General features: G+C 46.4%; 372 protein-coding genes, 10 tRNA genes, 1 other RNA gene and 1 riboswitch (1 of these 384 cut by a window edge). Of the genes, 213 read left to right on the plus strand and 170 right to left on the minus strand.

The window, feature by feature from the left end; all coding sequences use genetic code 11:
* Nucleotides 1-45: the beginning of a single-stranded DNA-binding protein gene (locus tag J0M30_07080; protein MBN8667255.1), read on the minus strand. It extends 369 nt beyond the left edge of the window; the window shows 45 of its 414 coding nt (coding positions 1-45); the start codon lies at nt 43-45; the stop codon falls past the left edge of the window.
* A 265-nt stretch (nt 46-310) separates the two neighbouring features.
* Complete coding sequence (locus tag J0M30_07085; protein MBN8667256.1) at nt 311-2881, minus strand: zinc carboxypeptidase; 2571 nt, start codon at nt 2879-2881, stop codon at nt 311-313.
* A 284-nt stretch (nt 2882-3165) separates the two neighbouring features.
* On the opposite strand from J0M30_07085, the gene mnmA reads away from it, so the two are divergent.
* The 3 genes from mnmA (at nt 3166) to J0M30_07100 (ending at nt 7136) form a co-directional block, all read left to right on the plus strand.
* Nucleotides 3166-4269, plus strand: a complete 1104-nt coding sequence (gene mnmA / locus J0M30_07090; GenBank protein ID MBN8667257.1) for a tRNA 2-thiouridine(34) synthase MnmA — start codon at nt 3166-3168, stop codon at nt 4267-4269.
* Nucleotides 4270-4388: 119 nt separating this feature from the next.
* Nucleotides 4389-5147 (plus strand): hypothetical protein, encoded by a 759-nt coding sequence (locus J0M30_07095; protein MBN8667258.1) that lies wholly within the window; start codon nt 4389-4391, stop codon nt 5145-5147.
* A 27-nt stretch (nt 5148-5174) separates the two neighbouring features.
* Nucleotides 5175-7136 carry a S8 family peptidase gene (locus J0M30_07100; protein ID MBN8667259.1) on the plus strand — a complete coding sequence of 654 codons (1962 nt, stop codon included), beginning with the start codon at nt 5175-5177 and terminating at the stop codon, nt 7134-7136.
* Here the strand turns inward: J0M30_07100 and J0M30_07105 are convergent, their stop codons facing one another.
* Genes J0M30_07105 through J0M30_07120 form a run of 4 tightly spaced genes read right to left on the minus strand, consistent with a single transcriptional unit; the run spans nt 7137 to nt 13304 of the window.
* Nucleotides 7137-8366: an Fmu (Sun) domain-containing protein gene (locus J0M30_07105; protein MBN8667260.1), complete on the minus strand. Its 1230-nt coding sequence runs from the start codon at nt 8364-8366 to the stop codon at nt 7137-7139.
* 49 nt (nt 8367-8415) lie between these two features.
* Nucleotides 8416-9279 carry a hypothetical protein gene (locus J0M30_07110; protein MBN8667261.1) on the minus strand — a complete coding sequence of 288 codons (864 nt, stop codon included), beginning with the start codon at nt 9277-9279 and terminating at the stop codon, nt 8416-8418.
* An 11-nt stretch (nt 9280-9290) separates the two neighbouring features.
* Nucleotides 9291-10520 (minus strand): 2-oxoglutarate dehydrogenase complex dihydrolipoyllysine-residue succinyltransferase, encoded by a 1230-nt coding sequence (odhB, locus tag J0M30_07115; protein MBN8667262.1) that lies wholly within the window; start codon nt 10518-10520, stop codon nt 9291-9293.
* A 21-nt stretch (nt 10521-10541) separates the two neighbouring features.
* The gene (locus J0M30_07120; protein MBN8667263.1) at nt 10542-13304 is read right to left on the minus strand and encodes a 2-oxoglutarate dehydrogenase E1 component; all 2763 of its coding nucleotides are present in this window, start codon (nt 13302-13304) and stop codon (nt 10542-10544) included.
* A 239-nt stretch (nt 13305-13543) separates the two neighbouring features.
* Here J0M30_07120 and J0M30_07125 point away from each other — a divergent pair, with 239 nt between their 5' ends.
* Nucleotides 13544-13801: a 30S ribosomal protein S20 gene (locus tag J0M30_07125; GenBank protein ID MBN8667264.1), complete on the plus strand. Its 258-nt coding sequence runs from the start codon at nt 13544-13546 to the stop codon at nt 13799-13801.
* 70 nt (nt 13802-13871) lie between these two features.
* Complete coding sequence (locus J0M30_07130; protein MBN8667265.1) at nt 13872-15605, plus strand: M14 family metallopeptidase; 1734 nt, start codon at nt 13872-13874, stop codon at nt 15603-15605.
* A 95-nt stretch (nt 15606-15700) separates the two neighbouring features.
* On the opposite strand, the gene J0M30_07135 is transcribed toward J0M30_07130, so the two are convergent.
* Nucleotides 15701-16906, minus strand: coding sequence for an MFS transporter (locus J0M30_07135; protein MBN8667266.1), 1206 nt, complete (start codon nt 16904-16906; stop codon nt 15701-15703).
* Between the two features lie 178 nt (nt 16907-17084).
* Between J0M30_07135 and J0M30_07140 the strand changes: the two genes are divergently transcribed.
* The gene (locus J0M30_07140) at nt 17085-18401 is read left to right on the plus strand and encodes a Gfo/Idh/MocA family oxidoreductase (GenBank protein ID MBN8667267.1); all 1317 of its coding nucleotides are present in this window, start codon (nt 17085-17087) and stop codon (nt 18399-18401) included.
* Nucleotides 18402-18538: 137 nt separating this feature from the next.
* Here J0M30_07140 and J0M30_07145 read toward each other — a convergent pair whose 3' ends face one another.
* The 4 genes from J0M30_07145 to tnpA all read right to left on the minus strand — a co-directional run bounded on the left by J0M30_07145 (nt 18539) and on the right by tnpA (nt 22763).
* A complete protein-coding gene (locus J0M30_07145; protein ID MBN8667268.1) occupies nt 18539-19882 on the minus strand; it encodes a DUF1080 domain-containing protein in 1344 nt (447 codons plus the stop codon).
* A gap of 20 nt (nt 19883-19902) precedes the next feature.
* Nucleotides 19903-21102 (minus strand): Gfo/Idh/MocA family oxidoreductase, encoded by a 1200-nt coding sequence (locus J0M30_07150; GenBank protein MBN8667269.1) that lies wholly within the window; start codon nt 21100-21102, stop codon nt 19903-19905.
* A gap of 11 nt (nt 21103-21113) precedes the next feature.
* On the minus strand, nt 21114-22094 hold the full coding sequence (locus tag J0M30_07155; GenBank protein ID MBN8667270.1) for an FAD:protein FMN transferase: 981 nt from the start codon (nt 22092-22094) through the stop codon (nt 21114-21116).
* Nucleotides 22095-22301: 207 nt separating this feature from the next.
* Complete coding sequence (tnpA, locus tag J0M30_07160) at nt 22302-22763, minus strand: IS200/IS605 family transposase (GenBank protein MBN8667271.1); 462 nt, start codon at nt 22761-22763, stop codon at nt 22302-22304.
* 272 nt (nt 22764-23035) lie between these two features.
* Here tnpA and J0M30_07165 point away from each other — a divergent pair, with 272 nt between their 5' ends.
* On the plus strand, nt 23036-24130 hold the full coding sequence (locus J0M30_07165; GenBank protein MBN8667272.1) for an Ldh family oxidoreductase: 1095 nt from the start codon (nt 23036-23038) through the stop codon (nt 24128-24130).
* A 46-nt stretch (nt 24131-24176) separates the two neighbouring features.
* Nucleotides 24177-25499, plus strand: a complete 1323-nt coding sequence (locus tag J0M30_07170) for an aspartate kinase (protein ID MBN8667273.1) — start codon at nt 24177-24179, stop codon at nt 25497-25499.
* A gap of 49 nt (nt 25500-25548) precedes the next feature.
* Here J0M30_07170 and queA read toward each other — a convergent pair whose 3' ends face one another.
* Nucleotides 25549-26598 carry a tRNA preQ1(34) S-adenosylmethionine ribosyltransferase-isomerase QueA gene (gene queA / locus J0M30_07175; protein MBN8667274.1) on the minus strand — a complete coding sequence of 350 codons (1050 nt, stop codon included), beginning with the start codon at nt 26596-26598 and terminating at the stop codon, nt 25549-25551.
* A 279-nt stretch (nt 26599-26877) separates the two neighbouring features.
* On the opposite strand from queA, the gene J0M30_07180 reads away from it, so the two are divergent.
* The gene (locus J0M30_07180; GenBank protein ID MBN8667275.1) at nt 26878-30723 is read left to right on the plus strand and encodes a TraB/GumN family protein; all 3846 of its coding nucleotides are present in this window, start codon (nt 26878-26880) and stop codon (nt 30721-30723) included.
* A 36-nt stretch (nt 30724-30759) separates the two neighbouring features.
* Here J0M30_07180 and J0M30_07185 read toward each other — a convergent pair whose 3' ends face one another.
* The 8 genes from J0M30_07185 to J0M30_07220 all read right to left on the minus strand — a co-directional run bounded on the left by J0M30_07185 (nt 30760) and on the right by J0M30_07220 (nt 37868).
* Entirely contained in the window at nt 30760-32469 is a 1710-nt protein-coding gene (locus J0M30_07185; GenBank protein ID MBN8667276.1) for an ABC transporter ATP-binding protein, read from the minus strand.
* A 2-nt stretch (nt 32470-32471) separates the two neighbouring features.
* Nucleotides 32472-33242, minus strand: coding sequence for an AMP nucleosidase (locus J0M30_07190; protein ID MBN8667277.1), 771 nt, complete (start codon nt 33240-33242; stop codon nt 32472-32474).
* Between the two features lie 97 nt (nt 33243-33339).
* On the minus strand, nt 33340-33774 hold the full coding sequence (locus J0M30_07195) for a type I restriction enzyme HsdR N-terminal domain-containing protein (protein MBN8667278.1): 435 nt from the start codon (nt 33772-33774) through the stop codon (nt 33340-33342).
* A gap of 247 nt (nt 33775-34021) precedes the next feature.
* Nucleotides 34022-35443, minus strand: a complete 1422-nt coding sequence (locus J0M30_07200; GenBank protein MBN8667279.1) for a Glu/Leu/Phe/Val dehydrogenase — start codon at nt 35441-35443, stop codon at nt 34022-34024.
* 41 nt (nt 35444-35484) lie between these two features.
* Nucleotides 35485-35703 (minus strand): CcmD family protein, encoded by a 219-nt coding sequence (locus J0M30_07205; GenBank protein ID MBN8667280.1) that lies wholly within the window; start codon nt 35701-35703, stop codon nt 35485-35487.
* On the minus strand, nt 35700-36395 hold the full coding sequence (locus J0M30_07210; protein MBN8667281.1) for an ABC transporter permease: 696 nt from the start codon (nt 36393-36395) through the stop codon (nt 35700-35702). The genes J0M30_07205 and J0M30_07210 overlap by 4 nt, the downstream gene beginning before the upstream one ends.
* A 247-nt stretch (nt 36396-36642) precedes the next feature.
* Nucleotides 36643-37299, minus strand: a complete 657-nt coding sequence (locus J0M30_07215; protein ID MBN8667282.1) for a heme exporter protein CcmB — start codon at nt 37297-37299, stop codon at nt 36643-36645.
* Nucleotides 37299-37868: a thymidine kinase gene (locus J0M30_07220; protein MBN8667283.1), complete on the minus strand. Its 570-nt coding sequence runs from the start codon at nt 37866-37868 to the stop codon at nt 37299-37301. Before J0M30_07220 ends, J0M30_07215 begins: the two co-directional genes overlap by 1 nt.
* A gap of 92 nt (nt 37869-37960) precedes the next feature.
* On the opposite strand from J0M30_07220, the gene J0M30_07225 reads away from it, so the two are divergent.
* The gene (locus tag J0M30_07225) at nt 37961-38611 is read left to right on the plus strand and encodes a hypothetical protein (GenBank protein ID MBN8667284.1); all 651 of its coding nucleotides are present in this window, start codon (nt 37961-37963) and stop codon (nt 38609-38611) included.
* A 302-nt stretch (nt 38612-38913) separates the two neighbouring features.
* Here the strand turns inward: J0M30_07225 and J0M30_07230 are convergent, their stop codons facing one another.
* Nucleotides 38914-40155 carry a 3-deoxy-D-manno-octulosonic acid transferase gene (locus J0M30_07230; protein ID MBN8667285.1) on the minus strand — a complete coding sequence of 414 codons (1242 nt, stop codon included), beginning with the start codon at nt 40153-40155 and terminating at the stop codon, nt 38914-38916.
* A gap of 396 nt (nt 40156-40551) precedes the next feature.
* On the opposite strand from J0M30_07230, the gene J0M30_07235 reads away from it, so the two are divergent.
* From J0M30_07235 to rfbD, 6 genes are read left to right on the plus strand one after another with little or no spacing between them, the layout of a single operon-like run.
* A complete protein-coding gene (locus J0M30_07235) occupies nt 40552-41688 on the plus strand; it encodes a DegT/DnrJ/EryC1/StrS family aminotransferase (protein ID MBN8667286.1) in 1137 nt (378 codons plus the stop codon).
* Nucleotides 41689-41694: 6 nt separating this feature from the next.
* Nucleotides 41695-43005 carry a UDP-glucose/GDP-mannose dehydrogenase family protein gene (locus tag J0M30_07240; protein MBN8667287.1) on the plus strand — a complete coding sequence of 437 codons (1311 nt, stop codon included), beginning with the start codon at nt 41695-41697 and terminating at the stop codon, nt 43003-43005.
* A gap of 11 nt (nt 43006-43016) precedes the next feature.
* On the plus strand, nt 43017-44000 hold the full coding sequence (locus tag J0M30_07245) for an SDR family oxidoreductase (protein MBN8667288.1): 984 nt from the start codon (nt 43017-43019) through the stop codon (nt 43998-44000).
* Nucleotides 44001-44024: 24 nt separating this feature from the next.
* Complete coding sequence (locus J0M30_07250) at nt 44025-45314, plus strand: nucleotide sugar dehydrogenase (GenBank protein ID MBN8667289.1); 1290 nt, start codon at nt 44025-44027, stop codon at nt 45312-45314.
* Between the two features lies 1 nt (nt 45315).
* Nucleotides 45316-45870 (plus strand): dTDP-4-dehydrorhamnose 3,5-epimerase, encoded by a 555-nt coding sequence (rfbC, locus tag J0M30_07255; protein MBN8667290.1) that lies wholly within the window; start codon nt 45316-45318, stop codon nt 45868-45870.
* A gap of 11 nt (nt 45871-45881) precedes the next feature.
* Complete coding sequence (gene rfbD / locus J0M30_07260) at nt 45882-46769, plus strand: dTDP-4-dehydrorhamnose reductase (protein MBN8667291.1); 888 nt, start codon at nt 45882-45884, stop codon at nt 46767-46769.
* Between the two features lie 9 nt (nt 46770-46778).
* Here the strand turns inward: rfbD and J0M30_07265 are convergent, their stop codons facing one another.
* The 3 genes from J0M30_07265 to cphA form a co-directional block, all read right to left on the minus strand.
* Nucleotides 46779-47195 carry a hypothetical protein gene (locus tag J0M30_07265; protein ID MBN8667292.1) on the minus strand — a complete coding sequence of 139 codons (417 nt, stop codon included), beginning with the start codon at nt 47193-47195 and terminating at the stop codon, nt 46779-46781.
* 131 nt (nt 47196-47326) lie between these two features.
* Nucleotides 47327-47397, minus strand: a tRNA-Gln gene (locus J0M30_07270).
* A gap of 195 nt (nt 47398-47592) precedes the next feature.
* Nucleotides 47593-50217, minus strand: coding sequence for a cyanophycin synthetase (gene cphA / locus J0M30_07275; protein ID MBN8667293.1), 2625 nt, complete (start codon nt 50215-50217; stop codon nt 47593-47595).
* Nucleotides 50218-50345: 128 nt separating this feature from the next.
* On the opposite strand from cphA, the gene J0M30_07280 reads away from it, so the two are divergent.
* Nucleotides 50346-51629 (plus strand): aminotransferase class V-fold PLP-dependent enzyme, encoded by a 1284-nt coding sequence (locus J0M30_07280; GenBank protein ID MBN8667294.1) that lies wholly within the window; start codon nt 50346-50348, stop codon nt 51627-51629.
* A 96-nt stretch (nt 51630-51725) separates the two neighbouring features.
* Here the strand turns inward: J0M30_07280 and J0M30_07285 are convergent, their stop codons facing one another.
* Complete coding sequence (locus tag J0M30_07285; GenBank protein ID MBN8667295.1) at nt 51726-53210, minus strand: outer membrane protein transport protein; 1485 nt, start codon at nt 53208-53210, stop codon at nt 51726-51728.
* Between the two features lie 218 nt (nt 53211-53428).
* Here J0M30_07285 and J0M30_07290 point away from each other — a divergent pair, with 218 nt between their 5' ends.
* A complete protein-coding gene (locus J0M30_07290) occupies nt 53429-54301 on the plus strand; it encodes a cyanophycinase (protein MBN8667296.1) in 873 nt (290 codons plus the stop codon).
* 49 nt (nt 54302-54350) lie between these two features.
* Here the strand turns inward: J0M30_07290 and J0M30_07295 are convergent, their stop codons facing one another.
* On the minus strand, nt 54351-55628 hold the full coding sequence (locus J0M30_07295) for a tyrosine--tRNA ligase (GenBank protein MBN8667297.1): 1278 nt from the start codon (nt 55626-55628) through the stop codon (nt 54351-54353).
* A gap of 203 nt (nt 55629-55831) precedes the next feature.
* Here J0M30_07295 and J0M30_07300 point away from each other — a divergent pair, with 203 nt between their 5' ends.
* From J0M30_07300 to hscA, 3 genes are all read left to right on the plus strand, one after another.
* Entirely contained in the window at nt 55832-56941 is a 1110-nt protein-coding gene (locus J0M30_07300) for a PorV/PorQ family protein (protein MBN8667298.1), read from the plus strand.
* 26 nt (nt 56942-56967) lie between these two features.
* Complete coding sequence (locus tag J0M30_07305) at nt 56968-62034, plus strand: hypothetical protein (GenBank protein ID MBN8667299.1); 5067 nt, start codon at nt 56968-56970, stop codon at nt 62032-62034.
* Between the two features lie 82 nt (nt 62035-62116).
* Entirely contained in the window at nt 62117-63985 is a 1869-nt protein-coding gene (hscA, locus tag J0M30_07310) for a Fe-S protein assembly chaperone HscA (GenBank protein MBN8667300.1), read from the plus strand.
* A gap of 42 nt (nt 63986-64027) precedes the next feature.
* Here hscA and J0M30_07315 read toward each other — a convergent pair whose 3' ends face one another.
* The 11 genes from J0M30_07315 to J0M30_07365 form a co-directional block, all read right to left on the minus strand.
* Nucleotides 64028-65701, minus strand: coding sequence for a hypothetical protein (locus tag J0M30_07315; GenBank protein MBN8667301.1), 1674 nt, complete (start codon nt 65699-65701; stop codon nt 64028-64030).
* Between the two features lie 4 nt (nt 65702-65705).
* Nucleotides 65706-66497, minus strand: coding sequence for a class I SAM-dependent methyltransferase (locus J0M30_07320; GenBank protein ID MBN8667302.1), 792 nt, complete (start codon nt 66495-66497; stop codon nt 65706-65708).
* Nucleotides 66434-67150: a glycosyltransferase family 2 protein gene (locus tag J0M30_07325; protein ID MBN8667303.1), complete on the minus strand. Its 717-nt coding sequence runs from the start codon at nt 67148-67150 to the stop codon at nt 66434-66436. Before J0M30_07325 ends, J0M30_07320 begins: the two co-directional genes overlap by 64 nt.
* 49 nt (nt 67151-67199) lie before the next feature.
* Nucleotides 67200-68690, minus strand: a complete 1491-nt coding sequence (locus tag J0M30_07330) for a hypothetical protein (protein ID MBN8667304.1) — start codon at nt 68688-68690, stop codon at nt 67200-67202.
* A gap of 82 nt (nt 68691-68772) precedes the next feature.
* The gene (locus J0M30_07335; GenBank protein MBN8667305.1) at nt 68773-69480 is read right to left on the minus strand and encodes a class I SAM-dependent methyltransferase; all 708 of its coding nucleotides are present in this window, start codon (nt 69478-69480) and stop codon (nt 68773-68775) included.
* 2 nt (nt 69481-69482) lie between these two features.
* Complete coding sequence (locus tag J0M30_07340) at nt 69483-70418, minus strand: glycosyltransferase family 2 protein (protein MBN8667306.1); 936 nt, start codon at nt 70416-70418, stop codon at nt 69483-69485.
* A 32-nt stretch (nt 70419-70450) separates the two neighbouring features.
* Nucleotides 70451-71461, minus strand: coding sequence for a class I SAM-dependent methyltransferase (locus J0M30_07345; GenBank protein MBN8667307.1), 1011 nt, complete (start codon nt 71459-71461; stop codon nt 70451-70453).
* Entirely contained in the window at nt 71377-72345 is a 969-nt protein-coding gene (locus J0M30_07350) for a fatty acid desaturase (GenBank protein ID MBN8667308.1), read from the minus strand. Before J0M30_07350 ends, J0M30_07345 begins: the two co-directional genes overlap by 85 nt.
* Before the next feature lie 49 nt (nt 72346-72394).
* On the minus strand, nt 72395-73495 hold the full coding sequence (locus J0M30_07355; GenBank protein MBN8667309.1) for an acyltransferase: 1101 nt from the start codon (nt 73493-73495) through the stop codon (nt 72395-72397).
* 12 nt (nt 73496-73507) lie between these two features.
* The gene (locus tag J0M30_07360; protein ID MBN8667310.1) at nt 73508-74599 is read right to left on the minus strand and encodes an acyltransferase; all 1092 of its coding nucleotides are present in this window, start codon (nt 74597-74599) and stop codon (nt 73508-73510) included.
* Nucleotides 74592-75188, minus strand: a complete 597-nt coding sequence (locus tag J0M30_07365; protein MBN8667311.1) for a riboflavin synthase — start codon at nt 75186-75188, stop codon at nt 74592-74594. Before J0M30_07365 ends, J0M30_07360 begins: the two co-directional genes overlap by 8 nt.
* Before the next feature lie 268 nt (nt 75189-75456).
* Between J0M30_07365 and J0M30_07370 the strand changes: the two genes are divergently transcribed.
* The 15 genes from J0M30_07370 (at nt 75457) to rplL (ending at nt 82377) form a co-directional block, all read left to right on the plus strand.
* Nucleotides 75457-75654: a 30S ribosomal protein S21 gene (locus tag J0M30_07370; protein MBN8667312.1), complete on the plus strand. Its 198-nt coding sequence runs from the start codon at nt 75457-75459 to the stop codon at nt 75652-75654.
* A gap of 64 nt (nt 75655-75718) precedes the next feature.
* Complete coding sequence (locus tag J0M30_07375; protein MBN8667313.1) at nt 75719-76618, plus strand: tyrosine-type recombinase/integrase; 900 nt, start codon at nt 75719-75721, stop codon at nt 76616-76618.
* A 142-nt stretch (nt 76619-76760) separates the two neighbouring features.
* On the plus strand, nt 76761-77060 hold the full coding sequence (locus tag J0M30_07380; GenBank protein MBN8667314.1) for a ribosome-associated translation inhibitor RaiA: 300 nt from the start codon (nt 76761-76763) through the stop codon (nt 77058-77060).
* Between the two features lie 179 nt (nt 77061-77239).
* Nucleotides 77240-77312 (plus strand) — tRNA-Thr (locus tag J0M30_07385).
* Between the two features lie 9 nt (nt 77313-77321).
* A tRNA-Tyr gene (locus J0M30_07390) sits at nt 77322-77404 on the plus strand.
* Between the two features lie 10 nt (nt 77405-77414).
* A tRNA-Gly gene (locus J0M30_07395) sits at nt 77415-77487 on the plus strand.
* Between the two features lie 84 nt (nt 77488-77571).
* A tRNA-Thr gene (locus J0M30_07400) sits at nt 77572-77643 on the plus strand.
* 49 nt (nt 77644-77692) lie between these two features.
* Nucleotides 77693-78880 carry an elongation factor Tu gene (gene tuf, locus J0M30_07405; GenBank protein ID MBN8667315.1) on the plus strand — a complete coding sequence of 396 codons (1188 nt, stop codon included), beginning with the start codon at nt 77693-77695 and terminating at the stop codon, nt 78878-78880.
* Nucleotides 78881-78994: 114 nt separating this feature from the next.
* Nucleotides 78995-79065 (plus strand) — tRNA-Trp (locus J0M30_07410).
* Between the two features lie 24 nt (nt 79066-79089).
* Nucleotides 79090-79284 (plus strand): preprotein translocase subunit SecE, encoded by a 195-nt coding sequence (gene secE / locus J0M30_07415; protein ID MBN8667316.1) that lies wholly within the window; start codon nt 79090-79092, stop codon nt 79282-79284.
* Nucleotides 79284-79856, plus strand: coding sequence for a transcription termination/antitermination factor NusG (gene nusG / locus J0M30_07420; protein MBN8667317.1), 573 nt, complete (start codon nt 79284-79286; stop codon nt 79854-79856). Before secE ends, nusG begins: the two co-directional genes overlap by 1 nt.
* 150 nt (nt 79857-80006) lie before the next feature.
* Complete coding sequence (gene rplK / locus J0M30_07425; GenBank protein MBN8667318.1) at nt 80007-80450, plus strand: 50S ribosomal protein L11; 444 nt, start codon at nt 80007-80009, stop codon at nt 80448-80450.
* A gap of 86 nt (nt 80451-80536) precedes the next feature.
* The gene (locus tag J0M30_07430; protein ID MBN8667319.1) at nt 80537-81232 is read left to right on the plus strand and encodes a 50S ribosomal protein L1; all 696 of its coding nucleotides are present in this window, start codon (nt 80537-80539) and stop codon (nt 81230-81232) included.
* A gap of 44 nt (nt 81233-81276) precedes the next feature.
* Nucleotides 81277-81792, plus strand: coding sequence for a 50S ribosomal protein L10 (locus tag J0M30_07435; GenBank protein MBN8667320.1), 516 nt, complete (start codon nt 81277-81279; stop codon nt 81790-81792).
* 207 nt (nt 81793-81999) lie between these two features.
* Nucleotides 82000-82377 carry a 50S ribosomal protein L7/L12 gene (gene rplL / locus J0M30_07440; GenBank protein ID MBN8667321.1) on the plus strand — a complete coding sequence of 126 codons (378 nt, stop codon included), beginning with the start codon at nt 82000-82002 and terminating at the stop codon, nt 82375-82377.
* 115 nt (nt 82378-82492) lie between these two features.
* Here rplL and J0M30_07445 read toward each other — a convergent pair whose 3' ends face one another.
* Entirely contained in the window at nt 82493-83047 is a 555-nt protein-coding gene (locus J0M30_07445) for a transposase (GenBank protein ID MBN8667322.1), read from the minus strand.
* A gap of 138 nt (nt 83048-83185) precedes the next feature.
* The gene (locus J0M30_07450; protein ID MBN8667323.1) at nt 83186-84082 is read right to left on the minus strand and encodes a helix-hairpin-helix domain-containing protein; all 897 of its coding nucleotides are present in this window, start codon (nt 84080-84082) and stop codon (nt 83186-83188) included.
* A gap of 273 nt (nt 84083-84355) precedes the next feature.
* Here J0M30_07450 and rpoB point away from each other — a divergent pair, with 273 nt between their 5' ends.
* The 6 genes from rpoB (at nt 84356) to J0M30_07480 (ending at nt 95976) form a co-directional block, all read left to right on the plus strand.
* Nucleotides 84356-88159, plus strand: a complete 3804-nt coding sequence (gene rpoB, locus J0M30_07455) for a DNA-directed RNA polymerase subunit beta (protein MBN8667324.1) — start codon at nt 84356-84358, stop codon at nt 88157-88159.
* A gap of 62 nt (nt 88160-88221) precedes the next feature.
* The gene (gene rpoC / locus J0M30_07460; GenBank protein MBN8667325.1) at nt 88222-92511 is read left to right on the plus strand and encodes a DNA-directed RNA polymerase subunit beta'; all 4290 of its coding nucleotides are present in this window, start codon (nt 88222-88224) and stop codon (nt 92509-92511) included.
* Nucleotides 92512-92653: 142 nt separating this feature from the next.
* Entirely contained in the window at nt 92654-93268 is a 615-nt protein-coding gene (locus J0M30_07465) for an OmpH family outer membrane protein (GenBank protein MBN8667326.1), read from the plus strand.
* A gap of 1 nt (nt 93269) precedes the next feature.
* A complete protein-coding gene (locus J0M30_07470; protein ID MBN8667327.1) occupies nt 93270-94259 on the plus strand; it encodes a carbohydrate kinase in 990 nt (329 codons plus the stop codon).
* Nucleotides 94260-94297: 38 nt separating this feature from the next.
* The gene (locus J0M30_07475) at nt 94298-95245 is read left to right on the plus strand and encodes an isoaspartyl peptidase/L-asparaginase (protein MBN8667328.1); all 948 of its coding nucleotides are present in this window, start codon (nt 94298-94300) and stop codon (nt 95243-95245) included.
* A 65-nt stretch (nt 95246-95310) separates the two neighbouring features.
* Nucleotides 95311-95976: a 2-C-methyl-D-erythritol 4-phosphate cytidylyltransferase gene (locus J0M30_07480; protein MBN8667329.1), complete on the plus strand. Its 666-nt coding sequence runs from the start codon at nt 95311-95313 to the stop codon at nt 95974-95976.
* Between the two features lie 113 nt (nt 95977-96089).
* Here the strand turns inward: J0M30_07480 and J0M30_07485 are convergent, their stop codons facing one another.
* From J0M30_07485 to J0M30_07525, 9 genes are all read right to left on the minus strand, one after another.
* Nucleotides 96090-97031, minus strand: coding sequence for a GNAT family N-acetyltransferase (locus tag J0M30_07485; GenBank protein ID MBN8667330.1), 942 nt, complete (start codon nt 97029-97031; stop codon nt 96090-96092).
* Nucleotides 97032-97033: 2 nt separating this feature from the next.
* Nucleotides 97034-99901: a M1 family metallopeptidase gene (locus J0M30_07490; protein ID MBN8667331.1), complete on the minus strand. Its 2868-nt coding sequence runs from the start codon at nt 99899-99901 to the stop codon at nt 97034-97036.
* A gap of 33 nt (nt 99902-99934) precedes the next feature.
* Entirely contained in the window at nt 99935-101359 is a 1425-nt protein-coding gene (locus J0M30_07495; protein MBN8667332.1) for a sugar transferase, read from the minus strand.
* Nucleotides 101359-102336 carry a Gfo/Idh/MocA family oxidoreductase gene (locus tag J0M30_07500; protein ID MBN8667333.1) on the minus strand — a complete coding sequence of 326 codons (978 nt, stop codon included), beginning with the start codon at nt 102334-102336 and terminating at the stop codon, nt 101359-101361. Before J0M30_07500 ends, J0M30_07495 begins: the two co-directional genes overlap by 1 nt.
* A 140-nt stretch (nt 102337-102476) precedes the next feature.
* The gene (locus J0M30_07505) at nt 102477-103787 is read right to left on the minus strand and encodes a gluconate transporter (GenBank protein ID MBN8667334.1); all 1311 of its coding nucleotides are present in this window, start codon (nt 103785-103787) and stop codon (nt 102477-102479) included.
* A 121-nt stretch (nt 103788-103908) separates the two neighbouring features.
* Nucleotides 103909-104739 carry a fumarylacetoacetate hydrolase family protein gene (locus J0M30_07510; GenBank protein ID MBN8667335.1) on the minus strand — a complete coding sequence of 277 codons (831 nt, stop codon included), beginning with the start codon at nt 104737-104739 and terminating at the stop codon, nt 103909-103911.
* Nucleotides 104740-104751: 12 nt separating this feature from the next.
* Nucleotides 104752-105756, minus strand: coding sequence for an SMP-30/gluconolactonase/LRE family protein (locus J0M30_07515; GenBank protein ID MBN8667336.1), 1005 nt, complete (start codon nt 105754-105756; stop codon nt 104752-104754).
* A gap of 85 nt (nt 105757-105841) precedes the next feature.
* Nucleotides 105842-107560: a dihydroxy-acid dehydratase gene (locus tag J0M30_07520; GenBank protein ID MBN8667337.1), complete on the minus strand. Its 1719-nt coding sequence runs from the start codon at nt 107558-107560 to the stop codon at nt 105842-105844.
* A 297-nt stretch (nt 107561-107857) separates the two neighbouring features.
* Nucleotides 107858-108967 (minus strand): Gfo/Idh/MocA family oxidoreductase, encoded by a 1110-nt coding sequence (locus J0M30_07525; protein MBN8667338.1) that lies wholly within the window; start codon nt 108965-108967, stop codon nt 107858-107860.
* A gap of 157 nt (nt 108968-109124) precedes the next feature.
* On the opposite strand from J0M30_07525, the gene J0M30_07530 reads away from it, so the two are divergent.
* Entirely contained in the window at nt 109125-109988 is an 864-nt protein-coding gene (locus tag J0M30_07530) for a helix-turn-helix domain-containing protein (GenBank protein MBN8667339.1), read from the plus strand.
* Nucleotides 109989-110005: 17 nt separating this feature from the next.
* On the opposite strand, the gene J0M30_07535 is transcribed toward J0M30_07530, so the two are convergent.
* Nucleotides 110006-110674, minus strand: coding sequence for a DUF4386 domain-containing protein (locus tag J0M30_07535; GenBank protein ID MBN8667340.1), 669 nt, complete (start codon nt 110672-110674; stop codon nt 110006-110008).
* Nucleotides 110675-110877: 203 nt separating this feature from the next.
* Here J0M30_07535 and J0M30_07540 point away from each other — a divergent pair, with 203 nt between their 5' ends.
* From J0M30_07540 to J0M30_07555, 4 genes are all read left to right on the plus strand, one after another.
* The gene (locus J0M30_07540) at nt 110878-111066 is read left to right on the plus strand and encodes a hypothetical protein (GenBank protein MBN8667341.1); all 189 of its coding nucleotides are present in this window, start codon (nt 110878-110880) and stop codon (nt 111064-111066) included.
* Nucleotides 111067-111112: 46 nt separating this feature from the next.
* Nucleotides 111113-112036 (plus strand): NAD(P)/FAD-dependent oxidoreductase, encoded by a 924-nt coding sequence (locus J0M30_07545; GenBank protein MBN8667342.1) that lies wholly within the window; start codon nt 111113-111115, stop codon nt 112034-112036.
* A gap of 186 nt (nt 112037-112222) precedes the next feature.
* Nucleotides 112223-112810: a hypothetical protein gene (locus J0M30_07550; protein MBN8667343.1), complete on the plus strand. Its 588-nt coding sequence runs from the start codon at nt 112223-112225 to the stop codon at nt 112808-112810.
* On the plus strand, nt 112800-113756 hold the full coding sequence (locus J0M30_07555; protein MBN8667344.1) for a nucleotidyl transferase AbiEii/AbiGii toxin family protein: 957 nt from the start codon (nt 112800-112802) through the stop codon (nt 113754-113756). The genes J0M30_07550 and J0M30_07555 overlap by 11 nt, the downstream gene beginning before the upstream one ends.
* 189 nt (nt 113757-113945) lie before the next feature.
* Here the strand turns inward: J0M30_07555 and J0M30_07560 are convergent, their stop codons facing one another.
* Both J0M30_07560 and J0M30_07565 read right to left on the minus strand, forming a co-directional pair.
* Complete coding sequence (locus J0M30_07560; protein ID MBN8667345.1) at nt 113946-118778, minus strand: RHS repeat-associated core domain-containing protein; 4833 nt, start codon at nt 118776-118778, stop codon at nt 113946-113948.
* 107 nt (nt 118779-118885) lie between these two features.
* Nucleotides 118886-119281, minus strand: a complete 396-nt coding sequence (locus J0M30_07565) for a hypothetical protein (GenBank protein ID MBN8667346.1) — start codon at nt 119279-119281, stop codon at nt 118886-118888.
* Between the two features lie 701 nt (nt 119282-119982).
* Between J0M30_07565 and J0M30_07570 the strand changes: the two genes are divergently transcribed.
* Together J0M30_07570 and J0M30_07575 are read left to right on the plus strand one after the other, a co-directional pair.
* Nucleotides 119983-120627 (plus strand): hypothetical protein, encoded by a 645-nt coding sequence (locus J0M30_07570; GenBank protein MBN8667347.1) that lies wholly within the window; start codon nt 119983-119985, stop codon nt 120625-120627.
* A 40-nt stretch (nt 120628-120667) separates the two neighbouring features.
* On the plus strand, nt 120668-121795 hold the full coding sequence (locus tag J0M30_07575) for an ImmA/IrrE family metallo-endopeptidase (protein ID MBN8667348.1): 1128 nt from the start codon (nt 120668-120670) through the stop codon (nt 121793-121795).
* Nucleotides 121796-122072: 277 nt separating this feature from the next.
* Here J0M30_07575 and J0M30_07580 read toward each other — a convergent pair whose 3' ends face one another.
* The 12 genes from J0M30_07580 to J0M30_07635 form a co-directional block, all read right to left on the minus strand.
* On the minus strand, nt 122073-122732 hold the full coding sequence (locus J0M30_07580; GenBank protein ID MBN8667349.1) for a hypothetical protein: 660 nt from the start codon (nt 122730-122732) through the stop codon (nt 122073-122075).
* Nucleotide 122733: 1 nt separating this feature from the next.
* Nucleotides 122734-123327 carry a 7-cyano-7-deazaguanine synthase gene (locus tag J0M30_07585; protein ID MBN8667350.1) on the minus strand — a complete coding sequence of 198 codons (594 nt, stop codon included), beginning with the start codon at nt 123325-123327 and terminating at the stop codon, nt 122734-122736.
* Nucleotides 123320-124525: a nucleoside 2-deoxyribosyltransferase gene (locus J0M30_07590; GenBank protein ID MBN8667351.1), complete on the minus strand. Its 1206-nt coding sequence runs from the start codon at nt 124523-124525 to the stop codon at nt 123320-123322. Before J0M30_07590 ends, J0M30_07585 begins: the two co-directional genes overlap by 8 nt.
* A complete protein-coding gene (locus J0M30_07595; protein MBN8667352.1) occupies nt 124522-124854 on the minus strand; it encodes a hypothetical protein in 333 nt (110 codons plus the stop codon). The genes J0M30_07590 and J0M30_07595 overlap by 4 nt, the downstream gene beginning before the upstream one ends.
* Nucleotides 124855-124869: 15 nt before the next feature.
* Nucleotides 124870-125670, minus strand: coding sequence for a hypothetical protein (locus J0M30_07600; GenBank protein ID MBN8667353.1), 801 nt, complete (start codon nt 125668-125670; stop codon nt 124870-124872).
* An 80-nt stretch (nt 125671-125750) separates the two neighbouring features.
* Nucleotides 125751-126746, minus strand: coding sequence for a DUF4935 domain-containing protein (locus J0M30_07605; GenBank protein ID MBN8667354.1), 996 nt, complete (start codon nt 126744-126746; stop codon nt 125751-125753).
* 125 nt (nt 126747-126871) lie between these two features.
* A complete protein-coding gene (locus J0M30_07610; protein ID MBN8667355.1) occupies nt 126872-127450 on the minus strand; it encodes a hypothetical protein in 579 nt (192 codons plus the stop codon).
* A 91-nt stretch (nt 127451-127541) separates the two neighbouring features.
* Nucleotides 127542-128549: an AAA family ATPase gene (locus tag J0M30_07615; protein ID MBN8667356.1), complete on the minus strand. Its 1008-nt coding sequence runs from the start codon at nt 128547-128549 to the stop codon at nt 127542-127544.
* Nucleotides 128549-128854, minus strand: a complete 306-nt coding sequence (locus tag J0M30_07620) for a helix-turn-helix domain-containing protein (GenBank protein MBN8667357.1) — start codon at nt 128852-128854, stop codon at nt 128549-128551. Before J0M30_07620 ends, J0M30_07615 begins: the two co-directional genes overlap by 1 nt.
* A 198-nt stretch (nt 128855-129052) precedes the next feature.
* Entirely contained in the window at nt 129053-129529 is a 477-nt protein-coding gene (locus tag J0M30_07625) for a hypothetical protein (protein MBN8667358.1), read from the minus strand.
* A gap of 19 nt (nt 129530-129548) precedes the next feature.
* Entirely contained in the window at nt 129549-130760 is a 1212-nt protein-coding gene (locus J0M30_07630) for a site-specific integrase (protein MBN8667359.1), read from the minus strand.
* 141 nt (nt 130761-130901) lie between these two features.
* Nucleotides 130902-130975: transfer RNA gene (locus tag J0M30_07635), tRNA-Asp, on the minus strand.
* Nucleotides 130976-131207: 232 nt separating this feature from the next.
* On the opposite strand from J0M30_07635, the gene J0M30_07640 reads away from it, so the two are divergent.
* From J0M30_07640 to J0M30_07650, 3 genes are read left to right on the plus strand one after another with little or no spacing between them, the layout of a single operon-like run.
* A complete protein-coding gene (locus tag J0M30_07640) occupies nt 131208-132179 on the plus strand; it encodes an acetyl-CoA carboxylase carboxyltransferase subunit alpha (GenBank protein MBN8667360.1) in 972 nt (323 codons plus the stop codon).
* A gap of 59 nt (nt 132180-132238) precedes the next feature.
* Nucleotides 132239-133126, plus strand: a complete 888-nt coding sequence (locus tag J0M30_07645; GenBank protein ID MBN8667361.1) for a 4-hydroxy-tetrahydrodipicolinate synthase — start codon at nt 132239-132241, stop codon at nt 133124-133126.
* A gap of 19 nt (nt 133127-133145) precedes the next feature.
* Complete coding sequence (locus J0M30_07650; protein ID MBN8667362.1) at nt 133146-133997, plus strand: alpha/beta hydrolase; 852 nt, start codon at nt 133146-133148, stop codon at nt 133995-133997.
* A gap of 273 nt (nt 133998-134270) precedes the next feature.
* Here the strand turns inward: J0M30_07650 and J0M30_07655 are convergent, their stop codons facing one another.
* Both J0M30_07655 and J0M30_07660 read right to left on the minus strand, forming a co-directional pair.
* The gene (locus tag J0M30_07655; protein ID MBN8667363.1) at nt 134271-135173 is read right to left on the minus strand and encodes a ribonuclease Z; all 903 of its coding nucleotides are present in this window, start codon (nt 135171-135173) and stop codon (nt 134271-134273) included.
* A gap of 15 nt (nt 135174-135188) precedes the next feature.
* Entirely contained in the window at nt 135189-135557 is a 369-nt protein-coding gene (locus tag J0M30_07660) for an anti-sigma factor antagonist (protein MBN8667364.1), read from the minus strand.
* Nucleotides 135558-135650: 93 nt separating this feature from the next.
* Here J0M30_07660 and J0M30_07665 point away from each other — a divergent pair, with 93 nt between their 5' ends.
* From J0M30_07665 to J0M30_07675, 3 genes are all read left to right on the plus strand, one after another.
* Nucleotides 135651-138191 (plus strand): ATP-dependent Clp protease ATP-binding subunit, encoded by a 2541-nt coding sequence (locus tag J0M30_07665; protein ID MBN8667365.1) that lies wholly within the window; start codon nt 135651-135653, stop codon nt 138189-138191.
* A gap of 69 nt (nt 138192-138260) precedes the next feature.
* Complete coding sequence (locus J0M30_07670) at nt 138261-138953, plus strand: (d)CMP kinase (protein MBN8667366.1); 693 nt, start codon at nt 138261-138263, stop codon at nt 138951-138953.
* 5 nt (nt 138954-138958) lie between these two features.
* Nucleotides 138959-139969 (plus strand): potassium channel protein, encoded by a 1011-nt coding sequence (locus tag J0M30_07675; protein MBN8667367.1) that lies wholly within the window; start codon nt 138959-138961, stop codon nt 139967-139969.
* Between the two features lie 17 nt (nt 139970-139986).
* On the opposite strand, the gene J0M30_07680 is transcribed toward J0M30_07675, so the two are convergent.
* Both J0M30_07680 and J0M30_07685 read right to left on the minus strand, forming a co-directional pair.
* Nucleotides 139987-140718, minus strand: coding sequence for an FKBP-type peptidyl-prolyl cis-trans isomerase (locus J0M30_07680; protein MBN8667368.1), 732 nt, complete (start codon nt 140716-140718; stop codon nt 139987-139989).
* An 81-nt stretch (nt 140719-140799) separates the two neighbouring features.
* Nucleotides 140800-142164 (minus strand): GIY-YIG nuclease family protein, encoded by a 1365-nt coding sequence (locus tag J0M30_07685; protein ID MBN8667369.1) that lies wholly within the window; start codon nt 142162-142164, stop codon nt 140800-140802.
* A gap of 123 nt (nt 142165-142287) precedes the next feature.
* On the opposite strand from J0M30_07685, the gene J0M30_07690 reads away from it, so the two are divergent.
* A complete protein-coding gene (locus J0M30_07690) occupies nt 142288-143211 on the plus strand; it encodes a class I SAM-dependent methyltransferase (protein MBN8667370.1) in 924 nt (307 codons plus the stop codon).
* A 56-nt stretch (nt 143212-143267) separates the two neighbouring features.
* Here the strand turns inward: J0M30_07690 and J0M30_07695 are convergent, their stop codons facing one another.
* Nucleotides 143268-144368: a lipase family protein gene (locus J0M30_07695; GenBank protein MBN8667371.1), complete on the minus strand. Its 1101-nt coding sequence runs from the start codon at nt 144366-144368 to the stop codon at nt 143268-143270.
* 18 nt (nt 144369-144386) lie between these two features.
* Nucleotides 144387-145577, minus strand: a complete 1191-nt coding sequence (locus J0M30_07700; GenBank protein MBN8667372.1) for a pyridoxal phosphate-dependent aminotransferase — start codon at nt 145575-145577, stop codon at nt 144387-144389.
* A gap of 118 nt (nt 145578-145695) precedes the next feature.
* On the opposite strand from J0M30_07700, the gene J0M30_07705 reads away from it, so the two are divergent.
* From J0M30_07705 to J0M30_07720, 4 genes are all read left to right on the plus strand, one after another.
* Nucleotides 145696-146613 (plus strand): 1-phosphofructokinase family hexose kinase, encoded by a 918-nt coding sequence (locus J0M30_07705; GenBank protein ID MBN8667373.1) that lies wholly within the window; start codon nt 145696-145698, stop codon nt 146611-146613.
* Nucleotides 146614-146666: 53 nt separating this feature from the next.
* Entirely contained in the window at nt 146667-147806 is a 1140-nt protein-coding gene (locus tag J0M30_07710; protein ID MBN8667374.1) for a tetratricopeptide repeat protein, read from the plus strand.
* A gap of 177 nt (nt 147807-147983) precedes the next feature.
* Entirely contained in the window at nt 147984-148916 is a 933-nt protein-coding gene (locus tag J0M30_07715) for an aspartyl protease family protein (GenBank protein ID MBN8667375.1), read from the plus strand.
* A gap of 20 nt (nt 148917-148936) precedes the next feature.
* Nucleotides 148937-150349, plus strand: coding sequence for a hypothetical protein (locus J0M30_07720; protein MBN8667376.1), 1413 nt, complete (start codon nt 148937-148939; stop codon nt 150347-150349).
* 259 nt (nt 150350-150608) lie between these two features.
* On the opposite strand, the gene J0M30_07725 is transcribed toward J0M30_07720, so the two are convergent.
* Together J0M30_07725 and J0M30_07730 are read right to left on the minus strand one after the other, a co-directional pair.
* Nucleotides 150609-150995: a DUF1573 domain-containing protein gene (locus J0M30_07725; protein MBN8667377.1), complete on the minus strand. Its 387-nt coding sequence runs from the start codon at nt 150993-150995 to the stop codon at nt 150609-150611.
* Between the two features lie 2 nt (nt 150996-150997).
* A complete protein-coding gene (locus J0M30_07730) occupies nt 150998-151435 on the minus strand; it encodes a DUF1573 domain-containing protein (protein MBN8667378.1) in 438 nt (145 codons plus the stop codon).
* Nucleotides 151436-151556: 121 nt separating this feature from the next.
* On the opposite strand from J0M30_07730, the gene J0M30_07735 reads away from it, so the two are divergent.
* A complete protein-coding gene (locus tag J0M30_07735) occupies nt 151557-153953 on the plus strand; it encodes a transketolase (GenBank protein ID MBN8667379.1) in 2397 nt (798 codons plus the stop codon).
* A 205-nt stretch (nt 153954-154158) separates the two neighbouring features.
* Nucleotides 154159-154956 carry a PhzF family phenazine biosynthesis protein gene (locus J0M30_07740; protein ID MBN8667380.1) on the plus strand — a complete coding sequence of 266 codons (798 nt, stop codon included), beginning with the start codon at nt 154159-154161 and terminating at the stop codon, nt 154954-154956.
* A 259-nt stretch (nt 154957-155215) separates the two neighbouring features.
* Here J0M30_07740 and J0M30_07745 read toward each other — a convergent pair whose 3' ends face one another.
* Nucleotides 155216-155617 (minus strand): DUF393 domain-containing protein, encoded by a 402-nt coding sequence (locus J0M30_07745; protein ID MBN8667381.1) that lies wholly within the window; start codon nt 155615-155617, stop codon nt 155216-155218.
* Between the two features lie 51 nt (nt 155618-155668).
* On the opposite strand from J0M30_07745, the gene J0M30_07750 reads away from it, so the two are divergent.
* The 9 genes from J0M30_07750 to J0M30_07790 all read left to right on the plus strand — a co-directional run bounded on the left by J0M30_07750 (nt 155669) and on the right by J0M30_07790 (nt 165655).
* The gene (locus J0M30_07750) at nt 155669-157876 is read left to right on the plus strand and encodes a tetratricopeptide repeat protein (GenBank protein MBN8667382.1); all 2208 of its coding nucleotides are present in this window, start codon (nt 155669-155671) and stop codon (nt 157874-157876) included.
* 67 nt (nt 157877-157943) lie between these two features.
* Nucleotides 157944-158579 (plus strand): response regulator transcription factor, encoded by a 636-nt coding sequence (locus tag J0M30_07755; protein ID MBN8667383.1) that lies wholly within the window; start codon nt 157944-157946, stop codon nt 158577-158579.
* 81 nt (nt 158580-158660) lie between these two features.
* Entirely contained in the window at nt 158661-159746 is a 1086-nt protein-coding gene (locus tag J0M30_07760) for a hypothetical protein (protein MBN8667384.1), read from the plus strand.
* A gap of 42 nt (nt 159747-159788) precedes the next feature.
* Nucleotides 159789-160250 carry a hypothetical protein gene (locus J0M30_07765; GenBank protein MBN8667385.1) on the plus strand — a complete coding sequence of 154 codons (462 nt, stop codon included), beginning with the start codon at nt 159789-159791 and terminating at the stop codon, nt 160248-160250.
* A 124-nt stretch (nt 160251-160374) separates the two neighbouring features.
* Nucleotides 160375-161247, plus strand: a complete 873-nt coding sequence (locus tag J0M30_07770) for a hypothetical protein (GenBank protein MBN8667386.1) — start codon at nt 160375-160377, stop codon at nt 161245-161247.
* Nucleotides 161248-161264: 17 nt separating this feature from the next.
* Nucleotides 161265-162041: a hypothetical protein gene (locus J0M30_07775; protein MBN8667387.1), complete on the plus strand. Its 777-nt coding sequence runs from the start codon at nt 161265-161267 to the stop codon at nt 162039-162041.
* Nucleotides 162042-162066: 25 nt separating this feature from the next.
* Nucleotides 162067-163800: a thiol-activated cytolysin family protein gene (locus J0M30_07780; protein ID MBN8667388.1), complete on the plus strand. Its 1734-nt coding sequence runs from the start codon at nt 162067-162069 to the stop codon at nt 163798-163800.
* A 21-nt stretch (nt 163801-163821) separates the two neighbouring features.
* A complete protein-coding gene (locus tag J0M30_07785; protein ID MBN8667389.1) occupies nt 163822-164514 on the plus strand; it encodes a hypothetical protein in 693 nt (230 codons plus the stop codon).
* Between the two features lie 139 nt (nt 164515-164653).
* Nucleotides 164654-165655 carry a hypothetical protein gene (locus J0M30_07790; protein ID MBN8667390.1) on the plus strand — a complete coding sequence of 334 codons (1002 nt, stop codon included), beginning with the start codon at nt 164654-164656 and terminating at the stop codon, nt 165653-165655.
* A gap of 12 nt (nt 165656-165667) precedes the next feature.
* Here the strand turns inward: J0M30_07790 and J0M30_07795 are convergent, their stop codons facing one another.
* The 3 genes from J0M30_07795 to J0M30_07805 all read right to left on the minus strand — a co-directional run bounded on the left by J0M30_07795 (nt 165668) and on the right by J0M30_07805 (nt 169878).
* Nucleotides 165668-166390, minus strand: coding sequence for a YebC/PmpR family DNA-binding transcriptional regulator (locus J0M30_07795; GenBank protein MBN8667391.1), 723 nt, complete (start codon nt 166388-166390; stop codon nt 165668-165670).
* Nucleotides 166391-166729: 339 nt separating this feature from the next.
* Nucleotides 166730-168352: an amino acid permease gene (locus J0M30_07800; GenBank protein MBN8667392.1), complete on the minus strand. Its 1623-nt coding sequence runs from the start codon at nt 168350-168352 to the stop codon at nt 166730-166732.
* Nucleotides 168353-168396: 44 nt separating this feature from the next.
* Nucleotides 168397-169878 carry an amino acid permease gene (locus J0M30_07805; protein MBN8667393.1) on the minus strand — a complete coding sequence of 494 codons (1482 nt, stop codon included), beginning with the start codon at nt 169876-169878 and terminating at the stop codon, nt 168397-168399.
* Between the two features lie 154 nt (nt 169879-170032).
* On the opposite strand from J0M30_07805, the gene J0M30_07810 reads away from it, so the two are divergent.
* The 4 genes from J0M30_07810 to J0M30_07825 are packed head-to-tail and all read left to right on the plus strand — an operon-like array spanning nt 170033 to nt 174461.
* A complete protein-coding gene (locus J0M30_07810) occupies nt 170033-171421 on the plus strand; it encodes a cation:dicarboxylase symporter family transporter (GenBank protein MBN8667394.1) in 1389 nt (462 codons plus the stop codon).
* Nucleotides 171422-171442: 21 nt separating this feature from the next.
* Complete coding sequence (locus J0M30_07815; GenBank protein ID MBN8667395.1) at nt 171443-172174, plus strand: VTT domain-containing protein; 732 nt, start codon at nt 171443-171445, stop codon at nt 172172-172174.
* Between the two features lie 19 nt (nt 172175-172193).
* A complete protein-coding gene (locus J0M30_07820) occupies nt 172194-173456 on the plus strand; it encodes an MFS transporter (protein MBN8667396.1) in 1263 nt (420 codons plus the stop codon).
* Nucleotides 173457-173471: 15 nt separating this feature from the next.
* Nucleotides 173472-174461 carry a glycosyltransferase family 9 protein gene (locus J0M30_07825; protein ID MBN8667397.1) on the plus strand — a complete coding sequence of 330 codons (990 nt, stop codon included), beginning with the start codon at nt 173472-173474 and terminating at the stop codon, nt 174459-174461.
* 458 nt (nt 174462-174919) lie between these two features.
* On the opposite strand, the gene J0M30_07830 is transcribed toward J0M30_07825, so the two are convergent.
* Both J0M30_07830 and mdh read right to left on the minus strand, forming a co-directional pair.
* Nucleotides 174920-176818 carry an ABC-F family ATP-binding cassette domain-containing protein gene (locus J0M30_07830; GenBank protein MBN8667398.1) on the minus strand — a complete coding sequence of 633 codons (1899 nt, stop codon included), beginning with the start codon at nt 176816-176818 and terminating at the stop codon, nt 174920-174922.
* 128 nt (nt 176819-176946) lie between these two features.
* Nucleotides 176947-177876 carry a malate dehydrogenase gene (gene mdh, locus J0M30_07835; protein MBN8667399.1) on the minus strand — a complete coding sequence of 310 codons (930 nt, stop codon included), beginning with the start codon at nt 177874-177876 and terminating at the stop codon, nt 176947-176949.
* Nucleotides 177877-178100: 224 nt separating this feature from the next.
* On the opposite strand from mdh, the gene J0M30_07840 reads away from it, so the two are divergent.
* The 5 genes from J0M30_07840 to accC all read left to right on the plus strand — a co-directional run bounded on the left by J0M30_07840 (nt 178101) and on the right by accC (nt 182739).
* Nucleotides 178101-178460, plus strand: coding sequence for a BlaI/MecI/CopY family transcriptional regulator (locus J0M30_07840; GenBank protein MBN8667400.1), 360 nt, complete (start codon nt 178101-178103; stop codon nt 178458-178460).
* A 15-nt stretch (nt 178461-178475) separates the two neighbouring features.
* Complete coding sequence (locus tag J0M30_07845) at nt 178476-180023, plus strand: hypothetical protein (GenBank protein ID MBN8667401.1); 1548 nt, start codon at nt 178476-178478, stop codon at nt 180021-180023.
* Nucleotides 180024-180249: 226 nt separating this feature from the next.
* Nucleotides 180250-180816, plus strand: a complete 567-nt coding sequence (gene efp / locus J0M30_07850) for an elongation factor P (protein MBN8667402.1) — start codon at nt 180250-180252, stop codon at nt 180814-180816.
* 65 nt (nt 180817-180881) lie between these two features.
* The gene (accB, locus tag J0M30_07855; GenBank protein MBN8667403.1) at nt 180882-181361 is read left to right on the plus strand and encodes an acetyl-CoA carboxylase biotin carboxyl carrier protein; all 480 of its coding nucleotides are present in this window, start codon (nt 180882-180884) and stop codon (nt 181359-181361) included.
* A gap of 40 nt (nt 181362-181401) precedes the next feature.
* A complete protein-coding gene (gene accC / locus J0M30_07860; protein ID MBN8667404.1) occupies nt 181402-182739 on the plus strand; it encodes an acetyl-CoA carboxylase biotin carboxylase subunit in 1338 nt (445 codons plus the stop codon).
* Nucleotides 182740-183099: 360 nt separating this feature from the next.
* Here the strand turns inward: accC and J0M30_07865 are convergent, their stop codons facing one another.
* The 3 genes from J0M30_07865 to J0M30_07875 form a co-directional block, all read right to left on the minus strand.
* A complete protein-coding gene (locus tag J0M30_07865; GenBank protein MBN8667405.1) occupies nt 183100-185289 on the minus strand; it encodes a glutamine synthetase III in 2190 nt (729 codons plus the stop codon).
* A gap of 164 nt (nt 185290-185453) precedes the next feature.
* Entirely contained in the window at nt 185454-186494 is a 1041-nt protein-coding gene (locus tag J0M30_07870) for a glutamine synthetase beta-grasp domain-containing protein (protein ID MBN8667406.1), read from the minus strand.
* A gap of 176 nt (nt 186495-186670) precedes the next feature.
* Nucleotides 186671-187942, minus strand: coding sequence for a hypothetical protein (locus J0M30_07875; GenBank protein MBN8667407.1), 1272 nt, complete (start codon nt 187940-187942; stop codon nt 186671-186673).
* A 96-nt stretch (nt 187943-188038) separates the two neighbouring features.
* On the opposite strand from J0M30_07875, the gene purL reads away from it, so the two are divergent.
* From purL to proC, 3 genes are all read left to right on the plus strand, one after another.
* Entirely contained in the window at nt 188039-190264 is a 2226-nt protein-coding gene (gene purL / locus J0M30_07880; GenBank protein ID MBN8667408.1) for a phosphoribosylformylglycinamidine synthase subunit PurL, read from the plus strand.
* Entirely contained in the window at nt 190264-191244 is a 981-nt protein-coding gene (gene rfaD, locus J0M30_07885; protein ID MBN8667409.1) for an ADP-glyceromanno-heptose 6-epimerase, read from the plus strand. The genes purL and rfaD overlap by 1 nt, the downstream gene beginning before the upstream one ends.
* 91 nt (nt 191245-191335) lie before the next feature.
* Complete coding sequence (proC, locus tag J0M30_07890; protein MBN8667410.1) at nt 191336-192136, plus strand: pyrroline-5-carboxylate reductase; 801 nt, start codon at nt 191336-191338, stop codon at nt 192134-192136.
* A 74-nt stretch (nt 192137-192210) separates the two neighbouring features.
* Here proC and J0M30_07895 read toward each other — a convergent pair whose 3' ends face one another.
* On the minus strand, nt 192211-193488 hold the full coding sequence (locus tag J0M30_07895; GenBank protein MBN8667411.1) for an amidohydrolase family protein: 1278 nt from the start codon (nt 193486-193488) through the stop codon (nt 192211-192213).
* Between the two features lie 203 nt (nt 193489-193691).
* Between J0M30_07895 and J0M30_07900 the strand changes: the two genes are divergently transcribed.
* The 3 genes from J0M30_07900 (at nt 193692) to J0M30_07910 (ending at nt 198124) form a co-directional block, all read left to right on the plus strand.
* Nucleotides 193692-195341 carry a CTP synthase gene (locus J0M30_07900; GenBank protein MBN8667412.1) on the plus strand — a complete coding sequence of 550 codons (1650 nt, stop codon included), beginning with the start codon at nt 193692-193694 and terminating at the stop codon, nt 195339-195341.
* Between the two features lie 215 nt (nt 195342-195556).
* Complete coding sequence (yidC, locus tag J0M30_07905; protein ID MBN8667413.1) at nt 195557-197398, plus strand: membrane protein insertase YidC; 1842 nt, start codon at nt 195557-195559, stop codon at nt 197396-197398.
* 60 nt (nt 197399-197458) lie between these two features.
* A complete protein-coding gene (locus J0M30_07910; protein MBN8667414.1) occupies nt 197459-198124 on the plus strand; it encodes a hypothetical protein in 666 nt (221 codons plus the stop codon).
* A gap of 51 nt (nt 198125-198175) precedes the next feature.
* On the opposite strand, the gene J0M30_07915 is transcribed toward J0M30_07910, so the two are convergent.
* Nucleotides 198176-198529 carry a hypothetical protein gene (locus tag J0M30_07915; GenBank protein ID MBN8667415.1) on the minus strand — a complete coding sequence of 118 codons (354 nt, stop codon included), beginning with the start codon at nt 198527-198529 and terminating at the stop codon, nt 198176-198178.
* A 149-nt stretch (nt 198530-198678) separates the two neighbouring features.
* Here J0M30_07915 and J0M30_07920 point away from each other — a divergent pair, with 149 nt between their 5' ends.
* The 5 genes from J0M30_07920 to J0M30_07940 all read left to right on the plus strand — a co-directional run bounded on the left by J0M30_07920 (nt 198679) and on the right by J0M30_07940 (nt 203457).
* Nucleotides 198679-200097 (plus strand): tetratricopeptide repeat protein, encoded by a 1419-nt coding sequence (locus J0M30_07920; GenBank protein ID MBN8667416.1) that lies wholly within the window; start codon nt 198679-198681, stop codon nt 200095-200097.
* Between the two features lie 101 nt (nt 200098-200198).
* A complete protein-coding gene (locus J0M30_07925) occupies nt 200199-200969 on the plus strand; it encodes a phosphosulfolactate synthase (GenBank protein ID MBN8667417.1) in 771 nt (256 codons plus the stop codon).
* Nucleotides 200969-201706, plus strand: a complete 738-nt coding sequence (locus tag J0M30_07930) for a shikimate dehydrogenase (GenBank protein MBN8667418.1) — start codon at nt 200969-200971, stop codon at nt 201704-201706. The genes J0M30_07925 and J0M30_07930 overlap by 1 nt, the downstream gene beginning before the upstream one ends.
* A 15-nt stretch (nt 201707-201721) precedes the next feature.
* Complete coding sequence (locus J0M30_07935) at nt 201722-202549, plus strand: tetratricopeptide repeat protein (protein ID MBN8667419.1); 828 nt, start codon at nt 201722-201724, stop codon at nt 202547-202549.
* Nucleotides 202550-202569: 20 nt separating this feature from the next.
* Nucleotides 202570-203457, plus strand: coding sequence for a hypothetical protein (locus J0M30_07940; GenBank protein MBN8667420.1), 888 nt, complete (start codon nt 202570-202572; stop codon nt 203455-203457).
* 32 nt (nt 203458-203489) lie between these two features.
* Here J0M30_07940 and J0M30_07945 read toward each other — a convergent pair whose 3' ends face one another.
* From J0M30_07945 to J0M30_07965, 5 genes are all read right to left on the minus strand, one after another.
* A complete protein-coding gene (locus tag J0M30_07945) occupies nt 203490-203921 on the minus strand; it encodes an acyl-CoA thioesterase (protein MBN8667421.1) in 432 nt (143 codons plus the stop codon).
* A gap of 21 nt (nt 203922-203942) precedes the next feature.
* Nucleotides 203943-204779 (minus strand): anti-sigma factor, encoded by an 837-nt coding sequence (locus J0M30_07950; GenBank protein MBN8667422.1) that lies wholly within the window; start codon nt 204777-204779, stop codon nt 203943-203945.
* On the minus strand, nt 204772-205263 hold the full coding sequence (locus J0M30_07955) for a sigma-70 family RNA polymerase sigma factor (GenBank protein MBN8667423.1): 492 nt from the start codon (nt 205261-205263) through the stop codon (nt 204772-204774). Before J0M30_07955 ends, J0M30_07950 begins: the two co-directional genes overlap by 8 nt.
* A gap of 76 nt (nt 205264-205339) precedes the next feature.
* On the minus strand, nt 205340-205924 hold the full coding sequence (gene rdgB / locus J0M30_07960; protein MBN8667424.1) for an RdgB/HAM1 family non-canonical purine NTP pyrophosphatase: 585 nt from the start codon (nt 205922-205924) through the stop codon (nt 205340-205342).
* 4 nt (nt 205925-205928) lie between these two features.
* Entirely contained in the window at nt 205929-206426 is a 498-nt protein-coding gene (locus J0M30_07965; GenBank protein ID MBN8667425.1) for a hypothetical protein, read from the minus strand.
* 73 nt (nt 206427-206499) lie between these two features.
* Between J0M30_07965 and J0M30_07970 the strand changes: the two genes are divergently transcribed.
* From J0M30_07970 to rpsG, 3 genes are all read left to right on the plus strand, one after another.
* Nucleotides 206500-207564: a branched-chain amino acid aminotransferase gene (locus J0M30_07970; GenBank protein ID MBN8667426.1), complete on the plus strand. Its 1065-nt coding sequence runs from the start codon at nt 206500-206502 to the stop codon at nt 207562-207564.
* A 74-nt stretch (nt 207565-207638) separates the two neighbouring features.
* Nucleotides 207639-208019: a 30S ribosomal protein S12 gene (locus tag J0M30_07975; protein ID MBN8667427.1), complete on the plus strand. Its 381-nt coding sequence runs from the start codon at nt 207639-207641 to the stop codon at nt 208017-208019.
* 27 nt (nt 208020-208046) lie between these two features.
* Complete coding sequence (rpsG, locus tag J0M30_07980) at nt 208047-208514, plus strand: 30S ribosomal protein S7 (protein ID MBN8667428.1); 468 nt, start codon at nt 208047-208049, stop codon at nt 208512-208514.
* 104 nt (nt 208515-208618) lie between these two features.
* Here the strand turns inward: rpsG and J0M30_07985 are convergent, their stop codons facing one another.
* Nucleotides 208619-209065: a hypothetical protein gene (locus tag J0M30_07985; GenBank protein MBN8667429.1), complete on the minus strand. Its 447-nt coding sequence runs from the start codon at nt 209063-209065 to the stop codon at nt 208619-208621.
* 186 nt (nt 209066-209251) lie between these two features.
* On the opposite strand from J0M30_07985, the gene fusA reads away from it, so the two are divergent.
* From fusA to J0M30_08010, 5 genes are all read left to right on the plus strand, one after another.
* Nucleotides 209252-211396, plus strand: coding sequence for an elongation factor G (fusA, locus tag J0M30_07990; GenBank protein ID MBN8667430.1), 2145 nt, complete (start codon nt 209252-209254; stop codon nt 211394-211396).
* 62 nt (nt 211397-211458) lie between these two features.
* Entirely contained in the window at nt 211459-212298 is an 840-nt protein-coding gene (gene kdsA, locus J0M30_07995) for a 3-deoxy-8-phosphooctulonate synthase (GenBank protein MBN8667431.1), read from the plus strand.
* A 55-nt stretch (nt 212299-212353) separates the two neighbouring features.
* On the plus strand, nt 212354-213358 hold the full coding sequence (locus J0M30_08000) for a CBS domain-containing protein (GenBank protein MBN8667432.1): 1005 nt from the start codon (nt 212354-212356) through the stop codon (nt 213356-213358).
* A 14-nt stretch (nt 213359-213372) separates the two neighbouring features.
* The gene (locus J0M30_08005) at nt 213373-214044 is read left to right on the plus strand and encodes a hypothetical protein (protein ID MBN8667433.1); all 672 of its coding nucleotides are present in this window, start codon (nt 213373-213375) and stop codon (nt 214042-214044) included.
* A gap of 221 nt (nt 214045-214265) precedes the next feature.
* Entirely contained in the window at nt 214266-215222 is a 957-nt protein-coding gene (locus J0M30_08010) for an L-threonine 3-dehydrogenase (protein ID MBN8667434.1), read from the plus strand.
* A gap of 64 nt (nt 215223-215286) precedes the next feature.
* Here J0M30_08010 and J0M30_08015 read toward each other — a convergent pair whose 3' ends face one another.
* Both J0M30_08015 and J0M30_08020 read right to left on the minus strand, forming a co-directional pair.
* A complete protein-coding gene (locus J0M30_08015; protein MBN8667435.1) occupies nt 215287-217719 on the minus strand; it encodes a penicillin-binding protein in 2433 nt (810 codons plus the stop codon).
* A gap of 69 nt (nt 217720-217788) precedes the next feature.
* Nucleotides 217789-220743, minus strand: a complete 2955-nt coding sequence (locus tag J0M30_08020) for a tetratricopeptide repeat protein (GenBank protein MBN8667436.1) — start codon at nt 220741-220743, stop codon at nt 217789-217791.
* Between the two features lie 142 nt (nt 220744-220885).
* Between J0M30_08020 and J0M30_08025 the strand changes: the two genes are divergently transcribed.
* The 4 genes from J0M30_08025 to J0M30_08040 are packed head-to-tail and all read left to right on the plus strand — an operon-like array spanning nt 220886 to nt 222763.
* Complete coding sequence (locus J0M30_08025) at nt 220886-221275, plus strand: hypothetical protein (GenBank protein ID MBN8667437.1); 390 nt, start codon at nt 220886-220888, stop codon at nt 221273-221275.
* A gap of 12 nt (nt 221276-221287) precedes the next feature.
* Nucleotides 221288-221722, plus strand: a complete 435-nt coding sequence (locus J0M30_08030; GenBank protein ID MBN8667438.1) for a polymer-forming cytoskeletal protein — start codon at nt 221288-221290, stop codon at nt 221720-221722.
* 17 nt (nt 221723-221739) lie between these two features.
* Nucleotides 221740-222153, plus strand: coding sequence for a hypothetical protein (locus tag J0M30_08035; GenBank protein ID MBN8667439.1), 414 nt, complete (start codon nt 221740-221742; stop codon nt 222151-222153).
* Entirely contained in the window at nt 222146-222763 is a 618-nt protein-coding gene (locus J0M30_08040; protein MBN8667440.1) for a SprT-like domain-containing protein, read from the plus strand. The genes J0M30_08035 and J0M30_08040 overlap by 8 nt, the downstream gene beginning before the upstream one ends.
* Before the next feature lie 24 nt (nt 222764-222787).
* Here the strand turns inward: J0M30_08040 and J0M30_08045 are convergent, their stop codons facing one another.
* From J0M30_08045 to J0M30_08065, 5 genes are all read right to left on the minus strand, one after another.
* Nucleotides 222788-223279 (minus strand): GNAT family N-acetyltransferase, encoded by a 492-nt coding sequence (locus J0M30_08045; GenBank protein ID MBN8667441.1) that lies wholly within the window; start codon nt 223277-223279, stop codon nt 222788-222790.
* Between the two features lie 13 nt (nt 223280-223292).
* Nucleotides 223293-224345 carry a fatty acid desaturase gene (locus J0M30_08050; GenBank protein ID MBN8667442.1) on the minus strand — a complete coding sequence of 351 codons (1053 nt, stop codon included), beginning with the start codon at nt 224343-224345 and terminating at the stop codon, nt 223293-223295.
* 83 nt (nt 224346-224428) lie between these two features.
* Complete coding sequence (locus J0M30_08055; protein ID MBN8667443.1) at nt 224429-224902, minus strand: GAF domain-containing protein; 474 nt, start codon at nt 224900-224902, stop codon at nt 224429-224431.
* A gap of 12 nt (nt 224903-224914) precedes the next feature.
* Nucleotides 224915-226024 carry a carboxylate-amine ligase gene (locus tag J0M30_08060; GenBank protein MBN8667444.1) on the minus strand — a complete coding sequence of 370 codons (1110 nt, stop codon included), beginning with the start codon at nt 226022-226024 and terminating at the stop codon, nt 224915-224917.
* A 110-nt stretch (nt 226025-226134) separates the two neighbouring features.
* A complete protein-coding gene (locus J0M30_08065; GenBank protein ID MBN8667445.1) occupies nt 226135-227088 on the minus strand; it encodes a hypothetical protein in 954 nt (317 codons plus the stop codon).
* 119 nt (nt 227089-227207) lie between these two features.
* Between J0M30_08065 and J0M30_08070 the strand changes: the two genes are divergently transcribed.
* A complete protein-coding gene (locus tag J0M30_08070) occupies nt 227208-228029 on the plus strand; it encodes an esterase (GenBank protein ID MBN8667446.1) in 822 nt (273 codons plus the stop codon).
* A 264-nt stretch (nt 228030-228293) separates the two neighbouring features.
* Here the strand turns inward: J0M30_08070 and J0M30_08075 are convergent, their stop codons facing one another.
* Both J0M30_08075 and J0M30_08080 read right to left on the minus strand, forming a co-directional pair.
* Nucleotides 228294-231575, minus strand: coding sequence for a TonB-dependent receptor (locus J0M30_08075; protein ID MBN8667447.1), 3282 nt, complete (start codon nt 231573-231575; stop codon nt 228294-228296).
* 129 nt (nt 231576-231704) lie between these two features.
* Nucleotides 231705-234938: a TonB-dependent receptor gene (locus J0M30_08080; GenBank protein MBN8667448.1), complete on the minus strand. Its 3234-nt coding sequence runs from the start codon at nt 234936-234938 to the stop codon at nt 231705-231707.
* 186 nt (nt 234939-235124) lie between these two features.
* On the opposite strand from J0M30_08080, the gene J0M30_08085 reads away from it, so the two are divergent.
* Nucleotides 235125-236327 (plus strand): bifunctional 3,4-dihydroxy-2-butanone-4-phosphate synthase/GTP cyclohydrolase II, encoded by a 1203-nt coding sequence (locus J0M30_08085; GenBank protein MBN8667449.1) that lies wholly within the window; start codon nt 235125-235127, stop codon nt 236325-236327.
* Between the two features lie 29 nt (nt 236328-236356).
* Here the strand turns inward: J0M30_08085 and J0M30_08090 are convergent, their stop codons facing one another.
* The 7 genes from J0M30_08090 to J0M30_08120 form a co-directional block, all read right to left on the minus strand.
* Nucleotides 236357-236998 (minus strand): response regulator transcription factor, encoded by a 642-nt coding sequence (locus J0M30_08090; GenBank protein ID MBN8667450.1) that lies wholly within the window; start codon nt 236996-236998, stop codon nt 236357-236359.
* A 106-nt stretch (nt 236999-237104) separates the two neighbouring features.
* The gene (locus J0M30_08095; GenBank protein ID MBN8667451.1) at nt 237105-239009 is read right to left on the minus strand and encodes a sensor histidine kinase; all 1905 of its coding nucleotides are present in this window, start codon (nt 239007-239009) and stop codon (nt 237105-237107) included.
* Between the two features lie 16 nt (nt 239010-239025).
* Complete coding sequence (gene dapB / locus J0M30_08100) at nt 239026-239742, minus strand: 4-hydroxy-tetrahydrodipicolinate reductase (GenBank protein MBN8667452.1); 717 nt, start codon at nt 239740-239742, stop codon at nt 239026-239028.
* A 30-nt stretch (nt 239743-239772) separates the two neighbouring features.
* Nucleotides 239773-240387: a hypothetical protein gene (locus J0M30_08105; protein ID MBN8667453.1), complete on the minus strand. Its 615-nt coding sequence runs from the start codon at nt 240385-240387 to the stop codon at nt 239773-239775.
* Nucleotides 240388-240389: 2 nt separating this feature from the next.
* Complete coding sequence (locus J0M30_08110) at nt 240390-241307, minus strand: ParB/RepB/Spo0J family partition protein (protein MBN8667454.1); 918 nt, start codon at nt 241305-241307, stop codon at nt 240390-240392.
* Between the two features lie 24 nt (nt 241308-241331).
* Nucleotides 241332-242135, minus strand: coding sequence for a ParA family protein (locus J0M30_08115; GenBank protein ID MBN8667455.1), 804 nt, complete (start codon nt 242133-242135; stop codon nt 241332-241334).
* 24 nt (nt 242136-242159) lie between these two features.
* Nucleotides 242160-242840: a metal-dependent hydrolase gene (locus J0M30_08120; GenBank protein ID MBN8667456.1), complete on the minus strand. Its 681-nt coding sequence runs from the start codon at nt 242838-242840 to the stop codon at nt 242160-242162.
* A 132-nt stretch (nt 242841-242972) separates the two neighbouring features.
* Here J0M30_08120 and J0M30_08125 point away from each other — a divergent pair, with 132 nt between their 5' ends.
* The 14 genes from J0M30_08125 to J0M30_08190 all read left to right on the plus strand — a co-directional run bounded on the left by J0M30_08125 (nt 242973) and on the right by J0M30_08190 (nt 260791).
* Nucleotides 242973-244223, plus strand: coding sequence for a metallophosphoesterase (locus J0M30_08125; protein MBN8667457.1), 1251 nt, complete (start codon nt 242973-242975; stop codon nt 244221-244223).
* A gap of 104 nt (nt 244224-244327) precedes the next feature.
* Nucleotides 244328-245377 (plus strand): hypothetical protein, encoded by a 1050-nt coding sequence (locus J0M30_08130; protein ID MBN8667458.1) that lies wholly within the window; start codon nt 244328-244330, stop codon nt 245375-245377.
* Between the two features lie 163 nt (nt 245378-245540).
* Nucleotides 245541-246125 carry a PorT family protein gene (locus tag J0M30_08135; protein ID MBN8667459.1) on the plus strand — a complete coding sequence of 195 codons (585 nt, stop codon included), beginning with the start codon at nt 245541-245543 and terminating at the stop codon, nt 246123-246125.
* 191 nt (nt 246126-246316) lie between these two features.
* Entirely contained in the window at nt 246317-248722 is a 2406-nt protein-coding gene (lon, locus tag J0M30_08140) for an endopeptidase La (GenBank protein MBN8667460.1), read from the plus strand.
* A gap of 204 nt (nt 248723-248926) precedes the next feature.
* Nucleotides 248927-249985, plus strand: coding sequence for a type IX secretion system protein PorQ (gene porQ / locus J0M30_08145; GenBank protein ID MBN8667461.1), 1059 nt, complete (start codon nt 248927-248929; stop codon nt 249983-249985).
* Nucleotides 249986-250419: 434 nt separating this feature from the next.
* Nucleotides 250420-250941 (plus strand): ankyrin repeat domain-containing protein, encoded by a 522-nt coding sequence (locus J0M30_08150; protein MBN8667462.1) that lies wholly within the window; start codon nt 250420-250422, stop codon nt 250939-250941.
* A 532-nt stretch (nt 250942-251473) separates the two neighbouring features.
* A complete protein-coding gene (locus tag J0M30_08155; GenBank protein MBN8667463.1) occupies nt 251474-252943 on the plus strand; it encodes an RHS repeat-associated core domain-containing protein in 1470 nt (489 codons plus the stop codon).
* Nucleotides 252944-252950: 7 nt separating this feature from the next.
* Nucleotides 252951-253469: a hypothetical protein gene (locus tag J0M30_08160; protein ID MBN8667464.1), complete on the plus strand. Its 519-nt coding sequence runs from the start codon at nt 252951-252953 to the stop codon at nt 253467-253469.
* A gap of 422 nt (nt 253470-253891) precedes the next feature.
* On the plus strand, nt 253892-256426 hold the full coding sequence (locus tag J0M30_08165; protein MBN8667465.1) for an RHS repeat-associated core domain-containing protein: 2535 nt from the start codon (nt 253892-253894) through the stop codon (nt 256424-256426).
* Nucleotides 256427-256430: 4 nt separating this feature from the next.
* Entirely contained in the window at nt 256431-256658 is a 228-nt protein-coding gene (locus tag J0M30_08170) for a hypothetical protein (GenBank protein ID MBN8667466.1), read from the plus strand.
* Between the two features lie 877 nt (nt 256659-257535).
* Entirely contained in the window at nt 257536-257997 is a 462-nt protein-coding gene (locus tag J0M30_08175; protein ID MBN8667467.1) for a hypothetical protein, read from the plus strand.
* A gap of 933 nt (nt 257998-258930) precedes the next feature.
* Nucleotides 258931-259554 (plus strand): hypothetical protein, encoded by a 624-nt coding sequence (locus J0M30_08180; protein ID MBN8667468.1) that lies wholly within the window; start codon nt 258931-258933, stop codon nt 259552-259554.
* A 446-nt stretch (nt 259555-260000) separates the two neighbouring features.
* Nucleotides 260001-260390 carry a hypothetical protein gene (locus tag J0M30_08185; GenBank protein MBN8667469.1) on the plus strand — a complete coding sequence of 130 codons (390 nt, stop codon included), beginning with the start codon at nt 260001-260003 and terminating at the stop codon, nt 260388-260390.
* Nucleotides 260387-260791 (plus strand): hypothetical protein, encoded by a 405-nt coding sequence (locus tag J0M30_08190; GenBank protein ID MBN8667470.1) that lies wholly within the window; start codon nt 260387-260389, stop codon nt 260789-260791. The genes J0M30_08185 and J0M30_08190 overlap by 4 nt, the downstream gene beginning before the upstream one ends.
* Before the next feature lie 567 nt (nt 260792-261358).
* Here the strand turns inward: J0M30_08190 and bioB are convergent.
* From bioB to J0M30_08225, 7 genes are all read right to left on the minus strand, one after another.
* On the minus strand, nt 261359-262336 hold the full coding sequence (gene bioB / locus J0M30_08195) for a biotin synthase BioB (protein ID MBN8667471.1): 978 nt from the start codon (nt 262334-262336) through the stop codon (nt 261359-261361).
* A 6-nt stretch (nt 262337-262342) separates the two neighbouring features.
* Complete coding sequence (locus J0M30_08200) at nt 262343-263815, minus strand: sulfatase-like hydrolase/transferase (protein MBN8667472.1); 1473 nt, start codon at nt 263813-263815, stop codon at nt 262343-262345.
* Nucleotides 263812-265173, minus strand: coding sequence for a class I SAM-dependent methyltransferase (locus tag J0M30_08205; protein MBN8667473.1), 1362 nt, complete (start codon nt 265171-265173; stop codon nt 263812-263814). Before J0M30_08205 ends, J0M30_08200 begins: the two co-directional genes overlap by 4 nt.
* 5 nt (nt 265174-265178) lie before the next feature.
* On the minus strand, nt 265179-265343 hold the full coding sequence (locus J0M30_08210; GenBank protein MBN8667474.1) for a hypothetical protein: 165 nt from the start codon (nt 265341-265343) through the stop codon (nt 265179-265181).
* Nucleotides 265343-266446, minus strand: a complete 1104-nt coding sequence (locus tag J0M30_08215) for a M42 family metallopeptidase (protein ID MBN8667475.1) — start codon at nt 266444-266446, stop codon at nt 265343-265345. The genes J0M30_08210 and J0M30_08215 overlap by 1 nt, the downstream gene beginning before the upstream one ends.
* Nucleotides 266447-266505: 59 nt before the next feature.
* Nucleotides 266506-267291 (minus strand): UbiA family prenyltransferase, encoded by a 786-nt coding sequence (locus J0M30_08220; protein MBN8667476.1) that lies wholly within the window; start codon nt 267289-267291, stop codon nt 266506-266508.
* Nucleotides 267292-267366: 75 nt separating this feature from the next.
* Nucleotides 267367-267819 (minus strand): hypothetical protein, encoded by a 453-nt coding sequence (locus J0M30_08225; protein ID MBN8667477.1) that lies wholly within the window; start codon nt 267817-267819, stop codon nt 267367-267369.
* A gap of 56 nt (nt 267820-267875) precedes the next feature.
* Between J0M30_08225 and J0M30_08230 the strand changes: the two genes are divergently transcribed.
* From J0M30_08230 to J0M30_08270, 9 genes are all read left to right on the plus strand, one after another.
* Complete coding sequence (locus tag J0M30_08230) at nt 267876-268847, plus strand: acyl transferase (GenBank protein ID MBN8667478.1); 972 nt, start codon at nt 267876-267878, stop codon at nt 268845-268847.
* A gap of 47 nt (nt 268848-268894) precedes the next feature.
* Complete coding sequence (locus J0M30_08235) at nt 268895-269731, plus strand: amidohydrolase family protein (GenBank protein MBN8667479.1); 837 nt, start codon at nt 268895-268897, stop codon at nt 269729-269731.
* Nucleotides 269732-269774: 43 nt separating this feature from the next.
* The gene (locus J0M30_08240; GenBank protein MBN8667480.1) at nt 269775-271298 is read left to right on the plus strand and encodes a tagaturonate reductase; all 1524 of its coding nucleotides are present in this window, start codon (nt 269775-269777) and stop codon (nt 271296-271298) included.
* Nucleotides 271295-272950, plus strand: coding sequence for an altronate dehydratase (locus J0M30_08245; protein MBN8667481.1), 1656 nt, complete (start codon nt 271295-271297; stop codon nt 272948-272950). The genes J0M30_08240 and J0M30_08245 overlap by 4 nt, the downstream gene beginning before the upstream one ends.
* 11 nt (nt 272951-272961) lie before the next feature.
* Nucleotides 272962-274383 (plus strand): glucuronate isomerase, encoded by a 1422-nt coding sequence (gene uxaC, locus J0M30_08250; protein ID MBN8667482.1) that lies wholly within the window; start codon nt 272962-272964, stop codon nt 274381-274383.
* Nucleotides 274384-274446: 63 nt separating this feature from the next.
* On the plus strand, nt 274447-275472 hold the full coding sequence (locus tag J0M30_08255; GenBank protein MBN8667483.1) for a sugar kinase: 1026 nt from the start codon (nt 274447-274449) through the stop codon (nt 275470-275472).
* 21 nt (nt 275473-275493) lie between these two features.
* Complete coding sequence (locus tag J0M30_08260) at nt 275494-275943, plus strand: YhcH/YjgK/YiaL family protein (protein ID MBN8667484.1); 450 nt, start codon at nt 275494-275496, stop codon at nt 275941-275943.
* Nucleotides 275944-275960: 17 nt separating this feature from the next.
* The gene (locus J0M30_08265; GenBank protein ID MBN8667485.1) at nt 275961-276623 is read left to right on the plus strand and encodes a bifunctional 4-hydroxy-2-oxoglutarate aldolase/2-dehydro-3-deoxy-phosphogluconate aldolase; all 663 of its coding nucleotides are present in this window, start codon (nt 275961-275963) and stop codon (nt 276621-276623) included.
* A 12-nt stretch (nt 276624-276635) separates the two neighbouring features.
* On the plus strand, nt 276636-277985 hold the full coding sequence (locus J0M30_08270; GenBank protein MBN8667486.1) for an MFS transporter: 1350 nt from the start codon (nt 276636-276638) through the stop codon (nt 277983-277985).
* A gap of 280 nt (nt 277986-278265) precedes the next feature.
* Here the strand turns inward: J0M30_08270 and J0M30_08275 are convergent, their stop codons facing one another.
* Nucleotides 278266-279819, minus strand: coding sequence for a hypothetical protein (locus J0M30_08275; GenBank protein ID MBN8667487.1), 1554 nt, complete (start codon nt 279817-279819; stop codon nt 278266-278268).
* Between the two features lie 193 nt (nt 279820-280012).
* Between J0M30_08275 and J0M30_08280 the strand changes: the two genes are divergently transcribed.
* The 14 genes from J0M30_08280 (at nt 280013) to J0M30_08345 (ending at nt 300836) form a co-directional block, all read left to right on the plus strand.
* The gene (locus tag J0M30_08280; GenBank protein MBN8667488.1) at nt 280013-281185 is read left to right on the plus strand and encodes a 2-isopropylmalate synthase; all 1173 of its coding nucleotides are present in this window, start codon (nt 280013-280015) and stop codon (nt 281183-281185) included.
* A 7-nt stretch (nt 281186-281192) separates the two neighbouring features.
* On the plus strand, nt 281193-282611 hold the full coding sequence (leuC, locus tag J0M30_08285) for a 3-isopropylmalate dehydratase large subunit (GenBank protein ID MBN8667489.1): 1419 nt from the start codon (nt 281193-281195) through the stop codon (nt 282609-282611).
* A gap of 99 nt (nt 282612-282710) precedes the next feature.
* Entirely contained in the window at nt 282711-283307 is a 597-nt protein-coding gene (gene leuD, locus J0M30_08290; protein ID MBN8667490.1) for a 3-isopropylmalate dehydratase small subunit, read from the plus strand.
* Nucleotides 283308-283316: 9 nt separating this feature from the next.
* Nucleotides 283317-284432, plus strand: a complete 1116-nt coding sequence (leuB, locus tag J0M30_08295) for a 3-isopropylmalate dehydrogenase (GenBank protein MBN8667491.1) — start codon at nt 283317-283319, stop codon at nt 284430-284432.
* A 218-nt stretch (nt 284433-284650) separates the two neighbouring features.
* Nucleotides 284651-286336 carry a dihydroxy-acid dehydratase gene (gene ilvD / locus J0M30_08300; GenBank protein ID MBN8667492.1) on the plus strand — a complete coding sequence of 562 codons (1686 nt, stop codon included), beginning with the start codon at nt 284651-284653 and terminating at the stop codon, nt 286334-286336.
* A 93-nt stretch (nt 286337-286429) separates the two neighbouring features.
* Nucleotides 286430-286924, plus strand: a complete 495-nt coding sequence (locus J0M30_08305; GenBank protein MBN8667493.1) for a DinB family protein — start codon at nt 286430-286432, stop codon at nt 286922-286924.
* A 9-nt stretch (nt 286925-286933) separates the two neighbouring features.
* Entirely contained in the window at nt 286934-288682 is a 1749-nt protein-coding gene (ilvB, locus tag J0M30_08310) for a biosynthetic-type acetolactate synthase large subunit (GenBank protein ID MBN8667494.1), read from the plus strand.
* Between the two features lie 98 nt (nt 288683-288780).
* Nucleotides 288781-289371, plus strand: a complete 591-nt coding sequence (gene ilvN / locus J0M30_08315; GenBank protein ID MBN8667495.1) for an acetolactate synthase small subunit — start codon at nt 288781-288783, stop codon at nt 289369-289371.
* Nucleotides 289372-289424: 53 nt separating this feature from the next.
* Entirely contained in the window at nt 289425-290492 is a 1068-nt protein-coding gene (gene ilvC / locus J0M30_08320; GenBank protein MBN8667496.1) for a ketol-acid reductoisomerase, read from the plus strand.
* A gap of 193 nt (nt 290493-290685) precedes the next feature.
* The gene (gene ilvA, locus J0M30_08325) at nt 290686-291939 is read left to right on the plus strand and encodes a threonine ammonia-lyase (protein ID MBN8667497.1); all 1254 of its coding nucleotides are present in this window, start codon (nt 290686-290688) and stop codon (nt 291937-291939) included.
* 124 nt (nt 291940-292063) lie between these two features.
* Entirely contained in the window at nt 292064-296578 is a 4515-nt protein-coding gene (gene gltB / locus J0M30_08330) for a glutamate synthase large subunit (protein ID MBN8667498.1), read from the plus strand.
* Nucleotides 296579-296601: 23 nt separating this feature from the next.
* The gene (locus J0M30_08335) at nt 296602-298107 is read left to right on the plus strand and encodes a glutamate synthase subunit beta (protein MBN8667499.1); all 1506 of its coding nucleotides are present in this window, start codon (nt 296602-296604) and stop codon (nt 298105-298107) included.
* Nucleotides 298108-298287: 180 nt separating this feature from the next.
* Nucleotides 298288-299679 (plus strand): ammonium transporter, encoded by a 1392-nt coding sequence (locus J0M30_08340; GenBank protein ID MBN8667500.1) that lies wholly within the window; start codon nt 298288-298290, stop codon nt 299677-299679.
* A gap of 86 nt (nt 299680-299765) precedes the next feature.
* Nucleotides 299766-300836 carry a porin gene (locus J0M30_08345; GenBank protein MBN8667501.1) on the plus strand — a complete coding sequence of 357 codons (1071 nt, stop codon included), beginning with the start codon at nt 299766-299768 and terminating at the stop codon, nt 300834-300836.
* A gap of 450 nt (nt 300837-301286) precedes the next feature.
* On the opposite strand, the gene J0M30_08350 is transcribed toward J0M30_08345, so the two are convergent.
* Nucleotides 301287-303863 carry a phosphoenolpyruvate carboxylase gene (locus J0M30_08350; GenBank protein ID MBN8667502.1) on the minus strand — a complete coding sequence of 859 codons (2577 nt, stop codon included), beginning with the start codon at nt 303861-303863 and terminating at the stop codon, nt 301287-301289.
* Between the two features lie 365 nt (nt 303864-304228).
* Here J0M30_08350 and thrA point away from each other — a divergent pair, with 365 nt between their 5' ends.
* From thrA to thrC, 3 genes are all read left to right on the plus strand, one after another.
* Nucleotides 304229-306673 carry a bifunctional aspartate kinase/homoserine dehydrogenase I gene (thrA, locus tag J0M30_08355; GenBank protein MBN8667503.1) on the plus strand — a complete coding sequence of 815 codons (2445 nt, stop codon included), beginning with the start codon at nt 304229-304231 and terminating at the stop codon, nt 306671-306673.
* An 80-nt stretch (nt 306674-306753) separates the two neighbouring features.
* Nucleotides 306754-307677, plus strand: a complete 924-nt coding sequence (locus tag J0M30_08360; protein MBN8667504.1) for a homoserine kinase — start codon at nt 306754-306756, stop codon at nt 307675-307677.
* Between the two features lie 25 nt (nt 307678-307702).
* On the plus strand, nt 307703-309049 hold the full coding sequence (thrC, locus tag J0M30_08365; protein MBN8667505.1) for a threonine synthase: 1347 nt from the start codon (nt 307703-307705) through the stop codon (nt 309047-309049).
* Here thrC and J0M30_08370 read toward each other — a convergent pair.
* Entirely contained in the window at nt 309044-309430 is a 387-nt protein-coding gene (locus J0M30_08370) for a retroviral-like aspartic protease (protein MBN8667506.1), read from the minus strand. The genes thrC and J0M30_08370 overlap by 6 nt on opposite strands.
* 126 nt (nt 309431-309556) lie before the next feature.
* On the opposite strand from J0M30_08370, the gene galK reads away from it, so the two are divergent.
* On the plus strand, nt 309557-310702 hold the full coding sequence (gene galK, locus J0M30_08375) for a galactokinase (GenBank protein MBN8667507.1): 1146 nt from the start codon (nt 309557-309559) through the stop codon (nt 310700-310702).
* Here the strand turns inward: galK and J0M30_08380 are convergent.
* The 5 genes from J0M30_08380 to J0M30_08400 all read right to left on the minus strand — a co-directional run bounded on the left by J0M30_08380 (nt 310699) and on the right by J0M30_08400 (nt 316139).
* Nucleotides 310699-312213, minus strand: coding sequence for a DUF1800 family protein (locus J0M30_08380; protein MBN8667508.1), 1515 nt, complete (start codon nt 312211-312213; stop codon nt 310699-310701). The genes galK and J0M30_08380 overlap by 4 nt on opposite strands.
* Nucleotides 312214-312336: 123 nt before the next feature.
* Nucleotides 312337-313449: a DUF354 domain-containing protein gene (locus tag J0M30_08385; protein MBN8667509.1), complete on the minus strand. Its 1113-nt coding sequence runs from the start codon at nt 313447-313449 to the stop codon at nt 312337-312339.
* A complete protein-coding gene (locus tag J0M30_08390; GenBank protein MBN8667510.1) occupies nt 313446-314486 on the minus strand; it encodes a peptidoglycan bridge formation glycyltransferase FemA/FemB family protein in 1041 nt (346 codons plus the stop codon). The genes J0M30_08385 and J0M30_08390 overlap by 4 nt, the downstream gene beginning before the upstream one ends.
* Nucleotides 314443-315225, minus strand: coding sequence for a hypothetical protein (locus J0M30_08395; protein ID MBN8667511.1), 783 nt, complete (start codon nt 315223-315225; stop codon nt 314443-314445). Before J0M30_08395 ends, J0M30_08390 begins: the two co-directional genes overlap by 44 nt.
* Nucleotides 315222-316139 carry a glycosyltransferase gene (locus J0M30_08400; protein MBN8667512.1) on the minus strand — a complete coding sequence of 306 codons (918 nt, stop codon included), beginning with the start codon at nt 316137-316139 and terminating at the stop codon, nt 315222-315224. The genes J0M30_08395 and J0M30_08400 overlap by 4 nt, the downstream gene beginning before the upstream one ends.
* A gap of 143 nt (nt 316140-316282) precedes the next feature.
* Here J0M30_08400 and J0M30_08405 point away from each other — a divergent pair, with 143 nt between their 5' ends.
* From J0M30_08405 to J0M30_08435, 7 genes are all read left to right on the plus strand, one after another.
* Entirely contained in the window at nt 316283-317710 is a 1428-nt protein-coding gene (locus J0M30_08405) for a PDZ domain-containing protein (protein ID MBN8667513.1), read from the plus strand.
* A gap of 216 nt (nt 317711-317926) precedes the next feature.
* Nucleotides 317927-320842, plus strand: a complete 2916-nt coding sequence (locus J0M30_08410; GenBank protein MBN8667514.1) for a TonB-dependent receptor plug domain-containing protein — start codon at nt 317927-317929, stop codon at nt 320840-320842.
* A gap of 119 nt (nt 320843-320961) precedes the next feature.
* Nucleotides 320962-322422, plus strand: a complete 1461-nt coding sequence (locus J0M30_08415) for a hypothetical protein (protein MBN8667515.1) — start codon at nt 320962-320964, stop codon at nt 322420-322422.
* Between the two features lie 100 nt (nt 322423-322522).
* Complete coding sequence (locus tag J0M30_08420; GenBank protein MBN8667516.1) at nt 322523-323473, plus strand: hypothetical protein; 951 nt, start codon at nt 322523-322525, stop codon at nt 323471-323473.
* A 43-nt stretch (nt 323474-323516) separates the two neighbouring features.
* Nucleotides 323517-324104: an N-acetyltransferase gene (locus tag J0M30_08425; GenBank protein MBN8667517.1), complete on the plus strand. Its 588-nt coding sequence runs from the start codon at nt 323517-323519 to the stop codon at nt 324102-324104.
* Nucleotides 324101-325261 carry a Gfo/Idh/MocA family oxidoreductase gene (locus J0M30_08430; protein MBN8667518.1) on the plus strand — a complete coding sequence of 387 codons (1161 nt, stop codon included), beginning with the start codon at nt 324101-324103 and terminating at the stop codon, nt 325259-325261. Before J0M30_08425 ends, J0M30_08430 begins: the two co-directional genes overlap by 4 nt.
* A gap of 14 nt (nt 325262-325275) precedes the next feature.
* Nucleotides 325276-326010 (plus strand): methyltransferase domain-containing protein, encoded by a 735-nt coding sequence (locus J0M30_08435; GenBank protein MBN8667519.1) that lies wholly within the window; start codon nt 325276-325278, stop codon nt 326008-326010.
* Between the two features lie 16 nt (nt 326011-326026).
* Here J0M30_08435 and J0M30_08440 read toward each other — a convergent pair whose 3' ends face one another.
* From J0M30_08440 to J0M30_08470, 7 genes are all read right to left on the minus strand, one after another.
* Complete coding sequence (locus J0M30_08440; protein MBN8667520.1) at nt 326027-326698, minus strand: hypothetical protein; 672 nt, start codon at nt 326696-326698, stop codon at nt 326027-326029.
* 11 nt (nt 326699-326709) lie between these two features.
* The gene (locus tag J0M30_08445) at nt 326710-327693 is read right to left on the minus strand and encodes a PD40 domain-containing protein (GenBank protein MBN8667521.1); all 984 of its coding nucleotides are present in this window, start codon (nt 327691-327693) and stop codon (nt 326710-326712) included.
* A 106-nt stretch (nt 327694-327799) separates the two neighbouring features.
* The gene (locus tag J0M30_08450) at nt 327800-329221 is read right to left on the minus strand and encodes a glycosyltransferase family 39 protein (GenBank protein ID MBN8667522.1); all 1422 of its coding nucleotides are present in this window, start codon (nt 329219-329221) and stop codon (nt 327800-327802) included.
* The gene (locus J0M30_08455) at nt 329214-330713 is read right to left on the minus strand and encodes an MOP flippase family protein (GenBank protein MBN8667523.1); all 1500 of its coding nucleotides are present in this window, start codon (nt 330711-330713) and stop codon (nt 329214-329216) included. The genes J0M30_08450 and J0M30_08455 overlap by 8 nt, the downstream gene beginning before the upstream one ends.
* A gap of 3 nt (nt 330714-330716) precedes the next feature.
* A complete protein-coding gene (locus J0M30_08460) occupies nt 330717-332993 on the minus strand; it encodes an AAA family ATPase (protein MBN8667524.1) in 2277 nt (758 codons plus the stop codon).
* 15 nt (nt 332994-333008) lie between these two features.
* A complete protein-coding gene (locus J0M30_08465) occupies nt 333009-333773 on the minus strand; it encodes a polysaccharide export protein (GenBank protein MBN8667525.1) in 765 nt (254 codons plus the stop codon).
* 54 nt (nt 333774-333827) lie between these two features.
* Nucleotides 333828-334964, minus strand: coding sequence for a glycosyltransferase family 4 protein (locus J0M30_08470; protein ID MBN8667526.1), 1137 nt, complete (start codon nt 334962-334964; stop codon nt 333828-333830).
* 135 nt (nt 334965-335099) lie between these two features.
* Here J0M30_08470 and J0M30_08475 point away from each other — a divergent pair, with 135 nt between their 5' ends.
* The 4 genes from J0M30_08475 (at nt 335100) to J0M30_08490 (ending at nt 338726) form a co-directional block, all read left to right on the plus strand.
* A complete protein-coding gene (locus tag J0M30_08475) occupies nt 335100-336581 on the plus strand; it encodes a hypothetical protein (protein MBN8667527.1) in 1482 nt (493 codons plus the stop codon).
* Nucleotides 336582-336669: 88 nt separating this feature from the next.
* Complete coding sequence (locus J0M30_08480; protein ID MBN8667528.1) at nt 336670-337638, plus strand: sugar transferase; 969 nt, start codon at nt 336670-336672, stop codon at nt 337636-337638.
* A gap of 30 nt (nt 337639-337668) precedes the next feature.
* On the plus strand, nt 337669-337923 hold the full coding sequence (locus J0M30_08485; protein MBN8667529.1) for a hypothetical protein: 255 nt from the start codon (nt 337669-337671) through the stop codon (nt 337921-337923).
* Between the two features lie 5 nt (nt 337924-337928).
* Nucleotides 337929-338726 carry an SOS response-associated peptidase gene (locus J0M30_08490; GenBank protein MBN8667530.1) on the plus strand — a complete coding sequence of 266 codons (798 nt, stop codon included), beginning with the start codon at nt 337929-337931 and terminating at the stop codon, nt 338724-338726.
* 328 nt (nt 338727-339054) lie between these two features.
* Here the strand turns inward: J0M30_08490 and dinB are convergent, their stop codons facing one another.
* From dinB to hscB, 4 genes are all read right to left on the minus strand, one after another.
* Nucleotides 339055-340206, minus strand: a complete 1152-nt coding sequence (gene dinB / locus J0M30_08495; protein MBN8667531.1) for a DNA polymerase IV — start codon at nt 340204-340206, stop codon at nt 339055-339057.
* 4 nt (nt 340207-340210) lie between these two features.
* Nucleotides 340211-343153, minus strand: a complete 2943-nt coding sequence (locus tag J0M30_08500) for a DNA polymerase III subunit alpha (GenBank protein ID MBN8667532.1) — start codon at nt 343151-343153, stop codon at nt 340211-340213.
* Nucleotides 343154-343416: 263 nt separating this feature from the next.
* Nucleotides 343417-343500: transfer RNA gene (locus J0M30_08505), tRNA-Leu, on the minus strand.
* Between the two features lie 18 nt (nt 343501-343518).
* Nucleotides 343519-344019 carry a Fe-S protein assembly co-chaperone HscB gene (hscB, locus tag J0M30_08510; protein ID MBN8667533.1) on the minus strand — a complete coding sequence of 167 codons (501 nt, stop codon included), beginning with the start codon at nt 344017-344019 and terminating at the stop codon, nt 343519-343521.
* A 90-nt stretch (nt 344020-344109) separates the two neighbouring features.
* Here hscB and J0M30_08515 point away from each other — a divergent pair, with 90 nt between their 5' ends.
* The 4 genes from J0M30_08515 (at nt 344110) to J0M30_08530 (ending at nt 346858) form a co-directional block, all read left to right on the plus strand.
* Nucleotides 344110-344715, plus strand: a complete 606-nt coding sequence (locus tag J0M30_08515; GenBank protein MBN8667534.1) for a sigma-70 family RNA polymerase sigma factor — start codon at nt 344110-344112, stop codon at nt 344713-344715.
* On the plus strand, nt 344708-345472 hold the full coding sequence (locus J0M30_08520) for a hypothetical protein (GenBank protein MBN8667535.1): 765 nt from the start codon (nt 344708-344710) through the stop codon (nt 345470-345472). The genes J0M30_08515 and J0M30_08520 overlap by 8 nt, the downstream gene beginning before the upstream one ends.
* 140 nt (nt 345473-345612) lie before the next feature.
* On the plus strand, nt 345613-346026 hold the full coding sequence (locus J0M30_08525) for a hypothetical protein (protein MBN8667536.1): 414 nt from the start codon (nt 345613-345615) through the stop codon (nt 346024-346026).
* Between the two features lie 7 nt (nt 346027-346033).
* Entirely contained in the window at nt 346034-346858 is an 825-nt protein-coding gene (locus tag J0M30_08530; protein MBN8667537.1) for a DUF4382 domain-containing protein, read from the plus strand.
* 32 nt (nt 346859-346890) lie between these two features.
* On the opposite strand, the gene J0M30_08535 is transcribed toward J0M30_08530, so the two are convergent.
* The gene (locus tag J0M30_08535; protein ID MBN8667538.1) at nt 346891-349719 is read right to left on the minus strand and encodes a CHAT domain-containing protein; all 2829 of its coding nucleotides are present in this window, start codon (nt 349717-349719) and stop codon (nt 346891-346893) included.
* Between the two features lie 45 nt (nt 349720-349764).
* Nucleotides 349765-350541 (minus strand): hypothetical protein, encoded by a 777-nt coding sequence (locus tag J0M30_08540; GenBank protein ID MBN8667539.1) that lies wholly within the window; start codon nt 350539-350541, stop codon nt 349765-349767.
* A 163-nt stretch (nt 350542-350704) separates the two neighbouring features.
* On the opposite strand from J0M30_08540, the gene J0M30_08545 reads away from it, so the two are divergent.
* Nucleotides 350705-351907 (plus strand): alanine dehydrogenase, encoded by a 1203-nt coding sequence (locus tag J0M30_08545; GenBank protein MBN8667540.1) that lies wholly within the window; start codon nt 350705-350707, stop codon nt 351905-351907.
* Between the two features lie 36 nt (nt 351908-351943).
* Here J0M30_08545 and J0M30_08550 read toward each other — a convergent pair whose 3' ends face one another.
* From J0M30_08550 to J0M30_08560, 3 genes are all read right to left on the minus strand, one after another.
* The gene (locus tag J0M30_08550) at nt 351944-352663 is read right to left on the minus strand and encodes a methyltransferase (protein MBN8667541.1); all 720 of its coding nucleotides are present in this window, start codon (nt 352661-352663) and stop codon (nt 351944-351946) included.
* A gap of 5 nt (nt 352664-352668) precedes the next feature.
* The gene (gene tsaD / locus J0M30_08555) at nt 352669-353715 is read right to left on the minus strand and encodes a tRNA (adenosine(37)-N6)-threonylcarbamoyltransferase complex transferase subunit TsaD (GenBank protein ID MBN8667542.1); all 1047 of its coding nucleotides are present in this window, start codon (nt 353713-353715) and stop codon (nt 352669-352671) included.
* Nucleotides 353716-353842: 127 nt separating this feature from the next.
* The gene (locus J0M30_08560) at nt 353843-358594 is read right to left on the minus strand and encodes a translocation/assembly module TamB domain-containing protein (protein MBN8667543.1); all 4752 of its coding nucleotides are present in this window, start codon (nt 358592-358594) and stop codon (nt 353843-353845) included.
* Nucleotides 358595-358805: 211 nt separating this feature from the next.
* On the opposite strand from J0M30_08560, the gene J0M30_08565 reads away from it, so the two are divergent.
* Nucleotides 358806-359057 (plus strand): hypothetical protein, encoded by a 252-nt coding sequence (locus J0M30_08565; GenBank protein MBN8667544.1) that lies wholly within the window; start codon nt 358806-358808, stop codon nt 359055-359057.
* Here the strand turns inward: J0M30_08565 and J0M30_08570 are convergent, their stop codons facing one another.
* The 5 genes from J0M30_08570 to J0M30_08590 all read right to left on the minus strand — a co-directional run bounded on the left by J0M30_08570 (nt 359058) and on the right by J0M30_08590 (nt 368723).
* A complete protein-coding gene (locus J0M30_08570) occupies nt 359058-359486 on the minus strand; it encodes a GNAT family N-acetyltransferase (protein ID MBN8667545.1) in 429 nt (142 codons plus the stop codon). It abuts the gene before it with no gap.
* Nucleotides 359487-359501: 15 nt separating this feature from the next.
* On the minus strand, nt 359502-361142 hold the full coding sequence (locus J0M30_08575) for an ATP-binding cassette domain-containing protein (GenBank protein MBN8667546.1): 1641 nt from the start codon (nt 361140-361142) through the stop codon (nt 359502-359504).
* 130 nt (nt 361143-361272) lie between these two features.
* Nucleotides 361273-363321, minus strand: coding sequence for an OmpA family protein (locus J0M30_08580; protein ID MBN8667547.1), 2049 nt, complete (start codon nt 363319-363321; stop codon nt 361273-361275).
* A 16-nt stretch (nt 363322-363337) separates the two neighbouring features.
* Nucleotides 363338-364351 carry a PorP/SprF family type IX secretion system membrane protein gene (locus J0M30_08585; GenBank protein ID MBN8667548.1) on the minus strand — a complete coding sequence of 338 codons (1014 nt, stop codon included), beginning with the start codon at nt 364349-364351 and terminating at the stop codon, nt 363338-363340.
* 55 nt (nt 364352-364406) lie between these two features.
* Nucleotides 364407-368723 (minus strand): gliding motility-associated C-terminal domain-containing protein, encoded by a 4317-nt coding sequence (locus tag J0M30_08590; protein ID MBN8667549.1) that lies wholly within the window; start codon nt 368721-368723, stop codon nt 364407-364409.
* Nucleotides 368724-368920: 197 nt separating this feature from the next.
* On the opposite strand from J0M30_08590, the gene J0M30_08595 reads away from it, so the two are divergent.
* From J0M30_08595 to J0M30_08610, 4 genes are all read left to right on the plus strand, one after another.
* On the plus strand, nt 368921-369967 hold the full coding sequence (locus tag J0M30_08595; GenBank protein MBN8667550.1) for an aminoglycoside phosphotransferase family protein: 1047 nt from the start codon (nt 368921-368923) through the stop codon (nt 369965-369967).
* Nucleotides 369968-370175: 208 nt separating this feature from the next.
* Nucleotides 370176-371234, plus strand: a complete 1059-nt coding sequence (locus tag J0M30_08600) for an SMP-30/gluconolactonase/LRE family protein (GenBank protein ID MBN8667551.1) — start codon at nt 370176-370178, stop codon at nt 371232-371234.
* 161 nt (nt 371235-371395) lie between these two features.
* On the plus strand, nt 371396-372115 hold the full coding sequence (locus tag J0M30_08605; GenBank protein ID MBN8667552.1) for a hypothetical protein: 720 nt from the start codon (nt 371396-371398) through the stop codon (nt 372113-372115).
* 26 nt (nt 372116-372141) lie between these two features.
* Nucleotides 372142-372492 carry a hypothetical protein gene (locus tag J0M30_08610; GenBank protein MBN8667553.1) on the plus strand — a complete coding sequence of 117 codons (351 nt, stop codon included), beginning with the start codon at nt 372142-372144 and terminating at the stop codon, nt 372490-372492.
* A 162-nt stretch (nt 372493-372654) separates the two neighbouring features.
* Here the strand turns inward: J0M30_08610 and J0M30_08615 are convergent.
* The 3 genes from J0M30_08615 to J0M30_08625 all read right to left on the minus strand — a co-directional run bounded on the left by J0M30_08615 (nt 372655) and on the right by J0M30_08625 (nt 374526).
* Nucleotides 372655-372736: transfer RNA gene (locus J0M30_08615), tRNA-Leu, on the minus strand.
* 44 nt (nt 372737-372780) lie between these two features.
* A complete protein-coding gene (locus J0M30_08620) occupies nt 372781-373695 on the minus strand; it encodes a DMT family transporter (protein ID MBN8667554.1) in 915 nt (304 codons plus the stop codon).
* Between the two features lie 24 nt (nt 373696-373719).
* Nucleotides 373720-374526 (minus strand): 2,3,4,5-tetrahydropyridine-2,6-dicarboxylate N-succinyltransferase, encoded by an 807-nt coding sequence (locus J0M30_08625; GenBank protein MBN8667555.1) that lies wholly within the window; start codon nt 374524-374526, stop codon nt 373720-373722.
* Between the two features lie 209 nt (nt 374527-374735).
* On the opposite strand from J0M30_08625, the gene J0M30_08630 reads away from it, so the two are divergent.
* The 5 genes from J0M30_08630 (at nt 374736) to miaA (ending at nt 379452) form a co-directional block, all read left to right on the plus strand.
* Nucleotides 374736-375302: a threonylcarbamoyl-AMP synthase gene (locus tag J0M30_08630; protein MBN8667556.1), complete on the plus strand. Its 567-nt coding sequence runs from the start codon at nt 374736-374738 to the stop codon at nt 375300-375302.
* A gap of 114 nt (nt 375303-375416) precedes the next feature.
* A complete protein-coding gene (locus tag J0M30_08635; protein MBN8667557.1) occupies nt 375417-376415 on the plus strand; it encodes a glycosyltransferase family 9 protein in 999 nt (332 codons plus the stop codon).
* Between the two features lie 90 nt (nt 376416-376505).
* A complete protein-coding gene (locus J0M30_08640; protein MBN8667558.1) occupies nt 376506-377927 on the plus strand; it encodes an HD domain-containing protein in 1422 nt (473 codons plus the stop codon).
* A gap of 19 nt (nt 377928-377946) precedes the next feature.
* Nucleotides 377947-378519 carry a hypothetical protein gene (locus tag J0M30_08645; protein MBN8667559.1) on the plus strand — a complete coding sequence of 191 codons (573 nt, stop codon included), beginning with the start codon at nt 377947-377949 and terminating at the stop codon, nt 378517-378519.
* 78 nt (nt 378520-378597) lie between these two features.
* Nucleotides 378598-379452, plus strand: coding sequence for a tRNA (adenosine(37)-N6)-dimethylallyltransferase MiaA (miaA, locus tag J0M30_08650; GenBank protein ID MBN8667560.1), 855 nt, complete (start codon nt 378598-378600; stop codon nt 379450-379452).
* Nucleotides 379453-379514: 62 nt separating this feature from the next.
* On the opposite strand, the gene J0M30_08655 is transcribed toward miaA, so the two are convergent.
* Both J0M30_08655 and J0M30_08660 read right to left on the minus strand, forming a co-directional pair.
* Nucleotides 379515-381047 (minus strand): hypothetical protein, encoded by a 1533-nt coding sequence (locus J0M30_08655; GenBank protein ID MBN8667561.1) that lies wholly within the window; start codon nt 381045-381047, stop codon nt 379515-379517.
* A gap of 20 nt (nt 381048-381067) precedes the next feature.
* Nucleotides 381068-381832: a hypothetical protein gene (locus J0M30_08660; protein ID MBN8667562.1), complete on the minus strand. Its 765-nt coding sequence runs from the start codon at nt 381830-381832 to the stop codon at nt 381068-381070.
* A gap of 129 nt (nt 381833-381961) precedes the next feature.
* Between J0M30_08660 and J0M30_08665 the strand changes: the two genes are divergently transcribed.
* The gene (locus tag J0M30_08665) at nt 381962-383440 is read left to right on the plus strand and encodes a proline--tRNA ligase (protein MBN8667563.1); all 1479 of its coding nucleotides are present in this window, start codon (nt 381962-381964) and stop codon (nt 383438-383440) included.
* A 30-nt stretch (nt 383441-383470) separates the two neighbouring features.
* Here the strand turns inward: J0M30_08665 and J0M30_08670 are convergent, their stop codons facing one another.
* Nucleotides 383471-384286, minus strand: a complete 816-nt coding sequence (locus J0M30_08670; GenBank protein ID MBN8667564.1) for an RDD family protein — start codon at nt 384284-384286, stop codon at nt 383471-383473.
* Between the two features lie 96 nt (nt 384287-384382).
* On the opposite strand from J0M30_08670, the gene J0M30_08675 reads away from it, so the two are divergent.
* The 6 genes from J0M30_08675 (at nt 384383) to truB (ending at nt 390505) form a co-directional block, all read left to right on the plus strand.
* A complete protein-coding gene (locus tag J0M30_08675) occupies nt 384383-385351 on the plus strand; it encodes a stage II sporulation protein M (GenBank protein ID MBN8667565.1) in 969 nt (322 codons plus the stop codon).
* Nucleotides 385348-386157 (plus strand): DUF4129 domain-containing protein, encoded by an 810-nt coding sequence (locus J0M30_08680; protein ID MBN8667566.1) that lies wholly within the window; start codon nt 385348-385350, stop codon nt 386155-386157. Before J0M30_08675 ends, J0M30_08680 begins: the two co-directional genes overlap by 4 nt.
* On the plus strand, nt 386154-387371 hold the full coding sequence (locus tag J0M30_08685) for a hypothetical protein (protein ID MBN8667567.1): 1218 nt from the start codon (nt 386154-386156) through the stop codon (nt 387369-387371). The genes J0M30_08680 and J0M30_08685 overlap by 4 nt, the downstream gene beginning before the upstream one ends.
* A 1-nt stretch (nt 387372) precedes the next feature.
* Entirely contained in the window at nt 387373-388350 is a 978-nt protein-coding gene (locus J0M30_08690) for a MoxR family ATPase (GenBank protein MBN8667568.1), read from the plus strand.
* A gap of 21 nt (nt 388351-388371) precedes the next feature.
* Nucleotides 388372-389697 carry a DUF58 domain-containing protein gene (locus J0M30_08695; protein ID MBN8667569.1) on the plus strand — a complete coding sequence of 442 codons (1326 nt, stop codon included), beginning with the start codon at nt 388372-388374 and terminating at the stop codon, nt 389695-389697.
* Nucleotides 389698-389800: 103 nt separating this feature from the next.
* Nucleotides 389801-390505: a tRNA pseudouridine(55) synthase TruB gene (truB, locus tag J0M30_08700; protein ID MBN8667570.1), complete on the plus strand. Its 705-nt coding sequence runs from the start codon at nt 389801-389803 to the stop codon at nt 390503-390505.
* An 86-nt stretch (nt 390506-390591) separates the two neighbouring features.
* On the opposite strand, the gene J0M30_08705 is transcribed toward truB, so the two are convergent.
* On the minus strand, nt 390592-392898 hold the full coding sequence (locus tag J0M30_08705) for a BamA/TamA family outer membrane protein (GenBank protein MBN8667571.1): 2307 nt from the start codon (nt 392896-392898) through the stop codon (nt 390592-390594).
* Between the two features lie 82 nt (nt 392899-392980).
* Between J0M30_08705 and J0M30_08710 the strand changes: the two genes are divergently transcribed.
* Nucleotides 392981-393730, plus strand: a complete 750-nt coding sequence (locus J0M30_08710) for an RNA methyltransferase (protein MBN8667572.1) — start codon at nt 392981-392983, stop codon at nt 393728-393730.
* Here J0M30_08710 and J0M30_08715 read toward each other — a convergent pair.
* Complete coding sequence (locus tag J0M30_08715) at nt 393708-394943, minus strand: ABC transporter permease (protein MBN8667573.1); 1236 nt, start codon at nt 394941-394943, stop codon at nt 393708-393710. The genes J0M30_08710 and J0M30_08715 overlap by 23 nt on opposite strands.
* Nucleotides 394944-394997: 54 nt before the next feature.
* Between J0M30_08715 and J0M30_08720 the strand changes: the two genes are divergently transcribed.
* The 3 genes from J0M30_08720 (at nt 394998) to fsa (ending at nt 397101) form a co-directional block, all read left to right on the plus strand.
* Nucleotides 394998-396281 (plus strand): DUF5103 domain-containing protein, encoded by a 1284-nt coding sequence (locus tag J0M30_08720; protein MBN8667574.1) that lies wholly within the window; start codon nt 394998-395000, stop codon nt 396279-396281.
* Between the two features lie 51 nt (nt 396282-396332).
* Nucleotides 396333-396432: signal recognition particle sRNA small type (gene ffs, locus J0M30_08725), an RNA gene on the plus strand.
* A gap of 15 nt (nt 396433-396447) precedes the next feature.
* On the plus strand, nt 396448-397101 hold the full coding sequence (fsa, locus tag J0M30_08730; protein MBN8667575.1) for a fructose-6-phosphate aldolase: 654 nt from the start codon (nt 396448-396450) through the stop codon (nt 397099-397101).
* Between the two features lie 13 nt (nt 397102-397114).
* Here the strand turns inward: fsa and J0M30_08735 are convergent, their stop codons facing one another.
* From J0M30_08735 to J0M30_08755, 5 genes are all read right to left on the minus strand, one after another.
* Nucleotides 397115-397453 (minus strand): hypothetical protein, encoded by a 339-nt coding sequence (locus J0M30_08735; GenBank protein ID MBN8667576.1) that lies wholly within the window; start codon nt 397451-397453, stop codon nt 397115-397117.
* A gap of 124 nt (nt 397454-397577) precedes the next feature.
* On the minus strand, nt 397578-398132 hold the full coding sequence (locus tag J0M30_08740; GenBank protein ID MBN8667577.1) for a hypothetical protein: 555 nt from the start codon (nt 398130-398132) through the stop codon (nt 397578-397580).
* 14 nt (nt 398133-398146) lie between these two features.
* Nucleotides 398147-399358 (minus strand): ADP-forming succinate--CoA ligase subunit beta, encoded by a 1212-nt coding sequence (gene sucC, locus J0M30_08745; GenBank protein ID MBN8667578.1) that lies wholly within the window; start codon nt 399356-399358, stop codon nt 398147-398149.
* 68 nt (nt 399359-399426) lie between these two features.
* Nucleotides 399427-400716 carry a pyridoxal phosphate-dependent aminotransferase gene (locus J0M30_08750; protein ID MBN8667579.1) on the minus strand — a complete coding sequence of 430 codons (1290 nt, stop codon included), beginning with the start codon at nt 400714-400716 and terminating at the stop codon, nt 399427-399429.
* A gap of 34 nt (nt 400717-400750) precedes the next feature.
* Nucleotides 400751-402076 carry a hypothetical protein gene (locus J0M30_08755; protein MBN8667580.1) on the minus strand — a complete coding sequence of 442 codons (1326 nt, stop codon included), beginning with the start codon at nt 402074-402076 and terminating at the stop codon, nt 400751-400753.
* A 177-nt stretch (nt 402077-402253) separates the two neighbouring features.
* Between J0M30_08755 and J0M30_08760 the strand changes: the two genes are divergently transcribed.
* The 11 genes from J0M30_08760 (at nt 402254) to J0M30_08810 (ending at nt 420321) form a co-directional block, all read left to right on the plus strand.
* Nucleotides 402254-403075, plus strand: coding sequence for a purine-nucleoside phosphorylase (locus tag J0M30_08760; GenBank protein ID MBN8667581.1), 822 nt, complete (start codon nt 402254-402256; stop codon nt 403073-403075).
* 49 nt (nt 403076-403124) lie between these two features.
* Entirely contained in the window at nt 403125-405164 is a 2040-nt protein-coding gene (locus tag J0M30_08765; GenBank protein MBN8667582.1) for a hypothetical protein, read from the plus strand.
* An 80-nt stretch (nt 405165-405244) separates the two neighbouring features.
* A complete protein-coding gene (locus tag J0M30_08770; GenBank protein MBN8667583.1) occupies nt 405245-405631 on the plus strand; it encodes a hypothetical protein in 387 nt (128 codons plus the stop codon).
* A 96-nt stretch (nt 405632-405727) separates the two neighbouring features.
* Nucleotides 405728-406258, plus strand: a complete 531-nt coding sequence (locus tag J0M30_08775; GenBank protein ID MBN8667584.1) for a hypothetical protein — start codon at nt 405728-405730, stop codon at nt 406256-406258.
* Nucleotides 406259-406277: 19 nt separating this feature from the next.
* Nucleotides 406278-406766, plus strand: a complete 489-nt coding sequence (locus J0M30_08780) for a TlpA family protein disulfide reductase (GenBank protein ID MBN8667585.1) — start codon at nt 406278-406280, stop codon at nt 406764-406766.
* Nucleotides 406767-406791: 25 nt separating this feature from the next.
* A complete protein-coding gene (locus J0M30_08785; GenBank protein ID MBN8667586.1) occupies nt 406792-409329 on the plus strand; it encodes a carboxypeptidase-like regulatory domain-containing protein in 2538 nt (845 codons plus the stop codon).
* Nucleotides 409330-409588: 259 nt separating this feature from the next.
* Entirely contained in the window at nt 409589-411868 is a 2280-nt protein-coding gene (locus tag J0M30_08790; protein MBN8667587.1) for a TonB-dependent receptor, read from the plus strand.
* 55 nt (nt 411869-411923) lie between these two features.
* Nucleotides 411924-412307: a hypothetical protein gene (locus J0M30_08795; GenBank protein ID MBN8667588.1), complete on the plus strand. Its 384-nt coding sequence runs from the start codon at nt 411924-411926 to the stop codon at nt 412305-412307.
* Between the two features lie 72 nt (nt 412308-412379).
* A complete protein-coding gene (locus tag J0M30_08800; protein ID MBN8667589.1) occupies nt 412380-416744 on the plus strand; it encodes a CusA/CzcA family heavy metal efflux RND transporter in 4365 nt (1454 codons plus the stop codon).
* A 16-nt stretch (nt 416745-416760) separates the two neighbouring features.
* On the plus strand, nt 416761-417885 hold the full coding sequence (locus J0M30_08805; protein MBN8667590.1) for an efflux RND transporter periplasmic adaptor subunit: 1125 nt from the start codon (nt 416761-416763) through the stop codon (nt 417883-417885).
* A 183-nt stretch (nt 417886-418068) separates the two neighbouring features.
* The gene (locus tag J0M30_08810; GenBank protein ID MBN8667591.1) at nt 418069-420321 is read left to right on the plus strand and encodes an RNA-binding transcriptional accessory protein; all 2253 of its coding nucleotides are present in this window, start codon (nt 418069-418071) and stop codon (nt 420319-420321) included.
* A gap of 66 nt (nt 420322-420387) precedes the next feature.
* On the opposite strand, the gene J0M30_08815 is transcribed toward J0M30_08810, so the two are convergent.
* Nucleotides 420388-421584 carry a hypothetical protein gene (locus J0M30_08815; GenBank protein MBN8667592.1) on the minus strand — a complete coding sequence of 399 codons (1197 nt, stop codon included), beginning with the start codon at nt 421582-421584 and terminating at the stop codon, nt 420388-420390.
* A 52-nt stretch (nt 421585-421636) separates the two neighbouring features.
* Nucleotides 421637-422659 carry a proline iminopeptidase-family hydrolase gene (locus J0M30_08820; protein MBN8667593.1) on the minus strand — a complete coding sequence of 341 codons (1023 nt, stop codon included), beginning with the start codon at nt 422657-422659 and terminating at the stop codon, nt 421637-421639.
* Between the two features lie 51 nt (nt 422660-422710).
* Here J0M30_08820 and J0M30_08825 point away from each other — a divergent pair, with 51 nt between their 5' ends.
* The gene (locus tag J0M30_08825) at nt 422711-423541 is read left to right on the plus strand and encodes a homoserine O-succinyltransferase (protein ID MBN8667594.1); all 831 of its coding nucleotides are present in this window, start codon (nt 422711-422713) and stop codon (nt 423539-423541) included.
* A 41-nt stretch (nt 423542-423582) separates the two neighbouring features.
* On the opposite strand, the gene J0M30_08830 is transcribed toward J0M30_08825, so the two are convergent.
* Nucleotides 423583-423870 (minus strand): hypothetical protein, encoded by a 288-nt coding sequence (locus J0M30_08830; protein ID MBN8667595.1) that lies wholly within the window; start codon nt 423868-423870, stop codon nt 423583-423585.
* A gap of 241 nt (nt 423871-424111) precedes the next feature.
* A complete protein-coding gene (locus tag J0M30_08835) occupies nt 424112-426517 on the minus strand; it encodes a TonB-dependent receptor (protein MBN8667596.1) in 2406 nt (801 codons plus the stop codon).
* A 181-nt stretch (nt 426518-426698) separates the two neighbouring features.
* Here J0M30_08835 and J0M30_08840 point away from each other — a divergent pair, with 181 nt between their 5' ends.
* On the plus strand, nt 426699-427208 hold the full coding sequence (locus J0M30_08840) for a hypothetical protein (GenBank protein ID MBN8667597.1): 510 nt from the start codon (nt 426699-426701) through the stop codon (nt 427206-427208).
* 52 nt (nt 427209-427260) lie between these two features.
* Nucleotides 427261-429192, plus strand: coding sequence for a sialate O-acetylesterase (locus J0M30_08845; protein ID MBN8667598.1), 1932 nt, complete (start codon nt 427261-427263; stop codon nt 429190-429192).
* Between the two features lie 129 nt (nt 429193-429321).
* Here the strand turns inward: J0M30_08845 and J0M30_08850 are convergent, their stop codons facing one another.
* Entirely contained in the window at nt 429322-430647 is a 1326-nt protein-coding gene (locus J0M30_08850) for an adenosylhomocysteinase (protein ID MBN8667599.1), read from the minus strand.
* A 117-nt stretch (nt 430648-430764) separates the two neighbouring features.
* On the opposite strand from J0M30_08850, the gene J0M30_08855 reads away from it, so the two are divergent.
* Complete coding sequence (locus tag J0M30_08855) at nt 430765-431274, plus strand: Lrp/AsnC family transcriptional regulator (GenBank protein MBN8667600.1); 510 nt, start codon at nt 430765-430767, stop codon at nt 431272-431274.
* 27 nt (nt 431275-431301) lie between these two features.
* On the opposite strand, the gene J0M30_08860 is transcribed toward J0M30_08855, so the two are convergent.
* Together J0M30_08860 and J0M30_08865 are read right to left on the minus strand one after the other, a co-directional pair.
* Nucleotides 431302-431802 carry a GNAT family N-acetyltransferase gene (locus J0M30_08860; protein ID MBN8667601.1) on the minus strand — a complete coding sequence of 167 codons (501 nt, stop codon included), beginning with the start codon at nt 431800-431802 and terminating at the stop codon, nt 431302-431304.
* Nucleotides 431803-431892: 90 nt separating this feature from the next.
* On the minus strand, nt 431893-433125 hold the full coding sequence (locus J0M30_08865) for an isocitrate dehydrogenase (NADP(+)) (protein MBN8667602.1): 1233 nt from the start codon (nt 433123-433125) through the stop codon (nt 431893-431895).
* Between the two features lie 161 nt (nt 433126-433286).
* On the opposite strand from J0M30_08865, the gene J0M30_08870 reads away from it, so the two are divergent.
* Nucleotides 433287-433877, plus strand: coding sequence for a Crp/Fnr family transcriptional regulator (locus J0M30_08870; GenBank protein MBN8667603.1), 591 nt, complete (start codon nt 433287-433289; stop codon nt 433875-433877).
* A gap of 3 nt (nt 433878-433880) precedes the next feature.
* Here J0M30_08870 and J0M30_08875 read toward each other — a convergent pair whose 3' ends face one another.
* The gene (locus J0M30_08875) at nt 433881-434696 is read right to left on the minus strand and encodes a ZIP family metal transporter (GenBank protein MBN8667604.1); all 816 of its coding nucleotides are present in this window, start codon (nt 434694-434696) and stop codon (nt 433881-433883) included.
* Nucleotides 434697-434707: 11 nt separating this feature from the next.
* Entirely contained in the window at nt 434708-435364 is a 657-nt protein-coding gene (locus J0M30_08880) for a metal-dependent transcriptional regulator (protein ID MBN8667605.1), read from the minus strand.
* Between the two features lie 103 nt (nt 435365-435467).
* Here J0M30_08880 and J0M30_08885 point away from each other — a divergent pair, with 103 nt between their 5' ends.
* Both J0M30_08885 and glgP read left to right on the plus strand, forming a co-directional pair.
* Nucleotides 435468-436427 carry a hypothetical protein gene (locus J0M30_08885; GenBank protein ID MBN8667606.1) on the plus strand — a complete coding sequence of 320 codons (960 nt, stop codon included), beginning with the start codon at nt 435468-435470 and terminating at the stop codon, nt 436425-436427.
* Nucleotides 436428-436489: 62 nt separating this feature from the next.
* Nucleotides 436490-438145: an alpha-glucan family phosphorylase gene (glgP, locus tag J0M30_08890; GenBank protein ID MBN8667607.1), complete on the plus strand. Its 1656-nt coding sequence runs from the start codon at nt 436490-436492 to the stop codon at nt 438143-438145.
* A gap of 99 nt (nt 438146-438244) precedes the next feature.
* Here glgP and J0M30_08895 read toward each other — a convergent pair whose 3' ends face one another.
* A complete protein-coding gene (locus tag J0M30_08895) occupies nt 438245-439435 on the minus strand; it encodes a 4-hydroxy-3-methylbut-2-enyl diphosphate reductase (protein MBN8667608.1) in 1191 nt (396 codons plus the stop codon).
* A 77-nt stretch (nt 439436-439512) separates the two neighbouring features.
* On the opposite strand from J0M30_08895, the gene J0M30_08900 reads away from it, so the two are divergent.
* Nucleotides 439513-440802: a 1,4-alpha-glucan branching protein gene (locus J0M30_08900; protein ID MBN8667609.1), complete on the plus strand. Its 1290-nt coding sequence runs from the start codon at nt 439513-439515 to the stop codon at nt 440800-440802.
* Between the two features lie 91 nt (nt 440803-440893).
* Here the strand turns inward: J0M30_08900 and J0M30_08905 are convergent, their stop codons facing one another.
* A complete protein-coding gene (locus tag J0M30_08905) occupies nt 440894-442411 on the minus strand; it encodes a trypsin-like peptidase domain-containing protein (GenBank protein MBN8667610.1) in 1518 nt (505 codons plus the stop codon).
* A gap of 278 nt (nt 442412-442689) precedes the next feature.
* Nucleotides 442690-443688 carry an acyl-CoA reductase gene (locus tag J0M30_08910; GenBank protein MBN8667611.1) on the minus strand — a complete coding sequence of 333 codons (999 nt, stop codon included), beginning with the start codon at nt 443686-443688 and terminating at the stop codon, nt 442690-442692.
* 75 nt (nt 443689-443763) lie between these two features.
* On the opposite strand from J0M30_08910, the gene J0M30_08915 reads away from it, so the two are divergent.
* The 4 genes from J0M30_08915 (at nt 443764) to J0M30_08930 (ending at nt 446514) form a co-directional block, all read left to right on the plus strand.
* The gene (locus J0M30_08915) at nt 443764-444111 is read left to right on the plus strand and encodes a 4Fe-4S dicluster domain-containing protein (GenBank protein MBN8667612.1); all 348 of its coding nucleotides are present in this window, start codon (nt 443764-443766) and stop codon (nt 444109-444111) included.
* 278 nt (nt 444112-444389) lie between these two features.
* Nucleotides 444390-445370, plus strand: a complete 981-nt coding sequence (locus tag J0M30_08920) for a D-alanine--D-alanine ligase (protein ID MBN8667613.1) — start codon at nt 444390-444392, stop codon at nt 445368-445370.
* A gap of 35 nt (nt 445371-445405) precedes the next feature.
* On the plus strand, nt 445406-446200 hold the full coding sequence (locus J0M30_08925) for a PASTA domain-containing protein (protein ID MBN8667614.1): 795 nt from the start codon (nt 445406-445408) through the stop codon (nt 446198-446200).
* Nucleotides 446201-446205: 5 nt separating this feature from the next.
* Nucleotides 446206-446514 (plus strand): rhodanese-like domain-containing protein, encoded by a 309-nt coding sequence (locus J0M30_08930; GenBank protein MBN8667615.1) that lies wholly within the window; start codon nt 446206-446208, stop codon nt 446512-446514.
* 83 nt (nt 446515-446597) lie between these two features.
* On the opposite strand, the gene J0M30_08935 is transcribed toward J0M30_08930, so the two are convergent.
* Nucleotides 446598-448763 carry a TonB-dependent receptor plug domain-containing protein gene (locus J0M30_08935; GenBank protein ID MBN8667616.1) on the minus strand — a complete coding sequence of 722 codons (2166 nt, stop codon included), beginning with the start codon at nt 448761-448763 and terminating at the stop codon, nt 446598-446600.
* Nucleotides 448764-448817: 54 nt separating this feature from the next.
* A riboswitch (TPP riboswitch) is annotated at nt 448818-448922 on the minus strand.
* 88 nt (nt 448923-449010) lie between these two features.
* Here J0M30_08935 and J0M30_08940 point away from each other — a divergent pair.
* From J0M30_08940 to J0M30_08965, 6 genes are all read left to right on the plus strand, one after another.
* The gene (locus tag J0M30_08940) at nt 449011-449739 is read left to right on the plus strand and encodes a DUF2807 domain-containing protein (GenBank protein MBN8667617.1); all 729 of its coding nucleotides are present in this window, start codon (nt 449011-449013) and stop codon (nt 449737-449739) included.
* A gap of 169 nt (nt 449740-449908) precedes the next feature.
* Nucleotides 449909-449980 (plus strand) — tRNA-Met (locus J0M30_08945).
* 103 nt (nt 449981-450083) lie between these two features.
* The gene (era, locus tag J0M30_08950; protein ID MBN8667618.1) at nt 450084-450950 is read left to right on the plus strand and encodes a GTPase Era; all 867 of its coding nucleotides are present in this window, start codon (nt 450084-450086) and stop codon (nt 450948-450950) included.
* A gap of 66 nt (nt 450951-451016) precedes the next feature.
* Nucleotides 451017-452330: a ribosome biogenesis GTPase Der gene (gene der / locus J0M30_08955; GenBank protein MBN8667619.1), complete on the plus strand. Its 1314-nt coding sequence runs from the start codon at nt 451017-451019 to the stop codon at nt 452328-452330.
* Between the two features lie 36 nt (nt 452331-452366).
* Nucleotides 452367-452573: a hypothetical protein gene (locus J0M30_08960; GenBank protein MBN8667620.1), complete on the plus strand. Its 207-nt coding sequence runs from the start codon at nt 452367-452369 to the stop codon at nt 452571-452573.
* A 111-nt stretch (nt 452574-452684) separates the two neighbouring features.
* Complete coding sequence (locus tag J0M30_08965; GenBank protein ID MBN8667621.1) at nt 452685-454832, plus strand: hypothetical protein; 2148 nt, start codon at nt 452685-452687, stop codon at nt 454830-454832.
* Here the strand turns inward: J0M30_08965 and J0M30_08970 are convergent, their stop codons facing one another.
* The 3 genes from J0M30_08970 to mgtE all read right to left on the minus strand — a co-directional run bounded on the left by J0M30_08970 (nt 454833) and on the right by mgtE (nt 460279).
* Nucleotides 454833-456953, minus strand: coding sequence for a DUF4954 family protein (locus J0M30_08970; protein ID MBN8667622.1), 2121 nt, complete (start codon nt 456951-456953; stop codon nt 454833-454835).
* Between the two features lie 23 nt (nt 456954-456976).
* The gene (glmS, locus tag J0M30_08975; GenBank protein ID MBN8667623.1) at nt 456977-458812 is read right to left on the minus strand and encodes a glutamine--fructose-6-phosphate transaminase (isomerizing); all 1836 of its coding nucleotides are present in this window, start codon (nt 458810-458812) and stop codon (nt 456977-456979) included.
* Between the two features lie 72 nt (nt 458813-458884).
* Nucleotides 458885-460279, minus strand: coding sequence for a magnesium transporter (mgtE, locus tag J0M30_08980; protein ID MBN8667624.1), 1395 nt, complete (start codon nt 460277-460279; stop codon nt 458885-458887).
* 31 nt (nt 460280-460310) lie between these two features.
* Here mgtE and J0M30_08985 point away from each other — a divergent pair, with 31 nt between their 5' ends.
* The gene (locus J0M30_08985; GenBank protein ID MBN8667625.1) at nt 460311-460694 is read left to right on the plus strand and encodes an SET domain-containing protein-lysine N-methyltransferase; all 384 of its coding nucleotides are present in this window, start codon (nt 460311-460313) and stop codon (nt 460692-460694) included.
* A 60-nt stretch (nt 460695-460754) separates the two neighbouring features.
* Here the strand turns inward: J0M30_08985 and J0M30_08990 are convergent, their stop codons facing one another.
* Complete coding sequence (locus tag J0M30_08990) at nt 460755-461258, minus strand: CHRD domain-containing protein (protein MBN8667626.1); 504 nt, start codon at nt 461256-461258, stop codon at nt 460755-460757.
* Between the last annotated feature and the right edge of the window lie 115 nt (nt 461259-461373).

Consider the following 461373-nt stretch of genomic DNA (forward strand, 5'->3'; position numbering starts at 1 on the left):
AATACAGTCCTTACCGAGGTGGCCAATTACTTGCATTTTGATCATAGTGCTCAATTTTTAATCGTACGTAAAATAGTTAACAAGGCAAAATAAGGGGTTTCTGAATTCCTAAACAATCCGATTTACCCCCAAAAGGTGGGGTGTTTTCAAGACTCACCGCAGAGAACAAGAGAACACGGAGTTACGCAGAGACAGGTATTAGCCATTAGCATTTAGCTATTAGCACTTGGCGAATCTTTGTGTACGAGTGTCATAGCAGTCAAATTCTCTGCGTAACTCCGCGTTCTCCTGTTCTCTGCGGTGATAATTTTTATTCTTCCGACCTCGCTGAGCCACCCTCAATCAGTCTCCCGAAAAAGATCGCGTTCATCATCAACTTTGTCCCGCCCAGCCAAAAAGCCCTGAAATTGGGATTATCCGCAATATTGATCACCCGGCCACTACCCACAGCATTCACCACCACCGCGGCGGAATTCTTCATGGCCGCATAATTCTGTTGACTGAGCCAGCCACTCTGCAAGGGCGCCTTTCCATACTGAAAGGGGGCCGCATTGCGGTTGCGGGGGATCTCCAGAAATACATTGTTGGCTTTGAACAGGCTCACCGTTTTTCCGGGATATCCATAGGCGAGGGGATGGGTGGGGTCAAAATCGGCGCTGAAGATGGCCCCGCTCATTTGCTGGGCCCCACGCACCTGACCAAGATCGGTATAGGGGATCACCGTCGCGCTATCCGTGGCAGGACGGGTACGCTTGAATCCAACCGTACTGATTCCGGCCTGCTGGGCCCAGTTAATGGATTCCTCAGTGAGGATCAAGGTGCCACCAGCTTCTATCCATTGCCTGAGTTTCTCTTTGTCAATCGTTGTATATCGTCCGCCCACCATGATCAGGGTATTGTATTTGGTCAGATCGGCCTGGTTGAACAGGCCCTGCTCCAAATGAGTGGCCGGCATATTGAACCGCTGATCAAGCAGGTGCCAAACCTCTCCGGCATCGGTGGCATTGGCCCCGGTGCCCACGATCATGGCGATACGGGGCTTTTGGGTAACGGCAAAATTGCGGCTGCCCAGGTCACTTCCGGTAACCGATGCCCCGGTGGTAACAGGTAATATCTCGATCCCATTGGACGAGGCAATGCCCTTTAGGAGGGTAAATAATTTTTCGCTGTCCATGGACTGAAGACTCACCGGCACCATGATACTTCCGGGTTGGAATTTGCGTGTAGCTCCAGCCACCATCACCTCAAAGGACGTCGTAGCCACCTTGGTAAGGATACCGGCCTGTTGAAGCTCATACAAGGCCCGGGGGGCATAGAACTCGTTCCAGTCAAACAGATAGGCGTATTCACTCTTACCGGTTAAAGTGCCCGTCATAGCCCTTGGCTGAAGAATGCGTTTACCACCCGTCAGTGTGGCGGCCTGTGTGGCATTTGCCTCGGCATAACTGAGCCCATAGGCGAGGGGAAGTGTCCAGGCCGTGATATCATAAAACAAACTGTCTTTGTACTCCAGGGTTTTGGTGAAAATGGCCTGGATCAACCGGAACTGGGGCTGATCGGTCGGGACATAATAGGCATCTCCGGGCGTAAACTGGATGCCATTGATCGCCGTGGCCTTACCGGGTTCATATACCTGTATCTGGTGGCGCAGGAGCATTTCGGTGAAGATGGCAGATTTGGTCTTGTCCGTCTGGCTGCCAAATACATATCCTTTTACGGGAGAGGCGGCGGCCTCTTTGAGGGCTGTCGTATAAAAATCCTTTTGCCACTGGAGGAATTCGGTGCGTAATTGCCGGGCTCCTTCCAGCGTGGAAAGGGTAGTGGTAAACTGGTTGCGGATGGTAAACGGAAAGGTCAATAACCCGTTATCGGTTTCCTGTAAATGCCCGCGGGAGGAAGCCTGTTCAAACAGGATGCCGATGGCACCATTGACATCGGGATAGGTGGAACCTTTTCCATAATAGAAATCATCATAACTCTCTTTGGTAAAATACAGGGAACCGATCTTGTCGAGATAGGCGGCATGAAATTTTCCCAGTTTGGCGGTCAGTTCCTGGTTCTTAAGCGGGGTGATGGGATTGACCCGGGAAGGCACACCGGGTTGAAAAAAGAAAGTGGCGCTGCTGCCCTGTTCGTGGTGGTCGGTGAGGATATTGGGTTTCCAACGGTGAAACCATTCCAACCGGTTCTGACTTTCGCGGTGTACGGCCGGCAGCCAGTCACGGTTAAGGTCGAACCAATAGTGGTTGAAACGCCCACCGGGCCAAACCTCATTGAACTCGCGCGAGGAGGGATCACTTACCAGGTTCTTGCTCTTGTGCTGGTTGGCCCAGGTAGAGAACCGTTGCAATCCATCGGGATTGAAAGAGGGATCAAATAAAATGATGGTATTGTTCAACAATTCATCGATCTCTTTTCCCTGGGCTGCCGCCAGATAGTAGGCACTGAGCAAACTGGCATTGGCGCCACTGGCTTCGTTGCCATGAATGGAATGACCGATATACACCACTATGGGCATATTGGAAATATCCACGGAACCTGATTGGGCCGGATCAGTGAGTTTGATATGTTGCTGCCGGATCTCTTCCAACCGGGCGTGGTTGGCTGGTGAAGTGATGATCAGCAGCACCTGTGGCCGGCTTTCATACGATAAACCCATGGTCTCCAGGCTCACCCGGTCGGAGGCGGCATCGATCGCCTTCATGTAATTCACCAGCCGGTCATGGGTGATATGCCATTCCCCTACATGATGATAGATCACCTCCTCCGGCTTGGGGATACGCGGATCGTACTGGATATTTTGGGGGAGATAATAACTTAATTCCTGTGCGTTTGTTGTAATAGCAAATAGCAGAATAAACAGGTGAAATATTCTTTTCATTCGTTTTAGTTTGGGTGTGTGGAAGATACGGAGAAAATGGATGTTGGGTGGCGGATGGAGGATGTTGGATGTTGGATGGTGGATGACAGATGACAGATGACGGATGACCGACTTCTATCTTAAGATTCATATCTCCCTGGAACTCTGTCATCAGTCATCAGTCATCTGTCATCTGTCATCCGTCATCCGTCATCTGTCATCTGTTCTCTGTCATCCACCAACCAACATCCAATCCCCAAATCCCAAAATCCTGCTCTATCTTTGCCGCTTCGAATTGAATAACTATGAGTAGAAAAGGAAAAGTCCTGGTAGCCATGAGCGGCGGTATCGACAGTACCGTCACCGCCCTGATGCTGCATGACCAGGGATATGAGGTGGTGGGTATTACCATGAAGACCTGGGACTATGCCGCCAGTGGTGGGGGCAAAAAGGAAACAGGTTGTTGTAACCTCGACAGTTTTAATGATGCCCGTATGGCAGCGGTCCAGCACGGGTTCCCGCATTTTATCCTGGATATACGTGATGAGTTTGGTGATTTCGTGATCGAGAATTTTGTGGATGAATACCTGGCCGGCCGGACACCCAACCCATGTGTTTTATGCAATACACATATCAAGTGGAGGGCCTTGTTGAAAAGAGCGGATGCGCTTGACTGTGAGTATATCGCCACAGGGCATTATGCTAAGATCCGCCAGCATGATAATGGGCGGTTTGTGGTAAGCAAGGCCGTGGATTCCACCAAGGACCAGAGTTATGTATTGTGGGGTTTGCAACAAGACCTGCTGAGCCGCACCTTATTGCCCCTGGGCCCCTATAAAAAAACGGAGATCAGGCAGATGGCCTTTGATTATGGTTACCCTGAACTGGCCAAAAAGCTGGAGAGCTATGAGATCTGTTTTGTGCCGGATAATGATTACCGTGGGTTCCTGAAAAGAAAAGATCCTTCATTAGAGGCAAGAGTAGCCGGTGGCAATTTTGTGGATAAGGAAGGCCGGATTTTGGGCCAGCACCAGGGCTATCCCTTTTACACCATTGGGCAACGGAAGGGGTTGGGAATTACGTTTGGGAAACCAGTATTCGTTACGGGGATCGACCCGGATTCGAATTCGGTGGTGTTGGGGGATGAGGAAGACCTGGATAAAACGACCATGCAGGTGGCCCGGATCAATATGATCAAATACGATACAATCACCCCGGGTTTTGAGGCGGTGACAAAGATCCGCTACCGGGATGCCGGCACGCTTTCCCATTTATACCCTGATAATCAAGGGGTAAAAGTGGAATTTGCAGGCCCGGCCAAAGGGGTGGCACCCGGACAGAGCGCGGTGTTTTATGAGGACGATGACGTCATCGGCGGGGGTATCATACAAAGAGGGGAACTGATTTAGAATCAATGCAATAAAGGCGATTTTTGGACGTTTTTGATCAGAGTTTCCCGCCGCGCTCGCAGCGTATAACGCAGCGGCCGCCGCGAGAAACGAAAAAAAATAAAAGCCGATCCTTTTCAATGAAATACCAATCCATCAAACGACCTGTCCTGATCCTCCTTTTTCTTGCAGGCCTTATCTCCTGTGAAAAAAAGACTGAGGATTTTATCACCGAACCCCTTTCGGATTACATGCCCCTTGAAGTGGGCAAATACATCATTTATCGTTTGGATTCCACCGTCTTTACCAACCTGAATACGACCGTTGAGGTACACAAATACCAGGTAAAGCATGAGGTGGATGGAGCGACCACGGATGGGTTGGGACGGCCTTCATACCGCGTTGTCACCTACCTCCGTGATTCAGCGGGTAATAACCCCTGGGTCCCCAATGGCTCTTACCTCGTAACGGTAACAGATCAACAAGTGGAGGTCAATGAGAATAATCTCCGCTATATCAAAATGCACCTTCCGCTGAAAGCCAATTATACCTGGAAGGGCAATAGTTATTTTCCGGATGATTCCTATGAACCTTTTTGTCATTTCAACAGTTTTGATAATCTCTGGGAGGAGTCGGATTATTTCTATGATGGCGAAAGGGCCGATTCAGAGACCATCGAAGGAGAGACCTATACCGATGTATGGACCGTTCAACAGGAAGATATCACCGATGATTCACCGATCTATTCGGCGCGTATCTATGGGATTGATAAATATGCAAAAGGCCTCGGTCTTGTTTTTCGCGAACATATCCTCTGGGAATATCAACCACCCGGTTCACTTCCCACCGGTGTGTACTGTGGTTTTGGAATCAAGATGTGGATGATCAGTCATAATTGATCCCTAAATTTGGGGAACAATACGAACATGAGAATGAAGAGAATACTTGGTTTGCTGCAATTGTTCCTTGTTTCCGGGCTGGTCCAGGCCCAGTACGACCGTCATGTGGTAGCCTTTACCGATAAGGCCGGTACGCCTTACACGTTCAACAACCCTTCCGCTTATCTATCCACTCGTGCCATTGATCGCCGCACGCGCTATGGTATATCGATCGATAGTACCGATCTGCCTGTTACACCCCGTTATCTCGATAGCATTCGTTCCGTACCCAATGTACAGGTACTGAATGTTTCCAAATGGATGAACCAGGTGGCCATTCGCACGGATGATCCGGCGGCATTGGCGAAGATCCAGAGTTTTCCTTTTGTGAAAACGGTGAATGCCGTAGCGCCCAGGCTTCGACCCGATCTGCCTCCCACAAGAAATAAATTTGACCAGGAAACGGCTAACGGTCCTGCTTTTCCATTTGCCGCCCGCGAAAACGGAACAGATGTCAATTATGGACAGACCTTTAACCAGGTGCATATTCATAATGGAGAGTTTCTTCATGACAGAGGTTTTCAGGGGCAGGGTATGGTGATCGCCGTACTCGATGGCGGGTTCTCTACCTATAAAACCAATCCCGCATTTGACAGCATCCGGCTCAATGGTCAGGTACTGGGTGAATGGGATTTTGTACACAATGCCACAAACACCGATGGGTTCAGTGGACATGGCATGAACTGTTTGTCAACCATTGCGGCTAACCGACCGGGTACCATGGTGGGGACTTCCCCTCAATCCAAATTCTGGTTATTTGTTACGGAAGATGTATCCAGTGAATATCCGATTGAAGAACATTTCTGGGTATGTGGCGCTGAATATGCGGATAGTGTGGGATCGGATCTGATATCCTCCTCATTGGGATATCAGGATTTTGATGACCCTTCCTTTGATCACCTCTATGCCGAAAGGAATGGAAAGACCACCTTGATCACCCGTGCCGCCAACCTGGCTGCCAAAAAAGGAATGATCGTGATGAATAGCGCCGGGAACTATGGCGCACAAACATCACAGATCAAGTTTGTTTCCTGTCCCGCAGATGGGGACAGTGTGGTAGCTGTTGGAGCCGTAAACAGTGCAGGAAATATTGCCGGGTTCTCGAGTTGGGGACCTAATTCAGCAGGAAAGATCAAACCCAATGTGTCATCAGTCGGACAAGGAACCATCATTGCCAATGGGGCCGGTAATCCGGTGGGTGGAAATGGAACTTCCTTTGCCAATCCCAATATGGCCGGTTTAGTGAGTTGCCTCTGGCAGGCATTCCCCGAGTTCAATAACATGAAAGTGATTGACGCGCTGCAAAAGAGCGCACACAAATACACCACCCCAGATGACCGTTTTGGGTATGGCATACCCAACATGCGTACCGCCTATTATATCCTGAAAGCGGATAAGAGCCGGCTCCAGTTTGGGCCTACTGGTTGGTTTCGTGCCCAACCCGATCCCTTTACCGACCAGATCGACGCGGAGTTTATTTCCGAAATATCGGGTGAGGTAAGACTTTATTTGCGCAATGGATTGGGAACAAAATTGGACAGTGTGATACTGACTACCGATTCGCTCGATGTACGTCAGCATAGTTTCACCAACCTGGGAGGTTTACCCGGTGGCGTCTATTTTGTCAACTACAAAACTGCCACCAAAGACACCAGCATTTCCCTGACCAAGGAATCGACTCTTTTTGAAAATGACTGGTTGCGTGTATTCCCCAATCCTTTTGACCGTGACCTGTTTGTTACCTTCAAAGCACAGCTTACAGGGCAGGCACAGTTGATGTTGTATGATAGCCGCGGTCGCTTGGTAGCGGCAAATAAAAATCTATCTGTCCAAAAGGATGGAGTGTATACGGTTGATTTCCCAGTGATAAAGTCCATTGCAGCGGGGACCTATGTCCTGCGGTTTGATGATGGGGTGAATAAGCGGAGTGTGAAAGTGGTAAGGAAGTGATTAATGGATTTCAAAAAAAGCCGAATACAAGCTATCTGCTCTCTTTGTATAGCCTTCAATGCTTCCACTTCCGAGGCAGGTTAATGAGAAATTCTCTTCGAGCCATTTTACATTTCCTTCATTCTCTTCCTTAAATACCGAGCAGGTAATATACACCAACCGTCCTCCGGGTTTTAAATGAGGCAGGCTGTTCGTCAGTATCTGGCGCTGGAGCTGTACATATTCCCCGATCTTTTCCTGCTCAAAAAATACCAATTGCTCGGGTGTTCGTCCCCAGGTACCGCTACCCGTACAGGGCGCATCCACCACCATGAGATCGAATTTTTTATTCCCTTCAAAGGATACAGGTCGTGTAAGATCGGCGACAAATTTTTTGTATCCCTGGATACCCGCTTCTGAAAAACGGGTGGAGAGATTGGAGAGTATCGACGCGCGGGAGTCACTGACTGTAAGATCGAGGGGGCCGATCAGATCCCATAATAAAATGGATTTTCCTCCCGAGGCAGCACATACATCCCAGACCAGGATTTTGGGGATTTTTGGATTTTCAGGATTGATTTTTGGGATTGAATTCTTTAAATCAATATTGGAAGGTTCCCAATCCTCAATTTTATTTTCTTGCGGTGAATTCTTTAAATCAATCCTGAAAATCCACCAATCCCCCCAATCCTGGTCAAGACAATGTTGCGAGCTCAGATCCTGCACCACTACCTCTCTATTCACCTCCACCACCTCCTCCAATTTAATCCCATTCTGCACCTGTAATGTATGAGACCCGATAAGGGTATAGGGTATTTTGGCGGTGTTGAGTTTTTCGATCACTGCTTTTTCATGACCCGGACGGATACGAAGATAGAGATCGGGTTGGATCAGAAAGGAAAGTGAATAGGAGGGCCCTTCAATTCCGTGGCTCAGTTGATCTAGCCAGGGGAAAATTCCGGAAGGATCAAATGGTCGGTTAAGCCGATCGATTTTTTCTGCTTGTGTCAGATGTATCTGTTCATTCCATTCCGGTCGCAGGGAAGCTAAAAGATCGGATGGTTCCTGATGGGTTAAAAAATAGCCGGTTAATATTCGTTCTTCGGTGGACAGGGATAGCCCGGCTTTTCCGAGACGAAAAGCGGAATAGCAGAGGTCAGATATGACCTTACGGTCCCGGGAACCAAATTTCTTTTCTGTTTTAAACCAGGCTTTCAGAAAATGGGAAAAGGGCATTTCACCCTTATACATTTCCAGCAGTTGGCAGGCGGTATTGATATGTGAATGGTGGCGGCTCAGTTTATTGGTAATAAAATACGGTATTCGTAGTCACGCCCTGACGGGTTGATTGGGAAGTAGCGGGTTTGTTCTGTGAGTTATAGGTATAGGAAATAGTCATGTTGAAACTTCCTGCACCAGTAGCCAGATCCTGTAAGGCGATTGAGGTGGCATTGTTGGTGGAACTCCAATCAGCTTTTAGCATCGCGGCAGCTTCTGTGCTGGATAATTTTATCGGACTAACTTTTGTATCAAAGGTATTGTCAATAACAGCAATAAGGTCCCAACTACTTGTTGTTGCGTCATAAGAATACGATTGATTCTTGATGACATTTCCTTCGGCACTATAAGTGAACTCAAACTTAACATTCAACGCCATGGGTGCGCCAAGGGCAGGGCTGCCATTATAAGTATCTTGCCTTATTATTAGCCCGCTTGAGTTATAGGTGAAAACGGTGCTGTCCACACTGGTAAACCCACCCAATGTTAATTCGGTCGCACGGGCTGTATACCGACTACTTCCTGCATCATAATAGATTTTGGAAACCGCGCTATCGATACCCATGGCCTGGAATTGTGGGTTTTTTTGAATAACATGAGTGATGATGCCAGAAGCATTGCGAACGACCCGGATGTCGTTCTCAAAGTCCTGGCCATTGGATTTGCCTTTAATGAATTCCCGCATCAAACGTTTGGAAGCATCGTAGGTATAATTGGTTACCAGAGAATCAGCGCCAGTCTTGGCTACCGTTTTTATTAATAATTCTCCAACTGAGTTTCCATTTGTATTTCCGGTACCGCCACCATCTTCAGAACTGATCTCTTTTTGACATGCGGTCAATCCTGCCATCAGGGATATGGCAGCGAGGGTAATTCTTATTTTCATGTTTATGGTTTTTATAATTCCAATAAGGCTTTCACAGGGTCTTTTCCAAACAGCAGTTGCTGCGGATTTTCGAGTAATTCCTTTACACGCACCAAAAAGCTGACCGATTCCCGGCCATCAATGATCCGGTGATCATAGCTTAGCGCGAGGTACATCATCGGACGGATCACAACCTGTCCATTGAGGGCTATGGGACGCTCTTCGATCTTGTGCATACCCAGGATGGCGCTTTGAGGAATATTGATGATCGGCGTACTCAGCATGGAACCAAATACACCCCCATTGGTGATGGTAAAGGTTCCGCCTTGTAACTCTTCCATGGTGAGTTTATTGTCACGCGCCTTGCCAGCCAGTTCCACCACCTTTCTCTCCACATCGGCCATGCTCAGGCTTTCCACATTGCGCATAACCGGCACCGTTAATCCCCGTGGGGTGGAAACTGCGATAGAGATATCACAATAATCATGGTAGATGAGTTCTTCTCCGTCTATATAGGCGTTTACCGTTGGCCATTCCTGCAAGGCAAAGGCACAGGCTTTGGCAAAAAAGCTCATAAAGCCCAGGTTTACGCCATGTATCTCTTTGAATTTGTCTTTGTACTGCGCCCGAATGTCCATCACCGGTTGCATGTTCACCTCATTGAAGGTGGTGAGCATGGCCGTAGTATTCTTGGCTTCCACCAACCGGCGCGAAATGGTCTTGCGCAGGTTGCTCATCTTTTCTTTCCGCTGGTTACGGGAAAAAAGTTCCGCACCGGCCTTGGTACCCGGGTGGCTCAGCGCCGCGAGTACATCATCTTTCAATATTTTACCAGCCGATCCACTCGGGGTCACGGTCTTTGGATCGATCTTTTTATCAGCGATAATGGCAGCGGCCACCGGAGAAGCTTTAAGGGATCCATTTCCTGATGAAGCTGCGGCAGCAGTGGTGGTTTGGGTGGTGGTGGATGCAGTGGCGGGTGTGGCCGCGGCGGCGGGTGCAGCTGTTTCGGCTTTGGCGGGTTTAGCAGCTGTTTCGTCAATAGAGCCCAGGGCATCTCCGATCTTCAGGGTATCGCCTTCATTGGCGGCCCATTTCAATATACCGGCCTGTTCGGCATTGACTTCAAAAGTGGCTTTCTCACTTTCCAGTTCGGCGATCACTTCATCCCTTTCTACATAATCACCTTCTTTCTTTACCCATTTCAACAGGGTCACTTCGCTGATGGATTCGCCAACCGTTGGTACTTTAATGTTGATCATATATTCGCTGTTGCGCTGTATTTAAATTGAAAATGCAGTGTCGATGATCTCGCTTTGTTCCTGTGCATGTACTTTGGCAAAGCCGGTGGCCGTAGCGGCACTGGGTTGCCGGCTGATGACACCATAGTTGATGCTCTTCAGGTTCATTTGCAGGAAACTGGCCGCACCCATATTCAGTGGTTCTTCCTGAACCCAGAACCAGGTAGCCCGGCTGTATTTCTTGTACAGGGCTTCCAGTTGTTTTTCCGGTAAGGGGTACAATTGCTCCAGGCGTATAAGAGCGGTATTCCTGATATTCTCTTTTTGTTGTCTTTCTGCCAGGTCAAAGTAGATCTTGCCGCTGCAGAACAACACTTTGGTCACTTGTTGCGGATCGGTGATAAAGGCATCATCGATCACTTCCTGAAAACCTCCCGACATGAAGGCGGATTCAGGAGAATAAGAACCCGGGTGACGAAGATTGGCTTTTGGCGAAAAATTCACCAATGGCTTACGGAAGGGCCATGCAAGTTGACGGCGCAGGGCATGGAACAGGTTAGCGGCCGTAGTGATATTGGTGATCACCATATTCAATTCGGCACACATTTGGAGAAAACGTTCCATCCGCGCACTGGAGTGTTCGGGTCCCTGGCCTTCATATCCATGGGGCAGCAGCATGGTAACTCCATTCATCCGGTTCCATTTTTGCTCACCGGCAGAAATGAACTGGTCGATCATGGTTTGGGCTCCGTTGCTGAAATCGCCAAACTGGGCTTCCCACAGAACCAGGGCATGTGGATTGGCCATGGCGTATCCATATTCAAATCCCAATACACCATACTCACTCAGCAGGGAATTATATATCCTGAATTTACCGGTAGCGCCGGGTATGCGGCTCAACCGGAAATAAGCTTCATCCGTATTTTCATCGCGCAGGATGGCATGGCGATGGGAGAAGGTACCCCGACGTACATCCTGTCCGCTCATCCGGACATCATTGCCATCTAAGATGATACTTGCATAGGCCATGAGTTCTCCGGTGGCCCAGTCTATTTTCTTTTCGGTGAGATAAAGCTTGATCTTATCCTGCAGGATCTTTTCCACTTTCCGCAGGGGTTTGAACCCTTCGGGCCATTTCATGATGGCATCAAAAATAGTTTGAAACTGCTCGGCGGTGATGGCGGTAATGGGTGACTGGTCAAAGTCTTCATGGTTCGCACGACGCAGGCTCCTCCACCATTGTTCAGGTTGCTGGTAATGATAGGGAAGGGGATTTTGTTTTACCCCATCCAGTCGCGCCTGCAGGTCCTGCCAGAATTTGGCCTCCATGTTCTTTGCCAGGTCCTGCGCATCGGGTTCCCCATTCTCCATCAGGTATTGAGTATACACTTCCCGTGGGTTAGGGTGTTTATCGATCAGCGCATACAGATGTGGCTGGGTAAATTTGGGGTCATCGCCTTCATTGTGTCCATGTTTGCGATAGCAAACCATATCAATGAATACATCGCTGTTAAATTCCTGGCGATAGCGCGTAGCGATCTCCACACATTTCACCACGGCTTCGGGGTCATCGCCGTTCACGTGCATGACCGGGGCCTGGATCATAGCTGCCAGCGAGGTACAATAATCGGAACTGCGGGCATCATCAAAATCGGTAGTAAATCCGATCTGGTTATTGATCACAAAATGAATCGTTCCTCCGGTATGGTAGCCCTGAAGATTGCTCATTTGTAAAACTTCATATACGATACCCTGACCAGCTACAGAGGCATCTCCGTGTATCAGGATGGGAAGGATCTTGTCAAATTGCTCTTCGTACATCACATCCGCCTTGGCGCGGGCAAAGCCCACAACCACGGGGTCCACCGCCTCGAGGTGCGATGGGTTGGGCATGAGTTTCAGATAAACACGGCGGTTGTCTTCCGTGGTGATCTCACTACCGTAACCCATATGGTATTTCACATCGCCACTGCCCATGGTCTGGTCCATTTTGGCCGTGCCTTCAAATTCACTAAAGATCTGTTCATAGGTCTTGCCCATGATATTTGCCAGTACATTCAAGCGGCCACGGTGGGCCATCCCGATCACGACTTCCTGCACATCATATTGAGCGCCGGTATGGATGATCGCATCGAGGGCGGCAATTGTACTTTCTCCCCCTTCGAGGGAGAAACGTTTTTGTCCTACATATTTGGTGTGAAGGAATTTTTCAAAGATGACACCGTCATTTATTTTTTGCAGGATCCTTCTTCTTTTTTCCAGGGAAAGAGGACGCACAAAATCTTTTTCCATTTCCCGCGTGAGCCAGTCCACTTTTACCTGGTTGCTGATATACTTGAACTCGATACCGACCTTTCCGGCATAGCATTGTTGCAAATGATTCAATATCTGTCGAAGCGTGGCTGGTCCCAGTCCGATCAGGTTACCTGCCTGAAAGGTCCGGTCCATATCGTTCTCTGTCAGCCCAAAGAAATCGAGGTTAAGATTTGCTCCACGGTCTTTACGCTTACGAATGGGATTGGTATCCGCGATCAGGTGGGCCTTATTCCGGTAACCCAGGATCAACCGATAGGCACCTAATTCCTTGGCCCAGTCAAGGGAGGAAGGAGTGGAGGGCAGGGTTTCAGACGTTGATGTCGGGGATTTGCCGTTCAACGCAGGCTTAGCAGAACTGACAGCAAAATCGAATCCCTCAAAGAATTTACGGAATTCAGGGTCAACAGTTTCGGGGTTCCTGAGAAAATCCTGGTAAATCGTTTCAATATAAGCAGGGGACGAACTCGTTATGTAGGAAAAATCCTTCATCGACAAGGGGAATTTTTATTGGAGCACAAATATCGTTCAAAAAGTGCAGAGTTGATTGATCCGGCCTGGCCTTCTACTTCCTTGATAATCATTAGTACCTTGCGCCCTGGCGCCTTGGCACTCAGGCACTTTCCTCTTTTTTCCTTAAAATCCCTAAAAATCAAGGTCCTTTTTGGAAATATCTCCCATTCCCCCTACCTTTGCCTCCCTAAATTTTAGGACAAAAACTCTGAATTTATATGGCTAATCACAAGGCTACCAAGAAGGATGTTCGTCAGGCAACTAAGCGCCGGGAAAGAAATAAATATTACGGTAAAACCACCCGTAATGCCATTCGTGACCTGCGCTCTCAGGAGGAAAAAGCGGCAGCCGGAGAAGAATACCCCAAGGTAGCTTCCATGATCGATAAACTCGCTAAACGCGGTATCATCCACAAGAACAAAGCAGCCAACCTGAAAAGCAAGCTGGCCAAGAAGGTGAATACCCTCGCCAAGTAAGCTTTTAAATAATTTATAAAAAAAGGCATCCATACCGGGTGCCTTTTTTATTTTTAGCCAAATTATGCGCATGAGAAAGTCTTCCCCTCTTTTCCTCATCCTCCTGTTGATGGCATTCCGTTCACAGGCCCAGGTGCCGGTGACCCGCTTTGAAAAGACCATGGGAAAGGAAACACCGGTGTACACCGAAGTGATCGACTGGTGGCAAAAGCTGGATACGTATTCAGGGAAGGTCAAGATGCTCACCATGGGGATGACCGATGCAGGGTATCCACTCCATCTGGTGGTGATTGCCAACAATGGCGATCATAATTTTACCAATATCCGGAAGAACAATAAACGCGTTTTCCTGATCAATAATGGCATTCACCCGGGTGAGCCAGATGGTATTGATGCCACCATGCTCCTGGCCAAAGACATTGTACTGAATAAGATCAAGCTTCCTGATAATGTGGTGTTGGCGATCATTCCCGTGTATAATATCGGAGGCTGTCTTAACCGTAGCCCTTATTACCGGGTGGATCAGGATGGGCCCAATGAATTTGGTTTCCGGGGTAATTCGCAAAACCTTGACCTGAACCGTGACTTTATCAAAGCGGATTCCAAAGAAGCCCGATCATTTGCCGAGATATTTCATCTTACCCAACCCGATGTATTTCTGGATAACCACGTCAGCAACGGGGCCGATTATCAGCATGTGATGACGCTGATCGCCACGCAGCACAATAAACTGGGTGGAGAAACCGGGACCTATCTGAACAAACAAATGGAACCGGGTATCTATGCCTCGATGAAAAAAAAGGGGTATGACCTTATACCCTATGTAAACAGTTTTGGAGATACACCCGAAGAAGGCTGGCCTGAATTTTTTGAAGGCCCTCGGTATGGCAGCGGCTATGGCGCTTTATGGTCCACCTTTTCTTTTGTGGCCGAAACGCATATGCTAAAACCCTATCCTCAACGGGTAGAGTCTACGCTGGAGTTGATGAAGAGTTTTATTGATTTTATTTCTGCCAACAGTGAGGCCATTCGCATGGCCCGGGATAAAGACCGCAAAGCCGTGTTGAACCAGGTTGAATTTCCGCTGACATGGAAACTTGATAAGAGCCGGTACAGCGAGCGCTTATACAAAGGGTTTAAGTCGGGATATAAACCCAGCGAGATTTCGGGACAGAACCGGTTGTATTATGACCGGGCAAAACCCTATGAGACCACGGTCAGGTTTTATAATTTCTATGAGCCTGAACTGGTGGTGCGTAAACCAAAGGCCTATATCATTCCACAGGGATGGTGGCCGGTGATCGATCTGTTAAAGATCAATAAAGTGCAGATGCAGGTGTTGAAAAAAGATACCCTGATCGAAGTGGAAGTGTACCACATTGATGATTATAAATCTGCCACACGCCCTTATGAATCCCATCACATGAACACGGATGTGAAAACTTCGGTCACTAAAGAGATGGTGAAATTCAGAAAAGGGGATATCTATATTCCCATGAACCAGGTGGCCAATCGTTTTTTGATAGAAACGTTGGAGCCCCGAGCGCCGGATTCCTATTTTGCCTGGAATTATTTCGATGGTATACTCGGGCGAAAAGAAGGTTTCTCCGGCTATGTGTTCGAGGAAACAGCCGCGGAATATCTGAAAACCCATCCCGAACTAAAAACGAAATTGGAAGAGAAAAGAATGGCCGATAGCAATTTCGCGAAGAACGGGCGCGCGCAATTGAATTTTGTCTATGAAAATTCGGTGTTCTTCGAACCGGATTATTTAAGGTATCCGGTGTATAGGGTGGGGAATTAATTTTTTCTCGCTGCTGTGCGAAACCTCTGGTTTCGCACGTGTATCTTGTCGCCTCTGGCGACACGAGTAAAGTTCAATGCTATGCGCGTAAATATTTAATTTTTGTCGACCTTCTTAAAAATAAACCTTCCAATAACCATAGTGGTAAACAACACCGCAATACTCAAATACCCCACCCAATTGTAGTGCATTATTTTACCCGAGGCCTTATCGGTAAACACAATGGCTCCTGCGGCCAGGGAGGCGATCCCGCTTCCCAATTGCTGTACGCTTCCATTCACACTCATAAAACTTCCACGTTGTTCACTGGATACCACTTCACTGATCATGGCCTGTGCGGTAACCGCACGACCTGTGGCCAGCATGAACCAGAGTGCAAAGAAGCCCAGGATGATGGAGAAATGCACATTCGGCATGGCCGTGATGATCAGCACCATGAACAGCGAAAAAAAGACCGACCAGAGAAAGACCGGCAGTTTTCCCACTTTATCTGAATAACGTCCGAGGAAAATAGCCGCTACAAATGAAGCGATCCCCCCGGACAGATAGATCAGCGGGATATTGCCTTTGGAGAATCCTTTGTTGAATTCCAGATAGGGGTTGATAAAAGGGATGATGAGAAAATGCCCCATCATCAACAGACAGGAAAAGATCAGGGCCGTACGCTGGCTTTTATTTTCGACGACTGTTCGGATGGCATCGAATCGGATCTTTTGTTCTCCTTTCCGTATATGGGCAACCATCGAGGGAAGGTAAATGATCATAAAGGGGATGAGCACTGTACCTAATCCACCAATAACAAGAAAGGGCACATGCCAGTTGAATTTGAAAAGATTGGTAAGATAAAGGCTGATGGGTACGCCCAGGATGGAGGCTGCGGCAAATGCACTCATGACAGCTCCCATGGCGCGGCCTCTTCGTTCATAGGTAAAAAGATCGGCTACAATGGCCAGGGCCTGTGCACCGAGGATACCACCAAACAATCCAGCCAGAATACGGGCGGTCAATAAGAGGCCATAGCTGGGGGCCACCCCACATGCCAGGGTTCCGAGGATGAAACCAATATAGGCGACGATGAGTGCCTTCTTTCGGTCAAACCGGTCAATGACCATAGCCACAACGAGACCGGATATACAGGCACTGATGGAATAGGACGCTACGAGTATGCTGAACTGTTGGGCACCGATATGAAAGTAAGGCATCAGGTAGTTGCTCAGCGGCATCATGATCATGAAGTCGAGGATATGCGTAAAATTCAGTGCCGCGAGCAGAAAGAGGATGATTCGTTCGGTTTTTGTCATGTTTCGGAGGCAAATGTCGGGATATTTGTTGAATTCGTGCTATAACCACTGAGACACAGAGGCACAGAGGAATTAATGGAATTGATTTTTGCGTGGAAAATTTAGTTTATCAAATAACGCTGTGCCCTTGTGACTCTGTGGTAGTAATCCCTATCTTTAAGCTACAAATAAACCCGCTATGAATCGCCGAAAATTTCTCCGCGACAGTTCCCTCGCCACCGCCGGTATCACCATTCTGAACTTTCCTGTATTTGGAAAGAACGCCCCGAGTAACAAAGTATTGATCGCTGTAATGGGAGTGAATGGAAGAGGCGCCTATCTGGCAGATTGTTTTTCCCAACTACCCAATGTTGAGGTCGCGTATATCTGTGATGTGGAAGAAAAGGCCATTGCGAATGGCTTGCGTCCATTTGCCAATAAACCCCGTGCACCAATGGTGATAAAGGATATTCGTGACCTGGTAAAGATGAAAGATTTTGATGCCCTGGTCATTGCCGGACCGGATCATTGGCATGCACCGGCCACGATCATGGGAGTGAAGAATGGTAAACATGTGTATGTGGAGAAACCACTCAGTCATAACCCCTACGAAGGAGAATTAATGGTTGACCTGATGAAATTGTATCCCAACACCAAAATACAAATGGGTAACCAACGCCGCTCCATGCCCAATCTCATTGATGCGGTGAAACAGGTGCGGGAGGGTGCCATTGGCGAGGCTTATTTAGGAAAAGCCTGGTATGCGAATAACCGGAAATCCATTGGTACGGGAAAGAAAGTACCTGTACCGGGTACGCTTGATTTTGATCTCTGGCAAGGCCCCGCTCCGCGTCGTGATTACCAGGACAATTTGGTTCACTACAATTGGCATTGGTTCTGGCATTGGGGAACGGCGGAAACCTGTAATAACGGAACGCATGAAATTGATATGTGCCGCTGGATGCTGGGAGTCGATTTCCCCACCAAGGTAGCTTCCATTGGCGGACGTTACGCCTTTAAGGATGATTGGGAAATGCCGGATACCCAGGTGGCCAGTTTTGAATTTGGTACTGCCAAAAGCATCACCTGGGAAGGCCGTAGCTGTAATAAGTTTGAAGTGGAAGGAGGGGGACGTGGATTCATCATCTACGGCACCAATGGTACGCTGGTAAACCGGGGGAATGATGATTACGCGATCTATGATGCCAATAATAAACTGGTAAAAGAAATGAAGGCGGGTGCCTCCAATGCCGCCACCAATACGTTAAGCGCCAATGGTAACCTGGATTTTTTCCATTTGCATAATTTCATCAACAGCATTCGGGGTGAAGCTACCCTGAATTCTACCATGGATGAAGGACATAAGAGTGTATTACTCTGTCATCTTGCCAATATCGCCCAGCGAAGAGGTACTACCTTATTCTGCGATCCTTCCAATGGCCATATCACAAATGACTCGGAAGCGATGAAGTTGTGGAGAAGGGAATATGAGAAAGGGTGGGAGCCGGTGGTGTAGGTTGGATGTTAGATGTTGGATGACGGATGTTGGATGACAGATGACTGACTTCTATCCAAAATTTCATTCCATTTAAGAAACCTTTCATCTGACAACAGTCATCCGTCATCTGTCATCCACCATCCAACAACCCCCTCTCACAACCTCTTCAACTTAACACTCCGAAAGTTAACCGCATCACCATGGTCTTGTAATAAAATACGACCGGCGGGGGCTTCGCCAAAATTCTCCCAGACCTTGTACTTGCTGATCGCCACAAGATCGCGGTAGGCTTGAGAGCCACGCTGGTATTCCACTACTTTAATGCCATTGAGATAATGCTCCACGCGGTTATCGGGGTACACAACGATCCTACCCCGGTTCCATTCGCCGGGTTGACGAATAAAACGGGTTGTTTTTTGTGCTTTGATCAGATCATAAAGTGAAGCGAGCGTGCGATTGCCCTCGCGGCCCATTTTGGCATCGGGGTGCAGACTGTCATCGAGTAATTGATATTCCAACCCAATGGCCGATCCTGCACTCTTTTCATTCAGCGTGACAAAGTATTTAACACCGCTGTTGGCACCTTTGGTCAATTTAAAATCAAACGAAAGGTCAAAAGCACTAAAGGTTTCATTGGTCACAATGTCACCGCCGTTGGTGGATTCACCTCCATTGGAAGCCAGTACACGCAACTCGCCGTTTTCGATCTGCCAGCCTTTCTCGGGGAAATGGTCTTTGTGTGCGCCGGTCCAGCCGGTAGATGTTTTACCATCAAACAAAAGCGTCAATCCATTTTTCTTTTCCCAGGGGCTTAAGAAATTCGGGATCATATTGACAATATAAATTCCATTTGAAGGGCTGGCTTTGAGTTTGGAAGTTTTGATCCGGATATTTCTCCAGTAAACCTTGCGTCCTGCATGGTCGGGGTTTCCAATACCATGTACCTGTAAGGCAATAAATCCTGTGGCATCTACGGTATCGATCAGAAAGGCCGCTTCTTTTCCATTGATAAAAGTCCGTAAGGTATGACCGATCGCTTCGATACGGATCTTGTTGTATTCATTTAGCCTGAATGCATCCTGTACCCCTGGATTGAGTGTAAGGGGATAGAGCCATTCACGACGCGCCTCGTCATAAATGCCACCTGTCCAGCGACGTGATGAAGGATCTACTTCAAACTGATAACCATATACACGGCCTTTCCCGTTATTTGCTTGCGGATCAAAATGGCTGCGGAACTGTACGCCGGTATTGGAAGTGGTATCTTCTACCTTCATTTCCAGTTCCAGGATAAAATCACCGTATTCCTTTTCTGAAACCAGAAAGGTATTGGGTGAATTGGGAACACTGGTCCCTACAATAGCGCCATCGCGTACCTCGTATTCGCCGGTGCCCGCGACCTTCTTCCAACCGTTGAGGGTTTTTCCATCAAAAAGCGGTTGCCATTGGGCGTTTGCCTGAAGGGAATAAAGGGCAATAAGCAGAAATATCTTTTTCATGAATTAGTTTTTAAAAAGAATTAGACAATGTTCTCCCAGCGTTCGATACGCTTGTTGTAGGAGGATTGATTGATCATATCCACACAAATGGCGGAGGTGGCGCCGGTCTGCACATTACTGGTCGGCAAACCGCCTTCGGTCACTACCTTATGAAATTCCACCAGCGCATACCAGGTACCATCTTTCATTTTTTCTTTTACCAGCGGCATACCGCCTTCTTTGTTCCATTCTATTTTGGTGGCGCCGGAAACGCCATCAACCGTTTCAAGTTCTTTCCGGGTTTGTTTCTCGGGATAATAATAGCCTTCGTTCATCAATAATTCAATGGTGCCCCGGCTTCCTTTGAGTTTAAAGATATATCCTTCGCGTTCATTGGCACAGGTAGCGCCAAAATTGCCGATCATACCAGCTTTATTGTACCGCAAAACGGCTTGCAGGTTATCAAAGGTCTCCCGGCCATCGGGATAAAAGTCAATTCCACCGGTGGCATAGATCTCATCCGGATGGGTATCATAGGCCCAGTTGATAAAATCGATCTGATGCGAGAGGAGTTCGGCGGCCAATCCACCACTGTATTCTTTATACATTCGCCAGTTGATCTGGCGGTCGGTATAGCCGTCGGGTACCGGTCTTCTCCAGTCCCAGTTCCGGTCCCAGCGGCAATGGATCTGCGTCACTTTTCCCAGGGCTCCTCCTTCGATCATATCCCGGATGCGAAAATAGAGTGGGGTATATCTGTATTGGTGTCCTACCTGAAAGATCTGTTTGGGGTATTCTTTGCAAAGTCTGACCAGCTTACCTGCCTGTTTACGGTTATAGGTCATCGTTTTCTCCAGGTAAACATGTTTGCCGGCTTTTAAGGAAGCCACGGCCATTTCGTAATGGAGATGCAGGGGAGCGGCGATCCACACGGCTTCCACTTCTTTTTTATTGAGCAGATCCTGATAGTTATTGTAATAGGACCAATTCTTACCTGAAAAGTCTTTGCGAAGCGCATCCAATCGAAAAGCAAGGTTATCACATACGGCTACGACATCAAATTTTTCTGGTAGTTCGGTGGCGGTATCGATCAATCCTCTTCCTCTGTCACCACAGCCAATGACACCGATGCGTATCGGTCGGGAATCCTGCTTGGTGGAAAAGCTTTCCCACATCTGGCGATGAAGGAGAAGGCCACCAGTTAGCCAGGAAGATTGTTTGACAAAATCACGTCTTTTCATGGGCGGAAAAGTTAGTTCATTTTCATGATTATTTTTTTCAAAAACCCGCTACTCGCTGTATCCCTTACCTCACCCTGCGCATCGCGGTAAATAAAATAGGCAGCCATATCTTTTTTGGCTTCAATAAATTCGAGGGCGTTGGCCAGTCCCATCAGCATAAGGGCATTGTCATAGGCATCTGCGGTCATGGCATCGCGGGCCCAAACGGTTACGCTGATCAGGTCGTTCTTTACGGGATAACCCGTTTTGGGATGAATGATATGATTGGCTTTTGTTCCATTGCTCTCATAATAGTTGCGGTAGCTGCCGGAAGTTGTTACGGCTCCTTCGGGTACCCGAATTTGCCGTATAAGGATGGGTTGATCCCATTCATTGGTTTCAGGAGATTCGATCCCCACCTGGAACATTTCCCCCGAAGGTTGTTTTCGGCCTTTGATGCGAATTTCTCCGCCAAGTTCTACCAGGTAGTTCCTGATACCTGCCTGTTCCAGCAAACCAGCCATCATATCTACGCTGTATCCTTGCGCGATGCCATTCATATCGATCTGCAGACAGGGATTTTTTTTAGAAACCGTATGCCCGGTGATGATCAGTTTATCTGACCCTGTACATTCCAATAATTGGTATATGCTATCCTGCGTGGGGATGGTCATACCTTTTTTTACCCCAAAACCCCAGGCCTGAACCAGCGGTTTGACAGTGATGTCAAACAGGCCGTTCGTCTCTCTCCAGGTTTCAAGGGAAGCGGTTAGTACTTTTTCAAAATGCGCGTCCATGATCAATCCACCGGTCTCGTTATTAAAGCGGTTGATCAGCGAATAGGGTTTATACAGGGAAAGTGAACTATCAATGCCATCGAGCAGGTCATCCATCATTTTTATTGTAACCAGGCTATCATTGGCATAATAGAGGACGCGATAAGTTGTGCCCTGGGCTTTTCCTTCAAGGAGGTAGGATTTGTATTCATTTTCATGGGGATGTAATAGGAACAAGAATAGTGTAGATATAATAGAGACTATAGTCGGCGCAAGAGGCATATTAATAATTAGGGATTGTTTTACTTTTAGTCCTATGCAAATCTAACAACATTTCTTCCCTTATATTCATTTGCCTTCCATGGCCCTGAAAGGGCCTCCCGTTTGTAGAAAACCCCCAATTAATACGCCCGACCCTGAAGGGGTCGCCCAAAAAAATTCAAGTCAATCAATCGGTGAAAAAATATATCTGGAATCGTATTCGATGGCAAATTGTTCAAGAAGTTCAAGATATTCCTCCCGGAAAGTCCTTTTCCTATGATGAATTTCTTGATTTTTAACGTAGTTAATTACACGATCGATTTGGGAATGGGAATAGGAGAAAACGCCATATCCCGACTGCCATGCAAATGAGCCACGGACTATTCGGTTTGTGAGAATATATGCATGGGTAGCCAATTTGATTTCCTTTACAAAGTCGGAAATGAGTACCGAAGGTTGATAGCCTACAAATAGGTGTAAATGGTCAGGCATACAGTGAACGGCCAGTAGCTTTGCTTTGCGATACGAAACCAAACCTGATATATATTTATGTAGTTCTTCCTTTCTTTCCTTTGGAATTAAGGATTGACGGCCTTTTACGGCAAACACGAAATGCAGATAAAGTTTCGAATAGTTTCCTGCCATGGGGTTCGCTTTACTCTTTTTAAACAGTGTTAATAAAAACGGGAGACCCCTTCAGGGTCTGGGCGCATTTGGTTGTTGTTTGCTACAAACGGGGGGCCCTTTCAGGGCCATATCTAATAAACAAATGAAGGAGGTGTGTAAAATTGAATGAGATGCAGCACAAGAAATGGAAATCAATTTCGATGATTGTTCTTTTTATTGATTTCCCATTATTTTCAAAAATACTTTAATTGGGTTTGATTTCTTCTTAGTGATATATCTATTTTTACGGTATGGTTAACACGACATATTCCTACAGCTCTCTCTTCACTTTCTGTCAAACCATTCTTCAAAAAGCGGGTTGTTCTGAGGCGGATGCCTTATTGGCTACGCGGGTACTTTTATCGGCGGATCTGCGGGGTGTAGATTCACATGGGGTGGCCCGGCTGAGCGGGTATATCCGTTTATGGGAAGCAAAGCGGGTAAATACCGAGCCAAATATTCAGATCATTCATGAAACGCCTTCCACCGCGGTGGTGGATGGTGATAGTGGGCTTGGCTTAGTGGTGGCACCCAAAGCCATGCAAATAGCGATTGATAAGGCAAAGCAAGTGGGAACGGGTTGGGTAAGTGTACAAAACAGCAATCACTTTGGAATAGCAGGTTATCATGCCATGATGGCCCTGGAGCAAGATATGATCGGGATCGCATTGACCAATGCAAGCCCATTGGTATCGCCCACTTTTTCTACCGAACGTTTATTAGGCACCAATCCCATTTGTGTTGCGATCCCGGCAGGGGAAGAACCTCCTTTTGTGGCCGATCTTGCCACTACCACTGCAGCCAACGGGAAACTGGAGATCCTACAACGCAAAGGCGGTGTGGCACCATTGGGTTGGATCCAGGATAAAAAGGGCAAGCCCTCCACGGACCCGCACGAGCTAAAAGGCGGAGGTGCACTGCTTCCACTCGGTGGTGACCGCGAACATGGAAGTCATAAAGGTTATGCCCTGGGGGCCGTGGTGGATATTTTCTCAGCAATTCTCAGTGGGGCCAACTATGGTCCCTGGGTACCTCCGTTTCCAGCCTATGTGCCCATGCCCGATGAACAACCAGGAAAAGGGATCGGACATTTCTTTGGGGCCATGCGGATCGATGCCTTTCGAAAGAGTGAAGATTTCAAACTACATATGGATAAATGGATCCGTCGGTTCCGTACGGCCAAGACCGTTGAGGGACAGGACCGGGTCATCATCCCCGGCGATCCTGAGCGGGAAATGGAAACCCTCCGGATGAAAGAGGGGATACCTTTACTGGCCCCGGTGGTGGAGGATCTTAAGTTTTTAGGGGAGAAGTTTACGGTAGAATTAGAAGGAAATAGCAAATAAGGAACATTCCCTATTATCTTTGCCCTCGCAAAAAAATCAATTGTACATGAAGATCATGAAATTTGGCGGTACCAGTGTGGGCAGGCCCGAGCGCATGCACCAGGTAGCGCAGTTGATCACCCGGGACGAAGAACCCAAAATTGTCGTACTCAGTGCCCTCAGTGGTACCACCAACGCCCTGGTCGCCATTGGTGATTTCCTGTCCAAACGGGAACGTGAACAAGCCAGTCAGCAGATCGCCCAGTTGGAAGCGCATTACCAGCAATTCATTCGTGACCTGTTGAAAACTGAAAAGGCCCTGCAAGCCGCTCAGGCGATCGTGGCCGAGCATTTTGAATTTTTACAAATCATCCTGAAGATATCTTTTAGTGAAGCGCTCAGCAAGGACATACTCGCACAGGGCGAATTACTTTCTACCAAACTCTTTTCCGTTTACCTCGAAGAAGCAGGTATCGATCATAAGTTATTGCCGGCCCTTGAATTCATGAGCATTGATGGCAATGATGAACCACAGGTGGGAACGATCAAAGTAAAACTCACCCAATTGCTCAAACAATACCCGGATAAAAAATTATTTGTTACCCAGGGTTATATCTGTCGCAATGCCCGGGGCGAAGTCGATAACCTCAAGCGGGGAGGAAGTGACTATACCGCCTCTTTGGTAGCCGCAGCAATCCAGGCTTCTGTGTGTGAGATATGGACCGATATTGACGGGATGCACAACAACGATCCACGTATCGTGAAGAAGACACGCCCGGTGGAACAAATGAGTTTTGATGAAGCAGCGGAGTTGGCTTATTTCGGAGCTAAGATCCTGCACCCTGCTTCTATCTGGCCTGCCCAGCATTATAAGGTTCCTGTCAAACTCCTCAATACTATGGAGCCTTCGGCCAAAGGGACGCTCATTACTGAAGAAGCCGGTAGTGTGGGGGTAAAAGCTGTTGCCGCCAAGGACAATATCATTGCTATCCGGATCAAGAGCAGCCGCATGTTATTGGCCTATGGTTTTTTGCGTAAAATATTTGAGGTGTTTGAGAAATACCGCACACCCATTGATATGATCACGACTTCGGAGGTCGCTGTTTCGCTTACCATCGACAGCCGCGAACACCTGAAGGATATCCTGAAAGAACTTGAACCTTTTGGAACGGTAGAAGTAGACGAGAATCAGGCCATCATTTCAGTGGTGGGAAATGAGATCGCTCAAACGGAGGATATCATCAAGAAACTCTTTGGCTCTATTGTAAACATACCCGTGCGGATGGTATCCTATGGCGGCAGCCCGCATAATATCTCCCTGCTCGTTTCCGCGGAGAATAAAACAAGAATCCTGCAGCAGTTGAATAAGGGGATGTTTGGGCTTGATTAGCCAATAGCTAATAGCCAATAGCCAATAGCTATTAGCTATTAGCTATTGGCTAGATTACAAGCATCGCGTCTCCGTAACTAAAAAACCTGTATTTATCCTTGATCGCCTTTTTATACGCTTCCATCGCGAGGTCATAACCGGCGAAGGCGCAGGTCATGATCAGGAGGCTGGTTTTGGGTAAATGAAAATTGGTGATCAGGGCATCCGCGATATTGAAATCGTAAGGCGGATGGATAAAGATATTTGTCCAACCTTCAGAAGGTTTCATCAGTTTCTGTGCAGTAAAAGAGGACTCCAGGGCACGCATGGTGGTAGTACCTACGGAGCAGATCCGGTTACCGCCTTCTCGGGCCTTGTTGATGATCTTACAGGCCGCTTCATCCACGCGGTAGTATTCCGCATCCATTTTGTGTTTGCTCAGGTCTTCCACTTCAATGGGGCGGAACGTGCCTAACCCGGTATGCAGAGTGACTTCGGCAAAACGGATCCCTTTAATTTCAAGCCGTTTGATCAGTTCGCGGCTAAAGTGTAAACCGGCGGTTGGGGCAGCTACGGCACCTTCGTGCTTGGCATAAACGGTCTGGTACCGTTCCTTATCTTCCTCGTCGGGTTTACGTTTGATGTATTTGGGGAGTGGGGTTTCGCCCAGGATCTCCAGCATACCACGGAAGGACTCTTCGGAGTCTTCCCACAGAAAGCGGATGGTACGTCCCCGGCTGGTGGTATTGTCAATTACCTCAGCAACCAGCTCCTCATTGTCTCCAAAATAAAGTTTATTACCAACCCGGATCTTCCGGGCAGGATCCACGATCACATCCCAAAGCCGGTTGGCCTTGTTCAGCTCCCGGAGGAGGAACACCTCGATCTTGGCCCCGGTCTTTTCCTTACGCCCGTACATCCGGGCGGGGAAGACCTTGGTGTTATTGACTACAAATGCATCCTTATCATCAAAATAATCCAGGATATCACGGAAGTGCTTGTTCTCAATTTCCCCGGTATGGCGGTGGACCACCATCATACGGGCATCTTCACGTTTTTTGGCCGGATTCTGGGCAATAAGGTTCAAAGGAAGGTCGAATCGGAATTGCGAAAGCTTCATAAATTTTGTCTATGGATTTAAGCCGTTGGACACAAACCAGGAGGTAAGTGAGGGATAGCAGGGCCCACAGGGGGCGCTGACAAGTCCGGTCTTACGGCACCGGGCCTGGTCTTTGGGCTAACATAAAAACGTGCAAAATTAAAATATTTCGCCCGTATTTTCCGTTTTCTTTTACACATTCTTTCACCTTATTTTCCTGTTTTTCACCTTTTTTGCCGCTATTTTTATGCTATTTCGGCTTTGTTTTCATCATTAAACCTTGAAACCACAAAAGACATCATGAAACGAACCCTGGCACTGATCCCCCTTTTCTTTTTGCTTATAACTGCGACCGGGCAAACCACCCGGTTCAAACCCAATAAATACCCCAGTTTGTTTTGGGAGATCTCCGGCAATGGCCTCAAAAAGCCCTCCTATCTTTTTGGCACCATGCACGTGAGCAATAAGATGGCCTTCTTCCTTTCCGATTCGTTTTATATCGCCATCCGGAATGCGGATGTGGTGGCCCTGGAGAACAACCCCGAACTCTGGCAGAAGGAAATGGACGAATATGGTACTCCCGAAGAATCGGCTTACGGGGGATACCGGAAGGACTATGAATCACCGGATATGCCCTCCGGAAATATTACCGAAAAAACCCTCCAGTTTGACCGGTATGAAAAAAGATTGGAACAGGCGCTCTATGTTCAGCCCTTTATCCTGAACAGCCTGCTCTATCGGAATTCCTATATGCAGAGCATGGATTTTGAAGAAGACACCTACCTCGATCTCTATATATTTCAAACAGGTAAAAAGCTGGGTAAAAAAGTGGCCGGCGTGGAGCAATACCCGGAGAGTATGCGGTTGATGATGGAAGCCTCCATCGATGCGATGAATGAAAAGAATAAATTGGTAAAAAGCTATGACTTTGATCCCGACCTGGCCGAGATGAAATTACAGGAAGCTTATCGGGCAGGAAATCTCGACTGGCTCGACACTATTCACAAGGCCAACAGTGAATCCCCTGCCTTTGATGAGAAATTTATTTATAAGAGAAATGAGATACAGGCGAATTCCATCGATTCCATTCTAAAACGAAATACCCTTTTTGTGGGTGTCGGTGCTGCCCATTTACCCGGTGATCGGGGAGTGATCGCGTTGCTCCGCAAAATGGGTTACCGGCTTCGCCCGATCTATATGACCAAAAGAGATAACCAACATAAGGAGACGATCGATAAGATCAGAGTGCCGGTGAAATTCCAGTCAGAAAAGTCCCCGGATGGGTTTTTTCAGGTGGAGGTACCAGGTAAACTCTATTCGTATGACAAAGAGGATTTCTTTTCCCAGTCGCATTTTGCAGATATGGCAAATGGGAGTTATTACATGGTCACCCGTCTGCGTACCCACCATCGGATATGGGGCGATTCGGAAAAAGATGTTTTGCGCAAGACTGATAGTGTGATGTACGAGAATATTCCCGGAAAGATTTTAACCAAGACGCCGATCGAACGGAATGGATACAAGGGTTGGGATATTGTCAACCGCACCCGGAGCGGGGATGTACAGCGGTCGCAGATTTTCGTCACCCCCTTTGAATTGATCGTCTTTAAGATGAGTGGCCGTGGTGAATATATTCGCCAGGGAGAAGAGGCTAAAAAATTCTTTGAAAGCATTAAGTTAAAGGAATACATGGCAGGTTCGGGGGTCAATTGGAAACCTTCCTTTGGTGGTTTTAAAGCCGACTTTCCCCATGAACCTTATATGAGCATCAACGGGGATCGTTTCTTTGAAGCGGTGGATAAAACCAATGGGATGCAATTTTCCGTACAACATCTCAATCTGACCAATTTTGAACATGCCGGCGAGGATGCATTTGAACTGCAGTTATTAAATGAAAGTTTTGGCAGCGGCGAGTACATTGATACTCTGCTCCGAACCGAATATACCCATAGTGGCGGTTACCCTTCTCTGGATGCGGTGTACCGGCATAAGCAGGGGCACCTGGTTCGTACACGGTTTATCATTCGTGGCCCGCATGTGTATAGCCTGATTGTTCAGGAGCCAAATACAAATACCGGGGCAGACGCCAAAAACATACGGTTCTCACCCGCTTCCGATCGGTTTTTCCAGAGTTTTTCCTTCATTCCCTTTGAATATGGAGAGGTAAAGGAATTTCAGGATTCACTCATGAACTTCACAGTCAGATCCCCCTGGTTTCCTGCTAAAAAGAATACGATACAACTTACACCCGGATACGGGCGAAAAATAGATGATGAATGGTCCCTGAATGAATTTGCCCGGGATAATGGTCGGATTAAACGATATGCCAATGATTCCACCGGTGAATCGGTGTTTGTTGGATTTAATATCCTGCCCCGGTATAAAGAAGTAGAGGATAGTAGTTTCTCCGAGCTGAACGATCTGCCCTGGCTGGAGGATAGCGAGGATTCGGCGAGACAGGTTAGGTACACCCATGAGTTTACTGCAAAAGACAGTTCTAAAAACTGGATCTATCATCTCAGCGATTCGGGTAGTAGCCGGATGCTGCGAATGCACCTTCGGTATAAAAATGGCACCTATCTCGCTGTGTTTACACAGGGCGATACATTGTCCGCTCCCAGTACATTTGTTCGCTCCTTCTTTGAACAGTTGGTTCCAGCCGATACGGTAAAAGGATATGACCCTTTTATAAAAAAATCTACCGTCTTTTTTGCCGACATCGCCAGTGGAGATACACTGACCCGGCAAAAAGCCTTTAATGCGGTGGAGGATGTGGAATTTGATTCGACCGATCTTCAACAACTCATACGGACCATTGATGGATTGAGTTGGAAGGATAAAAAATACCTGGAAGTAAAATCAACCATGGTCCGGAAAATGGAAGAGATCACTTCAGCGGCTTCCTCCGATCACTTGCGCAAGATGTATTTTCAGGTAGGGGATACGTTAAGTCTGCAGCATACGATACTGAGTACCTTACTTTCGCAACAAACGGCCTATGCGTTTGAACAATTCCGTTCCATCATCCGTCGTGAACCGCCCATACTCGAAGCGGCCTCCGACGAAAATGAACGGTATGTTAGTTATGGATCCTATAATCGGAACAGGTATGATGATAATGATTTTCTCAGCACCCTGGAAGACAGCCTTCCCCTGACCAAGACCATCTTCCCCGATATTCTTCCCCTGGTAAACCTGGATGACTACCGCCTGCCGATCATGAGTTTGTTGGAAACATTGATCGATAGCAACCTCGTAAAAGAAAATGATTATAGCGGCTATTTTTCTAAATTCTTTTTGGAGGCCCGGCATTCCATTCGGAAACAAAAAGTGACGGAGAAACTCAAGTCGATTCAAAAGGCCGCAAGTGAGGACGATGAAGATGAAGGAGATTATGCACCATCTTACGGCAATAACCGAAATGGAAATACCGAATTATCCCGTTATGCCTCGATTCTTTTACCTGCCTATGATAATAATCCGGATGTCAGGGATTTCTTTGATCAATTGCTCTCGTCGGAAGATAAGAACCTTCGTTTCCGTACCATGGCAAAAATGATCCGTAAGGGTAAGAAGGTCCCGGATACATTGATGGCCTATTTTGCCCAGGAGGAGGATTTCAGTTACCGCTTATTTATTTTTCTGAAAACAATCAACAAGACGGATCTTTTTCCCAGCAAGAATATGGATCAGGAAAAAATGGCCCGAAGCCTTTTGCTACTGAACCAGTCAAATGGTAAACCCGATTCACTGGTGTTCCTGAAGAAACACTGGTTGGAAAGCCGTTTTGATACCGGGTATATTTATTTCTATAAATACAAGGCGAAGAAAGACGATGCCGGGTGGAAGCTTGCTTCCGTAGGTTTGATGGCAAAAGATTCGACAGAATTTGATATGGAACCGGACAGGAGCAAGGGTTTTTATTTTTCCCCGCAATCCTCATTTTACCGGAAGTATATTTTTAACAATCAATCCGGCCGCTATTACGAAAGTGACTACACAGATCTATGGGATACGCGATTGGAAGAAGATAAAACCCTGGATGAATTGATCCTGGACCGGATCAAGCGCATTTATTATAGCCAGCACCGGAATTCCGCACAGTATTTTCAAGATGAGCGAAATCCGTATGGGTATTTTAGGTAGGGGGTTGGATGTCGGATGACAGATGACAGATGACCGTCATCTGTCATCTGTCATCTTACCTGGTATCGACGCAATCAACCTCCTCGTATATTCTTCCTTAGGCCGGAGATATACTTCCTCGGCTTCGCCTGCTTCAATAATTTTTCCCTGGTGCATCACCAATATGCGGTCACTCAGGTAATGGACCACCGACAGGTCATGGGAGATAAATAAGATCGTAAATCCGTATTCTTTTTTCAGGTCATTTAATAAATTAAGCACTTGTGCTTGAACACTTACATCCAGCGCGGAAACGGATTCATCACAAACCACAAAAGAAGGATTGAGTATAAGCGCCCTTGCGATTACCACCCGTTGCCGTTGCCCCCCGGAGAATTGATGCGGATAATGATCAAAATGACCTGCTGTCAATCCGGTTTTTTCCAATAACTCCACCACCTGGTCTTTACGCTGACGGGCGTTATGTCCGGGCTGGTGGACTTTTAACGGTTCCATCAATGCATCTCCAATACGAAGGCGTGGGTTGAGTGATCCATAGGGGTCCTGGAATACCAATTGCATATCCTTTCGATAGGGAAGCAATTCCTTTCTTTTTAACTGCATCAGGTCCTTTCCCTGATAGATGATCTGTCCTGCGGTGGGTTCGATCAATCGCAACAGGGTCCTGCCCAGGGTTGTTTTCCCGCAACCGGATTCACCCACCAATCCCAAGGTTTCTCCTTTTCGCAGGTCAAAACTCACCCCGTCCACTGCTTTGATCGTTTTTTGTTTTTTGGTAAACAGACCACCACTTTGCCGGAAATGGACCTCCAGGTTTTTTACTTCAAGCAACAGATCGGTCGAAACAAAAGGAGCAGTTATTTGAGTGGGTGTTTCTGTGTTAAATGCTGAAAGACCAGAAAGAAAATCACTCACTACCGGCAATCGTTTTCCTTTGGGATGATTGACCGGCCGGCAGGCCAGTAGTCCCTTGGTATAAGGATGTTGGGGATCGGCGAACAGGGTAGCCGTCTTGTTTTCTTCAACGATCTTTCCTTTGTACATCACGAGACAACGATCCGCGATCTCTGCCACCACACCCAGGTCATGCGTAATAAAGATGACCGCCATTCCTGTCTCCTGCTGTAATTCCCGGATCAGGTCAAGTATGGCTTTCTGTACCGTCACATCCAGGGCTGTGGTAGGTTCATCACAGATCAGTAAAGAAGGATTGCCACACATGGCCATCGCGATCATGACCCGTTGTTTTTGACCCCCGCTCAATTCGTGCGGGTATCGATCATACAGCGACACAGGGTCGGGGAGTTTGACGCGTTCGAGCCAATGGATCGCTTTTTCTTTGGCTTCTTTATTTGAAACGTTGTAATGCGTTTGAATGGCTTCGGTGATCTGGTGTCCACAGGTAAAAACCGGATTGAGTGAACTCATCGGTTCCTGAAAGATCATTCCGATACGGCCACCCCGCACCGACCGCATGGTTTGCTTATCGGCGGTCAGGAGGTCAATGGATTCATGTTGATCAGGAGAAAAAATAATTTGCCCTTGTGTGATACGCGCCGGTGGTACAGGCAACAATCTAAGGATGGAAAGGGCCGTAACTGATTTTCCTGAACCCGATTCACCCACAATGGCCAATACTTCGCCCGGTGAAAGGACAAAGGAAATATCCTGTAAAACGGTCTTGTCACCGGTTTCTGTGGCAAAGGCCACAGCCAGGTTATTTACCTGAAGTACCGGTTGGCTCATGATCAGAATTTCAGGTGGCGAACGGTCAGTCCGTCATTGATCAATTGTTTCAGGGAATCGATCCCGATCTTGAGATGGGTCTCCACGTATTGTGCGGTGACATTCTTATCACTCTCCTCTGTTTTTACTCCTTCGGGGATCATGGGTTGATCACTCACCAGGAGAAGCGCACCCGTTGGGATTTTATTATAAAAACCAACGGTAAAGATCGTGGCGGTTTCCATGTCAATGGCATAAGCGCGGATCTGGGTCAGGTACATTTTAAATTTCTTATCGTGTTCCCATACCCGACGGTTGGTGGTATATACAGTACCTGTCCAATAGTCCACTTTATTATCCCGTATGGTGGTGGATACAGCTTTTTGCAGGGCGAAAGCAGGGAGGGCGGGTACTTCGGAAGGGAAATAGTCATTCGAGGTACCTTCACCACGTATCGCGGCGATGGGGAGTATGAGGTCGCCAAGTTTATTTCTTTTTTTCAACCCTCCGCATTTTCCTAAAAACAATACGGCACTGGGTTTGATCGCTGTGAGAAGATCCATGATGGTGGCGGCAGTGGGGCTTCCCATACCAAAGTTGATGATTGTGATACCATCGGCGGTGGCGCATTGCATAGGTCTGTCACGGCCGATTACTTCCACTTTGTGCCAATCGGCAAACATGGTAACATAGTTCCCGAAATTGGTCAGGAGGATGTATTTCCCAAAATTCTCCAGCTTTTCACCGGTGTAGCGGGGTAACCAGTTGTTGACAATGGCTTCTTTGGTCTTCATGTGTGGGAGGTTTATGCAAAGATTGGGAATTTATTTAAATATATCCGTTTCTCGCAGCGATCGCTGTGTTTTCCACTGCGGATGCGGCAAGTAACAATTAAAAAGAGGGGAGGGCAGATAATTCTACAAGTTCGGTTGTTTCCTTTCGCCAGGCGCGTGTATAATCGCCATTTGTGATGACGAGGTAGGTGACGGGAATAGAAACATGATAGCGGAGAATCTGGTCAAAGACCTTTTCGGCCAGGGGTTCTGTCTGGGCTTTGCATTCCACCATCATCCAGGGTTGATGGTCCTTATCGTACACGAGAATATCAAACCGCTTGTTCAATTCGCCAAGCTTCATTTGTTTTTCCACGGCGATCAATGCTTCGGGGAATTGCAGGGTTTGAACCAGGTATTGAATAAAATTCTGTCGGACCCACTCCTCCGGTGTGAGTACCACCCATTGTTTCCTCAGCGGATCAAAGAGTTGATCACGACCCTGTTCTTTGCGAATGCGAAAGTTTGGGGAAGGGAAAGAGATTTTGATCATATATTAAAATTTACCGCAAGGGCGCAAGGGCGCGAAGTTCACCGCAGAGAACAAGAGAACGCAGAGTTACGCAGAGTGATTAAAGATTCTTGACATGGTATTTAAATACCTGTGTTTACTTTGGAATTAGATTAATTATTAAAAAAACCAAAATAAATAAGAGAGTATCACTCTGCGTAACTCTGCGTTCTCTTGTTCTCTGCGGTGAACTTTGCGCCCTTGCGGTTAAACAACTTACACACAAATCTTAAGGGAAGATACCTAACTCCACATAACTCGTAGCCACCTTATTGATCGCAACAACGTAGGCGGCAGTACGCATATCCGGGATATCGTGATTTGCTTTCCAGGTATCCATTACTTCGCGGGTGGCGTTGATCATGGTTTCTTCCAGGCCGCTATGAACCAGGGAAACTTCATCAGGCCCATGCATGATAAACTCTCTTTCGCTGGGGGATACCTGTTTTCCGGTCAGCACTTCCATTTGGCTGAGGATATGGCTGTTGAGGTTTTCGGTAAAGCGTTTTTCCAGACGGCCATAGCGTACATGGCTCAGGTTCTTTAACCATTCAAAATAGGAAACGGTCACCCCGCCGGCATTGAGGAACATATCGGGAATGACAAGGGTTCCTTTTTTGATCAGCACTTCATCCGCTTCGGGAGTGATAGGTCCGTTGGCGGCTTCTCCAATGATCTTTGCCTTGATGCGGTCCGCATTGCTGGCATTGATCACATTCTCCAGGGCTGCGGGGATCAGGATATCACATTCCAGTTCCAGTGCTTCCAGGCTCTTCTCGATATTATTTGCGCCGGGATAGTTGAGAATCGACCCCGTCGTTTTTCTATGTTGAAATACAGCATCTACATCCAGACCATCTTCGTTGTGAATGGCCCCTTCATATTCGGCGATGGCGGTTACCTTGGCACCGGCCTTTTGAAAATAATAACCAGAATGGTAACCCACATTACCCAAACCCTGAACGATAACACGTTTTCCTAATAATCCTGTAGTCAGCCCCAGGTTCTTCATGACATCCTCCATACCACACACTTCACGCACGCCATAGAATACACCGAGGCCGGTGGCTTCACGGCGTCCACGCACCCCGCCTTGTGAAACTGGTTTACCTGTAACACAACCCAACCCATCGATCTCTCCGGGTTTCAAAGTGGTATAGGTATCTACGATCCAGGCCATTTCACGTTCGCCCGTTCCGTAATCAGGTGCAGGTACATCTGTACCGGGTCCGATAAAATTCTTTTTTACCAACTCGGAGGTATAACGACGGGTGATCTTTTCCAGTTCATAAGGAGAATACTTCCGGGGATTGATCTTGATACCGCCTTTACCACCTCCAAAAGGAACGTTAACGATAGCGCATTTATAGGTCATCAGCGAAGCAAGGGCCATCACCTCATCCTGGTTTACCTCGGCGGCAAAACGGATACCCCCTTTACAGGGCGCTTTGTGATGGGAGTGTTGTACCCGGTATGCTTCGATCACTTCTATCCGGCCATCATCCATCTTTACCGGAAATCGCATCCGGTAAACGGCATTACAGGCTTTGATCTGTTCCAGAATCCCTTTGTCCCATTTGGTGAACTTGGCTGCTTTGTCAAAACTTTTACATACGTCGCCGAAAAAACTGTAATCGGTATTTGCTGACATGTGTTGTGATTTTTAAATGATATGATATGGCAAGTGTTTGCTTATTTTTCTTTTTCCAGCCTGGAAATTTTCCGGTCGATACGCACCAGATAGAGGACAAGTCCGAGCAGGATGGTCAGGATCACGGCGACCACGACATATATTTTTCCATTGCTGCGCATCAGGTCAGCCATTTCGGCCTGGCCATTGGCATCGGTCTGTGCAAACAGACCGGTAGCAAGCAAGAAGGTCAGGAGTAAAGTGAGTATTCTGCGTATCATGGGTTCAAAATTGATTTGTCTTTAATATAACGTATCCGGATCTTGATAGTCGTGATCCAAACAGCCAGAAGGGTCCAACCCGCGATAGCCGGATAAAAGACCATGCGTAGCCTGGCATCAGCCGCTTTGAAATCAAGAGCAGGGTTTCCCTCGCTTCCGCCCGGGTGCAAACTGGGGAGAACCCTGGGGAGTATCCAAATGGAGGGAAACAACATGGCAAAAGCAAAAATGTTGTACACCGCGCTCACGCGGGCTTTTTTATCAATATCCTGAATGGAATCGCGAAGTACGAGATAAGCGAAATAGATCAGCAGGGCGATAGCGGCACCGATCAGTTTCGGTTCTTTGGCAATGATGCTAAACGTGATATTGGGGATATTGGGGTCGGCCCAGGTATAATTCATCCAGATGGCCCCGGTGGCATAACCCAGGATACCGAGAATGATTCCCACGACGGCATATTCCCGGCTGCAAATATCCGAGCGCAGATCACCCGTACGCAGGTATTTGATGGCGTGTACCACGGAAATGATGAAGAGTATCATCATGGCAAACCACATACAGACATGGAAATACAGATTGCGGATGGTTTCTTCCAATTGAGGGAGGCGGGGCACTTCTCCTAATATTCCAACCGTGAAGGTATAGACCAGGAGAAGTACACTAGCTATTTTCCACCAGGATCTTCGCATAAAGAAAAATTGGTAAAGGTCGACAATGCCGCGCGGGTTTTAGCGGTATTGGGCCTGCAATCGTTGCGCAAATTTAGGGTAATTAGGTTTTTTGGAGTAAGAATTCGTTTTTTTGGATGGTGGATGTTGGATGCTGGATGTTGGATGATGGATGTTGGAGGACTAATGACCAAAGTTGGAAAGCCGGACTTCGGACCCCGGTCCCCCGTCATCCAACATCCATCATCCAACATCCAACATCCCGCCCCTAATCCTTCCACAAAAACGGAAAAAGAATCACCGCCAGCACAATGATCAGCGCATCCAGTGCCAATAAAAGAAGGATGACATTAACGGGCATGGAACCGGTAAGTGTAAACACGGAGCGGGACAGTCGCATCAGCAGGATCAACTGGGGAATGATAATGGGGAAACCCAAAATGGCCATGATGGCCGCGTTTTGCTGGGCCTTGGCCGCTATCGCTGCCAAAAAAGTAAATACCAGCGACAGGCTCCAACTCCCGATCAATACCAGTCCGACAAAAGGCCCCATTTTTTGCACGGGATTATCCAGAAAAAGCACAAAAAGAAGCAGGCTGAGCAGGCTCATCAAAACCATCAGCAGGGTATTGAAGAAAAGTTTGGAAAGAACAAAGGCCGAAGGGGGTATAATGGAATAAAAATAGAGCATACGGCCCCGGCTTTCCTGCAAGAAACTCTTGGCCACCGCATTGATACAGATAAACAACTGTATCACCCAGAAAAGTCCGTTCCAGACCCGGCTTTCGGGGGTTTCCAACGCCATGTACAATACAAAAGTGGTGGAACCGATGTATAGTAAGATTCCATAAAAGCTATACTGTTGCCGGATCTCCAATAAGAGGTCCTTGCGAAAGAGGGTCCATATTTGTCGCAGGAGTGTCATTAGCGTTCCAGGCTATAACAATGACGGCAAAGGGGTTCGTACACATCCTTTTCACCCAGCATCACCTGGTCATCGTTGGGGATTTTGCGGTATGAGTAACTGGCGATATTGCCACAACGCATGCAGATAGCATGTAGTTTCGTCACGTAATCCGCCTTGGCCATCAGGAAAGGCATTTGCCCGAAGGGCTTACCCATATAATCCATGTCCAGTCCGGCTACGATCACCCGGATACCCCGGAAGGCCAACTCATCACAGACCTCAGCGATCTCGGGATCAAAGAACTGGGCTTCGTCAATACCCACCACATCTACGGTTTGGGCAAGTAGGAGTATTTTTTGAGAATTGTCAACAGGCGTGGAGAGAATGGCATTTTCATCATGCGAAACGATCTTTTCTTCATCATACCGGGTATCGATCCCGGGTTTGAAGATCTCCACTTTTTGGTTGGCGATGCGGGCCCTTTTCAGTCGGCGGATCAATTCCTCCGTCTTTCCCGAAAACATCGACCCGCAGATCACTTCGATCCAGCCTCTTTTTTCCCCATGAATGCGCGGTTCGATAAACATTGTTAATATTTTGGTACCAATGCCCCAATTATGGCGTCATTGGCAAACAGTTTGTAACTTTCAGCGAAACGCTCAAAAGTAAGGGAAATCTCATGGAAAGAATCAAGGCACTTATTGATAAATTGAAGCAACAGGCTGACCAGCAGGCTGATGCCGGCCAAATGCTCCTGACGGTACAGTCACTACAACAAGCCCTGCAACAGGTACAGGCCCAAAAGGGAAGAACCCTTGGTACCTCCAAAGTAGCAGTGGTTTATCCCGCCTCCGGTGCGCGCATGGCCATGGTACAGGTAGAAGAGGAAATTGTCATCGAAGAAAAAAAGATCGAAGCACCGGTAGCCCCGCCCGCTTATAGCTATGATCCCATACTGGAAATACCTACATTGACCCATCAAAAAACTTCCAGGGAGATCAATGAAGCCCTGGCAGAACAAAATACTTCCATCAACGACCGGTTGAGTGTACCAAAAAGCGAAGTGGGCGGTACCCTTATCGGCGACCCGGTACAGGACCTGCGCAAAGCCATTGGGATCAATGACCGGTTTACATTTATCAGTGAACTATTTCGGGGAGATGAGGCCATGTATGAAAGAAGCCTGAAGACCATCAATAATTTCGGGGTCCACTCCGAAGCCGAATATTGGATCAGCCGCGAATTGGAAATCAAACTCGGTTGGGATGCCGGCAGCGAAACCGTTATCCATTTTTATCAGTTGGTGAAGCGGAGGTTTGGGGGGAGGTAGGGGGCGGATGACTGATGACGGATGACGGATGTTGGATGGTGGATGACAGATGACAGATGACGGATGACGGATGTTGGATGTTGGATGTTGGATGATGGATGTTGGAGTCTTGCTGTGTGAGACCTCTGGTCTCGCACGATTGTCTTGTCGCCTCTGGCGACTCGATTTCAGATCATTTAAATTTATTCTTACTATTTATATGTCGCCAGAGGCGACGGGAGAAAAGTGCGAGACCGGAGGTCTCGCACAGCAAGATTCCAACATCCAACATCCAACATCCAACATCCGTCATCTGTCATCTGTCATCCTTCATCTGCCATCCCTGATCTCCACCCCCCCAATATCCCCTCCGTCGCGCCACGACCCATTTTTACATACTCCGAAGCCTGTTGCGCCGCAACTTTTCGCGCTTGTTCATCATTAAATAAGCCATCCAACACTTGCTTCATCTCCTCTTTATTTTTCACCACAAATCCTGCCCCGCATTTCACCAATTCCACTGCTTCCCGAAAGCGCTGATAATTTGGCCCAAATAAAACCGGCACTCCATACACCGCTGCTTCCAGTGTATTGTGGATGCCGCTCCCAAATCCCCCACCGATATAACTGACGGTGGCCACCCGGTACAAGGAAGATAACATGCCAATATTGTCAATGATCAGTACCCGGGCTGAAGTTCCTTCGGTGTACCGCGAATAGCGTATGGTAGAGGGGAGGAGATCTTCTAATTCGGTCAGGTGTTTATCACTGATCTCATGCGGGGCGATTACGCATTTTATTTCCGGGAAATGCGACAATGCATCACTCAGTACGGCTTCATCTGCGGGCCAGGTACTTCCGGCTACCAACACGGTGTGACCATCACTAAAAGCCTGAACGATCGCGGGTACTACAGATCCTTCTGCGATCTCCACCACCCGGTCAAACCGGGTATCACCTGCAATGGACACTGGCAATCCCGGGATATGTTTTTCCAACAGATCAAACGAGGCTTTGTCCTGAACAAACAGGCGCGTGAAAAATCCCAGCATTTGCCGGTGAAGACCGCCATACCATTTGAAAAATGGTTGGGCCGGACGAAAAATGGCGGAAAAAATATACAAGGGAATCTGCCGGTCATGGCAGCCCTTGAGATAATAAAACCAGTAATCGTATTTTACAAAGAAGACCTTTTCCGGCTTTACCAGATCGAGGAATCGCCTGGCATTGGCGGGTCCATCAAGCGGGAGATAGGTCACCAGGTCTGCCCCGGGATAATTTTTTCGCTGCTCATACCCGGAAGGAGAGAAGAAACTTAGCAGGAGGCGATGGTTCGGATATTGTTTTCTGAGTTGCTCCAATACCGGCCGCCCCTGTTCAAATTCTCCCAAGGAGGAGCAATGCATCCATATCCATTTGTCCTTCTCTCCAATGGCTTTTCCCAGTTTTTCCCAAATGCCTTTTCGGCCTTCCACCCATAACCGGGCCTTGGTATTAAAGGGCGCTACCAGACGGACAGCGGCCTGGTAAAGAAAAAGGGCGATATGGTAGAAAAACAGGGACAAAAAGGACGTTTTATATTGATGAAGTAACAAAAATAGGTTGGGGGATGGTATTTGGATCTCAAAACTTGTCTATTAATTGTTTTGAACCACAGAGACACAGAGGATTATTGGTTATTTAGTCTGGTTTTTTGCATAATTCCCCGATAACATAATCGGATAACCCCCCAGCCAATAACCAATGATTATAAATTATTAATCAATATTCCTCTGTGTCTCTGTAGTTAATTAATACCTGCCTCAGCATATTGCCTCCTTGTTAATTCCCGCCCTAAACATGAAAACCAGCCATATTTTACTATTTTTGCGCCAGTTTTAGAGTGGCTTTTGCTTTTTTATGTAATTATAAATCAAAGCTTACCTGCATGATTCGGGTAAAAGCCAATTAAATCCGACACTATGCGCCCGATACAAATGGTCGACCTGAAACAGCAGTACCACAAGATCAAATCTGAAGTGGATGCCGCTGTGATCGCTGTGCTGGAAAGTTCCGCCTTTATCAACGGTAAACCGGTACAGGATTTTGCCAGTCAACTGGCTGCCTACACCGGGGCCAGGCATGTGATTCCCTGCGCCAATGGGACCGATGCCCTCCAGATCGCCATGATGGCGCTTGACCTCAAACCCGGTGACGAGGTCATTACCCCTTCCTTTACTTACATCGCCACAACTGAGGTCATAGCCCTGTTGCGTTTGACACCCGTATTTGTGGAAGTCGACCCCAAGACCTTTTGCATGGATCCCGTTTCGCTGGAAAAGGCGATCACCCCACGCACCAAGGCCATTGTACCCGTTCACCTGTATGGACATGCGGCACCCATGGAAGAGATCCTGGCCATTGCTGAAAAATACAACCTGTATGTGATCGAAGACAATGCCCAGGCCATCGGGGGATCCTATACATTCTCTCATGGAGCGGTTAAAAAAACCGGTACCATCGGAGATATTGGCACCACCTCCTTTTTCCCCTCCAAAAACCTGGGTGGGTATGGAGACGGAGGCGCCATCTTTACCCATGATGATAAGCTTGCCGAACAAATGCGGATGATCGCCAATCATGGGCAGAGTAAACGTTATTATCATGACCGGGTTGGATGTAATAGCCGGCTGGATACGCTGCAAGCCGCCATTTTGAACATCAAATTGCAGCACCTTGACGAGTATATCCAGGCCCGCAGAGCGGCAGCCGATTGGTATGATAAAGCCTTTGCCGGTAATCCCCATATCACGGTGCCTTACCGGGCACCCTGGAGTGAACATGTCTTTCACCAATATACCCTGATCCTGGATGGCGTGGACCGCGATGGATTGAACCGCTACCTTGCGGAAAAGTCCATTCCCTCGATGATCTATTATCCGGTTCCCGGACATAAGCAAAAAATGTTTGATGCGTTCCATACTACAGGGGTGTCTTTGCCCGTTACTGACTGGCTTACGGAGAGGGTCATTTCCTTACCGATACACACCGAACTGGATGAAGAACAACTCACTTATATAACAACCACCGTACTTGAATACATTAACCAAAACCCCTGATCGTACATGAAAATCGCAGTTGTAGGCACCGGTTATGTCGGACTCGTGACCGGAACATGCTTTGCTGAAACTGGTAACACCGTTACCTGTGTTGACATCGACAAAGCCAAAGTGGAGAAACTTTCCAATGGACAGATCACCATCTATGAACCTGGTCTGGAAAAGCTCTTTATCCGTAACCTTCGTGAAGAACGCCTCCATTTTACCACCAACCTGGAGGAAGGGATCAAAGACGCACAGATCATTTTCCTTGCCCTGCCAACCCCTCCCGGAGAAGATGGCTCGGCCGACCTTAAATATATCTTGGGTGTAGCCAAAGATCTTGGTCATATACTGAAAGATTATAAAGTGATTGTGGACAAGAGCACGGTTCCTGTAGGAACGGCAGAAAAAGTGCATGCCGCGATCGCCGCCAATTGCAAGGTGGAATTTGATGTGGTATCCAACCCCGAGTTCTTACGTGAAGGGGTAGCCGTAGATGATTTCATGAAACCCGACCGTGTTGTGATCGGCACCAGCTCTGAACGGGCGAAAAAACTCATGGGTGAACTCTATGCGCCATTTGTGCGCCAGGGCAACCCCGTGATCTATATGGATGAACGTTCCGCCGAATTGACCAAATATGCCGCCAATTCATTCCTGGCCACCAAGATCTCTTTCATGAACGAGATCGCCCTGCTTTGCGAAAGGCTGGGTGCCGATGTGGACATGGTACGTTTGGGTATTGGTACAGACCTGCGTATCGGAAAACGCTTTCTCTTCCCGGGTATCGGGTATGGGGGTAGCTGTTTCCCTAAAGATGTTCAGGCCCTGGTGAAATCCTCCAAAGAAGTGGATTATGATTTCCGTATCCTGAATGCGGTAATGGATGTGAATGAGAAGCAGAAGCTTCACCTCATGCCAAAAGTAAAAGACTATTTCAAAGGCAATCTGAAAGGCAAACATTTTGCCTTGTGGGGATTGGCCTTCAAACCAAATACAGACGATATTCGCGAGGCTCCGGCTTTATACATGATCGATTACCTCCTCAATGAAGGAGCAACGGTCACTGCCTTTGACCCCGAAGCAATGAAGAATGTGAAGCAATTGCTGGGGGATAAGATCAATTTCGCCGAAAGCCAATATGAGTGTCTCGATGGTGCTGATGGCTTGATCATCGCCACAGAATGGAATGAATTCAGGACCCCTGATTTCCTGAAGATCGTTTCCAGTCTGAAGAACAAAGTGATCTTTGATGGCCGTAACCTCTTTGATGTAACGGCTATTAGTCAACTCGGTTTTCATTATGAGAGTGTGGGAAGAGGCGTATCCAAATAAACCAAAACAACATGGAAAGAAAAAGGGTATTAGTGACCGGCGCTGCCGGATTCCTCGGATCGCACCTTTGTGACCGCGCTATCAAAGAAGGCTATCATGTCATTGGCATGGATAACCTGATCACCGGTGATCTCCGGAATATAGAACACCTGTTTAAACTGGAGCAGTTTGAGTTTTACCATCATGATGTAACCAAATTCATTCATGTCCCCGGTAAACTCGATTATATCCTGCACTTTGCTTCACCCGCCAGTCCCATAGATTATTTAAAGATCCCCATCCAAACCCTGAAGGTTGGCGCCATGGGTACCCATAACTGTCTCGGTCTGGCAAAAGCCAAGGGCGCACGAATCCTGGTAGCCTCTACCAGTGAGGTATATGGCGACCCCCTGGTACACCCGCAAACCGAAGAGTATTGGGGTAATGTGAACCCTGTTGGCCCCAGAGGGGTGTACGATGAGGCCAAGCGTTATCTCGAATCGATCACCATGGCCTATCACACATTTCATGGGGTGGAGACCCGGATCATCCGGATCTTTAATACCTATGGACCCAGGATGCGGTTGAATGATGGTCGTGCGTTGCCTGCTTTTATCGGACAGGCCCTGCGTGGAGAAGACCTCACCGTTTTTGGTGATGGATCACAAACCCGTAGTTTCTGTTTTGTGGATGATCTCGTGGACGGAATTTACAAACTCCTGATGAGTGATTACGTGAAACCCGTGAACATTGGGAACCCTGATGAGATATCCCTGAAGGATTTTGCAGAGGAAGTACTGAAGCTTACCGGAAACAAAGTGAAGATCGTATATAAACCATTGCCGGTGGACGATCCCAAGCAGCGTAAACCCGATATCACCAAGGCCAGAGAGATACTCGGATGGTCACCCAAGGTCAATCGTTCCGAAGGATTGAAACTGACCTATGATTATTTCAAATCACTCCCACCCGAAGAGTGGGCCAAACAACCCAAAGAATTTACCAGTTCCAAATAGCCACACTTACCAACCAAAGCTACCATGTATCAGGAGTTACTCGACAAAAAGAATAAACTGGCCGTGATCGGATTGGGCTATGTCGGCCTGCCGATCGCTTTGGCCTTTGCCCGTCGTATTTCTGTAATCGGATTTGACATCAACCCTTCCCGCATCGACCTGATGAAAAAAGGGATCGACCCTTCCAATGAATTAAGTCCGGAGGAATTTGACGGATGTGATATTCAATTTACCAATAATCTGGATGATCTGCGTGAAGCCAGGTTCTTTGTTGTGGCCGTACCAACCCCTGTTGACGAACACAATGTACCTGACCTGACACCAGTAAAAAAAGCCTCTGAAACCATTGGCAAGGTGTTAAAGAAGGGTGATTATGTCGTTTTTGAATCCACTGTTTACCCCGGTTGTACAGAGGAGGATTGCCTGCCGGTGATCACCAAACTCTCGGGTCTTGAAATGGGTAAGGATTTCAAACTTGGTTATTCCCCCGAGCGGATCAACCCGGGTGATAAACAGCATACCCTGGCCAATGTGGTAAAAGTAGTGTCGGGTTGCGATAAGGAATCGCTGGATGAGATCGCTAAAGTATATGAGTTGGTTGTAAAGGCAGGGGTACACCGTGCCTCTTCGATCAAGGTGGCCGAAGCCGCCAAGATCATTGAGAATACCCAGCGCGACCTCAACATCGCCCTGATGAATGAACTCTCCATCATTTTTGATAAAATGGGGATCAATACTTACGAAGTACTCGAAGCAGCCGGCACCAAGTGGAACTTCCTGAAGTTCTATCCGGGACTGGTTGGTGGCCATTGTATCGGGGTGGATCCTTATTATCTTACCTATAAATCATCGGAACTCGGGTTCAATTCCCGGGTCATTCTGGCCGGGCGTCATACCAATGATGGCATGAGTGTCTACGTAGCACGGAAAGTGGTTCGTCATATCATTGAACATGTCAATGATGTAAAATCTGCCCGTGTATTGGTCATGGGCGCAACGTTTAAAGAGAATGTAAGCGATATACGGAATTCCAAGGTGGCTGATGTGGTTAAAGAACTGCAGTCATTTTTTGTGAATGTGGATGTTCATGATCCCCATGCTTCTTCCGACGAACTGCTGCATGAATACGGATTCGGGTTGGCCGATAAAAAAGGAAATGATTATGATGCGGTGATCGTGGCTGTTTCCCATTCCGAGTATTCCGATTATGATGATGCTTACTTTGCTTCGATCACCAAACCCCATGCGGTCATTTATGACCTGAAGGGAAATTATCGCAATAAAATCAGCAGCCGCCCATACCGGAGTTTATAATATGCCATTTGTAAAAACGGATTTTGAAGGATTGATCTTATTTGAACCGGAAGTCATGCAAGACAGCCGGGGCTGGTTCTTTGAGTCCTATAATCAACGAAAATTCCGTATGGCCGGTATATTCAACCGGTTTGTACAGGATAACCAATCCTTTTCCCGTTACGGGGTGATCCGCGGGCTGCATTATCAACTTCCTCCTTTTGCCCAGGCCAAATTGGTCAAGGTGATTCGCGGTGTTATTTATGATGTTGTGGTTGACATTCGGAAAGGTTCACCTACCTATCAACAGGTTTATGCCATTGAGTTGAGTGCCGACAATCGAAGGCAATTGTTCATTCCGGCCGGTTTTGCCCATGGCTTCTCTGTATTAAGTGAAGAAGCAGAGGTAATGTATAAATGTGACCATTTTTACAATAAACGGTCCGAAGCTGGTATTCTTTACAATGACCCAGCCCTGGGCATTGACTGGAAGATCCCCGCAGGAAAGGAGATCATTTCGGATAAAGACAAACAATTGCCGACCTTTGCGGTGTGCCGGAATGAGTTTCAATTTTAATTCTATCGGGAATGTCAAGCCTCCCCCACATACTAGTGACCGGGGCCAATGGCCAATTGGGTAAGGAATTACGGGCGATCGCCACTTCTTTTCCTGACTTTGAATTTGTATTTCTCTCCCGGGAGGATCTGCCCATTCATCATTTTCCCCTGGTTCGAAATTTCTTTCATACCCTTAAGCCCGCCTATTGCATTAATGCCGCTGCTTATACGGCCGTTGACCGTGCGGAGCAGGAAAAGGAACTGGCCTTTCAGGTCAATGCCGAAGCGGTAGGCGTATTAGCAGAGGTTTGCCGGGAATATAGCACCCACTTTATCCATATTTCCACGGATTATGTTTTCAATGGGAAAGGCAATAGCCCCTATCTTCCGGATGACCCCAACGATCCGCAAAGTGTATACGGTGCTTCCAAACAAAAAGGGGAGGAGCTGGCCATAAAAAATAATCCGGACTCCATCATTCTTCGGACCTCCTGGGTCTATTCTGAGTTTGGGAAGAATTTTGTTAAGACGATGATCCAACTCATGAAAGAACGGGAATCCATCTCTGTAGTGAGTGATCAAATTGGTTCACCTACCTATGCCGCTGATCTGGCGGAAGCCATGTTGAACATCATTCGGCAGACCGAAAGGAATAAAAAAAATTGGCACCCCGGTATTTATCATTTCAGTAATGAAGGCGTGCTCAGTTGGTATGATTTTGCCGTGGCGATACGCGATCATATTGGAAGCAACTGTAAGGTACAGCCTATACCTACCTCTGCCTATCCAACTCCTGCGGCAAGACCCGCCTATTCCGTACTGGATAAAACCTCTTTTGTGAAAGGGTTTGGAATTTCTTTAAAGCCCTGGAAGGAGAGTTTGAAGCAATGTTTGAATAATATAACAGCTAAAGGCTAAAAGCCTTTCCTACACCCGCAACACGGCTCCATCCGGATGAACCGGATTGATCAGCAGCTCCTGTCTTTTCGAGTCTATGATCACATCGAGTTCCTCCAAGGGAATAGCACCTAAAAGAGGCTCCGCTTCTCCGGGAAGAACAATTGCATTACAAATGGCCATCCGATTTTCAAAACGTACCTCGACTGGTCCGGCAATCGGTAATTTAACCCAGCGACCGTCTCCCAATTCCACCCACCTTTCCTCCAGAATGGGAAGGTCCAGTATCTCCCGTACAGATTCATTAATACACATTTGATAAGCGCCGGTATCAACAAGAATACGAAGATTAATATGCCTGACCTCTTCCTCCCCTTTAAGGTTTTTATTTACAAGAATCAGATCTCCATGGTTGATCAGGCGGATATCGGCATAGACAAAACCCATATTTCAATTTTTGTCAAAACTAATTTCTAATGGATGATGAAACAACCCGGTTTATGCGATTCCTGATACCAGGTTTCCAGGGTTTGTAGAAGGAGCAAAAAGAAAAACCCCACGATTGACGCGGGGTTTCGTTGACCCATAAGGATTCGAACCTTAACAGACAGAACCAAAATCTGTAGTGCTACCGTTACACCATGGGTCAATCCGATTTTGGGAGTGCAAATATAGGGATTATTCGGCATCAAGACCGCGGTTTTTAGGATTTTTTTTGATAGAAAAGCCTGAAAATCAGTGGGAGATTTGGTTTCTCGCGGCGGGCGCCAAGAGTTAGTCGGGCGCAGCGGCTGTCAAAGGATTGCCGTAGCGTTCGTTTTTTTCTTGCGTGCTCTGCGAGAAACTAAACTGCAGTCTCCCGGTCCTTTAACTCCCTTATTTTATCCAAAGCCCTTGCTACCACGTCGCACATGATGGTATACAAGGCCCCTGGTTGGTGATGGGCATAGATGTATTCCAATGCCTCATCTTCGTTGGGAATGACCATGGTCGGTACCTGGGGATTGATCTCCTGTATACCTTCCTGGAGCAGGCCGATGATCTCGTCAGCGGTACGACCCCGGAGGTTTTTATCACAACGAATGATGATCTCCTGGAAATGCCGGGCCGATATACGCCCCAGTTCCCGGATATCCTCATCACGACGGTCACCTGTTCCGGAAATCACCCCGATCTTAATGGGGTAATCCAGTTTGCTTACAAAATCACAAAGCAGGTTCAACCCATGCGGGTTATGCGCAAAATCGGCCAGCATGGTGAAATGCTTGAAGTGGAAGAAGTTCAGGCGGCCGGGGGTAAGGCTTTCTGAAGGGATAAAAGTTTGTAACCCGATCCGGATATCATCGATCGTGATATCACGGAAAAGATAGGTGGACAAAACGGCAGGTAAACAGTTATTGATATTGTGAATGGCCTTTCCATCATAGGTGATGGGAATATCCTTGGCGGCCATTACGCGGATCTTCCAGTTTCCTTTCATGATCGTAACATACCCATTCTCAAATACCGTGGCGAGGCCTCCGTCATTGCAATGCGATTTGATCCGCGGGTTATTTTCATCCATGCTAAACAACGCGATATTGCATTTCAGGTCTTTCTTCATTTTAAACACCAACTCATCATCTGCATTGAGGATAGCATAGCCATGTGGAAATACGGTTTCAGGTACCACCGCCTTTACACGCGCCATTTGTTCCACATTGTATATACCTCCCAGACCGATATGGTCTTCCGCGACATTGGTAACAACAGCTACCTCACAATTTTGAAAGGCCAATCCGGATTTCAGGATCCCTCCGCGGGCACATTCCAATACGGCAAAATCCACGGTGGGATCTTTGAGCACAAATTGCGAGGAGATCGGTCCGGTACAATCCCCTTTCATCATTAACTGATTCTGGATATACACCCCGTCACTGGTGGTGTACCCCACTTTTTTACCCGCCGATTTTGCAATATGTGCGGTCAGGCGTGTAGTGGTGGTCTTACCATTGGTACCTGTGATAGCGATGATCGGGATACGTCCCACACTTCCTTTTGGAAACAACATGTCCACCACCGGCTCAGCCACATTGCGGGGCAACCCTTCTGCAGGCTCGATGTGCATCCGGAAACCCGGTGCGGCATTGACCTCCAGGATCGCTCCTCCGTTTTCGGTAACGGGGGTACGCAGATCGGTGGTCATGATATCAATGCCACAGATATCGAGACCGATGATCTTGGCAATGCGTTCAAACATGAAAATATTGGCCGGATGGACCTCGTCTGTCACATCAGTGGATGTACCCCCGGTAGAGAGATTGGCGGTAGGTTTAAGCAAGACCCTTTCCCCTTTTTTGGGTATGGTGGAAAGGGTATATCCTGCATCATCGAGCATTTTTTGGGTAAACTGATCGATCGTGATCTGTGTCAGTACTTTTTCATGGCCATACCCACGGCGTGGGTCCTTGTTGGTCTCTTCGATCAGCCATTCAATATTGTGTTCGCCATCACCCACCACGGAAGCAGGGGTACGTAGCGCGGCGCAAACAAATTTATAATTGATCACGAGGGCCCTGAAATCATATCCCGTGATAAATCGTTCTACGATCACACTACGGCTATAATGTTTAGCGGCTTCAAATGCCCGTTGGGCTTGTTCACGGGTGGTGATATTGGTGGTATTTCCTTTTCCATGGTTGCCATCGATCGGTTTAATGACCAATGGGTAACCAAATTTTTCTATGGCTTCTTCCAAACCTGCTTCCGTACGGATAACGGTGCCCCGGGGTACGGGTATCTCTGCCGCCTCAAGCAACATTTTGGTCTCTTCCTTATCACAGGCGATATCAACGGCTATATTCGAGGTAGTGGAAGCAATGGTGGCGCGAATACGTTTTTGATGGACACCATACCCGAGCTGAACAAGGCTTTGCTTGTTCAATCGTATATAAGGGATGCCCCGTTTGGCGGCTTCATCCACAATACATCCGGTGGAAGGGCCAAGCCGGGTATCCTCTCGTATCTCCCGAAGTTTTTGGATATCCTCTCCCAGATCATAGGCCGCATTTTCTACCAATGATTGCGCGATCCGAACAGCGGCTTTTGCCGCATAAACTCCGGCATCCTCTTCTATATAACTAAATACCACATAATACACTCCTTCTTTTTCTCCTTCCGGTGTACGGGTACGGCCAAAACCAGTATCCATGCCTGCAAGGGTTTGTAGTTCAAGGGCGATATGTTCGATCACATGTCCCATCCAGGTGCCTTCTTCCACCCGCTGAAAAAATCCACCGGGTTCACCCACGGAACAACGGTGTTCATACATGGTAGGGAACATTTTCTCCAGCCGGTCACGAAACCCATGAATATGATTGGTGGGTTGTTGCTCAAGCTCTTCCAGGTCGAGCTTCATTTGGATCAATTTCGGACGACGAATGCTCCAGTAGTTAGGGCCTTTAAGTACTTTGATCTCGAGTATTCTCATATACAGTGGTTGGGGAATGAATATACGGGAAAACCGGGAAATGGCGTGAGTCGTGGGTCGACTCACGTCTCACGACTGACGCCTCACGACTAATTCCGTACATTTACTTCACACCAACACCCCTCGCCATGTCCACCCGACGCCGCTTTCTGCAACACACTGCCACAGGCTTACTTTCCTCTCTCGCCATTCCGGCCTGGAGTCGTAACCTTGAATCAGCTGTTAGAAATGCAGAAGGTGTATCGGCGATGGACCTGGCCTCCGAAGAGGATTTTTGGTATTATATCCAACAGGCTTTTACCGTAAACCCGGGTATCATCAACCTGAACAATGGAGGTGTAAGCCCGGCGCCACGCACAGTTTCAGAAGCAATGAAGCGGTACTACGATTTGAGTAATGAAGCACCCAGTTATTATATGTGGCGGGTGCTTGACCAGGGTCGTGAACCTTTACGCGCTAACCTGGCGGCAATGGCTGGTTGTGATCCCGAAGAGGTAACCGTCAATCGCAATTCATCCGAGGGATTGGAAACCGTCATCTTTGGCCTGCCGCTGCAAAAGGGGGATGAAGTGGTGCTGACCAAACAGGACTATCCCAATATGATCAATGCCTGGAAGCAAAGGGAATTGCGGGATGGGATTAAACTCGTTTGGATCAACCTGGAATTACCAAGTGAAAATGAATCCTACCTGATAGAACAGTTTACCAGGGCTTTTACAGCGAAAACAAAAGTGGTACATATCACGCATGTGATCAACTGGAACGGACAAATACTCCCGGTAAGAAAAATAGCTGATGCGGCGCATGCACGCGGGATCGAGGTTTTGGTGGATGGCGCCCATAGCCTCGCGCATTTTCGTTTCAAGGTCTCAGAATTGGGATGCGATTATTTTGCCAGCAGCCTGCACAAATGGTTATATGCACCAATAGGAAGTGGCATGTTGTTCATCAGGAAAGAGAAGATCGCTAAAATATACCCCTTGTTTGCCGCAGGCGAACCCCTTAGCGATAATATCCGCAAGTTCGAAGCGCTGGGTACGCGTCCGTTTTTCATTGAACAGGCCATTGGAAAAGCATTGGAGTTTCATGATATGATCGGTGGAGAAAGAAAAGAGAAACGACTGCATTATCTGAAGAATTACTGGATGGAAAAAGTAAAGGATCTGAAGGGTGTGAAATTCAATACCAGTCTTGACCCGCATTGGGGATGTGCGATCGGAAATATTGGATTTGAAGGAAGAAAACCCGAAGAATTGGATACCCATTTATTTACCAAACATAAAATACACACGGTTTCCATTAACTGGGAAAATATCAAAGGTGTGCGCATTACTCCGAATGTATATACTACAACCAAGGACCTTGATAAACTGGTGGAAGGGATAAGGGAGTTTGCAGGTTCTGGTAAATAAGGAACAGAGAAATAAGGAATAAGGAAATAAATGACAATCCTCGAATTTCTTCTTACTTCCTTATAGCTAATTTCTCTGTTCCAAGTTTCTTATTTACTACAGTTTCCAGGAAAGGGAAACATGAAAGATATCGGTTTTCAGGCTCGATGTGCTTCCACTAAATTCTTCTGCTATTTTACTGGGGTTTGTTGCTTTCAATTCGCTTTTGAATGCATGTTCGTAGGCGAAATTAAGCGCTACTTTATTCGAGGCTTGTACCGATACACCTGCCATGGCATGGTGTTTTACAATGGCCGGGAAAACAGGGAATATTGTGGCAGTGGGAACCGGGTTGCTTCCGTAAGCATAACCAAGACGTCCCATCCATTTTTTACTCAGGTCAAATTCGGCGCCGGTGCGGATGACAGCAGTGTTTTTCCATTCGAGCGGGAAATACATGGCAAAAGAACCCGTGTTTCCCATCATGGTATTGATATTGTGATTGGCGCCACCGCTTAACTTCATATCCATTTGGTCAAACGCTTTTTTCCATTGGATCCATTCAAGGTCTAATCCCAGCCGCAGGTGTTGTCCTGGCTTTACAGAGATACCAACCGCCAAAGAACCTGGCAATCCAAATTCATTATCGAGTGTGTAATTGGCAACGGCCCCTTTGGACAGATCGATCCCCATTTGGGCAAAGGCACCCATGGCAGCTGTTTGGGCATCTTGCGGTGACATGGAGGGGTTTTGTTGCATGATGCCAGCGACCACTTTGCCAAAGGCATCATTCATTTGAGCGGACATATCCATATCGGCCTTCCCTTTCTTGAAGTGAAGGGTGGTTGGCATGTTGTAATTGACCCCTAAGGAAAATTTTTCGGAGGGCTTATAGGCCAATCCGATCTTACCGGCAAATCCAAAGGTGGAGAGTTCGTGCATATTCGCTGCGGCGGTCACTTCGGTATAGGCCAGTCCTCCTTGTTCAAAGGGGGCTGAAAACATATCTCCGAAAGTCATCCCGGTTTGTGGGTTGATGACACCTTGCAGCATGGATGGGGGCAAGCTAAAGGGCATTTGAAATTCCATCCCACTATAGAGCAGGTGCGCGGATATACCAACGGATAATTGTTTGTTCAGTTGGTAGGCAAGTGATGGGCCGCCTTGCATGACCGCAAATTTTGAATGATAGGTCTGTTTGCCCGGGAAAAGGGCATGGTTCAGTTTGAAATCAGCACCCATACCACCTTGCGTATATAAACCAAAGCCATAGGTGAGTTTGCTTTCTTTTATTTTGCGCACATACCAGACAGAGGGGAGAGGAAAAAGTTTCTTATCTCCTTCGGCATCATTAATGCCGTTGGTGAAGCTAACGCCGGGGGCCATTAATGAAAAATTGATATCGAGTTGGGAGGAGTTCAGAAAGGCAATCCCAGCCGGGTTGTTCATCATCAGAGAGGGGTTGTCAAAAGTTCCTGTTACCGTTCCTCCGCGGCCGATGGTTTTGGCATCATACCCGATCAAGCGGGTACCATTCTGGGCATGGATGGAGAGGTTTCCCAGGATTAATCCGACAGTGGCTAGCAGTACTATCTTTTTCATCTGTTTAAATTTTATTTAGTTGAGGCCAGATGGAGCCTTGGATGATTAAAATAAACCTTACCCTTAGTGATTTACAGTTTATTTTAATCATGTCGGCTTCATATGGGAAGTTTTGGTAAACAATCAGAGCAAGCTACCCAGGGACATTTCGGGATACAATGACTATCAGTATTAGTAAAAATGATTGTGGTCAGGCCTAAATTTTTATATTTGTAGCCATGACCCCCAAAGGAAAACTCATTGCGATAGGCGGCTCCGAGGATAAGGGAACCGACCTGGAGAAGGGTGAATTTCTCCGTAATAACCTGAATTTTTTTGAACTGGGTATCCTTCGCCGGGTGGTGGAGGAAGCCGGAGGCGTTAACGCCCGAATAGAGGTCATTACTACGGCCTCCATGATCCCGCATGAAGTGGGGGAGGGTTATCTGGATGCATTTGGGAAAATAGGGTGTACCAATATCGGTCTCATGCATATCCGGACCCGACAGGATACACTGGTTCCCGAATATCTTGATCGGATACGCGCCTGCCAGGCCGTGATGTTTAGCGGAGGCAATCAGATGCGGTTAAGTGTAACGGATGGGGGCACAGAGTTTTTGGCCTTATTAAAAAAGCGGTACCAGCAGGAGGACTTCCTGATAGCGGGTACCTCGGCAGGGGCCATGGCCATGAGCAGCACAATGATCTATGAAGGCAATGCCACACGTGCCCACCTCAAAGGCGAAGTGAAAATGACCGCCGGATTGGGTTTTATTTCTTCGGTGATTATTGATTCCCATTTTGAGAAACGCGGACGCTTTGGTCGGTTGGCCCAGGCAGTGGCCACCAATCCCAGCTGTATTGGTATTGGATTAGGAGAAGATACCGGTATGCTGATCACCGAAGGGGATAAAATGGAAGCGATCGGTAGTGGATTGGTGATGATCGTGGATGGACATGATATCCTGCATTCGAATATTGCGGATATACCTGATGGCAATCCGATCAGCATTGAAAATTTGAAAGTGCATTTTTGTGAAAAAGGGAATGGATATGTTGTAAGCGCGCGAAAGTTCCTGATGGAAGCCAGCGCAGCCATGGAGGTGAAGTGAATTATCGGTTATGCGCAGTCACGAGACTTCGCGACTGCGCATAACTGAATTAATGAACACTTACCAAATAATAACTTTTTTTCCCTTTTTGGATAAGCAGGTATTCTCCGTGAAGCAGTAAGCCTGTTTCTACTTTAAACGCCACATCCTCCACTTTTTTTCTATTGATCGATACGCCACCGCCTTGCACCATTTTACGTGCTTCACCTTTGCTGGGGAAGATGGTGGAATCTGCCAGAAAACTTACGATATCTATGCCTTCCTCCAACCGTGTTTTGGGAAAATTAAATTTGATAACACCCTCCATATTTTCCAGGTCTTCCCGGCTAAGACTCTCGGCAGGAGCTGATTGATTGGCGAATAGTTTTGCCGTTGTCTCCAGCGCTTTATCCAACTCTTCCTGACCATGCACCAAACGCGTAACTTCTTCGGCCAGTTTTTTCTGGAGCAGGCGTTTGGAGGGATCCGTTTGATGTGCCGCTATCAAATCGTTTACTACCGGTTGGGTAAGGAAGGTGAAGATCCGGATCCATTTTTCCGCATCCGTATCTGTCGCGTTTAACCAGAACTGATAGAATTGATAAGGGGTTGTTTTATTGGCATCCAGCCAGATATTTCCACTCTCTGTTTTGCCAAATTTACCCCCATCAGCTTTTGTGATCAGGGGGTTGGTGAATACAAAGGCTTCGCCACCTGCCTTGCGACGAATAAGTTCGGTCCCGGTGGTCATATTTCCCCACTGGTCACTTCCTCCCATTTGCATTTTACACTGTTTGTTTTTATACAACCAGTAAAAATCATAGCCCTGCATTAACTGATAGGCGAATTCGGTGTAGCTGATGCCTGTTTCCCCATCGATCCGTTTCTTTACGCTGTCCTTGGCCATCATGTAATTCACGGTGATATGCTTACCTACATCCCGAAGAAAATCGATAAAGGAGATGTCCCGGAACCAATCATAGTTATTGGCCATTTCCGCGGCGTTGGGACGTGCCGGGTCAAAATCAAGAAACCGTTCCAACTGGGCTTTTACGCCAGCCACATTTCGTTGCAGGGTCGCTTCATCCAGCAGGTTCCGTTCTTCACTTTTGCCACTGGGGTCGCCCACCATACCGGTGGCACCCCCGACAAGGGCAATGGGTTTATGTCCAGCACGTTGAAAATGAACCAGTAAGAGGATAGGAACCAGGCTGCCTATGTGCAGACTGTCGGCTGTGGGGTCAAATCCAATATAGCCCGTGGTCATTTCTTTCTTGAGTTGTTCCTCGGTTCCCGGCATGATATCCTGGATCATACCCCTCCATCTGAGTTCTTCAATCAGGTTCATTCTGTGCAATTTTGTGCCGCAAAAGTAAAACAGAAAGCGGCAACGTCGTCCTAAAGCAATAATTTTCTAACTGTTTCGTTTTCAGTAGTTAATCCATATCCCTGTCAGAAGCTATGTATTCTGCAGGCCAATTTGTAATTTTACCGACCGTCTAATCCTATGAATAACAGTCATTTTAAATTGCTTATCCGAAAATAATTGGAATGAAAAAACCACCCCTCATTCTCACCCTATGTCTTGCCCTTTGTTGCACGCAAGGATTTTCCCAATTCAGGAAATATTCCAATGAATTTTTAAATATTGGTGCTGGTGCCCGCGGATTGGCCATGGGTAGTGCTCAGGTAGCTTCTGTTCAGGATGGTAGTTCCGGTTATTGGAACCCCGCCGGTTTGGTTGGGGTAAAAGATGTTCCTCAATTAAGCCTGATGCATGCCGAGTATTTTGCCGGCATAGGAAAATACGATTATGCCAGTATCGCCATTCCCACCACGGATAAGAAAAGGACCTTTGGAATCAGCGCGCTTCGGTTTGCGGTGGATGACATCATGAATACCCTTTTCCTGGTAGAACCCGATGGCTCCATCAATTACAATAATATCCAGGCTTTTTCCTCTGCCGATTATGCTTTCATTTTTTCCCTGGCCCAAAAACTAAAGGAGTCGGATAAACGTAATATCCATTTTGGAGTCAATGCCAAAGTGATTCACCGGAGTGTTGGACGGTTTGCCAAAGCCTGGGGTTTTGGACTGGATGCCGGGGTACAGATTTTCCAGGATAAGTGGAAATTCGGTTTGTCGGCCCGGGATATTACGACCACGTTCAACGCCTGGTCATTCACTTTTACCGAGAGAGAAAAGGAAGTTTTATACCTGACGAACAATGATATCCCGGTGAAATCCACCGAGCTCACGGCCCCCCGGTTGGTCCTGGGTGTGGCACGTGATTTCAAGATCAGTAAAAAAGTAAATTTATTGGCCGAAGCCAACTTCGACCTCACTTTTGACGGTAAGAGGAATACGGTGATCAGTGCCGATCCGGTGAGTGTGGATCCAAAACTGGGGTTAGAGTGCAATATCAACAATGTATTCTTTCTCCGTGCCGGGATCAATAATTTTCAACAGGCCCTGGCAGATGGGGATACCCTGAACCAGAAAAAGGTATGGATCTATCAACCCAGTGCGGGCGCCGGGTTCAATGTGTCGAATGTGACGATTGACTATGCATTCACCAACCTGGCCAACCAGGCGAACCCCTTGTTCACGCACGTGTTTTCACTCCGGTTGAACCTGATTAAACCGAAAAAGAAAAAGTAACCGCTACCCTAAATAAACAGTATTCCATGAAACGATTTTTACTATTCATCCTGCTGTCGGCCTCCTTGCTTGTCCAGGGGCAGACCTACAACAATGAATGGATCGATTACAATAAAACCTACTACAAATTCAGTGTAGGCACTACGGGGTTGCACCGCATTTCCCAGGCCACCCTGAACAGTCTGGGTATCGCCGGCACACCGGCGGAACAATTCCAACTCTGGCGGAATGGAAAGCAAGTGCCCATTTATACCAGCACGGCTACTGGTCCCCTCGCCAGCGGTGGGTATATTGAGTTCTGGGGCTTACGCAATGATGGTTATCCCGACCGGGAATTATACCGTAACCAGGATTACAAACTGATCGACAAGTATAGCATGATCACGGATACGGTGGCTTTTTTCCTGACCATCAATCCCAATACCGCTCAGAATCTGCGGCTGGTAACCACCGCCAATAATGTAGCGGGAAATGTGCTCCCTGCCGAACCTTATTTCATGTATACAGAGGGCAAGTATTGCCGTGACTATATAAACCCGGGTTTTTATATCGATGCCGGAGAATATGTACACTCCTCTACCTATGACCGTGGGGAGAATTTTATCTGTTATGATATTGGCGCCAATGCCACCTTTTCCCAATACCACAACGTTTTTCTCTACAGTGGCGGACCTGCTGCTACCTTCAAACTGAATGTAGCGGGAAATGCTATCAATATCCGGAATATCCGTGTCAAGATCAACGGAGATAGCATCCTTGGGCAAAATGTGGACTTTCTAAACTATGCACGTTTGCAAGGTACTGTTCCGCTGTCATTGCTGGGTTCTGGAACGGCGCAGGTGGAGATCAAAAATACAACTCCCGGAACCTATGACCGGATGGTCATTTCCCAATATGAATTGATCTATCCGCGGGTATTCAATTTTGATGGACAAAAGAATTTTGAATTCAGTCTTCCTGCCAATCCGGCCGGGAATTATCTTCAGATCACCAGCTTTAACTATGGGTCAACAGCCCCCATTCTTTATGACCTGACCAATGGGAAAAGATATGTGGCAAATATCGCAACCCCCGGACAGGTGCGTGTTGTGTTGGAACCCTCAGCCGTAGAAAGACAATTGGTCCTGGTAAGCCAGGATCCGTCTAACCTGCGTAATGTAACAAGCATGATTACCCGTAATTTCCTTGATTATTCGAACACACTGCTTCAAGGGGATTATATCATCATTTCTGATCCGGTACTGAATACCACTGCTGGTGGCGCACACCCACTGGATGAATATGCAGCCTATCGCAGTTCTGCTAACGGAGGCGGCTTTAATGTTAAGATCTATCCGGTCAACGAACTGGTGGACCAATTTGGTCTGGGGATTAAGAAAAACCCCGCCGCTTTGCGCAACTTCCTTAGCTGGGCAAAGAATAATTTTGCTACCCGTCCCAGGTTTGTCTTCCTGATCGGCCATGGGATGACCTACGACTATTATTACTATTATCAAAGTACACCGGAAGGGGAGAAACTGAACCTGGTGCCTACCTATGGCGCCCCGGCTTCTGATTGGTTGCTGGTCACCGATTCAGCACAGTACCTGCCCCATACTCCCATTGGACGTCTTTCTGCCATCAATGGTGAGGAAGTAACCGTTTACCTCAACAAGATTACACAGTATGAGGATGCACAACGATATACCTCACCCCTGATCTCCGAAAAAGCCTGGATCAAGAATTTTGTCCATGTAGTAGGAGCCAGTGATTCCAATACGCAGCGCCAATTGGAAGGTTATATGGAAAATTATAAGATCATTATTTCCGATACCTTGGTAGGCGCCAATGTCGCTTCCTTTAGTAAGAGCTCTGCTGATGCAGTACAACCATTGACAGATGAAACCTTGCAGAACCTGTTCAGCACCGGGATCAGTCAGTTGGCTTACTTCGGGCACTCTTCCGCTACTGTTTTGGATTTTAACCTGGACAACCCCGACCGATATAATAACCAGGGAAAATACCCGGTCTTTATCGTGATGGGTTGTAATGCGGGTAACTTCTTTAGTTATAACCCGGCAAGGTTCTTTATTAAGGAAACACTTTCGGAGAAATTCGTATTGGCCGACCAGCGAGGCAGTATTGCATTCCTGGCGAGCTCGCACTTTGGTATTGCGCACTATCTCCATCGGTATAATTCCCAGACCTATTCGGCACAATCGAGCCCTGCATTCTATAACAAATCGATGGGGGAGATTTTGCTTCAATCCATAAACCAGTTGTATGCGACGACCTCGTTTAATGACTTCTTCTCCCGTATGCATGCAGAGGAGAATACATTCCATGGAGACCCGGCGCTGAAATTAAACACACAACCCAAACCCGATTATGCAGTGGAGGATCCTATGGTGGTGATCGATCCCGGGTTCCTTTCGATTGCCGATACGTCTTTTAATGTGAATGCCCGGTTTATGAATATGGGTATGGCGGTCGACGATTCAATCGTGGTGGAGGTCAAGAGAACCTACCCCAATGGCTCCACTGAGGTTGTGCATCGGGATACACTGGCCGGTATCCGGTATATGGATTCTATCGCTATTTCATTACATATCCTTCCCGCCCGTGATAAAGGCCTAAACAAGATCACGGTAACCATTGATGCGGACATGCGTGTGGATGAGATGTATGAGACCAATAACTCGGTCACCAAGTCATTCTTTATTTATGAGGACGATATCAAGCCGGTTTATCCGCTTGACCTTGCCATCATCAATAAACAAAACATCAAACTGATCGCATCGACTGCCAATCCCTTTAGTGTTTCGCAACCGTATAAAATTGAGATCGATACTACCGCCTTCTTTAATTCACCATTCAAGTTGGCCCAGACCGTGACCACTTCGGGAGGTTTGTTGGAATATAGCCCCGGACTCACCTTCACAGATAGTACCGTATATTATTGGAGAGTGTCTTCGCTGGATACTGCCGGTGATCCGGCCAAATGGAACACGGCTTCCTTTATTTATCTGGCAAACAGTGAACTTGGATTTAACCAGTCTCACTTCTTCCAGCATACACAATCGACGGAAGACAGATTGTATATCGATTCGGCCGATCGAAGATGGAAGTATCATCCGGTCACCCATAATCTATTCGTCCGGAATGCGATCTATCCAACAGGAGGTACGCAGAATGCCGACTTTACCATTTCGGTAGATGGTGAGGTACACCACAACGGGGGATGTAATTACAATGAGCTTATCATCAACGTATATGATTCCCTGATGTTCCGCGCGATGCAGAATGTTTATAGTGGTGGCGTCGGTCTGTATGGAAGTGTAGCGGCAACCTGTGGACCATTGCGAACACAGAATTTCCAATATTTACTTGGCGATACAGCCTGGCGCAGAAAGGCCATGCAATTCCTTGAGAATGTGGTACCTGATGGAGCCTATGTGGTGATTCGATCCAATACAGCCCCCTGGTTTGCTGGCAATACATATGCTGCGGCTTGGGCAGCTGATACATCTATCTATGGTTCTGGAAAATCACTTTACCATACCCTGAAAAATCAGGGACTCTACAATATCGATCTGTATGATACCATGCGTTGTTTTGCCATGATCTATAAAAAGAACAGGCAGGCAAGCTTTACCCCCAAAGTTCAATTTGGTCAAAATGAATATGACAGGCTGACCCTGACAGCAGATTGTGAAACGCCCGATTATATGGGCTTTGCCACCTCTCCGATCCTGGGCCCGGCCAAAGTGTGGAAACAGTTGAAATGGAGAGGGACCAGCAATGATGTGCCCTTTGAAGATATTGCTACAGTGGATATCATTGGAGTAACCAGTGAGGGAGTAGAAGCCCCGTTGCTTACCGGTATCGGGTATGACGATCAGGATTATGATATTTCAGGTATCGACGCCAATGCATACCCCTTCCTGCGGGTGCGTATAAAGAATATTGACTCAACCCATCTTACACCCTACCAACTCAGGTACTGGCGGTTATTGTATGACCCTGTACCGGAAGGCGCCGTGGCACCCAATATCCTTTTCGCCCCCACCAAAGACACATTTGATGTGGGAGAACCCGTGGATTTCCGCCTGGCCTTTAAAAACGTGAGTGATGCAGATTTTGATAGCCTGCGGATAAAACTTGTGGTCACGAACCAAAGTAATGTAGAGAACATCATTCCTGTTGGTCGATTCAAACCATTGCTGCACGGGGATACGGTAACGGTAAGGCACTTTATTCCCACCAGCACCTTTGTAGGGAAGAACTCCCTTCATGTTGATGTGAACCCGGATAATGACCAGCCTGAACAATTCCATTTCAATAACTTCCTGTACAAGGAGTTTTATGTAAAGGCAGATCAGACAAACCCCTTGCTGGACGTTACCTTTGATGGAGTGCATATCCTTAACCGGGATATTGTTTCCTCCAAACCACATATCACGGTCAAACTCAAGGATGAATCAAAATGGATGATCCTCGACGATACAGCCGGTGTGAAAGTTCAGGTAAGATATCCCAACGGAACCTTACGCCCTTACTATTTCAGCAATGCAGATACCCTGACCTTTACGGAAGCAGGTATCGCCCCCAATAATGACAATACGGCCACGATCGATTTCTATCCCTACTTTACCGAGGATGGGGATTATGAACTGATCGTAACGGGTGAGGACAAGAGTGGAAACAATGCCGGTGCCATTGAATACCGGGTGGCCTTCCAGGTCATCAATAAACCGATGATCTCGAACTTGCTGAACTATCCCAATCCGTTCACCACTTCTACTGCCTTTGTGTTCACCATTACAGGTAGCGAAGTGCCGCAGAATATGAAGATCGAGATCATGACCATTACCGGTAAGATCGTTCGCGAAATAACCATCGATGAATTAGGCCCGCTCCATATCGGAAGAAACATCACCGAATTTAAATGGGATGGAACCGACCAGTTTGGTCAAAAACTGGCAAATGGTATCTATCTCTACCGCGTGGTCACAAATCTGAATGGAAAATCCCTTGAAAAGTATAAGGCCGAGGATGACAATACGGATAAATACTTCAACAAAGGGTATGGAAAGATGTACCTGATGAGGTAAGATGTTGGATGTTGGATGTTAGTTGTTGTTTACAAACATCCAACATCTAACATCCAACTTCTCCTCCGTATCTTTGCCCCCTATGGCAAAGATCGCTATCAACATTGCAACAGGCAGCCTGCAAAAGGAAGAAATGATCGTGGGGATTGATCTCGGGACGACCAATAGCCTTGTTGCGATCATTCATCCTGAAACCAAAAAACCCATCGCTCTCCGGGAGCATGATTCTTCCTCCCTGGTACCTTCCGTTTTGCATTTTGATGGGGCCGGAAATATCACCGTAGGCGAACCCGCCAGGCAGTTTCTTATCAGCGAGCCGGCCAACACTATTTTTTCCGTGAAAAGGTTGATGGGTAAATCCTATAATGACATCCGTCAGAACGCCTCCTTTTTTACCTATAAAGTTTTTGATGATAATACAGACAGTCTCGTCAAAATTCAGGTTGGCGATCGCTTCTATTCTCCCGTTGAATTGTCCTCTTATATTTTAAAGGAATTAAAATCCCGCGCCGAGCATATTTTAAAAACACCCGTCACCAGGGCCGTGATCACCGTTCCGGCTTACTTCAATGATGCACAAAGACAGGCTACCAGAGACGCCGGAAAATTAGCCGGGCTGGATGTATTGCGCATCGTCAATGAACCGACAGCGGCCAGTCTCGCCTATGGTTTGGGTTTGAACCGTGAAGAATCAAAGACCGTTGCTGTGTATGATCTGGGTGGTGGAACATTTGATATTTCTGTCCTGCGGATAAACGGAGGTATTTTTGAGGTCCTCTCCACCAACGGTGATACCTATCTGGGTGGCGATGATCTTGACCAGGCCATTGTCAGACATTGGCAACAGGCTTTGGGTCTTTCAGATTCCGAAATTCAATTACACAAGAGTCTGGCACAAGAACTTCGCCTTAAAGCAGAGGAAGCCAAAAAAGCGCTCAGCTCTTCGGATGAATTTACCGGGGAAATAGCGGGAAGCCCTGTTACACTTTCCAGAAATGAATTTGAAACCCTGGTCATCCCGCTGGTGGAGAAAACCATTACCTGCTGTGCCAATGCCTTGCGCGATGCGGGGCTTACGTACAATGACATTGATGAAGTGATCATGGTGGGTGGTTCAACCCGTGTGCCTTTGGTAAAGAATAAAGTGAGCCAGTTCTTCCAACGCCCGGTACATGATGATCTCAATCCCGATGAGGTGGTAGCCCTGGGAGCAGCGGTACAAGCGGATATACTGGCCGGGAATAACAAAGACATTCTGCTGCTGGATATCACCCCTCTTTCATTGGGTATTGAAACCATGGGCGGACTGATGGATATTCTTATACCCCGTAACTCCAAAGTACCGTCCAAGGCCGGACGACAATACACCACCCAGAAAGATGGTCAGTCAGGAATGCGTATTTCCGTATTTCAGGGAGAACGTGACCTGGTTAAGGATAACCGTAAACTGGCAGAATTTAATCTGACCGGCATCCCGGCTATGCCCGCCGGACTTCCCAAAGTGGAAGTGAGTTTTCTTATCAATGCCGATGGGATACTCAATGTAACGGCCAAAGAATTGCGGAGTGGTGTTTCTCAAAGTGTGGAAGTAAAACCTCAGTATGGTTTGACCGATGAAGAAGTGGAGCGGATGTTGATGGAATCCATCACCCATGCCAAAGAAGATATGCAGGTTCGTGCCCTGGTTGAGGCCCAAACCGAAGGCCGGCAAATATTGGATACAACGGCCGGGTTTTTGGAAAAAAATGGATCCTTACTGACAGCCGAAGAAATTGCACAAACCCGTTCGGCCATACAAATCCTGCAGGATTTGCTCAATACAGGTACTAAGGATGAGATACAGAAAAAGATTGAAGAGTTGAATGAGATATCACGTCCCTATGCGGAACGTGTTATGGACACCGCCATAAGTAAAGCCATGGCCGGGAAAAATATCCAGGATTCATTGTAGGTGCGTTCTCTTGTTCTCTGCGGTGAATCCTGTTATCTTAAGTTAGAACTTCCTCCTGAATCCGTCTTCCATATTATTGCCTCTGTATTCAACCCCTTTCATGTCATCCGGTGTGCAAGGCAAGGCATTCCAGCTACAGCCTTCTTCTTCTGTGGGTTTGTACATTTTTCTTCCCTCTATTTCAATTACCTGTCCGGTGTTTTTCATGAAAGGCCCGGCGGGAAGTAGTGTATACTTATAAACCTGGTCTTTATATCCTCTGTATCCCGCATAAAGAATGATCAGGATAGCAGGCAGAAGCAACAGGAAAGAACTCTTTTCGATTAACCATTTTTTCTCCGGCAATGTAATTTTACCACTAAAAGCGGCGAGGATCAGACCCGTGATAAATGCATATCCAAACCGCGGATCGGGCGCGATAAACCACCAAAAGAGAAGTCCGGTAAAAGAGACAAGCCATAACCTTACATATTCTTCCCTGAAAATTTTGCTTTGCAAACGGATCACGGAAATAAGCAGGGCAATCAGGGTAAGCGAGATCATAACCTTGTCAGGCAAGGTCAATTGCTTCCACCAAAGAGGGATCCATTCTTCAAACCGGGCGTTTGACCCATTTATTATCTCTAGTGTACTGCCTTCTTTATACCCGCGGGCAAATCCGGTCACATAGTCCTGCATGTCGGGTAACTCTTTCTTAGGTGGTTTCCAGTCCACGTTTACCCAATCCATGCTATCCGTGGGAAAGAAAGGATAACCCGAACTGATGGTATTCCGCGCCAGGGTTCCCCCCAGTAACAATAAGGCTATACAGGAAACATATATGGTCTTTGGCAGAGACCGGTAGGAGAGTCGCGTAAAGGAATAAAGGGCCAGCACCATGATTGGCAACACCGACCATTTTATGGTTAAGGCATAGAACCCAAACAAAATGATCAGGGAGTGAACGGCCAATTCATTCTCCACCTTTCTTTTTGATAACAACCAGAAAATGACCCAGCAAACCAACACAGCCATAAAGTCGGGATGGGTGGATGCGGCCGTTAAGCGCACCAGGGTAATGGGGAAAAGGGAGATACCCAACCATGCTAACCATCCCAACAGAGAAGAAAGATCTTTTTGAAGAAAGGAACGATTGATATGATCGGTCAGAAATAGGAAATACCAACTAAGTACAGCAACGGGTAAGAATACCAATCCATTTCCATTGGCAGGAAAAAGATCAAAGAGAGCGATGCTGACAAACCATGTGCTCTGCAATCCCAACCGGGGCTGCAAATGAACAATTCCCGGAACCGCCCTGTAGTTTTCGATCCATTTGATCACCGGGGCATGATAGCCCAGTGTATCGGGGTGGATTATAGGTGGAGCAGATAAGACAAGCGCCATCAGCAATAAGGCGCCAAATAAGATCCATGCACCGGTTGAGAAACCTGCAAAGAGTGTACGGAAAGGATTTACCAGCACCAGGATACCTTTCCGGTAGATCAGCCAGAGCAGCGGTATGAGAAATAAACTTTTGATCCATAATGGCCCAAGTGGTAAGAATAGGGACAGGATTGTGGCTGTCATTGACACTATCATCAATCCAGCCAGCGAAATAATAGCCGGATGTGCCAATACAATGGAGCTGGCGAAAATTCCTTTTCCAAAAAATATAACACCCCAGCTATAACAAACCAGCGTGATGATCAATATGGAAATTAAGGTGAATAACATGTGGTCATTTTCTTCCGGTAACAATCACCGATAACCCGATCCGGGAAAAGCTGATCTTATCCAACCATTTCGCCAGGGGTACCAACCGGTTGAATAAAGATAGTTCGCTGCTTTCTAAATTCCTTTTGCCCAATAATTTTCCCATCACCACCCATCCGGCAATACCGAGGGCATTGAAGTAACGGGCTTTTTCAATTGTATAGCCTTGTGATTGCACCAAACCGGAAAGCCTTTTACGGGTGTACCGGCGAAAATGCCCCAGTTCTTTATCATACCGGCAATACAACCACTGATAGGCCGGCGTAAGGACAATGACCCTGCCGCCTGGTTTAAGCAGAAAATGAATATGCTGAAGGGCGAGATCATCCTGTTCAATATGTTCAAGCACATTGAGCAAAAAAACCGTGTCAAATTCCCCGGCCAAATGAGCATAGGTTTTTTTGAAATCCATGTCGGCCAAATCGATGGACAGGATCTGCCGGATTAAAGGAGAGGATCCGAATTTTTGTTTCAGGTGTTTGAGATAATGAGTTTCCACATCCGACAAGGTCAGTTCGTACCGGTCACCAACCAGATAAGCGGAGATATTTCCAATACCACTTCCGATTTCGAGGATACGTCCCTGCAGATCGGGTTTGATCTGCTGGTACATCCATTCATTGAAGCGTGGAGCACCCGCAATCACCTGAAGCGTATCCAGTCCGGTCTGGTCAATCCGATCGGCATTTCCCTTCATGACCGGGAGATGAGGTTGTATTTTAAAATGCAGTACATGGACCTGAATCCATCCGGCCATCGGATCTTTTTGCCATCCTGGTAAGTACGTCCGTAATACCGGATCCCTGTTTCATAGATACGCACTCCCGGCACCCGGCTGATCTTGGCGGTTACTTCGGGTTCAAAACCAAAGCGGTCTTCCACCAGACGAAGAGACCGAAGTTGTTGTGTGCGAAACATTTTATATCCTGTCTCCATATCGGTCAGATTAAGCTGGGTAAACAGGTTTGACAGGAAGGTCAGGAATTTATTTCCAATGGTGTGAAAGTAAAAGAGTACCCGGTGGGGGCCTGTTCCCATAAAACGGGAACCAAAAACCACGTCTGCCTTATCATCCAGTATTGGTTCGAGCATGAGTTGAAGATCGCGTGGATCGTATTCAAGATCGGCATCTTGGATCACAACTACTTCCCCATTTACTTTTTCCAGGGCAGTACGAATACTGGCGCCTTTTCCCCGGTTAACGGGATGATGACAAAGGATGAGGGGCAGGGCAGGATTTTGAGCAATCAGATTTTCAATCTGTTCTTTTGTCTCGTCATAGGAGCCATCGTTCACTAGAATGATCTCCCGTTCCACACCGGCAGGAAGCGTCGCAGCCAATACTTTTTGCAAGGCAGGAGCAATGAGTTTTGCTTCGTTGAAACAGGGGATGATGATGGATAATTTCAAAACGAATGATTAGGGCTCAAAGATGATTGATTTTTTTCTTTTATCCACACTATTCCCTGAACCGGTAGATCTGCTGGCCATGAAGCAGGGTGTCGGGTGTATAATGGGAAAGGGACTGGCCCCAAATGGATTCAAATTTTTCGTTTACAGGTACCAACAAATACCCGATCCGGCCATTTTGCAGGTCACGTTTTAATCCACTGTAATCAAAATTTCCATCCGGAAGTGTACAGCAATCCACGGCATCAAAATTGGGAACGGCTGATTGGGAAGGAAACAGGTTCTTGAAGAAATTACTGTTTTGTTGCCCCAGGTCCAATACCAATCGGTCTCCTAACTGGGGTTCAAGAAAGTCGCGGATCTGTTTTTGCTCCTCATACCTCACTTTTTTTTCTGCTCTGTCCTGAATAAAGAACAGATAACCCTGGGCCATTACATGTATAAAAAACAACAGGAACAAGGGCATGAACCAGCGTAAGGCCTTGAAAATTTCTTCCTCTTTTTTAGTGGATAGCCATTCAGCTAACAGCAATGTGCCAAGAAGGAAACTTTCATGAAAATACCCAGGAGTAGAACCCCATTTCAGGGTTGTGCCCAGGCTGAAAAGGATTTGCAGGAGAAAAACAATGGCCAATGCACGTTGATCACCTTCCCCGGTATTTTTTAGGCGCCGCAAGGCCAGTACAAAGGGAAAATAGAGCAACAGAATCCAGAGCGAATCAACACTGCGTTTAAACACATGCACATAGAACCAGGCAGGATCCAGATGATTGCTGATTCCGGTAAAAGTGTGGGCAAGTAAAAATGTATTGCCCCGTATGCGGATATAATAGGCGAAAAACAATAGAATAAATCCGGTGGTCAGCAGAAAATAGGGGAGCATTCGTTTCTTTTCTCCGGAAAAAAAGAGCCAGGTAAGGACAAGCAAAGGAAGAATTAATCCACTCTGTTTGGCGAAGAGGGCCGCCGCGGACAGAAATGCTACAACACCTATGCGTAACAGAGGCCTGGATTGTCTGTCGGAATACAAAAAGAAAAACACGGCCACATAACAAAGCAAATAAAGGCTGTCAACCCGCGAAAGGGTATAACCAAGATAAGTAATTAGTAGTCCTACAATCAAGGTTGCAGGAAAAGCAATGGAACCACTGATTCCTTTTTTGACACGGATAAGCCGGTATAGCAGGAAAAGGGTAAAGAGATCACAAACCAGGGAGAATGAACGACACAACCAATAAATATGAATGGGATCACGGGTGTCGATGGAAAACAATTTACCCAATGCAATGCAAAACGAATAATAGAGTGGCGAATAGGGGTTGACCGCATAGGGGGCGGATTCGGGATCAGGGTAGAGTGGATAACCATTCATGCCCCGGATGACGGCATACACAAAATTATTATCGATCCCCCCGATCTCACCATTGTACGAAAAGATCAACAAAACCCTGTACAGGAGCCATCCCAGCGTCACCAGGGCAAGACCCAGATGAAGCGGGGAGTACCAGGAATTTGTTGAACGGTTAACAATCGGGTTCATTTCGATTTTTCTATTTAAGGTTTCTCGCTGCGTTCGCCAAGAAGCGCTGCGACCGCTGCGAGAAAAAAAATGAGTAAATTCTTTAGCTTTTCTCCCAGATCCCCAAAATACTCCTTCCCCGCCAATATCGGGTCAACTTATCGAAAACCTTTGACAGGGGCACGATCCTTTTATCCCAAAATTGAATCTGACCACGGGAGGGGTATGTTTTTTTAAGTACCCACTTATTTCCCAATGAAAGGATCATTCCAAAAATATCCAGAAAGCGTATTTGGATCAATTTTAATTCAACCGGGGCTAGGGCATATAAAGTTTTCCGATCATAACGACGGTAATGTCCAATGGCACGATCGAAGGGGCTGTATAAAGATGGCAGGGCAGGAGAGAGAATAATGATCCGCCCACCGGGGTTTAATTTTTCAATCGCCTGTTTGAATTCCGCCTGATCATTTTCAATATGCTCCAATACATCAATGTACAGAATGGTATCGAATGTGTCGTTCGCCAGGTCTGTCAGTGTTCCATTTATCACCTGTGTAAACGCGGGAAATTGTCCATCCCCTTTTTTCTTTATTAATTCATCTGCCATTTCCGGGTCTGGTTCCAACAAGGTCCATTCGGTAACAGCTGCCGTCATCAGGTATGGAGTGGTTCCTCCAATTCCCGCCCCGGCTTCAAGCACTTTTCCTTTTATATGGGGTTGGATCATTTGTCCGAGATAGGATTTCCACCGATGGGCCTCCTTGAACAATTCGAGTTCATTACCGGGATAATGGAGGGGCTGCGCCATGGTCAGGAATTTATTTCACCGGTGAGGTCGGTATAGTGCAAAGCGGGTATGAATTTCCGTTGTGAACCCGAAGAGAGAAACAGGAACAGCGTAAACAAGGAGAGAAGAAAACTTTGCAGCAACACAATGACCAGTGAGGACATGATGGTGGAGGCCCAACCGGGAATGGCCAGGTCGGTGAACCAGCGGATACCCAGAATGATACCGATTCCCAAGAGTGTAAGGCCAATCATCACCAAAGAGAATACCAATAATCGAACAGCCACTTTTTCTACAAAAACAGAAATGGCACCAAGTCCATGCAATAGCAGGTCACCAAAACTCATTTTCGACTGACCCGCCAAACGTTTACCCCGTTGTACCGGAACAGAACTGTAAGGCAGGTTTGATTTCATGATCGCTGCCGGCAGGTGGTTAACGATCTCCGGAGAATAAACCAACCGGTCAACCATGGGACGGGGCAGATAGAGAAAATGACCAAAGGAGATGGATCTTCCGGTTAAAAGCCGGAAGAGGATTTTATATAAAAAATAAAACAGGGAGAACCCAGGACCAACCTGTCTCCCGGCTCTGGAAGCAAAAACAATTTGCGTGTTATCCAATGACCCCTGAATCAGGCGGGGAATATCGGATGGAAGGTCCTCACCATCCCCATCCAATACAATAACACCATCGCTGGAAATATAGTGATGGATAAAGGAAAGCCCCGTTGCTATGGCTTTTTGATGACCCACATTGGTGTGGAGATCAAGTCTTGAAAAGGTGATAGGTCCCAAAGGGAATTCAGGTGCGGGTTCGATGGATCCGTCATTGACCACCAGAATACGATATTCCGTCTCAGCATCCTGGGAAAGATCCGTTTCCAGGGTTTTTAAAAGGGCACCCAGGGCCTTCCAATCATTATATACCGGTATGAGTATGATAATTTTTTGAGACATATTGAACATAAAGGTAACCAGAGCCGAAGGAATCATTTACTTTTTATCGATATAAAAATCTGGGATGTCCGGCTAAACGGGCTCCTTAAAAAATCGAATGCCGCGAAAAAAGCGCTCAGTATCGGGAAAAGCGGATGAAAGATAACTGGTCTTGCCTTTGAGGTGTTTAGCCAGTTCTTTCTGGCTAATAATATGATCAGGCTAAAAGCCCAAAAAGGCCCGCCTTGCGTATACCGAAGCTTGTCGACCTTAAATCCAACTCTCTCAACGACAATCCGGATACTTTCTTCGGAAAAAATGGTCCAATGACGAGGGCAATGCAGACCTCCCCAATAGGAATTACGAAACAGCCTGGCATCCAGAGAGCGTGTTTGGGGTGTTTTTAGAAGGACTATTCCGTCTGGGGTTAAGAGTGTTAATACTTTTCTAAGCAATTCCTCCGGATCAGCTACATGCTCAATGAGATTCAACATCAAAATCAGGTCGAATCTATTTTCACTTTCAAAATCCTCGATTCGCCCTTCAAAATAGGCGTGCCCTTTTTCTATTGCTACGTCACCTGCTTTCTCATCAATATCCACGACCTGCGTAAGTTTGATCCGCTTGTCGGTCTTTTTTAGTACATCCATTATCCATCCCGTACCACCTCCGGCATCAAGAATATTTATACTATCCCCTTTTATTTTCTTCAGGATTTTTCTGAACAATCGTAGGTCAAGCCATTCTTTTATCATAAACACCCAACCTTTACTTCCAGGGACATACGAGTAGTAGTTGGAAGGATAGATTACATTCAATTGGTCAGCGGGAAGAGGGTCTGTAAATATTGTGCCGCACCCCGGGCAATTAAAATAGACATATTCGTTTTCGGAGGAGAAGTATTCAAAGTCCCTGGCTTCAGACCAGATTTCTGCAGGCCATTGATGGCAAACCGGACAATATGAGTGTCTGGTAATATTCATGAATGGGTGGTGAATAATTTTCGAAATGTTTTTAGGTAGGATGTCTTTGAGGCCTGGATGATCTCTTTTGTTTGGTCGCAATCGGAAAGAAATTTTTCTGCTCTCTTTAAGGCGGTAAATGGAAGGTCGGGGTCCCAGTGATGAATCAGGTGACGGTTGAATCCGGCGGCCCCTAATAAACTTGAAGCCCGACTTTCAGTGAAAAGCCGGCTGATTTTTGGCCGTTGGGTTTGGTAATAAGCCGGGTCGGAACCGGCTGATTCATCCCGATGTTCCAGTAACTGTCGTATACCAGCAAAAAAAGGGAAGAAAATTAACATGGAAAGTATCCATGCCACTACAAGCGGCCATTGGTCATATAAAACAAATGAAAGCAAGATCGTCAGGTTGAGAAAGAGACCTATGACCAACATTCTCCATGATCTGAGCCGCTGGGCTTTTGTCAGTAACTGGGAATGATTTCTTCCCCTGAGGATTCTGAAAAGATGGATACCTGTGAAACTTTCCAGAAGAAATTTTGGGGTAAGGGGTTGAAAATAGGAGTTCTCAGTATCCATTGGTGTTGATAGGCCCAGATGATGCTTCCAATGAATTTTTCTATAGACCTCAATATCGATACCCACCCATGAACAGAGCAGGAGGTTGGCCATTCGATCATTTGATTTTCGATCGGGTAAAAGATGGTAGTGACTCGCTTCATGAACAAATAATTGAAGGTAGGCGATTGTAAAACCTGCCAACACGGAGACTGGAAGGACACCCGCCCAAATCCAGGAAGAAAAACGAGATGGCAATATAAAAGGGCTGATAAATAGCAGAACCAGAAAAACCATGCCCAGGATGATCTGCCACCAGGTGAGCAGATAATCCGTATTTATTTTTTTTCGAAACTCCGCATACGAAACCCCGTCACTATTTTTAACCGTGATAAAATCCAATCCTTCGAGATTATTAACAGGCGGCATCTAAATCAATAGAGTTGGTGAACAAGACGTGAATACAAAGATAAAGTCGTTAAGAGAAGATTTTCTTTAATTTCAGAAAATGTTGTTCAAATAGATGGTAGCTGACCACACTTACGATAAAACCACTCAGGGAACCCAATGTAGCCGAAAAAAATTGAACGATGAACGGGTTGGTGGGAAAAAGTTGAAGACCCAGCGTGTCGATATAGGGTTTTGTTAATAGAAAGATGGGCCAATGAAATATATAATATCCATACGAGTATTTTCCCAGAGTCCGAAGCACCGGGTTACTGAGAAATCTGGTCAGCATTGACCAGTTGTTTTCTATTGCCTCATACGTTAATAAGCCAAAAAGGAAGGAGAAAGTCGTAAACCCGGCGATAGCCCACGATGGGAAGTCAGGATCCTGGTTTTGTTTAAGGAAGTAGAAAATATAATTGGCCAGGGTTAAAATGATAAGAAAAAAAGTAAAATACTTCCGGAGGATTGATCGATTGATTACAAGTAAGGAGGCCAGCATAGCTCCAACAAGGATTCCATCCACCCGGGTAAATAAAAATAACCGTTCATAGGGAGGAATCGAATCCCGATTTATCCAGATCAGGTACCTTGAGACGATGATGCCTATAAGCAACAGAATAGCCAGGATTAGCACTTTCTTAGGGTCTCTGATCATTAATATCACAAAGGGCCACAACAAATAATATTGCTCTTCCACTGCCAGGCTCCAGAAATGACCAAGGGCGATGGTATCCCCATCCTGGGAAAAGACAAGGGTCCAGTTTTGCAAATAGGTCCAGAACCAGAACTGGTGTTCCTGATAATATTGCATATTTAGCGGAAATCCGGGAATGGCTGGGAGGATCAGGATAAACAGGATCAGGGAGAGGTAGTAAAGGGGGAATATCCGAAGAACCCTGCGGGCATAAAAGTTCTTGAAATAATTTTCCCCATGTACTGTATGTAAAAGTATATCGGTGATCAGGAAACCCGAGAGGACAAAGAAAAGATCAACGCCCAGCCACCCATAGTTGAAATACTCAATGAAATTGAAATTATGGTAAAGGATAACCAGCAGGATGGCAATGCCTCGCAACCCATCCAGGGCGGGATAATGTTGGCGTATGACTGGTTGCGTAGGGTTTGTCATGTATAAATTCAATCAAAAGTACCTTTTCAACCGGAGAAAATGTTTTTCAAAAACATGAAATATAAAAACGGCTGCTCCAATTTCTACCCCAATCAATAGTAGAGATTCAGGGAGACGGTGATGAAAAATTGGCCAGAACCACGATTCTGTATAAGGGTGTAATGAAAAATAGAGCGGCCAGTGAAAGATATAGATTCCGTAAGAATATTTTCCAAAAAACCGGGGCACCCTGGATTGGACCAAAACAGATTTATTATCAAGATTCCAATTTACTATCCAACCAAAAAAAAGGGCGATAAAGGTATACCCTCCTGCTGCCAGCATATTAACCGGGTGATCTGCAAAACGAAAAAAAACAACAATAACCAACAAGGAAATCGTTATGCCCGTTACCCATGACAGAACGGATGCTTTTTTCCAATGACCCGGATAGCTTCTTCGAAAAGCGAGAATGGAACCGATCAAAATTCCGTCCATTCGGGTGAATTCAAAACTATAAGGGTTGATCAGATTCCCATACCGGATCATCAACCCGGTCCTGGTAAGATTTATTACCAGAACAGAAAGAAGCAGCCCGTTTAGGATATTACCGTTTTTTCGCAGCACCAATAGAATCAATGGCCAAACCAGGTAGAATTGTTCTTCTACGGCTAATGACCAGAAATGGGTCATTATAATCTCGTTTCCTGTTGGAATGTGTGTGGCAAAGAAAAAATTCTGGAGATAAAGCCAAAACAATCCTTCCTGTTCTTTATTATAAGAAAGCCCCGGAAGAGAAAATCCCAGGTACGGGAGCAGATGAAATAAAAGGATTAAACTCAGGTAATAGAGGGGAAGTATACGAAGCGCCCTGCGGGCAAAAAAGTTTCGAATAGTAGAAAATTGCGTATCGGACCGTAATAGAATATCCGTGATAAGGAACCCCGAAAGCACAAAAAACAGGTCTACTCCGATCCAACCCCACGAGGGTAGCAGGTAATTTCCAAAATGATGAGCTAGTAAAACAAGTATTATTGCGATACCGCGGAGTCCGTCAAGACCCGGGTAGTGGTTTCTTTCTGTGGAAGTTTCAGGTTGAATAGGAAAGAAAGGTTGGTTATTCAATAGCGGAAAGATCGGATTTTCGGAGAAGGTATTTTCCTATCACATCAAATTCGAGATTGACAAGGCTCTCTGCCATCACTTCACTTATATTGGTATGCTTGAAAGTAAAAGGAATTATTGCTACTTCAAAACTATTACGTGTTACGTGAAAGGCAGTAAGACTGATCCCGCTCACGGTGATGGATCCTTTTTCGATGATCAGGGGGGCAAAGGCCGGATCAAATTGGAAGCGATAAAGCCAACTTCCGTCTTTTTCTTCCCGGAGGATGCAGGTTCCCCGGCCATCCACATGTCCCTGTACAAAATGCCCGTCAAGCCGGCCATTCATTTTCAGGCAGCGCTCCAGGTTGACCTTTTTGCCTTTTTCCCAGGAACCCAGGGTGGTTTTAGAAAGTGTTTCGGCAATGGCAGTTACCCGATGCTTGCCGGATTTTACCTCTTCCACTGTCAGGCATACGCCGTCGTGACTTACGCTCTGGTCCACCTTTAATTTGGGAGAAAGGGGAGATTCGATCCAAAAACTCCGGTTTCCCCCTTTTTCTATGACTTGTTTGATAATGCCTTGTTTTTCAATGATGCCGGTGAACATGGGGGGTGATTTTAGATGACAGATGACGGATGACGGATGTTGGATGTTGGATGTTGGATGTTGGATGTTGGATGACCGATGTGGCAAATTACTTACAAATCAAGGAACAATCAAACCAACATCCAACATCCAACATCCGTCATCTGTCATCTGTCATCCGTCATCTTTCATCTGTCATCTGTCATCTGCCTCGCCCCAAATTGTTTTTTTCAACCAAACCCCTTATCTTTGCCTTCCCAAAAAAATACCAAAGGAGGTATATAACGTTATGCTGATCATCGATTCAAAAGATTGCGAAAACATCGACAAGGCCCTCAAAAAGTACAAGAAGAAATTTGAGAAGTCAAAAGTGTTGCTCCAATTGCGCGAGCGCCAGTCGTTTACTAAGCCGTCCGTTCGTCGCCGGGGACAGATCCTGAAAGCGACCTACAAGCAACAGATCGCCAGCGGAAAGATCGAGATTTAAGGTCTCTCTTTCTCAATCATATTGAATAGCTGCAAAGTTTTTAGCTTTGCAGCTATCTTTGTTTATGCAGGTGCCAGACCATCCCGATATCCGGTCATTTCTCGACCATCTCCGCTTTGAAAAACGGTATTCGGTGCATACCCTGCGTTCCTATTCAGATGATCTCGCTTCTTTTTTTTCCTATTTACAAGATCAATATGGGCCGACCACGGCTACGGAGATCACCCATGGTCATATCAGGAGCTGGCTGGCCGGGTTGAAGGAATCCGGGATATCGGCCAGGTCGATCGGGAGAAAGATATCCACACTCCGGTCCTTTTTCAGGTATTTACTCAAGACGGGAAGGGTGGAAGCCTCTCCGGTAGACAAGGTGATTACGCCCAAGTCGGGCAAGCGTTTACCCGTATTCATCAAGGAGGAGGATACGAAGGAGTTGTTGCATTCTTTGGCGAATACAGAGTCGTGGAAGGGCATGAATGCCCGCATGCTGATCACGTTTTTTTATGCCACGGGTATGCGACTCAGTGAGTTGATCAATTTGAAGGAGAAGCATCTCGACTTTGCCGGAAAAAGGATCAAGGTACTGGGTAAGGGGAATAAGGAAAGATTGATTCCCGTATCATCCGAATTACTGGCCTTGGCGAAAGAGTATGTGGAGGCAAAGAACCGGGAGATTGGAAAGGCGGAAGATGCATTTTTGGTGACCGAGAAAGGAAAAAAGCTTTATCCAAAATATGCTTACTTACTGGTAAACAATTGGTTAAAGGAGGTAAAGACCCTGGATAAAAAGAGCCCGCACGTATTACGGCATACCTTTGCCACCCATTTGCTCAACCAGGGCGCCGATCTCAATGCCGTGAAAGAGTTGCTTGGGCACAGCAGTCTGGCAGCGACCCAGGTATATACGCACAACACCATTGAGAAACTCAAGGAAGTGCATAAGAAATCGCATCCCCGGTCTTGATATTTTTCACCTTTTTTTATTTGGAATGGGCTCCTTTTTTGTGTATTTTCAAGGTGAACCAAAAAATAAGCCTATGTAGTCGAAACCACCCCCTTGTTACAGTTCTTTCCTTTATTATTTCACCGTTTTAAATGCGATTACTATGAACGTAAACATTCAAACTGTTCATTTTGATGCGGATCTGAAGCTTGTTAACTATGTCAGGGAGAAACTCGCGAAACTGAACACGTTTCACGACCGTATCATAAAAGTTGATGTTTTTTTGAAACTCGACAATGTGGTCCATAACATTAAAGACAAAATCGCAGAGATCAGAGTACACGTACCCCGAAATCAGTTTTTTGTCAAGTCATCCAGTAAATCGTTTGAAGGGTCTTTTGATGACGCGATGGATTCGTTGATCACCCAGATCAAACGCAAAAAAGAAAAGAAAGCAGCTTAATTTGATATAACCCCGCCACTGGCGGGGTTTTTTTGTGGGGAAAACCCCGATAAAAAATTCGTTTTCAAAATTTTTGCAATAATCAAATTCCCTTACCTTTGCCTTCCCAAAAAAAATGGGGGTAGTTCTTTATTGTCCCGACCGCAGCCCGATGTCGGGCTAAAGAAGGGTAGGTAATTGCCACTTTAGCTCAGCTGGTAGAGCAACTGATTTGTAATCAGTAGGTCGTTGGTTCGATTCCGACAAGTGGCTCCGACAACAGGGCAGATTCCAGAGCGGCCAAATGGGGCGGACTGTAAATCCGCTGTCTTTCGACTTCAGAGGTTCGAATCCTCTTCTGCCCACGGATTTTAAGCGGGAGTAGCTCATTTGGTAGAGCGATAGCCTTCCAAGCTATAGGTGGCGAGTTCGAGCCTCGTCTCCCGCTCATAACGGTTTGTAGTTTAAGGGTTTTTGGTTGATGGTCGAGCGACCACGCCGACCACGGGCTGGAAACTACCAACGCAGTAAAGCCGTTGTAGCTCAGTGGTAGAGCACTTCCTTGGTAAGGAAGAGGTCGTGAGTTCAATTCTCATCAACGGCTCAATCGAACGATATATAAATTTTGTAAAAACAACCTAAAACGGATAACAATGTCAAAAGAGACCTTTAAGAGGGACAAACCCCACCTGAACGTTGGTACCATTGGTCACATTGACCACGGGAAAACCACCTTGACTGCTGCTATTACATCCATTCTGGCCAAGAAGGGATTTGCACAGGCAAAGAAATATGATGAGATCGATGCTGCTCCTGAAGAAAAAGAGCGTGGTATCACCATCAATACCGCTCACGTAGAGTATCAAACGGACAACCGTCACTACGCTCACGTGGATTGCCCCGGTCACGCTGACTACGTTAAGAATATGATTACCGGTGCCGCCCAGATGGACGGTGCGATCCTGGTGGTGGCCGCTACAGACGGTCCGATGCCCCAGACAAAAGAGCACATCCTGCTGGCCCGCCAGGTAGGTGTTCCCCGTATGGTCGTTTTCATGAACAAAGTTGACCTGGTGGATGACCCCGAACTGCTGGAACTGGTTGAAATGGAGATCCGTGAGTTGTTATCCTTCTATGGTTTTGACGGAGACAATACCCCCATCATCAAAGGTTCCGCTACAGGTGCCCTTGCAGGTGAAGATAAATGGATCGGTGCTATCGACGAACTGATGAAAGCGGTGGATGACTATATTCCCCTGCCTCCCCGTCCGATCGATCAACCCTTCCTGATGTCTGTGGAAGACGTATTCTCGATCACTGGTCGTGGTACTGTTGCCACCGGCCGTATCGAAAGAGGTAAAGTGAAAACCGGTGAACCTGTTGAGATCGTGGGTCTGATCGAAAAGCCCCTGACCTCTACTGTAACCGGTGTGGAAATGTTCCGTAAGATCCTCGACGAAGGTGAAGCTGGTGACAACGCCGGTCTGCTCCTCCGTGGTATTGAAAAGAAAGATATCCGTCGTGGTATGGTTATCTGCAAACCCGGAACCATCACCCCGCACACCGAATTCAAAGCTGAAGTTTATGTACTCAGCAAAGAAGAAGGTGGACGTCACACACCATTCTTTAACAAATACCGTCCTCAGTTCTATTTCCGTACAACCGACGTAACCGGAGAGTGCGAGCTTCCTGCTGGAACTGAAATGGTTATGCCTGGTGATAACACCGCCCTGACCGTAAAACTCATCGCCCCTATCGCGATGGAAAAAGGTCTGAAGTTCGCCATCCGCGAAGGTGGTCGTACCGTAGGTGCCGGTCAAGTGACTGAGATCCTGAAATAAGCTTTTAGTCAATGGCTTTTAGCTATTGCCAAAGGCACTGTAAATGATAATTTTATATCTTTACATCATAAACTAAAAGCTGTTCGCCTACCGGCGAATAGCTTTTAGCTTTCTACGGGCATAGTTCAATGGCAGAATAGCGGTCTCCAAAACCGTTGATGGGAGTTCGAATCTCTCTGCCCGTGCTTCTGAATCTGAAAATTGAAATCATGAACAAGATCACCACATACTTCCGTGAAAGCTACCGTGAACTGCTGGAAAAAGTGACCTGGCCAACCTGGGCACAATTACAGCAGTCCACCATGATCGTACTGGTAGCTACCCTGTTGTTCACCGCCATGATCGGTGTGATGGACCTGGGTATCAACAAACTATTGCAACTCATCTATAACATGATGAACTAATGGAAACAAACACTGTACAAACCGAAAAGGAATCCAAGTGGTATGTTCTCCGGGTGGTTAGCGGAAAGGAGAAGAAAGTAAAGGAGTACCTCGACAAGGAGATCGCGCGGAGTGGATGGAGTGATATCGTTAAGCAGGTATTTCTCCCCGTGGAAAAGGTATATAAAGTACAAAACGGGAAGAAAGTAATGCGCGAGCGGAACTACTACCCCGGTTATGTGATGATCGAGATCGTAGATGGTAAATTTGGCGATGACCTCCGTGATACCATCAAGAATACCACCAATGTCATCCATTTCCTGGGCAAGGAAAACCCCATTGCCCTCCGGAAAGCAGAGGTGAATAAAATGCTCGGCAAAATGGACGAAATGGCCGAAGCCGGTGGCGTCAGCATGAGCGAACCCTTTATCATTGGGGAAACCATCAAGATCATTGAAGGTCCTTTCAACGATTTCAACGGGGTGATCGAAGAGGTACACGACGACAAGAAAAAACTAAAGGTCACCGTAAAGATCTTTGGCCGCTCTACTCCAGTGGAACTCAATTACATGCAAGTAGAGAAACTGAGCTAAGACAAGATTTTTCCAATAATAGCCACCTTCGGGTGGCTTTTTTTATGGGGAAATGCCTATCTTTGCGTCCCCAAAAAGTTCTTAATAGAGGAATTTGGGAGACCAAGTAGTGTGATACGAAAGGTCGTCTGAACCAATAAATCGATTAAAATGGCAAAAGAAATCACTGGCTTTGTCAAGCTGCAGTGTAAGGGTGGCCAGGCCAACCCTGCACCTCCCATCGGTCCGGCATTGGGTTCCAAGGGTATCAACATCATGGAATTCTGTAAGCAATTCAATGCCCGCACCCAGGACAAGATGGGTAAAGTACTTCCCGTATTAATTACTGTTTACGCCGACAAGAGTTTTGAGTTTATTATTAAAACTCCTCCCGCAGCCGTTCAACTGATGGAAGCGGCCAAATTGCAAAAAGGCTCCAAAGAACCCAACCGCAACAAAGTGGGCAAGGTGACATGGACCCAGGTAGAGGCAATTGCTAAAGACAAGATGCCCGACCTGAATTGTTTCACCGTGGAAAGCGCTATGCGTATGGTGGCTGGTACAGCCCGTAGCATGGGGTTGACCGTAGAGGGATCCGCTCCGTGGGAGAATTAATTTAAACAATTGCCCGCTATCGCAGAGGTACCGGCGGTTAAACGCCCTCGCTCAAGCTTCCGCGGACAAAGTAAAAACGAATTAAAATGGCTTTCATCAGTAAAAAAAGAAAAACAGCTGAATCTAAAGTAGACAGCAACAAGCAATACAGTCTCAACGAGGCATCTTCCCTGGTTAAACAGGTGAACGTAGCAAAGTTCGATGCTTCCGTAGACCTTCATATCCGTCTGGGTGTAGATCCCAAGAAGGCCGATCAGGCCATTCGTGGTACGGTAACCCTTCCCCACGGAACAGGTAAAACAAAACGGGTTCTGGTACTTTGTACCCCCGAAAAAGAAGCCGAAGCAAAAGCCGCTGGTGCAGACTTTGTGGGACTGGACGAATTTGTCACCAAGATCGAAGGTGGCTGGGTAGATGTGGATGTGATCGTGGCTACGCCCTCCGTGATGCCGAAGATCGGTAAACTGGGTAAAGTACTCGGTCCCCGTAACCTGATGCCCAACCCCAAAACCGGAACAGTAACAAACGATGTTGCCGCCGCCGTCAATGACGTAAAAGGTGGTAAGATCGCCTTTAAAGTAGATAAGGCCGGTATCATTCACGCGTCCATTGGTCGTGTGAGCTTCGCGCCTGAAAAGATCGCCGAAAACAGCCAGGAATTGCTCAATGCCATCATCAAGGCAAAACCTTCCAGTGCAAAAGGTACCTACCTGAAAGGCATCAGCATGGCCAGTTCCATGAGCCCCGGCATTTCCATCGATACGAAAGGATTTGTTCACTAATTAACTAACCGGTCCTGCTAAAGCGGGATGACAAATAAAGAGTCATGACAAAAGATCAAAAAAATGAAGTGATTGAGTTGCTGAAGGGAAAATTCTCTCAGTACAATAACTTCTATGTGACCGATACCGAATCCCTGACGGTTGAACAGGTAACCAAACTGCGTAGCGCCTGCTTCAGCAAGAATGTGGAAATGAAGGTGGCTAAAAACACCCTCATTAAAAAAGCCCTGGAATCACTGGATGCCGAGCGTTATGCCGGTGTGTATGATTCCCTGCACCAGGTAACTGCCCTGCTGTTTTCCGAGAACCCTAAAGAGCCAGCCCTGATCATCAGCTCGTTCCGGAAAGATAGCAAAGGTGAAAAACCTGTGCTGAAAGCAGCCTTTATCAATGGTGATATCTACACCGGAGATAATCAACTTTCCAACCTCACGAAGATCAAGACGAAGAACGAATTGATCGGCGAAGTGATCGGATTGCTGCAATCTCCGGCCAAGCGTGTTATCGCTGCCCTTTTACATCATCACGAACAGAAAGAAGGCGCGGCGGCAGCCGAGTAAGTTTTAGTAATTGGCAGTTAGCTTTTAGCTTGTAGCCAATACAAAAACAAAATTCGCAAGAACCGTAAACGAAGAAACTAAACGCTAAAAGCCAAAAGCTGATAGCTAATAGCAAAAAGGCCCGGCCTGGGTCAACAAACAGGCAAATTTTTTTAAACCCGCCGTTGGAGCAAAACAAGCTGTGAAAACGGTAAAAATTTTAAACAAATGGCAGACGTAAAAGCATTAGCAGAAAGCCTGGTAAACCTGACTGTAAAAGAAGTACAGGAACTGGCTGATTTCCTGAAAGCAGAGTATGGTATCGAACCCGCAGCCGCAGCAGTTGTAGTTGCCGCTGGTGGTGATGGTGGTGGTGCCGCTGCTGCAGAAGAAAAAACCGCTTTCAATGTTGTATTGAAGAGTGGTGGCGCATCCAAACTGAACGTAGTGAAGATCGTAAAAGATCTGACTGGTCTGGGTCTGAAAGAAGCCAAAGACCTCGTGGATGGTGCACCGAAGAACGTGAAAGAAGGTGTTTCCAAAGCAGAAGCCGAAGATATCGCCGCCAAACTGAAAGAAGCTGGCGCCGACGTGGAAATCGCTTAATTCATTGCATATCGCAAATTCGAACCCCGGAGCAATCCGGGGTTTTTTTTGTGCTGTGCGAGACCTCTGGTCTCGCACTTCCAGAAAGCCGCCTCTGGCGGCACAGTAGACTTATTTAAAATAAATAATCAATATCCATCAGCCCACAGTTTCTTTTATAGTTTGATGCGCTACTATACAGGTAGTCTTCCGGCTCCTTAACCCAACCAGCCCGAACTGGGTTTTCATGGATATAAATCAATTTTGTGTGGAGGAATTTCATTGTGTGTATTTCTTCCGGATGATTATCTCCAGTCCAAATCCTGAACATCTCATGCTTATTGCTTTGCCTTGCCCGAAACTTTATCATATGCATTAACCAATCTCTTCGACTTTCGCTTTCGGATTGGATGGCATTGAAAATTGCCCGGCTGGTGAATGTCTTGAAATCCCTTAGGATGTCACTTAGGTTGCCGTCTGCGGTCCAAATTACATGTATGTGATTGGTCATAATAACGTAGGCACCTACTTTGAGTCCTTTACTTTTTCTACAGTGGTCCATACTCTCGATCAATAAGTCACGATACTTTTGTCTACTAAAAATATCAATCCAATCAATTGTTGTAAATGTTAGGAAATGAGTAGCCGACTGGTCTCGGATCTTATAACCTGCTGAAAAATTGTATGTCATTTTCTTTTGTTTTTTATGCCGCCAGAGGCGGCTTTCTGGGGGTGCGAGACCGGAGGTCTCGCACAGCACGCTCGCACAGCTCTCTCGCTCAGATCTCTCGCACAGCACACTCTCACATCTCTCTCGCACCACCATCTCCTACAACTTTAGATACGGAATGATCCTTTGAAAAATATCATCTGTAACAACCGGAATGTCTTTCAGGGCTTCCAGGTTTGTAAATGCACCGTGCTGTTGCCGATAGGCGGGTAGGAGGGAAGCGAGTTTACCACGGAAATAGGGATGGGTGCCAAGTTCTTTTTCCATTACTGAATTCACATCCATTTTTCGAAGAAGGGCAGGCTCGGGCTGTAGCCGGCTTTGAATTATTTGAAATACCGAGTCGGATATACCATAGACTTCCCTGACCTGGCCAATAGAAAAGAAACCACCCAGCTTTTCCCGGTAGGCGACAATACGCGAAGCCAATTTGGACCCAATTCCCGGAAGCGCTATCCAGGCACTGGTGTCTGCAGAGTTGATTCCAACAGCAGGGAGACTCGAGCGGGGCGTGCTTTGCTGATAGGGTTTGAATATGCCCGAAGGTTTTTCTGATTCCGGCTTTTGGGGAATTCGGACCCAGGGGCGCAGTTCCTCGTATTTTCCAGCCCCAAGCCCGTAGATCCTTCCCAGGTCCTCTGGCGTGGAAAATCGCCCCCCTTTTTCGCGAAATTTCAGAATGGTCTGAATGGTTTTCTCCTTTAAGCCAAGGTCTTTCCACCCTGAATGGGATAGTGTATTCGGGTCAAAGGCAAAAAGCCGGTTTTCCGGCCTTTTATAATCCCTTTCCGGTATGGACTCATCTCCAAACCGGGAGGGGAAGGGAGGAGCAGGCAGCGCCAGGCTCGTATCGGCTTTGGTGATTTCAGGGGGTTCGGGCTCCGGAAACAGATCGGGCAGGAACCAGGCAAGGATGATCAGGGCGGTCAAGCCTAAAATGCCTGCTCTTTCGCGACGCGAAAAGGAAAGATAAAAAAGCGTTGAAAAGCGTTCCATAGGGGCTAAGGTTTACCCAAAGAAAGCGCCCCCTGAAATGGTGAAAAACAGGCCTTTCGGCCCGGTTTTCCGGCCCTGTTTTTGTTCAGAAAGATTTCTTGTTTGACCGAAAGAAATCCTTACCTTTGCCATCCTTTAATTTTGGCCAATTACACTTTGACGTCACAAATCATGCCTAAATAATTGAAATTCAGCGGCTTTTATTTCGACGGGAATAAAGGCAAGGTGGCATTTTGTACGTTCTGAATCAAGTTAAAACCGGTTTATACGCATATGTCTTCTACAAAAATGAATCAGCGGGTGGATTTTGGTAAGATCAAGCACTTAGCAGAAGCACCCGACCTGCTGGAAGTTCAGATCCAATCTTTTAAAGATTTTTTCCAACTGGAAACAACCCCTGACAAGCGTAACAATGAAGGTTTGTTCAAGGTGTTCAAGGAGAACTTCCCTATCACCGATACGCGTAACATCTTCGTTCTGGAGTTTCTGGATTATTTCATTGATCCTCCACGTTACTCTATTGACGAGTGTATGGAAAGAGGGTTGACCTATGCGGTCCCCCTGAAAGCCAAACTGCGTCTGAGTTGTAACGATGAAGAGCACGTGGATTTCCAAACCATCGTTCAGGACGTGTTTCTGGGAAATATCCCCTACATGACCCCCCGTGGCACATTTGTGATCAATGGGGCAGAGCGTGTGGTCGTTTCCCAATTGCATCGTTCGCCCGGTGTGTTCTTTGGTCAATCCATTCACCCCAACGGAACCAAGATCTATTCCGCCCGTGTGATCCCCTTCAAGGGCGCCTGGATGGAATTTGCGACGGACATCAACAACGTGATGTACGCCTATATCGACCGTAAGAAAAAATTCCCTGTGACAACGCTGCTGCGTTCGATCGGGTTTGAAACGGATAAAGACATCCTCGAACTCTTTGGCATGGCCGATGAGGTAAAGGGTGATAAGAAATCCCTCAGCAAGTATGTAGGCCGCCGCCTGGCAGCCCGTGTACTCCGTAGCTGGGTGGAGGACTTTGTGGATGAAGATACCGGTGAGGTTGTATCCATCGAACGGAATGAAGTGATCCTCGAGCGTGACTCCGTCCTGGACGAAGAAGCAATCGACATGATCGCCGACATGGGCGCTGAAAGCGTATTCATTCAGAAGGAAGATGTAGGTGGCGATTACGCGATCATCTACAATACCCTGAACAAGGATACCTCCAACAGCGAACTGGAAGCCGTACAACATATCTACCGTCAATTGCGCGGTGCGGATGCTCCCGATAATGAGACCGCCCGTGGAATCATTGACAAACTCTTCTTCTCCGACAAACGCTATGACCTCGGAGAAGTAGGTCGTTATAAAATCAACCGTAAACTCGGTCTCGAAGCCAAACTGGATCAGAAAACACTGACCAAGCAGGATATCATCGAGATCATCAAATACCTGGTACGTCTAACCAACGGTAAAGCTGAGATCGATGATATCGATCACCTGAGCAATCGTCGTGTACGTACCGTGGGCGAACAACTTTATGCCCAGTTCGGGGTAGGTCTGGCCCGTATGGCCCGTACCATCCGCGAAAGAATGAACGTGCGTGACAACGAGGTATTCACACCGGTAGACCTGATCAATGCGCGGACACTGTCCTCCGTGATCAACTCCTTCTTTGGAACCTCTCAGTTGTCGCAGTTCCTCGATCAAACCAACCCGCTTTCCGAGATCACCCACAAGCGTCGTATCTCCGCTCTCGGACCTGGTGGTCTGAGCCGCGAACGCGCCGGTTTCGAGGTACGTGACGTACACTATTCACACTATGGCCGTCTCTGTACGATCGAGACACCGGAAGGACCGAACATCGGTCTGATCTCCACCCTCTGCGTACACGCGACGATCAACGAAATGGGCTTTATTGAAACGCCTTACCGCAAAGTAGAGAATGGAAAAGTGAACATGAAGGAACTGGTGTTCCTGAGCGCGGAAGAGGAAGATGAAGCCAAGATCGCCCAGGCCAATGCGCCCCTTGACGAAAAAGGACAATTTGTAGAAGATAAGGTGGTCAGTCGCGAAACAGGTGACTTCCCGATCCTGGATAAAGCGGATGTTGAATTCATGGACGTAGCCCCGAACCAGATCGTTGGTTTGAGTGCTTCCCTGATCCCCTTCCTTGAGCACGATGACGCCAACCGTGCCCTGATGGGATCAAACATGCAACGTCAGGCCGTTCCCCTGATCCGTCCCGACGAACCAATCGTAGGAACCGGATTGGAAGGTAAAGCAGCCCGTGATGCACGTATCCAGATCCACTCAGAAGGAACAGGGGTGGTAGAATATGTGGATGCCAATGAGATCCATGTTCGCTACGACCGCAACGACGCTGAAAAGCTGGTAAGCTTTGAAGATGACCTGCGCATTTACAAGCTGACCAAATTCATTAAAACCAACCAGGAGACCTCCATCAACCTGAAACCGGCTGTTAAGAAAAATCAGAAGGTGAAGAAAGGAGATTTCCTGACCGAAGGATATGCTACGCAAAACGGAGAACTGGCTCTTGGTAAGAACCTGAAAGTGGCCTTCATGCCCTGGAAAGGTTACAACTTCGAGGATGCCATCGTGATCAGTGAGCGTGTAGTAAAAGAAGATTGGTTCACGTCCGTTCACATCTCCGAATATGAACTGGAAGTACGTGATACCAAACTGGGTGAAGAAGAGCTGACCCCGGATATCCCCAACGTTTCGGAAGAAGCGACCAAAGACCTCGACGAGAACGGTATCATCCGTCTCGGCGCTCAGGTCAAGGAAGGAGATATCATCATCGGTAAGATCACTCCGAAAGGAGAAAGCGATCCCACGCCTGAGGAGAAACTGCTCCGTGCAATCTTCGGTGATAAGGCCGGTGATGCCAAAGACGCTTCCCTGAAAGCACCCAATGGTGTGGAAGGGGTGGTGATCGGCAAGAAACTCTTCCAACGCGCGAAGAAAGACAAGAATGCCAAAGTGCGGGAGAAAGCGGCGTTGGAGAAACTTGAGCGTATCCACGAGAAGAATGTCATTGACCTGAAAGAAGTATTGCTGGAGAAATTGCAGACCCTGCTGAAGGATCATTCCTCAGCTGGTGTAGGCAACAACTTTGGTGAAGTACAGATCGGCAAAGGCGCCAAATTCACCGTGAAAAATCTGGGTCAACTGGATTACCAGAACATCAACCCGCTGGGTTGGACCGGTGATGCCAAAGTGGATGATCAGATCAATACCCTGCTGCACAACTACAGCATCAAATACAACGAAGAACTTGGCCGTTACAAACGCGAGAAATTCAATATTTCCATTGGGGATGAACTTCCTGCCGGTGTATTGAAACTGGCTAAAGTGTACCTGGCTGTGAAGCGGAAACTGAAAGTGGGTGATAAGATGGCAGGTCGCCACGGAAACAAGGGTATCGTTGCCAAGATCGTGCGTGCAGAAGACATGCCTTTCCTGGAAGACGGAACACCTGTGGATGTGGTATTGAACCCGCTCGGGGTACCAAGCCGTATGAACCTCGGTCAGATCTATGAAACCGTATTGGGATGGGCTGGTCAGAAACTCGGTATCAAGTTCGCGACACCGATCTTTGATGGTGCCACTACCGACGAGATCGCTTCTTATTGCGAAGATGCCGGTATCCCCCGTTTCGGTCATACTTATCTGTATGATGGTGAAACCGGAGAACGTTTCCACCAGAAAGCCACCGTGGGTGTGATCTATGTGATCAAACTTCACCACATGGTTGATGATAAGATGCACGCCCGTTCGATCGGACCATACAGCTTGATCACACAGCAGCCGCTGGGTGGTAAGGCACAGTTCGGTGGACAACGTTTCGGGGAGATGGAGGTATGGGCCCTCGAAGCCTATGGTGCTTCCAACATCCTGCAGGAATTGCTGACCATCAAATCGGATGATATCATTGGTAGGGCGAAGACCTACGAAGCGATCGTGAAAGGGGATAACGTGCCTCGTGCCGGTGTACCTGAGTCATTCAATGTACTTGTACATGAATTACGCGGTCTGGGTCTTGACCTGAAATTTGAATAATAATTTGTTTCACGCCGCGCAAGCGATGGGAAATTATACAACGACAAACTCTAATACGATCTATGGCAATGCGAAAAGAGAATCGCCCCAAATCAAGTTTTTCCAAGATCACCATTGGACTCGCCTCTCCCGATAATATCCTGGAAAGGAGTTACGGAGAAGTATTAAAGCCTGAAACGATCAACTACCGGACCTATAAGCCGGAGCGTGATGGTCTGTTCTGCGAGCGGATCTTCGGACCGGTGAAAGATTTCGAATGCGCCTGTGGTAAATACAAGCGTATCCGTTATAAGGGTATTGTGTGTGACCGTTGCGGTGTGGAAGTGACCGAGAAAAAGGTCCGCCGCGAGCGCATGGGCCATATCAAGCTCGTTGTACCTGTCGTGCATATCTGGTATTTCAAATCCCTTCCGAATAAGATCGGTTACCTGCTGGGAATGAGCTCCAAGAAATTGGAGTCCATCGTTTACTACGAGCGCTTCGTGGTGATACAAGCCGGTCTGCGAGCCGATCAGGGGCAGAACTATGGTGACCTGCTCACCGAGGAAGAATACCTGGATATCCTGGAGGCCCTGCCAAAAGATAACCAGTATCTGCCGGATGAGGATCCCAATAAATTCATTGCCAAGATGGGTGCCGAAGCGGTACATGACCTGCTTCAGCGCATCGATCTGGATCAATTGTCGTTTGACCTCCGTAATGCCGCTGCCACCGAAACTTCCCAGCAAAGGAAGGCCGACGCCCTCAAGCGTTTGAGCGTGGTAGAAGCATTCCGTGATGCCAATTCCCGTATCACCAACCGCCCTGAGTGGATGGTGATGCAATACATTCCCGTGATCCCGCCGGAACTGCGCCCGCTTGTTCCCCTGGATGGTGGCCGTTTCGCGTCTTCCGACCTGAACGACCTCTATCGTCGTGTGATCATCCGGAACAACCGTCTGAAACGCCTGCTCGAGATCAAAGCACCTGAGGTGATCCTGCGTAACGAAAAACGTATGCTTCAGGAAGCGGTTGACTCCCTCTTTGATAACAGCCGTAAATCCAACGCCGTAAAAGCGGAAGGTGGTCGCGCCCTGAAATCCCTCAGCGATGTGCTGAAAGGAAAACAAGGACGTTTCCGTCAGAACCTGTTGGGTAAACGTGTGGACTATTCCGGTCGTTCTGTTATCGTGGTAGGCCCCGAATTGAAATTACATGAGTGCGGTCTGCCAAAAGATATGGCGGCCGAACTGTTCAAACCCTTTATCATTCGTAAACTGATTGAAAGGGGTATTGTAAAAACAGTGAAAAGCGCTCGTAAACTCGTAGATAAAAAAGAAGCTGTGGTATGGGATATCCTGGAGAACATTCTCCGTGGACACCCGATCATGCTGAACCGTGCCCCAACACTGCACCGTCTTTCGATCCAGGCCTTCCAGCCCAAGCTGATCGAAGGAAAGGCGATCCAGCTTCACCCGCTCGTGTGTTCGGCCTTTAACGCCGACTTCGATGGTGACCAGATGGCCGTGCACGTGCCTTTGAGCAATGCAGCCGTACTGGAAGCCCAGTTGCTGATGCTCTCTGCGCATAACATCCTTAACCCGCAGAATGGTCAGCCCATTACCCTTCCTTCACAGGACATGGTACTTGGTCTGTACTACCTGTCAAAAGGCAAAAAAACCACCCCGACTGAAAAAGTGAAGGGTGAAGGACGTGCCTTCTATGGTGCTGAGGAAGTGATCATTGCCTACAATGAAAAGCAGGTTGATCTGCATGCGTGGATCCGGGTAAAAACCAATGTGCGTGAAGGTGGTAAACTGGTTAAAAAGCTGATCGAAACGACTGTGGGTCGTGTTATTTTCAACCAACACGTTCCGCATGAAGTAGGTTTTGTCAATGCCCTGCTGACCAAAAAGAACCTCCGCGAGATCATTGGTGATATCATCGAGATCACCAATATCCCGAAGACTGTGAAGTTCCTGGATGATATCAAATCACTGGGATACCGTACAGCCTTCCAGGGTGGACTTTCCTTCAACATCAATGACCTGATCATTCCCGAAGTAAAAGAAGAGTTATTGGCCCAGGCTAAATCCGAAGTGGATGAAGTATGGGAGAACTATAACATGGGTCTGATCACCAACAACGAACGATATAACCAGATCGTGGACATTTGGAGCCGGGTAGATACACGTATCACCGAGACCCTGATCCACGAGATGAGTACAGACAAACAAGGCTTCAACTCCGTATTCATGATGCTTGACTCCGGTGCACGGGGTAGCAAACAGCAGGTAAAACAGCTGGCAGGTATGAGGGGTCTGATGGCCAAGCCAAGAAAGAGCGGATCTACCGGTTCCGAGATCATCGAGAACCCGATCCTTTCCAACTTCAAAGGCGGTCTGAACGTATTGGATTACTTCATCTCCACCCACGGCGCCCGTAAGGGTCTGGCCGATACGGCCTTGAAAACAGCCGATGCCGGTTATCTGACCCGTCGTCTCGTGGATGTGGCCCAGGATGTGGTGATCACTGAAGAAGATTGCGGAACCCTGCGTGGTATCGCTACTTCTGCACTGAAAGATAATGAGGACATCATCGAACCGTTGAGCGACCGTATCATCGGACGTACTTCGCTGCATGATGTGTACGATCCCATTTCAGATGAATTGATCGTGGCTGCCGGACAAGCCATCACCGAGGACATCGCGCACCGCATCGAAGATGCAGCGATCGAATTCGTAGAGATCCGTTCGGTACTGACCTGCGAAAGCAAACGTGGGGTGTGTGTGAAATGTTATGGTAAGAACCTTGCCTCCGGTTACCTCGCCCAAAAAGGTGATGCCGTGGGTATCATCGCCGCACAGTCCATCGGTGAGCCGGGTACCCAGTTGACCCTGCGTACCTTCCACGTGGGTGGTGTCGCCGGTTCTGCTGCTGTAGAATCTCAATTGCTGGCCAAATTTGATGGTACACTCCAGTTCGATGGTATCCGTACGGTTATCACCGAAAATAATGAAGGAAACAAAGTACAGATCGTAATCGGTCGTACCGGTGAGATGAGAAACGTAGACGTGTCAACCGACCGTTTGCTGAATACCATGCACATTCCTTATGGCGCCACACTGTTTGTTAAAGACGGACAGAAGATCAAAAAAGGCGACCTCATCTGTAGCTGGGACCCCTTCAACAACGTTGTGGTGGCCGAGCAGGCAGGTACAGTCAAATTTGAGAATGTTATTGAAGGTATCACCTATCGCGAAGAAGCGGATGAACAAACCGGTCACCGCGAGAAAGTGGTTATTGAAACAAAAGATAAAACCAAGATCCCTTCACTGGTGATCGCTGGCAAGGATGTCAAATCCTATAACCTGCCAACCGGAAGCCATATCATCGTAGATGATACGGATGAAGTAAGAGCTGGTCAGGTACTGGTGAAGATCCCGCGTATCCTCGGTAAGTTGAGAGATATCACCGGTGGTCTGCCACGTGTAACCGAGCTGTTTGAAGCCCGTAACCCGAGCAATCCTGCGGTTGTATCCGAGATCGATGGTGTTGTAACCATGGGTGCCATCAAACGTGGTAACCGTGAGATCATCATTGAAGCCAAGGATGGTGTAACGAAAAAATACCTGGTGCCGCTGACCCGTCAGATCCTGGCACAGGATGGTGACTTTGTAAAAGCAGGTGCTTCGCTGAGTGATGGACAGATTGCTCCGTTCGATATTCTTTCGATCAAAGGACCTTTCGCGGTACAAGAGTATGTGGTGAATGAGATCCAGGAGGTTTATCGTTTACAAGGTGTGAAGATCAATGATAAACACATCGAGGTGATCGTTCGTCAGATGATGCGTAAGGTAACCATCGTTGATCCGGGAGATACCAAGTTCCTGGAAGATGACCTGGTTGATAAATTTGAATTCATCACGGAAAACGACTGGGTATTTGATAAGAAGGTCGTGACCGAACCTGGTGATTCCGGTAAGTTCCGTGCAGGCCAGATCGTTGGGCTGCGTGAAGTAAGGGAGGAAAATTCCATTCTTCGCCGGAATGACAAGAAACTGGTTGAATTCAGGGATGCCAAATCCGCTACTTCTGCGCCCACATTGCTTGGTATCACCAAGGCTTCACTGGGTGTACAAAGCTGGATCTCAGCGGCTTCCTTCCAGGAAACCACCAAGGTACTCAGCTCGGCAGCTATTCAGGGTAAATCGGATGAAATGCTGGGTCTGAAGGAGAATGTGATCACAGGTCACCTGATCCCTGCCGGTACGGGTCTTCGCGATTTCGAAAACATGATCGTGGGCAGCAAAGAAGAGTACGAACTCTTGCAGACCACCCGCGAAGCCATGGCATTCGACGAAGAGGAATAATCAATCAAGTAAAAATTATAACAAGGAGCAGATCAACATCTGCTCCTTTTTTATAAATTGGTGGGCGTTAAGGCTTTCCTAAAGTGACCAGGTACACCGGAATTACCTGGACCAATGACTAACTTGCAAAAAAATAATGCACATGAACAAATGGCTACTCGTGCTGAATGGGGTCCTGGTCTTGGCTGTTGGGTTTCTATTTTATAAACAAATGCAACCTGGCGGAAAAAAAGGCAAGACCACAACCGGTGAACTGAAACCGGTTGCGTCAGAAGGCCAACCTGTACGGATTGGATATTTTGAAATGGATTCCGTAGAGACCAATTTTGAGTTGTTCAAAGAGGTGGAAAAAGAGATGAACCGCAAAGCAGATGCCATGACCGGTGAACTGACCCGGCTCCAGCAGAACCTGCAAAAAGAATACGATGCCTTTCAGGCGCAAGCCCCGGGAATGACCCAGGAACAAGGCGAAGCGGCTCAACGAAAATTACAATTGTTAGATAACCAGATACGAAATACCCGCGACCGGCTCGATCAGGAAAGGAGCCAGTACTTCATGGAGAAACAACAGAAGATACTCAACATGATCCGGGATTATTTCAAGCAATACAACGAAGATAAAGGATACACCTATATTTTTGCCAGCGAACCTGGTTTGATGTACTTAAAAGATACGGCCTTTAACCTGACGAGCGATCTGCTGAAAGGATTGAATGAAATGCACGCTAAAGAAAAGGCCAAGACGAAAAAAGAATAACATGAAAGACCTGGAATCGATCTTCCAGCAGATGAATCAACTAAAGGTAGGAGTGATCGGTGACCTCATGCTCGATACCTACCTGATGGGTCGTGTTGACCGTATCTCTCCCGAAGCACCGGTTCCTGTCATTTCCCTTCAACACCGTGAACACCGGATCGGCGGTGCCGGAAATGTTGCCCTGAATGCCGCCAGCTTAGGTGCTTCTGTAGCCATACTGGGTGTATTAGGGGATGATGATGATGCCAACTTGCTGACTGACCTTTTTGAGAAAAAAGGGATTTCCACTCAATATGCATTCCGATCGGGCAAAAGAATCACGACCAATAAAATGCGTATCATCAGCCGTAATCAGCAGATGATGCGGGTGGATGCGGAAGTGACACATGACCTGGATAAAGGGGAAGAAGCCCATTTATTGGAAAAGCTGAATAAATACATTGAAAAGGAAAAGCCCCATATCCTGATACTTGAAGATTATAACAAAGGGGTTTTGACGGAAGGTGTCATTGACGGGGCCATCGCTCTTTGCCAGGCGAAAGGCATCCTTACCGCAGTGGATCCCAAGCGAAAGAACTTCTTTGCCTATCAGGAAGTGGATATATTCAAACCCAATCTCAAGGAAGTAAGGGAAGCACTTAATCTTCTGCCTGAGGTATTAACCTTACAAACACTGCGTGAAATCCATCACGCCCTGGCTGACAAATTACAACACCGCATATCTTTTATCACTTTGTCTGAACAAGGTGTCTTTTATCAGGAGAAGGAAAAGGCAGCGATCCTGCCCTCCCACATGCGGGATATAGCCGATGTTTCCGGCGCCGGAGATACGGTCATTGCCGTAGCCTCTTTGGTTTATGCCGTAACCAAAAATCCTCACCTGATGGCGGAGATCGCCAATATTGCAGGTGGGTTGGTATGTGAACAGGTAGGCACGGCCGCCATCAACAAAGAAAGATTATTTCAGGAGTGTGAATTGCTGTTATCCTGATATCTTCGCTCCCTTTTTCCTAACTTAGTTATACAATCATGTCAAAGCTTGCGCTTGCCATACATGGAGGAGCCGGAACTATTCTCCGGTCACAGATGTCCCCCGATAAAGAAGCGATTTACCGGACGGCACTCGATGAAGCGTTGGAAGCAGGATATAAAGTATTGCGTCAGGGAGGGGCCGCACTGGATGCAGTGGTCGCGGCCGTTGTTTCCCTGGAAGATTGTGAATGGTTCAATGCCGGAAAAGGTTCGGTATTTACCCATCAGGGCCACCATGAAATGGATGCAGCCGTGATGGATGGACAAACAGGTCGCGCCGGTGCAGTAGCGGGAGTTCGTCAAATCAAAAACCCCATCCTCCTGGCTCAATCGATTATGGATCATAGCGACCATATTCTCCTGAGTGGCGACGGGGCAATGGCTTTTGCCCGGGAACACGGCTTAGCCTTTGAAGACGATGCCTATTTTTATACCCCTCATCGATACAAACAATGGCAGCAGGCACTATTAGAGGACCGTACACTGCTGGATCATGATGATCGGGAAACCGATAATGATCTGGATGAAAAAAAATTTGGCACCGTTGGCGCCGTAGCCTGTGATGTACACGGTCATTTAGCAGCGGCAACGAGTACCGGAGGCATGACAAATAAAAAATACAATCGGATCGGTGATTCACCGCTGATCGGTTGTGGAACCTATGCCAATAATAGCACCTGTGCAGTGAGTTGTACCGGTCATGGTGAAAAATTCATCCAGGCAGTGGCTGCTTATGATGTGCACTGCCTGATGGAATATAAAGGCCTCGATTTGCCCGAAGCCCTTCGGATCGTAGTCAATGAAAAATTATTGCGCATTCGGGGCGAAGGCGGGATCATTGGGGTGGATGCCAGCGGGAGCACGGCCATGATCTTTAATTCTGAGGGGATGTACCGGGGGCGGATAGATGCAAGTGGAGTGAAAGAAATAGCCATCTATAAGTAGGAACAGAGTTTTAAAGCAGTTTAAATCACAAAGGGTACAGAGACACAGAGTTATTTGTTTTACCAATGAAAAAATACGCCATCATAGTTGCCGGAGGATCGGGTACCCGGATGGGTTCAAATATTCCAAAACAGTTTCTTTTATTGAAAGAGAAACCGATTCTCTATTACACGCTCAAGACCTTTCTCGAGGCCTATGACGATCTCCAGATCATTCTGGTATTGCCTGTGGAGTACACTGACATGGGGCGGGAGATCATTGACGCGTATTTTGACAAGGATCGGATACAAATCACCGCCGGAGGGGATACCCGTTTTCAATCCGTGAAGAATGGATTACAATTGATCGACGATGAGTCTATCATTTTTGTTCATGATGGGGTGCGTTGCCTTCTTTCGGCAGACCTTATCCATCGCTGTTATGCACAGGCCCTGGAATCAGGTTCGGCCATTCCTGCTATTCCAAGTAAAGACAGTGTACGCCTCAAGAAAGGAGAGATGAATGAATCTGTTGACCGAAAATCGGTGATGCTGATCCAGACACCGCAGACTTTTCACAGCAAAATATTGTTGCCGGCCTTCCAGATCGATGATAAGGATAAATTTACCGATGAGGCGACGGTGGTGGAGGCCTTTGGGTTGAAAGTATTCCTGGTGGAAGGGGAGGAAATGAATATCAAGATCACGACACCGTTGGATTTGATATTGGCGGAGCGTTTCATGGAGAGTTGATTCACCGTAGAGAGCATGAGGACGCGGAGATACGCAGAGATTTTTCAGTGGTATAGGCTAATAGAATTTAACCCTTAGAATCTGTCAAAATATCTCTGCTTAACTCTGCGTCCTCATACTCTCTGCGGTGAACTATACTTTAACCATTTCAGGTACCACGGTAATCTATTCCACTTCACACAAGGATATTTCTCCAACTCAGCTCCAAACCCCGAATAGAAAAAAGCCAGCCCCGGCACATCACTTCCTTCGAAATCTAAGATCATTTTTTTTCCTGCATAATCTTCAATAAAGGAATGGATCAATAAATGCGAAGCACCACTATCACGACCTTCGGGGGAATTACCCACCAGTATATAGTAGGCCCTTTTTTCAGAGAAGAAGAATATCGCCGAAGCAGTCCAGTCCCCTTGCGGGTTTCGAACCCCATAGGAACGAACCTGTTTTTGCGCAGTCAGTTGGTTCAGCAGCGCATGTAGCTGGAGAAAATCCTTCGCCGTCCCATTCCCTGAAGTACGGATCTCTTTTCTTGCCAGCCGGATCACGACATCAAAATCAATGTCACGCTCTACCAATAATCCGGCCTTTTCTGCTTTACGGATATTCCGAAAAGTGTTTTCCCGGTATTTTGCCTGAATAGATGCAGAATCAGAGGAAAGGTCAAGTACAAAATTATCCCTGTAATAAATGCCTGCTGTCTCCTTTGCTACGGCATTACCGGCATTCAGGTAGATATCGATATAGCGAAATTTGGAAGGGATATGCTGAAGAAAAGCGGTGATAATGGATTCATCCAGATTTTTACCAAAGACCCCCAATTGCGCACAGAGAAAAGGCGGGTAGAGATAGGAAATGCCGAACTTTTTTCGCCGGGTAAGGGGCATAACCGCTTCATAGTCGTTTAAGACAAGTCCTTCCCATTGGGTACAAAAATGATCGAGATACCAGGAATGTGCATAGATCAGCGGGTGATCAGCATGGGCTATACATTGATCCCATTTTGAACGATCAATTTCTTCGTGAGAGCGATAATGAATATTGTACGGTTTCTCCATGCTTAAAAATGAAGGGTCGGTATAATTTTTCGCGGGGAAAAATTGGCCAGGTCAATCGAGAATGAGATCGAGCGCGCGAATTTTTTTGTTCCGATCACCGATTGGATATAGTCTTTATAGGCCCGGCTATAGATGAGCGGGAAATATACATTGACAGTTTCTTTGAAAAGAGATACCTGTAAACCGGCATCAAACAAGAAACGGTCCTCTTCGCTATTGCGGGCCCAGGGTTCGGCATAGGTTCCTATATCAAAAAAAGCGCGAAGGGGAATCTTTACCGGCAGTATCGAAAGAGGATTGATGGATTGGGGAATGGTGGTGGTAAGATTGATGGCTGCCAGCCAGTCATCGGTCTTGCCTACCTTATCCGAGAGCAGGTCGGTCCGTACCTTGAACCCGCCATCCCTGACCATGATCTGCTGACTGGGTATTTTTTCAAATCGATTCCGGCCTACGAAATAATCACTGTACGTGTAATCCTCATACCCTATGGGCCCGGTCATATTCAGGTGATAGCGATCGGTGAGAAACTGTTTTTCATTGGTCTTCTCACCGAGGTAAAGAAATTTACCGGCAAAGAACCGCAGGTTCATGCCACCGCCTTTGGCATAATTAAAGAAATAGTTTCCGGTAAAGGCCAGGCGAAGGAAATCGGCATTTACCTCGGCTTTTAATTCTGCTTTCCAGGGGTACAGGGCGCGGAAGTCCTCCCATTGAATACGGAGTTGACCCAGGTGCCGGCTTGTCCCTTCTTTTCCAATGCGGTATTCGATGGTCGTATCAATGCCTACAACAATGGTGTCTGGGGTAAAAGTAAATCCATCCTCTTGCAGGAAATAGGATTTCCATTGCACAAATCGTTGCCGCGTACTCGTCTCTGTTTTTTCTCTCCAGGTAAACCGGATCCCGGGAACGATCTTGGTCACACCCAGAACAGTCTCTCTTCCTTTTTGATCCGTCGCTTCATCCATGCTAAATCGGGCCCCATTGAGAAAGAAATCTGTTTTGCGCAGCCAACCCTTTTGGTTGTACAGGCTATAATTCAGTTTCACCAGGCCATTGAACTGTTTTGTCCCGGTGGCATAAAGCGGTATGGCCAGGAATTGAAATGGCGCAGGAGGCAGGGAGGCATTGGTCAGTAAAGCCCCGATCATGATCCGGTCATAGCTGTTCATGCCAATTGCCGGGCTCCAGGTAATAATCCCTTTATCAGGCTGGTTGATGGCTTGCAGCCATTTTTTGGCTGCAAAGGGATTCGTGAACACTGGTTTCCGTGGGACCACAGAAGCTGGCGTTGCTGCTTTCCCCAATTTATTTTGAAAGAATGCATCCAGGTCCTTTCCACTCACTTTTTCAAAAACCGCCTGCATATCCTCCGGATAGGGATGTTTGAACTTCCATTCCTCGTAATAGGCTTGCATGGCCCGATCAAAGGCTTCTCTCCCTATCTCTTTTTCCAATTCCTGAAACAGGGTAGCGGTACGGTGATAGACCAGGGCATTATAATTTTCCGGGTTGTATGCGGCGGAAGAAAGATCAACAGGTTGACTTTCGGCAATGGCTTCCCGCGTGCGGGTGAGTCTTTCCTGAATGGAATAAAGTGAAATGGATTTATTTGTACCCAGTGGTATATTTCCCGCAGCAGGATGTGTTTCTATATAACGATAATCATACAACGAGTTGATCCCCTCATCCATCCAGGGATGATCCCGTTCATTATTTGCCAGTATGCCGTAAAACCAGTTATGCCCTACTTCATGGCGGATGATCAGTTCCAGTAAACCATCTGAGTCTCCATCCAGCACCGTAAGGGTAGGATATTCAGTACCACCCGAGGAACCCTCAATATCCTGCACCACGGAAACCGTGTTGTATGGATATTCACCGATCCATGCTCCATTGGTTTGTAAAGCGGTTGCTACATAGGCAAGGCTTTTTTCCCAACGCTCTGCACCGGGCAGATGAAAAGCAAAGGCAGCTACTTTTTTTCCGGAGGGCAAAGAGATGGCTTCTTGTTTTACGACAAAGCGTTTATCAGCCACCCAGGCAAAATCATGGATTCGATCCTGAATGAAATGTAAGGTCTTGGTTTCTTTGGACGATACAGGAAATTCTCTTTTAATAACTTTGGTGATACCCTTCACTTTCACTTTTTCCGTTTCGGGTATCCAGGTAAAAGAACGCCGCGTTTCCAGCCATTTCTTTTCTGATTCATTTTGTAATTCCCCGGTGGCGGCAACCACATAATTTGCCGGCAGGGTGATCTGGACATCAAAATGTCCAAACTCGCCATAGAATTCACCATGGTCCAGCATGGGCATGGGGTGCCAGCCTTTGTGGTCATAAACGGCTGGCTTGGGAAACCAATGGGCCACATAGTAATGCTGCCCTTTGTACCCACCCCGGTTGAAGAAGTTGGGGAGTTTAACATGAAAGGGTGTGGTGATCGTGACCGACTTTCCGGGTAACAAGGGTGTGGGAAGCACCAACTTCACAATATCAATATGCTCGGGATGGTCCTCTACATCGGCTGTAATGTTATCCACTTTAAAATCGAGCCGGTTGATATATCCTTTTTGATCTTTTTGGGAAAAATAGAAGGCGGTACTCCCGTTCTGTAAGGCCTGGTCGGTATAAGCGGTCTTGTCATTTTTATACGCATTGGGCCAAAGATGGAACCAGATGAACCGCAGGGTGTCGGGGGAATGGTTAGTGTAATCGATCCGTTCAAAGCCATCCAGCGTATTCTCCGTATCATTCAGGGTTACATCAATGCTGTACCGAAGGTCTTGCTGCCAGTATTGGGAAAAAAGGGAGAGCGGACTTAACAAAGTGACCAGTATGAAGAGACGGCATTTTTTCACCGGCATGTCTTTGTCCCCAAAGATAATTTCTTTAGCTGATTATTTCCCTTTTCCCAGCAGGATGATACGCAGGGTATGGATCATGATCTTGAAATCAAGTGCCAGGGAGATGTTTTCGATGTACAGGAGATCAAAACGGCTTCTTTCTACCATTTCAGCTACATTTTCTGCATAGCCGAATTGTACCATTCCCCAGGAGGTAAGCCCGGGTTTTACTTTCAAGAGGTATTTGTAATACGGGTTTTGTTCAATCACCTGGTCGATATAGTATTGGCGCTCCGGGCGGGGGCCTACCAGGCTCATTTCCCCTTTCAGGATATTCCAAAGTTGTGGCAACTCATCTAATCGCCATTTACGCATCACTCTTCCCCAGGGTGTAATCCGTTCGTCCGAGTCGGAAGATAAACGGGGGCCATCCTTCTCGGCTTCTTCCACCATGGAACGGAATTTATGCATTTGAAAGGGCTTCCCTTTATAACCGATCCTTTCCTGGTTGTAGAAGATTGGGCCCGGGGAGGACAGGCTTGTGCGTATCATGATATACAACAGGTATGGCGATAAAAGGACAAGTCCCAATATGGCCACCGTTACATCCAGGAGTCTTTTGATGTTCTGTTGCCATTCCGGCATCAACCCTGTTTTCAGGTCGATCAATACAGCCCCAAGGATATTGCTTACGCGCACCGATCCTGACAGGATATCCATGCTATCTGCCGGGATCTTGATTTCCACATCCTTTTCACTGAGGTGGTTGATGACCGATTCCAGTGTTGCTTTATCGTTTTTATCCAAACCGATCACCACCGCGTTTATCTTATGGGTATCCAGTATCGCTTCTAAGGATTCAATATCTCCCAGCCTTGGCAAACCGCCAATCGGCGCTTCTGTATGCTTTTCTCCAGCAGCCACATACCCGGTGAAATGATACCCTTCCTTGGCCAATTCCGGGGCTGTATCCTGATACAGGCGTGCGGCAAAGCCATTCCCTCCGATCAAAAGGGTGGGATAACGCACTAACCCATTCCGCAATTGCCGTTTGGCCATGTTCAGCAATAACAAACGCCCGGCAAACACAAAAAAGAATTGCAATCCCAACAAGGAGAAGAAGGCTGCATAGTAATACCTGAAATCATTATTCGACCGGATATCATCCAGGATGATGGTAAAATAAAGGAAAACAACACCTAGCAGGGAAACGATGAATGTGGTGATCATTTCGCGGAGCCGCGATTTGCGGTAGATACACCGGTAAGCGCCTACGATGGTATACAGGCTTAACCAGCCAAGCGGCACAAGAAAAATACCCAGCCAAAAATTGTCATCGATCTGCAGGCCATCATCACCCGCCACGCGGATGCCGAGGTAATATTTTCGTAAAAAATACATCACCCCCCATACCCAGGCGCTCATCACATAATCACTGATGGCATACCAGGCAATATGTAAACGGGGTTTATGATTCATCAGGAACGCGTGAGTACGTTATTACCGATCTTCTGTAATATCTGGTGGGCGACATCCATGGCCATCAGGCCATCGATCTCCGATACGATCGTTTTGGTATTCTGTTCAATGGCTGATTTGAATTCCACCAGTTCCTGCCGAATGGCATTGATATTTGGTACGGGTGGGTTGGCTATGGCAATGGTTCGGTTACCCGTAGGGGTGGCGATATCAAAGGTGAATACATTGGCATCCTTGGCTTCCTTGAGCTTGATCACTTCTGATTTTTTCTCCAGGAAATCGATCCCGATATAGGCATCTTTCTGAAAGAGGCGCATCTTACGCATTTTCTTCATCGATATACGGGACGAGGTGAGATTGGCCACACAGCCATTATTGAATTCGATCCGTACGTTGGCAATATCCGGTGTTTCGGTCATCACGGCTACGCCGCTCGCGGAAATGCTCTTTACATCACTTTTTACAATACTCAGTATGATATCAATATCATGGATCATAAGGTCGAGGATCACGCTCACTTCAGTGCCACGGGGATTGAATTGTGCCAGGCGATGTACTTCAATAAAGAGCGGGTTAAGGTCAAGATCCTTTACCGCAAGAAAAGCGGGGTTGAACCGTTCCACATGGCCTACCTGGAACTTTACATCCGATTCCCGCGCCAGTTTCACCAGGGTCCTGGCCTCTTCCATATCATTGGCCAGGGGTTTTTCTACAAAGATGTGTTTGCCTTTCCGGATAGCTTTTTCACACAATTCAAAATGGTAATTGGTGGGGGCGACCACATCGATGGCATCACAGGCATCCATCAGCAGACCGGCATCGAGAAAGCGGGGGAGTTGGTATTTATCGGAGACCTCCTGTGCGGTATCGTCCTTGGGATCATAGAAACCGACCAGGTCTACACCGGGTATCTCCTTCCAGTTGTTCAGGTGGAATTTTCCCAGGTGGCCTACGCCGAAGACTCCGATTTTCAACATGTTAGCTATTTCGGCAAATATACTATTTTAACCAGAGAGAGTTAGTAACCAAACTTATTTAGGTTTCTCGCAGGGGTCCCCCGAGACTTTGCGATCGCGGCGAGAAATGAATATATACCTGCTCCTGAGTTAATACCTTCTTATAATATAAAATCCAATAACAGCACCCCTACCAACCCCAGCACGGATATCGTCGTTTCCATAACGGTCCAGGACAAAAAGGTCTGTTTCAACGATAACCCAAAGAACTCCTTGTACATCCAAAAACCAGAGTCATTTACATGCGACCCGAAAACACTCCCTGTACCCACCGCCAGTACCATCAATTCGGGCGAGGCGGCCCCGGAAACCACCAGGGGGGTAACCACCCCGGCGGCAGTGATACCGGCTACGGTAGCGGAGCCAATGGCTACCCGCAACAAGGCCGTGACCACCCAGCCAAAGACCAGGGGGTGCATTTGCCAACGGCCACTAAAAGAAGCAATGTATTTATCGGTGCCACTGTCCTGTAAGACCTGTTTCAACACACCGCCTGCGGTAATGATCAATACAATCATGGCAATGCCGGAAATCGCATCCTGGGCCCATTTCATGGTTGTTTCCATGGACTTACCGGCCCGTAACCCAAAGTACCAGATGGCCAACAGCACGGATAAAAGGAGGGCAATGGTAGTATCTCCAATAAAGAGCAATATCTTTTTAAATACATGGTCACCCAGAAAATTGTCCGCCACCACCGCCAGGGTGATCAGCAATACCGGCATCAACCCGATCAGGAAACTGGGAAAAGCCGCCGGAAGTTTTTTGTTGGGATCTGCTTCGGTGGAGAGAAAGGTGGATTGCAATTTCACTTCGATCCCTTTTAACCGTTTTCCCAGAAAAGGCCCGGCCAACACCACCACCGGTATGGCCACCATCAGGCCATAGATAAGGGTCTTTCCCATATTTGCCTTAAAGGCATTGACCAAAAAAACAGGGCTGGGATGGGGCGGCAAAAAACAATGGGTGGTGGATAGGGAAGCTGCCATGGGAATGGCGACATATAACAAAGGAAGTTTGGCCTTGTGTGCAATGGAGAAAACAAGGGGTACCAGGATCACAAAACCCGCGTTGTAATAAAGCGGGATGCCTATCAAAAACCCGGTCAGCAAAACGGCCCATTGAATGTGTTTTTCACCAAAACCATTGATCAGGGTTGTCGAGATCTTTTCTGCCGCACCACCTGCTTCCATCACTTTACCCAGGATGGCCCCCAGGCAGATCACCAGTGCAACACCGCTCAGCGTAGAACCAACCCCTTTTTCAATTGATTTTACCAACTGCATTGGATCTAATCCAAGGAATAGACCTGAAAGTATGGCCACGATCAGCAGGGAAATAAAGGGGCTGACCTTTTTGGTCGTAAGAAAAATCTGCAGACAAATGGCCAGAAAAATGACAAGCAATTGCATGGATGAGGGGGTTATGGTTTGAATTATATTGAAAGGTGAGACGTGAATCGTGAGGCGTGAATCGTGAGACGTGAGACGTGAATCGTGAATCGTGAATCGTGAGACGTCTCACGCTTCCCCCTCACTCCACCGTATTCACCAACTCACCTATCCCTTCTATTGAAATCGCTACCACATCGCCCGATTGTAACGTAAACGGATGGTCGGGTACGATCCCCGTGCCTGTCATCACCAGGCAACCATGAGGGAAGCTGGTCTCCCGATAAATATAAGATACTAATTCTGCCGGTGTGCGCTTCATTTTTTCAATCCCGATTTGTCCATTAAATACTTCTTCTCCGTTTCGGGAAATGGACATGGAAATAGTTGTATCTGTGGGCAATGGATCTTCAGTCAGTAAGATACAAGGTCCAACCGCTGCGCTTCCATCATAGGTCTTGGCCTGGGGAAGATAGAGGGGGTTCTCTCCCTCAATACTCCGGCTACTCATATCATTTCCGATCGTATAACCGATGATCTTTCCTGAAGAGGTAACCACCAGCGTGAGTTCAGGCTCGGGTACATCCCAGGTACTGTCTTTCCGAATGCGGACTTCTTCGTGAGGGCCTTTTACACGAAAGGCACTGGCTTTAAAAAAACATTCCGGGCGTTCGGCTTCATAGACCTTTCCATAAAAATCAGCCCCGCCAGCGGCCTGGCTTTCTTCCTGTCGCCCGACCATGCTCCTGTAGTAAGTTACTCCACAGGCCCATACTTCCTGCTGACTCCCAATAGGCGGAAGGATATCCTGCAATACGGATACTTCTACCGGCGGTAAGGTTTTTACCAATGCCTGCGTTTTTTGGTAGGCCGCATCATCATTGACCAGTTCGTCCCAGCTATTTTTTTTATCCAGAAAAAATTGATTGTTGGATTGGAGGACAATGCCTGCCCGGGTTTTGTATATCCGCATGAAGTTGGTTTTCTATTTTAAGGCAATACGTAAAAGATACATATCATTGGTGATATAAAGTGTTTTCTCATCGGCACTCAGCGCGCAATTGCTGGCTGAATTTTCAAGTCGCAACAATCCCAGTTTTTTTCCTTGAGCCGTAAAGAAATAAATGCCACCCGGACCGCTTGCCATGACGATACCTTTTTTGCTTACTTTAAAACCATCAGGCAAACCATTCCATCCAGGTTCATGTACAGATGGGTCAAAAAAGATCCGTCCATGCGTGAGAGAGTCGCCGGCTATATCAAACATGTACCAATAAGGTTTGGCAGGATCGCTGTTGGCGACCAATAACTGTTGCTCACCCGGAAGAAACGCGATCCCATTGGGGCGTGTGATCGAATCCACCAGTAAAACAATTTCACCTTTCTTTTTTACTTTATAAACTCCATTAAAGGGCAACTCCTTGGCTGAGTCTGAATCATCCTGTGTACGCAATCCATACGGAGGATCGGTAAAAAACAATTCACCGGCGGAATTGAAGACGCAATCATTCGGGCTGCTTAAACGCTTGCCATTGAATTTATCCGCCAGCGTGGTGAAAGTGGGTAGGGGTTTATCCAATGGTGCTTCCATTCGTGCTACCTGGCGGTTGCCATGCTGAGCCAATACCAGTCGTCCTTGCGGGTCAAGGGTTAAACCATTGCTTCCTGGTTCTTTGCATAAACTGGGAGTGGAGTCCGTATATCCGCTTGGGGTTAGGTACACTTCAATTCCTTTTGCTTCTGTCCACTTATAGATGGTGTTCCGGGGAACATCACTAAATACCAGAAAACCTTGTTCGGGAAGAAAGAGCGGGCCTTCGCTCCAGTCAAAACTATCAGCCAGTATTTCAGCTTTGAGGGAGGTGTCGATAATGGTTAAAAATTCCGGATCATAAGTAATAAGTTGACCCGTAGTGGGGTAGGCGTGCGTTGGTTTTTCTGAGCAATTGGAAAGCAATACTGAAACCAGGAGATAGAACAATTTATTCATGATATCGATTGGTTTTTATTCCTGAATTATTAGTTTCTCGCAGCGCCCGCAAAGAAGCGCTGCGGACGCTGCGAGAAACTAAAAATTAGTGCGAATCGCGCGTAACTGCACTTCCGCTACTTCCTTGTAAAAAGTCCAGGTCCGCCCCTTTATCCGCTCCCATTACGTGCTTTACATACATACTCACATAGCCTCTTGTCGCAGCAGGTGCAGGCGGTGTCCAGGCTGCCCGTCGTTTTGCTAATTCTTCCTCGGACACCAGCAGCTGCAGTTTACGGTTAGGGACATCCAGTTCGATCAGGTCACCGTTTTGCACCAGGGCCAGTGTACCACCGATAGCGCTTTCAGGTGATACATGCAATACGGCTGTGCCGTAGGCCGTACCACTCATGCGTCCATCGCTGATACGCACCATATCACGAACGCCTTTTTCCAATAGTTTTTTTGGCAGCGCCATATTACCCACCTCAGGCATTCCGGGATAACCTACCGGGCCTACGTATTTTAATACCATCACACAGGTTTCATCAATATCCAGGTTGGGGTCATCAATGCGTTGGTGGTAGTCTTCAATACTTTCAAACACCACGGCACGGCCTGTATGTTTCATCAGCGCTGGGGTAGCGGCGCTTGGTTTGATTACCGCCCCATTTTCTGCCAGGTTACCTTTTACCACTACACAGCCGGCTTCGGCGATCAGTGGTTTATCATACGAGGCGATCACGGCAGGATTATAACATGTCGTTTCTCCTTTGATATTTTCGTGATGATTTTTACCGGTTACGGTGATCACATTTTTATGTAGTTTTTCCCGGAGTTCATGTAGAATCACCGGCAGCCCGCCTGCATAATAGAAATCTTCCATTAAATAAGTGCCAGATGGCATCAGGTTAAGCAGCAGAGGTATTTTGCTGCCGATCCGGTCAAAATCATCCAGCGAAAGATCCACACCGATACGTCCCGCAATAGCCGTTAAATGGATCAGGAAATTGGAAGATCCACCCACGGCGGCATTGGTGATGATGGCGTTTTCAAAAGCCTCACGCGTCAAAATTTTATCGATCGTCAGGTTTTCTTTCACCATCTCCACTATTCGACGGCCGCTCAATTGGGCCATCACTTTCTTTCTGGAGTCAGCAGCCGGAATAGCGGAGGCCCCACTCAGGGTTAGCCCCAGGCTTTCGACCATCACGGCCATGGTACTTGCTGTTCCCATTGTCATACAATGACCAATGCTACGGCTCATGCAGCTTTCCGCATATTCCACTTCCTCCTGGTTCATTTTTCCCGTCTTCATGTCTTCATCAAATTTCCAGACATGTGTGCCGCTACCAATCGTCTGTCCTTTGTACCGGCCATTGAGCATCGGACCACCCGGAACTACGATCGTAGGCAATCCCACACTTGCTGCCCCCATGACGGTGGAGGGAGTGGTTTTATCACAACCCGTCAGAAGCACCACGCCGTCAATCGGGTTACCCCGTATGGATTCCTCGGCATCCATGCTCGCCAGGTTGCGAAACAGCATGGCGGTTGGTTTGAGTAAGGTTTCCCCCAGGCTCATGATCGGAAATTCTACAGGAAAGCCTCCGGCTTCCAGCACTCCTCGTTTTACCGATTCTGCATGGTCGCGAAAATGTGCATTACAGGGAGTTAATTCACTAAATGTATTGCAGATGCCGATCACAGGTCGGCCATCAAAATGATCGGTGGGCATGCCCTGGTTCTTCATCCAGCTCCGATAGATGATCCCATCTTTGTCTTTGCGGCCAAACCAGTCATGGCTTCTTAGTCTTTTGCTCATCGTGTTAAGCGGGTTGTAAAATTAATTGTCATTCGAAATTCCCGTTGATATCATTCTTTGTCAATTCACCATCAACCAATCTAAAGATAGACAATGAATTCTTGTTTTTAAGTTCAACCGGCAGAAGAGAATCAGGCATTCCCTGATAACATACTGGCCGGGTAAATCGATAAATGGCAGCCGTTCCAACCGAGGTGGTTTTGCTGTCCGTTGTGGAAGGAAATGGCCCGCCATGAAGAAATACGCGGTCAGGAATGTGCCGTTTTTTGAATAAAACATCAGCGGTTTGCTACCGGGCTAAACCAGTGAAATGGTTTTCCCGGTATGCATCGCTTCATAAACAGCATTGATCAGTTTTACATCGCGTTTTCCCATTTCACCACCGGTCCGTATTTTCTCTCCTTTTTTAATGGCCTCCGTCATTGCATCCATTTGCCGGGCTTGCTGGTTTACCCGGGGGAAATTCATGGCACCGTCAGGCGTTTTGCCTTGAATGCCGCCATAGTTATAAGCCGGGGAAAGTTCAAAGGTTCCTTTGGCAGCTTCTGCCCGCAGAAAATTATAACTTTCGCTGTAGCTGCATTTTCCTTTGGCAATAAGTCCGTTGGGCATATCAAATTCCCAGGTAAGGGATTCCTCTACCTCTTTGAATTTTTCCATATCCTTTTTGGGGCCCTCGGTGGCTCTCACAGCTACGGGTTCCATGCCTGTCGTATAGCATATTCCCTGTATGCAGTAAATGCCAATGTCCTGAAGCGGTCCACCACCCGACATGGCTTTTTTCAATCGCCATTGTTTAGGGTCACCAATGGTAAAGGCAAATCCTGCGTTTAATTTTTCAATATTGCCATAAACTTTTTGCGTGCCGAGTCTGACCATTTCCTGATTAAAGGGTTCGTAATGCAGGCGGTAACCAATACCCAGTTGTACATTGGCGTCCTTACAGGCCTTGATCATTTTATCACATTCCTCCACGGTCAGCGCCATCGGCTTTTCACAGATCACATGTTTGCCTGCTTTGGCGGCACGGATGGTGAATTCGGCGTGCATGGAATTCGGAAGCACTACGTACACAATATCAATATCCTTGTTGTCGCGGATCGTGTCAAAGTTTTCGTAGTTATAAATATTGGCATCGGGAATTTTGTATTTCTCCTTCCAACCTGGGATTTTAGAAGGGGTGCCTGTCACGATCCCGGCCAGGTAACAATGTTCTGTTTCCAGCAGGGCAGGGGCCAGTTGATTTCCGGCATATCCTCCGAGTCCAACCAGGGCGATGCCCAGTTTGTCTTTTTTGTCTTTCATGGTAGGGGTAAAGAGGTTTGAGTGGGCAAAGGGCAGTACCAATCCGGTCAGGCCAGCCTGGTATACAAAATCCCTGCGTGAAATGGGTTTTCTCGTTGGCATAAAATGGTTTTTTTGTGTGGGTGGGCGCAGACTTCCGGCCAGGTGATTAGGTCTGGCAAGATCGTTTTTTGAGGAGAAGCGGCAGAGAGTTAAATATACGGAAATTATTTTTTGGATGAAGATTTGGCTAATTTCATAAAACGACGACCATCAGGTTATGAAAAAGATCCCTGTCAGACAGATTGCTCCGGCAAACCAGGATATCCATACACAGGCCCGGTTTAATATCCGTAAGGTTGGGGACATCACACGCGGGGGCGACCTGTACCATGGGTTACACCGGCATGACTTCAACTTTATTTTGCTGATAGAAGAAGGACAAGGAACCCATGAAATTGATTTTGTCAGCTATAAGGTGCAGGATCGTTCACTATTTATGCTTCGGCCTGGCCAGGTTCACCAGCTTGAACTGAAAGCCGGCGCCAAAGGCTACCTGCTTGAAAGTCACCCCAGGTTTTACCAGGCGGCTGGCAAGGAAGCTTTACATCGGGTGAGAAAAGCCTGGAGCAAGGGTCATTGCAGACTCACCAGTCAAAGCTTTGACCGGCTGCACGAACTGCTTGGAAATATTTATGAAGAGTATATTGGCAAAGAAGAAGGCTTTCTGGATGCCATAAAAGCAAACCTCGATCTTTTCTTTATTGAATTCATCCGCCAAAGCCCGGATCCAAAAGGTAGTCCGCAGCATAAAAATTCCTATTCGCTGGAAAGATTGGAGGAGTTTCAGGATCTGTTGGAAAAGCATATCGCCGAGAACAAACAGGTTTCTTTTTATATCCAACGGATGAACCTTTCTGCCTATCAATTGAACGAGGTGACCAGAACCACAATTGGGAAGACCGCCTCCGAGATGATCAACGAGCAGATCCTTCTCGAAGGCCGTCGCTATTTGCTTGGCACCACCCATCAGATAAAAGTAGTGGCCGATCTGTTGGGGTACGAGGATGTTTCCTATTTTATTCGCTTCTTTAAAAAGCATACCGGTCTGACACCTGAAGCCTACCGGGCCAAATTCGGCTGAGTAGGCTATTGTTCAAATTACTTCACATTACCTTTCCTGAATCCTTTTATAATCAGGTATAACCCAAGCGAGAATTCAAATGTAGCAACCAGCAGAGCCGATCCAAACGACCAGATCGAAACCCTGTCGATAACGCCAAACATCACACAGAGGTAACCGGCTATTAACGGGAAGGCCCCGATCATACCCAGCATAGCAAGCCCACGCGGTACCAGTTTTGATTTATACAACAGGTAACCCAACAAAAGGTCATCGATGGCCGGGAGAAATCCTTGTCCTAAAGTGAAGATGCGATTGTAAAGAGCCACCATGGTTTGTGCTGCCGCCTGACCTTCTGCTCCTATTCCACTTTTCCGTAGCGTGATCGCTCCCAGGAGGAAGGCGACCCCCAGAAATATGGTGGCGGCTTCCAATACCCGGGCAGCAACCAGTCCCAGCGCGGCCGTTTGATTTTGTTTTTTTAATACCGGAAATAATACAACTGCCGTGGCAATCCCGGTCAATGCCACAATGATTTCAAGAAGCCCTCCTGTAATAATCGGGGCATCCAGGCCTTGTGACAGGATAAAACCGGGCGACTGTATGTCTTGATAGAGACTAAATGTAGGGATCGATACAAAAGTGAGTACATAAAATATACCTGCCCAAAGGGATATTTTACGGTGGTTGTTGGTTGTCATTTCCATGTTATTATTTTTTGAAGGGCAAAAGTAAAATGACAATGAAGCGGGGGATAGGACAAAAATCAAATTGAATCGGACAAGGCTGGGATTTCGACAGGATCTTTTTCGTTTTTAGAATTATCCTATTCAATTCAATTCTTGTCCTGTTATCAGGCCTGCCTGCGCCACTACTTTTGCTTTTTGATCATTCTAAAAACTAAATTGAAATGAAAGCGAAAATGAAACTACTGGCCGCGCTTAAGATATGGCTGGCCATTTATCCCTCGATCACTTTGTTCCTTTATTTCTTTGGCCCGCATCTGGCTGACCTGCCTTTATACCAGCGTACCTTGATACTGACCGCAACACTGGTGCCCTGGCTGGTATTTATTGGAGTGCCGCGGTTGACAAAGTGATGAAAATGCTAAACCCCACTAAGAAGTAATGGAAAAGAAAAAGGGCATGAAGGACAACCGGTATGATGTTATCATTGTTGGGGGAAGCTATGCGGGGCTTGCCGCTGCCATGGCACTGGGCAGGGCTCTGCAAAATGTTTTGGTGATAGATGAGGGAAAGCCTTGTAATGCGCCAACACCTTATTCCCATAATTTCCTTACAAACGATGGCCGGTCACCTGCAGAAATTGCAGCAGTGGCAAAAGAAGAGGTGATGAATTATCCAGGTGTGCAGTTTTTAATCGGTAAGGCGATCGGAGCAAAGAAGGAGCCAGATGGATTTGGGATTGAAGTATTATCCGGAGAGAAATTCCATGCGGAGAAATTGGTCTTTGCCACGGGGATCAGGGATATTTTACCGGATATAGAAGGACTGGAGGTATGTTGGGGTAAATCCGTTCTTCACTGCCCTTTTTGTCATGGATACGAAGTGCGAGGTCGGAAAACCGGGGTTTTGCTGAATAATGGGAAGACCTTTGAATTTGTAAAAATGATCGCTAACTGGACAAAGGATCTGACTTTGTTTACCAATGGCAAGACCAATTTATCGACTGACCAGCGAGACATTCTGCTGCGTAAGGGGATAAAGGTGATTGAAAAAAGAATAAAAGAGGTGAAACAGGAATCCGGGCAGATACATGAAATTTCATTTTCGGATGGCACCTGCCATTCCCTTGAGGTCCTTTATGCACCCAGTCCGTTTGAGCAACACAGTGCCTTGCCCGCCGAACTTGGGTGTGCTATGACGGCGGATGGATATATACAAATTGACGAGCAATATGAAACTACAGTAAAGGGCATATATGCCATTGGTGACAATGCCTCCCGTATGCGCACCGTAGCCAATGCCGTAGCCATGGGAACCATGGCCGGCATGGGCTTGGTGAAGAAGTTGGTGGAGGAGGGGTTTGGAGTGGGCGAAATGGGGTGATTTTGTGACAAAAAATGGAGAAAATTGCCCTAATTCTGTTACTAATAACAATTGTATAGGGTCCTTTTTATTGCCATTTAATTGATTATATATTAGGTCTCGCTATAATTATTTCTTGATAATGAGCTTATTATAAATGCATGAAATTTTATTAAAAAATCATGCAATTTTTGTATTTTTGATGAAATGAAACAATTGGAAGTTTTTAAAAAACAGCTTAACCAAGGCGAGGTGTATCGGCGCGCTGACCTTGAGGATCTAACCACTGCGATAGATCGTCACCTTCAGCAATTAGTAAAGGAAGGAACACTGGAAAAATTGTCCGGGGGGCTTTACTATGTTCCGAAACAAAGCCTATTTGGAAAACTGCCAGCGGATGAAATGACTTTGGTGCGTACGTTCCTCAAAACTGATCGATTTTTGGTAACATCACCCAGTGACTATAATACTTTAGGCGTTGGCACCACCCAACTTTACAATGAGAGGAGGGTATATAATCAAAAGCGACACGGTACGTATAAGCTTGGAAACCGCCAATTCCGGTTCATCCGCAGACCTTTTGTTCCAAATGAACTGACCAAAGAGTTCCTTCTGGTTGACCTCGTGAATAATCTCCACAAACTTGAAGAAGATCAACCAGCCCTTTTGGAGAACGTGAAAAGAAAGGTAAAAGAGATGAACCGGAATATTCTTGTACAACTGGTGCAAGATTTTGGCACTATAGGAACGAAAAAAATATTTGCCCCTTTATTAAAGGACTGGTATGGCCGCTGATTATTTGCATCATCACCCGGAATTCGGCAATCTATTGAATATACTTTGGGAGGAAACCGGCATCGAACGAGGTTTGATCGAAAAGGATTATTGGATTATGCATTGCCTTTTCGGGCTGAAAAAACAGGGATATTTGTTTCAATTAAAAGGTGGCACGTCCCTTTCCAAAGGTTTTGGCCTGATTGATCGGTTTTCAGAAGATATTGACTTGCATATCAACCCGCCGGAGAATCTAGGCATCAATGAGAACCCGAAAAGCCAGAATGCGGCGAATATAAAAAAGAAGAAAGATTACTACGATCAACTAGCTGGGGAAATACAAATCGACGGAATAACTGCGGTTAGTAGAGATCAGGATTTTGACGACAAAAACCGCTACAACAGCGGCGGTATCCGACTAATTTACCCACGTCAGGCTGACACCATTGAAGGATTGAAGGATGGAATCCTGTTGGAAGCAGGGTATGATAATGTTGCTCCCAATACGCCAGTTGTAATCAGTTCTTGGGCTTATGAACGGGCCAGAAACACGGACGGTATCGACATTATTGATAACCGCGCTATTGATATTTTGTGTTATGACTACCGCTATACCTTTGTTGAAAAGCTTCAAACGATTGCCACGAAATTTCGCAAGGAAATGGAAACAGGACAAGTTGCAACCAACTATATGAGGCAGTATTATGATGTTTATTCGTTGTTGGGAAATGATGCAGTACTCCAATTCATTGGAACAGATGCCTATAATGCCCACAAGGAAAAGAGATTCCCTAAAGATGACCTGGTAATACCTGTATTTGAGAATGAAGCATTTTTGTTGAATGACCCGGTTGTACGTGAAAGATTGCGAAAGCGTTATGAAGGAACGAAAGCGTTATATTATAAAGGGCAACCACCGTTTGACATTGTAATGAATAGGATTCGAGAATTTGTTGATAAGATGTAATTAATGTTGTTCGCCCAGGATTTTGCGGGTGGTCCTGGCGCCCCACAACCTGGCGGTACGCGTATACGCAGGCGATTTGCTGATTTCTACAATTTCCACACCCGGTGGCAAAACAGTTCATCTGCTTAACCTGCCTTATTATTTGGTGTCGCAGATGGAAGGGTATTTGGCGTGGATGGAGGGATTAACTTAGTTATCCATCAGGTTCATTCCATCAATAAATCGCATAATTCGATAAAAGCCATTTGGCCATTGCCAGGGATTATTATTTACTGAAATGTTCCTTTGCGCATCATATAAGTTTACAAAATTTTCAGGTCCCTGGGATTCTGCATTGATCCAATGTGATGTGTCTACGCCCGTTTCATAATTAAAACCAAAGCGGGTGCCCGGTTCCTGGCGGGTCATGAAGTCAAAGGCTTCTGCAGCATTATCCGTTATGATATCAAATTCCCCGGTTTGACTTAAGTTAAGCTGGTAAAAGGCCTGTCCTGCAAGATCCTCAGGCATCCATCCTTCTTCCATGCCTAAATATTCAGCGACATCAGGTGCGGATTCATCCATTACATGTGCCGCTGTACAGAAAAAGCAATTATTGTCCAATCCATTAGGATTGATATCATTTGGCCACACCGTTTGTGCATCGGGATCAAATCCCCCTTGACCGGGCAATACATCGGGGTTAATTTGACTGGCCACCGTCTCAGATGCATTGATTACGCCTGATTCTGCTGATCCTTCAATGGCTGCGCTACCCACTTCGCCTGCTTCTGCGGCTGACACACCCGCATCTGCAGCAATTCCTCCAATTTCAGCAGCATCGGCTGCTGCTGCAGCTGGGGCTGCAGCTCCAAAACTAACCACCGTTATAATGGCTGTAAACAAAACGGTAATTCCTGTAAGTAGCCAATTCCACCAGGGGGTATGGCCCGTTTTATCGGTCATCATCACGGGGTTCCCGTCCGCATAACTATAATGGTTGAAAATTTGAATACTGTCTCGATTGATAAAGCGCATGATATGGGGCAGATAATACCTGGCGCGCAAATAATACAAACCGGATTCTATGTCCTGATATTCATGTGTATATTTAAAAGGGTTGGCATGAATGGTATAAGACCCCGAATTATTTTCCTGGGACAAAGACCGGTCACTTCCATAAGCGCTATAATCATAAGTCGAGATAGCTTCGTCATTTTGGTCTATTGTTAATAGAATATCCTTTTTGTCGTGAATGATATATTGCGGCGTAGTCCCATTTGAATCTTTGATGATCCGGATATAACGGAGAGATCCGAGTAATACATAACTGGCAGCTATGTCACCCTGTATTTCGTTAATGACATTTGGCGCCTTGTCATGGTCATAATAAAAGACTACTTCCGCTGAATCCGCCACTTTTTTTGATCTTCTTAAGCCATTGGGATAATAGGTATAGACCGATTTAACCTGCTTGACATCGGTATAGCTTATTAATTGATTCAGGTTATTATAGGCATAGGCATTTCCATATCCGTCCGCGATCATATTTCCATTGGTATCGTAAATCGGCTTAAGGGTATTCGCCCCTTCTTTAATGCTCAATAACTTATTGTCGGTATCATACGAATAGCGTATTAGGTCAGTCCCCTTTGAAGTGGATGTCGACTTCGTCAGCACATTGCCAGCTGCATCATAGGTGAAGGTTACGGAGTTAATCATTTCTCCATTCAGTTGGGTGGTGGACTCTGAAACCAGTTTTCCGGTTGACGTGTACGAGTAGTTTGAAATATGATTGACATCAAGGCTGTCATATACTTCCGATGAATACGAAATGGAGCTTATTGTTTTATTATTCTCATTGTATTCATAGCCTACCTTTAGCAGTATATTATTTTTAGTGTTCGTTACTATTATTTCCTTCATCATGCTGTACCCGTTGTAACTCAGGGAAAGCAGCATGCCATTGGAATATTGGATTGTTTGAAGCCGGCCGCTATTGCTTGCGTCGGAAGATATGTCAAAATAAGTCAATACAACGCCGAAATCAAGGCTGGTAATGCCACTCAGGCGCCCAAAACTATCGTAGCTATATTTTATTTTATTCCCAGCCGCGTCAATTATGTGGTCGAGACAGTTTTTCTCGTTGTCATACTTCCATTGGATGGTTTTGCCATCCGGGTAGCTAATCTTAGTTACCTTTCCATCTGGTTCATATTCAAAGGCGATGGTCTCATTGTTGGCGTTAGTGATCGATTTTACAAAATCGCAATTGTCATAATAGGCATAGTTAATTGTTTGTGTACTACCATCGATTTCCTGATACCATTTTTGTTTTAATTTTCTGTTGGGGTAATAACTAAAATTTATTTTTTTACTGTCAAAACCAATTTTTGCGGTATTGTTTCCCTCTCCATCATATTCGTAGTGCTGAATGAGCCCCAGCGGGTTCTCTTCTTTATGCAATAGGCCAACCGTATTGTTGTGAAGTACAGAGCTGCTGGCATTGCTTTTTTCCCCTGTTGCTATTTCACAGACATTGACTTTCTCCACGATTTTGTTAAATATATCGCGTACATAGGTTTCAGTTTGTTTTACATTGTCCCAGCCAGTCACTACTTTTCCTGTCATGGCTTTGGACGCGTCAAATGTATATTCTTCAGTGGTCCAATCCAGGGAATTGTCTTTATCACCCGTATTAAAGTATACCTTCTTATTATAACTATTATAACCCGTGGAAGAGCTTGCTGAATCATTACTTTCCGCTGAATATAATTGGGAGCGTATTTTCTTTTTATAATTGTTGTATTGTTCTTCTTTTGTTTTGATATTATTGAAAAAAGTTGTTTTTATTTTGGCCACGGAGTCATAGGTATAGTAGGTAATGTTTCCTAAGGCATCTGTCTTCGAAGCCACCATGCCCCTTCCGTTATAAGCAAAGCTGATTTTTGTGCTCTCACCTAAAATCCCGCAAACCCATGACAGCCTGCCGACGTTGTCATATCCTTTGGTTTGTACTATTCTTTCTTTTCCACCGGCTCCGAGGTTGTCGCTATGTTGAATTTCATTTCCAAAGCCATTATAATAGATATAGGTTTTGTATCCCAACCCTTGTTCTTTTGTAATTTTATTGGCAACATCATCATAACTCCAGGTGACCATATTGCCTAAGGGATCTTTTTTGCTTAGACGTCGGCCAATTAAATCGTACGTGTATTCAGACACATCTCCCAGGCTTGTTTCCTGTCTGGTCATTTTGCCCGAGATGGTATCAAAATGCCTTGTTAGGGTATTGTTTTTGCTATCTGTTTTTGTAACAATGAGGCGCTGGGTACCGGGATCGTATTGAAAGGAGTTAGTATAGCTTGTTTCGACCGGTTGTATCTTATTGTTGACCGTTTTATCCCAGCTTAGTGTTTTTGTAGCTATACGACCATTTTGATCATATTGAAAAGTGGTCTTTTTTTCGGGAATAAACGTTGAATTACCATTTGAATTGGTTATCCTTCCCACCTGGTTACTGAGGACATGTTTTCCTTCAGCGTCAAGGGTGTTTGTATTTTGAAGAATGACGGGTGTGGATGAAATAATGCCCTGTGGTTTATAGTCCAGCTCCTGTTTGATTAATAAGATCCCATATCCACCATCATCATATGTTGATTTTACCGACGATACAAGGGTTAAATTGCCTGTGGCAAGATCTGTATCCCACTGGCTATGGTCTGTCACCTGCCCATAGTCATTATAAGTGAATTGCGCCTGGTGCCGGCTTGTTTGTCCTGTTTCATTGTATAATTCAGTGGTCACCTTATTTTTTGCCTGATAATTCGGGGGTAGATCATTGAAAGGAGGGAAATAACGGTCGCCGTCTTCTCCTGTATAGTTGTATTTGGTTTGGCTGATATGACTATTGTCTGCTTTTGACTGAATATCCTCCTGCAGTTTTAAATGCAAATAGTTGTAGGAATTCTTTGTTATGGTCACTCCATTATCGATTACGGAAGTGTATATATATTGACTATTAAAGGAATCCATCAACGCATCGCCTTTGCTTTTTGTTTTATAGGTAGGAAAACCCAGGTAGTTAAAGCCAGCGCCGCCAGAGGTGAAGTCGTATGATGTTATTCGTTTTTCCTTCTGGTAGATGGCCGTTTCCGTCTGGATGACATCCTTTGGTAGCATATTCCCTTCAGAGGAGAGGTAATGGATAGTCACATAATTGAACTCTTTGATCAGTTGAGTGGGGTAGGTGATTTTTGAGATCAAATCCTGACGTACTATTCCTCCATTGTATTCCAGGGTGGTCACTTCTCCCAGTGGATTGGTGTATTGAATAAGCTGGGTATTATTGCTGTTCAGGGAATAAGTGAATACAACATCATTTCCTGCACCTGTTGGGTAATTTACCTGAATATTGTTCCCGGAGTAGGTGAGTGTAATGGTTTGCCCAAAACTATCTATGATTTTTACCAGTTTGGTATTGTATATATTTTGATCGGGTGTATCATAATAAAAAAGTAAATGGTTGCCATCTTTATCATCTACGGCGATTAGGCGGCCCATCGCATCAAAATACTGGTTTTTCCCATTGTGGTATTTTAACTGAAAGGCATAGTTCTCGCTTGTGTCATAGGGAAGTTTTGGGTATTCAAACATTCCATAAGAGATCAGCTGAATGTCTTTCAGTTTATAGTATTGTAACCCTGATTTTGTTTCCGGGCTCAAAAAATACTTAGCTCCGCCATTCAGATTTAGCTGGTTGTCGACAATATAGCTGAGTTTGTAAAACCATCCTGGTGGCAGGCCTAGTACAGAATTCGAGGAGCGTGCGTCACGTTGTGCATATTGTATCGAAAGATCGACATCCATACCCAGTATGCCGGGTAGTTTGGGTGGTTTAATTTTTAAGGATAATTCACCCGTACGCGGGTTTACTGACCCATTCAGGTAGTTTGTCGCAACGGAATAGGGGGATTGATTGTCTGATGTTTGGGTTTTGGATGGTAGGATAACGGGACCGTCATGTTTAGACACTCGGCTCATTTCAATGAATTTTAAAGGATAGCAAAGCAATTTAAGGAGATGGTTGTCCAATCTCCTTAAATTGAATTGTTGAATCTGGTTTAATTAATGTTGGAGTTATACTTTAATTACGAGGGTAGGTTTCGGTACCATACCACCAAATTGGATGGGTCGGATAATGAATTATCAAATGACACCTGCGACCAAAAAGTTTGGGCGTCTGTCAGTCCATTTGCAGGGTCATTGAGAAAACTGGTCAGTTGCGTGTACATGCCATTGTAATCTCCGTCAGTTGAGAAATGTTTGAATGTCCAGGTATCCCCAAGAGTGGTAATATCGGGAATGGATTTTGCGTCGGTGGCATAAATCATTAGTACCCGGGCATTTCCGGAGTTTCGGTTAGACATTGCAACCTTTAGTGAACTCATTTCACTGGGAGTAAGAGCATTGATATCATTCAATGCCGTGTTGTACAAAGTGTCATCTGAAAAAGTAGCATTTTCTTCTTTGAAAACCCATGTCATAGTTTTAAGTTTTATGGTTATTAAAATAGAGAAGTGGGGATAGGGAGGGATATTGAATATATGGATTATATTCAATACTGGAATATTATTTTTCTTTTTTGTTTAAGCAGGTTGGCTGTTTTGTTTTTTAAGATTAATTGTCTTAGCAATTTTTTTTCTTTGCTAATTCAATGCTGATACTCGGTTTTATGAAATTGCGATTGTCTAAAAACCGAATGATTTTTTTGTGGGAAGAATAAAAAGGGAGGGGCAGAAAAGTGAATGATTAAAACTGTATTCTTTTTCAATGGGAATTCCGGGGCATAAAAAAAGCTCCGATTACTCAGAGCTTTTTTTGCGGACCGGACGGGACTCAACTAAATGCCATATTTAATTGGTATTCATAGTTTTAGAAAAGTATTATATTCATTACTGAAACATGGGTCGAACAAAGTTATAATAGGTACAAACTCAGTTTTCAATTCCTTTTAGCATTGTATAAGTTTTTAAGAATGTGAAACTTGGCATTGTATTTGTATAAAATTATAAAAATGTTGTAATATAAATGATGGGAAAACAAATTTTTAATGAAATGATTTTCAATTATTTATAAATTTTAATACAATAAATTTGGAATTTTAAAATATATTATGTATATTTGTATAGAAGTCAATGGTTTGCCCTATAGGGGTAGGCCAATTTTTTAATTTTAAACCGTAGTTATGAATTCTACATTTACTCTTTTTCCAAACCCGTCAAATGGAAAATCCAACAGGCAATTAATATTTGAAAAGGCTTATTTGGACCTGGGTATTGATTTATTACCAATTATTAATTTGGCGCATGCCAAGACTCTCGATGACGCATCAAGAGAGCCCCCAGAATTCATTGACAAGCTCTACTGGGCGCACAATATGAACCGAAACCTATGTGGGCTTATAAAACAAAGGTATCCTGATTTAGTTCACTATGATGAGTGTAAAAGGATGTACATACATCTAAATGAAAACACCCGTATGTATTTTAAAAAACTCGATCATAAATACCGCCCGTGCAATATCCCAACTGGGCATGTTATAGATTTAAATTCTGCACAAGGGCAATTATTTGGAAGATCTATAACTGTACTTTATGTTGGTCCAAAACTCAAAACTGAGGGAGTTTGGGATGAGATCGAATGCTTTATGATTGAAATGCGTAATCATACAAAGTGTGAATGGGCAAGTGATTTATTGGATTTGTCATCTCAAATGGGTGCTCAACCAACAATTATTACACCGACACCGATAGCGCCAGTGAAACCTATTGCACCACTTGTCAAAATACGTAATAAGAAAGAAGAAGAAAAAAAGACATCTGAAAAATAGTTATAACTACAGCATTTAGGGGCTTTATTGAAGCTCCTAAATGCAAATTTTTTTAAACTATTTTAGAACTAAAAAAGGGAGATTTTCAATGTACAATAAATCAATGATTACACTAGGAAGGGAGCTTCGAGGTATAACACAATCTAAACTTGTAGAGGCTATTCCTGGCCTCAATCAAATTGACGTATCACATCTTGAAACTGGCAGAACTGAATTTAATGAGTATTATGTTGATTTAATTTCAAAGGCTCTCGGTTTACCAAGGACCTTTTTCGAAAAACAAGATCCATTAGTAAAACGTGTGAGCAAATATTATTATCGGAAAAGATCCACTTTGCCAGCGAAAAAACAAAATATCATTGAAGCACAAGTCAAGATATTACGTCAAATGGCACTTGAGCTATTAAGAGAAGTAGAAGTTGAAACTAAACCTTTGCCAAAATTTCCAGTGAAAAGTATGAGTGATATTGAAAAAATTGCTCAGAAAATGAGATTGTTTTTTGATTTAGCAGACGGACCAATTGAAAATCCAGTTTCATTATTCGAACAAATTGGTGTGCCCGTTATTTTTTTAAGAACAGTTTCTGAAAAGTTCTCTGGAATGACTGTTCAGACTGATATCGATATGCCAATTATTTTTATAAATAAAGATTTACCAAATGATCATAAAAGATTTACTCTTGCTCATGAGCTTGGGCATTTAATAATGCATATTCCATTTTCAAATGATCCAGAGTTTATTTCTGCCCTTAAAGATCTAGATGAATTAGAGAAACAGGCAGATTATTTTGCGGGAGCATTTTTGATGCCAGCTGATCCAATAAAACGTCAAACGAATAATACTTTTACATATTCTCGCTTAACTGAGTTAAAACTTTATTGGAGGGTTTCAAAGCAAGCTCTTATTTATAGGGCAAAAGAGCTTAAAATTATTCCAGAACACAAATTCACAAACCTATTTGTTGAACTAAGTAGAAATGGAGAAAGAAAAAGAGAATTATTAGAAGTGCCAATTGATGAACCAAGGCTTTTCAAAGAAATGTTGAATCTTTGGGAAACACAATTTGAAAAAAGTAGAAAAGAGCTATCTGAAGAAATGGCTGGTATTCCTTTGGAAGAATTCGAAGAGTGGCTTGGATTTCCTAGACCTTTACTTAGAGCGGTTTAACTATAAAGCTTTTATTTGTTATGTCTATTTTAAAAATCGCCTACTAGCACGAACAAAATTATATTTCATATAGGAAGCCCAAATTCTAAACACATAGTCTACCAACAAAAAACCAGGTTTTAAATTCTCATTTGTTGTTCTAACTGGATTTAATAATTTACTGCTAGATGCTCGCTAATATTTAATCATAAGGAATCTTTATTTAGAAACAGATTGAAATCTTTACAGAGAGAATAAATTTAAGTGAATTAAAATTTCCAAAATTATTATCCTTGATTCACCCTATTAATAATCCACCAACACCAAAAACATTCCCATACTTCTTAAACATCCTCGATATGTATGGTTCACCAAGTGAACCAATTGAACAACTATTTACATCTAAAGCGGTAGCTGAAATCTGAAGACAATAAATCAATGCTCCAGCATCCCTCCAAACTAGAGATAAAGGATTTTCATATTTCATAGCCGTTCTCCCAGGGTGTGCGATAAACCAAATAATTGTAGCATCTTGCGTAGGTAGAATAGAATTTAAGTGACTGATAAATTCTTCAATATCCCTTTTCTCTATATACAGTGTATTTAATGAATGATCAAATGGGTTATAATAGCAAAGTTCATTCTTTCCAATACAAGGAGACATCACAAGTATATCAATTGGATGTCTTGCTCCTGCAGAAGGAGATGCCCTATGTGAAATTATATATCCACTTTCCAAGACATCAGTAGTTAAAACTTTCGAGGAAAGAAAAAGTACTTGATTAAGTTTATCAATATCCAATTTTGAAAACACCCTGTTTGATCTTCGATTTTTTATAGTCTGAATAAAATCTATTTGGGGAAGGTCTAATTCTTTTGCTAATTCTATTCTTTTTAAAATAGGGTAATAAAAATATTTAGAAACATCCTCTTTAATTTTAGGAACTGGATTTTTCATTTCAAAACAAATTGAGCTCTGAGACAACGTTGGCATACTTAAAACATCCTCTACAATTACCGCATGGGATTGCAGACTTATGGCAAGAGTGTGCCCAAAGCAATATGTTTTTAGGAATGTTGGAAACTGATATTAACTCTGAGGTTGTCATTTCAATTGCAGGGCAAGTAACACTGATCTTACCCTCTTGAAAATTTGACAATTGATTCATAATATCGTAAAAAAACTTTGTTCCATCAGAATGAAACTCGTCAGTTTTTACAGAGCCAACCATTATTTCATTGACTTCCAGAGTAATTGCTTTCATCAAAGCAAAAGTAATTAGTAGTTGATTTCTAAAAGGCCACCACTCTGTAGAAGGTGATATTGCAGCCGCTCCTTTCCCAACTAGATCGCCACTACCTAACTCAGCGCAATTAACTGATATTATATGATGTTCAATTCCAAGAATATTAGTCACTTCTTTACTTGAAATTATTTCCTTTGAAGCAGGCAATTGTCCATAATCTATTGTAAAAGCTAAACTTGGCTTTTTCCAGTAAGCCAATGCAATAGAATCCATCCCACCAGATAGAAGTATAGCTTTTTTAGACATTCTCGGATAACAACCAAAGAGTTTTATAAATAGCAGTTGTCAAATCTCGTTCTAAAATACAGCTAGTGCCTTCTAACATTTTTACAGATTCTTCAGACTCATTTTCGACATATGCAATAACTGGTATTTTTTTTGAAACTGCGTAACCGATCTCAAATAATGTTCCAGAATCTAAACCATCAAGTATGGCAAAAACTAACTTTGACTTTGCCAAGCCTTTTAAATCTTTCTCTACAACTTCAGATGCCAACCCATGCCCAATATCATGCCAAGGGGAAAATACTTTTAAATTCAAATCAATAAATGCGCATCGAACTTGATCTATTAACCATCTTTCAGAGTACGTAAAAAAAGGGCCTGCTAAATATACTTGCCCCTTTGGGTAAGTCTTGATTTCTAATGGCGAGTATAAATTTATTTTTGAGAAATTGAAATTTCGTGTATGTGAATATGCTGCAGTACATATCGAAGCCTGTTTCGCAGATTTAATTGCATCTTTAGAAGAAAACCAGTGAAACGCAAAAACAGCAGCGAAAACATCACCTGTTCCGATTGGCCAAACCAAAGGTGTTTTATAGACCGGAATAATCGTAGAGTTTTTTCCTTTATTTGTTACAACCATGGCTCCTTTAGGTCCCATTTTTAAAACTAAAACATCTACCTTTTCAACTTTAAAAAAATACTCCTTAATCTTAGCAACTTTAAAACTTTTTGCCAAATAACTAGCTTCACTTTGATTGACGATATAGACTAAATTTTGTGCTTTGGAACCTGTTTTTGAAAAGGGCACAGGATTAGCTGGTGATTGTGGATCGTATACTACATAGTCACCAGCTACTTTTGCATTACCTTCAAAAAATCCGTAGTATAAAATATTCTTTCCAGTAATATTCATGGAGTTTAAGCTCCGATTAATAGTATCTGGTCTTGGAAATATTCTAGGATTAATTAATGGATGATCATAGTAAAAAGATATCTGTTTATCTATAGGTGTAATATGACTTTTTATTTTAGGAAACTCTTTTGATAAAAGTTCTAAGAAATAGGATGTGTTATCATCTCCAAAGGTGTAGAAATCGATATTTTCTTTGGGACTAAGGCTATTAAAGACTCTACTTCCCCGGAGCCCAGACCCAAATTTCTCCTCCCATCTCGGTTCCAAGCAGTATTCGTCATATGTGCCACCTACAATTATCATTTTGCAGTAATTAGTATTTGACAATCAGCTCCATCTATTTTTAAAATTCTTGCGTGGTATATATGTCCTTTAACAATACAATCTATTAGCATCTTTGGATTTGTCGTAAAAATGGAGCCCAATCTCCTATTACCAGAAGCCACAGCAATCAGCGGGCCTGTAGCAGTCTGTAATTCCACATCCAAATAATCTCCAACTTTTAGTGTTTTTAATACTGTCGGGTCTGGAGACGTGACATTAGTCTTAATGGAAATATGTTTACAATCTGCTATAGGTATTCCTCCTCCTCCTCCTAAATTAGCTCCACCACCTGATGAACTACCGGACATATAAAATCTGTTTTCTTATGAATTAAATTGTTGAATAGCAAATCTGTTATTTCTTTTCATATAGTCCCAGATTATTGCATCCATATCAGAAGCTGATACACCAATACCATCACAAAATAATAAGTACTGCTTTTCAAGCTTTAGATAATCTCTGTTAATATTAACACCAGGTTCAAAAAAGCCAGTTAAGACACCTGCGCGTAACAAATGAATATCAATTATTGCTACCTTATTACTACTAAGCCAATTTCGAGTTATCCAAGATGCTGTTTTTAATCCAACTCCATCTATACTTAAAAGCCAGTTCCTTAATGTCAAATCACAGTCTGTAGGAATCAAATCTATATCTTCACGATTTAGTAATTTATGAATAAATCGACTTTTTTGTTTTGCAAAGCGATACTTGATTTTTTTTCCCTGTTGGAGTTCGAAAGGCTCGGAAAGTACTTCATATATTTCCTCAAATCCAATTCCTGGACTACAAAGGTCTTGACTTTTCAATCTTATAAATGCTGCAATTCCTATTTCCGACGGTATACCATACCCTCCAAGTAAACAGACTATAATTTCTTCTAAAATGGAATTAGACAACCTATGATTAATTGTCACTGCTTTAGAGGATGCTAAAATAAATTGCAGTTTCCAAAAAGACGGAGTAAAAAGTTGACAATAATTACCCCATCTAACACCTGGCATAACATCACTATCCTCATTTGGAAATTCATCTAAGTTTGTTTTGACGAAACTCCAAATATTACTTTCATCTAGGCAATAAGTAAATGAGCTACTCTCTCTTGAATAGGCAGTTGATGGCATAACTAGCTTTATGAGAAAAGCAAATGTATACTATAATTTAATATCATGAAACCTGGACCAAAATTACTAAGTAATTACACTTATTTTTTAAAACTATCACCTTTTGAGCCAGTATCATATCGATAACCACAAATAGAACAAACATACTGATATGTGTGTCCCCCATACTTAGATTTTAAATAAGATCCATGAGAAAATGAGTTTTCAGCATCACAAACTGGGCACTTTAAAGGCATGGCAAAACCTCCACCATAGTAAATATTCTTTGCCATTATTTGGTAAGGTTCTTCATTTGAAATCTTTTCTAATTGGCTGCTAGATGGCAGAGATTTTATAACTTCTTTTCTATTAAAATCACTAAGGGCTTCGCTAAGTTTAGTATATACTGAAACTTCAATTTCCGGATTTATTTCTTTGAGCTCTTTATATAACAAGGGATTTAAAAATATTGAATCCCCGTAAGAGTTAAAAAAATCCTGATCCGTAGAGACTATCCAAAGTTTGGTAATATTTTTGGAATTTCCCAGTATTTGAAGCCAATTGATTTGATCACCAACAGGATCATTAAATTTTCCAGGAGGAGTTCCCACTTGTTTACGCTTTTGGGCATCATCATATATCTTTTTAGATGTCTTTAATGGATTCTTAAATACTACCTCAAGATTTCGAGAAACCTTATCGTTAGATTGACTAATTTCTTTTAAAGTATTTGTACTTATATCTTTCAGTTCCTCATTTAAATCTTCTAAGTCCGCTTCTATTTTTTTTCTTTTTTTATTCCATTTAGATAATTTTGGATTATGATCATCGTCGAGATGTTCTGGCAAAAATGTCCTGACAAAACCAACTTGCTTCGTATAATTCTCAATAGAATTAATAAATACAGAAAGTTTATTCCTGTTAATTTCGTCAATAATTTGAGATGTAATTATTATTTTACCTGATAATTCAACAAGAGAAGATAATAATTTTTTAAATTCTGGTTTGTTAGAGTTATAAAAGCCCAGATAAATATTGGTGTCAATAAATATTTTTCTTACTTCTGGGTGTCCAAAATTTGCAGCATTGCGTTCCATAATTTTCAAGAATAAGCATTTTAAAGATACCTATTTTATCGAAATCCTCTTTTTTTATGAAGCTAAGTTCTTAAAAAATAATTAGGGAGTATTTAAAAAAGAAACTAAATATGGCACCTGTAGTATTATCTAAAATGTACTTTCCCACTCACAATTTTCAAAATATGATCTCTGTATAAATTTGCAATTGAATTTTTTGACTTTTCATTGGCTTCGAATAATAATTTATTGAAAAACCCATTTCCCAAGCTATCTATCAGCTTTAAAAACTCTTCCTTTTTCATATTAAGATATAACAGTTTTATAAAAGACCATTTTTCAATTGAAAGTGGAATAAGGTCAAGATTTTTAACATAATTAGGCAACATACAATCGAGTTGTTGAAATCTAGACTCATGAATTACAGTGTAATCCAGAAACCGAGAGTTCATTCTTCGCAATAGACTTTTGTACTCATTCAGGTTTTTAACAAGCAGCGAATAATCTGTAAACTCCTTGAGACATAATTCATAACAGTCATCAGAAATCCCTTTTTTGGCCTCCAAAATCCGGGAAATTTCAACTCGGTGATAATAGTTAAATTGTTTACACTTATGAGAACAATATAATTTACCTGCCCTGGGAACCCTGAAAGCCGCTCCACACACGATACAGGCCTTGTTTCTGATTATGTCAAATGTTACAGATTCTGTTACCATATCCATACTCTTTTATTATCAAATCAATGCTAAAATCTTATGATATTAAGGCCAAAATGTTTCCAAGTTTCCAAAAGCTGAATGGAAACCTGGAAACCTAGTTTTCCTTATTTTGAGCTAGCTTTTGACAAATTTTATAAATAGTCCCTTTTTTGGATTTGTTCCCTAAGAACTTCTCAGCAAGCTGTTCCAGGTTTAATTCACCTTTTAAATGCTCTTCGTATATTTCTTGCTTTAGTTTTTCAGGAATACATCTTGAATTTTTGGCCGGCAAGTAATCAATTTCATCAACGTCTTTATCTATCAATTCAAAATAAAGAAAGTCGGGGAACGCACTTGAAGGATCTGCACTTTTAATTTCAACCAAATTAGTTGTATTATAACCCTCGCTGCAAAATCTAGACTTATCAGGAACAATAAGTCTTTGATTTGAATATTTGGTTTTTCGAATCAGAGTCACATGGTCTGCAAAATCTGCTAAAGCCCCTGGGCCATACATTAAATCCGCATTTGATTGATTTTGATTTGTACCCTTATTTGTATGGTTTATAAGAACTACAGTAGTGTTAAATTCATTTATTAAATCATCCAGCAGAGAGAGTACTTTTCTAATATTTGCATTTGTAATTTCCCTCTCTTTCTCTTCTCCACAGATGATATTTGAATAAAGCTTATAATTATCTATGATCGTGATGATAGGTTGATATATTTGAACCATTAATTTAATTTCATTAATCTTACTTTGGCAGTCCCTATAGCTTGTGATATACAGTTCATGCTTTCTCTTAAGCCCTAATTCATTTTCAAAGTATTTACGTATCGGTTCAGTAAAGGCTTTAAATTCCTTTTCCGATAATTCGAGATTAAAAAACAAAACATTCCCAAAAGAATTAATACGATATCCCAATATTTCTTCACATTCATAGATAATGGCGTAAGCTATAAATAGTAACAATCTTGTCTTTCCAGTTCCCCTTTCCGCAGCTATAATATTTTTGCCAAATTTTTTAATTAGCCCTTCAATTACAAATTCAGGAATATACCCTGCATATAATTTAGCAATTTCAGTATCGGTTTTTGTGGCTTCATTTATGGAGTTTTTCATTATATGGAATTTTCAAGTAATGAATAAATATCTTCCATTGCATAGTAAACTGTCTTCCCGATCTTCTTAAATGGAAGCTTGCCTGATTTTCTAACCTGCCAGAACCAGGTAACCTTTTTATCTAAGATTTCCATTGCTTGTTTCTCAGTAACATATCCTTTAAGTGTTGGTAGATTTTTACTCTCCAGTAATTCAAGAATTTTATCCTGTTTATTTAGAATTGATTCAAGCAGATCTTCAGGAACAATTACCAAAGGAGAATTTTGCCTGAATATGGTTTCATTTGAGATATTGTTTTCTTTCATTTTTCATTATTTCCTCAAACTTCGAAAGTAATCGTTGAAAAAAAACAACACCCCCAAAAGTGCCCCCAAAAGTTTCTACTGAAATTCAGGCTTATATGGATCCGATGAATGATTTTTGAAGGTGTAAAGGAATAGTATATTCTACTATTCAAGCCCAGGATGTAAATCTTGGGCTAATTTTATATACAGAGTTAATAGTTAAATAGGCAATTGGACTTTCATTAACCTTTTCTCTTCAGTTAAATCTTTGTAAGCTGTTCTTTCCTCAATATCAAATATTGTAGCAATGGCTTCGGCTATTATGTCCCAGGAAGCATTAATTACACCATTGTCTCTTAGAAGCCTGAATACTTTTGTGATTTGATTTCCATTAAAGCCTTCAGAAATCTTCATCCGAGGAAAAACATCATCATCAATGTCTGGCAAAAATTCTCCATCCGCAATAGGTTTCGAACTGTAAGTAACCATCGCAGACCAATAAAGATGCTCTCTAGGTGTTACTTCATATTGTAATGCATTAAGAAGTAATCCTTCCAGTATACCTTTTAAAACCCCTCTTTCATCTCTTGAAAATTTGGGGTATTCTGATTTAAATAACTCGAACGCTGCGGCTGCGTCAGTTTTAGCATTGTACGCAATACTTGTCATAAAATGCTCCATCTTATCAATATTCATATACTATTTCTTTACACCTTTATTTAATAGAGCTTTTTGTTCTTTTCAGTTTCTTTTGAATCTTCTCCATGCTTTCAGTTAGTCGTTGCTGAGTAATCCTGCCATGTATCTGAGTAGTTTTCAAACTCGAATGCCCTAGTAACTTACTCAGGTCTTCAAGAGGCATGTTATTGTTTAAACAGATCGTGGTGGCGAATGTATGCCTGGCCATGTGGTGAGTAAGGGTTTGGTTAATTCCTGTCAGGTCAGCAATTACTTTTAAATAAGCATTCAATTTTTGATTACTTATTTTGGGCAACAATAAACCTAATACCTCCCGTTCGGAGCTGTTCTCGTATTTCTGTATGATTTTGCTGGCTATGGGCAGTAAAGGAATATCCACCACTCCTCCCGTCTTTTGTTGCTGATACCTCAAAGAGAGTTTAGATTTTACTTTAATCAGGTTGGCTTTTGTCAGGTTTTGAGCATCCTGAAACCTCAATCCCGTATAAGCAGAGAATACAAAAATATCTCTTACCCTGTCCAGGCTGCTGTTTGCTGAAAGGTCAAGTGCAACAATTTTATCCAGTTCCTCACTGCTTAAAAAACTTCGTTCTGACTTTACAGAAACAAGCTTGAAATTGGCATACGGCTGTACGGAAATAAGCCCTTCAATTTGCGCCCTGATTAATATTGTCCGAAGCCGGGAATGATATTTATTGATTGTATTCTTATGCAGGTTGTATTCCTGTTTCAAAAACAGGTCATAACAGTTGATAAAATCGTAATTGATCAGGCTTATAGGAAGATCAGGAAGTTCAAATTTTGAAGGAATAAAGCTTTTGAGCGAGTTCAGGGATTGCCGGTACTTATTCAAAGAAACCAGCTTTATTTCGTTCCTGGCCTCCAATTCTTCTATGTACCGGCCCAGGTATTCAATAACAGTTACCTGGATTCTGGATTTACCAGTAAAAAGCTCTTTTAGCAAATTTGCTGAAACAGTCTTTCCTTCCTTCTCCAGCCCTATACATAGTTCATAAATCTTTGCCCGTTGATTCAGGAGCTCTTGATTAATGGCTTTGTTGGATTTGGTAAGCTGCTCTTTTTCGTTCCAGCCGCTTAAAGTGGAGGTAAACCCTGAATGAATTTCAGCCTTCTTCCTGTTATAAGTGATTCGTAAATAGATCGGTAGAGGCCCTTCTGTGCCCCGGCCCGTATGTAGGTAATGTTTTAAGCTGACTTTAGCGTTCATGCTGTTGAAACATTTCGGATTTGTTGAAACTCAGTTGAAACAATTTACGAAAAAATCCGAAAGGAAGCAAAGCCAGATAAAAGAAAAACCCTTCATAATCAATGATCATGAAGGGTTTCGAAATCTAGGGATTTAACCTAGCGGACCGGACGGGACTCGAACCCGCGACCTCTGCCGTGACAGGGCAGCATTCTAACCAACTGAACTACCGATCCTTAGTTCCCGGTAAGGGGTGGCAAAGATAGGGGAAAATGGGTTTTTTACAACAAAAATTCGGGCTGATTTTTTTAAAATGGTCACCCACTTGCCTGACTGGACTAACCAAAAAGACCTGAAATTCTCCCAAATCTGCCGTTTCCCTCCAATCCGTGTAAACCCCTAAATCCCAAACCCTAACACCCCCAATATTAATAAATCCTTACCTTAGCAACCCTATCATAGTCACCTATGCCAACCAATGCCAACAGACAGTTCCTGGAGTTCGAAAAACCGATCAAAGACCTGATCGAAGAGATCGAGCACCTGAAGAAAAGCAGCGAGACCAAAAAAATCGACCATAGTTCCGGCATCCACCAACTGGAGGAAATGATCCTTGAGAAAAGAAAAGAGATCACACAGAACCTCTCCAGTTGGCAACGGGTTCAATTGAGCCGCCACCCCGACCGTCCCTACACCCTGAAGTACATTGATAAAATGACCACCGAATTCCTGGAATTGCATGGTGATCGCAATGTAAAGGATGATAAGGCCATGGTGGGTGGATTTGCCCAACTGGATGGGGAAACGGTCATGCTCATCGGACAGCAAAAAGGGATCAATACCAAAATGCGCCAGATGCGCAACTTCGGTATGGCCAACCCGGAAGGTTATCGAAAGGCCCTGCGGCTGATGAAACTGGCCGAAAAATTCAATAAACCTGTCATCACGCTGATCGATACACCGGGGGCCTTCCCGGGACTGGAAGCGGAGGAACGCGGACAGGGGGAGGCGATCGCCCGGAATATTTATGAAATGATCCGCCTGAAAGTACCCGTGATCTGTGTGATCATTGGGGAAGGGGCCAGCGGTGGCGCCCTGGGAATCGGCGTGGGCGACCGAGTCTTTATGATGGAAAATACCTGGTACACCGTGATCAGCCCTGAAAGTTGCTCCTCCATCCTGTGGCGTAGCTGGGAGAAAAAAGAAATTGCCGCGGAACAACTGCGACTCACCGCCGATAAAATGCTGGGCTTTGGTCTGATCGATGGCATCATACCAGAACCAATCGGCGGAGCACACTGGGATTATAACGAAGCCGCCCAGATATTAAAAGATTACCTGGTGCCGGTATTGAAAGAATTAAAAAACATCCCTGCCGAACAACGCGTGAACCAGCGCATTGAAAAATTCGGGAAAATGGGATTTTATGACGAGAACTAGTAGCCAATAGCTTATGGCTAATAGCAATTAGCCTTTAGCTAATAATACAATTATCTAAAATGTCTCTACGTAAGAAATTCACAGGAACCGGCGTCGCCATCATCACCCCCTTTCAAGAGGATGGCAAAATTGACTGGGAGAGTTTCCGCCAGGTGATCGAATACCAGATCAAAGGGGAAGTGGAATATATAGTTGTACTGGGAACCACCGGTGAATCGGGTACCATTCATGGTGACGAAAAGAAAAGGGTATTTACGTTTGTCAACGAAGTGACCGCCGGACGTGTACCCCTGGTAGCAGGCGTTGGCGGTAATGATACCCATGAAGTAGTGGACCTGGTAAAATCATTTGATGTAAAGGGCTATGACGCGATCCTTTCGGTATCGCCCTACTACAATAAACCCAATCAGGAAGGGATCTTCCAGCATTATAAAGCGATCGACGCGGTAACACCCCTGCCGATCATCTTATACAACGTCCCCCCACGCACCGGACAAAATGTAACCGCCGATACGCAATTGCGTATTGCCTACGAATGTAAAAATGTATTTGCTACCAAAGAGGCAAGCGGGAATTTTGAACAGATATCACGCCTCATCAAGTACAAACCGGATGATTTCATGGTCATCAGCGGTGACGATGGCATCACCCTTCCTATGATCGCCCTGGGTGCAGAGGGAGTGATCTCTGTAGTAGCGAATGCCTTTCCGCAGGACTTTTCGGATATGGTGCGCTATGCACTGAAAGGAAAATTGAAAGAAGCACAAACGCTCCACTATCGTTATATGGACATCATCAATTCCTTGTTCACGGAAGGAAGTCCAAGCGGAGTGAAAGCCTATCTCTCCGAAATGGGTCTTTGTAAAAATTGTTTCCGGCTACCGGTTTACCCCGTTAGCGATAAACACATGGAAAAGATACGCGGACTCATGATGGGAGCAGAATGATACCCTAATTTCGCGCTACATGAAACCGCAAAGAAACCTTCCCATCTCCTTACTCCTGACAATCCTGGTAATCCTGGTTTTCCTGGCTAATCCGGGTTTTGGGCAGGAACGGAAAAGCACCGCGCTGCCTACCGTCCGGATCATGGACACGGCCTTTCAAATGACCGAATTGGGCAGGACACGCCTCATCCGTATTCGTCTGCCCAAAGACTACGATGGATCAAAAAAGAAATACCCCGTTCTATATATGCACGATGGCCAAAACCTGTTTGACGCGGCCACTTCCTATGCCGGCGAATGGGGTGTGGACGAAGCATTGGATAGCCTGGGGGTGAAATGGGGAGAGTGTATTGTGGTGGGTATTGACAATGGCCCGCGAAGAATGAACGAATACGCGCCCTATGATTTTAAAGTAAACGGGATAAAGGATGGTAAAGCCGAAGGCACTGCCTACTTGCATTTTCTCGTCAATGAACTCAAACCTTTTATTGACAAAAAATATCGGACCAAACGAGGCCGCAAACATACGTTCATCGCCGGTAGCTCCATGGGAGGATTGATCTCGATGTATGCCGTGCTTCAATACCCCAGGGTATTTGGTGGCGCCGGTGTTTTTTCACCTTCTTTCTGGATCGCCAAAGATATTTACCCGGCCATTGATGGGGTGCAAAAAAAAATAAAGACACGAATCTATTTCTTCGCTGGCATGCAGGAAGGACCGGGCATGGTGCCGGAAATGTTGCGGGCCTTTGAAGCCGTGAGAAAAAAATCACGCGCACGCATCACCGTCGCAATCAGAGGCGAAGGCAAACACAATGAAGCCACGTGGCGAGCGGAGTTACCGGCATTTTTTCAGTTTCTTTGGAATTGAGTTTTTAGGGAGGACGGAAGACGGATGACGGATGACGGATGACAGATGACAGTTGACAGATGACAGTTGACAGAGGCTTGCTGTGGGAGACCTCTGGTCTTGCACTTCTATCTTGTCGCCTCTGGCGACGCGAAATTGATAATTTTTCTGAATTTAGAATGGGTTGTTTTTTGTGTCGCCAGAGGCGACGGGAGAATCGTGCGAGACCAGAGGTCTCGCACAGCAAGCCTCCGTCAACTGTCATCTGTCCTCCGTCCTCTGTCATCAAAAAAATCACACTCTATAAGTAACCCCTTCCAACGCCAGCTCCGTATTGGGAAACACCTCTTTCGCTTCTTTTTCAAATTCTCCCAGTGTATCATACTTGCTGCTAAAATGCCCGATCAATAGTTTTTTAACCTTGGCCTTACGCGCAATGGTTGCTGCCTGTTTGGTGGTGGAGTGAAACCGCATGGTGGCTCTTTCTTCCAGATGATGGAGATAGGTGGTTTCATGATAGATCATGTCGGCCTCCTTGATATGCGGCAGGATGGATTCATCGTATTTGGTATCGGCACAAAAAGCATAGACCCTCCCCGGTGAGGCCGCTTCGGTCACCCATTCATTCTTCACCACTTCATCATTTTTATTGGTAAAATCCATTCCCTCTTTAAGCTTGTTGAAAAAAGAGGAAGGGATACCATGTTCCCTGGCTTTTTCCGGTAATACCTTACGCGGTTTCTTTTTTTCCCGGAAAACAAAACCGTAACATTCGATCCGGTGGTTGGTGCGGAAACAGGCGACTGAATAATCTTCTTCATCCACCAATAAACTTTCCTGGGTGATGGTATGAAAGTGCAAAGGAAAACTCAACGTGGTATGGGCCACCTGAAGTTGTAATTCGATGATCTCGCGGAGCGGGGAGGGGCCGTAAATATGCAATTCCTGCTGGTGACTGAGCAATCCAAAGGAATTAATGAGCCCGATCAGCCCAAAATAATGGTCGCCATGCAGGTGGGAAATAAAAATATGGGAGATTCTGGCCCGCCGGATCTTGTACCGCATCATCTGTATCTGGGTACCCTCGCCACAGTCCACCAGGAAGCTGGTACCGTTCAGGGTGATCAATTGGCTGGTGGGGTGACGGTCAAAGGCCGGTACGGCGGAATTATTACCTAAAATGGTGACAGCGAGCATGCACGAAATTAACAATTATCCTAATAGCTCCCTTTCGATCTCCTCCATTTGAACGATATCCCAGGCCTCACTTTCGCTGGGTGTCACATTCATGATATCCAGCAGTTCACTCTCCTCCAATTGCTTTTCCACCGCCTTCCGGAGGCAACAAATGACAAAACTGGCGTTCTTTTCATAAAAGGTTTGTTGTACCTTGACAAGGGACCCGGCAACCCCGTCCCCCAGTTCTTCGATCATTTCAAGGTTCAGAACGATATTTTTAACGTCATTTTGGAGGAATGAAAGGAAACTATTGGTCAGTTCCTCTGTCATACTAGCAGATATCTTGGGGCCTGCGACCGTGATGACATGAAATTTCTCTTTGGTATCGATTTTGACGTCCATAACAATCTGGTTTATCAACAATACGTTAGTAAGAACGGGTGAACCCGGATCAAATTTATTCGTTATTATTGTATCACAAGCAATTAAACTTAAATGGATAATAATTTTTCAGCCCAGGTCAAGGAGATCATCTCTTTCAGCAGAGAAGAAGCGCTGAGGTTGGGGAATGACTTTATCGGAACCGAACACCTCCTTCTCGGGCTGATCAGGGAAGGGGATAATACAGCAGTACGGATCCTGAAAAGCTTCAACATCGACCTTTATGAACTGCGGAAAGAGATCGAACTGGCCGTAAAGGATAAGACAGGAAAGAATATTGCTAATATCAACAGTCTCCCCCTGACCCGACAGGCCGAAAAGGTCATTCGTGTCACGGTGCTGGAAGCCAAGGCATTGAAAAGCCCTACGGTTGAGACCGAACACCTGATGCTTTCTATTCTCAAGAACAAAGAAAATATTGCAACCCAAATCCTAAACCAATTTGACGTGGATTACGACCTATTCAGAAATGAACTCGGCGTTGTAAAGAGCAATGATGTTCGCGCTGAATACAACGACGACGACAACGACGATTTTGACGAAGAGAAAAAATATTCCCAATCCAAAGGCAAGCCTGCCGCCGGGGGTAATGCGAAAAGCAAGACACCCGTATTGGACAATTTTGGCCGGGATATCACCAAACTGGCTGAAATGAATGCACTCGACCCGATCGTGGGTCGTGAGGCCGAGATCGAAAGGGTATCGCAGATCCTTTCGCGCCGGAAAAAGAACAACCCGATCCTGATCGGAGAACCCGGTGTGGGTAAGACCGCCATTGTAGAAGGCCTGGCCCTCCGGATCGTGCAACGGAAAGTATCCCGGGTATTGTTTGATAAACGGGTGATCTCCCTTGACCTGGCCGCGCTGGTGGCCGGTACAAAATACCGCGGACAGTTTGAAGAGCGCATGAAGGCGATCATGAATGAACTGGAGAAGAACCGCGATGTGATCCTCTTTATTGATGAGATTCATACCATCGTTGGTGCTGGTGGTGCCTCCGGCTCACTCGACGCAAGTAACATATTTAAACCCGCCCTGGCGCGTGGTGAATTGCAATGTATCGGTGCCTCCACCCTGGATGAATACCGTATGTACATTGAGAAGGACGGAGCCCTTGACCGTCGTTTCCAAAAAGTGATGGTGGAACCACCTACCGTGGATGAAACCATCCAGATCCTCAATAACATTAAGAGTAAATACGAAGAATACCACAACGTCAACTACAACGATGAGGCTATTGATGCCTGTGTAAAACTGAGCGACCGCTATATGACGGACCGTCTGTTGCCCGATAAAGCGATCGATGTACTGGATGAAGTGGGTGCCCGTGTGCACCTGAAAAATATCAATGTTCCCCAAACCATTCTTGACCTGGAGAAGAAGATCGAAGATGTGAAGCAGGAAAAGAACAAGGTGGTAAAAAGCCAGAAATTCGAAGAAGCCGCTTCCTTACGTGATGCCGAAAAACGCCTGGCTGAGGAATTGGAAAAAGCCAAACTCCAATGGGAGGAGGAATCCAAGCACAAACGCTATCCCATTGGTGAGGAAGAAATAGCCGAGGTTGTGAGCATGATGACCGGTATCCCCGTGAAACGGATGGTACAGGCTGAAACAGAGAAGCTCCGCAAAATGTCGGAAGACATGCGGGGTATGGTTATCGGTCAGGATGAAGCGATCCTCAAAGTGGTAAAAGCCATTCAGCGGAACCGGGTGGGACTGAAAGATCCCAAGAAACCGATCGGTACCTTTATCTTCCTTGGGCCTACCGGGGTTGGTAAAACCGAGTTGGCGCGTTCCCTTGCCCGTTATATGTTCGATTCCGAAGATGCCCTGATCCGGATCGACATGAGCGAATACATGGAGAAATTCACGGTAAGCCGCCTGATCGGTGCGCCTCCGGGATATGTGGGATATGAAGAAGGTGGTCAATTGACCGAAAAGGTCCGTCGCAAACCTTACTCCGTGATCCTGCTGGATGAGATCGAAAAAGCCCATCCGGATATTTACAATATCCTGCTCCAGGTGCTTGATGATGGCCAGTTGACCGATGGACTGGGTCGCAAAGTGAATTTCAAGAATACCCTGATCATCATGACCTCGAATATTGGTGTCCGTCAGTTGAAAGATTTTGGCGATGGGGTAGGGTTTACAACGGCCTCCCGCGCCGAAGGTCAGGATGATGCCAATAAGGCGGTCATAGAGAAAGCGCTCAAGCGTACCTTCTCACCCGAATTCCTGAACCGGATCGATGATGTGGTCATCTTCAACAGCCTCAGCAAAGACGATATCTTCAAGATCATTGATATCCTGATGGCAGGGGTATTCAAACGTCTGAGCGCTCTTGGATATTCGCTCGAACTGACCGAAGAGGCCAAAACCTTTATCGCCGATAAGGGCTATGACCAGCAGTTTGGCGCCCGCCCCCTTCACAGGGCCATCCAGAAATACCTGGAAGATCCCCTGGCCGAGGAAATCCTCAACCTGAACGTGAAACCCGGGGACGTGCTGATCGCCGACCTGGACAAAGAAAAGGAGAAGATCGTGTTCAGTTTGAAGGAAGGAGACAAGAAAAAAGGGGAGAAGGCCAAGGCCTGATCTTAATCTCGAATATTATTCATGCCAATCAGCTTTGATTGGCATTTTTTTTTGCATTTTTGGAGTGCAATGGCAAAGAAAAAGATCATTATCACGATCGATGGGTGGTCCTCCTGTGGCAAAAGCACCCTGGCCAAACAACTGGCCCGTGAATTAGGCTATGTATATGTGGATAGTGGGGCAATGTACCGCGCGATCACACTTTATTTTCTCCGTAACCATGTGGACTGGACCGATAATGCAGAAGTAAGGAAGGCACTGGAAGAGATCAGCCTGGCCTTTCACTTCAATGAAAACAGCCAGACCAGTGAGATCTTTCTCAACGAAGAGAATGTGGAGTATGTGATCCGTGACCTGGTGGTAGCCGAAAAGGTAAGTGAGGTAGCGGCCATTCGCGAGGTAAGGGAATTTGCTGTGGCCCAGCAACAGCAGATGGGTAAGAAAAAAGGCATTGTGATGGATGGACGGGATATTGGTACCGTAGTATTTCCCCTGGCAGAACTCAAGATATTCATGACCGCCGATAACTCGGTGCGGGTGGAAAGAAGGTTCAAAGAATTATTTGAGAAGAACCCGAACGTCACGATCGAAGAAGTAAAGAATAACCTGGAGATGCGGGATTATATTGATTCCAACCGCGAGGTGAGTCCGCTTCGAAAGGCGGAGGACGCGCTGGTCTTGGACAATACGAATATCACACCCGAGGAACAACTCGCGAAAGCCCTCGAATGGACCCATGCGATCATTGATCACCTAAAATAATGCCCGTGCGCCGCTGGACGCTACGATTATTACAACCGATCTTTCTCCTCCTCTTTATCACCATTGTAGGAGTGATCGGGTATATGCTGATCGAAGATTATACCCTTCTCGAGGCCATGTACATGACCGTCCTCTCGGTCACCACCGTCGGGTTCAGTGAGGTGAAACCGCTGACCAATTCAGGCCGGATTTTCACCATGTTCATGCTGGTGACCAGTTGGGGAACTTTTGCCTTTGCCATCACCCGTATCACGCAATTTGTGATCAGCGGGGAGATCAACAAATACTTTAAATTCCGAAAAATGAATGCCGCCATTGATCAACTCCAGAAACATGTCATTGTGTGTGGATATGGCCGGAATGGGAGACAGGCTGTTCAGACCCTGCGTGTGCACGGTGAGCCATTTGTCGTGATCGAGAACAATGAGTCCAATCTCGAGTCTGCCTCACTTACCGATCCGGATTTGATCTACCTGATCGGGGATGCCACCATAGATGATATTTTGATCAAAGCCGGGATATCCCGGGCCAAGGCCCTGATCACGGCACTACCGGATGATGCCGACAATGTATTCATCGTGCTTTCCGCCCGCTCGATCAATCCGGGGATTCAAATCATCAGCCGTGCTTCGGGAAATAATTCCATGCCCAAACTCATCAAGGCAGGAGCCAATAATGTGATCATGCCCGATAAGATCGGGGGTACACATATGGCCACCCTGGTATCCAAACCGGATGTGGTGGAATTCATTGACTATCTCTCCGGTGAAGAAGGCGAATCGATCAATATGGAGTCTGTGCCATATGAAAAATTACCAGCCGGAATAAAAGACCGCCCACTGTCCGATGTGATGCGCTGGGAAAGTACCGGAGTAAACTGCATAGGCATAAAAAGTGCCGAAGGCAAATTCGTGATCAACCCACCCGGTGAAACCATCATCACCAAAGGGATGAAAGTGATCGTACTGGGCACAAGATGGCAGATCGACAAAATGAAGAGCAATCTGAGTAATTAGCTGATAGCTTTTAATGTTTAGTGTTTGGTCTTCACTTCAAGCAGTTCCAATTCAAATATCAACAGCGAGCCGCCGGGAATGGCGTAATAATCACTTGTTCCGTAGCCCAATTGGTAAGGCACATACACTTTCCATTTGGAGCCGGCAGGCATAAGTTGAAGTACTTCGGTCCAGCCACGCACTACACCCGATACACTAAAGGTCACTGGTTCATTACGTGCATAGGACTCGTCAAATATTTCCCCATTGAGAAAGGTTCCTTTGTAATGACAAACCACACTGTCTGTGGCCTTGGGGATGGGGCCGGTTCCTGCGCGGAGGATTTCATATTGAAGTCCGCTTGCCGTTGTGGTAACACCGGGTTTCCCCTTATTCTCCGCCATGAATTTATCACAGGCTTCAATATTGCCTTTTGACTTGGCCATCTGCGCCTCATTGATACAGGCCATGATCGCCATATTGGCCTCTGCATCCGTTAGCTTCATACCCGTTTGTGCCTGGGCATCTTCAATGGCTTTGGCCACCATTTCCGGATTGATATCCGTGACGCCTTGTTGACGGTAGAAATTGATCAGGAATATACCCATGGCATAACTCGCAGAATCACGGAGGTCGGCAAACACGGGCATGTCCACCTTAATGGTATCTGCAATGATCACAGGCGGCGTGAATACAGTGGGTGCAGCCGTTTTTTTGGTAGAGGAACAGGCTTGAAGAAAAAGGACAAGGGCGGGAAAAACGTATTTCATGGTACTGTGTTAAGGGGCAAAAATAGTGTTTTTTGTTTCTCGCAGCGGACGCTAATATCTTTGCGTTCGCTGCGAGAAACCTCACAAAGCAACCACCCGGGAAGGATACTTTGATTTATATCCCAATAATAAGTTTCTGATATAGCTGTTCTCTTTATAAGGCTGTATAAAATCCCGCACCTGATCAAGATGCGTTGGCGATACATCCACGGGTATATAACCCATACCGTAAAAACTACCTTTCTCCACCAGTATACAGGAACGCTCTTCGGGGTTTACCCCCTGATCCAGGATGAGAAAGGATTCTTCCCGGCTTAGCGAGGCAAGGGCTTCCTGCACGCGCGTATTATAGGTTTCCGGCGCTTCCTTTTTCTCACATGCCCCTTTGCATTGCCCTGTTTCCAGGCCCGTACAGGCTATCGTATCTTTTTGTAAAAAACAGTATTTGGGGCAAAGCCCATACTCGCGTATCAGTCCACGAAGAATCGTATGGCCTTCCACCAGATAATGAAACGTATGGGCCGCTATCAGTCTTTTTTTGTTCTTTTCTATCGCGAGACGGATATAGCCGTTCTGGTCCTCGTAGGTGTAAATACCATAAACATCCTCCCATCTTTTTTGTGAATGGTTAAAGACGGGCCACAGTTTTCGAATTTCGGTAGATTCAAGTACAGCCGCCATCAATTCTGTGCCACATTCCCGATAACTGATCGCATGGACATGCTTCATGAAATTCTGCTTCTGCCGACCGGCAGAATTATTGCTAAAATGACTGTTGACCCGGTAACGGATATTCTTGGCCTTGCCTACATATACGATCTTCCCTTTTTCATTATGGAAATAATAAACACCCGGTGTATAAGGCAATTTATCAAAATGTTCCTTGGGCACATTGGGGGGCAATACGGCCTCCTTTGAATCCCGTTTCAGGCTTTTGGTGATAAATTGTTGCTGATCTTTTTCCAATAACATTTGAAAAAGCCTGACCGTAGCGGCTGCATCGCCACCGGCGCGGTGACGGTCATTGATATGGATTCCCAATGAATCGCAGAGTTTACCCAGGCTGTAGGAGGGGAGACCGGGTATCAGTTTCCGGCTCAACCTGACGGTACACAGTTTATGAGTATTTAATTCATACCCGGCGGCCTTTAAATGTGCTTTGACAAATGAATAGTCAAAATTGACGTTATGTGCTACAAAGGTCTTGTCATGTAGTACACGGTGGATCTGTTCGGCCACTTCTTCAAATTCCGGGGCATCCGATACCATTTCATCCGTGATACCGGTCATCGATTGGATATATCTGGGAATCGATTGCCGCGGATTGATCAGGGTTTCAAATTTTTCCACTACTTTGTTTCCATCAAAGACATGCACCGAGATTTCGGTGATCCCGTTGGCGGCGGCATAGGAGCCGGTAGTTTCGATGTCGACGATGGCGTACATGTATATGGTTATTTGTCAGGAGTCGAAAGTCCGGAGTTCACGTTTCTTGTTACTTCGACATCCGACCCCGGACCCCGGACTCTTTTCTTACCAAATTTCGCAAACTTGACCCAAAAACACGAAATGTTCCGCAACCGCCTTCTCAAGTTGTACAAACACAAGGGGAAGGAAGCCAAAAGGATGGGGATTACGGCCTATCGGTTGTATGATCATGATATTCCCGAATTTCCCTTCTGTATTGAATTCTATGGCCCTGACCTTTATGTTGCCGAATACCAGCGCAGGCATGGCATGACCGAGGAGGCACACGAGGAATGGCTGCAGGAGTGCATCCAGGTCATATCCGAAACGCTGCAAATTGAACCGGAAAGAATATTTCTTAAACTCAGGCGCCGAAAACCCGGTCGTCTCGGACAATACCAGCGGCTCGACCAGTCAGGCAATGAGAAAGTGGTACAGGAAAATGGGCTCTCCTTTATCGTCAACCTCCACGATTACCTGGATACCGGTCTCTTCCTCGACCACCGGACCACCCGGCTACGGGTGAGGGAGGAGGCAAAGGGAAAGAAGGTACTCAACCTTTTTGCTTATACCGGTTCCTTCTCTGTATATGCAGCAGCGGGTGGCGCTGCCGAGGTCACCACCGTGGACCTCTCCAATACCTATATCGACTGGGCTAAAAGAAACATGGAATTGAATCATTTTACCGGTGATCCCTATCAATTTGTACAAGCCGATGTGTTGCAATGGTTGAAAAATGCAGAGCCGGAGTCGGTTGACCTCATCATTCTCGATCCTCCCACTTTTAGCAATAGCCAGCGGATGAAGGATATCCTCGATATTCAACGCGATCATCCGGCCTTGATCAATGATTGCCTTAGGCTGCTTCGCCCGGGGGGAGTTATCTATTTCAGCACCAATGCCCGGAATTTTTTATTAGAAAAAGAAAAGATCACCACGGGTGATATACGAGATATCACCAAAGCCACCACTCCATTTGATTTTGAAAAGAAGTTATTCCGATGGTGTTTTCTTATTACCAAATAGTTTTCCGTGTATTCTGAGTATTCTGTGAGCATATTTTCCCACGGAATACACTGAATTTAGGGGTAATGCTTTTTTAAGAGGTAAGAATACGATGCGTATAGATGATGGCTGAATTTGAATTGGGAAAATTCAGGGAATCGGGTATAGTACTCTGCATCGGCCAAAAGCACCACGGGTGTCCCGGCCCGCATAAAATTGTTTCCGCCCGCATATTGTGGTTGCTGAAGTTGGGGAAGAAATTGTTTTACCTGTTTATACACCATCGGCCCCAGGTATTTTCCCATTCGTTTCTGCGCCCGTCGGGTTGACCGGTCGATCTTATTGTAAATGATCTTTCCCGCCAGTCTCACCAGTAATTTTTGTTTTTTTAAAATGGGCTTTGCTTCGGTAAAGGGGTTGGTTACATTAAAATCCTTAAGGGTTTGAATAGAAAAAGGCGTTTCAGGTACCCAATCAGCCGAGTTGACAACAGTAAGTGCCCAGGAACCCCGGGTGATAAAATCAAAATCATAGGCATAAAAAAGGTTACCTGTTTTGGGAGCGGCGGAACTATAGGTCTTAAAAAAAACATCACCGGGAATACGCCCTGCTTTCTGTTCGTAATGAAGATAGGAACGAAGCAGTTGAGACAAGGCGCCGCCCTGACTATGCCCAACAATCAGGATCTCCTTTACCTGTTGCGTGTCATACATTTCCCTGATCTTACGCACAATGGCTGGCCCGATATGACCGATACCGATCGTCCACCCCACATGGACCATCGCTTTAGGATCTTCTGAAAAAGTGTAATCAAATTGTGTGCTGTCGTTTAATTGCAGCTTTCCTTTGGCGGGTACCATGGCCCCATAAAAGTTCTCCAACCAACTCGCCAATTGTTGTATGGTGCCACGCAACTCGATTACCCCTACATTATCATTTCGTACAAAGAATTGCCAACGATTGAGCAGACCTGTTTCGGGAGAGCGGTATTGTAACTGATAAGGGTCTTTGACCATCTTGCGCTGATTGGAATCCGGTATGCTGCTTCCGTAAAAGGTCAGGGAAAGCAATTGTCCGTATTCAACGGGGTCAAATCCCGGTTTAAGTATTACCTGCGCGTGCAGGGTTTGGGAAAGCATCAGCCATCCCAGGCATAAGCAAAGGAGATATCGGTTCATAGAAAAGGTATGCGTAGGTTATCGTTTCGCGTATTGAACGAGCGCCTGTTCCAGGCAATCCATCGCTTTATCAAGCGATTCCAGATTGAGTACATAGGCCAGTCGCACTTCATTCTTTCCCAATCCCGGGGTACCATAAAATCCCGAAGCAGGGGCCAGCATCACGGTTTGTCCTTCATGGGAGAAAGATTCCAGCAGCCATTGGCAGAAATCATCCGCATCATCCACCGGTAATTTGGCAATCGCATAAAAGGCTCCACCCGGGGTTGGACAAAATACACCGGGAATGGCATTCAACCGGCGGATCATCAGGTCGCGACGGGCCTGGTATTCGGCTTTGGGTGCCTTGAAATAATCGTCAGGGAGGTCAACGGCCGCTTCACCCATGATCTGTGCCAATCCCGGAGGGGATAAGCGGGCCTGGGCAAATTTCATAGCCGCCTGATACACCTCTTTATTCTTTGTTACCAGGGCGCCTAACCTGGCTCCACAGGCACTGTATCGCTTACTGATCGTATCCATCAACACCACATGTTCGTCCAATCCGCTCAGGTGCATGGCAGAGATATATTCTCCGTCATAACAAAATTCCCGATAGGCCTCGTCACTGAACAGGAATAACCCATGATCGATACAAATTGTTTTCAGCGCCTCCATTTCTTCGCGGCTGTAGAGGTAGCCGGTGGGGTTATTGGGGCTGCATATGATGATGGCTTTTGTCTTGGGGGTAATAACCTGCTTGAAATCAGAAATCGGCGGAAGGGCAAATCCGGTTTCGATATGCGAAGTGATCGGTACCACTTTTACTCCGGCCGCACAGGCAAACCCATTGTAGTTGGCATAAAAGGGTTCGGGTATGATGACCTCATCGCCCGGGTTGAGACAGGCAAAGAAACCAAACATGATGGCTTCGCTACCACCGGTGGTTATGATGATGTCCTCATGTGTTACATCGATCCCCACTTTTTTATAGTATTGAACCAACTTGCGGCGATAGCTTTCATTTCCCGCACTATGACTGTATTCCAATGTTTTGATATCCGCATGGCGGACAGCATCGAGAATGGCTGGCGGAGTTTCAATATCCGGCTGGCCGATATTCAAATGATAAACCTTGGTTCCTCTTTTTTTAGCTGCCTCGGCAAATGGCACCAATTTCCGAATAGGGGAGGCGGGCATCTCTTTCCCGCGGGTTGATAATTCTAACATGTTTCAAAGATAGGGATTTGGTATTTTTGCGGGCTAAATGCCAATAGCTAAAAGCTAATAGCTATTAGCTCTTAGCTAAAACTGTCATCTGTCATCTGTAAACTGTCATCTTTATACCATGGTCCTTACTGTAACCCTGAATCCCTGCATCGACAAAAGCTCTACTGTTGAAAAAATGAAACCCGAAAGCAAACTCCGTTGTGCCGAGGTGGTCAACGAACCCGGAGGCGGGGGTATCAATGTGAGCAAGGCCCTGCAGAAACTCGATACATCGTCGGTGGCTTTATTTCCCGCCGGGGGACACAATGGAAATATGCTCTGCAGTTTATTGAAAGAATCGGGTATCCTTTTTCATGCGGTGGACACACGGGTGGAGACCCGGGAAAATTGGATCGTGCATGAGAGTTCCACAAACGCCCAGTACCGGTTCACCTTTCCAGGCCGGGAAGTGCAGGAAGAGACCATCAAAACCCTGGTTGATCAGATACGGGCCTTTGCCCCCAGTTTTGTAGTGGCCAGTGGAAGCCTGCCTCCAGGCCTACCTGATTATTTTTATGGATTGATTGTAAAAAATGCAGCCGCCGTAGGTGCCAAATGTATAGTGGATACCAGTGGTCCGGCCCTGCAAGCCATGAAGGGGAAAAAAGCATTCATGATCAAACCCAATATTGGGGAATTATGCAAGATGCTCCAGATCGACTGGCTCGATAAGGAGGAGGTACCCGATGCGGCCCAACAAGCCATCATCGATGGGTTTGCCGAGATCATAGTGGTGTCGCTTGGGCCCGACGGTGCCTGGCTGGTCAGTGCCGATAAACGCTACTTCGTAGAAGCACCAAAAGTGGAAAAAAGAAGTACGGTAGGGGCAGGTGACAGCATGGTGGCGGGTATAACTTATTCATTACAAAAGGGCTGGTCATTACGCGAGGCCATCCGCTTTGGCGTAGCCTGCGGAAGCGCCGCCACAATGAATGAAGGAACCCAACTCTTTCGGCGGGAAGATGCCGAAAGGCTTTTTGCCCAATTACGTGAATGAAATACCGTGCCCCGGGTATAGGGTTGCCGCAGGATTTGCCTTACATTAGTAGTATGAAAAAAATCGGCATCACCCCGCTTTTAACCCTCTTGTTCCTTGCTACAACTACACTGGCGCAGGATGTAACCACTTTATACAACGATGGCGTTAAGCTTCGGCAGGAGAAGAAGTATAAGGAGGCAGTGGAGAAATTCTCCAAAGCCACCCTGGCCAATCCCAGTCATTTTGAGTCCCAATACGAAATGGGCTGGTGCCTGAATGAATTGCAAAGTTATTCCGATGCTATCATCGCACTGCGAAAAGCCCGGAACATCAATCCGGGTATGGCCAAGGTTCATTTTGAACTGGGTTACGCCTTTCAGCAATCCAGCAATCCGGATTCGGCCAATAAATGTTATGACCGTTGTCTTTCCATTAACCCCAAATATTCCCTGGCCTTCAAACAAAAAGGGTATATCGCCTATTTTAAAGATGAATTCACGCAGGCACTCGATTTCTTTAAAGGATATGAAACATTCGCTTCACAGGATATCGGTGATTACCTGTACTGGTACCGTAAAGGATATATCTTCAATGCAATTGATAAATATGATAGCGCCAAGGTGGCCCTGAACCGGTCGCTTCGGTTCAAGAAAGATTATATCAATACCTATTGGGAGCTTGGTTTTGCCAGTACAAAACTCAAAGAAGCCGATGAAGCCATTGGCTATTTTAATCAGGCCATTGCCCTTGATCCCAAGAGCCATATTGCCTATAATGGAATTGGTGAAGTTTACCGTGACCTGAAAAGAGACAGATCCACCGCTATTCTCTGGTATGAAAAAACCCTGGCGATCAATGCCACCGAGCGTAAGGCAAATTTTGGCAAAGGCTATTGCCTCAATAGTCTGGGTCAGTATACCGAAGCTGTTCCCTATTTGCAAACCGCCATCCGAAGCGAATCAACCTATACTGCCGCCTATGTTGATCTGGGTTATAGCTACTACATGCTTAACCGATATGAGGATGGATTGACCCAATTGCGCAAAGCCATTGAACTGAATGCCAATAACCAGAACGCCCGTTATTATTCGGGGTTGATCTATATCGCCCAGAAAAATAAAACCATGGCCCAGAAAATGGTGGATGAACTGACGCAATTAAAATCCAACAGCGCAAAAACGCTGCAGGACAAAGTGAATGCCATGAATTAATTCATAAAATTCTTAACAATTTCAAACTCCCATCCCTGTAACCTTCCTCTTATCGAAACCGTCCCACACGTCAGGAAGAATTGATTTAGCTTTTACCTGTTAGCTTTTAGCTAATAGCTATTAGCTATTACACCAACTGTCGTGAACGGGAAATTTTATATATATATTTTTTTATTTGTGTTTGGTTTGGTCCGGCTATTCCCGCCAGCGGCCCAGGCAGGTACATCCATTCCTCCTGTTAAGATATCCCTTCCCGATGCAGAAGAAATCTATCCTTCCATATATGCCATCCCGTTTAGCCGGGCGGGCAACCTGATCCTGGTCAAAGCAAAGGCCGATACCACAGAGGGAAACTTTATCCTGGATACGGGCTGCCCTCATTTGGTATTGAACACAACGTATTTCCGTCAATATCCCGTACAGGAATCCGATGGGGAAGGTAATGGGGCCACGACAGGAACTTTTTTCATTCAGCAAACACGGGTGGCTGATTTTTCCTTTGGCGGTAATCATTTTTATCATACCGATGCCGACCTGACTGACCTGGGGAGTATTGAGAACAGCCGGGGAATAAAAGTACTGGGACTGATCGGGGTGGAACTCCTCCGTAAATTTGAACTGATCATTGACTATGAAAATAATTTAATCTACCTGCATCGGTTGGACAGGAAAGGAACGTCTGTATTTGAGCAGGATCAGCTTGCGGATACCGCAGCCTATCAGGTGGTGCCCATCCGGATAATGGATAACCGGATCATGGTGGAGAGCCAGGTAGGGGGTAAAAAACTCCGGTTGGTCATAGACAGCGGCTCGGAGGCTAACCTGCTTGATAGCCGGTTACCCGAAAAGGTTTTTGCCGAGGTGTCCATCACTGGCCGGACAACCATGATGGGGGTGGGAGGGAAAAGGATCGATGTATTAAAGGGAGAGTTGAATACCCTGCATATAGGAGGGGTGGATATCCCGCAGATGAAGGTATTGGTCACCAATCTGGAAAGAACCTGTTTTTCCCATGCGGGATGTGTCGATGGGGTGTTGGGTTTTGATTTCCTATCCCTCAAAAAAATTGGGTTTAACTTTGTAAAGAATAAAATGTTCGTTTGGAAATGACCGGGCAGCAATTAAATAACATGAGAATACGATGGAAAGCATTCCTGCTGGCCTTTGGCCTGCTGATGCTGAACCATATGGCCCAGGCTCAGGACACGATCAAAATATGTACGGTCAAGAACGGGCAACAATATATCTGGCTGAGCAAGAACCTGCCTGAATCGGAGCTCAATGCCTTTATCAGCCAATTTTCCCTGGAAGGGCTTGCGTTAAAAAAATTCATTCAATCGGGGTTCACAGATTCTATCCTACTGGGTGGGTGGAAGATCGGGTTGAATAATTCTTCGCAGTTTACCATCAGTAAACCCCTGTTGAGCTTTGACCGGGTAGATGACCCAACGCTGCGTCTGATTCTGGCAGAAAAAGATATTTCCTTTGATGCCCGGTTTCCCCGGATCAGCAATCAACTTCAATTTGGGTATAACCAGTTCAGAAAAAAATCCACCTTCCCGATTTATAGTGATTCCACAGTGCTCTTTTATCTGCGTGACCACAAGAATGCCAACCAGGTCATGCTGGCCGGCAGTTTCAACAACTGGGATCCGGCTACCCTGATGATGAAGAGGACTGATAGCGGTTGGATCCTTCCGGTGAAATTATTACCTGGCAAATACTGGTATAAGTTCATTGTGGATGGAAAATGGATGATCGACAACGATAATGATGTACAGGAAAATGATGGGTTGGGCAATACCAATTCTATATTCTTTGTACCCAATCATGTGTTTCGGTTAAAGGCAAAAGAAGGAACGAGGAAAGTTATTGTATCCGGTAGTTTCAATGGTTGGAACGAAGGACAATTGAACCTGCAAAAACAGAATGGAGAATGGGTGCTTCCCGTTTACCTGGCAGAGGGCACCTATACCTACCGCTTTATTGTCAATGGACAATGGATGGAGGATCCGTCCAATCCGGATCATTTTCCCAATGAATTTGGGGAATTTAATTCGGTTGTACGTATTGGGGCGCCGATGCTTTTTCAACTGGATGGTTATCCCCAGGCCAATCGGGTCTTTCTTTCCGGCTCATTCAATAATTGGAATGATTATGAAGTTGCGCTTCGCAAAACGTCGGGAGGTTGGGAAGTTCCCTATATTTTAGGACCTGGTAACCATGAGTACCGTTTTCTGATCGATGGCAAACCCGATTCTGCACATAACCACAGCCTGATCATTGATCCCAATTTTACCTTTAAAACAAAAGCCTTTGCGAAGGCAAAAACGGTTTACCTCGCGGGTGATTTCAATAAATGGAGCCCGACCATGTTGCCCATGAAACGGATAGGAGATGAATGGGTCGTGGATGTACACTTATCAAAAGGCAAACACCTGTATAAATTCATTGTTGACGGCAATTGGGTGATCGATCCGGATAACAAGTTATGGGAGCAGAATGAGGAAGGTACGGGGAATTCGGTGTTGTGGGTGGAGTAGGGGGGGGGATGTTGGATGATGGATGACTGATGACAGATGACGGATGACGGAGGTTGGATGTTGGATGTTGGATGTTGGATGACAGATGACAGATGACAGATGACGGATGTTGGGGTTAGGCCCCTAATAAAAAATGCGAAATATTGTATTTCGCATTTTTTATTTATAATTTTCTATTGCCTTCCTTCGGTCATCAGTCATCAGTCATCAGTCATCTGTCATCTGTCCTCCAACATCCAACATCCAACATCCAAAATCCCTACCTCGCTGCCGCCACCACATCTCCCTTAATATGAAGGGTCTTAGGCTGGGTAACACCGGCGAATTTGATAAATACGTCTTTTTCAAAATGACCTGCTGCCGCGGCATTGTATTGTACTTTCAATTTAACTGTTTCTCCGGCGCCAATGGGTTCTTTGGGATATTCGGGAACGGTACATCCGCAGGATGACCAGGCGTTCTCGATCACAACGGGTTTGTCGGAGATATTTGTTACTTCAAAATAATAGCTGACAGGGGTACCTTGTTTGATCTTTCCAAAATCATGCGCATCGGCGCTGAATTTCACAATATTCTCAGGTTTGTCCTGGGCAGATACAGCAAAGGCAAATACAAAAGCGAATACGGTCAGTACAATGCTCTTCATGACTATTGATTTTTTTGTTTTAATAATTGAACGGAGGCATTAGCAGGGGCGCTGCCATCGGGCGCTTTCCAAACCTCTCCTTTGATAATAACCTGTTTGGTTTGGTTCCCACTATACAGAACGGTGATATACTTTTCAAAGATGCCTCCGGCAGCTGCATTAAATCCCACTTTGATGGTGGCGGAAGCTCCGGGGGCGATCGCTTCTTTACTCCACTCCGGAGTGGTGCATCCACAACTGGTTTGCACATTATCGATCTTAATGGCTTCACTCCCCGTATTGGTCACCAAAAAAGTATGGTAAACCGGCTTGCCCTGGGGGATCTTGCCAAAGTCAAACAGGGTCTCTTTAAACTCCAGCTTTTCTGCTACCGGTGTGGTTTGTGCATAAACAGCACCCAGCAGGAAAAGGGCCGTTAAAAGGGAAAGAAGTCGTTTCATAATCATCTGTTTAGACATCAAATGTAATGCCTAGACGCCAAAAATCATAGATGGGATGCATACAAATTGAGGTTTTATTAACAGTCGTTTGGGATTTCCATTTTTCCGGTAGTTTTGTTCTATGGAGAACCCCGTTTCCACCCCGGTATTGTCAGATGAAAAATTGTCATTTGACCATTTCCGCACAGCGGTTTTAAATGATTTCCGTCTGGCTTGTATCGGTCGGGAATCCAGTCTCTTAGGCAGAAAGGAAGTATTGACAGGAAAAGCCAAGTTTGGCATTTTTGGGGATGGCAAGGAAATACCCCAGGTGGCCATGGCAAAATTCTTCAAACCGGGTGATTTCCGGGCCGGGTATTACCGGGACCAAACCTTCGCATTTGCCGCCGGTGTTGCCACGGTTCAGCAGTTCTTCGCCCAACTTTATGCCGACCCTGATCTGGCCCATGATCCATTTAGTGCCGGCCGTCAGATGAACTCACATTTTGCCACACCCTTTGTAGATGAATCGGGCAACTGGGTCGATCTCAGCCAACGCAAGAATATCACCTCTGATATATCCCCCACCGCAGGACAAATGCCCCGTGGGTTAGGTATTGCCCTCGCTTCCCGGCTTTTCCGCCGGGTGGACGCGCTTCGTGAATTTTCATCGCTTTCCGACCAGGGTAATGAGGTTTGTTTTGTTACGATAGGCGACGCCTCCACTTCTGAAGGTCCCTTTTGGGAAGCCATAAATGCCGCCGGGGTTTTACAGGTACCCATGGCCGTATTTGTTTGGGATGATGGATATGGAATCTCTGTCCCCAAAAAATACCAGACCACCAAAGGGTCCATCTCCGAAGCACTTTCGGGGATGCAGAAAAAAGATAAGACCAATGGCATCCAGATCTATAAAGTAAAAGGATGGGATTATGCCGGCATGTGTGAAGTATTTGAAGAAGGGATCCGGTTGGCCCGTGAACAGCATATACCCGTTTTGTTTCATGTGGAAGAAGTGACACAGCCGCAGGGACATTCCACTTCGGGAAGCCATGAGCGCTATAAAACCCCCGAACGACTGGAGTGGGAACGCGAATGGGATGGAATCCGCAAAATGAAAGAATGGTTACTCGCGAATGCGTTGGCCAATGAAGAGGAGCTTGAACAGATCGAAGCAGAATCCAGAAAGGAAGTGCGGGAGGCCCGCCAGCGGGCCTGGGAGGAATATCTGCATCCTATACGCGAGCAGGTATCCAGATCCGTGGAATTGATCAATAACCTGGCGCAAAGCCTGCCGGCAAAAGCGGAGGAACTGACCCGGATCGCCAAACAACTGGCCACAAACCGCGAACCATTACGCAGGGATGTTCATCAGGCGCTTTATCATTCCATCGGGTTGGCTGAAGACCAGGAAGACGCTACATTTTGGATACGGGATTACTATAACGACCTCCTTCGTTCTTCCGAAGGACAATACAATTCTCATTTATACAATGAAGGGCCGCGAAGTCCATTACTGGTTCCGGAGAAAAAAGCAGAGTATGGTGAAGAGCCTACCCTGGTGAATGGATACGAAGTGCTCAATAAATATTTTGATGAATTATTTACCCATGAACCCCGGGTGGTGGCATTTGGAGAAGACCTTGGACAGATCGGTGATGTAAACCAGGGATTCAGTGGATTACAGGCTAAACATGGCGAAGAAAGGATCTTTGATACCGGTATCCGTGAACTCACCATCATGGGCCAGGGTATTGGCATGGCCATGCGTGGCCTTCGTCCGATTGCGGAGATCCAGTATATTGATTATCTGCTTTACGGTTTACAGACCCTGAGTGATGATGCCGCCACTTTGCACTACAGGACAAAGGGCCAGCAGAGCTGTCCGCTGATTGTTCGCACACGCGGGCACCGCCTGGAAGGGATCTGGCATAGTGGCTCGCCCATGGGCATGGTCATTAACTCGCTTCGTGGCATGCATGTTTGTGTACCCAGAAATATGACCCAGGCCGCGGGCATGTACAATACCCTGTTACAGGGAAATGATCCTGCCATTGTCGTGGAATGTTTGAACGGATATCGACTGAAAGAAAAATTACCCCAGAACCTCCGCGAATTTACCGTACCACTGGGAGTACCTGAGATCATCCGGGAAGGAAGCGATATCACCATCGTCTCTTATGGTTCCATGTTACGGGTTATTCAGGAAGCCGCCATTTCACTGGAGGCAAAAGGAATTTCCTGTGAGATTCTTGATGTGCAGACCCTTCTGCCCTTTGATCTTCACCACGTGATCCTGGATTCACTCAAGAAGACCAATCGTATTCTATTTGTAGATGAAGATGTTCCTGGCGGAGCTTCTGCCTTTATGTTCCAGAAAGTAATGGAAGAACAGGGTGGATACCGCTGGCTTGATGCCTCCCCACGTACCCTTACCGGCAAAGCCCATCGCCCGGCATACGGAAGTGATGGCGACTACTTTAGCAAACCCAATGCCGAAGAGATCGAGGCAGTGGTGAAGGAGATAGTGAGGGAGTGAGGCGTGAATCGTGAGTTTCGTGAGGCGTGAATAGTGAATAGTGAATGGTGAATAGTGAATGGTGAATCGTGAGACGTGAGACGTGAATCGTGAGACGTGAATCGTGAGAACTTCTGTCATCTGTCATCTGTCATCCGTCATCTGTCATCCAACATCCAACATCCAACCCCCAACATCAACACCCCAACTCCATAAACCGACAACCATGAAATTCCCTATCTACCAGATCGACGCTTTTACCAATAAGCGTTTCGCCGGAAACCCCGCCGCGATCATTCCCCTTACCCAATGGATCGATGCTGCCTTGATGCAACAGATCGCCATGGAGAACAACCTGAGCGAAACGGCCTTTCTGGTACCAACCACTGAACATTTTTCCGATTATGAGTTACGTTGGTTTACCCCAGAGGTAGAGATCGATCTGTGTGGGCATGCCACCCTGGCGGCAGCCTGGGTAGTTTTCAACTATCTGGATCATACCAAACCCGAAGTGGCTTTTGCCACCAAAAGCGGCAAACTCGTGGTGGAAAAAAGGGCTGATGTATATGTAATGGATTTTCCTTCCTGGCCTCCGGCCCCCGTGGCCGATCCCCCTCCTGGTCTGGCTGCCATGCTTGGCGTAGAGGAGATCCTGTCTGTCTTTAAATACCGTGACCTGTTAGTACTGCTAAAAGATGAGGAGGCTGTTCGTCGCGCCAACCCTGATTTTTCGGCAATGAAAGCATCCGGTGAAAAAATAATCATCACCGCACCGGGAACAGACGATGTCGATTTTGTTTCCCGTTTTTTTGCCCCCGCAGCCGGTGTCAATGAAGATCCTGTAACAGGTAGTGCCCATTCCCAACTCATTCCTTTCTGGGCCGAAAAAATCGGCAAGAAAAAATTATTTGCTAAACAACTCTCCCAACGCGGCGGTGAGATCTGGTGTGGTCTCTGGGGCGACCGGGTATCGATGGCCGGGCAGTGTGTGTTTTTTATGAAGGGGGAGGTGGAAGTTTCGTGAGGCGTGAGGCGTGAGAAGTGAATAGTGAATAGTGAATGGTGAATAGTGAATGGTGAATGGTGAGACGTGAGTTTCGTGAGACGTGAGAAGTGAATAGTGAAATTTAAAAAATTATAACTTACATTTCAATAAAAATATCATTCACTATTCACCATTCACGTCTCACGTCTCACGAAACTCACACCTCACCATTCACTATTCACTATTCACGTCTCACGAAACTCACGCCTCACGCCTCACGCCTCACGCCTCACGTCCCTCACGCTTCCCACAAAAACACCCCCTTCCACTCCGCCCGCGGCAACCAACACTCTTCCTTCTTCCCAAACCATCTGTACCTGTTTTTGGAAATGAGATTATAAATTCCATCACGGATAAAATGGGGTACCCACAGAAATACTTTTGCCCAACCCCAGCCCGGGAGTTGTGACAACATTTTGAGTGCACCTTCAGAGTGGGTAAATATTTTTCCTTCCTGGTATAAAATAAAGGAGTTCATCTTCCCAGGGGCTATGCCAAATTGGTGCTGAATCTTTTCACCATAGGGCGATTGCAGGGAAGCAAAGCGGAACCAGGCTTTTTTATCCCGTTTCAGGACAAACTGCACACTTCCCTGGCACAAATTGCAAACACCATCAAAAAGGATTACGGGATTATCCATATTACAAAAATCCGATATTTAGTCTTAAATTTCGATTAGAACTTAAAACCTATGCCCGTGAGATCGATCATAACCAGAATAGGTGGGCTGATTATCTTGATCCCTGCCTTTCAGTCTGTATTCGCCCAGGCGGATACAGTCGCATTGGGACAGGCATTGGAACGCTCAAACAGATGGCTGCAAGAGATCAAGCATGATTCTGCCTATCGGGAAGCCAGCCAGGTGGCACAGGTCGCCAATAAAAAAGGGTATCGCCGATATGAAGCCCTGGCCTATGATATCATGGCGGAAGTAATGCGGGTAAAAGGGAAAATGGAAGAACTGCGCCGGTATGATTCCCTGCTCACAAATCTGGCAGGTCAGCTAAAAGATACCTCACTTATCATTTCTGCCCGTAACCGCATGGGGGTGTACCTGCTTGAACAGGGACGCACCAATGAAGCCGCAGATTTTTTTCTTACCTCACTCGACCTTAAACTGGAAAAGGAACAATCCATTAAAACTGCGGAGGTTTATTCCAACCTGGGGTCAGTTTATATGGCACTTAGCAAGAAAGATCAGGCCATGGAATGGTTTGTGAAATCATTAAAGTTGTATGAAAAATTAGGAAACGATCGTGGGTTGGGAGAGACCTATAGCAATATATCCTCGCTCTATTATTTGATGAGCCGTATCGATGATGCGATTGCCTATCAGAAGCAAAGCATCTTCCATCGGTCGAGGCAAAATGATATCCAGGGATTGATCATCCCGAATATCAATATCGGGCAATTGTATATTCTAAAAGATTCTTCCGAACTGGCTCTTCGTCATTTACGTCAGGCAGTGGAATATGCCGAGAAAGTAAAGCTGCCCCCGCTACGGGCAGCCGCCTATTCAGGAATGTCAACTTTTTATATCAAATCCAGGCAATTTGGCCCTGCACTGGAGTGGCAGGACAAAGCAATTGCACTTTTCGAAGAAACGGACAATAAGCCCATGCTTTCCCGCATGTATGTATCTGCTGGTAACCTGGCCAGTGCCATGGGCGATTCGGCCAGTGCCATCCGGTATTATGGCAGAGGCCTTGATTTTTCACTTGTATTGGGTAACAAAGAGAATATTGCCAATGTGTATGAGAAAATGAGCAATTTCTATCTGGCCCGCCAAGACCACCTTAAAGCGTATCAACATTACAAAAGCTATACCCTTTACCGCGATAGCATCGCCCTCGCAAGTTCACTCTCCAATATCGAACGGATCAAGATCCAATACGAAACCGAGAAGAAGGACAATGAGATTCAACGACTGGCGGCTGATCAACGGATCCAGCAACTGCAGATCGAAAAACAAAATGCCCTGATCGCCGGGAACCTGTTGGAAGCAAGCCGGAAACAGAATGAGATCGAGCTTCTGTCCCAATCCAGGGAATTACAGGAACTACGGATCAATCAGCAGGATGAACAATTGGAAAAACAGATCCTGTTGGCGAAGACCAAGGAACAACAATTGCAACTGGCCGAAACAGAAAAGCAATTACAGAACCGCAAACTCAAAGAGTCTGAGACCTTGCGCAATTTTATACTCGTCGGCGTGGGATTACTCGCCTTGCTCGGCTATTTTTTATTCAACCGTTATCAGTTGAAACGAAAGATTCAGCAACAAGAGGCACTGCTGGCCGTCAGAGAAAATATTGCCAAAGACCTGCATGATGAGATCGGTTCCACCCTCACCAGTATCAAGATATTATCCGAGGTTTCAGAGCGGAATATCCATACGGATCAGGCTAAAACATCCAGTTTTATAAAAAAGATCACAGAGCAGTCAGCGGCCGCCCAGCAAGGGATCAGCGATATCGTATGGGCAGTAAAACCCGAGAATGATAAACTGGAGAATATGGTCATACGTATGCGGGAATATGTGGCCCAAACCCTTGAATCAAGAAATATTCAGACATTGATCGAGATCGATGAAGAGGTATTACACCAGCGACTGAGCATGAGCCAACGCAGAGATTTCTTCCTCATTTTCAAAGAAGCCATTAATAATATTGCCAAGTATGCCGAGGCAAATCTGGTCACCATCCATCTCCGTGGTCGTGAACAAGGACTTGGAATGCGCATATCAGACAATGGAAAGGGCTTTGACCTTCAGGCAGCCAGGTCCTCAAATGGGTTAAAAAATATGCATACCCGCGCCGAATCCCTTCATGGCCGGGTTGAGATCAAATCCCAGTCAGGCCAGGGAACGGTTGTTGACCTTTATATTCCAACTACATGATCATGTAGTCTTCTTCCGGCTGGCTTTTCCTTATTTTTAATACAGGGATTTTTTGTTCCTATTAATCATGGCAATCAAGGTTTTAATATATGATGACAATGAGGTGTTAAGGCAAAGCCTGCAACTTCTCATTGAGGCCGAGCCGGATATGGACCTGTTGGCCTTGATGCCCAATGCGGAAACGGTGGAAGTGGATGTGGCCGAACTCAAGCCGGATGTGGTTTTGATGGATATCGATATGCCAGGCGTCAATGGGGTAGAGGCTGTCAGGCGGATCGTACAACTCAACAACAGGCTGCCGGTGATCATGCTGACCGTGTTTGATGACAATGAGAACATCTTTAACGCGATCTGTGCAGGCGCGTCGGGTTATATCCTGAAAAGATATGCAACAGAGGAGGTACCAGGGGCTATCCGGATGGTGCTGACCGGCGGTGCACCTATGACCGGAGCCGTGGCCCGTAAAGTACTCACCATGGTACCCCAGGCACGCTCGCAGGACCAGGAGCAAAGTAATTTATCTGCCAAAGAAACAGCCATTCTTCAATTTCTGGTCAATGGCTATAGCTATAAAATGATTGCCTCCGAACTGAAGATCAGTATTGATACGGTTCGTTTCCATATCAAAAAGATCTACGATAAACTGCATGTACATTCCGCCACTGAGGCTGTTTCCAAAGCCATAAAAGACAAGCTGGTATAAGCCATTCCCTGCTTCCCTACATGATAATGTAGTTGCCTGACCTCCTTTCCGAAGATAGTTTTATGGAAAATTAGCGAGACCATGAAACATCTATTTTCTCTCATTGCCTTATTCATTCTTACACTGACCGGCCTTCAGGCCCAGACCTTTGATTTCGTTCAAGGCGCGAATATCATTTTTGAAGACCGTTTTGAGCAAGACCCCGTTGGTGACCTCCCGGCACGATGGAACACCAATAGTGGGGGAGAGGCCGTTCAACTCGATGGCCACGACGGCAAGTGGTTCAAGATCGGAGGAAATATGGTAGTTACCCCTGAACTCAAAAAACGACTGCCTGAAGATTGTACCATTGAATTCGATCTTGTGATCGAATCCGGTGCCTGCCCTGTGGTTTTCGGAATGACACCCATTGCCGATGTATCCACTGGCAATGTGTATTACAAAAAGATCTATGTGGTTCTGCAAAATGAACCTGGATACCCGGATGTGGTTTTTGGTAAAGATGTATTTGATATCGGGAATAAAGGAAGTTTTGATATGGCCGGTTATATGGGCCGCGAATTGCATGTCAGTATTTCCATCAACAAGACCCGCTTTCGTGTTTACCTTGATGAAACCAAGGTGGTAGACCTTCCCAAGGTCATGCTGCCGGAGTATCGCACCAATTTCTTTATCGCCGGTGGTGAACTCTGTAATAAAGATCAGGGCATTTATTTTAGCAATGTACGCATTGCCGCAGGCGAAGCCGATGCCCGCCGATTGCTCATCAAGCAATTATTGGAACAAGGATCAGTAGTTACCACTGATATTTCTTTCACCCAGCAAAGCATGGAAAACGCGCCCGTTTTTACTCCGGAATCAATTCCCTTCCTGGATACCCTTGGCCAGGCTATGATGAATGACCCCAGTTTGAATATTCAGATCAATGGTATGGAAACCTTTCCCATGTCGGAGCAAGGGGGTAGTATGAATAGTCAGAATTTGGAAGCAACGGCAAAAGCCAAGGTAGAAGAGATCAAAACCTATATCACCAACAAATTCAATGTAGGGGTGGACAGGATATTGATCGGTATGACCAATAAGATCAAGACCAAGATGGATCAGGTAAAGAGCAGCAAGGCGGGCAGTAAGGTCAGAGGTTTCCTCACCGAGATCATAAAATTATAAATCAAGGGTAAGCGCCATACGCGCGAAGCGAAAACAATTCGGATGAAACTATTCATGACCATAGCCACGCTGTTTTTAGCCATTTCCATCTGGGGCGCCTGCCCTGTCCGGATACTTTCCGTGGGCAACTTCTCCTTCAAAGCAGGCAACCAGGTATATGTGGCCGATACTACCCATGCAAGAGGTTATGCCAATCAGGCAACTGGCATTGGGTATATCACCGCGGCAAATAGCCAGGATATGGTAGTGGATATTGCCAGGAACAATATGAAGAGTGCCGGTACATATGTACTTAAGGCCAGGGATAGTAAGGTGGTGTTCACCCTGAACAGCAAGTCCTATTCGCTGCGAACCGAGCAGGATTACCTCCGCATCACGATCACTTCGGTACGCACAGCAGGTTCTTTTTTTCTGCTCAATGGGCGATTCGAAGGACAATTGACCGACAAACTTGGGAATGTTGTGAAGATCACGGAGGGATACTTTGTAACTAAAAACCTGTAATCAGCAACCATTCAATTAAAAATAAAAGGTAAAAAATGTTTCGAGGGTAAAATCCCCCAGTATTACCGGGCTGAATTTTCCGGTATGCAGATCATCTGATTTATTCAACAAGAAATCAATGCAAATGAAAAAAGTACTTCTTCTGTTGGCCTTTATAGCTGGCATAGCCGGTCTTGTGTCGGGACAGGGTGACCCGAATAGCAATAACCCTCCCGGTAATAACCCGTCAAACAGCAACGTAAACACCAACAATATCCCCAAAACCAATACGCCGCGGTTGCAGGCATTACCCAATGCCAATACAACCACGGTTGTGGAAGCCGGGGCTGATTTTAAGAACATGCGCACGTTCACCCAGGACGGGCAGTTTCAAATACCCAAAGGCACCAAGCTCGTAATGATCGAGGTGTGGGGCGGTGGAGGCGGTGGATCATCCACAGGTGGTGGCGGGGGCGGCGCGTTTGTACGTTCCGTATTTACCATCATCGATGGAGGAGAGGTAACTGTAAAGATCGGTCAGGGCGGAAGAGGCGGTACCACCATGGCCCAATCTGGCGGCACAACCTATGCCCAATTCAAGGGAGCCCTTCCAACCGGTAATGCAAACAGCGTGTCAGCATCAGGCGGAAATGGAGCTACCTATGTCGTTGGCGCCAACCCCTATGCAGAAGATGGATTTGGTGGTCAGCAGGGAGGATGTACCAATTATACCATTGGATTCAATCTGATAGCAGGAGAAGATGGAGAAGTGTACCAGGATACCTATGGCCAAGGCGGCCCGAATAATTATGTTGTTACCCGGAGTCTTGGAAAAGGGGGCAACGCGGGGAACACCGAGAATACGGGAGGCCGGGGAGATATTGTGTTGAATCCCAATAACCCAACCTACAGAAGAAGTGGAGGCCCTGGAAAATTACCCGGTGGTGGCGGAGGTGGAAGCACCAACCCACGAGGTGGTTTCAATGGCGCTTCCGGTATGGCGATCATTTATTATTAAACCAACATAACCATAAAATGAAAAAGTACATTCCCATTCTGTTATTCCTGGCCGCATGCAACAACAGTTCGGAGCCAGCCCGGTCAGGTTCCACTGCCACCGTTGCTGAAGAGAAAAAGACTTCATCCGGAGCCGGAGGTTGCGAATCCCTGATCTTTTTCCGCAAAGGCATTACGGTCGAGGCGACCTCCTATGATGCAGAAGGAAAAGAAACCGGAAAACAATTAACCACCATCCTCGATATCACCAGTAAGGATGGCAATACAATTGCCCATGTCAGAGGGGAAGACATCCGGTCTGGTACCGGGGAGAAGAAAACCCTGGAATACGATTACCGTTGCGATGGTAAAAATATCTATATGGATATTGCTTCGGCCTTTCGCACCCTGGAAAAGAATGAGGATGCCAGCTTTACTTCAACAGAAATCGAGTATCCCATTGATATAAAAGAAGGGCAAAGCCTCCCCGATGTATCCGGTACCATGAGCGCCGAAAAGAACGGCAAAAAATCAACCATGACCTTTCAATATAAAAACCGGAAAGTGGGTAGTATGGAAACCATAACCACCCCTGCCGGCACCTGGAAATGTTATCCCGTTTCAAATGATGTGATCATGGAAATGGATATTCCTGGTATGAATGCGCAAATGAAAGAAATGATGAAAGCCATGCAGGATAAAATGAAAACCAGTACCACCACCTGGTTTGCCCCTGATTTTGGCATTGTGAAAATGGAAATGTACCAGGATGGGAAATTGAAATCAAGAAATGAAGTAACCAAAGTGGGAAAATAAATTAAAGTTCTCTAAAACGCTAAATATGAAAAAGTCAATCTTCTTATTATTCATCTTTGCCGCCGCCTTTACGATGGCCTCGGCGCAAACCAAACCGGTGCTCAAGACCAAGACGCCGATCAAAACAACCAGTGCCATTAAACTAAAAGGCACAGTACCCTATTTGGTACGAGGGTCCTCACAGGTGAGGCAAATTGTTCCGGCCAACGCATCCAATCCAAGCTTCAGACTTCAGCGCGGATCGGTACCCTACAAAAGAAATGCATCACCTCCCAGCAATCCAACAGCGCCAAATGAGGAAGGCCGCTATTGTACAGAGTCGCTGGTCAGTGAAGAGAAAGGCGATGAAAAGCGGATCGTATTGGGAAATCAGAATGATAAGATATACCCAGGAGCGATTTATTATGAAAGCGCTATTTTGAGTGGTGCCTATAATGCGCCGGCCCTCCAACTCAAACCCTATAATATTACGACCGACCTCTTTTCTGCCGCTTTTACTGAAAGTTCCATTGTACAGGTAGAACCAACATTAGGAGGCGTAAACAATGGTCTCAGCACCTTAATGCGCCGAAGCATGACCACCAAGAATGCAGCCCGCGTGGTGCCGGAAGTGAAAATTCTCAATTCGTCCGAGCAACTGGCCTTTGAGATCGGAGCCAATTTCAGTGGCTATGGAGCCGACCTGAATGCCTCTTTTAATTATATGAAAAGCACCCGGAAGAATGTGTTTCTTGCCCGGTTGACCCAGGTCTATTTCTCGGTGATGCTCAATGTAGCCGATGGAAAACAATTGGTGGACAATAACCCTTTGCCCAATAACCTGGTCTATGTTAACAAAGTGAACTATGGCCGTCTGGGTTATATCTTCATTGCCTCTGACAGCAGCCGCGAAGCCATTCAGGCGGCACTTGATTTTACCTATTCATCAGGGAATGTTGGCGGAGGAGTAAATGCACGGCTCAATTATGAAAGGACCGTCAGTTCTATGCAAATAAGCGGGTTCTTCTTTGGCGGTGACGCGGCCAATACCATCAGCCTGAATTCACCCAATCAACTTCAGGCCTTTGATGATTATGTGCAGAATGGTTTACGCCTCGATCCCAATGTGGCCCCTGTTGCCGTCAGTTATGAATTGAAGTACCTGAACGATAACTCCACAGCCGCTACCCGCAGTACGACCACATACACAGAACGTCAATGTACACCAGCGAGGGGCATCAATCTCCAGCTTCATAATGTGGCCATTGAAGATGTACATGGTGGGGATTGCAGTTACGCCTGGGGAAAGATATCGGTGGAGATATGGGAGACCAACAGAGATCGTGTTCCCCTGAATAGAATCTGGTCAGGCACACTTTGGGAGCACAATGCCGCCCAACCCAACCGAACTGTGATCAACTATGCTGATATACGGGCAGGCAATACCCTTCGGGATGAGATCATGAACATTCCTAATGGCAGCCGCAACATAAACCTGAATCCGATCCTGGTCAATGAAGGACGGATCATGTTCCGGTTCTTTATCGAGATAAATACCCGGCACAAAGACAATGATTTTGCGGCCCTGGGCGAACATGGCATGCGCCGAGTGGAAGTGGTGGAAAAATCCCTCAATGAGATTTTTGCCAGCCGCGAGGCCATCGCTACCGATTCAAGGGGTAGATACAAGTATGGCACGTTCAAAGCAGGACGTTTTTGTTCGAATACAGACAGGGTGCATTGTTTTTATGCCCTTTTCTCGGTAACTGAATCACGTTAGAAATCAATCAACATTCTTTCTATGTACCAGAAAATGATTTTGTTTACCCTGTTGTTGGGTATGGCATACATGGCGGAGGCGCAAAAGCCCAGGCTCAAGACAAAAGTGTCACCTACCAAACCAAAGCTTCCGGAGAACCAGATTCCCAATACCGTGGTCACGGGTCCGTTTACGGTGGCGTATACACCAACACTCATTGAGCACCTGGCACCCAAGACCAAGGTCAGGGGGGATGATAATTTCAATGATAAGAAAGTGTATGTAACGGTGAACATGAATTATCAATACAACCGCAGGGCAGGAGATAGTGTCGTTAAATTGATCATTACCCTGAGCGGGGAGGAAGATGAAGCAGAAAGAGCAGGGGAGCAACGATCCCTGTTTGAGGGACGGTGGGAGAAGATCGTTTACCGGGCTCCCGCGGGTCATCGGATCAAAAATGTGACCGGAGAACATGCTGCTTATTTCTCTTTTAATGCAGACCCGGCCCGGCCCGGTACCAGCTTGCGGGTAGGGACTTGTAAGGGGTATTATTTCAGTCTGAGCGCCAATACCCTCGGTTTTGAATTTGATGAACGGATCATCCAGGATATTCAGATCGGCACCCATTTTTCCGGCGCTGATTTTAATCCGGATCCCAATTTCCGGGGCTGCCAGTTTGAGATCACTAAACTGCAATTAAAACCCATGTCCATTACACTGGAAAAAATGTAACCATTTCCGTCCTCCTTCATATAAAGGCTGCCTCAGTGCAGCCTTTTTCTTTTAACCTGGCCATGTTCACCTTCCTACATGGTTATGTAGTTGTTTGGGGGTTGGATAAAAAACATATTTGTAGCATAAAATAAGAACCATGAAACGCATTTCAATTCTTGCCTTATTTATTCTGTTGACTTCTGTTGCTGAAAAAACCCTGGCACAAGCCAAACCAGACCTGGTGGTAAGAGAGATCATTTCCATTGAGCCTTTCTTTGACTCGGCGAGGAATCTAAACCGGGTTAGGGTTCTCACCAAGATCGGCAATGCAGGTGCCGCTTCATCCGGCAATTCATTAGTTGAAATGCGCATTTACCAAAAGGCTGGAGCAGATCCGGCAGGATGGTATGGATTGCCGCCAGTGGGTATTCCTGGTATCTCTGCCAAAAAGGATACGATGCTGGAAGTCGTATTCACCGATCAGCAAAAACATGTTTCCCCGGGAAGGTTTCCAGTTCAATTGTTGCTTGACCCGCGCCGTATGGTTGATGAAGGCAACGAGACCAACAATACCCTGAACAAAGAATTGACCATACAGGGCGATAACCCCGCAATCCAGATCACTGAAGTATACAGACCCCCCGCCACCGTTCAGGCCACGGGTACTATCCGGGCGTTGACCGCTTTCTCCGCCAATTTCAATACCCCCGGTGATTTTTTAAGCACCTCCAGTACGGTTGAGTTTATTACGCGGGTAAGGTATAACCATGACCAGCAGAATATACAGGTTCAAAAAACAGGGGTTACACTAAAAAAAGGCGGGATCTATCATTTTGATATTTTTTTCCAATCTCAACTGCAATTCAAATCCTTTACCCAGATTTTCCCCTGGGTAAATGTCAACCTCAAGGCCGGTACAACCTATGAGGTAATCTATGAGCAGTATCCGATGGTCAGCTCTAATACCACTTCCTGGTCAAATGATAATTTCTTTTTTGGAAAATTGGTAAGCGTGGAAGTATATGTCCCGGCAGGAACAACCGTCACGTTGATTGGGTCGGTCGACTTTAAAGGGGTTGCCCGTCAATTGCGGTCAGAGGATATCAAAGGGAAATCCTTTTCGGGTTACCTAAGCGGTTATCTGGTGAAAGAGTTCTAAGGTCGTTCGGGATCAGCCCATATTATGAAACACCTTCTGGACATCATCATCCTGTTCGAGTTTTTCGATCAGTTTGCTCACGTCCTCGGCTTGTTCATCCGATAAGGGAACAGTTGTAGAAGGGATCCACTCCAGTTCCGCGCTGATGGGGGTGATCCCTTTTTCTTCCAGGGCCTTTTGCATATTGCCAAAATCGGTAAAGGCGGAGCGGACCACGAGTATGTCTTCTCCGTTTTCGCCTGTGGCTTCACCCAGCTCTTCCAATCCAAAATCGATCAGTTCCAGTTCCAGGTCATCTGTATTCAGTCCTTCGGGTTTTAATCGGAAAACCCCCATTTTTTTGAATTGAAAACTCACACTGCCACTGTTTCCCAGGGCGCCACCTCCTTTATTGAAAAGAGATTTTACATTCGCCACGGTACGTACATGGTTATCAGTAGCCGTCTCCACCAGAATGGCTACCCCATGAGGGCCATAGCCTTCATAGAGGATCTCATCAAAGTTATCCATCTCCTTACCCAGGGCCCGCTTGATGGCGGCTTCCACCCGGTCCTTGGGCATGTTCACGCTCTTGGCGTTCTGCATACACCGGCGAAGCGCCGGGTTAACGTTGGGGTCAGAACCACCTGATTTTACGGCAATAGCGATCTCTTTACCAATACGGGTAAACTGCTTGGCCATCCGGTCCCAGCGGGCAAACATCGTGGCCTTACGTACTTCAAAAATCCGTCCCATGGTTGTGATTTGAGGGGGCGAATTTACGGGAAAAACGTGAGATGTGAGGGGTGGGCGTGAGGCGGGAGTTTCGTGAGACGTGAGGCGTGAGGCGTGAGACGTCATTCGTGAGGCGTGAGACGTGAATGGTGAATAGTGAATGGTGAATAGTGAATGGACTTGCTTTTAAAATAACAATAGAAAAAGGCCTCAAATGAGGCCTTTTTCTATTGTTATTATTTCCAAAAAATCAATACACGCATTATTCACTATTCACCATTCACTATTCACGTCTCACGTCTCACGTCTCACGCCTCACCTCTCACGTCTCACGAAACTCACGTCTCACGTCTCTCCCTCCTACGGTTTCGCCTCAAAATCCGACGCCTTCGGCAGCATATCCGACGGTGGTATCAGGAGTTTACTGCGTTTTTTGCTGTACAGGAAATAGATCACAAGACCGAGCAGCATCCAGATAAACGCTACCGTCAGTGTTTGCTGGTCGAGGGCGATGATCATGAACGAGCAAACCAGTACACCAAGGGTGGATACGATTGGTACCGCTGGGGTGCGGAAAGGCCTTTCGATATGGGGCGCTTTTTTACGCATGATCCAAACCCCGGCACTAACCAGTACAAACGCAAAGAGAGTACCAAAGGAGGTAAGGTCACCGGCTACAGAACCAGGTACAAAGGCCGCGAATAAGCCAACAAAAACAAACAGGATCCAGTTGGCCTTGTACGGGGTTTTGAATTTGGGGTGCAATTCTCCAAAAGCTTTGGGGATTAATCCGTCATTGCTCATGGTATAGAAGATACGGCTTTGGCCCATCAACATCACGAGAATAACAGAGGAGAAACCCGCCAGGATGGCTATCGTCACCGCGGTGGCCAGCCAGCCATAACCTGTCATATAGGTTTCAATGGCATAGGCTACGGAAGCCTCCTTACCAGCCGCTTTAAATTCAGTATAATTGGCTACACCGGTCAGTACGTGACCGAAAAGGATATAAAGAATGGTACATACCACCAGCGAACCAAGAATACCGATCGGCATATCCCGTTTGGGGTTCTTGGCTTCCTGTGCGGCGGTTGACACTGCGTCAAAGCCGATAAAGGCAAAGAACACAATGGCCGCTCCACCCAGTACACCTCCCCAGCCATGCTTGAAGACACCTTCATGTCCGGCTACTCCTTCAGGAATCATATAGGGGGTATGGTTATCCGGGTTGATAAATTTCCAGCCCAGGAAGATAAAGAGGATGACGATCGCGACTTTGATAAATACAATGATGGTATTGACCATCGCGCTTTCCTGGGTTCCTTTGATCAGCAGCAGGGTCAGCAACAAGAGGATGATCAGCGCCGGTGCATTCATGATACCATGGGAGGTGGCCACGAGTCCTGACAGGCTTGCCGGCAGGGCCGCAAACTGCGTATCGGTCAATACAAGGACTCCGTTTTTCACACTCTTTGCAAGATCAGGCATGGCGGTTGTTATCTGTGCAACTGCATCCCCGCTTACTTTGTGCAGGGTTTCAAAAGGGGAGTGGCTCCATTCATACGGTATACTCCCCCCAAGCAGATTATTCAGGTATTCGCTCCAGGCAATGGAAACGGTAGCGGCACCCAGGGCATATTCCATGATCAGGGCCCAACCAATGATCCAGGCGATCAATTCTCCCATGGTTACATAGGAATAGGCATAGGCGCTTCCCGCAATGGGGATCATAGCGGCAAATTCCGCATAGCAAAGTCCGGCAAAGGCGCAACCTATCGCTGCCACTACAAATGAAAGGGTAACGGCAGGTCCGGCGGCTTCGGCGGAAGCGGCAGCAGTACGAACAAACAATCCGGCGCCAATAATGGCTCCGATCCCAAGGGCAACCAGGTTACCGGCACCGAGGGTCCTTTTCAGGCCTTTTTCATTGTCAGCCGCCTGGGCCAGGATCTGGTCAAGCGGTTTTGTGCGGAATAAACTCATCGTTGTTTATTTATTTTTAGGTTCGTGAAGATAGGCATCCGGGCCTAATTTGAATGGTTTTTTTTACGGGAAACAGCCATGTAATACAGAGGTATACCCAACAATACAATGCCCAGTCCCTTCAAAGCAAAATCGGGCTTCATCAGCACCAGGAAAATGCAGAAGGTCAGGGCCATAATGATATAGATGGCAGGCAAAACGGGGTAAGCAAATGCTTTATAAGGCCGTTCGATATCCGGTCTCTTTTTACGAAGGATAAAGATCCCGGCAATAGTAAGCGCATAAAACAAGACTACGACAAAAGAGATCATATCCAACAGATCATTGTACCCCCCGCTCAGACAAAGCACACTGGCCACGATGCATTGGGCCCACATGGCCCATTCAGGTACGGCGTGCTTGTTCAGTTCTCCGGTCTTTTTAAAGAACAGGCCGTCATTGGCCATGGTATAATAAACCCGTGAACCGGCCAGTACCAATCCGTTGTTACAACCAAAGGTGGAGATCATGATCATCACTGCAATGATGGCTGAGCCTGCAGGCCCAAATATGGCATTGGAGGCCGCAACCGCCACCCGCTCCCCTTCGGGATAGGCAATGCTGTCGGGACCATTGAGCGGCAATACATATAAATACATCAGGTTGGCCAAGACGTAGATGACCGTTACGATCATGGTACCCAGAAAAAGGCTTAACCCGATATTCTTTTTGGGGTTCTTTATTTCTCCGGCTATGAACGTCACATTGTTCCAGGCATCACTGCTAAAGATCGACCCCACCATCGCTGCGGCAATGGCGCCGATCAGGGCCGTTCCGCTGATCGCCCCCCAACTGCCTCCGATCACGAATCCTCCGGCATCATTACGCTCCAGTTGAGTAGCCTGAAATCCGGTCTCCCAGTTTTGTGACCAAAAATTTTCTTTGGCAAAAATGAAACCCAGGGCGATCAATCCAAACAGCGAGATCAGTTTGGTGGTGGTAAACGTGTTTTGAATGATCTTCCCTCCCTTGATCCCTTTTGAATTGGTATAGGTAAGAAAGATGATCAGCGCAATGGCCAATACCTGTGCGGCACTGATCTTGAAACTGTATTGCATGACACCGGCACCATCTAGTCCCTTTTCAATACCCCAGAGAATATTATTCTCTCCAAGCCCTGGAATCAGGTAGGCAGAATAACGGGCAAATGCCACGCCAACCGCCGCAATGGTAGCGGTTTGAATAACCGCAAAAAAGCTCCAGCCATACAGGAAACCCGCCAGCGGATTATAGGCCTCCTTTAAATACACATACTGTCCACCGGCCTTGGGATACATCCCGCTTAATTCGCCATAACTCACCGCGGCCGTAATGGTCATGAACCCGGTGATCAACCAGACGGCAACCAACCAGCCTGCACTTCCCACATACCGGGTGATATCCGTACTGACGATAAAGATACCCGACCCGATCATCGACCCGGCCACGATCATCGTGGCATCGGTCAACCCCAGGGATTGTTTAAATGAAGATGCGTGTTCGGCCATAACCTGTATAAAATTAAGTTTCTGTAAAACTTTTGGGAAAATACAGATTTCTCGCTAATGTGCTCAAAAGAATTTGACTGGTGTGGCCAGGGCAGAAACTGTTTCAAAATTGGACATAAACCATTAGTTTTGAAACTTTACGCAAACCATCGACATGAATTTAAGAACCTCCTCTTTCCTCGCCTTAGGTCTGTTCACGATCATGGCGATCCTTCATGTTATCGACTGGAACACTTCTGCTAGCCTGCCCCCGATATTGCTGACCGTTTCCAGGTGGCTGTTTGTCATTTCACTGGGAATTTACTCCTGGTTCAAAAAGTCATTGACCGCCTGGATCCTGACCTCAATGGTTTTGGGTATACTCATTGGATATGAACAACGCGATTTTTCCCAGGACCTGAAATTCCTTCGGCAGATATTTCTGAACCTGGTTAAAACCATTGTGGCTCCGCTTCTCTTTTCTACCCTGGTAGTGGGTATCGCCGGTCATTCCAACCTCAAACAGGTTGGCCGGTTGGGATGGAAGTCACTGCTGTACTTTGAAGTTGTGACAACGGTGGCCCTGGTGATCGGACTTATTGCGATCAATACCTCCCAAGCCGGTGTAGGTATCATTCAACCCGATGTACTGGAGAAATTACCAGAGACAAAAGCCCTGACCTGGGATGAACACATTGTTGATATTTTCCCCTCCAATTTTATAAAGGCCATTTATGATGGTAAGGTCCTACAGATCGTAGTATTCTCGGTCATCTTTGCCATTGGGTTGGCCATGCTTCCCGAAGACAAGAAAAGACCCATGATACGGGCCTGTGAAAGCCTTTCGGAAACCATGTTCAAGTTCACCAACATCATCATGTATTTCGCGCCAATCGGAATTGGTGCAGCCATGGCGGTAACGGTGGGCCACCTGGGTATCGGGGTGCTTAAGAACCTGGCCTGGCTGGTAATAACACTTTATATTGCACTCCTTGTTTTCATATTTGGCGTGCTACTGCCTATCGCCTTGTTTGTAAAGGTACCCGTACGAAAATTCCTGCAAGCCATCCGCGAGCCGGTGTCCATTGCATTTGCTACAACGAGCTCCGATTCAGCCCTGCCAAAAGCCATCGAGAACATGGAGAAATTTGGGGTACCCCGAAAGATCGTCTCCTTTGTTATACCTACGGGCTATACCTTTAACCTGGATGGCACTACCTTGTATCTGTCCCTGGCCGCGGTATTTGTGGCGCAGGCCGCCAATATACCGCTTACAATAGGGGAACAGATCACCATGGGACTGATCCTTATGCTGACCAGCAAGGGGGTAGCGGCTGTGCCAAGGGCTTCCCTTGTCATCCTGATCGCTACAGCGGATCAATTTAATCTTCCGCTCTGGCCGATTGCTGCTATTTTTGGTATTGATGAATTGATGGATATGGCACGTACCTCGGTAAATGTAGTTGGTAATTGCCTGGCTAGTTGTGTGGTGGCCCGTTGGGAGGGAGAGTTTGATGATGAAAAGGCACATGCCTTCAATGAACGGATGGCCGATGCGATTTAATGAAAATAATAACTAAGTTAAATGTTCCTTCTTGACGCGTTTCACTGGACCCAGCTTTTACAACCTCAATTTTATATCGAGAATGGCGGGCTTTGGCTCTTGTTGTTTATTGTATTTGCTGAAACAGGACTCTTTGTAGGATTCTTCCTCCCCGGTGATTCCCTGCTTTTTGTGGCCGGTATGTTTGCCCATAAATTCGATAACGGCGAACCGGGTCTGGCACATCAATTTTTAAAACTCGTGGGTTTGGGTAATGTGCAAAACCAATGGCTCGACCTGTTGGTGCTTGTGGCCCTCATATCCGTTTGTGGTATCCTGGGTAATATCGTTGGTTACTGGACAGGAAGAAAGGTTGGCCCCGCCATGTACCATTGGCGTGACCGGTTCTTCTTTAAAAAGAAATACCTCCATGAAGCACATGATTTTTATGAAAAACATGGTGGACTGGCAGTGATCGGCGCGCGCTTTTTACCCTTTATCCGCACATTCGCCCCCATTGTGGCCGGTATCGTGGATATGAACAAGGCCAAGTTCATGTTCTTCAATATAATTGGCTCCATCGCCTGGGTATTCAGTATGATCTTCTCGGGCTACTTTCTTCAGAAATGGGTGAAAGAGCAATTTGGCTTTGATTTAAAAGAACACCTGGAGATCATTGTCATCGGAATCGTAGTGGTGACAACGGCACCTGTGATCATCAAATTGATCACATCCAAAGCAAAGGCACCCAAAGAGCCTCCGGCCAAGGTCTAACGAAAATCTGCTTGCCTGCATGGATAATAACCAAAAGACTTCCGTTTTCAACCTGGCCGTCTTAGTGGCGGCCCTTGGGTATTTTGTAGACATTTACGATCTTCTTCTTTTTACCATCGTTCGCGAACCCAGTCTGCAAGGATTAGGGGTGAATTTAGCCGATGGCAAGGCTGTACTGGCAGCCAGCACCAAAATACTGAACTGGCAAATGGTAGGCCTGCTCATTGGCGGTATCGTATGGGGGATCATGGGCGATAAACGGGGAAGGCTTTCTGTTTTATTTGGTTCCATCATTCTTTATTCTGTCGCCAACTTCATCACCGGTTTTGTCGTGAATACTGACCAGTATGCCTATGCGCGCTTTGCAGCCGGTATCGGTCTGGCTGGTGAATTGGGCGCCGGAATCACGCTGGTGAGTGAACTATTGCCAAAAAACAAACGAGGAATTGGTACCTCACTGGTAGCTGGTATCGGATTATTCGGGGCCGTATTTGCCTATTATACATTTGAATTCACCGGTTATGATTGGAGACTTTGTTACAAGATCGGGGGAGGATTGGGGATCATGCTGCTTCTGTTACGTATCAGCGTGGCTGAGAGTGGTATGTTCAAACAGCTAAAAGAAAAAGCCGTTTCACGGGGAAATATCCTGATGTTCTTTAATGATGCCAAACGGTTTAAGAAATATATCCTCGCGATCCTGATCGGCCTGCCCACCTGGTATGTCATCGGTATCCTCGTCAATTACAGCAACCGTTTTGCGGGTGCTTTTTATGAAGGAAATGCCATTCAATCCGGTAAGTCCATCATGTTTGCCTATGCAGCAATTGCCGTGGGCGATATCCTGATTGGACTGGTCAGCCAGTATTTTAAAAGTCGCAAGAAAGCCCTTTATCTTTTCTATGGGTTTACCATTCTTTCCGGTATCTTTTTCTTTAGCGGGTTTATAAAAAATGACACCACCATGTACCTGGCCTGTGCAGCGCTTGGTTTCAGCACGGGTTTCTGGGCCATCTTTGTTACGATGGGGGCTGAACAGTTTGGTACCAACCTGCGTGCCACGGCTGCTACCACCATTCCAAATATGGTCAGGGGAGCGCTGCCATTGATCAATCTTCTTTTCCTGAACGTATTACAAAAAAGCTGGGGTTGGGATATCATTCAGAGTGGTATTGTTACCGGGGTATTGGTCATGGCTATCACCCTGGTGGCAGCCTGGTTTACCGAAGAAACATTTCATAAAGACCTCAACTATGTGGAACCGGAGGAAATGTTACCTTAGCTCACTTAATTTATAGTGCCCAAATTTCTCATCATACGTTTTTCCTCCATCGGCGATATTGTATTGACCACGCCGGTCATTCGCGCATTGAAACAACAAGTGCCCGATGCTGAAGTACATTTCCTGACCAAAGAGGCTTTCCTTCCGATCCTGAAGGCCAATCCCTATCTGGATAAAGTACATGTATTGGCTCATAGCTGGGAATTGATGATCCATGAGCTGAAAGAAGAGAAGTATGACGCCGTGATCGATCTTCACCATAACCTGCGTACCCTGCGGGTAAAGAAAGAACTGGGGGTAAGATCTGTGGCGTTTAATAAGCTGAATATCCAAAAGTTCATGTATGTCAATTTTAAATGGAACCGGATGCCGGCAGTCCATATCGTTGACCGATACATGGAAACAATAAAGGAATGGAATGTGGTAAACGATGGGAGAGGGCTTGACTATTTTATACCCGAAGAGGAACATATCGTGAATGAGGATATACCGGTTTCCCACCACGCCGGTTACCTGGGATTTGTACTGGGCGCGGCGCATGCCACCAAAAAAATGCCCGTGGATAAATGGAAGGAATTAGCCGGCTCTATTCCCCATCCCATTATCCTGTTAGGAGGAAAAGAAGATGCGGAGGCAGGACGGGCAATTGCAACCGTGGATCCTATCAAGATATACAATGCCTGTGGTAAATTCAGCCTGAATGAAAGTGCCGACCTGGTTCGTCGGGCCAAGCTCATTGTTACACACGATACAGGGCTTATGCATATTGCTGCAGCCTATAAGCGACCTATCATTTCACTCTGGGGTAATACTGTACCCGCCTTTGGCATGTATCCCTATTACGGCAACAGCCAGGTGAATAATGCACAGGTAGAAATCAAAGGGCTATGGTGCCGGCCCTGTAGCAAAATTGGATATGATAAATGTCCAAAAGGGCACTTCAAGTGTATGAACCAGATCTCCATTCCACTGCTGACACAGCAGGTGCTTTCATTTATAAAGTAGTTTTTTTAGGTTTCTCGCAGCGGTCGCAAAGAATTGAGCGAGCGCTACGAACTCACTATGCTCGAAAATAGGACTGCCGCTGCGTCCGCTTATATCTTGGCGTTCGCTGCGAGAAACTAAAAAGGCTCCGTTTGGGAAAACAGAGCCTGTCCTGGTAGCAGGTTATTGAAAAAAGCTTGGTAGTTAGCGGGTCTTACTTGCCGATTGACAGCACGAAAGCGACCACAACACCTACGAATAACAGAGTTAAGATAAGTCCACCCTGTACATTAGGATTCTGCAAAGCGGAGTTGATCTTTTTCATACACTAAAGATTTTGAGTTAAATAAACGGATTACTCGGCTTTCAGAGGTAGTACCGGATCAAATCAGTGTAAGTGGGGATCAATAAGTCGTTGGTAGTTTACAGAGAGGGTTGGATCGTGACACAAAAGTAGCAGATTTTTTGACAACACCCAATCAATCTTCTAACTCACTCAATTCCAGCCACCTGAGCTCCTTTTCATCGAGTAAAAGGGCAATTTCACCTATACGGGCCGATAGCTTGCTCAATTGGTCAAATGGCAGGTTCCCGTCATTGAGTTGTTGGGTGATGGTTTCCTTCTCCAGACCCAGGGCCGCTATTTCTTTGGTCAATGATTCAAACTCTCTTTTTTCCTTGAACCCTTTGCGTTGTTTTTTGGATGTGTCAGCGTTGTTCGGAGTGGATAAAGCCTCCGATTTGGTTTCTTTGGATAAGGGGATATTTTCAACTGGTTTGTTCTCCTGCTCTTTTTCCGCCAACCTATACTGCGAATAGTTACCGGGAAAATCGCGGACCACACCATCTCCTTCAAAAACAAAAAGATGGTCCACCAAACGGTCCATAAAATACCGGTCATGTGATACGATCAATAAACAACCGGGATATTCAGCGAGGAAATTCTCCAATACACTTAAAGTAGGAAGATCGAGGTCGTTTGTTGGTTCATCCAAAACCAGAAAATTGGGGTTTCGGAAAAGTATAGAGAGCAGGTGAAGCCTTCTTTTCTCCCCACCACTTAAACTTTTTATAAAAGTGTATTGCTTGTCGGGTTCAAATAAGAACAGTTGGAGGAATTGGGCCGCACTCAGGGTACCCCCATTGGCCAATGGAAAATTCTCTGCAATGTTTTTTACAAATTCAATCACACGGACATCGTCTTTGGTATCGAGTCCTTGTTGAGAATAATGACCAAACACCACCGTGTCACCTACATTGATCTTACCACTATCGGCCGCCTCAAGTCCCAGGAGCATATTGATAAAAGTGGATTTTCCCACGCCATTCTTTCCCACGACACCGATCCGTTCTCCTTTTTTAAAGGTGTAATCAAAACCTTTTAAGATGATCTGTGGCCCATATTGTTTGTTGACCTTTTTTAATTCCAATACCTTACCCCCGAGCCGGTTCATTTTCATTTGCAGGTCAAGCTGCTGTTCTTCCATTTTCTGCTTGGCTACCGACTCGATCTTATAAAAATTATCCTGACGGCTTTTTGATTTGGTGGTCCGGGCGCGGGGTTGTTTGCGCATCCACTCCAACTCCTTGCGGTAGGTATTTCTTGCCTTGTCAATGGTGGCGGCATCACTTTCCTGTCGGGCGGCCTTTTTTTCCAGGTAATTTTCATAATCACCTTTGTACACATGCAGCCCCGTGCGGTCAAGGTCCCATACCTCTTCACATACAGCATCCAGAAAGTAACGGTCGTGGGTAACCAGCAAAAGGGTCACACTTTCCTGGTTGAGATAGTTCTCCAGCCATTCCACCATGGAAACATCCAGGTGGTTGGTCGGTTCGTCCATGATCAGCAGGACATGTTTGGGTTCAAAACCAATATCAATAAGCGTACGCGCCAGTGCCACACGTTTACGTTGGCCCCCGCTCAGGGTGTTTACCGTTTGTTCGAGGTGATGGATATTCAGCTTACCAAGGATCTGTTTAACACGGGCGTCAAAATCCCAGGCCCCCAGTTCATCCATGCGTACGATGGCTTCTCCTACTGCAATGGGGTCGTCGCGGTCACAGGCTGCTTCGTAATTGGCAATGGCCCGTATCACCGGGTGTTCATGGTGAAAGATATTCTCCAATATGGATTTGGATTCGATAAAGGAGGGCTCCTGTTCAAAAAAAGCAACCGTCACTTCCTTGTTGACCCATAACGTGCCTTCATCTGCTGTTTCCTTACCTGCCAGAATTTTCAACAGGGTTGATTTCCCAAAACCATTTTTGGCCACCAGTGCGATCTTATCTCCTTCCTCGATATGAAAGGTCACCCCCTGGAAAAGAGGTTGAACACCGTATGATTTGGAGAGATTTTCGACAGTGAGAAAGTGCATGACCTGGGTTTAGGGATGGAAGGGTTATGATGATTGATTTTCTTTATTTCTATGGCTTTTAAAAAAGAAAAAGAGCTAATAGCTAAAAGCCAGGTGCTAATAGCTATTAGCTCTCTCTATTTTAAAGATTACAAGGTCTTCAGTACTTCATTCATACTCCGCACGGCCTCGGCACTCTTATTGAAAGCGGCTTGTTCTTCTTCGTTCAAGCCAAAGTCAACAATTTTTTCCCAGCCATTGCGTCCAATGGTAACAGGTACTCCCAGACAGATATCTTTTTGACCATATTCTCCGTCAAGGCTTACGCAGCAGGTAAATAATTTTTTCTCATCGCGGAGTATGGATTCCACCAGTGCCGCTCCGGCTGCACCCGGTGCATACCAGGCCGAAGTGCCAATGAGTTTGGTAAGCGTAGCTCCACCCACCATGGTATCGGCGACGATTTTGTCCTGTTGTTCTTTGGACAGGAATTTGGTAACCGGTACACTGTTCCAGGTAGCGAGGCGGATCAGGGGGATCATGGTGGTATCACCGTGACCACCAACGACCACGGCATTCAGGTCAGCCGGGCTGCAACCCAGGTGTTGGCTCAATTGATATTTGAAACGGCTGCTGTCCAGGGTACCACCCATACCAATGATCCGGTTTTTGGGAAGACCAGTGGATTGCAGGGCCAGATAGGTCATCGTATCCATGGGATTGCTGATCACAATAATGATCGCATTGGGGGAGTGTTTCAGAATGTTTTCGCAAACTCCTTTAACGATACCGGCATTTACACCGATCAGTTCTTCACGGGTCATACCTGGTTTGCGGGGCAAACCGGAGGTGATCACCACCACATCACTACCGGCGGTTTTGGTATAGTCGTTCGTTGAACCAGTGATCCGGGTATCGAATCCGAGCAAGGTAGCGGTCTGCATCATATCCTGCGCCTTTCCTTCGGCAACACCTTCCTTGATATCCAATAAAACCAGTTCATGGCATAACTCCTTACGGGCAATATTATCGGCACAGGTGGCACCTACGGCTCCCGCACCTACAACAGTCACTTTCATGGAAAAAAATTTATAGTTGAGAATAGAAATTTTAGCGGGGCAAAGATAGGAGGGAAAACAAGAATCCTAAAGGAGATTATGGAAACTTGGGGATGACTTCGGTCAGGAGGGCTAACAGCTAAAAGCTAATAGCTATTAGCTGGTAGCTGTTAGCTTTTAGCCGGGAGTAAAATAAATTTTGTCGATTACGAAAATTTCGTAGCTTTACGAAAACTTCGTAGAAAATGGAAAAATTATCACCACAGGAAGAAGAGGCCATGTTAGCGGTTTGGCGTACAGGTGAGGGGAATGTAAAGGCCTTTCTGGACAATATAGAAGGGGAGAAGCCACCTTATACCACGCTGGCTTCCACCGTAAAGAATCTCGAGCGAAAGGGGTTTTTGCAAAGCCGGTTGATCGGCAATGCCTATATCTACAAGCCGGCGGTGAGCGAAGCGGAGTACAAAAAGCGGTTCATGAGTACCGTGGTGCGTGATTATTTCGAAAATTCGTACAAGGAGTTGGTCAACTTCTTTGTGGAGCAAAAGAAATTATCTGCGGATGAGTTGAAGGAGATCGTCCGGTTGATCGAAAAAAATTCATAAACCAAGAACCTGTATATGCACGATCTGATATTATACCTGTTAAAATCCGGGATCAGTCTGGGGGCGGTTTATCTCTTTTACCAATGGGTATTGCGGCGAATGACCTTTTATACCTGGAACCGATGGTACCTGTTGATCTATTCGCTATTGGCTTTTTTACTTCCGCTGATCAATATCGCTCCGGTACTTGAAAAGAAAGAGTGGGAGGGGGTGACATTGGTGCAATGGATTCCGTCGGTTACCAAAATACCATCCACCACGTTGGTGGCCGACAAGGGTATCGAGCCGATAAGTATTTTCATTTGGGTAGTAGGTCTTGGTATTGCGGTACTGGCCATTCGATTTCTGATACAGCTCTTGTCCTTTCAACGGTTAAGGAAACAGGCCGTACTGATCGAGGGTGAAGGCACAAAACTTTATCAGGTGGACAAACCCATCATACCCTTCTCTTTTGGAAATTCGATCTATCTGAACCCGGGCCGGCATGATGAAGCGGAATTAAAAGAAATCATACGACACGAGTTTGTCCATGTGCGGCAAAACCATACGATGGATATGTTATGGGCCGAATGGATCTGTATCCTGAATTGGTATAATCCGTTTGCCTGGTTATTGCGCAAAGCCATTTGCCAAAATCTGGAGTTCATCGCTGATCAGCATGTGACAGATAGTGGTGTCGATCGTAAACAATACCAATACCTGCTACTCAAAGTAATGGGGCAGCATGCCTATCGCATGGCCCCGGGATTTAATTTTTCTTCACTCAAAACACGTATAGCCATGATGAACAAGATCCGGACCCATAAGGTCCATTTACTCAAATTTCTGGTTGCCCTGCCGTTGGCAGCCCTGTTACTCATTACCTTCCGCAGTGAAAAGGCGTTGGCTCAGGTGGCGCCTTCCGCAGATGTAATTAGCCCGGCTACGCCGGCACCATCACCCGATCTGTTGCCAGCCCCTGCTCCTGCTGACCGGATTGCTCCCCGTGCTCCAAAGAATGCTCCGGCACTTCCGGATACAATTCCAGCCACTAAAAAGATCAATGACAAGGGTTATCTGTTGAGCATTGCCGACAACCAGGGTGAGTGTGTGGTGATCATCAAAAACAACAGCAACAAAATTCTAAAGGCCATTGCGCTCACCGAATGGAATGCCAACGAAAAAGAACATATAGCCAAGTACGGGGAATTACCTCCTGCACCCCCTGCTCCTCCCGCCAGCCCGGAACCAATCGTGGTGGAAGGGAAACCTTTGCTGCAAAAAGCCATCGTTAAACAGGACGGAGTAATAGGCGTTAAAGAAGTGGTGGTTGTGGGTTATCCAACGAAGAAAGGAGTGGTGGAAGATAAAAAGCAAGGCGAATGGATTACACTAATGGATGGAGCAGAGGCTCCAATCTATATTGTGAATGGCGAAATTGTTGAAAGCAAATGGGTCAAAGAATCTGTAAAGGCTACAGATATCGAATCGATCAATATACTCAAAGGCGAATCCGCCACTACCAAATATGGCGAAAAAGCCAAGAATGGAGCGATTGAGATAAAGATGAAGAAGAAAGAATAAAGGATGTGAATGGTGAATGGTGAATAGTGAATAGTGAATGGTGAATGGTGAATACTCACTATTCACTATTCACCATTCACGCCTCACGCCTCACGTCTCCCGTCTCCCGCCCCACGCCTCACGAAACTCACGTTATTTTTTATCCTTTCCAATTTTCCCGCCTTCCTTATATTTGCACCCTTAGCATTACCGGCCAGCCCAGAACTGGCCTCAAAATGAAAACGTTATGGCAACTACTGCAGACATCAGCCGGGGCATGATCATCAAGATCGATGGCAGCCTGTATTCGGTGGTGGAATTTGGACAGAACAAGACAGCCCGGGCGGCCGCTAAAGTGTGGGCCAAGCTGAAAGGGGTGGATAATAACCGAACCATCGAACAGACCTGGAACAGTGGGGAAAATATCTTCCCGGTACGGGTGGAAAGAAAGCCTTTTCAATACCTGTATAAAGACGATACAGGGTATAATTTCATGGATACAGCTACCTTTGAACAACTGGCTGTTCAGGAAAATATGGTGGATGCTCCCCAGTTCCTGAAAGATGGACAGGAAGTGTCGATGTTGGTCAATACCGAGACCGAACTTCCCATGAGTGTGGAGCTACCTGACAAGATCGTTCTTCAGGTTACGTACACCGAACCTGGATTAAAGGGCGATACAGCCACCCGCACCCTGAAACCCGCTACCGTGGAAACCGGCGCTACCGTGAACGTTCCGCTGTTTGTCAACGAAGGGGAATTGATCCGGGTAAATACCAAGACCGGTGAATATGTGGAAAGGGTAAAAGAATAATTTAAATTCGGACTCCTGCGTAATACGCGGATTTCTCACCTTAAATCAACTATAAATTGAAAAACATGGATTTCAAACAAATTCAGGAGTTGATCAAGATGATCAATAAATCCAATATTGGAGAGTTGACCGTTGAGCAGAAGGATTTCCGGATCACCATCAAACAAAAGGAAGACCATGTAACCCAGGTGGTTTCGGCACAACCCGTTGCCATGGCGGCTGCCCCTGCACCCGCTCCTGCGGCTGCATCAGCTGCTGCACCGGCTGCTTCTTCTCCGGCCGCACCGGCCGCTCCGGCAGGAAACCTCATCACCATCAAAAGCCCGATGATCGGTACTTTCTACCGTCGTCCTGGCCCTGATAAGGTCAACTTCGTAGAAGTGGGAGATGATGTTTCCGAAGGCAAAGTGGTTTGCATCATTGAAGCCATGAAACTCTTTAACGAGATCGAAAGCGAAGTATCGGGTAAAGTGGTGAAGATCCTGGTGGATGATGCTTCTCCTGTGGAATACGATCAACCACTCTTCCTGGTGGAACCCAATTGATCAGGATCCTGTCCAATCTTCCAATCACCAAATCGTCTTCATGTTTAAAAAGATATTGATAGCGAACAGGGGTGAGATCGCCCTCCGGGTCATACGGACCTGTCGCGAAATGGGCATCAAAACGGTAGCGGTCTATTCAACAGCCGACCGTGACAGCCTGCATGTGAAATTTGCCGATGAAGCAGTTTGTATCGGCAAACCCCAGAGCAGTGACTCTTACCTCAATATTCCTCATATCATGGCAGCCGCCGAGATAACCAATGCGGATGGTATCCACCCGGGTTATGGATTTCTTGCGGAAAACGCCAAATTCGCCAAGATATGTAATGACCACCATATCAAATTCATTGGCCCCACACCGGAGATGATCAACGCGATGGGCGATAAGATCACGGCCAAAGAAACCATGATCAAAGCGGGCGTACCCGTTGTACCCGGTGGCGAAGGATTATTGCAAAGTGTGGAAGAAGCTAAAGGCCTGGCCCGCGATATGGGTTATCCCGTTATCCTCAAAGCTACAGCCGGTGGGGGTGGTAAAGGGATGCGTATCGTATGGGAAGAAAGCGAGATCGAAAGGGCTTACGATACAGCCAAAGCCGAAGCAGCAGCCGCGTTTAAAAATGACGGGATCTACATGGAGAAATTCGTGGAAGAACCCCGACATATCGAAATACAAGTGGCCGGTGACCAATATGGAAATGTCTGCCACCTCAGTGAGCGGGATTGTTCCATTCAGCGCCGTCACCAAAAACTGGTAGAGGAATCCCCTTCGCCGTTTATGACCGATGAACTGCGGATGAAAATGGGGGAAGCAGCCAAGAAAGCCGCCTCTGCCATCAATTATGAAAGCGTGGGTACCATCGAATTTCTGGTAGATAAACACCGGAATTTCTATTTCATGGAAATGAACACGCGTATCCAGGTAGAACATTGCGTAACTGAAGAAGTGATCAACTTCGACCTGATCAAAGAACAGATCAAGATCGCCCAGGGTGAACGGATATCCGGCGATGATTATATCCCACAGATGCACTCGATCGAGTGCCGGATCAATGCCGAAGATCCTTACAATGATTTCAGGCCTTCACCCGGACGCATCACAACTTTACATACACCCGGCGGACATGGAGTACGGGTAGATAGTCATGCCTATGCAGGGTATGTCATTCCCCCTTACTATGATTCCATGATCGGCAAACTCATTACCGTGGCGCGCACCCGCGAAGAAGCCATTGATACCATGTACCGCGCCCTGAGCGAATACGTGATCGAAGGCATCAAAACCACGATCCCCTTCCATCTTCAACTAATGAAGGATGAACGCTTCCGCAGCGGTGATTTTAATACCAAGTTTTTGGATGGGTTTAAGATGATGTGAGAGAGAGGAGGACGGATGACAGATGACTGATGACGGATGACAGATGATGGTTGTTGGATGTTGGATGTCGGATGTTGGAAGGCGAATGGCGGAGGTTTGCTGTGCGAGACCTCTGGTCTCGCACGTTTCTCCCGTCGCCTCTGGCGACAAAAAAACAATCTATTCTAAATCCAGAAAAATAATCAATTTCGAGTCGCCAGAGGCGACAAGACAATCGTGCGAGACCAGAGGTCTCGCACAGCAAATCGCGCACGGCAAACCTCCGCCCCCCAACATCCAACATCCAACATCTAACATCTGTCATCAGTCATCTGCCATCAGACATCTGTCATCCGTCCTCCGTCATCCCACCACCAAAATCTACCTCAAAAAGAGTATCTCCCTATACTTCGGCAAATACCACTCCCGGTCGTCCACCAGCAATTCCAGTTTATCTACATGGTATCTGATCTGGTCGAAGAAGGCGTCTTTGACCTGGCTTTGATAACTGATGGCCATGGTCCTTGTTTCGGTCATGGCATTGCAGATTTTGCGCGCCTCGATCATTTTTTCTACGAGGTCGGATGTTTTATTGATGTGCTCGGATAATTTTTCCAGGATCTGTTTTTGATTGGCGTAGGCCGACTCCGGCATGCCCAGCGACTGCAGACTCTGGATATTCTGAGCCAGTCTTGTTTGATAGCGAATGGCCGGGGGCAATATATGACTGGTGGCCAGTTCGCCCATGATACGTCCTTCGATCTGTACCCGCTTAATGTATTTTTCCAGTTCGATCTCATGACGTGCTTCCAACTCTGCATGTGTATAGATGCCGTTGATTTCAAAAAGGTGTTTGGCTTTTTCGGTCAGCATGGCATCCAGTGCCAGCGGAGTGGTCTTTACATTCGCGAGGCCACGACGCTCAGCTTCTTTTTCCCATTCCTGACTATATCCATCTCCTTCAAAAAGCACTTTCTCACTGGCCACGATATATTCCCGGATCACATGCATGATGGCGATCTCTTTCTTTTCCCCTTTCTCAATATGTGAATCCACATCTTCCTTGAACTGACGAAGGGTTTGGGCCATGATCGTATTCAATACGGTCATCGGGTTGCCACAGTTGGCAGAAGATCCCACAGCTCTGAACTCAAATTTGTTTCCGGTAAAGGCAAAGGGTGAAGTGCGGTTCCGGTCTGTATTGTCCATCAGCAACTCAGGAATGCTCTTGTGAATATCGATCTTGAGCATACTCTCATCGGTCTCGTCCATTTTATCAGTCACACGTTCTTTTACTTCCTGTAATACCTTGCTCAGGTAGTCACCAATAAAGACGGATATGATGGCAGGGGGTGCTTCGTTGGCACCGAGACGGTGATCATTTCCCGCCGAAGCGATCGAGGCCCGCAGGATATCGGCATAATCATGTACGGCCTTGATGGTATTGACAAAAAAGGTAAGGAACATCAGGTTGGTCTTCGGTGTTTTACCCGGAGCCAGCAGGTTGATGCCTGTATCCGTACTCATGCTCCAGTTATTGTGTTTACCGGAGCCATTGATAGCCGCAAAGGGTTTTTCATGGAGCAACACACGCAACTTGTGGCGTTTGGCTACCCGGGCCATGATGTCCATCAACAATGTATTATGGTCTACGGCCAGATTACACTCTTCGTAGATAGGGGCACATTCAAACTGGGCAGGTGCCACTTCATTATGCCTTGTACGCAGGGGAATACCCAGTTTATAAGCCTCTTCCTCATAGTCGCGCATATAAGCATATACACGCTCGGGAATGGAACCAAAATAATGGTCTTCCAATTGCTGGCCCTTGGCGGAACTATGTCCATAAACAGCGCGGCCACAAAGTACCAGATCGGGACGTGCATTGAACATCGCCTCATCGATCACAAAATATTCCTGTTCCCAACCCAGGGTAGCCTGAACATGGGTAACGTTTTTATCAAAATAATGGCATACGTCAAGAGCGGCTTTGTTCAGGGCATCCAGTGCTTTCAGCAATGGCGCTTTATAGTCCAGCGATTCGCCGGTATAGGAAACAAAGATGGTGGGGATACAAAGTGTGGCACCCTGCCCGATCTCAATGATAAAAGCAGGGGAGGAGGGATCCCAGGCAGTATATCCGCGGGCCTCGAAGGTAGCTCTTAACCCACCCGACGGGAAGGAAGATGCATCAGGTTCCTGTTGGATCAGCGCGTCGCCGTCAAATTGTTCAATGGCTGTGCCGTCTCCTTTTAAGGTAAAAAAGGAATCATGTTTTTCGGCGGTGGTTCCGGTCAGCGGTTGAAACCAGTGGGTATAGTGTGTCACGCCTTTGCTCTCTGCCCAGGCCTTGATCCCATTGGCGATCTGATTGGCCATCGCCCGGTCGATCTTTTGACCGGCCTTTATGGAGGACATCAGGCTTTTGTAGGCTTCATCACTCAAATATTCGCGGGCTACTTTGGCGGTAAATACATTGGAGCCGAAAATGGCAGTTATCTTTTTCGACCCGGCCACCTTTACATCTACCTCTGTGGTGAGGTTATTGATGGCATTAAAACGAAGTGACATAGACGCGTTTTTTAGTTTCGGTAAATATAGGATTCACAGGAAAATAAAAAGGGTAAGTTATGCACTTACCCTTTTCGAATCATATTGTATTAATCGTCAGAAGTCCGGAGTCCGAAGTCGGAAGTCGGAGGTTTGACTTCGGACTCCGGACCTCGGACCCAATACTAAGCGACTTCCATCTTTTTCTGAATACTCACCTCGGCTTCCTTTACGGTTTTGATGATCCGGGCGGCTACTTTGTAAGGATCGGCGGCGCTGTTGGGACGGCGGTCTTCCAACCAGCCTTTCCAGCCTCTTTCTACCGTACCAATGGGGATCCGGATGGATGCTCCACGGTCGGAAATACCATACGAGAAATCATGGATGGAGGCAGTTTCATGCTTACCGGTCAAACGCAGGTGGTTGTCGGCACCGTATACTTCGATATGTTCTTTTACTACAGGGCGGAATGACTCACACACACGCTCATAGATTTCCTTGCTGCCACAGGTACGCAGGAGTTCATTGGAGAAGTTGGCGTGCATACCACTACCGTTCCAATCCAGGTCACCCAGCGGTTTGCAATGCCAGTTGATAGAAACACCATATTTTTCCCCGATACGCTCCAGCATATAACGAGCCACCCAGATCTGGTCACCCGCTTCTTTGGCTCCTTTGGAGAAGATCTGGAATTCCCACTGACCAGTGGCTACTTCCGCATTGATACCTTCCACATTCAATCCGGCATCAATACAAGCATCCAGGTGCTCTTCTACAATGTGACGGCCATACGCATTGTTGGCGCCAACGGAACAATAATAAGGGCCCTGGGGACGGGGATAACCACCTTCGGGGAAGCCCAGGGGTTTATGTGTTTCCGGATTCCAGAGGAAATATTCCTGCTCAAATCCAAACCAGAAATCATTGTCATCATCCGCGATCGTAGCGCGACCATTCGACGCATGGGCGCTGCCATCCGGATTCAATACTTCACACATCACCAGGTAACCATCGCGACGCTGAGGGTCAGGTACCATAAATACAGGTTTCAGCAGACAGTCGGAAGACCCGCCTGGAGCCTGTTCAGTAGAAGAACCATCAAAGGACCACATGGGGCAATCTTCCAGTTTGCCGCTAAAGTTCTTTTCGATCTTTGTTTTACTTCTCAGACTTTGGGTGGGCTTGTATCCATCCAGCCAGATGTACTCGAGTTTTGCAACTGCCATAACTATTTACATTAAAATTTAAAAAATGTGTGCTTGTAACGACAAATCTAAACAATAATGGCAATTTCATAAACCAGAGAACCTGAAAAATGAATTATTTGTGGATAAATGAGAAAAACAAACGCTTGGAAGGCTAAAAATCGTCGTATTTCTACGAAAATATAAATATTGTAAAATTATTTAATATTTATATTTATCGCCTTTTTTAGCCTTATCCAATCAATTCCGGCTAATAATGGAGTAATGGCCAGGGGAAGGAGGATGCTTCGGTAACGGACGATTGCGCCCTGGAAATTGACCGTGTACCCGATGGTAAGGAGCAGGGTAAAGCCGAAGAAATAACAGAACCAGATAAATGGGCGGTTAAGGGAAGTGGTTTTATCGCGGCAAAACAAAAGCAATACTATAAGCGCAAGCACAAATATATTTTCGAGCATTACACCCATGGAGAGCATATGTTTTATATCCGCCGGAAACGGTCGCATCAGGCTGTTCACCAGGGCCTGGGGAGTATTGCGAATAAAGCCTTGCAGACTTGGGTCCAATTTTTCAACCTTTAATCCCGATCCACCTTCCAGTCGCATAAACGCTGCCTGTTTATTGGCAACGGCAGCGGGAAAATCCAGTGAATCACTCACCAGAGGGAGTGTAAAAAACAGGAAAATGGACAATCCATACACGATCAAAAACACCCGTCCGGTTTTCTTATTCAATCGATGGGACAGATACCAGGCTGTTAGTCCGGGAATCAACAGCATGAGGATATAATTCCGCATGGCCAACAGTATCAGGAGCCCCAGCGATAAATAAAGGATGCGCCCAAAACTGAACCGGCCCTGTTTTAAGCCAAAATAAAAATGGTAGGCCACCAGGCCAATGGCAGTAAAGGTTAGCCCGTCCTTATGAATACCGCTGCTCCAATACAGGAAGGAAGGGATCAGAAATACACCGATCAATACTGCCCATTTTTTCCCCGGAAAAACATCTGACATAACCCGGTACACCATGACCGGTCCGATCATGGTTAAAAAAGAATAGAAAATGACATTGATATAATAGTTGCCAAAACTAAACAGGTTAAAAATGGAAAGGAGTTTGATAAATATATTTGCCTTCAGGTCATTCCAATACGAATCGCTGGAAGCAAAAAAGCCACCATACCCGCCTTCATATCCACTATAAAATAAGTTGGTGAGGTATTCCCGGGGATTGTCATAGAGTAATTGCAGTTCATCCACACTGGTATTGTGCAGCCCCCAGGTATCATACATATAGGCAAAGTAGCCATAATAGATACCTACCCAGCCATAGAAAATACCGGCAATGACCTTGAGCAGAAAAAGGATAATGAGTTGGGCATTGTTCAATCCCGAATGCCGGAACAACCCGATACGGGTCAGCAGCCAGGAAAAGAGAAAAAGGTAACCTATGAAGAGAAAATAATCCAAACCCACTAGTTATTCTCGCAAAATAGCTTAAAAAGTTGAAAAGTTTCTCCCTTTTCCTCCCGCTCAGTTTGTAGTTTTGCCCTTTCACAAAACACTATGGAAGTAACTGTAAAGACCGCGGAGCAACTGCGGATCACCCCCGAAGAATTTGAACTCATTCAGCAAAAACTTGGACGCACCCCCAACTTCAATGAACTCTGTGCCTTCTCCGGCATGTGGAGTGAACATTGCAGCTACAAAAATTCGATTCGTTGGCTAAAGACCCTTCCACGTGAAGGGGGAAGAATGCTGGTGAAAGCCGGTGAAGAGAATGCCGGCCTGATGGATATTGGTGATGGGTTGGGTGTGGTCTTCAAGATCGAATCACATAACCACCCTTCGGCCATTGAACCCTTTCAGGGAGCGGCCACCGGAGTAGGTGGTATACATCGGGATATTTTTACGATGGGTGCCCGTCCCATTGCTTCGCTTAACTCCCTGCGCTTTGGTAACCTGGAAGCGGATAAGACCCAGCACCTGCTGGCCGGTGTTGTTCATGGCATCGGGCATTATGGAAACTGTTTTGGTGTACCAACTGTGGGTGGTGAAATTTATTTTGATCCCTGTTATCATACCAACCCACTCGTGAATGCGATGAGTGTGGGAATTGTAAAAGCCGGTGAAACTGTTTCCGCTACCGCGGAAGGGATCGGTAACCCGGTCATGTTTGTAGGCAGTGCAACCGGAAAAGATGGAATTGGCGGTGCTTCCTTTGCCTCAGCCGATATCACCGCGGAAAGTGCGGAAGAACTACCTGCTGTTCAGGTGGGTGACCCTTTCCAGGAAAAGAAATTACTCGAAGCCTGTCTGGAGGTAATTCAAACCGGGGCCGTAGTGGGCATGCAGGATATGGGTGCCGCCGGGATCATTTGCTCCACCGCCGAAATGAGTGCAAAAGGCGAAGTAGGTATGCGGATCGATCTGGATAAAGTTCCTACCCGTCAAAAGAATATGAAGACCTGGGAATTGTTGCTGAGTGAAAGCCAGGAAAGGATGTTGCTGGTGGCCCAGAAAGGCCGTGAGCAGGAAGTGATGCGGGTTTTTGAAAAATGGGATCTCCCTTGTTCCGTAATAGGTGAAGTTACCAGTGATGGCATCCTGAATTTTTATATGCATGGAGAATTGGAAGCTTCCATTCCCGCGCATGAACTCGTATTGGGTGGAGGTGCACCTCAATATGAACGCTCCTATAAAGAGCCTGCTTATCTGGAGAAAATTAAAGCCTTTGATCCCACCACCATTCCCGTTCCCGCGGAAATGGAACTGACCGCGGAAAAAATAATTCAACTCCCCAGTATTGCCTCCAAGCATTGGGTGTATGATCAATATGACAGCATGGTGGGTACGGCCAATGCTTCTACCAACGCACCAACGGACGCGCCGATAGTATCGGTCAAGGGTACCCGAAAAGGTTTGGCTGTTACGACGGATTGCAATAGCCGGTATGTATATGCTGATCCTTACAAAGGAGCCATGATCGCCGTGAGTGAAGCCGCCCGTAATATCGTTTGTAGCGGAGGTGAGCCTCTGGGTGTGACCAACTGCCTCAACTTTGGCAATCCATATGACCCCGAAGTTTATTACCAGTTTGTACAGGCCATCAAAGGCATGGGTGCAGCCTGTATCAAATTCAATACCCCTGTCACCGGAGGGAACGTGAGTTTTTACAATCAAAACCCCGATGGTCCTGTATTCCCCACACCAACAATTGGCATGGTGGGCCTGCTGGAAGATATGGAGCAAATGATGACCCTTGATTTCAAAAATGAAGGGGATATCATCTACCTGATCGGACGATCCACTGATGATATCAATTCGTCACAATATCTTTCGCGTATCCGTGAGGTGGAATATTCTCCTGCACCGTATTTTGACCTGGAAGAAGAATTTGCCTTGCAGCAAAAACTCGCTGCGCTCATTCGCGATAAGCGTGTCCTCTCTGTACATGATGTCAGCGAAGGCGGATTATTCATAACTTTATGTGAAGCGGGTTTTAACCGGGAACTTGGCTTTTCCGTTCGCTCCAAACAAGGTATCCGCAAAGATGCCTGGCTGTTTGGCGAAGGACAGAGCAGAGTGGTAGTCACCGTTTCTCCGGATCAGGCAGCGAATCTGGAAAAAGAACTGGATGGATTGGTGTTTGAGAAATTAGGTGTGGTAACCTCTGGCGAAGTGATCATTGATCAGCAGGAATGGAAACCCATCACTCAATGGAAGCGGTGGTATGATACATCGATTGAAAATTACTTAATGAAAGAAGAAGCCAGTTCGGCTTTATCGTGATGGACAGAAATTCAGTCATAATTGTTACAGGCGCTGCCGGGTTCATTGGCAGTTGCATGGTAGGCTACCTCAACCGGAAGGGCTACCAGAACATCATCATCGTGGATGAATTCAGCGATGGCGAAAAGCGGCCTAACTACGAGGATAAGAAGATCTGTGCCCGGGTAGAGAGAAAGGAACTTTTCAACTGGCTGGATCATTACCAGATGCGCATTGATTTTGTTTTTCACCTGGGTGCCCGTACCGATACCACCGAATTTAATTATGCCATCCACCAGGAGCTCAATGTGGCCTATTCACAGGAGATCTGGCATTATTGTGTACGAAAAAATATTCCCCTGGTATATGCCTCTTCTGCCGCTACGTATGGCAATGGGGAATTGGGTTATAAAGATGACCATGGGATCGTGGAGAAATTACACCCGCTCAATCCATATGGTGTTTCCAAAAATGAGTTTGATAAATGGGTCCTGAAGCAAAAAGAAGAGCCGCCTTTTTGGGCCGGCCTGAAATTCTTTAATGTTTATGGTCCCAATGAATACCATAAAGGCCGCATGGCATCCGTGATCTTTCATGCCTATAACCAGATACATCAAACCGGAAAAGTAAAGCTCTTCCGTTCTCATCACCCCGATTTCAAGGACGGTGAGCAACTACGCGATTTTGTATATGTAAAGGATGTCGTGGATATCTGCTACTGGTTGATGCAGGAAATGCCGCCATCGGGCATATACAACCTGGGTACAGGCCAGGCACGCACCTTCAAAGACCTTGTGACCGCGATCTTCACCGCCCTGGATAAAGAACCTGTCATCGAGTTCATCGATACCCCCGAAGACATCCGGGATAAATACCAGTACTTCACCGAAGCGGATATGAACAAATTGAGAAAAGTGGGATACCGCGATGAATTTTATTCATTGGAAGAAGGGGTGGAGACGTATGTGAAGGGGTTTTTGGTTGAGCACAAGTATTATTGAGAGGTGAGGCGTGAGACGTGAAACGTGAGTCCTCACTCACGACTCACGATTCACGTCTCACGGTTAACACTTTTAAATGCTAAACACCACCATGGCTTCAAAAAAAATAACCATCATCGGCGGCGGAAACCTCGGCGCATCCATCGCTGAAGGATTACTCCAAAGCGGTTTTAGCAAAGCCGGCGATATTACCATTACCCGCCGGACAACAGGCCTGCTAAAGCGGTTTGCCGATCAGGGATGCAAGGTGCATAGTGATAATAAAAAAGCGGTGAAAGAAGGGGAGGTGATCATTCTGGCGGTCAAGCCCTATAATTATGCGGCGATCGTAAAGGAGATCAAAACAGTGCTTGATCCCAAGAAACATATTTTAGTTTCCGTCATCACCGGTGTATGGATCGAGCAACTGCAAAAGGAGATCGGTAAACCTGTGCCTGTTATCCGGGCCATGCCCAATACCGCGATCGCCATTCAACAAAGCATGACCTGTTTGGCCCATGCGCATGCTACCGACAAACAAATTGAATATATCCAGGGATTGTTTGATGTATTGGGTCGTACCACATTGATCGATGAAAAATTAATGGATGCGGCTACAGTACTCGGCGCCTGTGGTACCGCCTTTGCCATGCGATATATCCGCGCCAATATTCAGGGTGGTATCGAAATCGGTTTTGATGCCAAAACGGCTACGCTGATTGCCGCGCAAACCATCAAAGGAGCGGCCGACCTGCTTCTGACCAAAGGCTCACACCCCGAACAGGAGATCGACAAGGTCACCACACCCAAAGGGTGTACCATTGCCGGACTGAACGAGATGGAACACCAGGGGTTCAGTTCTTCTTTGATCCGGGGGGTGTTGGCGAGTTATAATAAGATATTAAAGGATTGAGGAGTTGAAAAATAAATCAGGAACAGAGAAATAAGTGACCCTACTTAACTTTCTTATTTCTCTGTTCCTGATTTCTAATTTTTATATACCACCCCATCCTTCATCACAAACACCACTTTCCCAAACGCACCGCTGTCTTTTAACGGATCGCCATCCATGGCCACGATATCGGCAAGTTTACCAGCTTCAATACTTCCCAATTTATCTTTTTCGCCCAGCAGATCGGCCGCATTGATCGTAGCTGATTTGATCGCATCCATCGGGCTCATGCCTGCTTCGATCATGTAACCGAATTCCCGCCAGTTCTGGCCATGCTGATAAACCCCCGCGTCGGTACCAAAGGCGATCTTGACACCGGCTTTATAAGCCTTGGCAAAGGTCTTTTGAATTTGAGGACCGGTTTCCAGCGCCTTGGGGACAACAATAGCCGGATAATACCCTGGAATTTTAGCGGAATCACCCACCGCTTTACCAGCCGTGATGGTGGGGACATACCAGGTTCCATGTTTTAAAAACAATTGGATCGCTTCATCATCCATGAATGTACCGTGTTCGATGGAGTGAACTCCGGCGCGTATGGCCCTTTTCATGCCTTCTGCGCCGTGGGCGTGTACAGCTACTTTGAATCCATAATCGTTAGCTGTTTGGACAATGGCTTCCAGTTCATCCTCAAAGAACTGGGGATTTTTCCCGCTCTTGGCCACGCTCAATACCCCACCGGTGGCGGTTATCTTGATCAGGTCGGAACCATCTTTGTATCGTTGGCGGACTGCTTTGCGGGCTTCTTCTGCGCCATTGATCACACCTTCCTTTGGTCCCGGGTCACCCTGAAGGTCTTTTCGGTACCCATTGGTCGGATCCGCATGCCCCCCGGTGGTGGCAATGGATTTTCCAGCCGTATATATCCTTGGGCCCTTGATCCAACCCTTGTTGATTGCATTACGCAGGGAAATATTGACCCCGGTTCCGCCCAGGTCACGTACAGTAGTAAATCCTGCCATTAAGGTGATCTCCGAATACCTGACCGATTGAAAGGCATAATCGGCCGGGTTGAAGGTATAGGTTTGAATATACCGGTCGGGATTGGTCTCATGCTCCATATGCACGTGCATGTCCAGCCAACCCGGTGTCACCGTCCTGTTCTTCAGGTCAATGCTCTTATCATTGGCACCGGGTTTGGAATATCCGCTCTCTACAGCCAGAATCTTATTCCCTTCTACAATAATCGTCATTGACTTTTTAGGTGCATCGGATACCCCATCGATCAGGGTTCCACACCAGATATAGGTTTTTTGGGAAAAACTAAGGATGGAAATGGCCAGTCCCAGTAAAAGAAGGGCAATCTTTCTCATGATTTTCAGTTTGTTCGAATATATTGATTTTTTGATTGCCCAAATTCTGTGAATTCAATGTCCCGAGTCTTTTGGACTGTGAGCATTTTTTTTCGCACATAATGCACGGAAGCCACGGAAAATAATGTAGGTTTGCACGACCTCTCGGATTATTTTATTTCCCATTACATTCCGCTGGTCATTTTCTATTTAATACAATCTTTATGGCCAAATTTATCTTTGTCACCGGGGGTGTTACTTCTTCATTGGGTAAAGGGATCATAGCTGCTTCGCTTGCCAAATTACTTCAGGCGAGGGGTTTGCGTGTAACCATCCAAAAATTTGACCCCTATATCAATGTTGACCCGGGAACTCTGAACCCATACGAACACGGAGAGTGTTATGTAACCGATGACGGGGCAGAAACCGACCTGGACCTTGGCCACTACGAACGATTTCTGAGCATTTCTACCTCACAGGCCAATAATGTGACCACAGGACGCATTTATCAAACAGTCATTAATAAGGAAAGGGAAGGGGCTTACCTGGGGAAAACCGTTCAGGTTATCCCCCATATCACAGACGAGATCAAACGCAGGATGCTGGAACTGGGGAAAACCGGGAATTTTGATATTGTGATCACCGAAATAGGTGGCACGGTGGGGGACATTGAATCCCTGCCCTATATCGAGGCGGTTCGTCAGTTACAGTGGGAACTTCCCGATGATGACCTTCTGGTGGTTCATCTCACCCTTATCCCTTATCTGAAAGCAGCCAAAGAACTCAAGACCAAGCCCACGCAACACTCGGTGAAAATGCTGAGCGAAAGCGGGGTATTCCCGGATATTCTTGTATGTCGTACCGAAGAGCCGATCACCGAAGATATCAAGCGGAAGATCGCCCTGTTTTGTAATGTTCAACCTGAAGCGGTGATCGAGGCTGTGGATGCCAGTACCATTTACGAGGTCCCCCTGATCATGATGCATGAGAAACTGGACAAGATCGTATTGAAAAAACTAAACCTCCAGATCGATACGGAACCTGAACTGACACGCTGGAAAGAGTTTTTGAATAAATTAAAATATCCCAAGGCCAAAGTAACCATCGGTCTCATTGGAAAATACGTGGAACTCCAGGATGCCTACAAATCCATCCTTGAGTCCTTTGTACATGCCGGCGCCATGAATGAATGCAAGGTGCAGGTGCAGTATATCCATTCCGAATTCATTACGCCCGAGAATGTCGCCGAGAAACTGTCCTTATTGGATGGCTTGCTGGTGGCACCTGGTTTTGGTCACCGGGGTATCGAAGGCAAGATCACAGCAGTAAAATATGCCCGTGAAAACGGACTTCCCTTCTTTGGAATTTGTCTCGGTATGCAAATGGCCGTGATCGAATTTGCCCGGGATGTGCTCGGATTGAAAGAAGCCCATTCCACCGAAATGGACCCCAATGCCGTAGAACCTGTGATCGATATGATGGAAGAGCAAAAGAAGATCACAAAGATGGGAGGCACGATGCGTTTGGGCGCCTATCCCTGTGAATTACTCAGCGGATCATTGGCGGAAAAGATCTATGGAACTTCCCATATCAGCGAACGCCACCGTCACCGCTACGAGTTTAATAATAAATACCTCGATGCCTTTGAGAAAAACGGCATGATCGCCAGTGGCCGCAACCCCGAAACCGGATTGGTGGAGATCATGGAGATACCAGGTCATCCCTTCTTTGTAGGGGTACAATACCATCCGGAACTAAAAAGTACTGTCGAAAACCCACATCCTGTATTTGTCCATTTTGTTGGCGCCGCCCGTAAATACAATGAAGCCCGGTTGGAGCAGAAAACGGTTGTGTTGCAGAAGGAGCTATCGTGAGGGACAGAGGACAGATGACAGATGACGGATGACGGATGACGGAATTTTGCTGTGCGAGACTTCCGGTCTCGCACAACACCACCCCCACCGTCATCTGTCATCCGTCATCCGTCATCTTTCCTCCGTCATCCGTCATCCGTCATCTTTCCTCCGTCATTCGCCCCCTCCAAAGTTCCCCCCAACACGTTATCTTTGCCCACTTTAACAGGAACCACATGAAATTTGACAGGAATACGGTGATTGGCTTTGTGTTATTGGCCGCCCTTTTGTTTGCCTATTTTTATTACACAAACAAGGAACAACATGCCATGCGCCGGGAAGCCGCCCGCAAGGATTCGATAGCCAAAGCAAATCAGCCTGCCCCTCAAAAGGATACCAATCAGGCAATTATTGATACTTTACGTCCGAGCACCTTACCCAAAGTGGTCAAAGCCGGCCAGTACCGCAAGGCTGCTACTGCCGGGGAGGAAATGGTTTTCATGGAGAACGAGGTGTACCGGGTGGCTTTTACCAGCCTGGGTGGCCAGCCAAAATGGGTTGACCTGAAACAATTCAAAGGCCATGACAGCAGCCTGGTTCGCCTGGCCGGAACTGCCTTTAATAAAATAGATTATCCCATTAACACGGGCGAAGGCACTACTTCCATATCGGAATTGAATTTTCAATCCATCGAAAGGGCTGTAAACGCCACAGGCGATTCCATCCTCCGGTTCACCCTGCAGGCCGATAGTGCAGGTCCCTCCATCACCCATCAGTATGTGATGAAAAAGAATGATTACATGATGGAGTTTGATATCCTTTTCAATGGAGCAGACAAATTACTCACGCAGGGTGTGCTAAACCTGAACTGGCAGTACGAAGCCTTACAGCAGGAAAGCGATATAAAATTTGAAAAACAAAATACCCAGATCGGTTATGTACTGGATGGGGAATTTGATTACCATACCATTGGCCGTCGCTCGGACAAGCAGTTTTCTGCCCCGGTGAAATGGATCGGTGTCAGGCAACGGTTCTTTAATACGATCCTGGTTGCCAAAGAAAATTTTAATTCCGGAAAGATCGAATGGAATATACCTGATGATACAGCGAAAACCATTGTTCGGTCAACCGCCAATCTGCGCATAGAAACCAAAGGTACCCCACAGGTGACCGTGCCGATGAATGTGTACTACGGTCCTTCGGACTATGAATTGCTGAAAAAGTATGACCTGCAGATGGGAAAACTGGTCAACCTCGGCCAGGGACCCTATGCCTTTGTACGCCCCATCAATAAGTATGTGGTTATACCGGTGTTCAATTTCATTAAGAGTTTTGCCGGAAGCCTGGGTCTCGCTATTGCCTTACTTACCCTCTTCATCCGCCTCCTGATCTCTCCGCTGACCTATTCCAGCTACCTCAGTGGTGCCAAGATGAAAGTATTGCGTCCGGAGATCAGTAAGTTAAAAGAGAAATTTGGCAGCGACCAACAGGCCATGAGCATGGAGCAAATGAAATTGTTCCGCGAGGCAGGCGTCAATCCCCTCGGAGGTTGTATCCCGGCGCTGTTACAGATCCCGATCTTCTTTGCCTTATATAGTTTCTTTAATGCAAGTGTTGACCTTCGGGGCCAGCCATTCTGGTGGGCCAATGACCTTTCCGCCTTTGACGATGTGATCAAGTTTGGGGTGAATATTCCCTTGCTGGGAAGCCACCTGAGTTTATTTACCATTACGGCGGTGATCACCAGTTTCCTGATCTCCTTGTACAGCATGAGCATGACGCCTGATCAGAGCAATCCCATGCTCAAGTACATGCCGTATATCTTCCCATTCTTCCTGTTGTTTATCTTTAACCAGTTGCCTTCGGCGCTTACCTGGTATTATACCGTGTCAAACCTGGTGACGCTGGCACTTCAGTTTGTGATCCAGAATTATATCATCAATCATGATAAGATCCTGGCCAAGATCGAGGAGACCCGAAAGAAACCCAAGGCGAAGAGCAAATGGCAGGAACGATTTGATCAGATGCAGGAATCGCAGAAAAAGTTAAAGGAAATGCAACAGAAAGGTAAAAAGTAGGAAATACAACCATTTTCCTATTTTAGACCGTCTCTTACTTAATTACCCAACCTGTATAAAATGAAAAAGGTAGTTTCATTCGGTCTTTCCCTTCTGGCTGTACTTGTTACAGTCACCACTTTTGCCCAAAAAAGGATCACAGAGGGTACGATCTCGTATGATATCGTCATCAATACCGGTGAGGCAGATCCCAAGATCGCTGATATGTTTGACGGGGCCTTGAGTGTGGTTTACCTGAAGGCCAATAAAAGCCGTTCTGAGCTGGTAAGCTCCCTGGGTACGCAGTCTACCATCGTGGATGGAAGAACAGGTAACGCCACTGTATTGAAAGAATACGGGGAAACCAAGTACATGATCACGATGACCGCGGCCAATTGGAAAGAATCCAATCAGAAATATGAAGGGGTGGAATTCACCTACCTCGATGAATACAAGGAGATATTGGGATATAAATGCCAGAAGGCAGTAGGTAAACTCAAAGATGGCTCCGAATTTACTGTCTTTTATACACCCGATCTGATTCCCGAGAACAAAGATTTTCAGTATGCCAACAAAGGGCTCAATGGACTGGCTATGGAATATGAGTCAAGTCTGGGGAAGATCAAGGTAGTGTACACGGTGTCGAAGATCAGTTTCAATATTGTGCCTGCTTCCAAATTTGACCTGCCTAAAAGTGGCTACCGGGTCATGACCTACGAGGAAAGCATGAAATTGGGCGCACAATAAGGGGGACGAAAAATCGCCGCTTACCATTCATCCAGCAAAACATTAAAAGGATTACTTATTCAATGTGGGGACACCCAGGGAGAATTTAACTTTATCACCCGTATTCGTATTCGTCTTAAGCGGTACGATATAGGTGGTATTCCCTTTCTGATAGGTGATCACAGAGTTCAGGGAGATCACGTTATTCTGGGTCTTTTGGGAAATAATCTGGCTACCACGGTATTGATAACCCGACTTTAAGGAGAATTTGCCCGGTGTTACCTGGGAATAATGATTGGCCAGTAAAGTGTTCTTTTTGGCTTTACCCCCTCCATCACCCAGTGTGGCGTAGGCGGCAGCAGCGGAAATGATAACGAGTACACCCGTTAACACTTTTCTGCGCAGTATGGAGGATTGCTTCATCATTGCGGACAAAATTAACAATAAAAGAATTGATAAAAAAACCGTCTATCCAGAATATTAGTATTTATTTAACGCTGGAAATGGGGAAATGTTACTAAAAAAAGGCCTTTTTTTTTCGGAAAAAGGGTATCTTGTATAAACCTTTGATATTCATGAAAGAACATCCATACCAAGAAGACAGGGAGCAGTTTAGGGAGTTGTTGAAACAGTATGAAAACCTGAGGAACGGCCGTTCGCATTCATTTTTGGATGAAGACTCATTTGAGCGCATCATCGACTACTTTGATGAGCGGGAAGAGCTGACCAATGCCCTGGAGGCGGCAGAACTGGGCGCCGAGCAATACCCCTTTTCCTCCATTCTCCTGATCAAGAAAGCAGATATACTACTGGCCTCCCGACGCTACCGGGAGTCGCTCGATATTCTCGAGAAGGCCTCCCTGCTCGATAGCATGGATATCAACCTTTACATTCTTAAGACGGATGCCTATCTCGCGCTTGACCAGCCTGAGCGGGCGGTCGAACTCCTGGAACAGGCATTATCCCTCTTTGACGGACAGGAAAGAATTGAACTGTTATTTGAACTCGCGGATGTATATGACGATTACGAAGAATTTGATAAGATTTTTGACTGTCTGAAACTGATCCTGGAACAGGATCCCAATAATGAAGAGGCCTTGTACAAGATCTGTTTCTGGACTGATTTCACAGGGCGCAATGAAGAGAGCATTCGCCTGCATCAGATCATCATTGATGAATACCCTTATAATGAATTGGCCTGGTTCAACCTGGCCGCTGCCTATCAGGGATTGAAGTTGTACGAGAAGGCCATTGATGCCTATCAATATGCTGTTACTATTGAAGAGAAATTTGATTATGCGTATCGCAATATGGGCGATGCCTATATCCGCTTGCGCAAATACAAGGAGGCCATTGAGGTATTGGAAAAAGTGATCGAATTATCTAAACCGGAAGACCTGATCTATGAAGCGATCGGTCACTGTTATGATAAAATGCACAAATACGGACAGGCCAGGTTCTATTACCGGAAAGCCTCACACCTGAACCCGGACGAGAGCAAACTCTATTACAAACTGGCGTATACCTATTTCAACGAAGGCCAGTTTCAGCAGGCCGCGCGGCAACTGGAATCGGCCTTGCGTATCCATCCCAAACAACCCGATTACAATCTGCTGATGGGTGAATGTCGCTTACAACTGGGACAGTTTAAGGAATCCATTGCCAGTTTGACCCAGGTGGTGAGTGCCCGGCCCCGCAATGTGGCCGGATGGGAAGCGATCCTGCGCTGCCTGTTTAAAGCCGAATTCTACAATGAAGCACTGGTTCAGGTAGAATCTGCCCTCGTGGCCACAGGCAAAAGGCCACTCTTTTTATTCTACAAAAGCGCCTTTTTACTGGCGGCAGGCAAAACCAAAGAAGGTTTACTGTGGCTGGAACAGGCTTTGTCATTGGACGCTAAAAAACTCAAGCGCTTTGTGGAGTTAAACCCGATGATCCTGCAAAACCAGCAAGTGGTTGACCTGATCGCCCGGTTCAAGAAAAAGAATGCGTAAAGTCTGCCCATTCTGCTGATGATAAAAATCACCCGTACATAAGCCGGTACTTTCTTATTTTTGCCGCTGTTTTGAAACCCTAGCAACCTTAATTTGGACGTATGAACTTTAAGCTGAAACAGATACCGGACAGAAACCTAAAGCCACGTATTTCAGGGATCACCATGGTGATGGATAAAGGATTGAGTGTACAGGAAGCCGAAAACTTCATGAGTGCTTCAAGCCCGCATGTGGATGTCGTTAAGTTAGGCTTTGGAACTTCCTTTGTGACGCCCCACCTTGAAGAGAAATTGAAAGTGTACAAGAAGTATGATATCCCGGTTTATTTTGGAGGTACTCTTTTTGAAGCCTTTCTGGTCCGCAACCAGTTTGAAGATTATATCGCGGTGTGCAAAGAATTCGGGATCGACTATATGGAGGTCAGCGATGGTTCCATCACCATTCCCCACGCTGAGAAATGTGGATATATTGAGAAACTCACCAAACATGGTACCGTCTTGAGCGAAGTGGGCAGTAAGGATGCAGCCCATATCATTCCTCCCTACAAATGGATCGAATTGATGCGGGCCGAACTCAATGCAGGTTCCAGCTATGTGATCGCCGAAGCACGTGAGGCCGGTAATGTCGGTATCTATCGCGGAAGTGGAGAAGTAAGAGAAGGACTGGTACAGGAGATCCTGACCCAGATCCCCGCTGAGAAGATCATGTGGGAGGCACCCCAAAAAGCCCAACAACTTTATTTTATTGAATTGATCGGTTGCAATGTCAACCTGGGAAATATCGCGCCATCTGAAATGCTGCCGCTCGAAGCCATGCGGTTGGGATTGCGCGGAGATACTTTCCACCTTTACCTGAACAAAGAGGAAGCATGATGAAGGTCTATGGACTTATAGGCTATCCGCTCACGCATTCATTCTCTCAACGTTATTTCTCCGAAAAGTTCAGCCAGGAAAACATCCAGGGCTGTACCTACCAGAATTTTTCCATCCCCTCCATGGATGAGTTTCCGTTTGTACTGGCAACACCGGGTCTGTCCGGGCTCAATGTGACCATACCTTACAAGGAAGCAGTCATCCCATTTCTTGATGAAACAGATGAGGTGGTCAAAGAGATCGGGGCCTGCAATTGTATCCGTATAGAGGACGGAAAAAAGACAGGATACAATACCGATGTCATAGGCTTTGAACGCTCCTTGCAGAGTGGGTTACAGGCCCAGCATGACAAAGCCCTGGTTTTAGGGACAGGAGGCGCCGCCAAAGCCGTCAAATGGGTACTTAAAAAGAAAGGCATCCCCTTTCTGTCCGTGTCCCGACGACCAGAACCTCCTGAAACCCTTAGTTACGCTGAATTGACCCCAGATCTTATAGCCAGCCACCGCCTGATCATCAATACCACCCCCTTGGGTATGTACCCCCTGGTGGAAGAATGCCCCCCAATCGATTTTAATGCAGTAGAAAGCAACCATTTCCTTTTCGATCTTATCTACAATCCTGAAACCACCCGTTTCCTTCAATACGGGATGGATAAAGGGGCCACTACCCAAAATGGGTTTGACATGCTGATCCACCAGGCGGAGGAAAGCTGGAAAATCTGGAATAATTTGATTTAATTTGTTGGCTTTAAAATGAGGATCCTCTACTCGCTTGTAATCCTGTTAGTTGCGTGCCCTGTACTGTATGGGCAGGATTCCGCCCGTTTATACCTGGAAACAGGGAACAGGCTGAAAGGGGAAGGGAATTGCCAGGAAGCCCTGCCCTTGTACCAACGAGCGGTTCAATTGGATCCCAGACTGGCCGAAGGATTTGTGGAACTTGCCTGGTGCCACAACGAATTGGGACAATACGCACTGGCGCTGCAACATCTCCGCACCGCTGAAGGTCTCCTTCCCGATAACAAGAGGGTTCTTTACGAAACAGGTTTTGCTTATTATCATTTGGATAGTGCCGATAAAGCAATACGCTTATTTCGTCAGGCGCTTACCCAGGATTCAAATTATCTCCTGGCACGCATCGGTATGGCCGATGTGTACCGCGACAAAAAGAATGATTCACGCACCGCGATCAACTGGTACCGGTCCGTTATAGCCCGTGACCCGAACAACAAGAAGGCCCATTACTGGGCGGGTTGGTGCCACAATGAACTGAAAGAATATACCCAGGCACAACCTTATCTGCAACGGGTGTTGTCCCTTGACCCGGATGACCGGCTGGCCTATTCCGAATTGGGCTATGCAGCCTATTCCCTAAAGAATTTCACCGACGCTATATCCTACCTGAAGAAAACTGAAACCCTGCCAGGACCCCGTATTGAAACGGCCATGTACTATCTCGGGCTCTGTTATACCCAAACCGGGCAGAAACAGGAAGCCATCAAGAAGTACAATGAACTGGTCTTGATGGAAAGCGAACTGGCCACCGGCCTGTTAGCTGAGATCCGTGCCATGAAACAATGAGTTAACGGCAAAAACATACTATGAGAAAGATGATCTGTGCCACCGGTTGGATGACCGGTCTGGCCGCGCTGCTTGTTCTGTCTTCCTGTGCGGGAGGTAAGAAAATGAGAAACCTGAAAGAGACGCTGATGGCAAAGGCCGCTGTGGATAAGGAAACACTGGGCAAACTGGAGGATGTGCGTAAAGTGGCGGTTGAGAAATCGGCCAGGCAACAGATCGATGCCAGCTCCGGGCAAAAGATCATCGTTTTCGTTGATTCCATGGATAAAGAGATCAGGCACCACCTGTCGGAGGATTCGATACTCCTGAATGCGCGTATCCGTCACCGTGACCTTCCAGCCCTTACACAAAAGACCATGGACCTCCTGGCCCAGGCCCGCGTTAACCTGGAGAATGTTACCCTGATCAATGAGATACTCTCCACCAATACTTTTGTACAGTTCAATACCTCTTCGTTATTTGCCCCGGGACAATATCACCTGGCAGATAATTTAGATAACCGGTCCATCTTTCAACCCCTGGTAAACGAACTGACCAATTTCGCCGGTAAATTTTCAGGAAAAAAGTTAACAGCCTCTGTCATTATCCTTGGGTTTGCCGATGCGGATCCCATTGCTCCCGAAAGCGGGTTAGCACAGTTGTTGAAACAAGGCTCCGAAAAAACAGATTGGACAAGCGCCGATCTGAACCAGGAATTGTCGAGGCGCAGGGCAGAGTCGGTTGGAAAGATGATCAAACGCATGATCGCTGATCAAACCACCGGTAAACCTGCATACAGTCAGTTTAGTACCGAAGTGCTGCCACAAGGACGAGGAGAAGAATATCCCGATCCGGCAGTGACCGATTACCAGGCGAATGATGAAAGAAGAAGGATCGTTAAAGTGTTCTGGAATATCCTGCCCTTTTAGACCGGGATTATTGGATTAAAAGGATCAGGAGATCAATCATGGGGTTGGAAAGCTGTTTTAACGATTTCGGGAACAGCCATTATTTTCTTTGCAGTATAATCAAAACAAACCATTCCTGTTTTGGCGAGTACGGCAGGAGCGGGTGTATCGCCAATGCGAATCCGGTAGTAGAGATCAAAAGATACTTTGGACAGATCGGACGCCACTACATCGATCCGGAGGGATTGCCCGTAATGGATCTCTTTTTTGAATTCAATCACCACATCCCGCATGATCAATCCGGCTCCGCCGCAATTCAACTCAGTGAATCCATAGTGCCCGAGAAACTGCATCCTGGCTTCGTGCAGGAGCGATAGCACCGCATCATTACCCACATGGTTTCCATAATTCACATCGGTGATACGAACAGGGATCGTTGCCGTAAATGGAAAGGAGGGAGGAAATGCAGGAAGTAGGCCAGCCATGACAGGGGGTTGTATGAAAATTTATTTACCTGAACTCAGTACTTGTAAAAGATCCAAAGGAGAAGTGATCGCCGGGGCGGAACTCATGATCTTATGCCATTCTTTTACCTTCTCGGTACAATCCTCATCTCCCGTTGCGGTCTTATCATCCAGCGGCACCACCATTCCATTTTTTATCACACATTCTAGAGAAGAGAGTTTTTTGGATACCCGGACCAGATTGCCATTTTCATCCAACAGATTGTAATAACGATCGCTGTTTGTACCCGCGGTGGAAGCGGACATAACCCCCAGGTCATTATTCGCTGTTTGGTGATGTGCTTTTTCTGAAGTTTGTGAGCGCCTTGTATCTGCCTCCGGCATTTCATCGATCGCCATCATGGCGCGTCTGGCTTTTCTAACAAGGGAGGTTGACATACTGGCTAACAAAGAACTGGTGGAACGATTATCGAGGGTGGTCATTTCTGCTCCAGTATTTTCCTGTGTCGGTTGTACAGTAATGTTTTCAGGAGCGGGCTTCACCGGTGTTTGTACCACCGAACTTTCACTCGCTCCATTGTTTTTTGGGTTGAGCAGCAGATAGGCGGAAACAGCCAATACGCCTATGAGTGATGCGGCTACCAGCCATTTACGCAGGGGCATTGTCCTGACTAATCCTTTATCAGGCGTTGCTTCCTCTAACCTGGCTAAGATATTATCCCAGGCAGGGGGAGGGGGATCAATGGCAATGGATTCCATTTTTGTGGCCATGAAGCGGTCATGCTGCCATTCATCGAGACGATCAGACAGTTTTTCCCAGGTACCCGCCGGAGGAGGCACCTCGAAATCAAACATTTTATTTCTGATCTGACTATCCATTTTTTTTATATAAATGTTCTTTGACCATATTCTGCAGGATGACCCTGGCCCGGGCCAATTGCGATTTACTGGTTCCTTCGCTGATACCGAGTATCTCACCAATATCCTTGTGTGTGTATCCTTCTATCACATACATGTTGAAAACAGTGCGGTATCCGGGCGACAGTTGCTGGATCAGGGCCAGAATGTCTTTTTCGGCCAGGTTATCAAGCGCGTTCTTTTCCGGAAGCGGGATCGAGCGTTCTTCCTTTTCACCGATGGAGATCATCTGGGTCTTTCGGCGGAGGTGTTCGATAGCGGTATTGACAAAGATTCGTCGGATCCAACCTTCGAAGGAACCCTCCCCCCTGAATTTTTCCAGGTTCTTAAAGATCTTGACAAAGCCGTCTTGCAAAACATCCTGGGCATCGTCGCTGTTGGAGGCATAACGCAGACAAACGGCATACATTTTTGAGGAAAAGCGTTTATAGAGTTCCTCCTGCATTCTGCGCTCTCCTGCGATACAACCCCTGATTAAGTCGCTTTCGGTCAAAATATGGTTGCCTGCATCCGCCAAATTCTTAGGATTTCATTTTGGTTTGCAAAAATGCGACCAGTTTGGCGGTCGCTATTTTTCGGTGGCTGTATCGGTTCTTTTCTTCGAGGGTCATTTCGGCGAAACTACGGGTATCACCGTCCGGTACAAAGACAGGGTCATAACCAAAGCCACCTGAGCCCTGTGGGCTGTTTAATATCTGGCCTGGGCAAACCCCTTCAAACTCATACAACTGCCCCGCTAAAATAAGTGAAATAACCGTTCTGAACCTTGCCTTTCGGTTTGGGTGGGGGGCAAGGTTTTGAAGGAGTTTGGTGATATTGTCTTCGAAGGAGCGGCCATCACCTGCATAGCGGGCGCTTTTTACACCGGGTTCCCCATTCAGGGCTTCCACTTCCAGGCCGGTGTCCTCACTAAAACAATCCTTGCCGGTCATTGCATGGATCGTTTGCGCCTTGGTACGTGCGTTTTCCTCCAGTGTATCAAAAGGCTCGGGAATATCAATGTCAATACCCGCTTCCTTCAGGGGAAGTACCAGCATTTCATTGCCCAGTATCGACCGGATCTCCTGTACTTTGAACAGGTTATTGGTAGCAAAGATCAATTCCATGCCGTCAGATGTTGAATAGGATTTTTAATGAGGCCCAAAGCTTGCCTTTTTTCTCTTTGGTCTGACTGATCTCTTCCAGCATGGGGGCTGACAGGCAGGTTAACTGATTGACCACCTGTTTTTGGTAATGTGGAAACCGGACGGGCAGACCCGCACTTGTGGGCTCTACGCCAAATAACAGAAGTTTCTCCGCCTTCATGGTGGTGATGAGCGAATGGGCTTCAGCAGGCTCCATGTCATGAAGGTTCAGAATGGCCACATCGGCCAGGGAAAGGTGACAGGCAGCCAATATGGTGGTAAGGAATTCCAGGGACTCTTCGGGGATAAAAACGGCATTGGCGTACGCGGAGGCAATAACCACCCTTTGCTGGTTATCGCCCAGGTAATTTTTGCCGGCTTTTTTTGCCGGTTCCTTTACCTTTGTCCGTACCGAAGTCCCCTCTATCAGGGAATTGGCATACAGATCGGTGATCAGTCGGGGGGAAAGTGTGATATTATTCAAATTCATTATACATCACAAACACTAACAATTGTTAGTATTTTTTGTTTCTTTGTGGTGCAAAATAACCCTAATTATGATAGCATCTATGGAGATTTTGATCAGTAAGACCTTGAAAAGCCGGTTGCCGGAAACCAATCTGGAGAACATTCCCTTTGGCCGGGTATTTACCGACCACATGTTGGAAGCGGATTATGAGAATGGGGAATGGAAACGGGTGGAGATTAAGCCATATCAGCCTTTGATGTTGGATCCTTCTCTATCCGCCCTGCATTATGGGCAGGCCATTTTTGAGGGTATCAAAGCGTATAAGGACCAGGAAGGAAATCCGGCGATATTCAGGCCTTATGATAATTTTCAACGGTTCAATAAGTCGGCTGTTCGGATGAATATGCCTGAAGTGCCTGAGGAGATATTCCTCGAGGGTATGCGTCAGCTCATTGAGCTGGACAAAGGATGGATCCCTTCTCAACAGGAACATTCCCTGTATATCCGTCCCGTGATGTTTTCCTCCGATCCCATGCTGGGGGTACGTCCGTCAGATTCGTATAAATTCCTGATCATTTTAAGTCCGACAGGACCCTATTACGCTACACCCATGCGTATCCTGGTGGAGCAGCATTTTACCCGGGCCTGTAAGGGTGGGGTAGGTTATTCCAAGAATGCGGGCAATTATGGGGGAAGCATGCTGGCGGCAACGATCGCCCGCGAAAAAGGATTTGACCAGGTGTTGTGGACCGATGCCGAAGAACACAAGTGGTTGCAGGAAGTGGGGATGATGAATGTATTCTTTGTGATCGATGGGGTAGCGGTAACTCCTTCTTTGGAGGAGGGAACGATCCTGGCCGGGGTGACCCGCGACAGTGTCATCACAGGGTTGAAAGAAATGGGGGTAAAAGTGGAAGAACGCATGATCCATATCGACGAAGTGGTTAAAGCCTACCAGGAAGGCAGGCTGACGGAAGTTTTTGGAACAGGTACCGCGGCCGTGATCGCACCCATCCGTGAATTGAATTACAACGGCTTTGCGATGGAATTCAATACCGGGGAATTCAAACACTCACCCGCCGTAAAGAGTTGGTTGACAGGGATCCGTGAAGGAAAGATCGCGGATGTCCACGGATGGATGTTTCGGGTATAAATAATAATAATGAATTTTTGGTATTTACCCGGCAGGGCTTTACCTTTGCCGTCCCAAAATTTAAAAGGTCCAGAATGCCTACAATACAGCAACTTGTAAGAAAAGGAAGAGAAATTATCAAGGCGAAAAGCAAATCCCGTGCATTGGACAGCTGTCCTCAACGCCGCGGTGTTTGTACCCGTGTTTACACTACTACGCCTAAGAAACCGAACTCGGCGCTTCGTAAAGTTGCCAAGGTACGTTTGACCAATAAGGTGGAGGTGATCGCCTATATTCCCGGTGAAGGCCACAACCTGCAGGAGCACTCCATCGTGTTGATCCGCGGGGGTCGTGTGAAGGATCTTCCAGGTGTACGTTATCACATTGTTCGTGGTTCACTGGATACTGCCGGTGTAAAAGACCGTAAACAAAGCCGTTCCAAATACGGTACGAAGAAAGAAAAAGCCAAGAAATAATTTTTTAAATAGTCTATATCATTAGTCATGCGGAAAGCACAAGCAAAAAAACTTCCTTTAGCACCCGATCCCAAATTCAATGACAAACTGGTTACCCGGTTTGTAAACAACCTGATGTGGGAAGGCAAGAAGAGTGTTTCTTACGAGATCTTTTACAATGCCCTGGAGCGTGTAAACAAAGTAACCGGCGAAGAAGGATATGATGTGTGGAAAAGAGCCCTCGCCAATGTTACACCTTCTGTTGAAGTGCGCAGCCGTCGTATCGGGGGTGCTACTTTTCAGATCCCTACCGAGGTAAGAACTGACCGCAAGATCTCTCTCAGCATGAAATGGTTGATCCGTTACAGCCGCGAGCGCAATGGTCGCAGCATGGCCGACAAACTGGCGAACGAGATCGTAGCCGCAGCAAAAGGCGAAGGCGCTGCTTTCAAGAAAAAAGAAGATACCCATCGTATGGCTGAAGCCAACAAGGCTTTTGCCCACTTCCGGGTATAACCAATAGCTTTTCAATGAAGAAAGCCATTCCTGAGGGAGTGGCTTTTTTCGTTAAAGGCTAAAAGCTAATAGCTAATAGCTATTAGCTTTTAGCTTCTCAATAGTTACAGTTCCGGCCCTGTCGGTTCGTCATTGAACAGGGTAGGCGCTTCTACCACCGGAGGCGTAGGTTCCTGCTCTGTCACTGGTGGTGGCGGGGGAGGAGGCGTTACCACAGGCACCGGTTTGGGCGACGGTTTGCGGGCAACCACTTTCTTTTTAGGGGTAGCTTTTTTCACCGCTTTTTTCACGGCTTTCTTCGCTGCCTTTTTTGCCGGTTTTTTAGCGACTTTCTTTTTGGCCACTTTTTTCACCGCTTTCTTAGCGGCCTTTTTCGCCGCTTTTTTCTTTGGAGCCGCTTTTTTCTTTACGGCTTTTTTGGCGGGTTTCTTTTTGGCGACGGCCTTCTTTGCGGCTTTTTTCACTTTTTTCTTTGGGGCCGCTTTTTTGGCCTTTTTAGCGGCTGGTTTTTTTGCAGCCACTTTCTTTTTGGTTTTCTTCTTTGCTGCCATAATGGGGGGTTTACTGGGGTTAAATTTGATGTGGGAATGAAATTACTATGATTCACCAAATTCCCCTTGATTTTCGGGCAATTTAGTCTTGTTTCCCCCATTCCTGAACAATATTTCCCCATCCTTTGCCGGGTGGGTTTTTCTCACTACATTTGCGCCTCCAAATTATTACCATAACGAACTATCATGGCAGACTTAAAATTTCAACGGAATTTCGGTATCGCGGCACACATTGATGCCGGTAAAACAACGACTACCGAGCGTATCCTTCGTTATACCGGGATGATCCACCGGATCGGAGAGGTGCACGACGGTGCGGCTACCACCGACTGGATGGAGCAGGAAAAGGAGCGTGGTATCACCATTACTTCCGCGGCCGTTAGCTGTATGTGGAATTTCCCTACCGTATTGGGTAAGGCTACTCCCGATACCAAAAAATATTATTTCAACATCATCGATACTCCGGGTCACGTGGACTTTACCGTGGAGGTAGAGCGTTCCATGCGTGTACTCGATGGACTGATCGCTTTGTTCTCTGCGGTTGACGGGGTAGAACCTCAGTCAGAAACCGTATGGCGCCAGGCCAACCGCTACGGGGTTCCCCGTATCGGGTTTGTCAACAAAATGGACCGTGCCGGTGCCGACTTCCTGAATGTCGTGAAGCAGGTGAAGGAAATGCTGGGTTCCAAAGCGGTTCCCCTGCAGCTCCCCATCGGTGCAGAAGACAATTTCAAAGGCGTGGTTGACCTGATCAAAATGAAAGGGATCATCTGGCACATGGAAACAGAGGGAATGACCTTTGATGAAATTGATATCCCCAACGATATGCTGGAAGAAGCCAAAGAATGGCGTGCCAGCCTGGTGGAAGCCGTGGCTGAATACGATGACCAGTTGATGGAGAAATTCTTTGATAATCCGGATACCATCTCCGAAGATGAAATCCACGAGGCCATCCGGAAAGCCACCATCGACCTCAGCATCGTACCGATGATGTGTGGATCTTCCTTCAAGAACAAAGGGGTACAAACAGCCCTGGATGCCGTTTGCCGCTACCTTCCTTCCCCGATCGATATTCCTGATACAAAAGGAACCAATCCTGATAATGGGGAAGAACTCGTGCGCAGAGCGGATCCCAAAGACCCCTTTGCCGCCCTTGCATTTAAGATCATGACCGATCCCTTTGTGGGTCGTCTGGCCTTCTTCCGTGTGTATAGCGGACGCCTTGATGCCGGTTCTTATGTACTGAACGTACGGAGCGGTAAGAAAGAGCGTATCAGCCGTATCATGAAGATGTTTGCCAATAAACAAAACCCGATCGATTTCATCGAAGCAGGTGATATCGGCGCGGCGGTTGGTTTCAAAGAGATCAAAACAGGGGATACCCTTTGTGATGAGAACCATCCGATCACCCTCGAGAACATGTTCATCCCTGAGCCTGTGATCGCAATCGCCGTGGAACCTAAAACACAAGCCGACGTAGATAAAATGGGTATGGCCATTGCCAAACTCGTGGAAGAAGATCCTACGCTGCGGGTAAATACCGATGAAGATACCGGTCAAACCATTCTTCGCGGAATGGGTGAATTGCACCTGGAGATCATCATCGACCGGATGCGTCGTGAATTCAAAGTAGAAGTGAACCAGGGAGCACCCCAGGTGGCTTATAAAGAAGCATTCAATGCGACTGTGGAACACCGTGAGGTGCTGAAAAAGCAAACCGGTGGTCGTGGTAAATTCGCGGACATCATGTTCACCCTGGGTCCCGTGGATGCCGACTGGAAAGCAGAGAACCCCGACAAACACTTCCAATTCGTAAACAATATCGTAGGTGGTTCCATTCCGCGTGAATTCATTACGCCGATCCAGAAAGGTTTCGAGCAGTCAATGACCACGGGTGTATTGGCCAACTATCCGGTTGACAATATGAAGATCCGCATCTTCGACGGTGGTTTCCACGCGGTTGACTCCGATGCGATGTCCTTTGAATTGTGTGCCAAGCAAGGTTTCCGCGAAGCGGCCCGTAAAGCCAAACCGATCCTGCTGGAACCCATCATGCGTGTGGAAGTAGTAACACCCGATCAGTACATGGGTGATGTGACCGGTGACCTTAACCGCCGTCGTGGTATGATGGAAGGAATGGACAGCCGTAACAATGCCCAGGTGATCAAGGCCAAAGTGCCCCTGAGCGAAATGTTTGGCTATGTAACGCAATTGCGTTCCATGTCATCCGGACGTGCTTCCTCTACCATGGAATTCTCTCACTACGCACCTACACCGAATAATATTTCGGAGGAAGTGATCGCGAAAGTGAAAGGAAAAGTGAATGCATAAGACCTGTTGAACTTTTATAGAAACCCCGCCCTATGCGGGGTTTTTTGTTAATTTTGCAAATCATGAGTGAAAAAATTGTCAAAGTAGGTGGCATACCTTGTGGAGCGGATGAACTCTTTGTCATCTCCGGTCCCTGTGTGATCGAAGAAGAAAGCATCATGCTGAAAACAGCAGAGATGTTGAAAGAAGTGAGTGAACGATTGAAGGTCCCCATCATCTACAAGTCCTCTTTTTTGAAAGACAACCGGAGCAGCATCAAATACTATGATGGTCCCGGCATGGATAAAGGCCTCAAGATCCTGGCCCGTATCAAAGCAGAATTTGGTTTTCCTGTCCTTACCGATATTCATTACCCCGACCAGGCAGCGCCTGTAGCGGAAGTATGTGATGTACTCCAGATTCCGGCCTATCTGTGTATGCAGACAGGTTTATTGACCGCTGCAGCCAAGACCGGCAAAGTGATCAATATCAAACATGGTCAGTTCCTGGCACCGGAGAACATGAAACACCCGGTCCAGAAATGTATCGATTCGGGAAACGACCAGGTGATCCTCACCGAACGGGGATATACCTTCGGGTACAATGACCTGGTGGTGGACCCCCGCAGTTTTTACCATATGCAAAAGACCGGTTACCCGGTTGTATTCGATATCACCCACTCCATCCGTAAGTATGGAATCCCCAGCGCCGATGCCAAAGGCGGTGCGCGTGAATTCCTGCCCGTCCTGAGCCGTTCGGGTGTGGCTGCAGGTGTAGATGGCATCTTTGTGGAAACCCATCCTGAGCCGGAAAAAGCCCTCTGTGACGCGGCCAGCCAGCTTTGTGTGTATGACCTGGAAGAATTCCTCAAGCCCTTACTGGAACTTCATGCCGTGGAAGTGAAATACCGTGCCCGGTCATAATCCGAAGAATATTTCATTAGTTTTGTCAATTATCCAATCATAAGAAGATCATACTATGGAACTATACCTTGATTCCGCCAATTTGAAAGAGATCAGGCAAGCCTTTAAACTTGGTTTCCTGAACGGACTGACCACTACGCCCACCTTTATGCAAAGGGAAGGGATCGCCGATATCGATGCCACCATTGTGGAACTGTCTAAGATCGTTCCGGTGCTGCAGATCGAAGCACTGGGAAATTCCGCAGAAGAGATTTTGGCGGAAGCCCAACGTCAGCTTGACCTCGGGCTGGATATCAATAAAACCGTATTTAAGATCCCAGTTTCTCTGGAAGGTGTAAGGGCTTGTAAAATGCTTCGCGATAAAGGGATGTTGGTGAATGTACACCTGGTGTACACGGTTCAACAGGCCTATATGGCGATGCAGGCCGGCGCTACCTATGTATGCCCGCTTGTAGGTCGTCTCCAGGACCAGGGTCATGATGCCCTCGCCCTCGTTGAACAATGTGTAAATGCCGTTAACCGATATAAATACCCAACCAAGGTTATGTTCAGCTCTGTTCGTCACAGTGAACATGTAAGAAACGCGATCAATATCGGGGTACACACCATTACCGTTCCCTATAAAGTGATGGCCGCGCTTACGGAAAATAACCTGACCAGTGTTGGTACGGATCAGTTTATACGTGATACTCGTCTGATGACAGTACGCGTAAAAGATGCGATCAAAGACATCAATCCCGTTGTAGATGGAGGAGTGGCCGTAAAAGATGCCATTGTGAAGATGACCGAATTTGGTTTTGGCTCCGTGGCCGTGTTGAATGGCGATGGTAGTCTGAAAGGGATATTTACCGATAGCGACCTTCGCCGCTTACTCCAATCCAGCGGACAAGGCGTATTGGATAAAAAACTGGGGGATGTTTGCCATGCCAATCCATTGACGATCGATGGCCAGGCCCTGTTGAATGAAGCCGCCCAGGTCTTCAAGCAAACGGCAGTGGATACCTTGTTGGTGGTGGAGAATGGCAAACCGGTCGGGATGCTGGATATCCAGGACCTCTAACTGAAACCGCGAAAATGCAGGACATTCCATTTGCAGGCACTTTTGTTACCTCCCGGGAACAGCTGACGCAAAAACTGTCTGGCATAAAAGCCTTTGTTTTTGACTGGGACGGGGTGTTCAATGATGGACAAAAAGATATCAGTGGTTCCAGCACCTTTAGCGAAGTCGATGCCATGGGTACCAACCTGCTCCGGTTCAACCATTTTCTTACGCATCAGCAATTACCGGTGACCGCCGTTATTTCCGGTGAAAAGAACGAGATATCTTTTTCCTTTGCCCGAAGGGAACATTTTCATGCCGTTTATTTCGGGATTAAGCACAAGATTCAGGCACTTGAGCATTTTTGTGCCCAACATAAATTACAAGCATCCGAAATTGCTTTTATTTTCGATGATGTATTGGATTTCTCTATAGCAGAAGTGGCGGGGTTACGGATCATGATCGGAAGATCCTCCACTTTGTTATTACAGGAATTTGCCAAAAAGAATAATCTGGTAGACTATATCACCGGCTCCGATGGTGGGGCACATGGCCTGCGGGAAAGCGCTGAATTATTGATGGGATTGTCCGGCAATTATAGCGATACCATCGAACATCGGATGCGGAGCAGCGAATTATACAAAACCTATCTTTCATCCAGAAATGAAGCCGAGACGGTGTTGTTTGGGCCGGGTGAGATAGGGTAGGTGGGGGTGGATGACGGATGTTGGAGGTTGGATGTTGTAAGTTGGATGACTGATGACAGATGACAGATGACAGAGGCAGTGCGAGACCTCTGGTCTCGCACTGCAAACCTCCGCCATCTGTCATCTGTCATCAGTCATCCAACATCCAACATCCGTCATCTGTCATCCGTCATCAGTCATCAGTCATCTGTCATCCAACATCCATCATCAAACAACCAACAATGATCAAAGATAAAATACTTGTCATCGGCGCCTCCGGGCAAATCGGGGTGGAACTGACGCTTGCCTTACGAAAGATCTATGGAAATGCCAACGTGGTGGCTTCTGATCTGCGCGAACAGAACCCGCTGCTGGAGGGCACAGGCCCCTATGTGAGCCTGGATGTGATGAACAAAGAGATGTTGCATGTCCAGGTGATCAGGCAAAATATTACCCAGATCTATTTATTGGCCGCCATTCTTTCAGCCACAGGCGAAAAGAATCCGAGCCTGGCCTGGAACCTGAATATGCAAGGCCTGCTGAATGTTCTTGATATTGCCCGCGAAGAGAATATCAAGAAAGTATATTGGCCTTCTTCCATTGCTGTATTTGGCCCCACTTCACCAAAACAAAACTGTCCGCAGCAAACCATCATTGAACCCACCACGGTGTATGGGATCAGCAAATATGCCGGAGAATTCTGGTGTAATTATTTTCATCAGCGGTTTGGCGTGGATGTCCGCAGCTTGCGTTATCCCGGATTGATCTCCTATAAATCAGCACCCGGTGGAGGTACCACGGATTATGCGGTGGAGATATTTCACGAAGCATTGGAAGAGGGGAAATATGAATGTTTCCTGCGGGAGGATACCTATCTCCCCATGATGTATATGCCGGATGCCATCAAGGCTACGATCGAATTGATGGAAGCACCGGCCAGCAAAATATCCGTCCGTACATCGTATAATATTTCAGCAATGAGCTTTTCACCGAAAGAAATTGCTGCAGCGATTAAAAAACATATCCCCGATTTTTCCATCACCTATAAACCGGATTACCGTCAGGCGATTGCTGATAGCTGGCCACAAAGTATCGATGATTCTGTGGCGCGTGCGGATTGGGGATGGAAACAAGAGTATGATCTGGAGAGAATGGTGGGGGATATGGTGGAGAATTTGAAAATAGAAAAGACGAATTAAGTAATAAAAAATAAGGAAGTAAGAATCAATCCTACTTCCTTATTTTTTATTACTCTGTTCCTTATTAATTATTTCCCTCTCCGTTCTTCTTTCCAAACAACTTCTGCAACACCCCTTTCTTCTTTTTTTCTTCCTTTGGCGCTGCATCGCCGATCTTGGGGTCATCGGTGCGTTTAGGCATCACAGCTTTAGGCATGGTGTCACGGATCGGTTTGGAATCATCTTCTACGGGTTTGGAATCGGGGAAGATATTTTCACTGTTCTCCAATATCTCAAATCCGGAGGCGGGCCCTGAACCGATATTGCTGCCTTCAGCGCCTGGTTCTGCTACATATTCTCCATTGATCAGGTCAGCGCTGTTGATCTCCAGGTCAAGGTTGCTGGGTTTGGAGAAACGGGCATTTTTATCATACCCGAGTTTACGGTCATTCATCACCTTTTTAAAGAAGTATTCCCAGATCGGTCGGGCGGCATAGCCACCATAACCACGGGCATCGTTCTTATTCAACCGTACAAAGCGGTCATCGCAACCTACCCAAACACCACCCAGCAATTGCGGTGTATATCCCATGAACCAGGCATCGCTATTGTCATTGGTGGTACCTGTTTTGCCACCCAGTTCGGCCACCCCAATGCGGTTACGCAATCCGGCGGCGGTACCAAAATCAACTGTTCCCTGCATCATACGGGCCATGCGATAGGCCGTTCCTTCGCTGATGGCTTCTTTTCTGTTGACCGAATAGTCAAACCGTTTGATCACATTGCCATTCCGGTCTTCGATACGAGAAATATAATAGGGGCGTGTGGAGAAACCTCGTCCGGCGAAAATGGTATAGGACCACATCATTTCATACATGGACAGATCGCAAGCCCCAAGTGCATTGGAAGGGTGAGGGCCAATATTGGTCGGGATATTCAACCGCGAAACAAAATCGGCAAAAGGGCCCGGTTCTACGGCCTTCATCACAAAGGCAGAGGCATAGTTGTCGGAAAAGGCCAGGGCGCCTGCAAAACTGATCGTGCCGCCTTTTCCCCCTTTTCCGGCAGGCACCCAACCCTGACCGGGGAAGAACTGGGCCACGCGTTCACATTCGGTGGATTCAGTAAATCCTCTTTCTTCCATTGCCATTGTATAGAGCAATGGTTTTATAGAGGATCCAACCTGTCGTTTGGTATTGAGATTGACGTGATCGTATTTGAAGGTCTTAAAATTGATCCCACCCACCCAGGCCTTTACTTCACCCGTTACAGGGTCCATGGCCATGAACGATGATTGCATGATCGTGTGATGGTATTTGATGGAATCGATCGGGGTCATGGTCGTATCCTTCTCCCGGTTCTTATTCCAGGCAAAGACCTTCATGGGTGTTTTTTGGGTAAAGGCACGACGGATCTCTTTTTCGGTGAATCCTTCCGCGCTCATCGTGGCCCAACGGTCACTTTGTTTCATCGCCGATTCGATCACATTTTCAAAACCTTTCCATACAGAACCATCTTTGATCTTTCCTGTGGAGGAGAGTATCTTTTGCATGGTGGGCAAATGCGAGGTCACAGCTTCCTCGGCATATTCCTGCATGCGTGGGTTGATGGTGGTATAGATCTTCAGGGCGTCGTTGTAGATATTGTAACTCTCTCCATTGGGTTTCTTGATATCTTTCAGGAGTTTCTTTAATTCATCCCGCAAAACCTCACGGAAATAAGGGGCATACCCGGTATTCTCATCGAGTTTCCGGTAATTCAGTTTGATCGGTTCGGCCTTGAGTTTGGCGGCAGTGGCAGCATCGAGTTTTTTATTCCGCACCATTTGGTTGATCACGACATTTCTTCTTTCACGCGCGGCCTTGGGATTTCGCCGGGGATTAAACAGGCTTGGGGCATTCACCATGCCGATCAGCAAAGCGGATTCCTGTACATTGAGTTGATCGGGTTCTTTTTGGAAAAAAGTACGGGAAGCACTGCGGATGCCAAAGGTGTTTTCACTAAACGACACCGCATTGAGGTATAAAGCAATGATCTCTTCTTTGGTAAAATTTCGTTCGAGCTTGATGGCAATGATCCATTCCTGCAATTTCTGAATGATCCGCATGAATGGATTGGAAGACCGGCTATTGAAAAGGTTCAGCGCCAATTGCTGGGTAATGGTACTGGCACCTCCTTTTTGTCCCAGGTGGGCCACCGCGCTGATCGTACGACGGTAATCAATCCCGGAGTGTTGGTAAAAACGCTCATCCTCTGTGGACACCAGTGCATTGACCACATTGGGAGAAAGGTCCTTGTACCGGACATTGGTCCTGTTTCCTTTATCAAGGTAATACTTGCCCATGAGTGTTCCGTCATCCGCATACACTTCAGAGGCTTGCAGGATGGTGGGGTTCTCCAGTTCAGTGATGGAGGGCATATTTCCCCAGAGTCCCCAATTGATGGTTAATATAAGGAGGATAAAGGCAAGAAATCCGTATAGGACGATTCGCCAGAAGATCCGGACAGATCGGGTCATGGTGTTCTCAGGTTTAGTTCGCTATCTCAAAACTAACAAAACGCGGGGGGATATATTGAAAAGAAATGTTTAAAATTTCCCCTGGTAAATTCCTTGGATATACATCTGATATTCCCCTACGGCTTTCTTCTGTTTTAACAATTCCAGGTTGGAGTTGCTGATCAGGGAGAAAGTATATTTCGAGGGGGTCAGCCAGGGCACGATCCGGGACGGGGTGAGCGGCCGGGTTTCGGTCAGGTATTGTATGGCCAGAGAGGCATTCTCAAAGGTGCCGATCAGGAGCAATTTTGTATCCGCATCCAATTCTACCAACGTATTGGCCAGGTTGCGGTTAGCCGGTTTTTCCCGGTTATAACGGGTAAACGCACTGTTGGTTTCATTGCCCCATACCTTATCCACCTTATACAGGATCAGCATCACGTAATGAGGCTGGTCTTCTCTGTGTGAATAGGTGGCATTGGCGGGCACATTCAAGGCGGGTGCTTTTTTAACAGTATCCAGAACCGGTCTTTTGGCCATCAGACTGTCCTGCCCCTGTTTAGGTGGGTTAGGCTGATTCACTACCGGGGCCTGGGTGGTAACCACCGGAGGTGTTACCTGCGACGGTGCCGGTGTTTGTGCGACCATGACTGAATCATCGGGGTTGGGTAGTTTACCCAGCTCTTCTTCGATTTCTTTACGGCGACCCAATACCGCGATCAATTGTCTTGACCTTTCAGAAAGGACATGATCGGGATATTTGTTGATGATGGAATGAAGCGCATTCATCGCGATGCCATCTTCACGCTGGCGTATATGATAGATAGCCTCGATGTATAAAAGTTGTGGGGTCCAGTAATTGGAGCCATAGAGACTATCTGCTTTTTTCTTACGGGCAACAGCCTGCTCAAAATCACCTTCAATAAAAAGTTCATAGACCTTTTCATATTCAGCACTCACCGGATTTGATTTGGTCGCGTTATCCAGTTCGGGTTTTTTCCCGGGTACCAATTGACTGGCATACTTGCTGTTGGGATAATTCTTTTGTAATTGTTGAAAGAGTGTCTGAGCCTGTTCGTCATTTCCGGAACGCTTGAGGCAATAATGCAACAGGAAGAGAACCTCATCCATGGGCTCAAAGGAGGGGAATTCGGTGCGGAGCCTGTCGAGTGTTTGAACAGAGAAACGGCAATCCTCGATTTTTTCTGCGTAGGCTTTACCTAATTCAAACAAGGCTTTTTGCAGGGAATCCTGGGCTATTTTTTTCTTTTCATCTGTAAGGGGCACCTGGGCAAGAAGACCCTCAAAGGTGAGGGGAATTTCAACGGAAGGAGGGCCATCGGGGCTTACCTGGCCACGATCGCCCATTTCGGGAAGGCGGCTTGCCAGGTTAACCGCAGAAATCCTTCGCCAGTTGTCTGCATTGGGACGGTTTCCCCACCGGGTGCGGAAATCAGCTTCCCCTTTGGTGCGGAGAGCGGCATTGTAAAAGTACCATTCGCCTTTTGCGGGTCCGGCGCCAAAAAGGTCATTGGAGGCAGGTGTTTCATTGCCGGGCAGAGACACGCTTCCCCTTTCATCTTCTTTCAGTCCTTGCTGCCGCCGCAATTGCCTGACCATTTTCCGAATGAATTCATTTCTATCTTCCTCCGGCAAATCGGCCAATCGCAGCAGACTGTCCTGCCGGTAAATAATATCAATTTGTTTGGCCACGATACCCAGCATTGTTTTTCTTTCCATGAATTGCTGGCCATCCTGCATACTCAGACTGGTAATGGCGATGCTGTCGTAATAAGAGGAAGACCGACGGTATTGTTGTTGACGAAACGCCAGGTCGCCCAGCAGCAAAAAGGCGCGTGTCCGTTGTGCCGGGTTATTGCTGCTATAGCGGGTACTTTCTTCGATATAGGCCATTGCCTCATTGGTACGTCCTCTTTCAAGTTCCATTTGCCCGATGGTAAAAAATATGATATCGCGGTAGTCCACAAACTTATCCTTTCGGGCCATCTTCAACAGTTCACTGATATTTCTGTCGGTATAGTCCTGTTCATTGTCTTTATTGGTGCGGATCGCATTCAGCCGGGCATAGATCTCCATAACGGGATCTGTGGTATGGCTGATCACTTTTTCATAAAACTCTCTCGATTTATCGAATTGTTTTCCCCCTTCAAACAATTGGGCGGCCAGGAATTCCCAGCGGGCCCTTTCTTTTTTAGTGGGGGCATTGTCCAATGCTTTTACCAGGTACACCGCGGCGCTATCCCATTGTTGTTGTTCATAGTACCAGAGTGCCTGAACTTCATTCAGGTCATTCTGCAATCGTTTGGGGAAGGAAGGATCATTGCGCAGGGTAACAATCAGACTGGCAGCTTCGGCAAAGGCTTTGCGCGCCATAAAGGTGCGGATCTGCCAGATAAAGGCATCGTTACGGCTGGGTGGTTCGGCAAATATTTTTTTAGGGAGGTTTGTCTTTTCTTTGGTGGCGATGGACATGGCGTTGTTGCCATCAAACCGGCTTCCGATCACCTGGTAATATCCGTCCTTTTCTTTGGGTGCAAAGGCATAGTTGATAAACTGAAAGGTCAGGGCGGCGGAATCAAAGTCTTTGCGCAGGTAATAGGCGGCACCAATGAGAAGGTACAGGTTGTCGGCCCAATCGTTGCGAAGATCGTGCAGCACCAGTCCGGTGGAAGACCGGCTGATGATCGAATCCAACTGAAGGCGATTGGCAGAGGTGTTTTCCAGGCTGTAGTTGTAAAAGGGCAGGAGGGACGTAAAATCGTCCTGATGCTGTGATTTGGCCTGGGCGATCACTTCATTCAGGGTGTTATTTGCATTAAAAAAGAAGTTGTACCGGGTGGCGGTATTCTGCATGAAACGCCGGGGGAGGGTGAATTTCTTTTCTTCCGACCTTTCGGAGCGGAGTACCCTTTCCTCGTATTCGCGTGGTTTTTTGATATCAAAGGAAATGCCTAACTGGGCCAGTGCGGACTGGCAAAGCCAAAGTAGAACCACGGTCAGGAGAAAATAACGGGATGCGCGCATTTCCGGCCAAATCTAAATTCTTAATAACTGAAAATCAAATATTTTATTATGTCAAACCCCCGTTTTTTTTCATTATAAATTTTTGATTAACAAGGGAATAAAAGGTTCGATTTTTGTTAACTTTAACCGCTAATCAAACTACGTGAAACCAGAGAAAGTGTCCACGCTCAAAAGGCTCCGCAACCGCTACCGGCTGGTCATCATGAATGATGACACTTACGAGGAAGTGGTCACCTTTAAATTATCGCGATTAAGTGTCTATGTCACGCTTAGCACCATTTTTGTAGTGTTGGTGGGGCTGACGGTGGCTTTGATCGTTTTTACGCCGTTGAAATACTATATCCCTGGTTACGAAGACTTTGGCCAGCAGCGACAGAACCGGGAAATGAAGTACACGGTAGATTCTTTGAATAATGTGGTGAAGAATCAGACCCAGTTCATTGAGGGGTTGCAAAAAGTGTTGCGGGGGGATATGAACCAGGTATTGGATACCACCCTGATCGAAGTACCGAAGGATGAATTCGACAATTGAAACCAAATATCTATGTTTAACGCCAAATCCAGGGAAACCATGAGCACAGAAAAAACAAATGGCACCGGCAGTGGCACGACCCTTATCGGTTCGGGCACTACCCTAAAAGGGGACATCAGCAGCAACAGCGATCTTCGGATCGATGGCATGATTATCGGCAATATCCGTAGCAGTGCCAAGATCGTAATCGGGGCAAGCGGAGTTGTAGAAGGGGATATTGAAGGAAACCAGGCCGATATTGTTGGCAAGGTATCCGGGAATATCAAAGTAAAGGACATCCTCCAGTTAAGGGGCGATTGCGTGGTATCAGGAAACCTCTATGCCACCAAATTGCAGGTAGAACCCACCGCCACATTTAACGGACAGTGCCATATGGGCAATGCAACCAATCAATCCACTCATTCATTGATAAAAGAAGAAGAACCTGAGTCGGAATTGGCCAAGTAAACAGACCACCCGTAATCATGTCAACCTCCACCATCCGGCCGGTGATCCGGCCCTTTTTGCCGGCAATCATCCTGTTCTTTGTATTGAACACGGCTTTCCTCCTTTTTGGTTCCCGCTGGAAAGAGGCAGGCTTTGACACCGATGTACTTATCATCGGCAACCTGCTATTGTTTGCAGTTACTTTCCTGACCTATTGGCTGGGAAGTAAGGGACTTTCCACAAAGAATAACCATGCTTTTTTCAGATCGGTATATGGCAGTTTTATGATCAAGCTGATCGTGTTAGCCGGTGCTGCCCTTGTGTATGTTACCCAATTCAAAGAACAGTTGAACAAGCCCGCGCTTTTCTTCTGTATGGGCCTCTATCTGGTATATACTTTTCTTGAAGTGGCGGGTTTGATGAAATTGTCGAAGCTTAAGAAGCATGGCTAAAAAAGAAGTACCGCTCGATAGTTTACGCTCCTTTCTCCCGCCGGGTACCTATGAAGAGGTATCTGCCTTTCTGCATCAGTATAAAGTACACCTCACCATTGCCCGGGAAAGAAAAACCGTATTGGGTGACTACCGGCATAAGACCGATATGCAAAATCACCGGATCAGTGTCAATGGCAATCTCAATCCCTATGCCTTCCTGATCACCACCCTGCATGAGATCGCTCACCTCGTGGTGTTTGAAAAATACCAGCACCGGGTACAGGCCCATGGTAAAGAATGGCAACAAATATTCTCGCATTTGTTAGCGCGTTTTCTCCAGCGAAAATTATTTCCTCCGGATATTGAGGCGGAACTCCACCGCATATTGGGAAGCCCTGCTGCCAGCAGTTGTGCGGAAGATGGGTTGATCCGTATACTGAGAAGATATGATACGCAAACCAATGGCCGGAAGCTGGTGGAGGAGCTGGAGGATAAAGCCCTCTTTAAACTGGAAGACGGCCGTGTTTTTCAACGAGGCGCTAAACAACGAAAACGCTATATGTGTGTGGAAGTGAAAACCGGGCGCGCTTATTTGTTCAGTCCGGTATATGAGGTTTCTCCGGTATAGGTTTCATGCAAGCTTTACGGGCAATTAAACGATCGCTTTCAACATCCATTTCCCGCAACCAAAGTGTCCGCTGTTCCCCAGGGGCCCTGGTAAATATTCAAATCCTAATTTCTCATATACCTTCACCGCTTTTTCCAACTCAGGCATGGTTTCGAGATAGATATTTTTATATCCCATTTCACGGGCGGTAGCAAAGCAGGTTTCGATCATTTTTTTACCCAAACCTCTGCCACGGGCTTCAGGCACCAGGTACATTTTTACCAGCTCACAGGTATCGCCAGGAAGGCCGGGTGTGGGGAAAATGCCGGCACCACCCAGGATCCCTTTCGCTGATTCTGCCACCCAATAAGCCGATCTTTCCTGTTGAAAAAGCTCAAAGAGGGCATCCGTCGTAGGGTCATAGTAAACCGTGCCTGGCCGGTTGGCACCAAACTCGGTAAGACTATCGCGAATGATACGCGCCATAGCCAGATTATCATTGGGGTGTATCGGTCTTATCAAAATGTCGGATAACATGGGGAAAGGTTGGTCAGGCGGCATTCAGACGAAACTTACTTGTTCTTTCTTTCAGCACTTTTATGGCTTCTTCCTCAGAGGAGAAACTGTTTTCAATATTGACGAGATGGCGGGCCATTTTATCGTACCGCCTGGTCATCAGGTAAAGAAAGAGATGGAGATAATGTACACCATCGAATACCAGTGATTTTTCCCGAACAATGTTTTCTTTTTCTTTCAGGAATAATACCGGCATATCGGTATAGTGAATACCTGGTTTCAGGTGATGGATAAGATGATACCCATCATTCCAGCATTTGGTATTGTAATTTGTGTTGATGCAATTGAAGCAATTCTTGTACATGTTTTCGGGTTCATGGGGATCCACAAAAGCATGTTGTGTCCAGTTGCCCAGCATCATAATGAGGCGGGAAACCAGAAAGGGGATGATCAATACCCAAAGCGCCGCTTTCAGGTTGACAAAGCAAAGCCCGATGCTAACAGCATAGAAGGTCATTTCTCCCAGGGTCAGGTTGACGTAATATTTCTTTTTCTTCCGTGTAAAGAGGTAGACAAACGTGTCGCGAAAACCGAGGAACAGGAAATTGATATAATATTTTAAAAAATCTTTCAGGGAATCGCGTTGATAGGGAAGGGTGCTGCTCGCATCATCCGGCATATTGTTTTCTTCATGATGCATACCCACGTGGTGGGCAAAATAGGTTTCAGGGGTATGTCCAAAAAAGGGGCATACAAACCAGATCACATATTTATTGAGCCAATTGAATTTCTTTTTAAATAACCGACGGTGCGAAATATTATGCAACATAAGTCCAAAGGGTCCCCGTAACCGGATCTGGGCCAAAAAGAACCAGACAACATAGGCGATCCACCACCAATAACCCTGGAAGAGGGGTGTGAAAAGAACCAGTCCCAGTGGTATAACGGTGAGGTGAATCAGGGTGAGCAAATGCAGAAAAGAGAGGTCTCTTTTATCGTTCATGAAATTGAGCCAGAACCGTTCATATGCCGAGAAGGATTCGGGTTGGTGGTAAACAGGGTCCTGTATGGGGTTCAGTTGTTTCATAAATGTGACTTAACTTAAAGCCAATAGCTGTTAGCTAATAGCTATTAGCTTTTGGTAAGTGGCCTCTTTTCAAAATTAATCATTTAAAAAATAATCCCTGCAACGATTTGCTCGAGGTATAGCTGGTCTGTGGAGTCAAAATGGGCCAGGAGTTCGCTGTCTACATCCAGTACGCCGATCACGTTCCCATCCTTCCACAAAGGTACTACGATCTCTGACCGCGACAGGCTGCTGCAGGCGATATGACCCGGGAATTTTTCTACGTCGTCAACGATAAGTGTTTGGCCTTTTTCCCAACTTGTACCGCAAACACCTCTTCCTTTCCGGATACGGGTACAGGCGATGGGTCCCTGAAAAGGGCCTAAAACGAGTTCATTATCTTTTACAAGGTAAAATCCGGTCCATAACCACCCAAACTGCTCTTTGAGTGCGGCTGTGATATTGGCCAGGTTGGCCACCAGATCGGGCTCACCTTCGATCAGGGCGGCGATCTGTGGAAGAAGGGCTTTGTATTGTTCTTCCTTGGTTCCTTTCGCTACAATGAGGTCTTCTGCCATGTGTTTCAAAAATTAAAGACCTGCAAGGTATTGATCTTTGATATAATCGACGACACTGATGAGGTTTTTTGTTTCATTGAACACCGCGATCTGTCTGTCGGCACCCGTACCATTTTCAAGTATCTTATGTACATAGGCGAGCCGGTGACGGCTACCCAAATGGTCTACCACATCATCTACAAAGTCAAGTAATTCGTAAATGAGTACGCGGGTGTTCACCTCTTCCTCTTTACCAAAATCGATCAGGCGGCCATCAATACCATACCGGCTGGCGCGCCACTTATTTTCGTTGATGAGGTGTCTTGAATATTGAATGAAATTGATGTTCTGGGTTCTTAGTTTGTAGATCTTCGCGCATATGGCCTGGAAAAGAGCGGCGAGGGCAATGGTCTCATTCACCGTCATGGGTACATCACAAATGCGAAATTCAACAGTATTGAAGAAGGGGTGCACACGGATATCCCACCAGATCTTTTTGGCATTATCAATGCAATTGGTCTTGACCAGCAGTTTGATATAATTGTCATAGGCTTCGATGCTTTCAAAGACCTCCGGGATCCCGGTACGGGGAAATTTATCAAACACTTTGGTACGATAAGAACGGTATCCGGTTTGACGCCCTTCCCAGAACGGACTGTTGGCGCTAAGCGCATAGATATGTGGCAGAAAGTACCGGGTAGAGTTGGCAATATGCATGGCCATTTCCCGCGTTTCCATTCCCACATGTACGTGCAGACCAAAGATCAGGTTACTCCGGGCGGCTTCCTGAAGTTCATTTACGATCTCATTATACCGGATATGGTCGGTGATCAACTGTCTTTCCCAATGACTAAAGGGATGGGTACCTGCGGCTCCCACGGCCAACCCGATCTTGTCGGCGATACCGTGAATGGTTTTACGCAAGGTGGCCACATCCTCAAAGGCTTCATCCACATCCCGGCAGATATCCGTTCCTACTTCCACCACGGCCTGGTGCATCTCTGCCTTGACCTTGTCCTTGATCACTTTTTGTCCCTCCTGGACGATCTTTTGCTCATGGCTCTTCAGTTCCCTCGATTCGGGATCAATGACCATGTATTCTTCTTCTACTCCGAGAGTGAAGGATTTGTAGTTGATGTTCATTTTTGGGGATGATGGTTATTAGATGTTGGATGTTGGATGATGGATGTTGGACGAAAGATGACCGTCATCAGTCATTTATCGTCCAACATCCAACATCTAACAACCATCATCTATATTAATGGTTGATGATTCGCTCCTCTCCTTACATACTCTCCCCAGGACAAATTATCTTTTCCCGGTTCGGCGCTCAATGCTTTTTCGATGGCGTAATTGGCAGCGGTTTCTACCACCCACTCAAAATTTTCTTCTCCGACACTAGTTCTTTCGGCATCGGGTGCGGGATTGCAGAAATCGATCGCGTAAGGAACCCCATCGCGGAGCGCAAGTTCTACCGTATTGAAATCATATCCGAGGTACTCATTGATCCGCAGTACGATCTCTTCCATCTGGCGGTATCTTTCTTCTGAAGGAGAGAAGGAGGCCACATAGCGGAGATGGTGCGGGTTACGGGGTTCATACGGCATGATGCGCACATGTTTTCTGCCGATGCAATAACAGCGGTAATATTCTTCAAAAATGATCTCTTCCTGTAACAGCATCACCAGTTGACCGGTCTCTGCATGCTTTTCAAAGAATTCATCTTTATTGGCGAGGCGGTAAACGTTTTTCCATCCGCCTCCGGCAAAGGGTTTCATATAAGCAGGGAAACCGACATACTGGAAAATGTTTTCCCAATCAAGCGGATAGGCCAGGTTGCTAAAGGATTCACCGGTGGTATCATCCGGATGATCACGTGAGGGAAGAATAACGGTCTTGGGCACCGGAACGCCAACTTTTGTCATCAGACAGTTATTAAAGTACTTGTCATCTGCACTCCACCAAAAGGGGTTATTGATGACAGCGGTGCCGGTAACAGCCGCATTTTTCAGGAAGGTGCGGTAGAATGGGACATCCTGCGATATCCTGTCAATGATCACATCATACCCGCAATGTTCACCTTGCATGGCCTTGTCGATGCGGACAGGCTCCGCCATCACACCCGGAACCCCTTTGCTGTTGACGCGTTCCACAAAGGCCATAGGGAAGGACCTTTCTTTTCCAAACAGGATACCAATTTTTTTCATGATCTATATGGTTTTGGTGGCAAATAATAGAGCTATTAAGATAATTGATTAAGTTGCAGCCACAAAAAAATACTCCTTTCAAATCTACTGAAATTGGGGCTGAAACCTATATTTGAAGCGTGCAATCCAAGACAAAAAAACATCCGGGCCTTCGTGTGAATTTGGCGTCTGAATTTCTGGACCGGACGGTGCTTATTGATATCTACCTTCCCCGGAACCACCAGCCAGAAACCCAGTATTCCCTTCTGTTGATCAATGACGGCCAGGACCTTCCCAAATTCGATCTGGGAGCCCTACTGGCCGATATGGAAGGGAAAGGGGAGATCGAGCCCCTGATCGTAGTGGGTATCCATTGCAGTGAGGACCGGAAAATGGAATATGGAACCGTTGCCTATACGGATTATATGGGCCGGGGAGCCAGGGCAGGCAAACACCAGCAATTCGTTTTTGATGAACTTTTACCCTATCTGCGGGCTCAATATGCTCCACAGGGATTTAAAGAAAAATCCTATGCCGGATTCTCCCTGGGAGGATTGACCGCCATCGATGTGGTCTGGAACAATCCCCATGAATTTCGCCGGGCAGGTGTTTTCTCAGGTTCACTCTGGTGGCGACTCAACGATATTGGGAAAGGGTACATTGAAAAAACCGATCGGATCATGCACAAGCAAATCCGGGAAGGGAAATACCACCCCTGGCTGAAATTTTATTTTACCACCGGCTCCCTTGATGAAACCATGGACCGGAATAACAACGGGATCATTGACTCCATTGACGACACCCTCGGTCTTATCGAGGAATTGGAGAAAATTGGTTACTCTGTCACCGAAGATATTTTTTACATCAACTACAAAGACGGTCGTCATGATGTGGAAACCTGGGGACGGGCGATGCCGGAATTTTTGAGGTGGGGGTGGGGGAGCGAGAGGCGTGAGGCGTGAGGCGTGAGTTTCGTGAGGCGTGAGGGGTGAGGCGTGAGAGGTGAATAGTGAATGGTGAATAGTGAATGGTGAATAGTGAATGGTGAATAGTGAAATAACTTCTGATAATAAAAAAAGGCCTCAAATGAGGCCTTTTTCTTTATTATTTAAAAAAAACAATCGACGCTATATTCACTATTCACTATTCACTATTCACTATTCACCCCTCACGCCTCACGTCTCACGAAACTCACGCCTCACGTCTCACGCCTCTCCCTTCCCTCATCAAAACGACAACCTCACACCGATCTGGCTCAGCCATCTTGCACTCAAACCAGGAGCGGTGCTGGTGCTCAGGCTCCAGGGGGTTCCGGTTTGTGGGCGGAACGTATAGCGCGGAGTCAGGTTGGTAGCGCTGGTATAGCTGTTGAATTGCAACAGGCCGTATTGGTCGTTGGCAAGGAAGTAGGTCTTACCCCAGTTGCGGTTCAGCAGATTGGTAAAGTTGTAGATATCATAGGTGATCTGCAGGGTATGAATCTTCTTACCCAGTTTCACACTAAAGTCTTGTTTGATGCTCAGATCAAGCAAATGGCTCCAGGGCAGACGTGAACCATTGCGCTCGGCAAACTGGCCACGACGGTTGCGGAGATATTTGTTCGCCTGAATATAATTCTCGAACAGTTGACGTTGAGCGGCTTCGCTGTATGTTACGCCGTTTACGGTTACACTCAGGAAAGTAGTGGTTTGCAATTCTGCGGCTGTAGGCACATAGATCAGGTCATTGGTCTCTGATCTGGCGCGGTCACCCACCATACTACCTGTGTACACATAGCTAAAGGGTTGTCCTTGCTGACCATTATACACCAGGGTAAAGGTAGTGGCAGCCATTTTTTTCGCACCATAGGTGAACTTCTTGGACAGGTATCCAAAGAAGCGGTGACCCAGGTTGAAGTCGGAAATGGAAAGCCCCAGTCCGTTACGGCCATTTACGGCTTCCATAAAGCGCCACTGGCTATTGTTCTGCGAGCTGGTACCCTCGTTGGTTACAATTGAATTACCGTAGGCATAACTCATGGTAGCGGCCCATCCATTCTGGAAGGCTTTATCCAATACCATGGTGAAGTTGTACGAGTACCCTTTAGTACCTGCATTATTACTCAGGACAAAGATATCATTGGCACCATAGGGGTTAGATCCATTGGAGAGCAGCGGGATCCTGTTGGGAGTGCCACCAAATGTATACACTGTACGTGCACCGGCTCCAACACTTTTCAGTGTAGGAGGCAGGATGTTTACGTTCTGATAATAGATCTCGTGGATATTCTTGCTAAACAATCCTTCCACGGTAAGTGTCCAACCTTTGCTGAGCCGTTTTTCAACAGTCAGTGAAGTACGGAACAGTTTGGGGAGTTTGAATTTAGCAGCGATCAGGTCCACCTGGCCTTTGGCCGTGCTGGCGGATGTATTCAGGTCAGCCGGTGTGTATTGATTGAATGGATCGGGACGGAAACCGGAATAGAAAGTGGCAAACCCCGGTGTGGTCTGGGTTACAGAACCCAGGTTGATACCGGTGTTGTTATAAACACCACCAGGCCATACAAGCGGCATACGACCGGTAAAGAGACCGATACCTCCACGAACAGTGGTATTTTCATCCGGAACACGCAGGGTAAAACCTACGCGGGGAGAAAGTGACCAGGGAACTTGTGCCATTTGGCCGGAACGCGCACCGTTGAGATCATAATATTGTGAAATGATCGCCAAAGCCGTATCGTTCAGGAAAGGATCGGCGTTGGGGCGGTTCAGGAAAACGGTCTTATCTGCACGCAGACCGAGATTGATCGTCAGGTTTTGATTGGCTTTGATCTCATCATTGATGAAGAAGGCCCAGTTGATATAATTGAAACGGGCAGCCGATTTGGAATTCTTTTCATCCGTTGTCTCTTCCAGGTTCGAATAGGTGTACGAATACTGGTTAGGCGTTACGTCATTCAGAAAATCATTCAGGTTGTTGTAGGTATAGTTACCATACAGGTCACGAATGAAGAGGTTGTTTGCTTTGCTGATCAGGTTGTCGGTACCGACAGAGATCAGGTTATTGCCCAGATAGAATTTGAACACATCATTGATGGTCCAGTTCTTTTGGGCCAGGTAGTTACCCGTGGAGAAGTTCTCTGTACCAAAGATAAAGCGGCCAGCTCCGTCATTGATCGTTACCCGTGGGAAGGGTTGTCCGATCGGATCACGGTTATCGGTTACATCGGTATAGGTAATCAGCAAGCGGTTAGAGGCGCCTCCTTTCAGGCTATTACGTAACTCAAAAGTACCTGTGTGCGATTTGCTGGGGAACAGGATACCGTTGTTAAAGAAGTTGATGGTGGTGCTGCTGCTGGCGCTGGTATTATAACGTTCGCCCTGGTTGTAGCGATAGCTCATGGACAATTTGGTCCGGTTGTTTTTACCCAGGTTCCAGTCGAGTTTGGCAGTAACACGATTTGCTTTCACCTGCTCAGGATTATCAAGGTAGGATCCGGCATCATAATTATAAGTTGTTTTCAGGTATGACACCAGGTTATCAATGGTGGCCTGATTGGAGTTACCTCTGTAATCAGCGATGTTGAAAGGCTGAGGGCGTTCATCACGCTGGATCTCACCCAGCAGGAAGAAGAACAGTTTATTCTTGATCAATGGTCCGCTAAAACGTGCACCATAGGTTTGGTTGCGGAAATTAGCCAGACGCACACGTTGATCAACTGCAACACCACCGGGTGTTTTACCAGCGAGTTTCTCATCGCGGTAATAATACCAGGCTGCGCCATGCAGTTCATTTGAACCGGAACGGGTAGTGGCGTTGATACCACCACCGGTAAATCCACCTAGTGAGGCATCGTAGGGAGAAAGTACCACCTGGAACTGGTCGATGGCATCAATGGAGATGGGGTTGATATTGGCTTGACCTCCGTTTGTTCCGGAAGCGGCCAAACCAAATACATCATTATTGATGGCGCCATCAATGAAGAAAGAGTTATAGCGGTTATTCTGACCAGCCAGGGAAACACCACCGTCACCGGTGATCTTTGCCTGAGGTGTTGCACGCAGATAATCATTTAAGCTACGCGATACGGTAGGGATATTGGCCACTTTATCCCGACCAATGCTGGTTTCAGAACCTGTCTTGGCTGTACCAGCGGCACGACGGGAGGTCAATACCAACTCGGTGAGGTTGCCGGCTTTATCCACCAACACAAAATCGTAAGAGGCTTTATCACCCAGGCTGAGGAATATATTTTCTCTTACCTCATCATTGAATCCGACAAAGGAAACAGTTACGGTGTAAGGTCCTCCGGGGGTCATGTTATTGATATCGAAGCGGCCATTGCTTCGGGCGAGAACGACATACTTGGTACCTGTGGGAACATGGACAGCGGTGATGGTAGCGCCAACCAACGGTTGATTATTGGCTCCTTTGATCAAACCGCCAATGCTACTGTTGGTCTCTTGTGCCTGTACGGACAGGGACATAACGAACAATACGGAGAGTAGTCGTACAATTCTCTTAAGCATAAGCATATTATTAGTTTTCGGTTGCGAATTTGAGCAAATCCGCTTTAATGCGGCAAATTAAATCTTTTGGCCCCAAAAAACAAAAAACCCCGCGAAATCGCGGGGTTTTCGTTATCCGGTGAGAATCAATTAGAAATTGAGGCGGACACCCAGCTGGCTGGTCCAACGGGCGCTGTTGAAAACACCATCCGAAATTGTCCAGTAATTTCCGGTGGTGGGGGCTGTAAAGCGGTACAGGGGAGTCAGGTCGGTTGCGCTGACATAGCCCTGGAAATCGAGCAGAATAGCCTGGTCATTGGACATGAAATAGGCCTTACCCCACTTATTGTTGATCATGTTGGTAAAGTTGAACACATCGTAGGTCACCTGTACCTGATAGGTCCGGGCACCCAGCTTGATGTTGAAATCCTGCTGGAGTTTCAGGTCCACGATATTGGTAAAGGGCAGACGGGCACCATTACGCTCTGCATATTGTCCACGGCGGGATTTGAGGTATTTGTCACCTTCAACAAAGGCATTAAAGGCATTCCACTGGTCAGCAGGGCTGGCCGCACCGTTCTGAATAAAGTTGATCTCCGAAATGTCGGCCGGAATATAGGCCAGGTCATTGGTTTCGAAGTTATCCAGGTCACGGATCATACCGCGGTTGATAACATAGCTAAAGGGACTTCCGCTCTGGCCATTATACACCAGTGAAATGGTGGTAGCCAGTTTCTTGTTGGCCCAGGTGATTTTCTTGGCCACGTAAACGTTGATCCGGCTTCCCAGGTCGTAGTCGCTGGTAGACAGGCTCAGGAAATTACGTCCGTAAACGGTTTCCATAAAGCGCCACTGGCTGTTGTTCTGGGAGCTGGTACCTTCATTGCGTACAATCGAGCGACCATAGGTATAGTTGGCATTAAAGGCGAAACCATTGCTCCAGCCTTTATCGATGGTAAAGGAGATATTGTAAGAATGGCCTTTGGCGCCATCTTCATTGTTGCTAAGCAGGTAAACACCGGTATACGGGTTGGTGCCATTGCCACGGAAGGGGATCTGGGCAGCGAAATTACCAGACAGGGGATATACATTCCGTACATCTGCTCCAACTGATTGCAGTGTGGGAGGCAGGATGTCTACACGCTTGTAGTCGATCTCATTGATATTGCTGGTATAGATACCTTCTACGATGAACTTCCAGTTCTTTCCGGCTGTTTTTTCAACGGCCAGTGAAGTACGGGCCACTTTGTTCATTTTGAATTCCTTGGAGATCAGGTCCACCTGTCCGGAAGGAACAGGAACATTGATACCAAAGTCGCTGGCCACATATTGTCCAAAGGGATCTTCACGGAAAGCCACATTGGAGCGGGCGATACCAGCCAGGCTGATACCATTGTTGTTGTACACACCACCAGGCCATACCAGAGGTACACGTCCGGTAAACAAACCGGCACCACCACGGATGGTCATATTATGTTTGGCCATTTTATAAACAAAACCAAAGCGGGGGTTGAGGGACCACTTGGGACTGGAAATCTGACCCGAGCGGGCACCTTGCATATCATAATACTGTTCGATTTTGCTCAGGGCGCTGTCGTTAAAGAAGTTGTCTGTACGTGGTGTGGTCAGGAACTTGGTGTTATCCAAACGCAATCCCACATTGATGGTCAGGGCATCATCTACCCGGATCTCATCATTTACAAAGAAACCTAAACGGAGGGTGTTGAATTTAGCCGCTGCATTCACTGACTCATCCCCTGATTTTCCGGGATCCAACAGTGAGTAAGAGCGGTTGTAGGTAGCTGCCGTTCCACCGCTGGTAAAGGCGGCGAGGCTGTTGTAAACATAGGAACCATAGTTCTGGCGGATAAAGATATTGGTTGAATTGCTCAACTCATTGTCTGTACCGATCGACCAGGTTTGGTTGCCTTTATAGAATTTGAATACATCAAAGATGGCGTAGTTATTCTGCTTCAGCAGGTTTCCGGTAGAGAATTCCTCTGTACCAAATACAATGGAACCTGATCCGTCACGAATGGTTACACGCGGGAATGGATCGCCGATCGCACCACGGTCATCCGTTACATTGGTAAAGGTCAGTAACAAGCGATTGTTAGATCCTTTCTTGAAACGGGAGTTCAATTCTATAGAACCTGAATGGGTGGTGGTTGGGAAAATATATCCGTTGTTATAAAAGTTGATCGTGCTGTTGCTGCTGCGGCTTACGTTGAAGCGTTCACCGGCATTGTACCGATAGCTGGCGCTGAGTTTGTTCTTGCTGTTAAGCGCCCAGTCAATTTTGGCAACGATACGGTCGGCATTGATCTTTTCCGGATTGTCCAGATAAGTGCCGGGTTCATACCCGTAAGTGGTACGCAGGTAAGCGGCCAGATTTTCAATATCTGTTTGCGATGAATTGCCCAGGTATCCACTAATATCATAAGGTTGTGGACGTGTATCTCTTTGCATTTCTCCATTGATGAACATGAAAATCTTGTTCTTTACAATGGGGAAACCAACGCGGAAACCATAGGTCTGGTTTTTGAAATCGGCCAATTTGGTGGCCACGCTTTTGTCAACACCAGGTGTTTTACCAGACAAAGATTGGTTCCGGAAGAAATAGTACACCGAACCATCGATCTCGTTGGTACCACTCCGTGTAATGGCATTGATACCACCACCGGTAAAGTTACCCAGGGCCGCATCATAAGGAGAGATAACAACCTGGAATTGGTCGATGGCATCGATGGAGACCGGGGCAATACCTGCCTGGCCACCATTGGTACCTGAAGCGGAAAGCCCGAATACATCATTATTCACGGCTCCGTCAATATAGAATGAGTTGTAGCGGTTGTTTTGACCAGCCAGGGAGATACCACCGTCACCGGTGATCTTGGCCTGGGGTACATAACGCAGGTAGTCCGAGAGGTTACGGCCAACGGTAGGCAGGTTTTGCATTTTATCACGACCTACAGCGGTTTCGGTACCACCCTTGGCGCCTTCACGGGCGCGACGGGAGGAAGCCAGTACCACTTCCGACAATGTTTTCACATCCTGGCCCATGGCAAGATCCTGACGGGATGTTTCCCCAAGGGAAACAAAAATGTCTGATTTTACCAGCTTGTCAAATCCGGTAAAGGATATTTCAAGTGTGTAGGGTCCACCAGGGTTGATATTGGCTACATCAAAGCGGCCGTCTCTCCGGGTGATCGTGGTGTACACGGTCTTGGTGGGAACATGGGTGAGTGTAACAGATGCGCCAACAAGGGGCTCATTTTTGTCGGTCTTTACCGTACCGGTCATACTACTGGTAGTGACCTGCGCCATTGAACACAATGACGTAATAATCAATACGATAAAGTAAGGGATACTTCTCTTAAACATAAGCATTATGTTAATTTTGGTGCAAAGAAAGCAATTTCCCGGCTACCGGACAGAGTTGGATTATTAACAATTTATTACCTACCAAACCACTGCCAGCGGAGCCTGCGGGTCATTGCATAGCGGGTCAAAGATAGGGGTATAAAGACAAGCTGGAAAATTGTGGCTAATTTTGCTAAAAATTGGAATATGCTGGATTCGATTGAGAAAGCTATTGCGGATATACGTGCCGGAAAACTGGTGATCGTGGTCGATGATGAAGACCGTGAAAATGAGGGAGATTTCATTTGTGCCGCCGAAGCAGCCACCCCGGAAGTGATCAATTTCATGACCAAGCACGGCCGGGGATTGATCTGTGTCCCCCTGCTGGAACAACGCTGCGAAGAGCTCAAACTGGAGCTGATGGTCAATAATAATACCGCCTTGCATGAAACGGCATTTACGGTGTCGGTCGACCTGCTGGGACATGGCTGTACAACCGGTATTTCAGCACAAGACAGATCACTGACCATCAAAGCCCTGATCGATCCGGAAACCAGGCCGGAAGACCTCGGCCGGCCAGGACATATCTTCCCCCTGCGTGCAAAGACCGGCGGCGTGCTTCGCCGGGCCGGACATACCGAAGCCGCGATCGATCTTTCGCGCCTGGCTGGTTATCAACCTGCCGGGGTATTGGTCGAGATCATGAATGATGACGGCACAATGGCCCGCCTCCCTCAATTAATGGAGATCGCCAAAAAATTTGATTTCAGTATCATTTCCATCAAAGACCTGATTGAATACCGCATCACCCGCGATTCCCTGATCGAGGAGGTGGTGGAAGTAGATATGCCCACCCAGTTTGGTATGTTCAAACTCAAAGCCTTTCGCGAAAAGAATTCAAGCAACGAACACCTGGCCCTGATCAAAGGGAAATGGGAAGCAGATGAACCGGTGATGGTGCGTGTTCACTCCTCCTGTTTCACCGGGGATATCCTGGGATCGCTTCGCTGTGATTGTGGCGAACAACTTCACTGCGCTATGCAAATGGTGGAGAAAGAAGGGAAAGGGGTCATTCTTTATATGAACCAGGAAGGCCGTGGTATCGGTCTGTTGAATAAACTCAAGGCCTACCGCCTGCAAGAGCAGGGAATGGACACCGTGGATGCCAACCTTCATTTGGGTTTTCAAATGGACCAACGGGATTATGGAGTAGGCGCTCAGATACTTCGCTATCTGGGTATATCCAAATTGAAACTGATCAGCAATAACCCCAAGAAGAGAGTAGGGCTTATTGGCTATGGATTGGAAGTGGTGGATAATATTCCCATTCGCATACACGCCAACCCGCATAATGAAAAGTATTTAGCTACAAAGCGGGATAGGATGGGGCATGATTTGGGGGAGAGGTGAGAATCGTGAGGCGCCTCACGTCTCTCGCCTCACACCAGCCGATGTTCATACGCAAACTTCACCAACCCGATCACACTATTCGTATTTGTTTTTCGGAAAATATTCTTGCGGTGGGTTTCTACTGTTCTTTCTGAAATAAAAAGTGCATCGGCGATTTGACGGTTATTGTATTCCTTTTCTATCAGGCGGATGATCTCGATCTCTCTTTCAGTAAGGTGGGCCTCTTCTGCCTGCTTTTTGCGACGGTCAGAGTTTTTCAGTTCCCTGATCACTTCTTCACTAAAATATATACCACCGGCCGCGATCTTTTCGAGGGCGGTTACAAGTTCCTGTTTACCGATATTCTTCAATACATAACCGGATATATCGGACTCGGTGATCATTTCATTGACCAATTCACCCTGCCCGCTCATGGAAAGCGCGAGGATACGAAGGAGGGGAAATTCCTTTCGCACTTTTTTGGCCAATTCATTGCCGGGAATGACAGGCATCATGATATCCGTCAGCAGGATATCCACCGGATGCAGTTGAAGAAGACCGATTACTTCTTCGGGCTTCGTGGTAGAAAATACCAACTCCACCGAATCGGTCCCCTTTAATAAAGACAATAACCCATCGATCACGATCTGGTGATCGTCCACCAAGGCCACTTTGATCTTTCTCTTCCCCATTTGTCGAAAATAACTATTTATTATTGTTTCTCGCAGCGAAGGCAGCGCTTCCTGGCGTTCGCTGCGAGAAACCTAAGAACGAATTTTCAGCTATATCCTCTTTGGATTACGAAAGAGGTACATGCACCGCTACCAGGGTTCCTTTTCCCGGGGCAGAATCAAAATCCACCGTGCCTTTCAGAAATTCCACCCGCGTACGGATATTTTTTAACCCCATCCCATCCCCATTCGCTTCATCCAAAACGGCAAACCCTTTTCCATTGTCTTCAATGGTGGCACTAATGCCGTCTTTATCACGGATGATCGAAATATCGAGGTGGGTGGCCCCGGCATGTTTGATCACATTGTTGACACATTCCTGTATCACACGATACAATACAATTTCCACATTGCTGTCGATCCGGTCCTGCAGCCCTTCGGTGTGCAGGTGCACCTTTAATACTTTGCTTTCGATCTTTTCCAGAAAATCGCCAATGGCAGAGGCTAACCCTTTTTTCAACAGCACATTGGGCATCATGTTATGACTTACTGTACGTACTTCCTTACAACTTTCATCCACCAGGCCGATGATCTTATCGAGTGAGGCCCGCTGACCCGGGTCGGCAATGGTTAGTTCCGATTCCAGGGCAGAAAGGTTCATTTTGGCCGCGCTCATCATTTGTCCCACTCCGTCGTGCAGGTCCTTCGCGATCCGCTGCCGCTCACTTTCTTCGGCTTCCATCACCGCACGGGTGGCAATTTCCTGTTGATGCATGATCTCCTGCTGCAACTGATGCTTTTGCCGCAGGCGGTATCGCCGGTAAATCAGGTAGCCGGAAAAGGCAGTCAGGAGCAAAATAAGTACGGTACCTCCAATGATATAATTTTTCTTACTCAGTTGTGTTTGCTGTAACTCGATCTGTTTTTGTTTCTTCTCGGTCTCGTAGATCGTTTGCAATTCAGCGATCTTGGTCTCGCTCTCAATATTCAGCAGACTGTCCTTCAATGATTCTGATTTTTTCAGCGCCTCAAATGCCAACTCGACCTGCCCGGCTTTCTTATAAGATTCAGACATGTACTGATAGGCCAATTGACGACCCTGCGCGTAACCGGCCGAATCGGCCAGCGCTACCGATCGCAAAAAATAGGGAATGGCCTCATTGTATTTTTTTTGAAAGGAAAACAAATGACCCAGATTGAGATAGCTGTCACTCATTTGTTTTTTATTATCAAAAGCAGAATCGATCAGGATAGTGCGGCGAAAATAGGCAAAGGCCTTTGCAAAATCAGGCGGGGATCCATACATGTAACAATTCCCCATGTTGTCGTAAAACATGGCCTTGGAGAATGCGTTATTGGTTTCTTCCGCAATTTGAATCCCGAGGCTATCCAATTGCAGGGCCTCATTTATTTTTCCCTGCATGCCATAAATGTTGGCGAGGGTGTGGAGTGCTGTTAAACGAAGGCGAGGGGCCTGTGGCGTTTGCAGGTCATTCAGCATATCCAGCGCTTCCCGGATATAAACCTCAGCTTGGGGGAGTTTATCCTGGGATTGGTACACCATCCCGATATTAAGCCGCGAGGCGATCATACCATTCTGATCATTGATCTTTTCGCGGATGCTGAGGGCACGGAACTGCACTTCAAGAGCTTCCGCATGTTTTCCCAATTGCCAAAGTACGGTACCCTGTGCGCCATAGGTGTTCCCCATCATTGAATCGTTGCGGGTCTTCTCACTTAAGAGCCGGCATTCTTCAAAATAATTCATGGCGGTTCGGTACCGGGCCTTTACAGCCTGGGCCTGTCCCATGGCATAGTTGGCAAGTAAGAGGGAATAGTCCGAGCCTTTTTCTTTGGCCAGGGTATAGGCCTTATCCGCAAGAAGAAAACAGCTATCGGCATTGGTATTGCGCATTTCCACCGACTGACGGGCATACCGTTCAATCAGGGTATTCACTTCTTCCTTCTGGGCATCCGCGGAAAGGACGAGGAATAAGCAGGCCAATATGAGGGCATAACGGGTGGCAGGCATAGTGTGTTGTAAAATACTATAATCCCAACACATCCTTCATGGTGAACAAACCTTTTTTCCCCTGCAGGAATTCGGCGGCCAATACCGCACCCAGGGCAAAACCGGTGCGGTTATGCGCCGTGTGGATGATCTCAATATCATCAATGGCCGAGCTGTAGCGCACTTTATGGGTACCTGGCGCGGGGTCTATGCGCGCACTCACGATCTCAAGGTCTTTGGGATTGTCACTGTTCTGGTTGACCCAGGTATTCTTTCTTTTTATTTTTTCGAGTACCTGTTCTGCCAGGGTAATGGCGGTTCCGCTCGGGGCATCTCTTTTCTGGGTATGATGGATCTCTTCCAATTGTACATCATAATCATCATGGGGAGCCATCAGTTCGGCCAATCGTTTATTCAGTTCAAAAAAGATATTGACACCCACGCTAAAATTACTGGCATATATAAACGATCCTTTTGTCTCTGCCCGGAGTGATTCGATCTCTTTCCACCTATCAAGCCAGCCGGTGGAGCCGCATACCAACGGAATGCCCCATGTCAATACCTGCTTTACATTCTCAAAGGCACTATGCGGGCCCGTGAACTCAATGGCCACATCGGCTTTTTTCAGATTGGCTTCACTGAAATCGGCCAGGTTCTCATCATTGACCTTTAATACAATTTCATGTCCGCGCTGCAAAGCGATCTCTTCAATGGCTTTGCCCATTTTGCCGTATCCAATTAAAGCAATCTTCATATATATTATCAAGAGTTAAAATTCGTGCTATTATTTCTTCCCGATAGTAAACACCAACCCCACACCTGCCGTTCTCAAATAAGGATTGACCACCGGTTTGATCTTCATGCTGAGGTCGGGTGAAATATCAAAACTCTTCAGGTGTCCGTCTACAGCGGCGTCAACTACATTCAGTCCCCAAAACAGGACAAATACCAGAACGGAATAATCAATGTATTTTCTGAATTCATCTCTTCCGGCGCGGATGGATTCAGGGCTGATGATCTTGTAAAGTTGGTCGAGTGTATTGTAGTCAGTGGAATCGTAGGCAGGGGCTTGTGCTTTGATACGTGCGGCATAGGCAAAACGGTATTCCCGGTAAACACCGATGTTATCAAAGAACACATAGGAAGTGATTCCGAGTGCGGCATAAACGATCGGGATCTTCCAGTATTTTTTATTGGTGGCCTGTCCCCAACCCGGAATAATGGCCGAGCGCAAAGCTACTTTGCGGGGATAGGTATTCTTTCTTGCGGTATCGGGTTTGATGATTGGTGGGGTGGCAGGAATGGAATCGTTTAGCCCCATGATGGTTTCCTGTGCCTGAACCTGCTGGCCGGCCATGAATAAAAACAGGGATAAAAAAATGAATTGGATCGTCTTCATGGTCAATCTACGGTAACATTCCATTGACCGAGCAGTTTATTGAATTCTTCCAATGAATAATAATCAAACGTAAGTTGCCCGCTTCCATCGGATTGGTGTTTCAATTTTACCCGGGTACTGAAATGCGATGCTAATTTATCTTCAATTTTCTGGAAGGCCGGAGGCAGCGAGGTTTTTACCTGTTTTTTAACAGGGCCATCCTGTTTGTACAGGTTACGAACCATGGCTTCGGTTTGTCGCACCGACAATCCTTTTTCTTTTATTTCTGAAAAAATATAAAGTTGCTTGTCAATGGTGTCCACATTGATAAGGGCCCGTGCATGTCCCATGCTCATTTCTCCCTTTCGCAGGGCGATCTGGATATCGGGGGGTAGTTTCAGTAACCGGATATAATTAGTAACGGTACTCCGGTCAAAGCCCATACGGTCGGCCACCTGTTCCTGCGTATAGCTCAGTTCTTCCATCATCCGCTTATAGCTAAGCGAAATTTCAATGGCATTGAGGTCTTCCCGCTGCAGGTTTTCCAGCAGGGCCAGTTCCAATAATTGCTGATCGTTGGCCTGGCGTACATAGGCCGGTATATCTTTTAGCCCGGCGATCTTTGATGCCCTCCATCTCCGTTCCCCGGAAATAAGCCGGTATTTACCCGAAGGAAGTTTGGATACGGTGACGGGTTGAATGATATCGTGTATGCGAATGGAATTTGCGAGTTCCTGTAAGGCGGTCTCGTCAAAATCGCGACGTGGTTGTTTGGGGTTGGTTTCGATCGTATCGATCGGGATACGGGTAACACCGGTAACGGTATCCACTACGGTACTTTTCAGGGTATTCGCACTGCTTTTCAGGTCGGCATCAATGCCCTGTAACAGGGATCGTATTCCTTTACCTAATGCTTCTTTGTTCTGTTTGGGGCTGGTCATGGGCAATGGTTGTTAGGTTCCGGCTTAGAGTTCCATGATTCGTTCTTCCTGCCGGATCTTGGTCATGTCGTTCTTTTGAAGGATCTCTTTGGCCAGGTTGAGGTAGTTCACCGAACCCTTGCTTTTGGCATCATACAGGATCACGGGTTTACCTACACTGGGGGCTTCGCTGAGCTTGGCGTTACGGTGGATGATGGTGTCAAAGACCAGGTCTTCAAAGTGGCGACGTACTTCGCTTACCACCTGGTTGCAGAGGCGGAGACGTCCATCGTACATGGTCATCAGGATGCCTTCGATCAGCAGAGAGGTATTTAGCCGGCTTTGCACGATCTTGATCGTATTGAGCAGTTTGCCCAAACCTTCCAGGGCAAAGAATTCGCATTGTACAGGAACGATCACCGAGTCAGATGCGGTCAATGCATTAACAGTGATCAGGCCAAGCGAAGGGGAACAGTCAATAATGATGAAATCATAATCGCCCTTCACCGGGTCGAGGATATTTTTCAAAACCATTTCCCGGTTGGGGTAATTGATCATTTCGATCTCAGCACCTACCAGGTCAATATGTGAGGGGATCAGGTCGAGATAGGGTATTTCCGTTTTGAGGATTACATCCCTGGCTACCGATTCATTCACCATGCAGTCATACAGGCTATGGGTAATGTTGTGCAGGTCAAAACCTACCCCGGTCGTGCTATTGGCCTGCGGATCGGCATCCACCAGCAGGGTTTTGTATTCAAGTACAGCCAGACTCGCCGCAACATTGATCGCGGAAGTGGTCTTACCTACACCCCCTTTTTGATTGGCCACACCAATAACTCTTGCCATAATCGGAACCCCTCGTATTTTTTATTATAAACTCAATTGTTGACCAATACCGGGAAGATGCAATGTGTACCCTTCATCCGCAAAACACTTTTTCGCGGCGGCATGGTCGATCCTAATAAAGCCAAATGTATCAAAATGAACGCCAACAACCGTCTCGCAGCGGATCATTTTTGCAGCTTTGACCGCATCTTCCGGACCCATGGTGAAATTATCCCCAACGGGCATGACCGCAAACTTCAAGGTTGCCCAGTCTGCAATTAGTTGCATATCAAGGGTCAGGGCAGTATCACCGGAATAATAAAAATTACCTTCCTGACCGTACACGATAAAACCCATGGGGTTTCCGCCATAGCTGCCATCGGGTAATCCGGAGGAATGTTGGGCGACTACGCATTTAACCACAAAATCACCGAAATCCCACCGACCTCCCGTATTCATCGGATGGGTATTTGACACACCTTTTTTATTGAGCCATTCATGGATCTCCCAGCTGCAAACTACTTTGGCGCCTGTTCTGGTGGCTATGGCTATACAGTCGGCAATATGATCTGCATGCCCGTGGGAAAGCAGGATATAATCCGCCTCAATGGTTTCAATATCGATCGCCTTTGCCAACTCATTGTAGGTAATAAAAGGATCAAACAATATTTTTTTGCCGTTCACGTCTACGGAAAAACAGGAATGGCCGTAGTAGTTCAACGTCATATTATTAATTTTTGAAGGAAAGCAAAAATAAGCCTTGTGGTTAATTTATGGGAACTAAATGACCGATTCTGTTGTTAAAGTAGTTTTTTTGGGTATAAATATTTTCGACAGTAGCAATCAATCCCTTTTTTCATGCGTAGTTCTCCTTTTTGGTGGATTTTCATCCTTTTCATGGTCTTGCTTGACCTATATGTTTTTCAGGCCCTGAAGGTGCTGACGGCTTCCACCGGTATCCGTACCCGGACCATCATTCATGTAGTGTACTGGGTGCTTTCTGTGTCGGCAGTAGGAACCCTCCTGCTTCTGCCTTATCTGCATTTTGACCAGGCTTCCAAAGTGATCCGGTCCACCATCTTTGCGCTGATCATCGGATTGTTTTTTGCCAAATTGATCGGGGCAGTTTTTTTCCTGGTGGATGATATTCGTCGCGGCGCCCAGTGGGTGGCTTTTAAAACCTTTCTTTCCGGTAACAGCGCGAAGGATGGGAGTGGGGGAGATGCCATTCCGCGATCGGCTTTCCTCAGTTGGATGGGGATGATCGCCGGAGGAGGTTTGTATGGTTCGCTGGTTTATGGTTTTGGAAACAAATACCGCTATGACCTGAAAAAAATACCTCTGGCCTTTTCCAATTTACCGGCCGCTTTCAAAGGACTTCGTATCGTGCATATCTCCGATATCCATTCGGGAAGCTTTACCGATAAAGAAGCCGTAAACCGCGGGGTACAAAAAATACTGGAACAGAAACCCGACCTGATCCTGTTCACGGGTGACCTCGTGAATGACCGGGCCGATGAAATGGAACATTATAAAGAAGTCTTTTCTCAGCTTCGCGCTCCACTTGGTGTGTTTTCTACCCTGGGTAACCACGATTATGGTGACTATGCCCGCTGGGAAAGCCCCGAAGCCAAAGCAGCCAACCTGGAACGGTTAAAGAATGTGCATGCCGAAATGGGTTGGAAGCTCCTGATGGATGAGCACCACGTCATCGAAAAAGATGGTCATTCCCTTTCTTTGTTAGGGGTACAAAACATCAGTGGCCGGGGTAATTTTCACAGTTATGGCGACCTGGGCAAGGCCTATGAAGGCGCCCAACCACATCCTTTTAAGATCCTGATGAGTCACGACCCCTCGCATTGGGATGCAGAAGTGGTAAAAAGCTATCCCGATATTGACCTGATGCTTTCCGGGCATACCCACGGTATGCAATTCGGGGTGGAAATACCCGGATGGCGCTGGAGCCCCGTACAATATTTCTATAAACAATGGGCCGGTCTTTACGAAACAGGTTCCCAAAAACTCTATGTCAACCGGGGTTTTGGCTTTATCGGCTACCCGGGTCGTGTAGGTATTTTACCCGAAATCACCCTTATTGAATTGATTTAAAACGGTTTCCTCAATATTTTTGACCCCGGTTCGTTTGATTATTTTCCAGGGCATATTAAACCCATGCCTGCATACTGGGTCATAAACGCCGGAATACAAGCCTTTTGAATCAAAAAGCAATACAACTGCCCCGAATATTCAAACGGGCGGGGATGATTGGGATCATCCTCGTACAGGCTTTTTTTGCACAGGCCCAGACCGATACCACCCAAAAAACAGAGGATATCCTTTTTTCGGATACGACGGATATGGACTATGATTTCCTCTTTGATGAATTCGCTTCCTTTTTAGATTCCATTTCCAAACCACATAGCTACCTGATGACCGGGCTTTCGCTGGGGAGGGGATTTTATAATTATACCAATAAATCCTCCGTTCTGCTCGATCCCCAACAACAGTTCACCTATTCCCCCACGCTGGCCTATTACCATAAGTCAGGTTTCAATCTGACCACTACGGGCAATATCGTTCACGACGGAGAGAACCTGAACCTCTACCAATTCTTTATCAGCCCGGGTTATGATTATTTAAAAAATAAAAACCTGGCCACCGGGTTTGCCTATACGCGGTACTTTACCCGTGACAGCCTGCCTTTTTATACTACGCCCCTGCAAAACGAACTCTATGCCTATTTCAGTTACCGAAAATGGTGGTTGCGGCCATCCGTGTCGGTAAGTTATGGATGGGGCAGCCGGTCCGATTATGATGAGCGGGAATCTTTGATCAATGACCTGCGCCTGCGGGCAAGAGGTTATATAAGAGTCAATACCGAAGAATCAGTGAGCGATCTGTCGGTGGTGGCATCGCTGCGGCATGACTTCTATTTCCTCGATATCCTGTCCCTGAATGACCATATCCGCGTATCGCCCCAGATCAACTTCACCAGTGGTACCCAGAAATTCGGGTTTAACCAATCCACCAATACCTATGCGACCCTGTTGCGTACCGGGACCAATGTCTTATTCAACTCCGAGAATACCTATCTCAATGACCAACTGAAATTTCAGCCCCTGGCACTGACCTTCCTGTTACGGACCGAATACTCCATCGGGAAGTTCTATATCCAGCCCCAGCTTATCCTTGACTATTATTTCCCGGCGGAGGAAAAGAATTTCAGTTCCCTGGTTTCCTTAAACCTTGGGCTTCTTTTCTGATCTATTCATGCGGGTACCTGCTTCTTTTACTTTTTTTTAAGAAACAAAAAGCAATTAAGCATTTACTTAACGGTTATATATCCTTTCGTTAAGGACAATTAACAGGGGGAATCAAAGCATGGCATCAATGTTGAATTTTCCCATCTAACTTAAAACTCTAGTTATGAAAGCAAAATTAGCTACCGTTCTCGTCGCCCTTTTCCTTTCTTCGGCTGCTTTTTCCCAGTTTCATTTGGGTATCAAAGGCGGAGCCAATGTGAACAAAGTGGATGGAAAATCCTTCTCCCAACAGTTTACCTATGGCTACCACATTGGTGGGTTTGCGGAGATCGGGATCAGTCCCAAACTACGGATCGTTCCCGAGGTTTTATTCAACCAGTATTCTTCCACCCTCGACAGCAGTTACAAGGAGATCTACGAGAATGTGATCAATTCCTCGCAGAGCAAGGTAAAATTGAATTACCTCACCATCCCCATTTTGCTTGACTACAAATTGCTCGGCCCCATCCACCTGCAGGCAGGTCCGCAAGTAGGTATCCTGATGGACCAGAGCCGTACCTTCCTGCAAAATGGCGGAGATGCCTTTAAAGAAGGTGAATTCTCCATGGTAGGCGGTGTACAGGTCAACCTGGCCAAATTCCGCTTTACCGGCCGCTATGTCATCGGTTTGAACAACATCAATGACATCGACGACCAGGATAAATGGAAGAACCAGGCCCTGCAATTATCGGTTGGTATCGCATTCTAAGAGCGAAATTTGAATCACACGAATTACGCGAATGACACGAATGGCACGAATGCTAACAATTCGTGCCATTCGTGTCATTCGCGTAATTCGTGTCCCAAAGACGGCACTTTTCTTGACAAGTATATATTCCCGGTGTATTTTTAACCCGGCCTGAAAATGACTGACAGGCTGTCAAACCACCGATATATACGATGAAGAGCATAGATTTACTAGTGCGATCCGAAGAAGAGGCCGACTTTATCCCCATTATTCCCCTCAACGAGAATGAAGGTGAAACCTCCGATGGGCTTGAGATTCCCTCGCATTTACCCCTGCTTCCCCTGCGAAATACCGTACTTTTTCCCGGCGTGGTTATCCCGATAACCGTAGGCCGCGATAAGAGTATCAAAGCGGTACAAGAGGCCTATAAGGCTGACAAATTGATAGGCGTAGTAGCGCAAAAAGACAGTAATGTTGAAGACCCCAATATTTCCGACCTGGAAAATATTGGTACGGTGGCCCGTATTGTGAAACTGATCACGATGCCAGATGGGGGAACCACGATCATTATCCAGGGCCGGAGCCGGTTCAGGATCATCGCGATCACCACCGAAGACCCGTTTTTCAAAGCCGATATTGAAGTGCTGCAAGAGGCGGAAGTGCCTGTGAATGATGAGTTTGCAGCGGGAGTATCGAATATCAAGGATATGGCGGCCCAGATCGTCAGCCTCTCCTCCAATATCCCCTCCGAAGCGGCGATCATCCTTAAGAATATCGAAAACCCCGGTTTCCTGATCAATTTTGTGTGCAGCAACCTGAGCGCCGACCTGAAAGAGAAACAACGCCTGCTGGAACTGGATGATATCCGTGACCGGGCGAGTCAACTCACCCAGATGCTCCATAAAGAGCTGCAGTTTGCCGAGCTGAAAAATAAGGTGACCACCAAGACCAAGGTGGAGCTGGACAAACAACAACGTGATTACTTTCTCCAGCAACAACTCAAAAGCATCAAGGAAGAATTGGGTGGCGATACCAATGAACGGGAGTTAAAGGAAATGCAGAAAAAGGCCGAGACCAAAAAATGGCCTGCCAGCGCGAAAGAAGCCTTTACCAAGAACCTGCAGAAACTGGAGCGGATGCACCCCAGCACCCCGGATTATTCCGTGGTGTATAATCACCTTGACCTGATGCTGGACCTGCCCTGGCAAGAGTACACCGAAGATTATTATGACCTGAAAAAGGCGAAGCGGGTACTCGATACCGATCATTATGGCATGGGGAAAATAAAGGAAAGGATACTGGAATACCTGGCCGTACTTAAACTAAAGGGGGACATGAAAAGCCCGATCCTTTGTTTTATCGGCCCTCCGGGTATTGGTAAAACCTCCCTGGGACGCAGCATCGCCCATGCCATTGGACGTAAATATGTACGACTGAGCCTCGGTGGCCTGCATGATGAGAGCGAGATCAGAGGTCATCGCAAAACCTATATCGGCGCGATGCCCGGACGGATACTTCAATCCCTGCGCAAGGTGAAGTCCTCCAACCCCGTAATGATCCTCGATGAGATCGACAAGGTTGGGAATGACCAGCGTGGCGATCCCTCTTCCGCTTTACTGGAGGTACTTGATCCCGAACAGAACCATACCTTTTACGATAACTATCTGGAATTAGAGTATGACCTGAGCAAGGTATTGTTTATTGCCACCGCTAATAATATCCAGAATATTCAACCCGCTTTGCGTGACCGCCTCGAGATCATTGACCTGAGCGGTTATGCGGTAGAAGAGAAGATGGAGATCGCCAAGCGGCACCTTATTCCTAAACAGCGCGAAGCGCATGGATTAAAGAAGATCGGGTTTAAGATCAGTGATAAGGTGATCGAGAAAGTGATTCAGGATTATACCCGTGAAAGCGGAGTGCGTGAACTTGACCGGATGCTCGCTTCTGTAATGCGCTATCAGGCCAAGGAGTATGCGATGAAGGATAAATTAAAGCCTACCCTGACAGCCGCGGATGTAGAAAAGATATTGGGCAAACCCCGGTACAGCAACGAGATCTATAAAACCGCCAATATGCCCGGGGTAGCCGTTGGGCTGGCCTGGACCTATGTGGGTGGAGATATATTATTTATAGAGACCAGCACCAGTGATGGGAAAGGCGAATTGAAATTGACCGGCAACCTGGGAAATGTAATGAAGGAAAGTGCGACCACCGCATTGACCTATTTACAATCCAATGCCAGCCGGTATGGAATTGATGGAAAGTCATTTGAAAAAAAGACCATCCATGTCCATGTACCCGAGGGGGCGGTACCCAAGGACGGCCCCAGTGCCGGTATCACGATGATGACCTCCCTGGCTTCGGCGCTGACCGGTAAGCGGGTAAAACCCTTCCTGGCCATGACCGGTGAGATCACCCTTCGCGGACAGGTATTACCGGTAGGAGGGATCAAGGAAAAGATATTGGCCGCCAAGCGGGCGGGTCTCCGCGAAGTCATCTTATGTGCTCAGAATGAAAAAGATGTACAGGAGATCGACTCGGCCTTTATCAAGGGTATGCAGTTTCATTATGTGAAGACAATGAACCAGGTGTTGGAGTTGGCGTTGAAAAACTAGCTTTTTGCTAATAGCTAATAGCTAATGGCTTTTAACAAAAAAACCTTCAAATCTCAAGAACCAAGGCAACCATTTTCCCGTACATGCGTTGTTAGTTATATAGAATTTTTCATGTTGGTTGTTTTAAGGGTTAAAAATGTTCCCCCCGATTCTTCGGGGGGATTTTTTTTGCCGTTCCGGCTGCATTTCTCAAATTCGTATGACTTGCGTTTAACCCTTTTCATATCCGCCTTATTTTTTGTTGGACAAATCTCCGGGCAAACCCTTGGCGGGTCATCCATTTTTAATTTTTTAAAATTACCGGCGACCCCTCAACTGACGGGCTTAGGTGGGGTGAATGTATCCAAACCTTCCAATGATGTAGGGATGGCCTTTCACAATCCGGCCCTGTTGAACAAGGAGATGCATACCCGTGCCAATCTGGTGTTCAATGATTTTTATGCAGGCATCAAGACCTTTCATCTTGCCCTTGGTTATTTCTCACAGCCCTTGAATACCCGGTTCGCCGGCGGGGTCCATTACTTTGATTATGGTACGATTCCCCAAACCGATGCCAGTGGAAATGTATCCGGTAGTTTTCGTCCGGTGGATTGGGTGGTACAGTTTTCCGCGGCCCGGTCGTATATGGAGAAATGGGATTATGGGGCCACGATAAAATTCATTCATTCCGGTTATGGGTTATATCGTTCAACCGGCATGGCGTTGGATATGGGTATTCTTTTCAGGGATAGTTCAGCTTTGTTCACCGCGTCGATTCTGGCAAAGAACATGGGGTTTCAATTAAAGAAATACCAGGGTACCGATCCCGATGACCTGCCCTTTGATCTTCAGATCGGAATGACCAAGCGTTTGGCCGATGCGCCTTTCTCCTTTTCCATAACGGCCCAACGGGCCCATCAATGGGATATCCGGTATGATGACACATTATTCAATGCCGGCAATGGTGTGGAGACGACCGGAAAGAAATTCACCTTTGATAAATTATTCAGGCATTTTGTTTTTGCCGCTACGGTACATCCCAGTGAGCAATTAGAGTTTTCACTTGGGTATAATCATTTACGCCGGCAGGAATTGAATGTGTACAATGCCTCCAATGGGCTCAATGGGTTTTCCTTGGGGGTAGGGGTCTTGTTAAAAAAGATCCAGATCCGGTATGCCCGTGCCTATTACCAAAACAATACCGCCCTCAATCAATTCGGCCTCGGTCTCAAGCTCAACGATTATTTTGGCTTGGGCAAATGGGGCGAGCGCGCGGGGTGGTAGGGGGATTGGGGAGCACTACAAAACCATTACCACCGGTTGCACCGGTGGCTATTGATGGTTTAAGCCCTTCGGGCTAGTTACTCCGTTAATAGAAGAACATTGTATTATGCAGGTAGTATGCTGTAATAGCATTTTCCCGCGCCCCATCGGGGCGCCATGTCGGTAGCTCCCGATCATCCAACCATTTCCCCACGCTCCGTAGGAGCGTTATATTTGGAGCACCGAAGTTCAGGGAGTTGTCGCAACCTGCAGGGGGTAATGGAAGATACATATCGGGCCGTAGTCAAATGTCATAATTTTGAGTTTGTTAGAAGTTTTTAAGACTACGGCCAGCATCATTCTGAATTTTGGGGAATTGGGAGGAATACTAAGGGGAGCGGAGCTTGTCCCTTCTAACCGTCGGAATAATAAAAGGACTTAAATTAAACGAAAGAATGAGTATAAACAATTCTCTACTTTCAGCAATTCGACTGAAAGATTATGACAATGTGAAACATTGCTTAAAATCCGGGGCGGAAATTTCCTATAAAGATCAGTTTGGCTGTGATGCTTTTTATTATTCTGTGGTTTATCCGGATAATAGAATTTTTGAGTTGATATTGGAGGAAGATATTAATTTTAAAGAATCGTATAGCGAAGGCGGGAACATACTTCATGTAGCTATTAAGGCGCATCTAGAAGAAAGGGGACACCTTCGTATTATTGAAAAGCTGCTAGAGAAGGGTGTAAATCCCAATTTTCAAGACAAATTTGGTAACACGCCTCTATGGTATGCCTGTATGTTCTTTGGAATTAGTGAACAGACGATTAAACTGTTGATTCGATTTAAGGCCGCCTCCGACATCCCTAATATTTATGGTAGCTCTGTAAGGTCTTGGGCAGCAGAGAATAATGTAAAAGAAGTAATTGAAATTATTAATGGTGGGGGCAATGTTTCAGGTAGTGTTTCAGATTAGCAGGTTTTCAATATTCAAACGTGAAAAAGGAGCTCATTTACAGGAAATATTCGCCAACCGGATAGCCCTTTTTGCGCAGCAAAATTCTCCTATTAACCCAAAACTCAAGCCTATATTTTCTGTCTCTTCCTAGCGCCCCATCGGGGCGCCATGTCTGTAGCCCCCGATCATCCAACCATTTCCCCACGCTCCGTAGGAGCGTTATATTTGGAGCACCGAAGTTCAGAAAGTTGTCGCAACCTGTAGGGGGGCAATGGAAAATACAAATCGGGCCGTAGTCAAATGTCATAATTTTGAGTTTGTTAGGAGTTTTTAAGACTACGGCCAGCATCAATCTTAATTTTAGGGAGGGGAGAGGAATACTAAGGGGAGCGGGGGGAAGATCAAATCCCTGAACCGGACGACCGAGATAGCCGTGGATACCAATAGTGGATCCACGACAGTAGAAGCTGTTTATCACTATGATGCCAATGGCAACCGGATCGGGAAGATCGAGGGAAGGTATCCCGGTCCCCACAAAGCTACATGGTATGTGCGCGATGCCCAGGGCAATGTGATGGCCGTATATGAAAAGGTGGCCTGGGGCATAGCCGAAGGCCAGGCTAAACTCACCGAGCATCATGTATATGGCTCAAGCCGCCTCGGCATCATCAAACGTGACCAGGACATTGACCAGCCCAAGGAGACGGCTGTCAATATTGACTTGCTTGGCCCAACCTATTTATCTAATTTTAAGCGTGGAAACAAGTTCTTTGAATTAAGCAACCATTTAGGAAACGTACTGGTCACCGTCAGTGACAAACACAGTGGCGTAGATACCTCCTCGGACGGGCAGTATGATTACTACCAGGCCGATGTGGTCAGTGCCAGTGATTATTATCCGTTTGGGATGCAGATGGTGGGGAGGACGCTGGAGACGAGTAAGTATCGGTATGGGTTTAATGGGAAGGAGAAAGACCCGGAGGTGATGGGCGAGGGGAATGTGTATGATTATGGGTTTAGGATTTATAATCCGAGGGTGGGGAGGTTTTTGAGCCTGGATCCTTTAGCAAATAAGTATTCACATTTTTCGCCTTTTCATTACGCAGGCAATACTCCAATTCAAGCAATAGACCAAGACGGAGAAGAGCCGGTAGGATATTCACTTCGGTCAAAAATTAAACCACCTGGTGAGACATGGATAACTATACAAGGGGAAGAGTATATTGAACAAAATGTCATAACTGGTAAGGTTTACCGTAGCATTATACGGGATGCTGTAGGACATGAGTATATGGTGTTTAGGGCCGAAACCTATGAAGTTGGTCTATGGAATCGGCTTTATCCCAAATCATCCTATTTTTATCTAAATAGTAATGTTAACGACCCTACGGTAATTAGTTATTACACAAAAGACGAGAGTGGGTCTGTATTTCATGGTAATGTAATTTCGTTTGAACCGCAAGAATTTGTTGATACCAGGACTGGAGCTGCTATTGCGGATGGAATTGGAAAGGCTGTATTTGTATCTGGCTTAATAATTACAGGAGGAATTTTAATTGATGGAGCTGCTACCTTAGTAAGCTCTCAATCGGTCATTGATTTTGCGATTAATGAGGTGAAGGATGAAATCAGAGATCAAATTATCGGGGTACTCTCTGATGCTACCGGGGTGCCACTTGATCTGAATCCTGTGAGTCCAAAATCATTTAGCAAAGATTTTTTTAAAAATTTAGGAAAAAAGACCCTAAAAGAAAAATATGACGACCTATATGACTATACTAGAAAATCTTATGGCGGCAATGTAACAATAAGGAGGAAGGGAAAGGATATATTCCGAATCCACAATCCCAAGAAACCAGATAGCCATGGTTATAAAGTAACTGAACTCGAAAGAAGCACTCGAACAAAGGGGTATGCCACCCCCAAAGACCGAAAAGTTACAAAACGGCATATAAGAAAAATCATTAAAGCAATTAATGGCGAAGGTGGGTATGATATACGTACTTTAAAGAATAAATGAATATAATATGGAATTTTTAGGACTATCGGGGACACTTCCTAAGGAAGAGTTAGATCAACTTGATAAGCTATTATTTCACCATGGATACTCAAGGTATCGTGAAATTGAGATAAATGATCCAGAACTAAATGATGGTTTAAAGCGATTTGTAGAGTTAATAAGTGGAAATTTTTTAATACAAGTACTTAATAGACCTAATGAAGGTAGTTCGGCAAAAATAACAGAGGAAATTAATGACTTTTTCATTTTTAAAACTATGTCTAATTTTCTAAACTGGCTAGTTGTCCTAAATGGTGAACCGTGTTTTAAGGGCAGAACTTTATATTTAATTTTTGCATCAGAATGGGAAGAGAGAGATAGGCACATAAGGTTTTACCGGAATGTAAATGTTGATGACGTGATTAAATATTTTGGTTTGAATAATGGTTGGCCACAGATGTTTTTTAATATGGATACCAAGAATTGGGAGCTTGAGTTTAATATTCCATTGGTTTTTGAAATTAACTTAGGTAGTGTTTCAAATTAGCAGGTTTCCCTACTTTATAAATAATTGTATTTCGTAACCGCTGTTCCCCGCAGCGGTTTTTTTATTTTCAGGTCCCAGCAAAAACAAATACCATGGAACAACTTAATCACCATAACCCGGAGTATGTGACTTGGAGATATGAGGAATTGAACTTTGCCTTGTTGGGAGGTATCCGGATAGGAGGTTTACACAGTAGGCGGGTGACTGTGTAGGTTCTTCCAATGATTTGTATTGTGCAAATTGAGTTGATTGGGAGAGATAAGGACACCCCCCGCCAATGCCCAATAGCCTTACCGAACGCTGAAGGGAGTGACACAACGGAAGGTGATAGTAGTACTACAGTTGATAACAAAATAAAACTCTTTGATATAAAGGAATTTTGTAAATGCCCCGAAGGGGCAACCTGACTGTAGGTCAATGAAGTGCATTATAACCCATCCACCAACGATGGCACGACCTATAAGTCCAATGACGAGTTTTACCACCGGTATATCTACGATGCCGACAACCGGCTGACCGATGTATATACGACCGATACCAAGGAGTTGATCGGGCAGAGTCCGCTGGATGAGCACGAAGCCCATTACCAGTATTATAAACACGGTCCCCTGGCGAGGACCATTCTCGGCCAGCAGCAGGTACAGGGAGTGGATTATGCCTATACCTTGCAGGGATGGCTCAAAGGGGTGAACAGCACGGCCGGGACTTCTTATCGTGATATGGGCCAGGATGGCCAGGCGGGAGGGTATCAACTGGTGGCGAGGGATGCTTATGGGTTTAATCTCAATTACTACACGGGTGATTATCTCGCTATTGGCAGTGGGGTGGAACCCTTCCCCGGGCATACCGCCTATATCGGTTCCGCGTACAAACCGCTGTACAATGGCAATATCAGCAGCATGGCTGTAACCATCAATACGCTGAACCAACCGCAATTGTATAATTACCAGTACGATCAATTGAACAGAATTGTGGGGATGGATGTCTACCGGGGCCTTAATACAACAAGCAATAGCTGGTCAGCCATAAGTCTGACCACGGACTATCAGGAGCGGATCGCCTATGATGCCAATGGGAATATTCTAAAGTACCTCCGTAATGGCACCACAGCCGGCAGCCGGCCATTGGAAATGGATAGTCTCAATTATGCGTACAACCGCGATGGCAGTGGAAACCTGACAAATAACCGGTTAAGACATGTAAAGGACTCGGTAGGCGCGACCAATTATTTGAAGGAGGACATAGACAATCAGGGGAATGACAACTATAGCTATGACGAGATAGGGAACCTGATTGGGGACACCCAGGCAGGGGTTTATAATATTAAGTGGAATGTATATGGGAAGATCAAATCCCTGAACCGCACGACCGAGGTAGCCGTGGACACCAATAGTGGATCCTCGACAGTGGAAGCTGTATACCACTATGATGCCAATGGCAACCGGATCGGGAAGATCGAGGGAAGGTATCCCGGTCCCCACAAGGCGACATGGTATGTGCGCGATGCCCAGGGCAATGTGATGGCCGTATATGAAAAGGTGGCCTGGGGCATAGCCGAGGGCCAGGCTAAACTCACCGAGCATCATGTATATGGTTCAAGCCGCCTCGGCATCATCAAACGAGACCAGGACATCGACCAGCCGAAAGAAACGGCTGTCAATATTGACTTGCTCGGTCCAACCTATTTATCTAATTTTAAGCGGGGAAACAAGTTCTTTGAATTAAGCAACCACTTGGGGAATGTACTGGTCACCGTATCCGATAAACACAGTGGCGTAGATACCTCCTCCGACGGAGAGTACGACTACTATGAACCCGATGTGGTCAGTGCCAGTGATTATTATCCGTTTGGGATGCAGATGGTGGGGAGGGTTTCTGAAACAGCCAAGTACCGGTATGGGTTCAATGGCAAGGAGAAAGACCCGGAAGTGATGGGCGAAGGGAATGTGTATGATTATGGGTTTAGGATTTATAATCCGAGGACAGGAAGGTTCTTCTCTGTTGACCCGTTTCACAAAGGATATCCATGGTATAGCCCCTATCATTTCGCTGGAAATACACCTATTCAAGCAGTAGACTTAGATGGTGCCGAACCACAGGATTTTAGAGATTATTGGGAAGTAAGAACAGAAAGTATAGATAAGTGGGGTCGAAGAGTTTGGGATGTGTATGACCGTCAAACGAAACAAGTTTGGTCCCTTATGCAGGCTCCCAATCAACCTGAGCTTTATTACTGGGAGCCCTATGACGGCACTCATGGGAATTGGGACAATAAACTAACAAGTAATAATTTTGATAAAGCGAATGACGATTGGAAAGGGAAATGGAAGGAATTCCGATCCCAACATAGTTCTGTTTTAGACCAACAATTTGCTGACGCTTTTGCAACAGGTTTTGTTGGAGCCGTTACTTTAATTGCAGGAGGGAGCGCAGCATCTGGGTTAGCCTCAGCAATTGGCCAAGCTATTTCTGGGCCGTTAATGGATATATCTGCCAAACTTGCTTATAAGTTATTGCCCTACTATTTGCCATCAATTAGTGTTGGTAAAATAGCAATTGAAATGTTGGACGAGACAGGAGGGGCAGGATTACAAAGTTCCTCCAGTTCATTTTTCAAGTCTGGAGCTTTTACAAAAAGCGAGGATTTTTTGTTTGGTCTTTTTAAATTTACCGGGAAAAAATCCGGGACAGAACTCACAATTGAAGCAGGAGGAATATTAAAAGAAGAGGGGAAGAAATTAACAATTGAAGTTGCTGCATATATTCAGGGGCTTAAGAATGAAGAGGCTGTTGGTGAGCTAGGAAGGGAAGGGCTAAAAGGATTATTGGACGAATTCAAGAAGTACGCGAAGAATGCTGGATTTGATGAACTTATATTAAATTATCAACGTTCAGATGGTAGTTCCTCTGCAAACCCCGGAGTTGCTCAACAACAGATAATCAAACTAAATGACTAGTTTTATGAATGAAGAAATTATCGATAATAAAATGAAAGAAATTTTTCGAAGTAGTTATATAGCTTCCAAGCCTGACACACTTGAAGATACATTTAACTTGTTGAGTAGAGCTGGCTACGGTCGGTTGCAGACAGCTTTTCTGCTTTATCAGGAGTTGGGTGTTACTTTTTCAAAGGCAAATGAATTAGTTCAAAAGTCAAAAGCATGGGATACTGGTAGTGCTACAAATTAGCAGTTTTCCTATTTCATAATTCATGGAGTTTCGTAACCGCTGTTCCCCACAGCGGTTTTTTTGTTTTCAGATCCCAGTAATAAACAAATGCCATGGAGCCTCTTCAACACCATAACCCAGAGTATGTCACCTGGAGATATGAGGAATTGAGCTTTTCGTTGTTGGGAGGTATTCGGAAAGAAGGATTACACGGTATGCGGGTGACTGTGTAGGTTCTACCAATGTTTTGATTTGTGAAAGTGAGTTGATTGGGAGAGATAAGGACACCCCGCAAATGCCCAATAGAATTGCCGAACGCTGAAGGGAGTGACACAACAGAAGCTGATAGTAGCCATGCAGTCGACACCCAAAACACAAGATTAAAATATCCGTAAATTTCCCGCGCCCCATCGGGGCGCCTTGTCGGTAGCCCCCCGATCATCCAACCATTTCCCCACGCTCCGTAGGAGCGTTATATTTGGAGCACCGAAGTTGAGAGAGTTGTCGCAACCTGTAGGGGGCAATGGAAGATACAAATCGGGCCGTAGTCAATTGTCATAATTTTGAATTTGTTAGAAGTTTATAAGACTACGGCCAGCATCATTCTGAATTTTGGGGAATTGGGAGGAATACTAAGGACAGCGGGGGAAATTGCTTAAAATCGGTGCTAAATTACTTAGCGGCATAGGCGATGCTGAATTGTTCATTGATGCAATGTCTTCCAATTCCGGACCAATGTCCGATGACACAATAAGGAAATCAACATTAGAGAATCTTAAAAAATATCTCGAGGATAAGTCGACTAAAGCTGTTGATAATAATTTGAATAGCAGCAGCCAAGAAAAGGGCACTGAAAAGAAATCAAATGTTGATCCGAAAAAAGGATAAAAAAAATATTATGTCTGAGAAGCCTTTAATTACAACGCGGTACCCATTTAATCCTTATTTCACTATTGTTGTGTCATTAATTGTCTTTTTACTTATGTTTAAAACTTCCATACAATCTGGATTTTTTTATTCAATATTATCTTTTTCTTTTTTCTACATATTGCTTTGTCGAAATAGTTGTCGAGTTGTACTTTTTAAAGATCAAATTTATGTGAACTATTTTTTCCCATGGGAAAAAAATATAATCCTTGATATTAGTAATCTTGTTGAAGTTGATTATGAGTATAGTTTTTTCAATTATTTTTCAGACAAGACAAGAGCTGGTTTATTTGTATTCCCAAAATATTGTGCTGATGAATTGAAGCTTAATATCCTTTCTTATGGCAAGATTGAGCAATATTCTTTAGAAATTAATACCCGAATGTTTGGCTTCAATAGACTTGTTCGTAAGTTAAGCGAAATGGTCAAATAGGTGTGTACTACATTAGAATTTTTGCAGTTATGCATGCCTATTATTTTGTTTTACAGATGTTTTTAGTCTCACAGTAAACTGGTAGTGTTTCAAATTAGCAGGTTTTCACCTTGCGAGCGCAAAGAAGTTTATCTACAGGCAATTTTCGTCAACCGGATAGCCCTTTTTGGGTGATAAAGTTCCCCTTTTCGTCCAATTCCGTCTTTTGCCCATAGGAAAAATGCACCTTGTGTTTCAAATTAGCAGGTATATTGGAGTGCAAATTTTGTGATGCCAGGTGCCAGTTATCAGGAAAGCAAAAATGGGGTTCAGCGCTATTTCTGCAAGGTTTGTAAGAAGTACCAGCAAGAAACCTGCAAATAGGCAGGGTAACTAGCCCGAAGGGCTTAAACCATCAATAGCCACCGGTGCAACCGGTGGTTGGAAGTTTTTATTTTCGACCCAACCCCAAAGGGGTTGAACTCATCGGGTTTAAAAAATTCATTTTCGATCAAATTATTTAGTTCAACCCCTTTGGGGTTGGGCAGCTCTACAAAACCATTACCACCGGTTGCACCGGTGGCTATTGATGGTTTAAGCTCTTCGGGCTAGTTACTCCGATAGCAGTAGAACAATGTATTGGGCAGGTAGTATGCTGTAATAGCATTTTCCCGCGCCCCATCGGGGCGCCATGTCTGTAGCCCCCCGATCAACCAACCATTTCCCCACGCTCCGTAGGAGCGTTATATTTGGTGCGCCGAAGTTGAGAGAGTTGTCGCAACCTGTTGGGGGCAATGGAAAATACAAATCGGGTCGTAGTCAAATTTCATAATTTTGAGTTTGTTAGGAGTTTATAAGACTACGGCCAGCATCAATCTGAATTTTGGGGAGGTGAGAGGAATACTAAGGGGAGCGGGGGAAATAAAAAGAGTAAATAAGCATAACTCGAATTAAATGGATAGAAAGCAGTTGTTTTTTACACTTTTGGGAGACGAGTTGAACAAACACGGTTTTTCTTACAAAAAATCAATTAACGGGTTTTTTAAGAAAGAAAATGGAAATGAGTTTCTTTATATTATTGAGGAAGCGCCGTTCTTTCTTCAAATCGAACCTGATTTTAGGATACTATTAAAATCCGTTGAAAATTTTAAGAGAATAGCATGGGGTAAATTATATGATAAGTTTGCTTCTGTAGGTAGTACAAAAAGGAGTTTGCTTTCAAAGCAAAGAGTTGAAGAATGCCACTCGAATACTGATACAAAGGAAGCTGTATTAAGTGCTGTTAAAAAGGAGGTTGAGTTTTACGAATCATTTGTAAATAACGACTTTATTCAGTATTCGGATATCGGCTTCTTGGATGGCTTATTAAATTCAAACCCTGATAGGTTTAATGTGACTACCTATAATCCAATACATACTGCTTTTCTTGCCATAATTGTTGCCAAACTTAATTTCAATCCAAATTTTGATAACTTGATACCAATTTATCGAGAGGTTGTAAACTCCTTTAACAAGAATTATAATGAGGAATTTGAATTATTGGTAAAGCATGCGCAAAGTGGTAGTGTACTACATTAGCATCTTTCGGTAGTGTGCTACATTAGCATTTTCCCGATTTGGTTTTCATTTTATACTGTATTACAGGCGTTTTTAGTCTCACAGAGGACTGGTATTCGTCCTGAAAATGCCTATTTTCATCCAAAACCGTTATTTACCTATAGGAATAATGCACCTCGTGTTTCAAATTAGCAGGTAGTATGCTGCAATAGCATTTTCCCGCGCCCCATCGGGGCGCCTTGTCGGTAGCCCCCCGATCATCCAACCATTTCCCCACGCTCCGTAGGAGCGTTATATTTGGAGCACCGAAGTTGAGAGAGTTGTCGCAACCTGTAGGGGGCAATGGAAAATACATATCGGGCCGTAGTCAAATTTCATAATTTTGAGTTTGTTAGAAGTTTATAAGACTACGGCCAGCATGATTCTGAATTTTGGGGAATTGGGAGGAATACTAAGGACAGCGGAGGTTGAGAATAAATGCACGCACGAATGATATTTTGAAAACATTTATTGATTCAAAAACAGGAAAATCGATTAAAGAGTCAGAGGCGAGAGCGGCAGCAATATTTGAGGAGTCTACTGGTTCTGTTATAAGGGTATCCGGGAAAAACGAAGCAGGAGATTTTATTGGGACATCGGGAAAGTATTTAAATAAATCAATTGACCATATTGGAGGTTATCTTCCCGATAAGAATAACATGACTGACTTTCTAAGTTCATTGTCAAACCATTTTAAGAAGGCAGATGTTGTAATACTAGATCTCAAGAATTTTTCCGATGCTGAAAGGAAAACTATTTCTGAGTATGTAAGAACAAATCACGCAAACGATTTAGGTAAATTAATTGAATTGAAATGAGTTCAAGTTATATTGAGTTTAGATATGATGGCTTGTGGGTGCCCGATGGATTTAGTGAATTAATTGCTAGGTATTTGCTTAAAATCATTAATGGTAAATACGAGCTCCCATTATGGATGGATGCAATGCGAAATAGATTAAATGAAATCGAAGAAGAAAGGTTTCCGGGGTGGGTTAATTTTGGGTTCGATAGGTATTTGGATACCGATACCAAAATTGAGTATATAAAAGATTTATTTGATGAGTTGATTGGTTATGTTGAAAGTAAGGGGGAATTTATTTCAAAAGATGAACTAAACTGTGAGTTTGATAGTAATAGTAATAAGAGTAGTTGGAAAATAGACATCGAGACTAAGGAATTTATTAACTACATTCAAGAAATTAGGAAGTTGTTTGGGTAGCGGTAGTGTTGATGGCGCTTCAAATTAGCAAGGTTTCCTATTTGGTAGTGCTTCAAATTAGCAGGTTTTCACCTTCCAAGCGCAAAGTAGCTCGTTTACAGGCAATTTTCATCAACCGGATAGCCCATTTGGAGCGGTAAAGTACCCCTTTTCGTCCAATTCCGTCTTTTGCCCATAGGAAAAATGCACCTTGTGTTTCAAATTAGCAGGTATAATGGAGTGCAAATTTTGTGATGCCAGTTGCCAGTTAGCAGGAAAACAGAAAAATGGGGTTCAGCGCTATTTCTGCAAGGTTTTTAAGAAGTATCAGGAGGAAACCTGCAAATATGCAGGGTAACTAGACCGAAGGGCTTAAACCATTACCACCGGTTGCACCGGTGGCTATTGATGGTTTAAGCCCTTCGGGCTAGTTACTCCGTTAATAGAAGAACAATGTATTATGCAGATGGTATGCTACAATAACATTTTCCCGCGCCCCATCGGGGCGCCGGGTCGTTAGAAAGATTTTGTCGCCAGAGGCGACGAGAGAAAAAAGCGAGACCGGAGGTCTCGCATAGCATAGTGGTTTTAATTTTCAGCCAACACCTTCTCTTCCTTGAATGACACCCGTGGTTTTAATCCCAACAGATCAAACATCACATTGTCATCTTCAAAAGAAGGATTGGGAGTGGTGAGAAGTTTATCACCAGCGAAAATGGAATTGGCGCCGGCCAGGAAACAAAGGGATTGTTCGGCAACACTCATTTCCTGACGCCCGGCAGAAAGACGTACCATCGCTTTGGGCATAAGGATACGCGCTGTTGCGATCATGCGTACCATATCCCATATATCTACCCTGGGATTATTGGCGAGTGGTGTGCCAGGTATGGGTACCAGGGCATTGACAGGAACACTCTCTGGATGCTCGGGCATGGTAGCCAATGTGTGGAGCATCTTCATGCGGTCTTCATGGGTTTCACCTAAACCAATGATACCTCCACAACAAACCGTTACCCCGGCTTTGCGTACATTATCCAGGGTTTGAAGCCTGTCCTCATAAGTGCGCGTGGTGATGATGGCCTCATAATATTCATCAGAAGTATCCAGGTTGTGGTTATAGGCATATAGACCCGCATCGGCCAGTTTCTGTGCCTGGTCTTCGGTGAGCATACCGAGTGTACAGCAAACCTCCATCTCCATGGCGGTAATGCCTTTGACCATTTCGAGAACACGGTCAAAGTCGCGGTTGTCGCGAACCTCGCGCCAGGCGGCGCCCATGCAGAAGCGGGTACTGCCCGCGGCTTTGGCGCGTGAGGCATATTCCATCACATCATCATATTTCATCAACCCATGTACATTGATATCGGTATGGTAGCGGGCTGCCTGGGGACAATACGCGCAATCTTCGGTGCAACCTCCTGTCTTAATGGAAAGGAGCGTACATACCTGCACCTCTCCGGTATCATTGTACCGGCGGTGTTCAGTGGCGGCACGATAGATAAGATCGAGCAGGGGTGATTGATAGATTTCCTTTACTTCGTCGAGTGTCCAGTTATTGCGGATCATACAATCTTATTTTATAAAGTAAAATTCGTTCTGCAATATCGGTAAATCTTTTTTAAACCAGGTATTGAGCAGGATCCGGAAGGTATTGACATTGGTCAGGTCGGCGGGTAATTTTTCATAGTCCCGGTTTGAAAAATACCAGGCCTGTAAGTTGGAAAACATCCTTTCTTTTTTTAATACCTTATCGGTGACCGTTGTATACCCATGGTCGCCCTGGAGGATGATAACCAGGGGCCTTGTACGGGGTTTTTGCAGGGTATCGGTCAGTTGGCTAATAAAGCGGTTGATACGGGCTATCTGGTGGACATACCCCTTCTTTATATCGAACTCCTGTTGCGGAATGGGCCGGCCAAGGGAATCGAGGTGAAAAGGGGGATGCGGGGTGAGAAAATGGGCATATATGAACCGGGGGCGTGGCCCGGGGTAAGAGGCACTTTGCAGCAGATCGCGGTACACCAGTGAATCATAGACCTGCCGGTTTTTTTGTTCATTGACAAAAAACCGGTCATCCATCACCGGGTTGGTCATCCAGCCGGGAAGCTGGTGGTTCAGGTCACGGGTAAATTTGAAAAAGATATTGTACTGGTCATACAGCTCCCGTATCCCCCATTTATCAGAACGGGTGCGGGTGGTGGGATGACCTTTGATATCAAAAAGGGAATGGTTATGAATAGCGTAACCTTCCTGTGTTAAAAAGGGAACCAGGGTATTTTCCTGAACAGTTTTTAAGGCCTGCAGGTATTCGCGGTCATGGATCTTATTGACCGTATCTGCATTGGCCATGTACTGCAGGTGAAAAACGCTGCTCAGGGAAAAAGCCGTGTAGTTATAATTGCTGCGGGAACCAGGAAAAACATGGAACCCTTTTACGGTCAGGGCCTGCTCAAAAGGAGAATTATCATAGTCAAATTCGGAGCGCAGGGTAGAGGAAGCGGCATAAGCATCAAAGATGATGTAGAAGATATCGGGTTTGGATGAATCGGCAAGGTTGGCTGAGGGAGTGAGCTCGGTTTCTTTCATTTGATACCGACCCCTGACCTGTCCGTCATAGATCATTGAAATATCCACCAGCACAAAAATGAGGAATAAGATATTGAGAAAAAAGAAGGTGCTGGAATGGTTTTGTTTCCGGCGTTTGATCCAAATACCTATTAAGAATAAAAGCAGGATGGAAATCGCAAACAGAAAACTGTACCTTGACCATATAACCTCGGGAAATTGTTCGCTGAGTTTATTCTTGATATCTCCCAGAAAGAAAGCCCAGGCGGAAAGGGCAAATCCAAGCAGGGCCGCGCTTTTCCAATTTTTATATAATAAATAAGACAGGCCGGTGAATAGAAAAGGGAGTAAAAATAAAACCAGCAGCCGGTCATAGATAAAATGATAATGGATCAGACCGGGCAATTCCTTTTCCAAATGCACCAGGACAAAAAGGGGTAAGAGGATCAGGAAAAAAGCATATCGTCGCAGGATCTTCACTTTTCTTTTCGTTGATATAAATAAAGTACCCGGTGGGTACCGGATATCGCCTGTTTCGCTGTCAGGTTATATCTTTCTCCAAAGGCCTGTTCAAAATTTGCCGGGGTATAGTTTAAATAGATATCTTCTTTTTGCGCCAGCAATCCCTTTGTCTTTTCATCTTCGCGGGGTACAAATTCAATGAGCAGGGTTGGTCCGAGTTCGGCCAAATAGTCGGTCAGACGGGAAAGCGGAATATTCTTTCCAATGACCAGGTGGTGAACAAGCGCCAGCGCCAATACCAGATCGGATTTCATGCGACGGGTAAAATCATCTCTTTCCCGATGGGCAAATCCCAACGCGGGAGAAGGATTGGCCATATCGATACAGAGTGGCAGGATGGATTGGATCTTTTCGGTCCTGATCTGACCATACAAGCGGTCAATACAGGCTTCATCAAAATCGGTCGCAACTACCTGCCATCCCTTGTTGGCTGCGAGCCGGGAAAAATAGCCATCATTGGCGCCCAGGTCGAGGGCTGTTTTTCCTTTGATCCTGCTGAGCATGGCCAAAAAGGCATTTTCTTTTTCCTGCAGATAGGTTTGATCTAAAATGGTGTCGGTATAGTAATCACTCCAGGTGGTCTTTCTCTTCCAGGTCAATCCCCTGATCATGGATTGGAGGTGCAGGAGGAGGTTGGTCATTTTTTGTTTGGAAAACCCTGTGGCTTTTTCGGCTGACACGGTTTTTCCGTTGGCCATTTTCTGTTGGAGAAAAACATGCATGGCCACCGAGGGGTTCAAGCGGCTTGACCAGGGCAGGAGTTTGACGGTGAGTGCCAGCGGTATCCCATCCAGGTGTGTACGCAGGAGTTCGCGGGCGTTCCAACCCAGGTATTTTTCCAATAACAACGGGAAAAGAAAGTTTTCACAAAATTGCCGGTAGGCCACCCAGGGTTTGCTGGCATCGTACCGGGTAAAGGAAAGAAGATCGATGAACACGGGGCGCCCTTCGTGAAACTGCACATTGAACGGGGTGGCATCTTTGAGGATCATCCCTTTTTCTATGGCTAAAAGCGCAAGGTCAAGGGTCAATAGGGCCGCGTCCTTCAATTGCGAAAAGCTCCATTCGTAGGGGTAGCTGATGCGGTGGAGTTGTTCGGGGAGGAAGGTGGCATACCACTCGTTGGAAGCCGTTAGGTTTTCGGCTATGCGTTGGTGTGGTATCAATTTTCGCGCCGCGACCAGGGAGTCATAGAGCCCGGATTGAAACAAGGTCTCCATATCCGGCAGCCCGCTTTTGTTGACCTGTCGGTACCAGGTTCCTTCTTTCTGAAAGACGAAGCCGGCCGGGTCTTTAAAAGAGGCGGGATGGATCATGGGGATCATTTTTTTTCTTCCTTCTCTTCCCGGCCCGGTTTGCGAAAAAAGGCCTTGATCCTCCACCACAGGTTTTTAAAATAAAAAAGAAATCCCAGAATGGCGGCGATGATCACCTGGATCAGGTAACTCCCGCTACCGGGATCGACATATAGTAGCCAATGGGCCATCAGAGATAGCTCAGGTTGGTTTTCGGCGTCAATGCCAATAAGGTTTCATACATGAGCCTGATCGTGTTATCGATATCATCCTGATGCAACATTTCCACGGTGGTATGCATATAGCGCAGGGGGATGGAAATGAGTACAGAGGGGCATCCATCATTGGAATAGGCAAAGGAGTCGGTATCGGTTCCGGTACTCCGGCTCAGGGCCCTCCATTGAACGGGGATCTTATTTTTATCGGCGATATCTTCCACCAGGTGCAAAAGTTTGTTGTGTACCGCTGGTGCATAGGCCAATGAAGGTCCTTTTCCTGTGGTAATATCTCCTTCCACGATCTTACTGATCATCGGAGTGCTGGTATCATGAGTTACATCCGTTACGATCGCCACATTGGGTTTGATCCGCCGGGCGATCATTTCCGCACCACGGAGACCGATCTCTTCCTGTACCGCATTCACCACATAAAGTCCGTAGGGGAGTTTTTTCTTATTCTCTTTTAATAAGCGTGCTACTTCAGCGATCATGAACCCGCCGATGCGATTGTCAAACGCGCGGCCGATATAATTTCCATAGGCCAGTTCTTCAAACCCATCCTGATAGGTCACTACCGCGCCAATATGGATACCCAGTTTGCTTACTTCATCTTTCTTACGGGCGCCACAATCCAGAAAGAGGTTATCCACTTTGGGTTGGGTTTCTTTGGCATCTCCTCCCAGGCGGGTATGTATCGCGGGCCAGCCAAATACAGCTTTTACCGGCCCTTTTTTACCATGGATAAACACCCGTTGTCCTGGAGCGATCTGGTGGTCCACCCCTCCGTTCCGTTTGAGATAGATCAAACCATCGGCAGTGATATAGTTGACAAACCAACTGATCTCATCGGCATGGGCCTCGATCACTACTTTAAAAGCATGATCGGGATTGATGACACCTACTGCAGAGCCATAGGGATCGGTAAAGTGGGAATCTACATAGGGTTTGAGGTATTCCAGCCAGAGTTTTTGTCCGCTGGATTCAAAACCTACCGGGGACGCATTGTTGATGTATGATTTGAAAAAGGTCTTTGATTTTTCGGTCATGTAGGATTTCTTTCTTACCGCTTTGGCCATAGCTAATGATTTATGGTCAAAAGTAATTAAAAAGGGGCAACCGGGCGGGGTTAATGGGTTCAAAAGAACTGGTAATAGACCAGAACGGTCAGGGAAGGGAAGGCCATCAACCCATCCAGGAGGAAGTAGTAGATATAGTCGGAGAAATTTCTTTTCGCAATGGGATAAATTTCGGCTAACACGGGCAATGCGGCGAAAAGGAGTACGATATCAAATGTCCAACCGATCTGCCATTGCCAGCCCAGCAGGGCGAGAAAGGAAAGACCGAGTGAAAAATAGAATAACCGGTTGATGCCTTTCTCCTTAAAATAGGTGATGAGTGACCGGATACCATCGGCGCGGTCATTTTCGCGGTCACGGTAATCAAACAGGATGCAAATGGCATAGATAAAAAAATACCGGTAGGTACAGAAAAGGATATCGGCGGTTGTTACGGTTTTTTCGGAGAAGATGAGGGGTAATATGGTGGTTACATAGGTCCAGGCAAAGGCCAGGTAGATCGTTTTACCAATGGCGATACGCCGAAGCCGGGCAAAGAGTGGCAGGGGGATCTTGGGGGCTGAATAGAGAAAAGTGAGGACTACTGCAATGGCGATGGCTACAAAATGATGCAGGAAATACAAGCCAAAGTAAAGGGCACCGCCCAGCCCAAGAATGCACAGGGTCAGGTGAAGGAGTTTATGGTCATGTGACCAGGCGGAGCGTTCCAGTTCCGTACGTGATTCGGGTGTCAGGAACCAATGAAAATTATAGCTGGCCAGGGTGGAGAAAAAAACAAAGAAGAGAAATCCGTTCTTGTGCGCGGTTTGTCCAAATACCAATTGTCCATGCGCGGTCATCGCCACGGCGCCCAGGGCGATGAAAAGAGAGGTGAAGAGAAAATATTTACCGAGTTTGATAACCTGAGAATTTGGAAATAATTATTCCTGCCGGGCAATGATAACCTTACTGCTCACGGTATCGCTTTGGTTATTGGCCAGGTCGCGGAGTGTGAATTTAAAGAACATGGTATCGTTCTTATTGGGGTCTTCATTGAGGAAATCATAGATCAGGGAGATCTCAATATCTTTCTTGCCGGTTTTGGGAAAATTAGGGACAAGGTAATTGACGGTATCTACTTTGTCATTCAGCCCGGGATTGGGGATCGGGTTGACATTGGTGCGGACACGGATATAGGTTAAAATGCCACCACCTTCATCACCTTCTTTGTCGGTGGATTCAAGGGTGACCCTGAGTGTTCCCGAAGGGGCATCGATCACTTCACTGCTTAGTTCTTTGATGGTGATAGTGGGTGTGGTCTCATACTTATCTTTGCCACAGGATACCAGTACCAGGGTCAAAAGAACCCATCCGCTCCAAAACTGTCTTTTCATGGAATGCTGTTTAGTCGTGCTAACAAATTTAACATTTAACCCGATACCATCCTATCATGGAATGTGAATGGTTGGATAAAATTTTTGACCTGGATCCGGATGGTTTTCAGGGGCTTGCCCTGGATATCTTCCGTTATCAGTATGAGCGGAACCCCATTTACCGGTCATATTGTGCGCAGATAGGCCGATCCCCGGACGATATCCGGGAAATAGAGCAGATTCCCTTCCTGCCGATCTCCTTTTTCAAGACCCACCGCGTGGTGACGGGTGAATTCACGCCTGAGTTGGTCTTTCAAAGCAGTGGCACTACGGGAATGACCCGAAGTACACATCATGTTAAAGAGGCTTCTTTTTATGAAACCAGTTATACCAGGGGATTTGAATCCACGTATGGCCCCGTTTCCGGTAAACGGATATTGGGTTTGCTTCCTTCCTATCTGGAACAGGGAGATTCCTCACTGGTGTATATGGTACAGGGGTTGATCCGTGATTCAGGGCATCCCGAAAGCGGGTTTTATTTAAATGACCACGAAGGATTAAAAGATACGCTTCAAAAGGGTGGCCCTACTATATTGATCGGGGTGACCTATGCGCTGTTGGATTTTGCCGGGAGGTTCTCTTTTCCCTTGAAAGAAACGATCGTTATGGAAACGGGGGGTATGAAAGGAAGAAGAGAGGAATTGACCCGGATGGAAGTGCATGAACGATTGAAGCAGGCTTTTTCCCTTGAAAAGATCCATTCCGAATATGGCATGACTGAACTACTGTCCCAGGCCTATTCACAAAGCGAGGGGATATTCGCTTGTCCACCCTGGATGCGGGTATTGTTGCGCGAGGAAGAGGATCCGTTAACGGTAAAAAAGAACCCTGGTAACGGGGTACTGAATATCATTGACCTGGCCAATCTATACAGTTGTTCCTTTATTGCCACCGAAGATGCGGGGCGTTTGCGGCAGGATGGAACCTTTGAAGTGTTAGGCAGAATGGATAATAGCGATATCCGGGGATGTAGTTTACTGGCCCTTTAAGTATTTCCAACCATTCAAGCGATGATAAATCGTACCTTTCCCATGTCATGAGGATCGACACTCATATTCACTTTTGGAATTTCGACAAGAACAAGCATTCCTGGATCGGAAATGAAATGAAGTCTCTCCGGGAAGACTATCTGCCTGAACATATTCAAACCTCTTTTAAACGAAATGGAATCAATGGATGTATTGCGGTGGAAGCATCGGCTACTGAATGGGAAACCCATTTTCTGGTAGAACTGGCAAAGACACATTCCATTATCAAGGGGGTAGTTGGGTGGGTGGACCTGCAGGCCGGTAATGCAGAGGAGCGCATAGAATATTTTTCACAATTCAATATCATAAAGGGATGGAGGTTTCGATGGGATGAAAGTAATCCTGACCAGATGTTTGATCCTGGTATTGGAAAGGGTTTGAGCTTCTTAAATGACAAAGGATATTGTATTGAACTATTCATCCAGCCACATCAGATTACCAAGGCGGTTGAATTAGCTACGGCTTACCCGCAAACAGTGTTTATCCTTGATCATGCCGGGAAACCGGATATACGCCACCGTGAACTATCCGGCTGGGCCGGGTCAATAAAGGAAATCGCCCGATGTCCAAACGTATATTGCAAATTGTCGGGATTTCTGACTTTAGCAAAATGGAAGGATTGGAGTGCCGGAGACTTCTACCCTTTTCTTGATGTACTTTTTGGCTCATTTGGGGTAGAACGACTTTTATTTGGAAGTGATTGGCCGGTTATTACGCTTTCGGGGATATATGTTCAATGGGTCAGTCTTCTTGAAAAATACATGGAAGGATTGCCGGTTGAGGATAGGGATAAAGTGTTTGGCGTAAATGCAGTCAAGGTGTACCGCCTGGAGAATTTGGCATAATTAAGTAAGGGAATTTTATAAGTTAAAAATCTGAAATCTGTTTATGTATTTGTCCCGGAGTCTTTTAAGAGGGCCCTATGGGGATCAGTTAAAGGCTTCCCCGGAAGAATTATTCAGCCTGCCGGAAAAAGTACTTCAATTTGGTACCGGTGTACTCCTTCGCGGTTTACCCGATTTTTATATTGATAAAGCAAACAAACAAGGGGTCTTCAATGGCCGGATCGTTGTGGTCAAATCCACGTCGTCCGGTGGCGCAGATGCCTTTGATCGCCAGCAGGGATTATATACCCATGTGATCCGTGGCATTGACAAAGGGGAAGTGGTAGATGAAGTGATCATTAATGCCTCCATCAGCCGAGTCATTTCCGCAGCGAGCGATTGGAACGCGGTATTGGAATGTGCTACAAACCCCGATATGCAGGTGATTATTTCGAATACCACGGAAGTAGGCATCACCTTAGTGGAAGATAATATTCATGCCGACCCGCCGGTCTCATTCCCGGGGAAATTGTTGTCTTTTTTATACAAACGTTTCCGGCATTTCAATGGTGACCGCGAACGGGGTCTGGTCATTGTTCCTACGGAATTGATCACCGACAATGGCAAAAAACTGGAAGCCATTGTACTTGAGCTGGCGCATCAACATGGATTGGAATCGGCCTTTATGGACTGGCTGGAAAATGCAAACACGTTTTGCAATACCCTTGTTGACCGTATCGTACCCGGCAAATTGCCAGAGGATGAACACCAGGCATTGTGTAAAAAATTAGGATATGAGGATGAACTGTTGATCATGTCGGAGGTCTATGGCCTATGGGCGATAGAAACCACCCGCGAGAAAGTGCGTGAGGTCTTGTCCTTCCACGTTTGCGATGAAGGCGTGGTCATCCTGCCCGATATTCATATGCACCGTGAATTGAAATTACGTTTGCTCAACGGTTCGCATACCTTTACCTGCGGACTGGCCTATCTGCATGGGTTCAAAACAGTCAAAGAAGCGATGCAGGAGGATCGTTTTTCCGAATTCATTACCCGGCTGATGAAACAGGAGATCGTTCCAGCCATTATTGGTGATGGACTGACCACAGGCATGGCGGAAGAATTTGCCGATAAAGTACTTGACCGGTACCGTAATCCTTTCTTAGATCATCAATGGATCAATATCACCTTGCAGTATACAGGCAAAATGGCCATGCGCAATATGCCCATTCTCCGGTCTTATTTCAACCGTTATCAACAGGTGCCACCCGCTATGGCGCTGGGTTTTGCGGCCTACCTTCTATTTATGAAAGGGCAACCTTCAGGCGATCACCGCTATGCCGGTAGTTCAGATTGGGGGCCTTATCCCATCAATGATGAACAGGCTGCATTTTTTTCAACCAGTTGGAGTACCTTAGCTCCCGAACTGCTCGTCAAAACAATACTCGGACAAACCGAATGGTGGGGATCTGACCTGAATGAATATCCGGGATGGGCCCATTCGGTTAACCATCAGCTTGCTCGCTTGCTCAACGACGGACCGCGAAAAGTTTTGCGGGAATATCTCATTGAAAACTCAGTGGCATGAAAGCGGCTGTATTAAAAGTACATCCTGATGATAATGTATTGGTGGCCTTGCGCGACCTGAAGGCTGGTGAATCCATCACCTGGCAGGGGCATGCCTGTACCGTGACCGAAGAAGTTCCCGCTAAACATAAGTTCACACTCACCTCACTGAAAGAAGGAGATCCCGTACGGATGTACGGGGTTTTGGTAGGAACAGCCAACATAGCCCTGTCAGCCGGTCAGCGCATTTCTACTAAAAATGTAAAACACGCTGCCGGAGAATATCATCTCTCCCCCGAACGGAGAACAGGTTGGTCCATTCCCGATGTAACGGCCTGGAAGAACCGTACTTTTATGGGTTATCCCCGTTCGGATGGATCTGCTGGTACGGCCAACTACTGGATCATCGTACCGCTGGTCTTTTGCGAGAACCGCAATGTGGAAGTGATCCGCGAGGCCTTGCTCGAAGAGCTGGGCTATGAAAGACCTCGCAAGTACAATAACTATTCCCGTCAACTGATCGATCTGTATAAAACAGGCGCCAGTGTGGAACAAATATTGAACACCGAATTCAGGGAAACAATAAGTTCACCGGTTGCCAATCCGCTTTTCCCGAATGTGGATGGCGTTAAGTTTCTGCAACATGATGGAGGCTGTGGTGGTACAAGACAGGATGCCCAGGCATTATGCGGATTGCTCGCCGGGTATATCACCCATCCCAATGTGGCAGGTGCCACGGTGCTTAGCCTGGGATGTCAGAATGCCCAGATCGTGCTGCTGGAAGAAGAGATCGCTAAACGTTCTCCTCAATTTGATAAGCCCCTTTTTGTGCTTGAACAGCAAAAGTTGGGATTGGAAAAGGACCTGCTGGCAGCGGCGATACGTCAAACTTTTGCGGGACTGATCCTTGCCAATCAACATCAACGCCAACCGGTATCCATCACCAAACTCTGTATCGGACTTGAATGTGGGGGATCCGATGGGTTTAGCGGCATATCTGCCAATCCGGCCATTGGTTATACTTCAGACCTGCTTGTGGCTGCCGGTGGTTCTGTTATTCTTTCTGAATTCCCGGAGCTTTGCGGAGTGGAACAGGAAATGAGTGACCGTTGTGTGACCGCCCCCATCGCTGAAAAATTCATCAACATCATGCGCGCCTACGCTCGTCGTGCAAAAGAATCGGGGTCAGGATTTGATATGAACCCCTCTCCCGGAAATATCAAAGATGGGTTGATCACCGATGCGATCAAATCCGCAGGCGCCGCAAAGAAAGGGGGTACATCACCCGTGACCGATGTGTTGGATTATCCGGAAAAACTTACCCGCCCCGGGTTGAACCTGCTCTGTACCCCTGGCAATGATGTGGAATCCACAACGGCCGAAGTGGGAAGTGGGGCCAATATTGTATTATTCACTACCGGACTCGGAACGCCGACTGGTAATCCCATTGCCCCGGTCATTAAATTATCGAGCAATACAAACCTGTATGACCGTATGCGGGACATCATTGACATCAATACAGGAACGATCATCGAAGGGGAGGAGACCATTGAAGAAGCCGGCGCCCGTATCCTCGAATATGTGATACATGTGGCCAGTGGTGAAATTAAACCAAAGGCAGTGCTCAACGGACAAGACGATTTTATTCCCTGGAAAAGGGGAGTGTCATTATAAAATGCAGTGCAATGAAACAGTTTTTAGGCGAGGATTTTCTCTTAAGCACAAGAACAGCACAGGAACTCTATCATGAATATGCGGCTCCCATGCCGATAATAGATTACCATAATCACCTGCCACCACAGGAAATGGCAGAAGATAAAAATGCAGAGAACATTACCCGGATTTGGTTGAACGGAGATCATTATAAATGGAGGGCCATGCGCGCCAACGGTGTGCCCGAAGAATTCATCACCGGCGACCGCTCCGATTGGGAGAAATTTGATAAATGGGCCCAAACAGTTCCGTACACCCTGCGTAACCCGCTATATCATTGGACACACCTTGAACTGAAACGATATTTTGATATTGATTTCATACTGGATGGCAGTAGCGCCGGCAATGTATATGAACATACAAAAGACCTGCTCCAGCAAAAGGAATACAGCATCCGGGGTCTGTTGGAAAGAATGAAGGTGCGGGTAGTCTGTACCACAGATGACCCCGTAGATGATCTACGGTACCATGACCAGATCAGTAAAGATGCCTGGGCGGTAAAAGTATTTCCCGCTTTTCGTCCCGATAAGGCCATGAATGTAGATACCCCGGAGGTATTCAACGGATACCTGTCACAATTGGAAAAGGCTGCTGACTGTTCTATCGGTCAGTTTAATGAGTATATCACAGCGCTTAAAAAGCGACATGATTATTTTGCCCAACATAATTGCCGGGTGAGTGACCATGGTCTCGAGCAGATCTACGCCGAAGAGTACACGGAAAAAGAAATCGAATCCATTTTTGCCAGGATCCGATCCGGTAAAATGCTTACACCCGAGGAGAACCGAAAATTCAAATCGGCCATGCTGGTCATATTTGCCGAATGGGATCACGAAAAAGGCTGGGTACAGCAATACCATCTGGGAGCCTTGCGCAACAATAATACCCGTATGTTGCGCAAACTGGGACCCGATACAGGATGGGACAGTATCGGAGATTTTTCACAATCACGTATGCTGGGTCGCTTTCTGGACAGACTTGACCAGCATGATCGCCTCGCTAAAACCATCATTTACAACCTCAATCCGGCCGACAATGAATTATTTGCGACCATGATTGGCAACTTTAATGATGGATCTGTTGCCGGAAAATTGCAATGGGGTTCGGCCTGGTGGTTCCTGGATCAAAAGGATGGGATGACAAAACAGCTCAATGCGTTGTCGAATATGGGATTGCTCAGTAAATTTATCGGCATGCTTACCGATTCAAGGAGTTTTCTTTCTTTTCCACGTCATGAATATTTCCGCCGTATCCTCTGCGACCTGTTGGGTACCGAAGTGGAGAATGGAGAATTGCCCAATGATATTCCCTGGATCGGAAAGATCGTGCAGGACATCTGTTATAACAACGCAAATACTTATTTCGGATTTACGGATTCCACAGATTCCATTTAATTCGTGAAATCTTTGTAATCAGCGTAATTCGTGTAATAATAATGAATACAAAAAGATAAAAAAATGTCTAAGAAAGTTGTTACCCTCGGCGAGATCATGCTTCGCCTTTCTACTCCCGATTTCAAACGGTTTGTACAAGCCGATACATTTGATGTGACCTATGGAGGCGGGGAAGCCAATGTGGCGGCCGCATTATGCAATTATGGTTTACAGGGAACTTTTGTAACCAAAGTGCCCAATAATCCGATAGGCCAGAGTGCGATCAATCATTTGCGCCGGTATGGGGTAGATACGCAATTCATCGCCCGAGGAGGGGATCGCCTGGGTATTTATTTTTTAGAAACGGGTGCCAGTATGCGAGCCTCACAGGTAGTATATGATCGCGCGGGTGCTTCAATTGCCGATGTGGATGCGACTGAATTTGATTTTGATAAGATTTTCGAAGGGGCCAGTTGGTTTCATACCACCGGTATTACCCCGGCATTAAGTGATAAAGCTGCGGCGCTTACGGAAGCTGCCCTCAAAGCTGCCCGTGCCAAAGGTATCACCACCTCGATCGATCTGAATTACCGCAAAAAATTATGGAGCAAGGAAAAAGCGCGTGAAGTAATGACCCGGCTTTGTCAATATGTTGATGTTTGTATCGGGAATGAAGAAGACGCCGATACCACCCTGGGCTTTACAGCTGGACATACCGACGTAACAAAAGGAGAACTCCACCTGGATGGATACAAGGATGTATTCCAGCAGATGAAGGCCAAATTCGGATTCAAGTTCATCGCTTCCTCTTTACGGGAAAGCCATAGCGCCAGTGACAATGGCTGGAGTGCCCTCGTGTATGATGGAACAGATTTTTACCATACCAAAAAATACAATGTCCGGATCGTTGACCGGGTAGGAAGCGGTGACAGCTTTGCCAGTGGCCTGATCTATGGACTGGTAACCGGTATGCCGATGAAAGATGCCGCTGAATTTGGCGTAGCCGCCAGTGCCATCAAACATACCATTCCGGGTGACCTGAACCATGCCACCCTGGCCGAGGTGAAGGACCTAATGAAAGGCGATGGCAGTGGAAGGGTACAACGTTAATGTATATTTTAAAAATGCAAAATGATCATTGATTCTTTAGCCAATGCGGCGAAATATGAAGGGCTTCATCCACTGTTTGCACAGGCTTTCAACTATATCCGGCATACACCACTGGCTACATCAGAGCCGGGGAAATCGGATATCGCCGAAGGGTTAAAGGCCATTCTCAGCCAGGCTCCGGGTAAGACCGAAGAAGCGAGTCTCGCCAAATTTGAATGTCACAATCAGCATATCGATATTCAATATTGTGTGAACGGGAAAGAGCGGATCGGGTGGAGACCTCGTGCTTCCTGTGTACAACCCAAAGGGGAATATGATGCCGATAAGGATGTATTGTTCTTTGCCGATAAACCCGATACTTTTTTCGAATTACAGGATGGGCAATTTGCCATTTTCTTCCCAGAGGATGTACATGCACCCATGATCGGGGAAGGAGAGATACGTAAACTGGTGATCAAAGTCAAGATCTGAATTTAACGACAATAACCATGAGTCAAGTTCAAAAGATAAGCACAGCCATTCGGGAGCAGGGGATACTCCCGCTCTATTTTAATAGTGATGAAACAGTAAGCCTCGAAGTGCTTCGCGCGCTCCACCGGGCAGGTATACGCGCCGTTGAGTACACCAACCGCGGAGCAGCTGCTTTGAGTAATTTCAGGAAGATGGTGGAACTCCGCAATGCTGAGATGAGTGGATTGTTATTAGGTGTCGGTACGATCAAAAACCTGGAACAGGCAAAAGCCTATCTTGCCGCCGGAGCCGATTTTCTGGTCAGCCCGGGTTTTGTTCCTGATGTAGCCGCTCATTGTGTGCAACAGGATGTTTTTTATGCCCCCGGTTGCATGACACCTACTGAAATCATTGCAGCAGAAAATGCAGGGATCGGTTTCATAAAACTGTTCCCGGGTAATATGCTCGGCCCGGAATTTTTATCGGGAATAAAGGATATCTTCCCACAGTTGCTTTTTATGCCAACAGGAGGAGTGGATACAACAAGGGAAAATATCGAAGGTTGGTTTAAAGCCGGGGTTTGTGCCGTGGGAATGGGAAGCAAATTGATCAGCAAAAAATTGATGGAGGCTAAAGATTATGCCACCATGGAAAAGGATACACGTCAGGTATTGGAATTGATCCAGTCGGTGAAAAAATAAAATTATTGCCATATGGGAAAGTACAGGTGGACGATCTGCGGATTGCTCTTTTTTGCTACAACCGTCAACTATCTGGATCGCCAGGTACTGAGTCTTTTACAACCCTATCTGGCAGGTAAATATCATTGGACCAATAACGACTACGGAAATATCACATCGGTGTTTCAATTCACCTATGCGTTATCCATGTTGGTCGCCGGTCGTATCGTAGATAAATTAGGAACAAAGAAAGGATATGCCTGGGCCATTGTGATCTGGTCAGCCGCAGCCGCGCTGCATGCACTGGCCATTCCAATAGGAGAGAAGATCACGGCTCTATTGGGATGGGCTGGTATAGCCGGTCTCTCTGTTTCTGTTGTAGGTTTCATGTTTTCCCGTGCCATCCTTGCTTTTGGCGAAGCCGGTAACTTTCCTGCCGCGATCAAAGCCACCGCCGAGTATTTTCCTAAGAAAGAAAGGTCATTTGCCACTGGTATTTTTAATTCAGGTGCCAATGTGGGCGCCATTCTTGCTCCACTGACCGTTCCCTGGATGCGGATCAATTGGGGATGGGAAGCCGCTTTCATTGTAATGGGCGCCACCGGGTTTCTGTGGTTAATTTTTTGGTGGACCTTCTACGAAAAACCGGAAAAACAGAAACGACTCTCCGCCGCAGAACTGGAATACATTCGCTCCGGAGAAGAGGAAGCGCCGCAATCAGCGACGCAGATCGCGGAAAAAGTATCCTGGGGAAAATTGCTTACCTATAAACAGACCTGGGCTTTTGCCTTTGGTAAATTCATGACCGATGGTGTGTGGTGGTTCTTTCTGTTCTGGTTACCCGCTTTCTTAAAAGCACAATATAATATTGTCGATACCGGTGTGATGCTCCCGCTGGCCGTTCTTTATACATTGGCCATGGTGGGAAGTATTTCAGGGGGATGGTTCCCTGTTTATTTTATCAAAAAGGGGCACGCTGTTTATGATGGCCGCATGAAGGCCATGCTGGTCATAGCCCTGTTTCCTCTTGTTATTCTATTGGCACAACCCTTTGGTTATATTTCTCACTGGGTGCCGGTACTTTTGATCGGTATCGGGGCATCTGCACACCAGGCCTGGAGCGCGAATATCTTTACTACCGTCTCGGATATGTTTCCCAAAAAAGCCATTGCCTCGGTGGTAGGTATTGGTGGTATGGCAGGTGGATTGGGAGGTGTGGTGATGTCCAAATTAGGCGGCAAATTATTTGATCATTATCAGGCACTCGGTCATATCAAAACCGGATATACCATCATGTTTACCATCTGCGCCGTTGCCTATCTGGTGGCCTGGGCTGTCATGAAGTCGTTGGTGCCGAAGTATAAGCCGATTACGGATTTGTAGGTTGCAGATGACGGAGGGCGGAGGGCGGATGACAGATGACGGATGTTGGATGTTGGATGTTGGATGTTGGTTGTTGGATGACGGATGACAGATGACAGAGGGCGGAGGGTTGCTGTGCGAGACCTCTGGTCTCGCACTTTTCTCCCGTCGCCTCTGGCGACAAAAATTAAAGTTATTAAAAAAAAATTGTTGTAATTCGAGTCGCCAGAGGCGACAAGACAATCGTGCGAGACCAGAGGTCTCGCACAGCAACACTCCGTCATCTGTCATCTGTCATCAGTCATCCAACATTCGTCCTCCTCTCCAAAAACTTCCTCCTTATCACAGCCTGCACCGGTTTTCGTTCAATCTTGCTTTCCAGCCAGGAAATGATGTCGAGATATTGGTAAGAGCGACGTGCATATTTATCCTTTGACACTTTCTCCAACCGATCGCGGAGATCAACGAATTGTTTTGTCAGGTCCTGCGGGCGACTGGTCAGCGAGCGGCGCAGGAACCTGAAAATTTCATCCTGTACTGCGTCAGTGTCTTCCATCTTGGATAAAAAGCGGTAAACCGATTTGATCAAATACTCCAATAGGTCAGTATTCCCCAGTTCGTAGTGGGCAATGAGATGAAGGATACGGGCAAAACATTGTATATCGGTGCGCAGGTGCCCCACTTTCAGGTTGATGATCTTGTTCAGGTAGCGAATCGCATTTTCATTGTCACCCGATCCAAAGTAGAGCGAGGCGATCTTGTAATAGAACACCATGTTCCGGTGCGTATCAATATAGGCCTGGTATCGCTTGAGTTGTGATTCGATTTCAGGGATCAGTTCAAGCCCTTTGGTAAAAGTGCCTTCCAGGAAATGCCAGTTGATCTTGGCGGTATAGAGGTACACAAAACTTTGGATCCGTAAGTTTTCATTCCAGTGCTCTGTTTCATCATAGAAATCTTCCAGGGCCTTTAACTCCTCATTCATTTTTGTATCATTCCCGATGATAAAGAGCGCGTTCAGCAGGTTGTGAACGGCTTTCAGGTACAGGAATGGGTCCTCTTTCTTTTCTTCCGGATGTTCTTCAAACAGCCGCACCCATTTATCCGCGTGCCGATAGTAGCGGGAGAAATCATACAGGATAAAATAATACCAGCAATACGCCTGGTGCAAATAGGCTTTGCCAAAGAAATTACTTTGCCGGGTATTGATCCCTTCAAGTTGTCTTTTGAAAAGTTCTTCTACTTCGCGCGCCTCTTTTTCATTTTTCACATGTCCTGTATCCAGGTAGACCCCATAGAGGAGGAGTGAGAGATTGGAGAGTTTCACCACTTCGGTGATCTTGTTCCCATAGTAAACGGTCTCTTCGATCAGGTTAGCGGCACGACCCTTCAGGCTTCTTGTGATATGTCTCGATTCGATCGATTTTTCAAATTGCAGGATCTCCAGTGTTAGAAGATAGTGGCCATTTTCTTTGGCCAGGGTCTTGGCCTTATCCAGCATCTTCAGGCTTTGCAGGATCAGCCCCCGGTTATACAGGATCTTGGCATAGTCGATCTGTTCGCGGATTTGAATATCGAGGTTCCGGTCACTATGCAATAACCGTAAGGCCGTTAATAATTCACCATATAAATGGGCTTTCAGATTGGCCAGTTGGGACCGTTTGATCGACCTCGCTTTTTTAAAGATCTGGTCCTCATTGTACTCCTTCATCCCATCCAAAACCTCGAATAACCGGATGAATTTGGCCCCCTCACTACCCCTGTTACGGGAGGTATAGAGGCGGAAATGGCGTTTTTCCACCTTATTCATCGATTTTATCAGCAAAAAGAGGTTATCGTTCGGTTGGTTAGGCATCGTAAATCAAAACGCTTGAAATTAGCCATGGGCAAGGGTTCCAGCCCAAAATGGGCCTGTTGGGAACCGGATGACCCCGGTAATTTGGACATAAATAATGGTTATTACAAATCTAAATTCGTTGACCGTACCCTGCGCAAAAACGGACTCCTTTTTTTGATACGAACGATTGTTTTTGAACCTTTTATTGAATATGGCCAATAACAAGATATACATTTTCGACACTACTCTCCGGGATGGGGAGCAGGTGCCCGGATGCAAACTCAACACTTCCGAAAAAGTAGAACTGGCCCTCGCCCTTGAAGCATTGGGGGTTGATATCATTGAAGCCGGTTTCCCCATTTCTTCGCCGGGTGATTTTGCCTCCGTGGAAGAGATCGCCAAAGTGATCACCACAGCACAGGTCTGCGGCCTGAGCCGGGCAGTAGAAAAAGATATAGAGACCGCCGGTATGGCGCTTAAGAAAGCCAAAAACCCGCGTATCCATACAGGGATTGGAACATCGGACCTGCACATCAAAGCCAAGTTCAATTCCAATCGCGAAGATATTCTCGAAAGAGCCAAACAATGTATCCGTTGGGCCCGTCGCTATACCGATAATATTGAATTCTATGCCGAAGATGCTGGTCGTACCGACAACGAATACCTGGCTCGTGTCATTGAAGCGGTGATCGCTGAAGGGGCCACCACGGTGAACATCCCGGATACCACCGGTTATTGTTTACCTCACCAATATGGAGAAAAGATCGCCTACCTGGTGAATAATGTACCGAATATTGACAAAGCCATCATCTCCTGTCATTGTCACAATGACCTGGGCCTGGCCACAGCCAATTCCATCGCCGGGGTGATCGCCGGTGCCCGCCAGATCGAGTGTACGATCAATGGCCTGGGTGAAAGGGCAGGGAATACATCACTTGAAGAAGTGGTCATGATCCTCAAACAACACCATTCCCTCGGTTTCTATACCAATGTGCAAACGCAGCAACTCAATCCCATGAGCCGCAAAGTTTCAGAAACGATGCGGATGCCGGTCCAGCCAAACAAAGCCATCGTGGGAAGCAATGCCTTTGCCCATTCATCCGGTATCCACCAGGATGGGTTCCTGAAAGAAGCGCTTACCTATGAGATCATCAACCCCGAAGAAGTTGGTGCGGATAGTTCCAAGATCGTATTGACCGCGCGAAGCGGCCGCTCAGCCCTTGCTTTCCGATTGCAGAAATTAGGGTTCCAATTCAACCGCAATGATGTGGATGTTTTGTATGATGAATTCCTGAAGGTTGCGGATGCCAAAAAAGAGGTTGAAGACACCGACCTGGAATCAATGGGTAAAAAATATCTCTCCACCAAAGCAGTTATTGCCTGATCACCCTATGGGAAAAACATTATTTGAAAAGATCTGGGAGAAACATGTGGTCAAACAGATCGCAGGAGGCCCGTCTGTTTTGTATATTGATAAACATTTTATCCATGAAGTTACCAGCCCGCAGGCTTTTAAAGGACTGGAAAAAAGAGGACTTCCCGTATTTCGTCCGCAACAGGTAGTGGCCACTGCTGATCATAACGTACCTACACTTGATCAACACCTTCCCATCAAAGAAGAATTGAGCCGCCTGCAGGTTGATGCCCTTATTAAAAACTGTGCCGCCCATGGCATCGAATTATATGGACTTGGCCATCGGTATCAGGGGATCGTCCATGTCATAGGCCCCGAATTGGGTTTTACTCAACCCGGGATGACCATTGTATGTGGTGATAGCCATACCTCCACCCACGGCGCCTTTGGTTCCATTGCCTTTGGTATTGGCACCAGCGAAGTGGAAATGGTGCTGGCCACTCAATGCCTTATGCAGTCCAAACCCAAACTCATGCGGATCAATATTGATGGGGAACTGCAAAATGGCGTAGTATCCAAAGATATCATCCTGTACATCATTGCGCAGATTTCAGCCAGCGGCGCTACTGGTTATGCTGTTGAGTATGCCGGTTCTGCCATCCGTAATCTTTCCATGGAGGCCCGCATGACCATCTGCAACATGAGTATTGAAATGGGGGCCCGTTGCGGCATGATCGCACCCGACCAAACCACATTTGACTATATCAAAGGCCGCCCCTTTGCACCAACCGGAGCCGCCTGGGAGAAAGCATTGACCTATTGGAAAACCCTAAAAAGTGAAGATGACGCTGTATTTGACATGGAGATCAATATCCAGGCCGAGGATATTGAACCCATGATCACCTATGGCACCAACCCCGGTATGGGTGTAGGCGTAAATGGTCACATTCCTGCTTTGCATGAGATCGAGCAGGGAGAACGACCCTCCTTTGAAAAATCATTGGCCTACATGGGTCTTCAACCGGGATCTGCCATCAAAGGGCAGAAGGTGGATTATGTTTTTATCGGAAGCTGTACCAATAGCCGTATCGAAGACCTGCGGCAGGTAGCTTCCTTTGTTAAAGGAAAAAGAAAAGCAGAAGAAGTCGAAGTGTGGATCGTTCCCGGTAGCAAGCAGGTAGAAGATCAGGCCCGCGAAGAAGGCATTGATAAAATTTTTGAAGAAGCCGGTTTTATCCTGCGTCAACCTGGTTGCAGCGCCTGTTTGGGCATGAACGAAGACAAGATCCCGGCCGGGAAATATTGCATCTCTACATCCAACCGGAATTTTGAAGGAAGACAAGGTCCCAATGCCCGCACCTTTCTTGCCAGCCCGCTGACCGCCGCATTGGCCGCTGTGACGGGAAGAGTGGGGGATGTGAGGGAAGTGCTGGAGGGATTAGCTGTTAGTAATTAGCTTTTAGCTTATAGTTCAAGGTTTATTGAGAATGTTTTTAACCCGTGAATAATAATATTTAAATAAAGAAGGTAATAGCACTTAAATAAAATCGCTCTAATGTCTCGCGAGATTACTACCATACGCTCCACCGCTGTTCCACTTCCGTTAGAGAATGTGGATACAGACCAGATCATACCGGCACGCTTTTTAAAGGCGACCAGTCGGGATGGGTTTGGAAAAAATTTATTTCGCGACTGGCGATATCTCCAGGATGATGAGCTGCAGCCTCGCCCTGATTTTGTATTGAACAACAAGGCCTGGTCTGGACGCATCTTAGTAACCGGAAAGAACTTTGGTTGTGGCTCCAGTCGCGAACATGCCGCCTGGGCCATCAAAGATTATGGTTTTGATGTAGTGATCAGCAGCTTTTTTGCCGACATATTCAAGAACAATGCGTTGAATAATTTTCTGTTGCCAGTAGTGGTGACCGAGCCATTTGCTCAAAAATTACTCGCCGCTATTACAGCCAATCCTGCTACACTGGTGGAAGTAGATTTACCCACACAGACGATCCGGATAGTAAGTACCGGAGAGCAGGAATCTTTTGCCATCAATGAGTATAAAAAGACCTGCCTGCTCAACGGGTATGATGATATTGATTATTTGTTGAACATGCGCAAGGAAATAGAACAATTCGAAACCCAGGAAAATTAAACATTGACCATGAAAAAGAAGATCGCGATTATTGAAGGTGACGGCATAGGCCCCGAAGTGACCCGTCAATCCGTCAAAGTATTGGATGCCATTGCCCACCAGTTCGGACACGAATTCAATTATGAATATTGCCTGATGGGTGCCGTAGCCATTGATCAGACCGGCGAACCCCTGCCCGACAAGACCATTGAAGTTTGTCTGGAAAGTGATGCCATATTGTTTGGCGCCATCGGTCATCCTAAGTATGACAATGACCCCTCTGCCAAAGTAAGACCCGAACAGGGGCTTTTGAAATTGCGTAAATCACTTCAGCTTTATGCCAATATTCGCCCTGTTACTACCTATAGTGTGCTTCATCATCTTTCTCCGCTCAAGCAGAAGAACCTGGAAGGGGTGGATTTTATCATCTTCCGCGAGCTGACCGGTGGTATTTATTTTGGAAAAAAGGAAGTGGATGCAGACGCTACCCGCGCCTTGGATGATTGTGTGTACACCCGCGATGAGATCGAACGGATCGCGCATCTGGCCTTTAAATCGGCCCAAAGCCGCCGGAGAAAACTTACACTCGTGGATAAAGCGAATGTGCTGGAGACCTCTCGTTTATGGAGAAAAGTAGTACGGGAAATGGCTGAAGAATATCCTGATGTACAAGTTGACTATCTGTTTGTGGACAATGCTGCGATGCAGATCATTGTCAACCCCAAACAGTTTGATGTGATACTGACAGAGAACATGTTTGGCGATATCATCAGCGATGAAGCCAGTGTGATCACCGGTTCATTGGGATTATTGCCTTCGGCGTCTATTGGAAAAGGCTCCTCTTTGTTCGAGCCCATCCATGGATCCTATCCACAGGCAGCGGGAAAAGACATTGCCAATCCGATTGGCTCGATTCTCTCCGCCGCCATGCTGCTTGATCATTTAAATATGAAGGAAGAAGCGGGACTGGTACGCCGCGCCGTAGAATGGACACTGCAACACGGTTTTGTGACAAAAGATATTGATCCGATGAACTGTTACAGCACATCTACCATTGGCGATCTGATCCATGATTTTATCGAAAACAGGGCGGCAAGTGATGTGAACAAGAATAATATCGTGCTAAGCAAGTCGACGATTATTTAAAATAGTTCTTTGTTATTTCATTAGGCGGACGTATATTCGTATACGATCAACCTTCTATGCGTTTGAATCAAATCAATACAGTAGTGAACTCCTTCCTCGCCATTATTATTGTGGTGGTGGTGATTATTCCTGTAACGCATGGAGGGGGATATGGTTTATAAAAATTAAGCAAACTAAATAAACAAAGCCCGCCTCCTCAAAAGGCGGGCTTTTCTTTTATGGCACATCTGAACAAATATTCAAAAACACTGACACAGGATCCGACGCAACCGGCTGCGCAGGCTATGTACTATGCGATCGGAATGAAGGAAAGTGATTTTGATAAGGCACAGGTAGGTATTGTCAGCATGGGCTGGGATGGTAACCCCTGTAATATGCACCTCAATGACCTGGCTACGACAGTAAGGGATGGTGTTAATGCCACAGAGGGATTGCTGGGTCTTCGCTTTTATACCATTGGGGTTAGTGATGGGATCAGCATGGGTACCGACGGCATGCGCTACAGCCTTGTGAGCCGCGACCTGATCGCTGATAGCATTGAAACCAATGCAGGCGCTCAATACTATGATGCCCTGATCGCCATACCCGGTTGTGATAAGAATATGCCAGGTTCACTCATTGCCATGGGAAGGTTGAACCGACCCTCCATCATGTTGTATGGTGGAACGATTGCTCCGGGACATTATAAAGGAGAAGACCTGAATATCGTGAGCGCTTTTGAAGCGTTGGGTAAAAAGATCGCCGGACAAATGGATGAAGCCGATTTCAAAGGGATCGTGCAACATGCCTGTCCGGGCGCAGGTGCCTGTGGAGGAATGTACACTGCAAACACCATGGCCAGTGCTATTGAGGCATTGGGCATGAGTTTACCTTATTCCTCTTCCAATCCAGCCCTCAGTACCGACAAGCAAAATGAATGTGCGGCTGTTGGTAAAGCGATCAAGGTTTTATTGGAGAACGACATCAAGCCAAGGGATATCATGACGCGCAAGGCCTTTGAAAATGCCATTACGGTCATCATGGTATTGGGGGGAAGTACGAATGCTGTACTGCACCTGATCGCCATGGCAAAAAGTGTGGGTGTTTCACTTACACAGGATGATTTTCAGCAGATCAGCAACAAGGTTCCCGTATTGGCCGATTTCAAACCCAGTGGGAAATATTTGATGCAGGACCTTCATCAGTTTGGTGGTGTTCCGGCTGTTATGAAATACCTGTTAAAAAAGGGGCTGCTCCATGGGGATTGTATCACCGTTACCGGAAAGACCGTTGCTGAGAACCTCGCCGAAGCACCAGACCTGGATTTTGACCAGCAAAAGATCATTCAACCGCTTGAATCACCGCTGAAGAAAACAGGGCATTTACAAATATTATATGGAAACCTCGCTGAGAAAGGCAGTGTAGCCAAGATATCTGGAAAAGAAGGCGAACGGTTTGAAGGCACCGCCCGTGTATTCGATGGAGAACAGGAAGTGATCAAAGGGATTTCAGAGGGCCGTGTCCATGCCGGTGATGTAGTAGTGATCCGGAATATCGGGCCAAAGGGAGCTCCCGGCATGCCAGAGATGCTCAAGCCGACCGGTGCTATTATCGGAGCCGGATTGGGAAAATCAGTTGCCCTCATTACAGATGGCCGCTTTAGTGGTGGGACACATGGATTTGTTGTGGGACATATCACCCCGGAAGCTTTTGAAGGTGGATTGATCGCGTTTGTTAAAGACAATGACATCATCGAAATAGATGCGGTGCATAACAAGCTTACACTAAAAGTAAGCGAGCAAGAAATTGCAGAAAGAAAAAAAGCATGGAAGAAGCCGGCACCAAAAGCAACCAGCGGTGTGTTGTATAAATATGCCAAACAGGTAAAAGATGCTTCGGAAGGATGTGTGACGGATGAGGCGTGAAACGTGAGGCGTGAGATGTTCTTAGAAAAAACTAAAAGCTAATAGCTATTAGCTATTAGCATGCATTTTAAAGACAGCTATAAACTGAAGTAAATGACCAAACAATATTTCATCGAAATCGCATCCTACAACATCTGGGCGAATGATATCGTCATCGGGTGGTTGGAGAAGATTTCGGAGGAGCAATGGAACCAACCCATTGTCAGCAGTTTTGGGAATATCGGGGCAACCGTATTGCATATTGCAGGGGCGGAGAAAGTGTGGTTAGACCGGTTTGAGAAAGTGGAATCACCTGTCTGGCTCCCGAATGTGTACAAAGGAGGAAAGGAAGAACTGATTGGAATATGGAAAAAAGCATCTGCCGATCTGAAGAACCGCATGGAAACTTTTGATGAAAAGATGTTAGCCGAGACCTTGCGTTTAAAAAGGTTGAATGGGGAATGGAATGAGGTACCCTATTTCGCAGCCTTCGCGCATATTTTTAACCATTCCACTTTTCATCGCGGGCAGATCGTGACCATGCTCAGGCAGGCAGGATTTACCGGGGTGTCATCGACTGATATGTTGGGTTATTTTAGAAAATCATAAACTCCAGTTATGGAAACGCTCACACAGGAAAAGGAAAAGGCTGCGGCCATCACCACAGAAAAGATAAGCGGTAGTGAAGCCGTGATGCGCGCCTTGATAGCGGAAAACGTCACCACGATATTTGGCTATCCCGGAGGCGCGATCATGCCGATCTATGATGCCTTGTACGATCATCATGATAAATTGACGCATATCCTGGTCAGACATGAACAAGGTGCTATCCACGCTGCCCAGGGATTTGCCCGTGCATCGGGGAAAGTGGGTACAGTGTTCGCCACCAGCGGACCTGGTGCCACCAATCTGGTTACAGGTCTTGCCGACGCCATGATTGACAGCACACCTGTGGTCTGTATCACCGGTCAGGTCTTTGCCCACCTGTTAGGTACCGATGCGTTTCAGGAAACGGATGTGATCAACATTACCACACCGGTGACAAAATGGAACTATCAGGTAACAGATGCCTGTGAGATACCGGGTGTTTTGGCCAAAGCCTATTATATCGCCGGCAGTGGACGGCCCGGGCCTGTATTGATCGATATTACCAAGAATGCACAACTACAGGCATTTGACTATGAAGGGTATAAGAAATGTGACCATATCCGCAGCTATCGTCCCAAGCCCATCGTTCGCAAACAATTTGTGGAAGAAGCCGCCCGCCTGATCAATGAAGCCGAAAGACCCTTCGTGATCTTTGGACAGGGTGTCATTCTGGGTAAAGCAGAAAATGAATTCAAACGATTCATTGAAAAGGCTGGTATACCTGCAGCCTGGACAATCATGGGTATGGGGGCCATTCCCACCGACCACCCATTGGCCATGGGAATGCTGGGTATGCATGGAAATTATGGTCCTAATGTACTCACGAATGAATGTGATGTGTTGATCGCGGTGGGCATGCGTTTTGATGACCGTGTGACCGGACGGTTAGACAAATATGCCAAACAAGCCAAAGTGATTCACCTGGATATTGACCCGGCTGAGATCGATAAGAATGTCAAATCCACCGTTCCGGTCTGGGGTGATTGTAAGGAAACCCTTCCCATGCTGACGGAGAAAATCACCCAGAAATTGTATCCCCAATGGGTGGAACGTTTTCATACGTACCGGAAAAAAGAAGAAGAAAAGGTCATTCAGCCTGAACTGCACCCCTCCGGAGATATTCTTAGCATGGGAGAGGTGATCAATCAACTCAACCTCCTCACGGGCGGCAACGCGATCATCGTAACAGATGTAGGCCAGCACCAGATGGTGGCCTGTCGCTATGCAAAAATGAACCAGAGCAAAAGCAATATCACCAGTGGGGGATTGGGTACCATGGGGTACGCGCTGCCTGCGGCGATCGGCGCTGCCTATGGCGATCCCAGTCGTACCACAGTGGCGATCATCGGAGATGGGGGTTTTCAAATGACCATTCAGGAGTTGGGTACCATCATGCAGTTTAAACCCAATGTAAAGATCATCATCCTCAATAATAATTTCCTGGGAATGGTGAGACAATGGCAGCAACTCTTTCACGAAAGACGCTACTCCTTTGTAGATATTCAAAGTCCGGATTTTGTACAAGTCGCCAAAGGTTTTGGAATCGAAGGACGATCGATCTGTAAACGTGAAGACCTTAACGCCGCGCTCAAAACCATGCTGGATCACCCGCAGAGTTATCTGCTGGAGGTTATGGTTGGAAAGGAAAATAATGTATTCCCGATGGTGCCACAGGGAAGAGGGGTGGCTGAGATTGTATTGTCGAAAGAGGAAGTGTAATTGGGGATGACAGATTACAGATGACTGATGACAGGTGTTAGTTAAAAACCATCAACCAACAACCAACATCCAACATCCAACAACAAAAAGTAACTAAAATGACCAAACAAGAATACACCATCACCGTCTACACGGAAAACCAGGTCGGTCTGCTCAACCGCATCGCGATCATTTTTTCGCGCCGGAAGATCAATGTGGAAAGCCTGAACACCTCGCCCAGCGAAGTGGATTCCGTTCACCGTTTCACGATTGTTATTAATGAAACGGAAGAGGTAGTGCGCAAACTCTGCCGCCAGATCGAAAAGCAAGTGGAAGTGCTAAAAGCCTATTATAACACCAATGATGAGATCGTGTGGCAGGAACTGGCCTTATATAAAGTGCCCACCGAAGTGATCGCCGAAGAGGTGAAAGTGGAAAGACTCCTGCGCGAACATGGAGCGAAGGCCGTAGTGATCCGTAAAGATTATACGGTATTTGAAGTGGCTGGTCACCGCGAAGAGACCGACAAACTCATAAAAGTACTTGAGCCCTATGGCCTGATCGAATTTGTACGGAGTGCCAGAGTGGCTATTATTAAAGCCAGCGATGGCTTTCACAATAAACTCAAGGAATTTGAATACCGTGAGCCCAGTGAACAGATAGTGGAGAATGAGTATTTGGATAGAAATGAGGAGGTGTTTACGATGTAGGAAAATTTAGCTAATAGCTTGTATCAAATTTCAAATCATAAAAAACCAACAATATGGCACAATTGAACTTCGGCGGCGTACTCGAAAATGTGGTCACCCGCGAAGAATTTCCCCTGGCAAAAGCACAGGAGGTATTAAAGAATGAAACAGTGGCAGTGATCGGCTATGGCGTACAAGGTCCCGGTCAGGCGCTTAATCAACGCGATAATGGCATTAATGTCATTATCGGCCAGAGAAAGAATTCAAAAACCTGGGATAAGGCCATTAAAGATGGTTTTGTTCCTGGTGAAACGCTTTTTGAGATCGAAGAGGCCCTGCAGAAAGGCACCATCATTTGTTATCTTCTCAGCGATGCGGCACAGATCGAACTCTGGCCAACAGTAAAAAAATATCTCACGCCTGGTAAAGCCTTGTATTTTTCCCATGGCTTTGGCGTCACCTTTAATGAGCAAACCGGTATTGTGCCTCCCAAAGATGTGGATGTATTCCTGGTAGCACCTAAAGGAAGCGGTACTTCCCTTCGCCGGATGTTCTTGCAGGGACGTGGATTGAATAGCAGTTATGCCATCTTTCAGGATGCAACCGGCAATGCCTGGAATCGTGTGATCGCCTTAGGCATCGCCGTTGGTAGTGGTTATCTTTTTGAAACGGATTTCAGAAAAGAAGTATATAGCGACCTGACCGGTGAAAGGGGTACGCTGATGGGAGCTATTCAGGGCATCTTCGCTGCACAATATCAGGTATTGCGCGATAAAGGACATACCCCCTCGGAGGCATTCAACGAAACTGTTGAAGAATTGACCCAGTCCCTGATGCCCCTGGTAGCAGAGAATGGAATGGATTGGATGTATGCCAACTGTTCTACCACCGCACAGCGCGGGGCGCTTGACTGGTGGAAGAAATTCCGGGACGCCACGGCACCTGTATTCAAAGAATTGTATGAAAGTGTAGCATCAGGAAAAGAATCCCAACGCTCGATTGATTCCAACTCTCAACCCGATTACCGCGAAAAGCTTGAGCAGGAACTCAAGGAGCTCCGCGAAAGCGAAATGTGGCAGGCAGGTAAAACTGTTCGGTCACTCCGTCCGGAGAATCAGCCGGAGACAGTGGGGGTGGAGTGAGTGGGGAATCGTGAGACGTGAGACGTGAGTCGTGAGATGTGAGTCGTGAGTCGTGAGATGTGAGATGTGAGATGTGAATCGTGAGAATAAATATCATTAAAATAGTAAAATAGGAAAGTTACAACTCACGATTCACGTCTCACGTCTCACGACTCACCTCTCAGCAGAAAACATAACAAACAGAATTTTCAACATGAACAACAACCTCACAGCCTTTCCGCTTGAATTTCACAAAGCCTCCCTGCGGTTGCGCAAGGTCGTTTCGCATACGCCCTTGCAGCGAAGCGCTAATCTATCGAAGCGCTATGGGTGCAATGTGTATCTCAAGCGGGAGGACCTGCAGGTTGTACGATCCTATAAACTACGGGGTGCGTACAACATGATCAGCAGTCTGCCTCCTGAGCAATTGGCCAAGGGGGTTGTTTGTGCCAGTGCAGGCAATCATGCACAGGGATTTGCCTATTCCTGTCGGGTACTGAACATCAAAGGGGTTGTATTCATGCCGATCATCACTCCCAATCAAAAGGTTTCGCAAACCAAGATGCACGGGGAAGACAGTATTGAAGTTCGTCTGGTTGGAGATACCTACGATGATTGTGCAGTGGCCGCGAAGAAATTCACGCAGGAGCATGGCATGACCTATATTCCTCCTTTTGATGATCTCAAGATCATTGAAGGACAGGCCACGGTGGGGCAGGAAATATTAGAAGACCTCAGTGGCGTGGATTTTTTATTTGTGCCGGTGGGAGGTGGTGGACTTTGCGCCGGGGCAGGGTCATACTTTAAAACCTATTCTCCCCAGACAAAGATCATTGGTCTTGAACCGGAAGGGGCCCCTTCCATGACCAGGGCGCTTGAAGCCGGTCACCCCGTTACACTGGATAGTATTGATAGTTTTGTCGATGGCGCCGCCGTGAAACGGGTGGGAGAGTTGACATTTCCGCTTTGTAAAGACGTACTCAGTGATATGAGCCTGGTTCCCGAAGGGAAGATATGCTCCACCATTCTTAAGTTGTACAATGAGGATGCCATCGTGGTAGAACCTGCCGGGGCATTGAGTATCGCTGCCCTCGACGATTATGCCGAGGTCATCAAAGGCAAGAATGTTGTGTGTGTCATTAGTGGAAGCAATAATGATATTGACAGAATGCAGGAAATCAAAGAGAGAAGTCTGCAGTATGAAGGGTTGAAGCACTATTTCCTCATCCGGTTTGCTCAACGACCCGGCGCCCTGAAGGAATTTGTCAACCATGTACTTGGCCCGGGAGATGATATTACACGGTTTGAATACATGCAAAAGCACAATAAGGAAACCGGTCCCGCCCTGGTTGGTATCGAACTGCGCAACCGGGAAGACTATGATATCCTGCTTGCCAATATGAAGAAATATCATATCAACTATACCGAGTTGAATAAGAACGATAACCTCACCGGGTATCTCGTGTAGTGTGGAGGGGGTGTTGGTAAGATGACCGCCTGGATAAACAGGTGTTAGTTGATTTTTTGGCTATTTTTCATGGCTGCCATACTGTTTGTTGTCAATAATTAATAATCAATAATTGAATGCCAAGATGAGCAGTGTACAGGGACTATACGATCCTTCCTTTGAACGCGATGCGTGTGGAATTGGATTTGTGGCCAATATCAAAGGGCATAAATCCCATAAACATGTATCGGATGCGTTGACCATTCTGGAGAACATGGAACACCGTGGTGCCTGTGGCTGTGAAGAGAATACCGGTGACGGTGCCGGGATCATGATCCAAACCCCACATGAATTCTTCTTTGACGAATGTGTGAAATTGGGTATACATCTTCCCGCCTTTGGAAAATATGGGGTCGGGATGATCTTCTTCCCCAAAGAGATCCGCCTGCGGGAGGAATGTCGCGAAATCTTTAACAGCGCTGCAGAAAAACTTGGTCTCGAAATACTCACCTACCGGAAAGTACCTGTCAACCCTGCCGGGATCGGACCCAGCGCACTGCATGTAGAACCTGTTATTGAACAGGTCTTTATCGCCGCACCGGATCATATCACTAATCCGGATGATTTTGAACGTAAATTATTTGTCCTGCGCAAATATGCAACACATCTGGTCAATAACTCAGTAAAGAAAGATGAGATCGGATTCTATGTTGCTTCCCTATCCTATAAGATCGTTGTTTATAAAGGTCAGCTGACCAGTCATCAGGTAAGGCAATATTTCCCCGATCTCAGCAATAAGCGGTTGGTAAGTGCCTTTGGCCTGGTCCACTCCCGCTTTGCCACCAATACATTTCCCTCCTGGCGGTTGGCCCAGCCATTCCGCTTTATTGCACATAACGGAGAGATCAATACACTTCAGGGTAATCTCAACTGGCTCCGTTCCAGCGAACATGGTTTCGCGTCAAAATATTTCAGCCAGGAAGAGATGGACATGTTATTGCCCATTGTGTCCAACAACCAATCCGACAGCGCCTGTCTGGATAATATGATCGAACTCCTCATTATGACGGGACGTTCACTCCCGCATGTGATGATGATGCTTATCCCCGAGGCATGGGATGGCAATGAAGACATGGATCCGGTGCGTAAAGCATTTTATGAATACCATGCCTCCATGATGGAACCCTGGGACGGCCCGGCTTCCATATCCTTTACCGATGGAAAGATCATTGGCGCCACCCTCGACCGAAACGGACTTCGTCCTTCCCGCTATTGTGTCACTACGGATGACCGTGTCATTATGGCCAGTGAAACAGGCGCTTTACCGGTGGATCCTTCGATCGTTAAAGAAAAAGGAAGGCTGCAGCCCGGTAAAATGTTTGTCGTAGATATGGAACAAGGCCGTATCATCAGCGACGAAGAATTGAAAAGAGATATCTGCTCGCGTAAACCTTATGGCGAGTGGTTGAATAAATACAAGATCAGACTGGAAGAGTTACCTGAACCACGGGTATCTTTTACTCACCTGGGACATGACCAGATTTTCAAATACCACAAAGCCTTTGGGTATTCAATAGAAGACCTGGAAACGATCATTGCTCCTATGGCCATGGAAGGAAAGGAGCCGATCGGTTCCATGGGTACCGATGTGCCACTGGCGGTATTGAGCGACCAACCTCAACATCTCTCTTCTTATTTTAAACAGTTATTTGCCCAGGTTACCAATCCCCCGATCGATCCGATCCGGGAACGAATGGTCATGTCATTGGCCACCTTTGTGGGAAATATTTCCAATTTATTGGAAGAAAGCCCCATGGCCTGTCATACCGTGGCCCTCAAGCACCCGATCCTGACCAATCATGAATTGGAAAAGATCCGGAGCATTGATACCGGAATTTTCCAGGCAAAAACTCTGCAAACTTATTTCCGGGCCGATGGAAAACCCGGTTCACTCAAAGCCGGATTGGACAGGCTCTGCCGCTATGCGGTTGATGCGGCCGAAGACGGATTTGAAGTACTGATTCTTACAGATCGTGCGATCGATTCGGATCACGCACCCATACCCACCTTACTTGCCGCCGCAGCAGTTCACCACCACCTTATACGGAAAGGGCTGCGTGGTCAGGTTGGTATCGTTGTAGAAGCCGGGGATGTATGGGAGGTCCATCATTTCGCCTGTCTGATTGGTTTTGGTACAACGGCGATCAACCCCTATCTCGCTCTTTCGTCCATCCGCGCCATGAAGGATAGCGGAAGGATGCAGACCGATCTGAGTGAAGAACAACTCAAGAAGAATTATATAAAAGCGGTGAATGAAGGTTTGCTCAAGGTATTTTCCAAAATGGGTATATCTACATTGCAATCCTACCAGGGGGCTCAGATTTTTGAGATCATTGGCTTAAACCATTCTGTCGTTGATAAATATTTCACCGGGGCTACTTCCCGTATCGAAGGAATGGGACTGGATGAGATCGCCAAGGAAACCCTGGCCAAACATGATTTTGCCTTTCGCAAACGCGAAGCACCCATCAATCGGTTGACCGTTGGCGGAGTCTATCAATGGAAACAGAGAGGGGAATTTCATCTGTTTAATCCGCAGACCATTCACCTGTTGCAACACGCCACACGGATGAATGACTATAATACGTTTAAAAAATATTCCAAGCTTGTTAATGATCAAAGTCAAAAGGCCGCAACCCTGCGAAGCTTGTTGGAATTTAACCATACGCGTCCATCCATTCCTATAGATGAAGTGGAACCCGCCGAATCCATTTTTAAACGGTTCGCCACAGGTGCCATGAGCTTTGGCTCAATTTCCTGGGAGGCACATACTACCCTTGCCATTGCGATGAACCGTATCGGGGCAAAGAGCAATACCGGGGAAGGGGGTGAGGATGAGTCAAGATATATCCCTATGGCCAATGGCGATTCCATGCGGAGCGCGATCAAGCAGGTGGCCTCAGCCAGGTTTGGTGTAACCAGCTATTACCTGACGGAAGCAGATGAGCTGCAGATCAAAATGGCACAAGGGGCAAAACCAGGTGAAGGTGGTCAGTTACCCGGACATAAAGTGGATGACTGGATCGGAAAGACCCGTCATGCTACACCCGGTGTGGGTTTGATCTCCCCGCCACCCCATCACGATATTTATTCCATTGAAGACCTGGCACAGTTGATATTTGATCTCAAGAATGCTAACCGGGCCGCACGCATCAATGTAAAATTGGTTTCCAAGGCTGGAGTTGGGACAATTGCTGCCGGTGTGGCTAAAGCCAAGGCCGATGTGATCCTTATTTCAGGACACGATGGCGGAACAGGTGCTTCGCCCTTAAGTTCAATTAAACATGCCGGACTCCCCTGGGAATTGGGATTGGCTGAAACCCATCAGACCCTGGTCAAGAACCGCCTGCGTAGTCGCGTGGTGGTACAGGCTGACGGACAAATGAAGACCGGTCGCGATATTGCCATTGCTGCACTCCTCGGTGCGGAGGAATGGGGAGTAGCTACCGCCGCTCTGGTGGTAGAAGGTTGTATCATGATGCGTAAATGCCATCTGAATACCTGTCCGATCGGCGTCGCTACGCAGGACCCCGAATTAAGAAAACGCTTTTCCGGTGATCCGGATCATGTGGTGAACTTCTTCCGGTTCATGGTACAGGAATTACGCGAGATTATGGCGGAACTTGGATTCAGGTCCATCAATGAAATGGTTGGACAGGTAAGCAACCTGAAGGTGAGAGAAGGTATCGATCATTGGAAATTCAAGAACCTTGATCTCTCGCCTATTTTATACCACCAACCCGAAGCGGCGTATACCACCTTGTACAAGACAGAAGAGCAGGATCATGGTATTGCCCAGGTATTGGATTGGAAATTGCTCCAGGCTGCCCAGCCCGCACTGGAAAATCAGCAACGGATACAAGCTTCATTTCCCATTGTCAATACCGATCGTACGGCAGGAACCATTCTCTCCAATGAAATAACCAAACGCTATAAGGCCGATGGGCTTCCGGATGACACCATTCATTTCACCTTTACCGGAACAGCCGGACAAAGTTTTGGCGCCTTTAATACAAAAGGGGTGACCCTTGAACTCGAAGGCGATGCCAATGATTATTTTGGCAAGGGGCTTAGTGGGGCCAGACTGATCATTTATCCTTCCCGGCAAGCCAGTTTTGTCCCCGAAGAAAATATCATCATTGGCAACGTGGCCTTTTATGGGGCTACAAGTGGTGAAGCTTTTATTCGGGGAAAAGCAGGGGAGCGGTTTGCGGTGCGTAATTCCGGTGCCTGTGTTGTTGTAGAGGGAACCGGTGATCATGGATGTGAATACATGACCGGAGGTACCGTGGTTGTATTGGGTGAAACGGGTCGGAATTTTGGGGCAGGAATGAGCGGAGGTGTGGCCTTTGTGTATAATGCCTCAGGCTCCTTTGCGAGTCGTTGCAATACGGAGATGATCGATCTTGACCCCGTTCAAGCCGAAGATGCCCCGGTGCTGCATGACCTTATTACCCGTCATTATGCTTATACGGGAAGCACAGTAGCCCGTTTTATACTGGATGATTTCGAAAACCAACTCGGGCAGTTTGTCAAAGTATTTCCAAAGGATTATAAAAAGGTACTCCATGCGAGGGAAAAGCAGGGGTCATATAAATAATTGAAATAAGTGCGTATTTAATTATGGGTAAGCCAACAGGATTTTTAGAATTCACCCGTTCCATGCCGGGTAAACGTGCTCCACAGGAGCGGCTGCAGGATTACAAGGAATTTGTAGCCCCGTATAGTGATACTGCGTTGAATGAGCAATCAGCCCGCTGTATGAATTGCGGAGTACCCTTTTGCCATAGCGGCTGTCCGCTGGGGAATATCATTCCCGAATTCAATGATGCCGTGTATCGTCAGAATTGGCAGGAAGCGTATGAGATCCTTGCATCGACCAATAACTTCCCCGAGTTCACCGGAAGGATCTGTCCGGCCCCCTGCGAAAGCGCCTGTGTGCTGGGTATCAACCAACCTCCGGTGGCGATTGAAGAGATCGAGAAACACATCATCGAAATGGCTTTTCAAAAAGGGTTGGTCAAAACCAGGAAACCACATTTGCGAAGCGGTAAAAAAGTAGCGGTTATTGGATCAGGTCCTGCGGGATTGGCGGCCGCCGCACAATTGAATTATGCCGGTCACCAGGTAACGGTTTATGAAAGGGATGATGAACCAGGAGGATTATTGCGCTATGGTATCCCTGATTTTAAATTGGAGAAATGGGTGGTGGAACGCCGGGTGAAACTGATGGAGGAAGAAGGAGTGGTGTTCAAATGTAGGCAGCATGTAGGGGTGAATGTGAGCATCAATGACCTCTTGCGCGAAAATCATGCAATCGTGCTGGCAGGTGGGTCAACCAAACCCCGCGACCTGCCCGTTCCCGGACGTGAACTTAAGGGTGTTTATTTCGCGATGCAATTTCTCAAGCAACAAAATAAACGCGTATCCGGAAAAGACCCGCTGGATGGTGGCGGTATCGAAAGCAATATCTGGACCGATGAATTATTTGCCACCGGAAAGAATGTCCTCGTGATCGGTGGTGGAGATACCGGAAGTGATTGTGTAGGCACTTCCAATCGCCAGGGCGCAAAGTTGGTCACACAATTTGAACTATTACCCAAACCACCGGAAGGAAGGACATCGACCATGCCCTGGCCCACCTATCCGATGACCCTTAAAACCTCTTCTTCGCATGAGGAAGGATGCGAAAGAGAATGGGCCGTAGCCACCAAGGCATTTATTGGTGACGATCAGGGAAACCTGAAAGCTGTAAGGGTAGTGGACCTGGAATGGAAGGCTTCTGAAGACGGACGCCCGGCAGGCTTTACCGAAAGGGAAGGTTCAGAAAGAGAAATACCCTGTGAACTCGCATTACTTGCTATGGGATTTGTACACCCCCAACATGATGGCCTCCTCAATGAACTTGAAGTGGAACTGGATGAGCGTGGGAATGTACGTGCGCTGGAAAAGAATTATCAAACCAATATCCCTCGCATTTTCACGGCCGGTGATATGCGACGTGGCCAGAGCCTGGTGGTGTGGGCCATCTCCGAAGGGCGCGAATGTGCCCGTAGGGTAGACATGTTCCTGAATGGGGGCCATTCGGTCCTGGAAAGCAAGGACACCTCCATTTTACATACATTATAATATTTACTATATAAATAATTTTCAATAAAAGGGCAATTTGCCCTTTTTTTATTTAATGTTTTATTCACATTATTAAAAATAAAATATATAAAATAAACAAGTGTTAGTTGTTTTCATAGGTATTTTTAGCATTATCGATAATATTATTTTTAATTGTTATCTATCTAAAACAACTAAACTATGAGTAAGGCTACTGCGAAACAAATTGCACCCTTCCTGATCTTGGCCCTGGTAGCGATAGGTGCCATTTTCATTTCTCCGATTGCTGATTTTGCCGACGCGACGAAATACAATGGGGCCGATACGGCCTGGATCATTGTAGCCACAGCCCTGGTGTTTTTGATGACACCCGGACTTGCGTTTTTTTATGGTGGGATGGTTCACCGCAAGAACGTGATCTCTACCATGATCAAAAGTGTGGTGGCAGCCGGGGTGGTCAGCATCATTTGGGTGGTGGCTGGCTATAGCCTGGCCTTTGGCGAATCGGTCAACGGGTTAATTGGAAACCCGATGACGCATTTATTCTTCAAAGGCGTGAATTCGGGGGAACCCTGGGGACTGGCGCCCACGATTCCAAAGACCCTGTTCTCTTTGTTCCAGCTCATGTTCGCCATCATTACTCCCGGACTGGTAGTAGGGGCGGTGGCAGAGCGTATCCGTTTCACCTCGTACATTTTGTTCATTGCCTTATTCAGCGTTCTGGTATATGCACCACTGGCCCACTGGAGCTGGCATCCCGATGGCATCCTTTTCAAAATGGGTGCGCTTGACTTTGCCGGAGGTACTGTAGTACATATTTCTGCTGGTTGCGCCGCTCTTGCGGGTGTGCTGGTGCTGAAAAGAAGACAAGCCCATATTGAGCAGCGTGAAATTCCACCGGCCAATATTCCTTATGTATTAATTGGAACAGGTTTGCTGTGGTTTGGTTGGTTTGGTTTCAACGCCGGTTCGGCCCTGGGTGCCAACGCACTTTCGGTTTCTGCCTTTGCAACAACCAATACAGCAGCTGCTGCGGCCGGTCTCTCCTGGATGTTCTTTGATGTATTACGTGGAAAAAAACCCTCCGTACTTGGATTCTGTATTGGAGCGGTTGTCGGTTTGGTCGCCATCACGCCGGCTGCCGGTTTTGTGGCCATTCCGCAGAGCATCTTTATCGGCTTTATTGCCGCAATCGTGTCCAACATCGCCGTACACTATAAACAAAAATCAAAACTGGATGATACTCTGGATGTATTCCCCTGTCATGGACTGGGTGGTATGGTAGGTATGATCCTGACGGGCGTATTCGCTACAAAAACCGTAAATGCCGCTGGTAACGATGGTCTGTTCTATGGCAACCCAAGCTTTTTCTTTACCCAGTTAAAAGCCATGGCCCTCGCCGTTACCTACAGCTTTGTAGTGTCTTACGCCATTTTCAAATTCATCAACTTCATCCTGCCCCTTCGTGTAACCTCCGAAGAGGAAGAAGAAGGTCTGGATTCCACACAACACAATGAGAAGTATGTTCAGGGAACCCTGCTCGTACACAACAATGGTAAGGTGGAAGAAAAACAAAATGAAGGTGCCCATTAATAGAAAAAGGCACAGCTAATGATAATGACTTCTCGCAAAAGTCCTTATCGCCGTACCCTTTTCCTTAACACTTAAAATGCATAACAATGTTACGAAAAATTTCATTGCTCGGATCGGCTATTCTTTTATCTCAGGCCCTATTTTCGCAGGATTCCACAGCGGAAAAACCCAAACCCGTGATTACCGGGAGCGTGGATGCCTATTACCGCTATAACTTCCAGAACGCCAAGGATGACGGCGATTTCAATAATTTCACCAGCTTTACCAATTCCCAGAACTCCTTTGAATTGGGGATGGCCTCCATTAAGATCGACCACAGCGTTGGCAAGGTAGGAGGTGTACTCGACCTGGGATTTGGACGCCGTGCCCAGGAATTCACCTATATCGAAGGTGATCCTGATGAGGATGCGAATGGCTTTTTTAGCCTTGCCGCGATCAAACAGGCCTATGTGACCTATGCCCCTTCGGACAAGGTAAAATTCACCCTGGGTAAATTTGGTACCCATGTAGGATATGAACTGCTTGATCCGCAATTGAACCGGAATTACAGCATGGGCTATATGTTCTCTTATGGGCCCTTTTTCCATACCGGTTTAAAAGCCGATTTCAGCATCAGTGATAATTTTAGTTTTATGCTGGGTGTAGCTAATCCTACTGACCTGACCACCGCCAGCTTTGAAAAGAAATTCATCCTCGGTCAACTCCATGGAGCCAGTTCAAGCGGCAACCTCAGTGCTTATCTGAACTTTGTGGGTGGAAAGGATAACTCCAATGTTAGTTCCTCCCAGTTCGATGCCGTGGTAACAGGTAAAGTATCCGATAAATTTAGTATCGGATATAATGGAACTGTGAAATCCGTTAAATACATGGGAACAAGTGATTCCTGGTGGGGATCGGCACTCTACCTGAATGTAGATCCTTGTGATGGGTTTGGATTGACCCTCCGGGGAGAATATTTCGACGATAAAAAGGATGTGGCTGGTTTTGGAACTTCCTTTTTCGCCACCACTTTATCGGGGAATGTACGTCTCGGCAACCTGACCTTTATCCCCGAACTCCGCCTGGATTCCGCTAAGGATCCGGCCTTTACCAAAAATGATGGGTCTTCTACGAAAAGCGCGGCGAGCTTCATCTTCGCAGCAGTCTATTCGTTCTAAGAAGATATAGTATTATACCGCTTTCAATTGGCAAGCAATCGTTGGATACGTCCCCCATTTCTATGGGGGATTCTTTTTTTTGGGAGGGCGGAGGATGGAGGATGGAGGTTGGATGTTGGATGTTGGATGTTGGATGACGGATGACAGATGACAGATGACGGAGGTTGGATGTTGGATGATGGATGTTGGATGTTGGATGACAGATGACAGATGACAGAGTGTGGCTGTGCGAGACCTCTGGTCTCGCACGATTGTCTTGTCGCCTCTGGCGACTCGAATTACAACAATTTCCTTTTAATAATTTTAATTTTTGTCGCCAGAGGCGACGGGAGAAAAGTGCGAGACCAGAGGTCTCGCACAGCCACACTCCGTCATCCAACATCCAACATCCCTTCTCCGTCATCCGTCATCCGTCATCCAACATCCAACATCCATCATCCCTCCCCCGCCCTACGCCGAATTCCTTCCGGCATTAATAATTCCAAACGAACACCGCATCACCAATTTCCCCAGTGTATGCTTGATAGGAGCATCTACCAATGATTCTTCCATCTTCCGTACTTTGGTAATGGCGAATTGCTGAATGGTCAGCAGAGGCAGCATGATCCGCTCACGCATTTGGATCGATAATTTATCAACCGGAAAATCAGACATGGGTTCCTGCCCGGAGAGTATATGCAGGTATTGACGGGTCAATTCATATTCCCGGTGGATCATTTCCCATATCTCCCCATATTTGGGGTGGCTACGCAGAAAACTGGTCAATGGGAAAAAGCATTTCATCATCGACATCTCACAATTATCCAGCAGGGTTTTAAAGAACCGGGAATCCCGATATAGTTTTTTTAACGCCGGTATATGCCCGCGTTTGTCCATTTCCTGTAAGGCCGAACCTACACCATAATAACCAGTTACATTTTGCTTTAACTGGCTCCAGGAACCCACAAAGGGGATCGCCCGAAGGTCTTTTAACTCCAGCCTCGAAGAGGCACCGCGTTTGGCCGGACGGCTGCCAATATTTGTTTCACTGTAAAAACGCAAGGGACTGGCATGGGCCAGATAGTCGAGGAAATAGGGATGTCCCTTTAAGTCAGAATAGGCGGCATAGCTGACTTCGGATAATTGTTGCATCAAACCATCCTCATCCGGACTAAAGGTCTTCTCTTTTTTGGTAAACACTTCACTGGTGACTCCGGCGTGGATCAGCTTTTCCATATTGTATTGGGCCGAGTCGATGATCCCAAAATTCGAACTGACAGTTTGCCCCTGAATGGTAAGCTGGATCTCCTTATTCGAAATATCCGTTCCCATGGAGGAGTAAAAGCGATGGGTCTTGCCACCACCTCTCGCCGGTGGACCGCCACGTCCGTCAAAGAACAACACATCGATACCAAACTCATTGGATATGCGGGTGAGGGTTTCCTTGGCTTTAAAGATGCTCCAATTGGCCATCAGATATCCACCGTCTTTTGTGCCATCGGAAAAACCCAACATGATGGTTTGTTTATTGCGACGGCGGCGGAGATGCGCGCGATACACCGGATGCCCGTATAATTCAGTCATAACCTGACCTGCATGGAGCAGATCATCAATGGTTTCAAATAAGGGTATGATGTCAATATTGAGTTTCTCCTTTTCCCAACCTGCTATCTGAAACAATCCCATCACTTCAAAGACATTCAGTGTACTGTTACATTGGCTGATGATATACCGGTTACAACCTGCTTCTCCATTGAATTGTTGTACCGAGCGAATGACCCGCATGGTCTCCAGGGTATCTTTTTCCAACGGATCTTCCAATACCGCCCCTTCAGGTAAAGGACCCTGTTGAAGCAATTTCTCGATCTTTTCTTTTTCCGTTAATTGGACATAGCCATCATCCAGCACCCCTTTTATCCGGGTAAGTCCTTCCAGTATCTGCCCATGTACGCGGCTGTCCTGTCGTACATCCAGGGAGGCAAAGTGCAGGCCAAATACCTTCACTTTATGGATAAGGCTCTCAAGCAAATGGAGGAATAAACCATTGTGTTTATAAATGATGGTTTGTCTCAACTCCTCAAGGGTAAACAGGATATCATCCCGCGTGATATCCGTCCGCTGTCCCGGAATGAAAATATTATTGTACAGGGCTTTTTCCAGTTCGGCCAGCCGATTCTCCACCCCGTCAAAGGTGAGTCGCCGACGGATCCGTCTTACTTCCAGGTAATAGCATTTGATGATCGAACCTCGCAGGGCTTCAGCTACGCGAAGCGTTGTATCGGCTGTGACAAACGGATTACCATCCCTGTCACCTCCGGGCCAGAACCCCATCCGGATCACCGGATTGCCATCCTGTAAAGATTCCGGGAATTCCTTATGCAGGAAATTACTGATCCTCCCTACCGCGGCATAAAATACATTCTCCAGGTACCATATCAGGCTGACCGCTTCGTCAAAAGGAGTGGGTTTCTGTTTTTTGAAAAAAGGTGTTTTCCCCAATTGCTGGAGATACATATTGATCTGGCTCGTATTGTTCTCCGTAAGCGCTTTAGCCAGATCATTGATGATGGCCAATACACTTCCGGGATAGAATTGAGTGGGGTGTGCGGTCAATACCAACCGGATAGAAAAATCCTTTAATTTCTCCACCATCTCGGTCTCCGTCCCATTGTCCTCCATTTCCGCATGCAAATGCTTAAGGGTACCCGCGCCACCCATATCGTTTACCTCACGAAAAGCCGCATCCTCAAGCGCATCAAAGAGTACCACCTGTCTTTCGGCATATTGCACAAATCGAAAAAGCAGATCAAGCTTTTCTTCCTCCGTGGAAAAATGGGTATGCTTTTGAAAGAAATCCTCAATGATCTCTTCCGGACTTTGCCCTTTCTTATATCCCTCCTCACAATTGGAAAGCAACAGGGATAAAAGGATACCCGTCTTCTCAATCCGGTGAAATGGGAGAGAGGTAAACAGGCTATTGTACAGTTGGAACTTGATACCCACCTGGTTTCTGAAATGCTGAAGCGCTGTGGTTGACTGATGATCCATAAATAGATTGAAAGAAATGTAATAGGAAATAGACAGGCAATCGGGGAAGTGAAAATACAAAAAAAGCAGGGGATAGCAGCGGCCACGCCCCTCCACTAACATTCGTTCTTATTAATTTATAAAATTAATCGTCGTATTCCCTTGCCGATTGCGGTGGGGATAGTATCTTCGGCTGACTACAGAATAATGGAAAATAAATGCACATACAGGCTCCCTGTTCCGGTTCCCTCCGGCATTTCCATTATTACATCTACTACCACAACGATCCGCTAAAGCGGATTGTATTTATTCATATCAATTCATGGGCATAGGCTGTTGGTTCCAAAGGGAGACAATCACATTTATTTTATTCAATCAAATTCAATATGCAGGTTTTAAAGTTTGGCGGTACATCGGTTGGTTCGGTGTCAGCCATCAGGCAGATCAGGTCGATTCTGGAAGAAAGGGTAAAGCAGGATCAGTTATGGGTGGTGGTTTCCGCTTTTGGCGGTACAACCGATCTCTTGCTGAAGAGTGGTCAACTCGCCGCTGCTGGAGAAGAGGAGTATAAAGAATTTCTCGGGCAAATGGAGAAAAGACACCTGGAGGCGGTAAAAGAATTATTGCCGCTCCAGGCACAAAGTGGTGTACTGTCACAAGTAAAAACCTTATGCAACGAGATCGAGGACATCTGCAGCGGTATTTTTCTGCTGGGGGAAATGACGGCCAGGAGTTATGATAAATTACTCAGTTATGGCGAATTACTTTCTTCCGTGATCATAGCTGCGGCTTTTAAAGCGCATGGAATGGAATGTGCCTGGAAGGATACCCGGGAACTGATCCTTACCGACTCACGGTTTGGACAGGCAGCAGTAGATATGCACGTGACCAATGAAAAAATTCAGGCATTCCAAAAAGAAACCTCTTCCCGGTTGATTATTTTCCCCGGGTTTATTGCCAGAAATGAACAGGGAGTGACCACTACACTGGGACGTGGCGGATCGGATTATACCGCGGCATTGCTCGCAGCCGCAGCAGGGGCATCCTTACTGGATATTTGGACTGATGTTTCAGGTATGATGACAGCCGACCCCCGATGGGTACCCAATGCCCGTATCATTCCTTCGATCTCCTATCATGAGGCCATGGAACTTTCGCATTTTGGCGCCAAAGTGATCTATCCGCCGACGATTCAACCGGTATTGGCCAAAAAGATCCCGATCCGCATCAAGAATACCTTTTCTCCCAATGACCCGGGTACGATGATCAGTGATGAACCGGAAAAGAATGGAAGTATGATTCGTGGTATATCCAGTATCAATCATATTGCCTTGCTTAGTCTGGAAGGCAGTGGCATGATCGGTGTGCCGGGATTTGCCAAGCGATTGTTTGAGGCGCTTTCCAGTGCGGGTGTCAATGTTATTCTGATCACGCAGGGTTCTTCCGAACATTCGATCTGTGTTGGAGTGGATGCCGCCAATGCCGAATTGGCCCGTACCGCAGTGGATACCGCTTTTGCTGCCGAGATCGCGTTTAAGAAAGTGGACCCTCTGGTGGTGGAAAAGGATTTGTCGATCGTAGCCCTGGTGGGTGAACAAATGAAGAGTCATACCGGGATCAGTGGAAAGATGTTTGGCGTCATGGGACGCAATGGGGTGAATGTACGGGCCATTGCCCAGGGTTCATCAGAAAAGAATATCTCTGCGGTGGTTTCTACTCCGGATGTTCGTAAAGCGATCAACGTTTTGCATGAAGAATTTTTTGAGAAGGTAAACAAACAAGTGAACCTGTTTATTTGTGGGGTGGGGAATGTAGGGAGTAAATTACTCATGCAATTGGACCAGCAGCGGCAATTCCTGTCGGAGCAACTCCGACTACAGGTCAGGATCGTAGGGTTGGCAAACAGCAAACAGTTTGTATTTTCCGATGAAGGCGTGGATCCGGGTAAGTGGAAAGAATCGCTTGAAAAAGGGGAGAAGGGCGGTATTGATGATTTTGTAAAAGCCATCATACAACGTAACCTGCGGAATTCCGTATTTGTAGATGTAACCGCCAGTGATGCAGTAGCAGGCGTTTATCAGCAGTTATTGGAAAAAAGTATTTCCGTTGTGGCCTGCAACAAGATCGCTTGTTCTTCTGTCTATTCCCATTATAGAAAATTGAAGGACCTGGCCCGGGAATTCAATGCTTCCTTTTTATTTGAAACCAATGTTGGAGCGGGTTTGCCCGTGATCGGCACCTTGAACGATCTCCTTCGCAGTGGCGATAAGGTCAACCGCATGGAGGCCGTTTTAAGTGGCACCCTCAATTTTGTATTTAATAATTATAATGCTACCCGACCTTTTGCCGAGGTGGTAAAACAGGCCCAGGAAGAAGGGTACACCGAACCCGATCCACGTCTTGATCTTGGTGGAACCGATGTGATGCGAAAGATCATGATCCTCGCGCGCGAATCCGGACAACCACTGGAAATGGAGCAGATCGCCAACCGGTCATTTATGCCGGCGAGTTGTATGCAGGGCACCGTAGCGGATTTTTATAATGAAATGGCCAAGGAAGAAAATCATTTTAAGAAATTGTACGAAGAAGCCGCAGCCAAAGGGATGAAATTGAAATTTGTAGCTAAATATGAAAATGGCAAGGCCGAAGTCGGGCTGCAGCATATCGATCCTCAACATGACCTTTATCACCTGTATGGAAAAGATAATGTGGTTTTGTTTTATACTGATCGGTACCGCGAACAACCCATGGTGATCAAAGGAGCCGGCGCTGGCGCAGAAGTAACAGCCTCAGGCGTATTTGCGGATGTAATGCGGGCTGCGAGGATGTGAGACATGAGACGTGAGACGTGAGTCGTGAGACGTCCGTCGTCTCACGATTCACGTCTCACCTCTCACGACAAACTAAAACAATGAAAAGTACCATAAAAATACACGCCCCCGCCACCATCGCCAACCTTGTCTGTGGGTTTGACATACTGGGTTTGGCGCTGGAGGAACCTTATGACGAGATCACGATGTCCTTGTCTGAGGAGCCGGGGATCCGAATCAGGCATACAGATGGGTATGGATTGCCCGAAGAAGCATCACGCAATGTTTCCGGGGCTGCCTTGCAGGCTTTGATGGATGAATATCAAAAACCGGTAGGGTTTGATCTGATCGTTCATAAACATATCATGCCCGGTAGTGGTTTGGGTTCGAGTGCTGCCAGCTCAGCAGGTGCAGTAGTGGCGGCGAATAAATTATTAGGTGAACCATTTACCAAACATGACCTTGTGCGTTTCGCCATGCATGGCGAAAAGTTGGCGAGTGGGGTAAAACATGCTGATAACATTACGCCGGCGATCTATGGAGGTGTTACCCTGATCCGGTCCATCTTTCCGTTGGATATCGTTCCTCTTTCTGCGCCACCCATGTATGTGACGGTGGTGCACCCCCAGATAGAAGTGAAGACCTCCGATGCGCGTCAGATCCTGCGAAAAGAAGTGCAATTGAAGAATGCCATTCGACAGTGGGGTAATATCGCGGGACTGGTTACCGGGTTGCTGCAATCGGATTATGCACTTATCGGCCGGTCCCTGGAGGATGTAGTGGTAGAACCCATTCGCAGTATCCTTATTCCGGGTTTTGAAGAGGTTAAAAAAAGAAGCAAGGAAGCAGGGGCTCTGGGGGGAGGTATCTCCGGATCAGGACCATCGCTATTTATGTTGTGCCAGGAAGAGAATACCGCCCATCAGATAGCAGGTGAAATGAAATCAGTGTATCAGCAATTGGGATTGGATCACCGGATATATGTAACACAGATCAATAGGGAAGGTGTCAGCATTGTTAATTAGGGTTTATTTTTAAAGACAAAGCCTCATGCAATTTTATAGTTTAAATAAAAAATCAAATCCCGTTTCTTTTCGTGAAGCCACCATTGCAGGGCAGGCACCGGATAAGGGGTTATATTTTCCGGAACATATTCCAGTTTTTGAAAAGGATTTTTTTACCTCCATTGAAAAGCGGTCGGATATCGAGACTGCCTTTCAGGTGATCCGTCCTTATGCCGGGGATAGTATTCCTGATGCTGAATTATACCGGATCGTGGAAGAGACCCTTTCCTTTCCCATTCCATTGGTGAAACTGAGTGAGGATGTATATACCCTTGAACTTTTTCATGGACCTACATTGGCTTTTAAAGACGTTGGTGCCAGGTTTATGAGTCGTTGTCTTGGCTATTTTTCCAAAGAAAGATCAGAGAAAGTGACCGTCCTCGTGGCTACTTCAGGTGATACTGGAGGAGCGGTAGCAGATGGCTTTTATGAGGTCCCTGGTGTTGAGGTGGTGATCCTTTATCCTTCGGGGAAAGTGAGCCCGGTGCAGGAAAAACAATTGACCACCCTCGGCAAGAACATAAGGGCGCTGGAAGTAAACGGAAATTTTGATGATTGCCAGGCACTCGTAAAAAAAGCTTTTGCCGATACAGAGTTGAAGAAAAGCCTTTTTCTTACTTCCGCCAATTCGATCAATGTTGCCCGCTGGCTTCCCCAGCAATTTTATTATTTCAGTATCTGGAGGCAATGGGCAAAAAAAGATACCCCTCCCATTATTTCTGTACCCAGTGGCAATTTCGGAAATATATGTGCCGGGATGTTGGCGCATCAGTCCGGGTTGCCGGTAAAACATTTTATTGCAGCCTGCAATGAGAATGATGTGGTCACCCGGTTTCTCCAGGACGGGGCATATCAACCCAAAACGGCGGTGCCCACTATTTCAAATGCGATGGATGTAGGCGACCCGAGTAATTTTATCCGGATCATGGAATTGTTTGATCAGGAAACTGAACCATTAAAAGATATCTTAAGCAGTTACCGGTTCACCGATGATCAAACCCGGAAAGCTATGGAAAGATTGTATCAGGAATATGGATATATGGCAGATCCACATGGGGCTGTTGGTTTCCTCGCCCTGGAAGCATACTGTCGGGAGCATGGTAAAATTGGATCAACTTTGAGTCAGAATTTCAATCCTTCATATCCAACAAATCCTGGTGTCTTTTTAGAAACAGCCCACCCGGTAAAATTTCCTGATGAAGTTGAAAAGGCGATTAAAAAAACTATCCCCTGGCCCGACTCTATAAAGGCCCTGGCTAATAAAGAAAAGCAGGCCGGGTTACTTGAACCTGTGTATGAAGGATTCCGGGATTATTTGCTCAGACACTCATAATCGGGGGTTCAGGATCATTTTGGCAATACGCGCTTCAATGATTGGTCTTTCCACTTCAAAATCCAATTTGATCTTCCACTTCTGGAGGGTGTTGACGCCAATGATCACCTCTTCACTTAAGTCGGGGATGACCAGGAATTCATCACTCAATCGCAATTCGTCCAGGTAAAATTCGCAACAAATTCTTTCAGTCACCTCCAAAAAATGACCGGCACTCGCAGTCGCAAAAATCATGGGCCTGGGGAGCTTTTCCACATGACCTAGTTCACTAGCCAGATCGGGGTGAATGCCAGAATAGGAGGCCCCGGAATCAAATAAGGCATACAGAATTCGCTCACCAAGAGAGCCTTCAAAACGGATGGGAAAACGAATGATTGACATGTTACAAATCTAAATAGCCAATACATAAAATTTGAATTTTGGACAATGAGTTAATACCCTGTTTTGAGGGTTTTTCCACGATATTGGTCAGGGGGAAATTTGCCAACGCTGTTGTACCTTCCGCTCATGAAACTGGCCCCCTTATTCCGGGAACTTTTTGAAGCGGAACCGCTCGTGGTCCGTTCACCCGGTCGCGTGAATATCATTGGCGAACACACCGATTACAATGAAGGGTTTGTGCTCCCTGCGGCGATTGACAAGGCCGCCTGGGTAGCTGTGTCTGCCCGACAGGACGAGGAGATCCGGCTTTTTGCCCGGGACCTGGATCAGCATTTTTCCATGAAGCTGAAAGACCTGAAACCATTGGCCACCCTTTCCTGGCCCAATTATATCCTCGGGGTTGTCGCCCAATTCAAACAGGCGGGCATTCCTGTCCGTGGGTTCAACCTGATACTGAGCAGTGATGTCCCCATTGGTGCCGGGTTGTCTTCTTCCGCCGCGGTGGAATGTGCCACGGCTTTTGCCCTGAATGAGCTCTGGCAAACCGGGTTTGACCGCATGCAGTTGGTCAAAATGGCCCAGAAAGCGGAACACGAATATGCAGGCGTGAAATGCGGGATCATGGATCAGTTTGCAAGCATGTTTGGGAAAAAAGACCATTGCCTCCGGCTCGATTGCCGAAGTCTGGAATATACGACCATACCTCTTCAATTGCCCGGGTACAAAATATTGTTGCTGGATACCCATGTCAAACATTCTCTGGCGGGGAGCGAATACAACGACCGTCGCCTGGAGTGTGAAAGAGGCGTGGAAAGGGTGAGGAAAAATTATCCGCAAGTCCATAGTCTCCGGGATATCAGCCTGTCTATGCTGGAAGAATGTTTGGATACCAGTTCTCTCACTTTTCGCCGTTGCCGGTATGTGGTCGAAGAAAATGAACGGTTGCTTGGGGTATGTGCTTCCTTATCGAAGGGCGACCTGGCGGCAGCAGGACAATTGATGTTTCGAACCCATGAAGGCTTGAGTAAAGATTATGGGGTCAGTTGCCCCGAACTTGATTTTTTGGTTGACCAGGTCAGGACCGACCCGCAGGTAGCAGGTGCCCGGATGATGGGCGGAGGGTTTGGAGGGTGTACCATCAACCTGGTGAAGGAAGAACATATACCCATATTGATCGGGCGGTTGAAGCCAGCTTATGAAAGAGCTACCGGTAGGGAATTGGGTCATTATATCGCCTCTATTGAGGAGGGGACTTCGATCATCACTGCTTAATGAAGTTGATACTCGGGTAAGGAGAAAAGAAAATTCATGGTATCCGTCAATAACCTCTTTTGTATTTCCACGTAGTCTCCGGAAGGATCCTTTTGGATGAGTAATTTCCATTTGCGGTTATCCAATTGATGACGGTTCATTAAATGACGACTGAGGTCGGGTATCAAGGATTTTTCCAACGGCCTTGACAAAACCTCGGTGGATATTTGAAATAAAAATTCCTCAAAGGATTCAGGTAGATGACGGTCTAATTCCTTCTCCCAACTGGGTTTTCGAATATCCATATTAAAGCAGATCCCTTCATGAAATAATTCACGCATCGTGGCTGACCGGTCATATTGCATGGCGGGGGTAGACCAATGCTGATGATAGGGTGCCACCAAAAAGGAGGGCCAACCAGTATTAAGTGGTGGATATCCGGGCGTGTATTCAACGGAATGAAGCTTCTGCGCGATCCAGTTCCAAAGGTCATAGTACTTGATTCCGCGGGTATTTTCATCAGGTTCTACCAGATGTAATTGACGAATGGCGGTAAACAGGAATTCAATGGGCGAACGAACCAATACGCCGCGATATCCTGGATCCCGGAAGGCAGGACTTTGGAAAAGATGCTTGATGAGCATGGAAATATTGCCCTCAGAAGCATACCATTTATTCATGAGGCCGTTGATCGTCTTTTCGGCTAATGCATTTTCTGTTTTATGATAAATAAATTCCCGGAACAAACGCTGAGAGAGGTTTTCAACGGATTTCTCCATCCCGCAAAACTGATGGATCCAGGTTTTTAATTCAATCTCCTGACTATCCGTTCGTTTCCCTTCCGATGTATTCCATTGGTGAAGAAGGTGGGAGAAACGGGAAAGGTCCTCTCTGCTAACCAATGTTCGGCAATCGGCTCCAAACAAATATTGAGATAATACCTGTCGCGCAAAATGATGGCTGTCCTGTTGCTTCATCTTCCCCCCATTACGCAAGGTGTTCAGGAATGGACTATGGAGGAGAACACTTGAAACAAGTTCAGCAAATGAACCCTGGCAATTTTTTCTCAGGATCTCAAAATAGTCAAACCCTTCCCGGGCGGAAGACAAGCCAGGCAGGTGGATGGGAAAATATTGATGCCAAAATAGCAAAAGTCGCGGGTACAGACTTTTGTGTTGGGTAAACAAGGAGCCAATAAACCATCTGGAAAGACTTTGCAGCCGTTTTTGGTTGACCTCTGAGTCAGGATTCCAGTCATTCACCCAGGTTTCTCCATATCCAATTTCTGAATCAGGAAATTGACAGTTGACCGAATTATAATCTTTCAACGGCAACTTGGGAGTATAAGAGTCAGGGGAAAGTAATTGCTCCAAGACAGCTGCATCATTCAGGTCTGAGAAGGAGTTAAATTCATGTCGGGTCACCGATAACAATGCACGTCGCAGTAAATGCCACCTTTCTCCGGAGAAATGGTCTGCTTCAACGGAAATTTCCGCACCAATCTTTTCATATCCCATTTTCCCGGTGTCCATGTAATTGGTAAAGAATTCATCTCTTGTTAATAAAGAGAGAGGAAAAATAGTACACATTATCAGGTTTGCGTCTAACCTTTCAATTGATAACGGTAAGTTTAAGATTTATTAAAAAGAAGTTCATTATTTGTTAACAGGCTCCAGTACCGGGGATAGTCTGGGTTGAGGAAGAAACCGGTCCTGAAAGGAGGGGTCACGGTGAAGTATCTCCAGGCTTTTGGGAAATTCATCAAGTACCCATACGAGGAATGCGGTACAATCAATATGGTTTTGAGCGGCTTTGGCGGCTCTTTCCTTGAATAGGCTTTGATCGGTCTTGCCGGAAGAAAGTTCCTTTATCTTTTCCAGGGCTGCGGCAGCATTTTCATACCGAAAAACCAATTGATTTTTTTCATGCTCTTTAATGTAGCCGGTAGTAAGGGTATTCACCAGCACGCTGGGAACACCCAATAAGGCAGATTCCGATGCCGTGGTGATCCCCTCACCGACATACAGTTGCGCAAAGGAAAGCAGGCTGTGAAACTTATCAGGGGTCACCCGGATGCGGTAAGGTTCGAATTCCCTGGGTAACCCGTCTTCAGAGGAGATAAACAAACGGGATTTATTGGATAAGAGATTAGCGATCTCAATTTTTGCTTTTTCTGAGATTCCTGTTTCTCCGGCATCATGACCGGCATTAAAGGAAACAAACCGCATTACCGAGAATGGTTCGCCTTTCTCCATACCCAGTTCCATCCAGATTCTGTCATCCGGTTGAAAGTAATTTGGATGCAGGTAGAAGCTTTCCATATGCCCCTTGAACCTGATCTGTTTTGGCCCAAAGTCAGTTTCAAATGTAGATGGGGTAAAAACGTGGTCAGTAAAAGGCAGTGTCAAACGTATACTGAATTTGGCAAATTCCGTGTCGGTGAATCCAATCACCGGCTTGCGTATCAACGCGCCAACATGGGCCGCAAAAGGGCTAAAGAAGCTAAACAACAGGTCAGGTTGAAACCGACGGGCTTCCTGATAGATCGCTTTATCGTTACGGACCATCGTCAGGAATTTATTGAAGGTTCCTTTTTTATTTTTTCCGGTACATACAAAGGGGAATTCATAGCGGTGCAGCAGATCCAGTGTTACCTCTTTATCCCTGGTAGTGATCAGGAATTCATGCCCTTTTTTTTCAAGAGCACGTATGGCATATTTGAAGTAATGCACGTGGGCAGGATGTCCGATATCAACCAGTATCTTCATATCATTCGAATAAATTTATAAAATCGGATTCCCCATTGTCCCAGTTTGAATAAAAACGTACGATGTACCAACTGAAACCGGCCGGGCTCTACAAGTCGGCCGCCAAATCGTTCTTTGTAGGTCCGAACTCCGTAATCAATCCCGGGTCGTCCTGCACCGCCAAAATCATAGGTGCTAAACCCATTTCTTTTCGCCCATTTCATCACTTCCCACGGAAGGAGGTCATTGGGTTGATAACGGTGATACTTCTCATCACTTCCCGCATACCAGTCATAGAGTATATCGCCAGAGAGCAAATAAAACCGGGCAGCGATCATTTGTTTACCCAGAAAGGCAGCAAAAAGTTTCGATTTGTCTGGTATCTGTTTTCTCAGGTTCAAAAATAATTCAGGACCTGCTGCAGGAAGGTTAACTCTGCGATAAGTTTTCTGTATCAAATTATAGCCGGAGACCCATTCTTCCTCGCTCACTATTTGCCGAACATTGACTTCTTTTTTCCGGGCTCTTCGGATATTGGCAGCACGCTTGGGATGCATTTGGTGGATAAGGTTCTTTTCCTCCTGCGTGAGGTCAATTAGTATGTTTAAATGTGGTTTGTAAACAAATCCCTGTTTACTCAGGGTTTTTGGGTCGGGGATTAGTGGCCAGTTATTTCGGATCTCAGTATAGATTGCTTTTTCTGACAAAGCAAGTTCCACCAGTTGACGGATCAGCTGGTCGAGTACGCCCTGGTCATTTTCGCTGACCAAGGGCCCTCCATGCACAATACACCGCTTGGAGAATGCACCTTTCCATCCCTTTTCCTTGAGGATACTATACACCAAAATACCTTTTATAGCACCCCTTTCGAGTAAAGCAATCGAACCAGCCTTATTGCCAGGAATGGCATTTAGAAGATCACGCATGTCGCGCGACTGAAAAATTGCAGCACCGGGGAATGTCTCAATAAATGCTTCCCATTTAACTGGATCCGGGTCCAAGGAGATTTCCCAGTCATTCTTGTTTTGGATCACGGTCATTTCGTTGGAAGAATACATATTTGATCCAGTTTTTCTGTTGTTGTACCCACTTCTCCCGGTGCCAGGTCAAAACGCTATTTGTCCAACGTTGGGGATGTACATTGATCATTATTTTGTTGGGTAAAACCCCGGTTTCAAATCCCGCCATTAATTCGCTGGTTGTTCGAATATCCAGGCTTAAACCTTCTTCTACGCGATCACGCCGGTTAAATGGAGAGTTCCAGCTTCTTCCGGTATCTGTGAGGTAAAGGATTTGATTGAAGTCAGTATCTAAGGTTACATCGGCTTGTATACCCCAGGACTTGTATTCCTTATCTATCCATTGGTCTCGGTTGTCGTACGAGGAAAGTGGGCTTCCATGGGGAGAAATGGTCTGAACCGGACAAATTTCCCTGAATCGCTCCATGGCCTTGACAAACTTATAAAGGGCTTTCTCCCGGTCTCCCTTCTCCAGGCTAAATGTTTCATAATGATATCCGATCTCATGACCACAACGGTAAATACTCCGCAACAGGTTTTCCTGAAACACTTCCTTTGTAAATCGGAAGTAGTATGAACTATATATTCCCATTCGGCATTCCAGTTCAGCCATCTCAAGGGCCCGGGTAGGGTAGTCATCCACATCATGACGAAGCAACAATACTCTTTTATCCGTATCAGAATGAAAAGGCCAATCCCGATAAGGAATAATTGTATACCCTGACCTTTTAATGCACAGGATCAATTGCTCATATACATCCAGGGTGAAATCCTTCAACTGGCATTTTTTATAATGGATAAATAAACGGTCTTGATCCGGTCTGCTACCTTCTCATTGTCGTATTCCTGTATCACCTCATTTTCTTTTAGACGAACTCCCTGTTCCAGAATATGATCGATGGCCAGCGCTATTTTTTTTGCGTCGTATGGTACAATATGGATTCCCTTTATTCTTTCCGCCAGTTTAGCCACATCCCCAACCGGAGTAGATACAACCGGAAGACGGCAAGCCACAGCTTCCTTTACCACCTGGGGACTTCCTTCACTAAAAGAGGTCATCAGTAATAGATTGCAGGCGTTCATCAAAAGGTTCACTTCCTGACGGGTATAGTTTTTAAGTTCAACCAAATTTGGTTGCTGCGTAGTGCATTGAATGGCCTCCTTGGCAAGCGGGTAATTTTTTACCGGATTGTCAAAGGCCGAGGTGAAAAGTACCAATGGCTGATCAGGTAACAGGCCCAACAATTGCCTGGCCCGTATGGGATTGACCTCATAGAAGGTGGTGAGGTCAATGCCACAGGGAATGGTTGAAAAATTTTGTGTGCGTAAACGTTGGCCAAAACTTCCTTCGACAACAATATTATGTGCCGCCCGATGAGCCGCAAGTCTGGATAAGAACAAGACTTTACCTTTCATGACATCACTTCCATGAAACGTGATCACCACCGGAAGTTTTTTCTGGAGAATGGCCAATAGCCCCGACAACCCATAATGGGCATGAATAAGGTCATATGAATTTTCGGTTATCTTTTTTCGCAAAGCGCGCAATTTGGACAGATACCCGCTGAATCCATGGCCTTTGATTAAGAAATAGTCAAAAGCGATGCCTTTCTTCGTTAAGGCGTTGACTTGCTCAGTAATAAAAGGATTGATCTTCCCCTTATTTCCGCTACAAACGATCAGGACACGCATTTTTTTTTACAAAAATTGGTGTTTAATGTTAACTCAGTGTGAACTCAATATAGGATTCCGGGATTTCTGGTAATGATCTCTTAATAATAGGTTAACCCGGTAGATGAAGGTGCGGAGCATTATTTGCGACATCTTGCCAAGCGATGCGAATGCAAACCCCCAAAGCAATTAGCCTACTCATAGTAGTTGTAGCTTTAGCCCTGTTCGCTTCCTGTAAGAAGGAGGGGGGCATTGACCTGGTGCTCCCTCAACCCACAGACTCCCTCCAAAAAATCAACCGGTGGGTACTGGATAGCATGATAAAATATTATTTGTGGAGCGATGATTATGGTACTTTCCCTTCTCTATCAGAAACTACGCCTGATTTCTACCGCCGACTTTTGAATACAACCGACGAATTTTCCTGGATCACGAATGGAGGAAGTATTGGCCCGGAAAAGAGTACCTATGAGTCCTTTGGGTTTCAATACCTGTTGGTTAGTATCCCTTCCTATTCTTCCACAAGCCTGGTTGGCGTTGTTTCGCTGGTGGCCCCGGGGAGCCCGGCAGCCAATGCCGGGTTAAAGCGTGGTGATTATTTTTCCAAAGTCAATAGCCAACCTATTTCTGACCAAAACAAAGCTCAGATTATTACAGCCTTACAGCAAAGCAGTCCGCTCAAGGTTACGATGTTAACGAATACCACGGGAGTCTGGGCGGAAGGTGTGGTAAAAACCATGAGCTCTGCCTATTATGAAGAAAGACCGGTATTTGTAAGAAAGGTATTCAGGCATAATAATATTGTTACTGGTTATTTGTTCTATAATCAGTTCACGGAAACTTTTGACAGGGATGTATTGGATGCACTGGATAGTTTTCGGGTAAAGAATGTACAGGAATTGATCATCGATCTTCGCTACAATCCGGGTGGCAGTGTAGCAACAGCAGCCAAGATCAGTGCTATGTTGTTAAAGAATATCAACGCTACCGAAACATTTTCCTATTATGCAGGAAACAGCAAGTTAGGGTTGAATAAACAAAGTTTTGATAAAGCAGTGCTCAGCTCGGGAAATGCATATCGCCGAAGCTTTGATCAACTGCATAGTCAGGCCCTGACATTGAACCGGATATTCCTGTTGACCGGAAACCACTCGGCCTCGGCCGCTGAGATGTTGGTGAATAACCTGAAACCGTATATAACAGTAGTTCAGATAGGGGAGAAAACAAGGGGAAAGGATAAGGCGGGTGTACTTATAAAGGATCTGCGGCAACCAAAACAGGTGTATTGGCAGTTATACCCCATGGTTTTTCGGATACAAAATGCAAACCAACAGGGAAATTACCCGGATGGAATCGATCCGTTGTATCCGGTGGCAGAGTATGCTACTCTACCACTTCGGAATTTGGGTGATGTGAATGAATCGATGTTAAAGGAAGCCTTGTTTCGAATTTATGGCACCCATCAGGTGAGCGGAGAGAGCTTTCGTTTGCAGGCCGATGAGTGGCGCATGTCGTTGCAGTCCACGCAGATAAGATACAGTTCAATAGAAGAAAGAAGAAGCGAAAAGTTTCAGGCAGTGATATCTTTTTAATCGGGGGAGAAAAATTTTAAAGGAGACAGAAGGAGAATATAGGGATTAACGATTAGTTAAAGATGCGTTAACCTTGGTTCGGTTTTAAATCACCACCTTTGAGCTCCTGATCCAAAATCAGATCCACATCCTCACAAAGACCTGCATAAATAATAAAAGGGCGTCATGGACATGACACCCCGTTGCGTAATTAATAATTAATTAAAGACCAAAGGTATGAATAATTATCGAGCAGGCCTAATACCCTGCCTGGTAGTCTGTATCCTGTTTTGTGCTTCTTTTCCTATCTCATTATCAGCCCAAAAGCTGGGTTCTAAAGGAAGGCTGATATTGGTAGTACGCAATGAGAATAATGAGAAACTGTCGAGTGCCACCGTAACGCTGAATGTGGTGGGAATCAATCCAAAATCTACCGATGTAAATGGTGAAGCAGAGTTTGACCTGGAGCCGGGTATATATTCGGTTACGGTAAGTTATGCCAGTTATGAGACCAAAAATGATACAGGCCTTGTGGTGGTGAAAGGAGAAGTGGTCAGGCATCCGGTCAGTCTGGCTTTCAAGACCAGTGAAGCAGTAGTGGTCACATCCCAAAGAAGACCCAGCCGTGAATCAGTGGGTGCTGTTTTAGCCATTCAAAAGAATAACAGCGCTGTTTCGGATGTGATGAGCATTGAGCAGATTCGCCGTACGCCTGATGTAACTGTCGGCGACGCCATCAAACGAATGAATGGGGTAACAGTGGTGGACAATAAATTTGTCGTGGTCCGTGGGATGGGGGAGCGGTACAATACTACCTTGCTTAATGGTTCGCAACTCCCCAGTACAGAAGCCAACAAGAAGAACTTTTCATTTGACCTTATCCCTTCCAGTGTCATAGACAATATCATCGTCACCAAAACGGCTACCCCTGATCTGCCGGCTGATTTCTCCGGTGGCATTGTACAAGTTACCACCAAGGAGATTCCGGACAAGAATTCGTATTCCATTACCATTGGTACCGGCTATAATTCCATCAGTACCGGCCGGGCTTTTATCAGTACGCCCATTGACCGAAAAGAATTTTTTTCCGTCATTCCTTCCGACCGAAAATGGTATTTCAGCAAATGGAACCCCAATATTTACCTGAAGCTCGCATCCAATGATCCACAAGCATTGAGGGCGATGACTGCCAGGATTCCCAATAACTGGGCCTATCAACAATATATTGCTGCACCCACTCAGAATTACCAATTCAGTGCTGGGTTGAGAAAAAGGTTTAAGAACAAATCTTCTTTGGGCTTTTTGTTAGCCGGTTCTTACCGCAATGCGCAGAGTATTGAACAGGAGATCCGCCAGTTGAATGGGAATAATGATTCCACCTTTGGTAAGAATTATACGTTTACCACCGATATCAGTGCCTTGGCATCGCTGGGTTATAGTTTTGGAACCAATAAACTCACCTTTCGTAGTATATATACCCGAAAGCTGACACACGAGAACAATGTTTTTTCAGGATCAAATATCAATGCCGAATTCCTCGATGCCTATAGTTCCTATCTTACTACCGTAGACCTGTTACAAAACCGGATAGAAGGGGAGCATATTTTTACCGGAAAAAAGCTTCGGCTGAAATGGTATGGGGATCTGGCACAGGTGAGCAGGAACCTGGAAGATGGACGTACATCTTCACGGTATAGTGTGGGGACTTCGACCCCTTCTTATGATTATACAGATAAATTTCCCTCCCGTGGAGGCGTTAGTGCCTCCAAATATGAGGAGACCAGATACAATCTTGGGTTAGACCTGTCCGTGCCCTTTCAATTATTTAAACAGAAACAAACCATCAAGGTTGGTTATTTGTATTCCAACCGGGAAGTAGATTATTACTATTCTTTTTTGCGTTACCTGATTCCTCCCGGGCCGAATGTGACAGATATCAGGGATGTGAAGTTTTTTGGTAAAACCCTGGATCAGATAATGACCCCTCAGAATATCCTCGATGGTTTTGTAACCTATACCCCGATTTCTTCTACGATTCAGTCTGCCGGAGGACAAAGTGTTTCAGCGGATTTTTATTCGGGTTCACAGATCAATAAAAGTTATTTCTTCCTGGGCGACCTGAATCTTACGGAGAAAGTCAGATTGATCGCAGGTGTTCGGTATGAGGACAACGCTATAAAAATTGATCAGGTACTTGAACGGGACTCTGCCACTAATAATCCGAAGTCCGTTAAAACAAACAATATTCTTCAGGATCGGTTTTTCCCATCTGCCAATCTGGTGTATAAACTGTCCAAACTTTCGAATATCCGGCTTGCCTATTCACAAACGACCGCGCGGCCGGATTTCAGGGACGCTGTCAAGATCGGCTATTTTGACTTCACAACATTTAACGATGTAGTCGGTAATGATTCCCTTCGGAACAGCCTGATTTCAAACTATGACCTTCGGTTTGAGTTGTTCCCTACGCCTGGAGAAGTGTTTAGTGTGACGGTATTTTATAAGAAGTTCGAAGATCCCATTGAGAGCAACCTGAGAGATTTGGGGTCCGACAATTTTCAGGTAACGCCTGTCAACCTGTTATCTTCAACCAACCTGGGCGTGGAAATGGATTTTCGCAAATCACTTTCCTTTATCCGTAAATCATCTAAATGGTGGAAGAGATTCTATGTAAGTGGAAATTTTTCTTATATGAAATCGGAGGTTAAGCTCGATCCCAAATTTTCCGGATCAGCCAATGCCGAGGTCAGGGAAAGACCGTTGCAAGGCTTGTCACCGTATTCCATCAACGGTGGACTACTGTATGATGGGGAAAAAGTGGGGGCAAATATTACCTATAACCGGTTTGGCCGCCGCCTTCTCTTCCAGGGAGACCGCGATTACCAGGATATCTATGAGTTTTCACGTAATGTGATCGATCTGCAGTTCTTTGTGCGGATGCTCAAGAAGAAACTGGAGTTGAAATTGAATTTTAATGACATCCTGAACGACCCCTATATATTATACTCCAATATCGCTGATGCCGGGAGCAACCGGATTTCGGGCACACCAGACCCCAATAATAAATTGGATTACAAAGCGTCAGAGGATTATCTGCGCAGAAGGACCAACAGAGGGACGGGAATTTCCTTTTCCCTGAACTATAAGTTTTAAGATTTATTTGGTAACAGTCTGATAACTGCCTGAACCAATCAGGCGCATGAATTTTGAAGTTCTTTTCTTGTTTCCATATATCACTTGTGTAATTCTTAATTAATTAAAAAAAAACAAAAATGAAAAAAGCGCTCATTCTTTTTGGCGCAGCTGCATTGACCCTGACGGCCTGTAAGAAAGACGTATCCAGGAACGAAGCTTCTGAGCTTGATCTGTCCCTGAACGCCTCTACCACTGCCATTGTGGACACTGTATTCCTGCCCCAGATCATTTCTGCTAACCGTACGCTGTCTGCTGACACCCTGTATGTGCTCAATGGAAAAGTGTATGTAACTGGCGGTACGCTGACCATTCCTGCTGGTACCCGCCTCGAAGGTGTGTACAAAGCTGACCCCAACTTTGCTTCTGCCCTGATCATAACCAAAACGGGTAAGATCTCTGCCAAAGGTACTGAAGCCAACCCTGTTATCTTTACTTCTCACCTCGACAGCTTACCTGGGGGCCGTACTACCCGCCTTCCTGGTGACTGGGGTGGAATCGTGATGCTGGGTGATGCCCCAACTAACAAACCCACTACTCAGGTAATCGAAGGTATCAACGTTTCTAACGTTCCTGTTGGTGTTGATCCTACCTATGGCGGTGCAAATGCTGCTCACAGTGCTGGTGTACTGGTGTATGCCCGTATCGAGTTCGCTGGTGCCGCTATTGCTCCTACCAATGAGTTGAACAGCCTTACTTTGGGTGGTTGCGGTAACAAAACCACACTCCGCTTTGTTATGGCCAGCAATGGCGCTGACGATGCGTTTGAGTTCTTTGGTGGTCTTGTTAACCCCAAATACCTGATCGCAAACTCACAGAACGACGACGCGTTCGACTTTGACTTTGGATATCGTGGTAACTTCCAGTTCGGTGTTTCTGTACGCAACCCTGCTCTTGTTTACGCTGATGCCAATGGTATCGAGTGCGACAACGAAGGTTCTGCTCCTTTCACTGCAACTCCCACAACCCGTCCTGAGCTGTCTAACCTGACTATCGTTGGTCGTCCAGGTTTGGCTGGTATCTTCCGTGGTGCTCGTTTCAGAAGAGGTACTGACCTCCGTATGCGTAACAGCATCGTGATGGCTTATCCTACTGCCGGTACTACTTTCGAAGATACTCGTATCACTGGTACAACTCAGGCGCCTGCTTTCTATCGCAGCAACGCCACCAACGGTGTAGCCGCCGATTTCTTATTCACTGGTACAACAGTGGGTGGTACACCTAACGTTCCTGTTGCCGGCCCTGTAGGTCTGAACAACGTTTCTGTTGTCGGTGCAGCTCCAGCCAACTGGGTAAACAACTTTAACCCCGCCAGCCACGCTACGTACAAGAGCTCTGCTCTGGTATACAATGCCGCTGGTCCGCTGGCTCCTGGTGTATTCCCTGCAAACTTTGCCGGTTTGACAACCAACTTCCTGAATGTTCCCTATATCGGAGCGCTCGGGCCAGGTTCTCCCATCCGTGTGAATGGTGTATGGGTTACTCCTAACAACTGGATTGCTGGTAGCGCCGGTGCATGGGTAAATTTCGACCCACTATAGTAGTTCTTATTTAGGATACAATGGATATATGGTAACAATCGCTTTGCAATAATTCAGGGGCCGGGTTTCCGCCCGGCCCTTCTTTAAAAGCTTTAGTTCGATGAAACCTGTTTTGCGTAATAGTCTTTACCTCCTGCTGATCCTCGTGACTGCTTTGGCTTGCCAAAAAGGAGATGCTGTGGACCAGGGGAATTTCATGAAAGTTAAACTCACCGTTTACCACCCCGATACGGCTGTTTATTCCACCGTAAGTATCGGAGAAGATAACCTGGCCAATACCCAGGTATACTATACAGACAATGAAGTGTATGATGTATTTTTAAGCAAGAACTGGACTTCGTTCCAGGATTCGGCCCAGTTTCGTGTGAAACTGACAAAAACTACAAACGGAAATTCACTCCTCTATAATAGTCGGATCAAATTTCGCAATGCCAATGATTTTTTACTTTTTCAAACCTGTCCGGGTACCGACCCCCTTTTCATTGACAAAACTGTTGGCGATGCCACTGAAGTGCCCTTACCAACAAATGACAGCATAAGAGTCAGGTTCTTTTTTAGTACCAACGATATGATCAGTAACCCGAATACCGGGTATGTCGGGAGACTATTGTCCAGAATGCGTTTACAAATTTTCACCTTTACCCCGAACGCGAACCCCAACCTGCCGCCGGCATCCTCCTCTTTCGTTACGGTATATAGTGCGTTAGATTTCAATGCCTGTGGCCTAAGCGACTATATTACCCTGGCCAGGAATAAGAAATATGGTGTTCGGATCAGAGATATTTCCCCTGGAATTCCGGGATCCGCCGCAGCAAACCTGGTGCAGCAATTGCTACCGGATGCTGATATCCAGGTCGTAAATGATCCCAATACGGGTTTGTCTGACTGGGATTTTAAAAAAGGGAAGATCAACCTGAGCGCTGAAGCCAATCATAAATTCCAAACCATTCGAATAAAGCGTTCATCTATTTCCTTTACCGACAGGAACGGGAATGACGGAACGGAAAGTTCTTATAACGGTCAGTTCATTTTAGGATTAAATCGAAACTGATATGGCCACCGTCATTCACCTATCCAAATCATACGAGCGTACCATGGAAAGTAATTATTACGCGCATCCAACGGCTGTAATTGATGAAGGCTGCCGGATCGGTGACGGGGTTAAAATTTGGCATTTCTGCCATATCATGCCCGGTTGTGAAATAGGGGATGGTTGCAGTTTTGGGCAAAATGTAGTGGTATCTCCGGGAGTGATGTTAGGCAGGAATGTAAAAGTACAGAACAATGTGTCGATCTATACCGGAGTGATCTGTGAAGATGATGTGTTCCTGGGCCCTTCCATGGTGTTTACCAATGTGATCAATCCCCGTAGTGCCGTGAACCGGAAAAGTGAGTACAAGACCACCCTGGTACAAAAGGGGGCAACAATTGGAGCGAATGCCACGATCGTGTGTGGCATTACCATTGGCCGGTTCGCCTTTATTGGGGCCGGTGCGGTGGTTACTAAGACGGTGCCTGCTTACGCGCTTATGGTGGGAAACCCGGCGAGACAAACCGGTTGGATGAGTGAGCATGGACACAAACTGAAATTCGATTCGCAAGGAAAGGCTGTTTGTCCGGAGTCCGGATTGGCCTACCTGCTTGAAAATAATTCCGTAAAACAATCAAACGCTTTGCAATGAAACAGGAAAGGGAAAAAATCCGATTTGCCGTAGCAGGCTGCGGCCATATCGGAAAGCGGCATGCCGAAATGATCACCCGTAATCCGGAGGCTGAATTGGTAGCGATGGCCGATATCAAACCCCGGTCGGAATTAAAACTATCGGCCTATGACCATGTTCCATTTTATGAGAACCTGGAGGAGATGCTCGAATATGCCGGGGAGGAGATCGATGTGGTCACCATCGCCACCCCCAATGGTTTGCATGCCAGCCAGGCCTTACGCGCCCTTTCCCAGGGAAAGCATGTCGTGATTGAGAAGCCCATTGCCCTGAACCGGAATGACGCGGAGAAAATATTGTTCAAAGCCTTAAAGATGGACCGCCAGGTATTTTCAGTCATGCAAAACCGGTATTCTCCACCTTCGATCTGGCTTAAGGAATTGGTAGAAAGTGGTGTACTTGGTAAGATTTTCATGGTACAGATTAATTGTTTCTGGAATCGTGACGAACGGTATTACACGCCGGAGAGTTGGCATGGTTGCGGCAAAATGGATGGAGGCACACTTTACACACAATTCTCGCATTTCATTGATATCATGTTCTGGTTGTTCGGGGATATCAAAGATGTACAGTCCCGATTCACCTCCAATAACCATGGCCACCTGACCGACTTTGAAGACAGTGGCATGGTCAACTTCCAATTCCTGAATGGGGGAATGGGGGCATTGAATTTTACTACCTCAGTTTGGGACAAGAACCTGGAGAGCAGTATGACCATTATAGCCGAGAATGGAAGCATCAAGGTGGGCGGGCAATACATGAATGAAGTGGAATACTGTCATGTAAGGGGATATCAAATGCCCGAACTAGCCCCCACCAATCCGGCAAATGATTATGGTGCCTATAAAGGATCAGCCGCCAATCATCACTATATCATTCAGAACGTGGTTAATGTGTTGAAAGGAAAGGATTCCATTACCACGAATGCCCTGGAGGGTTTAAAAGTGGTAGAGATCATTGATAAAGTATATCAGGCCGGGCAACCTTCTGTTAAGACACCGGAGATCTATCCCGTCAATGATGTATTTCAAAGCCTGGTCAATGATATTCATCGGCATGAAGTGATGCTGGCGGAGAAATTCCATCTATTGAAGAACCGAATTGCCGGCGTGGCTTAATTCAAAAATATCACATGGTGGTCATTGACAATGCTGTAAAGCCCTATTTAGCGGGCGAAAAATTTGACAACGGTCTACGGGTGCGCATCGCGGAGAAACAGAAACTTTTTTCCCGGATCGAATTCCTGGTGCGTTATGCAGAAGGAAAGAAGGTAATCCATATGGGATGTGCGGACCATATACCTATCATATTAGAGAAGGTGCAAAACAACACCTGGTTGCACAAACGGATCGATCAGGTGGCCCAAAAGCAAATTGGGATCGATATCCTGCCGGAAGCGGTGGAATACATTCGCAAAGAACTTGGATTTGTAAATATCCTGACCCTGGATATCGTTAAAGATCCGGTACCGGAGGAGATCAAATCAGACCTGTGGGATTGTATGATCTTAGGAGAAATCGTAGAGCATATCGATAACCCGGTTGAATTTCTGACAGAGATTCGGCAGAAATATGCCCCCTTTGTCAGGGAGATCGTTATTACCGTACCGAATGCCCTTTCGGTATCTAATTTTTACCAGGCCATTGGGAAAAATACAGAGAAGATCAATACCGACCATCGCTATTGGTTCACTCCTTTTACCATGCAGAAGATTTTGATCCGGTCAGGTTTCAAACCTTTGTATCATGAATTTGCCACCTATTATCCATTAAATAAAAAGAAACCGGTCAGGAATTTTTTGCTTCGCACTTTATTGGTAAACAGACCGGCTCTAAGGGGTAACCTGATTATGGTGGCCGAATTCTAAAAAAATCGCAGCGAATTTATTTTGAAGCTTGTTCCTTGCAGTGGTCTTTAACAAGGTCGCTGACACGGATGGCAGCAGCAATCTTCTTCAATTCAGTCTCGGCATCTTTTGAATCCACCACCTGAATGCTGATGAGAAAGCGGTTGCATACAAAAAGCCGGAGTTCCCCCTTATTCTCCTCAGGGAATAGATTGAAGGCGGCTTCAGTATCAGGCAAGGCGAGGTCAACCCGGCGCATTTCCTGTATTTTGGTATTCAGGCTCGTGGATAAGTAAAGCCTTCTAAATCCTTCAAACTCATTTCTTCCGGGCAGAAAATCTACCAGGGCAATCTCTGCCCTCGATTTGCCTTTTTCATACTGTTGTTTGGCAAAGGACCCGTATTTGGGATTGGCAACCGGGCTTCGGGTTTCACCAGTGGCCTGGCCATCATATTTATCATTAATATCCGGATAACCAATCGTTTTATATCCGACTACTTTTTCTGGTAAATAGGTAATCAACACCTTGTGGTCCATGGCCTGAAAACTGGTATCATTAACAAGGGTGGTAGGACCGGCTTTAAAGGTGGTATCCATTACCTGCGTAGCATCTTCCTTGGTTACTGATTCATTATTACAGGCAGACAGAATGAACAGGCTCCCAAAGACTAAGACATGGGTACCCAGACGGTTTAAATTAGTATTCATACCTGAATTGATTAGTTGTTGACGCCGAATCCACCAAAGGTCCAGGCGGTGGAGTTTTTTGAAATGGGTTTGATCTCTGATTTGGCCAGGTTGGTCCGGTAGATGCCTGAGGCAAACTGCCCTGGATTTCCCTGCGTGGAAAAAAAGAAGTCGGCATTATTGTTATCCCAGGAGGGTCGGTAGCCGCTTAGCGCTAGGTCTTGCAGATCGGTGCCATCCGCGTTCATCACTTTAATCGCTCCGTCGATACTGATCAGGATCCTTGAACCGTCGGGAGATATACTGGGAACGGCACCCAGTACATCGGTGGCTACAAAATTTCGAATCAGCAAAAGCTCATTGCTGACCATATCCTGTCGGTAAATATTTATTTGTTTGGCTCCTGTAATGGTGGGATCAGATTGAACAAAGTACATATAGCGGCTATCACGCGAAAAGGATCCACCATAGGATTCAGTGCTGATAAGGGCAGGGGACTGACTGGTCTCAAAACTGGTCAACCTTGTCACGCGCTGTCCACAAGGACACATCCGATATAACTCGATCACTTTACGCCCGGTTCGGGGAATCTGTAAACTAAAGACAACATGCTCCTCATCCCTTGATGCCACGACCTGATAGAATTTTCGGTTCTGGGTATCATTGTCCTTATAAACAGGCTTGAACTCATCGCCATTGGAAGAAACTGAATATACCCCGTTTACATTCGGAGATGTGGTATTAATGGCAAAGAAAATCTTACGTCTGTCAGACGACCAGGCCGGACTGCTTAAATAATTGCCCAGATCATTGGTGATGACGCGGGTAAAATTCGCCCCATCCGAACGCAGGTAATAAAGGTTAACCGTATTCGATGAGGTATTCTTTACCTGGATAGCCAGGGCATCTTCCACCACTTTATTTTTATCCTTATCCTTTTTGCAGGAAACCAGGACTAAAAATAAAATGCCGAGAATCAAGGGTATTTTCTTCACAGTAAGGCCAGTGGGGTTCACAATTACGTAATAATGATTCGATCAGACTGCATAGTTACGAACACAAAAATCCATAGCCTTTAAGCCAGGGTTAAAGGAAGATTATTTTAATGTTAAGGGAATGTGTTTAGGCCCTTCCGGCAAGTTTTACATAATTCCAGCCAAGGATCATCAAAAAAATCAATACAAGATAGACCGGAAAGAACCGTCGCATGCCAGGGTGGCCGTTTTGCATCCCCTTGGCTGCAAGGATCAGCAAGAAGGGAACAACAGGGAGGTGAAACCGTTCTGAAATGGCAAACCCGGAATTCGCCAGGATAAGGAGGTAGCCCAGCACAAAATAGAGCAACAGGCTGCTGTTGCGAAAATCTTTACGGATGATCCAAATAATGGCACTGATCACAAAAATGGCATATATATTCCGGATCGTATTCCCGCCAATAAACATCCAGAGCAGGTCTTGCTCGAATACAACCACTACCGATGGGAATGGCGCAATTAGAATAATGGATACAAATAACGGCGCACTGGCCATTACCGCCAATTTATTTCCTCCATCCCGGGTGGCCCTGAATTGCATATTCTCCGTTTGGGCCGTCTGGCTTTTCTCCAGATATTCTGCCAACTCATTGCCAATTTCACTATTGAGCATGAAATACCCCAACACCACCAATAAGGCGCCTGCGGAAAAAATATTCATCCAGCCTTTACGCAAAGGTTTCAGCGTAATGGCATAGGCCGCAAAACTCATCAGGCAAACGGCTCCCAAAATGGTGCGAAAAAGGAAAAGACTGAATCCTGTCAACATCAAAGTCATCAGAAGTGTTATGTTCCTTTCTCCTCCCTTAATAAACCGAACGGTAGCATCCAAAAAGAGCAGGACAAGAAAGATCATTAAAGGTTCCTTCAGGTGGGTTCCCAGGTATAACATCAGGTTGGGTAATAGCAGGGCAGCAAGGGAAGCCGAACGCGCTACCTGCTCATTGTAGATATTCTTTGCTATTCGGTAAATCAACCATACCGAGAACGCACTATAGATCACATTGATCAACCGCACGGCAATAATCGATGGTCCAAAGATGGAATAAATAAAGCCCAGGTAAATATTATAGCCCCTGTCGGAGAACCCGACTTCCTTTAATTGTTCTGTAAAATTAAAGTTGAATTGGGAGATGCTTTCAGATAATCTGGTTCCAACCAGATGATAGAATTTTGAATCCACTGCATAAAATTCAAAGGGCTCACCGGTTTTCCATTTATAGAAAAGATAAAGTGCTATCGCCACTATCGTTCGTATGACAAGTGCAAGGGACAACAATCGGATCTGGAATCGACGCGTGGGCAGGTCATTCCATGCACCCACCAACCAACGATGAACACTATAAAAAAGAAGGATCACGATCATTCCACCCAATATATATCCCAGTGGAACAAGCCGGGAAGGGTAGACGAGGGCCAATACCCAAAACAGGATCAGTGTAAATACCGATACCTGAAATAATTGCTTTTGAGAAAGCCGTGCAGATGATATGTTCAACAGGTCAGGCATGCTTCCCTTTCTTTTTTGTAGGGCGGTTTATTACCTTCCTGATTTGTGTAAGCACAAATTGAAGAGAAGCTTTTTCCCATTGAACTGCCAGAAAGTAATAAAAAACGGCTCCTGTAGCGCCAACGATCAGACAGGATAACCAGTGGGGGATATCTACAGGCAGATAATGATGGACTCCATACATTCCTGCACCGGCAAGCAGGGAAATAAAAAACACCGGGGCCAGGTTTTTAAGCATATCGGTCAGTTTCAGGCCTATCAGGCGATAACACACATACCATCCGGGAAGCCAGAGCAAGACGATAAACGCCACTGTATAAGATATGGCTACGCCTTCGACTCCCCATTTAAGGCCAATAAGAATAGAGCTTACAATGATAGTAGTACTATAGATCGCCCATTTGAACATGACATCAGTCCGGCCAATGGCTTTATAGATCCATCCGGTGGTAACCCCGATCGTGTCGACAAGGCTATACACACAGAATATCTTTAAAAGGTAGCCGGTCTCTGCCCATTTATCACCCAACAGCAACCGCACAAGGGGATCCGACATAACAAAAACAAAGGTGATGGCCGGGAATACAAGAAACGAAACCAGACGTGTGCTCTTAAGATAGGCCAAACGGATTTGTTCAGGTTGATCCTGCAATTTGGCAAAGACAGGAAACATCACCCTTGCCAGTACCTGATTGGTCAGGTTGATGGGTTGGAGCATCAGAAAATACGCGCGCGAGTAAAAACCCAGAGAGGCTGCCCCCAGGAATTTACCGATCAGCAGGTTGTCAATATTTCGGGATACAAAACTAAGCAGGTCATGTGCCAACAGGTTTTTGCCAAATTGTTGTAGGGAACCTATGGGTTTTAAGGAAAAGCGAAAAGAGGGTACCCAGGAGGAGGTGAACCAGATGACCAGGGTACTGACCAGCGTAATAACAAGATATTGCCATACCAGGGTCCAAACCCCGTATCCATTCCAGGCTAGCCACAAGGCGAGAAAACCACCGCTTAGCACAGCCACAGCTTCAGCCACGAACAATCTTTTGAATTGAAGTTGTTTTTGCAGTAATGCATCCTGTACCACATTAAAGGAACCAATCAGGAAGATCAGCGAATAGACACGGGTGATATTTTCAAGTGCAGGGGCTTTATAAAATGCGGCGATCCAGGGAGCCGCCAGTTGAAAAATTCCAAGCAGTAAAATTCCAACCAGTATATTGACCCAGAATACCGCGTTCAGCAACTCAGGTTCCAGATCTTTTTTATGTACCAGGGCCTGGCCTAAACCCAGGTTCTTGAGGATATCGGTCAGCGAGGAAAAAACAAGGATCATACCCAGCAACCCAAAATCGGAAGGATCGAGTAAACGGGCCAGCAATATCTGAAAAGCCAGTTGAATAAATTGCCGGAAGAATTTGGCAGCCGAACTCCAGCCAATACCACGCATGGTCTTATCCTGGAGTTCTTTTTTATCGATGACCTGGGCTTCCACACCTTATTGATAATGATAATAGCTCTTTAATTGCTTTCGACTGAATAGTTCATTTGTCGGCAGATCGTTATAGATAACTGCCGGTTGTTTCATGGACCCCCGGTCAATGAAGTGTTTCATATCCTCCAAAAGCCTGATCCGGGTATGACGGTGCCTTACAACCATCAGGTTGAGATCAGAAAAGGATTCAATATGAAAGGTGTCCGTGAAGTACAGAAAAGGCGGGGTGTTCACGATCACATAATCATACTCTTTCTTCAGTAGAGTGAAAAGGGCTTCCAGGGTCTCCTGATGGAGAATATCCTGGGTTCCTTCCAATGGCATGTCACCTGACAGAATATGCACATTCCCATCCTTTTCGATCTTTCGAATCAAAGGTGTTGGATCCTTGATCTCCCCTTTTAAGAGGGAAATAAAGGAAGCAGCAGGCGCTGTAGGGTAAATACTGGAAAGTTTTTGTTTGCGCAGGTCCAGGTCAAATAGCACCACTTTTCTGTTCCACCGGGCAAAAGTGATGGCGAGGTTCAGGGATACAAAACTCTTTCCGTCATTATCCATCGGGGAAGTAACGAGGATCACTTTCAAGGTCTGGTCAACATTCCCTTTTTCGATCGAGGTTCGCATCCATCGAAACTGCTCTGATACGATATTTTCTCCGGCAGGAAGGACGTATTCGAATCGTTTCATGCGGGGAATATGGCCCATGACGGAGAAACCAAGGTTTTCGCGTACATATCGGATGTTTACCTTTCTGTTCAACGCATCTCGTAATGTAATGATCCCGACAGGTATCAGCAGCCCCGCCAACAGCGCCATTCCGAGGATGACCAGCTTCCTGGGTTTCACGGGTTTGATGGAACCATAGGGAGCATCAATGATCCGCATTTTGGAAAATACAGAGGCATCACTCAGGGATGCCTCCTCCCGTTTTTCCAATAGATAGGAGTAGATATTTTCCCGGATACTTTTTTCCCGCATCAATTCAACCAGGTTTTTCTCACTGGCGGGCACTTTCCCAATACTTCCCGAAAGTCGACCCTGGCTTTGCCGAAGCAACTGGATTCGCTGGGAGAGACCTTGTTGTTGCAGATCTATATTCTTCTTAAGATTCGATCGCATTTCCTCGGCCTGCTTTTTCAGGGATAATACTGAAGGGTGCATCGGACCACTTTTTCGCTCTGCCTTCTGGCGGTCCATCTCCAACTGACTCAATTGCGTGATCATATTGGTCAATACAGGGTCGTTCAGACTCGTATTGGGGGGCGTCACTACCGTTCCCGATTCGGCAACATATTCCTGAATCCGTTCCAGATTGGTCAACTGTACCTCGGCATCTACCAATTCTTTATTGTTGTTGCTTGCCTGATCAAGGTAAGACCGGGCATCATCGCTTAAGAAGGTGATCCCTTTCTCTTCTTTATAGGTTTCCTCTTTGTTCTCGAGTTTTTTTAGTTGGGTGCCAATCAGGGCCAATCGATCCTCAATAAGTGTAATAATCGAATCGGTCTGGTTTCTTTTTTCGGCAATATTGGCCTGGTCATATTCATGAATGATCTCTTTTAAGATCGCTGAGCCCCGGGTGCGGGATGGATGAAGCATGGAAACATAAAGGACACTCGAGTTCTTACTGGGAGTGGAGGCAGATATTGATTTTCTTAACTGTTGGGTAGTAGCTTCCGGGTCGGAACAAATAACCTTCATTTTTGGCGAAGGAAGAGAAAACAATGGCGATTTTCTGACAACGATACGGGCTGTCTCAAAAATGTTCAATGTATCTCCGTAACGACCTTTGACACCACCCGGGTCGATACTCATGTCATCCTTTCCCAGTTGGAGGATCAGCGGTTCTTTGTATAGTTCCGGATTTGCTTTTATAATTTCCAGCTGTATGGGCGAGGATTCAAAAACAGGTTGATACAAACCCCATTGATCAGGGAGATAATAACCCAGGTTCAGGTTCATCCGGGTTACCACTTTACTGATGATGTTTTCGGAGCGGATGATCTCGGCTTCGTTGTCCACAATCTTTTGCTCATCCAGAAAGTCAAGTTCTTTGAGTGTCAAACTAATTGATTCCCCTTTTTTCTCATCTTTGATCACCAGGGAGGACTGGATCCTGTAAAGTGGGGTGGAAAGCAGCAAATAACCAACGGCAGCGGCTCCTGCTATCAACATGGTAAAAAGGAACAGAAATTTATGCCTCGCGTATCTGTTCAAGGTTTCCCTCAATGAAAAATCCTCTTCTGTCTGTCGGTTTGCCCGGTTCTTTTCAATGTCCATAATCGTAATATGCGGTTATAATCGGGTAGCCAGAATGGTCGCAAGAGATATAGAAGTAGTGATAAAAGTAAATAACTGCCATCTTCGGGTATCGGTACTGGCGATACGGGTGCGGGATGGTTCAACATATATCACATCGTTGGGCTTTAAATAATAGTACGGTGACCCAAGCACCTCACTTTTCCGGAGATCAAGCTTGGCATAAGATCTTTTTCCGTTTTCTTCCCTGATGATGAGTACATTGTTTCGTTTGGCATTGATCGTCAGATCCCCCGCCAGACTGAGCGCTTCAGGGAGGGATATCTTGGTATCTGGTATGTTGAACGTTCCTGGCCGGGCAACCTCTCCCAGTATCGAGACCTTAAGATTCATGACACGCACATTGACAGTAGGATCCTTTAAGAATGGCTGTAGTGCCACTTTAAGCCTTTCTCTGATTTCCATGGTGGTTAACCCTTTAATATTCATATCACCTAAGTAGGGTAGTTGTATAATGCCGGTACTATCCACCACATAGGCATTCTGCATCGCATGGTCCTGGCTGAATCGAAATCCACTACGGGTGAAGTGAATATAGTCCTCTGATTCCAGGCTCGTTACTGAGATCTCAATTATATCACCATACGAAAGGCTGTGCTGTTGTGAAAAGGCAACGGTGTCGATCCGCTTTAGATCAATATCCTGGAAGTACAAGATCTGTTTTGGACTCGTACAGGAAAAAGCAAAAATGGAGAACAGAAAGAGCCCAAAGCACAGAAACCGGGAAATAGTACTGTTCACGTTCAAAGATTTAGGAAGCGAAGAAATGCAATATGCCAACGCTTCGTTGGGTGATTACATTACCTTATTATGAACTTTAGGCGAAGGAATCGTTAAGGGGAATTCCTCTTCAGGAAAAAGGAATGATAACAACATGGCCGCATTCTTGTTCCAATCAAAGAGGGGCGTGAGTTTTTCTTTAGCTTGATGGCTGATATTCCTTGCTTTATCCGGATCATGGATCAGTGATTCTATCGCCTGTTGGATGGCCGTGGGGGAGGGTTCGACCAATAATCCGGTTTCTTCATTTCGTAACAATTCCTTAATACCGCCGATGGAAGTGGCAATAACAGGAATATCTTTTGAAATGGCCTCCAGAATACTGAGAGAAACACCTCCTTCCGCATAGGTAATATGCAAATAGAGGTCACTTACAGATAAGGGTAGATAAACATTTTCCATATCCCCTGTAAAATGCACCCGGTGTTGAAGCCCCATGGATCGGACCTGTTTTTCCAGGGATGCCCGGTATTTCCCATCTTTTGTGACCAGTAAATGAACCGTTCGGCGTTGATTCAAGTTCTTCATGACATTTATCAGCAAGGCAAGACCTCTTGCTTTTTCCCGATGAGCGGTCATTGCCTGGGAACAGAGAATAATGTCTTTTTTATCTATCCCAAATTTCCGCAGAAATTCAACTTTTTCCTTCTCTGGTTGGATAATAGGCGTGGGGAATCCAGCATGCATGATCATTGAGTGACGGCAATCAATACCTTCATCCCGACTATAGTATTCGCGAAGCGCTTCCGATACAAAAAGGAGTTGATCACATCGCCGCGTAAGGTATTTCATTAGCCACCGCAGGGGCTTGTTCATCTTTTCTTCCGGCCAGGTATGAAAGATATGAACCACTTGTTGCCGATAAATCCACTTGTGGATTAAGGCGGGTAAAAGACAATACCAGTCATTGCTGGTTACTATCGGAACTCCGGCTTGTTGCCGAAGAAGGCGGAGGGTTTTTATGACAAAGAATAGTTTTGAACACGAAAGGATGGTTTGTTCCGGATCAATGCCGTGTCGGGAAAGAACACGAATGCCTATCCCTCTTTTCTTAAGGGCTTCAACAAGGTTGATCAGATACGTAGAGATTCCACCACCCTGACTTTTTTTCCAATAATTGGATATGAATAGTATTTCCGGATTTTTGGCCATGCTTATCACAAATAAGGTCTGCTCACTATACTAAGTACGTGCAGAATAGTGAGAAGGATGGCTCACCCGGAGAAATTAATTTTATGGTAACATGCAGCTTCGCGAATGGATAGAGGGGATAAATAATTTTGAAGGATGATCCTTTTTTTATTATGGCTCTCCTTGATAGGGAAACAAGGAGGAATCAATGACCGTATTTCCAGTAAGGAGAATGTTGTCACCTTTGAACAATTTGGGGCAAAAGGAAATGGTGAAGATGATACTGCTCCAATATTAAAAGCCATTACTTATGCGAAGCAGATGAACTGGCCAATTCGCCTGGAAGGGAAAAAGTATATTTTTTCTCCACGCTCAACGGTAGACATCACAGGTATTCCGGAATGGACTGGGGAAGGAACCCTGGACCTGACAAAAACCGGACCTGCTGTAGGTAATAAATCGATGACCGCCATTTTTCAAATTTCAGGTACAAAGAAATTACTTCAGCGAAAAATAAAAGATGTGGAGAAGGGAAGAAAAGTGCTTTGGATTGAAAAAAACCTATCGTTGAAACGGAATGCGGTTTTATTTCTGACGAGTTCTGAAGCATTACCTAACCCCAAACGGGATTATTATTGTAAAGGGCAACGATGTGTTGTTGCGGCCTATGATAATAAAACAGGAAAATTGGAGGTTCAGGATCCTTTTTTTTATTCCATTCAGGACGCTACTTTATGGTGGAATGATTTCCAACCTTTATTAAAAATTGGACCTGATCTGCGGTTTGAAACAAGCCCTATGAATTTTATTACCTGCTTCCGTTTTTATTATGCCCGTGGCATTGTTTCAGGTTATTTCAAAAATTTCGCCCTCACAGCCATCATGTTCAAATCTTCCTGGGGAACCGTGGAAGGGATGGAAGCTGAATTACCCGTGAATGAGAATAACGGTTACAGTTATTGTATTCAGGTTGCTGATATGTCAGATGTCAGGATTATCAAATGTCGGCTTTCCGGGGGCAGACATGTAGTGAGTGGGGGTGGTGGCGGACTATGGGAAAAAGAAGAATCAGGTGGGAAGGGGCATGCAGGCTATCCCTCTGTTTTGGAAGTGAACGGGGGTATTTATAAAGGAAACCCGATCGTACACACCATTAATGAACATATAGGCACCCTTGATTCCCACGGATTAGTTGAAAGGATGGTGATCAGAAATTGCACTGTATATGGAGGTATCAACCTGGGTGCCAATTATGTGACCGTGGATAGTTGCATCATTTATGCTGATAAGAAACGGATATTGAATGTGGGGAGTGATGTATTACCAGGCACGGACTGGGGACATTATACAATAAGAAACTGCCGCTTTATTGGAGACCCTGCTACCAACCATTCCCTGATCTATGGAAAGGCCAATGTGAAGGAGTTGGTGTTGGAACAAGTAGAAGTGGAAGATCTCCGAAAAGGTGTATATCTCGCTGATCTCCGGTATTTCACCCCCGGCGCCACAACTTTTAACCGGATCAGGTTCAAGAATAGTGCGCAAAGACAAGACAACCTTATCCTTAAGCTAAAGAATGGGAACCTGAGGATCGATAAATCTGAATTAACCATGGCGGCCGTTAAAGAACTTGATTAAGGCTATTCATCATAATTTGTTAATGACAGGTTAACAGGCAATGAATATCCAAAGGCTACTTTTATTCCTGTAAAGTACCTGCCTATTTATGATTCTTTCATTGTCAATCCCGGAACCCTTTGCCACCAACCAGACCCAGGTAGGGAAGACCGGATTTGATATTTTACAACGGCACAGACTCCATTCACGCATGGATATGATCCGGGATTGTGACAAGGTACTGGAAGAAAAGAACAAGGAGATGAAGCTGGGGGAATACCTGGATGGTTTCTCCCGTTTGAATGCCTATCATAAGTATCATTATTACCGACTTGGGCTATATGGGCGGATCGGATACTTTTTTGCCTTTTTGTTTCATCGCTTATTTCCCAAATTACATCCCGTTACAAGGAAGTTATATCTGGCCATCACCAAAGGAAAGACCCAATATTTTTCCAAAACAGAGGTATTGGGCCGTCTTTTTCGTGCCGGCTTTCAAATGGTGGCTTTCTCCGAGGAAAAAGGCGAAATACGCTTTCGCGTCTATAAATCAGCCGAGTTTGGCGAAACTTCCCCTCCTTCTTATTGGCCTGTATTTCGGATGCGTCGGGTAGGAAAAAATGGAAAGATCATTCATGTATATAAATGGAGGACCATGCACCCTTATGCCGAGTATGTACAGGAGTTTATCCGGGTGACGCAGGGGCTTGACGAGACAGGTAAATTCAAAAATGATTTTAGGGTTACTCGTTGGGGTAAGTTCCTTCGAAAATATTGGCTGGATGAATTGCCCATGCTTTTTAACCTGTTTTCGGGAAATATCAAATTGATCGGGGTACGCCCCATTTCTGCCAATTACTTAAAGTTGTACCCGGAAAGTTTTCAGGAGTACAGAAAGAAATTCAAACCAGGTCTGATCCCTCCATACTACGCCGATATGCCTCGGAATTTCGATGAAATTGTGGCCTCGGAAAATCGTTACTTCGAATCCTACGAGAAAAATGCCTTTACGACCGACCTGCGCTATTTTTCCCGTATTCTGTCCAATATTCTTGTCAAAAAGGCAAGAAGCAAATAACTGCCTGTATTTTCCTAATTTTCAGGTTCAATGGCAAATGCTGACCTTCTCCCGGAAGACCATTTCCGCATTGAAGTTGGAAAGGTGGTCATGCACTGCGAGCGGTTAAAAATCGGTTCCACCGATACCTATCGGATCGTTTTTAGCAGTGCCCGGGATCCACTTGTCATAACCCGGGCTAAAGCCGAGGATGGTTCCTGGTTCTGGACCTCCATTCCCGAAGGCCGGCAAAAAGAAGCTACAGGAATGGGCAAGATACTGGAGGAACATTTTCTAAAAATGTAATTTTCATGTGCTACTACAACGGTCAAAAAGTAACCCACGCTGAGTACATACGTCTCAAACACCTGGAAAAGGCAGTGGCAAAATATGACTTCCTTATACGTGATCTCCAGGTAGGGTTTGATTATAATAAGAACGCAGTACTGAAACCCATCCCGGGCCAGGAGGATTTTGATATTGTGCAAATGGAATGGGGCTTTATATTCCCCAACCTCAGAACAAGGGACGATGTACATAAACTTCGATTAGGGTATAAAGATGCCAGAGGTTTTTTCAAACCTCCGATCATGACCCTCAATGCGGTTGCCGAGGAAATGCTTCTTCCGAATAAAGTGTACCGCGATGCCGCCCTTCACCGTCGTTGCCTCGTTCTCTCCAGCGGCTTTTATGAGTGGCGCCATATATACCGAACAAATAAAAGAACGGGCGAACCCCTGAAGACGCCCGATAAGTACCCTTATTTTATTAAGGTAAAAGACAAGGAGTATTTTTATATGGCAGGAATCTGGCAGCCCTGGACCGACAAAGCCACCGGCGAATATGTTGAGAGTTTTGCCATTGTTACAACGGCGGCAAACGCACTCATGGAGAAAATACATAACAGTAAAAAAAGAATGCCCGCCATTCTTTCTGAAGACCTTGCCTGGGAATGGTTATTCGGCAACCCGGATGAAAAAAGAATTACGGATATCGCCATGACACCATTTCCCGCAGAACAAATGGAAGCCTATACGATAGCTAAAGATTTCCGCGATTCTCTGGAGCCGACGAAGAGGGTGGAGTATGAGGAGCTTCGTGAGGCGTGAGGCGTGAGACGTGAGACGTGAGGCGTGAGTTTCGTGAGACGTGAGACGTGAGTTTCGTGAGACGTGAGACGTGAGTTTCGTGAGTTTCGTGAGACGTGAATAGTGAATGGTGAATAGTGAATAGTGAATAGTGAATAGTGAATAGTGAATAGTGAAACTTAAACTTAAACCCTATATCTTACATCCCAAAATATTTTCTCATTACTTATTACTTATTTCTCATTTCTCATTTCTCACCATTCACTATTCACTATTCACTATTCACGTCTCACGAAACTCACGTCTCACGTCTCACGCCTCACGTCTCACGCCTCACGTCTCACGAAACTCACGCCCCCGCCCCCCTTCCCACCTTCCCCTCCCCAAATTGCCGCTTGATTCTGTCGATCGCCTGGTAGAGGCGGATGGATTCCTGGGTGTCTTCGAAAAGATTGATTTGATAGGTGCCGGGAATAAGATGGGTAAAGCGTACCCCGATCAACCGCACCAACTGGCGGCGTGAGTAAAGTTGGGCAAATAGCGCGCATACTGTTTTAAGCAACACATGATCGGCATTGGTATATGGCACCGCGCGTTGAAGGGTATGTGTTTCAAAGTCGGCGTAGCGGATCTTGACGGTGATACAACCCGTGAGACGATCCTGGCTTCGGAGTTCAAACGCGATATGCTCGGTCATACGCACCAAATGGCTGTGGAGGAACTCGGTGTCGGTGGTGTCGGATGAAAAGGTGTTCTCGGTCGAAATGGATTTTTGTTCGCGGTAGGGGATAACAGGTGTTTCATCGATCCCATTCGCGCGTCGCCAGAGCTCGGTGCCATTTTTCCCTAACAGGTTTTGCAATAGTTCCACAGGTATATCACTCAGCAGTTTGACGGTCTCTACCCCCATTTTGATCAACTTATACCCGGTCTCTTTTCCAATACCCGGTATTTTCAATACACTCAGTGGCGCGAGAAAACTTTTTTCTTCGCCAAAAGGTATCTCGATCTGTCCGTTGGGTTTTACCTCATTGGTGGCCACTTTGCTGATGAGTTTGTTACTCGCAAGCCCGTAGGAGATTGGGAGACCTGTTTCCTTGTTCACTTTTTGTTTTAGCTCCCGGGTAAAAAGGCTGCAGCCAAAGAACCGGTCCATACCCGTGAGGTCCACATAGAACTCATCAATACTGGCTTTTTCAAACAAGGGGACAGTATCGGCGATCACTTCGGTCACGGCGCTGGAAGCCTTGCTGTAGGCTTCATAATCGCCACGCACCACAATGGCTTCTTTGCATAAACGCAGGGCAACACGCATGGGCATGGCACTGTGGATCCCAAAGCGGCGGGCTTCATAACTACAGGCCGCCACCACACCGCGGTCACTACCTCCGCCAATGAGCAGGGGTTTGCCGCGTAACTTCGGATTGCGTTGCTGCTCCACCGATACAAAAAAAGCATCGAGGTCAAGATGGGCGATATGACGTTTGGGGTCGAGGAACATGTGATCAGAGATAAGGTCTTTTTTTATAGGCCACTCTTTCCATACGCCGTACTTCCAGGCTGTACACGCCAAAATCCTCTACAACTTTTCCCGTGATGCGATAAAACCCACTTGTGTGCAAGGGATAGTTTTTCGCGGCATCGGGAAAATGGACCGTATCGATCCAGTTCAATTGATCATCCACAAAAGTGCCAAAGAACATATGGTCGTGATGTTTGGTGACCACATGTTTACGGGCAATGAAATAGGCCAGTACGGTGATGACCTTTCCCAGGTGCTTACCCAGGTCAGCCGCAGGTACATGAGCAGCGGGATCGGCATCGGCCAGTTCAAAGGGATTGGAGAGCGGGAAACCAAGTATCTCCATCTCGTCATACAGATCATCGATCCGCTGGTCTTCAAGCAAAGGAAGTTGAAAGGCAAGGGGCGGCTCCTGAAAAAGCGGGGCACTCCCGGCTGCCACAGGCTGGTGTTTTTTTTGCAAAAAATTGGCCTCCCACAAAAGGGTCTTTTTTGATTTGCCCGTGAACCGGAAGGCGCCGATGCTCACCAATGTGTTCAATTGTTCCAGACCGGGGTTCACCCGCTCAATAAAATCCTGGAGGTGTAGATAAGGACCGTGTTCCTTTCTATCTTCGAGCAATTGCTCCACCAGTTTATCCTGCAGGCCTTTGATATGGATAAATCCGGTGTACACTTCATCGCCTTTTATATTGGTGTATTGCTCACTATGGTTTACACAGGGGGCCTTGATCTGTCCGCCGGTTTTGAGCAGTTCCAGAAAATACAGTTCGCGGGAATAGAAACCCCCGAAATTATTGATCACCGCTACCATGAATTCTTTGGGGAAATAGGTCTTGAGGTAAAGACTCATATAACTCTCCACTGCAAAGGACGCGGAGTGGGCCTTGTTGAAACTGTACCCCGCAAAACTTTCCATCTGTCGCCAGATCTCGGCGGTGAGTGTTTCGTCACGACCCAGGGCCTTGGCCGACAAAAAGAACTCTTCGCGTATCTGGCGGAAATGATTGTGCGAACGGTATTTCCCACTCATCGCCCGGCGTAGGATATCGGCTTTGCCCAAACTCAACCCGCCATAATAATGTGCGATCTTGATCACATCTTCCTGAAAGACCATGACGCCAAAGGTCTCCGACAAATGTTCTTCAAACAGCGGATGGAGGTATTTGACCTCATCACGGTGGTGGTAGCGGTAAATGTATTCGCGCATCATACCCGATTGGGCTACGCCCGGACGTATGATCGATGAAGCCGCGACAAGGGTGATGTAATCATCACAATGGAGTTTTTTGAGGAGTTGCCGCATGGCAGGTGATTCAATATAGAAGCAGCCAATGGTGTTGGCCTCGCGTATCTGCACCTTGATCTGCTCATCTTCGCGAAAGCGTTTGAAATCATGGATATCAATGTCGATGCCCTTGTTGAGTTTGACCAGGCGAAGGGTTTCTTTGATATGCCCCAGTCCCCGCTGACTCAGCACATCGAATTTATTCAACCCGATATCCTCGGCCGTGAACATATCCATCAGTGCGGTGGGGAAACCCTTGGGGGGAAGAAACAGGCTTGTATAGCGAAGGATAGGTTGTTGCGCGATCAGCATACCACAGGGATGGATGGAAGGGTGGGAGGGAAAACCCTGGAGCAGGGCCCCGTATTGGAAGATCCATTTGGCATAACGGTCATGTGTGTGCGGATAACGCTGCAGGGTCTTGATCTCCTCATCCGGCAGGCCAAATACTTTTCCCAGTTGCCGCACGATGGCATCTTGCTTGAAAGTTGGGAAGGAGCCCAGCAGGGCGACATAGGCATGCCCATACCGTTTGAAGAGATAATCCATCACCTCATCGCGGTCGGTCCAGGAGAAATCAATATCAAAATCCGGCGGCGAGGTCCGCTCCGGATTAAGGAACCGTTCGAAATAGAGGTTGAGTTCAATGGGATCGACATCGGTGATGCCGAGGCAATAGGCCACAATGGAATTGGCGCCACTGCCTCTGCCCACATAATAGTAACCCTGTGATTGGGCAAAACGCACCATATCGTGGTTGATCAGGAAATAGGCAGTAAACCCCAGGTCGCTGATCACCTTGAGTTCGTTGTACAGCCTTCTTAACGCTTCCGCATTCTTTAACCCAAAGCGTCTTTTTAATCCTGACAGAGCGAGTTTTTCCAGTAACACTTTATCATCGGCTTCCGAACCACCAAACTGGCGTTTGGTTTTATCGGTATGAAAATTCATGTCCAACCGGCAACTGTCCATCAGTTTGTAGGTATTGGTCACCAGCCAGGGGTATTGCCTGAACTGTTGCAGGAGGTTTTCCGGGGAAATAAATATTTCATCGGGTTGACAACATTCCTCCGGAGGGAGTTTGGAGAGAAGGGTATTCAAATCAATGGCACGCAAGAGCCGGTGGAGATTGTAATGCGCTTTTCCTTGTACCGTCACGGGTTGAAGGATCACGAATTTCTCAGCATGGAGTTTCCAGTCAAGACCAAAAAGTTTGGTGAGTTCGGTGGCCCTTACCCCGATCCGTTCATTGGGGAGTAGCTCACCCGGGTTTTTTCGCCCTAAGGGAAACACGACAAAGCCATCCCAGCTTTCATCAAAAAAGCGATCCGGGTTTTCGGGAAAATCTTTTTTCCCCATCAGGTGTTCCGATAAAAAGCGGTGTATCCAGGTCAGCCCCCGGTCATTTGCCGCGAGCAGGATATACAAGACCTCGCGGCCATTGCGGATCTCCGTTCCGGCAATGGGGTTGATGCCCTGTTCGCGACACAGTTTCACAAATTCCCAGATATCATAGGTGGAGTTGATATTGGTGAGCGCCAGGGCGGTCACGCCTTTCTCCACGGCAGCGCGCACCAGTTCGTCTGTCGAATACGTGCCATATTTAAAGCTGAAATAGGTCTTGCAGTTGAGGTACATAGGGAAGGCTAAACTACTAAAATATTTAGTAATAAATATACTAAATATTTTAGTAGTTGGTTTTCAGCTCAAATGAGGTTGGATGTTGGGTGTTGGATGACGGATGACGGATGACAGATGACGGATGACGGATGACGGATGTTGGATGTTGGATGTTGGAGGTTGGAGGTTGGAGGTTGGAGGTTGGAGGTTTCTTTTCATGCGTCCCATCGGGACGCAGGGTTGGTAACAAAAAAACCTCCAGTACAACTGGAGGTTTTTTGTGCCCGAGATCGGAGTCGAACCGATACATCCTTGCGGACGGCAGATTTTGAGTCTGCTGCGTCTACCAATTCCGCCACCCGGGCGTTTTTGAGCCTGCAATATTACGTCATTCCCGTCAATTGCTCCTTCATACGATCGAGATATTTTTTGCGGTAGTAATACTCTTTTACCTCCATCAATTCTGCTGTGGTTGTAACACCTTCCTGGTATCCTTCAATTATGGATCGGACGGGAGAATATATTTCCTCTTCCAGTGCGGCGATCTGCTTCCGGAGTGCCTCAGGTTCCCCGGCATCCATCAGGGCCTCGTTCAGGTCCATGACCTCCATTAGGAATTCGGGTGACAAGGCATACTTCTCCTCTTCCTCCAACAGCCCTTTTAGCTTCAATACATATTTGATCGTTTCATCAGGGTTTTGAAAGATCCGGTAGGCCTGGTTGAGCTGGGCCGACTTTTCGAGGGCGCCGGCCTGGTCCTCCAGGCTCGCATTGGCATGATAATCAGGGTGATATTTTCGGCTCAGCGCAAAAAAACGCCCGGATAGGGCGACCGGGTCTGGTTTCAGGCTGACGGGAAGTTCAAAGAGTTCAAAATAATCCATTGTGGGGGCTTCGTACTGAATATTTTAACAAATAACCATAGTTTCGGTTACAAAAATAGGCCCTTCGTTTACAAATAAAGGAATCACAGCATGGAATTAAGGAATTTGGTACCGGACCGCGAGATCCTGCTTAGCCTGCAAACAGGTAGCCGGATGAATGAGACCATTCGTGTCCTATACCGTGACCATTTTGAAAACCTGTCCTGGTTTATCCAGAACAACGGCGGAAACAGACAGGATGCAGAAGATATCTTTCAGGAAGTGATCGTCAGTTTCATCGATCTCGTTCGCAAAGACAGGTTCCGTGGAGAATCGAGTATTAAAACCTTCCTTTTCTCCGTAAATAGAAACCTCTGGCTGAATGAATGGAAAAAAAGGGACAGGGCCATGATAAGAGAACAAAAATATGAGGCCGCTGGTACAAAAGAAGAAGCAGATATCAGCCATCAGATCGCTGAAAAAGAAGAACGGGACCGGTTGATCGCACTTGTTGACCAACTGGGAGATACCTGCAAGAAAATACTGCTGCTCTTTTATTACGAAGGCCGCTCGATGAAGGAAATTTGGGAAGAACTGGATTATGACAGCGAGCAGGTGGTTCGCAACAAGAAGCACAAATGCATGAAAAAACTGGAAGAACTGATCAACGCCAACCCATCCATAAAAAACACACTTAAAACATTATTGAATGGATAATTCTACTCAATACGACAGTGATGAACGATTGTTCCGTTATATCGACGGAGAAATGGAAGAGGAGGACAAACGAAGCCTGGAGGCCGACCTGCAACAAGATGCAGCCCTCCTGGAAAAATTGACCAGCCTCCGCATGGCCCGGGAAGCCATTCTCCAATATGGCCTGAAGAATCAGGTGGCTTCCATTCATCAGGATATTATGAAGGAACGCAATACTCCTGTTGTCCCCATGCGCCAGAACAATTTTCGTCGCTGGGCCATTGGAGTGGCCGCTACTGTGCTCTTTGCCTGGGCATCTATTCAGGCCTATCAATATTTTTCCCTGACCCCGGAGCGGGTCTATGCCCAGCAGTTTTCTTCGTATGAACTACCCGTTCTTCGTAGCGAAGAACAGAAAAATTCCAGTGAAATGGAAACGGCCTACCGGGATAAAGACTTCAACCGGGTGGTGCGTTTATGTAAATTGAATTCCGGATTTACGACCCGGGAGAATTTCCTCTGTGGCATGGCGGAAATGGAGTTGGGTAATTTTTCAGATGCTATCCGTTCCTTCAATCAGATCATTCAGTACAATACCGCCAATGCTACCCGCGATTACCTGGATGAGGCCGAATACAACCTGGCTCTTGCCTATTTAAAGAACGGCGAATTTAACCGCTCCCTGGAACTTCTCCGTTCCATCCATAATGACCCCAGGCATGTGTACCACCGGAAAGTGAGTAGCCGATTGATCAAACAGGTACAACGACTCTCTTAGTCTTTCTCTACAGATCCATAGCAGCAGGGCTGTTCAGTTCACTGAAACAGCCCTTTTTTTTATTTTAAAGTTACAACATGGATATCGGCGGTGACTAATTTGAAAGTACACATTGTATCACACCTTATAAAAGTATAATCATGAAAACAACACACAGTTGGCTAACCGGACTTTTTCTTTCGATACTCCTCGTATCCTGCACCAGTCGCCTGGATGACAGCAATAATACCAGCCAGGTAGCTACCTCTGGTAGCTGGCGGGTTACCTTGTTCACCGATAGTGGGAACGATGAAACCACCGATTTTGCAGGCTACACCTTCACCTTTAATGACAATGGCACCATCAACGCGGTAAAGAACGGCATTACCCAAAGCGGAACATGGTCGGTGACCTCGGCTAAATTCAATATCGACCTGGGTCCAAAGATCGATGCCAACAAACCCCTGGGCGAACTGACAGATGACTGGAAGATCCTGTCTACAACCAATACAGAGATCCGCCTGGGCGATGATAATGCCTCCAGCAATGAATTTCTAACCTTCACAAAAAATTAATCAGTATATGAAAAACACCCCCTTATTTATTCTGTTCCTGGCCCTTGGCGTAATCGGTTTCTATGCCTGTCAAAAAGAAAATTCAGCAACCGAGGGACTCGATGGCCCGTCTAAATTCACCGTTTACCTGACCGATCACCAGACACCTGTATTTGACAGTGTGTTTATTGACCTCCAGCAACTGGAAGTGAAATTGGAAGATGATTCCCTGGCCAACGATGGTTGGGTTTCCTTGACCATTGTACCGGGAGTATATAATATCCTGCGCTTTCGAAATGGCCTGGATACGCTCTTTGCCACAGGTACTTTACCCAATGGACACATTCGCAAGATCCGCCTGACCCTGGGTACACAGAACAGTGTGATGAAGGATGGTCAGCGGTTTCCCTTGAAAGTAAAAGACAACGACCGCGAAGTGGTGATCAATATCAGCAGTGAGAATTTTGATATGCCTACTCCGGGTGAGGTCCAATTCTGGATCGATTTTGATGCAGCCCGTTCCATTCGGGTGGATAACAGTGGCTCCGGCAATAATAATGGCTATGAGTTGAAGGCCCATATCAAAGCCTTTACTAAAACAAAATCAGGTCGGATCGAAGGACGGGTATTCCCTGCCGCGGCTGATCCGGTGGTACTTGCGATCAACGGCTCCGATACAGCCACCGCAATTCCGGAAAGACATGATGGCGAATTCAAGATCATGGGACTGAATCCAGGTACCTATACCGTGATCTTTGACGGAAATAACGGGTATCAGGACACCACGATCACCAATGTGGTGGTACGCCGCGGAGAGGATACACATTTGCCCACGATCACCTTGCGTCAATAAAATATTTCAACTCCTATGTTGACCCCCTGAACTTACCCTGGTAAGTTCAGGGTTTTTTTTTTCCGTGCCAATGAGATACCAACAAGTATTACCATGATCAACAGGGCAGGCAGGGCATACTGCCATACAGGTCGATGTACCTGCGTTTCATATTCACCTATATAGATTAGGTGTCCCCAGTATTCAGGTGTTTTCAAAACCGGATCGATGTTCTCATCATTCAGCAGATCAAGTTTAGCTTGTCTCAGCGCTGCATCTTTGGTCAACCCTTTTTGCAAATGATCATGCAATCGCCGCGTGATAAAGGAAGTGGTCCTGTCCTCTGCCTTCCACAACGAAGCAATAATATTGGGGCAGCCGGCATAGGAGAAGGCCCTGGTCAGGCTCATCATTCCTTCTCCATGAACCAATTGGCCCGTACCAGTTTCACAGGCACTGAGAATTACAAGGTTGGTGGAGTCAAGCCGCAGATCGTAGATCTCACGGGCAAATAATTTATACTGGCTGTCGGCCGGATAAAAGGAGATATAGGATTGCAAGGGTTCAGAATCATTCGCCCGGGCATGGGTAGCGAAATGAATGATGGGATAGCGGTTGGCATAAAAAAGCAGGCTATCCTTGGTTGCTTTCTCATTAAAGAGAATATTACCAGGTAAGCCGCTTAACTCGCTGGCAGAATAGGGCAGGGGCTCAAAGCCACCCTTTTTCTCCTTGTTACTAAAAGGAGCCAGTCCAAGGGTAAGTCCCGGAATGGAAGTGATTGGGACACGCTTATCCAGCAAGGCGGTTGTATATTGGTATTGGATGCTGAAATCCTCCAATAAGTAACGGCCTTGGGTATCGGTCAGTGTTTCAAATGGAATATAGTTCAGTTCATCATCAGGGATGATAATCAGCCGTTGGATGCCATTCAAATCCGCACGAATGGGTTCTATGAGTTGGTCATACAGGTTTCCGGAAAGGGTCAACAGGTCGCGGTGTGTACCCTGACCGGTAAGTCTTAACCTTATAAGAAAGGAATCAATTCGGGTAAAGAAAGTCGGATCGATGGGGATGATCTTATAGTGAAAACTTCCCCGACGGATAACATAGGCCAGCATGTGTTCTTCTGACAAATGAAAAGAGAGTAACGCGGTTCGGCTGTCGAGGATATTCTCCTGCATTTTTTTTAAAGAAGGAATCCTTTCTACAATCGAGATATCCCTGTCACCACCCGATTCTCGCATTTTATCCTGTATCCTTCCCAGCTCGATCTCCTGGTCTCTGATCTGATTATTAAGCGTAGCGAGTTGAAGGGAATCGGTTAAATTGCCGGCCTTGATGGATAACCGGGTCAGGTTTCTCCGTATCCGGTTCTCTTCCTGTACCAGGGCAGCAGGAATATCACCCCGGGTTTTCAGCTCTGCCTCGCGAATATTCAAACTAAGAATCGACGCCTTATTACGCTGATCAAAAAGGTAGGCCTCTTCCTGGTAAAAAGCTTCTCCCGTAAGCTGATGAAGGGTTATGCAAAGGTCGATCGGCTTATGGTGAATATTGTATTTGATCCGGTTAAGGAATAAACGGGCCTCATCTGAATCATAGTTTCGCTCTACATAATCCGCCAAACGGAAGGCAGAACGATAGGCATCCAATGCAGCCTTGAGTAATTGTATATCTTTTTTCTGGTCATACCATAATTGAAAAGCGGCCGCCTTGGCCGAAAGGGTATTGAACAAATTGATATAGGAGAAAATTCCGGAATAGGCGCCTGGGTTGATAAAGATATCCGGGTTATTGAAGTCATTGTCAAATTGAATGATGGCCTTATGGTAAAGCACCACTGCTTTTTCCTGTTCACCTTCTGCACTTAGTACATCCCCTTTATACCGCAGGGTGAGACCCAGTGTTGAATTCTTCCGGCTTCCTTGTTGTTCCTGGTTTAGCTTTTCGGCAAGTTGTAAATAGTATTTACTCGAATCATAGTTTTTCAGATTGAAATAGGCCAATGCAAAATTATTGGCCAACCGGGCGGCAACCGGGCCTTTCAAAGGGATCTGACTAAAATACTGAAGCGAACTACGAATGGAGCCCAGGTTGAGATTGATAATACCCATATTATGCAGGATATCATGGCGACTGACATTAAAGGGTAGTATCTGTTTGTAAAGTTCAATGGCCTCGTCGTATTCCTCCAGTTTGGTAAGGGTAGCCGCCAGGTTATTGTTATAGCTGACAAAGAATTCTTTGTAGTTGACATCCGACCGGGGGAGGGTGGAAACCGCTTTGGCAAAATAATTTCGGGCCTGCCGAAAATTTCCCGTCTCATAAAAAAGAGCCCCGAGTGAATTGAACAACCGCCCCGATTCCTGTATCCCCTGGGGATAGAGATCGGCTATCGCTTCAGCCTCCTTGAACTGAAAAAGCGCGGAATCCATGTTGCCAAGCGAATAGTAAATATTTCCGCTATACAGCAAGGGTTTAAAAAGGGAGGAGTCCTTAATACCAAGATGGATGGATTTGACCGTAATGGCAGCACGGTAATGCGCTTGCGCCTCGGCTAGTCGGCCAAAGTAGTGATCGATCTCACCGCTTTTAAAATGACAATAAAAACGCAGGGAATCATAGGGGATACCTGACTGGTCCATGCGCTCCAGTAGTGCCACAAACCCTTTTCGGGCCTCTTCGTTTAACCTTTCCTCTTCCTCTACTGACAGCCCAAGCCGTTCAGAGGCATTATCAGCATAGTCATAGAGCCGGTTTACCTGGCGGTAAGTTTCAAGAAAGGCAGACAGACTGGTTTCTTCCTGCTGTCCCTTTATGAACGGAAGCAAAATTATACCGCTGAAGAAGAGGATAGTGATGAACAGGTATCGCCGCAAGCCAACCATATTGATTGGTCAAATGTAATCAAATACAGAGAGCTATCATTGCCCAACAATGATAATGCAGGGGGGGCGGGGACGTGCCAGCCTTTGGGTGCCACCTGTACGCAGAATGGTGCCGGCATGGTCGACCAGGAGAATATCCCAGAGGTATTGGGGAATATCCGCCTGGGTATTGTAATAATAGAGTTTGATCTTGAGTTTATTCAGTTCTTTTCGGCTGGGGTCATCCATCCGGTAATAATAGGTAAATTCCTTTTGGTCATCATTGCTGCTCAACAGGCCGCCATTGCGCATGGTGGACAGGAGATTGATAGAGCCATTGCTCAGGGAAACGGCACATCCCTGACTATTACAACCATTGCCATCATCAAATACATTATTGGTGCCGGTGCCAAATAAACCGGGTTGATACGGTTGTCCATTGGCATTATATACCGGAATGGCCAGGGTATCATTATTGGCCAGGTTGTAGATCTTATCGTAAAAATTTAATCCGGAAACAACGATCATGGTGGAGGTAGAGTCACCGTCGGGAGATACATGGGTGATCTTATACCGGAGTCCACTTTCTGAATTATTGACCTTGATAGTACCGTTATCGTCATCGATTTCAACACCATCGGGGAAACCGATGTATTCACCAGGTCTCACCTCGGTAGGCCGGATCTCATACTCACCCAATGCTGGATTTACATAAAAGATCGAATCACCATAGCTCAGTACATAGGGGTTCTCCTTGGCATCACCTTTCCGACATGACCAGGTAAAGCCTAGCATCGCTATACTGAGTAAGGAAAATAAGACCCTTGATCCCATGCTTTTTCTTTTTGTACTACTCAAACGGGCAAATGTAACCACCCGTATGCCTCTATTAGCAAATTTTGTGCTAAAATATTACATATTTTAGATTATTTGATTGATTATCATCAGTTTGTTCGTTTGCCGAATTACTGGCAAATTTGCCCAAGATTTAAGCCATATGATTAAAATAGGACTGATACGGGAAGGAAAGAGACCGGCCGATAACAGGGTGGCCCTGACACCCGCCCAATGTAAATGGGTACACAGAATGAGCGATCAGGTGAAAATCATCGTACAACATTCCCCGGACCGGTGTTTCCCAGACCGCGACTACCTCCATGCCGGGGTGGAAGTAAAGGAGGATATAAACGAGTGCGATATCTTTTTTGGCATTAAGGAGGTTCCGGTGGATCAACTCATACCCGGTAAAACCTACCTCTTCTTTTCCCATACCAAAAAGAAACAACCACATAACCGGGGTCTCCTGAAAGCTATATTGGACAAAAAGATCACCCTGGTGGATTACGAGTGCCTGGAGCATGAAGACGGGCAACGGATCATCGGGTTTGGTTTTTTTGCCGGAGTGGTGGGGGCCCATAATGGGATGATGGCCTATGGACTCCGGAAAGGCCTGTATAACCTTGACCGTGTTTATAAACAAAGAAGTTTTCGGGAATTGATCCACACGTATTTTGGATTAAGACTCCCCAACGTTAAGATCGCTGTTACTGGTTCAGGGCGTGTGGCCCACGGCCTCCTGGAAGTGATGAACCTGATGGGGATACACGAGGTGGAGCCAGATGAATACCTGGCAAGGCGATTCTCCTATCCTGTATATACGCAATTGAAAGGAGCCGATCTTTATGCCCATAAAGAAACAGGGAAATACAGTCGCGAAGATTTTCACCATCACCCGGATCACTATCAATGTAAGTTTCTTCCGTATTCAGAACAAACAGATATCCTGCTCAACGGGGTATATTGGGAAAAAGGATTGCCCCGGCTTTTTGAAAAAGAAGACATCCGTTCAGACCGGTTTATCATCCAAACTATCTCCGATGTTACCGATGATGAGAATGGTTCGGTACCGATCAACCTGGGTGACCAGACCATTGAAAGCCCTGTATATGGAGTGGACCGGCAATCATTGGAAAAAACGGCACCTTATCTCCCCAATTCGATTGATGTCTTGGCAGTAGGAAATTTGCCGAATGAATTGCCAAGGGATGCAAGCCGGTATTTTGGGGAACAATTGATCAAGTATATTTTGGAAGACCTGGTAAAAGGTGGCTCCCCGATCATTGACCGAGCGACAATGGCAAAGAATGGGTCGCTGACGGAGGGGTATAAATATTTGGAGGATTATGTGAATGGCCTATAGGAAGTTTCTCGCAGCGTTCGCTACGAGAAACGGATTTCACAAATAGTAATCCTTCACCAGTCCACGAAAGAACGCACTATAATCATTCCCCTCAATAGCTATAATCTCTTCCGATTCGTAAACTAACAATGGTTTTTCCAGGGAGGCGCGTAATAAAATACGCGAAGGCAACGCCTTGCCTGTCGGTTTGATCTCGACCCATTCCTCCACAAAAAGCCCTGCCTTATGTAGCATGGTATGAATAGCTTGTTTACGTTTGAACGGCAACAACGCATGAAACCTTCCCTCCTGCTTCATATTGTTTTTTACCCAATCAAATAATTCCTCCAGCAATAACCCTTCTCCATGGTGCGCGGCCTGTTTACCCGGGCTGGCGGATGGTATTTCCTTTTCATAAAAAGGGGGATTGCTTATGATCTGGTCATATTTTTTTTCGGGGTGAAAATGATGCAGGTCTTCTGTGATCACGTTGATCCTGTCTGACCAGGGGGAGGCTTTTATATTTTCTGTGGCCTGCGCCGCAGCCTGGGGGTCGATCTCAATGGCATCTATCCGGGCCTGTGTTTGTTGCGCGATCATGAGGCTAAGCAGGCCCGTGCCGGTGCCAATATCCAGAAAAGATTTAACACCGTTCTCCTGTTGTGCAAGATTTTGGGCTACCCAGGCGCCAAACATACAGGCATCGGTGGTAACCTTCATGGCACACCGGTCATGATACACCGTAAATTGTTTGAACTGAAAATAAGGATTGGGCATGGGGTTCAGGATTCAAATTCTGAACGGGCCGTAACCGTTGTATCAAGAGGGGATCGCTCTCCTTCGAGAAATTTGTAGTAAGCGGTAATGGCGATCATTCCGGCATTGTCCGTACAATACTGAAAAGCGGGGATAAATGTATTCCATCCCTGTTCTTTCCCAAGTTCCTCAAACGATTTTCGCAACCCGCTGTTGGCAGACACTCCTCCTGCAATACAGATGTCACGGATACCGGTAAGAATGGCGGCCTTCTTTACTTTATTCAGCAGGATGCTAACAATACGGCTTTGAATGGAGGCACAGATATCAGCCAGATTTTGCTCTATAAATAACTTACGTTCCTCCTCTGTTGCCATGCTCTCTTCTTTATACACCTGGCTCTTACCGGCATTTTGTAAAAAATAGAGAATGGCGGTCTTTAACCCGCTAAAGCTAAAGTTGAGTCCGGGTATCTGGGGTTCGGGAAACCTGAAACGATTGGGATTCCCGGTTGCTGCATATTTATCGATGAGGGGACCACCGGGATAGGGGAGTCCGATTAACTTGGCTGATTTATCAAATGCTTCTCCGGCCGCATCATCAATGGTTTCTCCAATGACCTGCATGGAGGTTGGGGAATCGCACCGTACGATCTGTGTGTGTCCGCCACTAACGGTGAGGCAGAGAAAGGGAAAATCAGGTCTGGGCTCATCGATCAGGTTGGCCAATACATGTGCCTGCATGTGGTGTACACCGATCAGGGGTACATTCAAGGTGAGTGCCATGGATTTGGCGAATTGTGCGCCTACGAGTAAGGAACCGATCAAGCCCGGGGCACGGGTAAAACCTATCGCGTCTATTTCGGTTGGCTTTATGCCTGCAGCCTGCAGGGCTTCATGTACTACCGGAACGATCTTTTGCATATGTGCGCGGGATGCGAGTTCAGGTACAACGCCACCATAGGCCTCATGCACTTTTTGCGTAGCGATGAGATTGGATAGAATCTTTCCGTCGCGGCAGACAGCCGCTGATGTTTCGTCACAACTGGATTCTATGGCGAGGATGGTTGGCATGTAGTGATTTTTTTTGTTTCTCGCGGCGTACGCAAAGCATAATGCGAGCGCAACGACAGTCTTCATTTCGATTTGATTAAGGCCGCTGCGTCCTCCAATTTCTTTGCGTGCGCTGCGAGAAAAATCGCTAAGGTGATTTCTTTTTCTTTTTTCTTGGTAATATATAATCAAATTCTTTCCGAAAGGCCAGGCTCGTTCCATATTTACGGGCCTTACTGTTGGAGGTAAAGCTGGCGCCGGTCAGAAAATCAATATTTTCTTTGTAGAAGAAGGTCGCTCGGAGGGACCCGCTTTTATTGATCAATATCTCCGTGGTAATATTGGGGAGCAACTGAGTGGAATAGTTGGCGTCGGCCCTGATGGGTACATCAAAAGCGCCTTCAACGGTTAAGATGATCCGGTTGTCAAGAAAGGATCGTCCTATGGTAAGATTGGAGCTGGCACGGTCAAAGCCTATCGTGCTTGTACTCTGGTTAAAGAAATCACGCTGGAAAGAACTGCTGAAATTGATACGCAGGTTGGGATCGATCTTGGTCAAAAAGTTATTCAGCAACTTGTTTACTTCATTGGCGATCTTTCCTGTGATGGTATTGACCACGGCATCTCCAAACGAAGTGATGTCGGCGGTGGAATTGCCCAGCGGAGCGAAATTATCCGACAGGATCAGATAGGCTACCTGTTTATTCAATTCATCTTCATTGTTCTGAAGCTGTTTAAAAGTGAAGGAAAGTTCGGGGTCGGTCTTGGCGGGACTGCCTTCGGGAAAATCGAGGGCAAAACTGATATCGGGACGGAAGAGATCACCTCTCAGTTTCGCGATCACATAAACATAGTCCCGGATATTCGCGTTATTGCTGTTGAGATTGACACCACTATTGACGATAGGGGCGAAGCTGACCTTTTTATCATTCTTATACATCGCGTCGATCCGGATATTGGCATTATAAGGGTCACCGGTCCATTCAATATAGTTTCCGGCATTTTTCAATAATTCAAATGGTTTGCGGATAAAGGACTGGAAGGTGAACATATAACTTCCCTCGGTGATATCATACCGACCGCGAATGGAAAGATCTTCACTCGTACCTGAACGGATTTTCAGGTCACCGGTACCCCTGCCCTGAATCTGATCACCGGTCAATGGGTCAAGGATCACATTGATAGTGACCAGGGTGTTGGCCCGGAGGTCCACATCGTAGGTGATATTTGTTTCCCCTCCCTGGGTACGCCCGGCGATCATCTCCTGACCATATTGTCTCTCCACCATAAAATCGGAAATGCCTGATTCGCGGCTGTCCGACGAAAGAATTGTGATATAGGAGCTGTCGTTATTGGAAGCCGTTGCATTGATCTTAAGTTGCATATCGGATTGAGGTCCGGTCAACACCAGTGAACCTGTTCCTCTTGCCCGGCCAAAGAAAGTTTGATTATCCTTTTCAGTGGTGTTCAACAACTCCAATGGCAATACACCGGTTCGCGCTGTTATATTGTACGACATATCACCAAATGATTTGTGTCGTATCCATCCTTGTACCGTAGCCTGCCGCTGGAAACGGTCACGTAACGTAAGCGTCCCCAGATTGATCTCGTCTTCGGTGAACTCAATTTCGGTATCCTGTAATTCATACCGGCATTTGGTAAAATCTACGGTGACGGCTGCATTACGTAATCTGGGTTTGCCTATCACTTTGATCTTTCCACCCGGATTGATGAGTTTGACCTTCCCCGTTGCATAGCCTTCGAGATCAGAGAACAGTGCGCCGGTAAATCGTTCTACGATATTGATGGGGTAATTCTCCGCATTCACCTCCAGCACATCGTCAATGGTACCTGTTGAATCCTTTAAATTAAATTTCAGGTCAAGTGCCACTTTTTCGTCCGGATTTGTGTTGACGGCTTTTCCTGTCAATTCACCGGTCTTACTGATAAACGTAATATTGGCATTGACCTGCCCGATCGAGTCATCATCCCAACGCAACTCATTGGTGCGGATATCTGAAAGAATATTTAATTTGTTCTGTGGATCTTCGATCATGACTGTGCCCGATGCGGCACCTTCCACTCGTCCATTTTTCATCACATAGGGAGAAATATCCCCCAGGTTGATATCTTTCAGATCGATACGCACATCATTCCAATCGCCTACATCGGAAGGAATGGTAGAGAGTTTGATCTCCTGATTGCTTTCGCGTAATATCAACTGACCATAGGAGACCGTATTCTTTCGCAGACTAAGTTCTCCATTTTCATCAATACTCCATTTTTTCCCATTCAGCACAAAGGAAGAGGAATCAAACTGAATGGATACACCGTCATCAAAGGTTTGGACGCGGGCTCCGATCTCTGTGCTACCCAGTGTTCCCGAATTCCGGTCGGTAATGATCCGGACATCCGAGATGTCATTTTGTGAAACAAAACTCAATTTGGTATTGGGCAGATAGGTACTGTCACTGAAGTTGACCTGGTCAACCGCGCCGGTAAAGCTCAGTTTTTCGAGGTCACCCCGGGCCTGTACCTGCGTATTATTGAATTGGATATTATTATAGGCAAAATAGGGGATATCGGCATCGAGCTCCAGTTCGTTTTTTGGCAGATTAATCCTTCCCTTGATGGTACTATTGCTAAGTCCGGAAATTCGCGGGTCGATGATCTTGGTCAGGTCATCTATATACCTTGTCCGGATGGAAAAAGTAAACACTTCCTTTCCAGGGTCCTGCCGGGGAGGGGCGACATAGGAGGGGTAGTATTTGTTCAGAAAAAGAGTAAAGGCAGCCGGTAGTTCACGCAGGGAAAAATCGCCTTCCACCTCACCGGAGAATTCATCCGATTCAAGACTAAGCAGTTTCTTTCCATCCTCAATATCAGAAATAACGGAAAGCCCTTTAAGGTAAAGACTGATCGTGTCCCGAACGAATTCAATATTGGAGCCGGTGATCGTTCCTAAAAAGTTATCAATATTGTCACCGGTGAAGTTCAGGTTGAATTTTCCGGTCACACCCAGGTTCTCATTGGAAAGATTGAGTGCTTTTAAAGAAGCCCTGTTGATCTCTGCCACCAGGTCGAAACTGGGCGTTTCTCCATTGAGATCGATCACCCCGTTCATTTTCATATCCAGGTTTTCGTCCTCTGCGGTGGCTAAACCGGTAAACCGGCGTTTATCCATTTGCCCGTTCAGGGTGATATTTTTATACTCATAATTTTTAACAATCACGGATTTGATCCGGCCGTCAATTCCTGCTACCAGGCTTTCCCACTCCAATCCACGGCCAAGTACTTTTCCATCAAAGGTGATTGATCCAAGATTCGAATTGTCCAGAAATTTATCCAGCTGAAAATTATTGGCGGAAATACTACCTGAATAAATGGGGGCCCTTCCTGCCGGAAGTTTCATGTTTAAGTCAGTTGTTATCCGGCCGAGGTTGGTCTGGATATTTCCATAGGTTACAAAGTCGCGAATGAACCCGGTGAAGCTACCCGTAAAGTCAAGGTAGTTGATGGAACTGAGTTTGGGGTTTTTCACTTTACGTAATTGAGGAAACAGGCCCGCTGCATCAGCGTAGTTGGTCCTGAACCGATTGGCCTTAAAGTCAATAAAGGTTTGATCGATATCCGGCAATCCCACCAGACTGATGTCTCCATTCAGGTAGGTATTTTCGCCAGCACTGATCTCCAGGTTATCCGCAAATAAATCACTTACGGTGCCACGCGCCCTTCCATTTACCCGGATCTTCTTTTTCCATTCGGAGAGGTTAGGGGAAAAGAATGCAATATCATCACTGTCGATCTCCGCATCAGCGAAATCAGCTTCCATGCTTACCTTATTGATATAGTCACCCATATCATTATTGAAATCCTCATACCGCATGGTATAGGCCTGACGAATGATACTCTTGTTTGTACGGATCTCCATTTTTGTAAAAGCCATGCTCTCGGGGGTCACTTTGGCATCGGCTACCATGGATTTTACTTCAAACCCGCTGCGCTCCTTACTGCTCAGGCTAAGCTGTGTCTGAATGGTATCTTTTTCCCAATGTAGTTGCCGGAATTCTGCTTTTATCGAAGTAAAGGCGATATGCTGACCATCAAAATAGGGAAGGGGTTCCTTACCGGCTCTTTCCGTACGAAAGGAACCATTTTTGATCTCGATCAGATCGGCCTGTAATACCCAGCCTGCTTTATTCCATTTTAAAAGGGAGTCAATGACTTTTTCGCCCTTCAGGACTTCGGGTGATTTTACAGTAGTTTTTTGAGGTCGGTTGCCTGTATATTGGCGGATCAGTAATTCGGGTTGGGAGAGAACAAGGCTATTAATGTTCGCTTGTTTCTGTCCAAAATTGATGGCTTCCGCATCCAGGTCGAGTTTGCCAACAAAAAATTTCATATCCTCACCCCGCCATTGGTCGATCTGATCAAAATGGACATTGGTTAATTCTATTTTCTTGAGGTCAAGTTCAACACCTCCTTTACCGCTACCCCCTCCACCGGAAAAATAATCAACGAGGAATTGATAATTCCAAACCGAGTCCGTTCTTTTCAATAGCACATGGGCATCTTCCAACCCAATGTACTTCAGTTCTACTTCATCTTTTACAAAGAACCAATCGGTGATGCGTACCCGAATCCGGCCGGCAGTCATCAAGGTATCCTGGTGCTGGTCTTCCACCAGTACATCATCGATATTGATTTTGTTGAAAAGCGAGAGGCTGATATGGCCGATTCTGACCTGGGCATTGAGTTTTTTGGAAAGACGGCTGGTGACCTGCCGGGTGATATAATTCTGTCCCCATTCAGACTGGATCATCAGGTAGCAGGCGGTTAGCAGGAAGAGCAGGATCCCGAGAACCCAGAGGCTTATTTTCTTGAATCGCTTCAGGGACAATTATTTAAAGGTAAATTTACTGTTTAAACCTTGTTCAACAAATTCAGTACCAATCCTTTATTTGCTAAATTACCTTAACACACCCGGCACCTGCTGTCGGTCAAATTCTACATAAACTTTTAAGGATCAACGGATAGCGGGGTACAATTTTAAGAGAACTTTTACGTTTTAGACAAGATCCTTTATCTGTAAAAACCAAATCCACCAAGGTATGACTGTCCCGTACCACAACGACTCCGCTTATATCGCCGAGCAATTTCAGTTCATCGACGATAACACCATGGATGTTTCCCGTTTGGCCTTGTACAAGATCAGTTCCTACAAATTGTCGCTGACCAATGCGGCTTATTGTATCAGCCAGACCGAGATCAAGGAGATCATCCGCAATACATTGTTGAATTATATCGAGCCGATTACGCTGCTGGCCAATGCCGGTTTCTACGAGACCGAAGTGGACAATTGATCAGAGCTTTTTCACCATCAGGTGGTGGGCAATACCCACTTCAGTGAAACCTTCTCCCACGAGGGAGTAACCACATTTTTCATAAAACCCGATCGCTACATCACGGGCATGCATCATCAGGGTATGATATCCGTTCCCCATGGCCCAGCTTTCTGCAAATTCCACGATCGCCCTTCCCCTTCCTTTGGATTGTATCTCTGAGGAGACTGCCATCTGGCGTAATTGGAGAATGCCTTCTTCATGCGGCGTTAGGATACAACAGGCGACTACCTGACCGGCTTCCATACCGGCTACAATTACATCCTCTTTTTCCTTGTCTAATTGTTCCTGTGTAAAGTCAAGCCCAAGTGGTTTGCGCAATACTTCACGGCGGAGCTCTACCATTTCTGTGTAGGAGGGAGTGCCATGCTTAATGATCCGGATGTCCATACGTTAATTTTGAGTTCAGGACTCTGTAAAGGCTCCATACATCTCTTCCCGTAACTGGTGCACTCGTTCATTCTCCAGGTATTCATCAAAGGTCATCAAACGGTCGATGATACCGGAAGGTGTCAGTTCGATCACCCGGTTGGCCACAGTTTCCATGAAAGTGTGGTCATGCGAAGAAAGAAGAACGATTCCTTTATAGGCTACGCATTGTTCGTTAAAGCTCTGGATACTTTCCAGGTCAAGATGGTTGGTCGGTTGGTCAAGGATGATACAGTTCGGACTTTGTAACATCATGCGGCTGATCATACAACGCACTTTCTCTCCTCCGCTAAGCACTTTTGTTTTCTTCATGATATCATCGCCACTGAACAACATTTTACCCAGGAAGCCACGGATAAATGGTTCATCGGCATCGGTGACCCAGTCGGGTACGTATTGACGCAACCAATCCATCAGATTGAGTTCTTCGGTAAAATACTTGCTGTTCTCCACAGGCAGATAGGCCGTGGTGACAGTAGTACCCCATTCAAATTTTCCGGTATCGGGTTTTGCTTCGTTATTGATGATATCAAAGAAGCTGGTGATCGCCAGCGGATCGCGGCTATAAAAAGCGATCTTATCACCTTTATTGACTGTAAAACTGACATCCTGAAACAACACACGGCCATCCACCGTCTTGCTCAGTTTCTCCACGTTCAGGATCTGGTTACCCACTTCGCGTTGTGGCTGGAAGATGATGCCTGGGTATTTCCGGTTACTCGGTTCGATCTCTTCAATGGTGAGTTTTTCCAGCGCCTTTTTTCTTGCAGTCGCCTGTCTTGATTTGGACGCATTCGCACTAAAGCGCGCGATAAAATCGATCAGGGCCTGACGTTTATCTTCAACTTTTTTATTCTTATCACTCAATTGGCGGGCCATCAATTGGGATGATTCGTACCAGAAGGTATAGTTACCGGTAAAGATCTTGATCTTCTGACGGTCCACATCGGCCACATGGGTACATACACCGTCCAGAAAGTGGCGGTCGTGACTTACCACAAGTACAATGTTCTCATAATCGGCCAGAAAATTCTCCAGCCAACTGATGGTTTCAATATCGAGTCCGTTGGTCGGCTCATCCAACAATAAAATATCCGGATTCCCAAACAGGGCCTGTGCCAATAACACCCGTACCTTAAGGTTACCGGGAATATCTTTCATCCGGCTGGCGTGAAATTGTTCTTTTACACCAAGGTCACTCAGCAGGGCAGCAGCATTGCTCTCCGATTCATATCCACCCATTTCGCCAAACTCGTGTTCCAACTCACCTGCACGCATTCCGTCCTCCTCGGTAAAGTCTTCTTTGGCATAGATCGTCTCCCTTTCTTTGCTAACTGCCCAGAGTTTGCTATGCCCCATCAGCACCGTATTCAGCACAGTTACTTCATCAAATTCAAAATGGTTTTGTTTGAGGACGGCCATCCGTTCTCCGGGGCTGATGGTTATCGTTCCTTTATTGGGTTCGATCTCACCGCTCAGGATCTTTAAAAAGGTGGATTTACCAGCGCCGTTGGCACCGATTACGCCGTAGCAATTGCCTTTGGTGAAATTCAGGGAAACCTCATCGAACAGGACCCTTTTTCCATAGGAGAGGGTTACGTTGTTGACACTGATCATTTTCGCTTCGTTTAAGAAGCCGCAAAGGTAGGGAAATTAGGGGGAAATGGGGGTATTTACGAGAAGCGATTAGCTATTAGTTGTTAGCCATTAGGAAATGGCTAATGGCTAACAGCTAACAGCAAAATATCTAGTATTTCTTCACATTGATCAATGCCCTCCGGTTCTTGCTCCGTCCATCGGGGTTATCGCGTCCGTTCAGGAGTTCCATCTCCACGGGGCAGCAGGCGCCAAAGGAGACAAAACTGATCCGCACGGGGTCGATCCCTTTCTTGATGAGATAGTTGGCGCAAGCCCGCGCGCGTTTGTCGGACAGGATCTTGTTATAGTTTTCAGTTCCCAATCCATCGGTATATCCCGAGATCTGAATGGTCGCACCCGGGTTCTCGAGGAGCACGGTGTAGATGGAATCAAGTTTAGCAACGGCTGGTGATTTTAGGTTGTGTTTGTCAAAGTCAAAATAAACAGTCACCACATCTTCTACCCGAATGACGAGTTTTTCTACAGGAGGTGGTTCTACCGGCGCAATACAGGCTGGTTCAAAAGCGATACGGTCCGACAGAAGATCTGATTCATCAATATTGCTGGTGACCAGCGATTGGGTGGTGTCAGTGAATTCCGACTTTTTCAAATGAACGGAGAGCCCTTTCGCCCTTTCGCCCTCCATTTGAAAACGATATTGACCTTGTTCATTTGTGGTTGTCTGGGCTATAGCCTTGCCATTTTGTTTGAGTATAACCTCTGCATCGGCAAGGGGGCTACCTGTTTTGCAATCCAGAATGATACCCGACATGGATTGAGTTTTTGGCTTTTTGGTTACCTGATAGGTTTCCAGGCAGCATCCAGTACCACGGTCAGATCCAACCAGGGCATGAGCCAGTAAAGACTGGTTTTCGGCAGCGTAGAAATAGATATCATCTCTGGATGAATTCACGGGATGACCCAGGTTCAGCGGGTGTACCCATTCATTCTCTTTTCCTTCCACACTAAAGAGGTCAAACCCACCCATACCACCTTTCCCATTGGAACTATAGACCAGGGTAGTGGAGCTGGATTGATAATAGGGTGCAATTTCATCTCCGGGTGTGTTCACCATGGCTCCGGCATTGATGGGTGTGCCAGGTTTTCCTTGCGCATCCAGCGAAGCGACCCAGATATCAAAACCTCCTTTGCCATTTTTCCGATCGGAACTGAAATAAAGATATTTGCCATCGGCAGAGCAATAAGGTTGTTTGCTGTTGGAGCCGGCGCTGTTCAAGGAATTGGCCAGTTCAGGGTTGCCCCAGGATGTACCATTCTTCCGGGCCATCCATATTTGGGAAACAGTTTGCCCATTCTCTTTTTTCCATTGGGTGAAATATAACCACTGTCCATCGGCGCTTACACTGGCTGCTCCCGTATTCCAACCAGGTGTTCCAGCAGGAATGTCCAACGGGCTTAATGCACCAAGTTGATTGCCCTGAAGACTGGCTGTATATAAACTGCTCTTGTTGGGATTTTCAGTTAAGGAAACTGTAGAGTCTGCCCTGGTACTGCTGACAAGAAATTGTCCACCGGCATAGGGAGTAAGGGCAAACATGCCTCGTTCAAAACTACCTGTTGCATCCACTTTCTTTACCTGAAAAAGAATGGAATCGGGCCGGGCCAGTTGTTGCTGGATATATTGCAGGGTTTGTAATTCTTTTTTTGCAGCCTCATCCCATTTCTTAACTGAAGAACGTGTTTCAATATATTGTTCCAGGCTTTGTCTCGCAGAATCATAATGACCCAGGCTTCGCTGGCAAACAGCAAACCAGTACAGGCCATCCACATAGGAATCCGGATTGGAACTGGCCAGTGTTTGATAGATCGAAGAGGCCTCCTGCCAGTAGTGTGCCAGGCGATAGCTTTCTGCCATTTTAGCCAGTACTTCCTCTTTGTTACGCACAACAGCAGCTGTACCACCTCTCCTTGATTTTATACTCAAAGGGAAATCACCTACTGCACGTGTCTTCACGATGGGTTTAAGGTACTGTCCATACAGGTGGGCAGCGGTGTAATACTCTCCCGCAGCAAAATATTCGTCGGCCAGGGTAAGCGGGCTTTTCCCGGTTTGGGCCTGTGTGGTGAAAAGGAGAATGGTTCCCAGCAGGGAAAGTATTCCTTTTTTCATGTCGTATTGGTACAGGTTCATCTTCATGTGAATCGATTGGAGTTTACAAACGGGCACAGCGGATAAAATCCACGATGCTGCGGGAAGCGGTACGTTTGATATAAGAAAGACTTAATTCAAAACTGTTGACATTGCGGGCCATGGCACCAAGCTTAGAGGTATTGGCATCATAACTCAACCCGATCAGGAAATTTTTATAATCCACTCCCACAAAGGGGGCGATCGCATCCTTGTACCGGTAATACCCGCCGATCATAACATCCGTTTCTGCATTTACATTAACCTGTGCATAAATTCCCAGCATGGTTTCCGTAGCAGATCCTTGTTTCATAAACAGGGCATGCGGTACAATACTGGTACGCTCACTTAAATTAAAACTGATACCTCCATGCAAGGTCATACGCATCGGGATGATGTTTCGCTCACTGCTCTGGCTGGAAACAATGGGATCCTTGGGTTTATTGATGTGGTAAAAAGCAAGTCCCCCAAAGCCATTCCATTTTTTACCCGGAGTGGCATCGTAGTACAAGGCCCCCGCACCGGCATCGAAGGTGGTGGAAGAGGTGGTAGCAAATGATTCGGTGGTCGGGTTGGAGGCATTGTACCCGGTGATGGGGTTCCATTGTTCGCCCCATTTGAATTTGGAAGCATCCACCCGGCGATTGATCAGGCCTAATTGCATGGCCAGTACCACCCGGTGGTTGTTGTCCGCTCCCAATTTTACCCCGGTATAAGCGATGGATGCATTTGCATTCAGGTAACTAAACCCGCCGTCGCCGGCCTTCTGGTTCAGTAAATTTCCTCCCAACGCGATATTTTTATTCGTACGCGTATCAAAGGAAACCCCCATGGTTCGATAGGGATTGGAAATACTGCCCCACTGGCTGCGATAGACCGCCGATACCCGGTATTCTCCGTCACTGCTTCCTGCCAGTGCCGGATTCAAATACATAGGATAGGTGTAATTCTGTGTAAAATGCGGGTCTGTTTGTGCCGCGGCCGTTACCGACACCAGACATAAGAACCCGAGCATTACTTTATGGAAGCGTCTTTTCATAATTGAGACTTTTTTATCAGCTATCAGCTTTAAGTGGTTAGCTATTAGTTGTTACCTATCTTACCAACGTAATCGATCCTTTCAAATTCACCACACGTCCGTCAGCGAGTTCGGCTTTCAATACGTACACATATACGCCCACTGGCTGGGGAGTTCCTTTGTGTTTGCCATCCCAACCCTGGCTCTTATTGGTGATCTCAGCGATCTGTTGACCCCACTGGTTGAAGATTCGCATCTCGAGTTTGTTAATGTAGTTGCCATATACATACAGCACTTCATTTTTGCCATCGCCATTGGGAGAGAATACGTTTGGAACAAATACATCTTTGTTCAACGGGTTCACCGTGATCACAAATTGTCTGGCCTGGCCTACGCAACCATTGATATTTGGTGTAACGGTTACCGTACCAGTGATTGGTGTGCTGCCCAGGTTGGTAGCAGTAAAGGAAGGCATATTGCCTGTTCCCGAAGCACCCAAACCAATGGCTGTATTATTGTTGGTCCAGTTTACACTACCAGCAGGTGTTGTGGTGAAAGTATATCCCGGTACAAAATTGCCATCGTATACGAGGGTGTCGTTGCGCACGGTCACTACAGGTATCGGGTTCACTTCCATGTTAAAGCTGGCCGTGGTCGCACATTGCCCGGCATCGGGTGTAAAGTTGTAGGTTCCTGAAACAGTATTGTCCACAACAGCGGGGCTCCAGGTTCCTGTAATACCGTTGGTAGAACTGGCCGGTAATGTGGGAACCGTTCCGCCAATGCAAATGGATTGGGAAATGCCAAAAGCAAAAGCCGGGGTCAGGATCGGATTGACCGTAACCGAATAGGTCACCGGCAATGCACAAAGTCCTGCAGTTGGCGTAAAGGTATAGGTGCCGGATGCGTTAGTGTTGACCACGGCGGGGCTCCAGGTACCCGTGATTCCATTATCTGATGTATTGGGTAAGGTCGGTACAGTACCACCTGCACAGATGGTCAGGGTAGAACCAAAACTAAATACGGGTGTGATATTGGGTTCAATCGTTACAGACAACGTTGTAGTTGTACCACATTGACCCGCATTGGGAGTAAAGGTGTAGGTTCCAGATAGGGTGTTGTCAACGGTAGCCGGACTCCAGGTACCCTGGATACCATTATTCGATGTGTTCACCAATACAGGAGCTGTACTTCCTTCACAAATAGTGATGCTGGTGCCAAAGTCAAAAGTGGGTGTCAGGATCGGATTGACCGTTACTGATAATGTAGTGGGCACGGCACAAAGTCCCGCATCCGGAGTAAATGTATAAGTTCCACTTGTTGTATTGTCGATCACGGCCGGGCTCCAGGTACCGGTAATTCCTTCAATTGAGGTACCGGCAAGCGCAGGAACAGTAGCTCCGTCACAAACACTCAGGCTGGTGCCAAAGGAGAAGGTGGGCGTGATATTCGGGTTAACAGTTACAGTGAATGTAAACGGAAGCGCACATAAGCCTGCTGTCGGAGTAAAGGTATAGGTACCATTGGTTGTGTTGTCTACAACGGCAGGACTCCAGCTTCCTGTAACACCATTATCGGATGTGCCAGGTAACACAGGGACAGAGGCGCCTGCACAAATGGTCAGACTACTGCCGATGCTAAATACCGGTGTAATATTCGGGTCGATGGTTACAGTAAGGGTAGTACCAATGGCGCACTGACCCGCTGTTGGCGTAAAGGTATAAGTGCCACTGGTTGTATTATCAATTACAGCAGGGCTCCAGGTACCCGTCACTCCATTGTCGGAAGTAGCCGGCAGTGCAGGCATGGTGCTTCCTTCACAGGCAGTTAAACTTGTTCCAAAGGCAAATGTGGGTGTCAGTATTGGATTGACTGTAACGGTGAATGTGGTTGCTGTGGCACACTGACCTGCAGTAGGTGTAAAGGTATAGGTACCGCTGGTGGTGTTATCGACCACTGCAGGGCTCCAGGTACCTGTATAGCCATTATCTGAAGTGCCAGGTAATACTGGAACTGTACCGCCATCACAGATCGTTAAACTGGTTCCAAAACTAAATGTTGGAGTGATATTGGGATTTACTGTAACATTCAGTGTAAAGGGGTTGGCACATTGACCGGCAGTAGGAGTAAAGGTGTAAGTGCCATTGGTGGTGTTGTCCACAACGGCCGGGCTCCAGGAACCGGTGATGCCATTATCGGATGTGCCAGGCAATGCAGGAGCAGATCCACCCGCACAGAGGTTAAGACTATTGCCAAAAGCAAAGGTTGGCGTTACAATCGGGTTGACCGTTACGGTAAAGGTGGCTGTAGTGGCACAAAGACCAGCTGTTGGTGTAAAGGTGTATGTACCTGAGGTGGTGTTATCCACTGTTGCCGGGCTCCAGGTACCGGTGATCCCATTTGAAGAACTTGTAGGTAGCGTCGGTACGGATTCGCCCGCACAGATAGTCAGTGTAGTACCAAACGTAAAGGTTGGTGTGATATTCGGATTGACAGTAACGCTAAAGTTGGCTGGAAGGGCGCACTGTCCTGCATCCGGAGTAAAGGTGTAGGTGCCATTGGTCGTATTGTCTACAACCGCAGGGCTCCAGGTACCCGTGATACCGTTATTTGAAGTGCCGGGTAAGGCAGGCACTGTGGCGCCTTCGCAAATGGTTAAGGAAGTACCAAAACTAAAGGTCGGAGTGATATTCGGATCAATGGTCACCGAGAACACAAAAGGTGTTGTACACTGACCGGCACTTGGCGTAAAGGTGTAAGTACCCGAGGTTGTATTGTCCACTACGGCAGGACTCCAGGTTCCGGTAATGCCATTGTCGGATGTGTTTGGTAGAACTGGAACTGATCCGCCAGTACAAATATTCTGGCTTGTGCCAAAGGGGAAAACTGGCGGTACGACCGGGTTTACCGTAACCGTGATACTCGTTTGCGTAGCGCACTGTCCGGCTGTTGGGGTAAAGGTATAGGTGCCGCTTGTCGTGTTATCGATTGAAGCAGGGCTCCAGGTACCATTGATCCCATTGGTGGATGTGGCAGGTAAAGCCGGAGGCGTGTCACCCGCACAAAGTGTGATTGCCGAACCAAAACTAAATGTTGGGGTAATATTGGGGTTTACCGTAACAGTAAAGGTGGCGGTTGTGGCGCACTGTCCGGCATCCGGTGTAAATGTATAAGTGCCGCTGGTGGTATTATCAACTACAGCTGGGCTCCATGTTCCGGTATATCCATTCGACGAAATACCAGGCAATACAGGCACGCTTCCTCCATTACATATGGATTGACTGGTGCCAAAGGAGAAGGTTGGTGTTTCGTTTGGAATCACGGTGATATTCACGGTAACGGGAATACCACAGGTTCCATTGGCAGGTGTAAAAGTATATGTACCGCTGGTGGTGTTATCGACCACCGCAGGGCTCCAGGTACCCGCCAGGCCGTTATTCGAAATTCCCGGCAAGGTTGGCGGGGTTGTTCCGGCGCAGAAAGGGGGTACTGATGAAAATGTCGGGATAAAGATCGGGTTGGAAAGGATCACCCCAGTGTTTAGATTGGTGGTGCATCCATTCACCAACAGGCTGAAGTTGGCGTAAAGACCGGCATTCAAACCTGAGATCGTTACCTGACCGCTGCCGTTGGCTGTATAAGAAGCGGAAGCAACCGGGCTGCCATTATCTGTATAAGCGATCTGATAGGTGGCACCAGGGGTGAGTCCGCTGATAGTGATCGAACCCTCCGTCCCGTTACAGGTGGAGGGGTTGGTAGAAGAAAGGGTGGGGGCTTGTATTGAGAAAAAGGCTTTGTAATAATTACCGGCATTGTCATCATTTACTACATCCGTACAGCCACTGGAACTGGTCTGCGATCCTGTGGCCTGGAAATAAACATCCACGACATAATTTCCCGGGGCAAAATTGGTCAGGTTAACCGGAGCGTAAGGGACCGATGCACCGATCGGTATCACCCGCTGCCACCTTTGTCCACCATCCACACAAGGCCCGCCGGAAGGGAATTGACCCGTACCGGTATTACAGTTTTCGAATAAAGGCAGATCGATCGAACTAAACGCACCTGGAACACCGCTCTGGAGGTAAACCCGGTAAAACATGGTTACCGCGCAAACATTACCTGAAGCCGGGGTTTTAAAGGTCTTAACAGCACCACCTCTCAGCAACAATGTACCTGCGTTCTGGGTATGAACACCAAAATTATTGTTGTGAAATGCGTTGGCATTGGGGCCGATCTCATCGGCCAGGCTTCCTGAAGTATTATAATAATTGCTTTGGTTGCAATCCGTGATCCATACGGCGGAGGCGGTGGTCCCGAACTGGGCCTGGGAGAAATGAAAAAACAGCAATAGCAGGAAAGTTCCTGCAAAGGACATTGGATTGGATTTCATGTTTGATCTTTTAACAGGGATGGTACGAGGATCCCTGGTAACAATACCTGATTGGTCTAACAATGGGTAGAAACGGTATCTACCTGTAAAAAATTGCGCGGGGTCAAGAGTTTTTCACATACCGGGTTAGGGGGAATTACGGGCTTTTCATTGGTAAAACCAGCCGTAAATGACCAATTTCACTATTTTTATAATCTATGGATAGCAAGGACCAGGGCTTGGATTTGTTCCCGATTCTGGAAGAGTATGGGTTTAAGGCGGGCAGCTACGGGATCAGCTCCCTGGGTACAGGGCTGATCAATACTACCTGGAGAATAAAAGATAGCCGGGGGGATTTTGTCCTGCAAAAGATCAACCATGCAATTTTTTCCAATCCCTGGGCGATCGCAGAAAATATCCGGGCAATGGGTGAATACCTCGCCACCCGGCATCCCGATTATCTGTTTACCCGTCCTCTTCAGACAAAAAGGGGCGAGGAGATGGTGGAGAAGGAGGGAATGGGCTTTTTTCGGATTTTCCCGTTTATCGTTGGTTCGGTCACCCATGATGTGGTTTCACATCCCCGGTTGGCCTATAAGGCGGCTCGGTCGTTTGGACGCTTTACCCGTTCTCTTGCCGGCCTTCCCATGGAACAATTGCAAACAACCCTCGAAGCCTTTCATGATCTTTCCCTCCGGTATCAACAGTTCACTGAGGCCCTGGAAAAAGGAAACCCCGAACGGATCAGAGATTCGGCCTACCTGATCGACCAGGCCAGAGAATTGTCTTTTCTCGTTAACAAATACCAATCCATTCGGCAGGATCCTGCATTCTTACTCCGGCCTACGCATCATGATACCAAGATCAGCAATGTATTGTTTAATAAACAAGGCCAGGCCCTTTGTGTGATCGATCTTGATACGGTGATGCCTGGTTATTTTCTCAGCGACCTGGGAGATATGATGCGGACCTACCTGAGTCCGGTAAGCGAAGAAGAACAGGATTTTTCCCGTATCGAGGTGAGGGAGGAATATAAATCAGCGGTACTGGAAGGGTATTTGTCAGCAATGAAACCCGTTTTAAGTCCCGCAGAACTCGAATCAGTCGATTTTGCCGGGCCTTATATTATATATATGCAAGCTCTTCGGTTTTTAACCGATCATTTGAACAATGACAGGTATTATGGAGCAAAATACCAGGGGCATAATAAACAAAGAGCGGAGAATCAGTTGGTTTTATTAAATAAACTAATGACCGACCGGTAGTCTTAGCTATGGAGTAGAACTTTTTTTTCTCTGTAAATTTTATGGATGACGGAAAATCACCTCTGCCAATCTTGTGTAAAAACAATCACGGTATTTCTATGGTAGTTTTTGGCTTACCAGAATATATACTTTGTATACTGATCAGTTCGCTTTCTTGAAGGCTTTCTCTTGACACGGTATTTTTTATAATCTTTAAAAGTTTGCTATTATGAAAAAAAGAACCCTTTTTTTCCTGGGCGTATTATGCGCCTTTGGATATCTTTCTTGTAGTAAAAATGTGGAGCCAAAAGAGGAGGAATTGCTTTCCACTCAGGAAGACAGCCGGGGAGGTCACCACAATGGAAGCAGTTGTGATCCTGATGATCTGATTGAACCGGGAGCACAGGTAGTTACCCTGGGGGAAGGATATAGTTTTACAGAAGGCCCTGCTGTTGACAAATGGGGTAATGTGTTTTTTACTGATCAACCCAACGATAAAATTTATAAATGGAATGCGCAAACCGGGCAGATCACTAATTTTCTAACAGGTACAGGTCGTTCAAACGGAATGGCATTTGATAAACATGGCAACCTGATCGCCTGCGCCGATATGCATGGTGAGATTTGGAAAATCCGACCAAACGGTACGCATACCGTATTGGTGAACAATTACCGGGGCAAACTCCTGAATGGTCCAAATGATGTCTGGATCAATCCCAAGACAGGAGGTATGTATATTACCGATCCCATCTTTCCCCGCGGTTACTGGGATGAAAATGATCCGCGCAAGCAAGGCTGGCCCCCCACTCATTCTGAACAGGCGGCCACCGGTAAGGGAGGGCATGTTTATTATCTGGCACCCGGAAGCCATAGTTTGGTTCGGGTAACCAATGAAGCAATGGGATGGGATGCCGATTCATGGCCAAATGGAGTAGTAGGAACACCCGATGGTAAAAAACTATATGTCAATAAATGGGAAGGAGATAATATGGGTGGAACCTGGGTATTTGACATTAAACCCAATGGACGTTTGGCCAACATGCGCAAGTTTATTGAAATGGGAGGGGATGGAATGTCAATGGATGAAAAAGGAAATATTTACATCAGCAATGGTTTGGGTGTAAATATTTTTTCACCCCAGGGTGTTCAGATCACAACCATCTCCACGGGAAGCGGAGCGACCAATAACGTTTTTGCCGGCAGAAATGAGAAAACCCTGTTTATCACAGGACCTGTCGATAAAGTTTCTTCCATCAAAATGAAGGTCAAAGGAGTCGAGAAATTTTAATCACATATTGGAAACGCCTATTGCCAACTTCCCATTAAAATTCAAAGGAAATACCCCTGATCGATCAGGGGTATTTTTTTTAAATATTTAATTGAACAAGGCCTGATGACCTTTTCCCCTTTCTCCGATGAAGGGGTATCAGATCATCAAAAACCATATTTATGCCCCATTCTTCCCGTTTCCGCCATCTTTTATTTCTTTTATTACCCGCCTTTTTCCTGCTATTTTCCTGCAAAAAGGAGTCGGTAAAGAAAAACCTGGACCTTGAATCCTGTGATGCCCAGACTGCCAAAGGTCACCTCACCTTTAATGCTGCAACCGGTATCTATACCTACAATACAAGAGGAGGGGGTGTCATTACCATCAATCTAAAAAACGATATTAAGGTTACGCATTCCGGATATCCCGGGTTCAAGATAGAAATATGGGGAATCATAGTTCCAGCACCGGGGGCCACGCTACTTGGGGGTGACCACGAAAACCTCAACGGAAAACATATCAAAGACCGGTTGGGACTACACCGATCTATACTTTTTCCGGATGGAACCAAACTCACCATGCGTGCTGTTGCCAGCAATAACCATATGGCCTCTATCAGCATCATGGATGGGGATGAAGCGCACCATATAAACGGAACCTGTGGTACATTAAACCTGAGTGTGGTCGACAGCGAAATAGCCCAGCAACTCGATGAGGCCGTGGCCGACGGGGAAACGAGCACCTTTGAAATATCCGCAACCGGCCTCCTCTTTGTCACCATCTATCAGGAAGATACCCATGGTAACAAAGTGGAGAACAGAATTCTGCTGGGCGAACTCGAAAAAGCCAATCCCAACCTGGTCAGGGATTATTATGATGACCCGAGGTTAGGGCATACCTAGTATTTTCTTCCCGTATTTTTGGGGGAATGAAATTTTCTGTAATCATACTCCTTACAGTCCTTGGCACAAGGTCCTGCCAGAACAAAGAACTCACTGGCACTTGGGTCAATGAAGTGGATTCTCTTGCTAAGATGATTTTCTTCAAGAACAAATTCTGGAGTGTGTATGATCAGGACACCTTGAGCCAGGGTACATTTAAAAGGATGAGATATTCTTGCGATACTACCTACCTCGAAAAGAAAGTAAAGGCAGATTTTATTTGGTTGAAAGACGAAGATGAAACTTGTTATGAAATAACCGGTATTTCAGACTCGATATTAGCCTATCGGCACACAACAAGCGGCAGGCTACATGTTTTTAATAAATATAAACAATGAGTTTCACCAGAGATGCCTGACCAGGTGGTCCATGAAATGTTTCAGATTTTCTCCGACATACTTTTTTTCATCAATAAAAAATTGGTTGACACCAGTAGCGGAATTAAGCTTTTCAAATTGAAAAAAAAAGCCCCCAGTAAAACTGGGGGCTTTTTTCTTTTGTGCCCAGGACTGGATTCGAACCAGCACACCTCGCGGCGCCGCCACCTGAAGACGGTGCGTCTACCAATTTCGCCACCTGGGCTACGGGGGTGCAAATTTAAGGGATAATATGAATGGGGAAAAACTTTATTCAGGCTTTTTATCGCGGTTTTTAGCCGGAACCCAGCCCAATAAAACCACTCCTCCCAGTACGAGCAGGGTGCCAATGATCTGTGTGGCAAATATGGGTTCATCCAGCAACCACCAGGCCTGAATAATCGTGGAGACAGGGCCGATGCTCGAGATGATGGCGGAATTATTTGAGCCAATCCGCCTGGTACCGGCACTGATCAGAAAACTTGGAATTACAGTGGCTACCACCCCCAGGGCCAGGCCATACCATACAAAATCAGCCGACTGATCAAGGATGGAATAATTTCCCGCCACAAGAAAATGCATAAACACCCCAAAACTGGAGGAGAGCATCACGTAGGCCGTAAATCGTGTTGTTCCTACCTGCGGGATGAGTCTTCCACTACCGGATATGTAAATGGCAAACGTAATGGAACAAAGAAAAATAAGTCCGGTACCCAGGAAAAAACCGGGTTTATCACTGTCAATGGTCAGTTCACCCACATAGGCCAACAGAATACCGGCATAGGTCAGGGCAAGCGCCCATCGTTGGCGCTTGGGAACCTTTTCTTTGAATGCCCAGGCATTGATCAATACTGAAAAACTTGGATAGAGAAACAGGATGAGCCGTTCCAGTCCGGCGGAAATGTATTGAAGCCCCATGAAATCAAACAGGCTGCTGAGATAGTAACCTGCTAAACCCAGACCCAGAATATAGATCCATTGTTTACGGGTTAATGGGGCTATACCTCCTTTCGGACGGCTCCACCACGCGGCCAACAAATAAAAGGGCAGGGCAAAAAACATGCGGGCAGCCAACAGGGATACCGCATCCACAGGGGTATCCCGAAAAGCCAGTTTGACCAGCACGGCCTTGGTGGAAAAGAAAAGCGAACCCACCACGGTAAGCAGCAGGCCGGCAAGGGTCATTTTATGCACTGACTGCCTGGTCACCTATACAGATACATTGAAATCGCGCAAGGCATCATTGAGACTGGTTTTAAGATCTGTACTGGGTTTGCGTTGACCGATTATCAGGGCACAACCCACTCCGTATTCGCCGGCAGGGAATTTTTTATTATAGGTTCCCGGGATAACGACCGACCGGGCAGGTACACGCCCTTTGTATTCAACGGGTGCACTGCCACTGACATCTATGATCTTGGTGCTTTGGGTAAGTACTACATTGGCTCCCAATACGGCTTCTTTTTCCACGATCACCCCTTCCACCACGATACATCGGCTGCCAATAAAACAACCATCTTCCACAATTACCGGGCTGGCCTGCAGGGGTTCCAGCACCCCGCCAATTCCCACACCACCACTGAGGTGAACACCCTTCCCGATCTGGGCACAACTACCAACCGTTGCCCAGGTATCTACCATCGTGCCTTCGTCAACATAGGCTCCGATATTGACATAACTCGGCATCAACACCACATTTTTCGCCAGGAAAGCACCATAACGCGCCACCGCATGGGGAACAGCCCTTACACCGAGCTCCTTGTAGTTCTTTTTGAGTAACATCTTATCATAAAACTCAAATGGCGCCAGGTCCCAGGTCTGCATTTGCTGTATCCCAAAATATAGCAGGATGGCCTGTTTTACCCACTCGTTTACCTCCCATCCGGAAGCAGTGGGAGAGGCCGTACGCAATCGGCCTTTGTCTACTTCCTCAATGACGGCACGAACAGCATCGGTATATTTTGAATCTTTTAAAAGTTCACGGTTGGCCCAGGCTTCGAGTATCAGTTCCTTCATGGAATTTTTTTTGCGAAAATAGGCATAAGGGCTTGTTTAACCACAGAGGCACAGAGACTCGGAGAATTATTGGCCTATAATTAGACTTTATCTAGGATCGCAATGGAAACTATCAAGTAGTATCAATAACCTTAAAGTATTCGAAAATGTAACGCTGTGTCTCTGCGCCTCTGCGGTTATCCACTTTCAAATTTCTACCTTTGTCCGCAATGATGTACGAGCAAGAAGATATTGAGCTGGCACTTGAAACCTTGCGTAAAGGCGGCCTCCTGCTTTACCCCACCGATACGATCTGGGGGATAGGCTGTGACGCGACCAACCGGTCCGCCGTGGAGAAGGTATATGCACTCAAAAAAAGGGAGGATACCAAGGCCCTGATCGTGTTGGTGGCGGAAGAACGGGATATCTATGAATATACCGCCGCCCCGGACCCTGAAATTTTCGATTATCTGGAAAGAACAAGTAGGCCAACCACGGTGGTATATCAAGGAGCATTAGGGTTGGCGGAAAACCTGATCGCTCAGGATGGGTCTGTGGGTATTCGTATTTGCCGGGATCCTTTTTGCCGCGCGCTGATCAAAAGACTCCAAAAACCAATGGTCTCCACCTCCGCCAATATCTCAGGCCAACCCGCTCCGGGATGGTTTGGGGAGGTAAGCGAAGAGGTAAAATCGGGAGTAGATTATATTGTAAAATACCGACAGGATGACAGAGAGCCGGCAACCCCATCATCCGTGGTTCGGTTCAGGCAGGGCCAGGTCGAAATTTTGAGATAACCCTCCGTGTCCTTCGTGCCCCTTCGTGTTCTTCGTGCCCTCCTACGCAAGTCGGGCGTAGGAGGACACGAAGGTCACAAAGGAGCCACAAAGGACACGAAGAAGAAATTTTAAATGAAGAAGATTCTGATCATACAAACCGCTTTCATCGGCGATGTCATTTTAGCCACCGGCTTGATTGAAAAGTTGAAACAAAACTTTCAAGATGCTGAAATTGATATGCTTGTCAGAAAGGGGAATGAATCGTTGCTTCAAAACAATCCACACCTGAGAAATCGACTAATTTGGGATAAAAAGACAGGAAAGATCAGGAATCTCTTCCGGATTCTCGGGCAGATACGTCGAAATAAATACGATATCGTGGTCAATGTACACCGGTTTGCCAGCAGTGGATTTTTGACCGGGTTTTCAGGTGCGAAGGAACGTATCGGGTTCATTAAAAACCCATTGAGTTGGTTATTTACAAAAAAAGTAGAACACAAAATCGGCCAGGGACATGAAATTGATCGCAACCAGGCATTGATCGCACACCTTATGCCAGACGACCCGGGGCCAGCCGGGAAACCAAAGTTGTATCCTGCGACCACGGATTATGAACGGGTCATGCAATGGTCGAAAAACAAACCATATATTACTCTATCTCCTGCTTCGGTCTGGTTTACCAAGCAATTTCCTCCTGAAAAGTGGGTCGAGTTGATAGAGAATTTGCCTTCCAATCATCATCTTTACTTGCTTGGAGGACCTGGAGATAAAGATCTGGTTAATAGTATAATTGAAAAAGTTACTTTAAATAAAATAGCAAGCAAAAATCTTTGTGGAGAACTGAGTTTTCTTCAGTCGGCTGCCATGATGAGTGAAGCGGCGATGAACTATGTAAACGATTCAGCTCCCTTGCATATGGCCTCCGCAATGAATGCCCCGGTGACCGCTATTTTCTGTTCCACTGTTCCGGAATTTGGGTTCACCCCCTTGTCCGACCGGTCAACGATTGTGGAAGTGGAGGAGAAATTGACCTGCCGACCCTGTGGTTTGCATGGGAAGCGGGAATGTCCAGAAGGGCATTTTAAATGCGCATTGGATATAAAAGTGGAGAAATTATTGGAGGTTATTTAATATCTATTTTAATTTTATATAACTGATATAATTTGTTTAAATAGAATAATTTGTATAGTATAATTTTTCTCTGAGAAACTAAATTTTAAGATGACTATCCCTTGTACAAATAAAGAACTTTTCCTGCTCAACAAGATCGCCCACGCGGCGGCCGAGTTGGGGGTGGAGACCTATTTGGTCGGGGGATTTGTGCGTGATAAGTTACTCAACAGACCTACCAAAGATGCCGATATTGTTTGTGTGGGCGATGGAATTGAATTGGCCCGGGCAGTAGCCCATCGTTTCAGCCCTCATTTGCATGTCAGTTACTTCAAGAATTTTGGTACGGCGCAGATCAAAACAGAGGATGGTTTTGAGGTGGAATTTGTGGGTGCGAGAAAAGAGAGCTATGCTTATCATAGCCGGAAACCAGAGGTGTCTCCTGGCAATATGGCAGACGATCAGCTTCGCCGCGACTTCACGATCAATGCCCTCGCGATCAGTTTGAACAAGGATGATTTTGGGAACCTGGTGGACCCGTTCAATGGAATTTCAGATCTGAATGCCGGGATTCTTAGGACTCCCCTGGAACCCGAACAAACCTTTAGTGATGACCCCTTACGGATGATGCGGGCGATCCGGTTTGCCACCCAGTTGAATTTTACCATCGAGGAAAAGACCTGGAAGGCGATCGGGAATGAAGCCGAAAGGATCCGGATCGTTTCGCAGGAAAGGATCACCGATGAGCTAAACAAGATCCTTGCCTGTCCCAAACCCTCCATCGGATTTGACCTATTGTATCAGTCCGGTTTGCTCCATATTATTTTCCCCCAGATGGTGGACCTGGCCGGGGCAGAGTACAAGGACGGGGTAGGACATAAGGATAATTTTTACCATACCCTTCAGGTTGTCGATAATGTGGCCCGGAATTCGGACGATCTCTGGTTGCGCTGGGCGGCCGTGTTGCATGATATTGCTAAACCCGCTACCAAGCGGTTTGAGGAGGGGCATGGCTGGACATTTCACGGCCATGAAGTAGTTGGTGGCCGGATGGTCCCCAAAATATTCGCCCAGCTCAAATTGCCCCAGAATGAGAAAATGCGCTTTGTCCGCAAACTGGTGGAATTGCACTTAAGACCCATCAGTTTGACCAAAGAGAATATCACAGATTCTGCTATCCGGCGCCTGCTTTTTGATGCCGGGGAGGAGTTTGAGTCACTGATGATGCTTTGCGAAGCAGATATCACTTCCAAGAATCAATGGAAGGTCAAAAAGTTCCTTGCAAATTTTAAAATGGTCAGGGAGCGTTGCGCCGAAGTGGAGGAAAGCGACCGGATTCGAAGCTGGCAACCGCCGATCACCGGCGAGATAATAATGAAGACCTTTGGGATACCACCATCCCGTCCCGTGGGGGATATAAAAAATGCGGTAAGAGACGCCATTCTAGACGGGATAATCCCCAATACCTACGAGGCTGCCTATGCCTATATGGTGGAAAAAGCCCGGGAGCACCGGCTGGAACCGGTCATTTAAAATTGCCTATTTTTGTTGCATGGCGGTATTAAAATTCAGGATCTATTTTGAAGAGGACGAAAGCATTTACAGGGATGTGGCCATCAAGCATACACAGACCTTTCTGGAGTTACATGCGATCATCCTAAAGGCCTATGAGTTTGATAATAAGCACAAGGCGACCTTTTTCCGGAGCAATGACCATTGGCAACGGGGAAGGGAGATCACGTTGGAAAAATATGAAAGGGACTACAAGGCACCACCCCTCCTGATGGAAGAAACCACCATTGGGTCGGAGATCCGTGACCCCAACCAAAAATTCATTTACCTCTACGATTTCAATAAGAATTGGAGCTTCATGGTGGAACTAATCCATGTGTCCAAAGAGGAAAGCCAGAAACTCGTTTATCCTGCCCTCGTCCGTTCCGAAGGGATCGCCCCCAGTCAGTATGGAACCAAGGGGTTATTGGGAGAGAAATTTGCCGATGTGGAAGAAAAATATGACCTGACCCAGGTAGGGGAAGGATTTAGTGAAGAAGGGGAAGAAGGGACAGGCAGCGCTGACGGAGATGAGATTGCCGGAGAAGAAGAAACGCCTTCTGAAGAATTCTAACCTCGCGTCCCTTGGCGTCTTTGCGGTTAATTCTTACCGCCAATCCGCTAAGTCGCTAAGAGGCGCAAAGAAACAGCCTTGAACTTTACAAAACCTACAGTGATCCTGGTCGCAGGGCCAACGGCCGTCGGAAAAACCCGGAAGGCCATTGAGCTCGCACTTCAATACAAGACCGAGATCATTTCTGCGGACAGCCGTCAGTGTTATCGGGAAATGAATATCGGGGTAGCCCGACCAACCCCGGAAGAACTCGCGGCAGTGCCCCACCACTTTATTGCTTCCCATTCCATACACGATAACCTGAATGCTGCCTGGTATGAGAAATTTGCATTGGATAAGGTAAATGAACTATTTACCCGACATACAGTGGTGGTCATGGTGGGAGGTACAGGCTTATACATCAAAGCCTTTATGGAAGGATTGGATGAGATACCGGAAACAGATCCGGTGATTCGTGCATCGGTTATCCGTGACTATGAAGAAAAGGGATTACACTGGCTGCAGGAGGAAGTAAAACAAAATGACCCCGTTTTTTTTGCCCAAGGCGAAAACCAAAATCCTCACCGGCTCATGCGGGCTCTGGAAGTAGTGCGCTCCACCGGAAAATCCATCCTGAGCTTTCGAAAAGGAGAGAAGGCCCAACGCCCATTTGATATAAAAATGCTGGTGATGGATCTGCCCCGCCCTCAATTGTATGAGCGGATCGATCAACGCGTGGATGAAATGGTCAACGCCGGATTAGAAGAGGAAGCCCGCGGATTGTACGCATTCCGGCACTTATCCGCCTTACAAACTGTAGGCTATCAGGAATGGTTTGACTACTTCGATGGAAACACCTCCCGCGAGGAAGCAATAGCACTGATAAAACAACATACCCGAAACTATGCCAAAAGGCAGGGGACGTGGTTTAGGAAGATGGGAGGTGAAGCGTGAGGCGTGAGACGTGAAACGTGAGATGTGAGAAATCTCACGCCTCACGTTTCACGCCTCACGTCTCATATCTTAAACCCAACCGTCAAAAGAACATTCCCTCCATTATCCCTCAGGTCAGCATAAGTATTCAACCTTGGCGCATTTACGCGATAGGGGAAATTGACATCTTTAACGATCCGGTGTACATAGGTGAGATCAACGAACATGCCTTTGTTACGATAACCAAGTCCGCCGCTCAGGTTCATCCGGTTGCCTTTTAATTCTTTGTCTTTGTACGGGTTGCCCATATAAGAGAACCCGGCACGCGCCATCAGGGTTTTGAATTTTAATTCACCACCTACCCGAAAATTAAAGGTGCCTTTATAGATCAGGTCGATTGCGGAATTATAGGGAGCGAAAATATCGGCAGAGGTAGTTTCATCCTGTGGGGCGAACTTCATCCATTTGTAGTTGATATATTCGATATCGGCAGTAAGGAAACCTTTTTGTTGTTCGATATTGGCCACTTCGCGAAATACATAGGAACCACTCAGGATAAAACGGGTTGGGGAATTTAATACATATCTGTTCTCAGGTATTTGCCCATTGGTAAACACAGTTGATTTCACACTATCGACTCCCTGGCCCACGCCAAAGAGATTCTCCACATCACCGGTCATCGTTGAAGTAAATGTTTCTTTCAGCATCATCCAGTTGGGGGTATGTACGGCCAATCCGATACGGATATAGTCACGCGGTCTCCAGATAAATCCACCCCGCAGGTTAACACCCACTCCAGTAAGCTTGTAGTTTTCGACATAGCGGAGATAACCAAAGTCATTGTCTGTATCTCCACTGGCATCCGATTCCGTAAACGAACTGATTCGATCCATTTTGATGATGGGGATACCAAGGCTTGCACCCAGGTAGAATTTGCGGTTGAAATCTTCCGCGATACCTAGGGTAAGTTCGGTGATGCCACCACTCGTATTGATGATCTGTTCCTGATCAGAGATAGAGGCAAATTCTGGTCTGGCAATTACTTGCAGGTTGCCCCCTATGGTAGCGGTGTCAACCAGGTAGGTATAGAGCGCCATTTTGGTTTGAAGGGAAATATTATCGCTGTTGAGGGCGCCATCAATATCCAATCCTGAACCGGAAAATTCATCGGCAAGGGGTTCGGCAAAACTGCTATAGTTATTCTGACCTTTATAATACGATGTTTGATTGAAATTAGCGGTCTGCGTCAGGGTCAGTGCAAAGGCGGAACTGCGTTGACGTCCCATTCCTCCAAAAACAAAGCCGGTCGTTCCTAAGTTGAATTTGGAATAAGAATCGCCTTTGCTGTTGGTGCCCCGGAAGTCTCCTTTACCGCGTCCAAATTGAAAGGCAGGTGTAAAAATAAAATCAGAGGTTTTGAAGAAGGCCAATCCAGCCGGGTTTACATGATTGGCGGTCGCATCTCCTCCTAAGGAGCCCATGGCTCCGCCAATGGCCTGACTTCTGGCTGTACCATTTGGGTAGGTCCATGACAAACGAAGGGCTTCTTCCGGTATCTGGGCAAAGGCGGTTCCTCCCATGACCAGGAGGGCAATGGTTAAAATCGGCGATCTCATGTTACGATTTTGATGGATCATCAATTACCTCCGCGGGTTGGCCGGCTTACGCCACCGCCGCTGCTCGAAGAACCTGAACTGGAGGACCCGGAGCTGCTGCTATTATTATTGCTCGATGGGGTATAACTCCTGTCGGGACGGGAGGTAGAATTTGAATTATTAGAATTGGTATTTGAGTTGCTGTAACTGGAATTATTGTTTCCGGAGAACCAACGATTGACCCGGTTGCTCAAGCCATTCGTATTCACATTCGAATTGGAATTGTTATACGAACTGCTGACACCGGTACCGGGGCGAATGATCGCTGGGCGACCTGATTTTGAAGTCAGGTTGGTGTTGGAATTTTGCGCGTTTGCATATCCCGCCAGGTTAAAATTCCGGGGTGGGGTATACGCAGGTCGGCTTTCTTTTCCAAGTCCGGGATTTACGATCACCACATTGCCAGGGCAATAAGGGTTGTAATAATAGTTCCAGGAATTATAAGGATTGTAATAGGATCCGTAGTAGTAATTATATCCATAACTGTACCGGTCAAAATAGTACCAGTCATTCAACTCTGACCAACGATATCGATCAGATACCTTCATCCGCAGGTAACGGTCATCATAGTATTCATCATCGTACTGATAACGACCATCACGACGGTTATCTACACGGACATAATCATCCACCTCACGTTGAGGAGAATAATAGACATCATCGGGTGTCTGTCCGGTTTTGTAGGCTGTGGTACAGCTGCCCAGTACAAGGGCGGTGAGAGAAGCAAGTAGAATTTGACGTTTCATGACCGTGGATTTATGCAGTAATCGATATGAAGTTACTACATTTGCGGCGAAACCAATAGGGAAAGAACAAGCTTATTAAAGTTTTAACAGTTCAGGATCAATGGTTTGTTTCAAAATTAGCAATTGATTATGAGTAAAGAGATCACCTCCAGGGCCGCCGATTATTCACAATGGTACAATGACCTGATATTGAAGGGCGAACTGGCCGATTATTCAGCCGTACGCGGATGTATGGTCATCAAACCATACGGATTTGCCCTTTGGGAGAATATGCGTGATGTGTTGGATAAGATGTTCAAGGATACCGGGCACCAGAATGCTTATTTCCCGCTATTCGTACCAAAGAGTCTTTTTGAAGCCGAGGAAAAAAATGCCGAAGGCTTTGCCAAAGAATGTGCAGTGGTAACGCATTACCGGTTAATAGCGGATCCAAATAAAAAGGGAAAACTCATGGTCGACCCGGAGGCTAAACTGGAAGAGGAACTCGTGGTTCGTCCCACCAGTGAAGCTATTATCTGGAACACTTACAAAGACTGGATCCAATCATACCGCGATCTTCCCATCCTGGTGAACCAGTGGGCCAATGTGGTCCGATGGGAAATGCGTACACGTTTGTTCCTGCGCACCGCCGAATTCCTGTGGCAGGAAGGCCACACGGCCCATGCCACCAAAGAAGAAGCCATTGAAGAAACTGTAAAAATGTTGGGCGTGTATGCCCAGTTTGCCGAAGAATACATGGCCCTGCCCGTGATAAAGGGAGTAAAAAGCGAAAGTGAGCGATTTGCCGGGGCGGTAGATACCTACTGTATCGAGGCGCTTATGCAGGATGGAAAAGCCCTGCAGGCAGGTACTTCGCATTTCCTGGGACAAAATTTTGCCAAGGCATTTGAAGTTAAATACCTCACCAGGGAGAACCAGCAGGAATATGTTTGGGCCACCAGTTGGGGCGTAAGTACCCGGTTGATCGGTGCGCTGGTGATGGCACACAGTGACGACAAAGGATTGGTATTACCTCCAAGGATCGCGCCTGTGCAGGTAGTGATCGTGCCGATTTACAAAGGGGAAGAGTCAAAAAAAATGATCGATGCCCGTGTCGCGGAGATGGTAGCTCAATTCAAAACCGCCGGAATCCGGGTTAAATATGATGATAACGACAATAACCGTCCGGGTTGGAAATTTGCCGAACACGAACTGAAAGGGGTACCCATTCGCCTGGCCATTGGCGCGCGTGACCTGGAAAATAATGTGGTGGAAATGGCCCGTCGCGATACTGGGGAAAAAGAAAGCGTATCGCTGGAAGGGTTGACGGAAAGAATACAGGGGTTGTTGGTTACTATTCAGCAAAATTTATTCGATCGCGCAGCTGCGTATCGGGATGCACATATCACTAAAGCTGATTCCTGGGATGAATTCACCAAGATTCTGGAAGAGAAAGGTGGGTTTGTTTCCGCGCATTGGGATGGTACACCCGAAACCGAACAGGCCATCAAGGAAAAAACCAAAGCCACCATCCGGTGTATTCCACTGAACAATACACCTGAGGAAGGAAAGTGTATTTTAACAGGTAAGCCGAGCAGCCAAAGGGTATTATTTGCGCAGGCGTATTAAGCTAATAGCTAATAACTATTAGATATAAAGCTATTTCACTGAAAGATAATTATAGTCCTTCAGCGCCGTTGCCAGAAAATCATACGGGTTCATTGACGTATCGATTTTCAGATGCGACTTGATCTTTTCTGTGGCGGTATAAGCAAGATTGAAATCTCCATTCTTATGGGCCGTATCCAGAATGCTTTTTATGGCATTGATATCCTTGTCACTCAACTGCATGATCTGGGGAAAATGCGGGGTGTAACTTTCCTCCACCTCCCGAAATACCGTGTCCTGGATATCCGCTTTGTTCTTGGTACGCACTATGATCGTCTGGGCCAATACATCGCCCAGTCGTTGTGATTTTTTGGAGGATGCCACCAGAATCAGATCGGTGATCATCAAACCCAAAATGATCACCAGGGCCCATCGCAATTCAGGATACCGAAAGGCGCTGGGGAATGTGGCCAGAATCAGAATGGCCACTACCATCATCAGATCGGATACCCGTATCAGCCACCGTATCAGGTATTGGCTTGGACTGGCTTTTCCTCCATTTTCATTCACCACTCTCAAACCGGCCACTTTTTTCCCTATACTTTGTCCATTGGTGAATATTTCAAAAGCCAGGTAATAAAATATCACGGGAAACCAAAGTACTATCTCAAATATCTGGGCAAAGGTGGAGGGCCTGAATGGGTTGGATGAATTGGAAATAATAAGACCCAGCAGCCGGTAGGCCAGTAACAGGTAAACGATCTGCAACACCATATCCAGCAACCAGGCCAGGAAGCGGCGATAGAATTCGCTGACCTCAAATTCGATATCAAGGTTAAAAGAAGTGGGAATCTTTACCAGGGGCATGGTTAAAAATAAGAAATAAGGAATAAGAAATAAAAAATTCACGAATCGACAGGGGGATAGCCAACAAATCACTATTTTACGATATAATCTCAATTTTTGCGCGAAGCCTTATTCATCAAGAAGAACAAAGAACGCTGGCAACGGATACAACATGGCCAGGTGGCGGATGCAGACGAATTGGCGACGGAGTTTACACGCCTGATCGATGACCTTTCTTACGCCAAAACCTTTTATCCGGGCAGCCGTGTTACTAATTATGTCAATAGCCTGGCTTCCCGTATTTACCTGGATATTTACCGCAACCGGAAAGAACGTTCCAGTCGCCTCGTGGATTTTTGGAAATATGACCTTCCCATGGTCATTCGTAAACATCACCGGGTTATTCTTCTTTCCACCATCATTTTTATCGTCTTTGCGGCCGTCGCTTTTGTCACCGCTTCGCGGGATGAGGAAATTTTAAATGAAATATTAGGACAGGATTATGTGGATATGACCCGGGAGAATATTCGAAATGGCAACCCGTTTGGTGTATATGAGAATGAAAATGTGTTTGTGATGTGGCTGCGTATCATGATCAATAATATCGGGGTGGCTGTAAAAGCTTTTATTTCAGGAATATTTTTTGGCATACCTACCTTGTACATTCTTGCCTCCAACAGTTTTATGGTGGGTGCCTTTGATCAGCTTTTTTATCGGGAAGGGTTGGGTCTTGATTTTTTTCTTGTTGTGTTTATCCATGGCACCCTGGAGTTGACGGCCATTATCCTGGCGGCAGGAGCCGGATTGATCCTGGGGAAAGGCTTTTTGTTGCCCGGTACGCTTAGTCGACTTGATTCTGTTAAGATGGCCGCAAAAGAAGGAGCCAAGATCATCCTCGGTTTATTTCCGGTTTTTGCTCTGGCCGCTTTTTTTGAGGGGTTCATCACCCGATTATATAATGATGTGCCAGTACTGACGATCCTCGTGGTGGTGGCCTCCATCGTATTTGTGATTTGGTATTTTATCATCTATCCTTTCCGCGTGGAAAAGAAACTGGCGGATAAATTCTGGGAGGAGAGGGGATGAAAAATCTACATACATATCTTCTCCTGGCCTTTTTTGGATTTCTTTCACAAGCGGGCTTTGCCCAGCAGGAGGAATATCCCCATGAGATGGACACGGTGGTCATAACCGATGCGCCAGTCGTCGATGAGGTCGTTGCTGTGCCTGCTACAACAGGCGAAGACCTGTCAAGGTATGTGGTTCCCAAAGAAGCGTATAAGAGTTTTGAAGATAAATGGGATTGGAGAAAGTTCCCGGCTGATTCGGTTTCGCGCTTTGAAAAGGACCCCGAATTCTGGTATGCAAATTATCCCTTCCAGGAAGATGAACCCATCAGGGAAACGAAAAATAGATCCGTGCTTAACCAAAGCTGGATATTCAACCTGCTTTGGATTTTGATACTGCTGTCATTTGTTGGGCTGCTTATCTGGTTTCTGTCCCAAAACGGAATCGGGTTCTTTAAAAATGATCAGGCATTGGTAAAAGGAGAGGCAGAAGGAATGCAGGAGGAGGAAGACATATTTTCAATTCCCTACAGTTATAAGATCGAGAGTGCGGAAAAGGACGGCAATTACCGACTGGCCGTTCGCTACCTTTTTCTTCAATTACTAAAAGGATTATCAGAACGAGGTACTATCCAATATAAACCCGACCGCACAAATCTCGACTACCTGATGCAATTACATGGCCGCCCGGAATATGCCAGGTTCTTTCAGGCCATGCGGCATTATGAATATGTGTGGTATGGTCAGTTTAGTCCCCTGGAAGGAAACTACCGGGAGATACGCCAGTTCTTCCTGGAATTTTATAAAAAGGAGGGTATGGCATGAAGAAGTATTTACCCATCTTTTTTCTTTTACTGATGATCGGCGCGCTCGTGTTGCTGATCATTGGATCTTCCTCCGCATCATCCGGTAAACGGAGAATGGACGGGCGATTGGCGATTGGAAAAATTTCCAAAAAGCCCTATGGGCACTATGTCGCCTATTCCGGATTAAGTACACTTTTTAAAAAAGCAGATATCATTCCTACAGGCTTTGATAATGCCTACCTGGACAGCCTTCAGGAGTTTTCTACAGGAAATGCCCTGGTGATCATTACTGATCAATTCAACCCAACAGAAAAGGAAATGGGAAATTTAATGCGGTTTGCCTCCTATGGCAATACGATCTTTCTCAGTACCCGAAGCATTTCCTATCAGGTGGAGAAAACACTTTCTGTTACGCTCGAAGAAGAAGTATTTCCTTACTATGATTCGCTGACCGTTGAACTCAATACACCTCCTTTTACATCCAAACAATCTTTTACCTACCCGGGTTATGAGTTTGCCTCACCTGCCCATTCATGGAACGATAGCCTGGTCGATATTCTCGCAACTTCGGTGGAGGGCAAGCCATTGATGTTTCGCTATCACGCGGGTGGAGGAAATATTTTCATGCACCTGGCACCCTTATCCCTGTCCAATTATTTCCTCCTCCATAAAAAGAACCTGCCCTATTACGAACAACTTTTTTCGCTGATACCTTCTTCGGTACAAAAAATCTATTGGGATGAATATTTTTCACAAAAAAACCTGAACAACCAGCAACCCAATCCCAAGCAAGCCAATTGGTGGACGGTGATGATGCGTTATCCCTCCATGAAGGCGGCACTTTGGATCGCGCTCATAACCCTGATCATATACGTGCTGCTGGAAATGAGACGCCGGAGAAGACAGATACCCGTGCTTCCGGTACCCAGAAATGATTCACTCGATTTTGTACGCACCATTGGGCGGTTATATCATGAACGGGGTGATCACCGTAACCTGTGTATCAAGATGGGGTCGTATTTTCTGGAGCATGTTAGAAACCGATATCGGGTGACAACTACCCGGCTGGATGATGAGCTGGTAAAGACCCTTCATTTTAAATCCGGTTATCCGGAACCCGAGATCCGGTATATTCTCTCCTTTATTGCCCAATTGGAAAAAGAACATTCGGTTTCAGTGTGGCAATTGCAAGACTTTTATCAACAATTAGAAAAATTCTATAAACAAGCCTGATATGGACGAACAAATGTACCAGCCCCGAGTTGACCTGACAGCCCTCAATGAGGCGGTCAACAATATCCGCTCCGAGATCAAGAAGATCATTGTCGGACAGGATGAGATGGTCAAGTTGATCCTGGCCGCGATCCTGGCCGATGGCCATGTATTGATTGAAGGGGTGCCGGGTGTGGCAAAAACACTCACCGCTAAATTGGTTGCCCGAAGTATCAATGCCGGTTTTTCACGTATCCAGTTTACGCCCGACCTGATGCCTTCCGATGTATTGGGTACCCCGGTGTTCAATCCACGTGAAGCGGTATTTGATTTCAAACCAGGTCCCGTATTCAGTAATATCGTACTCATTGATGAGATCAACCGGGCACCGGCCAAGACCCAATCTGCCCTTTTTGAGATCATGGAAGAACGACAGGCCACAGTAGATGGAAAGACCTATCCCATGGCGTCCCCGTTTATGGTATTGGCCACCCAGAACCCGATCGAACAGGAAGGAACCTATCGTTTACCCGAGGCGCAACTGGATCGTTTCCTTTTCAAAGTACTGGTACCTTATCCTACTGAAGAGCAGGAGGTGGCTATGCTTAAACTCTTTCATGAAATGGGTAGTGCAAAACCGGTTGATAAAGTACAACCCGTATTACATGGGGATCAGATCAACCAGATCAGGCAGCAGGTAAAGACCTTGCTGATCGAGGATAAACTGATGGCCTTTATTGCCCGTTTGATCCAGCAGACCCGAAATCATAAATCCATCTACCTTGGCGCATCGCCCCGGGCTTCATTGGCCATCATGCACGCGGCAAAGGCCATGGCTGCCTTGTCGGGGAGAGATTTTGTGACCCCGGAAGATATTCTTTCCATCGTCGCGCCTGTACTTCGCCACCGGATCATTCTGGCTCCCGAAAAGGAAATGGAAGGTGTTACTGAAGATGAGGTAATCAAACAGGTCATTGAAGGAATGGAAGTACCCAGGTAAATGGATTATCATTCTTTGTTCATGCTAAGATCATTTTACTTACATACCAGAGCTTATGTTGCCGCAGGGGTAGTGGCCCTGATCTTTGCGGCGAGTTATTTCCTGCCCTGGCTATACCAGGCGGCATTGATCGCCCTCGTACTTTTTTTACTCACCCTGGTGGTTGATGTAATGCTTTTATATGGCAACAAAAAAGGGGTAACCGCAAACCGGGTAGTAGGGGAGCGGTTTAGCCATGGAGATGAGAATGAGGTAAGAATAAATCTACAGAATGAATATCCCTTCCCCGTAGCGGTTTCCATCATTGAAGAACTACCCGATCAATTTCAGGAGAGATACAAAGCGGTCAATAAATTACTTCCCGGAAAATCTGTCGCGGAACACCATTACCAACTCAAACCGCTTACACGGGGAGAATATATTTTTAACCAAACCATATTGATGGTTACCAGCCCCCTGAGTCTGGTAAGCCGCCGCCTGGCTTTTGGAACCAATCAAACCGTAAAAGTGTATCCTTCTTATATGCAAATGCGCCGGTATCAACTACTGGCCATTAGCAATCGGTTGGAGGAAGCGGGTGTAAAAAGGGTACGTCGTCTGGGACACAGCATGGAATTTGAACAAATCAAGGAGTATGTTCTGGGTGATGATTACCGAACGGTAAACTGGAAGGCCTCCGCCCGCCGAAGCGACCTGATGGTGAATACCTTTACCGATGAAAGAAGCCAGCAGATCTATTGTGTGATCAATAAAGGCCGGGTAATGAAAATGCCTTTTCGGGGAATGTACCTGCTGGATCATGCCATCAATGCCGCATTGGTGTTGAGTAATGTGGCATTGGCAAAGCAGGATAAGGCAGGCCTGATCACCTTTGCGGAAAATATTGATACCTTTTTACCGGCTGACCGAAAACCAACGCAGATCAACCTGATCCTCGAATCGCTCTACAAACAACAAACCCGGTTTCTTGAACCCGATCTGGAAAAGTTATTTTCGGTGATCAGGAACCGGATAAGCCACCGAAGCCTATTGGTGTATTTTACCAATTTCGAGTCATTCGAAAGCATGGAAAGACAATTACCCTCTCTCCAGCGGATCGCCCGTTATCACCTGCTCCTGGTGGTTCTATTTGAAAATACAGAACTCCGCACACTCCAGCAAAGCAAGGCCGAAACCGTTGAAGATATTTATATCAAGACCATTGGCGAAAAATTCAGCAACGAGAAAAGACGCATGGTCCGCGAACTGCAAAAGAATGGGATACTATCCATTCTGTCCGCACCGGAAGACCTGACGGTGAACACGATCAATAAGTATCTGGAGGTGAAGAACAGGATGTCGATTTGAATAATCAGAAATAAGGAATAACAAATATGAAATACGGGACAGAAATAACCAGTACTCCCTAATTTCTTATTCCTTATTCCTTATTTCTTATTTCCTTTGCATCATGTCTCTTAATGCGCCTTCTGTTTACGAAACCGGTCAGGTACTCCTGATCGACAAGCCCCTTCGCTGGACCTCCTTTGATGTTGTACGAAAGATCAGAAACCTGATACGTATCAAGAAAGTGGGGCATGCCGGAACACTCGATCCCCTGGCAACTGGCCTGCTCATTGTGTGCACGGGAAAATTTACCAAAAAGATCAATGAGTATATGGCCCGGGAGAAGGAATACACCGGCACGTTCACCCTTGGGGCAACAACACCCACTTATGATCTTGAGAGCGAGCCCACTGATTTTAAACCATTGGAGGACATCGATCGGAACACCCTTATTGAACAAACAGCATCCTTTACCGGTGATATTCTTCAAATACCTCCGGCCCATTCAGCTATTAAAGTGGATGGGAAAAGGGTATATGAACTGGCGAGGCAAGGGAAGGAAGTAAAACTCGATCCACGCCCGGTAACCATTAAGGAATTTGAGATCACACGAATTGAATTACCCGAGGTTGATTTCCGGGTGGTGTGTACCACAGGGACCTATATCCGTAGCCTGGCTAATGATTTTGGAGCGGCATTGGGGTGTGGGGCCTATCTCAGCAAACTTTGTCGCACCCGCATCGGTGAGTTTCGGTTGGAAGAAGCGAAAGATATGCAGGAGTTTGAAAAGGAAATCAAGAGCGTAATTGAAAAGACTGGCGGGAGTTAAACAGGGAATAGGGAAAAAGGAATAAGGAAGGTGAAATAAGGAAGAGCAGAACACTATACTTCCTTATTAATTCAATAATTCGATTCTTAGAAACGTACAAACGGATAGTTGATCCCCAACTGAAATACGCCATGTAACAACGTACCTCCGTTCCATTTATAAAACCATTTGCTTTGTGCCTCGGCATTGCTTGGGGCCGGAGTAGGGTTGCGTGCCTTGAGGGAATAATCCAGGCGGACAACCAGGAATTCAAAGTCAAACCGCAAGCCAGTACCCACACCCACGGCCAGGTCTTTAAAGAATTTTTTCAAACTCGTCAGTTCACCTCCCGGAAAGTCATCGTTCGGCCGGATGAACCAGACATTGCCAATATCACTGAACAAAGCACTGGTGACCTTATATCCGGCAATTTGTGCCAGCGGAAAACGGAATTCAATATTTGTCTCAAACATGAAATCTCCAAACCGGAAAGGAGCTTCCTCCCGGGTTTTTAGTGAGGACCCTGGCCCAAGGCTACGCAGGTTCCAGGCTCGCATGCTATTGGGCCCACCCGGGAAGAACTGCCGGAAATAGGGCATTTGGATATCACTGTTGCGGGTACGTGTCTTGAGGGCGATACCGACACCACTATAGAAACGGGTGACCAATTGGTTTCTGCCAAAATTCATGCTGCGTACAAATTCAGCATCAAACTTGACGAAACGATATAAGCTGTCGAATAACTTGGCATCGATAAGTCGTGACAGCAAGCCGGATTCTTCGAAATTGGCGCTAAACAGGTTTACATTTTTCCCTTTACCTCCCGTGATTTTGAATCCTGCCTGACCCGATACTACCAATCCCTGGTTGAAGATGTTTTTGAAAGAAGGATTACGGTCGATCAGTGAACTCAGGCTATCGCGGCGTTGAAGAACCGTGTATTCAATATTGGGTAATACAATGCGGAGTGATTTATTCTTCCAGGCAATATCATACCCCCAGGAGAGGTTCAGCGAGTTAACAATGAAATAATCCTTCCGGTCTGTGTTGCTATAGGCTATGGAAAGACTGGTCTTGGCTCTTTCCTTGGCCGATGCCCGGATAAAGGAGGGATTGGGAATCAAGCGGGGAAAATTGATCGTATAGCTTACCCCGGCTTGTTGGGCGGCAATGAACTTTCCCTTTGTACTTAGTTCGGTATTGATCCGCGCATTGAGGTTATACTGGTTGGCCGAACGGGCAAAATTGCGGTTGAGCAAGGTGGCATTCGCGCCAAGCCCCAGCAGGTTACCCTGTATCAGGGCATTATTGCTTCCACTTACCTCCAGATTGGTTGTAAAGGAATACCGGCTGGCCGGGGTTAGGAAAATATTGAAATCCACCGTATCAGAGCCAGGTCTTGTTACCTGTTCAATATTCACGAGTCGCCATGCTCCAAGGCCATTGAACCGGTTGACTGTTTTGAGGTATTGTTGCTGATTATATAGGTCACCCCGCTTGAAATAGATGTATTGAGAGAGAAATTTCCAGCCAAAAAAATCAGTGTATCGGACAACGCTGTAACTCGAATCGATATGGTTGACCTTTCTGTCTGCAGCAATTGAATCTCCGGTATAATCGGGGAAAACAGTGGTATGTCCAACATAGAATTTGGTCAGCCGTGTTGGGTTGAATCCCGGTTTTAGGATGAACTCAATATTGGCCGTCGGGTTTTCCATCCGCTTTCGCCTTTCTTCGAGTTGGAGAATCTGTTCAAAAGGGTCAAGGGTAGGGGCGAGTAAAGAGGCATCGAGTGTATCCCAAACGGCCACTAATTCTTCCCGAGAAAACCGAAGGTACCCGTTGTTACGGTAGAGCGTGACCAATCGGTCGATCTCTGTTGAAATATTTTGTTTGGAAAATGCATCCCCTTTCCTGAGTATGGATTTATCAGCTGATTGAAGAGCCAGAGCCTGAAGATCCGCTTTGTTAGGATGATAGGAGCCTGTATCGTTCAGGTTGTATGCTACAGAGTCTATGTGGATCATTTTCCCCGGTCTGACATGAAAGTCCACAGTCGTTCTGAACTGGTCACCATGTTTGTTATTGGGAACAACCACCAGACTCGTATCAAACCAGATCGTATCTCGGTAATAGCCCAGTGAGTTAAGCAGGTCACGCATAAAGAGCACAGACCGTTGGGCATGAGTGCTGTCATAGGCAGGCGGGTTGCGCAAAACCTCGCGGATCAACTGGCCAACTGTCCGGATACGGATACTGTCATCCAGTTGGTTTCGGAGGCGGGAAGAAAGGGATTTACGCTCATCCTTTGAAAAGTCACCCTGCAATTGGATATTTGTTTCGTAGACAAAGGGTTTGTTGGGGGGATACCCCTTAGGAACCACACCACAGGAGGAAACCAGGACAACCGCCATCCCGAAAAGGATGGCTGGTAGTAGGGGAGCATATTTTTCCTGCCAGCCTTTCAAATTGTATTGCTAATCGTAATTCGTTATAATGCTGAGTAAAAACCAGATCAAATATATCCAAAGTTTAGGCCAGAAAAAATTCAGGGATGCGGAGAAGGTATTTCTGGTAGAGGGACCCAAATCCGTACATGAATTTTTAACAAACCCTACAACAAAGATACACCAGGTATATGCCGTAAAAGATTGGTGTGAAAAACATTCTTCCGGTTATGCGGGTATTCCGTTGACAGAGGTCGATGAAATAGAATTAGAAAGGATATCCCAGCTCTCCACACCTAACCAGGTATTATTAATCGCTGCCCAATATGAGGAGGCAGTAGATATCGACCCCGGCGGGCATTGGACATTGGCCCTGGATACGATCCAGGACCCGGGAAACATGGGAACGATTCTTCGTATTGCCGATTGGTTTGGGATAAAACAGGTGGTTTGCAGTGAAGACTGTGCCGACTGGTACAATCCCAAGGTTGTTCAATCATCCATGGGAAGTCTTGGCCGTCTCCGCCTTTCCCGGAGGCCATTAGCTGATTGGTTGGGAAAATGGCACCAGATACCTGTTTATGCCGCCGTGTTGAATGGCACACCTGTTCAGCAGGTGACGCGCAATAAGGAAGGGATCTTATTGATCGGAAATGAATCGAGAGGATTGGAATTGTCTGTGTTGGAAAAGGCAAAGATAAAAGTGACAATACCAAGGATTGGGGAGGCAGAATCTTTGAATGCGGCTGTTGCCACAGGAATCCTTCTTTCCCACCTTATTGAAAGCGGATCGCTTTGACCGGCTGTACCCTTCTTACGATCAGGGAAGGGATCATCAATACCAGCAGGCTAACGAGTAATGTACCCCCTACCACCAGCCCAACCTGCCACCAGACGATCTTTACCGCGGCTGAATCAAGATAATAGGATTCCTCCTGCAAGCGGACAAAGCCGGTTGTTTGCTGTAACCAGAGTAAACCCAATGCTACAGCTGTACCCAATAAGATACCTGTAACCGTAATAATGGCAGATTGAAATAAAAATACTTTTTGCACCATCCAGTTACTGGCTCCAAGCGACTTCAGGATTCCGATCATCCGTAATCTTTCCAGCACAAGTATGATAAGACAGGTAACGAGATTGATCAAAGCCACCGCTGCCATAACAATGATCAGAATATTTCGGTTTTGGTCAAGGATCTTCAACCAGTCAAATATTTCCGGATAAATATCAGTTACCGCGCGTGCGTCCCATTCCTGCGGGAATGCAGAAAGGGTGAAGACCTCCTCCGCCAGGGCATCCATTTTTTGATAATCATCAATATAGATTTCATACCCACCGATCTGCTCAGGCCCCCATTCATTCAGCCGGCGAATCAGGGACAGGTCTCCAATGGCAAATGATTTATCGTATTCCTCTATACCTGTTTTGAAAATACCCACCACCTTCAGTTTGTCCGGGCGGATCGAGCCATCCGGCTTGACAAAATAGATAATTGGCTGATCGTTGAGTTTTAATTTGAGCTGATTGGCCATGTAGGTGGAGATGATAATCTCCCGGCTATAACTGCTGTCCGTAAAACGGATAAACCGGCCTTCCTGCAAAAATGGCTTCAGGTGAGTGGTATCATAGGTCTTATCAAACCCCTTTACCAGAACCCCTTCGATCTCGCTGTTGATCCTTAAAATCGAATACCGGGTGGCAAAAGGGTGGATCGATCGGATGCCGGGAACCTTTCTTACCGCCTGTTCCAGCCGGATATTCCGCTTCACCGGCAATTCCTCCGAAGTATTCCCCTGCCCGGGTTGTCGTTGTTGTACCCTTACATGCCCTAAAAAGCTGAATACCTTCTCGCTAACGGCTTCCTGGAACCCATTGACCAGGGCAAGCGTAACGATCATGACCGCTACGCTGATCAGGGTAGCGGTGGTAGACAGCCGGATGATAAAACGGGAAAAAGACCGCTGTCTGTTAAAGGCGATGCGCCTGGCTATGAAGCTTGCAACGTTCAATAGGTGATCTTGGTCTTCAAAAATAAGCGGGAAATGGATAATATTGCTATATAAATGCAACTGAACCTCTATAAGCGACCATTGCTGGTATTGCTGGCCATCGGTTTTTTGTGCTCTTACCAGACAAATGCCCAGTTGCCCGACCATGTATTCAGGGGACAGATCGGCGCGATCAAACTCATTCGAACCGGTGACCCATACAGTTACCCGATAATACGGCTCAACAGTGCCGATGAGTTAACCCTCACCTTTGATGATCTTGAATCGGGGGTTAAGAACTATTATTACACCTATCAACTCTGTAATGCCGATTGGACACCGGTGAACCTGAGTGCCTTTGATTATATCCGCGGCTTTCAAAATACAAGGATCAATAATTACCGAAATTCCTCGATCGCGTTTACCCGGTACACGAATTATCAGGCAAAGGTTCCGGAAAGAAATAGTGTCCCTTCCCGTTCGGGAAATTACCTGCTAAAAGTTTTCCTGAACAGCGATACTTCGCAATTGGTGTTTACCAAACGCTTTCTGGTAGTGGACGCAAAAACCTCCGTAGGCGTCCAGGTGATGCAGCCTTTTAATGGGGCGCTTTACAATTCGCATCAGAAGGTGAGAACCATCGTTTCAACCAGTAATCAGGTCAACTCATTCAATCAGCAGGATATCAAAGTGGTCCTTCTTCAGAATTTTGTATGGCCTACAGCGGTTACGCTTTCCCGACCGGATATTTACCGGGGTAATTATTTTGAGTATAATGACGAAAACAGGACCGTGTTTCCGTCGGGTCAGGAATGGCGATGGATCGATCTTCGAAGCCTCCGCCTGAGTAGTGAACGGGTTTGGAAGATGGATAAGCAGGCCAGGCGGACAGATGTTTACATAAAACCCGATATGGAGAGATCGGGAAAAGGGTATATCCAGTACCTGGACCTGAACGGCTTTTTTACCCTTGAAACCACAGATAACCTCAATCCATACTGGCAAACCGATTATGCCTATGTCCATTTTACCTATCAGCCACCCGGAGGTAAATCCTATGTTGGAAAAGATATCTATGTGTTTGGGGAGTTGACAAACTATGCCAATGATTCTGCCGCGAAGATGACCTTCAATGAGGAAAGAGGCATCTATGAGGCAACGCTTTTCCTGAAACAAGGGTACTATAATTATCGGTATATCACCCGCTCTGCGACAGGTGATGCCACCAGCTTTGAGGACACCGAGGGCAATTATTGGGGCACAGAGAATGGCTATACAGCCCTGGTTTACTATCGTCCGTTTGGTGGAAGAAGCGATGAATTGATCGGGCTTACCACTGTCAATTCCATTGCCCGGTAATCTGTTGCCTTTTGCCTCAATCCATTTCAAATTATTACCTATCTTCGCGCCCGGCAGGTCTTACACGACCAGCTCCTGCTGAACCTCCCCAGGGCCGGAAGGCAGCAAGGATAGGCGGTTGTAGCGGTGCGATGTGAGTAGCCTGCCGTTTTTTAATTTTACCAACATGAAATTTTTTATCGATACAGCCAATCTGGCTCAAATCAAAGAAGCAAACGAATTAGGTATTCTCGATGGGGTAACAACCAACCCCTCCCTGATGGCCAAAGAAGGGATCCAGGGCGACGAAGCCGTAATGAACCATTATAAGGCCATTTGCGAACTCGTAGACGGCGACATCAGCGCCGAAGTAATCTCTACGGATTTTAAAGGAATCATCGAAGAAGGAAAAGTATTAGCGGCACTTCATCCGAATATTGTCGTTAAAGTTCCCATGATCAAAGACGGTATCAAAGCCATTAAATGGTTTACCGATAATGGGATCAAAACAAACTGTACCCTGGTATTTTCTGCCGGACAGGCAATTCTTTGTGCCAAAGCAGGAGCAACCTACGTATCTCCTTTCATCGGCCGTATCGATGACAGTGGCTGGGATGGAGTACAACTGATCGAACAAATTTCACACATCTATACTGTGCAGGGTTTTAAAACCGAAATCCTGGCGGCCTCCATTCGCAATCCGAACCATATCATCCGCTGTGCAGAAGCCGGCGCCGATGTTTGTACCTGCCCGCTCGATTCCATTATGGGATTGCTTAAACACCCGCTGACGGATATTGGGTTGGCGAAGTTTTTGGAAGATGCGAAGAAGTTCAAGTGAGATTTACCATCACTCAATCCTCTGTTTTCCGTTTCACCCAAATTGTCACCTCCCTCCACAATTCCGGCCTTTCCCGCAATACAGCTTTTACGACCACTTTCTCTTCGGTAAAATCAAGTGGAAGGAACAACTCATTTCCGGTAAACACACCTCCGCTTGCCGAAAAATCAATTTCTCGCGTAGAGAGCGGTTTCCAACGGCCATTGGACATTTTCCCATCTACATTGATATAATTATGGGTGCCTTTTTTCAGACTGTCGGTATAGAGATGAAAGAAGATACTATCCACTTTTTGGGCCTGTATTCCAGCCGAAAAGCCAAGCAGTACAACGAGAAATAGGAGGAATTTCATGGTCATATGATTCATATATCAGAAAATTGGATGCATGGGAAAAAGGGCAATCCGAATTTCTTAATTATTTTTTAATATCCTTAACATTTAATACGGGAAAGAGAAAGACACCTGGAGAAGGCTATCAAAAATATTTAATCTCTTTGTCTCCAAACCGAAGTTTGTGAATATGATTGGACTCCGGAAATACCTCAAATATTAAAGTTCCCCCTTCTGGTAGCATTTCAAAATCTTCCCGGTTCAACTGAATTAACTGGTGCTGCTCGATTGGAGTTCGAACAAAGAATTTACTAAAAACTGGCATTTCATGTTTAACCAGGGAAAAGGCAATTTCCTTCTTGATTCCTTTCTGAAGATCTCTACGAAACCCATGAGCTTCTTTTCTGTAAAAACGATAAAAATAGAAGGTCAGCAGAGAGAAGGCGCCTATACCGAAAAAAGGCACCACGTGAAAAAACTGTTCCTCAAGTTTCAGTTTTGATGTTCTTCCATAGCCTTGAATGATGGCCAGGATGATTATTCCTATTAAAGAGAGATAGGTTAATCCAATATAGGCTGACTTTTTCTGCCACAGTTGATAAAGCACCATTTTGTCCTCGTTGGAAAGTGGCAGGTCTCTGGACAAAGGTTCAAACTTATGCTCAGCAGAGGCGATGATCCGAACGGGCCTTTCTTTCAATAGCTTTTTTTTAATCAGGCAACAGCCTTCTTCACCAGATCGGCGGCTTCACTTAGCAAGATCGCAGACTGTACTTTGAGGCCGCTTTCATCGATCAGTTTTTTGGCTTCTTCGGCATTGGTACCCTGCAGGCGGACAATGATGGGAACATGAATATTTCCCATATTCTGATAGGCATCAATAACGCCCTGGGCTACACGGTCACAACGAACGATACCACCGAAAATATTGATGAGAATTGCTTTTACATTGGGGTCTTTCAGGATAATCTTGAAACCGGCTTCAACCGTTTGTGCATTGGCGGTACCACCTACATCCAGAAAGTTAGCAGGTTCGCCACCACTGAGTTTGATCATATCCATGGTAGCCATGGCCAAGCCTGCTCCATTTACCATACAACCTACGTTTCCATCGAGTTTCACGAAATTCAGATTGTATTGTCCAGCTTCTACCTCTGTCGGGTCTTCTTCAGTTACATCCCGAAGAGCCGCCAGATCGGCATGACGCATCAGGGCGTTATCATCCAGGTTCATTTTACAATCCACAGCCACGATCTTATCATCGGAGGCTTTGAAAAGCGGGTTGATCTCAAGCATACTGCAATCCAGTCCAACATACGCGTTGTAGAGATTGGTCACGAATTTGACCATGTTTTTGAAAGCCTCACCTTTCAGTCCCAGGTTGAAGGCGATCTTACGTGCCTGGAAGGGGAGGAGGCCACCACCGGGGTGAACCCATTCTTTGAATATTTTTTCAGGGGTATCATGGGCCACATCTTCAATGTTCATACCTCCTTCGGTGCTGTACATGATCACATTTTGCCCCTTGGTACGGTCAAGCAGAATGGAGAGGTAGTATTCCTTTCTTTCGCTTGGGCCATCGTAATACATATCCTGAGCTACGAGGATCTTATTCACCACTTTCCCCGCGGCCCCGGTTTGCAGGGTTACGAGCGTACCACCCAGGATACCTTTCGAAAACTCCACCACTTCCTCCAGGTTCTTGCCCACTTTTACTCCGTTTACACCGGTTTCTTTGATCTTGCCTTTTCCCCGGCCACCCGCGTGGATCTGCGCTTTCACAACTGCAAAGGGGCTTCCAAACTGGGTTTTGATCTGGCGATAGGCTTCTTCCGCTTCGTGAATGGTGCCACAGGCAAATCCTTCCTGTACCGGAACATTGTATTTCTTAAGCAATTCCTTGGCCTGGTATTCGTGGAGGTTCATGCGAAAATTGATTTGCCGCGAAGATAAAGAAATTGACTGATAGATGAGGAGGGGTGGATGCAGGACTATCAGCTATTTTCCAGCAACCAGGCCGCCATTTTTCGGGAGGCTTCCAATACCTTAAAACAATATTGCTCAAGAAACCCTTCCGGTAAAGGTTGGTGAAGGGGAAATGTATAACTGGCGCTTAATGCTTTGGCGCCATCAAAGTCAACATACGATAGTCGGGCGGAGAGCTCCTCCGGGGGACGATTAAAATCTTCACCAGGAAGAATGGCGATCCCACATTCATCCAGCAACCGTTCGCAAAGCACTGCGCTATTCCGGATTTCTTTTTTATGGAGGAGGGTGGATAAAGGGGTAAAATCAAGAAAAAGGTAGAACCCGCCAGTAGGGTCATTGACCCGGATACCGGCTTCCCGCAAAATGGCTGCTGTTTCCTTGCCCAACGCCGCAAGAATTCTACGGGCATGCCAGAGGTAATCTTCAATTTCCCTGCCTCCGGCAAAGGCCTGAATGGCCGCATATTGAATGGGGGCCGATACCGAGGTATAGGTTTCACTGGCCACAGCAGCCATGGCCTCCATCAGCCAATGCAGATCGGAAGGAAATGAAAATGTACCCAATCGCCAGCCGCCGGCCCCACACCATTTGGACAGACCAGAACTTAATATCGTCCCTTCCGGATAGAATTTTGCCAGGGAAACATGATTCCCTTCATGGTGCAATTGACCGTAGATTTCATCGGACAGTATGATCACTCCATTTTCCCGGCATACCCTGGCCAGGCTTTCCAGATGGGCTTTTTCATAGGTCACCCCATCCGGATTACCCGGATAATTCAGGATAAGGAGAAAGGGGCCTTTGCCCTTCCCGGATTGAAGAAAATCCTGTAACAGGTCGGGCTGAAGCCTCCAGTTTTCCTCCACGCGGGTGTGGAGTACATGAACCGTATTGCCAATAATTTTTGCCTGTGGCAAATAGGAAACCCAACTCGGACTGGGAATCAATACTTCTCCTTCAAATACCATTTGCAATAAAAAAAGAAGCTCTTTGGAACCAGGCCCAATGATCACATGCTCCGCCTGACGATCTACACCATCCTTACGCTGATGGAAATCCGCCACAGCCTGACGTAATTCCGGCAAGCCCTGAACATGCAGATAATCCTTTTGGGGCGCGTATAGCCTTAAGGCATTAACGACCGGCTCAGGAACCGGAAATGGGGATTGCCCCAGGCCCAGTTTGAATATGGTCTTTCCCTGTGCGGTCAGTTCGCGGCATCGCTGATTGATCCGAAGCGTTGGCGACTCTTTTAACCCAATTACATTTGGGTTCAGATAAAGATGTCTGTTCATCAGAAGGAGAAAATTATTTTCGCGTTTGGTTAAGTTAAAGCAATTGACTTAATTCTTTTTCATAAAAAAATTCTTTGTCACCAAAAGCAGGCTTTAACTCATCCAACCAGGTTGCCTTATCATCATATTCAGCAAAGAATGGTCGGGCCACCCAATCCGGGTTACGCCCCTGAAGGAAACGCAGGGTCATTACTTTTTTACCATTGATCTCCCCAACACCAAGCATCTGAACCTTACCGGGTGTGGCACTCATGCTGGGTCCTCTTACCGTGCGACAAACACCGCTCACCTTTTGGTAGGCATTACGGAATATATCCCAGGCTTCTATCAGAGGCACGGCAAAATAATGCTGGGCACCGGTATCCCTGGCCATAAACATATAATAGGGGATACAATTCAGATTGACCTGCATACGCCACATCTCTGCCCATACGGAGGCATTGGCGTTGATATGTTGCATGATGGGGGATTGGGTCCTGATCTGAGCGCCTGTGGCCCTGATCTGCCGGATGGCTTTTTGAACGGCCGGTGTCGATAACTCAATCGGATGATTGAAATGGGCCATGATCGCCAGATTACGACCACTTCGCACAATGCGTTCGAAGATGCGGAGCATATTGCTGGCATCAGGGCCATCCAGAAATTTATATGGCCAATAACCCAGGGCCTTGGTACCAATACGAATGGTTTGTAAATGGGGAATGTCGGCTTTCAATATGGCATCGATATAACCTTCAAACAATTCACTTTTCATGATCATGGGGTCACCACCCGTGAAAAGCAGGTCGGTTACCTCTTTATGTTCCTGTAAATACCGGGTCAATAACTCTGTTTCCCGCATGGCAAATTTCCATTCATCCATGCCAACAAACTGGGGCCAGCGAAAACAAAAACTACAATAGGCATGACAGGTCTGACCCTGACTTGGAAAAAAGAGTACCGTTTCCCGGTATTTGTGTTGCATGCCCGTAAGACGCTGCCCGTCGATCTCCGGCACATTGTGTTCCAATTGACCGGCCGGGTGGGGGTTAAGCTCAAGTCTTATCTGATGCGCAAGGGCCTTGATCTCCTCACGCGATGCATCTTTTTTTACCAAACTACGCATGGCCTCATAATGCATAGGCCTTAACATCTCCTTTCGGGGAAAGGTCAATGTAAAAATGGGATCATCGGGTACACGGTCCCAGTCGATCAATTCTTCAATGACATAATTGTTCGATTTAAAAGGCAGAATGTGGCTGACGATCTCGATATCGTCCAATAGCTCCTTGCTGAGATGAGCGAGCTGAGGTATCTGCCTGTAGTTATGTTGCGCATACGAACGATAAGCGTAAGACTTTTGTGGGGGCTTGATCAACATAATACCTCCTTGTTTTAGAGTGAATAAATAGTAAAAGAACTGTTTACAAACATAACCTTTCTCGGTGGCTTAACCTGACGAATCGGATGAATTAGGTCTATCTGCCTAAGCACCAGTGAAAAACAATTTGGTTTGTTTCAAATATGTTTCTCATTTTTGCAGGCAATTGAATAAAGAATGGAAAATCTGCTGCACAAAATAGAGGAAGCAAGTAGCTTTCTTGCCGGTAAATTCAGCACCCGTCCGCAAGTTGGTGTGGTACTCGGTAGTGGCCTTGGAAGTTTTGTCAATGAGTTGAAAGTAGAGATAGAGATTCCCTATGGGGACATTCCCAATTTCCCAGTTTCAACGGTAGAAGGACATAGTGGAAAATTGATCTTTGGGTTTATGGCAGGAAAACCAGTGGTCTGTATGGCGGGTCGTTTTCATTTCTATGAGGGTTATACACCCGATGAAGTGGTTTTCCCTGTTCGGGTAATGATCAGATTGGGTATCCATCATTTATTTCTGTCGAATGCAGCCGGTGGTGTAAATGCTTCTTATTCTGTTGGCGACCTGATGATCATTAAAGACCATATCAGTTTTGCCACCAAGAACCCTCTTTTGGGAAAAAATATACCAGAATTAGGTCCTCGTTTTCCGGATATGAGTGAGCCCTATAAGAAAGACCTGATCAAAAAAGCAAAGGAGATCGGTCATCAACACGGCATCGAATTACATGAAGGGGTTTACTTTGGTGTAACCGGGCCAACATTTGAAACCAGGGCTGAGTACCGGATGATCCAACTGATCGGCGGAGATGCGGTCGGCATGTCCACGGTACAGGAATGTATAGCTGCCAACCACATGGGTATCCCTGTTTTTGCCATCAGCGTCATCACGGATATCGGGGTTCGGGAGGATGAGAATGTGATCACCCATGAAGAAGTGCTCCATTTTGCCCGCGCTGCAGAACCAAAACTGACCCTGATCTTCCGGGAATTGATCCATTCACTTTAACGTGCCATTTCAGGATGCCTGATTATCTTCGCCTATTGTTTATCGGCTCGTGAACAGATCCTTATACTATATATTGCTGATCGCCCTTATGGGGCCCCTGGCCCTGTTTGGACAGCGCAGACCCGGGCTGCGAACGGTGGATGAATCGGTATTGACAAATTCCGCTGCCAGAAGCCTTGGTAATATACGTTCGGGTGGATCAGGAAAATCTGCCGATAGCCTCGAACGCCGGGATTATTCGGATGATACGATCGCCATTTCTTACCGGATGCCCACCACCACACTGGCACTCAAACTGGATTCCTCTATCCGTGACTTTACCACCCGGTTCCCCATTCCTGCCGACCATATTTACCTTGGCAATAATGGTACGCCTACACGGTCCCTCTTGTTTACCCCCATCCTGCAACCCGGATGGGATGCCGGTTTTCACGCGCTGGATGTGTACCGTTGGAAGCTGGAGAATGTCCGCTTTTTTAATACCACCAAACCATATACCGAGCAGAATTATATGCTTGGAAGCCAGACCGAGCAGATGATCGAAGCCTTTCACACCCAAAATGTAAAACCCAACTGGAATATCCTGTTCAATTACCGCCTTATCAATTCTCCTGGTTATTTCAAGAACCAAAAGACCAATCACAATAACTATCTCGTTACCTCCTGGTACCAATCGCCAAAGAAACGCTACAATAACTATTTTGCTTTCCTGGCCAACAACCTGCTGGCTGGTGAAAACGGCGGATTATTGAATGACCAGGATTACCTGAATGATCCGATCTACAAGGATCGCTTCAATATTCCCACCCAATTGGGAGGAGATGGATCAGCCATTACCGGCTTCTTTACCAATACCGTCACCACGGGTAACAAATACAAGGATATCCATTTCATGATGCGGCAGCAATATGATCTTGGAAAAAAAGACTCGCTGGTTACCGATTCCACGATCGTCCCCTTGTTTTATCCACGTCTTCGGTTTGAGCATACCCTCTCGTATCATTTATACAATTACCGGTTCACTGATGGCCTGGCCGATACCGGTTATTATAACACCTATTACGGTCAAGGATTCACCGATCTGATCGATACGTTCACTTTGGGAGATAAATGGAACCGACTGGTTAATGATTTTTCCATTATCCAGTTTCCGGATGCCAATAACCTACAGCAATATGTAAAATTGGGGGCGGCACTGGAAAACCTGACGGGTCAGTTCCTTTCAGGTAAACACCAGTTCCATAATTTTTATGCCCATGGTGAATACCGAAACCGTACCCGTAATCGGAAATGGGATATGGCCCTGGCCGGAACCTTGTACATCAATGGATTGAATGGGGGGGATTATCAGGCACAGGTTAGCCTTAAACGGTTTTTACCCAAAAATGGCGCTTCACTCGAGTTGGGCTTTAATAATACCAATCGCAGCCCCTCCTTTATTTTTGATACCCGCAGCAGTTTCTATCTGGAATCTGCCCGCGATTTTCAAAAGGAAAATATAACGCTGATCTCCGCTTCCATCTTTCAACCCAAATGGAACCTTCGGTTGACCGGACAATATTACCTGGTCAGTAATATGACCTATTTCAATGGTTATTACCAACCACAGCAGGAATCGTCGCTTTTCAATGTATTACAGGTAACCATTCAAAAGGTATTTCATTTAGGAAAACATTGGAACTGGTATTCCGATATCTATATCCAGCAAAAGACAGGGGACGTGGAACTCAATCTTCCGGTTGTGTTTACCCGCCAAAGGATCGCGCTGGAAGGACTTTTCTTCACTAATCTTAATCTCTCTACAGGGCTGGAGTTCCGTTACCATACACCCTATAAACCAGATGCCTATTCACCCGTTCTGGGCCGCTTTTTTTACCAGGATAACCTGAGTGTCAACAACCTCCCGGATATTCATGCTTTTATGCATTTCCGCATTCGGAACATGAAGGTCTATTTACGGGTTGAAAACCTGAATACGGCCACAAATAAGTATGGGTTTGGGTTTTATAACAATAATGTGGTGGCGCCAGGCTATATCAACCCTGGCATGGTGGTCAGGCTTGGTATCTTCTGGAATTTTGTTAACTAATTGAGAAAGAATGGTACAGAACCCAAAATAACCCCGGCTGGGGCTTTTGGAGTTTAAAACCCTTGACTATCTTTGCTGGGATGAAGAGAACCGGTATTGCCATATTACTTTTCCTCTATTTCGCTTTCAGCAGTGGGATTGTGATTAATCTGCACTACTGTATGGGTCGGTTCGATTCAGTACAGATCGGTAACTCCCCATCTGAGTATTGTGGAAAATGCGGCATGCATTCCGATTTTTCCAACGGCTGTTGTCATGATGAGGTCAAGATCATCAAGATCGCGGATGACCAACAACCTTCTTCCATTTTCAATTTACCTCTTTTCACCGCCCTCATCCTGCCGGAACAACCTGTTTATTTAGAACAGGCAACAAGCTCCGTTCAGGATAAGGTAGTGTATAAAACCCATTCACCACCTCTTCATAAACAGGATACCTATCTTGTTAATGGTGTTTTCAGAATCTGAGAATGACCGGAAACCGCCTGTTCGGTTATCAGTTTACCGGATGAAATCCCTTCTCCGGAAAGGTCAATCTTATTTACAACTAAAAAATTAATGATCATGAAAACGATTCGTTCTATATCCTTTGTACTATTCACCTTTGTATTTGGTTTTGCTTCACAAGCGCAGGACCTCAAAGAAGAAAGCTTTAATGTTTCAGGTAATTGTGGTATGTGTAAGACCACCATTGAAAAAGCAGCAAAAGCAGCAGGGGTGGAATATGCAGACTGGAACAAGGAAACCAAAGTACTCACCATTCGTTATAAAGCACAATCCACCAACGGAGCCAAAGTGCAGGAAGAGATCGCGAAGGCCGGATATGATAATGTAGGTGCTAAAGCCACCAAAGAATCATATGATAAGTTGCCTGCTTGTTGCAAGTATGATCGTGCAGAGAAATCAGCCGATGCGGCTTCCTGCTGCAGCGATAAGAAATGCGAGGCTGGTAAATGTGCAGAAGGAAAATGCACCGATGGAAAATGTGCCGAAGGAAAGGAATGCAAAGGTTGCAAAGGTGAAAAAGGACACAAAGGGGAAAAAAATGTGGCAATGGACTGTTGCAAGAATGGTAAATGTGAAAAACACAGCTAAGAATTTATAACAAACACCTATGATCCGTTATAAAACAATATTCTTCCTGATTGCCCTTTCTCTGGGCAGTTTGTCGGCCATGGCCCAACCCCGTTTTGGGAAACCGGCCACGGAAATCGCCCTGCCAACAGAGGCAGGCGATACGATAACATTATCTTCCCTGAAAGGGAAGGTGGTCTTACTCGATTTTTGGGCGTCCTGGTGCGGTCCCTGTCGGGTATCCAATAAAGGCCTGGGTAAATTGTATGAAAAATACAAGGACAAAGGCTTTGAGATTTACGGGGTCTCCCTTGATGAAAACAAGAAGGCCTGGATAAATGCCGTGAAAAAGGATAAGATCACCTGGTTGCAGGTGAATGACAATGGGGGATGGGAGGCAAAGACCGCTTTGCAATGGAATATCAATCAGATACCTACTTCCTACCTCATCGATAAACAAGGCATCCTTATTGGCATGGACCTTGAACCCGAACAATTAGAAGCCCTTTTGGAGGATCTATTGAAATAACGGACATGGGCGAAAATACGCGCTCATGAAAATATTTTTTTTAATCGTACTTCTTGTCCCGGGCCTGTTCATACAGGCCCAGGATAAGGGTCGTACAGCAGATACCACAATCAGTTTCCTTGTCATGGGCAATTGCGATATGTGTAAAAAACGTATCGAAGAAGCTGCAAAAGGTAAAGGGGTTTCCAAAGCACAATGGGATCAGGTCAGTAAAGCATTGACCGTTACCTATCAACCCAGGGTTACATCGGTGGAGAAGATCCATGACCGCATTGCCACCGCCGGACATGATACTCCCTTGCGTACAGCCCGTGATGAAGTGTACAATGCCCTGCCGGATTGTTGTTTGTACCGGGCAGGTTCTCACCTGACCATGGAAGAAGATGCCGTCTATGGCGTTGTATTGGAAATTGATGCACAGCAACAATACAAACCGCTCGCGGGCGCTTCCATCTTACTTGGTGGTACCACCGAAGGGTTATCGACCAATGAGAATGGGTATTTTAAGATTCCCCATGTTCCGGAGAATGGATTCCTGCTCGTCAGTTATTCAGGATTTCAGGCAAGCCGCATTGATATTCAACCAGGGCAACACCTCAGTATCATCCTCAACGCGGCCCATGAATTGCAGGAAGTGAGGATCATCTCCTCCAGAAGACCTGCTTATGTATCTCCCCAATCTGTTATCCGGACACAGATCATGACGGATAAGGAATTGACCAAGGCCGCTTGTTGTAACCTCTCCGAAAGTTTTGAGACAAATTCTTCCGTCGATGTTTCCTTTAATGATGGCGTGACTGGAACAAAACAGATCCAGTTAATGGGACTGGCCGGACAATACACGTATATGACCGTGGAGAATATGCCCGGGCCTCGTGGCCTCGCGATCGCCGGTGGCCTGAACTCAATACCCGGTACCTGGATCGAATCCATTCAACTGACCAAAGGACCGGGTTCAGTACTAAATGGCCCGGAAGGATTGGCCGGACAGGTAAACATCGAATTAAAGAAACCGGAGAAGATGGAAAAATTGTTCCTCAATGGTTATGTGAACCAAATGGGCAAGACAGACCTCAACCTGAACCTTTCCAGACAACTCAGCAAGAAATGGTCTACAGCCCTTCTGGTCCACCATGCTTTTATGAATAACCGGGAGGTAGATTTTAATGAGGATGGATTTCGTGATATACCAACAGGTACCTTAAGCACCCTCCTGAACCGCTGGCGCTATGATAATGGAAAAGGAATGATGGTACAGGCCGGAGCAAGGTTATTATGGGAAGATAAAACCGCCGGACAAACCCAATATGATCCTGCCCAACACCGCAATTCCATGAGTGTATATGGAATGGGCATGGAGTCGCGCCGATATGAATTGTTTGGGAAATGGGGTTATGTATTTCCCAAAAAGAAATACAGTAGCCTGGGCCTTCAGGTTTCCCACTTTGTACATGATCAGGAAGATCATTTTAGTTGGAGAGAATATTCGGCCAGACAAGGAAACCTTTATGCCAACCTGATCTATCAATCCATATTCTCCAATACCAATCATAAGTTTAAAACAGGATTGAGTTATACGACCGATGATATACAGGAAAAATTCATCAACCAATCCTTTGACCGTGTGGAAAGAACCAGCGGTGCATTCTTTGAATATTCCGGTTCCTCTGGTAAACAATGGGAGTGGGTCATTGGATTAAGGGGTGACCAGAATAATCTTTATGGATTCTATGTTACTCCAAGGGTACACCTGCGTTTTCAACCACGATCCAAAACCGTGGTTCGCCTAAGCGCAGGACGAGGTCAACGCACTGCGAATATCCTGGCCGAGAACCGGGTGGTATTTATCAGTGCCCGCAATCTGTCCTTCCTTAACACATCACCCGGAAAAGCGTATGGCCTCGATCCGGAAATTGCCTGGAATTTGGGAATTTCCATCGACCAACGGTTTCGCCTGGCAGGTCGTGATGGGAATATTGCCTTTGACCTGTTTCATACCTACTTCCAGAATCAGGTCGTCATTGATATGGAGGGATCTGCCAGGAAACTGGATATTTATAACCTGGATGGAAAATCATTTGCCAACAGTTTCCAAACAGAGATCCAGTATGAGGTATTACCCCGTCTGGATGCCCGGATCGCCTATCGCTATTATGATGTACAGGTCACCTACCAGGGGAGTTTAAAACAAAAACCATTTGTTTCACCTCATCGCGCCTTCATCAACCTGGCCTATACCCTCGCAGGTTGGAAATGGGATGCTACACTGAGTTATTATAGTCCTAAGCGATTGCCCACAACCGAAGATAACCCGGTCGGGTTCCGTTTTCCCGAACGATCACCAGGCTATACCCTCCTCAATATGCAGGTAAGCAAAAGCCTTGGTAAGAATAACCCCCTGGAGTTTTACCTCGGCGGGGAAAACCTCGGCGGAATTATTCAAAAAGAACTGATCATTGCACCCCAGGATCCATTTGGGCCTTTATTTGATGCCTCTCTGGTTTGGGGTCCGGTAACAGGCAGAATGTTGTATGCCGGGTTCAGATGGAAAATCGGAGAATAGAATTGAGTTGAACCACAGAGACGCAGAGACACAAAGGAGGTTTATTACCCGTTATTGATTAGTAATTATTGCCATTGGTACCAATATCGCAATCTTTTAATAATCAACAATTAATAATAATCCTCCGCTGTGTCTCTGCGTCTCTGCGGTTTAAAAATCCCCTGAATAAGCAGATTTTTCCAAAAGAGTAGAACATCTGTTATAAAAATTCGTATATTCGTCTAAATATAATTTTAGACACGCCTAAAAAATATTTCAAGTGAAACGAATTTTAACGATGGGGTACCTCCTGGGTATGTCCTTGTTGGGGCAGGCACAGGAAACCGTGGCGGAGGGGAAAATAATCAATCAGGAAGGCGAGCCGATATTGGCAGCCACAATTCAATGGCAAAAAAGAAAGGCTATCTCTGATAGCACGGGTTATTTCCGCCTGACCATTCCAACCAAGGGGAAAATAAGTTTACACATATCTGCCATGGGCTATGAGCCTTTGGATACTGTGATGACATCGGTGATGAATGGGGTATTTAAATTAACACGCGAAGTAAAAGTAGGAGAGGAAGTAGTGATAACCGGGACATTAAGATCGGTGCGACGTTCGGAAAGCCCGGTGGCAGTAGAGATATTCACTCCGCAATTCTTCAAGCGTAATCCCGCTCCGAGTATATTCGAGGCCTTGCAACAAGTGAATGGTGTTAGGCCACAATTAAATTGCAACGTATGTAATACCGGCGATATTCATATCAATGGGCTGGAAGGTCCCTATACCATGGTGACCATCGATGGTATGCCAATTGTCAGCAGTCTGGCTTCGGTATATGGATTGTTTGGAATACCGGTACAGTTGATTGACCGGGTGGAGATCGTCAAAGGTCCTGCTTCCGGATTATATGGATCGGAAGCCATTGGAGGGCTGATCAATATCATTACGCGCCAACCCGAGAAAGCACCCCGTTGGGCGATCGATGGTATGACTAGCTCCTGGAGCGAACAGCAATGGGATATAGGCTCCAGATTCAGGATAGGAAAAAAGGCCAGCCAATTACTGGGCATAAATTATTACAGGTACCAGCTACCGGTGGACAACAATGAAGATGGATTTACCGATCTAACCCTGCAACACCGTGTTTCGATATTCAGCAAATTATCGCTGGCGCGCAAAATGAACCGGGAAGCCCATCTGGCAGGCCGGTATTTTTATGAGGATCGCTGGGGTGGGCAGATGAACTGGACCCCTGCTTTTCGGGGGAGTGATAGTATATATGGCGAAAGCATTTACACCAACCGTTGGGAAATAATTGGTAAATATCAACTGCCCATTCCCGGCAACTGGAATTTTTCTTTTTCGGGTACAGGTCACCGGCAGAATTCATTTTATGGTATTACTCCGTATTTCGCCCGACAACATATCGGATTTGGCCAATTGTTAGGGCATTTGAGATTTGCCCCAAGGCACCAGACTTTAATTGGATTGGCCTTGCGTTATAACCGCTACGACGACAATTCTACAGCAACAAGAGATACCCTGACAGGAGCCAACCGACCCGATCGTTATTTATTACCCGGGTTATTTCTTCAGGATGAATGGGATCTTCAAGACCGGAAAACCCTGCTCACCGGTATTCGGTTTGATCATCACCCCATACATGGCATGGTGTTTACCCCAAGAGTTGCTTTTAAATGGGGACTTAGCGAAAGAACCGTTTTTCGGTTGAACGCCGGTACGGGCTTTCGGGTGGTCAATCTTTTTACCGAGGAACATGCAGCATTGACTGGCGCAAGGGTAGTGGAGATTCGTGAGGCCCTGAAACCCGAAAGAAGTATGAATGTCAATCTTAACCTGACCTCTCGCTGGAAATGGGGCCTGCATCATTTCTCGACTGATATATCCTCCTGGTATTCTTATTTCCACAACCAGATTTTGCCAGACTATGACACAGATCCCAATAAGATCATTTATCAGAATATGAAGGGTCATTCACGGTCAGTCGGAATGACCGTTAACCTGGAATGGAACTGGGCCAATCGTTTCCGTTTACAGACCGGTCTTACATTACAGGATGTAGCCCGAGTGGAAAAGATCAATGGCAAAGGATCCAAGCAACCACTGGTATTGACCGAAAAATGGAGTAGTACATGGTCTGCCTCCTATACTTTCCCCAATGCCCGATGGGTATTGGATTTTACCGGGAATCTATATGGTCCCATGCGCCTTCCACTGCTTTCCAATGTGGATCCACGACCCGGTATGTCACCCATTTGGGGAATTCAAAATCTGCAAATGACCTGGAAGGCGGGTAAAAAAATTGAAGTGTATGGGGGAATAAAAAACCTGTTTGACTGGACACCCGACCGGGCGGCACCTTTTCTGATCGCCAGGGCGAACGATCCCTTTGATAAGCAGGTGAGTTATGATGCAGAAGGAAAGGTTCTGGCAACACCAGACAATCCTTATGCCCTGAGTTTTGACCCTACCTATGTGTTTGCACCTAACCAGGGTCGGAGAGGGTTCTTAGGAATGCGCTTTACCGTTCAATGACCTCAAACCAATTGCCCAGACTACAGTATATGCGAAGAATTGAGTACATTTGCCCATGCGAAAAGGCACCGCCGCCATATTACTCATTGTGTTCACCCTCTCGCATACTGAATTGCACCAGTTCATAAAAATACCGGTGTTGTTTGAGCATTTCCGCGAACATCGAATCGAAGATCCGGGTTTAGGCTTCCTCGCATTTCTGCGGATGCATTACGAAAAAATAGTGATCGATGAAGATTATTCACGCGATCAACAATTACCCTTCCGGGATGCTGACTGTGGGATCATAAGCGCCTCAGCCACGGATATTCCCCCGCAGGCCATTCGTTTCGAACGACAATCCCCCAACGAATTCCCGCTGCATTTTACCCCGAAAAGAAACATAGCCTATACGCATCTTCACCTGGCTGACATATTTCAACCTCCCCGGTTAGCCTGATTCTCGTCTTTATTACTTTAGCTTTTCCATTGAAGGGCTATACACCATTTTATTTACCGTACAAGAAAAGACATGCTCAACAAGCTCATTCAATTTTCTGTCCGGAATAAGCTGATCATTGGTTTGTGCACCATTGGTCTGATCATTTGGGGTACGCTCAATGTGATGCGGCTTCCTATTGATGCGCTTCCGGATATAACGAGTAACCAGGTGCAGGTGATCACTGTATCGCCCAGCCTGGCTGCACCCGAAGTGGAAAGGTTGGTCACCTTTCCCATAGAACAAGTCAATGCAAATATTCCCGGTATTGATGAGATCCGATCGATCTCCCGTTTTGGTCTGTCTGTTGTGACCATAGTTTTTAATGATAAGACCGATCTCTATTGGGCCCGCCAGCAAGTATCGGAACGCATCAACCAGGTACGTGATCAGATACCCGCTTCTGCCGGTCGCCCGGAACTGGCGCCTGTAACCACCGGGCTTGGAGAAGTATATCAGTATATTCTTCGCCCGGCACCAGGTTTTGAAAGCAAATACGACCTCACCGAATTACGTACCATTCAGGATTGGATCGTACGCAAGCAGTTGCTTGGTACACCTGGTGTGGCCGATGTGAGTAGTTTTGGAGGTTACCTCAAACAGTATGAAGTGGCCATTATTCCAGCTAAGCTAAAAAGCATGGGCGTAACGCTCGATGATCTGTTTACAGCGCTGGAAAAAAATAATGAGAACTCAGGCGGTGCCTATATTGAAAAAGGACAAGGCTCTTTATTCATTCGGACTGAAGGACTGGTAAAGGATCCGGAAGATCTGAAGAAGATCGTGGTACGGCACCATACCAGCGGACTTCCTGTCTTTCTTCGTGATGTAGCGGAAGTTCGCATTGGTCATGCTGTGCGATACGGGGCCATGACCTATCAGGATAAGGGAGAAGTGGCCGGAGGCGTGGTCCTGATGTTAAAAGGCGCCAATGCATCTGCCGTGATCAAGGATGTGAAAGAGCGTATTGCGGCCATTCAACAAACATTACCCGAAGGAGTAATTCTTGAACCTTTTTATGACCGGACAAAAATGGTTTCAAAGGCCATGGGTACGGTGGAAAAGAATTTACTGGAAGGGGCCTTGATCGTCATCTTCATTCTCGTTCTCTTTTTAGGAAATCTCCGGGCCGGGCTGATTGTCGCTTCCGTGATCCCGCTTGCCATGCTTTTCGCTGTGATCATGATGAACCTGTTTGGCGTTTCAGGAAACCTGATGAGCCTTGGTGCGCTCGATTTTGGCCTTATTGTAGATGGGGCCGTGATCATTGTTGAGGCCGTCATACACCGGTTGTCACACAGCAAACACCTCAATAAAGTGATCCATATAACCCAGGGTGAAATGGACAATGAGGTACAGGCTTCTGCCGGAAAAATGATGAATTCAGCCGTATTTGGACAGATCGTGATCCTCATCGTTTACCTGCCGATCCTTTCACTCGTAGGCATCGAAGGAAAAATGTTTAAACCCATGGCGCTGACGGTTTCTTTTGCCCTGATCGGAGCATTTCTCTTATCACTGACCTATGTGCCCATGATCAGTTCGGTATTTCTTTCCAAAAAAATAAGCCACAAAGAAAACTGGTCAGATAAACTGATGAAGTGGATTCATGGATTGTACAGACCCGTGTTGAATCTTGCGTTGCGTTTTCCAAAGACATTGGTCCTCACAATCGTATTGGTGTTTGGATTGAGCCTTTTTATCATGTCGCGGTTGGGTGGAGAATTCATTCCGGAACTGGAGGAAGGAGATTTTGCCGTGGATGCCCGTTTACTTACCGGTAGTTCCCTGAGTGAAACGATCCGGAATTCAACCCGGGCAGCAGCCATCCTGCAACAATTTCCGGAAGTAGAGAAGATCGTTACCCGCATTGGGGCCAGTGAGATACCTACCGATCCCATGCCGGTGGAGATGACAGATATAATCATTTCCCTGAAGCCAAAAGAAGAATGGACCACCGCCTCCAGTTCAGATGAACTGGCCAATAAAATGAGTGAAGCATTACAGGTGATACCCGGAATGACCTCCGGCTTTCAGTTCCCGGTTCAAATGCGTTTTAATGAACTGATATCAGGTGCCAGACAGGATGTTGTATGTAAGATCTTTGGTGATGACCTGGATAGCCTGGCAGCTTATGCGCAGGAATTGGGTGCACTCGTGCATAAAGTAGATGGAGCCAAGGATATTTATATTGAAACGGTAACCGGCCTTCCGCAGGTGGTGATCAATTATCGCCGCGAAGCCCTGGCGCATTATCAGTTAAATGTGGCGGATGTGAACCGCGCGGTACGGACCGCCTTTGCAGGAGAAAGCGCCGGATTGGTCTTCGAACAGGAAAAAAGGTTTGATCTGGTGGTACGGTTAGATGAAAGCTCCCGGCAGGATCTCCATGATGTAGAACAACTCCTCATTGCCTCCCCAATTGGAATTCAAATACCTCTTTATCAGGTTGCCAGTGTGGAGATAAAGGAAGGGCCCAACCAGGTACAACGGGAGAATACCCGGAGAAGGATCATTGTAGGGTTCAATGTTCGTGGACGGGATGTGAAATCTGCAGTAAAGGAACTGGAAGAAAAGGTGGGAGCACAATTGAAGATGGAACCAGGTTACACCGTAAAGTATGGAGGACAGTTTGAAAATCTGGTTGAAGCTTCCAACCGGCTGGCTATTGCGGTACCTGCCGCTTTGTTATTGATTCTCGTTATGCTCTATTTCGCTTTTGGTTCCCTGCGTTATGGAGTTTTGATCTTTTCCGCCATACCCCTTTCTGCGATCGGTGGTGTGATCGGATTATGGGTCAGGGGAATGCCCTTTAGCATTTCAGCCGGAGTCGGGTTCATCGCGCTATTTGGTGTGGCTGTGTTAAACGGGATTGTATTGATCGCCGAATTCAACCGGCTTAAGAAACAAGGATTACATGACCTAAATATGATCATTATGGAAGGAACAAAGATCCGGTTAAGACCTGTGATCATGACAGCGGCAGTGGCCTCCCTGGGATTTTTGCCCATGGCCCTGAGCCATGGCGTAGGCGCCGAGGTACAAAGACCACTGGCTACAGTAGTGATCGGAGGGTTGATCTCGGCCACATTCCTCACGCTGGTAGTATTGCCGGTTTTATACCGTTGGGTAGAGAAACTCCGGTTTAGAAGCAAGGCTAAACATATTGAAATGACCATTGTACTCGCTTTGTTCATTTTCCCGGCAACTGCACAGCAACCTGTACCAGAGCGAATGAGCCTGGAACAAATGCATTCACTGGCCGATAAACAAAACCTGCGGATCATGGCCATGGAGAAAGAACAGGCTTATTGGAAAGCCATGCAGGGTGGTGTATTTGATCCGGCCAAAACGATGATCGGAATGGAATATGGCAACATAAACAGTTTGAATAATGATACCCGTTTTTCCATCAATCAATCTTTTTCCTTACCGGCCGTCTATCAACGCCAACGTGATTTGTATCGATCCGAGGAAGGACTTAAACAGGTAGCCACTGAATTACAGAAAAGCGCCCTGCACCGCGAAATCACCCTTTTATACTATGACCTGGCCTTGTTGGAGGAAAGGGCCAGCTTACTGAACCGCATCGATTCTACCTATAGCCGGATCTTGCGCGCGGCCGAACTACGGTATAAAACAGGAGAGTCAAATATACTTGAGAAAACCAGTGCAGAGGCCCAAATGCAGTATTTTCAGTTGCAACGCGAGGAGATCGAATCTGACCAGACAAAACTTATGGTTCAATTGGCTAGGTTGCTCCATGTAAAAGATCCTGTACGTCCGCTACAGGGTTCACTCCGCCTGATCGCACCGGTGCTATCCGATTCAGTAGCTGTTGACCAACATCCACTCGGACGTTTGGGAAAGCAAGAGGAGATATTGGCGGGGTCACGGGTGGCGGTTGAGCGGTCCCGCTTATTACCAGAATGGGGGTTGGGCTATTCCAACCAATCGATCATCGGATTTCAAAGCCGGGACGGAATCAATCAGACCTATTTTGGTGGGGGTGAACGTTTCCATACCGTCGGACTAAATATTGCCGTACCTCTTTTTAACAAAGCAACCCGTTCGCGTATCAGGGCAGCCAGGGAGCAGGAAAAAGTAGCAGGTCTGAATAGGGAGTATAACGAAGAATACCTCCGGACGGAACGGCAGCACTGGACCATGGAATATCTGAAACAAGGGAAATACATTGCCTACTTTGAATCTACTGGCTTGAAACAATCGGACCTGATCATTAAAAATGCCAGACTGGCGTTTGATAAGGGCGAAATCAGTTATCTGGAATGGAGCCAGCTTATGCGCAATGCTATTGAGATCCAGTTGAACTACCTGCAGGCCCTTCGATTGAATAATCACGCGGCTGCTGAATTAAATTATCTATCCGGAAAATGATCTTAAAATGAATCATATGAAATTTTTTAAAATAACTATACTGGTTTTCCTGTTTTCCTGTGGCGCTAAAACGGAAACCGAACAGCCTGTTCAGGAGACTGCGGAACAGAAGACCACACTCACCGATGCGCAGATAAAAAGCGCCGGTTTGCTTACCGATACCATTCGCATGGAAACCCTGCATACGGAAATCCTGGTGAATGGAGTGGTGGATGTGCCGCCACAAAATATGATTTCCGTAAGCTTCCCGCTGGGAGGTTATCTCCGTACCACCGACCTTTTACCCGGGATGCATGTCAACCGGGGTCAGGTCATTGCCCGTATCGAAGACCCTTCACTGGTTCAATTACAGCAGGATTATCTTGTTGCCAAAGCCAAATTAACGTACCTGGAGCTGGATTTTGAACGCCAGCGGGAGCTGAACGCCGATGAGGTGAATACGGCCAAGCAATTTCAACAGGTACAGGCAGATTTTGTGGCCCAGAAAGTTACCATTAGGGCCCTGGGAGAAAAGTTGCGCCTGGTCAATATCGATCCTGAAAAATTAAATGAAAATACCATTTCGCGAAGCGTACCCATCTATTCACCCATTAATGGATTTGTGTCAAAGGTCAATGTGAATATTGGGAAATATGTAAATCCTGCTGATGTATTGTTTGAGCTGATCAATCCGGATGATATGCATGCGGCACTCACCGTTTTTGAGAAGGACCTTCCATTTGTTCAACCCCGGCAACGGGTAAAAGTAAGTTTTGTGGAAGATCCGCTTAAGGAATATGAATGTGAGGTACTATTGGTTACAAAGAATGTGGATGAGAACCGGGGAGCGCTGGTTCATTGTCATTTTGAAACGCAACCCAAACAATTATTGCCGGGTATGTTTCTTAACGCTCGTATTCAGGTGGATAATGTGAAAACGCTCGCCGTTCCCGAAGAAGCCCTGGTGCGCTATGCCAATAATGAGTATTTGATTAAAGTAACCGGTAAAAATACCTATGAACTTTTACCGGTTGTTTCCGGCGTGAAACAGGAGGGTAAAGTAGCCGTATCATCCAGCAAAGAAAACCTGACCGACGTGGTAGTGGTAACGAAAGGCGCATATACCGTGCTGTCGGCGATGATGAATAAGGGGGAGGAGTGAGGGTGGTTGTTGGGAGTTGGATGTTGGATGACGGATGACAGATGACAGATGACGGATGACGGAGGTTTGCTGTGCGAGACCAGAGGTCTCGCACAGCAAGTCCAACATCCAACATCTAACCTCCAACCTCCCAACTCCCAACTCCCACCAAACTTCCCTACATTTGCGCCCCTAACACACTCTATGGAAGTAAAATACCTTATACAGATCGCTGGTGAATTGAACCTTTCGGTCAAACAAATTACCAATGTAAGCGCCCTGCATACAGAAGGCGCGACCATCCCTTTTATATCCCGATATAGAAAAGAAGCCACGGGCAATATGGATGAAGTCCAGGTGGGCGCGGTGATCGGCCGGCTGAAATATTTTTCCGAATTGGAAAAACGCAAGGAAACGGTCATCAAGACAATCGAAGAGGCCGGCAAATTGACTCCCGAACTCAGGAAACGGATTGAAGATTGTGTACAATCAACCGAGCTTGAAGATATTTATCTGCCCTTTAAACCCAAACGCAAGACCCGTGCCACCATGGCCATCGAAAAAGGGTTGGAACCTTTGGCTAAATTGATCTTCGAACAAAAGCAACAGGAGATCACGGCAGCCATACAATCTGCCTTGAATGAGGAGGTAAAAACAAAGGAAGACGCCCTTCAGGGTGCAAGGGATATCATAGCAGAGTGGGTGGCCGAGAACGAACATGCCAGGAATAAGGTCAGACAACTCTTTACCGAATCAGCCATTGTGAACTCCCGGGTATTGACCACTAAGAAGGATGAAGAAGAGGCCCAGAAATACCGGGATTATTTTGAGTACAGCGAACCATTGGATAAATGTCCCTCTCACCGCATATTGGCCATGCGTCGTGGTGAAAAGGAAGGCTTCCTTATCATGACGATCCAGATTGAAAAGGAAGCTGCTCAGGAGGAACTCAAACGAATATTCATCACGGGCGCAGGTGCAGCTTCCCAGGAAGTAGCGCTTGCCATTGAAGATAGCTTTGTGCGTTTGCTTAAACCTTCGATTGAAACGGAGTTCAGAATGTTGAGCAAAACCAGGGCCGATGAAGAAGCCATTAAAGTCTTTGCCGAAAACCTTCGCCAACTTTTGCTGGCCTCTCCACTGGGAAGTAAACGGGTAATGGCCATTGATCCCGGTTTTCGGACCGGTTGCAAAGTAGTTTGCCTGGATGAGCAGGGAAATTTCTTAAAGTACAATACCATTTTCCCTCACGCCCCACAAAATGATCATACCGGTGCGGTACTTACTTTAAAGGAACTGGTAGCTACCTATAATATTGAAGCCATAGGCTATGGTAACGGCACAGCCAGTAAGGAAACTGATCAATTGGTCAGGGGAATTGATTTTGGACGCCCTGTATCAGTATTTATGGTCAATGAAAGCGGGGCCTCTATCTATTCAGCGAGTGAGGTGGCCCGGGAAGAATTCCCTGACGAGGATGTCACTGTTCGTGGGGCGATCAGTATCGGCCGGCGCCTGCTGGATCCCCTGAGTGAATTGGTGAAGATCGATGCAAAAAGCATCGGGGTGGGGCAGTACCAGCATGATGTAAACCAGACCCGTTTAAAAGAATCGCTCGACCAGGTGGTGGAAAGTTGTGTAAACTATGTTGGCGTTGACCTGAATACAGCCAGCCGGCATTTGCTGACCTATGTTTCGGGTTTAAGTGCCACCGTGGCCCGAAACATAGTGGACTATCGCAGCCGCCATGGTGGGTTTCGTACACGGGAAGAATTAAAAAAGGTGACGATGCTTGGTCCCAAGGCCTTTGAACAATGCGCGGGTTTTCTTCGCATACCCGGAGCCGATAACCCATTGGATAATTCAGCGGTTCACCCGGAAAGTTATCATGTGGTGGAATCCATGGCCAAACAGTTACAATGCACCGTACAAGACCTTGTGAAGGATACCGGGTTGCGTAAACAAATCAAAGTACGCGATTTTGTCAGTGAATCAATCGGAGAATACACCATTTCCGATATCATTAAAGAGCTGGAGAAGCCGGGCCGGGATCCCCGCTCACCAATTGAAGAGTTTCGTTTTGCCGAAGGTGTAAATACCATGAACGATCTGAAGCCGGGTATGAAAGTGCCGGGTATTGTCACCAATATCACCAATTTTGGCGCTTTTGTCGATATCGGGGTAAAACAGGATGGGCTTGTACATATCTCTCACCTTAGCAACCGGTTCATCGCCGATCCCAACGAAGCGGTTAAGCTGAATCAAAAAGTAATGGTGACCGTGCTGGAAGTGGATGTGGCCCGGAAAAGGGTTTCGCTTTCCATGAAAGACAATGCGGAAAAAACCAATGAAAGAACACCAAAACCTGGGTTTAAACAGGAAAAAAATTCCAAACCTCAACCATTGAATGATTTTCAGGCGAAGCTGATGGAGTTGAAGAAGAATTTTAAGTCGTGATTTTCGTGAGACGTGAGGCGTGAATCGTGAGACATCTCACGTCTCACGTCTCACGCCTCACGAAAATCACATCTCAAACCAACAAAAACTCCCCCCCACCCATTCTTTATCCTTATTATACCTGACACCGATCATTTTTCCTTTGCTTAATCGGGCGAGGTGATTGGTAGGGACGGGGCGGTCCATACCTTCTTTCCAAAAATAAAAAATGCGGATCTCTACCTTGGCCGGATCATCCGGCGTTTCGATGACCTCGGCATATTTTACTTTTCGTTGCAGGATCCAGTTCTCCGGTTCTTTTACCTTTTGTATATCTTCTTCTGTTACATCGATCACAACACCCTGGCCGGCAAAGGAGAACAGGGGTTTTAAAACATAATTCTCCAGATCTGCCGGTACCTGTTTTATCTCATGTAAAAAATAAGTGGGTGGGATATAAGGATGATGAATAAATGGAATGGTGTATTTGCTGATGCGGTAGAACCAATTGGGGTGAGGCGCCCATTCCACTTCAAGGGGTTCAAAAAGGATCTTCCCCTTTTCCCGGACCTCGGGTGTCTGCTGTTGAAGATCGTCAAAGATGAGGCGGTTATAGATGCGGTGAATGGGTGTCTTAACCCCTTCCCGCATATAGAAAAGTTTATTTCCTTCTTTGATCAATTCGGTCAGGCATACCGGTTGGATGCCGAAGAAATCCTGTGTACAATAAAAGTCGATCCTTGTCTTTTGCTGATGTGGAAAAATCTCCAGCAGGATCACATTTTCGGGAGCATGATCACCCAGTACGATCTCCCGGAATAATTTCAAATAGCTGGCCCTTTCAAATCCGCCCAGGTAATCCGAGAAACCCGGGGGCTTGGGAAAATACTTATCAAATATTTCAGGCAATATGACCTCATAGGCAAAGAGTGTTGGGAAGCCCTGCATCTCGATCAATTGCGGTTCATAATCCCCTTGTTCATTTACACAGACCCCAAAATCAAAGGCAATGAAATGAGCCTGTTCATTTTCGCAGGGAACGGAGAGCGAAGGAGGTACCGCCGCAGCGGTCATGTTTTTAAATTCCGGGTTAAGGATCACATCCACGATGCTTTCACAGGCATCGATCATTTTTGCTGTGAATTCCTTGGGTACAAAGACCGGGGTTTCTGCCACCCGGAATTCAATTGCCCCCGGATGGAGGGCATTGAGTTCTTTCAAAAAGGCCTCATATTTTTCCTGGGTAAAAGATTGGTTGAAGGCTTTGCGCAGTGCAGGGATCATACTGATTGTTGTATTTTTTTGTCACGATGCATTCATCGGGTAAACATGAGAACTAAAAACTTCCGTTATCCACCTCTTTGATAAAGGATATCACCCCCGGAAAAAAATGTTCCTGGTCATCCCACATGCAAAGATGGCTTCCATTAGGGCAAAATAAATATTTTCCTTTTTGCACCATCTCACTTTGTTTTTTCATGGTCTCGGGGTCCATGGTATCATATTTAGCTCCTACCATCAGGGTGGGGACAGAGATATCTTTAAGCCGGTCCTTGATATCCCAGGAAATCAACCGACCGCCTGTTTTGAATTCACTCGGCCCCTGCATCATCACATAGATTTCCTTGTTATAATGCTTAAAGGAGCGATTAACCGGTTCGGGCCATTCTGCCAGACGGCAAATATGTTTGGAATAATACTCACTGAATACAAGTTCCTGATAAACGGGATTGTCAAATTCACCACGGGCTTCGTAGCCCTGCAGGGAATCCACCAGAGAGGCCCGCATATCTTTTCTTAAAACAAGATTATATTTTTCATAATCCGGAATACTCGCCATCATATTGCAAACGATCAGTCCTTTCAGATTTTGCTGATATTTTAATGCATACTCCATGGCCAGAATACCTCCCCAGGAATTGCCCAGCACATAGAAATTCTGTTTATCAGCCCCAATGGCTTTTCGAACCTGCTCTACTTCTTCCACAAATCGTTCAGTCATCCACAAGGAGCTATCCTTAGGCTGATCACTGTAGTAGGATCCCAATTGATCATACTCATAAAATTCAAATCCTTCCTTGGGGAAATAGCTTTCAAAACATTCCATGTATTCATGGGTAAAAGCAGGCCCGCCGTGAAGCAACAAGACTTTGATCCTTGGGTTGTTGCCAAAACGTTTTGTCCAAACTTTGAATTTTCCAACCGGTGTTTCAATGGGTATCATCTGTATCCCGGCTGTCTTGATCCCTTTTTCTTCCCAATCAAAATAGCCTCCTTTTTCCATGGCCTTGTCTTTTTCGGGTAGTTGACAGGCCAGAAAGGGGAGGAGCAATAAAAGGGGCAGCAGTTTGGTGCGCATATGCATGATTTTCCAATGAATGTACTTAAAAAAATCATTATGTTTGCGCCCATGTTGACAGAAGCCCGGAAGATCCGAATTGCTATTCTCGACCTGTATGAAGGACATCCCAATCAGGGTATGCGTTGTCTTCGCGAGATCATCAATCAATGGGGGGAATTTCAGCACCTGGAGACAGAATATCAGGAGTTTGATGTGCGGCTGAAGAACGAAGTGCCGGATATGTCTTTTGATATCTACATTTCCAGCGGTGGGCCGGGCAGTCCTCTCGAATCACGCTATTCCGATTGGGAAGCGGCCTATTTTTCCTGGTTAAAAGAACTGGAACGGTGGAATGAGAACCCGGATCATGTGCAGAAGAAATTCGTATTTTTTATTTGCCATTCCTTCCAATTGGTTTGCAGGCACTACAATGTGGCACTGGTGACCAAACGCAAATCAACAGCCTTTGGTGTTTTTCCAATTCATATGCTGGATGATGAAGGCCAGGAACCTGTTTTCGATGGACTGAAAGATCCTTTTTATTCCGTAGATAGCCGGGACTATCAGGTGATCCAACCTAACCACTCTTTGTTAAAAAAGATGGGTGCCCGAATTCTTTGTATTGAAAAGAACCGGCCACATGTGCCGTATGAAAGGGCCGTGATGGGCGTGCGGTTCAATCCCTATATGATCGGTACGCAGTTTCACCCCGAAGCAGATGCCGTGGGTATGAGTATGTACCTTCAAACAGAAGACAAGAAAAAGACCGTGATCGAAAACCATGGAGAAGAAAAATGGAAGAGCATGATCGAACACCTGAATGACCCCGACAAGATCATGTGGACCTATTCACATATTTTACCTAATTTTTTGAGCCAGGCGGCGAGATATGAAGCGTGAATCGTGAGACGTGAGTAAGAACCCCACTCACGCCTCACGATTCACGTCTCACCCCTCACCATTGATGTCACTTCCTCAATCGTTTCCGCCAACATTTTTTCCTTACTCAAAATCCAATCCGGTATTTTCCGTCCGGGTATTTTCCAACCCTTCTCTTCACGCGCCATGGAGAACATGATCCGTTCTCCCCGGTCGTCCACCACATCCACCGAGAACCCTGAAGAAGCCGGGTTGTCTTTATTGAATTGTCGGAAATTAAATTCCCTTAACCTTCCGGCCGCATTGATCAGCCGGGTAAATTGTATCATCTTCACAAATCGTATATCCATCGGCTTTGGTTTGTAAGGTCAATCCCATCAATTTCTATGCAAATACGCCGGTTTTGTGGATAACTCATGCCAAAATTATCAGGGTATAGCCTGATCGAGGTTTTTCGCGGAGATTTACGAAAATATATGGGTAACCAAATTCGGATTTTTTCACACATGTATCATCGGGCCATGGGGTATTTCGCTTCAGGCAAATAAGGCTTCAGGCAGTCTGTAAGTCATGAATAAATGTTAGGCTAACCTATCCGCCTACCCGGTTGATCTCTTCTTCTGCGCCACTGGATGAGCGACGGGAAGGCTTATTATTTTTTCCAAATCGCCAGGAAAGAGAAAGGTTGACCAATCGGGTATCCCTTTTGAGGATAAAATATTCGGTGGATTGCTCAAAGTCGGTCAATCCTTCCATACGAACGGTGTAAAGCAGGTCACGGGCATTCAATTTCAACGTACCCTTATTCTTCCATATTTGTTTGGCCAGTCCCAGCGATAGCTGTCCGGTGGGTTCCAGTACCTCCTGAATGTCGTTTTGGTTTCGGCTGATATAAAACCCTGTACATTCGGCTGTCCAACCTTTTCCTAACCGGAATTGATTGTTCATATTGACCTGGAACTGGTAAATACTGGCCCGGATGGGTTTCCACAATTCCCCTTCGATGACCTTGTGATTAAAAATCGTCTCCAGGGTTAGTGACCACCATTTTGCCGGATCCAGTTGTGCGCTAATGGATAAACCCCATACCTGGAGTTTACCAATATTCCCTTCGGTATATTTTACCAGTCCGGTAGCGGTATCCGAATAGAAGATCTGAGAGATATAGTCGCGTGTCTGGCTATAACTCACACTGGTATTGAGTTTTTCCTTGTAGGTATGACCCAATTCCCAGTTCCAGGCATATTGAGGCAGAAAATAGGGATTCCCTTGCTGATAGGTGTATTTGTTGATAACAAATACAAAGGGGTTTAATTTTTGAAAGGCAGGCCGGTCGATCCTTCTGCCCATGGTCAGGCTTAATTGATTGGAACTATCCAACTGGTATTGAAGAAAAAGACTGGGGAAGAGACTGTTATACTTTCTGGTGAAAGAAGAATCCGGGTTTATGGCATTCCCCAGTTGATGACCGGTGTATTGGGTATGCTCATACCGAAGACCGCTCTGGAGGTTCCAGCGGCCCACTTCTTTTTTAAGGGTAAGATAGGCAGCATGAATGGTTTCGCGGTACTTGAAGTGATTGGATTTGCCCAGATCTTCTTCCCATCCATTGCCGAGGTCCATGGCATATTGGGCAATATTCTCCGTGGTAATGCGCGCCGATTTCCAGCCGGTTTCCAATATGAGTTGTTTGTCAAACTTGTGTTCATAATCCAGCTTCCCGGTATAGATCCGTATCGTTGAGGGGATATGCCCATTGATCATTTCCAGATAACCTCCCGGGCCGCTCACCTCATTTTCGAATAATTGGTCATTGATGATCCGGTAACGGAAATGATCAAGGTCGATGGATAAATTTCCCCGTTCGCCAAATTGGTGACGGCCATTGAGGTTGATGCCACTGTTTCGCCAGTCAGTTGTGTTCTCTCCATAGGTATGGATGACTGAATCTGACTGTCCATTTGGCCCCAGCCATAAGGCATCGCTCCGGCTTCTGCTGTATCGCGAGAGATTCGTGGTTGTTACAGTCAATCCGATCGAGGTATGCTTGCCAATTTGTTGATCAATACCCGTTCGCACGGTCTGCGTAAGTCCACCTCCCTCTGTAAGAAAGGGTTGGTCAAGTTGCGATTCAGGGGTAACATTATCCGGGGCATAATAGGTGCGCAAGGCAAACATGTCCATGAAATTCCTGTTTGCATTCATGGTGTAGTTAAAGAACAGGTTGGTACTGTTCTTTTTGTAATTCAGCAGCAGGCTATTATTTGACTTGGGTAACCGGCCCTGCCCATACGAAACGGTCAGGCTGCCATTCCATCCATCCTGTTTGTTCTTCTTGGTTTTAATATTGATGATCCCGGCATTTCCCGCTGCATCATATCGCGCCGGTGGATTATCCATGATCTCAATAACATCTACCTGAGAAGCATTCATGCCGGAGAGAAGATTGCTCAGATCGGCCCCGCTGACATATACCTGTTTATCATCGATCAATATCAATACACCCGATTTCCCCTTCAGACTTATATTCCCATTTCGGTCGATGGTGATACCCGGAGATTTTTCCAATACCTCCATTACGGTGGCCCCGGCATTTGTGATGCCTGCATCTACATTGACGATCGTCTTATCGGCCAGTATCCTTACCGGTGGTTTACGCGAGGTAACCTGCACCTCTTTCAGCGTAGCGATCTCTTTGGATAATTGTATTGAGATTTCCATGCCCGTGGAAGGGAAAGGCAGGGACTTTGTTTGATATCCTATCAGGCTCGCCCGTATTACAAGTTCACCGCTTGTTTTGGTAGAAAATAATCCACGCCCCAGTGAATCGGTAAAAAGTCGCGTGACCTGTGTGGAATCTGATGGAAGCAGGACCTCAATCGTGACATGGGCCAAGGGTTTGCCTGACTCATCCACAACCAGGACAGTTCTTTGTTGCTGGCCCTGGGCAAAAATTGTGGCCAGGGTTAATAACAGAAGTAGGAGAGGCTTAGACATAACCGTGACAATATATCTAAATATTTGACGACAAAAAGGTGTTTTTATGCCAGTGGTGTTAAAGTAGGTACGAGTAACCCCCTAATTTGTCCACCTTGCACAATAAGCGGCCGGGGAAAGAGTTTGAAATGTATTGACTTTCTGGTAAACTGTATTTTTTAAGACCTTAAAATCAGTGCATATGGAAAAGCGAATAACCGGTCTGCCGCACCCTATCCTTACACAAATGGTACACAACACAACCTCCTGGGTTGGGCATTTTGAGCATGATCCCCGAACCCGCGAAGCGGGTCAGGTATTCTCCTGTCCTGATGAAACAGAACTGGGGGGTATCCAAATTTTCTCCGATCTCGTCCATCACCCCGGCAGAGTCCTTTTGGAACTCTACCGCTTTGACCTGGAAAACCAGGAATGGGGTCCATTACTTGCTTCCTCCGAAAGGCAGGTAGACAGGGAAGATGATTCTTCCTGGATCCAGTTCCGGGTAGACCCTGTTCACCTCGAAAAAGGGAGCCAGTATGGGTTTATCGTCAGTAGCCAGGAGGCCTTTGTGGCGCTTGGCGAAGCGGCGTGGCCTACCGATGCTTCCCATCCCTGGGGAAAAGAATGGTCGGCCAGTGATGTGGATGCTGACGGACATTTTTATGATCATTTCTCTCTGGCCTTCAAACTCGATCAGGAAAAGGAATAATTATAAAAATTAGAAAGGTGATTTACCTTTAGTGCCATCAAAAACCTGGCACATGAGATCTCTTTTTGTTTTGCTTCTCTCCTTGCTGCTGATCAATAAGGCCGATGGTCAGCTTCGGCTTCCTGCGCTTTTTTCTGATCATATGGTCCTGCAACGTGACCAAAGCACCCACGTCTGGGGATGGGCTGCTCCCGATACGGAAGTACAGGTGGAATTTATGAGCAAGATCTATTCGGTCTATGCGAATGCCCGAGGGCAATGGTCAGTTTACCTCGAACCTGTTAAAGGCGGGGTTATTGGAACCCTCGTTATCCGTTCAGGTAAGGAGACCCTTTCCTTCAGCGATGTGGTAGGTGGTGAGGTATGGGTTTGCAGTGGCCAGAGCAATATGGAATGGCGAATGGATATGCTTCCAACCACCTATCCGGAAGAGCTCAAAACAGCGAAGAATGACCAACTCCGGTTTATTACCGTAAACAAATCTTTAGCAACCTCTGCCAATGAGGACCTGGATATTCAATACCCGTGGACCTCGATCAGTCCCGCTACAGTGGGTCATTGCTCCGCGGTGGCGTATTGGTTTGGTAAGAAACTCCAAAAAGAACTCAACGTACCTGTTGGCCTGATCGTTACCGCCTGGGGCGGTACGCCTGCAGAAGCCTGGACCTCTTTTGAAGGGCTCTATGGATTTCCGCATTACCAGCAGGTTTATCGGGATAAGATCAGGCCGATGGACCTGGCCAATCTTTCCCAAAAGAAAAAAGAACTCTACCAGCAATTCCTCGAACAGATTAAAGCCAGTGCTGATTATTCCCGCAAAGTACTTCAACCGGGATTTGATGATGCGCAATGGAAGGAAATGGTTTTGCCACGTCCCTGGGAGGAAATGGGTTATCCCGCCCTCGATGGGATTGTCACCTATCGAATCCGTTTTACGGTAAATAAATCCGATGCAGGTAAGCCTGCGGTGCTTAATACACCAGGGATCGACGATATTGATTCTACCTACCTGAACGGTACTTTTCTGGGTACAACCTCTGTTTGGGATAAACCCAGGACCTATACCATTCCAGCCGGTGTGCTAAAGGCAGGGACAAATATTCTTGCTGTCCGGGTACAGGATAACCAGGGGGGTGGGGGATTTGCAGCGGTACCGGAAAAGTTTCATGTAAAGGTGGGTAATAAGATTATTCCCCTGTCCGGAAAAGCGAAGTTTGAGATCATTGCCGAATTAAAAGACCTTACCGCAGGACATGGTGCCATTGAACACCAGCCTTCGGTACTCTACAACGCGATGATCGCCCCGATCATCCCGCTTCGATTCAAAGGCGCTATCTGGTACCAGGGAGAAAGCAATGCCAATACAAAGGAGCAATCCCTGGAATACAGGCAGCTCTTTCCCGCCATGATCCGCGATTGGAGAAATAAAGCAGGAAATGATTTTCCCTTTTTGTTTGTTCAATTGGCTTCCTTTGGCGCGGTGACAAAAGAACCTGTAGAAAGCAACTGGGCCCTTTTACGCGAAGCACAATTGTTTACGCTTCAACTTCCCAACACCGGCATGGCCGTTACAACGGATGTAGGAAATCCGCTGGATATTCATCCTGTACGCAAGCAGGAAGTGGGCGAACGATTGGCAGCAGAGGCCATGCATACCACCTATGGGAAAATGGAGCTGGTGAGTCAGGGGCCAATGTTTACATACGCGACAACAGAGGGGGATAAAATGACGCTTACGTTTACGCATATTGGTTCCGGATTGGAGGCAAGAGGCGGCGTATTAAAACATTTTGCTGTTGCCGGAGAAGATAGAAAATTCTATTGGGCGGACGCTACGATCAAAGACAACAAGGTGGTTCTAAGTTGTAAACAAGTGCCCAAACCAGTGGCTGTTCGTTATGCATGGTCAGACAGCCCGATAGATGCCAATTTGTTCAATAAGGAAGGATTTCCGGCTTCTCCATTTCGTACCGATAGTTGGTAGGTAGTATTAGACGGACTAAAGAATAAAAAAAGGATGGCACAAACATTAAGTTTGTGCCATCCTTTTTAATATGAAAAATTTAAAGATCGGAGGTAACTGTGAAAACCTTGTAATCGATCTTTTCAGCAATTAATATCTGTACAACTCAGACTTGAACGGTCCATTCTGGGGAATACCCAGATAAGAGGCCTGCTCATTGGTCAGTACATCCAGTTCCACACCGATCTTGGCGAGGTGCAGACGGGCTACTTTCTCATCCAGGTGTTTGGGAAGAACATATACTTTGTTTTCGTAGCTCTTGTGGTTGGTCCATAATTCGATCTGGGCCAGGGTCTGGTTGGTGAAGGAGTTACTCATTACAAAGGAGGGGTGACCCGTAGCGCAACCCAGGTTAACCAGGCGGCCTTCGGCCAACAGAATGATATCCTTACCATCTACATTGTAGAGGTCAACCTGAGGTTTGATCGTGTCTTTGGTATGACCGTAGTTGTCATTCAACCAGGCTACGTCGATCTCGATATCAAAGTGACCGATATTGCAGACAATGGCTTTGTCTTTCATCAATTTGAAATGTTCGCCTGTGATCAGGTCGCGGCAACCGGAAGCGGTTACAACGATATCCGCTTCTTTCACGGCGTCTTTCATTTTCTTCACTTCAAAACCGTCCATAGCAGCCTGAAGAGCACAGATCGGATCGATCTCAGTAACGATCACACGGCAACCGGCACCGGCCAAAGAGGCAGCGGAACCTTTACCTACATCACCATAACCACCTACAACAGCCACTTTACCTGCCAGCATCACGTCAGTGGCGCGGCGGATACTGTCAACCAGTGATTCCTTACAACCGTATTTGTTGTCAAATTTCGATTTGGTTACGCTATCGTTTACGTTGATGGCGGGAATAGGCAGGGTGCCTTTTGCCATACGCTCATACAGACGGTGAACACCAGTAGTGGTTTCTTCACTCAGTCCTTTCACATGCTGGATCAGTTCGGGGTACACATCGAATACCATATTGGTCAGGTCACCACCATCATCGAGGATCATGTTCAGGGGGCGGTCAGCACCACCAAAGAACAGGGTCTGCTCGATACACCAGTCAGCTTCCGCTTGTGTCTGCCCTTTCCAGGCAAATACACCAATACCGGCAGCAGCAATCGCCGCAGCAGCATGGTCCTGGGTAGAAAAGATATTACAGGAACTCCATTTTACTTCGGCACCCAGGGCAACCAGGGTTTCGATCAAAACGGCGGTCTGGATGGTCATATGTAAACATCCGGCGACACGGGCACCTTTCAGGGGTTGGCTTGCGCCATATTCATTACGGAGGGCCATCAGACCGGGCATTTCAGCCTCAGCAAGACGGATCTCTTTACGACCCCACTCAGCCAGTTCAATATTGGCCACTTTATAGGGCAATTTGAAATCAATGGATTTGGTAGTTGTAGACATGCTTTAGGTTTTATAGCCACAAAGGTAGGCTCATAGTGGAATATTCCAACAATTATTGATAATTTAGTGTTTTATTCTAAAATAGCTTTCTTTTATTATTGAATATTCTGTCTACTTATGAAAAAAATGAGCAAAAAAGAGGATAATACTATGACCGCTCCTTCTCTGGACACAAAGGACATGGAAATACTGTCCCTTTTGCAGGAAAATGCCCGGATGTCGGTCAAAGAAATAGCAGAAAGGGTGCATTTAACCCCGACCCCTGTTCATGAAAGGATCAAACGCCTGGAAGATACCGGGGTGATTAAACAGTACGCGGCCTTATTGGATCCGGCCAGTGTAAAGAAAAGCCTGATGGTTATCTGTTATGTTTCCATTAGGCAACATAATAAGAACGCGGGTATCAAATTCATCAAAGCCATTCAGGAAATGCCCGAAGTGATCGAGTGTTATAATATCTCGGGCGAATTTGATTTTATGCTAAAAGTGGTGGCGGAAAATATGGATTCCTACTACAATTTTCATGTCAACAAACTCAGCCAGATCGAGAACATGGGGCAGGTGCAGAGTGTGTTTGTGATGGGAGTGATTAAGGATACGCATGTGTTGGTGGAGCGTGAGGCGTGAATCGTGAGACGTGAAAGGTCTCACGATTCACGATTCACGTCTCACGTCTTTCTCCATCACAAAATCATCCATCACAAATCCATTTCCAATATCAAGTACCACTTCTTCCCGCACTATAAAACCAAGACGGTCGTAGAAGGTTTTTGCCGGATTGTTTTTATTGACCTGTAAGATGATCTTTTTTCCCCCTTGCTTTTTTACGGCATCATTTACCTGATCAACCAGTGCTCTTCCGGTTCCTTTGCCGTGCTGCGAGGGTAGGACATACAGTTTATGCAATTTGAATTCTTCGGAGGAAAGACGCTGATAAGCGGCGAATCCCACCAGAGTATTCTGGTTTTCCGCGAGCAGAAAAACACAGCCTTCTTCCATTTGTTTTTGCAGGGCTGCTTCGCTGTACATCATTTCAAGCATATAATCTATCTGCTCGCTGGAAATAATGGAACTATAGGTTTCGGGCCAGATCGCAAAAGCCAGCGACCGGATGTGGGGAATGTCTTCTTGTTTGGCTTCTCTGATGGATCGCATTATCGAATAAATAAGCGTCCCTTAGTGCCAGGGCGTCCTGCAGTTAAATTTACTGCGAAGTTGCAAAGGCGCTAAGGGAACGCGGGGAGGTTAGCCTAATTTTTTCTTCAGGTTTTCATCAATGGCATCCAGGAATTCCTCAGTATAGAGGTAATGTTCTCCATGATTCACCTTGTTACCATGGATACATACCGCGAGGTCCTTTGTCATCTTACCACTTTCTACTGTTTCAATACACACAGCCTCCAGGGCATTGGCAAAATCGATCAGGGCCTGATTGTTATCCAGTTTACCACGAAAAGCCAAGCCACGTGTCCAGGCAAAGATCGACGCGATGGGGTTGGTGGATGTGGGCTTACCCTTCTGATGTTCACGGTAGTGACGTGTCACTGTTCCGTGAGCGGCTTCAGCTTCCATTGTTTTCCCGTCAGGTGTGATCAATACGGAGGTCATGAGGCCGAGTGAACCAAATCCCTGGGCAACCGTATCGCTTTGTACATCACCATCATAATTCTTACAAGCCCAGACAAAATTGCCATTCCATTTCAGGGCGCTGGCCACCATGTCATCGATCAGGCGATGTTCATAGATGATACCGGCGGCATCAAATTTGGCCTTGAATTCATTTTGATAGATCTCTTCAAAAATATCTTTGAAACGCCCATCGTATTTCTTGAGGATGGTATTCTTGGTGGAGAGATAAAGAGGCCATTTTTTGCTCAGGGCCATATTGAAGCAGCTCCGTGCAAAGCCAATGATACTTTCATCGGTATTGTACATGGTCATGGCCACTCCATCGCCTTTATAATTGTACACTTCAAAAACCTGCGCTTCGCCACCACCTTCGGGTGTAAAGGTCATGGTGAGCTTTCCTTTTCCTTTGATCACGGTATCCGTAGCCCGGTATTGGTCACCAAATGCATGACGTCCCACAATGATGGGGGCGGTCCAATTGGTCACAAGACGGGGTACATTCTTCATTACGATCGGTTCGCGGAATACAGTGCCATCCAGAATATTCCGGATCGTTCCATTGGGGCTCTTCCACATTTGTTTCAGGTTGAACTCTTTTACCCTTGCTTCATCCGGGGTAATGGTGGCACACTTGATACCCACACCATGTTCTTTGATCGCATTGGCTGCATCAATCGTGACCTGGTCATTGGTCGCATCCCGATACTCCATACCGAGGTCATAGTATTTGATATCCACTTCCAAATAAGGAAGGATGAGTTTGTCTTTGATGAATTTCCAGATAATCCTTGTCATTTCATCGCCGTCCAGTTCCACGACTGGATTGGCCACCTTGATTTTTTGTGCCATAATTCTTGTAATGTTTTGAATAGCTGCAAATTTAGGGGTTTCCGTAAATGTTCAACCCGATACCCGAATCGGGCATTTTATCGTTCAAGAGGGGCAATTCACCGATTTTGGGGCTTGTTATCGTGTCAGGTTGCCTACCTTTGTACCACTGATAGGTAGCAATGCAAGACTACAAGGTACTACTCCATTTTATTAACAAGTTCACGGAACTATCCGATGAGGAGTTTCATGAATTTATTCAACCCCTGACGGTCAAGCGTCAATTTGAAAAAAGACAAGTGATCACCGGGATTGGGGAGGTGGAAAATTATTTCAACCTGATCACACGTGGGTTGGTCCGCAAATATTACAAGAAAAACAAGGTAGAGGTCCATACCCAGATTTCCAAAGAGGGGCAGATCATCCTGGTTCAGGATTCATTCTTAAGCCGGGAGCCTTCCAACTATTGCCTGGAAGCCATTGAGCCCACTACTTTGATCTCGATCTCGTATAAAAGCCTGGAAACGATCTTTAGTTCTTCTGCCAAGATGGAACATCTGGGTCGCAAAGTTGTCACCTCGATCGCCATCTTACAAGATAAATGGCAATCTAAACTGATACAGGAATCGCCCAGGGAACGTTTTATTGATTTCGTAAGCCGCAACCCGGACCTGATTCAACGGGTGCCTCAGAAATACCTGGCCTCATTACTCAATATCAAACCTGAGACCTTTAGCCGCTTTAAGCATTTGCTGCGTGCGCGAAAAGCATAATACCTATCCCAGCGCCACATCCAGTACCATCATCACCAGAAAGCCTCCGATAAATCCCAATACAGACCGGTCGGTGTATTTGTCACGCTGCGTTTCGGGAATTACTTCTTCAACAACCACATAGATCATGGCACCGGCCGCAAAAGCCAGGGCAAAGGGTAATACCGGTTGCATATACATGACGGCCAGCGCACCAATGACACCGGCAATGGGTTCTACGATGGCGGAAAGTTGACCAAACCAGAAACTTCGCAAACGACTGACCCCATGCCGTCGAAGGGGCATGGCCACAGCAATGCCTTCAGGAAAATTCTGTATCCCGATACCCAGGGCCAGGGCTATTGCGCCTGCAATCGACGCTTCGGGCATACCCTCAGCCGCTGCGCCAAATAGCACTCCAACCGCCAAACCTTCCGGAATATTATGTAAGGTAATGGCCAGGATGAGCAAGGTGGTTTTATGCAACTTTGTCCTGACACCTTCCGTTTCTTCCACCCCAAAATTGATATGGAGGTGGGGCAGGTATTTATCCAATCCATAAATGAACATGGCCCCCAGAAAGAAACCCACTGCCGCCGGCATCCAACTCCACCCGGGATAAAGTCTTTCCGATATTTCAATCGCCGGGTTTAACAGGCTCCAGAAACTGGCAGCAACCATTACACCACCCGTAAACCCGAGCATCGGGTCAAGTACACTCCGGCGCATGGTCTTAAAAAAGAAAACCAGCGAAGCCCCAAGGGCTGTGACCAGCCAGGTAAATAGCGTAGCCAGTAAAGCGGATTGTACAGGTCCAAGCTGGGAGAAAAAAGCTTCAATTGATTTCATGGTTATTTCCGGATAAATAAGTTACTGGCTAATTGTTCACTGATGATAAATGGTGCAGAACGACCGATTCGGATTTCTACCGAACCGTCAAAGGCAAACTTGCGTATCAGTTCGATACGGGTACCGATACCGATCTTGCGTGCTGACAATAATTCAAGCAGGGCAGGGGATTGGTTGCTCACCTGGATAACCACTCCGGCCTGAGTGGGTTCCAATTGACTGAGCATTGTTTGGGGACTGGACTCCATTTTACCGGAACTATCCGGTATGGGATCTCCATGCGGATCAAATTTGGGGTAACCCAAATATTCCTCCAATTTGTCAATGAGTTTTCGGCTGCTTACATGTTCAAGATGTTCGGCCACCTCATGTACCTCATTCCAGTCAAATTTTAATTTCTCCGAAAGAAAATACTCCCAGAGACGATGACGACGGATAATACCCAGCGCTGTTTTCTTTCCTTCGGGACTAAGCCGAAATCCATGATAGGGTTGGTAATTGACCAGCTTTTTTGTCTTCAATTTCTTGAGCATATCTGTCACCGATGCCGGTCTTGTTTTTAATTCAGCCGCCAGTGCGTTAGTGGTCACCGTTTCCCCTTCACCCTGAAGATGGAAAATGGCTTTGATATAATTTTCTTCGCTGACCGAATAATTCATTTTGCCTAAAATAAAATTTAGACAAATCTAAAAAAAATTCCGTAAACACGAAAATAACCTTTCTGTAAGGGGGGAATACGGTATATTGGGGAAAATTTTCAGGATGAAAAGGGTCTTATTGTTCCTATTGGCCATCGGGATACTGGGTGGTTGTGGAAAAAAGAAAAAGCCTTCATTATCGGGAGAGGAACCAGTGGAGATCAGTGATTTTGTTGAATCGTATCCATTGAAAAAACCGACCCTGGTTTTTGCCGATACTTCGATCCGAAAAAAAGACAATGATTCCTTTCGGATAAGCCGAAAGATATTTACACAATTCATTCCCGATTCGATCGTCAATGCGCTTTTTGGAAGGACAGTCAAACCCAAATTCTATCCGGTAGCCCGGGTGGAAGACCCGGAAGGTGAAACCTATCTTTTTTCCAAGCTCGTGGGCGGGGAAAAGCGGATCATACTCATTTCCGCGTTGGATAAAAAATTAGCCTATGGTAACTCCATGATCCTTTTTCAGCAGGATAAGAACAGCGCCACACGGGAGCAAAGTAATATGGATTCACGCTTTGTGGTGAACAAAACAATACAAATGACCAAGGCAGATGGCACGCAGGCAGAAGGAAAGGAATCATTTGCTTACGACGGCGAGTTAAGGAAATTCACCCTCCTGATGACTGAAGCATTGGATGATCGCATCCGGGAGGTGATCAATCCCATTGATACCTTGCCGGTTAAGAACAAATATTCGGCTGACTATTCCCGTGATAAAATGAATATCATTTCCATTCGTGATGCAGCTCGCCCCGGCCGAATGATCTTTTTTATTCACCTTGAGAACAAGGCCGGCGATTGCAAAGGGGAGATCCGGGGCGAAGCAAAATTTATCTCCGCCAACAAAGCTGTTTACAGCAAACCCGGTGACCCCTGTCAACTGGCTTTTCAGTTTTCTGCCACCTCCGTGAGGTTAAAAGAAGAGGCTGCCTGTGGCAATTGGCGTGGCCTGGAATGTGTGTTTGATGGGGCATTTCCCAGGAAAAAGACATCGAAAGCGAAAAAGAGCAAGGGCTGAGTCCTATCTTATTTCAATTTTTGCGATTATATTGCGCCCGCAAAGTGTAAAAAAGACACATTATGAGTTTTAGACATTACAAGCTTCCGTACGCCTGCGATGAACGTTATTCCAAGAAGATTGCTTATTTCTCGATGGAATTCGGGATACACCAGCCCCTGAAGATCTACAGCGGTGGATTGGGGTTTCTGGCCGGTTCACATATGCGGAGTGCTTATGAGTTGAGGCAGAACATGATCGGTATCGGAATCCTTTGGAAATATGGGTATTATGACCAATCCCGCAACCAGGATCAGACCCTTCAGGTAACCTGGATGGAAAAGAATTTCAGTTTTCTGGAAGATACTGGTATTAAATTCCAGATCAATGTACATGAACATCCGGTTTGGGTGAAAGCCTATTACCTGAATCCGGAGACCTTTAAAACAGCTCCCTTATTTCTCCTGTCTACCGATATTCCGGAGAATGACTACGTATCTCAAACCATCACCCACCGTTTATACGATGCCAATGTGGCCACTAAAGTTGCCCAATTCATTCTGTTGGGTGTAGGGGGAGCTAAATTGGTGGATGAACTTGGGTTCAACCCCGATCTCTACCACATGAATGAGGCGCATGCCCTTTCTTCCGCCTTTTATCTGTATAAAAAATATGGGAACAATATCGAGGAAGTGAGGAAAAGATTGGTGTTCACGACGCATACACCGGAGGAAGCGGGTAATGAGAAACACGATATTTACCTCTGTCATAAAATGAGTTATTTCTGCGGGCTTTCCGTGGATGAAGTGAAAAAGCTGACCCAGAGTAACGATGACCAGTTTAACCATTCTCTTGCTGCGCTCCGTTTTGCCAAACTGGCCAATGGAGTATCTCAATTGCATGGTGTGGTTTCCCGCCAGATGTGGGGAAAATACCAGAATATTTGTCCCATCATCTCGATCACCAATGCGCAGAATTGGCGTTATTGGGCGGATAAGCAATTATACCGGTTTAGTGAAGAAGGAAATGATTGGGCCTTTGATGACCGGAAAAAGCATCTGAAGAAAAGGGCATTTGAGATTGTAGCCGATCAAACGGGAAAATTATTCAATCCGGATGTGTTTACGATCGTATGGGCGCGCCGCTTTGCCGGGTATAAGCGGGCCGGGTTGATCGCGTCTGACCTTACACGGTTCAACCGCCTGATGGAAGATACACGTTACCCCATTCAGATCATTTGGGCAGGTAAACCTTACCCACTCGATTATCCGGCGATATCCGAGTTTAATGCACTGGTGCACCTGAGCAAAAATTATAACAATGTGGCGGTGCTGATCGGATATGAACTGGCCTTGTCCAAACGCCTGAAACAAGCAGGCGATATTTGGTTGAATAATCCCCGTGTACCACGCGAAGCATCAGGTACCAGCGGTATGACCGCAGCCATGAATGGTGCAGTCAACTTCTCTACGGATGATGGGTGGATCCCTGAATTCATTAATCACGGAAACAACGGGTTTGTGGTTCCAAAGGCTGATTATGACCGCATGTCGGTTCAGGAACAAGATCAATACGACTTGGATAAATTATACGAGATACTCGAAAAACAAATTCTCCCATTATACTACAATGACCGTGATACCTGGAGACAGATCACAAAGAATGGTATGCGGGATGTGCGGTTCCAGTTTGAAAGTAATAGGATGGCGCACGAGTATTATGAGTTGCTTTATAAGTAGGTTTCGTGAGACGTGAATCGTGAGACGTGAATCGTGAGTAGAAAACTCTTGCCACTCACCTTTCACTATTCACCTCTCACGCCTCACGTCTCACGAAAATCATCCTTCAAATAAAGATCTAAGCCGATTTATCACTCTTTCCACGATCGCATCGGGGCAGGAAGCACCGCTGGTAATCAGGATATCAACTGGTTCCTTTTCGGGTAAATAATTCGTGGTGGTCTTTTCGAGTTTATGGTGAAAATCAAAATGCTCGATCTCTTCCTTTGACAGGAGTTTACTTTCATCCCGAATGAAATAGGTAGGCAATTTTTCTTCGCACAATTCTACCAGGTGAGAGGTGTTGGAGGAGTTGTATCCTCCCACCACGATGGCCAGATCGGCTTTTGTTTCGAGCATACCATAAACAGCACTCTGGTTATCATTTGTCGCATAGCATAGTGTGTCGCGCGTATCCGCAAACCGGGAGGAAACCTGATCTGGTGCTGGTTGATAGGTAGCGATCATGACCTGTTTCAAATGATCGGCGATCGCCTGCGTATCACTGGCCAACATGGTCGTCTGGTTCACCACACCGATCTTTTGAAGATCGCGTTCCACCTTAAATCCCGACGAATACTGCCCTTCAAATTCCTGATAGAATTGCGCGGGATCTTTTTCACCGGAAATATATTTGCCCAATTCAATGGCCTGGCCCATGTCCTTTACCACCACGGAAGCAGCATAAAAGGAGGCGTGTGAAAATGTGGCCCTGGTTTCCTCATGCCTGGGCTTGCCATGAATTACGATGGTATAATCTTTACGCGCGATCTGTTCACTCCGGTTCCAGACCTTTTCAACAAATGGGCAGGTGGTATTGTATTTTTCGATCTGAATACCAATTCCACGAAGCTTTTCTTCTATCTCAAGAGTGGTACCAAAGGCAGGGATCACAACAATATCGTCGGCGGTCAGCGATTCAAAGGGAATGAGTTGTTTTCCATAGGTGTCCTGCATAAAAGTAATGCCATAGGACTGCAGATCGGCATTTACCTGTGGATTGTGGATCATCTCACTTAACAAAAATATGCGCTTGTCCGGGTTTTCGGCTATGGTGCGAAAGGCGATCTCAATGGCATTCTCCACTCCGTAACAGAACCCGAAATGTCGGGCCAGGTGAATACGAAGGTTACCAAAATCAAGCAGGGTAGGGGTAAAGTCTTTTTTTAACTTATCCTCCTCTTTGCGTTTTTGTTTAACCGCTGTGATCAGCGGGCTTCGGTACATTTCCGGTATCTCGAAACTCTTCATTTGGCAAAATTACCCTCTTTCATGGTTATGCTATATTACATAGCAGCTATTTCTTATTTTCACACCTTATTTTACCCATGCCAAAACCGTTTCCCATACCCGATTGGGTTCGCCACACAAATGTTTATGAGGTCAACCTTCGACAATATAGTCAGGAAGGAACCATACAGGCTTTTATGCCGGCCTTGCCCCGTTTGCGTGCCATGGGTGTTGAAACCCTTTGGTTCATGCCGATTACCCCAATAGCGCGGCAGCATATGAAGGGCACGATGGGAAGTTATTATGCCTGTGCTTCTTACAAAGGTGTGGATCCTGAATTCGGAACCGAGGCCGACTTTCGGGAACTGGTGAAAACAGCCCATGAAATGGGGTTTAAAGTGATAATCGACTGGGTGGCCAATCATACCGGCTGGGGCCATGAATGGACCATTCAACATCCCGACTGGTATGAAAAAGATCCTGCTACCGGTGATTTCAAACGTGCTTCCGGGATGGACGATATCATTGAGCTTGATTTCTACAACGCGGATATGCGGGCTGCCATGATCGAAGCCATGCAATGGTGGGTGATGGAATTTGATATTGATGGTTTTCGTTGCGATCTGGCTGCCTGGGTGGAATATTTCTTTTGGCAGGAAGCACGCCCGGCGCTTGAAAAAATTAAACCACTTTTTTGGCTGGGTGAATTTGATGAACTGGAAAACCCGGAATACATGGGGGTTTTTGATGCCTGTTATTCCTGGAAATGGATGCACCGGACCCGCGAATTTTATCAGCATCGGTATCCGCTTTTTGAATTAGAATCATTACTGGAGCGGTACCAGCAGGTTAACCGGGGAAGCTCTATGCAGATATGGTTTACAAGTAATCATGACGAGAACAGTTGGAATGGTACCGAGTTTGAGAAGTATGGCGATATGGCAAGGGGATTGGCTGTTTTCAGCGCTACCTGGAGTGGAATTCCACTTGTGTATACCGGACAGGAGGCGCCCAACCACAAGCGGTTGGCCTTCTTTGATAAAGATCCCGTGGAATGGACAGGTCAGTATTACCTTGAAAAATTCTACAAAGATTTATTGCAGCTTCATAGCCAGCACCCTGCCTTACGCGCAGGCGACCCCGATACACTTCCCATTCGCCTGCATACCAGTGCAGATGATAAGCTCTATGCTTTTCTGAGAAAAAAAGGTGAAAGCGAAGTGCTGGTCATCCTCCATTTTTCGGATGAATATGAATTGTCTTTTTCCATACCCGATACCCGTCTGGAAGGAACCTTTACCGAATTGTTTTCCAGTCAGTCAAAAAACTGGAGCGAAGAAAGAGAAGGGAGGATTATGGGGTGGGGGTATTATGTCTATTTGAAATAGGAAAGAAGGAATAAGAAATAAAAAATAAGGAATGAGAAAGAGTGCTCTCTACTTTCTCATTCCTTATTTTTTATTTCTTATTCCTTATTTCTCAGTCTTCATTCAACTTCACCGGAAAAGTATACACCCCATCATATCCGGGATAGACACCTTTTACCTGGAACACACTATTGAAACTGTTCAGCAATTTTACCAATTCTTCCAGGCTTTTCACCGGGCGGTCATTGATGCTGGTGATCACAAATCCATCTTCCACGCGGGCTTTGTTTAAGGGACCGCCTTCATAGACCTTGGTTACTTCCACACCACCATCGATACCCATTTTCTCTGCTTTGCGGGCGTCGAGTGTTGCGAGTTGTCCACCAATTTTATCATTGATATTAGCGGTATTCACCACATCAAAGTTTCCTGCTTTGGCTTTCAGCACCACATTGGCGGTAAATTCCTTTCCACCGCGTTTATAGGTTACTGCGACTTTATCACCCGGACGGTAATTGGCTACCTGGGCACTCATTTCAGAGCCACTGGTAACAGGCTGATTGTTGATCCGCGTAATGACATCTCCTTTTTTGATACCGGCACTAACGGCAGCACCATCGGGGGAAACGGCAGATACATATACTCCATCCCCATCACGAAAACCAAGTTCTTTTTGCTGCTCTTCTGATAATTCTCCGGAAGGGTAGCTGATACCGATATATCCTCTTTGGACATCGCCAAATTCTATGATATCGTTTACGATCTTTTTGACCAGTTTTACGGGAATTGCAAAAGAGTAACCGGCATAGGTTCCACTAGGAGCCAGGATGGCCGAGTTGATACCAATAAGTTGCCCGGTGGTGTTTACAAGGGCACCACCACTGTTCCCCTGGTTAACTGCCGCATCTGTTTGTATAAATGATTCAACCGGACTATTACTTTGCCGGCTATTGATGCCAATGGCTCGTCCCTTAGCACTTACAATACCAGCGGTAACTGTTGTCTCCAAAGTAAGCGGATAACCAACAGCCAGTACCCACTGCCCCAGTTTGACATCGTCAGAATTGCCATAGATCAGGTAAGGAAGACCAGTGGCATCGATCTTAAGTACAGCCAGGTCACTGCTTGGGTCGCGTCCGATCAAGCGGGCCTTATAGGATTTTTTATTATGCAGGGTTACATTGATCTCCCCGGCAACACCGCCTTTTTGATCATCGATCACGTGATTATTGGTAACAATATACCCGTCATCACTGATCAGCACCCCACTTCCCGAAGCCCTTTGTTCCGGGATAACCTGAGGACCCATGTCAAAGAACTGGTCGAACCAATCATCAAACATACCTCCCCGGCGACGGGGAATATCATTGCTCACTTTCTGCGCCGGGATCTTGGTTTTAATGTGCACCACGGCCTGAACCGATGCATTGGCTGCCTGGGTAAAGTCAATAGGGGCTGCAGCATCACCTGATTTACCGTCAAAGAAGCCGGCATAATTGGCAGGTAATTTTGCATCTGCACCAGAGATGGTTACCGAATTCTTCTGTCCCCATTTCGAATAACCCCACACACTGCCCAGGGCTGTACCACTACTGATTACTACGATCAGAAGTATCTGTTTCCATTTCATGTTCTATACTGATTTTTGGTTTTCTATTCAAAGTTTGTGCCTACAAAATAACAAAGACATTGATACAGTTGATCTGTCAGGTTTTCAGTTTAACAAATCATTTACTAAGAGCTTCGTAGATGCGTGCTGGTTTTGAGAGGTTGGATGTTGGATGTTGGATGTCAGATGACGGGGAACAGTTGACCGAGGAAAAAACTGTGTACTCCGGACCTAGGACTTCCAACATCCAACATCCAACATCTGACCTCAAACATCCAACCTCCCCAAACCGCCCCTCCTTAGATACCTCCCAAAAACGCCATTGTATCTATGCCATCTGCAAAATCCCGGATTCCCGGACATTGCGCCTGCCCAAAGGGGGTAAATCCATGGCCAACGAGACATTGAAGGTCGGGGTTTGACAGGACCTGGGCTGTCATTTTTTCCTTATTTGAGTAATATTCATAGTTCAGTTGGCTGATCGGGGAGAACAGGGACGGGTTTTCGGCCAGGAGAAGGCTGCCACTTGACATGTATTTATTCCCATTCAGGATATGAAGGGCCAGGTTGTAATCATAATTATTCTTGTACTTATGGTGTTCTCCCTGGTAGCCATATTTTTTGAAAGCCTCCAGCAGGGGAATGAAATCATATCCTTCCGGGACCAGGATCTTGGTGATATTTCGGCATCCCAGACCAAAATACAGGTGTACATCGTCTGCCAGTGCGTCCAGTTCCTCGCTGGTCTCGGTGCCATCGAGCAAGCCAACGGAGGTCCGGTTTTTCCGGATGATATTTGGGTATTTGCCAAAATAATAGGCAAAATAGCGGGAGGAATTATTGCTTCCGGTGGCGATATAGGCATCGCAATGTTTGAGCATCTCCTGGAATTGGATGCGGTCAGCTATTTCCGGAACCCAGGAAACCAGTGTCTCCACCAGGTGTTCGAGCAGTACTTTATCCCGTGAAGAGGGCTTTATGAGCGCGATATGGCCCGACAGGAAGACGCAAAGCAGATCATGGAATCCTACCAGCGGTATATTCCCGGCCATAACGATCCCCACTTTACGGGGCGTGTGGTGCTCTTGCAGGTAGGGATAATCGCTTGCCAATGCTTCCAGGGTTTCCCTTTGAAGGTAACCGTCAACGATAGACCGAACGGCCTTGTCAATGAATTCAGGGGTAAACCAGCCATTCTCCACCGAGGCCCGGGAACGGGCTTCGACCCAGGCGGGGTCATTTCCGGCCATATATTCCCCCAATCGGACCATCAGATTTATACGATGTTCTAAATTCATTTTTATTTTTATAACGGTGCTTTATATTTGTAGGACTTTCAAAATTCGCTATTCCGTAAATTAAAATCAAAAGATATGGCAATCAAGATCACCGAAGAATGTATCAACTGCGGTGCCTGCGAACCAGAATGCCCCAATAACGCCATTTATGAAGGTGGTGTGGAATGGGCCATTGCTGACGGGACCACAGTCAAAGGCTCTTTTACCCTCATGGATGGAACTGTTATCGAAGCTGACCAAAAGAATGCGCCGGTTGCCACGGATACCTATTATATCGTTCCCAATAAATGCACCGAGTGCCAGGGTTTTCATGAAGAGCCCCAGTGTGCCGCTGTTTGCCCGGTAGATTGCTGTGTTCCAGACGAAATGTACCGCGAAACCGTGGATGAACTGCTGGCCAAAAAAGATAAAATGCACATCTGATTGTGGAAAAAAAGAGGGGCGAAAACTGGTTTTCCCTTTCTTTTTGACTTATCTTAGGATCAATATAAAACAGTCCAGTACTGTTCCATTCTGGCGGGTGATATTTCCCGCCGTAAAAAGGTGAAGGAAGTAGATGGCCTTCACCTTTCTTATTTCCTGAATGTTAAAATTGGGTAAAAGCGGAAGGGCATCAAATAAGTTTTAAGGATAAGCCGTTTGAATTCTTCCAAATACACCGGAATTTTCGAATATTTGCCCCACAAACACCTATACCTTTCATGACTAAAAAGATCGCCCTGCTGACGGGAGGTTATTCCGGCGAGGCTGTGATATCCTATAAAAGTGCGAAAACCATCGATGCCCATCTCGACCGGTCAAAATATGAGGTTTATCTGATCGATGTGCGGAAGGATGGCTGGTTCTATCAGGATTCCACAGCTATTGATAAGAACGACTTTTCATTGTCCCTGTCAACTGGCAAAGTAAAATTTGACGCGGTCTTTATTTGTATTCATGGAACACCCGGCGAAGACGGAAAGTTGCAAGGGTATTTTGATACCCTGGGTATTCCATATACTTCCTGTGATGCTGCCACTTCTGCTATCACCTTCAACAAACGATATACAGTTGCTGTTGCCTCCATGGCCGGTATAGGGGTGGCTCGTTCCGTACATTTGTTTCGGCACTCACATGCAAATTCGGCGTCCTTTCGGGATACACTTCAATATCCGGTATTTGTAAAACCCAATAACGGAGGATCCAGTATCGGAATGAGCAAGGTTTTTAAGGCAGGTGAGTTGGATGAAGCGATCGAAAAGGCTTTTGCCGAGGATAGCCAGGTACTGGTAGAAGAAATGATCCAGGGCCGGGAGTTTACCGTAGGCGTGTATCGGTCCAAGGGTAAGATACATGTACTTCCAATCACCGAAGTCAGGGCCGATCATGACAAGGCATTCTTTGATTTTGAAGCCAAATACCAGGGGAAATCAACAGAAACCACTCCGGCGGAGATTGCCGATACAGTAGCAGAAAAGATCCGCGATGCGGCTCGTACCATTTATGCCGTATTCAATTGCCGGGGTGTGATACGTATCGACTTTATTTATCAGGAGCAGGAGGGAAGACCTTATATGCTGGAAGTAAATACCATCCCTGGACAAAGTGACGCCAGTATCGTACCTCAGCAGGTACGGGCTGCCGGGATGAACCTGACCGATTTTTATTCCGCCATAACCGATGAAGCACTGAATGCTTCCTGAACCATAACCTAAAAATGCCAAACGTGTTTTCTTTTATAACAAAACGTCCACTCTGGGTCAACATTCTCGCTGCCTTTATTCTGGTGGTCGTGATCTTGTTCCTGTTTGTGATATCGCTTAATTTTATCACTAAGCATGACCGGTCCAAAAATGTTCCGGATGTCACCGGGAAAACACTGGATGAAGCAAAAAAATTATTGGCTGCCGGAGGATTTGGACTGGAGATCGTTGATTCTATTTATATCGATACCATTCCTCCACTTTCAGTGATTCGGCAAGTGCCTGAAGGGGATGCGGTAGTCAAGATCGACCGGACGGTTTATCTCACGATCAACCGCGCCGTTCCTCCGGTGATCGAAATGCCCAACCTGATCGGATTTAGCTATCGGAGTGCGGAAATGCAGTTAAAAAATATGGGCCTGCGGGTGGGTGATACCACCACTAAACCAGACTTTGCCAAGAACTCGGTGCTGGAACAATTGGTCAATGGTCAGGCTATAGCGGCCGGTACAAAAATTCAGATGGGAACAACGATCGACCTGGTTCTGGGAGACGGAGTGGGAGATACGCAATACCCTGTTCCTCATTTGCTTGGCCTGACCTTTGCCCAGGCCAAAGCAGATCTCGGAAGCAGGGGCATCAGCATCTTCGTGGCGCAGGCCCAAGGCGTAACAGATACCCTTAATGCCTTTATTTTTGATCAGAACCCCAAACGGTTCGACGAGGAAGGAAAAATGCAACGGATACGGCCAGGTCAAATGGTCGATGTCTGGTTGATGGTGGAGAAACCGGTGATCGATACGAACCGTGTGCAGTCCCCAATAAATTAATTGACATGGAAAATATAACGGTTGAAGAGTTGAAATCCCGCATGGATGCGGGTGAAAAGTTGAACATCATCGATGTTCGCGAACCCAATGAATATGCTGAATTTAATATCGGCGCAAAATTGATTCCCCTTGGACAGATACAATCCTTCCAGGTAGATGATATTGAATCACTCAAAAATGAAGAGGTCATCATCCACTGTCGCAGTGGCAAACGAAGCCTCACTGCCTGTCTTCTGCTGGAAACCATGGGCTTTACCAATACCAAAAATCTTGTAGGCGGAATGCTGGAGTGGCAGGAGAAAATAAAACCCTGATCTAAAGAAAGCAGGATTATAAGAAGTGAAGTTTCCCGCGGCGTTTCTGTACAGGCACCGCGGGAAACTGATTTATAGGGCTATTATTTTATAGCCAGGTTTATTGCCAGAACAAAGTTCCTGCCTGCCATGGGGAAATAATAATTCTCCGTCGTCAATTCCCCGCCATACTGATAACTGAAGGTATACCCGTTGGGTTCATATTTTGAATCCAGCAGGTTGTTTACCTGGGCAATGATCCGGGTATCGGCAAAATGCTTTTTGAAGGGTGTCCAGATCAAACGCAGGTCTTGCACCGCAAAAGCATCAAGGCTCCTGTTTACGTTTTGCGTGTTATCCAGGTATTGCCGGCTCACATATTTGCTGATCCAATCCAACTCCAGCCTTTTGATGGGAATAAAACCTACTGTGGCGCTGGCCACAACCGAGGGGGAGAAGGCAATATCAGGTCTATCGTAGGTAAAACTCAATTGCCCACCGTTGTCATAATCATCCACATATTCAGTAAAATCGATCACCTTGTTTCGACTCAGGGCAAGATTGCCGGCAAAATACAAGAGGGAATTGATTTTTACCGATCCATTCAATTCAATACCCATTCGATAGCTTTTGGGGATATTGGTCCGGGTATAAGCCCCCACATCATTAATTTTCCCGGTAAGCACCAATTGGTCTTTATAGTGCATGTAATACAAGGTGGCATCCCATTGAAATTTCGCTGCCTTTTTTCCAATATTAAATTCGATATCATTTAGTTTTTCGGGCTTAGGTTGCTGGGCTGCTCCCGCTTCAAAGTCATCCCGGTTGGGTTCTTTTTGTCCCAGGCTATAGGATAAATAGGAAGACCATCCCGCCTTATTGGAATAGCTCAATCCCACTTTTGGATTGAAGAAATGGTAGTAGTTATCTATGTTCACTCCAGGGTTGTTCCGAAACCCGTTGATATTATAGCGGAGTCCGCGGTATTGGAGGTCAATAAAACCAAACCAGTCTTTGGAAAAATTGACCTGCTCCTTTACATACAGGTTGAGATCGGTTTTAAGGGCCGGATGTTCATACCATCGGGTATCCTTTCCCAATCCATTCTGCGCCCAGATCACTGTGCCAATGTGTTTTCCTTCATACCTGTTCCATCCGCCACCGATGGTCAGTTGCGAGATTCCTTTCCGGTGAAAAAGGGAAAAGGTTTGCCCATAAAAATCATTGTCCAGCCAAAGCTGTCGAACAAGGTCCGTACTAAAAATAGTATCGTTGCCATAGACGGGCGGGACAAGCCCATAATCGGCATAGTATTCACCGGCTTTGTATTGTTCATAATATCCTTTGCCTTTTACATAAAAAAAAGCGGTATTGAATTTCCAGGCATTGTTCAGGTCATGTTGAAAAAAGAGCTGGAAATGATCCTGGTTATAATTGTCGGTTTCATTGTCATAAGGTGTGCCCGGTCGTTCAGTACCGGCATAATTGGCCGTTCGATTATTGATCAGATCACTGGCAGGGATACCATACCAGGCCTGATAGGTTTTTTCTTTTCCGGCAAAATGGGTGAAGCGAATACTTGATCGCTTGTTGATCCAGGCAGTAGAGAAATAATAGGATTCGAGTCTGCTTTCCGCGCGGTCTATGAATCCATCACTGGTGATACGTGAAAGACGGAAGTCTGTGGTAAAATGGCCTCCCACCAGCCCAGTACCTACTTTGAGTGTATTTTTCCATGTATTAAAGGAGCCAACACTATTGTTCAGTTCCAGGTAAGGGGCCAGGGTAGTTTCATGGGAACTGATATTAATAGTGGCCCCAAAGGAGCCGGGCCCATTCGAGGAGGTACCCACACCCCGCTGAACCTGGATGCTGCTCACCGATGAACTAAAATCGGGCAGGTTGACAAAAAAGGCACCCTGACTTTCGGCATCATTAAAAGGGATGCCGTTAAGGGTTACATTGATCCGGCTGGCATCGGTACCCCGGATCCGTATACCGGTATAACCTACGCCGTTTCCGGCATCTGAATTAACCACGGTTCCAGGAACCTGATTGAGCAAAAAAGGCAGATCAGCGCCCAAATTGTTCCGGCTGATCGTTTCCCTGGAGAGATTGGTCTTTGTAAAAGGGGCATTTTCCCCGGCCCGGGTGGATCTTACTTCCACGGGTTCGAGGAGACGGACACTGTCAGTTGGCGCCGGTTTTTCCTGTCCAAACAGGGCCATTCCGGCTAGAATGGGGATGGTCAAAATGGCAATCCTCTTCATTTTTTTAAAATTTTAGGTTTAAAAATGAGAGGGAATGCTGTAAACAGGGGAGAATACAAGGGTTTGTCTCCTTTCCTGCGCAGGCATTACCCTGATCAGGTTCTACGGGTTTGATCTCAGATCCCTGCCAGCAGGCAGGGAACACCCCGGGAATCGCTGAAAAACAAGCAAAACTACGAAAGTTTGGGTGGTTTGTAACTTTTTTCCTTCCCCTTCGTACTACCTTAAAATAACAAACCAAACGACCATGAAAAAGAGTCTACTCATTGCTTGCCTATCCCTCTTTGTCTTGGGGGTCGGCGCCCAAAAAACCGCAGTTGTAAACGACCCCAATGCTGAGGTACGGCAGGTCGCCGGTTTTCATAGTATCAAGGTATCCAGTTCATTTGATGTGTATCTGACCCAGGCCAGTGAAGATGCAGTGGCGGTAAGTGCCTCCAAACAAGAGTACAAGAATAATATCGTCGTTCAGGTGAAAGACGGTATCCTGTATGTGGATTATGACCATCCCAAAAAATGGAAAGGTTGGAATTCAAGTAAAATGGATCTGAAAGTATATATCTCCTTCAAATCGATAAAAAAATTGGGAGCCAGCGGTGCCTGTAATGTACACGTACTGACCACCCTGAAAGCCGATGAATTTAGCCTTGATTTTTCAGGTGCCACAGATATGAAAAATGCCGATATCCAGGTCAATAAACTCAATGTAGAATTAAGCGGTGCTTCCGATATTCAAATCAAAGGGAAGGCCACTGACCTTAAAATTAATTGCAGTGGGGCCAGCGAATTCAAAAGCATCGATTTCCAAACTGATTATTGCGATATTGAAGCCAGTGGAGCCAGCAGCATCCAGATCACTGTAAACAAAGAAATCTCGGCCAAGGTTAGCGGAGCTTCTGATATCAAGTATAAAGGAGAGGGAACCGTTCGCAATATCAAGACCAGCGGGGCAAGTTCGATCTCGAGAAAATCCTGAGAAAATAAGAAATAAGGAAGAAAAAATAAAGAACGTCAAATAACAGATAAGGAATGAGAAAGGGTTGGAAACGAATTGTTTCCGACCCTTTTTCATTCCTTATTTTTTCTTCCTTATTTCTTATTTCATTTGGCTGTTTTCCCTCAACTTCCTATCTTTGCGCCCACATCGCGAAGTAGAGCAGCGGTAGCTCGTCGGGCTCATAACCCGAAGGTCGGGAGTTCGATCCTCCCCTTCGCAACAAAAGGGGACCTTTAAGTCCCCGTTTTTATTCTTGCCGGCGCAATGAATCTGACTACCTCCTTTTTTTGACAGAGCCCATTGTTACCGGTTTGTCAAAAAAAATGAAAGCCGGTTTTGTCAATATCTTCGGTAAGCCCAATGCGGGCAAGAGCACGCTTCTCAACGCTTTAGTGGGGGAAAAACTCGCCATTGTATCTCATAAGGTGCAAACAACCCGTCATCGGATCAAGGGTATTGTAACCGGAGAAGGGTATCAGGTGATCTTTTCCGATACCCCTGGTATCATTGAACCGAAATACCGCCTCCATGAAAAAATGATGTCGGCGGTAAAAAGTTCTTTGGAAGATGCCGATCTCGCCCTCCTGATGGTGGAAGCCCGGGAAAACCCGGATGAGGTTGACAGCATTTTTCAAGCTCTTCACCTGAAGGTACCGGCCTATCTGATCATCAATAAGATCGATGCGGTAAAACCGGATAGGGTAAAGGGGTTGACTGATTTTTTCTCCGCAAAGAAATACGTTCAACGAAGTTTTCCTGTATCGGCCCTGAAAGGAGCCGGGGTAAAGGAATTAATGGCGGCCATAGTAGAAGCGGTACCCGAGGGCGCTCCCTTTTTTCCGGAAGATGATATCTCGGATTTGAATACCCGCTTTTTTGCGGGGGAACTGGTAAGGGAAAAGATCTATGAGCTGTATGAAGAAGAGATTCCCTATCATTCAACGGTAGTGGTCACGGAGTTCAAAGAAAAGGAAAGCCTGATCAAGATCACGGCTGAAATTATCGTTCAGCGGGAAACACAAAAGATCATCCTGATTGGAAAAGGAGGATCCATGATCAAAAAATTAGGGACCGAGGCGCGAAAATCAATGGAAGAATTTTTGGGACAGAAAGTGTTCCTGGAATTGTTTGTAAAAGTCAGGCCAAAGTGGAGAGATAACGAAACGTATTTGCGGGAATACGGGTATTAGCTAATAGCTACCCAATTGCTAAAAGCTAATAGCATTCACATTTTAAATTCAATTAATCGATAAAGCATGGGATACACAGTCGCCATTGTCGGGCGCCCCAACGTGGGGAAAAGCACTTTCTTCAACCGTTTGTTGGAGCAAAGAAAGGCCATCGTGGATGATGTCAGTGGGGTTACCCGTGACCGTCAGTATGGGGTTGCCGATTGGAATGGCAAAAACTTCAATGTGGTGGACACCGGAGGTTTTGTACCGGATAGTGAAGATGTTTTTGAAAGAGAGATTCGCAAGCAGGTGGTCATAGCCGTGGAAGAAGCCAATGCCATTGTATTTATGGTGGATGTGGCTACAGGGATCACCGATCTGGATGGTGCCATGGCCAAAGTGCTGCGTAAGAGCAATAAGCCGGTTTATCTCGTGGTGAACAAAGTGGATAACGGGGACAGGATGCTCCTGGCCAATGAATTTTATAGCCTGGGTTTTGCCAATACCTTTTTCCTGTCATCGATCAGTGGTAGTGGTACGGGTGAATTGCTGGATGCAATCGCCGAAGGCATACCCGAAGCCGCCTCTGAGGAAGTTAAGCGTGAACAGGAGTTACCAAAGTTTGCCATCATTGGGCAACCCAATGTGGGAAAATCTTCCCTGCTAAATGCCCTGATCGGGGAGGAACGTACCATCGTCAGTGATGTGGCCGGAACCACAAGGGATACCATCCACACACATTACAATATGTATCAAAAGGAATTCATCCTGATCGATACAGCGGGTATTCGCAGAAAATCAAAGGTTCACGAAGACCTTGAATTTTATTCTGTCATTCGCGCCATCAAAGCTGTAGACGAGGCTGATGTATGCATGTTATTGCTGGATGCTGAAAAAGGGATTACCGCACAGGATCTGAGCATTTTCAGCCTGGCCGTAAAGAAAGGGAAAGGGGTGCTGATCCTGGTGAATAAATGGGACCTGATGGAAAAATCCACCAACACAGCCCGTGATTATGAGAAACAATTGAAGCAAAGACTGGCGCCCTTTACAGACGTACCGGTTCTTTTCATCTCTGCTTTAGAAAAAACCAGGATATTCAAGGCTATCGAGATGGCATTGGATGTATATGAGAACAGAAGCCGTAAAGTTCCTACTTCCAAGCTAAATGATATCATGCTTAAAGCGGTGGAATCTTATCATCCACCCATGGTACGGGGACACCTCATCAAAATAAAATACATTACCCAGTTACCTACACCGGTACCATCATTTGCTTTCTTTACCAATTTTCCGGACGATATTAAAAAGCCTTATATGAACTACCTGGAGAACCAATTAAGGCAAAATTTCAAATTCAGTGGGGTGCCCGTTCGTATCTTCTTCCGGAAAAAGTAGTTTAACTTTGAACCATTCAATATTAAAACCGATTATATGAAAAGAATCCTTCTTGTTTCCCTCTTCGCCCTTTCTCTGGCAGCTTGTAATAACACAGAGAATACCAAAACAGAGAACAAGGCTGATACCACTAACGCTACACCATCAGAAGCAGATGTAGCAAAAGACCTGCAGGAAATGGCCGACAGTGATGCGCACCAGGCAGATACCCTGCTCAAACTTCTTCCCGTTCCAAAACGGTGATTTCACCAAATTTTTGATAGATTTTTCACCTCCCAAATTCGGGAGGTTTTTTTATGCCGATACTTATCAGTAGTAGTTTTGCCTATTGTTTTCAACCTCAAAAACCTCCTTATGAAAAAAATGATCCTTGCCCTTTGGGGCTTCACAATTTGTTTTTCTTTTTCCGTAGACGCACAGGTCAAATGGGATGGAAATTCGGATGGCGACGGGGACAACCTGTCATGGAACGATCCGTTTAATTGGCAGCATGATCAGGTACCTCTCCCGACTGATGATGTGCTTTTGGACCATTCTTTATTATCGATAAACTTTGAAGTACGATTGCCCGATGGCAATGTATTGGTGACTTTGTCTCATTTGCAGATCAAGCCTTCCAGTGGGAAATCCATCCAGTTAACGCTGCCTTTGACGAATACTGCCAATCCTGCCTTTCTGGCCACAGGTTCAGGGGATGCCCTGGTACTTGATAGCGGGGCCGTATTTCTGAATGCCTCCGGAGCCAGTTCGGGTACACCGGTAATGGTATCTGCGGACAATTTCTTTCGGATCAACAATGGCGGCAAATATATTCATCGTACACCCCGTGGCCACACCAATAATTTTGTCACCCGGCTTTCCACACAACCAGGAACAGAGAAAGGAATATTTTCTTTTGATGTACCTGGTACACCGGGAACGAGTTATGTACTTTCCGGATCGGGTCGGACTTTCGGTTCCTTGTATTTAATGGGCATGGCAGCCGGAGGAAATAAGACCTATGTTTCTTCGGGTGTAAACAGACTGTCCATTCGCGGGGATTTTCGCTTATTAAATGGGGCCGACTACACCCATAATATCCAAAATCAATTGGGGGTGGAGGGTTTGCTCTTTGTGGACACTGGTAGTGTATTGAATCTTTCCAGTGGCAGTTATCCAACAGAATTACTAACCGGCGGACCTGTCCATATAAAGGGGAATATTGTAGAAACAGGATCCGGAAAACCAGGTATCCTGTTCAAAGGTGCGCAATGGCAAATGGTCAGGATGGATCCGGGAGCAGCTTTTTTGGGAGATAGTTTGTGGATGCGGGTTGACAATCCTCAAGGGATTGAATTGGAATCTCCGCTAACCGTTCCTTATCAATTCATATTCTCTAATGGGCAGGTAAATGCCGGGCCGTCCAGTCCTTTGGTATTTCCTCTGGTTGCTCATTGGGTTGGAGCAGGTCCGGGTAGTCATGTCAATGGGCCTGTATTGAAAGAAGGCAATATCGACTTTGTCTTTCCCATTGGCGAGGGAGGTTTCTATGCTCCGGTTAAAGTGCGCGCAACAGCGGAAGGGATGGAAACCGATCATTGGGAAATTTCTTATCACCGTCAGGATCCCCGGCAGATGGAAGCTGCCGTATTGGATCCGGATCTATCCCACATCAGCCAGGTTGAATATTGGCGGGTAAATTCAACGGAGGAGGCTGCTCCCCGCCAGATGGAAATCATGGTAGGGGAAATGAGTTTTGCGAATGATGCGCCCACCCTTCGCGTAGCCTACAACAATGGAGAAGGTAGCTGGCAAAACATGGGACAGGGTGCTTTTGAAACCATTTCGAATAATCCGCTAACGGGTATGTTAGCCACGGCCTCACCAGTGGAGAAAGGTGGATTCCTCACCTTGGCCAGTAGTGAAAGTCAACCCGTCAACCCCTTGCCTCTGCATTTTGTACACTGTGAGTTGAAAGAAGAGAAAAATGGTTGGCGGTTGAATTGGCGAATGGGGGATATTCCCGGTCTTACAGATCGGTTTGAAATTGAACGGTCACTCAATGGCGAGGATTTTAGCCCGATAGCATCTTTACCCGCCACACAGCAAAGTCATCATACCTGGGTGGATAGTTCACTGGTAGCGGATGATCATCTGTCGGGGGAAGTGGATATAAACCCTGTGCTCGCTTACCGCATAAGATTAAGAGAGGGGTCAGGCAAAACAGAACTATCACCTGTAATTCGAACCAGGATTTGGCTTAATCAAAAACCTACGGCGCGGTTATTCCCTAATCCGGTGAATGATCGTGCAACGCTGGATATCATTGGTGAAGAAAAGGAGCGTGTACTAATACAGGTACTTGACCTTGCAGGGAGAATAAGGCTTCAGTGGCCCTTCGTATTGGGAAAGGGTAAAAACCGATGCCCGGTACAATTGGGAAAATTAGAGAAGGGGCATTTCTGGATGCGTATTTGTTCTGCAAATAAAACCTACCCGGTTATTCCGTTTCAAAATCGGTGATCAGGCACTGAATTGACGGATCAGCTGTCTGGTTTTTCTTTTGAATTGGAGGAACTCCTGTTTTTGTTGCTGAATGAATGGGTTTTCCTCCAATTTGCCAATTACACTATTCATTTCTGCAGTGGAATCATATACCATTTTCCGGAAGGGGTTGTGGTGGTCCTTGGCTCTTGATTCGTACACGCCCTTGGTCATCCACTCTTTGATATCAAGCGTTTCCTGCAGAATGGTGAGCAAATCTTTTTTCCCAAAGCGGGAGAGAGGCATTTCGTTTAGTTCGAGCCATGATGCCAGGGCATGCTGAAATACCTGTTCCTCATAAATGGCCGCATTCTTTTCATAAAATTCGTGCACCTGATCCCATGAATTGACCCTGCCTGATTTTATTTGTTTGAACAAAGTTTGCAGGGAGGATTCAGGCATCAGTTGCCCGCCCATATTGACCCAGTTGGTTCTGCTTAACCGGGAGGGGAGCATGGCACGCAGCCCAGTCCAGGATCGGATACCATGACGCTGAATATAACCTACCAGGTGAATGCCTGCATAGTAAGTGATCAGTTCCTGATAGATTTTTTCAGCCCTCAGGGTTTTCCGGGCAATCACTTTTCGTTTGGAATTTTCCAGTCCGGCTTTGCTTAGGTCAATGTCCTCACCGGTATTCTTTTTTGTCCGATATTTCTTAAAAAGCGCCAGCGCTGTGAAAATTTCGTTTACCGAGTCCGGTGCCAGAAAATCGTATTCAATCCGGGTGGACTTTACCAGCCTTTTATCACGGTCACGGCTTTTTTGTGAATTACGGGCCAGGGCATACATATTGTACATAAACCAATAGCCGGGCATGATCGTGATCTGATCATTGGACACATCGTGACTTACCAGTGAGAAAGGAAAGGGGATATTTAATTCTGCTGGAAAATCTCCTTTGGAAATGATGGTAAAAGAAGCAAACCTGGAATTATGTTTGAGGCTTACACATAACCCGGGCCAGAAACCTCTTCCGGCAATTATCTCTCCATCTGCACCCCGGCTGTTATGATTGGAGCCGATGGTTGCCCCGGCGGCCATATTGCTTTGTCCCATCACAAGGGCCGCGCACAGAAATGAATTGTTGTGGTGTTGCTCATGGGCAGGAAAGATCAGCGAATTCAATACTTCGCAACAGGATATCGTTGAATTGTCTCCAAGGTAGGAGTTGATCAATCGCGCCCCGTATTTAAGTTGGGAATGGGCCGACAGGAAGAAACGAACAGCTTTTACGCCATAAAAGATCCGGCATCCTTCGCCAATGATCCCGTTTACCAGTTCACAACCTTCTCCTACCTGTGACCTGGCCTCCTGGGTGGAATTGATCGTAACATTCTTGATCTTATTCGCCCCTTTGATATAGGCATCGGTTCCGATCCATACATCTTTGACGATCCGTACATTTTTGATCACGGTACGGTCACCAATTTTTCCATAATACCCCCGCTGCCGGTCAAATTTCCGTTCCGTAAAGTCAATCAGTTTTTTCATCAACCAACTCTCGCCCCGAAACTTTGACCATAGCCAGGCATCTCCAGGCAACATGCCATTGAATGGAAGTACTTTTCGGCCGGCGTTCTCATTGCAAACTTCCAGCCATATACGTACCGATTCCTTTTCTCCTTCTTTTATTATCCCGTTACCAAATTTGGCATGGTCGGTTGTGGACATTTCGTTGATGTTCACAATCATCACTTCATTACCAATGATATAATGGGAAAGATAATTTACATTGCTGATGACCACATTGTCTCCAAAGTCGCAACTGATAAGTGTACTATCGTACAAGCCTACCGCCATTTTCACATCATGGTATTCCAGAAAATAGGGTTCCAGTTTACCAATACGGATCAGTCCATAAAACTTACAGTTTTTGACGAGTTCGGGATTGAAGGCATCTGATACCAGTACATTGTTCCAGTTGTCGGATGTATTTCTGTTCCGTACCAATACTTCGATCTCATACGCGGAAAGCTCACGGTAGTTGATCCCACTTCGGTTCTGTATATTCCGAAGGTAATATTCATCTTTTCCCTTGGGGATGTATTCGGGTTTGACAAAGCCATAACCGAGCGATTTCAGGGGGCGTCTATTCATGGTATTGGTATGAATGAGGGACTTTATTCAACGGTCACCGATTTAGCCAGGTTACGGGGTTTGTCCACATCCAATCCTTTGGCTACACCAATATAGTAGGCCAGGAGTTGAAGCGGGATCGTACTCAGCATCGGGGCTACGATCTCATCGGCAGCCGGCACCCACATGACATCATCACAAAGCGAGGCGGTATCCAGATCTCCTTCATTGACCACGGCGATCACTTTTCCTTTTCGGGCTTTGATCTCCTGCATATTGCTCACCACTTTTTCATGGTAGGAATCACGTGTGGCGACAAAGACCACTGGCAGGTGTTCGTCCACAAGGGCTATTGGGCCGTGTTTCATTTCAGCGGCCGGATAGCCTTCGGCATGGATATACGATATCTCTTTTAATTTGAGTGCTCCTTCCAAAGCCACCGGAAAATTATATCCTCGACCGAGATAGAGAAAATCATTCGCGTCTTTATATTTTTCTGCCAGTTGTTTTACGCTGGCGGATAACTCCAGCGCCTTGGTCACTTTCTCAGGAATGGCATGGAGTTCGTTGACAAGGTGAAGATATCGCTCCTCCGAAATGGTTCCTTTTTCTTTTCCCAATTTCAGGGCTACCATCGTAAGTACAGCCAACTGGGCGGTGAAAGCTTTTGTGGAAGCCACCCCGATCTCAGGACCGGCATGGGTATAAGCACCTGTTTGCGAAGCGCGGGCAATGGAAGAACCCACCACATTAACGATTCCAAAGATCAATGCGCCCTGCTCTTTCGCTTTTTCTATAGCCACCAGGGTGTCGGCTGTTTCACCACTTTGGGAAATAGCCATGATCACATCACCTGGTCTTATAACCGGATTGCGATACCTGAATTCAGAAGCATATTCTACCTCCACCGGGATGCGGCAAAGTTCTTCGAATATATATTCGGCTACCAGACCGGCATGCCAACTGGTGCCACAGGCAATGACGATGATACGGTCAGCATTTTTTAATTTATCAAGCTCTTTTTCCACACCGGCCATGGTGATCGTTCCTGTTGCCGGGTCAAGCCGACCGCGAAGACAGTCATAGATGGTATCCGGCTGTTCAAAGATCTCTTTGAGCATGAAATGTTCATATCCGCCTTTTTCAATAGCAGCTAATTCAAGATCCAGTTTTTGTACATAGGGGGTTACCTTTTCATTCCCGAGATTTTTCAGGATCAGTTCATCGGGTTTAACGATGGCCAGTTCATAGTCGTTCACATAGACCACCTCTTTGGTATATTCCAGCATGGGGGTGGCGTCGGAGCCAAGAAAATGTTCGCCTTTACCTATACCGATCACCAGCGGACTTCCTTTGCGTGCAGCAATGATGGTCTCCGGATCTTTTTCATCGATCAGGAGAATCACATAGGCGCCGGTGACCCTTTTTAACGCGATCCGGACAGCCTCTTCCAGCCCACATTCATTGTTCTTTTGAATCTCTTCAATGAAATTCAACAGCACCTCGGTATCCGTGTCACTGTGAAAAATATATCCTTTGTTAGAAAGCTCTTTTTTGATCTGGGCATAATTTTCAATGATTCCGTTGTGGATCATGGCCAGTCTTCCGGAAGCAGAGCGGTGCGGATGGGCATTTCGGTCAGAAGGTTCACCATGGGTGGCCCAACGCGTATGACCAATTCCAGTGTGTGCATGAACGTCTTTTCCGATCAGGGTTTCTTCCAGATCGGCCACCTTTCCTTTTTTCTTATAGACTTTCAGTTCCTTGTTTTGCAACGCAACACCGGTGCTATCATAGCCCCGGTATTCCAGGCGCTTTAATCCTTTGATGATGATCGGGTAGGCTTCGCGGGGGCCTGTGTAACCAACGATTCCGCACATAGAAGACGTATTAGGTGGTTAAAATGGAGGATATTCAATTTGCTTGCAAAGGTCATAAAAAGGAACCACAAATCAAAGGAGAATGCCTCCGAGCATAACTGAGGCAAAACCGAAATAGATCAGTAGACCAGTAACGTCTACCAGAGTAGCCACAAAGGGCGTGGAAGAAGCAGCCGGGTCGGCTCCAAAACGTTTGAGTAAAAGGGGAAGCATGGAACCCATCAATGTCCCCCACATCACAATTCCTACGAGAGACAAGCCGATAGTAAAAGCAATGCGGAGATAATGCACTCCAAATGTATCCGATAAAAAATGCCAGGCGGTGATCACGGCGATACCCATCAGGCATAGCACGGCACCCAGGAGCAATCCGCTGATGATCTCCCGGCGCATGATTTTCCACCAATCGCCAATCGTGACCTCACCCAGGGCCATGGCTTGAATCACCAGGGTAGATGCCTGGGAGCCACTGTTCCCTCCACTTGAAATGATCAGGGGAATAAATGTTGCCAGGATAACCACCTTGGCTATTTCATCCTGGAACTGTTGCATGGCGGAAATGGTGATCAACTCGCCGATAAACAGGATCATCAGCCAAATGATCCTTTTCTTGAACATCCCCAAAACAGAGGTTTCCAGATAAGGTTGGTCAAGCGCCTGTGTACCCCCGATCTTTTGTACGTCTTCAGAGAATTCCTCACTCGCTACCCACAGTACATCATCAATGGTCACAATGCCCAATAGTTTATTGCTGTTACTTACAACGGGCAAGGCCACCCGGTTATTCATCTTAAAGGCCTCATAAGCCATTTCCTGGTCTTCAAAAACATTCAGGGAGATCACCCGGTCATCCATCAATTCACTTACTTTCTTATCGGGTGGATTAAGAAGGAATTCGCGGATCCGGATATCATCCAGGAGTTCACCTTTATTGTTAATCACATAGATCACATCAATGGTCTCCGAGTCTTTTCCCACCCGGCGTATCGTATCCAGTACCTCGGCAATGGTATCATCCACATAAACGTACACATAATCGGGGGTCATTAACCGGCCCACACTGTTATCGGGGTAACCCAGTAGGGATAGCGTAATCTTTCTTTCCTCCGGATCAAGGAGCTTGATCAGTTCCCGCACCACATTACTGGGGAGCTCTTCCAAAAAGTCGGTCCGGTCATCCGCTGGCAGTTCATTGAGCAACTCAGCGGTCTTGGAGGGAGGAAGTTCCTGAATGATCCTTTTTTGTGTAGGAAATTCAAGGATCTTGAACACTTTGGCGGCACGGTGCACACTCATCCCAGCGATGATCTGCTCATCAAATTCCGCATACTCATATACCAGATCGGCCACTTCACTGATATTCTGGTGATCCAGGAATTCCCGGATCGCGAGCTTATCTTCAGTTTCAATAATGGCTTCAAACTGCTCTTTCAAACCAATATTTTCCTGTTCAAGTTCCAATGACATGGATCAAATTTACAACACTTATTTTTGCCCCATGCTCCTTTCCTGCCTGTATATTGACCAATCTGAAAACATGGGTCGTGGTGTCTTTACCAGTGAAGCCATAGACCGGGACACCATCATAGAGGTTTCACCTGTAATTGTCATGACCGGTGAAGAAAGAAAATGGCTCGATAAAACGAGTCTCCATGACTATATTTTTGAATGGGGAAAGGAAAAGGACCACTGTTGCATGGCGATGGGTTATGTTCCCGTATATAATCATTCTTATCGTTCGAATTGCGAATATGAAATGAATTTTGAAGAAAAAACCATTCAGATCAAAACGGTCCGAAATATTTCCCCGCATGAAGAGTTGTTCATCAACTATAACGGCAATTGGAATGACGCTACACCTCTTTGGTTTGACGCCAAATAAAAATCCCCAGCGGGGCCGGGGACTCTTATATTGATGATTGTGTGTGTGCGAAAGGAGGCCTTAGAATTCGATCTGTCCGCGGATCTCTCCGGTAGGACGTGCCTGAGTTACGATATTCACATAATATTTTCCGGCCAGCAGGTCATCTTCTTTGATTACCACCCCATCAACCAGCAGGGTTCCGGAGTAGGTACCAGCGGCACCTCTGGCGGCACTGGTGGACCAGAGCACCTGGGCTACACCACTTGCATAGGTACCCAATGGTGGAGGAAGTGCTACCGTACCGCGACTGGCCAAACCATGGATATTGGCAGCTACAGCAGGTCCACTCAAACCACTCCAGTTAAAGGTATAGGTAAGGGTCTTGGTCGCTTTGCTATAAACCAGGTCAAGTGTTCCGGTACCGGCAGATGTATTGGCTGGAACAGATTGAGCGCCATTGATGATCACACCTTTGGCTCTTACTATATCATTGGTATCATTTTGCGTATCACGATCGCAGGAACTCAGGATCAGCAGAAGGGAAAAAGAAGAAAGTAAAGCAGTTAGTTTTGGTCCTCTCATGTTAGTTCTTATTTGGCATAAAAATAAGAAGTTTTTGATATTGACCAATTTTTAATGCAAATAGCAGGGTTGGAATTATTAATTAATAATTATTGATTATCAGACAAATTATCCC

It is taken from the genome of Chitinophagales bacterium, assembly GCA_017303415.1.
Classification (GTDB): Bacteria; Bacteroidota; Bacteroidia; order Chitinophagales; family Chitinophagaceae; genus SpSt-398.

Excerpts from the sequence above, each read along its gene's own strand:
- J0M30_07085 (MBN8667256.1), bottom strand. The coding sequence starts at position 2,881 with ATGAAAAGAATATTTCACCTGTTTATTCTGCTATTTGCTATTACAACA.
- mnmA (MBN8667257.1), top strand. The coding sequence starts at position 3,166 with ATGAGTAGAAAAGGAAAAGTCCTGGTAGCCATGAGCGGCGGTATCGAC.
- J0M30_07095 (MBN8667258.1), top strand. The coding sequence starts at position 4,389 with ATGAAATACCAATCCATCAAACGACCTGTCCTGATCCTCCTTTTTCTT.
- J0M30_07100 (MBN8667259.1), top strand. The coding sequence starts at position 5,175 with ATGAGAATGAAGAGAATACTTGGTTTGCTGCAATTGTTCCTTGTTTCC.
- J0M30_07105 (MBN8667260.1), bottom strand. The coding sequence starts at position 8,366 with ATGTATAAGGGTGAAATGCCCTTTTCCCATTTTCTGAAAGCCTGGTTT.
- J0M30_07110 (MBN8667261.1), bottom strand. The coding sequence starts at position 9,279 with ATGAAAATAAGAATTACCCTCGCTGCCATATCCCTGATGGCAGGATTG.
- odhB (MBN8667262.1), bottom strand. The coding sequence starts at position 10,520 with ATGATCAACATTAAAGTACCAACGGTTGGCGAATCCATCAGCGAAGTG.
- J0M30_07120 (MBN8667263.1), bottom strand. The coding sequence starts at position 13,304 with ATGAAGGATTTTTCCTACATAACGAGTTCGTCCCCTGCTTATATTGAA.
- J0M30_07125 (MBN8667264.1), top strand. The coding sequence starts at position 13,544 with ATGGCTAATCACAAGGCTACCAAGAAGGATGTTCGTCAGGCAACTAAG.
- J0M30_07130 (MBN8667265.1), top strand. The coding sequence starts at position 13,872 with ATGAGAAAGTCTTCCCCTCTTTTCCTCATCCTCCTGTTGATGGCATTC.
- J0M30_07135 (MBN8667266.1), bottom strand. The coding sequence starts at position 16,906 with ATGACAAAAACCGAACGAATCATCCTCTTTCTGCTCGCGGCACTGAAT.
- J0M30_07140 (MBN8667267.1), top strand. The coding sequence starts at position 17,085 with ATGAATCGCCGAAAATTTCTCCGCGACAGTTCCCTCGCCACCGCCGGT.
- J0M30_07145 (MBN8667268.1), bottom strand. The coding sequence starts at position 19,882 with ATGAAAAAGATATTTCTGCTTATTGCCCTTTATTCCCTTCAGGCAAAC.
- J0M30_07150 (MBN8667269.1), bottom strand. The coding sequence starts at position 21,102 with ATGAAAAGACGTGATTTTGTCAAACAATCTTCCTGGCTAACTGGTGGC.
- tnpA (MBN8667271.1), bottom strand. The coding sequence starts at position 22,763 with ATGGCAGGAAACTATTCGAAACTTTATCTGCATTTCGTGTTTGCCGTA.
- J0M30_07165 (MBN8667272.1), top strand. The coding sequence starts at position 23,036 with ATGGTTAACACGACATATTCCTACAGCTCTCTCTTCACTTTCTGTCAA.
- J0M30_07170 (MBN8667273.1), top strand. The coding sequence starts at position 24,177 with ATGAAGATCATGAAATTTGGCGGTACCAGTGTGGGCAGGCCCGAGCGC.
- queA (MBN8667274.1), bottom strand. The coding sequence starts at position 26,598 with ATGAAGCTTTCGCAATTCCGATTCGACCTTCCTTTGAACCTTATTGCC.
- J0M30_07180 (MBN8667275.1), top strand. The coding sequence starts at position 26,878 with ATGAAACGAACCCTGGCACTGATCCCCCTTTTCTTTTTGCTTATAACT.
- J0M30_07185 (MBN8667276.1), bottom strand. The coding sequence starts at position 32,469 with ATGAGCCAACCGGTACTTCAGGTAAATAACCTGGCTGTGGCCTTTGCC.
- J0M30_07190 (MBN8667277.1), bottom strand. The coding sequence starts at position 33,242 with ATGAAGACCAAAGAAGCCATTGTCAACAACTGGTTACCCCGCTACACC.
- J0M30_07195 (MBN8667278.1), bottom strand. The coding sequence starts at position 33,774 with ATGATCAAAATCTCTTTCCCTTCCCCAAACTTTCGCATTCGCAAAGAA.
- J0M30_07200 (MBN8667279.1), bottom strand. The coding sequence starts at position 35,443 with ATGTCAGCAAATACCGATTACAGTTTTTTCGGCGACGTATGTAAAAGT.
- J0M30_07205 (MBN8667280.1), bottom strand. The coding sequence starts at position 35,703 with ATGATACGCAGAATACTCACTTTACTCCTGACCTTCTTGCTTGCTACC.
- J0M30_07210 (MBN8667281.1), bottom strand. The coding sequence starts at position 36,395 with ATGCGAAGATCCTGGTGGAAAATAGCTAGTGTACTTCTCCTGGTCTAT.
- J0M30_07215 (MBN8667282.1), bottom strand. The coding sequence starts at position 37,299 with ATGACACTCCTGCGACAAATATGGACCCTCTTTCGCAAGGACCTCTTA.
- J0M30_07220 (MBN8667283.1), bottom strand. The coding sequence starts at position 37,868 with ATGTTTATCGAACCGCGCATTCATGGGGAAAAAAGAGGCTGGATCGAA.
- J0M30_07225 (MBN8667284.1), top strand. The coding sequence starts at position 37,961 with ATGGAAAGAATCAAGGCACTTATTGATAAATTGAAGCAACAGGCTGAC.
- J0M30_07235 (MBN8667286.1), top strand. The coding sequence starts at position 40,552 with ATGCGCCCGATACAAATGGTCGACCTGAAACAGCAGTACCACAAGATC.
- J0M30_07240 (MBN8667287.1), top strand. The coding sequence starts at position 41,695 with ATGAAAATCGCAGTTGTAGGCACCGGTTATGTCGGACTCGTGACCGGA.
- J0M30_07245 (MBN8667288.1), top strand. The coding sequence starts at position 43,017 with ATGGAAAGAAAAAGGGTATTAGTGACCGGCGCTGCCGGATTCCTCGGA.
- J0M30_07250 (MBN8667289.1), top strand. The coding sequence starts at position 44,025 with ATGTATCAGGAGTTACTCGACAAAAAGAATAAACTGGCCGTGATCGGA.
- rfbC (MBN8667290.1), top strand. The coding sequence starts at position 45,316 with ATGCCATTTGTAAAAACGGATTTTGAAGGATTGATCTTATTTGAACCG.
- rfbD (MBN8667291.1), top strand. The coding sequence starts at position 45,882 with ATGTCAAGCCTCCCCCACATACTAGTGACCGGGGCCAATGGCCAATTG.
- J0M30_07265 (MBN8667292.1), bottom strand. The coding sequence starts at position 47,195 with ATGGGTTTTGTCTATGCCGATATCCGCCTGATCAACCATGGAGATCTG.
- cphA (MBN8667293.1), bottom strand. The coding sequence starts at position 50,217 with ATGAGAATACTCGAGATCAAAGTACTTAAAGGCCCTAACTACTGGAGC.
- J0M30_07280 (MBN8667294.1), top strand. The coding sequence starts at position 50,346 with ATGTCCACCCGACGCCGCTTTCTGCAACACACTGCCACAGGCTTACTT.
- J0M30_07285 (MBN8667295.1), bottom strand. The coding sequence starts at position 53,210 with ATGAAAAAGATAGTACTGCTAGCCACTGTCGGATTAATCCTGGGAAAC.
- J0M30_07290 (MBN8667296.1), top strand. The coding sequence starts at position 53,429 with ATGACCCCCAAAGGAAAACTCATTGCGATAGGCGGCTCCGAGGATAAG.
- J0M30_07295 (MBN8667297.1), bottom strand. The coding sequence starts at position 55,628 with ATGAACCTGATTGAAGAACTCAGATGGAGGGGTATGATCCAGGATATC.
- J0M30_07300 (MBN8667298.1), top strand. The coding sequence starts at position 55,832 with ATGAAAAAACCACCCCTCATTCTCACCCTATGTCTTGCCCTTTGTTGC.
- J0M30_07305 (MBN8667299.1), top strand. The coding sequence starts at position 56,968 with ATGAAACGATTTTTACTATTCATCCTGCTGTCGGCCTCCTTGCTTGTC.
- hscA (MBN8667300.1), top strand. The coding sequence starts at position 62,117 with ATGGCAAAGATCGCTATCAACATTGCAACAGGCAGCCTGCAAAAGGAA.
- J0M30_07315 (MBN8667301.1), bottom strand. The coding sequence starts at position 65,701 with ATGTTATTCACCTTAATTTCCATATTGATCATCACGCTGGTTTGTTAT.
- J0M30_07320 (MBN8667302.1), bottom strand. The coding sequence starts at position 66,497 with ATGGCCGGATGGATTCAGGTCCATGTACTGCATTTTAAAATACAACCT.
- J0M30_07330 (MBN8667304.1), bottom strand. The coding sequence starts at position 68,690 with ATGAACCCGATTGTTAACCGTTCAACAAATTCCTGGTACTCCCCGCTT.
- J0M30_07335 (MBN8667305.1), bottom strand. The coding sequence starts at position 69,480 with ATGGCGCAGCCCCTCCATTATCCCGGTAATGAACTCGAATTGTTCAAG.
- J0M30_07340 (MBN8667306.1), bottom strand. The coding sequence starts at position 70,418 with ATGTCTCAAAAAATTATCATACTCATACCGGTATATAATGATTGGAAG.
- J0M30_07350 (MBN8667308.1), bottom strand. The coding sequence starts at position 72,345 with ATGCCGCCTGTTAATAATCTCGAAGGATTGGATTTTATCACGGTTAAA.
- J0M30_07355 (MBN8667309.1), bottom strand. The coding sequence starts at position 73,495 with ATGACAAACCCTACGCAACCAGTCATACGCCAACATTATCCCGCCCTG.
- J0M30_07365 (MBN8667311.1), bottom strand. The coding sequence starts at position 75,188 with ATGTTCACCGGCATCATTGAAAAACAAGGCATTATCAAACAAGTCATA.
- J0M30_07370 (MBN8667312.1), top strand. The coding sequence starts at position 75,457 with ATGCTGATCATCGATTCAAAAGATTGCGAAAACATCGACAAGGCCCTC.
- J0M30_07375 (MBN8667313.1), top strand. The coding sequence starts at position 75,719 with ATGCAGGTGCCAGACCATCCCGATATCCGGTCATTTCTCGACCATCTC.
- J0M30_07380 (MBN8667314.1), top strand. The coding sequence starts at position 76,761 with ATGAACGTAAACATTCAAACTGTTCATTTTGATGCGGATCTGAAGCTT.
- tuf (MBN8667315.1), top strand. The coding sequence starts at position 77,693 with ATGTCAAAAGAGACCTTTAAGAGGGACAAACCCCACCTGAACGTTGGT.
- secE (MBN8667316.1), top strand. The coding sequence starts at position 79,090 with ATGAACAAGATCACCACATACTTCCGTGAAAGCTACCGTGAACTGCTG.
- nusG (MBN8667317.1), top strand. The coding sequence starts at position 79,284 with ATGGAAACAAACACTGTACAAACCGAAAAGGAATCCAAGTGGTATGTT.
- rplK (MBN8667318.1), top strand. The coding sequence starts at position 80,007 with ATGGCAAAAGAAATCACTGGCTTTGTCAAGCTGCAGTGTAAGGGTGGC.
- J0M30_07430 (MBN8667319.1), top strand. The coding sequence starts at position 80,537 with ATGGCTTTCATCAGTAAAAAAAGAAAAACAGCTGAATCTAAAGTAGAC.
- J0M30_07435 (MBN8667320.1), top strand. The coding sequence starts at position 81,277 with ATGACAAAAGATCAAAAAAATGAAGTGATTGAGTTGCTGAAGGGAAAA.
- rplL (MBN8667321.1), top strand. The coding sequence starts at position 82,000 with ATGGCAGACGTAAAAGCATTAGCAGAAAGCCTGGTAAACCTGACTGTA.
- J0M30_07445 (MBN8667322.1), bottom strand. The coding sequence starts at position 83,047 with ATGACATACAATTTTTCAGCAGGTTATAAGATCCGAGACCAGTCGGCT.
- J0M30_07450 (MBN8667323.1), bottom strand. The coding sequence starts at position 84,082 with ATGGAACGCTTTTCAACGCTTTTTTATCTTTCCTTTTCGCGTCGCGAA.
- rpoB (MBN8667324.1), top strand. The coding sequence starts at position 84,356 with ATGTCTTCTACAAAAATGAATCAGCGGGTGGATTTTGGTAAGATCAAG.
- rpoC (MBN8667325.1), top strand. The coding sequence starts at position 88,222 with ATGGCAATGCGAAAAGAGAATCGCCCCAAATCAAGTTTTTCCAAGATC.
- J0M30_07465 (MBN8667326.1), top strand. The coding sequence starts at position 92,654 with ATGAACAAATGGCTACTCGTGCTGAATGGGGTCCTGGTCTTGGCTGTT.
- J0M30_07470 (MBN8667327.1), top strand. The coding sequence starts at position 93,270 with ATGAAAGACCTGGAATCGATCTTCCAGCAGATGAATCAACTAAAGGTA.
- J0M30_07475 (MBN8667328.1), top strand. The coding sequence starts at position 94,298 with ATGTCAAAGCTTGCGCTTGCCATACATGGAGGAGCCGGAACTATTCTC.
- J0M30_07480 (MBN8667329.1), top strand. The coding sequence starts at position 95,311 with ATGAAAAAATACGCCATCATAGTTGCCGGAGGATCGGGTACCCGGATG.
- J0M30_07485 (MBN8667330.1), bottom strand. The coding sequence starts at position 97,031 with ATGGAGAAACCGTACAATATTCATTATCGCTCTCACGAAGAAATTGAT.
- J0M30_07490 (MBN8667331.1), bottom strand. The coding sequence starts at position 99,901 with ATGCCGGTGAAAAAATGCCGTCTCTTCATACTGGTCACTTTGTTAAGT.
- J0M30_07495 (MBN8667332.1), bottom strand. The coding sequence starts at position 101,359 with ATGAATCATAAACCCCGTTTACATATTGCCTGGTATGCCATCAGTGAT.
- J0M30_07500 (MBN8667333.1), bottom strand. The coding sequence starts at position 102,336 with ATGTTGAAAATCGGAGTCTTCGGCGTAGGCCACCTGGGAAAATTCCAC.
- J0M30_07505 (MBN8667334.1), bottom strand. The coding sequence starts at position 103,787 with ATGCAATTGCTTGTCATTTTTCTGGCCATTTGTCTGCAGATTTTTCTT.
- J0M30_07510 (MBN8667335.1), bottom strand. The coding sequence starts at position 104,739 with ATGCGGATATACAAAACCCGGGCAGGCATTGTCCTCCAATCCAACAAT.
- J0M30_07515 (MBN8667336.1), bottom strand. The coding sequence starts at position 105,756 with ATGAATAAATTGTTCTATCTCCTGGTTTCAGTATTGCTTTCCAATTGC.
- J0M30_07520 (MBN8667337.1), bottom strand. The coding sequence starts at position 107,560 with ATGAGCAAAAGACTAAGAAGCCATGACTGGTTTGGCCGCAAAGACAAA.
- J0M30_07525 (MBN8667338.1), bottom strand. The coding sequence starts at position 108,967 with ATGCCAACGAGAAAACCCATTTCACGCAGGGATTTTGTATACCAGGCT.
- J0M30_07530 (MBN8667339.1), top strand. The coding sequence starts at position 109,125 with ATGAAAAAGATCCCTGTCAGACAGATTGCTCCGGCAAACCAGGATATC.
- J0M30_07535 (MBN8667340.1), bottom strand. The coding sequence starts at position 110,674 with ATGGAAATGACAACCAACAACCACCGTAAAATATCCCTTTGGGCAGGT.
- J0M30_07540 (MBN8667341.1), top strand. The coding sequence starts at position 110,878 with ATGAAAGCGAAAATGAAACTACTGGCCGCGCTTAAGATATGGCTGGCC.
- J0M30_07545 (MBN8667342.1), top strand. The coding sequence starts at position 111,113 with ATGAAGGACAACCGGTATGATGTTATCATTGTTGGGGGAAGCTATGCG.
- J0M30_07550 (MBN8667343.1), top strand. The coding sequence starts at position 112,223 with ATGAAACAATTGGAAGTTTTTAAAAAACAGCTTAACCAAGGCGAGGTG.
- J0M30_07555 (MBN8667344.1), top strand. The coding sequence starts at position 112,800 with ATGGCCGCTGATTATTTGCATCATCACCCGGAATTCGGCAATCTATTG.
- J0M30_07560 (MBN8667345.1), bottom strand. The coding sequence starts at position 118,778 with ATGAGCCGAGTGTCTAAACATGACGGTCCCGTTATCCTACCATCCAAA.
- J0M30_07565 (MBN8667346.1), bottom strand. The coding sequence starts at position 119,281 with ATGACATGGGTTTTCAAAGAAGAAAATGCTACTTTTTCAGATGACACT.
- J0M30_07570 (MBN8667347.1), top strand. The coding sequence starts at position 119,983 with ATGAATTCTACATTTACTCTTTTTCCAAACCCGTCAAATGGAAAATCC.
- J0M30_07575 (MBN8667348.1), top strand. The coding sequence starts at position 120,668 with ATGCAAATTTTTTTAAACTATTTTAGAACTAAAAAAGGGAGATTTTCA.
- J0M30_07580 (MBN8667349.1), bottom strand. The coding sequence starts at position 122,732 with ATGAAAAATCCAGTTCCTAAAATTAAAGAGGATGTTTCTAAATATTTT.
- J0M30_07585 (MBN8667350.1), bottom strand. The coding sequence starts at position 123,327 with ATGTCTAAAAAAGCTATACTTCTATCTGGTGGGATGGATTCTATTGCA.
- J0M30_07590 (MBN8667351.1), bottom strand. The coding sequence starts at position 124,525 with ATGATAATTGTAGGTGGCACATATGACGAATACTGCTTGGAACCGAGA.
- J0M30_07595 (MBN8667352.1), bottom strand. The coding sequence starts at position 124,854 with ATGTCCGGTAGTTCATCAGGTGGTGGAGCTAATTTAGGAGGAGGAGGA.
- J0M30_07600 (MBN8667353.1), bottom strand. The coding sequence starts at position 125,670 with ATGCCATCAACTGCCTATTCAAGAGAGAGTAGCTCATTTACTTATTGC.
- J0M30_07605 (MBN8667354.1), bottom strand. The coding sequence starts at position 126,746 with ATGGAACGCAATGCTGCAAATTTTGGACACCCAGAAGTAAGAAAAATA.
- J0M30_07610 (MBN8667355.1), bottom strand. The coding sequence starts at position 127,450 with ATGGATATGGTAACAGAATCTGTAACATTTGACATAATCAGAAACAAG.
- J0M30_07615 (MBN8667356.1), bottom strand. The coding sequence starts at position 128,549 with ATGAAAAACTCCATAAATGAAGCCACAAAAACCGATACTGAAATTGCT.
- J0M30_07620 (MBN8667357.1), bottom strand. The coding sequence starts at position 128,854 with ATGAAAGAAAACAATATCTCAAATGAAACCATATTCAGGCAAAATTCT.
- J0M30_07625 (MBN8667358.1), bottom strand. The coding sequence starts at position 129,529 with ATGAATATTGATAAGATGGAGCATTTTATGACAAGTATTGCGTACAAT.
- J0M30_07630 (MBN8667359.1), bottom strand. The coding sequence starts at position 130,760 with ATGAACGCTAAAGTCAGCTTAAAACATTACCTACATACGGGCCGGGGC.
- J0M30_07640 (MBN8667360.1), top strand. The coding sequence starts at position 131,208 with ATGCCAACCAATGCCAACAGACAGTTCCTGGAGTTCGAAAAACCGATC.
- J0M30_07645 (MBN8667361.1), top strand. The coding sequence starts at position 132,239 with ATGTCTCTACGTAAGAAATTCACAGGAACCGGCGTCGCCATCATCACC.
- J0M30_07650 (MBN8667362.1), top strand. The coding sequence starts at position 133,146 with ATGAAACCGCAAAGAAACCTTCCCATCTCCTTACTCCTGACAATCCTG.
- J0M30_07655 (MBN8667363.1), bottom strand. The coding sequence starts at position 135,173 with ATGCTCGCTGTCACCATTTTAGGTAATAATTCCGCCGTACCGGCCTTT.
- J0M30_07660 (MBN8667364.1), bottom strand. The coding sequence starts at position 135,557 with ATGGACGTCAAAATCGATACCAAAGAGAAATTTCATGTCATCACGGTC.
- J0M30_07665 (MBN8667365.1), top strand. The coding sequence starts at position 135,651 with ATGGATAATAATTTTTCAGCCCAGGTCAAGGAGATCATCTCTTTCAGC.
- J0M30_07670 (MBN8667366.1), top strand. The coding sequence starts at position 138,261 with ATGGCAAAGAAAAAGATCATTATCACGATCGATGGGTGGTCCTCCTGT.
- J0M30_07680 (MBN8667368.1), bottom strand. The coding sequence starts at position 140,718 with ATGAAATACGTTTTTCCCGCCCTTGTCCTTTTTCTTCAAGCCTGTTCC.
- J0M30_07685 (MBN8667369.1), bottom strand. The coding sequence starts at position 142,164 with ATGTACGCCATCGTCGACATCGAAACTACCGGCTCCTATGCCGCCGCC.
- J0M30_07690 (MBN8667370.1), top strand. The coding sequence starts at position 142,288 with ATGTTCCGCAACCGCCTTCTCAAGTTGTACAAACACAAGGGGAAGGAA.
- J0M30_07695 (MBN8667371.1), bottom strand. The coding sequence starts at position 144,368 with ATGAACCGATATCTCCTTTGCTTATGCCTGGGATGGCTGATGCTTTCC.
- J0M30_07700 (MBN8667372.1), bottom strand. The coding sequence starts at position 145,577 with ATGTTAGAATTATCAACCCGCGGGAAAGAGATGCCCGCCTCCCCTATT.
- J0M30_07705 (MBN8667373.1), top strand. The coding sequence starts at position 145,696 with ATGGTCCTTACTGTAACCCTGAATCCCTGCATCGACAAAAGCTCTACT.
- J0M30_07710 (MBN8667374.1), top strand. The coding sequence starts at position 146,667 with ATGAAAAAAATCGGCATCACCCCGCTTTTAACCCTCTTGTTCCTTGCT.
- J0M30_07720 (MBN8667376.1), top strand. The coding sequence starts at position 148,937 with ATGAGAATACGATGGAAAGCATTCCTGCTGGCCTTTGGCCTGCTGATG.
- J0M30_07725 (MBN8667377.1), bottom strand. The coding sequence starts at position 150,995 with ATGAAGAGCATTGTACTGACCGTATTCGCTTTTGTATTTGCCTTTGCT.
- J0M30_07730 (MBN8667378.1), bottom strand. The coding sequence starts at position 151,435 with ATGAAACGACTTCTTTCCCTTTTAACGGCCCTTTTCCTGCTGGGTGCT.
- J0M30_07735 (MBN8667379.1), top strand. The coding sequence starts at position 151,557 with ATGGAGAACCCCGTTTCCACCCCGGTATTGTCAGATGAAAAATTGTCA.
- J0M30_07740 (MBN8667380.1), top strand. The coding sequence starts at position 154,159 with ATGAAATTCCCTATCTACCAGATCGACGCTTTTACCAATAAGCGTTTC.
- J0M30_07745 (MBN8667381.1), bottom strand. The coding sequence starts at position 155,617 with ATGGATAATCCCGTAATCCTTTTTGATGGTGTTTGCAATTTGTGCCAG.
- J0M30_07750 (MBN8667382.1), top strand. The coding sequence starts at position 155,669 with ATGCCCGTGAGATCGATCATAACCAGAATAGGTGGGCTGATTATCTTG.
- J0M30_07755 (MBN8667383.1), top strand. The coding sequence starts at position 157,944 with ATGGCAATCAAGGTTTTAATATATGATGACAATGAGGTGTTAAGGCAA.
- J0M30_07760 (MBN8667384.1), top strand. The coding sequence starts at position 158,661 with ATGAAACATCTATTTTCTCTCATTGCCTTATTCATTCTTACACTGACC.
- J0M30_07765 (MBN8667385.1), top strand. The coding sequence starts at position 159,789 with ATGAAACTATTCATGACCATAGCCACGCTGTTTTTAGCCATTTCCATC.
- J0M30_07770 (MBN8667386.1), top strand. The coding sequence starts at position 160,375 with ATGAAAAAAGTACTTCTTCTGTTGGCCTTTATAGCTGGCATAGCCGGT.
- J0M30_07775 (MBN8667387.1), top strand. The coding sequence starts at position 161,265 with ATGAAAAAGTACATTCCCATTCTGTTATTCCTGGCCGCATGCAACAAC.
- J0M30_07780 (MBN8667388.1), top strand. The coding sequence starts at position 162,067 with ATGAAAAAGTCAATCTTCTTATTATTCATCTTTGCCGCCGCCTTTACG.
- J0M30_07785 (MBN8667389.1), top strand. The coding sequence starts at position 163,822 with ATGTACCAGAAAATGATTTTGTTTACCCTGTTGTTGGGTATGGCATAC.
- J0M30_07790 (MBN8667390.1), top strand. The coding sequence starts at position 164,654 with ATGAAACGCATTTCAATTCTTGCCTTATTTATTCTGTTGACTTCTGTT.
- J0M30_07795 (MBN8667391.1), bottom strand. The coding sequence starts at position 166,390 with ATGGGACGGATTTTTGAAGTACGTAAGGCCACGATGTTTGCCCGCTGG.
- J0M30_07800 (MBN8667392.1), bottom strand. The coding sequence starts at position 168,352 with ATGAGTTTATTCCGCACAAAACCGCTTGACCAGATCCTGGCCCAGGCG.
- J0M30_07805 (MBN8667393.1), bottom strand. The coding sequence starts at position 169,878 with ATGGCCGAACACGCATCTTCATTTAAACAATCCCTGGGGTTGACCGAT.
- J0M30_07810 (MBN8667394.1), top strand. The coding sequence starts at position 170,033 with ATGAATTTAAGAACCTCCTCTTTCCTCGCCTTAGGTCTGTTCACGATC.
- J0M30_07815 (MBN8667395.1), top strand. The coding sequence starts at position 171,443 with ATGTTCCTTCTTGACGCGTTTCACTGGACCCAGCTTTTACAACCTCAA.
- J0M30_07820 (MBN8667396.1), top strand. The coding sequence starts at position 172,194 with ATGGATAATAACCAAAAGACTTCCGTTTTCAACCTGGCCGTCTTAGTG.
- J0M30_07830 (MBN8667398.1), bottom strand. The coding sequence starts at position 176,818 with ATGCACTTTCTCACTGTCGAAAATCTCTCCAAATCATACGGTGTTCAA.
- mdh (MBN8667399.1), bottom strand. The coding sequence starts at position 177,876 with ATGAAAGTGACTGTTGTAGGTGCGGGAGCCGTAGGTGCCACCTGTGCC.
- J0M30_07840 (MBN8667400.1), top strand. The coding sequence starts at position 178,101 with ATGGAAAAATTATCACCACAGGAAGAAGAGGCCATGTTAGCGGTTTGG.
- J0M30_07845 (MBN8667401.1), top strand. The coding sequence starts at position 178,476 with ATGCACGATCTGATATTATACCTGTTAAAATCCGGGATCAGTCTGGGG.
- efp (MBN8667402.1), top strand. The coding sequence starts at position 180,250 with ATGGCAACTACTGCAGACATCAGCCGGGGCATGATCATCAAGATCGAT.
- accB (MBN8667403.1), top strand. The coding sequence starts at position 180,882 with ATGGATTTCAAACAAATTCAGGAGTTGATCAAGATGATCAATAAATCC.
- accC (MBN8667404.1), top strand. The coding sequence starts at position 181,402 with ATGTTTAAAAAGATATTGATAGCGAACAGGGGTGAGATCGCCCTCCGG.
- J0M30_07865 (MBN8667405.1), bottom strand. The coding sequence starts at position 185,289 with ATGTCACTTCGTTTTAATGCCATCAATAACCTCACCACAGAGGTAGAT.
- J0M30_07870 (MBN8667406.1), bottom strand. The coding sequence starts at position 186,494 with ATGGCAGTTGCAAAACTCGAGTACATCTGGCTGGATGGATACAAGCCC.
- purL (MBN8667408.1), top strand. The coding sequence starts at position 188,039 with ATGGAAGTAACTGTAAAGACCGCGGAGCAACTGCGGATCACCCCCGAA.
- rfaD (MBN8667409.1), top strand. The coding sequence starts at position 190,264 with ATGGACAGAAATTCAGTCATAATTGTTACAGGCGCTGCCGGGTTCATT.
- proC (MBN8667410.1), top strand. The coding sequence starts at position 191,336 with ATGGCTTCAAAAAAAATAACCATCATCGGCGGCGGAAACCTCGGCGCA.
- J0M30_07895 (MBN8667411.1), bottom strand. The coding sequence starts at position 193,488 with ATGAGAAAGATTGCCCTTCTTTTACTGGGACTGGCCATTTCCATCCTT.
- J0M30_07900 (MBN8667412.1), top strand. The coding sequence starts at position 193,692 with ATGGCCAAATTTATCTTTGTCACCGGGGGTGTTACTTCTTCATTGGGT.
- yidC (MBN8667413.1), top strand. The coding sequence starts at position 195,557 with ATGAAATTTGACAGGAATACGGTGATTGGCTTTGTGTTATTGGCCGCC.
- J0M30_07910 (MBN8667414.1), top strand. The coding sequence starts at position 197,459 with ATGAAAAAGGTAGTTTCATTCGGTCTTTCCCTTCTGGCTGTACTTGTT.
- J0M30_07915 (MBN8667415.1), bottom strand. The coding sequence starts at position 198,529 with ATGATGAAGCAATCCTCCATACTGCGCAGAAAAGTGTTAACGGGTGTA.
- J0M30_07920 (MBN8667416.1), top strand. The coding sequence starts at position 198,679 with ATGAAAGAACATCCATACCAAGAAGACAGGGAGCAGTTTAGGGAGTTG.
- J0M30_07925 (MBN8667417.1), top strand. The coding sequence starts at position 200,199 with ATGAACTTTAAGCTGAAACAGATACCGGACAGAAACCTAAAGCCACGT.
- J0M30_07930 (MBN8667418.1), top strand. The coding sequence starts at position 200,969 with ATGAAGGTCTATGGACTTATAGGCTATCCGCTCACGCATTCATTCTCT.
- J0M30_07935 (MBN8667419.1), top strand. The coding sequence starts at position 201,722 with ATGAGGATCCTCTACTCGCTTGTAATCCTGTTAGTTGCGTGCCCTGTA.
- J0M30_07940 (MBN8667420.1), top strand. The coding sequence starts at position 202,570 with ATGAGAAAGATGATCTGTGCCACCGGTTGGATGACCGGTCTGGCCGCG.
- J0M30_07945 (MBN8667421.1), bottom strand. The coding sequence starts at position 203,921 with ATGGCTGGCCTACTTCCTGCATTTCCTCCCTCCTTTCCATTTACGGCA.
- J0M30_07950 (MBN8667422.1), bottom strand. The coding sequence starts at position 204,779 with ATGGATAGTCAGATCAGAAATAAAATGTTTGATTTCGAGGTGCCTCCT.
- J0M30_07955 (MBN8667423.1), bottom strand. The coding sequence starts at position 205,263 with ATGCAGGAGGAACTCTATAAACGCTTTTCCTCAAAAATGTATGCCGTT.
- rdgB (MBN8667424.1), bottom strand. The coding sequence starts at position 205,924 with ATGGAATTGATCTTTGCTACCAATAACCTGTTCAAAGTACAGGAGATC.
- J0M30_07970 (MBN8667426.1), top strand. The coding sequence starts at position 206,500 with ATGATAGCATCTATGGAGATTTTGATCAGTAAGACCTTGAAAAGCCGG.
- J0M30_07975 (MBN8667427.1), top strand. The coding sequence starts at position 207,639 with ATGCCTACAATACAGCAACTTGTAAGAAAAGGAAGAGAAATTATCAAG.
- rpsG (MBN8667428.1), top strand. The coding sequence starts at position 208,047 with ATGCGGAAAGCACAAGCAAAAAAACTTCCTTTAGCACCCGATCCCAAA.
- J0M30_07985 (MBN8667429.1), bottom strand. The coding sequence starts at position 209,065 with ATGGCAGCAAAGAAGAAAACCAAAAAGAAAGTGGCTGCAAAAAAACCA.
- fusA (MBN8667430.1), top strand. The coding sequence starts at position 209,252 with ATGGCAGACTTAAAATTTCAACGGAATTTCGGTATCGCGGCACACATT.
- kdsA (MBN8667431.1), top strand. The coding sequence starts at position 211,459 with ATGAGTGAAAAAATTGTCAAAGTAGGTGGCATACCTTGTGGAGCGGAT.
- J0M30_08000 (MBN8667432.1), top strand. The coding sequence starts at position 212,354 with ATGGAACTATACCTTGATTCCGCCAATTTGAAAGAGATCAGGCAAGCC.
- J0M30_08005 (MBN8667433.1), top strand. The coding sequence starts at position 213,373 with ATGCAGGACATTCCATTTGCAGGCACTTTTGTTACCTCCCGGGAACAG.
- J0M30_08010 (MBN8667434.1), top strand. The coding sequence starts at position 214,266 with ATGATCAAAGATAAAATACTTGTCATCGGCGCCTCCGGGCAAATCGGG.
- J0M30_08015 (MBN8667435.1), bottom strand. The coding sequence starts at position 217,719 with ATGACCCGATCTGTCCGGATCTTCTGGCGAATCGTCCTATACGGATTT.
- J0M30_08020 (MBN8667436.1), bottom strand. The coding sequence starts at position 220,743 with ATGCGCGCATCCCGTTATTTTCTCCTGACCGTGGTTCTACTTTGGCTT.
- J0M30_08030 (MBN8667438.1), top strand. The coding sequence starts at position 221,288 with ATGTTTAACGCCAAATCCAGGGAAACCATGAGCACAGAAAAAACAAAT.
- J0M30_08035 (MBN8667439.1), top strand. The coding sequence starts at position 221,740 with ATGTCAACCTCCACCATCCGGCCGGTGATCCGGCCCTTTTTGCCGGCA.
- J0M30_08040 (MBN8667440.1), top strand. The coding sequence starts at position 222,146 with ATGGCTAAAAAAGAAGTACCGCTCGATAGTTTACGCTCCTTTCTCCCG.
- J0M30_08045 (MBN8667441.1), bottom strand. The coding sequence starts at position 223,279 with ATGTTATCCGACATTTTGATAAGACCGATACACCCCAATGATAATCTG.
- J0M30_08050 (MBN8667442.1), bottom strand. The coding sequence starts at position 224,345 with ATGAAACAACTGAACCCCATACAGGACCCTGTTTACCACCAACCCGAA.
- J0M30_08055 (MBN8667443.1), bottom strand. The coding sequence starts at position 224,902 with ATGGCAGAAGACCTCATTGTAGCGAAAGGAACCAAGGAAGAACAATAC.
- J0M30_08060 (MBN8667444.1), bottom strand. The coding sequence starts at position 226,024 with ATGAACATCAACTACAAATCCTTCACTCTCGGAGTAGAAGAAGAATAC.
- J0M30_08065 (MBN8667445.1), bottom strand. The coding sequence starts at position 227,088 with ATGAAAAAAATTGGTATCCTGTTTGGAAAAGAAAGGTCCTTCCCTATG.
- J0M30_08075 (MBN8667447.1), bottom strand. The coding sequence starts at position 231,575 with ATGCTTAAGAGAATTGTACGACTACTCTCCGTATTGTTCGTTATGTCC.
- J0M30_08080 (MBN8667448.1), bottom strand. The coding sequence starts at position 234,938 with ATGTTTAAGAGAAGTATCCCTTACTTTATCGTATTGATTATTACGTCA.
- J0M30_08085 (MBN8667449.1), top strand. The coding sequence starts at position 235,125 with ATGCTGGATTCGATTGAGAAAGCTATTGCGGATATACGTGCCGGAAAA.
- J0M30_08090 (MBN8667450.1), bottom strand. The coding sequence starts at position 236,998 with ATGGGGAAGAGAAAGATCAAAGTGGCCTTGGTGGACGATCACCAGATC.
- J0M30_08095 (MBN8667451.1), bottom strand. The coding sequence starts at position 239,009 with ATGCCTGCCACCCGTTATGCCCTCATATTGGCCTGCTTATTCCTCGTC.
- dapB (MBN8667452.1), bottom strand. The coding sequence starts at position 239,742 with ATGAAGATTGCTTTAATTGGATACGGCAAAATGGGCAAAGCCATTGAA.
- J0M30_08105 (MBN8667453.1), bottom strand. The coding sequence starts at position 240,387 with ATGAAGACGATCCAATTCATTTTTTTATCCCTGTTTTTATTCATGGCC.
- J0M30_08110 (MBN8667454.1), bottom strand. The coding sequence starts at position 241,307 with ATGACCAGCCCCAAACAGAACAAAGAAGCATTAGGTAAAGGAATACGA.
- J0M30_08115 (MBN8667455.1), bottom strand. The coding sequence starts at position 242,135 with ATGGCAAGAGTTATTGGTGTGGCCAATCAAAAAGGGGGTGTAGGTAAG.
- J0M30_08120 (MBN8667456.1), bottom strand. The coding sequence starts at position 242,840 with ATGACGTTGAACTACTACGGCCATTCCTGTTTTTCCGTAGACGTGAAC.
- J0M30_08125 (MBN8667457.1), top strand. The coding sequence starts at position 242,973 with ATGCGTAGTTCTCCTTTTTGGTGGATTTTCATCCTTTTCATGGTCTTG.
- J0M30_08135 (MBN8667459.1), top strand. The coding sequence starts at position 245,541 with ATGAAAGCAAAATTAGCTACCGTTCTCGTCGCCCTTTTCCTTTCTTCG.
- lon (MBN8667460.1), top strand. The coding sequence starts at position 246,317 with ATGAAGAGCATAGATTTACTAGTGCGATCCGAAGAAGAGGCCGACTTT.
- J0M30_08150 (MBN8667462.1), top strand. The coding sequence starts at position 250,420 with ATGAGTATAAACAATTCTCTACTTTCAGCAATTCGACTGAAAGATTAT.
- J0M30_08160 (MBN8667464.1), top strand. The coding sequence starts at position 252,951 with ATGGAATTTTTAGGACTATCGGGGACACTTCCTAAGGAAGAGTTAGAT.
- J0M30_08170 (MBN8667466.1), top strand. The coding sequence starts at position 256,431 with ATGAATGAAGAAATTATCGATAATAAAATGAAAGAAATTTTTCGAAGT.
- J0M30_08175 (MBN8667467.1), top strand. The coding sequence starts at position 257,536 with ATGTCTGAGAAGCCTTTAATTACAACGCGGTACCCATTTAATCCTTAT.
- J0M30_08180 (MBN8667468.1), top strand. The coding sequence starts at position 258,931 with ATGGATAGAAAGCAGTTGTTTTTTACACTTTTGGGAGACGAGTTGAAC.
- J0M30_08190 (MBN8667470.1), top strand. The coding sequence starts at position 260,387 with ATGAGTTCAAGTTATATTGAGTTTAGATATGATGGCTTGTGGGTGCCC.
- bioB (MBN8667471.1), bottom strand. The coding sequence starts at position 262,336 with ATGATCCGCAATAACTGGACACTCGACGAAGTAAAGGAAATCTATCAA.
- J0M30_08205 (MBN8667473.1), bottom strand. The coding sequence starts at position 265,173 with ATGATCCATCCCGCCTCTTTTAAAGACCCGGCCGGCTTCGTCTTTCAG.
- J0M30_08210 (MBN8667474.1), bottom strand. The coding sequence starts at position 265,343 with ATGGCCCATTGGCTACTATATGTCGATCCCGGTAGCGGGAGTTACCTG.
- J0M30_08215 (MBN8667475.1), bottom strand. The coding sequence starts at position 266,446 with ATGGCCAAAGCGGTAAGAAAGAAATCCTACATGACCGAAAAATCAAAG.
- J0M30_08225 (MBN8667477.1), bottom strand. The coding sequence starts at position 267,819 with ATGAAAAGACAGTTTTGGAGCGGATGGGTTCTTTTGACCCTGGTACTG.
- J0M30_08230 (MBN8667478.1), top strand. The coding sequence starts at position 267,876 with ATGGAATGTGAATGGTTGGATAAAATTTTTGACCTGGATCCGGATGGT.
- J0M30_08235 (MBN8667479.1), top strand. The coding sequence starts at position 268,895 with ATGAGGATCGACACTCATATTCACTTTTGGAATTTCGACAAGAACAAG.
- J0M30_08240 (MBN8667480.1), top strand. The coding sequence starts at position 269,775 with ATGTATTTGTCCCGGAGTCTTTTAAGAGGGCCCTATGGGGATCAGTTA.
- J0M30_08245 (MBN8667481.1), top strand. The coding sequence starts at position 271,295 with ATGAAAGCGGCTGTATTAAAAGTACATCCTGATGATAATGTATTGGTG.
- uxaC (MBN8667482.1), top strand. The coding sequence starts at position 272,962 with ATGAAACAGTTTTTAGGCGAGGATTTTCTCTTAAGCACAAGAACAGCA.
- J0M30_08255 (MBN8667483.1), top strand. The coding sequence starts at position 274,447 with ATGTCTAAGAAAGTTGTTACCCTCGGCGAGATCATGCTTCGCCTTTCT.
- J0M30_08260 (MBN8667484.1), top strand. The coding sequence starts at position 275,494 with ATGATCATTGATTCTTTAGCCAATGCGGCGAAATATGAAGGGCTTCAT.
- J0M30_08265 (MBN8667485.1), top strand. The coding sequence starts at position 275,961 with ATGAGTCAAGTTCAAAAGATAAGCACAGCCATTCGGGAGCAGGGGATA.
- J0M30_08270 (MBN8667486.1), top strand. The coding sequence starts at position 276,636 with ATGGGAAAGTACAGGTGGACGATCTGCGGATTGCTCTTTTTTGCTACA.
- J0M30_08275 (MBN8667487.1), bottom strand. The coding sequence starts at position 279,819 with ATGCCTAACCAACCGAACGATAACCTCTTTTTGCTGATAAAATCGATG.
- J0M30_08280 (MBN8667488.1), top strand. The coding sequence starts at position 280,013 with ATGGCCAATAACAAGATATACATTTTCGACACTACTCTCCGGGATGGG.
- leuC (MBN8667489.1), top strand. The coding sequence starts at position 281,193 with ATGGGAAAAACATTATTTGAAAAGATCTGGGAGAAACATGTGGTCAAA.
- leuD (MBN8667490.1), top strand. The coding sequence starts at position 282,711 with ATGTCTCGCGAGATTACTACCATACGCTCCACCGCTGTTCCACTTCCG.
- leuB (MBN8667491.1), top strand. The coding sequence starts at position 283,317 with ATGAAAAAGAAGATCGCGATTATTGAAGGTGACGGCATAGGCCCCGAA.
- ilvD (MBN8667492.1), top strand. The coding sequence starts at position 284,651 with ATGGCACATCTGAACAAATATTCAAAAACACTGACACAGGATCCGACG.
- J0M30_08305 (MBN8667493.1), top strand. The coding sequence starts at position 286,430 with ATGACCAAACAATATTTCATCGAAATCGCATCCTACAACATCTGGGCG.
- ilvB (MBN8667494.1), top strand. The coding sequence starts at position 286,934 with ATGGAAACGCTCACACAGGAAAAGGAAAAGGCTGCGGCCATCACCACA.
- ilvN (MBN8667495.1), top strand. The coding sequence starts at position 288,781 with ATGACCAAACAAGAATACACCATCACCGTCTACACGGAAAACCAGGTC.
- ilvC (MBN8667496.1), top strand. The coding sequence starts at position 289,425 with ATGGCACAATTGAACTTCGGCGGCGTACTCGAAAATGTGGTCACCCGC.
- ilvA (MBN8667497.1), top strand. The coding sequence starts at position 290,686 with ATGAACAACAACCTCACAGCCTTTCCGCTTGAATTTCACAAAGCCTCC.
- gltB (MBN8667498.1), top strand. The coding sequence starts at position 292,064 with ATGAGCAGTGTACAGGGACTATACGATCCTTCCTTTGAACGCGATGCG.
- J0M30_08335 (MBN8667499.1), top strand. The coding sequence starts at position 296,602 with ATGGGTAAGCCAACAGGATTTTTAGAATTCACCCGTTCCATGCCGGGT.
- J0M30_08340 (MBN8667500.1), top strand. The coding sequence starts at position 298,288 with ATGAGTAAGGCTACTGCGAAACAAATTGCACCCTTCCTGATCTTGGCC.
- J0M30_08345 (MBN8667501.1), top strand. The coding sequence starts at position 299,766 with ATGTTACGAAAAATTTCATTGCTCGGATCGGCTATTCTTTTATCTCAG.
- J0M30_08350 (MBN8667502.1), bottom strand. The coding sequence starts at position 303,863 with ATGGATCATCAGTCAACCACAGCGCTTCAGCATTTCAGAAACCAGGTG.
- thrA (MBN8667503.1), top strand. The coding sequence starts at position 304,229 with ATGCAGGTTTTAAAGTTTGGCGGTACATCGGTTGGTTCGGTGTCAGCC.
- J0M30_08360 (MBN8667504.1), top strand. The coding sequence starts at position 306,754 with ATGAAAAGTACCATAAAAATACACGCCCCCGCCACCATCGCCAACCTT.
- thrC (MBN8667505.1), top strand. The coding sequence starts at position 307,703 with ATGCAATTTTATAGTTTAAATAAAAAATCAAATCCCGTTTCTTTTCGT.
- J0M30_08370 (MBN8667506.1), bottom strand. The coding sequence starts at position 309,430 with ATGTCAATCATTCGTTTTCCCATCCGTTTTGAAGGCTCTCTTGGTGAG.
- galK (MBN8667507.1), top strand. The coding sequence starts at position 309,557 with ATGAAACTGGCCCCCTTATTCCGGGAACTTTTTGAAGCGGAACCGCTC.
- J0M30_08380 (MBN8667508.1), bottom strand. The coding sequence starts at position 312,213 with ATGGACACCGGGAAAATGGGATATGAAAAGATTGGTGCGGAAATTTCC.
- J0M30_08385 (MBN8667509.1), bottom strand. The coding sequence starts at position 313,449 with ATGAAGATACTGGTTGATATCGGACATCCTGCCCACGTGCATTACTTC.
- J0M30_08390 (MBN8667510.1), bottom strand. The coding sequence starts at position 314,486 with ATGTATTCTTCCAACGAAATGACCGTGATCCAAAACAAGAATGACTGG.
- J0M30_08400 (MBN8667512.1), bottom strand. The coding sequence starts at position 316,139 with ATGCGTGTCCTGATCGTTTGTAGCGGAAATAAGGGGAAGATCAATCCT.
- J0M30_08405 (MBN8667513.1), top strand. The coding sequence starts at position 316,283 with ATGCGAATGCAAACCCCCAAAGCAATTAGCCTACTCATAGTAGTTGTA.
- J0M30_08410 (MBN8667514.1), top strand. The coding sequence starts at position 317,927 with ATGAATAATTATCGAGCAGGCCTAATACCCTGCCTGGTAGTCTGTATC.
- J0M30_08415 (MBN8667515.1), top strand. The coding sequence starts at position 320,962 with ATGAAAAAAGCGCTCATTCTTTTTGGCGCAGCTGCATTGACCCTGACG.
- J0M30_08420 (MBN8667516.1), top strand. The coding sequence starts at position 322,523 with ATGAAACCTGTTTTGCGTAATAGTCTTTACCTCCTGCTGATCCTCGTG.
- J0M30_08425 (MBN8667517.1), top strand. The coding sequence starts at position 323,517 with ATGGAAAGTAATTATTACGCGCATCCAACGGCTGTAATTGATGAAGGC.
- J0M30_08430 (MBN8667518.1), top strand. The coding sequence starts at position 324,101 with ATGAAACAGGAAAGGGAAAAAATCCGATTTGCCGTAGCAGGCTGCGGC.
- J0M30_08435 (MBN8667519.1), top strand. The coding sequence starts at position 325,276 with ATGGTGGTCATTGACAATGCTGTAAAGCCCTATTTAGCGGGCGAAAAA.
- J0M30_08440 (MBN8667520.1), bottom strand. The coding sequence starts at position 326,698 with ATGAATACTAATTTAAACCGTCTGGGTACCCATGTCTTAGTCTTTGGG.
- J0M30_08450 (MBN8667522.1), bottom strand. The coding sequence starts at position 329,221 with ATGCCTGACCTGTTGAACATATCATCTGCACGGCTTTCTCAAAAGCAA.
- J0M30_08460 (MBN8667524.1), bottom strand. The coding sequence starts at position 332,993 with ATGGACATTGAAAAGAACCGGGCAAACCGACAGACAGAAGAGGATTTT.
- J0M30_08470 (MBN8667526.1), bottom strand. The coding sequence starts at position 334,964 with ATGGCCAAAAATCCGGAAATACTATTCATATCCAATTATTGGAAAAAA.
- J0M30_08475 (MBN8667527.1), top strand. The coding sequence starts at position 335,100 with ATGATCCTTTTTTTATTATGGCTCTCCTTGATAGGGAAACAAGGAGGA.
- J0M30_08480 (MBN8667528.1), top strand. The coding sequence starts at position 336,670 with ATGATTCTTTCATTGTCAATCCCGGAACCCTTTGCCACCAACCAGACC.
- J0M30_08485 (MBN8667529.1), top strand. The coding sequence starts at position 337,669 with ATGGCAAATGCTGACCTTCTCCCGGAAGACCATTTCCGCATTGAAGTT.
- J0M30_08490 (MBN8667530.1), top strand. The coding sequence starts at position 337,929 with ATGTGCTACTACAACGGTCAAAAAGTAACCCACGCTGAGTACATACGT.
- dinB (MBN8667531.1), bottom strand. The coding sequence starts at position 340,206 with ATGTTCCTCGACCCCAAACGTCATATCGCCCATCTTGACCTCGATGCT.
- J0M30_08500 (MBN8667532.1), bottom strand. The coding sequence starts at position 343,153 with ATGTACCTCAACTGCAAGACCTATTTCAGCTTTAAATATGGCACGTAT.
- hscB (MBN8667533.1), bottom strand. The coding sequence starts at position 344,019 with ATGGATTATTTTGAACTCTTTGAACTTCCCGTCAGCCTGAAACCAGAC.
- J0M30_08515 (MBN8667534.1), top strand. The coding sequence starts at position 344,110 with ATGGAATTAAGGAATTTGGTACCGGACCGCGAGATCCTGCTTAGCCTG.
- J0M30_08520 (MBN8667535.1), top strand. The coding sequence starts at position 344,708 with ATGGATAATTCTACTCAATACGACAGTGATGAACGATTGTTCCGTTAT.
- J0M30_08525 (MBN8667536.1), top strand. The coding sequence starts at position 345,613 with ATGAAAACAACACACAGTTGGCTAACCGGACTTTTTCTTTCGATACTC.
- J0M30_08530 (MBN8667537.1), top strand. The coding sequence starts at position 346,034 with ATGAAAAACACCCCCTTATTTATTCTGTTCCTGGCCCTTGGCGTAATC.
- J0M30_08540 (MBN8667539.1), bottom strand. The coding sequence starts at position 350,541 with ATGGGATCAAGGGTCTTATTTTCCTTACTCAGTATAGCGATGCTAGGC.
- J0M30_08545 (MBN8667540.1), top strand. The coding sequence starts at position 350,705 with ATGATTAAAATAGGACTGATACGGGAAGGAAAGAGACCGGCCGATAAC.
- J0M30_08550 (MBN8667541.1), bottom strand. The coding sequence starts at position 352,663 with ATGCCCAATCCTTATTTTCAGTTCAAACAATTTACGGTGTATCATGAC.
- tsaD (MBN8667542.1), bottom strand. The coding sequence starts at position 353,715 with ATGCCAACCATCCTCGCCATAGAATCCAGTTGTGACGAAACATCAGCG.
- J0M30_08565 (MBN8667544.1), top strand. The coding sequence starts at position 358,806 with ATGACTGTCCCGTACCACAACGACTCCGCTTATATCGCCGAGCAATTT.
- J0M30_08570 (MBN8667545.1), bottom strand. The coding sequence starts at position 359,486 with ATGGACATCCGGATCATTAAGCATGGCACTCCCTCCTACACAGAAATG.
- J0M30_08575 (MBN8667546.1), bottom strand. The coding sequence starts at position 361,142 with ATGATCAGTGTCAACAACGTAACCCTCTCCTATGGAAAAAGGGTCCTG.
- J0M30_08580 (MBN8667547.1), bottom strand. The coding sequence starts at position 363,321 with ATGAAGATGAACCTGTACCAATACGACATGAAAAAAGGAATACTTTCC.
- J0M30_08585 (MBN8667548.1), bottom strand. The coding sequence starts at position 364,351 with ATGAAAAGACGCTTCCATAAAGTAATGCTCGGGTTCTTATGTCTGGTG.
- J0M30_08590 (MBN8667549.1), bottom strand. The coding sequence starts at position 368,723 with ATGAAATCCAATCCAATGTCCTTTGCAGGAACTTTCCTGCTATTGCTG.
- J0M30_08595 (MBN8667550.1), top strand. The coding sequence starts at position 368,921 with ATGGATAGCAAGGACCAGGGCTTGGATTTGTTCCCGATTCTGGAAGAG.
- J0M30_08600 (MBN8667551.1), top strand. The coding sequence starts at position 370,176 with ATGAAAAAAAGAACCCTTTTTTTCCTGGGCGTATTATGCGCCTTTGGA.
- J0M30_08605 (MBN8667552.1), top strand. The coding sequence starts at position 371,396 with ATGCCCCATTCTTCCCGTTTCCGCCATCTTTTATTTCTTTTATTACCC.
- J0M30_08610 (MBN8667553.1), top strand. The coding sequence starts at position 372,142 with ATGAAATTTTCTGTAATCATACTCCTTACAGTCCTTGGCACAAGGTCC.
- J0M30_08620 (MBN8667554.1), bottom strand. The coding sequence starts at position 373,695 with ATGACCCTTGCCGGCCTGCTGCTTACCGTGGTGGGTTCGCTTTTCTTT.
- J0M30_08625 (MBN8667555.1), bottom strand. The coding sequence starts at position 374,526 with ATGAAGGAACTGATACTCGAAGCCTGGGCCAACCGTGAACTTTTAAAA.
- J0M30_08630 (MBN8667556.1), top strand. The coding sequence starts at position 374,736 with ATGATGTACGAGCAAGAAGATATTGAGCTGGCACTTGAAACCTTGCGT.
- J0M30_08635 (MBN8667557.1), top strand. The coding sequence starts at position 375,417 with ATGAAGAAGATTCTGATCATACAAACCGCTTTCATCGGCGATGTCATT.
- J0M30_08640 (MBN8667558.1), top strand. The coding sequence starts at position 376,506 with ATGACTATCCCTTGTACAAATAAAGAACTTTTCCTGCTCAACAAGATC.
- J0M30_08645 (MBN8667559.1), top strand. The coding sequence starts at position 377,947 with ATGGCGGTATTAAAATTCAGGATCTATTTTGAAGAGGACGAAAGCATT.
- J0M30_08655 (MBN8667561.1), bottom strand. The coding sequence starts at position 381,047 with ATGAGATCGCCGATTTTAACCATTGCCCTCCTGGTCATGGGAGGAACC.
- J0M30_08660 (MBN8667562.1), bottom strand. The coding sequence starts at position 381,832 with ATGAAACGTCAAATTCTACTTGCTTCTCTCACCGCCCTTGTACTGGGC.
- J0M30_08665 (MBN8667563.1), top strand. The coding sequence starts at position 381,962 with ATGAGTAAAGAGATCACCTCCAGGGCCGCCGATTATTCACAATGGTAC.
- J0M30_08670 (MBN8667564.1), bottom strand. The coding sequence starts at position 384,286 with ATGCCCCTGGTAAAGATTCCCACTTCTTTTAACCTTGATATCGAATTT.
- J0M30_08680 (MBN8667566.1), top strand. The coding sequence starts at position 385,348 with ATGAAAAATCTACATACATATCTTCTCCTGGCCTTTTTTGGATTTCTT.
- J0M30_08685 (MBN8667567.1), top strand. The coding sequence starts at position 386,154 with ATGAAGAAGTATTTACCCATCTTTTTTCTTTTACTGATGATCGGCGCG.
- J0M30_08690 (MBN8667568.1), top strand. The coding sequence starts at position 387,373 with ATGGACGAACAAATGTACCAGCCCCGAGTTGACCTGACAGCCCTCAAT.
- J0M30_08695 (MBN8667569.1), top strand. The coding sequence starts at position 388,372 with ATGCTAAGATCATTTTACTTACATACCAGAGCTTATGTTGCCGCAGGG.
- truB (MBN8667570.1), top strand. The coding sequence starts at position 389,801 with ATGTCTCTTAATGCGCCTTCTGTTTACGAAACCGGTCAGGTACTCCTG.
- J0M30_08705 (MBN8667571.1), bottom strand. The coding sequence starts at position 392,898 with ATGGCGGTTGTCCTGGTTTCCTCCTGTGGTGTGGTTCCTAAGGGGTAT.
- J0M30_08710 (MBN8667572.1), top strand. The coding sequence starts at position 392,981 with ATGCTGAGTAAAAACCAGATCAAATATATCCAAAGTTTAGGCCAGAAA.
- J0M30_08720 (MBN8667574.1), top strand. The coding sequence starts at position 394,998 with ATGCAACTGAACCTCTATAAGCGACCATTGCTGGTATTGCTGGCCATC.
- fsa (MBN8667575.1), top strand. The coding sequence starts at position 396,448 with ATGAAATTTTTTATCGATACAGCCAATCTGGCTCAAATCAAAGAAGCA.
- J0M30_08735 (MBN8667576.1), bottom strand. The coding sequence starts at position 397,453 with ATGAAATTCCTCCTATTTCTCGTTGTACTGCTTGGCTTTTCGGCTGGA.
- sucC (MBN8667578.1), bottom strand. The coding sequence starts at position 399,358 with ATGAACCTCCACGAATACCAGGCCAAGGAATTGCTTAAGAAATACAAT.
- J0M30_08750 (MBN8667579.1), bottom strand. The coding sequence starts at position 400,716 with ATGAACAGACATCTTTATCTGAACCCAAATGTAATTGGGTTAAAAGAG.
- J0M30_08755 (MBN8667580.1), bottom strand. The coding sequence starts at position 402,076 with ATGTTGATCAAGCCCCCACAAAAGTCTTACGCTTATCGTTCGTATGCG.
- J0M30_08760 (MBN8667581.1), top strand. The coding sequence starts at position 402,254 with ATGGAAAATCTGCTGCACAAAATAGAGGAAGCAAGTAGCTTTCTTGCC.
- J0M30_08770 (MBN8667583.1), top strand. The coding sequence starts at position 405,245 with ATGAAGAGAACCGGTATTGCCATATTACTTTTCCTCTATTTCGCTTTC.
- J0M30_08775 (MBN8667584.1), top strand. The coding sequence starts at position 405,728 with ATGAAAACGATTCGTTCTATATCCTTTGTACTATTCACCTTTGTATTT.
- J0M30_08780 (MBN8667585.1), top strand. The coding sequence starts at position 406,278 with ATGATCCGTTATAAAACAATATTCTTCCTGATTGCCCTTTCTCTGGGC.
- J0M30_08785 (MBN8667586.1), top strand. The coding sequence starts at position 406,792 with ATGAAAATATTTTTTTTAATCGTACTTCTTGTCCCGGGCCTGTTCATA.
- J0M30_08795 (MBN8667588.1), top strand. The coding sequence starts at position 411,924 with ATGCGAAAAGGCACCGCCGCCATATTACTCATTGTGTTCACCCTCTCG.
- J0M30_08800 (MBN8667589.1), top strand. The coding sequence starts at position 412,380 with ATGCTCAACAAGCTCATTCAATTTTCTGTCCGGAATAAGCTGATCATT.
- J0M30_08805 (MBN8667590.1), top strand. The coding sequence starts at position 416,761 with ATGAAATTTTTTAAAATAACTATACTGGTTTTCCTGTTTTCCTGTGGC.
- J0M30_08810 (MBN8667591.1), top strand. The coding sequence starts at position 418,069 with ATGGAAGTAAAATACCTTATACAGATCGCTGGTGAATTGAACCTTTCG.
- J0M30_08815 (MBN8667592.1), bottom strand. The coding sequence starts at position 421,584 with ATGATCCCTGCACTGCGCAAAGCCTTCAACCAATCTTTTACCCAGGAA.
- J0M30_08820 (MBN8667593.1), bottom strand. The coding sequence starts at position 422,659 with ATGCGCACCAAACTGCTGCCCCTTTTATTGCTCCTCCCCTTTCTGGCC.
- J0M30_08825 (MBN8667594.1), top strand. The coding sequence starts at position 422,711 with ATGTTGACAGAAGCCCGGAAGATCCGAATTGCTATTCTCGACCTGTAT.
- J0M30_08830 (MBN8667595.1), bottom strand. The coding sequence starts at position 423,870 with ATGGATATACGATTTGTGAAGATGATACAATTTACCCGGCTGATCAAT.
- J0M30_08835 (MBN8667596.1), bottom strand. The coding sequence starts at position 426,517 with ATGTCTAAGCCTCTCCTACTTCTGTTATTAACCCTGGCCACAATTTTT.
- J0M30_08840 (MBN8667597.1), top strand. The coding sequence starts at position 426,699 with ATGGAAAAGCGAATAACCGGTCTGCCGCACCCTATCCTTACACAAATG.
- J0M30_08845 (MBN8667598.1), top strand. The coding sequence starts at position 427,261 with ATGAGATCTCTTTTTGTTTTGCTTCTCTCCTTGCTGCTGATCAATAAG.
- J0M30_08850 (MBN8667599.1), bottom strand. The coding sequence starts at position 430,647 with ATGTCTACAACTACCAAATCCATTGATTTCAAATTGCCCTATAAAGTG.
- J0M30_08855 (MBN8667600.1), top strand. The coding sequence starts at position 430,765 with ATGAAAAAAATGAGCAAAAAAGAGGATAATACTATGACCGCTCCTTCT.
- J0M30_08860 (MBN8667601.1), bottom strand. The coding sequence starts at position 431,802 with ATGCGATCCATCAGAGAAGCCAAACAAGAAGACATTCCCCACATCCGG.
- J0M30_08865 (MBN8667602.1), bottom strand. The coding sequence starts at position 433,125 with ATGGCACAAAAAATCAAGGTGGCCAATCCAGTCGTGGAACTGGACGGC.
- J0M30_08870 (MBN8667603.1), top strand. The coding sequence starts at position 433,287 with ATGCAAGACTACAAGGTACTACTCCATTTTATTAACAAGTTCACGGAA.
- J0M30_08880 (MBN8667605.1), bottom strand. The coding sequence starts at position 435,364 with ATGAATTATTCGGTCAGCGAAGAAAATTATATCAAAGCCATTTTCCAT.
- J0M30_08885 (MBN8667606.1), top strand. The coding sequence starts at position 435,468 with ATGAAAAGGGTCTTATTGTTCCTATTGGCCATCGGGATACTGGGTGGT.
- glgP (MBN8667607.1), top strand. The coding sequence starts at position 436,490 with ATGAGTTTTAGACATTACAAGCTTCCGTACGCCTGCGATGAACGTTAT.
- J0M30_08895 (MBN8667608.1), bottom strand. The coding sequence starts at position 439,435 with ATGAAGAGTTTCGAGATACCGGAAATGTACCGAAGCCCGCTGATCACA.
- J0M30_08900 (MBN8667609.1), top strand. The coding sequence starts at position 439,513 with ATGCCAAAACCGTTTCCCATACCCGATTGGGTTCGCCACACAAATGTT.
- J0M30_08905 (MBN8667610.1), bottom strand. The coding sequence starts at position 442,411 with ATGAAATGGAAACAGATACTTCTGATCGTAGTAATCAGTAGTGGTACA.
- J0M30_08910 (MBN8667611.1), bottom strand. The coding sequence starts at position 443,688 with ATGAATTTAGAACATCGTATAAATCTGATGGTCCGATTGGGGGAATAT.
- J0M30_08915 (MBN8667612.1), top strand. The coding sequence starts at position 443,764 with ATGGCAATCAAGATCACCGAAGAATGTATCAACTGCGGTGCCTGCGAA.
- J0M30_08920 (MBN8667613.1), top strand. The coding sequence starts at position 444,390 with ATGACTAAAAAGATCGCCCTGCTGACGGGAGGTTATTCCGGCGAGGCT.
- J0M30_08930 (MBN8667615.1), top strand. The coding sequence starts at position 446,206 with ATGGAAAATATAACGGTTGAAGAGTTGAAATCCCGCATGGATGCGGGT.
- J0M30_08935 (MBN8667616.1), bottom strand. The coding sequence starts at position 448,763 with ATGAAGAGGATTGCCATTTTGACCATCCCCATTCTAGCCGGAATGGCC.
- J0M30_08940 (MBN8667617.1), top strand. The coding sequence starts at position 449,011 with ATGAAAAAGAGTCTACTCATTGCTTGCCTATCCCTCTTTGTCTTGGGG.
- era (MBN8667618.1), top strand. The coding sequence starts at position 450,084 with ATGAAAGCCGGTTTTGTCAATATCTTCGGTAAGCCCAATGCGGGCAAG.
- der (MBN8667619.1), top strand. The coding sequence starts at position 451,017 with ATGGGATACACAGTCGCCATTGTCGGGCGCCCCAACGTGGGGAAAAGC.
- J0M30_08960 (MBN8667620.1), top strand. The coding sequence starts at position 452,367 with ATGAAAAGAATCCTTCTTGTTTCCCTCTTCGCCCTTTCTCTGGCAGCT.
- J0M30_08965 (MBN8667621.1), top strand. The coding sequence starts at position 452,685 with ATGAAAAAAATGATCCTTGCCCTTTGGGGCTTCACAATTTGTTTTTCT.
- J0M30_08970 (MBN8667622.1), bottom strand. The coding sequence starts at position 456,953 with ATGAATAGACGCCCCCTGAAATCGCTCGGTTATGGCTTTGTCAAACCC.
- glmS (MBN8667623.1), bottom strand. The coding sequence starts at position 458,812 with ATGTGCGGAATCGTTGGTTACACAGGCCCCCGCGAAGCCTACCCGATC.
- mgtE (MBN8667624.1), bottom strand. The coding sequence starts at position 460,279 with ATGTCATTGGAACTTGAACAGGAAAATATTGGTTTGAAAGAGCAGTTT.
- J0M30_08985 (MBN8667625.1), top strand. The coding sequence starts at position 460,311 with ATGCTCCTTTCCTGCCTGTATATTGACCAATCTGAAAACATGGGTCGT.
- J0M30_08990 (MBN8667626.1), bottom strand. The coding sequence starts at position 461,258 with ATGAGAGGACCAAAACTAACTGCTTTACTTTCTTCTTTTTCCCTTCTG.